The 352516-nt window shown below is 45.3% G+C and carries 305 protein-coding genes and 1 riboswitch (1 of these 306 running past the window's edge); of the genes, 53 read left to right on the forward strand and 252 right to left on the reverse strand.

All coding sequences use genetic code 11. The annotated features are described in order from the left end of the window. The 5 genes from AAHF22_RS00215 to AAHF22_RS00235 all read right to left on the reverse strand — a co-directional run. A protein-coding gene (locus tag AAHF22_RS00215) for an NRAMP family divalent metal transporter (RefSeq protein ID WP_347322958.1) crosses the window boundary here: on the reverse strand, positions 1-1261 show its 5' portion. 374 nt of this gene lie to the left of the window's left edge; only the first 1261 of its 1635 coding nucleotides appear in the window; its start codon is at positions 1259-1261; its stop codon lies beyond the left edge, outside the window. Between the two features lie 240 nt (positions 1262-1501). Next, a riboswitch (M-box (ykoK) riboswitch) is annotated at positions 1502-1669 on the reverse strand. Positions 1670-1851: 182 nt separating this feature from the next. Beyond that, positions 1852-2454 carry a class I SAM-dependent DNA methyltransferase gene (locus tag AAHF22_RS00220; RefSeq protein ID WP_347322959.1) on the reverse strand — a complete coding sequence of 201 codons (603 nt, stop codon included), beginning with the start codon at positions 2452-2454 and terminating at the stop codon, positions 1852-1854. A 79-nt stretch (positions 2455-2533) separates the two neighbouring features. Continuing rightward, positions 2534-2686 carry a hypothetical protein gene (locus AAHF22_RS00225; RefSeq protein ID WP_347322960.1) on the reverse strand — a complete coding sequence of 51 codons (153 nt, stop codon included), beginning with the start codon at positions 2684-2686 and terminating at the stop codon, positions 2534-2536. Between the two features lie 84 nt (positions 2687-2770). Beyond that, on the reverse strand, positions 2771-3592 hold the full coding sequence (locus AAHF22_RS00230) for a phosphotransferase family protein (protein ID WP_347322961.1): 822 nt from the start codon (positions 3590-3592) through the stop codon (positions 2771-2773). Between the two features lie 473 nt (positions 3593-4065). After that, positions 4066-4623 carry a DUF4256 domain-containing protein gene (locus AAHF22_RS00235; RefSeq protein WP_347322962.1) on the reverse strand — a complete coding sequence of 186 codons (558 nt, stop codon included), beginning with the start codon at positions 4621-4623 and terminating at the stop codon, positions 4066-4068. Between the two features lie 295 nt (positions 4624-4918). Here AAHF22_RS00235 and AAHF22_RS00240 point away from each other — a divergent pair, with 295 nt between their 5' ends. After that, positions 4919-5680, forward strand: coding sequence for a 2-phosphosulfolactate phosphatase (locus AAHF22_RS00240; protein ID WP_347322963.1), 762 nt, complete (start codon positions 4919-4921; stop codon positions 5678-5680). Between the two features lie 350 nt (positions 5681-6030). Here the strand turns inward: AAHF22_RS00240 and AAHF22_RS00245 are convergent, their stop codons facing one another. From AAHF22_RS00245 to AAHF22_RS00295, 11 genes are all read right to left on the reverse strand, one after another. Beyond that, on the reverse strand, positions 6031-6744 hold the full coding sequence (locus AAHF22_RS00245) for a class I SAM-dependent methyltransferase (protein ID WP_347322964.1): 714 nt from the start codon (positions 6742-6744) through the stop codon (positions 6031-6033). A 189-nt stretch (positions 6745-6933) separates the two neighbouring features. Continuing rightward, a complete protein-coding gene (locus AAHF22_RS00250) occupies positions 6934-7950 on the reverse strand; it encodes a phosphotransferase enzyme family protein (RefSeq protein ID WP_347322965.1) in 1017 nt (338 codons plus the stop codon). Positions 7951-8260: 310 nt separating this feature from the next. Next, the gene (locus AAHF22_RS00255; RefSeq protein ID WP_347322966.1) at positions 8261-8965 is read right to left on the reverse strand and encodes a CPCC family cysteine-rich protein; all 705 of its coding nucleotides are present in this window, start codon (positions 8963-8965) and stop codon (positions 8261-8263) included. 233 nt (positions 8966-9198) lie between these two features. Then, positions 9199-9795: a chloramphenicol phosphotransferase CPT family protein gene (locus AAHF22_RS00260; RefSeq protein ID WP_347322967.1), complete on the reverse strand. Its 597-nt coding sequence runs from the start codon at positions 9793-9795 to the stop codon at positions 9199-9201. A 57-nt stretch (positions 9796-9852) separates the two neighbouring features. Next, complete coding sequence (locus AAHF22_RS00265; protein WP_347322968.1) at positions 9853-10146, reverse strand: hypothetical protein; 294 nt, start codon at positions 10144-10146, stop codon at positions 9853-9855. A 100-nt stretch (positions 10147-10246) separates the two neighbouring features. Continuing rightward, positions 10247-10759: a hypothetical protein gene (locus tag AAHF22_RS00270; RefSeq protein WP_347322969.1), complete on the reverse strand. Its 513-nt coding sequence runs from the start codon at positions 10757-10759 to the stop codon at positions 10247-10249. Between the two features lie 82 nt (positions 10760-10841). Then, positions 10842-11126: a hypothetical protein gene (locus tag AAHF22_RS00275; protein ID WP_347322970.1), complete on the reverse strand. Its 285-nt coding sequence runs from the start codon at positions 11124-11126 to the stop codon at positions 10842-10844. A gap of 151 nt (positions 11127-11277) precedes the next feature. Next, a complete protein-coding gene (locus AAHF22_RS00280; RefSeq protein ID WP_347322971.1) occupies positions 11278-11751 on the reverse strand; it encodes a hypothetical protein in 474 nt (157 codons plus the stop codon). A gap of 394 nt (positions 11752-12145) precedes the next feature. Next, on the reverse strand, positions 12146-13507 hold the full coding sequence (gene rlmD, locus AAHF22_RS00285) for a 23S rRNA (uracil(1939)-C(5))-methyltransferase RlmD (RefSeq protein WP_371834004.1): 1362 nt from the start codon (positions 13505-13507) through the stop codon (positions 12146-12148). Positions 13508-14735: 1228 nt separating this feature from the next. Then, positions 14736-15065: a GtrA domain-containing protein gene (locus AAHF22_RS00290; RefSeq protein WP_347322973.1), complete on the reverse strand. Its 330-nt coding sequence runs from the start codon at positions 15063-15065 to the stop codon at positions 14736-14738. A 64-nt stretch (positions 15066-15129) separates the two neighbouring features. Next, positions 15130-15702, reverse strand: a complete 573-nt coding sequence (locus AAHF22_RS00295) for a nitroreductase family protein (protein ID WP_347322974.1) — start codon at positions 15700-15702, stop codon at positions 15130-15132. 315 nt (positions 15703-16017) lie between these two features. On the opposite strand from AAHF22_RS00295, the gene AAHF22_RS00300 reads away from it, so the two are divergent. Next, positions 16018-16416, forward strand: a complete 399-nt coding sequence (locus AAHF22_RS00300) for a hypothetical protein (protein WP_347322975.1) — start codon at positions 16018-16020, stop codon at positions 16414-16416. Positions 16417-16996: 580 nt separating this feature from the next. Here the strand turns inward: AAHF22_RS00300 and AAHF22_RS00305 are convergent. Then, positions 16997-17461, reverse strand: coding sequence for a DIP1984 family protein (locus AAHF22_RS00305; RefSeq protein WP_347322976.1), 465 nt, complete (start codon positions 17459-17461; stop codon positions 16997-16999). A 314-nt stretch (positions 17462-17775) separates the two neighbouring features. On the opposite strand from AAHF22_RS00305, the gene AAHF22_RS00310 reads away from it, so the two are divergent. After that, positions 17776-18267, forward strand: a complete 492-nt coding sequence (locus tag AAHF22_RS00310) for a CYTH domain-containing protein (RefSeq protein WP_347322977.1) — start codon at positions 17776-17778, stop codon at positions 18265-18267. A gap of 327 nt (positions 18268-18594) precedes the next feature. Here AAHF22_RS00310 and AAHF22_RS00315 read toward each other — a convergent pair whose 3' ends face one another. The 4 genes from AAHF22_RS00315 to AAHF22_RS00330 form a co-directional block, all read right to left on the reverse strand. After that, positions 18595-19053, reverse strand: coding sequence for a hypothetical protein (locus AAHF22_RS00315; protein ID WP_347322978.1), 459 nt, complete (start codon positions 19051-19053; stop codon positions 18595-18597). Positions 19054-19079: 26 nt separating this feature from the next. Further along, complete coding sequence (locus AAHF22_RS00320) at positions 19080-19634, reverse strand: ribosomal maturation YjgA family protein (RefSeq protein WP_347322979.1); 555 nt, start codon at positions 19632-19634, stop codon at positions 19080-19082. Positions 19635-20491: 857 nt separating this feature from the next. Then, entirely contained in the window at positions 20492-21937 is a 1446-nt protein-coding gene (locus tag AAHF22_RS00325; RefSeq protein WP_347322980.1) for a sugar porter family MFS transporter, read from the reverse strand. A 990-nt stretch (positions 21938-22927) separates the two neighbouring features. Next, complete coding sequence (locus AAHF22_RS00330) at positions 22928-23473, reverse strand: GNAT family N-acetyltransferase (RefSeq protein WP_347322981.1); 546 nt, start codon at positions 23471-23473, stop codon at positions 22928-22930. A gap of 438 nt (positions 23474-23911) precedes the next feature. Here AAHF22_RS00330 and AAHF22_RS00335 point away from each other — a divergent pair, with 438 nt between their 5' ends. Continuing rightward, entirely contained in the window at positions 23912-25438 is a 1527-nt protein-coding gene (locus AAHF22_RS00335) for a glycine betaine uptake BCCT transporter (RefSeq protein ID WP_347322982.1), read from the forward strand. 223 nt (positions 25439-25661) lie between these two features. Here the strand turns inward: AAHF22_RS00335 and odhB are convergent, their stop codons facing one another. The 14 genes from odhB to AAHF22_RS00405 all read right to left on the reverse strand — a co-directional run bounded on the left by odhB (position 25662) and on the right by AAHF22_RS00405 (position 43780). Continuing rightward, entirely contained in the window at positions 25662-26933 is a 1272-nt protein-coding gene (gene odhB, locus AAHF22_RS00340; RefSeq protein WP_347322983.1) for a 2-oxoglutarate dehydrogenase complex dihydrolipoyllysine-residue succinyltransferase, read from the reverse strand. A 6-nt stretch (positions 26934-26939) separates the two neighbouring features. Further along, complete coding sequence (locus AAHF22_RS00345) at positions 26940-29825, reverse strand: 2-oxoglutarate dehydrogenase E1 component (RefSeq protein WP_347322984.1); 2886 nt, start codon at positions 29823-29825, stop codon at positions 26940-26942. 541 nt (positions 29826-30366) lie between these two features. Further along, complete coding sequence (locus AAHF22_RS00350; protein WP_347322985.1) at positions 30367-30834, reverse strand: GNAT family N-acetyltransferase; 468 nt, start codon at positions 30832-30834, stop codon at positions 30367-30369. A 279-nt stretch (positions 30835-31113) separates the two neighbouring features. Continuing rightward, positions 31114-31782, reverse strand: a complete 669-nt coding sequence (locus AAHF22_RS00355; RefSeq protein WP_347322986.1) for a stalk domain-containing protein — start codon at positions 31780-31782, stop codon at positions 31114-31116. A gap of 331 nt (positions 31783-32113) precedes the next feature. After that, complete coding sequence (locus AAHF22_RS00360) at positions 32114-34528, reverse strand: glycoside hydrolase family 94 protein (protein ID WP_347322987.1); 2415 nt, start codon at positions 34526-34528, stop codon at positions 32114-32116. Between the two features lie 730 nt (positions 34529-35258). Next, entirely contained in the window at positions 35259-36083 is an 825-nt protein-coding gene (locus AAHF22_RS00365; RefSeq protein WP_347322988.1) for a carbohydrate ABC transporter permease, read from the reverse strand. Between the two features lie 56 nt (positions 36084-36139). Continuing rightward, positions 36140-37045 carry a carbohydrate ABC transporter permease gene (locus tag AAHF22_RS00370; protein ID WP_347322989.1) on the reverse strand — a complete coding sequence of 302 codons (906 nt, stop codon included), beginning with the start codon at positions 37043-37045 and terminating at the stop codon, positions 36140-36142. A gap of 157 nt (positions 37046-37202) precedes the next feature. Continuing rightward, positions 37203-38450, reverse strand: a complete 1248-nt coding sequence (locus AAHF22_RS00375; protein ID WP_347322990.1) for a sugar ABC transporter substrate-binding protein — start codon at positions 38448-38450, stop codon at positions 37203-37205. A gap of 59 nt (positions 38451-38509) precedes the next feature. After that, positions 38510-38791 carry a hypothetical protein gene (locus AAHF22_RS00380; protein ID WP_347322991.1) on the reverse strand — a complete coding sequence of 94 codons (282 nt, stop codon included), beginning with the start codon at positions 38789-38791 and terminating at the stop codon, positions 38510-38512. Further along, positions 38754-40016 (reverse strand): sugar ABC transporter substrate-binding protein, encoded by a 1263-nt coding sequence (locus AAHF22_RS00385; protein WP_347322992.1) that lies wholly within the window; start codon positions 40014-40016, stop codon positions 38754-38756. The genes AAHF22_RS00380 and AAHF22_RS00385 overlap by 38 nt, the downstream gene beginning before the upstream one ends. Before the next feature lie 10 nt (positions 40017-40026). After that, on the reverse strand, positions 40027-41025 hold the full coding sequence (locus AAHF22_RS00390; RefSeq protein WP_347322993.1) for a LacI family DNA-binding transcriptional regulator: 999 nt from the start codon (positions 41023-41025) through the stop codon (positions 40027-40029). 556 nt (positions 41026-41581) lie between these two features. After that, positions 41582-41896: a hypothetical protein gene (locus tag AAHF22_RS00395; protein WP_347322994.1), complete on the reverse strand. Its 315-nt coding sequence runs from the start codon at positions 41894-41896 to the stop codon at positions 41582-41584. Between the two features lie 122 nt (positions 41897-42018). Continuing rightward, positions 42019-42273 (reverse strand): YczO family protein, encoded by a 255-nt coding sequence (locus AAHF22_RS00400; protein WP_347322995.1) that lies wholly within the window; start codon positions 42271-42273, stop codon positions 42019-42021. A 418-nt stretch (positions 42274-42691) separates the two neighbouring features. Next, positions 42692-43780, reverse strand: a complete 1089-nt coding sequence (locus AAHF22_RS00405; protein WP_347322996.1) for a lactonase family protein — start codon at positions 43778-43780, stop codon at positions 42692-42694. Between the two features lie 271 nt (positions 43781-44051). Here AAHF22_RS00405 and AAHF22_RS00410 point away from each other — a divergent pair, with 271 nt between their 5' ends. Then, entirely contained in the window at positions 44052-44720 is a 669-nt protein-coding gene (locus AAHF22_RS00410; RefSeq protein WP_347322997.1) for a hypothetical protein, read from the forward strand. An 88-nt stretch (positions 44721-44808) separates the two neighbouring features. On the opposite strand, the gene AAHF22_RS00415 is transcribed toward AAHF22_RS00410, so the two are convergent. The 9 genes from AAHF22_RS00415 to AAHF22_RS00455 all read right to left on the reverse strand — a co-directional run bounded on the left by AAHF22_RS00415 (position 44809) and on the right by AAHF22_RS00455 (position 54635). Then, positions 44809-45360, reverse strand: coding sequence for a GNAT family N-acetyltransferase (locus tag AAHF22_RS00415; RefSeq protein WP_347322998.1), 552 nt, complete (start codon positions 45358-45360; stop codon positions 44809-44811). A 429-nt stretch (positions 45361-45789) separates the two neighbouring features. Next, positions 45790-46503 carry a GntR family transcriptional regulator gene (locus AAHF22_RS00420; RefSeq protein ID WP_347322999.1) on the reverse strand — a complete coding sequence of 238 codons (714 nt, stop codon included), beginning with the start codon at positions 46501-46503 and terminating at the stop codon, positions 45790-45792. Between the two features lie 142 nt (positions 46504-46645). Then, positions 46646-47950 (reverse strand): CehA/McbA family metallohydrolase, encoded by a 1305-nt coding sequence (locus AAHF22_RS00425; protein ID WP_347323000.1) that lies wholly within the window; start codon positions 47948-47950, stop codon positions 46646-46648. Continuing rightward, positions 47947-48405, reverse strand: coding sequence for a hypothetical protein (locus tag AAHF22_RS00430; protein ID WP_347323001.1), 459 nt, complete (start codon positions 48403-48405; stop codon positions 47947-47949). Before AAHF22_RS00430 ends, AAHF22_RS00425 begins: the two co-directional genes overlap by 4 nt. Positions 48406-48422: 17 nt before the next feature. Continuing rightward, positions 48423-49901, reverse strand: a complete 1479-nt coding sequence (locus tag AAHF22_RS00435) for a hypothetical protein (protein ID WP_347323002.1) — start codon at positions 49899-49901, stop codon at positions 48423-48425. A 51-nt stretch (positions 49902-49952) separates the two neighbouring features. Beyond that, positions 49953-50798: an ABC transporter permease gene (locus AAHF22_RS00440; protein WP_347323003.1), complete on the reverse strand. Its 846-nt coding sequence runs from the start codon at positions 50796-50798 to the stop codon at positions 49953-49955. A 3-nt stretch (positions 50799-50801) separates the two neighbouring features. Then, positions 50802-51947 (reverse strand): extracellular solute-binding protein, encoded by a 1146-nt coding sequence (locus AAHF22_RS00445; protein ID WP_347323004.1) that lies wholly within the window; start codon positions 51945-51947, stop codon positions 50802-50804. Positions 51948-52478: 531 nt separating this feature from the next. After that, positions 52479-53567, reverse strand: a complete 1089-nt coding sequence (locus tag AAHF22_RS00450; RefSeq protein WP_347323005.1) for an ABC transporter ATP-binding protein — start codon at positions 53565-53567, stop codon at positions 52479-52481. 243 nt (positions 53568-53810) lie between these two features. Continuing rightward, on the reverse strand, positions 53811-54635 hold the full coding sequence (locus AAHF22_RS00455; RefSeq protein WP_347323006.1) for an ABC transporter permease: 825 nt from the start codon (positions 54633-54635) through the stop codon (positions 53811-53813). Positions 54636-55120: 485 nt separating this feature from the next. On the opposite strand from AAHF22_RS00455, the gene AAHF22_RS00460 reads away from it, so the two are divergent. Then, positions 55121-56065 (forward strand): tyrosine-type recombinase/integrase, encoded by a 945-nt coding sequence (locus AAHF22_RS00460; RefSeq protein WP_347323007.1) that lies wholly within the window; start codon positions 55121-55123, stop codon positions 56063-56065. Between the two features lie 25 nt (positions 56066-56090). Then, complete coding sequence (locus AAHF22_RS00465) at positions 56091-57137, forward strand: polyprenyl synthetase family protein (protein WP_347323008.1); 1047 nt, start codon at positions 56091-56093, stop codon at positions 57135-57137. Here the strand turns inward: AAHF22_RS00465 and AAHF22_RS00470 are convergent. The 3 genes from AAHF22_RS00470 to AAHF22_RS00480 all read right to left on the reverse strand — a co-directional run bounded on the left by AAHF22_RS00470 (position 57127) and on the right by AAHF22_RS00480 (position 60092). Continuing rightward, positions 57127-58164, reverse strand: a complete 1038-nt coding sequence (locus tag AAHF22_RS00470) for a hypothetical protein (protein WP_347323009.1) — start codon at positions 58162-58164, stop codon at positions 57127-57129. The genes AAHF22_RS00465 and AAHF22_RS00470 overlap by 11 nt on opposite strands. A 145-nt stretch (positions 58165-58309) precedes the next feature. After that, the gene (locus AAHF22_RS00475) at positions 58310-59074 is read right to left on the reverse strand and encodes an HAD family hydrolase (RefSeq protein WP_347323010.1); all 765 of its coding nucleotides are present in this window, start codon (positions 59072-59074) and stop codon (positions 58310-58312) included. Between the two features lie 502 nt (positions 59075-59576). Then, entirely contained in the window at positions 59577-60092 is a 516-nt protein-coding gene (locus AAHF22_RS00480; RefSeq protein WP_347323011.1) for a DUF3939 domain-containing protein, read from the reverse strand. 475 nt (positions 60093-60567) lie between these two features. On the opposite strand from AAHF22_RS00480, the gene AAHF22_RS00485 reads away from it, so the two are divergent. The 7 genes from AAHF22_RS00485 (at position 60568) to AAHF22_RS00515 (ending at position 68540) form a co-directional block, all read left to right on the forward strand. Further along, on the forward strand, positions 60568-61569 hold the full coding sequence (locus tag AAHF22_RS00485) for a YpdA family putative bacillithiol disulfide reductase (protein ID WP_347323012.1): 1002 nt from the start codon (positions 60568-60570) through the stop codon (positions 61567-61569). 589 nt (positions 61570-62158) lie between these two features. Next, complete coding sequence (locus AAHF22_RS00490) at positions 62159-62602, forward strand: DUF441 domain-containing protein (RefSeq protein WP_347323530.1); 444 nt, start codon at positions 62159-62161, stop codon at positions 62600-62602. Between the two features lie 166 nt (positions 62603-62768). Then, positions 62769-63275, forward strand: coding sequence for an ADP-heptose synthase (locus tag AAHF22_RS00495; RefSeq protein ID WP_347323013.1), 507 nt, complete (start codon positions 62769-62771; stop codon positions 63273-63275). A gap of 434 nt (positions 63276-63709) precedes the next feature. Beyond that, positions 63710-64975 (forward strand): M20 metallopeptidase family protein, encoded by a 1266-nt coding sequence (locus AAHF22_RS00500; protein ID WP_347323014.1) that lies wholly within the window; start codon positions 63710-63712, stop codon positions 64973-64975. After that, entirely contained in the window at positions 64956-66614 is a 1659-nt protein-coding gene (locus AAHF22_RS00505; RefSeq protein ID WP_347323015.1) for an ABC transporter substrate-binding protein, read from the forward strand. The genes AAHF22_RS00500 and AAHF22_RS00505 overlap by 20 nt, the downstream gene beginning before the upstream one ends. Positions 66615-66616: 2 nt before the next feature. Further along, positions 66617-67543, forward strand: a complete 927-nt coding sequence (locus AAHF22_RS00510; protein WP_347323016.1) for an ABC transporter permease — start codon at positions 66617-66619, stop codon at positions 67541-67543. 85 nt (positions 67544-67628) lie between these two features. Continuing rightward, positions 67629-68540 carry an ABC transporter permease gene (locus AAHF22_RS00515; protein ID WP_347323017.1) on the forward strand — a complete coding sequence of 304 codons (912 nt, stop codon included), beginning with the start codon at positions 67629-67631 and terminating at the stop codon, positions 68538-68540. A 136-nt stretch (positions 68541-68676) separates the two neighbouring features. On the opposite strand, the gene AAHF22_RS00520 is transcribed toward AAHF22_RS00515, so the two are convergent. Continuing rightward, positions 68677-68973 carry a HesB/YadR/YfhF family protein gene (locus AAHF22_RS00520; RefSeq protein WP_322904061.1) on the reverse strand — a complete coding sequence of 99 codons (297 nt, stop codon included), beginning with the start codon at positions 68971-68973 and terminating at the stop codon, positions 68677-68679. Positions 68974-69757: 784 nt separating this feature from the next. Between AAHF22_RS00520 and AAHF22_RS00525 the strand changes: the two genes are divergently transcribed. Both AAHF22_RS00525 and AAHF22_RS00530 read left to right on the forward strand, forming a co-directional pair. Then, on the forward strand, positions 69758-71512 hold the full coding sequence (locus AAHF22_RS00525) for an ABC transporter ATP-binding protein (protein ID WP_347323018.1): 1755 nt from the start codon (positions 69758-69760) through the stop codon (positions 71510-71512). Between the two features lie 32 nt (positions 71513-71544). Further along, positions 71545-73656, forward strand: coding sequence for an ABC transporter ATP-binding protein (locus AAHF22_RS00530; protein ID WP_347323531.1), 2112 nt, complete (start codon positions 71545-71547; stop codon positions 73654-73656). Positions 73657-75191: 1535 nt separating this feature from the next. Here the strand turns inward: AAHF22_RS00530 and AAHF22_RS00535 are convergent. Next, positions 75192-76463 (reverse strand): methyl-accepting chemotaxis protein, encoded by a 1272-nt coding sequence (locus AAHF22_RS00535; RefSeq protein ID WP_347323019.1) that lies wholly within the window; start codon positions 76461-76463, stop codon positions 75192-75194. A gap of 385 nt (positions 76464-76848) precedes the next feature. Here AAHF22_RS00535 and AAHF22_RS00540 point away from each other — a divergent pair, with 385 nt between their 5' ends. Continuing rightward, a complete protein-coding gene (locus tag AAHF22_RS00540; protein WP_347323020.1) occupies positions 76849-78048 on the forward strand; it encodes an AI-2E family transporter in 1200 nt (399 codons plus the stop codon). Positions 78049-78325: 277 nt separating this feature from the next. On the opposite strand, the gene AAHF22_RS00545 is transcribed toward AAHF22_RS00540, so the two are convergent. The 5 genes from AAHF22_RS00545 to AAHF22_RS00565 all read right to left on the reverse strand — a co-directional run bounded on the left by AAHF22_RS00545 (position 78326) and on the right by AAHF22_RS00565 (position 84084). Beyond that, positions 78326-78466 (reverse strand): hypothetical protein, encoded by a 141-nt coding sequence (locus AAHF22_RS00545; RefSeq protein ID WP_347323021.1) that lies wholly within the window; start codon positions 78464-78466, stop codon positions 78326-78328. Positions 78467-78597: 131 nt separating this feature from the next. Then, positions 78598-79524 (reverse strand): S-layer homology domain-containing protein, encoded by a 927-nt coding sequence (locus AAHF22_RS00550; protein ID WP_347323022.1) that lies wholly within the window; start codon positions 79522-79524, stop codon positions 78598-78600. Between the two features lie 132 nt (positions 79525-79656). Continuing rightward, positions 79657-81375: an arginine--tRNA ligase gene (gene argS, locus AAHF22_RS00555; protein WP_371833994.1), complete on the reverse strand. Its 1719-nt coding sequence runs from the start codon at positions 81373-81375 to the stop codon at positions 79657-79659. A 1016-nt stretch (positions 81376-82391) separates the two neighbouring features. Beyond that, complete coding sequence (locus tag AAHF22_RS00560) at positions 82392-82739, reverse strand: four-helix bundle copper-binding protein (RefSeq protein ID WP_347323023.1); 348 nt, start codon at positions 82737-82739, stop codon at positions 82392-82394. Positions 82740-82890: 151 nt separating this feature from the next. Next, positions 82891-84084 (reverse strand): CobW family GTP-binding protein, encoded by a 1194-nt coding sequence (locus AAHF22_RS00565; protein WP_417629383.1) that lies wholly within the window; start codon positions 84082-84084, stop codon positions 82891-82893. Between the two features lie 582 nt (positions 84085-84666). Here AAHF22_RS00565 and AAHF22_RS00570 point away from each other — a divergent pair. Further along, a complete protein-coding gene (locus AAHF22_RS00570; RefSeq protein WP_347323533.1) occupies positions 84667-85185 on the forward strand; it encodes a MogA/MoaB family molybdenum cofactor biosynthesis protein in 519 nt (172 codons plus the stop codon). A 352-nt stretch (positions 85186-85537) separates the two neighbouring features. On the opposite strand, the gene AAHF22_RS00575 is transcribed toward AAHF22_RS00570, so the two are convergent. The 9 genes from AAHF22_RS00575 to AAHF22_RS00615 form a co-directional block, all read right to left on the reverse strand. Next, positions 85538-86536: an acrylyl-CoA reductase family protein gene (locus tag AAHF22_RS00575; protein ID WP_347323025.1), complete on the reverse strand. Its 999-nt coding sequence runs from the start codon at positions 86534-86536 to the stop codon at positions 85538-85540. Positions 86537-86624: 88 nt separating this feature from the next. Continuing rightward, positions 86625-88079, reverse strand: coding sequence for a nicotinate phosphoribosyltransferase (locus tag AAHF22_RS00580; RefSeq protein WP_347323026.1), 1455 nt, complete (start codon positions 88077-88079; stop codon positions 86625-86627). Between the two features lie 100 nt (positions 88080-88179). Next, the gene (locus tag AAHF22_RS00585; protein WP_347323027.1) at positions 88180-88722 is read right to left on the reverse strand and encodes a cysteine hydrolase family protein; all 543 of its coding nucleotides are present in this window, start codon (positions 88720-88722) and stop codon (positions 88180-88182) included. A 146-nt stretch (positions 88723-88868) separates the two neighbouring features. Next, positions 88869-89642, reverse strand: a complete 774-nt coding sequence (locus tag AAHF22_RS00590; protein ID WP_347323028.1) for an NUDIX domain-containing protein — start codon at positions 89640-89642, stop codon at positions 88869-88871. Positions 89643-89849: 207 nt separating this feature from the next. Further along, positions 89850-90251, reverse strand: a complete 402-nt coding sequence (locus AAHF22_RS00595; RefSeq protein WP_347323029.1) for a PaaI family thioesterase — start codon at positions 90249-90251, stop codon at positions 89850-89852. A 303-nt stretch (positions 90252-90554) separates the two neighbouring features. Then, a complete protein-coding gene (locus tag AAHF22_RS00600; RefSeq protein ID WP_347323030.1) occupies positions 90555-91592 on the reverse strand; it encodes a GNAT family N-acetyltransferase in 1038 nt (345 codons plus the stop codon). A gap of 185 nt (positions 91593-91777) precedes the next feature. Beyond that, a complete protein-coding gene (locus tag AAHF22_RS00605) occupies positions 91778-92185 on the reverse strand; it encodes a YlbF/YmcA family competence regulator (RefSeq protein WP_347323534.1) in 408 nt (135 codons plus the stop codon). Positions 92186-92290: 105 nt separating this feature from the next. Then, positions 92291-93841 (reverse strand): tRNA (N6-isopentenyl adenosine(37)-C2)-methylthiotransferase MiaB, encoded by a 1551-nt coding sequence (miaB, locus tag AAHF22_RS00610; protein ID WP_347323031.1) that lies wholly within the window; start codon positions 93839-93841, stop codon positions 92291-92293. Between the two features lie 304 nt (positions 93842-94145). Further along, positions 94146-94850, reverse strand: a complete 705-nt coding sequence (locus tag AAHF22_RS00615; RefSeq protein ID WP_347323032.1) for a L,D-transpeptidase family protein — start codon at positions 94848-94850, stop codon at positions 94146-94148. A 334-nt stretch (positions 94851-95184) separates the two neighbouring features. On the opposite strand from AAHF22_RS00615, the gene AAHF22_RS00620 reads away from it, so the two are divergent. Continuing rightward, a complete protein-coding gene (locus AAHF22_RS00620; protein ID WP_347323033.1) occupies positions 95185-96357 on the forward strand; it encodes an immunity 26/phosphotriesterase HocA family protein in 1173 nt (390 codons plus the stop codon). A 514-nt stretch (positions 96358-96871) separates the two neighbouring features. Here the strand turns inward: AAHF22_RS00620 and pduL are convergent. From pduL to yfmF, 14 genes are all read right to left on the reverse strand, one after another. Next, entirely contained in the window at positions 96872-97444 is a 573-nt protein-coding gene (pduL, locus tag AAHF22_RS00625; RefSeq protein ID WP_347323034.1) for a phosphate propanoyltransferase, read from the reverse strand. A 286-nt stretch (positions 97445-97730) separates the two neighbouring features. Continuing rightward, positions 97731-97991, reverse strand: coding sequence for a stage V sporulation protein S (locus AAHF22_RS00630; RefSeq protein WP_017813748.1), 261 nt, complete (start codon positions 97989-97991; stop codon positions 97731-97733). A 315-nt stretch (positions 97992-98306) separates the two neighbouring features. Next, on the reverse strand, positions 98307-99101 hold the full coding sequence (locus AAHF22_RS00635; RefSeq protein WP_347323535.1) for a TIGR00282 family metallophosphoesterase: 795 nt from the start codon (positions 99099-99101) through the stop codon (positions 98307-98309). 65 nt (positions 99102-99166) lie between these two features. After that, positions 99167-100708 carry a ribonuclease Y gene (gene rny / locus AAHF22_RS00640; protein WP_347323035.1) on the reverse strand — a complete coding sequence of 514 codons (1542 nt, stop codon included), beginning with the start codon at positions 100706-100708 and terminating at the stop codon, positions 99167-99169. 956 nt (positions 100709-101664) lie between these two features. Continuing rightward, positions 101665-102465, reverse strand: coding sequence for a regulatory protein RecX (locus AAHF22_RS00645; RefSeq protein WP_347323036.1), 801 nt, complete (start codon positions 102463-102465; stop codon positions 101665-101667). 247 nt (positions 102466-102712) lie between these two features. Next, a complete protein-coding gene (gene recA / locus AAHF22_RS00650; RefSeq protein ID WP_347323037.1) occupies positions 102713-103780 on the reverse strand; it encodes a recombinase RecA in 1068 nt (355 codons plus the stop codon). A gap of 644 nt (positions 103781-104424) precedes the next feature. Next, positions 104425-105714: a competence/damage-inducible protein A gene (locus AAHF22_RS00655; RefSeq protein WP_347323038.1), complete on the reverse strand. Its 1290-nt coding sequence runs from the start codon at positions 105712-105714 to the stop codon at positions 104425-104427. A gap of 167 nt (positions 105715-105881) precedes the next feature. Continuing rightward, positions 105882-106472, reverse strand: a complete 591-nt coding sequence (gene pgsA, locus AAHF22_RS00660) for a CDP-diacylglycerol--glycerol-3-phosphate 3-phosphatidyltransferase (protein ID WP_347323039.1) — start codon at positions 106470-106472, stop codon at positions 105882-105884. A 132-nt stretch (positions 106473-106604) separates the two neighbouring features. Continuing rightward, positions 106605-107096 carry a YajQ family cyclic di-GMP-binding protein gene (locus tag AAHF22_RS00665; protein ID WP_347323040.1) on the reverse strand — a complete coding sequence of 164 codons (492 nt, stop codon included), beginning with the start codon at positions 107094-107096 and terminating at the stop codon, positions 106605-106607. A gap of 196 nt (positions 107097-107292) precedes the next feature. Further along, positions 107293-108402: a helix-turn-helix domain-containing protein gene (locus tag AAHF22_RS00670; protein WP_347323041.1), complete on the reverse strand. Its 1110-nt coding sequence runs from the start codon at positions 108400-108402 to the stop codon at positions 107293-107295. Positions 108403-108459: 57 nt separating this feature from the next. Next, the gene (locus tag AAHF22_RS00675) at positions 108460-109152 is read right to left on the reverse strand and encodes a DUF3388 domain-containing protein (RefSeq protein WP_347323536.1); all 693 of its coding nucleotides are present in this window, start codon (positions 109150-109152) and stop codon (positions 108460-108462) included. Between the two features lie 470 nt (positions 109153-109622). Then, positions 109623-110396, reverse strand: a complete 774-nt coding sequence (gene ymfI / locus AAHF22_RS00680) for an elongation factor P 5-aminopentanone reductase (protein ID WP_347323042.1) — start codon at positions 110394-110396, stop codon at positions 109623-109625. Continuing rightward, positions 110393-111676 (reverse strand): EF-P 5-aminopentanol modification-associated protein YfmH, encoded by a 1284-nt coding sequence (yfmH, locus tag AAHF22_RS00685; protein ID WP_347323043.1) that lies wholly within the window; start codon positions 111674-111676, stop codon positions 110393-110395. Before yfmH ends, ymfI begins: the two co-directional genes overlap by 4 nt. Positions 111677-111679: 3 nt before the next feature. Next, a complete protein-coding gene (gene yfmF, locus AAHF22_RS00690) occupies positions 111680-112960 on the reverse strand; it encodes an EF-P 5-aminopentanol modification-associated protein YfmF (protein WP_371833995.1) in 1281 nt (426 codons plus the stop codon). A 450-nt stretch (positions 112961-113410) separates the two neighbouring features. On the opposite strand from yfmF, the gene AAHF22_RS00695 reads away from it, so the two are divergent. Further along, on the forward strand, positions 113411-114496 hold the full coding sequence (locus AAHF22_RS00695; RefSeq protein WP_347323044.1) for a stalk domain-containing protein: 1086 nt from the start codon (positions 113411-113413) through the stop codon (positions 114494-114496). Between the two features lie 440 nt (positions 114497-114936). Here the strand turns inward: AAHF22_RS00695 and AAHF22_RS00700 are convergent, their stop codons facing one another. From AAHF22_RS00700 to AAHF22_RS01060, 73 genes are all read right to left on the reverse strand, one after another. Next, a complete protein-coding gene (locus tag AAHF22_RS00700; RefSeq protein ID WP_347323045.1) occupies positions 114937-117906 on the reverse strand; it encodes an FtsK/SpoIIIE family DNA translocase in 2970 nt (989 codons plus the stop codon). Between the two features lie 252 nt (positions 117907-118158). Next, a complete protein-coding gene (locus AAHF22_RS00705; protein WP_347323046.1) occupies positions 118159-119841 on the reverse strand; it encodes a ribonuclease J in 1683 nt (560 codons plus the stop codon). A 591-nt stretch (positions 119842-120432) separates the two neighbouring features. Next, a complete protein-coding gene (gene dapA / locus AAHF22_RS00710) occupies positions 120433-121308 on the reverse strand; it encodes a 4-hydroxy-tetrahydrodipicolinate synthase (RefSeq protein WP_347323047.1) in 876 nt (291 codons plus the stop codon). 48 nt (positions 121309-121356) lie between these two features. Then, positions 121357-122598, reverse strand: a complete 1242-nt coding sequence (gene dapG / locus AAHF22_RS00715; protein ID WP_347323048.1) for an aspartate kinase — start codon at positions 122596-122598, stop codon at positions 121357-121359. A 16-nt stretch (positions 122599-122614) separates the two neighbouring features. Beyond that, on the reverse strand, positions 122615-123661 hold the full coding sequence (locus AAHF22_RS00720) for an aspartate-semialdehyde dehydrogenase (RefSeq protein WP_347323049.1): 1047 nt from the start codon (positions 123659-123661) through the stop codon (positions 122615-122617). Positions 123662-123968: 307 nt separating this feature from the next. After that, positions 123969-124427, reverse strand: a complete 459-nt coding sequence (dut, locus tag AAHF22_RS00725; protein WP_347323050.1) for a dUTP diphosphatase — start codon at positions 124425-124427, stop codon at positions 123969-123971. Next, positions 124417-125670 carry a M16 family metallopeptidase gene (locus AAHF22_RS00730; RefSeq protein WP_347323051.1) on the reverse strand — a complete coding sequence of 418 codons (1254 nt, stop codon included), beginning with the start codon at positions 125668-125670 and terminating at the stop codon, positions 124417-124419. Before AAHF22_RS00730 ends, dut begins: the two co-directional genes overlap by 11 nt. Before the next feature lie 495 nt (positions 125671-126165). After that, entirely contained in the window at positions 126166-128274 is a 2109-nt protein-coding gene (pnp, locus tag AAHF22_RS00735) for a polyribonucleotide nucleotidyltransferase (RefSeq protein WP_347323052.1), read from the reverse strand. 172 nt (positions 128275-128446) lie between these two features. Next, a complete protein-coding gene (gene rpsO, locus AAHF22_RS00740; protein WP_188776702.1) occupies positions 128447-128716 on the reverse strand; it encodes a 30S ribosomal protein S15 in 270 nt (89 codons plus the stop codon). A 153-nt stretch (positions 128717-128869) separates the two neighbouring features. Continuing rightward, positions 128870-129808 (reverse strand): bifunctional riboflavin kinase/FAD synthetase, encoded by a 939-nt coding sequence (locus AAHF22_RS00745; RefSeq protein WP_347323053.1) that lies wholly within the window; start codon positions 129806-129808, stop codon positions 128870-128872. Positions 129809-129944: 136 nt separating this feature from the next. Further along, complete coding sequence (gene truB, locus AAHF22_RS00750; RefSeq protein WP_347323054.1) at positions 129945-130943, reverse strand: tRNA pseudouridine(55) synthase TruB; 999 nt, start codon at positions 130941-130943, stop codon at positions 129945-129947. Beyond that, on the reverse strand, positions 130940-131917 hold the full coding sequence (locus tag AAHF22_RS00755) for a DHH family phosphoesterase (protein WP_347323055.1): 978 nt from the start codon (positions 131915-131917) through the stop codon (positions 130940-130942). The genes truB and AAHF22_RS00755 overlap by 4 nt, the downstream gene beginning before the upstream one ends. 18 nt (positions 131918-131935) lie before the next feature. Next, a complete protein-coding gene (gene rbfA / locus AAHF22_RS00760; RefSeq protein WP_347323056.1) occupies positions 131936-132298 on the reverse strand; it encodes a 30S ribosome-binding factor RbfA in 363 nt (120 codons plus the stop codon). Positions 132299-132312: 14 nt separating this feature from the next. After that, positions 132313-134838 carry a translation initiation factor IF-2 gene (infB, locus tag AAHF22_RS00765; protein WP_347323057.1) on the reverse strand — a complete coding sequence of 842 codons (2526 nt, stop codon included), beginning with the start codon at positions 134836-134838 and terminating at the stop codon, positions 132313-132315. Continuing rightward, entirely contained in the window at positions 134813-135154 is a 342-nt protein-coding gene (locus AAHF22_RS00770) for a L7Ae/L30e/S12e/Gadd45 family ribosomal protein (protein ID WP_347323058.1), read from the reverse strand. Before AAHF22_RS00770 ends, infB begins: the two co-directional genes overlap by 26 nt. Beyond that, positions 135147-135455 carry an RNase P modulator RnpM gene (gene rnpM, locus AAHF22_RS00775; protein WP_347323059.1) on the reverse strand — a complete coding sequence of 103 codons (309 nt, stop codon included), beginning with the start codon at positions 135453-135455 and terminating at the stop codon, positions 135147-135149. Before rnpM ends, AAHF22_RS00770 begins: the two co-directional genes overlap by 8 nt. A 147-nt stretch (positions 135456-135602) precedes the next feature. Further along, positions 135603-136703: a transcription termination factor NusA gene (gene nusA, locus AAHF22_RS00780; RefSeq protein WP_347323060.1), complete on the reverse strand. Its 1101-nt coding sequence runs from the start codon at positions 136701-136703 to the stop codon at positions 135603-135605. Positions 136704-136737: 34 nt separating this feature from the next. Then, a complete protein-coding gene (rimP, locus tag AAHF22_RS00785; RefSeq protein WP_347323061.1) occupies positions 136738-137199 on the reverse strand; it encodes a ribosome maturation factor RimP in 462 nt (153 codons plus the stop codon). Positions 137200-137489: 290 nt separating this feature from the next. Then, the gene (locus AAHF22_RS00790) at positions 137490-141809 is read right to left on the reverse strand and encodes a PolC-type DNA polymerase III (RefSeq protein WP_347323062.1); all 4320 of its coding nucleotides are present in this window, start codon (positions 141807-141809) and stop codon (positions 137490-137492) included. A gap of 144 nt (positions 141810-141953) precedes the next feature. Then, positions 141954-143411 (reverse strand): proline--tRNA ligase, encoded by a 1458-nt coding sequence (proS, locus tag AAHF22_RS00795; RefSeq protein WP_347323063.1) that lies wholly within the window; start codon positions 143409-143411, stop codon positions 141954-141956. 255 nt (positions 143412-143666) lie between these two features. Then, entirely contained in the window at positions 143667-144944 is a 1278-nt protein-coding gene (gene rseP / locus AAHF22_RS00800) for an RIP metalloprotease RseP (protein WP_347323064.1), read from the reverse strand. Positions 144945-145120: 176 nt separating this feature from the next. Then, a complete protein-coding gene (locus AAHF22_RS00805) occupies positions 145121-146266 on the reverse strand; it encodes a 1-deoxy-D-xylulose-5-phosphate reductoisomerase (protein WP_347323065.1) in 1146 nt (381 codons plus the stop codon). A 42-nt stretch (positions 146267-146308) separates the two neighbouring features. Then, positions 146309-147112, reverse strand: coding sequence for a phosphatidate cytidylyltransferase (locus AAHF22_RS00810; RefSeq protein ID WP_347323066.1), 804 nt, complete (start codon positions 147110-147112; stop codon positions 146309-146311). Between the two features lie 53 nt (positions 147113-147165). Then, positions 147166-147933, reverse strand: coding sequence for an undecaprenyl pyrophosphate synthase (gene uppS, locus AAHF22_RS00815; RefSeq protein ID WP_347323067.1), 768 nt, complete (start codon positions 147931-147933; stop codon positions 147166-147168). Between the two features lie 64 nt (positions 147934-147997). Further along, positions 147998-148552 carry a ribosome recycling factor gene (gene frr / locus AAHF22_RS00820; protein WP_347323068.1) on the reverse strand — a complete coding sequence of 185 codons (555 nt, stop codon included), beginning with the start codon at positions 148550-148552 and terminating at the stop codon, positions 147998-148000. Beyond that, positions 148552-149280 (reverse strand): UMP kinase, encoded by a 729-nt coding sequence (pyrH, locus tag AAHF22_RS00825; protein WP_347323069.1) that lies wholly within the window; start codon positions 149278-149280, stop codon positions 148552-148554. Before pyrH ends, frr begins: the two co-directional genes overlap by 1 nt. Positions 149281-149430: 150 nt before the next feature. Then, on the reverse strand, positions 149431-150081 hold the full coding sequence (gene tsf, locus AAHF22_RS00830) for a translation elongation factor Ts (RefSeq protein ID WP_322903961.1): 651 nt from the start codon (positions 150079-150081) through the stop codon (positions 149431-149433). Positions 150082-150335: 254 nt separating this feature from the next. Next, a complete protein-coding gene (rpsB, locus tag AAHF22_RS00835) occupies positions 150336-151034 on the reverse strand; it encodes a 30S ribosomal protein S2 (protein ID WP_347323070.1) in 699 nt (232 codons plus the stop codon). Positions 151035-151240: 206 nt separating this feature from the next. Next, positions 151241-151948, reverse strand: coding sequence for a hypothetical protein (locus tag AAHF22_RS00840; protein ID WP_347323071.1), 708 nt, complete (start codon positions 151946-151948; stop codon positions 151241-151243). Beyond that, positions 151945-152571, reverse strand: coding sequence for a hypothetical protein (locus AAHF22_RS00845; RefSeq protein ID WP_347323072.1), 627 nt, complete (start codon positions 152569-152571; stop codon positions 151945-151947). Before AAHF22_RS00845 ends, AAHF22_RS00840 begins: the two co-directional genes overlap by 4 nt. A 63-nt stretch (positions 152572-152634) precedes the next feature. Beyond that, positions 152635-152946, reverse strand: a complete 312-nt coding sequence (locus AAHF22_RS00850; protein ID WP_347323073.1) for a hypothetical protein — start codon at positions 152944-152946, stop codon at positions 152635-152637. Between the two features lie 24 nt (positions 152947-152970). Next, positions 152971-154383, reverse strand: coding sequence for a flagellar assembly protein A (locus AAHF22_RS00855; RefSeq protein ID WP_347323074.1), 1413 nt, complete (start codon positions 154381-154383; stop codon positions 152971-152973). A gap of 27 nt (positions 154384-154410) precedes the next feature. Continuing rightward, on the reverse strand, positions 154411-155199 hold the full coding sequence (locus AAHF22_RS00860; RefSeq protein WP_347323075.1) for a FliA/WhiG family RNA polymerase sigma factor: 789 nt from the start codon (positions 155197-155199) through the stop codon (positions 154411-154413). 15 nt (positions 155200-155214) lie between these two features. Beyond that, positions 155215-155673 (reverse strand): hypothetical protein, encoded by a 459-nt coding sequence (locus tag AAHF22_RS00865; RefSeq protein ID WP_347323076.1) that lies wholly within the window; start codon positions 155671-155673, stop codon positions 155215-155217. 3 nt (positions 155674-155676) lie between these two features. After that, complete coding sequence (locus AAHF22_RS00870) at positions 155677-156174, reverse strand: chemotaxis protein CheD (RefSeq protein WP_347323077.1); 498 nt, start codon at positions 156172-156174, stop codon at positions 155677-155679. Then, on the reverse strand, positions 156167-156793 hold the full coding sequence (locus tag AAHF22_RS00875; RefSeq protein WP_347323078.1) for a chemotaxis protein CheC: 627 nt from the start codon (positions 156791-156793) through the stop codon (positions 156167-156169). The genes AAHF22_RS00870 and AAHF22_RS00875 overlap by 8 nt, the downstream gene beginning before the upstream one ends. A 2-nt stretch (positions 156794-156795) precedes the next feature. Beyond that, the gene (locus AAHF22_RS00880) at positions 156796-157254 is read right to left on the reverse strand and encodes a chemotaxis protein CheW (RefSeq protein ID WP_347323079.1); all 459 of its coding nucleotides are present in this window, start codon (positions 157252-157254) and stop codon (positions 156796-156798) included. A 30-nt stretch (positions 157255-157284) separates the two neighbouring features. After that, on the reverse strand, positions 157285-159366 hold the full coding sequence (locus AAHF22_RS00885; RefSeq protein ID WP_347323080.1) for a chemotaxis protein CheW: 2082 nt from the start codon (positions 159364-159366) through the stop codon (positions 157285-157287). A 44-nt stretch (positions 159367-159410) separates the two neighbouring features. Next, complete coding sequence (locus AAHF22_RS00890) at positions 159411-160847, reverse strand: protein-glutamate methylesterase/protein-glutamine glutaminase (RefSeq protein ID WP_347323081.1); 1437 nt, start codon at positions 160845-160847, stop codon at positions 159411-159413. A 28-nt stretch (positions 160848-160875) separates the two neighbouring features. Then, positions 160876-161772 carry a MinD/ParA family protein gene (locus AAHF22_RS00895; protein WP_347323082.1) on the reverse strand — a complete coding sequence of 299 codons (897 nt, stop codon included), beginning with the start codon at positions 161770-161772 and terminating at the stop codon, positions 160876-160878. Continuing rightward, positions 161769-163130, reverse strand: coding sequence for a flagellar biosynthesis GTPase FlhF (gene flhF / locus AAHF22_RS00900; RefSeq protein WP_347323083.1), 1362 nt, complete (start codon positions 163128-163130; stop codon positions 161769-161771). Before flhF ends, AAHF22_RS00895 begins: the two co-directional genes overlap by 4 nt. After that, the gene (gene flhA, locus AAHF22_RS00905; RefSeq protein WP_347323084.1) at positions 163127-165160 is read right to left on the reverse strand and encodes a flagellar biosynthesis protein FlhA; all 2034 of its coding nucleotides are present in this window, start codon (positions 165158-165160) and stop codon (positions 163127-163129) included. Before flhA ends, flhF begins: the two co-directional genes overlap by 4 nt. A 22-nt stretch (positions 165161-165182) precedes the next feature. Continuing rightward, the gene (gene flhB / locus AAHF22_RS00910; RefSeq protein WP_347323085.1) at positions 165183-166271 is read right to left on the reverse strand and encodes a flagellar biosynthesis protein FlhB; all 1089 of its coding nucleotides are present in this window, start codon (positions 166269-166271) and stop codon (positions 165183-165185) included. A gap of 33 nt (positions 166272-166304) precedes the next feature. Further along, on the reverse strand, positions 166305-167099 hold the full coding sequence (fliR, locus tag AAHF22_RS00915; RefSeq protein ID WP_347323086.1) for a flagellar biosynthetic protein FliR: 795 nt from the start codon (positions 167097-167099) through the stop codon (positions 166305-166307). Positions 167100-167110: 11 nt separating this feature from the next. Beyond that, a complete protein-coding gene (gene fliQ, locus AAHF22_RS00920; RefSeq protein WP_188776666.1) occupies positions 167111-167380 on the reverse strand; it encodes a flagellar biosynthesis protein FliQ in 270 nt (89 codons plus the stop codon). A gap of 61 nt (positions 167381-167441) precedes the next feature. Further along, positions 167442-168209: a flagellar type III secretion system pore protein FliP gene (gene fliP / locus AAHF22_RS00925; protein WP_347323087.1), complete on the reverse strand. Its 768-nt coding sequence runs from the start codon at positions 168207-168209 to the stop codon at positions 167442-167444. Between the two features lie 8 nt (positions 168210-168217). Next, entirely contained in the window at positions 168218-168736 is a 519-nt protein-coding gene (locus AAHF22_RS00930) for a flagellar biosynthetic protein FliO (protein ID WP_347323088.1), read from the reverse strand. 12 nt (positions 168737-168748) lie between these two features. After that, positions 168749-169114: a response regulator gene (locus AAHF22_RS00935; protein WP_347323089.1), complete on the reverse strand. Its 366-nt coding sequence runs from the start codon at positions 169112-169114 to the stop codon at positions 168749-168751. A gap of 27 nt (positions 169115-169141) precedes the next feature. Further along, positions 169142-170443: a flagellar motor switch phosphatase FliY gene (fliY, locus tag AAHF22_RS00940; RefSeq protein WP_347323090.1), complete on the reverse strand. Its 1302-nt coding sequence runs from the start codon at positions 170441-170443 to the stop codon at positions 169142-169144. Further along, positions 170433-171431, reverse strand: a complete 999-nt coding sequence (gene fliM / locus AAHF22_RS00945; RefSeq protein ID WP_347323091.1) for a flagellar motor switch protein FliM — start codon at positions 171429-171431, stop codon at positions 170433-170435. Before fliM ends, fliY begins: the two co-directional genes overlap by 11 nt. Before the next feature lie 55 nt (positions 171432-171486). After that, positions 171487-171972, reverse strand: a complete 486-nt coding sequence (locus AAHF22_RS00950; RefSeq protein WP_347323092.1) for a flagellar basal body-associated FliL family protein — start codon at positions 171970-171972, stop codon at positions 171487-171489. Next, positions 171969-172193: a flagellar FlbD family protein gene (locus tag AAHF22_RS00955; protein WP_188776659.1), complete on the reverse strand. Its 225-nt coding sequence runs from the start codon at positions 172191-172193 to the stop codon at positions 171969-171971. Before AAHF22_RS00955 ends, AAHF22_RS00950 begins: the two co-directional genes overlap by 4 nt. A 154-nt stretch (positions 172194-172347) precedes the next feature. Then, entirely contained in the window at positions 172348-173166 is an 819-nt protein-coding gene (gene flgG / locus AAHF22_RS00960) for a flagellar basal body rod protein FlgG (RefSeq protein WP_347323093.1), read from the reverse strand. A 94-nt stretch (positions 173167-173260) separates the two neighbouring features. Continuing rightward, positions 173261-173641, reverse strand: coding sequence for a TIGR02530 family flagellar biosynthesis protein (locus tag AAHF22_RS00965; protein WP_347323095.1), 381 nt, complete (start codon positions 173639-173641; stop codon positions 173261-173263). After that, positions 173638-174507 (reverse strand): flagellar hook assembly protein FlgD, encoded by an 870-nt coding sequence (locus AAHF22_RS00970; RefSeq protein WP_347323096.1) that lies wholly within the window; start codon positions 174505-174507, stop codon positions 173638-173640. Before AAHF22_RS00970 ends, AAHF22_RS00965 begins: the two co-directional genes overlap by 4 nt. A 21-nt stretch (positions 174508-174528) precedes the next feature. Beyond that, a complete protein-coding gene (locus tag AAHF22_RS00975) occupies positions 174529-175932 on the reverse strand; it encodes a flagellar hook-length control protein FliK (protein WP_347323097.1) in 1404 nt (467 codons plus the stop codon). A gap of 98 nt (positions 175933-176030) precedes the next feature. Further along, positions 176031-176987 (reverse strand): magnesium transporter MgtE N-terminal domain-containing protein, encoded by a 957-nt coding sequence (locus tag AAHF22_RS00980; protein WP_347323098.1) that lies wholly within the window; start codon positions 176985-176987, stop codon positions 176031-176033. Positions 176988-177083: 96 nt separating this feature from the next. Then, complete coding sequence (gene fliJ, locus AAHF22_RS00985; protein WP_347323099.1) at positions 177084-177527, reverse strand: flagellar export protein FliJ; 444 nt, start codon at positions 177525-177527, stop codon at positions 177084-177086. 6 nt (positions 177528-177533) lie between these two features. After that, positions 177534-178853 (reverse strand): flagellar protein export ATPase FliI, encoded by a 1320-nt coding sequence (gene fliI / locus AAHF22_RS00990; RefSeq protein WP_347323100.1) that lies wholly within the window; start codon positions 178851-178853, stop codon positions 177534-177536. Next, the gene (locus AAHF22_RS00995; protein ID WP_347323101.1) at positions 178840-179691 is read right to left on the reverse strand and encodes a FliH/SctL family protein; all 852 of its coding nucleotides are present in this window, start codon (positions 179689-179691) and stop codon (positions 178840-178842) included. Before AAHF22_RS00995 ends, fliI begins: the two co-directional genes overlap by 14 nt. Continuing rightward, entirely contained in the window at positions 179684-180694 is a 1011-nt protein-coding gene (fliG, locus tag AAHF22_RS01000; protein ID WP_347323102.1) for a flagellar motor switch protein FliG, read from the reverse strand. Before fliG ends, AAHF22_RS00995 begins: the two co-directional genes overlap by 8 nt. 13 nt (positions 180695-180707) lie before the next feature. After that, positions 180708-182303: a flagellar basal-body MS-ring/collar protein FliF gene (gene fliF, locus AAHF22_RS01005; protein WP_347323103.1), complete on the reverse strand. Its 1596-nt coding sequence runs from the start codon at positions 182301-182303 to the stop codon at positions 180708-180710. A gap of 48 nt (positions 182304-182351) precedes the next feature. Further along, positions 182352-182663: a flagellar hook-basal body complex protein FliE gene (fliE, locus tag AAHF22_RS01010; protein WP_347323105.1), complete on the reverse strand. Its 312-nt coding sequence runs from the start codon at positions 182661-182663 to the stop codon at positions 182352-182354. A 30-nt stretch (positions 182664-182693) separates the two neighbouring features. After that, complete coding sequence (gene flgC / locus AAHF22_RS01015; protein WP_347323106.1) at positions 182694-183149, reverse strand: flagellar basal body rod protein FlgC; 456 nt, start codon at positions 183147-183149, stop codon at positions 182694-182696. Positions 183150-183152: 3 nt separating this feature from the next. Further along, positions 183153-183569 (reverse strand): flagellar basal body rod protein FlgB, encoded by a 417-nt coding sequence (flgB, locus tag AAHF22_RS01020; RefSeq protein WP_347323107.1) that lies wholly within the window; start codon positions 183567-183569, stop codon positions 183153-183155. An 839-nt stretch (positions 183570-184408) separates the two neighbouring features. After that, positions 184409-185830, reverse strand: coding sequence for an ATP-dependent protease ATPase subunit HslU (gene hslU, locus AAHF22_RS01025; protein ID WP_347323108.1), 1422 nt, complete (start codon positions 185828-185830; stop codon positions 184409-184411). A gap of 85 nt (positions 185831-185915) precedes the next feature. Continuing rightward, positions 185916-186458 carry an ATP-dependent protease subunit HslV gene (gene hslV, locus AAHF22_RS01030; RefSeq protein WP_347323110.1) on the reverse strand — a complete coding sequence of 181 codons (543 nt, stop codon included), beginning with the start codon at positions 186456-186458 and terminating at the stop codon, positions 185916-185918. A gap of 302 nt (positions 186459-186760) precedes the next feature. Further along, positions 186761-188110 (reverse strand): FADH(2)-oxidizing methylenetetrahydrofolate--tRNA-(uracil(54)-C(5))-methyltransferase TrmFO, encoded by a 1350-nt coding sequence (gene trmFO / locus AAHF22_RS01035; protein WP_347323111.1) that lies wholly within the window; start codon positions 188108-188110, stop codon positions 186761-186763. Between the two features lie 152 nt (positions 188111-188262). Continuing rightward, entirely contained in the window at positions 188263-190365 is a 2103-nt protein-coding gene (gene topA, locus AAHF22_RS01040) for a type I DNA topoisomerase (protein WP_347323112.1), read from the reverse strand. Positions 190366-190405: 40 nt separating this feature from the next. Next, positions 190406-191548 (reverse strand): DNA-processing protein DprA, encoded by a 1143-nt coding sequence (dprA, locus tag AAHF22_RS01045; RefSeq protein WP_347323538.1) that lies wholly within the window; start codon positions 191546-191548, stop codon positions 190406-190408. A 313-nt stretch (positions 191549-191861) separates the two neighbouring features. Next, on the reverse strand, positions 191862-192791 hold the full coding sequence (gene sucD, locus AAHF22_RS01050; protein ID WP_347323114.1) for a succinate--CoA ligase subunit alpha: 930 nt from the start codon (positions 192789-192791) through the stop codon (positions 191862-191864). A 41-nt stretch (positions 192792-192832) separates the two neighbouring features. After that, a complete protein-coding gene (gene sucC, locus AAHF22_RS01055) occupies positions 192833-193990 on the reverse strand; it encodes an ADP-forming succinate--CoA ligase subunit beta (protein ID WP_347323115.1) in 1158 nt (385 codons plus the stop codon). A 359-nt stretch (positions 193991-194349) separates the two neighbouring features. Beyond that, on the reverse strand, positions 194350-194823 hold the full coding sequence (locus AAHF22_RS01060; protein WP_347323116.1) for a MarR family winged helix-turn-helix transcriptional regulator: 474 nt from the start codon (positions 194821-194823) through the stop codon (positions 194350-194352). 385 nt (positions 194824-195208) lie between these two features. Between AAHF22_RS01060 and AAHF22_RS01065 the strand changes: the two genes are divergently transcribed. Both AAHF22_RS01065 and AAHF22_RS01070 read left to right on the forward strand, forming a co-directional pair. Further along, the gene (locus tag AAHF22_RS01065; RefSeq protein ID WP_347323117.1) at positions 195209-195637 is read left to right on the forward strand and encodes an organic hydroperoxide resistance protein; all 429 of its coding nucleotides are present in this window, start codon (positions 195209-195211) and stop codon (positions 195635-195637) included. 367 nt (positions 195638-196004) lie between these two features. After that, the gene (locus tag AAHF22_RS01070; protein WP_347323118.1) at positions 196005-196625 is read left to right on the forward strand and encodes a hypothetical protein; all 621 of its coding nucleotides are present in this window, start codon (positions 196005-196007) and stop codon (positions 196623-196625) included. Positions 196626-196785: 160 nt separating this feature from the next. Here AAHF22_RS01070 and AAHF22_RS01075 read toward each other — a convergent pair whose 3' ends face one another. The 8 genes from AAHF22_RS01075 to AAHF22_RS01110 all read right to left on the reverse strand — a co-directional run bounded on the left by AAHF22_RS01075 (position 196786) and on the right by AAHF22_RS01110 (position 203541). Beyond that, positions 196786-196938, reverse strand: a complete 153-nt coding sequence (locus AAHF22_RS01075) for a hypothetical protein (protein WP_347323119.1) — start codon at positions 196936-196938, stop codon at positions 196786-196788. 199 nt (positions 196939-197137) lie between these two features. Continuing rightward, positions 197138-197812, reverse strand: a complete 675-nt coding sequence (locus tag AAHF22_RS01080; RefSeq protein ID WP_347323120.1) for a sulfite oxidase-like oxidoreductase — start codon at positions 197810-197812, stop codon at positions 197138-197140. Positions 197813-198020: 208 nt separating this feature from the next. Next, a complete protein-coding gene (locus AAHF22_RS01085; RefSeq protein ID WP_347323121.1) occupies positions 198021-198872 on the reverse strand; it encodes an endonuclease/exonuclease/phosphatase family protein in 852 nt (283 codons plus the stop codon). Positions 198873-199064: 192 nt separating this feature from the next. Continuing rightward, positions 199065-199934, reverse strand: coding sequence for a sensor histidine kinase (locus AAHF22_RS01090; RefSeq protein WP_347323122.1), 870 nt, complete (start codon positions 199932-199934; stop codon positions 199065-199067). Between the two features lie 214 nt (positions 199935-200148). Beyond that, entirely contained in the window at positions 200149-200829 is a 681-nt protein-coding gene (locus AAHF22_RS01095; RefSeq protein WP_347323123.1) for a response regulator transcription factor, read from the reverse strand. A gap of 174 nt (positions 200830-201003) precedes the next feature. Further along, on the reverse strand, positions 201004-201573 hold the full coding sequence (locus AAHF22_RS01100; RefSeq protein WP_347323124.1) for a class I SAM-dependent methyltransferase: 570 nt from the start codon (positions 201571-201573) through the stop codon (positions 201004-201006). 27 nt (positions 201574-201600) lie between these two features. After that, positions 201601-202080, reverse strand: coding sequence for a DedA family protein (locus tag AAHF22_RS01105; protein ID WP_347323125.1), 480 nt, complete (start codon positions 202078-202080; stop codon positions 201601-201603). 384 nt (positions 202081-202464) lie between these two features. Continuing rightward, positions 202465-203541 (reverse strand): NAD(P)H-dependent flavin oxidoreductase, encoded by a 1077-nt coding sequence (locus AAHF22_RS01110; protein ID WP_347323126.1) that lies wholly within the window; start codon positions 203539-203541, stop codon positions 202465-202467. A gap of 399 nt (positions 203542-203940) precedes the next feature. Here AAHF22_RS01110 and treC point away from each other — a divergent pair, with 399 nt between their 5' ends. From treC to treR, 3 genes are all read left to right on the forward strand, one after another. After that, the gene (treC, locus tag AAHF22_RS01115; protein WP_347323127.1) at positions 203941-205635 is read left to right on the forward strand and encodes an alpha,alpha-phosphotrehalase; all 1695 of its coding nucleotides are present in this window, start codon (positions 203941-203943) and stop codon (positions 205633-205635) included. 39 nt (positions 205636-205674) lie between these two features. Continuing rightward, positions 205675-207708, forward strand: a complete 2034-nt coding sequence (gene treP, locus AAHF22_RS01120) for a PTS system trehalose-specific EIIBC component (RefSeq protein ID WP_347323128.1) — start codon at positions 205675-205677, stop codon at positions 207706-207708. A 340-nt stretch (positions 207709-208048) separates the two neighbouring features. Then, a complete protein-coding gene (gene treR / locus AAHF22_RS01125; protein WP_347323129.1) occupies positions 208049-208774 on the forward strand; it encodes a trehalose operon repressor in 726 nt (241 codons plus the stop codon). Between the two features lie 370 nt (positions 208775-209144). Here treR and AAHF22_RS01130 read toward each other — a convergent pair whose 3' ends face one another. The 3 genes from AAHF22_RS01130 to AAHF22_RS01140 all read right to left on the reverse strand — a co-directional run bounded on the left by AAHF22_RS01130 (position 209145) and on the right by AAHF22_RS01140 (position 212540). Beyond that, positions 209145-210302: a pectin acetylesterase-family hydrolase gene (locus tag AAHF22_RS01130; RefSeq protein WP_347323130.1), complete on the reverse strand. Its 1158-nt coding sequence runs from the start codon at positions 210300-210302 to the stop codon at positions 209145-209147. Between the two features lie 255 nt (positions 210303-210557). Continuing rightward, positions 210558-211544: a poly(ethylene terephthalate) hydrolase family protein gene (locus tag AAHF22_RS01135; RefSeq protein WP_347323131.1), complete on the reverse strand. Its 987-nt coding sequence runs from the start codon at positions 211542-211544 to the stop codon at positions 210558-210560. Between the two features lie 681 nt (positions 211545-212225). Further along, complete coding sequence (locus tag AAHF22_RS01140; RefSeq protein WP_347323132.1) at positions 212226-212540, reverse strand: magnesium chelatase subunit ChlI family protein; 315 nt, start codon at positions 212538-212540, stop codon at positions 212226-212228. Positions 212541-212677: 137 nt separating this feature from the next. Between AAHF22_RS01140 and AAHF22_RS01145 the strand changes: the two genes are divergently transcribed. Then, a complete protein-coding gene (locus AAHF22_RS01145) occupies positions 212678-213346 on the forward strand; it encodes a helix-turn-helix transcriptional regulator (RefSeq protein WP_347323133.1) in 669 nt (222 codons plus the stop codon). A 59-nt stretch (positions 213347-213405) separates the two neighbouring features. On the opposite strand, the gene asnB is transcribed toward AAHF22_RS01145, so the two are convergent. Genes asnB through AAHF22_RS01165 form a run of 4 tightly spaced genes read right to left on the reverse strand, consistent with a single transcriptional unit; the run spans position 213406 to position 217150 of the window. Next, a complete protein-coding gene (asnB, locus tag AAHF22_RS01150; RefSeq protein ID WP_347323134.1) occupies positions 213406-215631 on the reverse strand; it encodes an asparagine synthase (glutamine-hydrolyzing) in 2226 nt (741 codons plus the stop codon). 22 nt (positions 215632-215653) lie between these two features. Further along, a complete protein-coding gene (locus AAHF22_RS01155) occupies positions 215654-216148 on the reverse strand; it encodes a hypothetical protein (RefSeq protein ID WP_347323135.1) in 495 nt (164 codons plus the stop codon). A gap of 13 nt (positions 216149-216161) precedes the next feature. Then, a complete protein-coding gene (locus tag AAHF22_RS01160; RefSeq protein ID WP_347323136.1) occupies positions 216162-216425 on the reverse strand; it encodes a PqqD family protein in 264 nt (87 codons plus the stop codon). A 23-nt stretch (positions 216426-216448) separates the two neighbouring features. Further along, a complete protein-coding gene (locus AAHF22_RS01165; protein ID WP_347323137.1) occupies positions 216449-217150 on the reverse strand; it encodes a class I SAM-dependent methyltransferase in 702 nt (233 codons plus the stop codon). A 961-nt stretch (positions 217151-218111) separates the two neighbouring features. Between AAHF22_RS01165 and AAHF22_RS01170 the strand changes: the two genes are divergently transcribed. The 3 genes from AAHF22_RS01170 (at position 218112) to AAHF22_RS01180 (ending at position 220906) form a co-directional block, all read left to right on the forward strand. Continuing rightward, positions 218112-219122, forward strand: coding sequence for a cupin domain-containing protein (locus AAHF22_RS01170; protein ID WP_347323138.1), 1011 nt, complete (start codon positions 218112-218114; stop codon positions 219120-219122). 21 nt (positions 219123-219143) lie between these two features. Then, positions 219144-220355 carry an MFS transporter gene (locus tag AAHF22_RS01175; protein WP_347323139.1) on the forward strand — a complete coding sequence of 404 codons (1212 nt, stop codon included), beginning with the start codon at positions 219144-219146 and terminating at the stop codon, positions 220353-220355. A 71-nt stretch (positions 220356-220426) separates the two neighbouring features. Beyond that, positions 220427-220906, forward strand: a complete 480-nt coding sequence (locus AAHF22_RS01180; RefSeq protein ID WP_347323140.1) for a GNAT family N-acetyltransferase — start codon at positions 220427-220429, stop codon at positions 220904-220906. Between the two features lie 279 nt (positions 220907-221185). Here the strand turns inward: AAHF22_RS01180 and AAHF22_RS01185 are convergent, their stop codons facing one another. The 30 genes from AAHF22_RS01185 to AAHF22_RS01330 all read right to left on the reverse strand — a co-directional run bounded on the left by AAHF22_RS01185 (position 221186) and on the right by AAHF22_RS01330 (position 251280). Continuing rightward, positions 221186-223276 (reverse strand): YifB family Mg chelatase-like AAA ATPase, encoded by a 2091-nt coding sequence (locus AAHF22_RS01185; protein WP_347323141.1) that lies wholly within the window; start codon positions 223274-223276, stop codon positions 221186-221188. Between the two features lie 381 nt (positions 223277-223657). After that, positions 223658-224215, reverse strand: coding sequence for a YraN family protein (locus AAHF22_RS01190; protein WP_347323142.1), 558 nt, complete (start codon positions 224213-224215; stop codon positions 223658-223660). A 304-nt stretch (positions 224216-224519) separates the two neighbouring features. After that, entirely contained in the window at positions 224520-224837 is a 318-nt protein-coding gene (locus AAHF22_RS01195; protein WP_347323143.1) for an EscU/YscU/HrcU family type III secretion system export apparatus switch protein, read from the reverse strand. Then, positions 224834-226897 carry a TP0910 N-terminal domain-containing protein gene (locus tag AAHF22_RS01200; RefSeq protein ID WP_347323144.1) on the reverse strand — a complete coding sequence of 688 codons (2064 nt, stop codon included), beginning with the start codon at positions 226895-226897 and terminating at the stop codon, positions 224834-224836. Before AAHF22_RS01200 ends, AAHF22_RS01195 begins: the two co-directional genes overlap by 4 nt. A gap of 374 nt (positions 226898-227271) precedes the next feature. Then, complete coding sequence (gene rnhB, locus AAHF22_RS01205) at positions 227272-227892, reverse strand: ribonuclease HII (RefSeq protein WP_347323145.1); 621 nt, start codon at positions 227890-227892, stop codon at positions 227272-227274. Between the two features lie 27 nt (positions 227893-227919). Next, on the reverse strand, positions 227920-228780 hold the full coding sequence (gene ylqF, locus AAHF22_RS01210; RefSeq protein ID WP_347323146.1) for a ribosome biogenesis GTPase YlqF: 861 nt from the start codon (positions 228778-228780) through the stop codon (positions 227920-227922). A 44-nt stretch (positions 228781-228824) separates the two neighbouring features. Next, positions 228825-229493: a signal peptidase I gene (gene lepB / locus AAHF22_RS01215; protein WP_347323147.1), complete on the reverse strand. Its 669-nt coding sequence runs from the start codon at positions 229491-229493 to the stop codon at positions 228825-228827. 466 nt (positions 229494-229959) lie between these two features. After that, a complete protein-coding gene (gene rplS, locus AAHF22_RS01220; protein ID WP_347323148.1) occupies positions 229960-230304 on the reverse strand; it encodes a 50S ribosomal protein L19 in 345 nt (114 codons plus the stop codon). A gap of 167 nt (positions 230305-230471) precedes the next feature. Further along, positions 230472-230849 carry a hypothetical protein gene (locus AAHF22_RS01225; protein ID WP_347323149.1) on the reverse strand — a complete coding sequence of 126 codons (378 nt, stop codon included), beginning with the start codon at positions 230847-230849 and terminating at the stop codon, positions 230472-230474. 102 nt (positions 230850-230951) lie between these two features. Beyond that, positions 230952-231380, reverse strand: a complete 429-nt coding sequence (locus tag AAHF22_RS01230) for a hypothetical protein (RefSeq protein WP_347323150.1) — start codon at positions 231378-231380, stop codon at positions 230952-230954. Positions 231381-231422: 42 nt separating this feature from the next. Beyond that, positions 231423-232172 carry a tRNA (guanosine(37)-N1)-methyltransferase TrmD gene (trmD, locus tag AAHF22_RS01235; protein WP_347323539.1) on the reverse strand — a complete coding sequence of 250 codons (750 nt, stop codon included), beginning with the start codon at positions 232170-232172 and terminating at the stop codon, positions 231423-231425. Further along, positions 232172-232693: a ribosome maturation factor RimM gene (gene rimM / locus AAHF22_RS01240; RefSeq protein ID WP_347323151.1), complete on the reverse strand. Its 522-nt coding sequence runs from the start codon at positions 232691-232693 to the stop codon at positions 232172-232174. The genes trmD and rimM overlap by 1 nt, the downstream gene beginning before the upstream one ends. Positions 232694-232814: 121 nt before the next feature. Next, on the reverse strand, positions 232815-233045 hold the full coding sequence (locus AAHF22_RS01245) for a KH domain-containing protein (RefSeq protein ID WP_188776614.1): 231 nt from the start codon (positions 233043-233045) through the stop codon (positions 232815-232817). A gap of 196 nt (positions 233046-233241) precedes the next feature. Beyond that, positions 233242-233514 carry a 30S ribosomal protein S16 gene (rpsP, locus tag AAHF22_RS01250; protein ID WP_046215335.1) on the reverse strand — a complete coding sequence of 91 codons (273 nt, stop codon included), beginning with the start codon at positions 233512-233514 and terminating at the stop codon, positions 233242-233244. Positions 233515-233607: 93 nt separating this feature from the next. Continuing rightward, entirely contained in the window at positions 233608-235005 is a 1398-nt protein-coding gene (gene ffh / locus AAHF22_RS01255; protein WP_347323540.1) for a signal recognition particle protein, read from the reverse strand. A 170-nt stretch (positions 235006-235175) separates the two neighbouring features. Beyond that, positions 235176-235541, reverse strand: a complete 366-nt coding sequence (locus AAHF22_RS01260) for a putative DNA-binding protein (protein WP_347323152.1) — start codon at positions 235539-235541, stop codon at positions 235176-235178. Positions 235542-236740: 1199 nt separating this feature from the next. After that, complete coding sequence (gene trhA, locus AAHF22_RS01265) at positions 236741-237388, reverse strand: PAQR family membrane homeostasis protein TrhA (protein ID WP_347323153.1); 648 nt, start codon at positions 237386-237388, stop codon at positions 236741-236743. A gap of 728 nt (positions 237389-238116) precedes the next feature. Further along, complete coding sequence (gene ftsY, locus AAHF22_RS01270) at positions 238117-239118, reverse strand: signal recognition particle-docking protein FtsY (RefSeq protein ID WP_347323154.1); 1002 nt, start codon at positions 239116-239118, stop codon at positions 238117-238119. Positions 239119-239306: 188 nt separating this feature from the next. Continuing rightward, positions 239307-242879, reverse strand: coding sequence for a chromosome segregation protein SMC (smc, locus tag AAHF22_RS01275; RefSeq protein WP_347323155.1), 3573 nt, complete (start codon positions 242877-242879; stop codon positions 239307-239309). Positions 242880-243037: 158 nt separating this feature from the next. Continuing rightward, positions 243038-243730: a ribonuclease III gene (gene rnc / locus AAHF22_RS01280; protein WP_347323156.1), complete on the reverse strand. Its 693-nt coding sequence runs from the start codon at positions 243728-243730 to the stop codon at positions 243038-243040. A 12-nt stretch (positions 243731-243742) separates the two neighbouring features. Beyond that, entirely contained in the window at positions 243743-244981 is a 1239-nt protein-coding gene (gene fabF, locus AAHF22_RS01285) for a beta-ketoacyl-ACP synthase II (protein WP_347323157.1), read from the reverse strand. Positions 244982-245097: 116 nt separating this feature from the next. Further along, a complete protein-coding gene (gene acpP, locus AAHF22_RS01290; protein WP_188776605.1) occupies positions 245098-245331 on the reverse strand; it encodes an acyl carrier protein in 234 nt (77 codons plus the stop codon). Between the two features lie 81 nt (positions 245332-245412). Continuing rightward, positions 245413-246162 carry a 3-oxoacyl-[acyl-carrier-protein] reductase gene (gene fabG, locus AAHF22_RS01295; protein WP_347323158.1) on the reverse strand — a complete coding sequence of 250 codons (750 nt, stop codon included), beginning with the start codon at positions 246160-246162 and terminating at the stop codon, positions 245413-245415. 53 nt (positions 246163-246215) lie between these two features. Continuing rightward, the gene (gene fabD, locus AAHF22_RS01300; protein ID WP_347323159.1) at positions 246216-247142 is read right to left on the reverse strand and encodes an ACP S-malonyltransferase; all 927 of its coding nucleotides are present in this window, start codon (positions 247140-247142) and stop codon (positions 246216-246218) included. A gap of 28 nt (positions 247143-247170) precedes the next feature. Then, on the reverse strand, positions 247171-248157 hold the full coding sequence (locus tag AAHF22_RS01305) for a beta-ketoacyl-ACP synthase III (protein WP_347323160.1): 987 nt from the start codon (positions 248155-248157) through the stop codon (positions 247171-247173). Between the two features lie 111 nt (positions 248158-248268). After that, complete coding sequence (plsX, locus tag AAHF22_RS01310; RefSeq protein WP_347323161.1) at positions 248269-249252, reverse strand: phosphate acyltransferase PlsX; 984 nt, start codon at positions 249250-249252, stop codon at positions 248269-248271. After that, complete coding sequence (gene fapR / locus AAHF22_RS01315; RefSeq protein ID WP_347323541.1) at positions 249236-249832, reverse strand: transcription factor FapR; 597 nt, start codon at positions 249830-249832, stop codon at positions 249236-249238. Before fapR ends, plsX begins: the two co-directional genes overlap by 17 nt. 373 nt (positions 249833-250205) lie before the next feature. Next, entirely contained in the window at positions 250206-250379 is a 174-nt protein-coding gene (gene rpmF, locus AAHF22_RS01320; RefSeq protein WP_081604133.1) for a 50S ribosomal protein L32, read from the reverse strand. Positions 250380-250441: 62 nt separating this feature from the next. Further along, entirely contained in the window at positions 250442-250948 is a 507-nt protein-coding gene (locus AAHF22_RS01325) for a YceD family protein (RefSeq protein WP_347323162.1), read from the reverse strand. A 197-nt stretch (positions 250949-251145) separates the two neighbouring features. Then, positions 251146-251280 carry a hypothetical protein gene (locus AAHF22_RS01330; RefSeq protein ID WP_347323163.1) on the reverse strand — a complete coding sequence of 45 codons (135 nt, stop codon included), beginning with the start codon at positions 251278-251280 and terminating at the stop codon, positions 251146-251148. Between the two features lie 66 nt (positions 251281-251346). Here AAHF22_RS01330 and AAHF22_RS01335 point away from each other — a divergent pair, with 66 nt between their 5' ends. The 3 genes from AAHF22_RS01335 to AAHF22_RS01345 all read left to right on the forward strand — a co-directional run bounded on the left by AAHF22_RS01335 (position 251347) and on the right by AAHF22_RS01345 (position 254101). Next, positions 251347-252570 carry a nucleotidyltransferase gene (locus tag AAHF22_RS01335; protein ID WP_347323164.1) on the forward strand — a complete coding sequence of 408 codons (1224 nt, stop codon included), beginning with the start codon at positions 251347-251349 and terminating at the stop codon, positions 252568-252570. 453 nt (positions 252571-253023) lie between these two features. Next, on the forward strand, positions 253024-253578 hold the full coding sequence (locus AAHF22_RS01340) for a TetR/AcrR family transcriptional regulator (protein ID WP_347323165.1): 555 nt from the start codon (positions 253024-253026) through the stop codon (positions 253576-253578). 13 nt (positions 253579-253591) lie between these two features. Next, a complete protein-coding gene (locus tag AAHF22_RS01345) occupies positions 253592-254101 on the forward strand; it encodes a DUF4188 domain-containing protein (protein WP_347323166.1) in 510 nt (169 codons plus the stop codon). A gap of 122 nt (positions 254102-254223) precedes the next feature. Here the strand turns inward: AAHF22_RS01345 and AAHF22_RS01350 are convergent, their stop codons facing one another. The 3 genes from AAHF22_RS01350 to rsmD all read right to left on the reverse strand — a co-directional run bounded on the left by AAHF22_RS01350 (position 254224) and on the right by rsmD (position 256643). Next, positions 254224-255252 (reverse strand): YlbL family protein, encoded by a 1029-nt coding sequence (locus tag AAHF22_RS01350; protein ID WP_347323167.1) that lies wholly within the window; start codon positions 255250-255252, stop codon positions 254224-254226. Positions 255253-255472: 220 nt separating this feature from the next. Continuing rightward, positions 255473-256012, reverse strand: coding sequence for a pantetheine-phosphate adenylyltransferase (gene coaD / locus AAHF22_RS01355; protein ID WP_347323168.1), 540 nt, complete (start codon positions 256010-256012; stop codon positions 255473-255475). Next, entirely contained in the window at positions 256005-256643 is a 639-nt protein-coding gene (gene rsmD, locus AAHF22_RS01360; protein WP_347323169.1) for a 16S rRNA (guanine(966)-N(2))-methyltransferase RsmD, read from the reverse strand. The genes coaD and rsmD overlap by 8 nt, the downstream gene beginning before the upstream one ends. A 367-nt stretch (positions 256644-257010) precedes the next feature. Between rsmD and AAHF22_RS01365 the strand changes: the two genes are divergently transcribed. Together AAHF22_RS01365 and AAHF22_RS01370 are read left to right on the forward strand one after the other, a co-directional pair. Next, positions 257011-257616 carry a TetR/AcrR family transcriptional regulator gene (locus AAHF22_RS01365; RefSeq protein WP_347323170.1) on the forward strand — a complete coding sequence of 202 codons (606 nt, stop codon included), beginning with the start codon at positions 257011-257013 and terminating at the stop codon, positions 257614-257616. Positions 257617-257759: 143 nt separating this feature from the next. After that, positions 257760-258983, forward strand: a complete 1224-nt coding sequence (locus AAHF22_RS01370) for an MFS transporter (RefSeq protein WP_347323171.1) — start codon at positions 257760-257762, stop codon at positions 258981-258983. 307 nt (positions 258984-259290) lie between these two features. Here AAHF22_RS01370 and AAHF22_RS01375 read toward each other — a convergent pair whose 3' ends face one another. After that, positions 259291-260232: a helix-turn-helix transcriptional regulator gene (locus AAHF22_RS01375; RefSeq protein WP_347323172.1), complete on the reverse strand. Its 942-nt coding sequence runs from the start codon at positions 260230-260232 to the stop codon at positions 259291-259293. Between the two features lie 105 nt (positions 260233-260337). Between AAHF22_RS01375 and AAHF22_RS01380 the strand changes: the two genes are divergently transcribed. Beyond that, complete coding sequence (locus AAHF22_RS01380) at positions 260338-260877, forward strand: VOC family protein (protein ID WP_347323173.1); 540 nt, start codon at positions 260338-260340, stop codon at positions 260875-260877. A 271-nt stretch (positions 260878-261148) separates the two neighbouring features. Here AAHF22_RS01380 and AAHF22_RS01385 read toward each other — a convergent pair whose 3' ends face one another. Then, the gene (locus tag AAHF22_RS01385; RefSeq protein ID WP_371834005.1) at positions 261149-261550 is read right to left on the reverse strand and encodes a NucA/NucB deoxyribonuclease domain-containing protein; all 402 of its coding nucleotides are present in this window, start codon (positions 261548-261550) and stop codon (positions 261149-261151) included. 660 nt (positions 261551-262210) lie between these two features. Here AAHF22_RS01385 and AAHF22_RS01390 point away from each other — a divergent pair. Then, positions 262211-262387 carry a YjfB family protein gene (locus tag AAHF22_RS01390; RefSeq protein WP_347323174.1) on the forward strand — a complete coding sequence of 59 codons (177 nt, stop codon included), beginning with the start codon at positions 262211-262213 and terminating at the stop codon, positions 262385-262387. 318 nt (positions 262388-262705) lie between these two features. On the opposite strand, the gene AAHF22_RS01395 is transcribed toward AAHF22_RS01390, so the two are convergent. From AAHF22_RS01395 to AAHF22_RS01425, 7 genes are all read right to left on the reverse strand, one after another. Next, on the reverse strand, positions 262706-263185 hold the full coding sequence (locus AAHF22_RS01395; RefSeq protein WP_347323175.1) for a hypothetical protein: 480 nt from the start codon (positions 263183-263185) through the stop codon (positions 262706-262708). A 159-nt stretch (positions 263186-263344) separates the two neighbouring features. After that, positions 263345-264529 (reverse strand): acyl-CoA dehydrogenase family protein, encoded by a 1185-nt coding sequence (locus AAHF22_RS01400; RefSeq protein WP_347323176.1) that lies wholly within the window; start codon positions 264527-264529, stop codon positions 263345-263347. Between the two features lie 410 nt (positions 264530-264939). After that, positions 264940-265359: an SMI1/KNR4 family protein gene (locus tag AAHF22_RS01405; protein WP_347323177.1), complete on the reverse strand. Its 420-nt coding sequence runs from the start codon at positions 265357-265359 to the stop codon at positions 264940-264942. Between the two features lie 594 nt (positions 265360-265953). After that, positions 265954-266844 (reverse strand): SMP-30/gluconolactonase/LRE family protein, encoded by an 891-nt coding sequence (locus tag AAHF22_RS01410; protein ID WP_347323178.1) that lies wholly within the window; start codon positions 266842-266844, stop codon positions 265954-265956. A gap of 208 nt (positions 266845-267052) precedes the next feature. Beyond that, on the reverse strand, positions 267053-267709 hold the full coding sequence (locus tag AAHF22_RS01415) for an SGNH/GDSL hydrolase family protein (protein ID WP_347323179.1): 657 nt from the start codon (positions 267707-267709) through the stop codon (positions 267053-267055). Between the two features lie 107 nt (positions 267710-267816). Next, positions 267817-268593: an alpha/beta hydrolase gene (locus AAHF22_RS01420; protein ID WP_347323180.1), complete on the reverse strand. Its 777-nt coding sequence runs from the start codon at positions 268591-268593 to the stop codon at positions 267817-267819. A 347-nt stretch (positions 268594-268940) separates the two neighbouring features. Beyond that, positions 268941-269774, reverse strand: a complete 834-nt coding sequence (locus tag AAHF22_RS01425) for an AraC family transcriptional regulator (protein WP_347323181.1) — start codon at positions 269772-269774, stop codon at positions 268941-268943. A gap of 112 nt (positions 269775-269886) precedes the next feature. Between AAHF22_RS01425 and AAHF22_RS01430 the strand changes: the two genes are divergently transcribed. Continuing rightward, positions 269887-271914, forward strand: coding sequence for a beta-galactosidase (locus AAHF22_RS01430; protein ID WP_347323182.1), 2028 nt, complete (start codon positions 269887-269889; stop codon positions 271912-271914). A gap of 420 nt (positions 271915-272334) precedes the next feature. Here AAHF22_RS01430 and AAHF22_RS01435 read toward each other — a convergent pair whose 3' ends face one another. After that, on the reverse strand, positions 272335-273843 hold the full coding sequence (locus tag AAHF22_RS01435; protein ID WP_347323183.1) for a UxaA family hydrolase: 1509 nt from the start codon (positions 273841-273843) through the stop codon (positions 272335-272337). Then, positions 273840-275375: a tagaturonate reductase gene (locus tag AAHF22_RS01440; RefSeq protein WP_347323184.1), complete on the reverse strand. Its 1536-nt coding sequence runs from the start codon at positions 275373-275375 to the stop codon at positions 273840-273842. The genes AAHF22_RS01435 and AAHF22_RS01440 overlap by 4 nt, the downstream gene beginning before the upstream one ends. Positions 275376-275606: 231 nt before the next feature. Between AAHF22_RS01440 and AAHF22_RS01445 the strand changes: the two genes are divergently transcribed. Then, positions 275607-276269 carry an SMI1/KNR4 family protein gene (locus AAHF22_RS01445; protein WP_347323185.1) on the forward strand — a complete coding sequence of 221 codons (663 nt, stop codon included), beginning with the start codon at positions 275607-275609 and terminating at the stop codon, positions 276267-276269. A gap of 52 nt (positions 276270-276321) precedes the next feature. Then, complete coding sequence (locus AAHF22_RS01450) at positions 276322-276996, forward strand: tetratricopeptide repeat protein (RefSeq protein ID WP_347323186.1); 675 nt, start codon at positions 276322-276324, stop codon at positions 276994-276996. A gap of 98 nt (positions 276997-277094) precedes the next feature. Here AAHF22_RS01450 and AAHF22_RS01455 read toward each other — a convergent pair whose 3' ends face one another. The 15 genes from AAHF22_RS01455 to AAHF22_RS01525 all read right to left on the reverse strand — a co-directional run bounded on the left by AAHF22_RS01455 (position 277095) and on the right by AAHF22_RS01525 (position 297763). Beyond that, positions 277095-278150, reverse strand: coding sequence for a phosphotransferase (locus AAHF22_RS01455; RefSeq protein ID WP_347323187.1), 1056 nt, complete (start codon positions 278148-278150; stop codon positions 277095-277097). An 818-nt stretch (positions 278151-278968) separates the two neighbouring features. Beyond that, positions 278969-279487, reverse strand: a complete 519-nt coding sequence (locus AAHF22_RS01460) for a (2Fe-2S)-binding protein (protein WP_347323188.1) — start codon at positions 279485-279487, stop codon at positions 278969-278971. Next, the gene (gene pucD / locus AAHF22_RS01465; protein ID WP_347323189.1) at positions 279484-281886 is read right to left on the reverse strand and encodes a xanthine dehydrogenase subunit D; all 2403 of its coding nucleotides are present in this window, start codon (positions 281884-281886) and stop codon (positions 279484-279486) included. The genes AAHF22_RS01460 and pucD overlap by 4 nt, the downstream gene beginning before the upstream one ends. 6 nt (positions 281887-281892) lie before the next feature. Further along, on the reverse strand, positions 281893-282915 hold the full coding sequence (locus tag AAHF22_RS01470; protein WP_347323190.1) for an FAD binding domain-containing protein: 1023 nt from the start codon (positions 282913-282915) through the stop codon (positions 281893-281895). Positions 282916-283781: 866 nt separating this feature from the next. Beyond that, complete coding sequence (locus tag AAHF22_RS01475; protein WP_347323191.1) at positions 283782-284546, reverse strand: nucleotidyltransferase family protein; 765 nt, start codon at positions 284544-284546, stop codon at positions 283782-283784. Then, positions 284512-285621, reverse strand: a complete 1110-nt coding sequence (locus AAHF22_RS01480) for an XdhC family protein (protein WP_347323192.1) — start codon at positions 285619-285621, stop codon at positions 284512-284514. The genes AAHF22_RS01475 and AAHF22_RS01480 overlap by 35 nt, the downstream gene beginning before the upstream one ends. 860 nt (positions 285622-286481) lie before the next feature. Further along, the gene (locus tag AAHF22_RS01485; RefSeq protein WP_347323193.1) at positions 286482-287807 is read right to left on the reverse strand and encodes a 5'-deoxyadenosine deaminase; all 1326 of its coding nucleotides are present in this window, start codon (positions 287805-287807) and stop codon (positions 286482-286484) included. A 335-nt stretch (positions 287808-288142) separates the two neighbouring features. Further along, positions 288143-289732 carry a gamma-glutamyltransferase gene (ggt, locus tag AAHF22_RS01490; protein ID WP_371834006.1) on the reverse strand — a complete coding sequence of 530 codons (1590 nt, stop codon included), beginning with the start codon at positions 289730-289732 and terminating at the stop codon, positions 288143-288145. Continuing rightward, positions 289732-290970, reverse strand: coding sequence for a pyridoxal-phosphate-dependent aminotransferase family protein (locus AAHF22_RS01495; RefSeq protein WP_347323195.1), 1239 nt, complete (start codon positions 290968-290970; stop codon positions 289732-289734). Before AAHF22_RS01495 ends, ggt begins: the two co-directional genes overlap by 1 nt. A gap of 10 nt (positions 290971-290980) precedes the next feature. Next, on the reverse strand, positions 290981-292240 hold the full coding sequence (locus tag AAHF22_RS01500; protein WP_347323196.1) for a M20 family metallo-hydrolase: 1260 nt from the start codon (positions 292238-292240) through the stop codon (positions 290981-290983). Then, complete coding sequence (gene allB, locus AAHF22_RS01505; protein ID WP_347323197.1) at positions 292233-293624, reverse strand: allantoinase AllB; 1392 nt, start codon at positions 293622-293624, stop codon at positions 292233-292235. Before allB ends, AAHF22_RS01500 begins: the two co-directional genes overlap by 8 nt. A 144-nt stretch (positions 293625-293768) precedes the next feature. After that, a complete protein-coding gene (gene uraH, locus AAHF22_RS01510) occupies positions 293769-294119 on the reverse strand; it encodes a hydroxyisourate hydrolase (protein WP_347323198.1) in 351 nt (116 codons plus the stop codon). Next, positions 294116-294631 carry a 2-oxo-4-hydroxy-4-carboxy-5-ureidoimidazoline decarboxylase gene (uraD, locus tag AAHF22_RS01515; RefSeq protein ID WP_347323199.1) on the reverse strand — a complete coding sequence of 172 codons (516 nt, stop codon included), beginning with the start codon at positions 294629-294631 and terminating at the stop codon, positions 294116-294118. The genes uraH and uraD overlap by 4 nt, the downstream gene beginning before the upstream one ends. Before the next feature lie 517 nt (positions 294632-295148). Continuing rightward, a complete protein-coding gene (locus AAHF22_RS01520; RefSeq protein ID WP_347323200.1) occupies positions 295149-296735 on the reverse strand; it encodes a PucR family transcriptional regulator in 1587 nt (528 codons plus the stop codon). A gap of 443 nt (positions 296736-297178) precedes the next feature. After that, positions 297179-297763, reverse strand: coding sequence for a TetR/AcrR family transcriptional regulator (locus AAHF22_RS01525; protein ID WP_347323201.1), 585 nt, complete (start codon positions 297761-297763; stop codon positions 297179-297181). Between the two features lie 222 nt (positions 297764-297985). Between AAHF22_RS01525 and AAHF22_RS01530 the strand changes: the two genes are divergently transcribed. Beyond that, positions 297986-299227, forward strand: coding sequence for an MFS transporter (locus AAHF22_RS01530; RefSeq protein WP_347323202.1), 1242 nt, complete (start codon positions 297986-297988; stop codon positions 299225-299227). 74 nt (positions 299228-299301) lie between these two features. On the opposite strand, the gene AAHF22_RS01535 is transcribed toward AAHF22_RS01530, so the two are convergent. The 9 genes from AAHF22_RS01535 to rpiA all read right to left on the reverse strand — a co-directional run bounded on the left by AAHF22_RS01535 (position 299302) and on the right by rpiA (position 309164). Continuing rightward, positions 299302-299478: a hypothetical protein gene (locus tag AAHF22_RS01535; protein WP_347323203.1), complete on the reverse strand. Its 177-nt coding sequence runs from the start codon at positions 299476-299478 to the stop codon at positions 299302-299304. 60 nt (positions 299479-299538) lie between these two features. Further along, the gene (locus AAHF22_RS01540) at positions 299539-299979 is read right to left on the reverse strand and encodes a GNAT family N-acetyltransferase (RefSeq protein ID WP_347323204.1); all 441 of its coding nucleotides are present in this window, start codon (positions 299977-299979) and stop codon (positions 299539-299541) included. Positions 299980-300016: 37 nt separating this feature from the next. Next, positions 300017-300772: a class I SAM-dependent methyltransferase gene (locus AAHF22_RS01545; RefSeq protein WP_347323205.1), complete on the reverse strand. Its 756-nt coding sequence runs from the start codon at positions 300770-300772 to the stop codon at positions 300017-300019. A gap of 387 nt (positions 300773-301159) precedes the next feature. Then, positions 301160-302887 (reverse strand): ATP-binding protein, encoded by a 1728-nt coding sequence (locus AAHF22_RS01550; protein WP_347323206.1) that lies wholly within the window; start codon positions 302885-302887, stop codon positions 301160-301162. A 31-nt stretch (positions 302888-302918) separates the two neighbouring features. Next, complete coding sequence (locus tag AAHF22_RS01555; RefSeq protein WP_347323207.1) at positions 302919-303998, reverse strand: cobalamin B12-binding domain-containing protein; 1080 nt, start codon at positions 303996-303998, stop codon at positions 302919-302921. An 849-nt stretch (positions 303999-304847) separates the two neighbouring features. Next, the gene (locus AAHF22_RS01560) at positions 304848-306389 is read right to left on the reverse strand and encodes an ABC transporter substrate-binding protein (RefSeq protein WP_347323208.1); all 1542 of its coding nucleotides are present in this window, start codon (positions 306387-306389) and stop codon (positions 304848-304850) included. Between the two features lie 333 nt (positions 306390-306722). Next, a complete protein-coding gene (locus tag AAHF22_RS01565) occupies positions 306723-307199 on the reverse strand; it encodes a MarR family winged helix-turn-helix transcriptional regulator (RefSeq protein WP_347323209.1) in 477 nt (158 codons plus the stop codon). A gap of 336 nt (positions 307200-307535) precedes the next feature. Then, positions 307536-308162, reverse strand: a complete 627-nt coding sequence (locus AAHF22_RS01570) for an FMN-dependent NADH-azoreductase (protein ID WP_347323210.1) — start codon at positions 308160-308162, stop codon at positions 307536-307538. Between the two features lie 324 nt (positions 308163-308486). Beyond that, complete coding sequence (rpiA, locus tag AAHF22_RS01575) at positions 308487-309164, reverse strand: ribose-5-phosphate isomerase RpiA (RefSeq protein WP_347323211.1); 678 nt, start codon at positions 309162-309164, stop codon at positions 308487-308489. A gap of 243 nt (positions 309165-309407) precedes the next feature. Here rpiA and AAHF22_RS01580 point away from each other — a divergent pair, with 243 nt between their 5' ends. The 4 genes from AAHF22_RS01580 to AAHF22_RS01595 all read left to right on the forward strand — a co-directional run bounded on the left by AAHF22_RS01580 (position 309408) and on the right by AAHF22_RS01595 (position 317760). Further along, a complete protein-coding gene (locus AAHF22_RS01580; RefSeq protein WP_347323212.1) occupies positions 309408-309605 on the forward strand; it encodes a hypothetical protein in 198 nt (65 codons plus the stop codon). Between the two features lie 446 nt (positions 309606-310051). Continuing rightward, positions 310052-311809 (forward strand): methyl-accepting chemotaxis protein, encoded by a 1758-nt coding sequence (locus AAHF22_RS01585; protein ID WP_347323213.1) that lies wholly within the window; start codon positions 310052-310054, stop codon positions 311807-311809. Positions 311810-312052: 243 nt separating this feature from the next. Further along, a complete protein-coding gene (locus AAHF22_RS01590; protein ID WP_347323214.1) occupies positions 312053-315802 on the forward strand; it encodes a non-ribosomal peptide synthetase family protein in 3750 nt (1249 codons plus the stop codon). Between the two features lie 752 nt (positions 315803-316554). Continuing rightward, positions 316555-317760 carry a S8 family peptidase gene (locus AAHF22_RS01595; RefSeq protein ID WP_347323215.1) on the forward strand — a complete coding sequence of 402 codons (1206 nt, stop codon included), beginning with the start codon at positions 316555-316557 and terminating at the stop codon, positions 317758-317760. 700 nt (positions 317761-318460) lie between these two features. On the opposite strand, the gene AAHF22_RS01600 is transcribed toward AAHF22_RS01595, so the two are convergent. The 4 genes from AAHF22_RS01600 to AAHF22_RS01615 form a co-directional block, all read right to left on the reverse strand. Beyond that, a complete protein-coding gene (locus AAHF22_RS01600) occupies positions 318461-319240 on the reverse strand; it encodes a hypothetical protein (protein ID WP_347323216.1) in 780 nt (259 codons plus the stop codon). A gap of 599 nt (positions 319241-319839) precedes the next feature. Then, positions 319840-321228, reverse strand: coding sequence for a class II fumarate hydratase (gene fumC, locus AAHF22_RS01605; RefSeq protein WP_347323217.1), 1389 nt, complete (start codon positions 321226-321228; stop codon positions 319840-319842). Positions 321229-321681: 453 nt separating this feature from the next. Then, positions 321682-322386, reverse strand: coding sequence for a uracil-DNA glycosylase (locus AAHF22_RS01610; RefSeq protein WP_347323218.1), 705 nt, complete (start codon positions 322384-322386; stop codon positions 321682-321684). 387 nt (positions 322387-322773) lie between these two features. Continuing rightward, entirely contained in the window at positions 322774-323655 is an 882-nt protein-coding gene (locus tag AAHF22_RS01615) for a methyl-accepting chemotaxis protein (RefSeq protein WP_347323219.1), read from the reverse strand. A gap of 871 nt (positions 323656-324526) precedes the next feature. Between AAHF22_RS01615 and fsa the strand changes: the two genes are divergently transcribed. The 3 genes from fsa to AAHF22_RS01630 all read left to right on the forward strand — a co-directional run bounded on the left by fsa (position 324527) and on the right by AAHF22_RS01630 (position 327359). Next, on the forward strand, positions 324527-325207 hold the full coding sequence (gene fsa, locus AAHF22_RS01620) for a fructose-6-phosphate aldolase (protein WP_347323220.1): 681 nt from the start codon (positions 324527-324529) through the stop codon (positions 325205-325207). 237 nt (positions 325208-325444) lie between these two features. After that, entirely contained in the window at positions 325445-325876 is a 432-nt protein-coding gene (locus AAHF22_RS01625; RefSeq protein WP_347323221.1) for a MarR family winged helix-turn-helix transcriptional regulator, read from the forward strand. Between the two features lie 73 nt (positions 325877-325949). Beyond that, on the forward strand, positions 325950-327359 hold the full coding sequence (locus tag AAHF22_RS01630) for an MFS transporter (protein WP_347323222.1): 1410 nt from the start codon (positions 325950-325952) through the stop codon (positions 327357-327359). 364 nt (positions 327360-327723) lie between these two features. Here the strand turns inward: AAHF22_RS01630 and AAHF22_RS01635 are convergent, their stop codons facing one another. After that, a complete protein-coding gene (locus AAHF22_RS01635) occupies positions 327724-328176 on the reverse strand; it encodes a GyrI-like domain-containing protein (RefSeq protein WP_347323223.1) in 453 nt (150 codons plus the stop codon). 441 nt (positions 328177-328617) lie between these two features. Then, complete coding sequence (yicI, locus tag AAHF22_RS01640) at positions 328618-330936, reverse strand: alpha-xylosidase (protein ID WP_347323224.1); 2319 nt, start codon at positions 330934-330936, stop codon at positions 328618-328620. A 214-nt stretch (positions 330937-331150) separates the two neighbouring features. Here yicI and AAHF22_RS01645 point away from each other — a divergent pair, with 214 nt between their 5' ends. Then, entirely contained in the window at positions 331151-332089 is a 939-nt protein-coding gene (locus tag AAHF22_RS01645; protein WP_347323225.1) for an AraC family transcriptional regulator, read from the forward strand. A gap of 424 nt (positions 332090-332513) precedes the next feature. On the opposite strand, the gene helD is transcribed toward AAHF22_RS01645, so the two are convergent. The 11 genes from helD to AAHF22_RS01700 form a co-directional block, all read right to left on the reverse strand. After that, entirely contained in the window at positions 332514-334871 is a 2358-nt protein-coding gene (gene helD / locus AAHF22_RS01650) for an RNA polymerase recycling motor HelD (protein WP_347323226.1), read from the reverse strand. Positions 334872-335063: 192 nt separating this feature from the next. Continuing rightward, positions 335064-335807 (reverse strand): type I methionyl aminopeptidase, encoded by a 744-nt coding sequence (gene map, locus AAHF22_RS01655; protein ID WP_347323227.1) that lies wholly within the window; start codon positions 335805-335807, stop codon positions 335064-335066. A 690-nt stretch (positions 335808-336497) separates the two neighbouring features. Then, positions 336498-336830: a four-helix bundle copper-binding protein gene (locus tag AAHF22_RS01660; protein WP_347323228.1), complete on the reverse strand. Its 333-nt coding sequence runs from the start codon at positions 336828-336830 to the stop codon at positions 336498-336500. Between the two features lie 84 nt (positions 336831-336914). Beyond that, complete coding sequence (locus AAHF22_RS01665) at positions 336915-337358, reverse strand: MarR family winged helix-turn-helix transcriptional regulator (protein WP_347323229.1); 444 nt, start codon at positions 337356-337358, stop codon at positions 336915-336917. Between the two features lie 77 nt (positions 337359-337435). Beyond that, positions 337436-338578 carry an FUSC family protein gene (locus AAHF22_RS01670; RefSeq protein ID WP_347323230.1) on the reverse strand — a complete coding sequence of 381 codons (1143 nt, stop codon included), beginning with the start codon at positions 338576-338578 and terminating at the stop codon, positions 337436-337438. A gap of 195 nt (positions 338579-338773) precedes the next feature. Then, complete coding sequence (locus AAHF22_RS01675; protein WP_347323231.1) at positions 338774-339283, reverse strand: DUF2062 domain-containing protein; 510 nt, start codon at positions 339281-339283, stop codon at positions 338774-338776. Positions 339284-339583: 300 nt separating this feature from the next. Beyond that, entirely contained in the window at positions 339584-340342 is a 759-nt protein-coding gene (locus AAHF22_RS01680; RefSeq protein WP_347323232.1) for a glycerophosphodiester phosphodiesterase, read from the reverse strand. A gap of 358 nt (positions 340343-340700) precedes the next feature. Beyond that, on the reverse strand, positions 340701-342143 hold the full coding sequence (locus AAHF22_RS01685) for a serine hydrolase domain-containing protein (RefSeq protein ID WP_347323233.1): 1443 nt from the start codon (positions 342141-342143) through the stop codon (positions 340701-340703). 330 nt (positions 342144-342473) lie between these two features. Beyond that, positions 342474-342674, reverse strand: a complete 201-nt coding sequence (locus tag AAHF22_RS01690) for a hypothetical protein (protein WP_347323234.1) — start codon at positions 342672-342674, stop codon at positions 342474-342476. A gap of 27 nt (positions 342675-342701) precedes the next feature. Next, positions 342702-343262 carry a DUF1572 family protein gene (locus tag AAHF22_RS01695; protein WP_347323235.1) on the reverse strand — a complete coding sequence of 187 codons (561 nt, stop codon included), beginning with the start codon at positions 343260-343262 and terminating at the stop codon, positions 342702-342704. Between the two features lie 338 nt (positions 343263-343600). Further along, positions 343601-345778 carry a bifunctional 2',3'-cyclic-nucleotide 2'-phosphodiesterase/3'-nucleotidase gene (locus tag AAHF22_RS01700; RefSeq protein WP_347323236.1) on the reverse strand — a complete coding sequence of 726 codons (2178 nt, stop codon included), beginning with the start codon at positions 345776-345778 and terminating at the stop codon, positions 343601-343603. Between the two features lie 355 nt (positions 345779-346133). Here AAHF22_RS01700 and AAHF22_RS01705 point away from each other — a divergent pair, with 355 nt between their 5' ends. The 4 genes from AAHF22_RS01705 to phnE (AAHF22_RS01720) all read left to right on the forward strand — a co-directional run bounded on the left by AAHF22_RS01705 (position 346134) and on the right by phnE (AAHF22_RS01720) (position 349856). Next, a complete protein-coding gene (locus tag AAHF22_RS01705; protein ID WP_347323237.1) occupies positions 346134-347078 on the forward strand; it encodes a phosphate/phosphite/phosphonate ABC transporter substrate-binding protein in 945 nt (314 codons plus the stop codon). A 356-nt stretch (positions 347079-347434) separates the two neighbouring features. After that, positions 347435-348268, forward strand: a complete 834-nt coding sequence (phnC, locus tag AAHF22_RS01710; protein WP_347323238.1) for a phosphonate ABC transporter ATP-binding protein — start codon at positions 347435-347437, stop codon at positions 348266-348268. Beyond that, a complete protein-coding gene (gene phnE, locus AAHF22_RS01715) occupies positions 348265-349062 on the forward strand; it encodes a phosphonate ABC transporter, permease protein PhnE (protein ID WP_347323239.1) in 798 nt (265 codons plus the stop codon). The genes phnC and phnE (AAHF22_RS01715) overlap by 4 nt, the downstream gene beginning before the upstream one ends. Next, on the forward strand, positions 349059-349856 hold the full coding sequence (phnE, locus tag AAHF22_RS01720; protein ID WP_347323240.1) for a phosphonate ABC transporter, permease protein PhnE: 798 nt from the start codon (positions 349059-349061) through the stop codon (positions 349854-349856). The genes phnE (AAHF22_RS01715) and phnE (AAHF22_RS01720) overlap by 4 nt, the downstream gene beginning before the upstream one ends. A 454-nt stretch (positions 349857-350310) precedes the next feature. Here the strand turns inward: phnE (AAHF22_RS01720) and AAHF22_RS01725 are convergent, their stop codons facing one another. Beyond that, positions 350311-351036: a class I SAM-dependent methyltransferase gene (locus AAHF22_RS01725; protein ID WP_347323241.1), complete on the reverse strand. Its 726-nt coding sequence runs from the start codon at positions 351034-351036 to the stop codon at positions 350311-350313. Between the two features lie 330 nt (positions 351037-351366). On the opposite strand from AAHF22_RS01725, the gene AAHF22_RS01730 reads away from it, so the two are divergent. Continuing rightward, a complete protein-coding gene (locus AAHF22_RS01730; protein ID WP_347323242.1) occupies positions 351367-351669 on the forward strand; it encodes a hypothetical protein in 303 nt (100 codons plus the stop codon). Between the two features lie 86 nt (positions 351670-351755). Here AAHF22_RS01730 and AAHF22_RS01735 read toward each other — a convergent pair whose 3' ends face one another. Next, the gene (locus tag AAHF22_RS01735) at positions 351756-352253 is read right to left on the reverse strand and encodes a tetratricopeptide repeat protein (protein ID WP_347323243.1); all 498 of its coding nucleotides are present in this window, start codon (positions 352251-352253) and stop codon (positions 351756-351758) included. Positions 352254-352516: the final 263 nt, after the last annotated feature.

Genomic DNA, 352516 nt, shown 5'->3' on the forward strand with positions numbered 1-352516 from the left:
GTTTATTCACCCACGGACCGAGCACTTCTTTATCATTACAGAGTAACAGCAGGAACACCGTTGCACTAGGCAGCAGAATACCGGCAAGCGCCTGTACTGCGGTCGTAATCACACCGAGTGGTGCATGTGGAATGAGCACAATCGCACCCGCTACGAGCACAAGCAGCGCATAGCTAATATAAAAGCCCGGTGCATCTGACACTTTACGATGCAAAGAATGCTTAATGCCAAACGTATCACCGATCGCATACGAAGTGGACAGTGTCACTGCTGCCGCTCCAATAAGCGAAGCATTTAATAAAATAATCGCAAAGCTGACACCGGCAAAGGAACCGAGTGTTGTATGCAGTCCCTTCGCAACCGCACCTCCATCAACAAACGCACCTGCCAGATGAGTACCATGAAAGGCAAAGCCAGTCGCAATGATGAGCGCCGCCGCCCCGATAATGACAACAAAGGAACCGATCACAGTATCTGCACGTTCATACGCCATCCAGCGCGGAGTCAGACGTTTGTCGATCACATTCGATTGCTGAAAGAAAAGCTGCCAGGGTGCAACTGTAGTGCCAACCATGCTAATGATCAGCAGCATCATATTGGAATCAAAATGCGCACCTACACCTGGCACGAGAAAATTATGAATAACCGTACCTGCTACCGGATGGCTCATAATAGCCAGTGGAATAGCGAGAAAATTCACCGCCACGAACAAATACATCACCGTTTCCCAGCGGCGGAAGCTGCCAGTGAGTGTGGAAGCAATGAGCAGCACAGCGGCGACTGGAACTGAAATATAGGGGCTAATGCCAAAATACGACATCGCCAGATCGACGCCGATAAATTCAGTCACCAGCGTCAAAAAGTTAACAAACAGCAGATCTCCTACCGAAAAGGCACCCCAGAAACGACCAAACCGTTCAAAGATCAGCTTAGCATGACCGACGCCGGTAACCAGACCGAGGCGCACGACCATTTCCTGATTTACAATGAGCACTGGAATGAGCAATAGCAATACCCACAGCAGATGTGTTCCATAATTTTGACCTGCCTGTGCATAAGTGGCTACACCACCAGCATCATTGTCACCGACCATTACGATAAGGCCAGGTCCCATAATGACGAGCAATGTGCGAAGATGAGCGAGCCATGATTTGCGTGGAGCGGTATCATTTTGTTGAACGGTGCCAAATGCACCACGAATATCCCCTACATGAGCTTGATCGAGTACGGCTGATGACAGGTTGCGAGCTTGGTTTTGCATGTCAAAGTACCTCCTTGATTGATCCGATATTTAATGAAATGGCAAACTGAACACAATGTTAAACGACACGATCGACCCGGCATACTAGAACCATCTCCCACACCTGTCACCTCCTTTGATATCATCATACGTTACGCTGTTCATTGACCTGAAAATCTGTGATTACGACTAAAGATGCAAAAATCCCCCTGCAAAGCGCACAGGGGGATGAAACATGCTAAAAAAGCATGCTAATGAACGATCATTTCCCCTGGTTGAGCTTCGGCACTGTACAACGTAGAGTACATTTACTCAGCTACCTTAAGTAGAGCCTTAATCCGGCAATACCTGTTCTACCCATTGGCATCTTTCGATGTTTCCGGGCAGTAGCCTGTGTTTGTATAGGAGCCTCGCCTAACGAGAAATATTATATTATTTTCATATCCAACGTAAGTCTACTCGCGTGTTGGTCAGTTGTCAACTGCTTTTTTTTATAAAAAAGGACAGCTATACTGTCCCTTTTTTATTCATGGATAAACCGTTATTTTATGCTAAAATTGCTATTTTGGAACAGCTTGTATGATGACAAATAATCGTAATTAGGCACAGTTTCATTTGCGTGCATCTAACACAAACATCGTCGCATCCAAATTCATAAACAGTCGCTCGCCCGCATAAAATGTATAGGATTGCACATCGGTATAACCAATCTCCTTCATCTGTGCTGCCAAATCCGTCTGTACAAAACCCGGATGAACAAACTCCGAATGCACGCCATTATGATGATCAAAATCAACGATAATGACATGTCCACCTTCATTTAACATAAGATATAAACGCGATAAAATAAATTCCACATCGGCAATATGAAGTAGCACTTGAGACATAAAAATATAGTCCGCTGACAGCTCATCCAGTCGATCCTGCTCCAGATCAAAACATAATGTACTCGCATTGTGGACGCCTATATTCTTAATTTTCTGATCCACTGCATGAATCATATTGGACGACGAATCTATAAACAGAACCGAGCGAAAATCATCAAGCAGCTCCATGCCAACTAATCCTGTACCACAGCCAAAATCAATAGCATGCTTATTGCCTGCATCGTGTACATAGTGACGAATCGCCGCAGCCGCTTTGACCGCAACTTCGATTCGAGTTGGACTATCGTACTTGAATGCCATTTGCTCAAACTTATCTGTATTGCCCATAGGTTCCCCCCTTTATATAACTATAGTGAATTGATTACGTATAAGTATAACTGTTTGTCGTACTGAATCCCTTATCACATTATCGGTGATCCGTACCATATTGAACCCTTAATCTTCCCAAACCTCCATCCACTTTAAACAAAATACTTTCATGTCTCCATGTGCTCTGGTCGCCTGGAATCCGATCTTCGAATTGAATAGTTTGACTCCATTCAGATGATGTCTTACTCATCGTCTCATCTCCCGTTTCTTAATCCTATATGATCGAGTATCTATATCATCCAATAAAGAACTTTCCTATGTAGAACCATTTATATTAGAAAAACTCATACAGCCCTTTTTGAAAATAATCATAGTCTTGATCTGAAATCATGCGCTCGCCATACCCTGCAAAAAAAGCTTCATATCCCTGCTCCGCTTGCGGCAACTCAGCGATCGACTCGATTGCTAAAGCGATATCATAACGTGGATCGCCCCAGGCGCCACCGCTCCAATCGATCATTCCAGTGATCTGTCCCTGATCAATAAGCACATTATCCATTGTACAATCACCGTGAATTAACGTTTGCTGTACATCGGTCGGTCGATTTTGCTGTAAATGCTGTAATAATGCAGCTGAACCGTCGACTTCATAGTGTGTTAAATTGTATTGCGCCTGCTCTAAGATGTGATCTAACCATTTTTTGTCCGTTTGCAATTCAGCCGGACAGGGGGTATCGTGCAACTGACGTAGGCTTCGTCCGAAGACAAACAATATCTCGTTCTGTTTAGCTGGATTATGCTCACCGGTTAGCGCATGATATACCGTATCTCCTTCGATAGCCTCCATGAGAAGCCATGCTTGCAGTCCTTCATCCTGATCCTGACATTGCAAAAAATGATACACTTCTGGAACACGCAGCTGCGTGGTGGAAGCATTCCCGTTTATAGTGGCAAGACAACCAAGCACGTAAGCTTCCTGCTTTAGCCATGCTGCATATTGCTCGCCGATTGATTTTTTTAAAACAGATCGTCCTTTGTCTGTATGCAAAATGGCGACCTGAGATGTGCAGCCCTGTTCAGGAAAAGTCATCGTATGTATTGTACCTAGTTGCTCGCTAATGCTCTGCGGAATAGACGGTTTGGTCATCGGCTTCATCGGTTACGTCCTCCTATTTTAGCGAATAAGGGAAAGCTTTAGTGTGTATGTACGCCATAGCTTTATTTTCACAGAAACGAGCAGTAATGAAGGCAGCAAAACAATACCGATATACATCAATAGAATAAATGGTACATTCCCTCTAATATGAGCTGCTGATTGTGCTGTTTCTGTATACAACCAGACAGGAGCAGCGATGATCCACAGTAAAATGGAAGAAATTAGCACGGATCTAATAGTAGGCCATATCAGGCAAAAAAGAAGCATCACGATTGCCGGAATCCACCATGAAGCGATCACTACCCTATTCGTAAATACAATATAGGCAGCAACAGGATACAATATGATGATCAGTAACTCGAACCACTTTATACCATATCGTTTCATATGTTCCCCTCTTTTCATTCGCGATCATAAGATGAACTATATATTGAACTCGATGCAAAAGAATATTGAAAAAGCAGGCGCGTTAATTAAACACGTACCCAACCACGAAATCCACGCGCAGCATAATACGATTCTGCTCCATTATGGTACACGAACACCGTATCATATCGACGATCTCCAAAAAGCGCGCCGCCAAGCTTGCGGATACGTTCAGGCGTGTGGATCCAGCTGGACGATTTCAGATCGAAATTCCCAAGTTGCTGTAACTCTCGATATTGCTCTTCCGTTAGCACAGTAATGCCCATCTCTGTAGCGATCGTCCCTACATCACTGGCAGGCTTGTTTTCTTTTCTCGATTCCCATGCAGCGCGATCATAGCATAGACTTCTGCGTCCCTTCGGACTTTCGGCAGCACAATCGCAAAATATGTACTCTCCGGTTTCAGCATCATACCCGATGGCATCCGGCTCACCACCTGTGCGCTCCATTTCATATAATGACCATAGCTTTGCTTCGTAAGCTTCCAATCGAGCTTGGACATCGCCCCACTTTAGTTCCTCATGGCGCTGCATATGCTGACTAAAACGAGCTTGCAAAATATGTAATAGTTCACTGCGTTGTTCTGGAGATAATCGTTTGGTCATGTTCGTGCCTCCTCCAAATAGTGATAAAATGATCATACTTGGGACGATATTACTTAGGGCGATATTGCGGTATAGCGATGTAGAACTATACATACGCATATTATTGTGGCTGGATACAAAGCTATGTATCCTATACTAGCTATATTTTATTTTACAATATATTCAAGTGTATAATCATCTAAAACAACATCAGGTATAGTACAGAAAATGAAAAAAATTGATCCGTTATACTAACCAGCAAAAGCTCTATCGAAAGCATTAACGCTATACATACGAACGAATGGAGGAATAAACGATGTTTTATGACCAGACTCCGTTTGATATCAAACTGGAATGGGGACAACGAGGTGCACGAGCTGCTGCTGAGCGCGGCGATATAGTGATTATCGTAGACGTGCTTAGCTTCTCTTCGACCGTAGTCACGGCTGTACAATATGGAGCGCACATTTATCCGTATCCGCCTCCGATCAATGAACAGGCTAAAGCTTATGCGCAATCTATCGATGCAGAGATCGTCTGGGGACGGGCCGAATCGCTCAAGTATGGCGGTCATTCCCTGTCACCAATCACCTTTACAGCAGCAGATAAGAATAAGCGTTTTGTCATGTGTTCGCTTAACGGTGCAGCTTGCACATGGATCGCAGCCGATGCTCAGGCGCTGTTGATTGGTTGTACGCTCAATGCAACGGCTGTTGCCGAAGCTGCCAATCGATTGCGCGTCACATCCGGTTGTGCTATTACTGTTGTACCCTGCGGCGAGAAATGGCCCGATGCTATGGAAAATGAAAATACACTCCGTCCCAGTATCGAGGATGCTCTGGGCGCCGGTATGATTCTTTCCCGATTAAAGGGTTCGATTTCTCCTGAAGCCGAAGTATGCAAGGGCGCATACCAATATGTCAAAGACAGCGTCCAGCAGCTCATATGGGATTCCGCCAGTGGACGTGAATTACGTGAGCGCGGACACGAGCAGGATGTTATACATTGCTCGCAGCTCAATCAGATGAACATAGTGCCTGTGCTGCGGGATAACAGGTTTGTGCAGCTGGATATATAAAAAAAGAGGGGCATCTGTCCCCTCCTGTCGGTAAAATAGAGAGCTGTACGTTCGTATGATGAAAAGAGTTACCTATTCATATCAGAAATACGAATGACGCTCACATCGTTAGTGCATTGAAGTCGTCATTCCTTCTTATTTCTTACCCTCTGTTCTGTGCTATCTACACCTGTAAGAGTTTTCGTACACGCCCTAGCTCATCTTTTTAGTGCTCTATCTAGTACTCTATCGCAGATTCGAAGCCAGTATGATCATATCCTCTGCCATCATATACCGTTTTCATTGTCATTTTAGCTTTTTAGCTTTTTAGTGTTCATTTCAGCTTCTCAGTTTAACAATTACGTGTATATCTAATTAATCCTCAGTTCATTCTTTACGATTCTCAACATACGATTAGCCCCTTTTTGAAACTCATACGGAACCGTCACTTCCTCAGTCTGGTAACCGACACTTTCAATCCATTCGATTAGTTGATCCAGATGCTGGTATCGTCGGCACGACAGATCGACCAGTGGGAAAATACGTATTTCCTGCTTCGTCACACGTAATAATTCCTGTATCGTGCGCAGATGAAAATCAATATCCAAACGATCACCATACATAAATAGAAAATGAGCCGACAACGTCAGATCAAAGGCGTCAGCCTGAAACGGCAATTGTGGTAACGTAGCCGGAATATAACGCTCTGGACATTGCCTCATATGCTCAGCCCAATCGGCCAATGCCTGTGATCGATGCTGCTTCAATCCAGCGACAGACTGAAAATAATCCCATACATAATTGGACTGTACTTTTTCCATATGCAGCATCGTATGTTCAATATCGGCAAGCCCCTTTTCCGCCAGCTGATCAAACGGATAGTAATACGCTATATCGGTTGCCGTCACGTCCGCCCCTAATGTGCTGGCGACCGCTGTAAACGAACATGCACCTGCCGGACAATCCAATATGCGGCGCCCGATCAGCTCCTGCTCTGTCAGATTGAACATGGACAGGTATTCTTGAAACGTTCTCCCAATAAATACAATCCGGCTTAAATCCAAACTCATCTCTTCTCTACTCATCTTCGCTCATCTCACCTTTCTGTGCTCTGCTCGTTGGGAATAGTTTGCAGTATGGCTTGTTCATAAAGTATGCCGACTGTCGACTAGGCTTTATTGTCCATCGATAGGAATTAACATTCGCGATGGATAAGTCTTATTGTACATGCTCCGGGTGGAATTGTTCAAACTGATCTGGATGGATGTATTACGCTAACGTATCAGGGAGAGCAATTGTTCGCCACGTTTGATAGATGTGGATAGATGTTGTTGAAGCAAAGTTTCTTGCTCATTCCCTATCAGCTCTATCGTCCTAGAGATAAAGTTCCAGTTCAGGCAGCCTGTCAACCAGATTAGTGAAGGCAGTCTCTGCCAGTCTACCGATGTGAGTATTTTATCTGCACCGTATCCTTGTAATAGCGCTTCAGTCAAAACTGGTGACATTTGATGAGATATTACTCCCTCTGTTCTGGAATACCATTTGATCAACCATGCTAATGCTTCTAATCGATCTGTATACGTAATAGACTCAAAGTCGACCAGACCGATAACCTGTTGATCTGAATTCCAAAGCACATTTAATGGATTTAAATCAGACTGAACAATAAAGTTAAAGGAATCAGCTTTAGCACATTGAAGATGATACTCGACTTGTTTAAAATAGCTCCTTAACAACTCTTTCGTGGACAGCATTAGCGTAGCCATCTCAACTGGGGTATGTAGCAAATGATAAAATTGATCATATCCTTGAAGATGCGACGATTGCGAGAAGATGGTAGATTCGAACTGAGCAGAAACCCTATGGATGTTTCGCGCAAACTCACCGAATGTATAGGCGATTCGTTCTGTACCGTGAGTAATATGTTCACCTTCTAGCCACTCAAATAGTATAAATCTCCACTCTTGATCAGCAAAATGAAATCGGATAAATGGCTCACCATATTGAGTTTCTATATGCTTCATAAATGGAATGCCAGCATCCACCAGATAACTGCAAAATCGAATCTGCTCGTGTACAATTTCATCCGACAATCCAATAAACACATCTGTTTCATAACGCTTGTTGCCAATTAATCGTGCCGAATACGACTGATGATTGATACGAATTTGGAAATGTATATCCCCATGTTGATTATATGATTGAAGCTCTTGCTCAATCGTTAAGCTGTTCGCGTTTAATCCATACAAATATATAGCTCTCTGGAGCAATAACGTTTTATCTATCTTCATATGATGGATCACCCCTAACATCAAACAAGACCCATCACATCGATAATATGACAGATCTTGCTTCTGCTTGATTTTTTTGAGAATAAGAAAACTGGCTGATTTCAGCATCACTCAAATTAGCTATAGAACGATAACTGTTCAAAAAAGCTTGTGCTTGAGGATGATTCACATCGATCGGCTCACCGAGAAAATCGTCCCATGCTGTTACGAGATATCGCATGCACCCCCATGATACATCGCATTATCAAAATCAATAATCTGAGACGATCGCTTTTTCATCTCATAAAACATATAGTTCAATTAAAAATTATTACGATTGGCAAAACATACGAATATCATCCAATGCCGATTCCGCATGACCTCGGACAAAAGCACTCTCATCATATAACGCCTTATTAAGGATCGGCATAACTAACGCCTGATCAATCATTCCATGAATTCTGGCAATATGTCCAAAGCATAAAATCGCGATCCCTCTAATATTTTCATCAGGATGCTCGCTATATCGAATCATTCGCTCTTGTGCAAACTCCCAATCGTTAGCCTGGTAGGCAAGAGCGAGCAAGCCGTTCACTTGAGTATCCCGGTCTTCGGAGTTGATTAACTTCAATGAATCTATATTCTTTTCTATATTATTACTGTAACGTTCTGTACGTTCATGTACGATATCATGCAAGATATGCTCTACATTCACAATCTGTTGCCATAATGTAGACTTCACACCATCGGAAGCGGTTTTCAGTTGCTCAAATGCTTCAATAATAGCTTTTTTGGCTTTAAGCTCCTGATCAGTCTGTCGTAGCGTATTTGCTCCTTCCCGATACATCGTTAGAAATTTTTTGAAATTCGCTCTAGCTTCAGTCAGCGAATAATGTCCATTCGGCCCTCCCCGAACTTGATCAGCATCAGGATCATCCTGTCGATCATCTTGCCAGTCACACAAATAGCAAATATCGTATGCACCACGTTCATCTAAAGTAAGATATCCGCAACAAGGACATGTATATCGATTCATTTTAGTATGTATACTCCTAACTTATGCGATTTTAAATCAATCATAAACCTGATTATTGTCAGCTCATTGATCAACTCAAATTCATAATCTAATCCATTTTACGAAAAACACACTCAAACCACATCATGAATTTCTCCCATACTATATGCCATTCCAATTTACATGCACCGCAGTCAATATCATAAATTCCAATACCTTAACAAAATAAAGTAATACTCTAACGAACAGCCTACTTATAAACAATCAAGCGGTCTTTTGCTTAACTTTTTAAATGCGGATAGATTCTGCTGGGAATTCATAACATTCAATATGGCTTCAGCACATTGTGTTGGATTCAACTGCTCTGTATTGACTTCAATATCATATTCGTCAAAGCTATATACATGATCAAATTGCTCGTTCGCCAGTCCAATTCTGCGATCGCCTCTTACCTGCTCTCTTCTCTTTAATTCTTCTCTGGAGCAGATCACGCCTACCAACAAAGTGGGCAAATCCGCAAATGCATCCAGACAGTCATTAAACCATTTATCGTTTTCCATGACAGTATCTACAATAACGTGCAATCCCATTTCCGAGAACAATCGAACTGTTGCATAAAGCATAGAGACAATTGGATCAAAAATAATGTCCCCAACAACCGAATCATCCACGTGTCGCACAGGCTCCATATCCGGGAATTTGTTATCGATAAATTCATTGTAATTATGAAAAAAATCATCTACAGACAGATGATGAAACAAAACCTCCTTCTGCTTCATCATCTCCATCGCAATACTCGTTTTCCCTGCACTCGAAGTACCGTTCAATAACACAACTATTCCTTTTTCCAAAAGAATCATCCTTATACGCGAGAATTATGTACGTTTATCAAACTTGTTTCAACAAACCTAAACAATGCTTACTGTAGCGACATCTTTACCTGCCCAAAGTTTAAACGTATAGCCACTTTTCAGTAGATGCCATGGGGCTTCATCAACTAAAAAGCCAACGTCTGCATAAGCACGCCATGTATTATCGATATAGGCGGTGATCCTTACAGGGACTGTCCATGTATTACCGATGATGTGCTTATCTACAATGGTTCCATCGATCATCACAAGATCGCGTAGCCACGTATGTAATGGATAACCGACAGGATTTTTATACCATTCAATGATGGCTTTGCAGTGTCTTTGTTCCATGATGCACCTCTTTTTTCAATCATACTCTAATCGAAATGGTATGGAGAAAAATAACAATTTCACGTGACTACGATGTACTATACACGCACTTCACTTTCGTTCAACATAGGATCACTTTTGAATATACAGTTAGTATATAAGGAGTTTCTGCTTCATACTCGTTAAGGCTAGATGGGTCTGCTTCCAAAATAGTACACTGATTTAACTGTAATTCCTGATGATATAAATTCATTACGCTAGCCAAGCTATTCACCTTATTTAATGCACATTTAAATGGCAGTTCCAACTCCTTATAGAAAGAAACGACGGACAACCGGAGTGCCGGTATCTGATAATCTCCCCACACGTAAAATACAAATGATTTCGCTTTAAAATAAGTGCTCAAATAGACTGACCACGAATGTTCGATAAAAGTAAAAATCTGTTCTAGCTCATCCACCGACAATTTATTGTTCTCAATCCATTTGTTTAGCTTTTGAATCGTGTACATATTATAGTTAGCTTCTGCATGATATTTACCGCCATCATTAGAAAATAACAAATTAGGTCGTCCTGCAATCTCTATGATCTGGTTGTACGCCTTGACATCGATACTCCTCAAAAAATCAATCATTTTAACCTCTTTCTATTATTAATTATTTAACATCTATACTTCACACTTACAATTCAAGGCACTTCATCATGTTCATAGAGGGTCACTCTATATTCTCATGGATCGTATCAGCAAGAGTTTTAATTTCTAAAGGTTCATTCGGTCGAACTCTACAATATGTACAGGATGCATCTCCACATGGAGCAGATAACCATTTGTTACAATACGGACAGAACTCGTTATCATATTGGTCGTAATAAATAATGACACTGCCGCAGTCTTCACAATACTGATTTGGAACAACTACGCCACCAATCCGAAAATAGCGATCAATAATGATTTGTCGTTTTTTATCGTCAATTTTGATTTTCACAGACTCACCTTTCATCTCCTAACTATCCATAGTTACAAACAACGTAATAGTTTCATAAGCACAGTTAGTTACTAGAAACAACACGAATACTTGATCACCATTCAGCAAACAACCGTGCAAAAGATAAACGACAATCCCCTAGACAGGAAACATTCAAAAGTAACTTCTATATTCCACAATGATATAAATAACATTCACCCTCAGCCAATCGATCGGCAAATGAAATAATTTTTTCGAATTGCTTAGCGATTTCGTCTCGATTATAAACTAATTTTTCATAATGACCGGATTGTTCTTCTCCCTCAATCATAATATATCCTCCTTTAAGCTCTAATACGGCTGGTGAGTTCAGAAATAAATCCCTCCAGGAGGAAAATACACTTTTTAAGTTTCCAGCAGAAACCTCGTCAAAAAGAGTCAAACCATAATAGTTAATCCCTGTACTAGCTGGGATGCCCATTAGAGCTGGATTGCGACTCGGAATCCATTTTAAAGTATCCATAATATACAGAATGATATCATCATGTATGATTACACGATCTATAATTTGGGAATTGCTTTCTTTATTCCTCCAGATCTTCCAAAATCGTTCTACATCGATTGTACGGGAAAAGAGATAAAACTCATGTTCTCGTGCCATTCAACTCCTCCTCATATTTTAAAATTTCACGTTCACCTTTCACGTAACTGCTATGTGTCAGATGTACAATCTATCATTTTTTTACGCATCCCAATTTCGTTTCTGCAATCATTCACATCATGCTAGGTATAGTCAATGTGCTTCATTTCTTTGGTAAATGCTCCAAGCTTATCATAAAATTCTGTTTTTGTTGTATTTAAATGCTTTATTTTAAAAATATATGAGGTGAAGTCCATACATCGAAAACAACGTAGACAGAATCATTCCAAAAATCAACTACGACAGGATGAATACTGTTTTACTCGAAACATAAAAAAGAGGGGCATCGAAGCCCCTCTTTACTATGTTTTCAGGTACATTTTGTTCCGGTATACCCTATTCAAATCTATTCGATTTAAGCATTTTTCCTCACCAACAACGTCACAGCCTCCACATGACTAGTTTGCGGGAACATATCAACCGGCTGTACCCACTGAATTTCATACCCACCATCCAGCAGCACTTTACAATCCTTCGCCAGCGTCGACGGATTACAGGACACATATACCATTCGCTCTGGCTTCGTTTTCAGCACTGTATTCAAAAATTCCTGCTCTAACCCTGTACGTGGCGGATCAGCGATAATCACATCCGGGCTTATGCCTTTTTTCACCCAGCGTGGCAATAGCTCCTCTGCTTTGCCTACATGGAAACTTGCATTGTTGCGTCCATTACGCGCTGCATTACGCGTTGCATCTTCCGCCGCTTCAGCGATCGTCTCAATGCCATGTACTTCCTTCGCATAAGGTGCGAGCCAGAGACCGATCGTTCCGGTTCCGCAATAAGCGTCAATTACGGTTTCCTTGCCCGTCAATGCAGCCGCAGCACGAACCGATTCATACAGTTTAATCGTCTGCTGTGGATTCAGCTGGAAAAATGCTCTTGGCGAAAGCGCAAATTCCAGATCGCCGAGTGATTCGACCATTGCCTCTTTGCCCCACAATGTTGTCGTGTGCTCGCCGAAAATGAGCGATGTGCGCTTCGTATTGATATTCATCGCGATACCTGTCAGGTCTGGCAACGCAGTGCGCAGGCGTTCGATCAGTTCTTCCTGGTGTGGAAGCTGACTGGATGTGGTGATGAGCGTAACTTGTAATTCGGTCGATTGGAAGCCGTAGCGTACAACGACGGTTTTTACACCATCCCGATTTTCCTTATCGGTGTAGAGCGGGATGTTCAGCTCCTGTAATATAGTTTTGACTGTTTCGATCGTGCTATTCACCTGTGGATGCTGAATGGGACAGCCGCTAATATCGACGATCCGATGGCTGTTCATCTCGTACAGCCCGGCAATGACATCGCCGTTTCCTCCGCGATCCAGTTGCAATTGTGCTTTATTCCGATAGGCCCACGGATGCTCCATCCCTAGCATGGGTTTGATTTTCACGACATCCAGCTCGGTATAACGTGCAAATGCTTCGCGTACGATATCCGTTTTTGCCTGTAGCTGTCCTTCGTAGGAAATATGCTGAATCTGGCAACCGCCGCACACGTCAAATACCGGACAGGGCGGCTTGATACGCTGTGGAGATTTCTTTTCAAGCTGACGTATCGTTGCTTTAATAAATTTGTGCTGGACTTCGGTCACATTTGCTTTAATCACTTCATTCGGCAATGCGCCATCGATAAAAACCGCTTTGCGGCGATAGTAGCCTACACCTTCTCCATTAATCCCTAAGCGCTTAATCGTTACGATAATCGGGTCGCCGACTTGCAATTCTTCAGCGTTATCGCGTACAGGAGCAGACTTGGCCGGGCGCTTGGATGACGAGGATTGGCGTGTTTTGTAGTTGTTGGACTTACCGGCATGATTTGACTTACCAGTAGCCGGATGTGCCGATTTGGGTTGTATCGATTTCGATTGTGCCGGTGTAAATTCAGGTTTATGGCGTGATGAGCCTGTTCCTGCCGATGTAGGACGGGAATTGCCTGTCTGTGATCGCTTCGTCTCTGCTGAACGAGTCGATGAATCACCTGAATGTGATGCATGCTTCGTTTGTTTCTTTTGCTGCGTATTGGAATCCGACTTGCTCTGAGAGCTTGCGGAATGTGGATGAGCTGAATGTTCTGCACGCGCACCGGATGTTGCAGCACGATTGTGCGCACGCGATGCCGCTTGATCCGGTCGTGATTTACGGCTTGAATTATAGCTCCCCGAATTGGAGCTGGATTTATCGGTCATAATATAGTCTCCGTTTTCCTTGATTTGTAGTCGTGTCCCATCTTACCACAAACAGCGTGCAGGGTTAACCGTATTTTAATGGAGGTATATCGTTACCAGGGTATTATTACCGTCATTTCATAGTGTGCAGGCAAAATCGTGTACGTGTAAACAGCTCTGCACTGGAAAAGGGAAATAAGTTGAATAGACAACTATAGTATTAACGATCTTCTACTACGGAGTACTGTGAAAAAGAATTTTTGCAGAGAAAAATCTTATCTCTTCTAGTGTTAGCGATCTTCTAACACGGGGTGCAATAAAAAAATGATTTTTGCACAGCAAAATATCTTACCTCTTCTAGTGTTAACGATCTCCTAACACGGGGTTCAATGAAAAAATGATTTTTGCCAAGCAAAATATCTTACCTCTTCCAGTGTTAGCGATCTCCTCACACGTAGTTCAATAAAAAAATGATTTTGTAGAGCAAACTATCTTATTTCCTACGAGCACGTGAATCTACCACGATCTGCTACTCCATAGATTTCTGTGCGAGGTCAGCATCTGTACGCTCATTCCTTACCAAAGTGGTATCTAGCCCAGCACAAACAGGTTGCGTACATGCCCAAGTTGATCATCACATCATTAATCCTATCTATATAAAATAAAAAAAACAGCATGTTACAGACAAGATCAGTCTGTAAAACATACTGCTTTGTATCATACTCTATGCATTGAATGATTAACCTGCTTTTATGCTGTTACATTCGGTCAGTTAACCATCCAGCTACAGCTTAAATAAAGGCTCTTCATAGGCTTGATACGAATAAATAAACGGTCGTAACGTATAGTTGACGACCAACTGCACCGCCACCGCAATAAGTACACCTACAATAGCGAGCGTTCCACCAGCCCACAGGCATATCGTCAGAATCAGTAAACCGATCACCAGTGATATACAGGAAACGATGGCACGCGAGCCTCTGGTAGGATAAAGTTCTGCATAACATGCTGGACAAAAGCCATCGTCATGTGCACTTGCTTTAGCGAGTGCACGGGCTTCCTGTCTGGTAAGTGCATGCTGACAGCAAGGACAAACGGGATCATGTGCTATCATCCATTCACCTCCCACAGGTGTTTGTACCGTGTGACTTCCATAGATCATAAGCTACGAGCAGCAATCAATTCGTCGTTTCTGGATACGTAGTAATCCATTCTGTTTTTTCAGCAACTGGTGTACGCTTGCTCGTCTGATCAGTACGCTCTGGCACGCCCAAATAGATAAACCCAAGCATTTTACCTTTTTCGCTAAGACCGAAAGCTTTATTCATCTCTGCATGATAACAAGGGTCGCCACTTCTCCATACTGCTCCAAGACCGAGTTCATGAATCTCCAGCAGCATGTTTTGAATGGCTGCGAATACAGCACCATATTCTTCTAATTCAATCACTTTAGCATTATCGACTGGCTCTACAGCGACAGCAATGATGACCGGCGCACGATCCACTTTAGTGCGTGCTGAAGCTGCTTTTTCTTCATCGGCTCCTTCGGCACGTGCAACATTAGCAAGTGCATCTCCCAGCTTATAACGACCATCGCCTTCTAACACAAAAAATTTCCACGGTTCAGTCAGGCGATGATTTGGTGCCCAAATTCCCGCCTCCAAAATCTGCTTGATTTGCTCATGTGGAATGGCGTCCGGTTTTACTTTACCGATCGAGCGACGATTGCGAATCGTTTCGGATATAGACATGGATATTCCTCCTTGATAATCATTCTCAGTTAATGCCTAGTATGTATTGTACACCAATTGTGCAGAAATCTCTAATTTTAGAAATACATATACTCCTATTTTATATGGATCATAGGTCGGTTCTGTATTCACATCCATACATGTAACCGTTTACTTTAATATAAATAAGAGTATATTTCAACCATTTAACTCATTTATTTCCTTTTATTTTGTAAATATGTCCAATTAGTTACATTATTAGGTATTTTATGGGTTTGAAGGAATATATATGTTATGCTCATGTTGCTTTTAAATCTAACAAAAGGAGTCATGTATATGAAAAATCGTAGCATCGCCATTGTATCTGCTTTGACACTCACTGCCGCTCTTGTCGCACCAACAGCTTTTGCTGCTCCTGTTGCAGCTTCTGCCAATTTGGAAACTACACCTGCTGTAACTTCTCAGGTGACTGCCGCTGAAGCTTCTTACGTAATCTTTCAAGATACGATCTTCTTGCATGGTGAAATTAGTGTTACGATTACACCTGCCAAATATGCGACATTCAAAGTTAAAATTTACAATGGTGTAGGACAACTTGTATCTACTTTATCCTACAGTGGTAGCAGTCCATATACACTTGTTAAAAACGATGTTTATTTAGGTGGAAATCATACCATTGTAGTTAGTGCAGATGTAGCAAACGCTGGTCAAGTGTATACTAACCCTCATAATTAATTCGTTTCTTTACACATAATCAAAATCCCGTGTTCACAGCATAATAACTGTGAACACGGGATTTTTAATGCTATCGCTTATTTATAAACTATCGAGACCTGCCGAAATTATTGCTTTAACATCGTTTTGTAAAACCACAACCTCGCACGTATGGCTGTCATCAAAAAACACGCAGCACTTGCTCCATGCTCCTGCGACCTCTACACTGACAGGATCAATCTTGTACCGCACACGCTGAATCATCAACTCGAAATATGTTACTCTCTATCAAACCCCAAACCCGCCCTCATGTTCATATGACCAGCACACGGTAGTAAATCGTTATGTGTAAGATGTACAATTGTCACTTTACAAGGCGCAATTGTAACGGAGGAATTGAACCTCAGGATGGCCCCTCACCCTTACCGACAGTCCAACTTGACCAGTTGGCGGTTTGTGCTCGCTTCATACAATCATTACCTGCTAACAGAGAGTATCGCGTTATTTGTTAACTACATGAATGCAAGTTTGAGTTATAATAACTTTGCCATTTTAAGTGTAACATCAAGCCCTCTTTATTTTTCTATATAAGCCTCTTTTATTAAGTCTCCTCTAACAGGTCAGTACTCCAATTCAGCTCTTGCAAACGAATATCCAGCTCACGGTATTCTTTCGCCAGTTGATCTGCTTGACGTTGTAGCGCGGCAATATCTACGGTAGATACATAACGAATTTCTGTGCGTGTAAAACGATCCTGACGCACACTTGCTGTTTGAATCAGCTCGCTTAGCGCATTACGATGCTGTGCCAGTATATCCCGGTCGGCGAGTGCATCTGCAATGGTACGTTTCCCGTCAAAAGTTACCATACAATTTGTACGGTTAATACGGCGTATGAGCGAACCTTGCTGCATAAGCAGTTGTTCCAGCTCATATAGCAACTCTTCCGGCTTCTCTGGTGGTTGCTCGCCTTCCTGTACTTTAGCATTTGCACTTAATCTTGCTTTGACCTGATTGTATCGTTTCTGCACATCTGCACGCAGAATCAATGCTTCTGCCAGTCTCATAACAACACCTCATCCTATGTATATGATTAATATGTGTACTTTACCCTTTACTTTGCGTCAGTTACCTACCCCAGACGACCCATTCTCAACTTCATGTTGCTTCAAGCGACATCGTTACGTTCTGCAAAGCGTTCCTATGTATAGTATTATAAGAATAACGACAGTAGCATTGCAAATCGGCGTCGTGATTATGCTGGAAACCGCCGTGATTCGTTTGCTAAATATTCGTTTCCAAGCAACACAACATTCACGCCAGGTTCATCATTATCCTAACCGATTCGCCATACCCCATTACTCAGGAGGATTTATCTATTATGGCCAAAGAAATCGAACGCAAATACCTTCTTTCCCATCTACCGGACGATCTGGTCATTACTCGTACGCAGGAGATCGACCAGACTTATCTCGCTTCGACCGAGCATGAATCGTTGCGTGTCCGCCGCTTACTTAGCGCTGGCGAGGAAAGCTTTACGATGACACATAAAGCCGGACGCGGTATTTCGCGTGATGAGACCGAATTTGCAATCGGACATGAACTGTACGAGCAGCTAACCGAGCGACTGCAAGTTATTCCGCTTCGCAAGACACGTCATAAGGTGCAATTGGATGGTCGTAGCTATGATCTGGATATTTACCACAATACGGTGCAGCAAGGATTAATGACGATTGAGATTGAATTTGACAGTGAAGACGATTATCATGCGTATGAAGCACCTTCATGGTTTGGCGAAGATGTGACTGAGCAAGGTACCTATGTGAACAGTCAACTCTGGCAGGATATTCAGGAGCAAGCGCAACAAGGATAATGAAGATAGGTTTACTGATTATTAGCTGATCATTATATGCACGGAGAATGTTATGTAATTTTGACTGTGTATCGTTTTATATTAGATCGTTCTATTTTGAAAATATAGCAATACGCCTCTATCGATCGGTGCCCTCTTATAGACATTGATCGATGGAGGCTTATTTTATTGAACTCGGAGCGGTCGATTACGACTGGACAGGATTTATTTTAACTGCGGCGATTGAAACGTATGTTTCAACTTAGCGCTATTCATCTTTTAGACTGCTATCTTTTAGCATCTATACCTCTTTTGCACATTATCGATGTCTGTAGCATAGGATAGGGATCAAACTCGTCCATTGAACTGCTGCAAACTACGAATTTCCTCCATCACCGATTCGGGGTGGGTAAATGGGCACTCTCCCGTAAAATACCAGTCTCCCAGTATATGCAGCAGCTCATACACTTCATTATAATACTCATCTGGATACGGATTGGCACGACGGAATGCTTCATGAGAAGACCAGTTACGAATAAATTGAATAAGGAACCAGATATCCCCCGCTACTTTCCGATGAAGCACCTGCGTGCCTACTGTGGAATGAATATACGAATACATTCGGATTAATAGAGCGACCGCATGATCCGGCTCCCAGCACAGATCAACCCGTAGCTTAAGGATAAATGATTCTTCCTCCCCTTCCAATTCACGTCGAAGCGATTCAGAAGGGTCGGGTGCAAGTAATGATTCGTTATCATCTGATGCTGAGTGGTCAGATGGTTCAAATGGTGGTTGTGAAGACATAGCATACCCTCCGATCTATTTATTGATTATTGCTTTACACTATAACGAGCCAGCCGATCTATGATGACGGCAAGCCCTACACCTACTGTGTAACGAACCAGATCAACAACGAGAAAGCCATGTCCAAGCACTAGACCTCCAATCGTTGTATCACGTAGCTGACGAATCCAATCTGCCTGATACAATTGACTACACTCTATTCCATAGCAAAATAGCAATGCAGCAATAGCCGCTATCCAATAGCGCCGATACAGTAGAAGTCGCACTCCCCAGTACACCATCATCGCCCACAGCATATCTCCTGCATGAGCAGCAAACAGCGGTGGCAACATCTCAGCATACCGACGCGAGGCTAAACCAAGCCCTATCGTTACGATGATAGCGATCGCATAACCGAAACGATATTTACGAATACTGTGCTTATTAGAAGCGCTGGCAGCGTAGGTAGATATGCTTTCTGTATGATTGAGAAACATCGTATGTTCAGGCGAGCATGTAGAATGTCGCTCTGTCTTCTGTGTCGCTGTACGAGAAGCATGAGGTCGATCATGCTGCAAATGAGGTCGATCTTCCTTGTTCATGATTTGTCGGTTTCTCCTCATGAAAAGATAAACTAATGAGTATTACTATTGGCGATAAAACTCACTTTATTTACTACAAATTTGTTCATTGTATAGTGTGCTGATGGCTAAGAAGTCCGTCATTGTACGCAACCAATCATCATACCCTAACCCATTGCACCCAGTACAACGAATAATAATCTTCAAATGACTATAACTATACACCCTTTTAAGGCGATAGTGGTTTATATTCTGTAAACTATGTATATCATAATTCGGTCTTCTATTTGTTTTAGCTTGACTACGTTACGATCGATTTCCTTCTAACTAAAATAGGTATTAAAACATAGTATTCAATTAGTACCTATACTTTAAAATGTAAAATAAATTCCATCTACTTCTCCTTTCCTTACTACGTAGCTAACGTAAATGCTCTTGCGATCAATTAAACTAAGTTGCATTTACACTTGCATTCAAATTTATATGTACATTCAAACTTTTCGATTGTATTACTTTACTACTTTTTCCATTATATCAGCTTAATGAGTTAGATACGAATATGAACATCCGTCGGTTGAGTAACAAGAAAGGAGAATATATAGATTCATTATTATGAATTTTTCATATGATGAAATTTTAATTTTTATAAAAAATTATGTGTGATTATGGTTTTTGCGAACTAAACTATCTTATGAAAAGCCGAGCTGCCAAGAAAACTGTGAAGCCATACTAGCGGTATAGCTTTTACAGATTCCGTATCGTGCAGTATGAATTATCCGGTAAAATCAAATATGGAGTAGCACATCTACATGTTTTTCACATTCGTAGATGTGCTACTCCAGCATATTCAAACCATACATTCCAATCCATGAGCGTGCTTACTTCAACGCAGCCGTATCATCTTTCAACCCACTACCTGCACCCTTAATCTTTTTACCAAATTCACGAAATTTCTGTTCTACCTGCTCAAGTGTAAGCCCTCTCGTTTCCGGCAAAGACTTGATGACAAATGCCAGTGCAATTACACCGAGTGCGACGAATACATAAAAAGTCATCGATAGTCCGATACTCCCCGTCATAATCGGGAACAATAGTCCAACGGAGAAGTTTACCATCCAGCTACAAAATACACTAATCCCCATCCCAAAACCACGCAGTCGCAGTGGGAAAATTTCTGACAACATCAGCCAGGTAACAGGCGATACTGCTCCTTGCTGGAACGCTAGAAACGTAACGGTCAAGGCTAAAATCACATAAGGCAATGCTGCTGATCCGGTCAGCATATTAGAGAAAATCGCAATTAATAGTAAAGCTGTCGTTGTTCCTGCCAAACCTGTAATTAACATCGGACGGCGACCGACACGACCGACCAGCCACATGCCGAAAAAGGTTGCGGCCACTGAAATAACACCATTGGCAATATTACCAATCAATGCGGCATTCGTGCCAAAACCGGATTGACGCAAAATTTCGGTACCATAGTACATAATCGAGTTCACACCGGTAATCTGCTGTACAACACCAATTCCGATACCGATCAGGACGATACGGCGAATCCATGGTGTTGCCATATCGCGAAAGCTTGCCTGTTCCGTCTCTTCTTCTGTCTCCGTGTTTTCCTTAATCTCCTCCAGCTCGCGCGTAGCCTGCTTATTGCTACGCATACGGCGCAGCACACGCAAAGCACGTTTGTTCTCCTGATTGGCTACGAGCCAACGCGGACTTTCCGGTACACGGAACATACCGATGAATAGGAACACTGCCGGAATCGCCGCCATAATCAGCATATAACGCCAGATGTGACCGTTATGACCAAGCGTTGTACCGAGAATCGCATTAAATACAAAAGCGAGCAGCTGGCCGCTGACGATCATAAGCTCATTGCGCGTTACGATACCGCCACGCTTCTGTGCCGGCGCAATCTCTGCCAGATAGGATGGTACGGTAACCGAAGCACCACCAACGGCGAGACCGAGAATAAAGCGACATGTTACCATAAAAGGCACATTTGGCGCGAGCGCCGAACCAATGGTCGCACAAAAGAACAAAATAGACAGATAACGAATACTTTGCCGTCTGCCGATCGCATCGGATAAACGTCCGCCGGCTACCGCACCAAATGCTGCACCTAGCAGTAGTGAACTGGTGACCATCCCTTCAGTGAGCGAGTTCAAATTTAACTGGTCTGGTGCTGACATGAATGGCAGCGCACCGTTGATCACGCCTGTATCATAGCCGAACAATAAGCCCCCTAGCGTCGAGATAAGAATGACTTTACGCAAAAAAGCCCGCCGGCTCGCTTCATCATTTTGAATTGTACTCATTGCCTTCACTCCTGTCGTTATTGCAAACTTTCTTGCTTGATTAGGGTAAATCATTTATTAAGCAACATCATAGCGTTACAGATTAAAAAGGATATTATGTAATCCAGTTTTTGATCCAATACGATCCGTTTGCTAATCGATTCATGTGTATCGATTTACACCTATGTCTATTTTCATATACCCTGCTTGCTTGCCATTTAATCGCAACGATCGCTAGTGCGACTGTCAGCCGAAGTATATCCAGTCTGATGCAATGCCAAAAAGCCGCCTATTATGCGCAACGCATGCAGACGGCTTCGTGATCCAATATAAGATACAAGCATATGAAAGACAGACAATCATTCGAGAAGACACACAACTAACTATTCCATCTGAAACAAAGTGACGAGCTTTGACCTTATACACGTCTATATTCAACATTAGCTGTAAGATATTTTGCTTTGCAAAAATCCCTTTTCATTGCACCTCGTGTTAGAAAATCGCTAACACTAGAAATGTACAAATCGCATCTGAAATGGAGATTTTTTTCAACCCAATAACCTTACGAATATTTTGGTGAATAGCGTTTGTGTTATACATGTGTACTATATAATAGTAATTCCATATCATACTTATTCTGTCCGTATCGTACTTATTGTGTTCATAGTCATTTTTGGCGAATATTTATTGTATCTCGATGAGTACTACAGATGAGTACTCCATCTGAATAGTTAATGCTCTTCATTCTCAAAATGATTGCTGGACTTCCTCAGTGTACAGGTGATAACGCATACAATAAACAACACTAATTCAAGGCGCTACTCTATCTTTAAATGCTACGCTATCTTTATGCGTTATCTTTCAATGATGGGGCGGCAATCACTAATAATCTGGATCATTTTAATAATCTGCAATTTGCAATTCACAGACGAGATCATCGGTAATCCGTAATCGGTAATTCATCTGTAATCCATAATCACAACCGGGATCACTTATCATCTCAACCAATCCTTATAAACGGAAGCGTCCCATCACGATGGTATTGTAATAATTACCGTCTGTCAGTAGACGATCGCGCTTAAGTACGCCTTCAATTTCGAAGCCTACTTTTTTATACATATCAATCGCTTTACTATTCGTCTCGATCACCTGTAGCGTCATTTTTTGAATGCCGGTCTCATCAGCCCAGGCTACAGAATGGTCTAACAGCTGGCGACCGATACCGTGTCCCCAGTAATCTTGAATGACACCAACGCTAAATTCAACTTTATGCGCCATCCGGCTAAGCGGACTACCTTCACAACGCGAATAACCAACAATGCGGTCATTAGCTTCTGCCACCAGCAGCAAATTCGTTGCCTTCTCGGTATCTGCTTTAATTAAAGCTTCAAACCCTTCCGGTTCCAAATACGCTTCGCCACGACGACGATCCAAATTTTCAGTCTCCCCATCAATTTGCAGGCGCACTTCTGCCAGGCTGTGAGCATCTTCCGGTTTGGCACAACGGATCGTATATTCCAATCCCTTAATATTGTAGCTTCTTGCTTCAATTCGCATATATGTAGCCTCCTCGCTGGTCATATGGTTCAGATAGATTGGTGTGCGTATCCTTTTTTCATATAAAACATGTCATAGTATGTTTATTATACCGTATAGCAGCTTATTTAATAGTATCGCTTTTTATCACTTCTGGAAACAACAGGTAAAAGTCGGCTCTACTAGCTTGCCTAATAAATACATAAGTATTCCAAAAGATTCTACTATATCATTATGTTTTGCAATACCTTATCGATTTGGTTATACTGGAACCCGCGCCTAAAAGCAATTGACTCGGCATTGGGTATACATATAAAAAGTATATTTTGAGCAAAAGCACTCATCCAACTTTGTATGTATTTGTATCATCCTGTCACATCTACTCGCAGCTACTATCCATCGTTCTATTCGTGAATAGATTCTGCATAACAATCAAGACAAGGAGCTGTTTAAAAGCCTATGAAGCAAACAACAAGTGTATTTTATGTAGCAGCAGCTGTGTTGCTATTGCTAGTTATCGTCGGTGTTGTTGCACCGCAAGCCTTTGAAGATGTAACGGCCAATACAGAAGCATTTATTACGAATACATTCGGCTGGTACTATCTGATTATTGTGACCGCTTTTGTGGCAATCTGTCTGTATTTGATGATCAGCCCGGTCGGTAAGATCAAACTGGGGAAGCCTGAAGATCAGCCGGAATTTTCCCGCCCTACCTGGGTAGCGATGTTATTCAGCGCTGGTGTTGGTATCGGTCTTGTGTTTTATGGAACTGCTGAGCCGATTAGCCACTATGCGCTGCAATCGCCTACCGGAGAGACAGGCACAAGCGCCGCAGTTCGGGATGCGATGCAATATACGTTTTTCCACTGGGGTATTCATGCATGGGCAGTGTACGGTCTCGTTGGACTTTCGCTCGCTTACTTTATGTTCAGACGCGGTAATGCCGGCTTGATTAGTGCTACATTGCGCCCTATTCTCGGTAAGTATGCAACCGGTAAATTTGGTAAAGCGATTGATATCGTTGCTGTACTTGCTACGGTTATTGGTGTATCGACTTCACTCGGTTTTGGCGCGGTGCAAATTAATGGTGGTTTATCCTTTTTATATGGTATACCGTCCAGCTTTATTAGTCAGTTTATTATTATTATTATCGTAACGGTTATGTTCCTCGGTTCCGCACTTAGTGGTCTGGACAAAGGGATTCGTATTCTCAGTAATGTGAATATGATTCTGGCAGGTGCACTGCTGTTACTCGTATTTATTTTTGGTCCTACCCTGTTCACACTGAATCTGTTTACCGATACGATCGGTAAATATTTGCAAAACTTTATTAATATGAGCTTCCGTCTGGCTCCGCTCAATTCTGAAAATCGTCAATGGATCAATACGTGGACTATTTTTTACTGGGCCTGGTGGATTGCCTGGTCGCCATTTGTCGGTATCTTTATCGCTCGTGTATCCAAAGGGCGTACCATTCGCGAATTTGTCGCTTATGTACTACTGGCACCTTCGATCATTAGTTTTATCTGGTTCTCCGTATTTGGCGGCTCGGCGATTGCGCTGGAGCGTAGCGGTACCAAATTGATCTCTGCCTTGACTACAGAGCAATCGTTGTTTGGTGTATTGTCTACTTTCCCATTTGCCTCTGCTATTTCATTACTGGCGATTGGATTGATTGCTATTTTCTTCATCACTTCAGCCGATTCGGGTACATTCGTACTTGGCATGATGACCACCAATGGTTCGCAAAATCCGAGCAATTTGCTAAAAGTGATCTGGGGCTTGCTTCTGACTGCGATTGCACTTGTACTGCTGTACTCTGGTGGACTACAAGCGCTGCAAAACACGATGATTATCGCTGCACTGCCTTTCTCGTTCGTGATCGTGATGATGGCGGTCAGCCTACTTAAAGTGCTCAATCAAGAAGCGAGTCAATTGGCAAAGCAAAAGCGGGCTACCCAGCCCCCATCTGTTAAGAAAGACTAATATCCGCTCTGGTGAACTTTAATGGTGAACTTTAAGCAACTTAGAACCTAGCAAAATACAAATTAAAATATACACTAAAAAGAGCCGCTCCCCATTAGGAGCGGCTCTTTTGTTTTACTATAAAGTTTGACTACAAAATTTCACTATAAAACTTTATTTAAAAATATAATTCTTAAAAATTCTTAAAAACATCATTCGCGTTCCAATACATCTGATGAAACCATTAGCCTTCGATCAGCAGTGTTTCTGGATCTTCGAGCAATTCTTTTACTTTGACCAGGAAGCTTACTGCTTCGCTACCATCGATAATACGGTGATCGTAGGACAGAGCGATGTACATCATCGGACGGTTTTCCATACGCTCATTATCGATTGCAACTGGACGAAGCTGAATTTTGTGCATACCCAGAATACCGACTTGCGGTGCATTCAGAATTGGTGTGGACAGCAGGGAGCCAAATACACCACCGTTGGTAATTGTAAATGTACCACCTTGCAGTTCAGACAGGGACAGACTGTTATTACGAGCTTTCGATGCCAGGCTGGAAATTTCTTTCTCAATACCAGCAAAACCGAGGCGATCTGCATCACGTACCACAGGTACAACCAGACCTTCTTTCGCCGATACAGCGATACCGATATCGTAGTACTTCTTGATGATCACATCATCACCATCGATTTCGGCATTTACCATCGGATACGCTTTGAGCGCGCCCACAACGGCTTTTGTAAAGAAGGACATGAAACCGAGACCTACGTCATGCTTCTCTTTGAATTTGTCTTTGCGGCGTTTACGCACATCGAGAATTGCAGTCATATCTACTTCATTGAATGTAGTCAACATGGCTGCATTATGTTGTGCTTCCACAAGACGATTCGCAATGGTACGACGACGACGGGACATCGGTACACGATCCGCAGGTTTCGCAGGGTTGCTATCCGCAACTGGCGGTTTTGGCGGAGCTGGTTTGCTTGGAGGTGCACCCAGGTTCGTTGGCTTATCGTCATGTTTGCGCACATCATCATGCTTCACACGGCCGATTGGATCGTTACCCTGTACCGCAGTCAGGTCGATACCACGCTCACGAGCCAATTTGCGTGCCGCAGGCGTTGCAATCGTATCGCCAGTTTCTGGCTTGCTCACAGCTACCGCTGTGGCCAGATCGGTTTTTGGCTCACGCGCTTGCTCATTAGCAGGTGCTGGTGGAGCTGGTTTGTCTTCTTTGGCAGGTGGAGCTGGAGGTGCTTTAGGAGCACCGCTACCCGCGCCAATCACACCAACGGATTCACCAACCTGTACGGTTTCGCCTTCTTGACGGGTGATCGATTCGATCACACCATCTTCCTCAGCGCTGATTTCCAGGTTAACTTTGTCCGTTTCCAGTTCCAGTAGAACATCACCCTGACTAACGGTATCTCCTTCTTTAACTACCCATTTTGATACGGTTCCTTCAGTAATCGATTCGCCCATTTCCGGTACTTTGATTTCGCTCACAGCTGCTTACCTCCCCAGGGATATGTTGTTTTTCAACGAATTTGGTTTGAGTGCTGATGTCAGGATACGCTGTTGCTCAATAGCGTGAACGTGCTGGTAACCACTTGCCGGGCTGGAACGCTCCGGACGGCCGATATAGCTAACTTCGATTCCGCCTGAGATCGCACGCAGTCTTGGCTCCGTATATGTCCAGTAACCCATGTTTTGCGGCTCTTCCTGCAACCAGATGATCTGTTGCAGATTTTTGAAGCCGGACAGAACATTGCTAATTTCTTCTTTCGGGAACGGATACAGCTGCTCTACACGAATAATGTGCAGCCAGGAGAAATCCGTATCTTTTTCTTTTTCAAGCGCTTCTTCCAGATCGATGGCAACTTTACCTGTACAGAGGATCACGCGCTCCACCGCATCTTTGTTACCGCCCAGACCGGATTGCTCCAAAATTGGACGGAAGCTGCCTTCACTCAGCTCGGAAGCTGGTGCAGTGACACGTGGGTTACGAATCAAGCTCTTCGGCGCCATCACAACGAGTGGACGCGCTTCTTCGGTTTCCGTGCTCAGCGCCTGACGACGCAGCAGGTGGAAATATTGAGAAGCCGAAGTCAGGTTAGCAATAGTGAAGTTGTCTTCACCAGCCAGTTGCAAGAAACGCTCTGGACGTGCACTGGAATGCTCTGGACCCATACCTTCGTAGCCGTGTGGCAGCAGCATCACCAGACTCGATTTCTGTGTCCATTTGCTGCGACCGGCAGAGATGAACTGGTCAATCAGCACCTGTCCAGCATTAACGAAGTCGCCATACTGTGCTTCCCAGATTACAAGCGTTTCCGGTGCATACACATTGTAGCCATATTCAAACCCGATAACTGCCGCCTCCGAAAGGGGGCTGTTATGGATAGCAAACGATGCTTTTGCTTCTGGCAAACGGTGCAGCGGGCAAAAGTCTTCACCAGTTTTCGCATCATGCAGCACAAGGTTACGATGTGCAAATGTTGCACGCTCAGCATCCTGACCGGTAATACGAATCGGCTTGCCTTCCGCTAAAATACTTGCAAATGCAAGTGTCTCCGCATGGCCCCAATCGACGCGACCTTCCGGCTCCAGTGCACCACGGCGACGCTCCAAAATACGTTGCAGCTTCGGATACACATTGAAGTTCTCCGGCCATGCCAGCAGGCCTTCATTGATTTTGCTCAGCAGGCTTGCTGGTACAGCTGTCTCATTGGAAGCGCGTGCGGCTCCTTCGCCAGCAGGATTCACCGGGCCAAACGCCGATTGCGTTTCATCCCGTTTTACCTCGTCATAGGTCGTTTTCATCTGTTCCTGTACTTCATTTCTGTACGTTTCATACTGATTCGCAGGTGCAATATTGCGCTCTGCCAGACGGTTACCATACAGAGAAGCGACACGCAGATGGTTTTTCACTTTGCCGTACATAAGCGGTTGGGTCGTTTCTGGATCATCCGCTTCGTTATGACCGTAGCGACGATAACCGATCAGATCGATCAGGAAGTCTTTTTTGAACAGGTTACGGTATTGCATCGCCATTTCAGCTGCACGCACACACGCTTCTGGATCATCCGCATTGACGTGGATAACCGGAATCTCGTACCCTTTTGCCAGGTCACTAGCATAATGAGTCGAACGAGAGTCCTTGCTGTCTGTTGTGAAACCGAGACGGTTGTTTACGATAATATGAATGGTACCGCCATTTTGGAAGCCTGGCAGCTGGTTAAAGTTAAGTGTTTCGGCTACGATCCCTTCGCCGGCAAACGCTGCGTCACCGTGCATGATGATCGCCGCTGCTTTGTCTTTATCCTGACGTGGATAGCCTTTGTCACTACGATCGTCCTGCGCCGCACGTGTAAAGCCTTCGACAACCGGATTGACGTATTCAAGGTGACTCGGGTTGTTCGCCAGTGTAAGGCGAGTTTCATAGCTTTGTCCTTCATCCGTCAGCGAGTAACGAGCACCCAGATGGTACTTTACATCGCCTGTCCAGCCGAAGTTAATGCCCATCGAGCCTTCAGATGGCATCATGTCCTTGTTCGGAGAATGATGGAATTCGGAGAAGATTTTCGCATATGGCTTGTTCAGCACATGCGCCAGTACGTTCAGACGACCACGGTGAGCCATGCCCATCAGTACGTGGCGAGCTCCGCCGCGCGCAGCAATACGCACGATCGTGTCCAGCATCGGAACGAGCGCGTCATTTCCTTCAATGGAGAAACGTTTCTGTCCGACAAATGTTTTGTGCAAAAATTCTTCAAACTGCTCTACTTCTACGAGACGGTGTAGCAGATCGAGACGTTCCTCGTCTGTAAGCGTCTGCGAAGCGGAGTTCGTTTCGACCTGGCGGTTCAGCCAGTTGCGCTCCTGCTCGTCATGAACATGAGCAAATTCGTAAGCGAGCGGTCCAGTGTACTTTTTGCGAAGAATCTGGATCGCTTCCCAGCCGTCGCGTGCCTCATCCGGCGCATTTTCCCAGATCAGAGATGCTGGAAGTTGCGACAGATCGCGTTGACTGAGTCCATACTGTTCAGGGTCAAGCAAACGCACATCAGATGGTGCGCTCAGACCAAGCGGGTCAATATCTGCTGCAAGATGTCCGTATGTACGGATATTCCATACCAGCCGTTCTGCTGCAACCGCTTTCTTTAACAGATTGGTGTCTACTTTACCCGGAGTGCTAGTCCCGTGCTCACTTGCCGTGCCGGAAACAGGCGCAGCCGGAGCTACAGGTTCCCCATAACGTTCAAAGAGTTCACGGTAACCCTCGTCCACCGAGTTCGGGTCTTGTTTGTACTTTTCATACTGCTCCTGTAGGTACCCCAGATTGGGACCGTAATAGGATTGCCATAGCGATGGTCTGTTCGATTCGTCGATTGTCATCGAGGATTCCCTCCGTCTTGAATTTTTTGTGAATATTTTTGTGACGGAATTGCAACACTTTCAATTATACCTCTATCTGTTTAATCACAAAATAGTCTAAAATGAGACTATGGAAGAGGAAACGGGATGTTGCATTAAGAAAACGTTTTCTTTGGCCTGCATACAGAATAATTTAGCTTTTTTAGCCCGATTATCGCGAAATTTGGATGATGTACGAAAAAAGCGACATCATATCCAGCTTTCATCATTCACCTGTCCGTAACATTGAGCACATGTGGAAGTCATACCGAGCTGGTCATGCCCCCTTACTTTGTCTGTGATCCGCTTTACATTTTCCATTCTACACCAGCCAGTTGCGAATTTCCAATTTTAATTTTTAGCTATTTTGTCCAAATCTCACCAGCTCCATCTGTATGTTTACATTTACAGATGTGACGGTATCGAAAACGTTATTTTTAACATGGCAAAAAGGTGTCCGGCTGAGATAAGCGGACACCTTTTTGGGATCGTTGTGTATGTGCGATTGTTAGCGGTCGTGTCATCACGATACACGAAGAGGCTCCAGCCGTTTGCTTAGCAACATATCGACGTGCGGAATACCATCCTCCAAATACGGCTCTGAGATCGCTTGAAAGCCGTATGAACCGTAAAATGGGCATAAATACTCCTGCGCCTGAATTTTGATCTCCGTTTCCCCCAGCTCCTGCTGAATAAAATCAATCGCACGGGCGAACAGCTCGCCTGCATAGCCTTTGCCACGATAGCTAGCAGGTACGATGACCCTGCCGATCGATGCTTGCGTATAGGCGATGCCTGGCGGCAGCAGACGCGCATAAGCCGTCATTTGCTCGCCATCCAGACGATACAGGTGGTAGCAATGCAGATCCTTTCCATCTACTTCAGGATAGGGACAGTTCTGCTCTACAACAAAAATGTTAGTACGTTCTTGCAAAATGCGATACAGCTCGGTTGTTGTCAGTTCATTAAAATGTTTGATGTGCCAGGTCATGAATAGATAGACTCCTTTGCGATGGGATCGAAGCGTTTTTATTATTGTACTCGAATGTGTTATCTTTACAAATTGGTATTCGAAAAACAATGACGCTGCTGTTTATAGGGGTCAGCTGGAATCATTCATCTATATGATAGTGTGGCTCTTTAAAAAGCCCCTCTATTTGTCTTCATACGAAGCAAACAGAGGGGCTATTATACTATTACCTATCTACTATTACCTACAACGACCTATATTAAGCTTGATCGTTCATTATGCACCCTATATACCATTACATTATTGTCCTTGCCAGATAATATTCACTTCGTTAAAACCTTGCTTATCGCCTTTACCCGGCTGGCCGGTTGCGGTGACGGAGAAGTTGGAACCGGAATCAATAACGGTGAATCCGTCGGATTTGATTTCTTCGTATTGCTTCGTTGCACCTTTGGAGACGAAATATTGCTTGTAGTTATTGCCAATTTGCTCCAGACCTTGTTTAGTTAAATAGCTAAATACGACGGACTTGACGCCATCTTTAGAGCTTTCAATGACATCAAATACTTTGGCATCAGCAGGTATGGGGAAGTCAGCCGGAATATGTTGTGGACGTTGTACATTGGATGTACCCGTGGAACTCGTAGATGAACTACCGCTTGTTGATGAAGAGCTTGCTCCCGTCGAGCCAATTTTCACTTTACTTGCGGCTGCATCATAAGCGATCGGTGTGTTCAGCGCTTCGCCGATCGCACGCACCGGAAGATACGTTGTACCGTTATACGTGATCGGAGCAAGCGTTTTGCCATTCGCATCTTTCGCTGTATACGCCTGTCCGTTCACTTCGATACCTATGCCATAGTTAAGTGCTGCTTTAATTTGTTGAAGATTGGTGCCTGCATACACCCCTGTAGCACCCATAATCCCCATGCCTGCGACAATAGCAGCAATTGTTAATTTCTTTTTCATTATGAATTCCTCCTCATTGATCGATTGGTCAGCCTTATGAAGTATGTAAGTACCATTGTGTGTAAGGCCGGTATAAGCTATTAAACTAATATGCTTTACTTTTAAGCAATACGTTATTAGATGAGATCGGTTGCATATAAAAGAAAAACCTTGCCAGATTAGGCAAGATTTCTCTTTTAACGAATGATTTGATTTTATTTCCATCGAACAGGATTTTTAGTACAATCCAATTCAAGCACCGTGTTGCTTCATTGTATCCGAGATCGGTTGATTCGCGATTTATGTCAGCAGTGTACCTTCCACTATCACTGTTCTCTGCTATCATATTGCATTATCCCATGATAACTTTCACTTCATGCTCTTTACCATCTTTAAAATCAGGCAAAATAGTTCCTTCAATCGCTTTGCCATTAACCGTGATCGATTTCACGCCACGCGACACACCGGCGCTGTTATCTACATGAATCACATACGTGGCACCACGGAAATTACGGCGGTAGCTAAATTCGGGCCATTCTGCCGGAATGCTCGGATCGATCAGCAGACCTTCATGCTCAGCGCGCACGCCCAGAATCCAGTTTGTTGCCATCCGTTGTAGCCATTGTGAGGAACCGGTATACCATGTCCAGCCGCCACGACCGTAGTTCGGCGAAATTGGACCATCGGAGTTACCTGGTGTCACATATGGCTCACCCACATAGCTGTTCGGCTCATGGGAACGATTGGGTGGGCAAATTTTGCTGTAGGCTTCATATGCTTTTTCCGGTTGGCCTGCCAGCGTGTATGCCCATACTGCCCATGTTGCAGCATGCGTGTATACACCGCCATTTTCGCGCAGTCCTGGTGCATAGCGTGTAATATAGCCGATATCACGACGTACTTTAGTATACGCTGGATACAGCAGCAACGAACCGTAATCACGCAGCAGATGCTTGCTGACGCTTGCCATCGCTTGCTGACCACGCTCCTCGTCCGCTACACCGGAGATGACTGCCCAGATTTGCGGATTGAGGAAAATTTGACCCTCTTCATTTTCTTTGGAGCCGACTTTCAGACCATCATCGGTCGTCGCTTGCAAATACCATTCGCCATCCCAGCCATGCTCGTTGAGCGCTTTTTTGAGGCTCGTTTGTACTTCTAGCATTTTCGTAGCAAAGCTCGAATCTCCACGGCGTTCTGCCACTGGAGCGAAGCTGCCGAGAATCATATACAGGAACTCGCCAACCCAGAAGCTTTCCCCTTTCCAATCGTAGCCGATGGCGCTCAGACCATCGTTCCAGTCATGCTCACCCATCAGCGGTACACCACGTGGGCTAAAGCGTTGGAATGTTTTCTCGATTGCACGTTTGCAGTGCTCATATACGGTCGCTTCGCCGCCATCAAGGAATGGGGTAATTTCGTCCAAAATATCATAATCCTGTGTTTCTTTCAGATACGAATCCATAATGAACGGAAGCCATAGCAGATCGTCTGAACAACGAGTACGCGGACCACCGCCACGAATCGTGAACCACCAGTGTAACACATCGCCTTCCTGGAATTGCTGGGACGCATGCATCAGAATCTGCTTACGCATCAATTCAGGCTTGCTAGTCAGGAAAATTTGCGAATCTTGCAGCTGGTCGCGATACCCGTAACCTGCACTCACCTGATAGTAAGCCGTTTTGCCCCATAGACGACAGGAGATCGATTGATATTTTAACCATACATTGGTCATAATATTCATCGCCCGGTCGGGTGTCTCGATATGCTCGGTATCGATCAATTCACTCCAGAACTCATGCACACGTGCCAGCGTGCGATCAGCAGCTTCTACCGTTGTGTATTCGCGAATTAGCGCAGCTGCATCCTCTTTCTCCTGCTCTGCCGCACCAATTGTAAATACAACCGTATGCGAAGCGCCTGGCTCCAGCTTAAAAGCGACGCGCAACGATCCAGCCGCATCACCAAAGCGACCCGTATGTTCGGCCAGCTCAGGTTGCTGCATCGCCTCTGGACGCGATTCCTCGCCATACATACCGACAAACGATTCTTTATCGGCATCATAGGAGGATGGCTGCTCACTCGCTGCATGGAATGCAGTATATGGCCAGCTTACATTGTTACTGCGGCCTTTCTCATCTGGAAAGCCCCACAGGTATTTTTCAAGTAAAATTGCATTTAAGTCTTCTTTATATTCCGAGTTCATAAAGATTTTGTGGAATTCCCGATGCTCATCCGGCGCAAATCCAGGTGCCCATTCAAAATAAGTCGTTGCATCCAGTTCACGCGTCTGCTCGCTGTTATTCGTAACCTTAAGCTTGATCAACTCCAGCGGAGCATCCGGGGCGACGAATACGGTCATCTCACTACGAATGCCACTCACCTGCTGGGTGAATACGCTATACCCGATCCCATGACGAACTTCATAATGTTCAAACTCCGCCATGACTGGCTTCCACGCTGCCGACCAATATTGACCGGAGCTGCGATCGCGCAAATAAACGAATTTGCCCCATGAATCTTTAATCACATCTTGAAACAGTCGTGTAATCCGGTTTTGCCCAGCATTGCCACGCCAGGACGCACCACCACCTGCTTGCGATACCATGAACGAATAATCACCATTACTAATAATATTACTCCACGGACGCGGTGTACGCGGATTCGTAATCACATACTCGCGTCCATCCTCGGTAAAATAGCCGTATTCATTTTGGAACAAACGATCTTGCTGGGTGTTCTGTGTAGTGTGTACAGTAGACATGCAGAATCCCTCCATACTATCTTTTATATTTGTAATGTAGACATTTGTCATTAAAGCGTGTGCATAAAATCCCGTTGGTGATACTCCAACCACTGCGGTAAGGAATAAGGGGACGTCCTTCGGTGGAAGGTAGGAATCTACCTTCACTTCCAATTCGTAGATTCCTATCTTCCAAAGTCGTCCTTTCCCCTTATTTCCTTACTATCGTTCCGTGGGTGTCTATCCTATTGAGCTTCAGCTGACAAACAAAATTGAATTCTAAACTTCAATTTCTTTTTTAGTACAATGATTAATAAAGTCACCTATAACTGGCGTATAACAGAACATATACCTAAATGAACAATATAGACGAAGAACATAAATGAATAGATCTGCTCATTAGAGTTCTACGCAAAAATCTCCATATCTCTACTATTCAAGGAACATCTATATTCAGAACTTGTACGCTTTTAAATGAAGTTACAGTAACATCCTACTGCCCCTCCAATCATGGAGAAAAAGTATGCGCTCTATCTTGCACAACAAGCATGATGCGATATGCAGGGAACGGAGGGAAGGAAATAAGGGGTAAGGACGACTTTGGAGGGGCGGGAATCTTCATTCTTTCCCAATTCCTAAAGATTCCCGCGGCTCCACCCGAGTCCGTCCCCTTATTCCTTACCGCAGTGCTTGATGCAAACCCACACCACATCATGCAAGAACACTAGCATCTTTTTCTCAAACCATCCAATTATTTCATCCCCGAAATCGTATACCCTTCAATAATATGCCGCTGGGCAAAAATGAAGATAATCAGAATTGGAATAACCATAAACGATGCGCCTGCCATCTGGATGGCAAAGTCACCGCCATATTGTCCTTTTAACAGCTGCAAGCCGACCGAGAGCGTGTACAGGCTCTCATCGTTCGCTACGATCAACGGCCACAGGAAGCTGTTCCAGCCGCCGATAAAGGTTAGAATCCCCTGTACGGCAAAGATCGGTTTAGCGATTGGAATAATCAACTGGAAGAACGTACGCACTTCACCCGCACCATCCAGTCTGGATGCTTCGATCAGATCATTCGGAATCGTCGTCATAAACTGACGGAATAAGAAGATACCAAACGCATTGACCATACCGGGCAATACAATCCCTGCCATCGTATTGGTCAGGCTCATTTCATTCAAAATCAGGTAAACCGGAATCATCGTAACCTGGGACGGAATCATCATCGTACCAAGTACGAGATAGTAAAGTACATTACGACCAGGGAAGTTGAATTTGGCAAAGGCATAGCCTGCTGCTGCATTCAAAAATAGACCGATAAATGAGAAAAATACGATAATGAGCGTATTCCACAAATAACCACCAAAATTCATTTCCGTGAACAAACGCTCAAAGTTATGCATCGTTGGTTGTTGCGGCCAAAAGGACGGCGTTAAGGAAGTAACCTCGCTCTCCGGTTTGAAGGAGGACAGGATCATCCATACAAAAGGTATACACATCGCTACCGCACCGATCAACAGTACGAGAATGACGATGCTTCGATAAACAGGTTTCACGCGAACATCCATCACGGAACCTCCTTTCACAGTATGCTCCGGCTTAGCTTGTCAGAGCTGCTCGGATATCAATATTCGACATCACTGTCTTTTTTGCGCGCTTTAAATTGAACGATAGTTACAAGAATAATGATGGCGAACAAGACGATCGAGCCTGCTGCCGCGTAGCCGAAATCACTGCGCTGGAAACCGGTCTGGTAAATAAACAGTGCCATCGAAGTTGTCCCATTCAACGGGTCACCCTTCGTCATAACGAGTGGTTCTTCGAAGAACTGAATCCAGCCGATCAATGTTGTAATCGATACAAAGAATGTGGCAAACCCGAGCAGTGGCACGGTAATGCGCGTTAGTTGCTGCCAGCGACTTGCGCCGTCAATTTGAGCAGCTTCATAATACGTGCGCGGAATCCCTTGCAATGCTGCCAGGAAAATAATCATATTCAGACCGATCGCTTTCCAGACTGCCATAATAATCAGCGAGAATTTGGCGATGGTTGGATCTTGCAGCCAGCGTACTGGCGATATGCCTACCGCCTCCAGCATGTGGTTAATAAGACCATACTGGGAGTTGTACAGATAGCCCCAGATGACTGCGATCGCGACGATATTCGTAATCGACGGCATGTAGTAAATAACCCGAAACGTTTTGAAAATCCAGCTTGTGCCCTGATTAATCAAAATCGCAATCGCCATCGACACGACCACAACGAGCGGGACACCGACTACGACATAAATGAGTGTATTAAACATCGATTTGCGGAAAACCGCATCACCGAATAGCTGGACAAAGTTATCCACGCCTTTAAATTCAACATTGGACCAGTCTGCCAGCCCTGCCAGATTCATATTGGTAAAGCTAATAAATATAGCAACGAGAATCGGTATGAACGAGAAAACGAACAATATAATTAGCGTTGGCGCGATAAACAGATACGGATATCTGTGTTTGGCCAACGACTGCCAGGCCTTTTGCATAATCTGCTCCCTCCTTTACGGAAGTATGTTCTTCCGGTGAAGCTACATCTGCTCATTGATTGGTTATATTCGTGAACAGAGGCGCTACACTTGTACTTGTGAACAAGCTGACCAGCCAGGCACCGGAGGATGCCCGGCGGTTAGCACGTTGCATGAATTATTTTTGCAGTAAGGCATCCGCCTGTGTATTCAGATCTTCCATCTGTGTCTGTACATCGGCACCACCAACTACAATCTGTTGTAGGGCTGCTTTGATCAATTGACCAATCGCTTCCCATTGCGGTACGAAAGGAGACGGGTGAGATGTTTTCATTTGCTCGCGGAATGTAGCAATTTGTTCACCGTCAAGCGCTTTGTCATCCCATGCTTTGAGTGTAGATGGCAAGTCTTTAGACAGTTTGTAGTATTCAATCTGGTTCGCTGGATCACTCATAAAGGAGATAAATTTCACAGCATCATCTTTATTCACCGCGCTGCTGAATACGCTCCAGTTCGAACCGCCCAGTACAGATGCGCTTTTGCCGCCTTCTTCTTTGACAGGGATCGTTGCTGTTGCCCATTTACCGTCGATTTGCGGTACAGTCTCATGAATCTGGTTGATCGACCACGGACCGCTGAAGAACATTGGAATAATACCTTGTCCGAATGCCGGCAGAAGCTGCATATCGCTCTGTGATGGAGCACTACCATCTTTATAGAAGCTGGTCAGGTATTGTACGGCTTCCACATATGGCTTCTGATTAAATTGAGCCTTGTTATCGCTACCGATCACATCACTACCATTTTCCCAGGCAAACGGAAGTGTGAACGCCGCATCCTGATTGTCCAGCAAAATACCGTAGTTACCGTTACCGCGTGCAGCTAGCTTTTTCGCTGCATCTTGCAGCTCAGCCCATGTTTTTGGTGCTTGATCATAGCCCACTTCTTTCAGCAAATCGGTACGATAGTACAGCACGCGTGTTTCCATATACCATGGAATCGAGATCAGTTTGTCGTTAAATTTCATCGTTTCACGTGCGCCTTCGAAGAAATTGTCTGGCTTCAGGTTTGGATATTTATCTGTATAGGAAGACAGATCCAGCAATGCACCTGCATTCGCAAACTCTGGAATCCATGTCATCCCCATCTGGATTACATCCGGGCCGTTTTTGGAAGCAACGGCAGTTAGCAGTTTATCATGCGCGCTATCCCATGGAATCTGCTGTACCTGTACGTCAATATCTGGATTTGCCTTTTCAAACGCTTCAACCATGTTAGGTAATGAACCACCTTCGCCGCCCATACCCCATACTTTCAAAATCCGCTTTCCATCCGCTGTAGTTGTCTTATCCTTGCCGCCACATCCAGCGAGTATCAGTGAAAATACAAGCATACATGCGACTACCGTTTTCCATAATTTAGCCATGCTCGGGCCACCTCTTTATTGGTATTTGGATGAAATTAGCAGCAAAGACGCTGTTCGGATCACGTATGAGTACCAGCACGGACATTCGCCAGAGTCTTCACTGTTTGTGGCGGTGTGATCGTTTGTTGTTGCACCGCCGCTTTTGTTGCTGTAGGATCACCGATAATACAGGTGAATCCCTGACCTCCCTTTTGACTGCACGTATGAACCCTTGCTTCATTTACATGTGCATCGCCAAACGGCAACTGATGATGGCGTAGGGCAATGCGGCTGGCTACATTCGGGCAAAGCTGGAATGATGAATCAACTCCCATTTTGCAATGTCGAATTCGCCTGCTCATTTAACTGATCCAGCTGTGTCTGAATGTCGGCACCTCCGACGACAATTTGATCAAATGCATCGCTGATCTGCTTGCCAATCGTTTCCCATTCCTTGACGGATGGCGTAGAGCGCGCCGTATCCATCTGCGTGCGGAACGTACCGATATTCGGACTGTCTTCAAATGCTTTGTCCTCCCACGCTTTAGTCGTGGATGGCAAATCCTGTGTCAGCTCATACCATTTAACCTGTACTTGCGGATCGTTCAAATAGCTGATGAACTGCACCGCTGCTTCGGTATTTTGCGAGGTGCTGAACACGGATAGATTGGAGCCGCCCAGTACAGAGACGCTTTCACCACCAGCTGTTTTCGGCGGAATCACAGCAGTTCCCCATTGATCTGATGTAAGCTCCGGCAATTCCGTTTTGACCTGGTTCACCGACCACGGACCGCTGATGAACATCGGCAGAATACCTTCACCAAACGAAGGAATTAACTGCATATCGCTCTGGGTCGGGGCGATGCCTTCTTTGAAAAAGCTGCTTAAATATTGAATCGTCTCCACATAAGGAGGCTGGTTCAACTGTGCCTGTTTGTTGCTGTTAATCACTTCACTACCATTTTCCCAGGCAAATGGAATCGTAAATAACGGGTCTTTACTATCCAGCAAAATACCGTAATTGCCATTGCCTCGTGCAGCCAGCTTTTTCGCTGCATCTTTTAGCTCATCCCAGGTTTTCGGAGGCTCGTTGTAGCCAACCTGTTTTAGCAGGTCTTTGCGATAAAAGAGTACGCGGGTATCGATATACCACGGCACACCTACCGTTTTACCTTCATATGTCATTTTAGTACGTGCACCTTCGAAATAGTTATCCGCTTTCAAATTCGGATATTTATCCATATAAGGCGTTAAATCCTGTAATGCTCCTGCATCTGCAAACTCTGGAATCCAACCCATGCCCATTTGTACAACATCAGGGCCACTACGCGATGCAACGGCTGTGAGCAGCTTGTCATGTGCGTTATCCCACGGAATCGCCTGCACATCTACTTTAATGTCGGGATGCTTAGCTTCAAAATCAGGCACAAGCTTGCTTAACGCCGTACCTTCTGCGCCCATGCCCCATACTTTTAATATTTTCTTACCATCTGAGGTTGTGCCCTTTTCCTTACCGCCGGAACAACCTGCCAGCAGTAATGAGAAGATGAGCACACCGGCTATGGCTGATTTCCATCCTATTTTCATTACATCCACCTCAATTTTGAATGGAACGAACCGTGCCGCGAATGACCAGTTCTGTGTCCAAAGTATAGTGTTGTGCCACCGACTCTCCTTTCAAAATTTGAAAGATTAAATGTACAGCCAGTGCACCAACCTCATAATCCGGTTGCCGTACTGTCGTCAGTCCTGGATTTAAAAAGCGCGCCTGCACGATATCATCAAATCCGATAACTGATATGTCTTCTGGCACACGGATTCCTGCTTCTTGAAGCGCCGTAATGCCGCCAAGCGCCATCTCATCATTAGCGAAAAATACCGCTTCCGGTAAATCCCCCTGTGCAATCATGAGCTTGACTGCGCGATAGCCGCCTTCTTCAGTAAAATTACCAATCAGGTTCCAGCGTGGCTCAATCGTGAGTCCATGATCATTCATCGCTCTCGTAAATCCATTGTAGCGATCCTTATTATGCTTACTGCTTGCTGGACCGGAAACGAATGCGATACGACGATGACCATTTTCGATTAAATAATTCGTCGCCAGTAAGCCGCCTTTATCATGATCGGCTTCCACATAGCACACACTTTCATGCTCTAATCGACGATCCAGCATCACGATCGGAAAGCCTTCACGAGCGGAATCCATAATCGTTCGATCTGGAATGTTGTGAGCAAGGATGATCGCTCCATCAACACGCTTTTCCTTAATGAACTTCACAGCTGTGGACGAATCTCCGCCGATCGAGCTACAGGCGATCAGATCGTAACCATTGTTCAAGCTCACTTCCTGTACACCCTTGATCAGACTGGAATAATAAGGTCCGGATAAATCGCTCAGCAACAATGCAATCGTATTGGTGCGTGAACGCTTCAAATCGGATGCGATCCCATTTTTCTGATAATTGAGCTGTCGTGCTGCATCAAGCACTTTATCCCTTGTTTTCGTGCTCACTCTGCCGATGCCATTGAGCGCATAGGATGCGGTTGATACCGCTACCCCGGCAAGAGCAGCTACATCCTTAATAGTTGCCCCCATCTGCTCACCTCTATTCTTCAATCAGGTTATAGTGCTGTTGTTACTTTAGCATGATCCTGATCGTGGAGTGAAGCGGCGTTTCGACTCATCGTTCAGCAAATATTCACCAAAAGAAGCCTATCGAAACGTTTCGATTTCATCCAAAAGAAGATTTTTGTATTTTTTTGGAAAATACAGCTTCTCATGACTAAAAGTAACGTTTAACTTGTGATTTTTAGATCATAACCACATTTTTACCCATATCGACCGGATAAAAAGTTTCCTTCAAGCTGACATTCGCTTGTGGAAATTTCTGTCTTTTTGTCGAAACGTTTCTACAACGCTATTATAGCTCGGCTTGTAACCGATTTCAACCGCTTTTAAAATTTTTTTCTGATTTTTCTATTTCGACAATCCCACACTTGTTTCTTACCATTATTTAACATTATGTATATTCGTATGATGCTGATTTAGGTTTTAGTTTTCTATGCTTCTGCTAATGCCTTATATGCATGATCAAACACGGTAATGCATCTATACAGCCATACTCGGACAGGTCGATCGAGAAGACCTGATATTACGAAATTGACGAATCCAGATGAAAACGATCAATATGATCCTGCAAACCTTCCACCTTCAAAATAGACACCTGCTCCGTTCCAAGCAGATCAAAATGTGGATATTGATCCCGTAAATGTAAATAACGCGGATTCAATCCATACGATTTGCACCAGCGCCGCAACTTATCGATATCAGCACATCCTACTTTAGTTACTGTGCGAATACCCGGAAACCGATCATCCAGCCAATAATGGGTCAAAAATGCAATTTCACCTGCTTCAACCTGACGCTTCCATTGCTGAAGCTCTGCTCGCTTAATTCCAAATGCCATCGTATTCAATCACCTTTCCGTTTATAGAAACCCGGAAAAGGAACAGTGCCTGCCGCTAGCGCGGAACTGTCCCCTTCCCTATGCTTAATAATGTAGAGTCCATCAACATAAATCATGTATAATCAACGAACAATATCCGAGTCATCCTTTGACTCGCCTTCTGGATAAGCATTCTGACTGGAGGAAGAGCGCTTCGTATGCTCACCATCATTTTCCTCTCGTTGTTCCAGCTTTATATCTTCTACAGGTAAAGCATCCACAGTCTGCTCCGATTCAAAACGATCAAACAAGCTTTCTTTATCGGTAGGATATTGCTCGGCATGATCGCGCTTGCCATCCTGATGATCAATCTTGTTGTTTTCACGCGGTTCTGTCATCGTATGCATCTCCTTTACCCCTATAGATTCATCATTGCTGCTTGTAAATGGGGTTATGTACTTTTACCTCTGTAGCATAAATTGAAACAATTCGATCTTAGCTTTTTTGGAGATGTTGCATCTTTTTGCATCATCATGTTGCTGCATGAAATAAGCATCTCGACACAAAAACGACCGACAGTATCTCTACGATCGGTCGTTTCGTATCCGGCATTTCATAGCAGTTGTTTTATATTAGTCGTATACAACGGCTGACTTTATAAGCGTGCATCCGGTTTGCTGCATCCGATCCGTGTTCGTTGAAAATTTCACCAGCTCGGACTTTGCTAGACCTACCTTCTTACATGGTAGATCGTAGATTACACTTTTATAAGAAGCACTTTTCCATTACAAAAGATAAGCCGCAAAAGATACACAATTAGAAGCGTGCGCCCCATACGCAGACAGGCTTCGATACGTCTGCACTTTTGCCTGTATACGTCAATTTACCGCTCTCTCCATCGATGCTGAATACAACGATGTTATTACCATCGCGATTAGCGACCAGTGCGTAACGACCACCTGGCAACAGTGAGAAGTGACGCGGATGTCCACCTTCTGTCGATACATGCTGTACGAGTGTTAACTCGCCTGTGTCCGCATTCACTGCGTATTGCACAATACTGTCATGGCCACGGTTCGAGCCATACAGATAGCGGCCATCTTCGGAAATGGCGATCTCGGCACAACCATTGGCACCATTATAATCCGCAGGCAATGTAGGAATCGTCTGCACTTCGGTCAATGTGCCTGTAGCGGCCGCATATTGATAAGCCGTTACAGTAGAGTTCAATTCATTAATAATAAAGGCAAACTTGCCGTTTGGATGGAAGACGAGGTGACGCGGACCAGCGCCTGGTGTGCTGATTGCATCCGAGACAAACTTCAGTTCATTGGAATCCTGTAGCAGTTCATACGTACGTACGCGGTCAAGACCAAGATCCTGTACGATCGCATATTTGCCTGCTGGATCGAAAAATGTAGAGTGTGGATGTGGACGATCCTGGTTTTGTGGATCTACGCTATGTCCTTCATGCTGATGGACATCCAGCAGTTCACCTACACTACCGTCTTCTTTGATCGAAATCAAGCCGACCATACCGCCATGATAACTAACCATGGTCAAATAGCGACGATCTGCGGAACGTCCAATATGACATGGAGGACCGTCAATTGTTCTTGCACGATTGAGCAGTTCCAGCTTGCCTTCTTCTGGATTAATAACAAAAGCTGCTGCTTCGCCGCCTTTGCCTTTTGGACCTGTCTCTGATACCGTTTCGCCCAGTGCATACAGACGGCGTGCATCAGCATCCACATTCAGAAAAGTTGGATTTTGCAAACCCGTAAAAGCATCTGTCGGCGTTAACTCACCTGTAGCTTCGTTAAACTCATATACATATACGCCGGTATGATCAGACTCTGCATAAGAGCCTACAAATACAAGTAATCGTTCGGATGGTGTCGTCATCGTCATTCTCCTCCAATATCGTATAATCTCATTTTCTTGCGTGTTCACCACTAACTAATATGTAAACTGCAACATAATCAATAGCCGAACACTCTACTATATAACTTATACCCTTGCGCCGAAAAAATCAAAAAAATCGTCTTCTTACTTTATATATACATAAATTGGAATCTATTCTACACTGGATATGAATGGAAATCGATCATAGACTGACCTGTATCGAAAATACACGATAAAGCACCATCCTATTCTGAGCAAGGAGTTGAAGCAGATGAATCATGACGATCTTACCCACCCATCAGCGACGAACACATTTCAACCGGATACACCGCTCATTTATGCTACTGCCATTCCATTGCTCGTTGAGCAGCTGGGACTGAATACCAACAAGCTTCGTTTTATTAAGGCACCTCAGGCTAGTGATTATTTTACAATGATCGATAACAATGCCCCCTATAGTCAGCAAATGCTGGTGGCAAGCCTGAATGGATTACCGCTGTCTCCCGAACTTAATCCGGCAGCGATGATGCCACGCGCCGACTTTGCCGTGCTGCTATGGCATGCCGTAGAGCAGCACGATTCGCAGCAAACACAAGCGTTTAATATTGCTGACGATCATCAAGCGGCTGAATTGGTGTCTGCCGATGATACTGAAGCAAATCACGATAAAGCCCAGTCTGCAACACATTCGGAATCGTCTGCCGCTTCGACGCATCAGCACCATTCATCATCCCTAGAATCGATTGAACAGGTGAAGTGCTCCACTAATCTAAAGCTGTCCGAGCATTCCGATCTATATGTATTCCAGCAACTCACTGACTGTGGTCTGATCCCAAGCGATGATAAGAACAATATTGAGCTTGATAAGCCAATCACCTATGCTGAAGCCACAGCGATGCTAGAGCACGCCCAATCGCTAATGAATCCTAACGCAAAGTAACAAAACTTCAATTTCAATTCAATTTCAATGCCATTCCAAGATAACTTAACAAGATACCTCAAATGACAATTTCGAACGGTAATTAAGATTATGCCTGCTCCCATTCCTCCGCCGTAATCGCATACAGGAAATGATCTTCCCATTTACCATTAATGCATAAATAACGTTCAGCAAGCCCCTCCTTACGGAAGCGGGCTTTTTCCAATACACGCTGTGAAGGCTGATTCCACGGCATCACCCCTGCTTGAATACGGTGTAGCCCGGCTTCTTGAAAAGCAAACGCAGTTACTTGGCGCAGGGCAAACGTAGCATATCCGTGTCCATGATGCTGTTGATCTACAAAATAACCGACAGACGCATTTTGAAAAGGGCCTCTCGCTACACCGCTTAACTCGATCCGTCCGATCAATTGTCCTGTATCCGTTTTAAACATACCAAATACATATCCAGTACCTGCTTGAAAGTTTTGTTCGCCTTGCTCTAATAACGCTCGCTGCGTGTCCAGTGTCCAATAACGATCCGGTCGGATCGGATCGTAGATATGCATATACTCCTTATTGGTAAGTCGCAAATGCAATAACTGTTCCGCATGCTCTGAACGTAATGGACTTATTTCGATATCGCTATGTTCCGTTTGCATAGTTAACTGCCTCCTGTTTACTTTCCGTTTATAGATTGGCGATGTAGCTTATACAGGTATGTAGCCGAGGAAAAAGCAATGAGCAAGTTAGAGCAACTCAATGCTTGGAGATGTAGCTTATACAAGTATATAGTCGAGCCTATGATGTAAAGGGCGATTGGAGCGCTCTATTATATCATAGTTTCGATATTATATTCTCAATATCGTGTTTCTGATATAATACTGCCGATCTCCTATTTCCATACTATAAGCGTAAAGCATTTTTCTCGTCGCAGATGCAAATAAGCTTCAGCGTCCACAGACACTGAAGCATTTTGTATATCATACAGTTTTTTTATAATATACAGTTTTATACTATGCCGTTCACTACATCCTATTCATACTTCATTTACATGGCATTCACATGCACCTGTCCTGTCACCCGCCTATTCAGCGCATCCGACGAATCCAGAATGTGAAAATATCGCTGCGCACATAATCGAGTGAATACAACACACGACGATTCATTTCATCATAATGGGTCTGCTTCATTAACAACACGGTTGCTTCCGGATGGACAGCCAGCTTACGGCAATGCGGATCACCTGGTGCAGGTACGATAATTTGCGAATCGGCACTGACAATGCGAATACCGGATTTGTGCTCCAGATGGTGAAAGAGCGAGCCTTTGAAATGCTGCTCATCCAGTGTATCGCCTGCGAATAGGGTAGGGATATAGTTTACCGAATGAGCTACCGGTTCCCCGTTCGCCATTCGGCTACGTTCCATCACAACGACCGAATCGTGCTTGTCTAGTTCCAAATGAAAGGCTACCTCGGCTGGCGCTTCAAGCTTGCGAATATATTCCAGTCGCTGTTCTTCCACCAGTCCTGCTGATACGATCATATCACCGATGCTATACAGACGATCAAGTGAACTCGGGATCGTTTGCATCGTGCGTGTAATGTATGTACCGCTTCCGTGTTTAACGAACAGCTTTCCTTCATCTTTCAATAATCGAATCGCTCCACGCACGGTTGTGCGGCATACATTAAATTGACCGGCCAGCTCGGATTCAGACGGAAGACGATCGCCTGCATCCATTTCTGCTTGCTGAATCCAGCGTTCAATCTGTGATTTGATATATTGCTGTTTAACCGACATGAAATCGACGTCATCCTTTCCTACTGCTACTCATTCGTACAGATCCATTCCGATCTGTTAAAGATGATGAGTAGCTCACTCTCTATTATGATTCAGCATCTCTTTATGCTTCAATATCAATCGATCATTCAGTATCCATTGATCATTCAACATCAATCTGATCGATCAGATCGATATACATTGCATTTGTAAATGCTAACATGCCACATACATCGTTAAAATAACCGTACAACTCCGCTCGCAGCCACCTTGCAGGCGCTTGAATCGATACAGTCCATTCCTGCCACGGCTGTTCCGAATCCAGCTTCGTCTCTGCCAATATACCGCGATCGCTCATAATTACAACGCGCAACTTTTGCGGAGCCAGTTCGTACTGCGAATTTCGTATGCTGCGATCAAGTTGAAGATGTAAACGCAACTGCGATTCACTACAGGCAATCGTATCTCCAATCGTGTACACGTCAACTTCATTTTCATTTCCTTTCGGTAAAGACGAATCGGTACGGATGCTCGCTGTCACTGGCTCCGCTGCTTGGGTAACGGCATTCGATTTATACACGACAGCATACAAATCCAGTACAGGTCCCATCGTAATCGTTAATTTGCCATTGCGGATCGCTTCAATATAGGGATGATCATCATGTTGACGATCATTCACACGGCATTGGCGATCATCCACACGACGAATCGACGATTGGGTCACCGCATCCTGCTGTTCATTCATATAGGTGTTCATGGAGTTTGAATTATCACTTGCAGCTTCAGAATGCAGCTGTGCTTGTTTATCGATTGAGTGCTCTGCATCGTGAGCATACGATTGGTGTTCTGCTCCATCACCAGACTGTTCGACTGTAGCTTCCAGTCCAATATATGTAATCGCTGCTGGCGCATCATCAGGTAGTGTACGATGCCAATCTCGACCACTTGTTGCCGCCAGACGATGTCCTTCATTCAGTAATGATGTCCACAGGGCAAAAGCGCGCTGGCTATCCTGTTTCATAAATGGCATCAGTGTTGACCATACTTCGATATAGTCCAGCTGGCTCCAATCGTGAATTGGATATTCCCAATAACAGCCAGTGCAGATCGGGCTACCGATACGAAATGGATGGGCCATACCGGCAATACCTCCTGCTTTATGCACCTCACGGATTCCCTGTTCGATATCACCCTGACCGACCTGTCTCCAATCGACATAGTCCAGTAGCCCCAGCGTTACCATATGTCCGTAAAAGGTCGTCCACTCCATCCCTGCTACAATCCGAAGTCCGGTGCTTGCTTCTACTCGACTGCGATCGATCAGTCCGGATTGCGTATTATGGTCGGTTAAAGCAATCACCTCAATGCCTGCTTGCTTCGCTGATTGTGCCAGTTCTTGTAACGATTGCGAACCATCACTGTGAAACGTATGTGTATGCAATTCTGCCGGTATCCAGCTCAACATCATAACGAGCCTCCTTCCACGATTCGCAGCTGGTAGTGACACTGCTCTGTCACTACCGCATGCAGACTGAGCGTAACCGTCCATAGCCCAGCAGGATTGCTGCCCGGCCAAAAGCCTGGGGATGCTTCTTGCTCGGTCAACCTATGTTGCTGCACCCTGTCCATCCGATGCGCCTGTCCGCGATGACGATAAGGATCATCCAGTGAAAGGGTCAGTAAATTTTGCAATGGCGCATATTTACGCCAATCTTCTGCATGCGGCTGTTCATAGCCATATTGCTTCATTGCCCGGGTAATAAGTTGCTCTGCGAGCTGATCGTCATCGAGCAGCTTAGGCTCATAGCTAAAATCAATCTGTAAACTTTGCACGGGTTCATGTACCATAAAGCGATAAGCGATATGGCTCTGTGTGCTTGCAGGATATACTGTACCAGAAGCTTCATACAACACTTTCGTCATCAGATCGACTCCTCTCTTTATAGGTCTGACTCATCGCATGTCCATACGAGCGCTGTCGGCTCAGCTGTTGTTAATAACACAAATGCGTCGGCTTGAATACCGGCAACCGGACGATATTGCGCATCCAGCGTATACGCATACATTTGTCCAATCTGAACCTCATCCAGTCCGCCGGGCAATAATACAACGCGAATCGCTGCAATACATTCCAGTGTAAGATGTCGATCGGTCTTGATCGTTGTCGCAAAGCTTGGGTAAGGCCCTTCATACGCCGCGCGAAATGTACCGATCCGCAGATCAAAGTAACTGGACGAGAGCCATTCCTGCTCCCCTTTTAACCGAAGCTGGTAATCGATACAAGTCTGACGCAGTAACGATATATTTTCACCGGTTACTTCATCGATAGGGACTTCCATTTGCTGCTCTTTGGCGCTGGATTGTGGCCACTGCTTCAGTCCATGAATGAACAAATAACACCGCTGATCTGCCAGCTTCCACGAATGCCGATCAACCGGCTGTTCCAGCTCATATTGACGATTCATTTCCCAGTTGCTCACCTGATGCACAAATGGATACAATGTCATCACTCGCTCACGCGGCTCAGATGTACGATCCCAGTACAGCAGTGGCGGCAACATATAGCGATAATCCGATACAGGCACATCGGTAAAATTACCGTTAGCTGTAGCTGCCTGAAGCACCGGATGACCACCACAATCCGTTGCACCAGCAAATGCCGTTTCCACGTGGTTTGGCCCTTGATACGTATAACGCAGCACCGTTCCATCCGCATCCAGCTCCAAACGATGCATCCATTCAATATCCGTAGTCCGTCCCCATTTACTCATGAGCAGGCCGGAAGGTGTCCCTTCATCCTCATGGCTGAACACCATATGATACTCAATAGTCGTCCGCTCCTGTTGCTGTTCGATAGAATACATCAACAGCAGCGGTGTATCGGTAAATGTACTCTCATACGGATGCGTAAGCTGACGACCATAAATGATTGGCGTATGTCGATACACCATCGCAAGCGGCTGATCATGACCAATATGATAGATCCCAACACGCCGCACGACAGCCCGAGTCGCTCCCGCTGGCGTCATATCACGTTGTAGCTTCATTGTTACCGTATGCTCTCCGGCAGGCAAGCAGCCAAGCAGCCTCCTATATTCCAGCGTTTGCTCGCCATAAAATAGAATGACATCCTGCTGATATTGCCCATTCACGTATAGTCGCAATACGACAGATTCACGCCCCTGCTCCTGCCAGTGATTATCGCCTGCTGCTTCCAATGCGATAACCGTGTAGCCAGGTTGATCCAATTGAAATTGCAGACGAATGGAGTGCCCGCCTTCCACCACCGCATCGGTTACGATCCGACCTTGCTGCATGAAATCTGCTTCACCTGTCACCGATTGTACATTCAGTTCATAATGCTGTGTATGACCAGGCGTCTGGGTCTGAATCGATACGGATTCGCTTTCTTGTTCCATCTCCATTTCACTCCTTGTCCGATCGCTATCAACTGTTTTGCCGCATCTTGCTTACGCTTGCTTATCCAGATCCTGCCCCATCGTGCGGATGTAAAAGTATCCCATTACCGAACAGAGCAAAAACATAAACACAGCCATTGCGCTTGCTGTATGCGTCTCCTGATAATTAGAAAAGACTTGCTGCATCGCGACACCAAGCACCTGCGGCGAATTCGCACCGATTAGAAATGGAGCGGTAAAGCTGCCGATAATGCCCATAAAAATAAACGTCAACGCCACCCACATCGTTTTATACGATAGCGGTAAAATAAAGCGGAAAAATAACTGCATACTACTCGCACCCGCATCACGCGCACTTTCCACTACCGAATTCGGTACAGCAGCCAGCGCAGAGCTGAGCAGCATCGTGGCAAATGGAATATTGAACCATAGATTGGCAAGCAGCAACCCACTATAGCTGTAAATGATTTTCGGAAACGTATCTATTCCGATTAGCAGCAGCAATCGAGCGAGCCAGCCGTGATTGCTGTATAACGTGATCAGCCCGTAAGTAGCGATCACGCCTGGAACAAACATCGGGATAAAATACAAGCGATTAATCCAGCGCGCCATCCATCCTTTACTAAAACGCAAATATACAGCTAGCGCATAACTAACGAGCAATGCAATCACAGTCGATACGAGTGTTACGTTGAGCGTATATATAATGTTGGTGCGCATCGCTGGTTCGGTAAACATCCGAATATAGTTGCCGAATCCGAATTCACCACTATGTTGATCAATCAAGCTTTCCTGTACGGCATATAAAATAGGCAAAATGACGACAACGAACAAAATGAGAAAGGAGGGGATGACCAGGGCAAGCCCCAGCATCCCTCTCTTTACTGAATGACTCATCCGTTATTGCCCCGCAACATCGCTCTGCCAGCGTTGATTAATTTCTTTTTGCAAATCGCCACTGTTAAACTGACGATATCCGCCGGACACGCTAGCAAATTTGTTTTGCAGATCTTTGGACATCAAATCCCATTTGATTCCCGGATAGCCGTACATTTTGTTCACAACGATCGCCTGTGCTTCCGGTGTGAGCACATAGTTGAGCAGCTTCTCCGCAGCTACCTTTTTCGCGGACATTTCCGGCATCATCAAGTAAGAAGGTCCACCTGTAAAGGGAGGATTAATCTGTGCCAGTTTCACTGTCGATGGCAGCAACTGCTTGTTCAATTGTTCCAGCGCCATATCCGACCAGGCTGGAATCATATCGACTTCACCGCTTGCTAACAGATCAAGTGTACCCTGATTCTTTTTCGGATATACGCCTTTTTGATACATATAGGGTCCCAGTTGTTTGAGCAGGTTAAAGCCTTTATCCCATTTTTGCGCCATCGATGGATCACTGCTATTCATCGCATCAGCTGGCAGGAAATTGTAGATTGCTGTGTTCACAAAGGAACTGCCCGAGCCGCCTGTAGCCGGGTCATTATAAGCGAAGCGACCTGGGTGCTGACGAATCCAATCGTATAGCTCATCCGCTGTTTTTGGTGGTGAGCTTACACGGGAGCTATCATATGCGAGCACGACAGAAGACGCGCGATAAGGAACAGCCAGATCATTCGCCTGTTTTAGTGCATTGCTGTCTACATTGGAAAGATTCGGAATGGCTGAGCTATCCAGCTTCGCCCAGATGCCCTGACTGCTACCGCGCGTAATATCATCCAGACCGCCTTCATACAGATCCACATCTACGCTTTGCTGACCACTTTGCTTCGCTGCCAGCAGACGATCGACTGCCGACTGACCACCTGTACCGGATGGCAAGTACACCAGTTTAACTTTAATTGTCGGGTTCGCTTTTTCAAATTCAGGAATGAGCGTTTCCCACAGTTCTTTTACGTTAAGTGATCCGCCGGTGTAAAGTGAAATCTCGGTCGTGCCCGTACTGCTGGCACTTGCCGCCTCAGAGCCTGATTTGCCGCTACAACCTGCCAGTAATGCGATACTCAGTACGATCAATACCAGTGAACTCCATTTAACTTTTGTGAACACGTTGGTTCCTCCTCGAATATGGGAAATGACGATAGAAAATAAACATTACATTGCTTTTTTTATCGGAACGAGTGATCAAGTGATCATGACTTTGCTGGCAACAACACCATGTTCTGCACTCCATCTGATGCTGCTGCCTTTACAATATGATGCTATAAAACCTGTACAGTCGGATGTAGTTAAATTGAAGCAAGTTAAAAAATAACGTGATGAACAGCGTACAACAAGCGTTACAGGAGCTGCTCACTTGCTGAATCATGGCAGAACACAGCGGAAAATGAATGAAAGCACAATGAGAATGAATGAAAGCATACTATAGTAACGTTTGCCTATGATGAATATGGTCTATGCTGACTACTACCTGTACCGATTGCTGCTTATAGCAACTTCGGTTTGATTCATCGATCATGCTGCATTTGCGCAACGTATCCAGCGTATCAGCTAGCCATTTATTAATCGCGATAATTCGTTGTTATCATCACCTCTACTTTCTCATACGATCCCTATATAGCCGTTATATGATCGGCATACTCATACAGTCGCTACTTCAGATGCCGCTGTATGACTAACCGTAATGCCTTCTGGACGTTCTGGAAATGCAGTGAATTTACGCAATCCAATTCGCACGGTCTGTCCGCTTAGCAAATGAACCGCCTGCTCGCGTGGAACGAACATTTTAATGATCTGTTCGTCACATACAACCGATATTTCAGCGTAATGACCGAGTACCATTACCTGACGGATCATGCCTGCAAGACTGTGCGGCTCGTCCGTTAAATACACATCCTCCGGTCTTACCGCAATCGTGCATTGTCCCGGTAATAGTGCCTGACCAGACTGCGGCTCCAGTTCTAATGACTGTAAACGAATACGTGCACCATCACTAACGGCTGGAAGTAGATTAATACGACCGATAAAACTAGCGACAAATAATGAGCTTGGACGATCATAAATATCCTGTGGCGTCGATAATTGCTCAATCTGTCCAGCATGCATCACGACAATCCGATCTGAGATCGATAATGCTTCTTCCTGATCATGCGTGACGAATACCATCGTCATGCCTGTGCGCATCTGGATATCACGCAGTTCTTCACGCATCTCCATCCGCAGCTTTGCATCAAGTGCGGAAAAGGGTTCATCCAGCAGTAACACATCCGGCTCCAACAACAGTGCGCGTGCTAGCGCCACCCGTTGCTGCTGTCCACCTGACAGCTCGGATGGATACTTGCGCGCTGCTGGCGCTAGCTGTACCAGCTCCAATGCATCGGTGACCGCACGCTGAATATGTGCTTTTTTATGCTTACGAATATGTAGCCCGAATGCGAGATTGTCATATACGGTCATATGTGGCCACAGATTATAACTCTGGAATACCATTGCGGTCGGTCTTTTCTCCGGCGGAAGCTTGAGTACACTTTGGCCGCGAATGAGAATGTCTCCGCTATCTGGCTCCAAAAATCCACCAATCGAGCGCAGCACCGTCGTCTTGCCACAGCCGGATGGACCAAGCAACGTGACCATTTCGCCGGGCTGCACATCAAGTGTAATATCGCTAACGCCATCGCCTGTTTTGAATCGTTTACTAAGTTGCCGAATCGATAGCTGAGCTTGAGTCATCTGATCTCCTCCTGTTTCTGCACAATGTTGCTTTCTGTACAATCTTTCTTCCTGTACAATCTTGCTTTATATGAACGATCGAATGAATAGGAAGCGTAAAATTATGGCGGCATATAACTGAACGAGCGTGGTAGTAATAAATTCAAATACAGGCATAAATGAAAATATAGGGATGAATGTAAATATCGTCATGAATGTAAACGACAAAATACATGACTAACACTATTGATCAGCACAGCACTATTATTTCACCTGAAAACCTCCTGCCAGCACATCCGCACTGACGAATCGACGCGCAGCCAGCAGTAAAATAATCGTCGGCAATGTTAAAATGACGGAAAATACAGCCCCTGTCGTGCTCGGATAATCCGCAATAATCGAATACATAATGATCGGCATCGTTTTAAAATCCGGAATACCGACAAGCAGTGTTCCCTGTGCTTCATCCAGCGAAGCTAGAAACGTAAAAATCGATGCGACCATAATACCCGGGAATGCCATCGGTAATGTAATTTTCCAAAACACACGAAATGGTCCTGCACCCGCATCTCGCGCTGATTCTTCCTGTGCCCGGTGGACACTGCGAAAGGCAGACGATGGAATCCATGTCATATACATCAATGTGTTGACCATATGAATGAGCACGATACCGACAAACGTATTCATCAACCCGAACTTATAAAATAAGACCGCGATCGATACATACAACCCCATCTTCGGAAAAGCATGAGTCAGCAAAAAAGAAAACAAAAACCAGCGACTCAGCGGAAAGGCAATCCGCGCAAACGCATAGGCTGCCGGAATACAGACGATAATCGAACAAATCGTTACCACCGTAGCAATCAGAAAAGAAAGCGAGATCGATTCCAGCACATCATCCTGCGTCAATACAAATTGCCACCATTCCAGTGACCAGCTCTGCGGCAATGCCGCTGGATACTGCCATTTACCGGATACCGCCAGCAGCAACAAATTTAACAATGGTCCTAGAAAAAAGATAACAAACACAACCAGCACAACAAATTCCATCACTTTCCTCGCACCAAGCGAGCGTAAATACCAGCCCATGACTCCATCCTTCCTATCCGAATTCCTCATATCCTATCCACCAAGTTGTCTAGACGTCTCAATGTTTGCAACTCTGAGTATAAAGACCGTTTATTAGCTCCACATGCGCCGCAATTTATTTTTGTGTAAAGGAAATTTCTGGTTCTACTCACAGCACTGAGCAATCGGCACTATTCCAAAACTGTATCCGTATAACGCTTACATTGCATTGGGCAACCGACATTCGTAACAAAAATAGCCCGATCAGGGCAGCTATATGAACTGCCAAAATCGAGCTATACGTCTCTTGTATTCGTTTGTTATATGACTGACGCGATTTACGCTGGATTTACAATAAAGCTGTTCAAGCATAAAATTGTAAGGATTTTAACTGTATGTATAACTAAAATAACTATAGGTTAGATTCGCTCTATTATAATCTATTGTAGACTTGGAACTGAATAGGTTTTACACGAATGTATTGATTAAATCGAGGAGGCTTCACTTTGAATTTAAAATCTAGCGATTACACAACTTATATCGAAAAATATACACATTATATGCATATTGAAAAAAACTTATCTATGAAATCGATCAAAGCTTATATTTCTGATTTAAGTCGCTTTACAATATGGTTAAAGCAAAATCAATACGATTGTATTACTGAGGATATTATTCATTTGTATTTCACTTCTCTTATTCAAAGCAATACACTCAAAGATTCAACTATTAAAAGAAAGTATATTACATTTAAAAGTTTCTTTGCTTTTATCGCACAAAAGAACTGGATTGCTGAGTCTCCACTCATTCATCTTGGAAAACGATTTAAAACGACTAAACGCATTCCTAAAACACTACCTCAACATGAAATCAAACGCTTATTAACCGCTCCTGAAAAAGAACGATTATCTCGTACAAGTCCATTTCAAGTACGTCTAAGTATACGGAATGATGCGATCATTGATCTTTTATTTTCTACTGGTATACGAATCGGCGAATTGGTGCAAATCCGGTTAAAGGATCTCGACTTGCGTAATCGTTCGATTATCATTTTTGGAAAAGGTCGAAAAGAACGACTGCTGTATCTGTCGAGTTCAGAATTAATCGATAAAATTCAACAGTGGCTAAAGATTAGATTCGAATTTGCTCCTCAATGTGACTCTCTATTTTTGAATAAATATGGACAACGCCTTTCCATTTATGGCATTGAGGACATCTTTTCTAAATATAAACAATTAGCCAAAATTAACACTAGCGCCACACCTCACTATCTACGCCATTCTTTCGCAACTCAGTTACTTGAAAACGGTGCAGATTTACGAGCAGTTCAAGAAATTTTAGGCCATTCCAGTGTGAGTACAACCGAAATTTATACCGAAGTTTCTATCAAACGAAAGCGTACAGTATTGAATAAATATAACCCGAGAAACAAAATAGAGACCTCCAAATAACTATAAATTATTTGGGGGTTATGAAATGAATCTTTTTTATGACAAAATAATGAGTGTACAACCTGAAGGGTTTTTGTGTAATTTCAATAAAAGATGGGATACGCACCTGTCCAATATAAATAAAAAATACATTGATTCTGATCAACTTAGTGGAGGCCATAGACTTAGACCACTCTTATGTGCGTGGGGAGCGTTGGCAGGCAATTATAATTCTGAATACTGTATTAATAGTATACTAGAAGGAGTTTTAGATACTGCCGTTAGTACTGAATTAATACATAAGTGCTCAATTATAATAGACGATATTATTGACGAAGATATTGCTAGAAGAGGAAAACCTACATTTCATGTTGAACATGGAAGCTACGAATCAATAGTCTTAGTTATACAGATGCTAGCATTATCTATTAAAATTCTAAATAACTCTAATAAAGATAGAAAAGCGAATGTAGGTATTTTAAATCAGTCTATTGATCTAATTTCATCAACAATATTCGATATGGCTAAAGGAACCATAGATGAATTATTACTAGATAAAGAAAAAATTTATAAATTCATTGAAATAAAAAAAGTTGTAGATATGCAAACGACTAGTTTAATAAAAAACAGCTTTCTTTTAGGCTATCTTTCCAGCTCTAATCCAATCTCTCAAATTTCAAACTATGTAACTGAAATCGGAGAATTATTAGGATTTGTATTTCAACTGCTTAACGATGCAGAAGTATTTTCTAATAATTCTTTCAATATCAAATATAAAGGTAATTTGAATTTTGATTTAAATAAATTAAGAAAAAATATTATCGTTAGTTATATTTATAATTTTGCAAATTTATCAGAGAAGAAAACACTTCGAAATATCGAAAATTTAGATTTTACTTTTTTAGAGAATTTATATAAAAAATATAATGTAGAAATGTACTTAATAAAGAGAATCAATATTATAAAGAACAACATTATTGAGGATATTGAACAAATATATATCCTCAACGGATGTTTAGAGTGGATTGACGGTATTAAAATCTTTCTGGATTATGTTATGGATTACTGCCTAAAAAGATTAATTAGTGATTAATCTTTTCAGCTATAAAAGGAATAATTTTTACAAATTGTACTGCTATAGTACTAATAGACAAAATTATTGAACTAATAGGTAATTTATTGCTAATAGGATAATCAGGAGATTTTTCTACAGCATGTATCATTTGCAAGTAATCATATACGTCTTGCATTTTTTTGTTTTCATAAGAAATATTAATAAGAAACTCTAATTCGGAAATTGTTTTTCTTTTCAATGTTCCAATTATTTTCTTTATAGATCTGTGTAGCAAATATACGTATACAGGGAAAGCAATAATAATTCCTAATATAATAATTAACCATGTAGATATAAACCAGAAATCACTCTCGACATTCAAAAATTTTTGATTATTTTGTAAAACTATTTGTGAATAGTTAATAGCACCTTTAGGAACTAGTAAAGCATACTCTAAAGAAAACAAAAAACCTAAAAACAAAAATATATTTTGAAATTTTTTCTTTATTATTGCTAATTTTATTAACCATTCACTATTAGAAGGACTAAATATTGTATAGCTTTTTATTTCTTCCACATCTAAATGAGCTATTCTAATAAAAAATATAATGAATGTTACAAAAAGATAATATCCCACTATAGCGAAAAAAAGGGCTAATGCACCGAGACATAACGCATAAACCCCAACGGGATTAAATACTATATATTTCAACTTGAAAATACCAAAAAAATAAAATGCAACTACAATTAAAGAAATTACCAAACTCAAATTAGAGTAAGCCCATTTTTGTGAAATTATTTTTAGCTCCACAGGCTTTGTATTAGGTTCAACTATAATCTTATCGTCATCAAAAAAATTCAACAATTGCCTCACAGAATATAAAGAAATTATTAGTATGGTGATTAAAATACACATATGAAGATAAAAATTATGATACGGATTAAACTTATTAATGATACTACCAATAATCAAAATTAATAATGTATAAAAAATAGTTGTTTTCATGCTAAAATGCTTGATTATTTTTATTAATAGGTCACTTCTAAAAAGAGAAACAATACTCATTACTCATCACACCCCCAAATAATTTATAGTTATTTGACTAAGAATGCTATTATATAAGCCATTAGTCTTAGTACATTATACTCTCAATAAAAAGAAGAGTCTCCACTTTTTTCTTTAAATGGGGACTCTTCCTCGAAAAAATATTCTATTCCTGCTCCCATATCGCTGCCAACTCATCCAGCTCATCAATCGCACGCCACGGCTTCAAGCCAAGCTTATCATCCCAGGCAAAGCTACGGCGCAGGAAAATGCCACGCATCCCTACTTGACCGGCACCCCAGATATCATTAACCGGATGATCACCTACAAATACCGTTTCCTCCCCACTCGTCCCCAGCCGCTCCAAAATCATCTCATACACACGTTGATCCGGCTTTTTGATCCCCGCTTCACCTGATGTCAAAATCACATCAAAATCCTTCTCCAACCCTAGATGCAGCACTTTTCCATATTGAATATTATACGTTCCGTTCGTTAATATCCCCAGACGAAAGCCCTGCTGTCGACATGCAGCAATCGCTTCACGTGCATGCTGCATCAGACGTGCTTCTTTCATATAATGCTCATTATAATAAGCAAACAGATCTTCCACACCCGGCTTTTCTGCCCACGGTAAATGCTCCGTCAATTCCTCGAAAAAGCCCCTTTTCTCCCGATACCCATCGGCATCGGTAATGCGTAAATATCCAATTATATCCCGTGCCAGTGTCTCATCTACATGTCCAAAATAATCACGCACCAGCCGTTCTGAAAATGCCCGAAAGGCATGGTCCCGATCCATCAGTGTATTATCCAGATCGAAAATGACCGCCTTGATCGGCGTATCGCTCGCTTTGGCATCTGTCGATCTGATCTGTTGATGATGTTGTTGCATATTCTCCACTGACTCCGCACGTATTGGTTCTGTCATATGCTCGCTCTCCCTTATCCGTATGCTCGATCTCTCCATATGTATCGCTGGCTACACCCCGTTTATTCTACAAAAGGCAAAGCGACATGGCAATCAGCTATATCACTATTGTCAACTTGCCCTGCTCCTGCTATTGTAGCCTTCACCCCTGCAAAATAAAAAAGCCTGCACCGATGATTGTTAATCGATGCAGACTTAGTATATAACGCTATGCGCTCAAACCGTTTCGTTACGGGTTCGTGTTCGTTACTAATTAGTAATTTATTCTTCATTTCGAATTCGTTACTTCAAATCTTATTCGTACATTCAAACTACATCAAACAATTTATTCTAATTCATTGTAAAACTATTCATCTCCAATTTTATTTTCACTTCATCTTCTTTATTTTTCACTTTATTTTCGATTACGTAAAACAATTTTCAGCTATGCATAGTTATTGCATAGCTATTCATTCTTACGCTCATTTCATCAGTAAATCCTCCGTAAACGATCACTCGTATTTTACAACAGCACATACGAACGATCTTGCTCTTCCTTCTGCTTTGGTAAAATTGCAGGCTCGCGATGGGTGACCATCATCTCCTGATCCGTCACATAAATTGTAAAGTCAGGAAATTCATGCAGATAGCGCTGTTGATATAGTTTGCGACAATCCACTTCAAAATAAGCAGAATCTGTCAATACAGGCAAATGCCCATTATCATTCACATAATCATCTACCGCCCATTGCACACGGTCCAGATGATACGGAATATGGCGCTCGCTTTCGTCAAACAGCTCAAATGTCTCACGAGACAGGTAAAACTTCTGATCGCACGAACCGCCCAAATAACGATGCAAACGACTAAGATCTATACTTCCATCCTCCTGCATAAGTACAGTTCGATTAATTCCATTGCCCATATCACGTTCAAAGCGCAGCACAGCGCTTCGTAATTCATCCAGTGTTACGTGAACAGATGGTAAGCGATCCAATCCCTTTTTACCTTTGTTTTTGAATCGTTCCAGAATAGACATAATTGTCTCTCCTCTCTAGCACATCGTCCGATCAACGTGTGCAGAAAACGGTTACAAACCGATCCGACAAAAGCGACTGCAATTTTGATTTGCTTACTATTATTTTGCTTACTATTATTGTACCGCAATTTACAAAGAATGATGCATATTTTTACAAAGTTTATGCGATTTCAAGCCAATTTGATTCATTTTAGCTAGCTAAACAGGGCGGATGTAGGTATATGCTCGGACACACCTGGTTTAGCATCCCTTTCTCTACTCCTGGTTCGATGTACTTATATGATTTCTGTCTATTGACTGCGTATCCATACGGCTATTGTCGGATAGCAAAACTTGGATCATATAGAGGATCTATCATCCTTATAAAGAAAAGCAGCGTCCTGCGAGTTTTCTACAAATATGGTATGATGAAGAGCAGAACGTTTATAGAATGTATAGAAATGATATGCGGATATGGAAAGGAGATTTACCCTGTATGCAAGATGTTATTATTGTCGGTGCCGGACCGTGCGGATTATCTGCCGCGATTGAATGTGAGCGTCTGGGCCTGAATACTCTTTTAATTGAAAAATATAATGTTGTGCACTCTATTTATTTGTACCCAACGAATATGCAATTTTTTAGTACGGCAGAGCTGCTGGAAATTGGCGATTTGCCGTTTCCTACACCGAATGAAAAGCCGTTTCGTCATGAAGCACTGGCGTATTACCGCCGTGCCGCCCAGCATTACGATTTGAATGTACAGCCGTATACCGAAGCGACAGGTATAGAGAAGCAAGCGGATGGTAGCTTCCGTCTGCATACAGTGAATCGTCATGGACAACAGAATACGTATGAAGCGCGCCGTGTGATCATTGCAACCGGCTATTTTGATCATCCGAATTATCTGGGCATTCCAGGTGAAGATTTGGATAAAGTGACGCACTATTTCCGTGAAGCGCATCCGTATACTGGTATGCGCGTAGCTATTATTGGTGGCAGCAACTCGGCAGTCGATGCGGCGCTGGAAATTGTACGTGTAGGCGCTAAAGTCGATATGGTTTACCGTGGTCATGATCTGTCTGCCAATATCAAATCATGGGTACGCCCGATCTTTGAAGGTCTGGTGATGAAAGGTAAAATCAACCTGCATCTCAATTCCTGCGTAACGAATATTACAGAATCCGAGGTGCATGTCACACGCACTGGAGATGGTTCTGTAGACAAACTGGACAACGACTTTGTGCTGGCCATGACCGGCTTTCGTCCAGATCGCAAGCTGATCACATCGATGGGTGTGACGATGAGTGATGATATGGATAAGCCGCGTTTTGACCCGGATACGATGGAAACGAATATCGAAGGACTGTATGTCGCTGGCGTGATCGCTTCCGGTCGGAATGCCAACGAAGTATTTATCGAAACAGGACGTCGTCATGGCGCGTTGATCGCTCAGCATATTGTGGATAGTCTAACTCCGAAAACACTGGCTGAGTAAGGTTTTCAAACTTGATGGAGCTTGATGATTCGAGAGTACGGAATGACTGCTACAGGTTAACACGCGGTATACTATGCTCGCCTATGATGGGATACTGATTACATTCCATTTGATAATGATTATATTGCATTTAAGGTAAGAATATGTAGTTATATCAACGTATACATCGCCAAGCGAATAGAGCGATTTCAACTACTTTGGAATTTGCTCTGCTTGTCAGCAGGAACAAAATAAAGTGTGAATGGCTGGATGATTAAACCATTTGACGATACACCATGTGGATCGAAATTCATCCTATGCACTTCTTGCTATGTATGCTTTATTTCAGACCGATTATACTTCACACTTCTACGTAATGTCCGCTGGGTTCCGGCGGACATTTTCAGTTCGATATTTCGATATTCCGTTTGATGTTTAGTTTGATATTTCGTTCAATGCTTAGTTTGATGTCTTAGTTTGATGTTTAATTCGATGTTTAGTCCGACTAGATCTGCTAGTAATATCTATATTAGCTGACTCAACATCAACTGACGTTAACGATATGCATATCCTCATTTCACAACAAAGGAGCAATACAAGTATGGCTGCCATTGATATGCCTTCGCTGATTCTGCTTGTAATGGCAGGACTCGGCATTGTGGGTAAAAATACAACCGTTACAATCGCGATGCTCATTTTGCTGCTCATTCGTGCACTTGGCTGGCATCAGGCTTTTCCGTGGCTGGAAAAGTACGGCTTAACGATTGGGATCATTATTTTGACAATCGGTGTGATGACGCCGCTGGCGAGCGGCAAAATTTCCATCGATACGATCCTCTCTTCCTTCCTAAGCTGGAAATCGCTTATCGCTGTAGGGATTGGTCTGTTTGTCGCGTATCTCGGTGGACGCGGTACGATTCTGATGACCAATCAGCCTACACTTGTCGCCGGATTACTGATCGGTACACTGATTGGCGTTGCCTTTTTCAAAGGGGTGCCGGTCGGTCCATTGATTGCGGCTGGACTGCTGTCCCTGTTGATCGGTAAATCTTAATTTGCTGTTGCCGAACACTTACCATATATGCAAACAGACTTTTTGCAAGTTTGCATATATGGCAAGGGAGCGAATATGGTATACTGCCAGTACAGCTTGACCGTTTACACAAACGATCAGGCTAACAACGATGTGTACACGTATGCATTTCCAGGAGGATTCGTCCATGTCCCAGACATTTGTCATTGAAGCGGTAATGATCGCGATTTATGGGCAGCTATTGAACCCGGATAAGCCGGTCAATTATATCGTTCCGTATACAACGATTATGGAGTTATATGAATTTGCGGAAAGTGATGAACCGCTTATGAATACGCCTATCGAAGATCGCGAAGTACGCAACCGGGTTCAAGAGCTGATCCGTTATTTGGAAGAACCGCTCAACAAAAAGAAAATTCAGCGTTGTCTACAAATGCCCTGGTCGCAAAGCGCTGGCATCGTATTCAGCGACAATGTACAAATATCCGTCGTGAATGCGCTGGATAACGCATATTACGGTGAGTCGTTTGATCCGATCGAAACGGAACTGATTTTATCTTCACTGAAAAAAGAAGCGCCGATGCTGACCGACCAGTTTGAGTTGATTCAGCGCATGATCGAAGCGAAAGTGCCTGTGCAGGTATTCGATATTGAAGATTTTGCCTATGCACTGGAAGGCACTTCGCACGTATAATTGCATGGATGTACAACAAAGCTTCCAGATCGCCTGCCTTATACATAAGGCCATGCGATTTGGAAGCTTTGTTTGCGATGCAAAACGATATTGTTCATTTCAACCGTTGGCTTACGCTCTATCATCGTATCTTGCTACATATTCCGGTTCATTCCACATATACCTACCATCGAAGTCCTACTATGCTGTTACCTATACTGTTGGACGATGACGTTCTATACGAAACATGATTTTCGCTGGAATACTCTATACCCATAGGATCTTCTATATGTTGTCCAATGCTCGTCTATGTTATTGATATATTCCATACGTGTATTGATCTTATCTATTAGCAAACGCATTGACGCTACTGACGATCCAGCATACATTTAATGTCATAATTCATATTTAATCGATAGGAATTAAATGAATAATTACAATCTGAGGTGACGCTTATGCTGGAACATTTATCATTTGCGGTGCATTCATGGACAGATACGCTAGAAAGCGATCTGTCGCGCATTCGCCGTCATTTGCATCGTTATCCAGAATTGATGTTTGACGTTGATCAAACGATGCATTTAATTGCTGGCTTATTACGCAAATGGGATATCGAATTGCATGAGCAGGTCGGGCAGCATTTTCATAAAGGTGTTATCGGTATTTTACGCGGATCACAGAAAGGGCCTGTTATTCTGCTACGTGCTGATGTGGATGCGCTCCCGATCCATGAGCAGAATTCAGCCGCCTATGCCTCGGTTCATGAAGGAATAATGCACGCCTGTGGTCATGATGCGCATACAGCGATGCTGCTTGGTGCCGCTAAGGTACTGGCAGCCGAACGCGAGCAGTTGCACGGAACGATTATTTTTGCGTTTCAACCGGCAGAGGAAGGCGCGCAGCCTTCACCGCTCGATGGACGATTGATTAGTGGGGGTCGCGATCTGATTGAGGATGGCATATTAGACCAGGTCGATCAGGTATTCGCACTGCATGTATGGCCGCAATTGGAAACAGGACAGCTCGGTATCCATAACGATGTGGCGATGGCAGCATCCAGTCATTTTACAATTACCTTTCATGGTACACCCGGTCACCATAGCACGCCCCATCTTGCTTCAGACAGTATTATGATGGCGGCACGCTTTATTAACGATATTAAGCTGTTTATGGCAACTCAGATTGATCCGTTGGAAGCAACCGTATTATCATTCGGAACATTGCACGCTGGCACTGTAAAAAATGCGATCGCTGGTCAAAGCGAGCTGACCGGCACCTTTCGCTCCTTCCATTCACAAACGGTAGAACGTATCACTTCCGCCATCCAGCATTATGCGGAACAGATTGCCGCGCAGCATGGTGGCACCGCCGAGATTGTACAGCGTACAGGCACCGTGCTGCGTAATGATCCGGCTGTCTTACAGCAAGTGAAGGAAGCGGCAGCAGAAGTATTCGGTTCAAGCGGTATTCAGCGATTAGAGCCGGTGCTGGCGGGCGAAGATTTTGCACTGTATACAGAGCGACGTCCGGGAGCCTTTGCTTTTATCGGCTGTCGTGCACCGGATCAACAGGAGGTCTATCCACTCCATCATCCACGCTTCGATATCGATGAACATGTACTGTTGCTAGGTACACGCCTGCATGTGCAGTTTGCCCGAAGCGCCTTATCCCCTATCTCTTGTCAACGAAAGGATGAATCCGATGCGTCATTCCGTACCTAAAACAGTTCCATACTATACTTGGAGCAGCCTGTGGATCAGCTTGCTTGCAATTGTTTTGATTTTATCCGGCTGCGGTTCCAGTGCAGGTACGGGCACCGAATCTGCACTGGCTGCAAATGGCGGAACCGGCGGTACACTTACGTATGCGCTGGCAACGACGCCAGATACGCTTGATCCGCAGCGCAGCGGCTGGGCAGTATCCGTGCGCGTATTTGGCAATATTTATGACAATCTGGTCGTGCAGGATAAGGACGGTACCATAAAGCCCTGGCTGGCAGAAAGCTGGACAGCATCCAAAGACGGATTGAGTTATACGTTCAAATTACGTAAAGATGTCACCTTCCATGATGGTACACCTTTTAACGCAGCAGCTGTCAAATTCAATCTGGATCGTATTATTAATCCAGCAACTAAAGCAGCCAATGCACTTGCCCTTATACAGCCATATCAATCATCCAATGTGATTGACGATTATACAATCAAAGTCAATCTGTCGCGTCCATCGCAGGCATTCCTTGCCAATCTGAGCCAGTCGATGCTGGGCATCATCTCTCCGACCGCAGCCCAAACATACGGTGAGCAGTTCGGACAGCATCCTGTAGGTACGGGTCCATTTGAATTTGTGAGCTGGGAAGACAATGCCAGCATTAAGCTGAAGCGTAATGATCGCTATGCATGGGCACCCGAAACAGTGAGCAATCCGAAGGCACCTCATCTGGACGAGATTACATTCTCCATTATTCCAGAGGAAGCTACCCGTGTTGGCAGTGTCCAGAGTAAACAGGTACTCGCCGCTGAAACCGTTCCACCGCAAAATATACTCGGCTTACAAAACAGCCCCGATCAGCAATTGTTGCAGACCGATACACCGGGCTTACCTTACACGCTATTTATTAATCAGCGCAATGCTCCGTGGAACGAGTTAAAAGCACGTCAGGCCTTGCAATCAGCTATCGATGTGGGTGCCATTGTCAAAACGCTGTATCTCGGAACCTACAAACAAGCATGGTCTGCACTAACTCCCGGTATTTTAGGTTATGATGCCTCACTCGAAAATAAAATCCAGCCGAATGTGCAGCGAGCCAATCAACTGCTGGATGAATTGGGCTGGACACGCGGTGCGGATGGCATTCGGGTGAAGGATGGCAAACGACTTGTGCTACGCTATGTCGACGGTTCACCCAATCGTGAAAAACGCAATGATATTGCCGCTATGGTGCAGCAGCAATTAAAAGCCGTCGGTATTGAGGTACAGGTAAACATTACGAAAGATATCGCTACTGTCGTCTTTCAAAACAAAGCCTACGATCTGTACGGCAATAGTCAGGTGAATGCTGATCCGAACGCGCTGTCTGCCTTTTATCACACCCCGACTGCTGGTGCACGCGAAACGCTGACAGGCTACTCTGATCCGCAGCTTGATACATGGCTGGAAGCAGGCGCTGTGACCAAAGATTCTACTAAGCGTGAACAGATATACCGCCAAATTCAAGAGCGGATTAGCGATCAGGCGCTCATTGTTCCGGTGTACATTTTCCCGTATACCGTTGTCGCTTCCAAAAGTGTGCAGGGTCTAAGTTTTAACTATCTGGGGTATCCGGTCTTCAATGACGTGAAATTAACAGGAACAGGAGGATGACCATGCTTCGTCTGGCAGGAATCCGCATCATTTCGTCCTTACTGGTCGTGCTGGGATCATTGATACTCGTATTTGCTATCTTTTATCTACTGCCAGGCGATCCGGTGTTGTCTATGATTGATCCCACGTATGCTACCGCGGAGATGATTCAAAATTTGCGGGTACAGCTAGGGTTGGATCAACCCTTTTACATTCAATTCTGGCATTATCTGAGTGGCATTTTACGCGGAGATTTTGGCGTGTCGATGCTGAATTCAGAGCCTGTATTGCCCAAAATTTTAGCTCATTTTCCGGCAACTCTAATGCTTACGCTAACGAGCACGCTGATCGCCGCAGTCATTGGGGTTACACTCGGTGTGCTGTCTGCTGTACATCGTAACGGCTGGATTGATGTGCTTGCTCGCATTATCGGATTGTTCGGTATTTCAATGCCAACCTTCTGGTCAGGCATTCTGCTGATTCTTATCTTTTCTATTCAGCTCGGCTGGTTTCCGGCGATAGGCTCTGATGGCTGGCAGACGCTTGTCCTCCCTTCCATCGCACTCGGCCTCGTCGGTGCTGGCTTTATGATTCGTATGGTGCGAACGAGCATGCTGGAAGTGATCAATGAACCGTTTATTACGACCCTCCGCGCGAAAGGCATTAGCGAGAAGGTCATCATGTACTACCATGCATTACGCAACGCACTGATTCCGATCGTTACAGTGGTCGGGTTGCAGCTTGGTGAAATGCTGGCAGGCACAGTCGTCATTGAGACGGTCTTTTCCAGACAGGGCATCGGGCGTATTCTTGCGGATGCGATTATGGGACGCGATATTCCGGTTGTGCAAGGTGTCGTCTTTTTCACAGCGATTGTGTATGTGCTGATTAATCTGATTGTGGATCTATCGTACACCTATATCGATCCGCGCATCCGCCGCTCCACCTGAATTATGTAGCGGATACCCTATTAGCAGCATCAGTCTAAACATAGACCGGTATACGACCAATCGAATCCAAACAGGAGGGTTGCAGATGAAAGCTCTATTCGGTACTGCTGCCGTGAATCGGCGCGATGCTACGAACCGTGCTGTACAAACCGAAAGTCGCGGCTGGAACAGGCAAAAGCGACAGCAACGTATAAGTCTGCTGCTGGCTGGACTTGCCTCGGCACTGGTTGCGTTACTGATCGTATTTGCGTTCATTCCGCAATGGATCGCGCCCTATTCGCCTACCGCTATGATGACAGATCGTATTTTGCAGCCGCCTGGAGCCGCCAACTGGCTTGGAACGGACTATTTTGGTCGCGATATATTAAGTCTGGTCATCTACGGTACACGAGTTTCCTTATTGATAGGCTTTAGCTCGGTTGTTGTCGGCGTGCTTGCCGGCGGCGCACTCGGCGCATTGGCAGGCTATACAGGCGGCTGGACCGATACGATTATGATGCGCATTATGGATATTTTGATGACGATTCCAGGTGTATTGCTTGCGCTTGCTATTGCCGCAGCATTAGGGCCGGGTTTGCCTAATATTGTACTGGCGATTGCAGTCGCTTCCATTCCCGGCTATGCACGGGTAATGCGCGGTCAGATCGTCGGGCTTCGCACACGCGGTTATATTGAGTCAGCACGCGCGCTTGGTGCTTCGAACTGGCATATTATACGTCGCCATATTTTGCCCAATGCTGTATCGCCTGTACTCGTTATGGCAACGATCGGTCTGGGCAGCTCTATTTTGACCGGAGCAGGTCTTAGCTTTCTCGGTCTGGGAACGGTGAGTGAGATTCCTGACTGGGGAGCCTTGCTATCACAGGGGCGTGGCTATTTGACCGTGGCATGGTGGATATGTACATTTCCGGGATTGGCGATTACGGGCTTTGTACTGGCGGTAAATCTGATCGGAGATGAATTACGCGACCGATTTGACCCGCGTGTTGGAAAATAAATAAGCTCTGCGAGCGCAGATGCTGTGTATACGCTAATCCCTCTCTGCTCTGTCTATATACCAAAACAAAAGCGGTGCGCACTTTAGGTGCACACCGCTCTGACTTGTTCATGATCTAACTTGCGATTCAAACCGCTTATGATTCTGGAATATATGCGTAACGAATATCGTCTTCATGATCCATATATTCTACATTCAATCGATAGCCGTTCAAATACCACATATCCTGAGATTCCATATAGAACTGAATCCCTTCTGTCTGCTGCTGAAGTGCTGGACTGATCGGTGGTTCTACCGAAATACCGAGCGAAAAACCTGGATGAATATCACTATTACTGCTATAGCGGGCGTAAAAGCGAATCGCATCGCCCTCCTTCAGATCAAGCTCTTTCTTATACCAGCGTGCTGCTTCATCGGAAACTGCAATGGACATTATTGATCCCGCCTTTCTTTACGTTTCATTCCATACATGGAACTGACATCCAACACATCGTAAAGTCTACACATGCAAAGGTCTTGGTACCCTATACCCTCAACATGCCATTATTATATCATGCTCGCCATAGATTCGTCATAGCTTCATGCAAGTAGGACAGGTGCAACACCGTATGTTAGCCAGTTTTCGCTCAAACAGCGACTATGATTCGTTATCCGCATTTTCAATGGACATAACTGCAATATAGATGATCTGTTATGTAAACTTTTTTAACTCCACACGGTAAAATTCAATTCATCCTCTCAAAAATTTGTTACAAAATAGATAACTTTTTGATTGACAACGTAAAAAACGCAGTGCTACAATCAGACACAGGCAAGTGATAATTTTCAAATTATTGCCATCTGCCACTATTCTAAGAAGAAAGGGTGAACTCCATGCGTCCAATGATGATCGTACATAACCCCGCTGTTGATTTTGATTCTAACGGACAACTTAAAAATGGAGCAACCCGGCAGATGGATATCCTTCTTCAAGGTGATTGGAACGACTAACTACACCTGACAAGTATCCACTGGAGATTATTCGCGCGGTTGCTCACAACCGTGCGCTCATATGACGTCCAAATAATAGGACACGTCGTCTGCTTTTGCACACGACGTGTCTTTTTTTTGGTTGCTGCATGGGAAGGATGCCCGAAGAGCAAGTTTGGAACAGCAAGTTGAAGCAATGAGAGGTAACATGGTGCATGTAACCGTTGCACCGGAAAGGTAGTGATAATATGTTCGCTGTTTTAAAAAATCTCGGCTGGTTTTTCCGTCGAGAACGCAAGAGGTATTTGATTGGAATTATTATGCTGGCGGTTGTCGGCGTGATTGAACTCGTTCCGCCAAAGTTGTTAGGAGAAGCAATCGACCAGATTTCTGGCGGTACCATTTCCTATCAATCGCTTTTTTATTACTCTGGAACGATTGCATTAACGATGGTACTCATTTACGGAATTACCTACGTATGGATGCATAGTCTGTTCGGCGGCTCCAATCTGGTAGAACGTCTGCTGCGTACACGCTTTATGGCGCATCTACTGCGGATGACACCTCCATTTTTCGAACGCAGTCGTACCGGTGATTTGATGGCACGGGCGACTAACGATCTTCGCTCAGTTGCGCAAACGGTCGGGTTCGGTATGCTGACACTAACGGATTCAACGATCTATCTGTTGACTGTACTGTTAGCGATGGGCTTTCTGATTAGCTGGAAACTGACGCTGGCGGCTATTTTGCCACTGCCCTTTATCGCCCTGTCGATGGCGATTTACGGTAAAGTCATTCATTCACGTTATACACTGGCTCAGGATGCTTTTGGTGATATGAATGACCAGGTGCTGGAATCGATCGCCGGTGTACGTGTCATTCGCGCCTATGTACAGGAACGTCAGGATGAGAAACGTTTCGAGCATATTACGAACGATGTATACCGCAAAAATCTAGCGGTCGCGATGGTGGACGGATTGTTCGAACCAACGATTCGATTGTTCGTTGGACTGAGTTATATTATCGGTCTCGGTTATGGAATCTATCTTGTATTCCACAATCAACTGACACTAGGTAATCTGGTTTCTTTTAACATTTATTTGGGCATGATGATCTGGCCGATGTTCGCAATCGGTGAATTAATCAATATTATGCAGCGCGGTAATGCTTCGCTGGACCGTGTTAATGAAACGCTCGCTGTCAAACCCGATGTCGAAGATATCGATGAACCATTCGCGGTGAAACGTCCAGATCGAATCGAATTCAAAGATGTCGTGTTCCGTTATCCAACCTCTACGGTCGATAATTTGCAACAGGTTTCCCTTCGCATCAAAGCTGGCGAAACGCTGGGCGTGGTCGGTCGTACCGGTAGCGGTAAATCGACATTACTCAAACAACTACTGCATGAATATCCAGCTGGCAGCGGTACACTTAGCATTAACAGCGTGCCGATCCAGCATATTGCAAAGGATCAGCTACATAGCTGGCTAGGATACGTACCGCAGGAGCAAATTTTGTTCTCACGTAGTGTGCGTAACAATATTCGCTTCGGCAAATCAGATGCTACTGATGAAGAAGTGATGGCGGCGATTCGTACAGCCGCATTTGATCAGGATTTGCACACTTTCCCAGACGGTTTGGAAACGATTGTCGGTGAGCGCGGTGTTGCTCTATCCGGTGGACAAAAGCAGCGTGTCTCGCTGGCACGCGCCTTTATTTCCAATCCGGAAATTCTCATTCTGGATGATGCTTTGTCCGCAGTCGATGCTAGAACAGAAGCCCGTATTATTGAAAATATCCGCACCGAACGGGCAGGCAAAACGACGCTGATCGCCACACACCGGCTATCTGCTATCGAGCATGCTGACCATATCGTCGTGCTGGATAAAGGACGAATTATTGAAGAGGGAACACATGCTGAACTGCTGCAAGCAGATGGCTGGTACCGCGAGCAATATGAGCGGCAGCAAGTATCGGATTCCCTTGATGAGGAGGTGTCTTAATCGTGGAGACACAAGATTTGAATGAACAGCCGATGACACGGCTGGATAATAAGACGATTACGAGGCGATTGTACCAGTATGCATTACGTGCTAAGAAGACATTCATTGTCGCTCTAATCATGCTGGTCATCGGCGTCGGCGCAGAACTGGCTGGCCCGTTTATCGCCAAAAATATTATCGATAACCATATGTTTGCGATTGAACAACCCTTTTATGAAACGACTGCTGGCGATGCTAATGCTGCTGCGTATAATGGCAAATTCTACAAACGTGAAGGCTTGTGGACAGCAGGTGCAGCCAAAGGCGCCGAAGCACATGTGGTGCAAAGTGGCGCTGGCTTTTATTTTGTAAACGGCCCAATGCGTAATACAACAGGCGAAAAAACGTATGCAGATGGCAAACTGACTGTACGTAGCCAGCAAGGGGAACAGGCTGTCTATGCGGCAGTGCCGCTGGCAGCTAGTGAACTGTTTTCCTTTTACAAGCCAGAACTGCCGAGCATCTACAAGTTGATTGGCCTCTACTTTATCTTTTTGCTCATCTCGATCATTACCGAATTTGGTAAAACATACTGGCTGCAATCATCAGCCAACAAAGTAATTCAGCAGCTACGTATTGATCTGTATGCGCATATTCAGCGCTTACCGGTGCCGTTTTTCGATAATCTGCCAGCAGGTAAAGTCGTATCGCGGGTAACGAATGATACGGAAGCGGTCAAAGACCTGTTCGTTGCAGTTCTATCTAACTTTAGTTCGGGTGCTGTGTATATGCTTGGTGTGTACGTTGCCCTGTTCATTCTGGACTTCCGACTCGGCCTGGTCTGTCTGTTCCTTGTGCCCGTTCTGGTAGCATGGGTCGTTGTGTATCGTAAAATTGCAACGAAGTACAACAAAATTATCCGCTCACGTCTGAGTGAGATCAATGCGATTATTAATGAATCGATTCAAGGCATGTCGATCATTCGTATTTTCCGCAAACAAAAGCAAACACAGGATGAATTTGAACAGCTTAACAATGACTATCTGTTCTATCAAAATAAAATGCTGCGTCTGAACTCGTTAACGTCACACAATCTGGTTAACGTACTGCGCAATCTGACGCTGGCGATGGTGCTCTGGTACTTCGGTTCCGCTGCACTGGGCGGCTTTGACAGTGCGATCTCGCTCGGTGTACTGTATGCATTTGTCGATGTACTCGGACGCCTGTTCCAGCCGATGACCGGTATGGTCAATCAACTGGCTGCACTGGATTTATCGATGGTATCGGCTGGTCGTGTATTTGAACTGATGGATGAAGAAGGCGAAGCGGTAACTGATGGCTCAATGCCTCGTTACAAAGGGGATGTCAAGTTTACAGATGTGACATTTGCCTATAAAAAAGACCCTGTCTTGAAAAATATCAATTTTGAAGCAAAACAAGGTCAAACTGTTGCACTGGTCGGTCATACCGGCTCAGGCAAAAGCTCGATCATCAATTTACTGTTCCGTTTCTATGATCCGCAGCAGGGCACCATTACAATTGATGGACAAAGTGTACGTGATCTGCCAAAGCAATGGATTCGTCAGCATATGGGGATCGTATTGCAAGATCCGTATCTATTTACCGGCACGATCGCATCCAATGTAAGTCTCGACAATGAACGCATTAGTCGGGAGCGATTAGAGCAAGCACTGCGTGATGTAGGGGCAGAGACTATTCTAGCTGATCTGCCAAAAGGTTTTGACGAACCAGTCGTGGAAAAAGGCAGCACCTTATCTGCCGGACAGCGCCAATTGATCTCCTTCGCTCGTGCACTCGCTTATGATCCAGCGATTCTCATTCTGGATGAAGCGACAGCGAATATCGATACGGAGACCGAAGCGTTAATCCAATCTGCGCTGGAAGTGCTCAAACGCGGCCGGACTACCTTCATCGTCGCACACCGTCTTTCGACTATTCGCAGTGCAGACCAGATTCTGGTACTGCATCGTGGCGAAATTGTCGAGCGTGGTACGCATGACGAACTGATGCAAATCGATGGTCGCTATCGTCAAATGTATCAGATGCAGACGGGAATTGGCTCGAATGCGGTATTGGATGGCACCGAGCGTGCGGAAGATCGTGAAGTGCCTGTACCAGCAGGGCTGGTTGGACGCACGACATAAGCAAGATAGAATTTGGAGTAGTTCAAAGGAATGAAGAGGAATGAGTAGCAATCCCGAGGTATGAATTGGCATGCCTCCTTCCTCTTTCTATGTAAAGTGTAGAACTAAATTAACGTTATATTCAGGGCAATGCAGGATCGTTTCCTGCAGGAGCATATATGCCAATGCCGATGTGTTAGTACGGATGCACAGCATTGTGCAAGCGTAGATTTGTAGTTTGATTAGTTTGATTTTAGGGATTTGTAGAGTGGATGAAGAAACTCAGGTGGTGCAAGTTGTACTGCTTTGGTAAGGAATAAGAGGATAGAATTCCGGGCTTGGAAAAAGAAAGATATTTTGCTTTGCAAAAATCACTCTCTCACTGAACCTCGTGTTAGGAGACCGCTAACACCAGAAGAGGCAAGAGATTTTGCCCTGCAAAAATCAATTCTTCCTTGAACCTCGTGTTAGGAAATCGCTAACACGGTAAGTCGTCTTTATTCCTTTTTTCCTTCCCTTTATTCCGTACATTTTGCATTCTCGCAAATTTGTTTACACATTCTAAAAATCATAATCTAGTTATTCAGCCATATGGAAGCTTGTATATCATAGCTCTTGTTGCTTTATACCTAGCAAGAGCAGGAAATGCATATCATAACTTATAGAATCACCATAGCTTGTATATCATAGCTCTTGTCGTTTTATATCTTGCAAGAGCAGGCAATGCATATCATAACCTATAGAATCACCATAGCTTGTATATCATAGCTCTTGTTGCTTTATACCTTGCAAGAGCAGGAAATGCATATCATAACTTATAGAGTCACCATAGCTTATATATCATAGCTCTTGTCGTTTTATACCTTGCAAGAGCAGTAATGCATATCATAACTTATCGAATTACTATAGCTTTTATATTTCATTTGTATCTGGTAGCCTGATGATTACCAGCGTAAATTACAGCAGGTCAGACATCATGATTCGATAATGCCATCAGGCATCTTTTATCACCTGCCCTGTTTATAGCTCCTGCAGGATGACCTGCGCAGATTCACATGCGCTTGGATCATCTTGAACTACGATCCCAAGCAAACAGACCGTGTACACTTCTCTAGTAGCAATCATGCTACCTGATAGAAGTGACGCGGTCTGTTTTTATTTGTTTACTATCCTATGTTTTGAAGTATGGCCTTGTTGACTTGTTGGATTCCACTCAGCGTATTACATCGTAAATACAATACCAGATTAATATTGCAGTGATACTTTGCTCTCGCTAAATGATGAAATTTGATAGTATACAGCAAAATACTTACCTCTGCCGAGCATGGGAAGCTGCCACTCACTCCTACTCCATAGCTTCCTGTGCGAGAGCAGAATCCTTCCCCTTATTCCTTACCGGAAGGGGTGATGCCTCATGAAAACAGTTTGTGTACACGCCCTAGTTCGTATATGACCACATCATGATACAACTTCGATCATGCGATGTATCATAAAATTTGGGCACTGCACCACTCCGTTTATATGAATATCTATACGAGATCCAATCATGCCGTAACTTACGCCGTAAATACTTTCGTTTTTTCCAACAAACGAGAGGTCATGCTGCTCAGTTCATCAGAGGATGAAGAAATCTCTTCCATAATAGCGGTTTCTTCATGGGTTGCGATTGAAATTTGGCGTGCACCTTCATAAAATTTATCAGCCATCTCACGAATGTTTTGAACATGCTCATAGGTCAGTTCAACGCGATCGGTCTGTTCGGAGATAGAACCTTCCATCAACTGCACAGCTGCCATAAATTCGTCAACGATGCTGCCAAACTCATTTAATGTGTGCTCAACCTGATTTGTATGTTTTGTTTCTCGTTGTACTAGCTCATTCTGATTATGGATTAGTTCAACGGTTGCATGAATTTGGGTTTGTACAGCGGTAATCAGCGATTGGATGCGCTGCGCAGAATCATTACTTTGTTCAGCTAGCTTCCGAATTTCGGAAGCGACGACTGCGAATCCGGCTCCATGCTCGCCTGCATGCGCTGCTTCAATCGAAGCATTCAATGCCAGCAGATGCGTTTGCTCAGCCAGTTCTTTGACTGTACCGCTAACCGCACCAATATCAGAAGCCTGATTGTCCAGCAGTCGAACGGTCTGCTCCGCTTGATTTTGTGAAACAGAAAGCGTATCCATGCCTGTCTTTAATGAAGCGAAAATACCGCGTGTCGATTGAACCGATTGTTCCATCGTACCGGACAACTTCAGCATATGATGCGATTTGTCACGCATCTGTTGAAACGAACCTAGCATATGTTCTGCTGTATGAAGAGAGGTTTCCGCCGATTCCTGCTGACGCTTCACCCCTTGATAAATATCATCGGCAATCGTAGATAACGACTCGATCTGAAGCGCTGCTTCGTTAATCGCACCACTTAGTGAAGTGGCATTGCTTGATGTCGTACTTGTATTACGAGCAATATCTCCAACGATATCTTTAATATTGACCACCATGATACGAAAAGCATCATTTAGCACTTTGATCTCATCTTCTTCGCGACGCTCTGGAATTTCAACCGTCAAATCGCCAGCGGATACATGCTCCGCGATTTTTGATAACTGTACAATCGGCCGGGTCAAAAAGCGAGAAATGACAAAACCCAAAATACCGCTCCACGTAATACCAAGCAGTAAAATAATCGATACATACATCCAATCCGCCATACCGGATGCCAGATAAGTTTTCAAATAAAAAATAAAGAAAGCGCTTGTACCATACGTAATGATCGACACGGCAATAAAGCTTGCCACCAGCTTGGAACCAAGAGAGAGTTTCACAGTGCACCTCGCAAATCGTAATTTTTAGTAAGGGTGGATTGGAATAAATACAGAAATATTGGAGATTGTACGAGCAGTTTGCAACTCGTATACACACTATTGTTCATTCACAATCTTATTAATTTAAATTTTAGCAAAAAGCTAAACTAATCGTTGTGATGTAAGTCACAGTTTCTGGCTTTTTTTAAGCCTTTTGAACTATCATCCAATTTAGCTCTTTTATCCCGTTTTGTCTACCTTAAAATTGCATTTTTGTTAGTAATATTCATATGTTGCTGGTGATGACTTGCTCTATCAGTCGCTTACCGCTATGCTAGACATATCAAGCATATGAATCACATTACACATCATAGACAAGTAGACTTGGAAGGGACTGAAGCCACTCATGGAACGTGTTAGACTATGGAGCGAACGTTTTCAATTGTTTTTCCTGAACAATCGCTTCGTTATTTTTTTACTTGTATTATTTTTAATTTCGATCAACATTTTTATGCTTTCCAAAATTCCTTATGTATTCACCCCATTAATTGTGTTAGTCAAAACCGTTATTTTACCGATTATATTGAGCGGTATTTTATTTTATCTGTTTAATCCGCTCGTTGACTTTTTGGAACGACATAAAGTGAAACGTATTTATTCCATTATTTTGCTCTATATCCTCATTATCGGCATACTTGTGCTGATTATTAGTCTCGTTATCCCTGTTATTAAAAGTCAGATTTTAGAATTGATCGGTAATATTCCAACGCTATATGATCAGGCGACCGTTCAAATTCAAAAATGGCTGGGTAGCGATGTATTCCAGCAAATTCAGCAATCACTCAATGTCAATCCACAAGAATTGCTGAAAACACTTTCTGCTCGTGGTGAAGCCTTATTTAGTAGCGGATTTTCTGGATTTGCATCTACATTTTCCGGTATTGGCGGCTTCCTCGGTACGTTGACTGAAGTGATCCTATCGATCGTAACCGTACCGTTCATTTTGTTTTATCTGCTCAAAGATGGTAAAAAGCTACCTGCTTACATTTTGCAGTTCATTCCGGTAAATTTGCGCGGACAAACATCCGAAGTCATGTCCGAAATGAATAATAAAATTAGCTCGTATATTCGCGGTCAGATTATCGTTAGCTTTTGCATCGGTATTCTGTTATACATCGGCTATAACATTATCGGTCTGGATTATGCGCTCGTGCTGGCGATTATCGCCTCGTTTACAAGCATCGTACCTTATCTAGGTCCAGCGATCGCCATTACACCAGCTTTAATTGTTGCACTGGTTACCTCGCCAGTGATGCTGCTCAAAATGGTCGTTGTATGGACAGTTGTACAGCTGATCGAAGGTAAGCTGATTTCTCCACAAATTATGGGTAAATCGCTGAAAGTGCATCCGATTACGATTATCTTTGTTATTTTAACTGCTGGTAATCTGTTCGGTGTGGTCGGCATTCTGCTTGCGGTACCAGGTTATGCGGTACTGAAAGTCGTTATTACCCATCTGTTCGAATGGCTCAAAAAGAGTTCCCATCTATATGAAGCGAAGAAGGCTTCAGAGAAGCCGATTGAAGTGGAGCCGAAGAAAGTTTAAATTCGGCGTTATACTGCAAACTAACTTATACACATTCAAGCTACCCATCGTCTTCATTCCGTGGTGTAGGTTAGTACGTTTACCGTAGTATATGTAAACTTTAATTGTGTGTTGACCTGACTATTGCTCAGAGCTTTAAGCCAATTTGAAGTTAAATGAATCTCAGTCCATGCACTGGGATAGACAACCGGACTCGCAAGCTTGCATGGATACGTTTATGTTTGCAGTAAATAACGATAAAAAGCAGCTCGTTCGGATGATACCGAAGGGCTGCTTTTTAGTAGTTATAATTATATGTTAATACGAGCACTACGAGCACTACGAGCACTACGAGCACTACGAGCACTACGAGCACTACGAGCACTACGAGCACTACGAGCACTACGAGCACTACGAGCACTACGAGCACTACGAGCAAATTATACTGATCCACTGACTAAATGGACAGAGGACAGAAGATCATTTCAGATCAATTAGAGCGTAGTCAAATCGGTGCGACATGGATGCGACATGATACTCTATTGTATCTATCCACTCTGCTCGATTCCATTATTTACTTGCCAGCTCTGGTGTGTAGCCTGCCGGAATGACCGTTTCTGCTTTACCTTCACTAATTACCTGCGGATACATCATACCTGGCTCTGGCTGAGTTAGCGAATACGAGATGATCGCGCGCTTGTCACTTTTCAGATCGACATGATCGATTTTCAAACCATAACCCGGATTAGGTAATTGTACAGTCAATGTGACTTTTTGCTTGCCATCCGCAGTGCTGGTTACATTCAGTACCGGATCATACCCCATCTGCGATCCCTCCGATCCGCTCGCTGGCGGTGTCGTTGTGTCATCGTTCTGATTCGCATGTGCACGTTCAATCAGCTGGACTGCACTATTTACCCATACCGCAGCATCCATACGAGTAATCGGCGACTTCGGATCAAATGTTCCGCCCACGCTGGAGCGTGGAATCACATTCATATTGACCAGTGTCTGGATTGCATTGGAAGCATCTTTATCGATCTGATCCTGATCTTTAAACACAACAAACATCTTGGTTGCCGGATACTGTCCGGTTGTATTAATCGCCTCATATAGCCACAGTGCAAAATCTTCGCGATTCACTTCTGCCGCTGGCTTAAATGTAGACGGTAAAGACAGTTTATTCGCCTTTGCTGCTTCAACTGCGCCTGCATACCACGGCTGGTTTGCTGCTGGAATGACCTGCGCACCATCCTTTTTCAATTCAAACGCTTTAGCCAGAATCTGAATCGCCTGTGCCTGTGTTAATGAACCATTCGGCTTAAACTGCGTCGCGGTCACCCCATTAATAATGCCTTTGTCTTGCAGCGAGCTAACGATCGCTTGATTATCTGCACTTTTCACATCTGTAAATGCGGCGGCTGCCGCCGAAGCTCCACCTGCAATAGCACAGGACAACGCGAGTGTCGCTGCAACTTTCTGTTTTGCATTCCACATTGCATATCCCTCCAGTTGTCGAATTTTCAAATGATACAGGCTTTACCTGAAGTACAACGATGTCTGTAATCATGGTTCTGTATGAACCTTCACTCTATAAACGATTAGGTATACGCAATTGTTGCACGCGATTTACATCTCTTGTGGAGCCGCCATACCGAGCAGCTTTAATGTGCGTTCCAGTGTAGCCCCCGTCCATTTGGCGAGTGCGAGACGATCTGGCTTCACCTGTGGATGCGCATCGATAATCCGATCCCGGCTATACCATTGATTAAATAGTCGCGCGGTCTGCAAGGCGTAACGCGCCATCACCGATGGCTCCTGTAGCTGAACCGCACGCCCAAGCACTTCGCGATAACTGCTCAGATGACCTAATAACTCCCATGCAGAATCGCTCCACATCTCTGGCACAGGTTCATTTTGGGCTATAGCAGGGTCATCTGTTACAGCGCCTGCCTTACTCAATATACTGCAAATCCGTGCATGCGCATATTGTACATACGGCCCTGTCTCCCCTTCAAAACTCAGTGCTTCTTCTAATGAAAAGTCGATCTCGTTCTGACGTGCATTTTTCAAATCACTAAAAAGGATCGCACCCATTCCGATCTGCTGCGCCACTTGCTCACGATCGGGCAATGTCGGATTTTTCTCTGCAATAATGTGAGCCGCACGCGCGATCGCTTCATCTATTAATTGCTCCAGCAGCACCACTTTACCTTTACGGGTCGACATCTTTTTACCGTTAATACGCATTAAGCCAAACGCTACATGATCGCAATCATTGGCCCAGTCATAGCCCATTTTATGCAGGACAGCAAACACCTGACGGAAATGCAGCGTCTGCTCACCGCCCACCACATATACGAGTCGATCACCTTTCATTACGTTGCGCCGATATAGCGCTGTAGCTAGATCACGCGTCGGATAGATCGTCGTGCCATCTGATTTTAAAATAAGACAGGGCGGCAAATCCAGTTCATCCAGTCGTACAACCTGTGCACCCTGACTTTCCTCTAGCAATCCAAGCGCGGACAATTGCTCGACTACCGCTGGCATTTTATCGTTGTAAAAGCTCTCGCCCAGCACCTCATCAAACTGTACACCGAGCCGCTCATAAATGAGATCCAATTTCTCCATGCTCACCTTAACAAAATAACGCCATAATTCGAGCGCTTCTTCATCCCCCTGCTCCAGACGCCGGAACCAGTCTCGTGCTTCGTCTTCCAATTCAGGCTTCGTTTCCGCTTCTTCATGAAATTTAATGTACACCCGTAGCGCTTCACCGATCGGATCAGCTGCTGCCTGTTCAGAATCGCTCCAACGCAGATGGGCAACAATCTGCTTGCCAAACTGTGTCCCCCAATCGCCAATATGATTAACGCTAATCGGCTCATGCCCGGCTGCTGCGTACATCCGGTATAATGCAGCTCCAATAACGGTTGAACGTAAATGCCCTACGCCAAATGGCTTGGCGATATTAGGTGAAGACATATCGATGATGATGCGTTGCTTCTGCGCTGGCTGTAACTGTGCGTAGTCAGGTAGAGCAATCGTATCTAGCAGCAATGGCGCATAATACTTTCGATTCCATGCTAGATTGATGTACCCACCCGTTGCTGCGGCGCTAGCATACGGTTGGGCGACTGTATGAAACGACTCGCATAGCTCCGCCGCAATTTGCTGCGGCGCAAGGCGCCAGCTTTTCGCCAGTGTAAAACAGGGAAAGGCTAAATCGCCCAGTGCAGATGAAGGCGGCACCTCCAGCATCGAAATAATGTGCTGGGCTGATAGCTTTGTTAATGGTTGTAGCCAAGCGGCTGCCTGTTGCTTAAGTGAATACATAGTAATCATGTTCATTCTCCTTTAGTTTGTTTATTTTCAATGATGAATCGATATGACAGAATGCGTCTGGACAGATCAATCGGTTTCATATCATGCTTTTGGTATGTTATGTACGCTCAAGCTATAGGGTGCATTTAAATCCATGTTGTAAAGTAGGCATTTGCAATTTGCATATTGTAAAAGATGAATCATATTGTTAGAGATGTATCCTCTTGTGAAAGATGTCTTGTATTTATATGAGTTTGCGTACAGTCTTTAAGCCATACAAAAAAGCTCTCGTCATCCGTGTATGCGATTACTGCATACGCGGAGACGAGAGCTATTGGTGCTTGCCCGTGGTGCCACTCCATATACAATTCGATGATTCGTGTTCGTTTACTACCTGATGCTCGTGTAACCAGCATAGAGGCGCATATTTTCTGTATACGCTACCTACTGGTTTTATCACGTCGACATCATGCAATCATCTGAATTGTCACTCATAAACCCGTTAACGGAGGTGAACCGTGTCTGTCTATGCACGTTAGCTTTCAGCTATCATAAGCTTCAGCTAACGGGTTGGACAACCATTCTCCGGGGTGCGCTTCTGCTAGATGTGCTGCTACCGGCTCTCACCTTCCCGGCTCGCTTGAAGCAGACGATTCTATGCATACTCTCCCCATCATCGAGATCATTTTATGTTATTTCATCAGCATAGATGATGTGCACACTTGCGCAAGGCTCGATTATTCAAACCACATCTGTTAAAGATATTAAGCTGTATTATACGGTCGAGTTGGAGAGAAGGCAAGCTTTTTTCCAGAGCATTTTTTGGTTAGCTATCACATAATAATCACAGATGCTATACCGGTTACGCCTATTTGCATCATCCGTGTACATCATCCGAAGCACAAAACAAACGCAAAAAAAGCCATATTCGCTCTCCCGCAGGCAACTGCCTTTGACAATCAGGTACTACCCTGAATGCCGGAAATACGACAATATGGCTTATCTGTTCCTATATAAAAATACCGAAGCCGCAATCGTTACACCAGCGCCATTGAACCTTCAAGTTCACGACACATTTCTGCACAACGACGACATGCTTCTACACAATCCTGGCAATACGTTTGCTCATGCTTGGAGCATTCTGCGATACAAGCTTCACAAGCTTTTGCACACAGACCTGCAATCTCAGCTGCCAATGAATTACCCTGGCTCAGCGCCTGAACAGTAAACGCGCATACTTCTGCACAGTCACGATTCACGCGAATGCAGTCGCATAATTTTTCCAGATCGTACTGCTTCAGGTTGGATACATAGGACAGATTACAAGCATTCATCGCTTCAACACAAGCTTCGATGTAAGGACGGTATTGATGTGGTGTAGACATCGTATAAACAACCTCCAGTATAGTTCAAATTAAGTACCCTGCATGAACGTCCAGCGTATCCTGGGCACCTAAGTTCAGGCACCGGGTGATTATTGAACTATTACCCTCGACTTACTCCAGTTGAAACGTTGTCGAATGCTTGCCGAACAACTTACAAGCCCGCCCCTTGCTGCTCCAGCAATTGCAATTGTTCTTGAATATGGCGTTTGTCGAAATGTTCACCGATAAATACAGCTACATCTGGCACTTCTTTTTGCGGTGTAATCTTCATAAAATCGCTTTGCTGATACGCATATTGGAACAAAAAGCGGCTATTCGTATCGCTAAATGTCAAAATCCCTTTTGCACGATATACCTCAGATGGTAAATTCGCAATCAGTCGTTCAAATGCTTCACTATTAATCGGCTGTTCAAAATAATGCGTATACACCATCACATGCTCATGGGAATGATGCAATTGTCCATGTGAATGATCATCATTAGCATGACGATTATGCTCGTGAACAGGCGCTTCGGATGATGTCGATTCGGCAGAAACTCCAGAAGAGTCGCTATGGGTTGTATTCGCGACAGATGAGGAATGGCAACCGCAATGTTCATCATGTGTATCATGTGCATGAGATTCCGATGTATAAGATTCGGAGGGGGACTGCGTATTATTCGCTGTTAGCGCATCTGTAGATGTGCTCAGTATGGACGCTGCTTCGTGCTGCTCCGCACTATTAGCAGCTAGTGATGGATGGGCTTCTTCATATAAGGCACGATCCAATTCGCAGCGTACGGTACTATACATAGGCGCATACGGATTCCAGCGACGTGCAATGTCCTGCACCTGTGCTAGCTGCTGCGGCTGTACAAGATCACTTTTGTTCATAATTAAGATGGAAGCCGCACGAATCTGTTCCTGCATGAGTCGATACGTTTTGCCCTGTTGCTGCTCATACAGCTCCCACAGATGCATCACATCTACGACGGTAATAAGGTTACGCAGCTCCATCCGATGATAAAGCGATATTTCCGTAACAGCATCCAAAATCTCTACCGGATTCGCAACGCCGGATGCTTCAATAACGATCACATCAGGCTCGCCGGACTGAATTAGATTGTATAGCTCCATGCCCAGGTCAGCACGGTTAGAACAGCAAATACAACCGCTAAGCAGCTCCGCCATCGCTACATCTCCATCCAGCATCATACCATCTAAATTCACATCGCCAATCTCGTTCATGACTACAGCTGGCATTTTACCTTCTGCTTTCCAGTTTTCCAGCATTTGCTGTAACAAAGTCGTCTTCCCGCTACCGAGGAAACCGGACAAAATATAAATAGGTACTGTCATCATCATCGCTCCGTTCGTATCATTATGCTACCTATCGTTTATCGTTAACGATAGAATTGAGTCTCATAGTTGCATATCCTTTTATTATATAGGATCGAGCGAATGAAGCCTATACTCGATCGTTTAAAGTACAAGCTAGTATGGTACTTCCAGGGTGTCTACGCAAACTTTTTTAACGAGCAGCAGCTACTACAGCAAGTGCGCTATACATCAGATAAGGTTGTATAATGCGCTAGCACTTTAAGGGCGTTAACTATGTAGGTAGATATGATCTAGCAACGATACGTTCATGGCATAACACAAGTAGGGTGTTGCTAAATTGGAATGGAGTAAACTTTCAATTGAAGCTAGTTCATACACTGATTCGTCACCTCATTTATTTTAAACAAACTGTCTCTGTCTCTGTCTCTGTCTCTGTCTCTGTCTCTGTCTCTGTCTCTGTCTCTGTGCAAATTTTAAAATTCACCCTTATCTTTAGCAAGACAGTCGGCTCGTGATTTCTGACTGCCGGGTATGATAAAATGGAGTCGAACAGGTACAGCTGAAAATATATCGAATCATGAATTCTCTCAATCCCCAAAGGAGTGGATCAATATGCGTTCTGTAGATGAACACAGGGCCGAAGCCCCTACTACGGTCAAATGTATGGTTATTACTGTATCAGATACACGTACGCCAGACACGGATACGGGCGGTCAGCTCATTCAATCGCTGCTGTTGGAGCATGGCTACGAAATCGCTGGATATACAATTGTCAAAGATAATTATGAGCAAATTCGTGAACTGCTCCATGAATATGCGGAACAGTCAGAGATTGAAGCAATTTTGCTAACCGGCGGCACTGGCATTGCACCGCGCGATGTTACGTTTGAAGCTGTACAGAGTTTGCTGAACAAGGAACTACCTGGATTTGGCGAAATTTTCCGCTATTTAAGCTTTGCCGAAGATATCGGCTCGGCGGCAATTTTAAGTCGAGCCATCGCAGGCACGATCGGTCGGACAGCTGTATTTTCGATGCCTGGCTCACGAGGTGCAGTTAAGCTGGCGATGGAACGGATTATTTTACCTGAGCTGGGTCATGTGATGCGTGAAATTTATAAAAAGTAAGCGATCCTGAATGTACTTTGATTGTAGCGTGCGCTTGATTGTACTATGTAATTTAATTGTATGATGTACTTTATACTTCATGGTGAAATATAAAGACTCTACACAATCTAACTACAATGAATACTACGAGCACGATGTGGACACACTGCGACTATTGTAAGACCTTTAAAGGACTTACACACCTTGAGTAATTTTCCAGAAATATCTGTACGTAAAATACAATAAAGCCCTTCTCTGTTACGTTTCTACAGAGAAGGGCTTTATGTTTGTGTTATCGATAGCATGTACATGTACGATGCTAATTTTGGATTACCATTTAGCATCTTGTCCGCGCACAGTATAGATCATGTTATCAATCCGCAATACGAATAATTTGTCTGCCCACAGCCTGCCCGTTTAGCACCGTTTGTAATGCTTTTGGCGTATCATCAAGGCTGTATTCCGTTACGCCTTGGCGAAGCAATGTATCTGGCTTCCAATCTGTCGCCAGATGCTTCCATATCTTCAAGCGCAGCTCAGCTGGGCAGTAAACCGAATCGATACCGATTAGTTGTACGCCACGTAAAATAAATGGAAATACACTGCTTTCAAATTTAGCTCCAGCTGTGTTGCCGGATACGGCGACAGCACCACGATACGCTACACTTTTCAAACGTTCACCGAGCGCCGCACCGCCAGTCGCATCGACAATCCCTGCCCAGGTCGTTTGACCGAGTGCACCTTTGAAGGGTTGCTCTGTTTCCTGACGCGCTACGACTTGAGCTGCTCCTAATTCCTTAAGCCATTCCGTTTGCTCTGCTTTTCCACTGGAAGCATGTACCTCATAGCCAAGCTTGCTCAGAATTGAAATTGCTACGGAACCTACACCGCCTGTCGCACCCGTCACCAGTACAGGACCAGATGCAGGCTCAACACCTGCATGGATTAATGCATCTATCGACAGCGCCGCTGTAAAACCGGCTGTACCTAGCATCATCGCTTCTTTCGGCTCCAATCCATTCGGCAAAGGAACGAGCCAATCCGCAGGTACACGTGCATATTCGCTGTACCCACCATAATGACTCACACCGAGCTTATAGCCTGTACAGAGTACAAGATCGCCAGGCTGATAGCGCTCATCTGCTGATTGTACCACTTCGCCTGCCAGATCAATTCCCGGTACAAATGGATAGTTTTGCACCACTTTACCATTGGTCAGACTTGCCAGACCGTCTTTATAATTCACATCCGAATAATGGACAGCGATCGTCACATTACCGTGTGGTAATTGCTCCATCGTTAATTGTTGAATTGAACCCTTTACTTGCTCAGCTTGCTTCTCTAATACATAGGCGCGAAATGTTGCTTCCATCGTGATCATCCTTTCTATCATGCTGTGCAAGAAGCAGCATAGCGGTTTACATGCTTATCGGGCTATGCCTTTTTTCACAGCGTGCTGCTCAGGATTCTTCTGCTGGTAAATGTTCGGCAATGAGATTTTGCTTTAATTCCCATGCTTTCGGACTAATATTCACACGATAAATTTCCGGATTCAGCTTACGCAAATATTCCGGCCAGAACTGCTCTAGCTGGGCACGATGATACTCGCGAACTTGCGTCAGTTCAGGCAATTCGTATACTTGCTTGCCTTCTATGAAAATCGGTTGTAACATCGCTACCGCTTCATAATCGGATACATATTTGCGAATATACGGATGCAGCGGGTTGAACAGCTTCAGTCGTTTTCCTTCGCGTGGCTCCGATTCATTAGGGAAGCAAATATAATCGGCAATCGCTTTACCGCTACCTGTACTGATAATGCGATACACATCCTTACTACCCGGCGTGGTCACCTTTTCTGGATTGGCGGAAATTTTAATGACCGGTGTCATCTCACCATCGATTTCACACTCAACCAGCTTATACACACCGCCAAGTGATGGTTGATCCGATGCCGTAATCAGCTGTGTGCCCACACCCCAGGTATCAATCCGTGCCCCCTGCGCTTTCAAGTCGAGAATTGTATTTTCATCCAGATCGTTTGAAGCGACGATCTTCACATAAGGTAGTCCAGCTTCATCCAGCATTTTACGTGCTTGAATCGATAAATATGACAGGTCACCACTATCGAGGCGAATCGCGCTCATCTTTTTACCGCGCGCTTCCAGCTCTTTCGCTGTCCGAATTGCGTGTGGCACACCGCTACCGAGCGTATCAAATGTATCCACTAGCAGTGTCACGCCATCCGGCAGTGCAGCGGCATACCGGTCAAATGCTTCCTGTTCATTGCCAAAGCTCTGTACCCAGGCATGAGCATGTGTACCTTTGGCAGGTATACCAAATTTGGCACCAGCAAGCACATTCGATGTACCGTGGAAACCAGCAATATAAGCAGCACGCGCGCCCCAGATTGCCGCATCCGCTTCCTGCGCACGGCGTGTACCGAATTCCAGCAGCAGATCATCTCCAGCTACCTGCTTAATACGGGATGCTTTTGTAGCAATCAGCGTCTGATAGTTCATAAAGTTTAACAATGCCGTCTCGACCAGCTGCGCCTCCATAATCGTACCTTCGACACGAATTAACGGCTCATCCGCAAATACGACTGCCCCTTCCTGCATCGCATACATTGTGCCATGAAAACGGAATTGACGCAGTTCATCGAGAAAACGTGGATCATATTGCTCTTCCTGCTCCGCCAGAAAAGCAATCTCATCTTCGTGAAAAGTTAGATTGTTAATATAATTTACGATACGTTCCAGACCTGCAAACACCGCATATCCATTACCGAAGGGCAACTTGCGGAAATAGGCTTCAAATACCGCTTGCTTATGATGTGTTCCATTTACCCAGTGTGCATACATCATATTGATCTGATACTTGTCTGTATGTAAAGCTAGGCCATATTGTCTCATTGTCGTTCCACCTCTTTAGATCATGATCACGCTGCAATTCTATGTGAAACGCATCACATTAGAAATTGCAGCGTTCGGCAAATGCCGGCTTGATTACCTTTTAACCACTTTGGACTACTTTTGCCCCCATTGTGGACCGAAAATGTTCAAGTGCCCATAGATGCCCTGCTGGATTGAAGCTTGCAACCGCATCCTCATGCACAACAATGTTAAAGCCTTTATTATACGCATCAACAGCCGTATGTAGCACACAAATGTCCGTACATACGCCAATCAGATGCAGATCTGTAATCCCTCGTGCCCGTAAACGCAGTTCCAGATCAGTTCCGGCAAATGCGCTATACCGCGTTTTGTCCATCCAATAGATCTGCTCTCGATGCTGCTCATAGACAGACTTCAAGCGCCCATATAGCTCGCGTCCTTCTGTACCACGAATATTGTGCGGCGGAAAAAGATTCGTTTCAGGATGAAACGGGTCCTGTTCCTCATGCAGATCTACCGCCATCACTACCCAGTGACCGCTATTTACAAATTGCTCGGTGATGTCGGCAATTTTGGACTCAATCGCAATTCCCGGTTCTCCAACAGGCAACTTCCCATCTACAAAATCATTCGTATAATCAATCACGATCAAGGCTCTCATCGTTGTGCCTCCTTTTACTGGGACAAATACGTAGGACTAACCCAAGTACGCATAGCTTTTAACCGCTACAAAGTAACATGGTCTGTTCAGAGCTGGTAGCATTCATATAGCTGCATACTTGCTATCGCGATATCGTTGTTATGCTATTACGAATAAATCGATAAACGTGGCACCAAGCCAGTAAAACGATACAATTGTGCCGGACGCTGTGAATATTGATTGGAGCTTAGGGGATTGCCATCCTCATCTCGCACTTCCTCAATAATGCCTTTCCGACTACGTGTAGACGTAATTTTGCGAATAAAATTCGGTTCTTCAAAGTCCGGTACAACCGCCTTAATTACCTGATACAACTCACTTAGCGTAAACTCTGGCGGTAAGAACTTCTTAGCGATCACGGTGCTCAGCATCTGCTCCTGAATCCGCATATACGCATCACGAATAATATCATGATGGTCAAAGCCAAGCTCCAGTTCATCCAGCGCTTCCTCGATTGTAAACAGTCCTACCTCTTCCGCATCATCGGCAGCACGGCGTTTCTCCAATATTTCCTCTTCGACCAGAGCAAAAAAAGCATGGGAGATAATCCATCCGCGCGGATCACGTCCGGGCTTACTATACACACCAAGATATTCTAAGTGACGTGCATCGACTCCGGTCTCTTCCTTCAGCTCACGCTGTGCGGCTTCAAACAATGATTCATCATCATGTGAAAAGCCTCCCGGCAACGCCCATTTACCCGCAAAGGGCCAGGAACGGCGTCGAATAAGCATGACCTTCAATTCGCGCAGCGGCAACGTCTTTGTAAATGTTTTGCGCTCCTTTTTAGTCAGCGTAAACATGACGATGTCGGCGGGAGCGCCATCAGGTGTGCGATACTTTTTGACATCGTACGAATGCTGCTTACTATTGTCCGTCATTATGATCACCACTGTTCATTTTATCTTTTTGATAATATCATTATGAACTATTAATGCCGTGAGGTCAACGTTTATTTGACTTCACAGCAGATGAATACGATGTACTGCTTATATTTACTGGAAAGGACGGCGCTATTACGTAGATATCGATTACTTAGATATCGCTTACGTAGATATTATTTACTTAGATATCATTCACTTAACTTATCACTTACTGCGCGTGGCGATAAACGTAGCGGTAGCAATCGCGCCTGTCTCTCCTGCTTCATTTGTAATCTCTGCTTGCAATGTCATCGTGCGACCTGCCTGATGAATTACTCTAGCGATTGCGTATAGCTCGCCCTGACCCATCGAGTGGACAAAATGAGTGTTCATATTCGTCGTAACGCACGGCTGACCGCCCTGTACCGCCATCGACATCATGCCCATTGCCTGATCCATCATAGACATCATTACCCCACCATGCACAATATGCATATGGTTCAGATGACGCTCGGTTGCCGTCAGGGCAATTTTAATATATTCATGATGGCTTTCGACCAGTCTACAGCCAAGTAATCCCCAGTACATTTGCTCGCTTGCTTCTAGTATCTCTTGCCACTCCGTCATTACGTATTCCTCCTGTTAATTCCATCATGCTCAAATTTAATACGATGTCCGATGCGATTATGAATGATCGTTCGTTTCAACGCCTTCTTCCCTATTACATCATAAGTGCGATTCTACCCAAAGCGGTCTAGTACGTTTATCCGTTGACCCACTTTCACTCCAAGTTTGCTCTACTCCAACATATAAAATAGATATCTGCATCACATTTCGAGTTCTGCTGTGCCCTGCACTGCAAACGTTACATCCCACGCGGTCAAAGTATACATTGCGACTATTAAGCCAATGTAGACCTTATATCAGATCTCACTCTGACAGCAGCAAGCTCATCTGGATCAGATCAACATAGTTTCCATCCACGATCAGCGCCTGCTTTTGAATACCTTCAATATGAAAACCAAGTGAGCGATACAAATGGATACCTCGTTCATTCGTCGATTGCACCGTCAGCTCCAATCGTTGAACACCGCGATCTTCTGCCCAGTGCATCATCGTCTGGAACAATCTGCGTCCGATGCCACGATTTGCATATTCCTGTAGCACACCGACCACAATATAGACGCTGTGACGATTACGCATCACTTTGCCGCCCATCGCTTCCAGATAGCCAATAATCTGACCGGAATACTCTGCCAAAAAAATATTCGAGTTCGCACTACGCAACGCATATCGTATCACATCCCGCTGCTCACTTTCACCCATCATACGCTCGCCCGGCTCCAGCAACATAAATGTAGTCTGTTCATCGAGACGTCGCTTCATACGAATCAATGGGCCAGCATCGCGAATTTGCGCAATCCGCACCGATACACTGGCTTGAAAATGCGACAATATGATTGGACGTTTGGGTGTATGCGTCCCCATTTGACGTCTGCGCAAAATAATCTGATCCCGACATGGAATCCCGTTTTCGATAATCGGTTCAGCATAATGCCGAGTAAAATAATCCAGTTCAATCGCTTCCATACGAAAACCTTGCTTCTGATAAAAAGCAAGCGCACTCAAGCTAGAATTGCCTGTACATACAACGACTTCGAGTGCCCCTTCATCGTCCAGATCAGCCAGTACACCTTTCATCAGCCTACTTCCGATGCCCTGACCTTCATACCGGGGCAGCACGGCCATATTCATAATTTCCCATGCTCCACTGCTGCGCTCCAGTGCCCCACAGACGCCAATAATTTCATTTCCATCATCAGCAAACCACCAGCGACAGAGAGCAGCATAACGCTCAATCACCACCGCATCAGGATCAGCAAGCAGCAGCAATGGCATAGGCAGCGCTTCATGCTCGTTACGTGCACGTATGATCACACGAGCCTCATTATAGTTGGACGATTCCATGATCAGCTCACTTCTTTCCGCTCAATTTCGATCTGATATTATACGATCTGGTGCAAAACGAAAAAATATTGTGTGACCATTATATCGCAACGCCGACCTTCTATTAAGATAAAAAAGACGCGGATAGCCACTCCGCGCCCTCTACTTCTCTATGATTTCCGCATGATCATCAATCGATCAAACGCTTAGTCCCCGCAGGACGCCGGGGGAGAATCTTTACCGCTCTCCACATGAATCTTCTCGGATACGGTGCTGTAAATGGCTGATACGACCATTTGCAACAGATCATTAATCTCTACCTGGGATTCCTGATAATCACCTACGAGTGGAATATCATCCAGCTCCTGTTGCAGCTCATTCATCTCCGCCTCGATCTTCGCTACCATCTTCTGATTACGTAACGATTCGAAGGCAACGACTTCTTTTTGCTTTTTCTTAATTTGCGAGATTAGGCTTTGCACACGTTCATGGGATTGAATCATCTGCTCCGCCTTTTGAAAATGAACAATTTCCTCGCTATTGGAGATCAATCCGGCAAGTTGCCGCGTTTTCTCCATAATATCTTCACGAATATACAATCCGCTCGTTTCCAGCTCCGGGCTGTCTGCTGCCGTCTGCTGATTGTTTGGGTTATGCTCCTGTCGCTCCACGGCACTCGTATCCTTTCCGTCAGGTCGAGTCTGGCAGACGCTCGCTCGTCAGCTTATCGCTGCCGGTTCAGCCACCAGCTCACCTTTAATATAAAACGATTTGGAATCGGTAATCTTCACATAGACAAACTCGCCAATTAGTTCCTCTGAGCCTTCAAAATGCACCAGCTTGTTTGAGCGTGTGCGTCCAGCCAGCACCTGATCATTGTTTTTGCTGGCGCCTTCGACCAGCACTTCAACGACCTGACCGAGGAACTTTTCGCTGCCAATGCGGCTATATTGCTTCACCGTAGCGTTCAGACGTTGCAAACGCTCCTTCTTCACTTCCATCGGTACATTGTCTTCCATCGAAGCAGCAGGTGTACCTTCACGCGGCGAATAAATAAACGTATACGCCGAATCAAAGCCCACCTGACGCACCAGCGACAATGTTTCTTCAAATTGCTCATCGGTTTCCCCAGGGAACCCAACAATAATATCGGTTGTGAGCACAGCATTTGGAATAGCGCTATAAATCTGGTCAACTAGCTCCAAATAACGTTCACGGCTATATTTACGGCTCATTTTTTTCAATACTTCAGTGCTGCCCGATTGAACAGGTAAATGAATATGTTCGACCAAATTGCCGCCTTTGGCAAGCACTTCGATTAGACGCTGATCGAAATCACGTGGATGTGACGTTGTAAAACGAACACGCGGAATATCGATGCGGGAAATATCGTCCATCAGATCACCAAATGTATAGTTCATGCCTTCCAGATCTTTCCCGTAAGCATTGACGTTTTGGCCAAGCAGTGTAATCTCTTTGAAGCCCTGACGTGCCAGCTCGCGCACTTCAGCGATCACATCCTGTGGCAGACGGCTGCGTTCTTTACCACGTGTATAAGGGACAATGCAATACGTACAAAATTTATCGCAGCCATACATAATATTTACCCAGCCGCGCATACCCTGGCGTTTTTTCGGTAAATTTTCAACGATATCGCCCTCTTTGGACCAGACTTCAACGACCATTTCTTTGCTGAATAGTGCACCCTGTACAAGCTGTGGCAATCGGTGAATATTATGTGTACCGAAAATCATATCGACAAAATTATGCTTTTGCATAATCCGATTCACGACGCCTTCTTCCTGTGCCATACATCCGCATACGCCAAGCAGCAAGCCCGGACGCTCTAGCTTGAGCGTTTTCAGATGACCCAGTTCACCAAATACACGATCTTCGGCATTTTCACGAATCGCGCAAGTATTAAGCAAAATAATATCGGCTTCATCGCGGCTTTCAGTTGCAGTATAGCCCATTTGCTCCAATATGCCTTTGATCGTCTCCGAGTCATGCTCATTCATCTGACAGCCGAATGTGTACACTAGATAATGCTTGCCCGCACCGATCGCGCGCAGCTCTTCTGGCACAGCATTTTCGTACATGACCTGTACTTCCTGCTTACCACGCTTTTTCTCCTCACGCTGATTCGGCTCGGACATAATATGAATTTCGCGTCCACGAATACGAATCTTTTTGCCGGTTTCATCCTCCGATATGACCTTAGCATCGGAAAAATCGAAATATTGAGAATAATCTTTTGTTTGTTTTGACATGCTATGCTGTCACTCCCCCACCATAAACATTTCCTGAACATACCGATCGGATCACAATATACTAAACAGCCTGCGCTGCTTGATATGGACTACTGCTGCTCTATTCCTTTACCGCTCCATACGATGAACATAAAGCGCCCGATTACTTAGACACGGCTATGCGTTTTATATCGTAAGCAACGTAAGCAATCGGTTCAACAAAAAAGCATCACCTGTAATTATAGCATGGCACTATCTATATAAAAAGCAAGGAATCTCCATCCGTGATCAATTGGAACGGTGAATAGCTATAGTGATAGCTCTGTTAGTAAATTCCGTTACCGACACCGATACGAATTTTGGGAGACCGTTCAGGATCGATCATCTTCATCACACGTAGCAGATGATCTTTTGACATCGCAATACAGCCTTCGGTTGGCTTGTCCGCTGCTCGCCAAATATGCATGAAAATGGCACTGCCTTTACCGGGGACAACTGGATTCGTATTGTAATTAATGACGACGGCATGCTGATACAATGGATGATTGAGCCGCTCAAACGAAGACCAGCGCTCCTGCGGATCGCCTTCATAAGCAACCCAGTTATTATAGTCAGGTGATTGCGGCGTATCGACCCAGTAATCGTCTGCGCCTGCTGGACGATAGTCGATTTGCAACCCTGCTGGTGGCTGTGGACTGCTGCCAAATGCAGTACCGAGTGTATATGTACCGAGTGGCGTTTTGCCGTCGCCTTCTTTTGTTTTACCAAGTCCTCTATTACCTAATACAACAGGGATTGGCCCTAGCTGGCGTTGCCATGTTCCAGCCTGCTTTTCATATACGTACAATCTGCCTGTGCTCGAGCTGGATCGATCCGCAGCAACGAGAATGATCTGCCCACTGCCAAGCTGATCCAGCTTCTTAAACAATCTGGCCTCATCGATTGGCGCCCCCGCATCTGCTTGCTGATAGGCAGGAATCGAGCCGACCAGTAACAAGAACACCATCATCAGTCGAATACGGTAATTCATGATAGGTTCCTCCTGTTGTTGTATTTTTATCATCCAGTTTAGGAGTGAATAAAAGTGGTTTTCATTGGCACAGTTGGCTGGATGTGTAATGACGATGCTGTTTGCATCACGATGTCTATCTTTTTATGATAAAGTTAAACGCGGTGCGATTTGCGTTTGCTAGCGATTGATATTTATTAGAAATTCACAATTACTATCGATTGCTATCTACTAGCAATTAATATCTGCTAGCGATCGCTATGTTCTATCGATTCATATCATGCACAGCTTCAGCATACGGAACGAGTAACGTTGTGTCCCATCATACTACATCATTAGGCAAGGAGGGTACAATTTGAAACAGCCTATATTATGGTTAACGAATGAATTACGTCCTTATTTTGGCTTACAACAACTGGATTCCAATTGGGAATGGATGGAGCTGCGCGCAGGATACTGGATTGCGCTGGAGGGCGATATCATTCGTAAATGTATCGGTACTTATGAACAATCGTATTCTGAAACCGATGTACATATGGCAACACGTGATCGACAATGGATAGTACCTCTAACGGCAAAAGGCAAAGAGAAAAAACTAAACTTCTCTAATATAACCGGCATCAAAGCCGCCAGTATGAAGTTTTCAGCAGGTATTCGCGACCATGATCATCGCGGATATGTAACGGTGATCAACCCGAATAATACTGTCTCACTACCTATTCCTGAATACGAACACGTTTTTACTGCGGAGGAGCTAATCGCACAGCTTCAGCAGTATCCGACGCAACTTCCACCTGACTATGATCGGAAGCTAGAACGACTGCTGCATGCGAAGCGTCAGCGTTATCATCCGATACCGGGAGATATTTTTCGTGTGGAACTGGATTTGTTCTACGATGCATATGTACTCGTCATCGGCGATATGCGCAACATGCAAAAAGATGGTCTGTTCAGTGAGCACAGTCTCTGGAATCAGCTGATGACGATGCCGTTGTTTGTGCGTCCGTATGTATATCGTACAACAGAGCGTTCCCCGGATCTAAGCCAGATTATAGCAGCTCCACAAGCGAACTATGCGATCACGGTCATGGACGATTATTTTTTGCGTGGGCATTATGAGCTTGTTGGTCATAAGCTGCTGGAAGAGCACGATATCGCTTTTCCGATCGGTTACGGTCAAATCAATGCGCAACCAGAAGCTAGTTATTGTCTGTCCTGGGGCACAGGAACAGCATTCAAACCAGCATCACAGGTGCAGTTCCAAACGGCATGTACGTACAGTAATCATGGTGTACATGCAGGCATTTCACGACATGATTTCGAGCCGCTCGAACATAGAGACTGGCCTCAAACGCTGGATCATCCACTATATGCCGGGGCACGGCAACAAGCGATGGCAGAGTTTGGCTTTCCTGCTACTATTTCATATGATGATTTTAATGAACAAACCGGTGGTTTGACACGCAAGCAGTATGTTCATTATTTACAACGGACGTATGAACGCTATGCCAAATCAAACAAGCAGTAAACACATATACAACTCAAACGTACTGATACGTTATACCCGTGCACTATAGGAGTGTACAGGTATAGCGCGTCGGCACGTTTATGTATACTATGTTTATGTATCATGTATAGCATGCGTCGACGTCTTTGCTTGACGTACTTCTTGCCATACTTCCCGCTATACTTATCGATGTACTTCTTACCATACTTCCTGCTATACTTCTCGACGTAATTCGTGCCATACTTCCTGACGTACTTCCTTATGGATCAGTGCTCACTTAAAATTCACTTACAACCTACAGTAGCCAACAAAGCAGGCATCAAGCTAAAGCAGAGCATAATCAAACGATACATTCGCAACAAAAACAGCCGGAACAGATTCCGACTGCTGAATATGGATAGTGTATCGTTCTTCTATCCACATTCAGCATCGAATCGTTCCGGCTGTTATGATTTGTGTGTCTTATGAGGACACTATATATGCTGTACAGGCACCAGCTTTAAATCTGACTGCCTGTACACCTGTGTTCTCTTACTTAGTCGATGATTTCAGCTGTGTCGCCTGTGCGCGCACCTGCTGCATTTGCTTCATCTGTATCGATATGCATATCGAGTGCGAACGAATCGGATACGCGTGCAATTACATTTTCCAGTACCATGCCGCGCTCGCCAGACAGACGAACTTTCAGCTTGTCCTGATCGTTGATGCCCCATTTTTGCGCATCCGAAGTGTGGAAGTGAATGTGACGAGCTGCCACGATTACGCCTTCTTGCACTTCAACTTCGCCTGCTGGTCCTTTAATCAGGATGCCTGGCGTACCGTCGATGTGGCCGGATTCACGAACCGGTGCTTTGACGCCGATTGCAAATGAATCGGTTAGGGAAATTTCCAGCTGTGTTGCCGCACGTGCTGGGCCGAGAATACGTACTTTAGGGAAAGAACCTTTAGAGCCAACAACTTCAACCGTTTCGTTGGCAGCAAACTGACCTGGTTGGGACAGTGGTTTAAATTCAGTCAATTGATATCCTGCACCAAACAGAATTTCAATATGCTCTTGAGACAGGTGAATATGGCGTGCAGATACGCCAACAGATACTACTTTACTCATGGATTGCTCACTCCTCGACTATTGTGTACATATATGTTTGTAACAAAATACACGTACTAGATTTAATCAAAATCATACCGTTCTATTATACATCTTTTTTTATGAAAATGAAAACCAAGTCAGCAAAAAGACCTGCACGCTTTCAGTAAAAAAGCGATACAGGTCACAAAATTTTACGTTTTTCCGCCATCCCTATCTAGTACCTATCGATTCACATAGATACCGCTCAATCAAATGCCATACACTGACGTGATGATTGGGGCGGTTATGCCGTTATCTTTGCTACTTATCTTGGCTCTACGATCAGCTTCATCGCAGTTCTGTCTTCTCCATCAATCACAATATCGGTAAAGGCTGGAATACAAATCAGGTCAACTCCACTTGGCGCTACAAATCCTCTGGCAATGGCTACAGCTTTGATCGCTTGGTTCAGTGCACCCGCTCCGATAGCTTGAAGTTCGGCAGCGCCGCGTTCGCGCAACACTCCTGCCAGGGCTCCAGCTACTGAATTCGGGTTGGATTTTGCTGACACTTTTAATACTTCCATGTTAGGTACCTCCCCTAGGAATGAATGATGGCTTGGCTTCAAAAATGATCGGAAATGCGTCTAGTTAGTATTCGAGGATTTATTTCAATTTCCTTCTTTTTTTGAACCGTACATGTGGAATTGCCAAATATATTTTTGAATGTTCAATATACTTGTATCTTCTTCCTTCAAACAGGGACATCAAGCGATCATAAGAACCTGACAAGCAGCGATAATATTTGGTGAGAATCAAGCTAATCCGTATACAGATTCGAGCATCAATATGCTTGTATAGCAAGTCGATAAGCAAATGTCAGCTCTAGCTTCTGTTGCAGCTTAATCCATATGCCACTCGTCTTCATACATGCGGATTTTCTCGATCTTCTTCGCTTTACCGGTGGCATCATCAATATCAACATAGACCGCATGGAAATGCCATTTCCCTTCACATACTTGAAAACGTGCAGGCAGCTGAGTCTGGAACTTGTACAATACGGCATCACGTTCCATACCGAGCACCCCTTCGTAAGAACCGACCATACCGACATCGGTCTGGTACGCTGTACCACCTGGCAGGATGGTATCATCATTACTTTGCACATGCGTATGCGTACCAACGACCATCGATGCACGTCCCTCCAGATGCCAGCCCATAGCAATCTTTTCGGACGTTGCCTCCGCGTGAAAATCAACCAGAATCGCATTCGTTTTACCTTTCAGCTCTTCCAGAATTTCATCCACTTTACGGAAAGGACAATCGATCGCAGGCAGGAAAGTCCGACCTTGCAAATTGATAATGGCTAGCTGTTTGCCGCCGTTTTTAATGATCGTGTAACCACGTCCTGGTGTATCCGGTGGAAAATTCGCCGGACGCACCATACGCGCTTCATCATCGATAAATTCGAAAATTTCGCGATTATCCCAAGTATGATTGCCCATCGTAATCCCATGTACGCCCTGCTCAAATAACTCGTTGGCGATTTTACGTGTCACACCGCGCCCGGAGGCGGAATTCTCGGCATTCGCGATAATCATATCCGGGTTATACTTTGATTTTAACCGAGGAAGGCTTGACTTAATCGCTTTCCGCCCTGTACTGCCTACAATATCTCCAATAAAAATAACTTTAATGATGTTCTCCTCCGTCCAGTAATACAAAAAGTGACCCGTATTCCAGGTCACTTTTCGCATCCTCTTTATTTTGCGTAATCAACCGCTCGTGTTTCACGGATAACGGTAACTTTGATATGTCCTGGATAATCCAGTTCATTTTCAATCGTTTTCGTAATATCGCGAGCCAATCGGAAGCTCTCTGCGTCGTCAATCTTATCCGGTTGTACCATAACGCGAATTTCGCGTCCGGCTTGGATCGCATACGATTTTTCGACGCCATCGAATGATTCCGAGATTTCTTCGAGCTTTTCCAAACGACGGATATACGTTTCCAGTGTCTCACGACGTGCACCAGGCCGTGCGGCAGACAGTGCGTCCGCTGCGCCAACGAGCATAGCGATAATCGATGTTGCTTCGGTATCACCGTGGTGAGAAGCAATACTGTTGATTACGACTGGATGCTCCTTGTATTTCTTAGCCAGTTCTACGCCGATTTCCACGTGGGAACCTTCCACTTCGTGGTCAAGCGCCTTACCGATATCATGCAGCAAACCTGCACGCTTCGCCAGTGTAATATCCTGACCTAGCTCGGCAGCCATCAGGCCGGTAAGGTAAGCAACCTCCATCGAGTGCTTGAGCACGTTCTGACCATAGCTCGTCCGGAACTTGAGTCGTCCAAGAATTTTGATCAGATCTGGATGCAGGCCGTGTACGCCCACTTCGAAAGTCGATTGCTCTCCGTATTCGCGGATACGCTCATCCACTTCACGGCGAGATTTATCGACCATTTCCTCAATCCGTGCCGGGTGAATACGTCCGTCAGCCACTAATTTTTCCAATGCGGTACGAGCAATTTCACGACGAATCGGATCAAATCCGGACAGAATAACAGCTTCCGGTGTATCATCGATAATCAGATCAATACCAGTCAATGTTTCCAGTGCGCGGATGTTACGTCCTTCGCGGCCGATAATGCGGCCTTTCATTTCTTCATTAGGCAAGGTGACAACAGAAACGGTAGTCTCTGCCACGTGGTCAGCTGCACAACGCTGAATAGCGAGTGTAATGATCTCACGGGAGCGCTTGTCCGCTTCGTTTTTCGCCTGTTGCTCAATGTCTTTGATCATTTGTGCAGTCTCATGACGCACTTCTTGCTCTACATTGCTCAGAATGATGCTGCGCGCATCTTCCATGGTCAGATTGGAGATTCGTTCCAACTCGGATACCTGAGTTTGATATAGCTGCTCGATCTGTTGCTGTGTCTCTTCGATACGTTTCTCTTTGTTAACCACTTGTTCTTCTTTGCGTTCCAGTGATTCCAGCTTTTTATCCAGCGACTCTTCCTTTTGCAACAATCGTCTTTCCAGCCGTTGGTTTTCATTCCGACGCTCACGAATGTCTTTTTCAGCTTCAGCTCTGAATTTGTGGATTTCGTCTTTTGCTTCCAGAACTGTTTCTTTTTTCAGTGCTTCTGCTTCTTTCTTCGCATTTTCTACGATCTGTGCGGCAGCAGTTTCAGCACTGGAAATTTTAGCTTCTGCAAGAGATTTGCGAATAAAATATCCGATCACGAACCCAAAGAATAATGCGGCAACAACGAGAATTATGATCCAGAGATAACCCATTCTGTTCACCTCCTCGCTGATTCCTCCAAGGTATTCCTTGGGAACTACCATGATGATGGTAATACAATGCTTCGTCCCTTTAAATTCCGTTTCATCGCTCATGCGGGTACATGTGCTAATTCCCCGTTCAAGGGGCTTAAACATTTTCAAAGTTCAAGCACGATTGTAACAGCCCGTCATAGCCACAACATTTGAGGTCAATAAGCTAAAAATGACGTAAAAATGACAAACTGTACACATCCATTTTATTATTTGCCAAAAGACATTGTCAAGCAATTGGCATTTCCGGTTATTTCCGTGGACATCCTCTACCGCTAGCACATCCTACTGATGGAGTACGGAATTTCGTTATTGTTGTGTTGTAGTTGAATTTCAGAACGATCTGTATCGGATAAACCGTCGATGGTTCGCTTAAGATGCATCGCTGAAATAAATGGATTGGCAATATGAGCAAAGCTATTGTTCCATATTGTTATATATGTTTGCGGAGAACATGATTTAGTTTTAATTGCATATTATTTTAAAACTATGCTGAAATGTTATTGTACCGTTTATCGATTATAACTTATAAAATAACCCGGTTGCTTAAAGCAGCCTGGTCACTATCAAATAAAGACAGCATATCCATATAGATGTATTGTCCCATTGCTACTAGAGCGTTTATCTAAATTCGTATACGTGTATGCCGCATTTCACTGCGGGAAGAACATAAGAAGAGAGGATGACTTCTAAATGTTAGTGAATTTCGAACACGGGGTTCGATGGAAAGGGATGTTTACGGAAGTGAAATATCTTACCTCTTCCAGCACAGGAATTTACAACTTACTTCTACTCCGTAGATTGCTATGCGAGACGAGAATCCTTTCCCTTATTCCTGACCGGAATGGCATAGCCCTGGCACAACCAGTTTGCTTACACGCTCTAAACATGCTCGATCCAAGTACGCTAACGATCATTCAATCTATCTTCTCTTCTTCGATAGCAGCCAGTGCACGACGTATTAAATCAGACGAATAACCGCGACGCATTAGATATGCCATCGTTTTACGCTTCTTATCGAGCCACCCGCCGGATGTGCCATTCCATTTTTTGCGAGCAAGCGCTGTTGCACTTACTAATTCTTCGTCTTCATCAATCTCACCTAATGCCTGTTCAATATGAGCAGGCTGTACGCCCTTTTGCCGCAGTTCTTGACGAATCCATACTTTGCCCTTCTTCTGGGTACGAACGCGTTGTCTAGCCCATTGCTCGGCGAACAGAGAGTCATCAATAAGCTTCTCACTTTCCAAACGATCCAGTGTCGTCTCAATCACATGCTCATCGTAGTCCTTCTCTTTTAGCTTACGCGCAACTTCGGTGCGTGTCCGCGAACGATAGCTCAAATAATGGATAGATGAAGCATAGGCGGCCTGTAACTTGTTGGCAGCCATAATGTCACGCAGTGCATCCTTCGTAAAGCTATAGCCTTTGAGCATCCGATATTTAATCATCACATCTTCATGCACAATCAGCTTTAGCTCACCAAAAAACAGTTTATAATGAAGGCGCGGCCATCTTGCCTGCTCTACGCCTGTAATTTCTAATTCTTCATGCTCAGGAAAATCTTCCAGCAAATCAGCCTGTTCTTCTACTTCTTCTTCCTGCTCCCATGATTGCTCCCCTGATTCATTGGACTCCTGAAATTCATTAGCTTCATGCGCTGGACTGGATGCTTTACGTTTTTGCGATTTGCGTCCCCAGCTATATCGATTATTCATATTGTTGTCCTTTCTCCTCTGACGATCATGCTGTGTAGGATACAGAGTTGTTGTCGATGATGTGGCTTGATTTATATAAGCTTGATTTATGCAATACAGATCTTTCTTGATCTGTATATGTGCAAAAAGCGCCTGTACGTGAGTCACGTGACAGGCGCTTGCTTCGACGAATGCTGGCACAAACCGACGAAGGTATGCTTATAAAGTTTGCAGCCCCGGGCATATGGGACCAAACTTACAATTACTCTTACTCTGTTGCTTCGGAGAACAATTCTTGCTCTTCCATTTCTTCTTTACGCTTTTGATCATCTGTTGGAGCTTCAACCAGTGTAGTCAGATTGCTCAGCTCACGGATTTTATTTTCAATAACGAGCGAAACCTGAGGATTTTCTTTCAGATATTGCTTCGCATTTTCACGACCTTGACCCATACGCTCACCTTCGTAAGAGTACCAAGCGCCGCTCTTATTAATAATATCTTTTTCCGTACCGATATCGATCAAGCTACCTTCTTTGGAAATACCTTCACCGTACATAATATCGATCTCTGCTTGTCTGAACGGCGGAGCTACTTTGTTTTTGACAACTTTAACACGTGTACGGTTACCGACCACATCGTTACCGTTTTTGATTGCTTCTATACGACGTACATCCAAACGTACAGTCGAGTAGAATTTCAAAGCGCGGCCACCTGGCGTCGTTTCAGGGTTACCGAACATAACGCCAACTTTTTCACGCAGCTGGTTGATGAAGATCGTGATTGTTTTGGATTTGCTAATTGCACCGGAAAGCTTACGCAGCGCCTGAGACATCAGACGTGCTTGCAGACCTACGTGAGAGTCACCCATTTCGCCTTCGATTTCCGCTTTTGGCACCAGTGCCGCTACGGAATCGATAACGATAATGTCAACTGCACCACTACGTACGAGTGCTTCAGCGATTTCCAAACCTTGCTCACCTGTATCCGGTTGAGACAACAGCAACTCATCAATGTTAACACCCAGGTTTTTCGCATATTGAGGGTCCAAAGCGTGTTCAGCATCGATAAATGCTGCTTGTCCGCCCGCTTTTTGAACCTCTGCAATCGCGTGCAGAGCTACTGTCGTTTTACCTGAAGACTCAGGACCATATATTTCAACGATACGGCCTCTTGGCATACCGCCTGTTCCCAGTGCGATATCCAAAGCGATCGAACCGCTTGGTACAACTTCTACTTGCATATGCGTGGATTCACCAAGTTTCATAACGGAACCCTTACCGAATTGTTTCTCTATTTGACGAAGCGCCATATCCAGCGCAGCACGACGATCTGACAATCAGCTCACATCCTTCTTAATGTTTATAAGTTAATTATACCTTATTGTTCGCACTTTGCCAAGCTTTTTTCGAACATATATTCGTCTTTTTGCCGTCTTGCGACTTATCAATTACAAATAATGGCAATTTTAACGAGCTACCCTTTTGATTCTGTTTTAAAGCTTTCCAATAGCAAAAACGACTGTTCCATTATGCGGTTTGCTACAGCTTATTTCCTTGATCATGATCCCATTTGGCATGCCCATGAAACAAAGAACCGCAGCAATACAATTGCTGCGGTTCTTCCGTCTGACATGATCATAGCATACGGTTTTATCGTCTGCAAGTCCCATAAATATACAGTCTAAACGGCTGTAGCCTACGCTTTTCACAGGGTGTAACAGAGCAGGAAATACGACCAGTATCGAACCAACACGATAACTATTATTACTAAATTGTGTAGTTATCGCGACTATATTTATCCCTACTAAACACCCACATATTAACGATCTGACTGACACAGATTACTTTATAATTGTAAACGGAGCTTTTACTTTATGAAGAGATTTAGTTCATGAAGAGATTTAGTTCATGAAGAGCTTTTACTCCATCAAGAATCTTTACTTTATCAAGAGTTGTCACTTCATCAAAAGCTCTTACTTCATCAAGACTGCGCTGCCAGCTGCTCATTCTCCCGCTGCTTCAGGCGCAGCCAGAGGCGATACATCAAGCTTTTTGCTGAACGAATTCGGATCGCTTCACGATTGCCTTTCAGATTGAGCTTGAACACTTCAGTCTGGCGATCGCGCTCAGCGATGGCGATATATACAAGTCCGACCGGCTTACGCTCGGATGAACCCGGGCCCGCCACACCGGTAACCGAAACAGCAAAGTCGGTATCCAGCAACAGACGTGCCTGGTCAGCCATCACTTCGGCTACTTCTTCGCTTACTGCGCCCGGTGCATTCTCGCCTTCCAATAGCTCATGCGGTACATTCAGAATCTGCTCTTTCATCTCGTTGGAATACGATACAACACCACCCATAAAGACGAGCGCACTGCCCGGAATCGTAGTCAGGTTTTGCATCACCAGCCCACCTGTACAGCTTTCGGCTGCGGCTAGCGTTAACTTCATGCCTGTCATCATCTGAATGATTTGATGCTCGATCGTAATATTTTGATCGGCATACATATAGTCGGGCAAACGTTCACGAATTTGCGCTTCCATCGCTTTCAACTTGCTCATCGCTTCTTTTTCATCCGGTGCTTTAGTCGTGAGGCGAATCGTGACCTCGCCTTCTTTCGCATACGGTGCGATCGTTGGGTCCGTCTGTGCACTGATCAGATCGAGCAATGCATCTTCCAGTGCAGATTCACCAATACCTGCAAACTTGAGCATTTTAGAATAGATCGGATACTCATCCGTTAGCACATGCTCCAGCAGCCACGGAATTGCTTGATTTTCAAACATCGGCTGCAATTCTTTAGGTGGGCCGGGCAGCACGATATAATGTTTCTCATCCTGCGAGATCGCCACACCTACTGCTAAGCCAGCTTCATTAGGCAGCGGATCACTATTTTCCAAAATAATCGCCTGGCGACGATTGTTTTCCGTCATTGGCTTATCGCGACCTTCAAAAAACTTCTCGACCGCTTGCATTGATTCGGCATGAATATGCAGGGAGCGGCCAAGCACTTCACCAAGTGCATCTTTGGTCAAATCATCCTGCGTCGGACCGATGCCGCCGGAAAATACAATCACGTCAGCACGACTGGAAGCAAGTTCAATCGCTTGTTTGAGACGATTCAAGTTATCGCCTACTACGGTCTGGTAGTAGACATCAATGCCCAGATAAGATAACTGCTGGGACAAATAGCGTGCATTGGTGTTCGTAATCTGACCGAGCAGCAGCTCGGTGCCTACTGCGATAATTTCTGCTTTTACTGCTTTCATGAATCGTTCTCCTCCTCGCTATGTGTACAACTATCTAGTTAAATATGCGCTTGCTCATACAAAAAGGCAATAGAGAGAACCCTATTGCCTGTAGAGCCACTCCAGCGATCTAGAGTCTCCCTTATATCTTACCGCTCTGTGCATACACATGAAACGGAAACCGATCGTCAGGAATTGGATAGATGGAGCAGATGTTTATTTTTCACAAAATAATCGACACCGGAATACAGCGTAATGATCGTAGCCGCCCAGATTGCAATCTCAGCAAACGGAAAGCCCACCAGTGCAAACGGAAAATTGTTAATCATGAGCAATACGATCGCCACAATCTGTGTGATCGTCTTTGCTTTTCCCCAGTTGCTGGCGGCGACAACTGCGCCTTCTAACAGCGCAATCTGGCGCAGACCTGTAATTGCAAATTCACGGAAAATGATAATGATCGCCATCCATGCCGCACATTTACCGAGCGATACGAGCGAGATTAACGCCGCTGAGACGAGCAGCTTATCCGCAAGCGGATCGAGCAGCTTACCCAGATTCGTGACCAGATTACGTGTACGCGCAATATGTCCATCAATACCGTCTGTAACGGCTGCGACAATAAAAATAAATGCAGCGATCAAATCGTTAACATTGACCGCAAATGTACTGCCGATATGCAGTACACGTTCGCCAAATGGAAAATTCACCAATAGGAACAACATCATTACTGGCACAAGCGCGATTCGAGCAAGAGTGATTTGATTGGGCAGATTCACAGGGCACCTCCTATGCTGATTGCAGCACTATGATGCAGCTGCTGATATGTAACTGCTTCCGCTCGCCTTTTGTTCCTCAACATCAACTTGCAGCCTCCATCAGCCCTGTAACCAAGCAGTTACATACGACTATTATTTCATGTTTGTAAATTGCAGATCCACAGACAGGTCTGCTTTACGCAACAGTTGGATAATCGATTGCAGATCATCGCGGCTTTTGGCAGTTACGCGAATCTGGTCACCTTGAATCTGGCTTTTCACTTTGAGCTTGGAGTCACGAATCAGGATGTTGATCTTTTTCGCATTTTCCTGATCGATTCCCTGTTTGAGCTTCAAACGCTGGCGGACGGTTCCAAGCGAAGCAGATTCAATGCTGCCATACTCAATATTTTTGATGGGCAAGCCGCGTTTCACCATTTTCGTTTGCAAAATATCAATCAGTGCATTCAGCTTGTATTCGTCATCGGAAATTACAACCAGCGTCTCCTTATCGAGCGTCAGCGAGCTTTTGCTGCCTTTAAAGTCAAAGCGGCTCACAATTTCCTTTTCGGTCTGGTTAATCGCATTCGTCATTTCCTGCATATCCATTTTGGATACAATATCAAAAGAACTTTCAGATGCCACAGAAGTTGCCCCCTTTAGTAAAATTATAGGTGATGTAACAGAACAAGTCTAATCATCGACGAGATCGACATCAAACGATTGGAACGAATTTCCATCCTTCGTGTCAGTACAGCAGTAGCCGCAACGGTCTGAACTTACAAAAGGACATCCTCGTCTGCCCTGAAGCAGAGCCAAGGGATGCCCTTTATAGGTCATGTCAGTTACCGCTGGAAGTCGACTCGGAATCCGTACTTGTCGAATCCGAATTGCTGTCGGTTGTCGTACCGTCAGTCGTTGTATCTGTGCCTGTTGTTGTGTCGGTAGATGGTGCTTCTTTCACCAGCTTCAGTACGATACGAGAAGTTGCTTTACCATCCGTAATCGGCTGGCCGTTGATCGTAATATTTGTTGCACGAGAGTTACCGGATTTAATATATAACCCGGAATCGGTCAGATCATATGATAAACTTTGACCGCTCTCTGTATTGTTGAAAAATAGACGTTCACCGCTGGAATTATCAGACTTGTACACTTCCAACCAGCTTTGACCGGTTGCTTGAATGTTTACTTTCACCGTATCAGCGCCTGTGTAATTCACATCGAAAATCGTGTTACGTCCTTGTTTACCCGACTCTGTCACTACAGGTGTGCTAGAAGCATCGGTTGTCGTACCACCCTCGGTCGTTCCTTCTGGTGTGCCTTCAGGCGTGCCTTCCGTTGTACCTGTTGCTTCGCCGTTTGTTGTTCCTTCTGTAGATTCGCCAGTTGACGGTGTTCCGCCACCTGTTGGTTGCGAGGTTGTACCCCCACCCGATGATTCAGGCGTTGTATTCGTACTGGATGGTGGAGTTGTTGTACCGCCCCCTGTATTGCCCTGCTGCTGCTGTTGGCCAGTCGGCTTATTTTCTGCAATTTGCGGTGCAGCGTTTTGCTTGATGACAAATACCCATACCAGCACGATGATTAAAATCGGAAACGTCCACATCAAAATCGTAGATAGCAGCTTGCCACTACGGCTTGCTGTCGCTGCATTACGTCTTGCTGCACGACGTGGCTGTACGACCGGCTCCATTACCGGCTCTGCTGTTTCCGGTTCAGGTACTAGATCCTGATGCTCTTGCAGCAGCTCATCCGGACTAATTCCGACTGCTTCTGCATAAGTTTTAATAAAAGCCCGAACGTAAAAACTTCCGGGAAGCACTTTGAAATCACCCGCTTCGATGGCCTCCAAGTAGCGCTTGCGTATTTTGGTCATTTCCTGCACGTCGTCGAGCGATAAGCCTCGTGCAAGGCGGGCGTCCCTTAATTGGCGACCCAGATCTGACATACGATTACCTCCTGATTAGATTGTTTTATGGCCTAAAGTCATATTTGAATCGAGCGATTAAATATCATCAGTATACGTTTCGGTGAACTTATCATAGACGATCTCTTCATCCGGATTATTACGCAATTCGATAATAATGTCAAAATCACTGTAATCATAATCCGACTCCCGAACAAAAATATCCGGGTGCTCAATGACTTTAGTGCTCGGTAGCTGCATAATATCTTGCAGCAGCTGATAATGTCGTTCATTCGAACGAATCGTACTCACAATGCCGTCGATAATAAACACATTGCCCGGACTCATTTCTTCTTCCGACAATTGGCTGCGTACCGTTTGACGCAGCAATGTTGAGGATACAAACGTCCAGCGTTTCATGGCACACACACTACCTGCAATGATCGACTCGGTTTTACCCACTCGTGGCATACCACGAAGTCCGATAATTTGATTGCCATCACGTTTAAACACTTCACCGAGGAAATCGACCAGCAGACCGAGTTCGTCGCGTGTAAAACGAAATGTCTTTTTATCATCGGAATCACGTTCAATGTAACGACCGTGACGTACAGCCAAAATATCAACTAGTTTGGGCTGACGCAATGCGGTAATCGTAATATTGGTAACTTTGGCAAGCATATCACCAAGCAGAATGATCTTCTCATCATCATCCGTTTCCAGCAGCATTCCGCGCGTTTTGCCTTCTACCCCGTTAATCGTACGGATGTTAACATTAAGCATACCAAGCAGCGATGCGACATCTCCAAGTAAGCCAGGACGGTTCTTATGTATCCTGTACTCCAAGTACCATTGCTTTGCTTCTGTGTTTGTCTGTTTTGCTTCCACGTTCACCTCGAACCTTTCCTCCCGTCTGAGCGCGGATCTATCCGCACGGGCATCAGTATCATATTATTGGCAAAGGCCTGTGTTCGGCTTGCCGCTTCACAGCAGCATATAATAAAAAGAAGCTGATCATCGGAATGACTACAGCCTACTTTTAGCTTCAAGTCCTTAACATGTTAATGATATATAAAATGAAATAGAAAGGCAAGAAGCGAAAGGAAACAACTTTTTCATCCTTTTTCATAACGACAACAATGGTCGGCATAAATAATAGACATCATTGCCATGTAGCTAACAATGAATAGAAGCTTCGGTATGCATATAGCATAGAAGCTTCTATCCGTTTATACAAGCCAATCCGCTGCGACACCTTTACGCTAAGTTAACCAACCTCCATTGGGGCTAACCACCTGGCCGGTCATATAACCGGATTCAGGCAAAGAAAGGAAATAGACCATCGATGCGATCTCATCCGGCTCCGCCATACGTCCAGCCGGAATTTCCTCTTCCAGCATACGAATATCATCCTCATGCAAATGCGCCATCATATCGGTACGTACCGCACCCGGTGCAACAGCGTTTACCGTCACGCCCGCAGGCGCTAATTCCTTCGCCAACGCTTTGGTAAATGCATTGACCCCACCTTTGCTAGCAGAATACAACACTTCGCATGAGGCGCCGGTCATGCCCCATATGCTCGATACATTAATGATTCGTCCATACTGTTGCCGAATCATATACGGCATAAATGTCTGGCTGCAAAAGAAAACCGCCTTCAGATTAGTCGCGATGATGTCGTCGAATGCCGACTCGCTCAAGTCCGCCAGCATCCCATAATGGGCTAGTCCTGCATTATTTACCAGTATATCCGGCTCCATCCCATGCTGCTCCAGCTTCGTCTGCATCCGCCGAATTTCTTCCACTTCGCGCAGATCAGCAGCAACCGTGAGCACCTGTACCCCATACTCCAGGCAGGTGCGAGCGACTTCATTCGCCTGTTCATGCGAGTTACGATAATGGATCACGACATTCATACCGGCCATCGCGAATCGTTTCGCAATCGCTGCACCGATTCCGCGACTGGCTCCGGTAATGAGCACATTCATCTCTGCAAATGGCTTGCTGCTACCGGCAGATATTAGGCCACTCATGGATTAACAACAACAGAGACAGCCAGTTGTTCCCAATCGATATGTGCACGTAGATAGCGATTCACGTCTTCCAGTGTCAACGCTTCGTATATACCCAACACGGAGAAGAAATCACTATTTTTAAAACGATACCGCATAAATTCGTGAGCGATGCTTTCCGGCGAGTTCAGCAGGCGCAAATAACTACCGATCCGCTTACCTACTGCACGATCAAAAGCTGCCTGTGTAAAACCGGTTGCCACGATATTGCCAATCTCTTCTTTCAAACGCTTCACAAGCAGTTCTGGGTCCTTCGTATCGCCACCGATCATCGAATACGCATACTGCGGTGTCGCTGAATAATCATAGCCAAAATCATCCGAAATCAAATCTTCATCATATAGCTTTTGATACAGTGCTGTACTGTTACCGAGCAGCAGATCCAGCATCAGCTTTGTCGTCAGCGTATGACGCTGCAACTCTTCACCGTCCAGACCGACTTCTTTTTCCTTAAAGCCCATCAGGAATTTCGGTTGCGATACCGGCAGCTTCACTTCATGCCACGGTTCACCTACCTGGACAGGCTCATCTTCAAAATAACGATCGATTCGCCCTTGCGGTGCAATGCCTTTGACATCCTGATTACGGCGTACCTGCTCAATGACTGCGGCTGGATCTACACCACCCACAACAAATACCATCATATTGGACGGATGGTAAAAGGTGTTATAACACGTATACAGTGTATCCTTCGTAATCGCGCTAATCGATTCGATCGTACCTGCAATATCGATCCGTACCGGATGCTTCTGATACATCGCTTCGATCAAGCCGTAATACACACGCCAGTCAGGATTGTCACTGTACATCTGAATTTCTTGCCCGATGATGCCTTTTTCCTTCTCTACATTTTCTTCGGTGAAATATGGATTTTGCACATAATTCAGCAATGTATTCAGATTATCTTCGATCTGCTCCGTCGCTGAGAACAAATACACGGTCTGCTCAAAGCTTGTAAACGCATTGGCTGACGCGCCTTTGGCAGAAAATTTAGAAAATACGTCCACACCGTCCGGTTCTTCAAACATTTTATGTTCCAAAAAGTGAGCGATGCCATCTGGAACTTGAATCTCTGGCCCGCCTTCCACCTGAAAATGATTATCTACCGAGCCATAACGTGTAGCAAAAATCGCATACGTTTTTTGAAAGCCTTCCTTAGGCAGTACATAAACTTCAAGTCCGTGATCCAGCTTTTCGTGATATAACGTCTCTTGTAAACGTTCATAATGTATACTTTCCATCGATTACGCCTCCTTTTCGCCTGTCAGGAAATAGATCGTATCCAGCTTCAGCAGCTGTGCTGCGGCTTGAATTTCCTCTGCGGTTACCGCTTCTACCTGCTCCAGCAGTTCATCGATCGAGCGTTCTTTGCCAGCGAATCTGCCATTAAAATCATAGCCAATCATCTGATACGCCGAATCACGCGATTCCAGCAAATCATTACGCAGTAGTGCTTTGGTCTGTGCAATCTCACTTTCGCTAATCTCGCCTGCTTGCAGCAAGGCAAGCTGCTCGCGAATAATATCGAGCGCTTTTTGGAAATTGTGCAGCTCAATGCCGGACTGGATCGTTGTGATGCCTTTATACGCATCAAAGCGCGAGCCTACATAATAAGCAAGGCTTTCCTTTTCACGCACATTCATAAATAACTTGGAATGGGGGTAGCCGCCCAGTATACCGTTAGCGACAAGTGCAGCTGCATAACGATCATCCGCATACAGAATCGGGTTACGCAGCCCCATATTCAGCTTACCCTGGCTCACTTCCATTCGCTCAATAACCTGACGCACTTCTGCACTTGCAGGCTTCGCTACTGCTGGCGTATACGTCAGCGCATCGCCGCGATTCAGATGAAAATGGCGTTCTACCAGTCCCAGTACTTCATGGAGTGTCGTATCTCCTACGACATACAGATCAAAGCTACAGGTAGATAACCACTGGCGATACCATTCGTACAATCCACCACGTTCCTGATCGTCCAATGCGTCCAGACGACCAAGTGGACTTAAACGATAAGGTTCATCTTTGCACATTTCTTGAATGCAACGCTCAGCTGCATACCGAATTTTATCGTCAATAATCGATTCCAGACGCTTGCGTACATTTTCACGTTCTGCTTGAACATACTTTTGACGAAAGGCACCGTCTTCTACCGCAGGACGAGTCAGCGTTTCGCCCAGAAAACCAAGACTGCGTGAAAGCAGCGGCTCATTACTACTTACAAATGCATCGTTGATCGTATCCATACGAAGCTGCACAAGCTGGTAATCGCCTTTTTTGTATACATCCAGACCGAAGCCTGCGCCATACATATCTTCAAGCGCTTCACGGAATTGGGTCGTTTCTGGATACGTTTCATTCCCTCTACGTAAAATAAACGGAATAAGGGCTGTAGGTGTAACCGTATCCTCTGCCAGTGGTACTCCTAAATAAAGGGAGATGGCAAAGGTTTTAAACCGCGTTGTCGGCATAACATGTACGCGGATTCCATTCATTTCGCCGTGTTCAAATCCTATAGTATTCAATATCAAAACCCCTTTTTCAAGACGAATTTTGTTCATGCACTCATGTTTGTTCGTAATACATCATAACGTTTATTTTATACTACCCTAATCCTGTGAAGCAAACCAATCGCGCCCTTCGATCGTCTTATGTCTATTTTCACACAACCCTGATCGATTGCGACAAAGTGACCAATCGTTTTCAGAGCTGCATAGGAAGGGTAATGGATGGCTGGTAGAGCAGGCTTTTTGCCAGAATAATAACAATCCAGTTACAAAGCTGATTTTATTCCCACTTTATTTTATGTTAGAATCAAGTCTCTGGGTCCAATTAGGTCCTCATTATTACACCTGTTGGTGCTTCTGGGAAATTTGTGCGAAACTATTTGCACACACACCGCGTCTAATTACATAGGATAATCAGACGACGTTTGCTCTATCCAAATCGATTACAAAGGAGTCCGATGAACGAACATGAAACTAAACAAAAAACCGATGATCATCGCTGCTGTGTCCGCTCTGGCCGTATCTGGAACGATTTTTGCCAATAGTACATACGCTTCCGATGCCACCAAACAGCTCAAAGCGGTATATGCGAATATTAAAGTGATGTACAACAACCAGGGTGTGACTGTCGATGCAGCGCAGGAGCCATTTATGATTAATGGTACAACGTATGTACCACTGCGTGTGCTTGGTGATGCTGTAGGTAAAAAGGTAGCATGGAACAACACGGACAAAACGGTAGCCATCACCGATACGCAGGTTCAAGTTCCACAATCCACTGTAGACGCATTGAATGCACAAATTCAAAGTCTGCAATTGCAACTGACAAATGCGAATACGCAAAGCACGGGTAAAGATACGACCATTACACAACTGCAAGCACAGGTTAAGGATTTGAACGCTCAAATTACAACCTTGAAAAATCAAATTGCCGACAATTCCAACTCCAGCTCTGGCAATGTAAGCAGTGCGATGACGAAGCTGCAAACTGCGCTGAACAACAGCTATGGCGATTACAGAAGTACAGGTGCCAGCATCGAGCTGACAGGTACTCAATCTTCAGTTAAAGTCTCTGTTCGTGTGAATGAAACAGCATGGAACGACACGTCCAGCAGCAGCCGCAGAACATTGCTGCAAAACATTGTAGACGATATTAAAGACAACACCACATTCAAAAGTGCAACAATCAGCGGTACCGTATACAACAAAAACTCAACCAAGTTGATGAGCTTCACGCTGAACAACAGCAATAGCGTGGTGATTGGTTCCAATGTCGATCTGACAACGGTACAAAAAAACCTGAACAACGACTACGGTACGTATCGTAATATCAAGCTCAGCATCGAGCTGTCCAATGATAACGATGAAGAAATCGTATTCCGCGTTTATGCCAACAAAAGCGATTGGAACCTGCTGACAGACAATCAAGGCACTAGCCTGATGAGCAGTATCGCTGCCGATATCGACGCTGCTTATAGCAATATGGGCAAAAAGATTTACGGCTTTGTATACGATAGCAGCAACCGTTCTAGCATCCTGAAACGTTATAACTAATCGTTAAAGCGTTAAAGATGCCTATATACACAAACCCCGTTGAAACCTTATATCGTAAAGGTCTCAACGGGGTTTTTCTTTTTAAAATAAATTGGCATTCATAGCATCCTGTATATGGAGTATAGATACATCGATATAAATACATAATACATATGCAGATATTCCTTCAGGAAGGAAACAGACGTAAACTAAGATTTAATAGATATCGTTTCAGCGTCTCCGGCTAAGTCATGTTCATTCAAGGCATGATTTTCAGGACATGATTAGATACTCTTCTCATTGATAGCGCTCACTGATCATACAAATCGTGCAGATCGCTGCTTACCAATATTAGATCGTTTAAATTAAACCCTGTCCCCTATATAAGATGGATCGTATAGGTAAAAGCATCAGATCTAGTTTCAGATCTAATGCTCTTATCTACTCTTATTTACTCATCATTAGCTGCCCGTGCTGATCTGATGATACTGCTCTGGAGAGACGAGCACTTCACGCGGTTTGCTGCCTTCATAAGGGCCTACGATACCATGTGCCTCCAGTGAATCAATTAAACGCGCTGCACGGGTATAACCGACACGCATACGGCGCTGTAAGAGCGACACAGACGCTTGTTTAGCTTCTACGACAATCTGCACTGCCTGATCAAACAGTTCATCCTTCTGCTCTTCTATAGCCGTTACCGAATCATCGATCTCCGGCACAATATCTTCATTGTACTGCGCTTCACCCTGATCGCGGCAATAATTAACGATCGCTTCCACTTCCTGATCCGACATAAATGCTCCCTGTACACGTACCGGCTTGGAGGAGCCGACTGGCATAAACAGCATATCTCCTCGTCCAAGTAGCTTCTCCGCTCCACCCATATCCAGAATGGTACGAGAATCGATCTGCGACGATACACCAAAGGCGATCCGTGATGGAATATTCGCTTTGATTACCCCTGTAATAACGTCAACCGATGGACGCTGGGTTGCGATAATCAGGTGAATCCCTGCTGCGCGTGCCATCTGTGCCAGACGTGCAATCGCGTCTTCTACATCCCCCGCAGCAACCATCATCAGATCGGCAAGCTCATCGACGATAACGACGATATACGGCAGAACCGCAGACGGATTATCCTTCACCAGATTGTTATAGCCTTCCATATTGCGTGTACCTGATTTGGAAAATAGATCATAACGCTTTTCCATTTCGACAACGATTTTTTTAAGCGCCAGTGATGCACGACGCGGATCGGTCACTACCGGTGCCAGCAAATGTGGAATACCGTTATAGATGTTCAATTCGACCATTTTCGGATCGACCATGAGGAACTTCACTTCATCTGGCTTCGCTTTGTACAAAATACTGGTGATAATCCCGTTAATACATACCGATTTACCGGAACCGGTCGCCCCTGCTACGAGCAAATGGGGCATTTTGGCCAGATTACCCACAATCGTCTGACCAGCAATGTCACGTCCAAAGGCAATCGATAACCGCGCTTCAGATTCCTGGAATATTTGTGTCTCCATCACTTCGCGCATCGTCACCATTGCTACTTCACTGTTAGGTACTTCAATGCCAATTGCCGATTTGCCGGGAATAGGCGCTTCCATCCGTATATCTTTTGCAGCCAGTGCCAGTGCAATATCATCGGTCAAGCCGACGATTCGACTAACTTTCACACCGACATCAGGCTGAATTTCATAGCGTGTGACCGCCGGCCCACGTACAACTTCCAGCACTTTAGCACGTACTCCAAAACTTTCCAGTGTCGTTTCCAGCTTACGGGCAATTTGCATATAATCATTTTGGTCTGCTGCATGGTTGCTCACCTTTGGCTTAGCAAGCAAACTAAATGGTGGCAAACGATAAGGCTTCGGTGGTGGTGGCGGTGTAACGACCGCTTCTTCACTACCTGCGGCTGTAGCAAGCGTTTGTTCGGCTGCTGTTTCAGACGTACCTGCTCTGATAACATCCGACTCATCTGCTGCCGACATATGGGATGCTTCGTTAGATGCTTGGTTATGGTGTTCTCTTACTGGTTCAATAGGTGTGGATGAAGTATGGAATTCAGTTGCAGACGGTTCTGAATCTGTCGATGCCACTTGATTTTGCACAGCATGCCCAGTTTCTCCTGTAACTGTAACATCACCGGTTTTATACATGGTGTTTCCATCGGTTTCTGTTTCTGGATGAACGGACTGTTCTGATCGAATCTGTTCAAAAAAATCACGGATAATTGGTGTGCGATCCCCTTCTACAGCACTTGCCATTCCAGTAGATGATGCTATACCTGTTCCGGCTGCTCCACCTGCGCCAGCCGCTGATGCTGTTCCTGCACTATGTGCATGTAGGTCAGATGCCATCACAACATCCAGTGCATCGTCCAACAGATCATCCTCCAGATGACGATGATCTGATGAGCTGAATTTAATTTCTCTATCCTGTCCAGTCTGATCATGTTGTTCGGCTGCAATCGTAGTGTCGGAGTCGGCTGACTTACGCGTAGATTTACTACGTGTGATTCGTTTACGTTCTGGTGTAGCCGCATAGATCGTCTCATCCGAATCTGTATCCAACTCGTCTTGCCGGGACTCCCCATATCGTTCTCGGCGTAACCAGGCGAGCAGCCCTTTACTGCGTGCAGACTCTGCATCCTCATCTTGATCTGGCTGCGATGCATGCAATTGTGCTTCTGCTTCAGCAGCCAGCTCCAATTCGCGTTCTTCACGGCGCTCTGCCGCTGCTGCACGTGAAGCCAACCATTGTTGACGCGTAGCTGCACCGATTCGAGCGACCATCGTCTGCCCATATTGTATAATTTGCGCCAGTGACATGCGCGTGATCAACATCAGACTGATGATCAGCATCACAGCGGCGATCAGTTTCGTTATCGTCACTCCGAACAGCATCAGCAGCAGCCACATTTGCACAGCTCCAACATAACCACCTGCTGCCTGTCTTGCAGGTAACGATTCCAGCTGTGCTGCCGGTACATGAATCAGGATGCTCATTAATGTCATCGTACATACGAGTAGTAGCAGTCCGGTTGTACGACTGCTCCAGCCATTAGCCCAGCGCTGACGCAACATCGTCATCAAACCGATATATATACCGGCAAGGGGCAATACAAAATACACTTTCCCCAAAATAAACGAAGTTATGTAATACAAAAAGTATCCTACGGCTGCTTGCCGGGATAGAGCAATCACCGATAACGTAATGAGCAAAATTCCATAAATTTCATATTTCAACAATCCAAGTGCAGGTGCCTGCGTTTTCCGCTTGCGTGCTGTGGTGCCTGTCCTGGTGGATGATGCTTTGCGTTTCGGTTGCGCCGGCTTCCGCGCAGCAGATGGCGAGGACTTCCGGGTCGTTTTGCTTGCTGCTCGTGTTTTCTCGGTTGCTTTCGGCTTAGCCACCTGTTACCACCTCCGATGTGTTATTATAGCATATTTGCTCTTATTTGCGTTCGCCTTTTCAAGCCATAATGCGAACAGTAACCAGCATCTCCATCATACCATTGCACATCCGAAATACATACTTTTCTAAAAAAAAACAAAACCCCTGTTCCCCGCATGGGACCGTCCAATATACCATGCGGAAAATCAGGGGCGACTGGTTGCCCTTACCTATTATTCAAAAAGCACGTTCCTGCTAAAGAGGTCATGTGCTTACACTTCCATAATGATTGGCAGAATCATCGGTCTGCGGCGTGTTTGCTCGTACAGGAAACGGCCAAGCGCGTCTTTGACGCTTGTTTTCAGGGAAGCCCACTCGTTTACGTTTTCGCTCATTAGACGCTGCAATGTGCTCGTTACGATGCGATTTGCTTCGTCCAGCAGTCCTTCCGATTCACGAACATAGACAAATCCACGAGAAATAATGTCTGGTCCGGATACGATCTGACCATTTTGCTTGCTCAGTGTAACGACAACGACCATGATCCCATCTTGAGATAGCAGTTTGCGGTCGCGCAGTACGATATTACCCACATCACCTACACCCAGACCATCGATCAGCACGTTACCGGAAGTGACTTTACCGGCTTTGCGTGCAGCACCATTTTGGATTTCAATAGTGTCACCGATATCGACGATAAAGATGTTGTCTGGATCGACGCCTGTCGCTTCACCCAGCATCGCATGTCTGCGTTGCATACGGTATTCACCGTGGATCGGGATAAAGAATTTCGGTTTCATCAGGTTCAGCATCAGCTTCAGTTCTTCCTGCGAACCGTGACCGGATACGTGAACGCCCGGGTTAGCACCACTATAATATACGTTAGCGCCAAGACGGAACAGTTCGTCGATCGTGCGGCCGATATATTTTTCATTACCAGGTACTGGTGTAGCCGCGATAATAACGCTATCGCCTGGCAAAATATCAACTTTACGGTGTGTGGAGCGTGCCATACGTGTCAGTGCAGACATCGGCTCGCCCTGGCTACCTGTCGACAAAATAACGACGCGATCAGCTGCCATTTTGTTTACTTCTTCCGGTTCGATCAGCATGCCGTCCGGAATGTCCAGATAGCCCAGATCGCTTGCAATACTTACGACATTAACCATACTGCGTCCGATAACCGTAATTTTACGTCCGGTTACTGCTGCTGCGTTCACCACTTGTTGAATACGGTGAACGTTGGAAGCGAATGTCGCTACAACAACGCGCTGTGGCGATTTGCGGAAAATATCTTCCAGCACAATGCCGACCGTTTTCTCGGAAGGGGTATAGCCTGGACGATCCGCATTCGTACTATCCGATAACAGAGCGAGTACGCCTTTGGCACCGATTTCAGCCATACGTTGCAGATTGGCAAATTCATTATTGACCGGAGTATGGTCAAACTTGAAGTCACCTGTGTGAACAACGTTTCCTTCTGGAGTAGCCAGGCAGACACCTACGGAATCTGGAATACTGTGATTGGTACGGAAGAACGTAGCAGTAATGGTATTACCTAGCTTCACTTCGGAATCCTCATGAATCAAAATTCGTTTCGTTTCGCCAAGCAGATTCGCTTCTTTGAGCTTGTTCTCCACAAGTCCCATCGTCAGGCGAGTGCCATAAATAGGTACATTGAGATGCTTTAACACATAAGGCAGGCCGCCGATGTGATCTTCGTGGCCGTGTGTGAGCAAAATACCGCGAACTTTATCCTGATTTTCCTTAAGGTAGGAAATATCCGGAATAACCATATCAATACCCAGCATATCTTCTTCTGGGAATTTCAAACCTGAATCGACTACGACAATGTCATTCGCATACTGAATGACGTACATGTTTTTACCAATTTCACCGACGCCGCCCAGCGCAAAGATCGTCAGCTTTTCGTTATTTGTGTTTTTCTTGGACAATGGAATCTATACCTCCTATAATTGTTGGACGTCGTTTTAATATTTATAAACAAAATCATTTGCTTTTCTGCTACATATTGGAACATTTATAAAACAAATCGCACACGTTGGCTATAACAATACAAACCGGCGATCGCCAGTTAAAGTATGCAAGAAACCAGCATCCGAATGTTTCACATTCTTGCATAATTTGCCGATGTCACGAACACTCTGCCTGACAAAGAATTCTATCAGCAAATTCGTATTACTTTTTTATACCGCACCCAGTCACTTAAGAATATTATACATGATTAAAAAACAAAAACACAAGTCATGTTTGAAACCTCGTCTGCTCAGGCAGTAAAACCCTTTCATATCAAGCAAAACTATCGCTTTAAATCCAGTATCACCTCATTAATAGAGTAGAACGATACATTCCTATACATATAAAAATGCACCCCTTCATGCCCATTACCCTGCCTGACGGCATTTGAATGTGTATAAAGGAGTGCATTCGTTTACGTACATTTTACACAATTGTATTGCTTTGAAGCATTGCTACAGTACAGTGCATACATCCGCTGGAGAGCAGCTGTAGCTCTATAGCCTCTTTTACAGCAATGCCTGAATAAATTCGCGCTGTGCCTCGGATGGACCAATAAGCGGCAAACGTACATCGCCATTTCCATATCCGCGTGTGCAGAGCGCATATTTTACAGCCGATGGGTTCGGCAATGGATCAGGACAAGCAAACAGACCTTTAAACAGCGGCAATAATTGCTGATTGATTTTGGCTGCCTCGGTTACATCCCCACTCACATAGGAATGGATCATATCATGCATTTTTTGACCGACCACATGACTGGCTACGCTAATAATACCGTATGCACCGACCGTAATCGCCGCAAAACCTGTTGCATCTTCACCTGAATAAATGCGGAAACCTTCTGGCGCACCAGCGGCAATTTCCGTCACTTGATCGATCGAAGCACATTCTTTGGTCGCGACGATGTTGCTAATCTGTGCCAGCTGCAATGTCGTTTCCGCAGATAAACAGGTAACGGTACGTCCTGGTACATTGTACAAAATGACCGGCAGTTCGGTCGCAGCCGCAATCGCTTTGAAATGCTGATATAGACCTGCCTGGTTCGGTTTGTTGTAATACGGTACAACGAGCAGCAGCCCGTCCACCCCCAGCTTGGATGCCTCGCGGGTAAGGTGGATCGAGTGCTTCGTATTGTTACTGCCTGTACCGGCGATGATTTTACATCGGCCGGCTGCATGTTTGACAGCGAAACGGAACATTTCGAGCTTCTCTTCATCTGTCAGTGTTGGAGATTCACCAGTCGTACCACAAATAACGAGTGATTCCGATTTTTGTTCCTCAATCAAATAATCAATTAAACGGGCTGTTACATCCCAATCGATCTCATCCTGATCGTTAAAAGGTGTGACCATCGCCGTGATCAGTCTTCCGAAGTCTACCAATGTTTTTCCTCCTTCAATACGGGATGCTTCCCGCAGAACTTGGTCAGATTATAGGTGCAGCTCAAACTGGTTATGCAGCGCGCGAACCGCTGAAACCATATCTTCTTTCTTGACGAGCACCCAGATGGTCGTATTGGAGTCAGCAGACTGAAGGATGGTGATTCCCTGTCCGGTCAAGGCAGCAACGATATGTGCCATAATACCAGGCACACCGTTAATACCGCCACCTACAACAGAAACTTTGGCACAACCGCTGAGGCTGGTTGGCTGTAGTCCCATTGATTGAAGCAGCGTTGTTGCACGCTGCGCTTCGCTATCCAATACGGTATATACCGCGCCATGCGGGGTTACGTTGATAAAATCGACACTGATGCGATTATCCGCCATTGCTTCGAATACTTTGAGCGACAGATTATCGATTCCTTCCTGCTCGGTCACGGTAATCTGAGTCACATTGGTCATATAGGTAATGCCTGTCACAAAACGGTCGACGACACCACCTGGTGAATCGACGAATTGATCTGGACGCGTCACAAGCGTACCTTCACTTTCAGCAAAAGTAGACCGAACACGGACGGGCACCTGTGCCTGCATCGCGATCTCAACAGCGCGCGGATGAATTACCTTGGCACCTTGATGAGCCATATTACAAATCTCATTATAGCTCACAAAAGCAAGCGGTTTAGCATCCTCGACGATACGCGGATCAGCGGTTAGAATGCCTTCAACATCTGTATAAATATCTACCATGTTCGCATGCAGTGCAGCACCAAGCGCCGTTGCCGACGTGTCGCTACCTCCGCGTCCAAGTGTAGTCAGATCGCCATTTTCAGTCTGTCCCTGGAAGCCGGTTACGATAACAACCTTACCTTCTTCCAGTTCACGCAATACACGCTCTGGACGAATCGTCAAAATGCGTGCGTTGCCAAAATTATCATCGGTAATAAAGCCAGCCTGTGCACCGGTTAGAGCAACAGCCGGTATGCCTTCACGAACGAGCATGCCGCTCAGATTTACCGCAGAAATGATTTCTCCGCAGCCCATGAGCAGATCGCGCTCACGCGGGGATGGAACACTGCCGTTCTGGGCAGTGCTGTCCAGCAATGTATCGGTCGCATAAGGATCGCCCTTGCGACCCATTGCGGACACCACAACAACGAGCTTGACCTGCCGGGCAAGCTCGCGTTTGATATGCCGCAGCACATGCTCACGCGCTTCTGGTGTCGAGAGCGATGTGCCACCAAATTTTTGTACAAGGATATTTGTTGTTTTTTGCAATAAGGTCGTCATTGACCACACGCCTCCGTTAGCTGTTGACTGCTGTTTTTGCGGCGATGATCTCGGCGATTTGAACAGCGTTCCATGCTGCGCCTTTAAGCAGATTATCCGATACGATCCACATGTTAAATGCACGCGGATTGTCCAGATCACGGCGCAAACGACCGACAAATACGTCGTTTTGACCGGCTGCTTCGGTTGCCAGCGGATACGCCTGGTTGGATGGATCATCCACCAGTGTAATGCCTGGCGCGTTTTGCAGAAGCTGTTTTACTTCGTCCAGATCAGCGTCCTGTTTGAGTTCTACATATACCGACTCCGAGTGTCCATATACAACCGGGATACGCACACATGTTGTCGTGACTTTAATGGAGTCATCTTCCATGATTTTCTTTGTTTCCCGCACCATTTTCATCTCTTCCAGTGTATAGCCGTTATCCTGAAATTTATCGATTTGAGGAATCGCATTAAAGGCGATTTGATGCTTCACTGGCAGTGCGCCAACTGGCAAAATGTCCGGTTGTACATCTTCACCTGCAAGTACAGCCTGGCTTTGACGCTTCAATTCTTCAATCGCCTGATTACCGGCACCGGATACCGCCTGGTATGTAGATGCGATAATACGATCGATGCCATAACGATCTTGAAGTGGTTTCAGTGCAGCAACCATCTGGATCGTAGAGCAGTTTGGATTGGCGATAATGCCTTTGTGATCAGCGATGCGATGTGCATTCACTTCCGGTACGATCAGCGGTGTATCCGGGTCCATACGATATGCATTCGTATTGTCGATACATACAGCGCCATGACGAACCGCATGCGGAGCTAGCGCCTTACTGATATCACCACCTGCACTGAACAGGGCAATGTCTACACCGGCAAAGCTATCCGGTGTTGCTTCTTCCACGGTAACTTCCGATCCTTTAAACAGAACCTTCTTGCCAGCCGAACGCGCCGATGACAGAAGCTTCAGTGTTTTTACCGGGAAATCGCGCTCCTCCAGCAATCTTACAATCTGTTGACCTACTGCTCCTGTCGCTCCCACAACAGCCACATTAAAGAATTGATTAGACATCTAGCATCTTCTCCCCTTCGATTTTGCAGGGTGCGCATGAACGCACAAGCGGCGGTCTCGTTCAGACCACCGCAGACCCTGACCGGTCACAGCGACCGGAAATGAATTTCAGTATCCTGCAATAATTGTAGAAATGATATCATTCCCTGTTATTTCTTTCAACTGTTTTGCAGAAAAGTTTTAATGCGGTGATATCTAGCAATATGATCTGCCCTATATCATTCAGCCTATAACAGCCATTTCGTTTCAGTCGATCTCCTATCCAATCCAGATCAAAAACGTAGCGACCGTTTGACGGTAACGTTACTTATTTCGTACCAGTATGACCAAACCCACCCGCACCGCGAACGGTCTCAGACAGCTCCTGCACCTGTACAAGATCGGTATCCGGTACGAGCTGGAATACCATTTGCGCAATCCGCTCACCGCGAGCAATCGCAAAAGCTTCCTGTCCGAGGTTAATGAGCAGCACTTTGATCTCGCCGCGATAATCGGCATCGATCGTACCTGGTGTATTCAGGCATGTAATGCCGTGCTTGAATGCTAGCCCACTGCGCGGGCGAATCTGTGCTTCGAGTCCAGCTGGCATCGCCAGTGCAAGACCGGTTGGCACAAGCGCACGCTCACCTGGTTGAAGTACCATTGGCTCTTCAACCGCAGCATACAGATCATATCCAGATGCTTGCGCTGACATTTTACGTGGCAACTCCAAACCTTCGTGGTTGGGTAATGTTTTGATTTCTACCGAAATGGCATTAGTGGACAAGTTCATCTCTCCTTACATTTGCAATGCTTTTATCCGACGAGCCGACCATGGCAAGCGCATAAGGCGCCGCAAACATATCATCAATGACTGCGCGGATATCCTCCATACTCACCTGCTCAATATAGTCGATCGTCTCGTCCACCGTATCGTGCTGACGAAGCATAATTTCATTTTTGCCCAGACGATTCATCAAGCTGCTTGTGCTTTCCAGACTCAGCAACAGACTACCTCTCAGTTGCTGTTTGCCTTGCTCCAGCTCCTGCTCGGTCAATCCGTTTTGCTTGAGATCATGCAGCAACTGATGCGTCAGCTCAAATACATCTTTCGTCTGCTTCGGCGTTGTGCCCGCATAGATCGTGAACAGACCGCTATCCGCATGAGCTGTATAGTAGGAATAGACCGAATACGCCAGACCGCGCTTTTCACGAATTTCCTGAAACAGACGCGAACTCATGCCGCCGCCCAGGGCATTGTTAAGCAGCACCATCGCATAATACTTTGGATCATCTATTTTACCAGCAGGGAAGTTCAAACAGATATGATTTTGTTCGGTTTTCTTTTTGTGGAATACAAGCTCACCTTTAAATTCAGGCGCAATTAGCTGTTGCTCCGGCCCATGCACATCAAAACCGCCAAAATATTTTTCCAGCAGCGGCACGATACGGTCGTCGATATTGCCGGCTACGCTGATTACGGTATTTTCAATCGTATAGCGATCTTTCATAAACAGGCGCAGCTGATCCGGTCCCATCGGTTCCAGACGTTCTGCTGTACCGAGAATCGGATAAGCAAGCGGATGATTGCCATAGGAAGCTACGGTAACGAGATCATGTACCAGATCATCCGGATCATCTTCGTACATTGCAATCTCTTCCAAAATGACATTTTTCTCACGTCCCAGCTCTTCCGGATCCAGCAGTGAATTGAAAAACATATCCGACAAAATATCCAGCGCAATTTCCAGATGCTCATCAAGCACTTTGGCATAAAAGCATGTATATTCTTTACTTGTAAATGCGTTCACATTGCCGCCGATTCCGTCGAAAATTTCGGCGATCTTTTTTGCGTCAAAACGCTTGGTGCCTTTAAATAACATATGCTCTATAAAATGCGAAATTCCATTTGTCACCAGATTCTCATTACGGGAACCAGTTTTAATCCAGATTCCAAATGTGACAGAACGGAAGGTCGGCATTTTTTCCATAACGATTCGCAAACCGTTATTCAATTGTATCCGTTCCATTGACGGGCCTCCTAATTGATAAATGCATTCCTATCCTAACAGAATATGCAACCTTGCTCAAGCGCGATAGCGGTTTGACACGGTTCGGTCAGGGCGGCGCTGATGTGTTGCCATTCGTGAATGATCTATTTGATGTTGATTGGTCGTCTATTTTATATAGAAAGAAAGTGTGCTGGACTGCAAAAACTTGTTTTTATAATACAAATGATTTAGATCATGATATTGGTGTTTTTTAGTATTTTCAGTGGTGATTATTGGATTTAATGGGTGCAATTACAAAATCTAGCACTGGAGTAGAAGCACTGCAAGGCAGGTCTGTCTGCTTGCACAGATGAGTGGTCAGTGCACTCATGGTGATCTATGCACTCCATATGCTAACTCCCAGGCAGCTAAAAATGAAAAAAGAGACAGAAGAAGCTCTGACTCTTTTGCTCATAGGGCTATGAAATTAAGGGCGCAATGCCCTGAAACGATGGCGTCATCGGACGCGAACGATCAGGACTTTGCTTGTTCTGCGTTGTCTGCTGTCAGCAATACTTTGCGGGACAGGTTAACGCGGCCTTGACCGTCGATTTCGGTTACTTTCACGGTGATCATATCACCGATCGCTACTACATCTTCCACTTTTGCTACGCGCTCATTGGAAAGCTGGGAGATGTGTACGAGACCGTCTTTACCCGGGATCAGTTCAACGAATGCGCCGAATTTCTCGATGCGTTTCACTTTACCGAGGTACGTTTCGCCCACAAGCACTTCACGGACGAGGTCTTCGATCATTTTTTGTGCTTTTTGGATCATCTCTTCATCAGAGGAGCCGATAAATACGCGGCCATCCTGTTCGATGTCGATCTTCACGCCAGTTTCATCAATGATTTTGTTGATGATTTTGCCGCCAGGACCGATAACGTCGCGGATTTTGTCCGGATTGATGTTGATGATCACGATTTTTGGAGCGTACTTGGACAGGCTTGTTCTTGGCTTATCCAGCAGTTCGTTCATTTTACCGAGGATATGCAAACGTCCTTCGCGTGCCTGAGACAATGCCTCGGACAGGATTTGACGATCGATACCGTTAATTTTGATGTCCATTTGGATCGCTGTTACGCCTTCCGCTGTACCGGCTACTTTAAAGTCCATATCGCCGAGATGATCTTCCATCCCTTGAATATCGCTCAAAATGGATACGTGGTCGCCGTCTTTGATCAGACCCATCGCAATCCCTGCTACAGGTGCTTTGATCGGAACGCCAGCGTCCATCATAGCCAGTATACTTGCACAAATACTTGCCTGCGAAGTCGAACCATTCGATTCAATAACTTCCGATACGACGCGAATCGTGTATGGGAATTCTTTTTCCGAAGGAATGACTTTGGACATTGCACGCTCACCGAGCGCACCGTGACCGATCTCACGACGACCTGGAGGACGCAGTGGACGCGCTTCACCGACACTGAACGGCGGGAAGTTATAATGGTGCATAAAACGCTTGGATTCTTCTGGTGCAATACCATCCAGAATCTGTACATCGCCAAGTGCGCCAAGCGTACAAATGCTAAGTACTTGGGTTTGACCACGTGTAAACAGACCGGAGCCGTGTGTGCGTGGCAGCAGATTCGCATCACAATCAATTGGACGAATCTCTTCCAGTTTACGTCCATCTGGACGTACTTTATCATGGGTGATCAGACGGCGCACTTCTTCTTTTACGATATCGTGCAGCACTTCTTTTACATCATCCATCAAGTCAGGTGTTTCTGCATATTGCTCTTGGAAATGAGCCACTGCGTCGTTGTTCACGACATCAATCGCTTCCTGACGAGCTTGCTTCTCCGCAATTTTCAATGCATCGACCAGACGCGCTTCAGCAAATGCACGCACTGCTGTGTTCACATCTGCATCGACGGTATGCAGCTTCACTGCCATCTTCGGTTTACCTGCTACCGCAGTCAACTGTTCGATGGTAGTAATAATATTTTGAATTTCGGAATGACCGAACATAATCGCTTCCAGCATGATTTCTTCCGGCAGCTCATTCGCTTCCGCTTCGACCATCATGATCGCATCGCGTGTACCTGCAACGACGAGGTACATTTCACTCACTTCTTGCTGTGCGATGGTCGGGTTAATCACAAACTCGCCATCCACACGGCCGACAGCTACGCCACCGATTGGACCGTCAAACGGCACATCGGAAATGCTCAGTGCAGCCGAAGTACCGATCATCGCAGCAATTTGCGGCTCACAGTCTTGCTCTACACTCATCACATAGTTGGCTACCTGCACATCATTCCGGAAGCCTTCCGGAAACAGTGGACGGATTGGACGGTCAGTCAGACGGCTTGCCAAAATGGCCTTTTCGCTTGGTCTACCTTCACGCTTAATAAATCCACCAGGAATTTTACCTACGGCATACAGCTTTTCTTCATAGTTTACGGTTAATGGGAAAAAGTCCAGATCTTTCGGCTCGGAAGAGGCGGTTACGGTACAAAGCACCGCAGTATCGCCGTAACGTACCATTACTGCTGCATTCGCCTGTTTAGCCAGACGGCCAGTTTCCAGTATGAGGGTTCTGCCTCCGAGCTGCATTTCAACTCGCTGTTCCATGAAATTCCTCCTTTTTAGGTCATCCTACTATTCTATAATCAGCTTCCAATTCCCTGCCGAAAATTAAAAGCGAAAAATATGTGTACTTACAAAAAGCAACCCGGCCGCCGCCGTTGGCTCCGAAAAGACCATACGGCTGAACAACCAGGCTGCTTTGGAATTGCATTTTAGTTTAGCGACGCAGACCGAGTCTTTCGATCAACGTACTGTAACGTTTAACATCGTTCTTCTTCAGGTAAGCAAGAAGCTTACGGCGTTGACCTACCATTTTCAACAGACCACGACGGGAATGATGATCCTTTTTGTGGCTGCGGAAATGATCCTGCAGGTTTACGATGTTTTCAGTCAGGATAGCGATTTGTACCTCTGGAGATCCAGTATCGGACTCGTGAGTTCTGTACTCCTCGATCAATTGGTGCTTGCGCTCTTGAGTAAGTGCCATCCTATTCACCTCCTTAATAGTTTCATTAAAATTCACCGTTAGCCTCGTTACCGGCGGTGAAACTCGTGTAACCAAGCTAAGGTACTGTTACTGAATCGATGAAACAGCAACGTTGTTCAGTATAGCATACACAAATATCAAATAGCAATGCCCTTATAAAAGAATCTGTCTAGCCGATTCCGCATCATGTGTAATCTGTGCCACCAGCTCATCGATCGAACCGAATTTTTGCTCCGGTCGAATATAACCGATCAGTTCAACCGCCAATTGCTGCCCATACAAATCACCCTGGAAATCCAAAATATGCGCTTCAAAGCTCGGACGTGTCTCACCGGTTTGGAATGTTGGCTTAAAGCCAATATTCATCACACCAGCGCGCCAGATACCTTCTACCTGTACACGAACTGCATACACACCAGGACGCGGCACAACATAACGTTCGCTCAGTTGCAAATTAGCCGTTGGGAAGCCGATCGTGCGTCCGCGTTTATCGCCATCAATCACCACACCGCGAATCTGATACGGTCTGCCCAAGAGTTTAGCTGCATGGGCGGCATCACCTTCGCGTAAAGCGGCGCGAATCGCCGAACTGCTTACTTTATGATCTTCCAGCAGGAATGCAGGTACAGTTTCTACGAGCAGTGAATCTTGCCCAAGCTCACGAAGCAGCTCTGGCGTACCTGCGCCACGATGTCCAAAATGGAAGTCGAATCCAACCACTGCTGTATGTACATGCAGTGGCACTAGCATTTGCTCATAAAATTGCTCTGGTGTTACCGCTGCAAATGCATGATTAAACTCCGCTACATACAGCGTATCAACGCCCATTCCGCGCAAAATCTCTTCCTTGATCGAAAGCGGCGTCAAATAGCCTTCATAATCTCCCTTGCCCAGCACTTCCTTTGGATTCGGATCAAAGGTCATCACCGACACGGTAATGCCCAGGCGTCGCGCCAGGCGAATACCATAATCGATCACACTACTATGACCGAGATGGACACCGTCAAATTGTCCGATAACCATAACCTGCGGATCTGCTTCGCGGGGTATGCCGTTTTCAGGCCAGGGATAAGCCAATCTTACTATGTTCACTGTGATATCACCCGCATTTCTACAAATGGATTCATGCATGGCAGGCTGTACGGCTAAAAATGTGTAGCCTGTTGCTGTCGCTGCATGTAATGGTTTGATATTTAAAGCATGATTTGTTAGGTAGATGAAAACACAATCACGGCAGGAACACTTTTACAGGCACGATCCGGTCGCTATCTTCGTCCTGACGGAAAATTCCGATAAATTCGCCTTCAGGTGCGTACAGTTTGAGAAGCCTATCTGCTTCCGCTGTAGGCGTTCCAGCAGGTTCCTGTTTATCTGTAGTGTTAGCAGATACAGAACGTGTCTCAGCTGGGACAGCGTCGCTAGACACGGTATATGGATGAATATACTGACTATCGATATGTTTGCCTTGCAGTGTATGTTTGTATACGGCTGCATCTACTGTGAAAGAAGGCATATTCGACATCGCCTCGTCTGCCGGAATCAAGTGCTGTTCGAGTTCGTTCTGTTCGACCAGTTGCTCGATCTGTTCAAAAGTTAAGCATTGTTGCAAACGGATGCCTGCGGATTCGGTGCGTACGAGTTGTACCATCGTGGATGGAACGCCCAGTGCACGGCCGATATCGACACATAATGTGCGGATATAAGTTCCTTTAGAACATAACACACGGAAGGTAATTTCCGGGTGATCGTCCGGTTTCCAGCCGATCATTTCCAGTTCGTGAATGGTAACTTCGCGGGATTTACGTTCTACGATTTTCCCTTCGCGTGCCAGTTCATACAGGCGCTTGCCGTCTACTTTGACCGCAGAATACATCGGTGGCACCTGCGAGATCGTTCCGGTCATCGTGCTCAGTACATGTTCTACTTGCTGACGATCGATATCGGCGCGATCAATCTGCTCGATCACCTCGCCGGTTAAATCCTCCGTATCGGTAGCGAGACCGAAACGCAGCACCGCTACGTATTCCTTTGGCATTTCTTGCAAATATTCCACGATCCGCGTGGAACGGCCCAGACAGAGTGGTAGTACGCCGGTTACCGCCGGGTCAAGCGTACCGGTATGTCCAATACGCTTCATTCGCACGATACGCCGAACTTTAGCTACCACATCATGAGAGGTGAAGCCTGCTGGTTTATGTACCGCCAGCACGCCGTCAAATTCGTTCATAAAAGCTCCTTTATATATGACACGACTTGTTGTTTGACCTGTTCCAGACTGCCTTCCAGACGACAGCCTGCTGCCTTAATATGTCCACCGCCGCCAAAATGTTGTGCGACTGCGGCAACATCAATCCGTCCCGCGGAACGAAGACTTGCCTTAACCGCATTGTCGTCAATCACTTTGAAAAAGATACCGACTTCTACACCTTGAATATTACGCGGATAATTGACAATACCTTCAAGGTCTTCATTTTCCGCCTGTGTCTGGATCATATGCTCTGGTGTGACGTAGACGTGCGCAATCTTGCCTTCGGCTTCCAGCTCCAGCGTGGACAATGCCAGCGCCAGCACTTTCACCTGTGGTAATGTCACTTCCTCAAGCAGCGTTTCTGCTAGATCAGGCCCGTTTACCCCGAGTTCCAACAGACGCGAAGAGATCTCCATCACTTTTGGCGTCGTACTGGAATAGCGAAATCCACCTGTATCCGTCAACAGACCGGTATAGATCGCTTCTGCTGCTTCACCTGTCCACTCTACATCGAACAGGTTGATCCAATCATATAGCACTTCCGCAGTGGCTGCTGCATCGTCTTTCACGACATTAACCGCTCCATAGCGATCATTCGTTGGATGATGGTCAATATTCAGGATCGCTGCCGTTTCCGACATCCAGTTTTTGACCAGACCAACACGCTTGAAATCCGCACAATCCACGCAAATCACATGCTCATATTGACGCTGTCCGCCATCTTCCAGTAGATTCATAATCTCGTCAGACAGCGTAAGATAACTCATACGCTTTGGAATAGGACCTTCATTTATGAGCGTAAATTGCTTTCCGAGACAAGACAGCAGCCAGCCCACGGCTACCGTGGAACTGACTGCGTCTCCGTCCGGCTGAACATGCGAAACCACTAGAAAATTGTCATGCGCTTCTACAAATGCTTTTGCATCCAGAAGGGCCTGTTCATAGGTCTGCATTGCCGTCTCCTTTGAGGCTTACTCGTCTTTATCGGAATCTTCGCGATGAATCTGATTGATCAGTTGATCGATTCGGTTGCCGTAAGCAATCGACTCATCAATTTTGAACAGCAGTTCAGGCGTATGACGCAACCGGATGCGCTTGCCGATTTCGGAGCGCAGGAATCCAGATGCTTTTTCAATCCCTTTGAGTGAACCTGTTTTTTGTTCTTCATCACCTAGCACGCTGAGGTATACCTCAGCTTGTGATAGGTCATTCGTTACATCCACGCCGGTTACCGTAACGAAACCGATGCGTGGATCTTTGAGTTCATTTTGGATCAGCAGGCTCAGTTCTTTTTTAATCTGTTCGCCTACTCGTCCTGTTCTAATTTTAGCCATTGTTTTTCACCTCGTTATTTGCGCTCTACCGCTTCCATAATGAAGGCTTCGATGACATCGTTATCTTTCATGTCATTGTAGCCGTCCAGCGTGATACCGCACTCGTAGCCTTGTGCCACTTCTTTAGCATCATCTTTAAAGCGTTTGAGGGAATCGATCTTGCCTTCGAAAATAACGATGCCATCACGGATCAAACGAGCTTCGGCAGAACGCGTGATTTTACCCGAAGTTACCATACAGCCTGCAATCGTACCTACGCGGCTGATTTTGAACACGTTACGAACTTCCGCATGTCCAATAACAACTTCTTTGTATTCTGGGTCCAGCATCCCTTTCATCGCCTGCTCGATTTCTTCGATCGCGTTATAAATAACGCGGTGCAAACGAATATCCACTTGCTCTTGCTCAGCGGTTTGTTTCGCCTGTACATCAGGACGAACGTTGAAACCGATAATGATCGCGTTGGATGCTGCTGCAAGGATGATATCGGATTCGTTGATCGCACCTACGCCGCGGTGGATAATTTTGACGCGAACGCCTTCTACCTCGATTTTTTCGAGCGAGCCTTTGAGCGCTTCGACCGAACCCTGTACATCGCCTTTGATGATGACGTTCAGGTCTTTAATTTCGCCGTCTTTGATGTGCTGGAACAGATCATCCAGCGTGACGCGAGTGTTCGCACCCAGATCGGACTGACGCTGTGTGATGGCACGCTTGTCAGCGATCGAACGTGCTTTACGCTCGTCTTCAAATACCATAAACGGATCGCCTGCTTGTGGCACTTCAGTCAGACCTGTAATTTCAACAGGAGTGGAAGGTCCAGCTTCTTTGAGACGGCGTCCTTTATCATTTACCATAGCACGGATACGTCCGAAACAGTTACCGGCAACAAAAGCATCGCCGACTTTGAGTGTACCGTGTTGTACCAGAATACGAGCTACTGGACCGCGACCTTTATCCAGCTCAGCCTCGATCACCGCACCACGAGCACGTTTGTCCGGGTTCGCTTTGTAGTCGTTCACTTCCGCTACGAGCAAAATCATCTCAAGCAGATCTTCCAGACCGATCTGTTGTTTCGCCGATACGTTAACAAAGATCGTGTCGCCGCCCCACTCTTCCGGTACGAGTTCATACTCGGTCAGTTCTTGTTTTACTTTATCCGGATTGGCACCCGGTTTATCGATTTTGTTCACCGCTACGATAATTGGCAAGCCTGCTGCTTTCGCATGGTTGATTGCCTCTACCGTTTGTGGCATCACGCCATCGTCCGCTGCAACAACGATAATGGTAATATCCGTTACCTGTGCACCACGAGCACGCATCGCTGTAAACGCTTCGTGACCTGGTGTATCGAGGAATGTGATTTTCTTTTTGTTGATTTCGACTTGGTATGCACCGATATGCTGTGTGATACCGCCGGCTTCGCCGCCCGTTACGTTAGCGGAACGAATCGCATCGAGCAATGTTGTTTTACCATGATCGACGTGACCCATGATCGTTACAACCGGTGGACGTGCTTTCAGATCAGCTTCTTCATCGGTTTCTTCAACCGTTTCAAAACGATCATCTTCAACTGGAATTTTGATTTCTACTTCAACGCCATAATCATCAGCGATCAGTTGAATTGTTTCCAGATCAAGCTCCTGGTTGATTGTCGCCATTACACCGCTGCTAATCAGCTTCTTGATCACTTCAGAAGCATCTTTATGCAGCAATTTGGCTGTTTCGCCAACCGTCATCTCACCGCGAACGATGATCTTTTTCGGTGTATTGTCGATTTTCTCACGTGGAGGCTGGTTGTTGTTGAAGTTTTTGCCACCGCGACCTTTACCACGGCTATTGCGATTACCGCCACCACCACGGTTATTGTCAAAGCGGTTACCACCGCCGCCACCGCGATTGTTGCTGTTACCACGGTTGCCGCCACCTGTACTACCGCCACGGTTGTTATTGTTACCGCCGCCGCTAGTATTACCGCCACGACTGCTGTTGTTACTACCGCTACTGCGATTCGCACCTGAAGAATCTCCACCCTGCGATGTTCTTACAGAGCCGGATGGTTGACGATTTGCGGACGAACCTGTTTGTGGACGGGATGCAGCGCTAGGCTGACGATTACCGCCCTGTGAATTGTTGCGGTTACCTTGCGAAGTGGAACCCTGTCCACTGCCACTACGGTTACCATTTTGACCTGCCGACGAGTTAGAGCGATTGCTAGAACCGCTTTGGGATCTGTTATTCCCGTTGTTTGAGTTGTTCTGAGTTTTTATATCCATACCTACCTGCTTTTCCTGTCTATTTTTTTCCTGCGTCGATTCCGCAGTTTTGCTCGCTCCGTCTTGATGACCGGCAGCGTTCGATTTAATATTGTTGAAAAATTGTTCCACTTTTGCAACAGCGCCATCTTCTATGACGCTCATGTGATTGTTGACCGGTACATCGAGTTTTTTTAAGATCGTAATGATTTCCTTACTGCTCATATTGAGAGATTTCGCATATTCATAAACTCTCCGTTTATCCTTCTGCTCCTGTGTACTCAATATATTCCACCTCCGACGAATCCCCTATTCGTTTCCGGAGAAGCCCTGCGAACCCTTTATCGGTCAGCGCCATAATAACGCGACCTTCTTTTCCTATGCTGGAACCCAGTGCATCACGATCGTAACCGATCAGCAAAGGAATTTGATAACTACTGCATTTATCGCGGAATTTTTTCTGCGTATTGGCGGAAGCATCTCCAGCCAGAATGACGAGCGCAGCTTCACGGGAACGGATAGCTTTAAGCACCAGCTCGTCCCCGGACAATACTTTTCCGGCACGCATGGCAAGTCCGAGTAGGGATAGTTCGTTATTCATTAGCGTCTCTCTCCTGCACTGAACTTAATTGGTGTTCCACACTGCCTAATTCACTAGCAAGCCGTTCATAAATGTCCGGACTTACCGACACTTTGAGCGCACGATCAAACGCGCGACTTTTTTGTGCCAATTGGAAGCAAGCTTGTGTGGCACATACATAAGCTCCCCGGCCCGACTTTTTACCGGTCAAATCAATCTCAACGTTCTCATCCGGCGTACGCACGATTCGAACCAGGCTTTTCTTCGGCATCATTTGCTGGCAAGCAACACACTTGCGCAGCGGTATCTTTTTCGTCTTCATTGATAACCAACCCCTTTCAAACATATGGATGTTCGGTAAAGCGATTCAGCCGATCCGACTCTACACATTCATTTACAGGCAGAGCAGACGTTAGCCGAAGCCCGGAAAATACACCGAAGCATCCAATCAGGCAGAACACGGGAAGGTTTAGTCGACCGATACGGAATCCTGATGCATTTCTTCGCCCATCTCTCTCGGACGTCCAAATTCTTCCTCTGCCTGTGTCTCACTCTTAATATCGATTTTCCATCCAGTCAGCTTGGCTGCCAGACGGGCGTTTTGACCTTTGATACCAATCGCAAGCGACAGCTGGTAATCCGGCACGATTACACGTGCCATTTTTTCCTCTTCAAACACTTGCACTTCCAGCACTTTGGATGGGCTTAGTGCATTAGCCACGTATTCCTCTACACTCTCGGAATAACGCACGATATCAATTTTCTCGCCACGCAGTTCGCCGACGATCGTCTGCACACGCAGACCACGTGGACCTACGCACGAGCCAACCGGATCGACTTCCGGATTGCGGGAATAGACGGCAATTTTGGAACGGAAGCCCGCTTCGCGCGCTACCGAGCGAATTTCAACGACACCGTCAAAAATTTCCGGCACTTCCAGCTCGAACAGACGTTTGAGCAGACCCGGATGTGTACGTGAAAGTATGATTTGCGGACCTTTAGTTGTGTTTTCAACTTTAGTAATGTACGCTTTGATGCGCTCGTTCATCGTGAACTTCTCGTTTGGCATCAGCTCAGTCAGCGGTAATACCGCTTCTACTTTACCCAGATCCACAAAAATGTTACGTGTATCCTGGCGCTGTACGATACCGGTCACGATGTCTTCTTCTTTATCGATAAACGCATTGTAGATCAGACCACGTTCCGCTTCACGAATACGTTGCGTAACGACCTGCTTCGCTGTTTGTGCAGCGATACGACCAAAGTCGCGCGGCGTCACTTCAATCTCAGCTACATCTTCCAGTTGGAAATTCGCATTGATATTGTCACGTGCATCAGTAAGCGAAATTTCGGTACGCTCATCCAGTACTTCCTCAACAACCATCTTGCGGGCAAATACTTTGATTGCACCGGTATTACGGTTCATGTCTACACGTACATTTTGTGCCGTGTTAAAATTGCGCTTATAGCTGGAAATCAGGGCCGCTTCGATCGCCTCAAATAGCACGTCCTTGCTAATCCCCTTCTCACGTTCCAGCTCGTTCATTGCCTCGATAAAATCCATACTCATAGCTCTCAAGATCCCCCTTTCAAAAAACCACCGTTTAAAAAATGATTGCCAGTCTGGCGCTAGCCACTTTGTCATATGGAACCGCATGACGTTTCTTGCCCGCTTCAATCAACAGCTCGCCTTCATCGAATGAAAGCAACCGTCCTTCAAATTCCTTCGTTCCATCTACCGGCTCATACGTCGTCACAAATACATCTTTGCCGACTGCCTTTTGTACATCCGTTTCTTTTTTAAGCGGACGTTCGGCTCCCGGAGAGGACACTTCCAGAAAATAAGGATCTTTGATTGGATCGTGTTTATCCAGCTTTTCACTCAGATATTCACTCACCCGGCCACAATCATCAATATCAATGCCGCCTTCTTTATCTACAAATACGCGCAGAAACCAGTTTTTGCCTTCTTTTACGTATTCCACATCGACCAGCTCAAATCCATGCTCCTCCAAAAATGGCTGTACCATTTCCTCGACGGTCGCTTTAATCTTCGGTGTGCTCAAACAATCCAACCCTCCATCAACGTAGTATCCGTGTTGGCTGTAAGCCGCCTCGCCATCATGATGATGCCCAGCTTAAAGAAAATCGAACCAGACTTAACGCGCTCGGTTCGATCATTTGCAGTGCAATTTCATGTGAATAGGCGGCTAGCAGCCTCATACCAAACAGTAAAGAGTGGGTTTCCCCACTCTTTACCGGATCGTTATTTCTTTTCTCACTCCTTGGAATTATACCATAATCCCTTAGTGGTGACAAGTAATACGCCTTGACTACTTGCCCATAACGCCCACTATCAAAACAGCGACAACTGGTTACTTTCCGGCAAACCACGGAAGCAGCCCATCTGTGTCATCAGCTCTACAATCGTCTTACTCGCTTTAGATTTCTGCTGGAAATCTTCAATCGATAAAAACTCGCCATGCTCACGGGAAGCAGCGATATTACGTGCCGCATTGTCACCGATACCCTGTACCGCAGAGAACGGAGGAATAAGGCTATTGCCATCTACCGTAAACGAAGTCGCATGCGAGCGATACAGATCCAGCGGCTTAAATGTAAATCCGCGTGCCGTCATTTCCAGCGCCATCTCCAAAATCGACAGCATCGCCTTTTCTTTCGGTGATGCTTGGAAGCCCAGCTGCTCAATCTCTTCGATTTTGCGATAGATCGCTTCATACCCCTGACAGCACAGATCGATGTCGAAGTCCTCGGCACGAACGGTAAAGTAGGTCGCATAATATTCAATCGGATGATACAGCTTGAAATAGGCAGTACGCACAGCCGAAATAACGTAAGCCGATGCGTGTGCCTTCGGGAACATGTACTGGATTTTCAGACAGGAATCGATATACCATTGTGGTACTTTGCATCGCTTCATCTCGTCGATCCATTCCGGCGTCAGACCTTTACCTTTACGTACACTCTCGGTAATTTTAAACGCCAGACTGGCATCCATACCTGCTTTGTAAATCAGGAATAACATAATATCATCACGACAACCGATTACCGTTTTGATCGAGCAGGTGCCATTTTTAATCAATTCCTGTGCATTGCCAAGCCATACGCCTGTACCGTGAGACAGACCGGAAATTTGCAGCAAATCGGCAAAACTCGTTGGCTGCGACTCGACAAGCATCTGACGCACAAACTTTGTCCCCATCTCTGGCACACCGTATGTTGCCACCGGACTGCGCAGCTGATGCGGCGCAATACCCAGCGCATCGGTGGAATTGAACATGCTCATTACTTTCGGATCGTTCATCGGAATCGTCGTTGGATCGACGCCAGTCAAATCCTGCAACATCCGCATCATCGTCGGATCATCATGACCGAGAATATCAAGTTTGAGCAGATTCGCTTCAAAAGCATGATAGTCAAAATGAGTCGTCTTCCACTCGGCACTCGTATCATCTGCTGGATACTGTACCGGTGTCACATCTTCCACATCGATATAATCCGGCACAACGACGATACCGCCGGGATGCTGACCGGTACTGCGCTTCACGCCCGTACAACCCGAGGCAAGGCGGCTTAGCTCAGCGCCGCGCCATTTCTTCTGATGCAGCTCTTCATATTTTTTAGCAAATCCGTAGGCCGTTTTTTCGGCAACCGTACCGATCGTGCCGGCACGGAATACATTTTTCTCGCCAAACAGAATCTTCGTATAGTTATGGGCAATCGGCTGATAATCACCAGAGAAGTTAAGGTCAATATCGGGAACCTTATCGCCTTTAAAACCGAGGAACGTCTCAAACGGGATATCCTGTCCTTCACCTTTCAAACGACCGCCGCAGTTCGGACATTCTTTCTCCGGCAAGTCGAATCCACTCGGTACGCTACCATCCAGAAACCATTCGCTATGTCTACATTCCGAATTGACGCAAATGTAATGCGCAGGTAGCGGATTAACTTCCGAAATACCGAGGAAGGTCGCCACGATCGACGAGCCGACCGAACCGCGTGAGCCGACCAGATAACCGTCCTCATTGGACTTTTTAACAAGTTTCTCCGAAATCAGATAGTTGGCGGAGAAGCCGTATTTAATAATTGGCTCCAATTCTTTTTCCAAACGTGCCACTACAACCTCTGGCAAATCCTCGCCGTAGATCGAGCGTGCTGTAGCATAACAAGTATTACGAATCTCTTCATCTGCACCTTCCAAATTCGGCGTGAACAGCTTGTCTGGGAACAGTGGATACACTTCGAAGCGCTCTGCCAGTGCCTGCGTATTGGTCACAACGACCTCATACGCTTTTTCCTCACTAAGGAATTTAAATTCATCCAACATCTCATTGGTCGTGCGAAAATGAGCATCCGGCTTGCGTTGATCTTTAAGCGGACTAAATCCGGTAATGCCGTTAATCGTAATATCACGGAAAATTTTCTCACGGGGTTCTAAATAATGCACATTACCTGTAGCTACAACAGGCTTATCCAGCTTAATGCCCAGATCGATAATCTTTTGCACGGCGATCTCCAGCTCACGCGGCGTACCGACCAGCCCTTTATCGACCAGATGCATATACATCGTCAGCGGCTGAATTTCCAGTACATCGTAAAACTGTGCCACTTCTTCCGCCTCTTCCAGCGTCTTGTTCAGCACCGTTTCAAAAAACTCGCCCTTCTCACAGCCTGACATGATGATCAAGCCTTCACGGTACTGTGTTAGCACCGACTTCGGTATACGTGGTACACGTTTGAAATACTCAGTATGGGATAAGGAGACAAGCTTGAACAGATTTTTCTTGCCCTGCTCATTTTGTGCATACAATGTGCAATGAAACGGACGCGCGTTGGACAGATCCTGACCGACAAAATCGTTAAGTCGATCCAAACGAGTCAGGCGTCGCTCCTGCTCCGCATCTTTTAACAAACCGAACAGAATACCGCCCAGTGCAATCGTATCATCGATCGCACGGTGATGACTTTCCAGTGCTACTTTATACTTGGCAGCAAGTGTGTTCAGACGGTGATTTTTCAACGTTGGATATAATAAACGTGCCAGCTCAAGCGTATCCAGAACCGGATTGGTCATCTCTGGCAGGTTGTGATTTTTCAGTGTAGCTTGAATAAAGCCAATATCAAAGCGCGCGTTGTGCGCAACCAGTATATCGTCTCCAGCAAATTGGACAAACTCGCGGATGACCTGATCAATTTCCGGTGCACCGCGTACCATCTCATCGGTAATATTCGTCAATTGCTGGATATTGTAAGGGATGCGCTCATGCGGATCGACAAAAGTAGCATAGCGATCGATCTCTTTGCCATCCTGCATCTTTACAGCTGCAATCTCGATAATTTTATTTTGTGTAATCGACAAACCCGTCGTCTCGATATCAAATACGATGTAAGTCGCTGTTTTCAATTCCAATGGTTGCGGATTGAGAACGATCTCCGTTGAATCGTTCACCACATTCGCTTCCAGTCCATAGATCAATTTAATGCCATGCTTTTTCGCCGCTTTCGCCGCTTCCGGGTAGCATTGCACGCCGCCGTGGTCGGTGACTGCAATTGCAGCATGTCCCCAGTCGGCAGCTGTTTTTACATATTTATCAATCGTTGTGACAGCATCCATCGTGCTCATCGTTGTATGCAAATGGAACTCCACACGCTTTTCAGCGGCATCGTCTTTACGTCCAGGCGGCGCTTTGATTTCCGACAGATCGGATGGGATCATCGCCAGCTCCGGAATTTGCATAAAGCGGTCATACTCGACACGTCCGCGTGCCTTCACCCATTTGCCGTTAGCAAGCAGGCTCATCACTTTTAAATCATCTTTCGTTTTGGCAAACATCTTCATTTGCAATGAGTCGGTAAAGTCTGTAATGAAGAAAGTGAATAATGTGCTACCATTACGCAGTTCTTTGCTATCCAGACCGAAGATCGTCCCTTGAACGATGACTTTCTTCTCTTCATCCTGTAGTTCCTGCAATGACACCGCCGGCTCTTTGATCTCATAACCGACCTGCAAACGAACCGGCTCGCCGTCCTCGTCCACTTCTTCTTCCAACTCAGATTCCATGCTGGTCATCAGGCGCTCAATTTCCTGTAACTCTTCCTGACGACGTTTCTCATGAAATGCCTGTACATCCTCAGCGGAATTTTCGCCCACTTCGATTTTGACGCGTAGCCCTATATTAAAATAATCAGCGTAAAACTTCATGATCGCTTGATCAATCTGCTTCTTTTTCGCCAGTTCCAGTGCCATATTATCACTCATCGTAAGTGTGAGCACATCGCCTGCCAGTGCAAACTTGGCGCGTGTCATCCAGCCATTGACCGATGGAATTTCCCGCTGTACCCACTCCAGAAACAGCGACCAGTATTCTTCAATGATCTGTACCGGATCAACGGAAGGGTTATATTGAAAACGAAACCGAATTTTCGCGATATGTGCCATCTTGTCCTGAATATGCCGACAAAAGGTCCGATAGGTTACCGATGGTACCAGTGTCTCTTTGGCAATGATCAGCTTCCATTCCTTATTACTGCGGCTGACCTCGACCTGTTCGATCGCTCCGTCCGCAAAATAGGGCTCCATCAGACTGGCAGGCACTTCAGCCTGTTTCATCAGCAGCTCAAAACGTTGTCTTCTTTCTCCGCTTGCGCTCATGAGGTCCCCCTTCAAAAAAGCGGCAAGCCTCCTGACCATTCGGTACCGGACATCATGTCCATTCCGTTTGACGGAAGCTTGCCTGCTTGAGTTCTGCTTGCTTGTATCGCCAGATTCCAATCGCTCAATCAGGCTTTGTTCACCTTAATATGCTCGTGCAAATACAACCGTGTGCTTCGCTGGCTTGCCTGTTACGAGACATGTTTCTTTTTGCACATCGAGCTTGAACGGAATATTACGGATCGTTGCGCCTGTCTCTTCTTTGACCAGACGCTCGGTTTCATCGGTGCCATCCCAGCCCGCGATAAAGAAGCCACGTTTCTCTTCCATGATCGCTTTCATTTCATCCAGTGTATCGACAACGTGCATGTTTTCCTCACGGAAGGACAGTGCACGGTTGTACATTTCCTGTTGTACTTGATCCAGCATCGTTTGAACTTCTTCTACGATGTTGTCCAGTGGCACCTGTTTCTTCTCACCTGTAATACGGGAAACGAGTACACAAACGCCGTTTTCGATATCACGTGGACCCACTTCCAGACGAACCGGAATGCCGCGCATTTCGTATTCGTTGAATTTCCAACCTGGGCGTACATCCGCACGATCATCGATGCCAACACGAACGCCTGCTTTTTTCAGCTCTGCAAACAATTCATCTGCACGTCCAACGACTACATCGCGTGTTTTTGGCGGGCCGATTGGAATGATCATCACTTGTTTTGGTGCTACCTTTGGTGGCAGTGCCAGTCCGCGGTCGTCACCATGTACCATGATGAGTGCACCGATCAGACGTGTACTCACACCCCAGGACGTTGTATGTGCATATTCCTGTGTATTTTCACGACTCAAAAATTGAATTTCGAACGCTTTAGCAAAGTTTGTACCCATGTAATGGGAAGTACCTGCTTGTACTGCACGTCCATCTTTCATCATCGCTTCAATGGAATATGTAGCCTGTGCGCCAGCAAATTTCTCGGATGGACTCTTTTGTCCTTTGATAACCGGAATCGCCAGGAACTCTTCAACAAACTCCGTATATACATCCAGCATACGCATCGTTTCTTCCATCGCGTCTTCTGCTGTTTCGTGTGCGGTATGGCCTTCCTGCCACAGGAATTCACTTGTACGCAGGAACGGCAGTGTGCGCTTCTCCCAACGTACAACGTTTGCCCACTGGTTAATCAATACTGGCAGATCGCGATAGGATTGAATCCATTTGGAGTACATATGACCGAACATCGTTTCTGACGTTGGACGGATCGCCAGACGTTCTTCCAGTGGATCGCCACCAGCTTCGGTAACCCACGGTAGTTCTGGATTGAAGCCTTCCACGTGCTCTTTTTCCTTTTCAAAGAAGCTTTCTGGAATAAACAGTGGGAAGTATGCATTGCGGTGACCGGTTTCTTTGAAACGACGATCCAGATCGCGCTGAATATGCTCCCAGATCTCATAGCCGTCTGGACGAAATACGATACAACCGCGTACCGGTGAATAATCCATCAGTTCCGCTTTTTTGATCACATCAATGTACCAGCGTGAGAAATCTTCATTCTGTGGTGTAATTTCAGTTACAAATTGTTTGTCCTGCTTTTCGTTCGACATAAAAGTGGATATCCTCCCGTAAGTGACCCGTAATTAAAAGGAGCAACCGCACAAAACGGTGCCTCTATCATTGCAGTTGATCAGGACAACTGGCATGTATGCACAGCGGTTCCTGTTTGTTCATCTATTGTAGCATGATTCATTATTTTTTTTGAAGATGTTCCGTAAAAGAACAATAGAAATACAGGCAAACAACAGCCAGGCCAACGTTCATACTACTGCACGTTGTGCCTGGCTGCCATGTTTGTTTACAGATTAGCCCTTAATCAGACGCAAAATATCGTTATACGTGACCGCAATCATGAGCAAAAATAACATCGCAAACCCGATCACATGCACAAGACCTTCTTTGCTCGGCTCAATCGGTTTACGGCGAATCCATTCTACAAAAATGAAAATCAATCGGCTTCCATCCAGCGCCGGAATCGGCAACAGGTTGAAAATACCCAGATTCGTACTGATCAGCGCTGTCCACAAAATCATACTTGCGAGTCCCTGACGAGCGACCTGCGCCGTCATGTCGACCGTACCGACAGGTCCAGCCAGATCATTAATATGAAACTGACCGAATAATAGCTTTTTCAGTCCGCCCAAAATCGCTGTGCTCATATCGACAAATTGATGTCCTGCCTGCGTGAATGTTTCGGTAAAGCCAGCTGGACGTGTTTGCGGAGATACCGACACGCCTACTTTACCGACATTATTGCTCTTCGGATCGGCTTTTGGCGTAACACTGATCGTTTCCTGTTGACCGTTACGTTCAATCTTCCACTGCATCGTTTTGCCCGGAGATTGCTCGATCATGCCGATCATCTTAGCAGAGTCACCGCCGATGTGTACACCGTTAATTTCTTCAACGATATCACCCTTTTGCAAGCCAGCTACCTGTCCTGCCGAAGCTTCGGTTACCTGTCCAAGCACAACACCTTGCGGGTTATCCACCGGCACCCCTGTCATCCGTACAAAAATGACACAGAGTACAAATGCCAGAATAAAGTTCATCGCAGGTCCGGCAAAAATAGACAGCGCACGCTGCCCAACCGATGCACTGTTAAAATGACGATCACGCGGTGCAATTTGAATTTCCTGACCTTTGACCGTCATCATCGCTTGCGGATGTACCGAGAATGTCTGTACTTCGCCATCCACATCCATCACGATGCGCAGATCATCGACTAGATCAATCGACTGCACTTCACCACGAATTACGTTGCGGCGGTTGTCCAGCTGATCCACAAAGATCGATTTGACCTGCTCCCCAGCGGTGCGAACAGCGATCGTCTGACCTGGCTGGATATCGGCTAGCTCAGGATCTTCGCCTGCCATACGCGCATAACCGCCAAATGGCAGCAGTCGTAGTGTGAATACCGTCTCATCCTTTTTATATGAAAACAGCTTGGGCCCAAACCCGATTGCAAATTCGCGTACAAGTACCCCGGCACGTTTGGCAAAGAAATAATGTCCCCATTCATGCACCGTGACAATGACGAAAAACATGAGTACCGTCATGATTATTACTTGAATTGTCTCCAAATTGCCAAATCCTCCTTCATATGCTTGCGACCGAAGTCTGTAAGACCGGATAGTGTCTACGTTCTTAGATTATCACTTTTGTAAGTCCGGTTACAAGCAGCGACAGTGCAGTAAAATGAAATTTTTTCCATATGTCATTTTACTGTCACCCCTGCCGTCTGGAAGACCGTGATCCATCAGGCAAATACGCTGGCTGCACGCGCTCTAGTCAAACGATCCACTTCATGAATCGTTTCCAGATCAGGGGCGGCGATGACTTCATGCTGTTCCAGTGCATCTGCAATAACATCCTCAATCGTCAGGAAAGGAATTTCACCTTTCAAGAAACGAGCAACCGCAATTTCATTAGCCGCATTAAATACCGTCGGCGCTGTTCCGCCCAGACGTCCACTTTCAAATGCCATCCGCAGGCAGGGGAAGCGCTGCTCATCCATTTCGCGGAATGTCAGCTGCCCAATTTGCGCCAGCGACAATCTACTGGAAGGAGACGGCTGACGATCTGGATACGTGAGTGCATATTGAATCGGTACCCGCATATCCGGATTACCTAGCTGAGCGATAATGCTTGTATCTACAAATTCCACATAAGAGTGAATGATGCTTTCAGGATGAAGGACAACGGATATACGGTCATATGGCATATCGAACAGCCAGTGTGCCTCAATCACTTCCAGTCCTTTATTTGCCATCGTCGCTGAATCGATCGTGATTTTGGCACCCATCGACCAGTTTGGATGTTTCAGCGCATCCGCTACCGTCACTTCACGCAATTGTTCACGTGTACGATCGCGGAACGAGCCACCTGAAGCGGTCAATGTCAGCTCAGCAATACGTTCACGCGGCTCGCCGTTCAGCGATTGGAATAGCGCGGAATGCTCGCTATCGATCGGAAGCAATGCTACGCCTTTTTGACGTGCATGCTCGGTGACGATATGACCTGCTGTCACGAGCGTTTCTTTGTTAGCAAGACCGATCGTTTTGCCAGCATCAATCGCTGCCAGTGTCGAGGGTAAACCCATACTGCCCATTACCGCTGTGACGACCGTATCGGCATCGGTGCCAGCTGCCACTTCAATCAATCCTTCATCTCCATAATGAACGACGATCTCCTGCGGCAATCTGGAGCGAAGCTGGTCAGCAAGCTCACGTGTTGCAACCGAAACGAGGCGCGGACGGAATTCCAACGCCTGCTCGGTTACCAGATCGATATTGCTGCCTGCTGCGATTCCTTCAACAGCAAATTGCTGTGGATGCGCACGTATGACATCGAGTGTTTGTGTACCAATCGAGCCGGTCGAACCAAGAATTGCAATCTTTTTCATGCTGGCCTCCATCATCGATTCCTGTATAGTTACGTGTTCTATTTATTGAAAAGGCATTAGCATCAGGATGTGTACTAACGGGAATACCATAAGCCAGCTATCACAGCGATCCAATATACCACCATGTCCTGGCAAAATTTTACCCGAATCCTTAATGTCATAAATGCGCTTATATGCCGATTGAATTAAATCGCCCATCTGTCCAACAACCGCGGCAGCCAGACCGATTAGTAGAGCATTCGAGAGCGGCAGTAGCGTTGGAGACACAAGTGAGAACACAATCGCTGCCACCATTGCAAAAAAGATGCCGCCTACCGCTCCTTCTATCGTCTTGTTTGGGCTGATCGAAGGCCAGAGCTTGTTTCTGCCAAGCGTTTTCCCTGTAAAATACGCTCCAATATCACTCGCCCAGATCGAGCACAATAACATAAATGTCCAGAACAAGCCGTGACCATCCGGTGCCTGCCTCGTATCCGCAATATAGGTAAAACCCATTCCAACATAAAACGCGCCAATGAATAGCATCGCCATCAATTTAATATCGAGGCGATTTTTGGAAAGGACTGTCACGGATAACAGAAGCAACATAACGATCCACATCATGTGATTAACGGACAATGGCGGTGTCAGATCCATTAGTGTCCAGGGAAAAAGCATATATGCGACACTAATGTAACCGATCACCGCCGGTGCTCCAAACGGAGCCGCCTTCGTCATCGTTACAAACTCATAATATCCAACCAGTGCCATCGCCAAAAGAAAGGCTTGATACGCGTATCCTCCAGCCAGGCAAAATCCCAGATATAAGATTGCGGCTAAAAGCCCGGTGATTATCCGCTCTTTCACAATTTATCCTCCATCCGAAACAACATGGGCGGCCCGCTGACCGGGATTACGGCTTATAAGCCGCCATATCTGCGTATTCTGCGCTGATACTCCGCTACTGCTTCAATCATATGCTCTTTGTCAAATTCCGGCCAATAGATAGGTGTAAACCAGAGTTCACTGTATGCCAGCTGCCATAGCATAAAATTGCTAAGTCTGAGTTCTCCACTTGTGCGGATCAACAAATCGGGATCTGGCAAACCGGATGATTGCAGCACTTCGCCAAATGTTTCAGGCGTAATCTCATCTACAGACATGGAACCTTCCTGTACAGCCTGTACCATTTTTTTAACACCTTCGGTAATTTCAATCCGACTGCCATAATTTAGAGCAAAGGTGAGTACAAGTCCAGTGTTGTGTTCCGTATCGCGGATCGCTTTTTCCAGCGGTTCCAGCGTATAAGCAGGCAGTATACTTCGATCACCCATGAGACGAACCTGTACATTACGTTCTACCAGTTCATCCAACTCGGTCGCTACAAATTCAGCAGGCAGCTTCATTAAAAACTCGACCTCATCTTTTGGGCGTTTCCAATTTTCCGTTGAAAAAGCATACATCGTCAAATATTTGACCCCAAGCTCATCAGCAGCAATCGTTGCACGCTTGACCGCTTTCATCCCATTTTGATGCCCGATCACACGTGGCATGCCGAAATTTTTCGCCCAGCGTCCATTTCCGTCCATAATGATGGCGATATGTGCTGGGATATTATCCGGCGACAGCTCGCTGGATTGACCTTTTTCATCTTTATCCAACCACGAGCGAACAACACGCTTGAACATTGATTTTCCTCCATACGGTGTGAAAAGAGACAAACCCCACCAGGTTGGAGGGGTCGCCAGTCTCTTACACTTCCATGATCTCTTTTTCTTTCGCAGCAAGTACATTGTCGACTTCCTTAATGAAACGGTCAGTCAGCTTCTGTACATCCTCCTGATGACCATGTGATTCATCTTCAGAGATATCTGTTTTTTCAAGCTTTTTAATATCATCATTCGCATCGCGGCGAATGTTACGAATCGCTACTTTGGACTCTTCACCGAACTTCTTCGTCAGCTTCACTAGCTCTGCGCGACGCTCTTCCGTCAGTGCCGGAATGGACAGGCGGATAATGTTACCATCATTCGCAGGTGTCAAACCGAGGTCTGATTTCATAATCGCACGCTCGATATCGCTCAGTGACGTTTTGTCCCAGGGCTGAATGAGCAGTGTGCGAGGGTCCGGTGTGCTGATATTAGCCAGCTGGTTTACCGGTGTCATTGCACCGTAGTATTCTACCTGTACACGATCCAGAATGGATGGAGTTGCACGGCCTGCACGCAGTGTAGCAAGGTCACGGCTCAGCGCCTGGATCGCTTTTTGCATGCGTTCTTCTGCACTTTTCTTGATCCCTTGTGGCATTAATTTACACTCCCTTTAACGATAGTTCCGATTTTTTCACCAAGTACAACACGCTTGATATTGCCCTGCTCTGTAATAGCGAAGACAATCAAAGGAATATTGTTATCCATACATAGTGAGGAAGCTGTCGAATCCATGACGCCCAGATTCTGGTTCAGTACCTCCATGTAGGTCAATTGCTCGAATTTTTGTGCAGTCGGGTCCTTGAACGGATCTGCCGAATACACGCCATCGACTTTGTTTTTCGCCATCAAAATAACTTCTGCTTCGATCTCAGCTGCACGCAGTGCGGCTGTCGTATCTGTGGAGAAGAATGGATTACCCGTACCTGCCGCGAAAATAACAACACGTCCCTTTTCCAGGTGACGAATCGCTCTACGACGAATGTATGGCTCGGCAATCTGCTGCATTGCGATGGAAGTCTGTACACGTGTAGGAACTTCGATCTGCTCCAGTGCATCCTGTAGTGCCAGTGAGTTCATCACTGTAGCCAGCATGCCCATATAGTCAGCCGTTGCACGGTCGATACCGTTCTGGCTGCCTGCAATCCCGCGCCAGATATTCCCGCCGCCACATACGACTGCAACTTCCACACCCAGTTCGACAACTTCCTTAATTTGCTCGGCGATCGACGTGATCATATCGGATTCGATACCATATCCCGTTGTTCCCGATAACGACTCACCACTGACCTTCAGGACCACTCTTTTAAATACAGGCTTATTCAAAATGCATACCCTCCACTTTGTGAATTTAGTTATGTGAGCCGGAGTCATTTTTCTATAGGATTTTACAAAAGAAGGAACACAGTCTGTGTCCCCTCCCTTGTTTGTATTCCCGAATCATGATCCGGTATGGTTATCTTCAATGAGTGAAGATTAGCGTTTAACCTGTGCCATAACTTCTTCAACAAAGTTATCTTCTTTTTTCTCCAGACCTTCGCCCAGCTCGAAACGAGCGAAACGACGGATCGAGATGTTTTCACCGATTGTGCTGATTTTTTCGTTCAGCAGTTGGCTGATTGTTTTGTCTGGATCTTTAACGAACGATTGCTCCAGCAGGCAGTACTCTTCGTAGTACTTGTTAATGCGGCCTTCAACCATTTTCTCGATGATTTTTTCAGGCTTGCCTTCGTTCAGCGCTTGAGCTTTCAGGATTTCTTTTTCTTTCTCGATCGCTTCAGCTGGTACTTCTTCACGACGAACATACAGAGGGCTAGCTGCTGCGATTTGCATAGCGATATCGCGTGCGAAGTCTCTGAACTGATCTGTTTTACCAACGAAGTCTGTTTCACAGTTGATTTCTACCAGTACGCCGATACGACCACCAGCGTGGATGTAAGATTCTACTGTACCTTCTGTTGCTGCACGGCCAGCTTTGTTAGCTGCTGCGGACAGACCTTTTTCACGAAGAACGTCGATCGCTTTTGCGATATCGCCATTTGTTTCTTCCAGCGCTTTTTTACAATCCAGCATACCTGCGCCTGTTTTTTCACGAAGCTCTTTTACTGCGCTTGCGTTAACTGCCATTAGTGTAACCTCCATATAATTGAGTATAGAATATAAGTACCTTGCCTACTGCACTGCTCCAGACGTTGTCGGGCAGTCGTTCTGCAAGTATTGTAGCTTCTGCTTACGGATGCACATCCAGTAGAAGCTTACCATATTTCATCAGGAAATAAAATTCCCGACACCTTAAAAAAAGGGCAGTGAAAGGTTTTACACCTGCCAGCCACCCTTTTATTTTGCATAACGTGAATGTACTATAGATACGTGATTAGCAATTAGGCAGTTGTTTGCTCGCCTTGGTTAGCTTCGATCACTGCATCAGCCATTTTACCAGTCAACAGTTTAACAGCGCGAATCGCGTCATCGTTACCTGGAATAACATAGTCGATTTCGTCTGGATCGCAGTTTGTATCAACGATACCTACGATTGGGATACCCAGTTTGCGAGCTTCTGCAACAGCGATACGCTCTTTACGAGGGTCGATGATGAACAGGGCGCTAGGCAAACCTTTCATGTTTTTGATACCGCCGAGGAATTTTTGCAGACGATCTTTCTCTTTGCGGAGCAGGATAACTTCTTTTTTAGGCAGTACTTCGAAAGTACCGTCTTCTTCCCATTTTTCCAGCTCTTTCAGACGATTGATACGTTTTTGGATCGTTTCAAAGTTAGTCAGTGTACCACCCAACCAACGTTGGTTGATATAAAATTGACCCGCGCGCTCAGCTTCTTCCTTAACGGAATCTTGAGCTTGCTTTTTCGTACCAACGAACAGTACAGTACCGCCGTCTGCTGCAACGGATTTTACAAAGTTGTAAGCTTCGTCAACTTTTTTAACCGTTTTTTGCAGGTCGATAATGTAGATACCGTTTCTTTCAGTAAAGATGTAACGATCCATTTTCGGGTTCCAACGACGAGTCTGGTGACCGAAATGTACGCCAGCTTCGAGAAGCTGTTTCATGGAAATAACTGCCATGTGTGTGTTCCTCCTAAGATTTGGTTTTTTGTGTGCCTCCGCAGACGTCAACTTTCGGCAAAACTTTTCATACGAAAAGCACCTCTGCCTGAAATCAGAATGCGTGTGTTTTAACACCAGTTAATAATATAGCATAGCCGCATGCTTGTTCGCAACTATTTTATTTGCAAAAAACAGCCATCTCCGGCTGCTGTGTGCATGCCACGTTACGGAGATGACTGTCCTGATAATGTACGCAAAATATCATCATAGCTCTCACCGACGCTAATTTGATAACTGCCTATCTGTAGTTTTTTGTTCACCTTGAGCTGGGAAGCCCGATTAATAAATTCACCCTGATTCTGAATCAAACCTTGCTTTTTTAAGTTGAACGCAATATCGTTGAGCATCTGGCCGCTACTGACCGAAAACCACTTGCCTGTAGCGCTACTGGATGCTGCATTAGCGGTAGGGGATGTGCTTTTTGTTGTAGTGGGTGTGTTCGGCTGAGACGGTGTGTTCACTGTACCAGAAGCGGAATTAGACTTTGACTGGGTGGTCGAAGATTGGTTGGATGAGCTTGTCGTACCTGAAGTGCTTGGCTGCTCCGGGCTGTCCGGTTCCGTCGGTTGAGTCGTTTCTTCCGGCTCCTTCGTGGTGCTCTGTTGTCCGGATGAATTGGATTGTTGAGACTGCTTCTTCTTTTCCTCTTCCTGCTTGACTAGCTCTTGCCACTGCTCACGCGTGTATACTTTCTGATCGGCTGTATACACCTGCATATTTTGCGCTTGGGCCGCCTGCTGAATCTGTTCAGGTGTAAGCTGCTGCCCGCTTAACATCGTTTGACCTTTGCCGATATTTACAAGCTGTAGCAATATGGCACCGAGAATCATGCCGATTCCCAGTCCAATCATTAATGCACGATTTTTGATCACGATTGTTCCTCCTGTTTGGCCAGCTGCAAAATCAACAAAACTTCCCCTCGCTGGAGGCCAACGGTACGGGCAATAGTGTCAACCGACTTTCCACTCTCATGAAGCTGAAACAACTCTGGATAACGATCCTGAATACGTTCCTGCGTAGGATCGGTAGCATCTTCTTGCTGCTCAGCAGCTTGCAACGCCTCTTGCTCGCGCTGCATACGTGCTGCTGATTGGCGTAGCGCTTCTCCCTGACTTCCAAGCATAGCAGTGTTTAATGGTGGCACAACTGCTGTTTCGACAACCGTAGACTCTTCCGGTGTGGATACTGGCGGTGTGTTTAAGGCACGTTGTTCCAGCTCCATCAAACGCTGTCGCATTTCACTGACCTGTTCCTGTAGCGCAATTTGCTTGGCTGAGGACTCTTGCTTGATCTGGGAAACGAGATCGATAATCTCTTCGTTTTCCTTTTCGATTTCGGTCATATAATGCTCTAATGTATCCTCGACTTTTTCTACTGTAGAGGATAATGCCGTTTCTGGCTCTTTAGCCTCACGTTTTTTAGGAAGCAGCAACCCGTAGACGATAGCGACTGCTCCTAATAAAACGATATATACCCATGAAGGGAAATCACCCATTTATACTCACCTGCGTTAGTTTATCGTCAAAATGTTGTTTCATTGCAAACAAAACCTGCCTTGTTAAAAGGACAGGTCGATATGTTTGCCTTTATATGGATGTTCAGCGGGAGTGATAGGATGCTCCTCCGCTTGCTGTTCGGCGTGATGTGGCTGTGATGCATGTTGCTCACGGGGATGACCGTCATGGATCAAGCCTGAAGCAGACTCTTTCACATTATCGCTACGTGTACGCATGCGTTCTGTTTCTTCACTCGTGCGATCGGCAAGAATTGACTGTTCAACGGAGGGGCGAAACAGATTCTCCTGTTGAATTTTGCTTGCTTCCGTTGTGCGTGGTACAGCAATTTGCAATTCCAGAGCTCTCAAACCCATAGTGAACACCCACCTTATACTGGATTAATGATTCGGCACCATTGTAATATCTCCATCCTTAAAGACGAAACTCATACGCTGGGCTGTATCTTTAATATACTTGGTATAGCGACCAATAACCAGCTTGGAACCACCATAAATGGTATGAATAACTTCAATTTTGGCTTTTCCTGACTCTTCCAGTCTCGTCTCGATATCCAGTACGTGATCACGAATTTCATCGCGTGCACGAAGCTGACTTTTTTTGGTCGCCGAAAGCTTGATCCGAAGTGCCATTTTGTCCGGGCCGAGCTGACCTACAGCGGCTAATTGATCCAGCAGCATAAGCGCCTTTTCGGTTTTATCCAGATTTTCGTTATGTGTTTTGAGTTCTTTCCGTAGCACAACTAGCTGATTACGCAACTCTGGCAGTACACCTACCTCAATTTCGGTAACTGTAAATGCTGTATTACCGATCGTGCGGCCGATGACCATTTCGCCTGCCTGTAGATGCCCACCTACGATTAAGCCTTTCGGACCATCACAGCGAATGCTACTACCTGCCTGTACATGTGAATGCATAATACTTTGCGACACATACACCGATTCACCTGCCTGCACATTGCCATCCTGAATAAATCCAGTTTTGACATTAACAGCGGCTTTGACCCGTCCTTTGTGATATCCGATAATCCCGCCGGTAATTTCGATGGAGCCGCCTGCTTCGATCTCTGCGCCCTCCACACCACCAACGACTCGAATATCACCAGAAGCGCTCACTCGAAAGCCAGACAATACATTTCCGCGAATGACGACCGTACCGACAAAATCAATATTGCCTGTATGATAATCGACGTCACCATTGACCTCATAAACTGGAAACACATTGATCTTGTCATTTTCGGTAAATGAGATCATACCATCAATCGCTGCGTAAATTGCAGTTTGCTCGGGATTAAGTACGATATTTTTGCCGATTTTGAAACGCACATCTTTGCCTGGCTTATAAGGAATAGGTTCTCCTTTTACATCTATACCCGCTTCACCAGGCAATGGATCAACTTTTTCAGCAATAAGTTGACCTTTGAGCGTATTATTCAATCGTATAATTTCTTTATAGTCCACTCGGCCATTTTCGGCTTCAAGCGGACCACGGTTTTGGTCATCTAACGTCACTGCATATTGGATCCGACCATCTATTCCAGGTACTGGCGGTGTACCGCAGGCTACCGTTACCCGTTCGGAACGGTAAGCCTCGGGACGCTGGGCTAGTTGGTGGAGTTCATCCATCTGTATGCCGTATGTGATTCCCTGTGTACGCAAAAATCCCTCCAATTGTTCTATATTCCATTCTATTTCATCATCAAACTCAAGATTGGCAATTTCCATATAAGCAACCGATTTGTCATTGGAAAAACTAATTTTGACATATTGATCTAGCGTTAATTGAGATGTCACGCCTGATTTCCCCTTTCACAAACGGCGTTACATATCCTGCATTAACAGACCTCTTTGTTTGTCCAGCGCTCCTCGTAAACGAAGGATTGCTTTGGAGTGCAGTTGTGAGATGCGCGACGGGGATAGTGACATCACTTCCGCAATTTCACTGAGGGAAAGGTCTTCATAATAAAGGAGCGACACAACCGTTCTTTCTTTTTCAGTAAGCTTCTCAATCCCCTTCATCAACATTTCTTTCAGTACAAAATCATTTACGGTATGATCGGGATTTTTCGCTTTTTCGTCCACAATCAAGGACATGCGTGTTTCGGATTCCTCTTCGCGAATCGGGTCTTCCAGCGATGTGATCGTCATCACCGCTACATCCTGAAGCATCGTTTGAAATTCACGTTCGCTCACATCCAAAAATTCGCTAATTTCAGCATCCGATACCGCGCGTAAATATTTCTGTTCCAGTTGTTGATAGGCATCCTCGATTTTACGTGCTTTTTCTCTAACCGAACGAGGTACCCAATCCCCCTGTCTTAATCCATCCAAAATAGCTCCGCGTACTCGCCATGAAGCATACGTTTCAAATTGAAGTCCGCGTTTGTAGTCGAATTTCTCGATCGCGTCGATCAGTCCCATTACACCGTTGCTCATCAGATCATCCTTGGATACATTTTTCGGAAGACCAATCGCAAGTCGGCTGGACACATACTCAACCGTCCCTAAATAATTTTCGATCAGCTTTTTTTTCGCTTCTACATTGCCATGTTCCTTCCATTGTACCCACAGCTCAATGTGGTTTAAATGGCTTCCCTTTTGCTCGCTCACTTGCTTTCACCCTCCTTACTTTTGTGTCAGGTGGCGTAAGGCCTTCGCCAGTTCCTCTGGATCTTGTTCCTTGTTGGTTGAAACGAGCTTAGGAGGATTCAAAGGTGCAAATCCGTTATCACCGCCAGAATGGGATGGCTTTGGTGTCAGCAAATCGTTTAGTTCATGGTCTTGATCCGGTGTGGTGATATCAAGCAGATTGCCTCGTTCCGGTTCATCGGTTGAACGCTGTTCTTCGCCATTGTCTACCGTTTGCGTTGCTCTACTCACAGGTGGCTTACCTGCGCTACTGCTTGGCGTTGCAAGCACCCCAAGAATGAATCGTAGCAGGAATGCAAGCGCAAACCAGAGGATAAAGCCTAAACAACCTCTTACGAAGCTGGTGGTCCACAAATTATTTCCTAAAGAGAACAGAAAGGTGATGAGAAACCCCAACACCCCAGACCATACATTGATCTTAATATTCCCTATCATACTTCATATTTCCTTCTTACCCATTTGTACACTTCGAATCGACAACATTCCTGTTGTACAATCCATTTCAATCGTGCGTCCATAATTGGCGCCGGTATCCTCCGCAATTAAAGGAATCTTATACTCTTGCAGAAATAATTTGCAGGCTTCTACATTGCGGGGACCAATCCGCATATTGTCACCACCACTGGAAAAGGAGAACATCTGTGCACCGCCAGCCATTTTAGCGACCAGTCTGGAGCGCATTGCACCAAGATCTGTCAATCTTTTAAGCAGTTCCGGTAACGCTGTATCTGCGTATTTCGCAATGTTCAATTGCCCTTCACGGGCAATATCTGATGAGGGCAGCATGACATGCGCCATGCCGACCAAATGAATATTTTTGTCGTAGAGAGTAAGACCCACACATGAACCCAATCCCGTCGTCCGGATAATTCCTGCTTCCTTTACGACGTTCAAATCGGCCATACCCACTTTAACGACAGCTTGTTCTTCAATCATCTTGTAATGGAACCCCTAGCGCGATGAAGATCTTTTCAAATGATTCGGGATCGGGAATCAGGAAAAATTGTCCTTCAACTTCATCTTTACCTTCGAGGAAAGTCGTATCGATCAAAAGGGCATCGTCACCCATTTCACCAAACTGGATAAGTCCGTAATTGAGGATCGCACCAGCCATATCATAAGCAAGACCAGGCACAGTTGGCGTCATCGAAAGTCCGGTAAAATCAGCAAGCGAAGACAGATAAGAGCCTGCTAAAATATTACCGATTTCAGATAATGCAGATTGCTCCATTTCGCTGAACTGTTCCTCATCGATCACTTCAAGGCCCGCCAGGCGGCGAAGCAGGCCCTTACCTGCTTCTGGAGTTAAAATAAAGAATAGATTACCTGGAGCATCGCCCTCTACACGGAAAAAGACCGCCAGTACGATCTGTTCCTGTCCCCCCACTTTTTCGGCAATTTGTTCAAATGGCAAAATTTGAACTTTCGGTACTGCCATATCGATGGGCTTGTCCAAAAGCTGGGAAAGGGCAGTGGCTGCATTGCCTGCCCCGATATTCCCAACCTCCTTCAGCACATCCATTTTGAACCCTTCAAGTTTCTTGAAGAAATTCATGCTTAATCCTCAATACCTTCGAGTTGCACAACCTCGGTTTTATCAAGCACTTCCGCGAGGTTAAGCATGATCAGCAGCCGTTCTTCGTCAAGCTTTGCTACACCATCAAGGTATCTTGCTTTTACGCCACCGACCACTTCAGGTGGTTTTTCGATGCTGCTGCGTTTGATATCGACAACATCATTAGCGGAATCTACAACGAACCCTACTTGCATTTTGTCCACTTCCACGATGATGATACGAGTTTGATCGTTGTATTCCGTCTGCGCCAGATTGAAGCGACCACGCAGATCAATAACTGGAATAACGACACCGCGCAAATTAATAACACCTTTTACAAAATCAAGCGTTTTAGGAACGCGGGTGATCGGCATCATACGTTCGATCGTTTGCACTTTATCGACTTCGATACCATACTCCTCTGTTGCCAGTTTAAATACAATAACTTTCAATTCATCCATGGGTAAATCCTCCTCAATAAATGGACTGCATTATTTAATGAATGCATTCGGGTCAATAATCAAAGCAACCTGACCGTCGCCGAGAATCGTCGCGCCGGAGATGCCCATTGTCTCAGGCAGATAGCTACCCAGACTTTTCAGGACAATCTCGTTTTGCCCGATAAAGTTTTCGACGGCAATCGCTGCCAGCTTGTCACCTTTGCGAATGACAACGATCTCTGTTTCTTCCTCTTCACGCTCATCGAAGTCTGGAACTTCGAATACACGGCTGAGGGAGAGCAGTGGAATATGCGTATCGCGGTAAGGAATCAACTGACTACCATGCAAGTCACGAACCTGTTTCGCTTTGATGATGCCCGTTTCCACAATTGAAGTGAGCGGGATCGCATATTTTTCAGAACCGACACGAATCAGCATCGCAGAGATGATCGACAGCGTGAGTGGCAACTGTACAGAGAATTTGGTGCCTTTACCCAGTTCGGATGATACCATAACATGACCGCCGAGCGAAGTAATTTTGGATTTAACCACATCCAGGCCTACACCGCGTCCGGAAATATCGGAAATAACCTCTGCTGTACTAAAACCTGGAGCAAACAGCAGTTGATACACTTCTTCATCCTTCATCGTGTTAGCGACTTCCTGGCTTACAACGCCATTTTTGAGCGCTTTGCGGAGGATGATATCGCGGTCGATCCCGTTACCATCATCTTCGATTTCGATAAATACGTGGTTCCCGCTATGGAAAGCACTCAGCTTTACCGTACCTGTTTCTTCTTTACCTGCTGCTACACGTTTCGCTACGGATTCGATACCGTGGTCAACCGAGTTGCGCAACAAGTGAACGAGCGGATCGCCAATCTCATCGATAACGGTACGATCCAGCTCTGTTTCCGCACCGGTAATGATCAGTTCAAGCTTTTTATCAAGCGATTTAGCAAGATCTCGTACCATACGAGGGAAACGGTTAAATACGGTATCTACCGGTACCATGCGCAGTTTAAGAACGATGTTTTGCAAATCGCTGCTTACGCGACCCATATGCTCAACTGTATCTGTCAATGCAGGCACTTTCACTTCGCTAGCAAGCTGCTCCAGACGAACACGGTCGATCAGCAATTCGCTAAACAGGTTCATCAGCACATCCAGACGATCAATATCGACGCGAATCGTACGTGAAGGTGCTGGTGTAGGTGCTTTCGTTGGCGCTGCTTTTGCAGCCGGTGCTGCGGTTTCCGTTTTAACGGCAGTTGCCGTCGGAGCAGCAACTGGCGCTGCTTCTACTACAGGTGCAGCGATAGACTGTGGCTCTTTGGAGCTAACCATTTCTTTCAGAGAGCTTGGATCCAGCATCGTTACTTTTACGCTCTCAATTTCGGAAATGCTTGTGACCATCGGCTCCAGCTCAGCAGCATCCTTTTGTGTAACATAGTACAGCGAGAAGTTGCGGTCAAACTTATCTTGCTCAATATCCTGTGTGGATGGCTCGGATTTGATCACGTCACCATAGCGTTCCAGCAGATCGAATACCATGTAGGCACGAACCGCTTTGAGCTGACAATCTTCGCGGATTGCAATTTCCATGTACAATGCTTGATGACCCGCAGACAGAGACTGCTCGATCACCGATTGTTGAAATTCGTCCAATTCAATACTTGTCGCACTAGCAACGCCTACTGTTGTAGCAGGCGCTACTGCGCTAGCTGTAGCTGCTGGCGCGTCTGAAGGCATTTCTCCACGTACAATCGCCTGTAATGATTCAACAATCGCTGTAACGTCTGCTTTACCTTCGCCGCCTTGCGTAATATCTTGAACCATCGATTCCAGCGCATCCAGACCTTTAAACAGCGTGTCGAAAATAAATTCCTGCATCGCGAGCTTTTCGTTACGCACTAAATCCAGTACATTTTCCATCTGGTGCGTCAGTGCCGCCAGATCTTCAAATCCCATTGTTGCCGCCATACCTTTAAGTGTATGCGCTGAACGGAAAATAATTTGTACAATGCCTAGATCCGTTGGATTGCTTTCCAGTTCTAGCATTTTTTCATTTAACGACTGCAGATGATCGTTCGACTCATCAATAAACATGGCCAAGTATTGATTCATGTCCATCGTGAGACACCTCCTCCATAAAATAACATAGTCCTTGTTGTAAGCTATCTAACGATTTGTACAAGTTTTGGCGCAATTTCAGGTAATGGCAGGAGGTGATTGACACATCCAAGCTCTACAGCCGAGCGCGGCATCCCGTAAACTACACATGTATCTTCGCTTTCGGCAAAGGTAGGGATTACACCGCTATCGTATAAATTTTTCATTTCCCGTGCGCCATCACTTCCCATACCGGTCATGATCACCGCATAGCGCTGTAGATCATTGAACGGGCGGATTGAGGCGAAAAGTGTATCCACTGAAGGACGATGTCCATTACGTGGAGGTTCCTGCGTCAATTGCAGGCGGTAACCGCCCTGACTTTTGGCGACAGTCATGTGATAGCCCCCTGGTGCGATGTACGCAGTACCGGGTTGCAACGGTATACCGTGTTCGCCTTCCACCACATTGATCTGACTCAGACTGTTTAAACGCTGTGCCAGTGAACGGGTGAAATTAGGTGGCATATGCTGCACGATGACGATAGGTGCCGGAAAATTAGCCGGGATTTGTTCTAAAAAGCTTTTGAGTGCTCGCGGCCCACCTGTAGAGCATCCAACAGCAACCAGCTTACTAATCGCAGTAACCGGACGATCCATATGCCCCGTGTTTGCAACCGGTGGTGTTGGTACAGGTGACGCAGATAGTTCAGGACGTGCTGCTGAAGCGGCTGGCGGCTTGATTGATGGCGCTTTAGGCTGTTTCAGTAGGTCTGCCGGAGCAGGTGGACGAACCGGTGCTCGTTCTTTACTGCTGGCAGGCATTGGGCGTGCAGTTGTTGCTGACGTATCCAGCTTTGCCTTTTTGATATCCCCGTTCTTTACCGGATGACTTACGCGTCCGCTGAGCGAGGAAGGCGGTATCGTTGGTTTCACAGCTGGTCGACTAGCAGGTGAAGCCGGTGGCGCTACAGATGGTGTAGGCTTTGCTGGAGGCGTTTGTGCCACAGGTTGTGATGACGGCATATCCGGTTCAACAGACGGAGCCTGCTTCGGCTCGGCGGTCACAGGCCGTTGTTCACTACGCTTGCGGCGGCGCTCCAGCACCTGCATCGCTGTATGAAGCTGTCTGAGCAACTGTTGTCCCACTTCGTCGATATCCTGGGCGTTGCTCACGGAAGGCTTACGGATAAAATCAAACGCTCCATTTTCAAGCGCCATGATCGTTTCACGCATGCCCTGTTCATTGATGCCAGACAGCATAATGACTGGGAGCGGGCGTTGAGACATAATAATTTTCAGTGCCTCAAGCCCGTTCATTTCTGGCATTTCTACATCCATCGTAACCGCGTCAGGCTTTAGCTCCACCACTTTGCGGGTAGCTTCCAAACCGTTGCTTGCTGTATCGATGACCTGAAATGCCGGATCTGCCTCGATCAGGTCCGAGACAATTTTTCTCATGAATGGGGAGTCGTCTACAACCAGCACTTTATAAGTTGCCATAACAATAGCACCTCTGTTCCTTACAGAATCATTTAGTACGCCGCATCCATTTTTGTATAAATCCCTTGATTCCTGATAAGGTACCCTCCTGGCGTATATCTGGCGAAGCCACATATTGCATAGCCAGGTGTTGGATATCTTTAGCAGCATGACATCCAGGAGCATTGATTGAAAAAGGAACTTGCTTTTTGACGGACTGGCTTACGTGTGCATCGTCGCTTACAAAACCTAGCATCGGAATGTCCAGATCGAGAAACCGACTGGTGACGAGTCTGATTTTGTCGGCAGTCTGTACTGCCTCTCGCTGGCTTTCCGCACGATTCACAACCAGTTTGAAGGCTGTTGTATCCTCCAATCCGTGCACAACCTTGATCAGTGCGTATGCATCTGTAATCGCTGTAGGCTCTGGCGTCGTTACAACGATGCATTCGTCTGATGACATGATAAATTGCAATGTTTCTTTTGACAGTCCTGCTCCCGTATCAAACAGGATATAATCCATATCGGCAGCAATTTTTTGAATTTGAGTAGTAAAGTAAACTAAATCCTCTTCAGACAGTGAAAATAGCGAGCTTAGGCCCGATCCTCCGGCAATATAGGGTAGAGAACCGGCTCCTTTTTCAATGATCTCACCGATCTCTTTTTCACCGCTGAGCAGGTGGGACAAATTGTACTGTGAACGAACGCCCATCAATACATCGATATTGGCCATCCCAATATCCGCATCAAACACAAGTACACGTCGTCCCAGACGTTGCAGAGCCAGCGCGAAATTCAATGTGAAATTGGATTTGCCGACCCCGCCTTTGCCACTTGTCACTGCAATGAACTTGGCGCCTCCATGCTCGCCATCTTGAGGACGAGATTGTAGCGCTCTGGCTTTGTCAGACATCAAATTGCGTAACGATTGGGCTTGATCCATCATGGCAATATCTCTCCAAGCAGTACATTTGCTAAAAAGTCCGGACTTGGCATCAACAGATCATCCGGTACATTTTGGCCATTGGTCATATACGAAAGACGCAACGGATGCTCCTGTAGCAGATTGAACATCGCGCCATAGCTTCCAGTTTCGTCGGCTTTTGTAAAGATTACTTTGTCCAGTGGATATTTGCTGAAATGGTTCGTAATGATACGCATATCTTCCGTTTTGGACGTTAGGGCAAGCACCAGATACGTTTCGCTTTGCTCCATTGGAGCTAGCAGGCTTTGCAACTCCGATACGAGCAGCTCATTACGATAGTTGCGTCCAGCCGTATCCATCAAAATAAGATCGCAATCAGACAGTCGTTGCAGCGACCGCTGCAAATCACCCGGCGATTGCACAACTTCAAGTGGCACGCCCAAGATGGAAGCATACGTCCGAAGCTGCTCTACAGCGGAAATTCGATACGTATCTGAGGTGATGAAACCAACCTTACGTTTGTATTTGAACAACTGCTCTGCCGCTAACTTGGCAATCGTTGTTGTTTTACCCACTCCAGTTGGACCGGCGATATACACGATCTTCGTCGATACATCGATGCCCCCGCCGATGCGTTTGGCCGTAAAATGCTCGATCTGTGTCTTCATCGCTCGTTTGGCTTTCTGTAAGGTCATTTCAGCCACTCCAGCAGAGTCTTGCATAATTTGTCCTGTCCAGGTTTCAACGAGGCTCTGATCGACGCCCTGAGCCTTCAAATGAGCTTGCAATTGCTGAAGCGCCTCTGGCAAATCCGCAAGTTGCTTTTCACGGGTCAATTCCGCCATCATCTGCTTCATTTGACGTAGCTCTTCAAACAGCTTCGCTTCGCTCATTTGTTCCTCGCTATGTGTCTCGACAAAGCGAGCGGCAAGTTGCTGTACCGTCGTTGGCTCATTCCCTTCGGGCTTTTGCACTAATGGGGACATCGGTACAGCGGACTCCGCATTTCGTACAGCAGGTGGCGGAGCTACCGGTTCATCAGCATCATCGTTATTTAGCGCCTGACGCATCGACTCGGCAAAGGCCTGACTCGATTTGCGATAGGCATCCGGTACGACGCGTTTTGGAACCGGCGCGCTCGGAACACTCTGTACGGGAGCTGGCTCCGTGCGTGCAGATGCAGCAGGGGCGGGTGCCTCTGCTGTCTGCTCTTTTTCTACAGCTGCAATCACTTCGATTTTCTTTTTCTGGAACAAGCCCAGGAACCCGCCGGTCTTCAGCTCTTTGGTACTCAAAATGACAGCATCACTTCCAAGATCCGTGCGAATTTTGAGCATGGCGTCGGGCATTGTGTCTACAATATAGCGTTTGACTCTCATAAGTTCACCACTCCGACACTCTGAATTTCAACGTTAGGTTCCAGCTCACTGTACGATAGCACCGGAATATCCTGCATGGTACGCTCAATCAGCTGGCGCAAATACATACGGATCGCTGGTGACGTCAGCACGATAGGCTGTTGTCCCATTTGCAGGAGACGATTCACCTGCTCGTTGATTTTCTGATACATCGATTGCGTGGAAACCGGGTCCAGCGCAAGGTAGGTGCCCTGCTCTGATTGCTGAATACTCTCGGCAATTTTCTTTTCCAGATTAGGTCCGACCGTAATCACTCGTAGTGTTTCTCCCTGACTAGTAAATTGCTGCGTAATCTGACGGGAAAGCGCCTGACGAACATATTCGGTCAATACATCTGGATCTTTGGTGTAAGTACCATAATCAGCGAGAGTTTCAAAAATGGTTACCATGTCGCGAATCGAAATCTTCTCTTTCAGAAGTTTGACAAGCACCTTCTGGATATCACCGATCGACAATACCGAAGGAATAAGCTCATCAACCAGTACAGGGTAGTTCTCACGCAGGTTGTCGATAAGAGAACGCGTTTCCTGACGTCCTAGCAGCTCATGAGAGTGCTTTTTAATCAGCTCTGTTAGATGTGTAGCTACAACGGATGGCGGATCAACAACGGTGTAACCCGATAGTTCCGCACGCTCCTTCGTAATTTCGTCAATCCATAGTGCTGGAAGACCAAAAGCTGGTTCTAAAGTCTCTATACCCGTTATAGAGTCATCTTCAAACCCAGGACTCATGGCCAGGTAGTGATTTAGTAATAATTCACCACCACCGACGATATTTCCTTTAATTTTAATCACATATTCATTTGGTTTTAACTGGATATTATCGCGAATGCGAATGACAGGGACCACAAGTCCTAATTCAAGCGCACATTGTCTGCGAATCATAATGATTCGATCCAGCAAATCACCGCCCTGCTGAGTATCCGCAAGTGGAATAAGCCCATATCCAAATTCAAATTCAATCGGATCGATTTGCAATAAATTAATAACACTTTCTGGACTTCGTACTTCTTCGATCTGCTGTTCTTCGACCTGTTGCTCGGCCTCGACTACCTTTTGATTCAAATTCGCCTGCATTTTACGCGCTGCAAAGACGAGCAAAATCGCTAATGGGAACGTCGTAATGAAGTGAATTGGTGTGAATAGACCAAGTAAGGTGATCACACCAGCAACAATATACAGCAGGGTAGGATAAGAAAAGAGCTGGTTTGTAATATCATCAGCCAGGTTGCCTTCTGATGACGCACGCGTTACGATCAAACCTGCTGCTGTCGAAATGAGCAGTGCTGGAATCTGACTTACCAGACCATCACCGATGGTCAGCACGGAATACGTAGACAGTGCCTCAGTGAATGCCATTCCATGAATCGCTATCCCGATAATGAATCCACCGATCAGATTGATCAGGAGGATAATAATGCCTGCAATAGCATCCCCTTTAACGAACTTACTCGCACCATCCATCGCTCCATAAAAATCCGCTTCACGCTCGATCTTGCTGCGACGCTCGCGGGCTTGCTGCTCATTGATCATGCCGGCATTCAAATCGGCATCGATACTCATCTGTTTACCAGGCATCGCATCAAGTGTAAAACGAGCGCCAACTTCTGCTACCCGCTCCGAACCTTTTGTAATAACGATAAACTGGACGACGACCAGAATCAGGAAGACGATAAAGCCGACCGCAATCTGACCGCCGGCAATCCAGCTACCAAAAGTTGCTACAACCGAACCAGCATTAGCCTGTCCTAAAATCAATTTGGTTGTGGAAATATTGAGCGCCAGACGGAACAATGTTGTAATGAGCAACATTGCCGGAAAGATAGAAAATTCCAGCGCTTCTTTCGTATTCATCGCAATCAGCAAAATAATCATTGCCAGCGAGATATTAACAATGAGTAAAACATCAAGCAACCATGTTGGGATCGGAAGAATCATCATCATAATAATTCCAATGACGCCTACAAGGACAACCAAATCTTTTTTCTTCAATGTTATTCAGCCCTCCGATCCCTTACTTCGTTTTCCCTTTGACCTTGTATACATAAGCTAACACCTCGGCTACCGCCTGAAACAGATCGGTCGGAATGGAATCTCCGATTTCTGCTCTGGCAAACAATGCCCGGGCCAGCGGCTTGTTTTCCATAATGACGACCCGGTGCTGCTTAGCGATTTCCCGAATGCGAAGCGCTGTGTAATCTTGCCCTTTTGCCACCACCTGCGGGGCAGCCATTTCACTGTTATCATACTTGAGCGCTACCGCAAAGTGCGTCGGGTTCGTAATAATGACATCCGCTTTAGGCACATCTTGCATCATCCGCTGCATCGCCATACGACGTTGCCGTTCGCGGATTTTACCTTTGATCAGCGGGTCACCCTCCATGTTTTTATACTCGTCTTTAATGTCCTGCTTGGACATTCTCAAGCTTTTGTTATGCTCATAGCGCTGATACATATAATCCAGAATAGCTAGAATGAACATAGCCACTCCAACTTTGAGTCCAAGACTAACCGTCAGTCCGCCTGCATAGTGCAAAATCGATTCAGCTGACATATAGGCCATTTTGGAAATTTCATGACTTGCACCTTGCAGTGTTGTATAAACCAAATAACCAATAACTGACATTTTTAAAATCGATTTTAGCAACTCAACGATCGAGCGCATCGATAAAATATTTTTAGCACCTTTAATCGGGTCAAGTTTACTTAGCTGAGGCATAAGCGGCTTGCCTGTAAGCAAAAAACCGATTTGCATATAGTTGGTAATGATGCCAAGCAACACAATAGTTACAAAAAACGGAGCTACTAATATTAATATTTGCATTGCATATTGCCCTAGCATTTGCATCACATTCGCTACCGTCACATCGGTAGACATTCGGTGTAAGAAAGTATCCGTGAATAGCCAGCTAATACGCTTCATAAAAAAGTCATTAAAGATCATCAAGCATCCAATACTGCCCAACAAAATGGCTGCGCCTGGTATATCCATACTTTTGGCGACCTGGCCTTCTTTACGGGAATCATTGCGTTTTTTAGGTGTTGCTTCTTCAGTCTTCTCACCTGCGAATAACTGAAGATTCAATTTCAAACGAAATGCCACTGTTCACGGACTCCTTTCCACCAGAATCGGTCATCATGACGCTGGACGCTTGCCCAGCACCTGAAGCAGCCCTTGCATCGCTTGAAACATTTGCTCAAACAAATGTTCAAAAATAAAGGCGAAGCTTGGTGTTAATAGCATAAGTACAAAAAGACCTACAATAATCTTTACCGGTACACCAATAACAAAAATGTTAAACTGTGGTGCACTACGTGCGAGAAAACCTAAGCCTACATCGGTCAGAAACGTAGCTACTACAATAGGAGCTGACATCTGAAAGGCAATGAGAAACGAGTTAGTGAATGTTCGAATTAAAAATTCACTGAGCGATCCATTCACCATCTGACTCACAATATCGCTATTCATCGGCACCCAGTCATAGCTATATAGTACAGACTGTAATAAATAATGATGACCATTCATACTAAGAAAGATAAGCATCGCAAACATATATTTGAAGTTACCAATAACCGGAACAGAAGCACCTGTCATCGGGTCAAATACAGACGCGATCCCAAGACCAATCTGAATATCCATAAATGAACCTGCAATCTGGATCACCATAAACATTAAATAGGCGATATATCCAAGGAGCAGACCGATCAATATTTCTCTAAATACCATTAATACATAAATGTCCGTACCATCAGGAATTTTGATGGTCGTTCCTTTGATCAGATAAATCAGCAAAGAGATAAAAGCCGCAATGCCAATTTTAAACTGATTTGGCACCCCTCTGGAAGAAAAGATGGGTGAAACTACAAAAAAAGCGGTCATTCGACAAAAAATTAACAAAAAAACAGGAAAGCTTTGTAGTAATGTCTCCATAAGCCATCAGCCTAACCGATGTATTTGTACAGATTACCAAGAATATCAGCCGTGTAATCGACCATGACGGTTAAGATCCACGGACCGAAGAGCAGCAGCGCAAGCATGACAGCTACGATTTTTGGCACAAAGGCAAGAGTTTGCTCTTGAATCTGAGTCGTCGCCTGAAAAATACTAACCAGCAAACCGACTACAAGCCCAAGAATCAGCATCGGTGCGCTCACTTTTAAAACGGTATATACCGCTTGTCCTGCCATACCGATGATAAACTCCGAACTCATAATTAACCTCCCTTTTTACAGGCAAATTGTGAAGGCGCAGATTCATAAATGAAGAGCTGCGCTAATTGAAACTGACCAGCAATGACTTGACGATGAGGTACCAGCCATCCACTAACACAAACAATAATATTTTAAATGGAAGTGAAATCATAACCGGCGGTAACATCATCATCCCCATTGCCATCAATACACTGGCAACGACGATATCGATAACGAGAAACGGTATAAAAATCATAAAGCCCATCTGGAACGCTGTTTTCAGCTCACTGATCGCATAAGAAGGAACCATAACTGTAAGCGGAATATCCTGTACATTCGAAGGCTTCGGTGTACCTGTGTATTCCAGAAAAAGCAATAAGTCCTTTTCGCGAGTATGCTTGAACATAAATTCCTTGATCGGCTTCTCCGCAGCCTGCAATGCCTGCATCTGAGTCATATTTCCTTTCAGGTAAGGCTGCAAGGCAGTCTGATTCATTTGCGACAGCGTAGGCGACATAATGAATAAGGTTAAAAATAAAGCCAGCCCTACCAGTACCTGATTGGGAGGCATCTGGTTAGTCCCAAGTGAAGTCCGGACAAAGCTGAGCACAATCACAATACGTGTAAAACTGGTCATAAGAACCATAAAAGCTGGCGCTATACTAATAATGGTAATAAGCAGCAAAATCGATAGCGAGCTTGTTGCTCCACCACCGGATGAGCCATTATCATTACCGATCTGAATATCAATATTTGGTATCGGATCGGCGGTTGCTGCAAATACCGGATGCACCGACAGCACACTGACAGCAAACAGCAGCATAAGAGATAAAATCATTTTTATTTTCATGAATCCCTCTACCGATCTGTAGAATCTTCCTCCTTCAACAGCTGCTCCATCTTCTCCCGTCGATTTGGAATTTCCCGAAGCTTGCTTTCAAACACTTCCTGAAAAGCGTCTGTATCGCGTAGCTCCTCTTCTTCAATTTTGGATTTGGGACGTAGCTTACTGCTGAGTTTGGAGATCAGCGGAGTGAAAAAGTTTTCCTGCTCCGCCGACTCGGATTGAAAAGACTGAATAACCATCATCGCTTCATCAGGATCAGAAATTTTATCAACGAGCGTAATATCATCTCCGACACCGATCAAATATAACGTATTGCCTATTTCAATCACTTGTAATGATTTATTAGGTCCCAGCGCCATACCACCTATAGTACGAATGGCACGTCTGGACAACCATGATTGATTTTTACGACCAAGGAACCGAAGTAACAAAATAATAAGGGCTATTATTACAGCCAAGACGATTATAACCCAAACAAGGTTTAGGATATAACCGCCTGTTCCTCCCATTGTGGCTGTTTCACCTGACATGGGAATATTCTCCTATACGCCCAGCGTTTTGCTGATTGCTTCGATAACACGATCCGCTTGGAAAGGTTTTACGATGAAATCTTTGGCACCTGCCTGAATGGCATCAATAACCATCGCCTGCTGGCCCATTGCGGAACACATAATAACTTTCGCTCCGCCATCGAGCTTTTTGATTTCTTTCAGAGCGGCGATACCGTCCATCTCAGGCATCGTGATGTCCATAGTGACCAAATCAGGGCGAAGCTCTTTGAATTTTTCTACTGCTTGAGCTCCATCTTGAGCTTCTCCTACTACTTCATATCCGTTCTTGGTCAGAATATCCCGGATCATCATTCTCATAAAAGCTGCATCATCCACGATAAGAATACGGTTTGCCATTGATTTAAAATCCTCCCTAAGTGATCTTTATTGTATTTTTTGAATTCGGTCCCACTGGCTGACGATATCCGTTACGCGAACACCAAAGTTTTCATCGATAACAACTACTTCACCTTTGGCAATCAGTTTGTTGTTGACCAGAATGTCTACCGGTTCGCCTGCCAATTTGTCCAGTTCAATAATTGCGCCCTGGGACAATTCGAGGATATCCTTAATTTGCTTTTGGGTCCTTCCTAATTCTACGGTGACTTTAAGTGGTATGTCCATCAATAAGTTCAAATTATTTTCATCCAGGTTCGGCGCAGTACCTGCACCAAAGTTGGCGAATTGAACAGGTTGGACATTCACTTCACGTCCTGCCGGCGCACCATAATGCTGTGGTGGCTGCGAAGGCATGTTGTAACCATAGCCTGGTGGAGGATACGGATACTGTTGCTGGTACGGCGGATAAGGCTGCTCAGGAGCACCGTACGGAGGTTGTTGACCGTATGGTGGCATTCCTTGAGGCGGCATCATTGGTGGCATTGCAGGCTGTTCAGGCGCCTGCTGAGCCGGTGGTTGTTGTACCGGCGGTGCCGTTGCTGCTGGAGGCGTAGCTGCCGGCGCACTGGCAGCTGGTGCTTCAGGAGCACTTTCTTCCGCACCGTTGATCAAAATATCGACCATATACTTTGCAAACTCAACCGTAAGCAACTGCATAATCGTCGAATCGATCAGATCACCGATCAGGAGACGGAACGAAATTTTGATCAGCGTCTCTTCCGGAGGCAACATACTCACACCCTGGTCATTGCTAACATCCAGAATATCAATACCTGGAGGCGAGATGTTAACGAAACGATTGAAGATGGTCGACATCGATGTTGCTGAAGAACCCATCATCTGGTTCATCGCTTCCTGAACAGCACTGATATGAATTTCGTTCAATTCCTCATCCTTCGGATCACCCGCCCCGCCAAGCATCAGATCGGCGATGATTTGAGCATCACGTGTCTGAATGACGAGAGAGTTAATTCCTTGAAAGCCATCCACATACTCAACGTGTACAGCAACATGAGGTTTTGGGAATTCATGTTCAAACTCCGAGCGTGTCACAATACCAACACGTGGAGTTGTAATATCTACCTTTTGTCCTAGCAAAGTGGACAACGCCGTTGCCGCACTACCGAAAGTGATATTACCGATTTCGCCGAGTGCATCTTGCTCCAGCGGCGTCAGAAAATCGTCAACCGTCTGGCGTGCGGAGGTGGCGGAACCACTATCCTCACCTGACGACTGTTTAAGCAAAGCATCAATTTCTTCCTGTGACAAATAATCTTTACTCGTCAAGTCCTTCCACTCCTTCACTGACGATTTCGTTAATCTGAATGGCTACTCGATCCTTGACCGTACCTGGACTGCCATAGAACTTGAGCTGATTGCCTATTTTAATAGAGAGATCCTGCTGAATCGGTTTATTGAGTGAAATCACATCGCCGACCGACAGGCTGAGAAACTCTTGAATCGACAGCCCGGATTCTCCTAACTCCGCAATCACTGGAAGTTGAGCGCGATGTACACGTTGCTTTAGCGCTTCAACTTCTTCCACGGCTGGCTCTTTTTTCTGCGAGAAAAAGAGATGGTTAGCAGACAGCTTGCTCATAATCGGTTCAATAACTACATGCGGGATACAAAGGTTAATCATCCCTGTTGTATCACCGATTTTCGTACTGAGCGAGATCAGGGCGATGGTTTCGTTTGGAGATACAAGCGACATAAATTGCGGATTGGTCTCCAACGCTTCCATACGCGGCGAAAGATCAATGACCGTTTTCCATGCTTCTTGCAAACTTTCAAAAGTACGGCTGAATACACGTTCAATGATCGTCGTTTCAATCTCGGTCAGTGCGTTAATTTTGGAAGGTGCGATTCCAGTTCCTCCCAACATACGATCCAGCATAGCGAACGCGATGTTAGGATGAACTTCGAGTACCATTCTTCCTTCAAGCGGCTCTGCTTCAAAAATGTTCAATATCGTCATTTTCGGAATGGAGCGTATAAACTCATCATAAGGCAATTGTTCCACTTGCACGACACTAATCTGTACAAATGTACGTAACTGCGCGGAAAAGTAAGTCGTTAAGTAACGAGCAAAGTTTTCATGAATCCGAGTTAAGCTTCGGATATGATCTTTGGAAAAGCGAACGGCACGCTTAAAGTCATAAATTCTGACCTTTTTCTCGCTTTCCTCTTTTTTGAGTTCCTCTGCATCCATTTCGCCGGAGGAAAGTGCTGCTAAAAGGGCATCAATCTCTCCCTGGGATAATACATCTACCATAATCTCACCCCCTTGCGATCTAAAAAGATTAGGTTTTAACTTCATTTGTAATGGATTAGAGTGGGCTCACAATCTTGTTAGATACTTGAACATCGACAACTTTACCGCTTTCTTCTGGCAGTGAGCTATTGATAAGCTTCATCAACTTCGCATCCAGTTGCTCGATACCTTCTGCACTCTGAATATCTTCAGGCTTTGTATCCGCAAGTGTTCTAATAATGATCGGCGTCACTTTCAAATCTTTGATCAGATCAAAGTTTGCTTTGGCATCTTTGTCTGCCAGTTGGAAAGAGAAGCTCATTTTGACTACGTAAGACGGATCAGCCATATTGGTTGTAAGGTCGGTGATGTCAGAGGATACTTCCGCAATTTCAGAAGCACTCATACTTGCAATCTTTGCTTTTTCGGCCGCCGCGGCTTCGGCTGCTGTCATCGGTTGCTTGTTACCTAATAGATTCCCGAAAATCAGAAAATAGGCAACAACCCCGATAAGTCCCACTGCGAGCACCCCGCTGATAATCCAGGGTAATAACTTTTTCATTCCAATTCCTCCATATGTTGCACCTTAATCGTTCCTGTAAGAGTGCCTATGCTTTTATTATACTCACGAATCAGGTTCGTCACTTGCTCTGCTTTTTCAAGCACAATCAAGCGTTTGCCTGTCGTTAAGGTAATATACGTGTCTGGCGTTTCTTCCACCATTTCTATCAGCAGGGCGTTAAGCCACATGGGAGAACCATTTAGCCGCGTGACCGGGATCATCAATACCCCTCCTCGAATGTCTGTCTATACTATTTATGATGCGTTATGATGCGCTTGTTTCCAGTCCAAGTAGCATATCGTGCACAGCATATTGTAGCCATGACTGCCAAACAGAGGGAGTAAGAACAACTCTCCCTCTATGGCTTAGTCTATCTTAACGTTTCAGGCTGAGCAGCTCTTGCAAAATATCGTCAGACGTTGTAATGATACGAGAGTTCGCCTGGAAACCACGCTGTGCAACGATCATTTCTGTAAACTCATCTGTCAGGTCGACGTTCGACATTTCCAGCTGTCCAGCAACGATGGAGCCTGTTCCAGCTGTTGCATCACCAGGAGCTACAAGACCACCAAGATCACCGTCTGGTACAGCATTCGGTGTTACACGGTACAAGCTACCCCCGATTTTCTCCAAACCTGCAGGGTTAACCACTTTAGCGACACCAATCGTTTGTCCTGCTGCTGTAGTACCATCAGCATTTGTTACGAGCATTGTACCATTCGCTTGAATACTAAATGAAACGGCTGTATCAGGCACTGTAATTTGTGTTCCATCCGTGTCAACTACAAACCCACCATCTGAAGTCACCAGATTTCGAGCAGAGTCAACATGAAAATCGCCAGCACGAGTAAGATAAGGAACCTCTTGATCCGCAGATAGTTTAACGGCGAAGAATCCATCACCATCAATACGAAGGTCAGTCGGATTATTTGTTGTTTGCGCACTACCTGCCAAATGCATTGTATCAATCGACGATACGCGACTACCCAGACCTACTTGCTGTGCATTCACCCCACCACTTGTATCAGAAGGAGCAGTTACCCCTTTAGTCGTTTGGCTCAAAATATCCTGAAACATAACGCGAGATTTCTTAAACCCTACCGTATTAACGTTCGCAATGTTGTTACCGATAACGTCCAACTTGGTTTGAAAGCCTTTCATACCCGCGACACCGGAATACATGGATCTTAACATGAATAATTTCCTCCTAATGGATGCATAATTATAGGTTGAACTGCTTCAGTCGGTCGGCAGTTCACTGGCTCCCCGTTTCAGGTCCGGCCAGTAATCAAAGAATGACGGCGCTATCTATCTGTGTAAATACATTGTCCTTCATCGAGTTGCCATCCATGGCGGTCACGACGGTCCTATTCGGTACGTTAACGATCAAAGCGACATTATTTTGCATTAGAATCAGTGAATCTTTAGAGCCTTTCGCTGCTGCCTTATCAATCGCTTGATTCAGGCTAGTCATCTGCTCTTTGCTAAACTGGATTCCTCTTTGCTCCAAACGCTTGGAAGCATGATTGCTAAACTTTAATAAGTTTTGATCAAGAATAGCTTTGAATTCATTGCCCTGTGTAGCTGTTGCCTGGTTATTAGGCCGTCCGAGCAAGCCTGAATTCAGCTTGGAAGGATAAAGCTGGCCTACTTGAATCGGGCCATTCATGATGCATTCTCCCCGGAAGTTGAAGCTGCACTAGAGCTGGTAGTCGATGTGGAGCTATCCGAGCTGTCCGTAGTCTCTGTTGATGTTTTGCTGCCTGTTGCTGTTGCGGCAGGAGCAGCTGTGCTTTCGTTTGTTGTACCATTATTGGAGGCACTGTTTCCCGTCGTTGCTGTGGAAGCAGGTTCCGAAGATTTATTTTCCGTAGCCGCTGATGTGCTAGCTGTATCGGATGTGGATGTGTTGCCTGTACTTGTTGAAGCTGGTGTTTCTGTCGACGCAGCTGGTGTAGTCGTGCTACCTGTCGTTGGTGTTGCGGTTGATGCAGCCGGTGTCGTCGTGGATGCAGCTGGTGTTGTGCTGCTCGTTGCAGGCGTCTCACTTGCAGCTGTTGTCGCTCCACTTGTTGTACCCGGTTCTACTTTAGTGATCAGGGAGAGTGGAATAGCATCTTCGCCTACTTGCGCGTACAACACTTTATTTTTCAAAATAATCGATTCCGCTTTACCAGATTCATAGGTTGACGAAATAGTTGCTCCGGTTTTTGGATCGGTCTTTTCATTAAGCCATGTGATTTTTTTACCAATCAATTCGGAAGCGCCGCCGAGCGATGTGTCCATCGAACCCTGCATCTTATCCATTTTATCGTTAATGCTAATCAACTGCTCTACCGAGGAGAACTGCGCCATCTGAGCGACAAACTGTGCATTATCCATCGGAGCCGTAGGGTCCTGATTTTTCAGCTGTGCGACGAGGATCGATAGGAACTGATCTTTACCGAGATCCTTTTTCTTTGAAGCTGCTGCGGCCTGCACATTACTTGTAGAATAGTTTGGCCACGTATTCGATGTTGAAATTAAGTCTGGCAATTGATTTCACCTCCATCCGAATTAAGCTTTTGCTACATACGTACTGCCGTAATTCATCATATTAGCGGCTCCTGTAACGCCAGTCGTACGCTGTTCATCACGCCATTCTTTCAACTCGCCGCCAATCTCAGCCGTTAACATCGCATCATCCGATTGCTCATCTTTTGATTTAGAACGACGCCCAGATTGTTGTTGGCCTGCATTCGATTCAAAGCCCTGACCTCCATGATACATATCGGAGAATGCGCCTGAACTTTGAGCAACTTCAAGTTTATCGACTTGAAGACCTTGCGCTTGAAGTGCAGTACGAAGCTGAGCCATTTGCTGCTCCAGTGCATCTTTCGCACCGTGTTTTTCCGTAATAAACTGTGCCAGAAGCTGTCCATCTTGAATGGAGATTTTCACGTCCACCTGACCGAGATGCTCCGGGTTTAAAATAATACGCGCTTCAGACAAGCCACCCAATTGATGGATATCGAACTTGCTAACGATAAATTTGCTCATCTCATTCGGGAAATTTTGCATTGGAACCGTGGCCACTGGAGGCTGTGCTGGTGTCAACGAAGTCGCCTGCGCTCGCATAGCCAGTTGTCCCGCAGTAACGACTCCGGTTGGTTGTTGCTGATCCGCTGTCGCATCAATCGAAGTTTCCTGTGTAGAGCTAGCAGCTACGGTTGCAGTTTCTGCTGATTTGGAATCCGTTTGTACACTAATCTGAGCAGGCTGATTACCTTGTTGATTCTTTTGATCATTACCAGAAGAAGTCGCTGCGCCCTCTCCCCCTGCTTTGTGCAAAATGCTTTGCAGATTGTTTAGCAGTTGTTCAAGCTTAGGATCAGGTTGCTGATTGCCGGTCTGAATCGCTTGCAGCTTCTCTACTACTTGCGATACAGCATCTGCTACAGCAAAGCGAAGTGTATCTGTATGCTGTGCAAGTGCGGGCAAGGATGCCGTTAATGCCTGCTGAGAACCAGCCTCCGCTCCCTCTTGCGTATCGCCAGATGCATGATTGCCGTCAAGTACTTGTTGCACTTGAACGAGCCATGTTTGCAAAGATTGTACTAGCGTGGGATCATTCATAATGGAAGCATCCATGTCCTGCAACTTTTTGAGCAGATCATCGAGCAGCTTATCCACTTTTTGAACTTTCGCATCGCCGTTACCTTCACCGTTCACTTCTTTGTCGCCAGACATTAACGATTGCAGCATTTCGAGTAAGGAGGCGGCACTGCCCATCAGCCCTGCCATACCCTGTCCTTCTGTTGCACCTGCGCTAGAACCTGCTGTAGCTCCTGTGCCATTCATCGCATACGTTAGCGTCTGCGTAAAACCTGTGCCTGTGTTTCCGGTACTTGCTGTACCCGTCCCACCCATCAACTTTGCAACTGGAGTTGAACTTGAATTCGTTTGAACTATCATACTCATCTATTATCACCTCCTTGAAGCAAAAATTGTATGAGAAGGAGTTCCTGAGTATTGCATTTACGATAAGAGTAGGAAATAATTCCGATCACCCCACTGAATTAGTTGCCCATTAAGCGGTTCACGATTTGAGCCGTTGCTGCTGGGTCCTGTGTAGACATTGCTGATAAGATTCCTGCTCTTGTTGTATCGTCCAAGCTGTTCAATATTTGAAGCACTTTCGTTTGACTCGTTTTGGATGTTTGAAGCAATAAGCTTGCTGCGCTAGACGCTGGCATTGTCGTAAAGGTCTGTGCCATCGCTTCGGAATCAAGCTTCGTACCCGTTGTCGGCGTACTTTTTTGATTGCTTGCTGTTTTCACTTGCAGCGCCGCCAGACTTGCAGCTGTCGCATTTTTAAGAGCCATTGACGTCTCAGCAGCTACTTTAGGGTCCATTTTCTGCAAAATACCAGCTTGACTTTCCGAGTTCATTTTGCTAAATATGAGCACCTGTTCATCTGTGGTCATGTTTTGCATAATCGAAGCTGCTTTAGATGAACTCATATCAGAGTACACATTAGCCAGGTTTTTCAATTGCTTGTCCTGTTCCGTTTGCACGGTAGGACTGCCTGTGTTGGTCGTACTCGTTCCGTTTGTTGTCGTGCCTGTTGTACCGTTTCCGGTTGTACCTGCACCGCTTGTTCCAGCTGTATTGTCTGCACCAGACTTAGTATTCAGTTGATCCTGCAACGTTTTGATTTGCGTCGCTTGCTCTGAATTTTTCTGCTGTGCATCCGTTAGCTGTTGCTTCAACTGATCCACTGTAGCCGCTGTACTTTCCGCCTGATTGGTGGCCGGATTCGCACTACTAGTATTATCGGCAGATGGCACGAAATTTTTCACTATAGGAATTTTATCAAGTGTACTGAACATCGTATTACGCAAATTGGAATTAAATAACATGATCATTGCGCCGACCAGTACTAATGTGAATAGAATGGGAGTGGCAATAACGAGGAAGCGTCCAAGACCTCCGCCTTCCTTTTCCACTTCCAAATCCATTGTTTTCTTCGCCACGGTAAACCTCCTTGAGCCCGCATGTTCCACTGTGACCGCTCTTTTGTCAGGAAATACTTCCTACTCTGCATGACAATATCGTCACAGTTCGGGGATTTATCTCGATTGCATCGCAAATCGAACGGTTGCCATCTCATCCAGCGCGTTTTGCTCGCGAAGCATGTACTCATGCATAAATTTAGTTTTAGCTTTATCCTTCGCTTGAAGCCATACTTTTTCATCGACCATTTTCTCGGTTAAATGAAGCTTTTTATGATCTACATTTAATTGAGCTTTACGTACATCAGCAATTTTTCTAGCAATCGCCTGATCCAGATAAACAACATAGCGCTGAAGATTTTGCAATTCCATAGCAGGTGCAGATTGTTCGGTAGCTTTATTGATCGCTTCCAGCGTTCGGTTCTGATCTTCCAGTAACTGATCGAGGGATTGTTCTTCAGCTTGCAATTCACCCAGCGCGGAGGAAAGCAGCCACTCGGCCTGGTTTTTTGCGCTTGATTTAATATCGACAACTTTTTGGAAGTTATACTGGAAATTCATAATTTATCAGCTCCTCGCAAATTCGGAAATCATCTGCTCTTGCGCATCGTGCAGCGTTGTCTTCTCATCTACTTTTTGTTTAGTAAAGTTCCACACATCCCTAATTCGTGAAATGGCTTCATCAATATCAGGGCTAGATCCTTGCTGATACGCACCGATATTGATCAAATCCTCTGATTCCTTATACACGGACATCAGGCGCTTCATATTGTTAGCTGCATCGTTGAGATCATCGTCGACAATGTCCTTCATAACCCGACTAATGCTTGCCAGTACATCGATAGCTGGAAATTGTCCTTTGTTCGCAATGGAACGATTCAGCACAATATGACCATCCAATATCCCCCGTACAGCATCGGCAATCGGTTCATTCATATCGTCACCATCAACGAGTACGGTATAAAAGGCTGTAATCGAACCAGCTGGTCCAGTACCTGCCCGTTCAAGCAGCTTAGGCAATCCGGCAAATACAGAAGGCGTATACCCTCTCATCGCTGGTGGTTCGCCAATCGCAAGTCCTACCTCACGCTGTGCCATCGCATAACGGGTTACCGAGTCCATCATGAACATCACATTCATGCCACGATCGCGAAAATATTCTGCAATCGTCGTAGCAATGAGCGCGCCCTTAATGCGAATCAACGCTGGCTGGTCTGATGTAGCTACAATAACAACGGAACGCTGTAATCCTTCCGGACCGAGATCTCGTTCAATAAAATCTCGTACTTCGCGTCCCCGCTCTCCAATGAGAGCAATCACGTTCACATCGGCTTCGGTGTTGCGGGCAATCATGCCCATCAATGTACTTTTACCAACACCGGAACCGGCGAAGATACCGACACGCTGTCCTTTACCAATCGTGAGCAGCCCATCGATCGCTCGTACGCCTACGCTCATTGGGTCCTGAACTCGTGGTCTGGTCATTGGATTTGGCGGTGAATTGAAGGTGGAATAATGATTCATCCGAGCTGGAAGCACCGAGCCATCCAGCGGCTGTCCTAACCCATCAAGCACCTTTCCAAGCAACTCCGAACCAACCTGTACAGTGAGTGGTTTGCCTGTTCCAACAACATCACAACCTGGTCCGATCGATTGAAGCTCTCCAAGTGGCATCAGCAATACTTTATTATCACGGAAGCCGACAACTTCAGCTCGCAATGGATCAAATCCTTTGGTCGGATAAATGTAACAAACGTCTCCGATGCTCGCATCCGGTCCTTCTGACTCGACCATCAAACCGATAACCTGTGTGACTTTACCATTTATCCGTACCGGATCAAGCTGCTTCAGATAATCCAGATAACGGCTCGCATCAAGTTCCTGCATTGCCATTCCCCCGCTCTTCATCGTGAAGTGCTACACGTAGCAGCTCTTTTTTCAGTTCAGCCAACTGCGTATCGACTCGTGCATCCACACTACCAAAAGCAGAGCGAATTACGCAGCCACGATCACGGACGGTAGCGTCAGGCAAAATTTGTAGCTCTGCCTGTGAATCAATCGACAGTACCAGTTCTTCGCGTGCTGCATGGATAAAATCAAATTGTGAAGGACTTACGCAAAGTGTAATTACACCTTGCTCGCGTTTACGTAGCAGCGTTTTCTTAATGAGCGTCATTACCAGTTCTGGCTGCTCACCAAGCTCTTTATCGATCACTTTTTCAGCGATCCCACAGCTCAAATCAACTAAAAACGGCTCTGCCTCCTGTATAATCTGCTCCTTCGCTTCATATGCTTGTGTCAGAACCGTTTGTGCTTCTTCCATCATTTCCTGAATACGCTCTTGCATCTCTTGCTCTGCACGCAATCGTCCTTCTTCAAAACCTTCTTGAAAAGCTTCCGCCTTGACGGCTTCCACCAGATGCTCATCTTGATCACGGCGCTCCTGCCACCATGTACTAATCATTTCCTGGGCATTTTGCAGCATTCGCTCCGCTTCTTCAGCTGCCTCGCGCACTTGCCGCTCCGCAAACTCTTTCGCATCAGCAAGCATCTGTTCTTTCAAGAAAACCGTTTGTTCATCAACTCTAGGTTGATCGTATACCATATGCGGGATATGCTCGGACGTTGCTCCCAGATCGGTCGCTTTAAAATATTCCTTGCCAAGATCCAGCTTTTTTAAAATTTCGACCGGAATGTACTGGGATGATTTTATCAAATTAGACAATAATATCATCTCCTCCGCCACGGGCTATAATAATCTCTCCGGATTCTTCAAGTCTGCGGATAATGCCTACGATACGGCTTTGAGCTTCTTCAACATCTTTAAGTCGTACAGGTCCCATAAATTCCATTTCTTCCTTGAATGTATCGGCCATACGCTTGGACATATTCGTAAATACCGCTTCCCGTACATCTTCGCTTGCCACTTTGAGAGCAAGTTGCAAATCGGCATTTTCCACATCGCGGATAATACGCTGAATCGAACGATTGTCGATATTGACGATATCCTCGAAGACGAACATACGCTTTTTGATTTCTTCTGCCAGTTCCGGGTCCTGAATTTCCAGGGAATCCAAAATGGTACGCTCGGTACCGCGGTCGACACCGTTCAAAATTTGAACGATCGATTCGATACCGCCAGCATTTGTATAATCTTGCGTCACAGTTGAAGAAAGCTTCTGTTCCAGCACCCGCTCCACTTGAGCGATAATTTCTGGTGAAGTGCTGTCCATTACGGCAACTCTACGTGCTACCTCTGCCTGTTTTTCCTGCGGCAAAGAGGATAAAATAACCGCTGCCTGTTCAAACTGTAAGTAAGACAGGACGAGAGCGATCGTTTGTGGATTTTCATTCTGGATAAAGTTCAAAATTTGACTTGGGTCAGCCTTGCGTGCAAAGTCAAATGGTCTTACCTGTAATGTGGCTGTCAGACGATTGATAACTTCCATTGCTTTCGATTCGCCCAGCGCTTTTTCCAAAATTTCTTTAGCGTAGTTAATACCGCCTTGAGAAATGTATTCCTGTGCCAGACAAATCTGATGAAACTCGGAAACGACGGAGTCTTTATCAGAGCTATCTACTTTACGCACGTTGGCGATTTCCAAAGTAAGCTGCTCGATTTCTTCATCGCGCAAATGCTTAAAGATCTGTGCAGATACTTCAGGGCCGAGTGAAATGAGCAAGATGGCCGCTTTTTGACGTCCGTTCAGTACAGCTCCCTTTGCCAAACCTATTCACCTCTTATTCATCAGCAAGCCATGTACGCAGCAGGTTAACAAATTCGTCTGGTTTCTTTTTCGCCAGCGATTCAAGCTGTTTACGTACCTGACTGTCATTGGTCAAGTTTTCCAAACTAATTGAAGGTAATTCTGTAACAGGCGGAAGCATAATATCTTCTTCCATTTCTTCGGCTTGCTGTTTGCGACGGCGGTATACGACCAGCGCGATAATACCGATAACGAGTGCGGCTGCTACGCCTGCGATCCACTGCCAGTTGGAGGCAAGGAACCCGCCATTGCTGCTATCATTACTAGCAAATGGTTGAGAGATAACGGAAACTTTACCTTGAATAGCAGTTGCATTGTTTGTGTAGTCAATACCATTCTCAGCAAGTGATGTTCTAACAAGGTTTTGAAGCATAGTTTGAATTTGAGTATTCAGCGCAGTTTGCTGATCAGTAGAAAGAGCCGTATTCGGATCAATCAGAACGTTAATACTCAAATCCTGTACATGATAAGGACTTGCCGCAATTTCATTATGAATCCGGTTTACTTCATAATTAATGGTGCTTTGCGATTTCTCAGATGATGTATTGCCACTGGAGGAGCCTCCAGGATAAGTCGGTGTATCTGTAGAACCTGTGCCTGCTGTGCCGCTATCAGGACTTGATGTGCCTGTATAGGACTCTTGAATTTTCTGGGCACTAATTGCAATGCCTTGCATATTTTCCGTATCAACCGGTTCAACGCGATCTTCCTTCGTTGTACGCTGATCAAAGTTCAGTGTGGACGTTACAAGCACATTCACTTTATCCGGACCAAGCAAGCGAGACAAAAATTGTCTTACATTGTTTTCAACATCGGATTCATACTTTTTCTGTAATGCCATATTGTCTTGCACAGCGCCGATCAGATTGCCTGAACCGCCGCCTTTCACTGTAGCTACAAGCTCGCTCCCGTCTGTTCCATCCGTAATCGTGATGTTATCGATAGGCAGGCGAGGTACGGCAGTATGCACGAGATTGAAGTATCCATCAACCGCTTCCTGTGAAGCACGGAAGCCTGGCTTAAACTGCATCACAACGGATGCACTGGCTGTATCTTGATTCTGATCGGTTGCAAACAGGCTTTCCTGCGGCAGGTTAATAAGAACCTTAGCATTTTGTACACCATTCATATTACGAAGCAATTGTGAAACTTCGCCGTTCAGTGCATTTCTATACTTTATGTTAAATTCATTATCCGTCATTCCGATTGCCGACGAGCTGGTATTAAATTCGCTAAAACCGATCGTTCCGTTCTGGATAAGCCCCTGAGAGCCTACAGCCACTTTCGCTCTAGCTGCACTTTCTTTTGGAACCGAAATCGTCGTTCCGTCCTGACTTAACTGGTAAGAGATCTTTTGTCCATCCAAATATTGCATAACTGCCGCAGAATCGGTCGCATCCAGATTTTGGAATGCCACCTCATATTCGGTCTTTGTGAACTGGATGGTCAACACAACGATAGCAATAATGATAAATGCCAGTGTTGAAATCAGTAAAATTTTTTGATTCTTGTTAAAATTTTTCCAGTATTGCACGAGTTTGTCTCTGTACTGGAGAATTCTTTCATTCACAATGCCACCCCACTCGAAACTTTGCTATGAAACATCATCTCAGTCCACTTACATTTGTGTTCTCATAATTTCCTGATAAGCTTCAATTGCTTTATTTCGAATTTGGGCAGTCAGTTGCAGACTTAGCATCGATTTCTCACCTGCGACCATAACCTGGTCTACGTCTGCTTTACCGATCAGGAACTGATCATTCAGTTTGTGTACGTTCTGCTCCTGAGAATTAACCTGCTCCAAAGCGTCAGCCAAGTAAGAACCGAATTGATCCATTGCTTCTCCTGGAGTCGATTTACTTGGAGACATTGCAGTATTCATCTGAAACGGCGAAGAGACAGCACTGTTAAACATTGTATTTTCAATCATTAATTACCCCTCCTACCAATTATTTATTCATTATTTACCAATCTGCATTGCTTTCATTAGCATTGCTTTCGTGGCATTCAGTGCAGTTACGTTAGCTTCATATGAACGCGAAGCCGATATCATGTCCACCATTTCTTTTAAAGTATCGACGTTTGGCATTTTTACATAGCCATTTTTGTCAGCATCCGGGTGAGTTGGATTGTAAACCAGTTTGAATGGTTCCTTATCTTCCTGGATTCCGACAGCCTTGACGCCGTTCAGGCCTGAATTATTAGATCCGTTCATTGCATTGTCGAGTGAGTCTGCGAATGAAGGCTTATTAGTAGAAAGAATAACCTCTTTGCGACGATATGGAACAGCCTCGCCGTTTTGAACGCTTGCTCTCGTTGTTTCAGCATTCGCAATGTTGGAGGAAACGACATCCATACGCAGACGCTGCGCAGTAAGTGCAGAAGAACTAATATCAAAACTGTTACTGATTCTCATCGGTTACGCTCCCCCTCCTTGAATTGCGGTACGCATCATTTTGATCTGATGGTTAATCTGTTCGATATACGTATTGTAACGAAGCTGGTTCTCTGCAAGATCAGACATTTCTACGTCAATGTCGACATTGTTAAGGTTGTTGTTCATTACCGTACCTTCTTCTGTCACAACTGTAGGTTGTGGCACGCTACCTGGCGCACTTCCAATTTGGAAATGACGTGGGTTGGTGGTGATGCCGCTAAATGAGCTGTCGCTCTGATCCATCTGGGACTGAAGTACGTTTTCAAATGAGACCTGAGAACGTTTGAAGTAGGGGGTGTCTGCATTGGCGATATTGTTTGTAATGACCTGTTGTCTTAAATTCGCTGCGCTTATTGCGCCTTCTAATCGACGAAAACCCACATCATTAAGCAAATTCACTTACGCCACTCCTTTCAAATCAATATATTAAAACATGGAATGTAACTTCCATTTTTTACTTTTCATCTGATCATTCGACAAACATTGCGGAATTTTGTTGTTTTAACTCATTCTGCGTCGTTTTTCCTAAAAAACGGATACCATAAGTTTCCTAGAGAATTGGTCGTAAGACAATGAGAATAAAGGACTATCTTTTGACAAAAAAAATCATTTTTTGTCTTGTTTAATATAATATTTTCCAATTATTATAAATAATATGACATTAAAAGCAAATATTGTTATCAATTAAGTAGGTGATTTTCTTTTATTTTACAGTTATGAGTAATTAAGAGGATGGAAAAATTGGAAATAAGTAAGCAATTTAAATAGTCGTTTTGGTGCAGATGGCTTTAAAATCATCTTATTTTCGATGTAAATATATTGTTTTACGTCCTAAATCCTAGTTCGGATTACTTATTGCAGAGGAAGTTAAAATAAATTTGTCACTCATTTTACTAATTTATTCCAAATTATCGACTTTTTTAAACAAGATCGAGGTATTAGATCATTATGGATGTCGACTTGCATATTTACGCAAACGCCATTATCATAACCTAAGTTTGTTAAAAAATCTATATCAAATTGTATTGTTTCCAAAAGATCAGACCCAATTTTATATCGGATACCCGTAGTTCTTATTATAGATCAATTTCTTATCTTCATCATACCTTTTTCATACTTACGAAAACATAGGAAAAAGGCGGGGAACTGACGAATCAGACACCCCACCTTTTTCCTAAAATCATACCTATTCTTTTGTAGCCTATTCCTACTCTTCTATAAACAAGGAATTGCCGCTTTTATAAAATATACTGGCTAAGATCACGATCCTGCGCAATGTCTTTCAGCTTCTCCTGCACATATTGCGGTGTGATCACAAATGTATCCAGTGTAAGCTCAGGCGCTTCAAACGAAATATCTTCCAGCAGCTTCTCCATAATCGTATGCAGGCGACGCGCACCGATATTCTCTGTATTCTGATTCACTGATGCTGCAATGCTAGCAATCTCTCGAATCGCTTCATCCGAAAACTCCAGCTCGATATTTTCTGCACGTAATAAATAGGCGTATTGATGAGTGAGCGCATTTTTCGGTTCTTTTAAAATGCTAATAAAGTCCTCCATCGTTAAGCTTTCCAGCTCTACCCGAATTGGGAAACGTCCCTGTAGCTCTGGAATCAGATCTGATGGCTTGGATGTATGGAACGCACCGGCTGCAATGAACAAAATATAGTCGGTTTTCACCGGACCATACTTGGTCATCACAGTAGAACCTTCAACGATAGGCAAAATATCACGCTGTACACCTTCACGCGATACGTCTGGGCCTGAGTTGCTACGACCGGAACCGGCCACTTTATCAATCTCATCAATAAAAATAATTCCGCTCTGTTCTGCACGACGTAACGATTCTTGATTCACATCGTCCATATCGAGCAATTTGTTCGCTTCTTGCTGGGTGAGCACTTTACGTGCTTCCTTGATTGGAAGCTTGCGCTTTTTCATCCGCTTTGGCAGCAGATTGCCCAGCATCTCCTGCATATTCATGCCCATCTGGTCATTGCCCTGTCCCATGAACATATCCATCATGTTAGGTGTTGAATCTTCCACCTCAACTTCGATAATCTCTTCTTCAAGTTTACCGGACAAAAGCTCAAAGCGAACTTGCCGGCGCTTCTCATGAATCGATTGCTCCTCATGGTGATCTGAAGCAGGCTCTTCATTAGAGTTCTGGTTGTTCATGCCACCGCCAAACAGCATCTCAAATGGATTGCGCTGATTTTTCGCCTTAAAGCCAGATGGAACCAAAATATTCACAATTTGCTCATTGGCTGCTTCTTCCGCTTTATCCTTTACCTTTTCAGTACGCTCTGCTTTGACGACACGAATCGCTGTCTCTACCAGATCACGTACCATCGATTCTACATCACGACCAACATAACCGACTTCGGTAAACTTGGTTGCCTCTACTTTTACAAAAGGCGCATGAACCAGCTTTGCCAGACGGCGAGCGATCTCTGTTTTACCAACACCGGTAGGTCCGATCATCAACATATTTTTCGGAATGATCTCGTCCTGAATATCCTCCTGAAGCAGACTTCGACGGTAGCGATTACGAAGTGCCACGGCGACTGACTTTTTAGCTTTCTTTTGACCAATAATATATTTGTCCAATTCTGCTACAATCTCTCTTGGTGTTAATGCGTGGGCATCTTTATTCATCCTATGTCCCTCCATCCTAAATTCAGAAACAAAAACCGGTGTGATCCCGCCCTAGCAAATAGAGTACGGACCGCACCGGCCAGGCTCACAATTCTTCTACGATGATGTTATCGTTTGTATACACACAAATCTCTGCGGCGATCTGTAAAGAGGACTGCACGATATCACGCGCCTCCAGATCTTTACCGTGACGCTTAAGCGCACGAGCAGCAGATAATGCAAAATTACCACCTGAACCGATTGCAATCACATCATCATCAGGTTCGATAATTTCGCCGCCACCGGAGATGAGTAACATTCCGGTTTTATCCATAACAATCAGCAATGCTTCAAGCTTACGAAGTACACGATCCGAACGCCATTCTTTAGCAAGCTCCACAGCAGCACGCTGTAAGTTACCATGATGCTCTTCCAGCTTCGCTTCAAATTTCTCGAACAGCGTGATCGCATCAGCAACCGAACCGGCAAATCCAGCCAGTACCTGACCACGATACAGACGACGGATTTTTTTGGCGTGTTGCTTCATAATTACATTTTGCCCGAAGGTTACCTGACCGTCACCAGCAATTGCGGCTTTGCCATTGTGGCGTACAGCACAGATTGTTGTTGCGTGAAATGAAAGCTCCATCTAAATTCCCTCCTGTTCGTCGTCTCTGAGCATTACGGATGACAGGGCAATTGGTTCCATTATTAAATCCATGTAAAGGAATGGAGTGATTTAACAAAGTTTTCATCCCTGATTAATCAAAACCGAAATTTTATCTTCTATTAAAATAGTATTATCGTCGTGTAGGAGGTGAGGCTTCATATAAACCATCAGGATGATGAGCAGTAGATAGACTCATCGAATCGTTTCCACTGCATCTGCTTCTCCTACGATTTGCTCCATCCTCCATCACACTACTCTATGCTTACCCGTATCGCCAATTCTTATTCAGCTGTTGGAGCAGATCCAACCGGCTCTACTTCGGGCAACTCGAAAAATGTGCGAATGCTATCCAGCGCTTGCTGTGCGAGCATTTCATTCTTTTCCTTTTTATTGCGGATTTTCTTTTCTGGTTTGGGCAACAGACCGAAGTTCGCATTCATCGGTTGGAAGTGATCGGGATCAGCCTGTGTAATGTAGTGTGCCATACTGCCAAGCGTACTCGCCTGTGGCAATACAAGCAATGGTTCGCCTTTTGCCAGACGCGCTGCATTCAAACCTGCAATCAAACCAGATGCCGCAGACTCTACATACCCTTCTACACCTGTCATCTGACCTGCGAAAAAAACATTCGAATTGTTTTTCAACTGATACGTAGGTTCCAGCAATCGCGGTGAATTAATAAACGTATTTCGATGCATCACACCGAAACGTACAAACTCTGCGTTTTCCAAACCTGGAATCATTGAGAATACGCGGCGCTGCTCGCCCCATTTCAGGTGAGTTTGGAAGCCAACCATATTGTACAATGTACCCGCAGCATTATCCTGACGCAATTGCACGACAGCAAACGGAAGCTCACCAGTATGTGGATTGACCAGACCAACTGGCTTCATCGGGCCAAACAGTGCGGTTTGTTTCCCGCGCTTCATCATAATTTCGATCGGCATACAGCCTTCAAAATAAATTTCTTTTTCAAATTCCTTCAACTGAGCGGTCTCTGCTCCAACTAATGCATCATAAAAAGCATTGAATTCTTCTTCGTTCATCGGACAGTTTAAGTAAGCGGCTTCCCCTTTATCATAACGGGAAGCGAGATATACTTTGCTCATATCGATCGAATCTTTTTCGATGATCGGTGCTGCTGCATCATAAAAATAGAAATACTCTTCCCCGAGTAGTTCCTGAATTTGCTTGGATAGTGCTGGTGACGTTAATGGACCTGTAGCGATGACAACGATACCGTCCTTTGGCAGCTCCTGCACTTCTTCATTTAATACAGTGACCAGTGGATGATTGTGCAATGTGGACGTGATCTCACCGGAGAAACCGTCACGGTCAACAGCAAGTGCTCCCCCCGCTGGAACGGCATGGCGATCAGCAGCTCCCAGTACGAGCGAGTTCAGCATCCGCATTTCTTCCTTCATTACGCCTACTGCATTGGCGAGTGTGTTGGAACGCAGCGAGTTACTGCATACAAGCTCGGCAAATTGGTTCGTATGGTGTGCCGGCGTTTTCACAACCGGACGCATTTCATATAGCTGCACAGGTACTCCCTGACTAGCGATCTGCCATGCGGCTTCGCTACCTGCAAGACCTGCTCCAATAACGGTTACCTTTTGAATCTCTGACACGATGAAAAACCCCCTGAATATCTTACCTTTAATAATGAGTGAATAATGAGTGAAAAACAGCACGACTTGTATCCAGAAGATGCTCTGAATACAAGTCAGTCGTTGTGCTATGTTTGTCGTATTTATAGTATACGTGAAATGATATGGAAATTCTAATCCAGCTCTAACGCTTCTTCATTTTCCTCCACCATTTCGGTGTGATCACAGCTTGTACATTGTAACTTCACACCTTGTTTATTACGCTTTTCGACCATCATCGAGTTACATACCGGACAAGGTTTCGGCGATGGACGATCCCATGATACAAAGTCACATTCTGGATAACGATTACAGCCATAAAATACACGACCTTTTTTACTGCGACGCTCTACTACATCGCCCTCATGACAGGTTGGGCATTTTACACCGATATCTTTAATGATCGGTTTCGTATTACGGCAATCTGGGAAACCGGAGCATGCGAGGAATTTACCGAAGCGTCCCAGCTTATACACCAGATGACGTCCGCATTTATCACAGATTTCATCCGACACTTCGTCTTCGATCTCGATTTCCTTCATCTCTTCTTCCGCAAACTCAAGCCGTTTCTCGAATGATTCGTAGAACTCGTTCAGTACGTGTACCCAGTCTTCCTGACCTTCTCCTACATGGTCAAGATCCTGCTCCATATTGGCAGTGAACTCTACATTCAGAATCTCAGGGAAAAACTCCTCCATTTGCTGAATAACAAGTTCGCCCAGCTCGGTAGGCATAAATTTCTTCTCTTCGATCGCTACATAACCACGCTTCTGGATCGTTTCCAGTGTTGGCGCATACGTACTTGGACGACCAATACCGAGTTCTTCCAACGTTTTCACGAGACGTGCCTCTGTATAACGTGGTGGTGGTTGTGTAAAATGCTGCTTCGGCTCGATCTGTTCAGCTGTCGGTTTGTCGCCCTTCGCCATCGGTGGCAGGAACTTCTCGCCTTCTTCTTTGCCATCATCGTTGCCTTCCACATACACTTTCATAAAGCCCTGGAAACGAACTTTGGAACCGACGGCACGGAATGTGGTTGGTCCAGCTCCAATATCTACAGACATCGTATCCAGTACAGCCGAAGCCATCTGACTGGCAGCAAAACGCTCCCATACTAGCTTGTACAGACGGAACTGATCGCGGCTCATATATTCTTTCACCGATTCAGGCTCGCGGCTGGCAGAAGTTGGACGAATCGCTTCGTGTGCATCCTGTGCGTTAGCGTTCTTTTTTGTATATTGACGCGGCTCTTCGGGAATATAATCGTTCCCGTATTTACCGGTAATATACTCACGAATTTCTTCCTGTGCCGAAGCGGCGATCCGAGTCGAGTCGGTACGCATATAGGTGATCAGACCGACGGTGCCTTCTTTGCCCAGATCAATACCTTCATATAATTGCTGTGCGACAGACATCGTTTTGGCTGCACGGAAGTTCAGCTTACGAGCGGCTTCCTGTTGCAGCGACGATGTGGTAAATGGAGCTGCCGGATGACGCAGTCGTTCGCGCTCCTTGATTTCATTGACTTCAAACGTTGCATCCGCAATCGCGGCCAGTATTTCATTTACATCTTGCTCACTGTGCAGCTCTTTTTTCTCACCGTTTAGCTGATGGAATTTCGCTTCAAAGGTTGTGTCGTTGATAGTGAGTCTGGCAGTAATGCTCCAGTATTCTTCTGGTGTGAACTCTGAAATCTCATTTTCACGATCGATAATAATTTTGACGGCTACCGATTGTACACGTCCGGCAGACAGGCCTTTTTTGACTTTCTTCCATAATAGGGGGCTGATTTTGTAACCTACAAGGCGATCAAGTATGCGACGTGCCTGCTGTGCATTGACCAGATCCATATTAATTTGACGCGGTGTTTTGAACGCATCTTTGACGGCTTGCTTCGTAATCTCATTAAATACAACACGGCATGCTTCGCCTTCATTTACATCGAGCGCATGCGCTAAATGCCAGGCAATCGCTTCGCCTTCACGATCCGGGTCAGCCGCGAGATAAACTTTTTTCACTTTTTTTCGTGCATCTTTTAATTCTTTTAGAACAGAACCTTTACCACGGATGGTAATGTATTTAGGATCAAAGTCGTTCTCAATATCGACTCCAATCTGGCTTTTTGGCAAATCGCGGACATGGCCCATAGATGCTTTGACAATAAATTTGCTGCCAAGATACTTGCCGATCGTTTTCGCTTTTGCCGGTGATTCCACAATAACGAGTGAATCTGCCACAGGTTTGTCCCCCTTTCTGTTATTCTATCTGTAATTTGAATTATATTAAGCTATACATAGCGCCAGAGCGCTGACTGATCTGTTTTTTTATGATTAAAGATAACAGAACCGTATGCAAAAGTCCAAAATCAAAATTCGATTTGGCTTGAATTTCGTCGACAGTTGCATCGCCCTGCTCCAATATAAGGTATATCGTCTTTTCCTGTTCTGTCAAATGAGAAATATTTGCAAGGTCATCAGAAGGTGAGTGATTTGCGCCTTTAACTATTCCATTATCTTCCTGCTTTACGTATGTCTTATCACACAAATCCTGTAATCTTGAATCATATTCATTCATAATATCATCCACACATGTGACCATAATTGCTCCTTGTTTGAGCAATGATAATGTCCCTTTACTTTTCGGGGATGTGATCGGTCCTGGTACTGCAAATACGTCCCGATTACTTTCCATTGCAAAGTCCGTAGTAATCAATGAACCACTGCGTTCATCTGCTTCAACGACAATCGAGCCATGCGACAAACCAGCAATAATTCGATTTCGTTGCGGAAATGTACCGGGAGAAGGACGCGTTCCGAGCGGATATTCCGATAGGATTAATCCACAGTCGCAAATACGTTCGTAAAGCAAACGATTTTCCAGTGGATAAATCACATCGACTCCAGTCCCAAGCACAGCAATCGTTTGCCCATTCGCTTGTAGTGTAGCTTCATGACAGGCACTATCGATTCCACGCGCAAGTCCGCTCACGATCGTTATTCCCCGATCTGTTAATCCCTGTACAAGCAACTCTGCAACACGTCGCCCATAAGCTGTTGGAACACGTGTGCCCACCATGCCTATACAGAAAGAATGCAGGAGCTGATGACGTCCACGCAAGTATAATACCCAGGGTGGCTGAACAATTTCCTTCATTAATAATGGGTATGTATCGTCCATTATTGTAATGATCTCAATGCCCAGACTTGTATATCGGGATAGTTTTTGTCTGATGACCGTTTCGCTTAATTCATATGGCAGTGTTTGTGCTACTTTTTCAGGCATGCCCAAGCTACGCCAGCGTCCGGCATTCCAGGTCGGCAGTTCGCGCAGGTCTACATGCTGTTGTAGTATAGCATACATCCTTTTCCAGCCAATACCTGATGCTTCATGCAAGCCAATCAACACATCGCGTTCATCCATCATATTCCATTTCCTCCAAATAGGAGTGAGGCAAGAGCACCTACTCCATTTAATCGTAAGTTGTAGTATATTGCAAGCGTTTACTATGCCCAATCGATAGACATCCTTCCAAATCGAGCGCTAAACGCAAAAAAAGCAACCTGATCTGCCGGATGGCGTCAAAGGTTGCTTACCTTGTATATATGCTTATGAATTCCGTATAGGCTACTTCATCTATTATAGAGGAAGACAACACAGAAAGTCCATCCCGATTCGAGATAGACCTTCTGTATATTTATACAATTATACGCTGTGCTTGCATGCAATCACATGATTAGTGTGTTGTGCACTCGCTTAGCAGACCGCGCTCTTCCAATACTTCAACGAGCGTGGAGCCCATTTCAGACGGTGTTGGAGCGACTTTAATACCGCAAGATTCCAGCTTAGCGATTTTCTCTGCTGCTGTACCTTTACCACCGGAAATGATTGCACCAGCGTGACCCATACGTTTGCCTGGAGGCGCTGTAGCTCCACCGATAAAACCAACAACCGGCTTGGTCATGTTCGCTTGAATCCATTCCGCTGCTTCTTCCTCAGCTGTACCACCGATTTCACCGATCATGATCACGGCACGGGTGTTTGGATCTTCATTGAACATTTTCAAAATGTCGATAAACTCGGAGCCTTTAACCGGGTCTCCACCGATACCAACCGCAGACGATTGACCAATTCCACGAGTGGACAGCTGGTGAACTGCTTCGTATGTCAGTGTACCACTACGGGATACAACGCCAACATAACCTGGTTTGTGGATGTAGCCTGGCATAATACCGATTTTACATTCGCCTGGTGTGATCACACCCGGGCAGTTCGGTCCGATCAGGACGGTTTTTTTGCCTTCCATGTAACGGGATACTTTGACCATATCCAGTACTGGAATGCCTTCTGTAATACAGATGACGAGATCGAGTTCTGCGTCAACTGCTTCCAGAATAGAATCAGCAGCAAATGCAGGTGGAACGTAAATTACGCTCGCTGTTGCACCTGTTTTCTGCTTCGCTTCGATTACCGTATTAAATACTGGCAGGCTTACATTCTCGCCGTTTTCCAGTGTGATATCAACGGTTGTACCGCCTTTGCCTGGTGTTACGCCGCCTACCATCTGGGTGCCGTAATCAAGCGCGCCCTTGGTGTGGAACAGTCCCGTAGCACCGGTAATGCCCTGAGTGATAACTTTTGTATGCTTATCTACCAGAATACTCATTGTCCAGTCACAGCTCCTATCACTTAAATTGGGTTCGGATGTTATACGAGTGCAACGATCTTCTGTGCACCGTCAGCCATGGAGTCAGCAGCAACGATATTCAAGCCGGATTCAGCCAGAATTTGTTTGCCGAGATCAACGTTCGTACCTTCCAAACGTACAACCAGCGGACGGCTCAAACCTACCTGTTTCGCCGCTTCCACTACACCGTTAGCGATAACATCACAGCGCATGATGCCACCGAATATATTGATAAAGATTCCTTTTACGTTCTCATCGGACAGAATGATTTTGAACGCTTCGGTAACCTTCTCCGTCGTCGCACCGCCCCCTACGTCAAGGAAGTTGGCCGGTTCGCCGCCGTAGTATTTAATAATATCCATCGTTGCCATCGCCAGACCTGCACCGTTAACCATACAACCGATGTTGCCATCAAGTGCGATATAGCTAAGGTCAAATTTGGAAGCTTCGATTTCTTTTTCATTTTCTTCTGCAAGGTCACGCAGTTCCAAAATTTCTGGATGACGGAACAATGCGTTGGAGTCAAAATTCAGCTTCGCATCGAGTGCCATAACTTGACCGTCGCCTGTTACAACAAGCGGATTGATCTCTGCAATCGAGCAGTCTTTGTCTACAAATGCATTGTACAGGGACACCATAAATTGAGCTGCTTTGTTCACCAGCTTAGTTGGGATATTGATGGCATACGCCAGCTTACGCGCCTGGAACGGCTGCAAGCCTACAGCAGGATCGATTGCTTCGCGGAAGATTTTTTCCGGCGTTTTCTCCGCCACTTCCTCGATCTCTGTACCGCCTTCTTCCGAAGCCATCATAACGACGCGGCCAGTGGCACGGTCGATAACTACGCCTATGTAATATTCTTTTTGAATATCACAGCCCTGTTCGATGAGCAGACGCTTGATTTCCTTGCCTTCAGGGCCAGTCTGATGCGTGACAAGCACCTTGCCAAGCAATTCCTGTGCATAGGTGCGCACTTCTTCAATGCTTTTGGCTACTTTAACGCCGCCTGCTTTACCGCGGCCACCTGCGTGAATCTGTGCTTTAACAACACATACAGCGCTTCCGAGCGATTCAGCCGCTGCTACAGCTTCTTCAACTGTAAACGCAACCTTTCCTTCCGGTACTGCCACACCATACTGTTTAAGCAATTGTTTTCCCTGATATTCATGGATATTCATCTGGTAAATCCTCCTATCGGCATGAATGCATTCCGGCAATATTGCCCGGCAAATCAACAACCTTTGCTATTGTACCATGTTTTTAAAACGCTTTCCTTAAAAATTTTACCATTTTAATCCACGCCATAGCCAAAATTAAACAGCAGTCTGTTGTCCCTATAATTGGACAATTTACTCTGCCGTTTCTCCTTCTGACCATTGCGCTTACAGGGCAGTAGGCCTACAGCTAATATACCATGTATACGTTAACAAAGTAAAAAAATAAATCCCCATCCGCGTTAAATGCCGATGGGGATCATAATGAATGGACCCTGCGCAGGGTTCGATATGATTCAATTACGTTAAATTACCAAAGCCAATTACTTGCCGCTGCTGCTCACGTTCACTTCGTGCACGGTTTTGAGCAAATGGCGGAATTCAAGCAGTAGCTCATCAAGCTTGTCCAGATCCATGCAAGTCTTTGTGCGAAGATCGTCGGGAATCGATACAGCCTGCTCCTGCAATTTCCAGCCCGCTTCAGTGAGTGTAATATGCACTTTACGCTCATCCTCGGTTGAACGCTTACGGATAATCAGACCAGCAGCTTCCAGACGCTTCAACAATGGCGTCAGTGTACCGGAGTCCAGATAGAGCGCATTACCCAGTTCTTTAACTGTACATTCACGATGCTCCCAGAGCACCAGCATAACGAGATACTGCGAATATGTGAGTCCAAGTTGTTCCAGCAATGGCTGGTACATTTTGGTCATTTCACGCGAAGATGCATAGATGGCAAAACAAAGCTGATTTTCCAGCTTTAATTGTGGATGAGGATATTCCTGTGAAGTATCCATAAATGTGATCACCTGCTTTTACAATAAATTTGTGAGTACAAGATGTATTGAAAATCATGCAAAAATGAGCATGCATGTAGCTTGGAAAGCGAGAACATCATGCAGGTATAACAGCATATCTTCCTCACCTGATCGGATCGATCAACAATATCAGGCAGAAGACATGCACGGTCTCCTCCTCCCTTTCAGCACCAATGAATGGATGAATTACGAGAGGTTCCGTTTTCTAATATATGAACGGATGAGAATACATGATGCTTAGTGGATATTGTATCATACAATCAATTGTTTGACATTAATATAATCATAACAATTTTACTTTTTATATTAATTGTGATAAATTATATTTTGTGAAATTTAATTTATAAAAAGGTGGTTCTTCATTATGCTGAATATTCAACAAAAAATGTACGAAACTTCTGTAAAAGCGGTTGGTGGACGTAGTGGTTATATCGAATCCTCCAGTCCAGAACTTCGCCTTGATATCGCTACTCCAAAAGAAATGGGTGGTGCTGGCGGCGCTGGTACTAATCCAGAGCAACTGTTTGCAGCGGGCTACTCTGCTTGTTTTGATAGCGCATTGAATCTGGTGGCGCGCATGCAAAAAGTAAAACACGAAGGTACTGAAGTAACAGGTACAGTAAGCTTCGGTAAAGCAGAAGACGGTGGTTTTGCTCTGGCCGTTACACTTGATGTACTCGTGAAAGGTGTAGAACGCGAAACAGCAGAACAACTTGTAAAAGCAGCTCATGATGTATGTCCATATTCCCGTGCAACTCGCGGCAACATCGCGGTTGAACTGAACGTGCTGTAAGCAGACAATCGACAGTGCATGTATTATGTATGGTATAGTCTGCTTCTCCTAAAGCAGACCTGAACAAGCATCATGCTGGCATCATACATCTTCTTTGCAACATCTTTTATAAAAAAGTGCCCTGATCGCAGTATGATCGCGGCACTTTTTCTATTGTTGGCTTGTTCCTGGCTATAGTACTTGTCCCCGCTCGAATAACGATGAATGCGCTAATTATAAGTTGCATCGTTGTCTTATTCTGGTTTCATTAATGTAAGCATTGTGTCAAAATTTGCTCTGCCGTTTATGTATGTTATGATGTTGTAAGCCACATCAAGGCTTGCATCCATTTTCAGCAAATGCATACGTTATTCACAGGAGGTCAATCATGACAAAATTAAAAATTACGACACTGCTGCTTGCACTCACTGTAGTCGTAGCAACCGGCTGCTCGAACAGCAGCAACACCACACCAACTAACTCTGGAACAGCAACGACGAGTGAACAAAGTAGCGAAAGTACGGACATGACAACGCCGGAAAATTCGGCTACAGGCGGCGCTGAATCCACAACAGGCACAACGGAGTCAACTGGCAGCACTGAAGGTACAACATCGTCTACAGACAAAGATACTAGCGCTTCCGCAACAGCAAACAGTGATCTGACAACAAAAGATGTTGCTGCTGCAATCAAAAAGCAAGGGATCAAGCTGACTTCAAAACCAGAAGAAGGCTGGACATTGAACAATGTGAAGCCGGATCGTTATGTCACTGGAACTGATCCTAAAGAAGCAGAACCAGTATCGATCTATGTATTCAAATCAAAAGAAGATTTGCAAGCCGGTCTGAAAGATCTGGAAAAGCAAGTGAACGGTGTTCCTTTCCGTAAAACCGAATATACAAAAGGCAATGTACTCGTTATTTACTGGTTTGAGCCTGCACTGAACAAAGGTAGCACCGAAAAAGGCATGCTGGATGCAAAAATTGCGAAAGCTGTAGAAAGCCTGTAATTAACAAACCGTTTGTATGTAGATCCTATAAGCGGATACGTAACCTATTGTTTATTTAAACTAAACATGCCCGCGTAAGATAGCTGGATTCTCTACGGAGATAGCTGTCGATTCGCGGGCATGTTTGTTTGATAGTTGGTGTTCATAGAATGACATAACTTCATCTGCTACCCGTAAACGGATTGATTTCTTCGCTCAAATCGCGTCCAGCTTTGCGTTCTTCTTCACTAATCCTTTTGCCGATAGCGATATAATACCATGCTTGCGGCACAAAGACCGCGGCTATGAATACGATAGCCAGTAGGATTTCCATGCTAACCAGCCTCCCCATCAACGATAGATTATCCAAAAAATGGATCACTCTGTTCCTATACGTTTGATAGCGCCTGCTGGTTACAGAAAACACTTATTAAATAATATACATACATTAGCATGTTCATACAGCGAGCAATAGTTAAATTTAAAGCTATCTTTTCCATCCTACGATTCGCACAGCTCGCCCCATGTCAGCTTTAATCCGCCTCGCAATACTTCCATTCATCTTCTGGCATCTCATACTCATCTGACGAGAAACGTTGCTCCTTAAAGGGATCGGCAATATTATGAAAGCCATGATCCTCCCAGAAGCCGCGACGATCGGTGTTCATAAATTCAATGCCACGCAGCCATTTGGCACTTTTCCAGAAATATAGCTGCGGTACTACCATCCGTAATGGCCATCCATGCTTGGTCGTAAGTGGCTTGCCCTCATAATTCCAGGCGAGCAATACATCGTCTGCCAGCAAAGCTTCCAGTGGCAGATTGGTTTCATAGTCAGGATCAGCATGCAGCATCACATATTGTGCTTCTGGCTTAACCTTAATCTGCTGCATCAGATCGGCAAAACGCACACCTTCCCATGCTGTATCGAATTTGGACCAGCGTGTTACACAGTGAATATCGCTTACGGTGTTTGTTACGGGCAAAGATTGTAGCTGCTCCATCGTAAACAGGCGTTCTTCCTCCACTTCACCAAATACGCGCAAATTCCATGAAGACAGGTCATACTCAGGCACTTCACCATAATGTAAAATAGGAAAGCTATCAGTTAGCGTTTGTCCTGGCGGCAGGCGATGCTGTAGCTCTTTTGCTAGCTGTGGTTGCTGGGGTACACGTGCTTTTTTTAGACGATCCGCTTTGTCGGACATCGTTATCCCTCCTGTGTACAATGTTATTTGATGTTGCTATTCGTGAATAGATACTATAACTAAGTTGAACCCGCTATCCAGCCAATGATAACATGCCATTCATTATATCCCAGCAATGTATAAAAGAGCGTAGTATAGCAAATAGGTGATCACAGTATATTGCTCGCTAATTGTCCGTTATTTATTCGTTGTTTGCCATTCATCTTCTCTACTGCTCCTGTGCGTCTCCATCTGGACGAAGCTCTAGCTCTGCAATGACAGGATAATGATCTGACGGATACTTTCCGTTAAAATGACACCGATCAATCGCTGCACTTCGTACCTGCCACATCGACTCTACCAAAATATAATCAATCGGTTCGCCGTCCACTCCGCCTTCGAAGTCATGGAATGTGCGTCCATACTCACCTTCCAGTTTATCGTATACATTTTGCAATCCAGGCAGTTCTCCTTGATCTGGTAATTGTCCATTCAAATATAGCAATGGCGGCTCAGATGGCGTACCATTCATATCACCCATTAATATGCCTGCACTATTCGGTTCAGTAGCCGCATGCTGCTTCATCATTGCTACCACAAGCTTCGCCCCTTCCATCCGCGCCTGCTCGCCCATATGATCAAAATGCACATTGTACACACGGATGACCACATCACTCACCCGATGCCGAAACCATCCCCATGTGCAAATTCGCGGATAATCGCTATCCCAGCCGAGTGATCCTGCAATCTCTGGCGTTTCAGATAACCAGAATTGCCCTTGCTCTAACAGTTCTAATTTCTCTGGACGATAAAAGATAGCACAATGTTCATCCTCACTACCGCCGCGTCGTCCTTCACCGATCCACGCATAGTCTGGAAGCTGTGACTGTAGATCATCTAACATTAATCGATACGCTTCTTGCACACCAACGATAGCTGGTGCCTGATCGATGATCGTTTGCGCTGCCCACGGTGCACGCTGAGACCATTCATTACCTGCATCATAAGCGGTATACGTACGCAAATTAAAAGTCATCACTTTTACTATCGGTTGTGGTAATTGATGTTCACTACCCAACATATTGCTAATCCATCCCTTCCTATCGCTACATTGTGAATTGTGTTTACTATACTCCAGTTTACCACTGTATATCGCCGCGTTGTTGTAGGATTTGATGAATGGATCGTAAAGGCAAGCTAAAAAGGAACAGTCTTATCCACTGTTCCTTTTGTGTATCGCTGTTTGGTTTATGTTATCGTTCGTTTGATTCCATTAGTCATACGGCAGTTCAATTGTAAAGGTGAACCATTTGCCCAGAGGAGTGAAATTCAACTCGCCGCCATGCAGTTCGACAATACTTCTCGCGATAGATAGTCCGAGTCCTGTACCGGATTGCAGTCGGTGATCATGACGAGATTGATCTACTTTATAAAAGCGTTCAAACAGTCTTTTTTCCTGCTCTTGCGTAAGCGGTATGCCTTCGTTAACAATTTCGATACGTACCCGTTCCTCGGTATGCTTCATAACGAGCTGTATCGTACCTGGAGTAAGGGAATATCGGAGTGCATTGCTGAGTAAATTATCGATGGCGCGTGCGATCTTTTCACTATCTACGCTTGCGTAGAGCGGCGTATGAACGATATGTTTGACTACGGTAATGCCCATTTCACTCGCAATCGGTTCAAACTCAAAATAAAGCTGATTTACCATCTGAGTCATATCGACGGATTGCCGATGTAGCTGCGTTTCCTTCCAGGCCAGGCGGGTATATTCGAACAAATCCTCCAGCATCTTTTTTAAATGCTTAGCTTTGCTATGTGCATTTTGCACAAAGCGTTGATATTCGTCTTCATCACGGAAAGAACGGTTTTGCAGCAATTCAATATAACCGATAATGCTTGTGAGCGGTGTACGCAAATCATGGGAAATACCATTAATAAGCTCCATTTTGCTATTTTCCATTTCGCGTTCCTGTGTAATCTTTTGCTTAAGCTGCTCTGCCATACTATTGATACTACTTGCTACACGTCCAAGTTCATCTTCACGATCGATCTGTATTCGATAATCCATATCACCCTGCGCGATGAGCGCTAATCCCTTTTCCAGATCAATCAGATGATCTACGATACGCCTGTTCATCATATAAAATGTAACTACAAAAACGCAGGTGAACATCACGATGATAATAAGCCCCAGAAAGGGAACTATGGTTTTCATTTCGGGTATAAATTTGCTAAGCAGATATGAAATATAAAAATATAAGAAAGTAGTAACATAAGCGACGATAAAGCTTACTATGCAACTGAGCAACAACCTTAATTGAATACTCCGTCTGATTTTCATAGGCCAGCGCAGTTTATTCCACTTTATAGCCAACACCCCAAACCGTTTTAATATACTGTGGTTCCTTAGGAGAACGCTCGATCTTCTCACGCAAATTACGAATATGCACCATAACTGTATTGTCCGAATAGCCAGCCGCTTCATTCCATATCCGTTCATAAATTTGCGCTGGACTAAATACCTGTCCAGGGTGACTGGCAAGCAGCTCTAAAATGGAAAACTCCCGCGGTGTGAGCGCTACAGGCATCTTGTGCACGGTAACGATATGCTTTTGCTTATCTATAACTAGCTCTCTTACTTCGATCAGAACAGAAGATGTGTCTGTACCGAGCAATGATTGTCTGCGTAATTGCGCTTTGACACGTGCAAGTAGCTCCAGCGGATTGAAAGGCTTGCCGATATAATCATCAGCGCCTGTCGTTAACCCTGTAATTTTATCGATATCCTCTTCTTTAGCTGATAGCATAATGATCGGTACATTAGAAATATCTCTAATTTTCATACAGGCGCGAATGCCATCCATTCTAGGCATCATCACATCGAGAATGACCAAGTCAATCGCTGTACTTGACGTTTTGTCAACCGCTTCGATCCCATCTTGTGCTTCGATTACGGTATATCCCTCATTACGCAAATACATATGAATAACGTCTCTAATTTCAGCATCATCGTCGACAACGAGGATTGTAGGCATGAGTAATATTCACTCTTTCTGTAAGTTGATAAAATACGTATCGGCATAGCTGTCATGTATGGAATGGACGTTATACAAACCGATCAAAATCACTATACATTATTCTGCGTTCACACAAATTCGTTAACTTAACGTAGGCTACACATGCAGTTCAATCCGTCTGTATAGCTGCAATTAGGGTTGTTCATTCTTCTTACGGCAAATATATACGAATGCAGGCGGCATATTGATTGGAACAAATCGGATATCTTCGATAACAAATGTATCGGCAAGCATCTTTTTCATTTGTAAGGAATACTGGTAGGTGATAAATAGTCCGCCCGGCTTGAGCGCCTGAACAACCTGATCCAGCAGCGCCCTTCGTGTAGATGCGCCAAAATTAAAAAAGGGCAATCCGCTTACTACACAGTCTAACGCTTCAATTCCCTGCTCCTGCATTTTCTCATATAAATGACGAGCGTTAGCGTAGCAGGAAAATTGTGGATATTGTTTTCTTATATATTCTCTCATTTGTTTGTCCATTTCAAATAATATAATATCGACGTTATCCCCAGCATGTGCTTGAAGAAAGCGTGTAATCGCTCCAGTTCCTGAACCGAGTTCAGCGATTGACTGCACATGATCCCACGAAATGGGCTTGACCATTTGTTCAGCTAAAAAGCGTGAACTCGGTATCGCACTGCCCACCCTTTTTGGATGACCCAAAAAACGATGTAAAAACATAAAGCCTTCTCTCATACTCATTCTGTTTTCCTCCATTGCTCTATACGATTAAAATAAAAATGCACCAGCATAATGACCGATGATGAAAAAAAGTCCCGTCCAAAGCAGCGCACTGCTGTAAGCGAGTATGACAAACATGCGATATGTCATACCGTGTATCCCGGCAAATAAAGGGAGAACATAGCGAAGGACCGGGATGAAAAAACCGATACATAGCGCTTTATTGCCCAGACGTTCAAACAGCTTTTCTGCCTTATGGACATAGGGCTTCTGCTGTAAACGAGCATGAAGATATTGACCGAAACATTTACCTGCTATATACGAAATCGTAATGGCGGTGACTAAACCTAGCAGCATACACATATAGGTCATATACGGATTCAGCATGCCAGTGCTACTCAATACAGCACCTGTCATAATCGTCACTTCATTCGGTACAGGAACGCCAAACGGCCCTAATGTAAAAGCAAGGAAAAATGCCATATAACCGTAATTTTCAACCAAATGTACAATGACAGTATTGATCATCTTCATCCTCCGTTCTGTTTAATGGGAAGGATTATTTGCTTCTGTATGATCATCATAAGTAATAAAAATAAATATTCAGTAGCTACAAATCTAAAGAAATGCTGAAGATATGCATAAAAATAAGTGAATCGGCACAATAACAGTCGTTAAAATTTTTATAAAGTATGGATGTATAGCTTAATGATGGAGCTTAAAGCTGGAATGATTTATGTTGGAATGGCTAATGCTTGATCGGTTAAACGTATTGTGCGTATGCATATAAATAAAAAAGAGACGCTGCCTCAAATGGCAGCGTCTCTTTTTTATAAATAGCAATATCATCCATTTAGCAATATTATCCATTGTAAACGGCTATGTTATCCATTAAATAACTACTCTACTCGTTCAGTTTAGTAATGCCTCTGCTGCTGCCATTATCTCCTGAACGATGTCAGCAGCAGGTTGTCCATCTGTAAGCAGTCTCGTTCCCTGACCTGCCCATAGTGCCATATATTCCGCATTATTTTGATGGGCTGCGGCATTACGAACAGTACGTGTTAATGTATTTTGCGTAGGAAATGCTAGCGGCTCGATAGCAGTAGCATCCCAGTGACGAATAAATTCATTATCAATGCCACGAGCTGGACGTCCGGAAAAAGCTCTCGTGATTACGGTGCTATCTTCCGTACTATGAAGCAGTGCCTGCTTGTACACATCATGTGCACCAGACTCTACAGATGTGAGAAATCGCGTTCCTAGCTGCACTGCCTGTGCACCGAGCGCAAGTGAAGCAACCAAGCCACGTCCGTCCATTATGCCACCAGCTGCTATGACAGGAATTCCAACATGATCTGCGATCTGCGGCACTAACGCCATCGTACCGATGTTAGAGCCAAGCGATTTTGTACCCGTATCGAATGTGCCTCGGTGTCCGCCTGCCTCGCTGCCTTGAGCTACAACCGCATCGCAACCGCTTTGCTTGATCTGGATAGCTTCCTCTACCGTTGTTGCCGTACCAATCACCTTGATTGCGTGTGCTTTCGCCTGCTGCATATATGAATCCGATAATAAACCAAATGTTGTACTGATCACCGGCACCTGTTCATCCAGCAGTACAGCAAATTGAGCTTCCAAATGATCCGGTGTGATCATCGTTTCTAAGGTAGGAGTCGCAATACCCAACAATTGCTGAACAGGCTGCAATTGGGCAATGACCTCGTCCCAGCGATCATACTGATCGCTGCCCATATGTGCAAATAGATTCACTGCAAACGGAGCATCGGTTAGCCTTTTAATTTCCTGAATCGCCTGTCGTAGCTGATCTGAATTCAAATATGCACCGCCAAGTGTTCCTAATCCGCCTGCATTGGACACCGCAGCAACCAATGGCGGCATATTTGTAATCCCTGCCATCGGTGCAAGAATGATCGGATAACGAATCTGGATGAGTTTACAAAAGTGAGTGTTTAGCTGTATAGACATACATGAACCTCCTTGTATGATCGTATAGCGCGCATATCTTCGTTTAACGGTTACCTCTTTCTTTTTAAACATACGCTATCCCTGTGGTGCTATTCAACGCCAATAGCCTGATTGCTAACATTGTTGAATCAGACTATTTTACTTGCTTCAAATCTACACATAAGAAAAGCGAACTCTTTTGCTCCGTATGACTTGTCACCTTGATAAAGTAAATCAATCAAATAAATTTCTTTTTTACAATTGACAACTTGTATATACAGGTATAGAATCAACGAGGCAAGTCATCTTGTATATACAGGTTAGAGGGAAATTTCTAGCTATGCCGATGGAGACACATATAAACATTCGGCGTTGTTCATTTCGTACAGCTTTGAAGCATTTACAGGAGGAATCATACACATGAATAGAACGGAGTGGTGGCGTCGATCGACCGTATATCAGGTCTATCCACGCAGTTTCAAAGATACAACAGGTAACGGAATCGGAGATATTCGAGGACTGACCGAAAAGCTTGATTATTTGCAAGATCTGGGTGTGGATATTATTTGGCTCCAGCCTGTTTACGTTTCGCCACAAAATGATAACGGTTACGATGTCGCTGATTATCGTTCCATTGATCCGATGTATGGCACAATGGACGACTTCGACGAGCTTCTGTCAGGCATCCGCCAGCGAAACATGCGTCTGATGCTTGATATTGTGGTTAATCATTCGTCAACAGAGCATGTCTGGTTTAAGCAATCACGTCAATCTCGCAATGATCCATATCGTGATTATTATATTTGGCGTGATCCGGCACCGGGTGGTGGCGTACCCAACAACTGGCAATCCAAGTTCGGTGGCTCAGCCTGGCAATATGATGAGCTTACCGGACAGTATTATCTAGCTCTGTTCGATCCGACGCAGGCTGATTTGAACTGGGAAAATGAGCAGGTTCGTCAGGAAGCAGCCGATCTGATGCGCTTCTGGACGGATAACGGTGTCGATGGCTTTCGATTGGACGTGATCAACCTGATCTCCAAAGATCAACGTTTTCCTAATGATGAAGGCGATGATCTAATCATTAGTGACGGCCGACGATTTTATACCGATGGTCCGAGGGTACACGAGTACATTAAAGAATTGTATGAAAAAGTATTCGGTCCATATGAACTCGTAACCGTCGGAGAAATGTCATCGACTACGCTGGAGCATTGTGTTCGATACTCCAATCCAGTCGAACGGGAATTTTCAATGACGTTTAATTTTCATCATCTAAAGGTCGATTATCCGCAGGGGCAGAAATGGGAATTGATGCCGTATGATTTTGAAGCTTTAAAAACGCTATTGTCCCAGTGGCAATCGGGCATGTACATAGGTGGAGGCTGGAATGCACTGTTCTGGAACAATCATGATCAGCCACGCGCATTATCCCGTTTTGCCGATGATGGACGCTATCGTATAGAGAGCGCCAAAATGCTGGCAACGACACTGCATGGTCTGCAAGGTACACCGTATATTTTCCAGGGTGAAGAAATCGGTATGCCGAATCCGAACTGGAATGATATCACGGAATTCCGCGATGTGGAATCGAAGAATATGTACCGCATCATGATCGAGATGGGTAAAACACCTGAAGAAGCTTTTGCTATTATCGCTCGTCGCTCGCGTGATAATGCACGCACACCGATGCAGTGGAACTACGGTCCCAACGCTGGATTTACCGATGGAACGCCGTGGATCAAGCTGGATGAACGTTATCCTGAGATCAATGTGAGCTTACAGCAGCATGATCCACATTCCATCTTCAGTCATTACAAGCGTCTGATTGCTCTACGCAAAACTGAAGATGTGCTGATCGATGGAAGCTACATTCGTCTGGATAAACAGCATCCTCAAATTTATGCGTATGCCCGGCAAAATGATCGCGATACACTGGTCGTCATGTCCAATTTTACCGATCAACCTGCTCCATTCGCCCTACCAACCCAGTTACGTGATACAGATTCGGCTCGGATCGAACTGCTTGTGAAAAATACGGATTCCGTTCCTAACTGGGACGATACCGTATTGCTTGAACCTTATGCATCTTATATGTGGGTCATCCGGGGGTAAATCCCCCGGTATTTTGCGACAAAGAATGGAGCTGAACATATGTCGGTAAAAAGAGAAGACGTTGAGAAAATTATTGAAGCCATTGGTGGCAAAGAAAATATCGAAGTAGCTACACACTGTGTAACCCGGCTTCGTTTTTCGCTTGTCGATGAGGGCAAAGTGAATAAACAGGCTCTGGATGATAATGAGCTGGCGAAAGGTTACTTTTCCACACAGGGACAATTCCAGGTCATTATCGGGCCAGGTATTGTAGATAAAGCGTACGATGAATTGATAGCGATTACCGGAGGTCAGCGCGCCAGCAAAGATGATGTAAAGGCAGCGGCGATCAAACATAAAAGTCCCATTCAGCAATTTATCAAAACATTGTCCGATATCTTCATTCCTCTGTTACCAGCGCTGGTGACCGCAGGTTTACTGCTCGGTATTAACAACTTGCTCACCGGTTCAGACATTTTCTTCAAAGGACAATCGCTCGTACAGGTATACCCGCAATGGGCTGACTTTGCAGCGATCGTCAATACGATTGCCAGTACCGCCTTCACCTTCTTACCTGCATTAGTCGGTTGGTCCGCAGCGACAAGGTTTGGCGGCAGTCCGTTGCTTGGCGTTGTGCTTGGTCTGATTCTCGTCAACCCGTCATTGCTTAGCGCTTATGATTATGCAAAAGCTTTCAATGAAGGCACCGTACCTACTTGGAATTTATTTGGCTTCCATGTGAATGCAGTCGGCTATCAGGGACAGGTGCTTCCGATGCTCGTTGCTGCGTATGTGCTCGTTGTGATCGAGAAATGGTTGAATCGTAAAGTACCTGATTCGCTGAAACTATTGCTCGTAGCGCCAATCGCTCTACTCGTTACCGGCTTCCTTGCTTTTGTCATTATTGGCCCGGTTACATTTACACTCGGTAATTGGTTGACTGCTGGTGTAGTATGGGTATTTTCCACCGTACCGTGGCTCGGCGGTCTGCTATATGGCGGTTTGTATGCTCCGCTCGTTATTACCGGGATGCACCATACATTCCTCGCTGTCGATCTACAGCTTATTAACTCGACAGGCGGTACATTCCTGTGGCCAATGCTGGCATTGTCCAATATCGCGCAGGGTTCAGCTGCACTCGCGATGATGTTCGTCATTCGCTCGCAAAAAATGAAAAGCCTTTCAGCAACAACTTCGATTACAGCGTTCCTCGGTGTGACCGAGCCAGCGGTATTCGGTGTCAATGTACGTTTTAAATATCCTCTCTTTATGGGTATGCTCGGTTCAGCTATCGGTGGCGTCTTGCTGACGATGAACAATGTACGTGCATTTGCCGTTGGTGTAGGGGGATTGCCTGGCTTCCTTGCCATCGATGTAGCTAAATGGGGCATCTTCTTCATCGGGATGGCGATTTGTCTAGTTGTTCCTTTTGTCGGTACCGTACTCTGGGGTAAACTGGCTACACGCAAGCAGGCGGAAGGCGGCGAAATGAATGCTGCTGAAGCTGAACTTGCTGATGATGATGTGAAAAAAGTAGAGCATGGTCAAAGTCCACTATCCACCAGTGAAAAAACAACGACGACCACACAAGCCTCCACTTCTTCCGCTCAATTGGATGTGCTTGAGCTAGCTGCACCGATTACCGGACAAGCCGTTCCGCTGGATCGCGTGCCTGACCCTGCTTTTGCGGAAAAACAAATGGGTGAAGGCATTGCGATTGAGCCAACCGACGGTAAAGTGTATGCTCCATTCGATGGAACGGTTGCTCATGTGATCGATAAAAGTAAGCATGCTGTCATTTTGGAACATACCAGTGGTGTACAAATTCTCGTTCACGTCGGCATTGATACGGTCGGACTGAAGGGTGATGGCTTTAAGGTCCATGTTGCGACCGGGGATAAAGTAAGTAAAGGACAATTGTTGCTCGAATTCGATATGGATACGATCAAAGCTGCTGGTTATCCAACGATCTCGCCAGTCATTGTGCCTGTAGGTCAAACGATGATTGAAGGGATCGAAGAAATGCCGGGTACCGTAGAAGCTGGCAAAACACCAGTGCTGCGGATTCATTTAACGAAAGCACATGCTTCGTGATGAAGATCATTTGTACGTAACGGAAATAAAATGAAGCTGTGGAATATGGTTACGATCAGCTGTATGTAAGCGAATTGCTATAGTGACCGAATCGTTTAACATAACAGCTCGATCTTCGATGTTTAATGTTTAATATTCGATCTTTGATGTTCAATCTTTAATGTTCAATCTTTAATGTTCAATCTTTAATGTTCAATCTTTAATGTTCAATCGCCTGCTTCCAGCCTGTTTGCTGGAAGCAGGCGATTTTGTTATGGCTTGCGTGTGCCGTCTTCCCCATTATGCTGGATTATTTTGCTTTTTTGCATCATTATCCGTAAAATAGATGGCGGTGATGCAGATGAACAAAAATATTTTTTCGCAAATTTATAGTGATTATACACAGCAAATCGAAGCTGGCACGCTTAAACCTGGTGTAAAACTACCTTCCGAAAATGAACTAGCAGAGCAATACGGTACATCGAGGGAAACGGTGCGCAAAGCGCTACACCTGTTATCCCAGAACGGATATATTCATAAAATGAGAGGGAAAGGTTCCTTTGTGCTGGATATGAACCGGATGGAATTTCCCATTTCCGGTCTGGTCAGCTTCAAAGAGCTATCTGAGCGACTTGGACGAACCGCACGCACACTGGTGCACGAAGCTTCGCTCATCCCTTGCCCACAACATATTGCACGGCAATTGAATATTGCAGAAAAAGAACCGGTCTGGAAAATTGTACGTGCTCGTGAAATCGAAGGCGAAAAGATTATTCTGGATAAAGATTACTTTCTAGCCTCGGTCATCCCCTTCCTATCCAGCGAGATTGCCAGCCAATCGATCTACGCTTACCTGGAAGGCGAACTGGAGCTTAAAATCGCGTATGCGAAAAAGGAAATTTCGGTCGAGCAAGTGACTGCGGAAGACAAACTGTTGCTTGATCTAAAACGGGACACACATGTCGTCGTTGTACGCAACTATGTCCATTTGGAAGATACGACTCTGTTCGAATATACGGAATCCCGTCATCGACTGGATAAGTTTCAGTTTGTGGAGTTTGCGCGTAGAATGCCGAATGAAGAATGAGGATTCGTCTTATATTAGTATATTGACCATTGACCGAGATTAATTTTAACTTCAAATTCGAATCGATAGACATACCCGTATACGATCCAATATCGTATTTAACCTGGTCAATGAACCAGAGCTTGTCTGCAAACTGCTTACTGGAGCAGACAGTATTGCAGTGCAGATACTATGGCAGCAAGGAATAAGGCTGGCTCTACAGGAGACCAATTAAAAAAGAGAGCACGCTATACGTGTATGATAGTGATTACGAAGCAGTGCAGCTCAAACTGAATAATAGTGCATTGATCAAAACTTAAAGAACCGTCCTATATTAATAGGACGGTTCTTGCATACTATCAGCTAGGCAGCTTGAACGTATATTCGTTTACTATTTATCCGTCGGAGGATAAATTTTATCGACCAAATTAAGCCCGTAATCTTCCATTTTTCCATTGACTGCGTTGATTACCCAATCGCATATCGATATATCTATCTTTTTGAACTTGTTGTGAAACGCAGGTGTAGCTATTATGGTATGCATTGTTAAATTTTGCGGATCGTCATACCAAGGTAATCCATCCCAAATAAATATATAAGCATTTGCTTGCTTTTTAAATTTGGGTATCGTTTCTTTTAGTATCTGCTGATATTTATCTGCTTTTTCTTCATCCACCTTCATATTCCCGGTATCAAAATAATTTTGCACCTTCGCTAAATCTCCGTCTCTCGTAGAAGAGTCAAATAATATATTAACTTTGTCTCCCCATCTCTCATGTAACGCAGTCAGACTATCGAGTGTAATATTATTGGACACTAACCGATCAGATATATGTTTTGGTGATCTCCAAACATCAGTTGCAATACTATGCCAACTGTCATTTAGAAGCAACGATGAATCAGCTAACACAGTTTTACTTTTTGCTTTTGGAAAGTAATCACTAAAGATATCGTCGGCAAGTAAAGAAGCGCCGAATCCACCAGCACTGTAACCTGTAACGAAAACTTTAGCTGGATCAGCAATGTCAGCATACTCCATAATTTTTCTCATTGCACTTGTAAAATTGATAAATCCATTATGATAAAGCGTTCTTTCTTTTCCGTTGTTATCTGTATACTTAAACTCTCCCGTTCCAATATGAAAATCACCTGTTGCATACGGAAAAGCAATTACAGTCCAGTCTTTAAATGGGTTGTCCTCTGATGCTGTAGCAATACCTCCCATATTCATAGTAAGATTTGCCACAATGTCTATAGGAATTCGTTTGGTATTATACGTTTCTTGTCTTGCCATTTCTTTATTTACGCTAACTCCACCACCTGCAAAGTACACGATAATGTTATTCTCGCTCCCCTTTTTAAATAGTGCACTGTATTTACTTCCATCAGATGACTTCATTTCATTCGTAGTAACACGATACCATTTTCCCATTTTAGGATGATCTTTTATTTCTGGGTATTGTAAAATAAACACATACATACCTGATAGGACAAGTAAAATTAAAACTGATAGGATTCCTATTATTTTCAATATTTTCTTTATACGCATTTTAAATGTCTCCAATTTCTTTTATTACTTTCTATACTGCCAGTAAGCATTTGAAAGTAGCTCTGTATCTTCAGCATTCCATGCGGATATAGCCCTATCAGGCAGTATGTCTTTATCGTGCCTTTCTATAATAGAACGATCTTGATCAGGCTTATCGAAACAGCGGATAATAAAACAAAGCAGGGAAAACGTATTGAATGATATCATTTAAGAATCTCAATTTCTCCCATTATTAGGTCACTAAAAATAGTTATATTATTGGGCCTGATAAATCTGCTGATTCTGGTAAAGTGGATTAGTTAATATTTCAGCATCCTTTGTAAAGAATGCTGCTGTGGCTTCTTCATTATGCTGAAGATAATACATAAACCACGCAGTCACATATCCATCTGCATAATAGAGCATTTGTCCATGATCAGCATCGTTTCTTCTCGCCAATACTTTAGTAGTTCCTTCCTTTATACTTGAATACAGCCCCTGTAAATTTTCGAGAGATGCTACAGCAGAATCAAATTTACCTGTAGAGCCAATAATCAACGAAGGTGTCTTAATAAGGGTGGAATCAGCAGCCCACATAAAATCATTGCCACTAAAAGAAGCGTCTGAGCTGAGGATCACAGCAGCCTTATAGCTCGCTGCATGTTTTTGAACGGTAATTGCATTCACAACACCGTACCCACCTTGTGAGTGTCCTGTAATACCTATGTTTTTTACATTTATTTTGTGATAGAAAACATTGTCTTTATGATCAAATTGTTTGGAGTTGTTTAGCTTTTCAAGAAATCTAACACTCATTTCTGCGGAAAAACCATTCCATGCATACTCTTCCTCAGTAGCAATTGTGATGAATCCCCATGATGCCATATGTTTTTGAAGAGCTGTATACTTAGAGCCTTTAATTCCTGTACCATTGACAAAAACGACTACAGGAAGCGACTTCTGGATATTTGTAATATCGGAGGGGTAAAAGATCTCGTATTTCTCAAACGACATCATAGCATAGCTTTCAAAATAACTTACTTTGTGACTACCGTTAGCCATATACTTTGCTTCCAATGGACCAGCTGTTTTCACTGTTGTCGTGTAATTTTCAGGTACATTTTGAATACTGCCCATAAAGTTCTCAAAACTATGAAGTAGAAGCGAACCTGCGCCTATGACTGCCAAAATAATTATGGGAATACGCCACCACCTCAATTTTCTTTTTTCACCCTCATTTTTTTCTGTCTTTGTTCTCCTCATTATATCCATCTCCATACTCTAATTTTATGTGATTACAGGGGCTGTGGTGTTGTTTAATAAATTTACGTGATTAGTAGATACTAACTTATATATTCTTCCATTTTTTCATTATCCCCATCGACTAAATATTTTCTCAATTCCGGAGAAGTATACGTGATTGTGAATATAGCCAATCCTATAAAGGAAACGATAGATGTGCCTGTAAACAACACAATAAATATACATGCCTTACAGCGTAACAACTGTACCATCCGTTATATACAAGTTCAATACTTACAAGGAAAATGGTACAAACAAGGGGAAATGTTCCATCATGAATAATAAAGAAAAACATACTCATTAAAAAGTGAAGGACAGAAGCTACTATAAAGCGATTAATGAACTATGAATCCTCTCAACTATCTATAAGTCAAATAACGATGGGTGCGGATAGGCCAGCTTCAAAAATATAATCATTTTAGCGGAGTGCTTTATATCGTGGATAAGAGTTCTGTAGGTATGAAAATGGATCTTATTAATATTTTCAATTTTCTTATACTATAATGCTTCCAAGAATAAAAAAACCGAGCTTGAACCCGCGATCTAATTACAGAAGAAAAAGAGGCAATATAATTAGCAATAATAGTATTCCTTAAATCCAGTATTATGAACAAACTGCCTAAACGCTCTCTCTTTTTCATTTCACCCCCGATCCAGCTGCCGATACTGAATCGCCTCGGCGATATGTACTGTATCAATCTGCTGTGTTTCCTCCAAATCCGCAATCGTCCGTGCTAATTTTAAAATCCGATCTCGTGCACGCATACTCATACCGAGCTGCTCAAAAGCCGTATCCAGCAAGGTATTCGCAGCTGGCGTTAGCGGGGCGAATTGACGAAGCCATTTGCCAGACAACTGACTATTCCAGTGGATCCCCATCCCCTGGTATCTTCCAAGTTGTAAATCGTGTGCACGCCGTACACGCTCACGCATACTGGCAGAATCATTTCCATCCACGGCTGTTGCACCCGATCCAGCTGCCTGAAGCTCTTGCTCACTCGGTCTGGGTACTTCGATCTGTAGATCAATCCGATCCAATAAAGGACCGGAGATTTTGGCGCGGTAACGAGCAATTTTCGCATCGGTGCATGTGCATGGATGGAGCGGATGATGGCTACCGGCGAAGCCACACGGACAAGCGTGTAGAGACTACTGTTGACCTTTTACAAATTAAGCGGCAAACGATGTTGCCTTTTATGCAGCAGCCTCCCCTTCTTCCGATCGATACGCCAGGGCAGCGTATTCGAGCAGCAAGGATAGAGAATCATATGACCATTCGGCAAGTTGCTTCGCTTATACAAATTTCAACCAATTCACGCAGCTTGATAGAGAATGAGAAAAGTAAGCCTTCGCTATCTATGGTTAGAAAGCTTTCGGCTTTGTTCAATAAAGAGATTTGGTACTTAGGGACGTATGAGCGTATGCCAGAAGATACACTAGGTCAGCGTATTCGTAAGGCGAGGTATTATCGTGCATGGATCAAACAGGATTTAGCGGATTATTTTAAGATTGAAGCAAAATCGGTTTATAACTGGGAAGCTGATAAGATTTGTTTTTCATATGATATAAGAGAACGTCTTAATTCGTTTTTAAAATACTTTATAGAATCAAATAGTTATACAAATAAAGCCGCCTATTTTGAACAAGGCGGCTTTCCACTTTATTTACTCATTGTAATATTTACATTTAATATGCCATCAATAGCTTTCTTAAAAACTGATGTTTGTAATAGAAGTACACAACCTATAAAGTTAAGGACTTAAAGAACGATATTTTGAATGATATTTATTATTGTACCTAATGTCGTTAATTATAATTTCATTCAAGTAAATGTACTAATTATTCCATAATCAATTGCCTCTTCCAAGTATTTTCTAATGTTTGCTTCATTAATATCCTTTTCTACTAATATTTCTCCAACACTTTTAGAACCATCAATTTCTATTAAAAAATTCAACCAATCTCTAGAGTCAGTGTTAGATACGACATATTCAATTTTTTCGTTTATAACGATATAAAGATCATCGTCTTGATGATTTTTTTCTGCCCTTACTAATAAAACATTAGGCGCTAAAGTTAATATTTCTTGATTATTAATTTCATCTCTGCGTTTTGCAAATTTAAGTTTTATATCTTCTTCCTCTACATCCCAATCATTGATATTAAAATTAGGAAGTATATTGAAAGATTCAGCATTATCAAATTTTACGTCCATATTCTCAGCCATATTATTCAATAATCCCATATTAACTAATCTAAGTAAAAACTCTAAATTGTTTACTTCAGGATCTCTATTTAATTCTTCCGCTATACCAAAAACAGAATCTGTATTGATAAACTCTGCCGTAGATGAGCTTGAAATAGCTTCCTCCAGTAATTGATTGCTATTTCTCAAAAGCATATCCAGCATCATTCTGTGAGTAAATCTCGTATCTTCTCCATAAAAGAAAGGTACCTTTTTTCTATTAATAATGGCTTCTGGTAAAAATCCTTGTATACTTTCTCTAAGTATTCTTTTGTCCCATAATAAACTCTCACGACGCTCCAAAGGTATAGATGAGGTTAATTCAACTAGTCGATAATCAAGAAAAGGCACTCTATTTTCTATATGATTTCCTGCGGCAATCCTATCTTCTAACCAACAATTAAACATTTGAATATCCCGATATTTTGTCAGTGTATAAGCTTGCCAAGCATCATCAAAACAACTTTGTTTGCTTTTGGATAATAAAAAAGAAGATGAAATTACGTCTTCCGAAAAATGCTCTTGCCAAACAAAATTTTTGTGAGATAATTGCCCTAAGTGCCTTCTCAACTCTAACTGCTCTAAGCTATCTACAAATCCGTTCCAATTTCGATTCCAGCTCGGTGATAAAACGGAACTATATCCTCCATTAAATTCATCGCTACCTTGCCCCGTAAGTATAACTTTGAGATTGGGGAATACTGCTTTCGCGTATCGATGAAGATGAAATTTATAAAGTTGTTCCGGTCCACAAAAAGGAGATTCACATAACCACAATAATTCTTTCCATTGCTCAGGACTAAAATCATTATCCTCCCATCTAAATGCCACTTGATGATTAGGAAGATTAAGATACTTAGATGTAAGATGAGCATACTTAGTATCTTCATTTGTTAGTGTGCTTTGACTTAATACTGAAAATGTATTCAATTGCTGACTTGAAGATGCAATTGCGGCAATCGCAGCAGAATCTATACCGCCACTTAAAAATAAACCTACATCTACCTCGCTTTGCAAACACTGGTGAATAGAATCAGATAATATAGACTGATACTTAGCAATAATTTCTTTATCACTAAGATCGTTTAAGTCAAATTTATTAAAGTTAGATAGATTCCAGTATCTTTTAATTTCCAAATGACCATTATCAGCATCAATTTCCATAAAGCAACCTGCGGGTAATTGTTCGATTCCTACAAAGTATGAAGATGGATCATTTATATTTGAAGAGGCATACCCACTTAACCACGGATCTGTCAATGCTTGATTCCAATCAAAAGCTTTTGGACAATCTGGGTATCTCATCAATGATTTGATCTCTGAACCGAATATTAATCTTTCTTTATTAACACCATAAAAAAGAGGCTTAATTCCAAATCGATCTCTTGCTAAAATTAATTTTTTCTTGTTTGAATCCCATAAAGCAATTGCATACATTCCATTTAAATCTTCAAGAAATTTGATTCCTTTTTCTTCATATAAATGTAGAATAACTTCACAGTCTGAATACGTTTTAAATGCATGCCGACCACTCAATTTATTTCTTAATTCTTTATGATTATAGACCTCACCATTTGCAATTAATGCTATTGTATTATCTTCATTTTCAAATGGCTGTTGTCCACCAGACACATCAATAATTGATAATCTGCGAAAAGCCATCCCCATAGGACCATTTTTATAGAATTGTTCATCATCCGGTCCTCGATAAGCAATCTCTTGAGACATATTTTTCAATATACCATTATATTTATCTTCTAAATATTCTTTGTTTAGTTTCAAAATCCCAGCTATTCCGCACATTAATTGCAACTCCTAAATCAATTTAATGTTGTGCACTTATTTTTGCATACTCGATATTGTTATGATAAGCAATGTCGAGAACAATACCTAAACGTTTAGCTTTAAGGAATGCTAGCTTTTGTACATAATTTAAAATTTCTTCTTTTTCTATATCAAAATAAAAGAATATAGCATCTTCTTGATGTAACCACCAAGAAGATGTTCTTACTTCATAATCACCACGCTCATCTTTAAATATTTTTATATCATCATAAAGAAGCGAGCGGCCCTTTACAAAATCCTGCAAAAACAATTCTTTGTTACCTTCTCCATACTGTAATAATGTCTCATGGTAATAACCTCTAATTTCAAACTGTTCTTGTATCCAATTTATAAGTTCTTCATGAGAAATATTCTTATCACGTGATAGGGCAACCATCATAACAATATAATGCAAAATACCACGCGATCTTTCACGCATTTTTTCTTCGATTCCAGGCAAATCAAATTGAATCTCTTCTAATTTGCTCCCTTGCATATTTTCTCCTTTACTATTTCAAAATGATAACGTTCTGCTTAACTAAGCCTTGAACCAGTTCAGTGCAATCCTCAAGCAATAGATCATAATCTACTTCATATTCTCCCATCATATCTTTACAAATTTCCGATAACGTCTTTTCACCGTTAATTTTTTCAAATAAACTTGTGGCCACTTCATTTAGAGTAATACCTGGTTCAATAATTGTGCTTTTTAGATACTTACGAGTAGAAACTTCGGGATTAACTTCTAGAACAGTGGTTTCATTTAAAGACATGATATATCCTCCATAACTATAAATTATTTTCTTACAATTAAAATCCAACTTTTCGCATTGGCATCTTCATCAACTTCGGGAATAACTAGTTCTTCCAAAATTTCAAGACAATCAATCATATCTTCTTCAGAAAAATTAAATTGTTTAAGTTCATATGCACTAATTCCTGCTTGTTCAACAAACGCTTCAATTTGCTCAAATGAATAACTTTCCTCAAATGCTTCACGTACAAAACGAAAATATTCTGGTTCAACTATAGATCGTTCTAAAGCTTGTAATGTTTTCTTATCATTAGGTAGTGTGTCAAGTATTATCATTAAACCACCCTGTGCTAACACCCTATAGCATTCCGCTAGACCCTTAACAGGATCTTCCCAATGGTGTAAACATGAATAAGATACAATAAGATCTGCATAATCATCAGGATAATGTTGATTATGCACATCTACAATATCGCAACTTACCATATGTTCAATATTTTTCTTCTTCAAAAGTAAGCTAGTCAATTCATGCATTGCAGGATTGATATCTACAGCATGCACTTTACCACCTGTACGTTCTACAAGCTCACTAGATAAATAACCCGGTCCAGTTCCCATATCAATTATAATTCCGCCTTGTCGATTGTACAGTCGACTAATATGAGCCCCTAACATTGGATAAAGATATGACTGATATTTATCTACAAATTCTTTATAAGTAAAACATTCATTTTTTGTTATCATAATATTCTCCATATATAGTGATAAGCGTGAGCGGTTTCTCCGCTCACGCTTTACTAACTTAGTGACCGCCGTCGATAGTCATACGGCGCAATTCCAGAGCGCGAGGTTTTTTGTAGACCTTCTTCATGCCGATCCCTCCTCACTATGTAGATTTGTGCTTGTGAGTTCTTACTAAAACTTAGTGACCGCCGTCGATAGTCATACGGCGCAATTCCAGAGCGCGAGGTTTTTTGTAGACCTTCTTCATGCCGATCCCTCCTCACTATGTAGATTTGTGCTTGTGAGTTCTTACTAAAACTTAGTGACCGCCGTCGATAGTCATACGGCGCAATTCCAGAGCGCGAGGTTTTTTGTAGACCTTCTTCATGCCGATCCCTCCTCACTATGTAGATTTGTGCTTGTGAGTTCTTACTAAAACTTAGTGACCGCCGTCGATAGTCATACGGCGCAATTCCAGAGCGCGAGGTTTTTTGTAGACCTTCTTCATGCCGATCCCTCCTCACTATGTAGATTTGTGCTTGTGGGTTCTTACTAAACTTAGTGACCGCCGTCGATAGTCATACGACGCAATTCCAGAGCGCGAGGTTTTTTGTAGACCTTCTTCATGCCGATCCCTCCTCAAATTCAAATTTCAAGATTCGAACATGACAATTCATCATGATGTCAAGTAAAGCTACAACGATTCTCATAATGACCGATAGCTAAAATGCTAACTCAATAAATTGCATGTCCTAGTTTATGATAATAATCACACATAAAAAGTTAGTCAATACTTTTTTTCAAGATAATGGAACAGGATTGATTAAATCACTTTAAAAATAATATATATTTCTCACTAATCTTTTTTTACATGTTATACTACATAACATTTTAAAAAAATTAGAATATTGACGAATTAATTTTCTCAAAGTATATTTATGTCTGAAACATCATAAAAAATACATATTTTGGAGGTAAGTCTATGGAATCTATTAATGTCGCCTTAGAATCCCCAACTCTCTCACGGATGGTAACTCCTATGAAACCCAGTGATTTTCTCAAAAATCATTGGGAAAAGAGCAAACATTTAGTATTACATGGCGATGTTCAACGCTTTTATGAGCTACCAGGTATATCTGATGTAGAATCATTAGAGAATGTTCTTGCTATTTACAAAAATCCAGTAATGGTAGTAGGAGAAGCAGTTATCGAAGAAACTGGAGGCATAGCAGATCGATTTCTCGTAGATGTTTCAGAAGCTAGGGAATGGTATGAAAAAGGAGCTGCACTAGAATTTGATTTCTCAGATATGTTTTTGCCACAATTGCGTTCTTGGATGGGTAAACTAAAAAATGAATTGCAGTTGCCCCCTGGTGCAGGTGTAAAAGCTATTGTCTATGCTGCAAAAAATGGTGGAGGATTTAAAGCCCATTTTGATGCATACACAAATTTTATTTTTCACTTAAAGGGAACAAAAACTTGGAAGCTATCAGAAAATAAAAATGTAGTTAATCCAGTCCAACACTATGATTTAGTGGAGAAGCCTTACATACCTGAAGAACTATCTACTTATTGGCAAGGAGAACACCCAGAAGATAGCCTTCCAGAAGCAGATATAGTTAATCTTGTTCCTGGCTCTTTTCTCTATCTACCTCGTGGAGTCTGGCATTCTACATCATCTAGTGAAGCTACATTATCACTGAATATAACATTTACTCACCCTGTGTGGGCTGAACTGCTTGTAGCAGAAATACGTTCTCGATTGGTAAAAAATGAAATTTGGCGCGAATTAGCAGTGAATATAAATTTTTTAGATGAAAAAAGTAAGCAAGAAGTACTCCATAAATTGGATACAGAACTCAAAAAAATTAGTGACAATATATCTTCTATCAAAGCAGAAGATATACTAACTAGAGACTCTGAAGATTTTGATCTTTACCACATCACTCAAGCTGTATTTCGTCAATCGCTTGCTTCTAAACATATGTACTAAAAAACCCAACTCAGGTGAATTATGAATATTTTCAGCATTCTTTCAGCATTTAGAGGAATCACTATCGGATTATTTTCTCCTATATGGATTTTGTACTTGAATGAGCAAGGTTTTGACCTGCTTGCTATAGGAATACTTGGTGCTATTTTTGAAATTGCACGTCTAGTATTTGAGATTCCTTCAGGCACATTAGCAGACAAAATGGGAGTTAAGCGAACAATACTGTACTCTTATATTTGTTCAATTGCTGTATGGTTATTTTTCCCATTCATTCATATGGTTTGGGTATCTGTACTTTTAATGTTGGTTTGGGCATTAGCTGACTCTTTATTGTCGGGGACCTTTGAAACCTGGATTAGTCAGAGCGTACCCGAAAAACATTTCAGTAAAAAATTAATGAAAAACTCTCAGATACTTATCGTAGCCCTTATTTTATCTAGTATCATTTCAGGGCACCTATATAAATATTCTCCATTTTTGCCTTTTATTTTAGTTGCTGGAATATACGCAATAATGTTTTTTATTGTATTGCTATATTCAAACAAAGGAATTACAATTTCTCAAAATAAAGAAAAAGATCATACACAGGAACCTGCAATACAAATCATTAAAAACAGTTTTGCGATAATATTTAGTACAAGGCGGATATTCAGTATTATCATTGCTGGCTTCTTTGCCGCTCTTTGTTATGATGTTATTATGCGATACTGGCAACCTTATTTAATACAGATCGGCGCTTCTAAAGAATTCTTAGGCTATGCTATGGCCGTAGCTGGAATACTCGCCTTCTTGTTCCTTCATTTAACTATAAAGCTTAATAAGTTTATTGAAAGAAAAACTATTCTTTCTTTAATTGTGGTAGAAATTTTAAGTATCGCATTTATTTTTAGTACAGCCATAGGTCTAAAATCCCTAGGGTTGATTGCAATAACATTTTTGCTAGCTGTCGATGATATAAGAAGTCCTATAATAAATGGGTACTTGAATAAGTTTTTCCCTTCTTCTTATAAGGCAACATTATTCTCTATAAACTCCTTCTTTGGAGCAGCAGGCGAAATTTTATCAGGCATACTTTTTGGATTGATTGCTATTAAATTTGGTATTTTAAATTCATTTATTGTTGCCGGTATTTTATTAATACCTTCAATTTTCTTATACTATAACGCTTCCAAGAATAAGAAAATTGAGCTTGAACGTGACGATTTAATTACAGAAGAAAAAGATGCAATATAATTAGTAATTAAAGAAGGTTGCCTGACACGCAACCTTCTTTTACATTAATCCAAAAATTTTGGGAGGAAAATATGCGATTAGTCACACTTCATTCTATTTCTAAGAATAATTTAAATGATTTTTTTTCAAATCATTGGGGTAGCAATCAAATGATTACTTCTCATGGAGTATACGATTGTAATACATTAGAAGGATTTGCTGTTTTAAGTGAATTAGATAACATCATTGGATTGGTTACGTATACCGTAGAGGAAAATTGCTATGAAATTATATCTTTAGACAGCTTGGAAGAAAATCGTGGTATCGGAACGATGCTTCTACATAAAGTAGAAACAGTTGCACAAATGGCAAACAAAAATAAAGTTTCTCTTATTACTACTAACGATAATTTACATGCACTATTGTTTTATCAGAAAAAAGGTTACCAAATAACACGTGTTTATCCTAATGCAGTAGAAAAGGCAAGAGAAATAAAACCTCAGATCCCTAAACTATCTAACGAAGGCATTCCTATTAGAGATGAACTGTTATTAGAAAAAATCCTCTATTAAAGTATACCAAGCCTCTTATTTTTTTATAATTGGCTTAGTATTTTTTGTTGTGAATATGCAGATGTGCAAGTTATTCCCTACATCAAAAAACGAATAATAATTATATTATTCCCTAACAAAAAAGTTTCCTGTATTTATTGAAGACAACTAGTTACTTTGTATATCAATATTGAATAAAATCAGATTTTTATTAAACGATTTCGATATGTTGAGTAGATACAATATCTATAAAAGTGAATTCTCATTAATTGTAAATTCATAGTATGGTTGCCGTAACACTCATCCCCGATCCAGCTGCCGATACTGAATCGCCTCGGCGATATGTACTGTATCAATCTGCTGTGTTTCCTCCAGATCTGCAATCGTCCGTGCCAATTTTAAAATTCGATCTCGTGCACGCATACTCATACCGAGCTGCTCAAAAGCCGTATTCAGCAAGGTATTCGCAGCTGGCGTTAGCGGGGCGAATTGACGAAGCCATTTGCCAGACAACTGACTATTCCAGTGGATCCCCATCCCCTGGTATCTTCCAAGTTGTAAATCGTGTGCACGCCGTACACGCTCACGCATACTGGCAGAATCATTTCCATCCACGGCTGTTGCACCCGATCCAGCTGCCTGAAGCTCTTGCTCACTCGGTCTGGGTACTTCGATCTGTAGATCAATCCGATCCAATAAAGGACCGGAGATTTTGGCGCGGTAACGAGCAATTTTCGCATCGGTGCATGTGCATGGATGGAGCGGATGACGACTACCGGCGAAGCCACACGGACACGGATTCATCGAAACGGCGAGCAAAATATTCGCTGGAAATGTGAATACGGCTCTGGAACGACTAATATGGATCTCATGATCTTCTAACGGCTGACGTAACAGTTCCAAAATCGTACGTGGAAATTCAGGAAATTCATCCAGAAACAAAATACCTTGATGGGCCAAACTCACTTCCCCTGGCTTCGGAATAGCACCGCCTCCGATCAGAGCAGAAGCGGTAATACTATGATGCGGTGAGCGAAACGGACGCCGCCGGATCAACCCATTCCCATTGTCTTTAAGTCTACCGGCTACACTCAAAATTTTAGTTACTTCTAACGCTTCCTCATCGGTTAATGGTGGCAAAATCGTTGGTAGACGCTTGATCAGCATCGTTTTGCCTGTACCGGGTGGGCCGATAAGCATAATATTGTGCATGCCTGAAGCAGCGATCGTTAAGGCGCGTTTTACATGTTGTTGACCAAACACATCCGCATAGTCCTCAATCGTAGCTGGTTTGTTATCATAGCTATGCACTTGCGCTTCACGTCTAAATAAATGCGGTCGGAGTTGAATATGATAACGCGGATCGGAACTACGGGATCGTTTGGTGATGGTCTCAGATTGTGCATTGGCTATATGGTTATTTTGGGATGAATGGTTCTTATTTGCTATTGTGCTTTCAAACGTACTGCTTTTAACCATACTATTTACAGTATCACTACTTGCAGTTGTATTGCTTGCCATCTTACTATCTTGAACATTATTACTCTCTGTATGATCACTTTCAAGCATAGGACTTGCCGCCATACTACTAAGATCATGATGGGGATTTGAATTGTTCTTGTAAGAATCCAGCTCAACTCCGCTTGTAGCGGATAACACACGTACCTGAATATCCGGTTGCCCTGGCACATGCATTTGAAACTGCTGAATATGTGTGCTCTGCTGCATAGAAGATAAAGAGGTAGAGTGCACATCTTGTTGCCTCAAATGAGTTTCCTCCGCGGTGAACACGTTGGAGACAGTATTCGCGATATCAACTGCTTCAGCTGCTAGAGCAAGCTTACCCTGTGCAGTTCCATCTGTCGCGCCTTTTACAACAGACATATGCCCTGACGCTTGCAATAAATCGCGCATATGCTTGATCCCGTAAACCTCGATTCCTTCAACCAGTGCCGCCTCTACAGCATTTTCAGATGGGACAATAACAGCTTTTAATCCATATTGACGCGCAACGTCTACCATCGACAGCACACCATGTACCGGACGCAAACTACCATCCAATGCCAGCTCACCGAGCAGCAAAAAACGCTCCTGCTCTGGAAATATCAGCTGATCACTTGTCACCAGAATCCCAATTGCGATCGCTAGATCAAACGCTGATCCTTCTTTACGCAAATCCGCAGGTGCCAGATTGATCGTGACACGCTGAGCTGGAAAGGTGAAACCACAGTTTTTAATTGCTGAACGCACCCGTTCGACGGATTCACGAATCGCAGAATCAGGTAAACCAATAATCGAGACGAGCGGCAATCCATTGGACAAATCCGTTTCCACTTCTACAAGCACACCGTGAATCCCTTGAATACACGCGCTAAACTGTTTCCCATACATCACAAAACACCCTTTCTATTGATCATTATTGCCCATACGTCAACGCCTATGCCTGTATGTAGTTCAAGTGATCCACTCCAACGGATGGGGCGGATTCAACTTCTGTACAACGACATAGGAGTAGCAGGGCAATCTACTTTGAAAAGGGTGCTTCCTCTATTTTCCGTTTATCTTATTATACGGTTCAGTTATTTCATTATACGTTTTGTTTGGTTTCGTTTATATGGTGTAGTGTTTATGTGGTGTATTGCACAAACTGTACGAACTAACATTTAAGTTAAGCTGGATGCTACATTTCCATCCTATGCATTTCAATACAACAATACAACAATCCTAGGCACTTTAATAAAACGAGCCTCTACATACACTCCAATACAATCATTATCTAAACGCTTCAATACAATGTTCTAGCTCTATAACCTGATAATGATCATTGAGCCGTATCGTAATCACATCATAGCGAAAAGCCGCTTCATGCTGACCTGTCTGATGGGCATATACAGCCGCAGTTTCGCGTAATTGCTTACGCTTGCGCCAGTCGACCGATTCAGCAGCCGTTCCATGCGTATGTCCTGTACGACTGCGCACTTCTGTAATGACAATGACAGATTCGGTTGTTGTACAAGTAGATGTGGCATGAGATTGACCATTCGGAGGCATTGTATCTGAATTAGCAAAATGGGATTGCATCGTATCTTGAAACTCTGTATCTTGAAACTCTGCTATATACCGATCAGCTTGAGTCAAATCATAATCTACGTCGTGTAGCTGTTCTTTTGTAGGAGCGAGCGCAATAATATCTAACTCACCACTGCGACAGCGCCAGTTACGTTCCAGCAAATGATAACCCTGCTGCTCTAAATAATAAGCGGCGACATCCTCGCCAATTCGTCCTTTTTGCTTGCGATGATCACGAATTGCTTTTTCGTTATCCTGCATCTTATTCTCCTCACGGGTATAAAGGGGATGTGCTTGTACTGTGCTTGTACTGTGCTTGTACTGTGCTTGTACTGTGCTTGTACTGTGCTTGTACTGTAAATTTGCTTAATTTAATTGCGTCAACACTTATCATTTATGTACAACCCTATATTTACAATGACAGTAGAGCCTCAAAACATGATCTGTATCAAGGCTCCACTGCTTTTGATCCTCTGATCGCATCGGATTTATAACCGCATACGACTTACATTATTAATTAGCACTTTCCACCTTTAATTAACGATCGATGATCTCAATTGATCCATTACCAATCAAGCGGATCGGTACCCAGATTTTTATCCGCACGATATATAAAGCTTAAAATTTCAGCGACCAGATTGTACAGCTCGCCCGGAATTTGTTGATCCAGATCGAGCTTAGATAGTACTTCAACGAGTGCAGCATCTTCCTGAATGGGTACACCTGCTTCATGAGCCTTTTCCAAAATCGTTTCTGCGATACGTCCGCGTCCTTTGGCAACGACGATAGGCGCTTCGCTACGAGCAGGATCATATTTTAAGGCGACAGCGCGTTTACCGATCAGCGAAGAATCGGAATCTTTGGGAGATTTGGCATTGCTCATATTTTCATGTCTACCCCCTTATACTCGGACGGTGCAAATTGGTCGATCAACTCGCCCATATTACCAGCTGTACCTACGAGAGTATCCGCCGTATTACGTACAGGTAACGGTGCAAAATGGAGCGATAGCAACTGATAACCAAGTCCAGCAATCGCCTCTGCTACTTCCTGACGCTTACTCTCGATTACAGGGCCAAGCTGCTCCAGATCGTTGTGCACTTTAAGCGATACGATCCGATCCGTTACATGAACGTCCAGCAACGTATGTCCCAGCGCTTTCATATCCAGATCGAACCACAGGCGGCAATTGGATGCGTCCAGCTCGCCTTTACTCCCCCGACGGGATTGAATATGCACGGATGCCGTTTCCTGACCGTCCGGGCCGTTAAATGGAACGAACATCGTCACCTGTGCAAATGGAGCTGTACGATCGGTATTTAGCAACAGCTGCTGTCCGGTCAATTGCTGTACGAGCTGCTGAGCAGCATCTTTTAATACAGGTGGCGCATCAGTTGCTGTAGTGAGCTGTAGCAGTAATCCTTTCAACGTATCCTGCGCTTTAGCCAACGCTTCCTCTGCTGCTGCTCCATGTGCTGTCATATGGGCAGGGTGGGCTGATGTGCCTGTGCGTTCATCACCAGCCTGAAGTGGCAGTAGTGAGCTAGCGTTGGCAGCATGATTTGTTTGATTCGCAGCAGACGTAGCTGCTTTACCATCGGTAGCTGCTGGCGTCTGAGCTGTATGACTGGCAGTCGTCGATGCAGGCGCATCTGATTGTGATGACGCAGTTGCTGCTAATGGCTGATTCACTGTCGGGGCGACTGGAGCATTCGGTAGGGTCGGCGGCGTTGGAACAGCTGGCTGGCTCGGATTCGCTACCGTTCGCTCACCACCTACTTGTGTGGCAGTCTGCTGTGCATGGGTTGCTGCTGGATTGGCTGCACTTTGTTCTTTGGCAGCATCTACATTTTGCGCCGTAAGTGTCAATGCTGCACGTACACTCTGCTGTTCGTATTCTGCCCCCATTAGCTTGAGCAGTTGACCAAGCCACGGCGAAGCTGAACCAGACGCTGTAGTCGAAGCTGTAGCTGGCGTTTGCGTCGAGTTGGCAGCATTCGTATTATTCCCAGGCGTCTGTTCCGCTGATGTCGCGTTAGCTGATGTCGTCGCAGCTTGCTGACCCGCATTACCTGGCGCTGGCGTTCCGCCAGCTGTCGAAGATGGTAGCAGATCATTGATTTGCTGTAGCACCTGCTGGAGTTTGGCAACAATCGTTGCCGCACTACTTCCCGAATTTATATTCGTACCCGTTGGAGTTGCCTGCTGTCCATTAGCATTCGTAGCGTTAGCATTTGCCTCATCGGTTGTGCCTGTACTAGCCGAAGCTGTAGCTGCCGATGCTTGAGTTTGCGACATATTGGCGCCGTCTGTTGCTTCATTTAGCAATGTAGTCGCTCCAGATTGAAGCTGTGGCAACAGGGTACGCAGTAAATTTTGCATATTGTCCAACGATTCGTGCAGTGGGGGGCCAAAAATAGCTTGCTGTAAGCCAGCTACACTTTGTCCGGTAACCGGCAGTCCACGCTGGATTGCCACCGCTGCGGATTGTACCCATTCTCCAATCGATACATTTGCAGGCTTTTGCGCCATCGAGGTTTGAATACTTTTTACATTATCCGCTGTGAGTGTTATACCTGCGGCGCGCATCTGTGTTAGCATCTCACGATTATCTTTTGTATCTGGCAATTGAAAAGAATCCAATAGCTCGTTCATCGTAGAGGGAGGGATCGGCGTTTGACTTGCTGTTACTGGTTTCAGTACAGTCATCCCATCTTTGCCTGGTGGCTGTACTTGTAACAACGTTGTCTCTCCCGGCTGTAGCGGTGCTTCCAAACGCGCCTGCACCTTAACACCTTGAATCTGTACAACCGCTTCTTTTCCGTCCTCCGACACACTGGTCACTACTCCGCGAACGACCTGGCCTTCTTTCAATTCCATCTGTTTGGCCTCACCGGGCTTGCTATCGCCCATCATGCCACGGAACAGTGAACCGATATTCATAATCTCTCCTCCTGTCTTCCTATCTGTCAAAGCCTGGGGCTTCGCTATATAATATGTAGCGCCGTTTTCCTTGACGATGATATGTTTATTTATCGGTTAAAATAGACGGAATGATGAGTCATATATGACAAAGACTGCGATGCTGCTTCTCTGTTTATATACAAAAAGAACCCGATCTTTAAATTACAAAGATTCGGGTTCTTCCCTGTGCCTCAGCACTTCTGTTTCTTATCGTAACGGATTTCGCTGCAAAGAGCAATGCCCTTTTACGAGCAAGCATAACATCGGTTCACGATCTCTATGCTACTATGCTCATTGAGCGGTACTGATCCATACGTCCATGTACGAACAATCTATAAACCGTTGTATCTGATTTAAAATAAAGTCGGTTGCTCTAGCAGCAAATTGCCGAGAAAGCTTCGGCGGTGCATCGGTGTCACACCGAGTTCAAGAATGCGCTCGCGATGTAGCTTGGTTGCATAGCCTTTATGTCCGGCAATACCATAACCTGGATACTGCTGCTCCCATTCGCCTTCGCACAGACGATCGCGTGTAACTTTAGCAATAATCGATGCAGCCGCGATGCTATGACTGTTCGCGTCCCCTTTGATGATGCTTTGCTGCGGTTGCGGCATATCGACAGTTTCTGCATCGACCAGAATATAATCCGGTACAACGCTAAGCTGCTCCAGCGCTTGCTTCATCGCACGCAGCGCAGCCTGGCGGATATTGATCTCATCGATCACGTCAGCCGTGACATAGCCTACACCAACAGCGAGCGCCTGCTCCATAATTTCTGTATACAGACGTTCCCGCTTTTTATCGGTAAGTTTCTTGGAGTCGGTTACCCCTTCGATAATTACGCCCTGTGGCATAATGACCGCAGCTGCAATCACATCACCAAACAGACAACCGCGTCCCACTTCATCTACACCTGCAATATGCTGATAACCTGCTTCCCAGCATATACGTTCATAGTTCAGCAATTCAGACATCGTATCTCCTCCCGTCCTCTAGTGGATTCAGGGTCTTTCCATCGAGATCCGACCCAGTTTGCCTGCACGCAGCTCACGCAGGATCACTTTGGATGCTTTCTCCAGATCGACACGGCCTCCGCTCATCAGACAGCCGCGTTTACGACCGATTGCTTCCATGACTTCTACCACATCGTTCGGATTGTCCATATCCTGTGGCGGCTCTTCTAGTTCAAAGCGTTCCGCCAGTCGATCCCAGTAATGCTCACAGATGTATTTTGTACCAAAGTACGCAACATCTTCCACATTCAAAATTTCTTCGCGAATCGCACCGGTTACCGCGAGACGATAACCAACACCTTGATCTTCGAATTTAGGCCACAAAATACCTGGCGTATCCAGCAGTTCCATCTCTGTACCCACTTTGATCCACTGCTGCCCTTTAGTTACACCCGGACGATCGCCTGTAGCAGCGATACTTTTACCAGCAAGTCGGTTTGTCAGCGTCGATTTACCTACGTTTGGAATACCAACGATCAGTGCGCGAATTGGACGCTGGTTCATGCCCTTTGCCGCGCGTTTATCGCGTTGTTCCTTTAAAAGTAGCTTGGCACGTTCTGGAATTTCTCGTGTGCCCTGTCCGCTTGCTGCGTCCAGTGTGAGCACCTCATGTCCGTCACGTTTAAAATATTGTACCCAGGCATCCGTAATTACCGGATCAGCCAGATCAGCTTTATTTAAAATGATCAATCTCGGTTTATTTTGCAAAATTTCATCAATCATCGGATTGCGGCTTGATAACGGCAAGCGCGCATCCAGCAGCTCGACCACCATATCGATTAGCTTTAGCTTCGCTTCGATCTGGCGTCTTGCTCTGGTCATATGCCCGGGAAACCATTGAATGGTCACAGGTTTTCCCCCTTACTTCCTAAAATAGTAGCAGTTGCAGCGAATCAATAATGATTAATCCATTCTGCTCTGCTCAGCGGCCAGAAGATTACATCGGCCCGTCCAATAATATCACCCAGAGGAATATAACCGATCATACGGCTATCCTGGCTGTTGGAACGATTATCGCCCATAACGAACACATAGCCTTGCGGTACTTTACCATCTGGAATTTGCTCTGTTGGGAAGTTGTTAATATTGTAGTTATTTCCCTGTGCATGAGCATGATCAATCGCAGCCTGAATATATGGCTCACTGATCGCCTTGCCATTTACAGTTACCGTATCGCCATCTACCTTCACTGTATCGCCACCAACCGCGATGACACGTTTAATAAAATCACGATTTTGTGAAGGAACTTTCAGTACGACAACCTCACCTGGATGTGGAGGACGGATATCATACAAAATTTTGTTTACAATCACACGATCATTGGTGTAGAAGTTCGACTCCATCGAAGGACCATCCACAATAAACGGCTCAAATAAGAAACCGCGAATGATGATCACAAGCACAAGAGCAACAACTATCGCTTTAATCCATTCTTTTGCTTCACTTTTTTTCTTTTTAGGAGGGTTTTGCTCTGATTCGGGCAAACTGCTAACTACAGGTTCCTGTACAGTTGTAGCTTCAGCTGCTTCTGCCCGGTTTTGATTTTGTTTGTCTTGCTCCATCGCAATGCCTTCTTTCCTGGTTGAATTGGCGCTTTGTATATGTACCGGTAGTATGATGCATCCGGAAACACTCCAGTGTCAATGTACCCAAGTACCTATACGATTCCTTAATCTATTTTACACACAATTTTGCAAAAACCAAATTTTGAAGGATTTACGTTGTCAAGCGCCGCTCCCATTATAGCATGACAATGTATACATAATGATGATACAAAAAAATCCGTCTGCAGTTGTAGCGTCATTTTGCCACAGAAATAAACCGATCATGCATAGCGATCGACAGTACAGGATACATTTTCGTTATCCTGCTCCGCAGTTGCTGACTGCCAGGTTGGTTTCTCTGGAAAAATGCCGTGTCTGTATAACTGTAAGGCGGAATAACCACTTGCCTATGCAATTGAAAAGTTCTGAAAATAAAGAAAAGAGCTTGTATAACAAGCCCTTCTCAACCGAAGCTCCCAAAGGATTAACGGCGCAATTCTTTAATTCTCGCTGCTTTACCGCGAAGTTCACGAAGATAGTACAGCTTCGCACGACGCACTTTACCACGGCGAGCCACTTCGAGTTTATCAATCTTAGGGGAGTGTACTGGGAAAGTTCTTTCCACACCTACACCGTAAGAGATTTTACGAACTGTAAAAGTCTCACTAATGCCTCCACCTTGACGTTTGATTACAACACCTTCGAACAACTGAACGCGCTCACGAGTTCCCTCAATAACCTTAACGTGCACTTTCAAAGTGTCACCGGCACGGAAATTTGGAACATCGTTACGCAGTTGATCTTGAGTAATCGCCTGAATGATATTCATCTATGACTCCCTCCTTCCGCACAGATGTTCTTGCGTCTCAGGAAGACCTATTGTCTTCTCATCATTGATCGCAGAGGACCATCGTATTCACACAACATTCGAATCATACCATATATTCATAGCTGCTGACAACACTTTTTTGAAGGATGATCCGCTTTATTTTATACTCAGCCAAAACGCTCCTGCAACAGCATTTTTTGCAGCTCATTCAGCCGCTGAATCTCATCGCTATAGCGGTTATAACCGACCCGGTCAGACTCCTGCACATTCAGTCGAGCACTTTTTTTGTTATGCTCCATTTGCTCTAGCAGCTTGATGACTGTATTACGGCCTGCATAATCGGCAATAAAATATTTTTTGCGTTCATCGGCATGAATATACAGTAAATATTTAAACTCCGGCAGCAGTTGACCGATAATGGTATCTGCATCCTGATCGTTAAAATTCGGATGCAATACAGACGCGTACCCCTGGCTGCGTAAATCACTGCCCAGCTGCTGCACCCAACCGCTTGGATGCCCGGCTATTTCATTCGAATTTGACATGTTCCAAACTCCTATCTTCTCACCTTGCCTGTAGGATCACCGCGTTAGCCTTCATCCCAGCGCGAACTGCTCCAGAAAAAGCATGATATACAAGCATTTTATTTATGATAAAGAATGGATCTCGATATCATATGTCCGAGCTTTTACCGACAAAAACAAGTCATGCCCTGCAAACACATAGCCTAGTATGTGATGTTCTGTATCTACTTCATGATAGACAGCAGGCGGATCATGATCGACATCCGCATAAACGGCAAGTCCGGATTCTCGATCGGTGCAATATAGGGAATCCATACCCGAAAAACGGAACTCCGCTATCCGATAACCGGAATCATTATATAGCTTATCCGGAATTTGCAGTTCATCCTGAAGATCATATACAGAAAGCCATTTACCGATATCTGCCTTTCGGATCTCTTCTCCCAAAAAGATCATAAACGATACTTTCAATCCATCTTCATCGTAACTAAACAATGGATCACTACAACTTTCCATTTTCCATGAGAAATCAATCTTTTGAAGTACGTTCATGACTGCACCTGCCTCGCTATCTATCACATCGTTACATTCCGTTTAGGATTGTTCCGTTTCTGAACGTTTGTTCTGGAGCGCAAGCCAGCGGCGCTCTGTCTCCGTCAGCTCTGCCTGTTCTAACAGATCAGGACGGCGCTGCAATGTACGAAGCAAGGACTGCTCACGCCGCCATTTCTCCACATTAGCATGATGACCAGATAACAATACATCCGGCACCTTCATCCCACGAAATTCAGCCGGGCGTGTATAATGCGGATATTCCAGCAGCCCGGTACTGAACGAATCGGTTACAGCGCTGTTCTCATTGCCGAGTACACCAGGCAGCAAGCGCACAACGCTGTCTACAACGGTCATAGCCGGGATTTCGCCGCCCGTGAGAACATAATCACCAATCGATAGCTCGTCGGTGACAAGATGCTCGCGAATGCGCTCGTCATAGCCCTCATAATGACCGCAGATGAAAATCAGATGCTGTTCCTGTGACAGCTCTTCTGCCTTCTTCTGCGTAAACGTTTCTCCCTGCGGACACATCAAAATAATGCGGGGCTTTACAGCCTCATCGGATACTCGATCTTCTACAGCGGCAAAGATCGGATCAGGCTTCAACACCATTCCGCCACCGCCGCCATAGGGCGTATCATCGACCGTACCATGCTTACTCGTCGAATAGGTGCGAAAATTGATCGCATTCAGCTCCACAATGCCTTTGTCTGCCGCTTTACCGAGAATGCTTGAGCCGAATACACCTGCAAACATGTCTGGAAAAAGGGTCAATACATCAATCTTCATCATTCCAGCAAACCTTCCATGATGTGCACAATAATTTTTTTGTCATCAATATTAATGTCCTGTACAACATTATGAATATACGGGATCAAAATATCTTTGCCTTTCGCAGGCTTGACTACCCATACATCATTCGCACCCGGTGTCAAAATTTCCTGAATCACACCCAGTGACTGCCCTTCATCCGTGATCACTTCACAGCCGATGATTTCGTGAAAATAGTACTCGTCTTCTTCCAGCTCAACCGCTTCATCTTTCGACACGCGCAGTTCGCAGCCTTTGTACTTCTCGACCTCATTGATATTGCCAAAGCCTTTGAAGCGAACGACATACATATTTTTTTGCAAACGTGATGTTTGGATTTCAACTACCTGAGAAATGCCGGCTTCTTCATTTACCATCATCAGTTTGTTACCCGCCGCAAAACGTACCTCTGGAAAATCTGTATTTGGATATATTTTCAGCTCACCGCGAATACCATGTGTGTTCACGATTTTACCTACATTTAACCATTGTTTTGACATGTAGCTCTCCTTTGTATCTCTGTGATATAAATTCGTATTGAGTATAGCGTCTACCATCATGTGATTACAAAAAATGTACGAAAAAAGGCTAGGAGTAACCCTAGCCCTTTTTCGTACATTTTTAAGACATGATATCAACCGTAACCCGTTTATGTGTTTTGACAGCGGCGGAAGTCACTACTGTGCGGAGTGCCTTGGCGATACGTCCTTGCTTGCCGATCACTTTGCCGGCATCGTCCGGATGGACGCTCAGTTCGTATACGATCAGGTTTTCCTTTTCCACCACATTTACAGACACATCTTCCGGATGATCCACCAGAGCTTTAGCAATAACGATTACTAATTGTTCCATCGTTTCATCCTCCGGAATAGGCAATATTTTGCGAAGCAAAATCAGTTGTGTCAAGCAGGCTGCAATGTCACAGCCTGATGCGTCGCTGTCGCCGATTTGCTCGCAAAAACGCAGTTCTGTATATACAAAACCGCGTTTCGACCAGCCAATTCAGCGTTAACCAGCGAACGCTTTACAGGGCCAAGCTTATCAGCAATTATTTTTGCTGTTTCAGCTCATGGAATTTTTTCATAACGCCCGCTTTGCTAAGCAAGTTGCGAACAGTATCAGAAGCTTGCGCTCCATCTTGAAGCCATTTCAGAGCTTTTTCTTCATCAATTTTAGTTACAGATGGTTCTGCAACCGGGTTGTAAGTACCGATTTCTTCGATAAAACGTCCATCACGAGGAGAACGGGAATCGGAAACAACGATACGGTAGAAAGGCGCTTTGTGGGCACCGATACGTTTCAGACGAATGCGTACTGCCAAGAGAATTCACCTCCTTAAACTAATTCATTATTCTATCAAGCGCTTCATAAAGAAAACGCAGGATTCATTGTCTTCACAGCTGCATAGTAGAACTTAACGGAACGGGAATTTAAAGCCTCCGCCGCCACCTTTAGTCATTTTTTGCATCTGTTTCATCATCTTGCCTTTGCCGCCCTTCATCGCTTTCGGGTCCATCATATCCGAGAATTGCTTCATCATACGGCGCATCTCATCAAATTGTTTGATCAGACGGTTTACCTCAGCAACCGAGGTTCCGCTTCCGGCAGCAATACGTTTACGGCGACTATGGTTGATCACTTCAGGATGCTGCTTTTCTTTGATTGTCATCGAGTGTACAATCGCTTCAATGCGGCCCACCTGTTTGTCATCGACCTGCAAGTTTTGTGTTTGTTTCATTTTGCCCATGCCTGGCAGCATGTCCATAATCTGATCCAGTGGTCCAAGCTTTTTGACCTGTTCCATCTGCTCCAGAAAATCTTCAAAGGTAAATTCAGCGTTGCGCATTTTGCGCTCCATTTCTTTTGCCTTTGATTCATCAATGTTCAATTGCGCTTTCTCGATCAGGGAGAGCATGTCACCCATACCGAGGATACGGGAAGCCATACGTTCCGGATGGAACACTTCCAGCGCATCCAGCTTCTCGCCGAGAGTCGCAAACTTGATCGGACAGCCGGTTACTGCTTTGACAGACAGCGCCGCACCACCGCGGGTATCGCCATCCAGCTTCGTCAATACAACACCGGTAAGGGCAAGCTGATTGTTAAAATTCTCTGCAACGTTAACCGCATCTTGACCTGTCATGGCATCGACTACGAGCAATACTTCATCCGGATTCGTCAGTTCATGAATCTGGCGCAGCTCGTCCATTAGCTCTTCATCGATATGAAGACGTCCGGCAGTATCGATAATGACGTAGTCATTGTTGTTAGCTTTCGCTTCCACCATCGCTTGACGAGCAATTTCAACCGGGCTTGTCTGATCGCCCATAGAGAAGACAGGAACTTTAATCTGCTCACCGAGAACTTGCAACTGCTTGATCGCAGCTGGACGATAAATATCGCCTGCTACAAGCAATGGACGGTGGTTTTGCTTTTGTAACATCCGTGCCAGTTTACCAGATGTGGTTGTTTTACCCGCACCTTGCAGACCAACCATCATGATCACGGTAGGCGGCTTCGTCGCTTTCGCAAGCTTCGACTGTGTGCCACCCATCAGATCAGTCAGTTCTTTATTAACGATATCGATAATGACCATACCAGGTGTGAAGCTCTCCATCACTTCTTGACCGATCGCTTTTTCCTTCACCTTGCTGATGAATTCCTTAACGACCTTGAAGTTAACGTCTGCTTCCAGCAGCGCAAGTCGTACCTCGCGCATCGCTTCGCCTACATCCTCTTCGGATACTTTACCTTTACCGCGCAGCTTGCTGAATACGTTCTGCAGTCGTGTTGTTAATCCTTCAAATGCCATTGTTGTCTTCACCTCACTTCCTGCTTTGATCCTGTATAACCCCATGCTTGGAATGCATCATTTCATTATATCATCATACCGCTAGTTCATATAAAAGGGCGGTATCTTTATAGTATACCTTATTTGGTGTTACAGTTCTATTTTGAAATAGAGTCCTATCACGTACTCACTCAGTCCATTCGATCGATCGCTTCAAGCTGTTCGATCAAGCCAAGCACAGCGCTTGATTGCCTGTCGTTCAGATCGCTCTCATTTAAACTTTGCTTGAGCTTATCCAGCTCACGCGAACGACGATAATGCTTGTCCATGAGTCCAAGTTTATCTTCGTACATCTCCAGCACCTGTTCGGCACGCTTGATGTGCTCATACACGGCCTGACGACTGATGCTAAATTCAGCAGCAATCTCGCCCAGTGAATAGTCATCATGGAAATAATATTTCAGGAACATTTGCTGTTTGTCTGTCAGCAATGATTCGTAAAAATCAAACAATAAATTGATTCGGGTCGTTTTCTCGAGCCGATTCTCCTGACTCATACGGGGCACTCCCTCCGTCAAGGAAAAACACTTTACAGTGATGTTCAACGTTTTATATCATATCCAAATCCACAGGGGTTGTCAAGTGTTTTTCCTTAACATGTTTTGGAGGGGAATGTAGGAGGGTGGATAGGTGTTTAGAAGCTTTGAGTTTTGGCGGAGTTTGCATGGTGTTATGCGGTTTTTGGGCACTTATTTATGCATGCGTTGGGGGATTTAATAGATGTGCTTTTTTGTTACTAGGGTGGTGGCGCAATCACCACTTCCGGTAAGGAATAAGGGAACGTCCTCAGGTGGAGGTTAGGAATCTACGAATGGGTAGATAAGGTAGATTCCTAACCTCCAAAGTCGTCCTTTTCCCTTATTTCCTTCCCTCCGTTCTCTGCTGTTTACATCATATGTATTTTAAAGACGATAGTGTATGGCAGTGCGTAGATCGTATGATGTTCGATTACATTGTACAGATCGTATTGCATTGGTTATATTGCACTACGTAGATGATATGTTGTTCTTTTTATTGCCTGAGTGAAATGATAACTTAAATGATCAGGCTTGAAAAAATTTCATTTCACTTCTATTACCGATCATTCGATAGCCACTCATCATTCGATCAAATGCTTATCAAGTGCAAGGAAAAGTCACTTTTACAAAAGTAAACGACAATACATCATTCAAAGTTCAAGAAACTTACACCTGACAAGTTAACTCAAACTAAACACCCCTTTTATCCTCCCCCTCTTATCGTATATCGTATAGTAGATAGCGCTTTACTCATGCAATCTTTTAAAATTGAATTTAGGATCAATGCAGTAATTTTGAAGCGTTACCTTCAATAGTTTATTAGTAGTTATACGGCATGATTCCTATGACAATAAGGATTTTATGTTCTTACAGAACTTTCTGTATAAACAAAATATACATAATACACATCATAAACAAAAAGATTCTTTCACACATACAAAAGCCACCATGCAACGGACAGAATAATATCTTCTGTGATCGTTTCTGGTGGCTTTATTAATCTGCATGTCTGTATGAATGGCTAGCATTAGCAGTCTATTTTCGTTAGCAATATAGGCGAGTTAGTCATATATGTGATAATCTGAGCCGCGTATATACGAATAACTATAATGAGACGAGAGACTGTTTACACCGGTTCTTCTTAGCTCTCAGTGTATATACGCACCATAGACTAATCCTTAACGCCACGGCAACAGGTAGAACAATACGGCGAAGAAGTGGAGGATGCTGCCTGCGAGTACGAATAGATGCCATACGGCGTGGTGGAAAGGGAAGCCTCTCCATACGTAAAATACAGTACCTAGCGTGTACAGGATGCCACCTGCGGCGAGCAGGATGATGCCTCCGGTTGCGATGGAGGCGGTTAATGGACCCCATGCGAGTACGATGAGCCAGCCCATGAGCAGGTAAAAGATTGTAGACATAAATAGGAAACGTTTTGTGAAGAACGCCTTAAATACACAGCCCAGTACAGCTATGCCCCAAACTGTACCGAAGATCGACCAGCCGAGTGGGCCTTTGACGGCTAGCAGCATAAATGGCGTGTATGTGCCTGCAATAAACAGATAGATCGCTGAATGATCGAAAATTTCGAATAAATCTTTTACTTTACCATCGCGGAAGCTGTGCACCAGCGTGGAGCAGCTATACAGTAATAACATGGTGAATCCATAAACGGTAAAGCTGACGATATGCCACGGTGTACCTTTCAAGCTTGCGAATACAATTAAAATAACGAGTGCTGCCGCACTAAGTGCAGCTCCGATGCCGTGGGTAATGGCGTTAGCCACTTCTTCACGGCGTGTATACGTATACGTATCGGCCATGATTCACTTCCTCTCTTGATCCTGTCCGTTGTCTGTCTCTGTGTCATTGTCTCGTATCCAGCATGGTGATGGGATATGATCGGTTACAGTTCATCTGATCATACATCGATCATAGCCCATGGTATAAGCGCTAAATGTACGACTTTTGCCATGTTATAGTACAAATCTTGTGTTTTATAGTTAAGATTGTATGTAGTACTGTATCCATTGTAACTCTTTCGCAGGTCATATTTCTACCTTACGTGAAAATAACGGTTCAATGAAAAAAGCAACCGCCCCTGTGTGCCTGTTAATAAACAAGCACGCGGGCGGTTGCTTTGCAATGCGGTAAGGACGCTACTTTGATGATAGCAACGATTATCAAGCTATCATGACGATCATCTGCCATGCAGTTCATCCACTATACGGATCATCATGTCATACATTTTATCGAAAATCGCATAACTAGGATCGTTAACGTTGGAAATCGTACAAATGAACGGTTACAGGCTGTACACAATCCGTATCGCTACAACATTAGCCTGTCACCTTTTAATTCGCTAATCCAATAGCCCATTGGATTATTAGATGATTGGATCACCAGATCACTAGATCACTAGATCACTAGATCACTAGATCACTAGATCACTAGATCACTAGATCACTAGATCACTAGATCACTAGATCACTAGATCACTAGATCACTAGATCACTAGCTTAGCATATTACTAATTTATCAATTTGCAACCTTACGCCTGCTCTTCTTCTTTTTCCACTTCTTCCTGAATGAGTCCAGCAAACAGTGCATGGACAAACTGCTCGCTGTCAAATGGTTGCAGATCGCCGATCTTCTCGCCCAGACCAACAAATTTGACAGGCAGATTCAGCTCCTGACGAATCGCTACCACGATACCGCCTTTCGCTGTACCATCGAGTTTGGTCAATACAAGACCGGTTACGCCACTCTTTTCGCCAAATAGCTTCGCCTGGCTAAGCGCATTTTGTCCGGTCGTTGCATCAAGCACCATGAGCACTTCATGCGGCGCATCGGGAATTTCACGCTGAATAACGCGGAAAATTTTGTTTAGCTCGTCCATCAAATTCGTTTTGTTTTGCAGTCGACCTGCGGTATCACACAGCAGCACATCCACATTACGTTGCTTGGCTGCACGTACAGCATCATACATGACAGCAGCTGGATCAGAGCCTGCTTGCTGCTTGATCACTTCTACGCCTGCCCGCTGTCCCCATACTTCCAGCTGTTCAATCGCTCCCGCTCGGAAGGTATCGCCAGCTGCCAGCATCACTTTTTTGCCTTCCTGTTGGAAGCGATGTGCCATTTTACCGATTGTCGTTGTTTTACCGACACCGTTAACGCCGACAAACAAAATGACCGTAATGCCATCCGGGTTCATATTTAGACCTGGATTCTCGTCACCGCGTAGCAATTCGGTCAGCTTCTCAGACAGTACCGGCTGCAAATCTGCCGCATCCTCAATCCGTCTTTTCTTCACCTCAGCGCGCAATTCATCGATCAATTCCATCACCGTATTCACGCCTACGTCAGCACCGATCAGAATTTCTTCCAGCTCTTCGTAAAATTCTTCATCGATCTTTTTGCGACGAATGACCAGATCGGTTACTGCTCCGACCAAGCCTTTCCGTGTTTTTTCCAGACCATCGCGGAACTGCTGCGTTACGGTTTCAGTTTTCTGGGAAATGCTTTCCCGCAGTTTTTTGAAAAAGCTCATGAGATTCCTCCGTCAACATCGTAGTGATCATGCTTGTATTTATTTTAAGAAAAACAAATCCAGGACGTGCAACAAATCCGCTTATTTCCTTACCACAGTGAAGTGCTACTCTCACATTTACGAGCTTTCGTACATGTTCATACTCTTACGATACACAGGTACATAGCGCTCGCACACTTTCGCCAAAGTCAGGCAATCTCCACCTCGTCCACATCATCCAGGCGCACAGACACAAGCTTGGATACGCCGCCTTCTTCCATCGTGACGCCATATAACACGTCCGCTTCTTCCATCGTGCCTTTGCGGTGCGTCACGACAATAAATTGCGTTTGTCCGGCAAATTCGCGTAAATACTGAGCAAATCGCGTTACATTCGCTTCATCGAGTGCCGCTTCCACCTCATCTAGCACGCAGAACGGAACGGGCTTCACCTGTAAAATAGCAAATAATAACGCCATCGCAGTCAGTGCGCGCTCCCCACCGGAGAGCAATTGCAGGTTTTGCAATTTTTTACCTGGCGGCTGAGCGACGATATCAATACCGGTTTCCAGCAACCGCTCCGGATCTGCCAAAATCAGATCTGCACGTCCGCCGCCAAACAGCTTTGTAAACACAGTGCCAAACTGACCGCGAATCGCATCAAACGTATGCTTGAAACGTTTGGACATTTCATCGTCCATTTCCTTAATGACCTGATACAGAGCGGTTTTCGCTTCAATCAGATCGTTTTGCTGCACCGTCAGGAATTCATAGCGTTCGTTCACACGCTGGTATTCCTCGATCGCACCGAGATTGACCTCACCCAGCTCGACAATTTGCCGCTTCAAGCCGCGCACTTCTTCACTAGTTGCGGCAACGTCTTCTGGTAGTCCATAGCGCTGTTTGGCCTGTTCATACGTCAATTCGTATTCTTCTAGCAGCTTCGCCATGATGTTTTCCAACTCCACATCCAGACGGTTCACTTGAATTTCCGTTTTACGCATATCGTCTTCGACTACTTTCAACTCACTACGCTGCTGACGCGTCTTATTCTCTTCCTGCTCCAGCTTTTGCTGTAAAGCAAGACGCTTCGCACGTGCTTGCTCTAGCTCGCTACTTGTTTCGGTACGTTGACGACGCAGACGCTCCAATTGCTCCTGTTGACGCTGCTGATCGGACGTATTTTTTTGCAAATCACGTTCGAGTCTACTAAGCTGTTCGCGGTTACTTTCCAGTTCAAGCCCGTAATCATGCGATTCTTCACGGGTGCGGGACATTTGCTCTTCGAGTGAGAAAATTTCCTGTGCCAGCTTCCCTTCGCGGATTTTCAGATCGGTGACCTGTTCTTGCAACTGCTCTTTGACCGATTCGTTTGATTTGCGCTTTTGTTCAGCCGATTGAATATCGTTTTGTAGCGTTTGCTCATGCTTTTGCAGCTCAGCCAGCTTTTGCTCGGCTTCTTTGCGCTTTTTAGCAATTGCATCAAGCTCTGAGGTGTAGGCGGTTTTCTCCTGTCCATACAGCTCATATTGCTCATTCACGTGACGGAACTCATGCTCCAGCTGCTTCAACTCACCCGCGGTCTGCTGTTCTTCACCACGCTTACGGTCGCCATCCCCACGCAGACGATCCAGCTTGCTTTCCGTCGCTTCCAGTCGCTCGCGTACACTTTCCTGTTCAAGGCGTACACGCTTAATTTCCTGCTCACTCTCGGCAATGTGTTCGCCCAGCTGATCCAGCTGGCGCTTGCGTCCAAGCAGATTGTTGTTCTTTTTAAACTGGCTACCACCTGTCATCGAACCACCTGCATTGACCACATCGCCTTCCAGTGTGACCACACGGTAGCGATAACCAAGCTTGGCAGCGATCCGGTTCGCATGCTCCAGCGTTTCCGCGATCACGACGCTTCCGATCAAGCTGCCTACGATTGAAGCATAACGCTCGTCATATTCCACCAGCTCAGCACCAATCCCAACAAAGCCTTCGGCACCTTCCGCCAGACGCTTGTCATTGTCTCCGATACGGCGTGGACGAATAACGTCCAGCGGTAGGAAGGTAGCCCGTCCTAGCTGACGCTGCTTGAGAAAAGCGATCGCTCGGCGGGACACATCTTCATTTTCCATGACGATATGCTGTACCGATGCACCGAGTGCCGTTTCCATCGCTTGCTCCAAATGTTCCGGCACTCGCACCAGTTCAGCGACAGCGCCATGCACACCGGACAATGTGTGATTACGGGCAGCTTTGAGCACTTCTTTAACGCCCAGCATAAAGCCTTCAAAATCTTCCTGCATCTCCTGCATCGTATCACGTCTTGAAATAAGCGCTTCACGGCGCTGCTCCCACTGGCGAAGCGATGCTTGCAGCTGCTCGGCTGATTTTTGCAAGCTATGCAGCTGTTCGCTTTGTTTAATATAATCGGTACGCACACCGGCAATCTCTTTGGCAAATTGCTCAAGCTGCGCTGTCAGCTTCGCTTTACTCTGTTCCAGACGCTGCTTCTCTTCACGCCACTTGCCAGACTCGCTTTCGGCGCGTGCCATCCGGCGCTGCGTCGACTCGGTTTCCTGATCAGCATAACGAATCTCATTGCGGAGCTGTGCCATATCGTTCATCAGTTGCAGTAAATCACCTTTCAGGCTCTCTTCCTGCTGCTGACTAATTCCACCGTTAATATCATTTAAACGTGCTTCTTCCGCAGTCAATGTGTTACGTAGCTGCTCCAGCTGTGTATTCAGCTCAGACAATTTACCTTGCAGCTGCTCGGTTTCCCCGGTACGTTGACTTGTACGTTCTTCGCTTCGCTCCAGTGCGACACCGAGCTGCTTGCGATTTTGTTCCAAATTGTGACGGCGTTCCTTGAGCAGTTCGACCTGACCCTCTGCCTTCTCCGCTTGCTCACTATATTGTAGTAATAGTTCTTGCAGACGTTCTACCGTTTGCTCTGCTTCACGGAGTGCAGTGCGCTCATCTTCCAGCTTCGCATCATGTCCGGCAACGACACTCGCGAGCGCTTGCTGTGCCTTTTGATATCGCTCTAGCTGCTCACCGGCAGCCGTCCATGTACGATGAATACGCTCGATGTCATGTACATACATACCGATTTCTTGATGCTTAAGCTGTTCTTTCAGCTGCTTAAAATGAATCGCCTTTTCCGATTGCTCACGCAGCGGTACAATCTGGTCTTCCAATTCATGTACCAGATCATAAATACGCAGCAAATTTTGCTCGGTATCATCGAGCTTGCGCACCGCTTCTTTTTTGCGTGATTTATATTTGACAATACCGGAAGCTTCCTCAAAGATCCCACGACGATCCTCAGAACGCGTGCTCAAAATCTCTTCAATACGACCCTGTCCGATAATCGAATACGCTTCTTTACCGATACCGGTATCCATAAATAGCTCTGTAATGTCTTTCAGCCGACAAGATTGACGATTAATAAGATATTCACTATCCCCGCTACGATGCACACGACGGGTAATCGTGACCTCGTTATAATCGAGCGGCAACACTTGATCTTCATTATCCAGCGTCAGCGATACTTCAGAATAGCTGACAGGCTTGCGCGAATCGCTTCCGGCAAAAATAATATCTTCCATCTTGCCACCACGCAGCGATTTAGCAGACTGTTCACCGAGCACCCAGCGGATGCCATCGGAAATGTTACTTTTCCCACTGCCGTTTGGTCCGACGACAGCGGTAATGCCCTGGACAAACTCCATTTCTGTTTTGTCGGCAAATGATTTAAAACCCGATAATTCAATTCTTTTCAGGAACATAATGTATTGTTCACCTCTACTGCTATTGTAGCATAATTGCGTACCTTGCCATCAATGGAAAAAGAGCAAAAAGCGGTCGTGCCTCTTGTATACTTGCAAGGGGGCAATGACTGCTCTTTGCTCTTTGTTTGTCCTGTAATCGCTAGAAAAGAGAGATGTTATTTCAGCTTCAGCTGGTTCAGGGCAGCCGCAGCTGCACGCTGTTCCGCTTCCTTTTTGGAACGGCCTGATCCTTGACCCAGGCTTTCATCCCCCATATACACTTCCGAGACAAACTCCCGCTCATGGGCAGGACCTTTTTCCTCAATAATGCGGTATTCCAGTACACCCATATTGTGATGCTGGGTGAACTCCTGCAACTCGGTTTTGAAATCCATCATGTGCAGCTGACCGCCAGGCGAAAGGCTTGCAAACACATGCTTTTCCAGGAAGACCTTGACTGCATCCAAACCTTGATCCAGATACAGTGCTCCGATAAACGATTCAAATACGTCTGCCAGTAAAGCAGGGCGCTGCCGTCCACCGGTCAGCTCCTCCCCTTTACCTAGCAACACATAACGTCCGAAATCGAGCGCTTCCGCAAACTTGACCAGCGAAGGCTCACACACGATCGCTGCACGCAGCTTCGTCAGCTCACCTTCGGGGCGGTCAGGATATTCGTTATACAGATACTCCGACACCGTCAGTTCCAGTACCGCATCACCAAGAAACTCCAGTCGCTCGTTGTCCTGATGTTGACTGAACCGATGCTCGTTCACATACGAAGCATGCGTAAACGCTTGCTTGAGCAACTGGCGATTGTGGAACTGGATTTGAATTTGTTGCTGTAGCTGTTTCACATCTCCGTTCAAGAAACTGACCCCTTACGCTTCGAATTTCTTCAGGACGATCGAGGCATTATGTCCCCCGAATCCAAAAGAGTTGGACATTACGATGTTCAAATCGGCTTTGCGTGCCACATTCGGAACATAATCCAGATCGCATTCCGGGTCCTGATCATGCAGGTTGATCGTCGGTGCAATGATCTGATTTTGCAAAGACAGCGCACAGATCACAGCTTCGACACCACCGGCAGCACCAAGCAAGTGTCCGGTCATCGACTTGGTAGAGCTGACCGCAATCCGGCTGGCATGATCGCCAAGCGCCATTTTGATCGCTTTTGTCTCCGATTTGTCACCGACTGGAGTGGATGTACCGTGTGCATTGATGTACTGTACATCTTCCGGCTGAATACCAGCGGTACGCATCGCCATTTTCATGCAGCGTGCTGGACCATCTGGATTCGGCTCGGTCATATGGAATGCATCAGCACTCAGTCCATAACCGATCACTTCAGCATAGATGTGTGCACCGCGCTTCTGCGCGTGCTCCAGCGATTCCAGAATCAGAATCCCCGATCCTTCCGCCATTACAAAACCATCACGGCCTGTATCAAATGGACGGCTTGCTGTCGTTGGATCATCATTACGCGTCGACATTGCCCGCATCGAGCAGAAGCCTGCCAGTCCGGTTGGACGAATCGTAGCTTCCGCGCCGCCTGTGATCATCACATCCGCTTCGCCAGATTGAATAAATTTGAAAGCATCGCCAATCGCATGGCTACCGCTCGCACAAGCCGTTACCGGCGCTACATTCGGGCCTTTCGCTCCGTGAATGATCGATACCTGGCCGGAAGCCATGTTTGCAATCATCATCGGGATAAAGAAAGGGCTCACACGTTTTGGACCTTTTTCCAGCAAAACGCTATGCTGATCTTCGAAGGTACCCAGCCCGCCGATGCCGGAGCCAATAATGACACCCACACGTTCGGGATCGGTATCCTCGCTAACATTCAGTTTACTATCCTTGAGGGCTTCGGCAGTCGCAGCAACGGCGAACTGAACGAAACGGTCCAGCTTGCGCGCTTCTTTGCGCTCCAGATAGTCCTCTGGATTAAAATCATGCACCTGACCCGCAATGCGTGTCGTATAGGCGCTAACATCAAATCCCTCAATTGGGGTAATTCCGGATTTACCTGCCATCAGGTTGTTCCAGAATGTATCTTTATCTTTACCGAGAGCCGTAGTGACTCCAAGACCTGTAATTACCACTCTATGTTTCAAACACATTCACCTCATATCGACTGCATGTGTGTATTTTTGGTTCAATTCCGATAGACGCCATGAATGAGGAGAAGTCCCGACCCGCAAAAATATGCAGGTAACGGGACTTTTTAGCCTTAGGTATGAGATTGTATGTAGTTCACAACTTCACCTACGGTCGTAATTTTCTCCGCGTCTTCATCAGAAATTTCAAGATCAAACTCTTCTTCAAGTTCCATAACGAGTTCCACTACATCGAGGGAATCTGCGCCAAGGTCATCTTTGAAAGAAGATTCTAATTTAATATCAGCTTCGTCAGCACCTAAACGGTCGATAACGATGCGTTTTACACGTTCCAAAACATCAGACATCCGGTTCACCTCCTCTTCCAAGTATTATACGTAAATTATACTTAAAAATCCATACAGGCATCTGTAAGCATACCCTGTTTCTTACATGTACATGCCACCATCAACATGTAACGTCTGGCCCGTCATGTAAGAAGCAGCAGGCGACACCAGGAAACCGACGACCTGTGCCACTTCATCCGGTTGACCTAAACGTGCAAGCGGAATCTGGCCCAAAATACGGCCCTTCTGCTCTTCGTTCAGCTCATCCGTCATATCGGTAGCGATAAAACCAGGGGCTACGCAGTTCACGGTAATGCCGCGGGACGCAAGCTCCTGCGCAGATGCTTTGGTCAGACCAATGACACCTGCTTTAGCAGCAACGTAGTTGGCTTGTCCGGGATTCCCCAGTACACCAACGACAGATGAAATGTTGACGATGCGGCCATAACGCTGCTTCATCATCGGACGCGTTACAGCTTTAAGACAATTGAACACGCCTTTCAGATTCGTTTCGATCACCTGATCGAACTCCTCTTCCTTCATCCGCATAATCAAGTTGTCGCGTGTAATACCGGCATTATTGATCAAAATATCAATTTTGCCAAATGTATCACTCACCTGCTTGACCATCGCTTCTGCCTCAGCGGCTACGCCCACATTCGCCTTCACAGCAAATGCTTTCACACCCAGTGCTTCGATCTGCTGCACCGTCTCCTGTGCCGCAGCTTCGCTGCCTGCATAGTTCACGGCTACATCCGCTCCGGCTGCTGCTAGCGCGAGTGCAATGCTACGACCAATGCCGCGAGATGCACCGGTAACGAGTGCAGACTGTCCTGCGAGTGGTTTACTCATTCATACGCACCTCCTTCACGAAATATTCGCTCTTACAACTCCAGCATTCACCGTTATAGTTCCAGCGAAGCCAGGCTGTCCAGACTGCTGATGTTAAACAGACGCACCTCTTTGTCTGTTTTCTTAATTAATCCAGTCAATACATTGCCCGGACCGATCTCGATAAATGTATCTACGCCCTGCTCGATCAGATAGCGCACGCTATCCTCCCATAATACAGGGGAATACACCTGTTCCACCAGCAGCTTGCGAACTTCGTCTCCAGAAGTGACCGATTGAGCGGTAACATTAGCTACAACGGGCACGGATGCATCGTGGAATGGAACGCCTTGCAGACGCTCTTCCAGACGCTCGGCAGCAGGCTTCATCATGGAGGAATGGAAAGGTCCACTCACTTCCAGCGGAATCGCACGCTTGCCGCCAATCTCTTTTACCCGTGCACCTACCGCTTCGACACCCTCACGCGTACCGGAAATGACAATTTGTCCCGGACAGTTCACATTGGCAAGCTCAACCGCATGTCCATCCGCTGTTACGGCTGCACACAGCTCGCTCAGTGCCGCACGCTCTGCACCGAGCACAGCTGCCATCGCCCCCTGTCCAGCAGGCACCGCTTGCTCCATGAATTGTCCACGAGCACGCACGATCGCAACCGCATCTTCAAATGACAGTACACCAGCTGCTACAAGTGCGCTGTATTCACCCAGACTGTGACCAGCCACATAATCCGGCTGAATGCCATTTGCCTTAAGTGCTTCCAGCAGCGTAATGCTAGCTGTCAACAGAGCAGGCTGTGTATTGGCAGTCTGCTTTAACTCATCTTCCGGACCTTCAAATGCCAGCTTACTGATCGCAAAGCCAAGCACTTCATCCGCTTTATTAAAATATTGCGCAGCAGCAGGATTGGCATCGTAGACATCTTTTGCCATGCCTGCCTTTTGCGCTCCCTGACCCGGGAATACAAATGCTATTTTACCCATTTGACCTTTACCTCCTGAATCACACAAGTTACCAGACGATGACGGATGCTCCCCATGTGAGGCCACCGCCGAAGCCGACCATGACTACTTTGTCGCCTTCTTTGATGCGTCCTTCTTCTACCGCTTCAACCAGCGCTAGTGGAATGGAAGCTGCCGAAGTGTTCGCATACTTTTGCACATTGATCATAACGCGGTCTTCCGTCAAATTCAAACGCTCCATCGCGGAGTTGATAATACGCACGTTCGCCTGATGCGGAATGAACAGGTCAATTTCGTCTTTGGACATGCCTGCTTTGTTCAGTACATCCACTGTCGCTGTGTTCATTACCTTCACGGCAAACTTGAACACTTCACGACCGCTCATCTGGATAAAATGCTGTTTCGCTTCCAGCGTATCGGCAGAAGCCGGTGTACGTGAACCGCCAGCCGGCAGCTTGAGCAGCTCGCCGCCAGCGCCTTCCGCACCGAGATCGAATGCTTTGAAGCCGCGTCCTTCGCCTACTTCGCCGATAACGACTGCGCCAGCACCATCACCGAACAGTACACAGGTGTTGCGATCTGTGTAGTCAGTAATGCGTGATAATGTATCTGCACCGATAATGAGTGCATTTTTGTACATTCCCATTTGGAGCATACTTGTCGCTGCACCCAGCGCATACACAAATCCAGAGCACGCTGCGGACAGATCGAACGCAGCTGCCTTTTTGGCACCGAGCTTATCTTGCAAAATACAAGCTGTCGACGGGAAGGACATATCCGGTGTAATCGTTGCGACAACAATCAGATCCAGATCGGCTGCTGTCATGCCAGCCTTTTCGATCGCCTGAATTGCCGCTTCGTAGGCCAGATCCGATGTTGCTTGATCCGGTGCCGCGATATGACGTTCACGAATACCTGTACGGCTGACGATCCACTCATCATTCGTTTCGACCATTTTTTCAAGGTCGGCATTCGTTAATATTTTTTCAGGCACGTATTTACCTGTGCCGATAATTCCGATTGGCAAAACATTCATCGTTGTCACTCTTTTCTATACGTGCGAATTTCCTTATCGATAGGGTAAGGATCAATAGAGCCAGGATCGTAAGTGTGTCACCCGATCCAACAACACAAAGCACACCGTCAATTAACCGATAACTTCTTGAGAAATGCTAGAAACGAGATTTCCTTTAATCGCAATACGTGCCTGACGCACAGCATGCTTGATCGCACCGGTATCGGAAGAACCATGACCTTTGATCACAAGTCCATTCAGTCCAAGTAACGGCGCACCGCCATGCTCCTTGTAATCCATAATGTTACGCAAGCTGCGTAGCTCTGGCATAATGAGCGCAGCGGATAATTTGGTCTTGAGCGACTTGGAAAATTGCTGCTTCAGCAACGAGAAGATGCCTGCTGCTGTACCTTCCATCGTTTTAAGCAAAATATTACCTGCAAATCCATCGCATACGAGCACATCGCATACACCGTTCAGCACATCACGAGCCTCTACGTTACCGACAAATTGAATCGGTAGCGCTTCAAGCAGTGGATACGCTTCTTTAACAAGCTCATTGCCTTTCTTCGCTTCGGTACCTACATTCAGCAAGCCAACACGCGGAGAAGATACTCCCTGAACCTTTTCCCGATAAATGCTGCCCATCAGTGCATATTGTGCCAGATGCTCTGGCGTTGCGTCCATATTAGCTCCCAGATCAAGCGCTAGCATGCCTTTGCCATCAATAGTCGGAATGATCGGTGCCAGTGCCGGACGTTCGATCCCTTTGATACGTCCAACGACGAGCAAGCCTGTCGTCATCAGTGCGCCGGTATTGCCTGCGGAGATCATTGCCTCAGCCAGTCCTTCTTTAACCATTCGGCCTGCAACGACCATTGAAGCATCCTTTTTGCGGCGAACCGAACGTACCGGCTCGTCTTCAGGCTCAATCACTTCGGAAGCATGTACCAGCTTCAGATTAGACGGAATTTCAGGCAATAGCGCCCTCATCTTCGCTTCGTCACCGACAAGAATAATCTCCGTATCCTTCCACTCTCTGGCTGCCTCCAGGCCGCCCAGTACATTCGTGTCTGGAGCATGATCTCCCCCCATCGCGTCAATCGCGATTCGCATGATCAAGTCCTCCTTCATCGTGTTCTTCTCCATCTGATCGGTAAATCACAAAGTTGCCCTGAAATACCATTTCTTCCCCCACATAAGTCAAAACTTCCACCTTAGCTTTCCCTCGGCGTGCCGGGCTTGTTTGTACATAAGCTTTCGCAATACATTTCTCACCCAGATTGACCGGACGGACAAAACGCAGATCCGCGGATGCGGTCAATGCAATCGCATCGTTAATGACAGCGACAGCGAGCGAGTTCGCCTGGGCAAAAATGTGATGCCCCCGTGCAATATGATTGCGCGAAAATACATGTTCTTCGCGAATCTCAAAAATCGAAATCCCACTCCGGTCCAGCTGTAAATCTACAATATCCCCGATCACTTCATCCAGTGGCAAGGATCGAACCTGATCATAGGAACGCTCGGCCATCAGCTTCATACGCTCACGCAGCTCGGGAATGCCCAGCTCCATTCGGTCCAGACGAATCGTCTGAATACTAACCTTTAGCTGACGAGTCAGCTCCTGGTCTGTCACAAACGGGTTATCCTCAATAATTTGTACGAGCCGCTGCTGGCGTTGCCTTTTCGGCAATCGTTCGATGGTCACAAAGCCTCCCCCCACTTTCAGATGGATTTTCCGAAGCACCCGAGCCTATCCCCTATCTGATGCTTCTTCATGTATTAGCACAATACATTGTATCTATATAAACTATTCGGTTTCTTCATCACGTTTACAGAACCAAACGTACTGAAGGATACGCAAACGCATCGCTCCATACATTATCGCTTCGTTTTAGAACCTGGTACTAAGATTGTAGTATAAAGCATATTTCCGTAAAAAGAAAGGGGCAGTGTTCTGTTATTATGTAATTGTGGTGTCAGACCGCGCCAGCTCTAAGAAGTGGCCCCTTTACGCAAAAAAAAACAGCGTCTCATCAAACGACGAGACGCTGCCTTTACAACAATTACTGTTGTACGATTTCTCTTTGCTTGTAAGTTCCGCACACTTTGCAAACGCGGTGAGACAATTTCATTTCTCCGCAGTTTTCGCATTTTACCATACCTGGTACTGCCAGTTTAAAGTGTGTACGACGTTTGTCACGGCGTGTTTTGGAAGTTCTCCGTTGAGGTACTGCCATCGTTAAACACCTCCTTCATCTAGTTGAATGCCATTTAACACTCTGAGATCAGAGTTATCAAATCACTTGAAAAAATCTTTCAGCCCTGCCAATCGAGGATCGATCGGCTCGTTATCGCAATCACAATCCTGTTCGTTCAGGTTGACTCCGCATGTCTGGCACAAGCCTTTGCAATCGTCCTTGCACAGGACAACCGCCGGCAAGTCCACCAATGCAGCTTCCTCCAGATAAGGACGAAGATCTACCGTATCGCTATTCACGAATATTGTATTATCTTCTTCCGCTACATTTTCCGGTTCTTCACCGTGTCTGAATTCCTCATCCATGCGAAATTCGCGATGGAGATCAACGGGCTTCAGACAGCGAGCGCATGCCACCTGCAAATCAAGCTTCAACGTTCCGTTCACTTCAACGACCTGATCGACTCTGTACCGTGCTTTCAAATCCGCCTGCAAAGGTTGTACAGCCAGTATATCATTGCGTTCGGTTTTTACAAATTCGGAGTCAAGTGTCTGGTGAAACTCTATAGGCTGATCGCTCTGCGCCATTTTTCGAAATTGGAATTGCATAGTTATCACTCCAAACAAACAAAAATTATTTTACCAATGAATAGCGGTTTTTGTCAATCAAATTTTGTATTTTAACAACCTGTAAGGGTAAATCCCTTTACTGTAGCGGGATTCCTAGTGTTGATGCGGGTTTTTGGTCGTTGTGATTCACCTAAAATCCATCCAAAATTCGTCCAAATCTACTCGCGCTTCACTGTTTATTTTCCAGTCGATCCTATGAATTGAAGCCGCTTTTCATCTTCCAAAAGACGAATGCGGTATAATGGAGCAGCCGCTATCCAGAACAGTTCCATCATCCATTGAAATAAAGCGGATAACGTTGATTGTACCATACATCCACCTGCTACACGCATACTAATTATAATTATATTATGAAGCTTATAAAGGAGCACACCATCATGAATATTGCTGGCGTTATCGTTGAATATAATCCATTTCATTATGGACATCAGCTCCATCTGGATCGCACACGTCAGCTGACCGGCTGTGATGCGATTGTAGCCGTAATGAGCGGCGGATTCACCCAGCGCGGCGAACCTGCCAGCTTTAGCAAATGGGCGCGTGCAGAAATGGCACTACGTGCCGGCTGTGACGTCGTGTTAGAGCTTCCTTCCGCTTATGCGGTACAGCCTGCTGAATGGTTCGCCTACGGTGCTGTAGCTGTGCTGGAGGCGACTGGCATAGTGGATCAGCTTGTCTTCGGCAGTGAAGCAGGCACAATGGAACATTTGAACGATGTCGCGATGCTGATGGAGCAAGCGCCGCCAGCATTGAACGACGCGATTCGAGCGCAGCTTAAGCAAGGAATGAGCTATCCGGCTGCACTCGGTCGTGCCGCTACCGCTTCCGGCCTGCTATCCACAGAGGCAGCCGCCATGCTGCAACAGCCGAACAATACGCTGGGACTGCAATACATACGGGCCATCCATCAGCTCGGTAGCCGCATCATACCGCTCACGATTCAGCGAGAGCAGTCGGGTTATCATGATCTGAAGCCCACCCATGAACAGATTGCGAGCGCAACATCGATCCGGCACATGCTGCTGCATGAGCCAGAGCGTGTAGCTTCCTATGTGCCACCCACTACATTAGCGATTATGCAGCGCGAGATGGCTGCTGGACGCGGTCCGGTGCAAATGGACAGTCTATGGCTGCCTCTACTGCAATTGATCGCCACATCGTCTCCTACGGTGTTAGCTGACTACTATGATATGAACGAAGGCATCGAGCATCGACTAAAACGCTTGTTGCCCTCCTTACGGGAAGCGTCAGTGAGCCAGTTGATCGATAGCTTAAAAACGAAACGGTATACTCGCGCGCGGTTACAGCGTTTGCTCGCCCATCTATTGCTCGGTCATCGCCGGGAGCTGTTGCATGAGTCCATGTTACGCCGTGGTCCGGGTTATTTGCGAGTGCTTGGTTTTACCGATCGGGGACGGAGTTTGCTGAAACAAATGAAAACTACCGCTTCTCTGCCGATTATCATGCGAGCAGTGGATAGCGATCATCCGCAGATGACATTGGATATTCAGGCAACTGTTATGCAAGCAGCAGGATTTACAGTACAGCAGATGCGTGATATTTACTCTGATTATTATTATCCGCCTGTACAGGTGCGATAGGAGCTAGATCAGGTAGTTCACATCTATCGTCAGATATGTATAAAGGCTGGATCGAGTTTGTGTGCAATATATCAAGTGAGCAGTGACCCACTCCGGTAAAAATACAGAGACAGGCTGACAGTTTGCAAACGAATCTACGAAGTAAACGTTTTTGGTAGATTCCTTTACTGGGAAAGATTGAGATACTTCACTTCGTAAATTCGTAAACAAACATTGCTCATCAAATTGTATGGAATAGCATTTTAACAGGGCGCTGACATGAGAAGTCAGCGCTCTTTTTCTTTATTGTATATTTTAATGATTGCACTATTAAGTTAACTTAAGTAAACTAATTTATAGAAGTTAACCGAAACAAAAAAAGAAGGTGTGTCATTGGTACAACAACGTCATTCTTTACGAGATATAAAAAAAGCAAGAACCCGGATCCAGCTCTACGAAACCGGACTATCTATGATGAAGACGCGTAAATTTGGCGACATTATGGTCGATGAAATTTGCCAGGAAGCAGAGCTGTCCAAAGTTACATTTTTCAAATGTTTTCCGCAAAAGGAAGCGCTGCTCGTCTATTTTATGCGAATCTGGTTAACCGAGCGCCTATTGGAGATTCAGCGGAATGAAAAGCAAGGCTTTGATGCGGTGTGGCATGTGCTGGACAGCGTAGCAGACTGGCACCAGCATACGCCAGGTGTGATGCCAAGTCTGATCGCCTTTTTAGCACAGGTCGATATGCATCCTTGTATGCCGGAGCTTAGTGAAGCGGAAATTCATCTGTTGTTTCCCGATCAGGAGAGCGAAGCAAGCGTCTCACCGGATCTGTATTTGTTTTTTGAGCAATGTATGGTGCAGGCACAAGCGGAAGGTACACTTGCTTCTGAACTGAAGGCTGAGGAAGCGGTCAAACTGTTGTTCACGGTGTTTTATGGGGCTTTTTTAACGGCACGATTGTATGCATCTACTGATATTCGCGGCTTTTACGAGCTGCATGTCAATCGATTGAAACGACAATAAGGAGGCAAAAATGATGAATCCGATTATGCCAGGTCGCCAGTCAGCGTCAATTGAAGGGCCGTTCGTCGTGTTTATTATTGGGGTGCGTATTAATAAATGGCTTGCGTTCAGCCAATGGCTGCCTGTCGTGCAAGCGATGGGACCTATGCTCAAAGAGCTGTATGAGAACCGGGAGCTTGGTTTTCTGAATGGTGCTTCTTTTATATCCGGGCGCGGCGTGTCGATTGTGCAATACTGGCGTTCCTATGATCAGCTGGAACATTACGCCCACAGCGCCAAGCATCTGAGCGCATGGCAAAACTTCAATCGCAAATCACGGGCAGCGCAAGCGGTCGGAATTTATCATGAAACGTATATGGTGGAAAATGGCGCCTATGAGTCGATTTATGTGAATATGCCTGCGACTGGGCTTGGACGGGCAGGTGAATTGCGCCCGATTGGTGCGGGACGGGAAACGTCGCGGGAGCGTACAAATCTTGGGAGCGCTGATGAGCCTAAACATGTGGAGAGTTCATTGGATTAGTGTTGTAAGGTGTCGGGATATATTTTTATTTGTTGCCTAAATTAAAGAGAAGACTCCTAGGAGTCTTCTCTTTTTTGGTATTCTTTCAGTATATTATTGATCGCGATTAGTGTTATTTATCATTACGATTTAGCAGGCAACGCCGCGATCGCCTTTAGTGCATCATCCATCGTCTGAACCGGGATCAGCTTGATCGTGGAATGCATACGATCTAGCTGTGCTTTCGCATCGGCATAATTGCCCTGCGGCACAAGGAAGATTTCAGCTCCATTGTTCTGTGCAGCAACGACTTTGTGCTGGACACCACCGATAATACCTACTGTACCGTCCGGGTCAATCGTTCCGGTTCCGGCAATACGGTAACCTTTGGTCAGATCGCCTGGTGTCAATTGATTATAAATTTCCAGGCTAAACATCAAGCCTGCGGAAGGGCCACCGATGCTCGTATCGGCAAATTTCACTTCATGGGCTGGATCATCTGGCGTCACTTTTTGCACTTCTCCGATCGATACACCGAAGCCGACACGCACGCGTCCGATCGCATCCTGAAACTCGGTCAGTTTAATATTTTGTTCTACCGTTGTGCCTGCGCGGTCGATAACGACTTTTACGACATCACCTGCTTTTTTGCTACTCAACATCTTTTCCAGCTGTTCAATCGATGTGATGGTCTGTCCATCCACCTGAACGAATTTATCGCCAGCATGAATCGTTGTATTGCTCGCTGGCACATTCACGACAAACACATACTGAGGTTCGATTTTGAACGCAATCCCTGCTTTTTTGTAAGCAGCAGCAATCGCATTGGATTGAGAACTGTTCATATAATAGAGCTGCTCGGCTGCGTATTCTTTGCGATCACTTTGAGCTGGCTTCGGACCGATTTCTTCGTCTGGATCAAATAAGCTACCGATCAGCATCGCTGTATTCGCATAACTAATCGACACGGTCGTGAGCATAAATGTGCCTTTTTCGGTCGGATCGCCACCCGATACGCTAACGATCGGCTTCAACTCATTGGCGCTACCTGGCGCATTAATCACATAGGAAGTTGGCATATACACAAGCACATAGACCAATACGAGCAAGCAAAGCAAATAAACCCATATTCGCTTTTGCGAAAACGGGGATTTAAGGGATGGGCCGGACATGCAGTTCTCTCCTTTACATTCGAATACCTGAACAGGCGGGATATTCGCCACGGCAAGTCTTGCCCTTCGTTTCCAATCGGTACATATTCCTATCCAGGTAGGCTGCACAGGCTGGAAACGAACAGCCAGAACGATGTCGATAACGACCTATCTGTCCGTCTATTATCCCATGACCTGCGCAGCAAATCTACTTTCGCCATCTGCTATGATTGACTCATCATTATAAATCGGATGCCGCTCCAAATTTGAGCTTTAATTGTTGCTCGATCAGTGGTGGCACAAAATCGGAGACATGTCCGTCAAAACGGGCAATCTCCTTGACCATACTGGAACTGAGGTATGAATAGCGTGGATTCGTCATCATAAAAATCGTCTCTGCATCCGGATTCAGTTCACGGTTGATTGAAGCCATCTGTAGCTCATATTCAAAATCCGTTACCGAACGAATGCCGCGTACAATCACATGGGCTTCACGCTCACGAATATAGTTTGCCAGCAAGTCACGGAAGCTGTCGATTTCTACATTGGGCAAATCAGCCGTTACCTGCTTGAGCTGCTCTACACGTTCTTCCACGCTAAACAATGGCTTTTTGCTCATATTGTTTAGCACAGCCACGACAAGTGTATCGAACTGACGTGCCGCACGATGGATAATGTCCAGATGTCCCATCGTTACCGGATCGAAGCTGCCCGGATAGACAGCGATCCGCCTGCCTCCGTTTTCGACGAACTGGATCGGCTTGCCTGGTTCGTTATTCATCTAACGTTCCTCCCTGCTGTACTTCGTGTTGTGTTTCCTGTGCATGAGATCCTTGTTCTTCTAATGTTGAGGTGCTGTCCGGTGCGTAACGATAAATGTACAACGTAGTCTCCCCATACTCCGCCTGCCGAACGCCGACGAAATGATCACACTCTGTTGGATACGGATGACCCGTTTCAAATTCAAGCACGATTGTCGCATCCTGCTTCAATAAGCCGCGCTCATGCATATCCTGCATCAGCTCGATCCCGTTTTTCATGCGGTAAGGTGGATCAAGAAATACAAGATCAAAAGCAGTGCCGCGCTTTTGCAATACTTTAAGCGCACGTCCTGCTTCATTACGATAAATCTCCGCTTGCTCGGTCAGTTTGGCCGATTGCACATTGGCTTTGATGATTTCAATACTTTTGTATTCCATATCGATAAATACGCCATGTTCCATCCCACGGCTTAGTGCTTCAATACCGAGTCCACCTGTTCCAGCAAACAAATCCAGCACCTGTCCCCCATCAAAATAAGGACCAATAATGCTAAACATCGCCTCTTTGACTTTATCCGTCGTTGGACGGGTTCCGTTACCTGGCACCGCTTTGAGCGGTCTTCCTTTGGCACTTCCAGAAATTACTCTCATTCCGTTCGATTCACCCTCTGTATATAATGTAAGACAGCGTACTGATTATCGCTGATCGTATCGTTGTATCGTTTGATGATGGTAGGCTCTTTACGATTCATGCGTATCATTCCGTAGCTGTCCGCTCCGATAAGTCCGGTCAGCTTGTGATGTCATCGCAAACGTCGCGACGCTGCATCTACAATCTCACCTTTACGCTTGATGTTCATTACCCGTCAGGGCGCTACCCACCAAGCAAATACACGACGTTATCGTATCATATCAGGCGGTCGTTGCAAAATCATATTACGTTCTGCTTGCCTTTTCCAACAGCCATCTGCTACAATACTGAACAAACGTTCAGTATCGAAAATGTTGAGGTGAGACAATGAACAAAAAGCAAGTTCAAAGTGAGCAAACACGTAAAAAAATAAGCGAAGCCGCACGCAGTCTATTCGTACAAAAAGGCTATAAAGCGACGTCCATTGAAGATATCGTTGCCGCTACAGGCAGTAGCAAAGGAAATATTTATTACCATTTTAAAAGTAAAGAAGGTCTATTCTCCTACCTGCTACATGAATGGGATCGTGACTGGCTGGATAAATGGCAGGCACGTCTACCTTCTTATGCTACCGCTACTGCCAAAATGTATGGACTCGCCGAGCAAATTGTACGCGAGGATCTGAACCATCCATTGACCCGTGCAGCCGATGAATTTTTTAGCAATGATGAGCAAAAAAACGAGATCGAGGAAAAAATGAATACGATGATGCAGGAACATCTGCTGTTCAATCGCCAGCTCATTCAGGAAGGCGTCGATGAGGGTGAATTCAGTAGTGAACAGATCGAGCAAAAAGCGCTTGTGCTGGAAGGCATTTTTGTCGGTATGAGCCGTGTCTGTCGCAATCTGCCGCTGGAACAGGTGCTGAACCATTATCAATTTGCGATCGAGACTTTTTTGCATGGCATTGTCACCGGAAAACAGCAGTCTTAGCTAATGACTAGCTCTGCTGACGATCCGGTATTTTAATTCCTTTTTACTGACCGAATGTTCAGTATGTATTGTATCCAATCCAATTGTTTCAGGTGATTCGGCTCGTGTCTTGCATGACACGCAGTTATTTTACGGAGGAAATCATGTCACTATTAATGCGTAATCGAGCAGCGCTATTGCTGCTTATGTTTAATATTTTTCTTGTGTTTACCGGAATCGGGTTGGTCATTCCTATTATGCCAACGTATATGAATGAGCTGCATATCGGCGGCAGTGTGCTTGGCTTGATGGTTGCAGCCTTTTCGATTAGCCAGCTGATCTTTTCCCCTTATAGTGGTCGTTTATCTGACCGCATTGGGCGAAAAAAGCTTATTATTACCGGTATGCTTGTGTTTGCCGTATCCGAGTGGTTGTTTGCGATTGCGTATTCACCGACATTGCTATTCGTATCGCGTGCTATTGGCGGTCTGGGCGCGGCACTGATTATGCCATCGGTTATGGCATATGCTGCGGATATCACTTCGGATGAAGAACGCGGCTCAGCGATGGGCTTTATCAACGCTGCGATCACGACCGGCTTTATTATCGGGCCAGGGATTGGCGGCTTGCTCGCAGAGTATGGCATCCGTGTACCTTTTTATGCGGCCGCAATTGCCGGTCTGGTCGCTGCGATTGCCACGCTGCTATTGCTGCCTGAATCGTTATCGCCGGAGCGCCGTGCAGCATTAACTACCAGCCATGCACAGGGTGATAGTCTGATACGTCAGCTCTTGCAATCGTATCGTAAACCTTATTTTCTTAGTCTGATTATCGTATTTGTCGCTTCATTTGGTCTGGCGAATTATGAAACGGTATTCTCGCTGTTCGTCGATCATAAATTCGGCTTTACGGCAAAAGATATCGCAATCATTATTACATTTGGCTCGATTGCTGGCGCGGTTGTGCAGGCAACGATTTTCGGCTGGATGATCAATCGCTTTGGTGGACAAAAGCTTATTATCGTCTGTTTGATCGCCTCTGCCCTCTTTATCGTATTAACATTGCTCGTTCACACGTACTTCCTAATCTTTGTAGTAACATTTGCGGTATTTCTGGCGATGGACATTTTGCGTCCAGCGATCGGTACCCAGCTTTCCCAGCAAGCAGGACATGAACAGGGTTATGTTGCCGGTTTGAACTCTGCTTATACAAGTCTTGGCAATATCGCAGGTCCGATCGTAGCAGGTGCGCTGTTCGATTGGGATGTGAATTATCCGTATATGATGGCAGCGATTGTGTTGACGCTATGTTTCCTGCTGTCTTTACGTGTGAAACCGCAGGCTCCGAATCGCAATGCAGTCAATTCCGGTACTGCGGAGTCTAACTAACGGGAATAAGTCGAAGTTACATGAGTGTCTGTTGAATATAGAGGAACGTGCGCGCTGAATGCTAGTACCATTCAATCGGCATTTGCGCATTGGTTTGAAATTAAAAGATAACGAGCGATCTATAAAATCAGCTCCTTTTCATAACAAGACATGAATTGTCATAAATAAGATCAGCCAGAGATTGATTCCATTTCACTTGGATCATCTCCAGCTGATCTTATTTTTTGTCAGTGCTATTCTATTTTGAACGTTCGTTTATTTTACTCTATCTATAAGGTATTATATTGTTGCGCCGCCTATATATCGCTCAGATTCGTTCCATTAATTTGCGATAGTGTGCCATTAATCCATTTTTTAACTCCATCGGTTCTACCTTCGACAATACGGTTCCCAGGCTGGTCAAATACACAAGTATAAACCCCTTCTCCTCCGGCTCATAGCTCCCTGCAAGTTGCCACCCCTGCTCTGTATGTTCTAGCTGCATCGAAGGCAATAAGCGTGCCCGAAGACGTCGTTCATCTGTCAGCTCCGGCAATGTACAGTGAAAGCGAATCGCCTCGCTCGTAGGCTGACGCAATGTGGGGGCAGAATGCAAATCCATATCGGCAAAAATCTCCCCTGTTTGCTCTTCCATCCTACTGATCGACAGAATCCGATCACAGCGAAACACACGATACTGCTCCTTATCCATATCATAGCTACGGCAATACCAGTAACCGTCCATCACATAGACAGCAAATGGCTGTATACGCCGCTCGCTTGCACGATGACCGGAATGGTAGCTAATCTGTACGACTCGCTGATCCGCTGCTGCAAGCAACAGTTCTTCCAGACATGCGCCTGGCTCAGCCTCCATATGATGATAAAAGGCAACCCGATCGCGAAACTGTTCAATTTGCGTCTGCTGGGATGGAGATACGATATCAAGAAATTTGGCATTAATCGAACCGAATGACACACCAAACGCAGCACCCGAAAAGCTTTCCAGCGCCTGCATGGAAAAGTATAGCGCCAGCACTTCCCGTGCTGTAAATGAAATAGGCGGCAATGTCGCCGTATCCAGCACCCGATAGCCGCCATATCGCCCATGCTCGGCATACAATGGCACGCCGATTTCCTCCAATGCCTCTACATCACGAATAGCTGTACGCCGTGAAATACCAAATTGCTGCATTAGCTCAGCGAGCGTAAAACGGCGTTGCCGGTACACATAGCGCTGTATCTGCTGCAAGCGTTCCGCCTTTTTCATACCAATCTCCTTTTCATCTTTGTATATTGCTATTTTAAAGGTGCCATATTTTGACACCTTATCGTTCTATGCTATTACTGTATCACATTATAGGAGGCGACGAATATGAATAGCAATCAAACGACATCTACTACGAAAACGACCGCACAAGTGCACCCGGAGCATGTACATTCGCAGGTTACAAAACAGGAAACGAGCCAAATCACGCAAACCGAAGTGATTCCTTTTCTCTCGCTCAATGGTAAGGCTGCTGAAGCGATAGCCTTTTATGAGCAGCTTGGGGCTACTGTCCGATTGAAAGTCACTTATGCGCAGTTGGCGGCTATAGACGACAGCTTTCACGTACAGCCTGGACAGGAAAACTATATTACGCATTCCGTATTAGAGCTAGGAAGTGGCAAATGGATGATTGCGGAAGAACCTGCGGATATCGAGCAAACATGGCAACACGGTAACTCCTTCTCCCTCTGCTTGCAATCGCGCCAGCATGAAGAGATGGAGGCGCTATATACTAAATTGACTGCCGACCCGCGTTGTACGATTATTGTTCCATTTGGGCCTAATTCATTTAGTAGCGGTTATGCCGCGGTACGCGATCCATTTGGCGTTGTCTTTCAATTTACGGTAACCCGTCATGCTTTTTGAACGTGTTAAGAAAGAACGATGAGTTGCGGTCAACTCATGATGCCTATAACTTTCAGTAGCAGTATGCGATTGGGGTAGTAGATGAGCATCTTTGTAGGGTGTGGACGCAAACTGTTTTACTGGAGCGTACACAGCCTAGTAGATCGAGATGCTGAATCGCAGATTATCGCTGGAAAACATATAACACCCGATCCTATATTGTACGGATCGGGTGTTGTACTTGTATATTCCGTTTTATGAACGCGAATATGCGAATTAGAGCATGTAACCTTTAGTTCACGATAAATTTAACTCGGGTACCATCTGGATATTTGGTCAGCTGATTGCCAACCCAGGAGCCTGCGCCCCGGTTATCCGATGGTGTTATGTAACGGATATCTGCGCCTGCGCCGCCTTCCAGACACATAGCCATTGGCCATTCATCACGATCATAGCCGCTTTTGGTCGGTACGCCTTTAAGCGATTCCTCACGGCGCTCGTCTGCACCGGAACGATCAATCGTGCATACAGCAGAGTGACCGTCTGCAATCGCATCACGAATATGCGAAGCGGTTTCTGGATAGCGGCTGGATGGGAAGGTCAAAGTGTAATCATACGTTGCTGCCGCATAAGCCTGACTCAGATTATTTTCACCCTGTAGCAGCGCTGGTGTCGTTAATAACACCACCAGCATCATCAACATCATGCCTAGCTTTTTCATTCGTTTCAATACAATCAACTCTCTTCCTAAAAGGATGTAGATTCCGCCGTTCACTGGATACACAGCAAGTCAGCATAAACTTATTCGCTGTATATTGTGCGCAACTGGAATCTAATACCATTTTAAGCGAAAGAATGTAAAACTTAACTCTTTTTATGTTAAATTTTGGATTAAATTTAGTGCGATTGTAAATTCTTCATATAACCAATATGATTTTATTTCCTTTATCCTTATAACAAATACACTCACAACACAACAAATACATTCACAACGAAAGTCATAAACACTATCTGATCATCACCAGCAGCCAATGCACCTGTATATGCATCTGGATACAAAAAAAAGGCCCTGCCTGGGATCGAGGCAGGGTGTAGGCAATATTTATATCAAAAGGGGTATGTCTGTATGTTAAACGCACAAGCTGAAATAAAGCTGATACCCACCTAAAAATTAGCTTAAAATTCAAAAAAATTATTTTTATTCGGTAACACTCGATAATATAAGTTACTATTTTTTATGCTCTATTTTCCGCTAGGGTAAACGGAGATTCAGAAACATGGGTTATCAAGCAGCCATTTTACACCGATAATAAGGATATGCCCTGTTTAGAGGCAGGAAAGGAGGAATGTATTCATGGATATCGCTTCTTTGTCTACCGCAATGAGTCAAAGTGCCGTGTCGCAGGCTGCTAGCCTTAAGGTATTGTCCCTATCCAAGGATATGGCCGAGCAACAAGGCCAGCAACTAGCAGAGATGCTGAAACAAGCTCCTCACCCTACACTGGGAAGCACATTGGATATTCGCGCTTAATGACGAATGCCACGTATGGCTATATGTGTGATGCACGCGGAGCACAATAGCGTTGATGTCGTACATATAGCATGTGATTTCCACAGTAAAACTGCGCAAAACCGCCCTACTCACATCGAGAGGCGGTTTTGTTCGTTTTGGTACATTTTCGATTCGTCTTCAGTTCGTTTTTAGCTTCGTTTGTGTTCCTTGATGAGCTTGTGGATACAAAGATAGGGAGTTCCATTCGTATCCCTATAGTACACGGTTGCTATCTAACCGTGATTATTGTAGATAGGGGCAATCTCCATCGTTCTACAATGACGTATAAGCTTATCGCTATTTTTCTTGTAACAGCTTCACCGCCAGATTGCCGAAATCAGGATCATCACGTAGCTGTTCCAGCGCATGTCGTACCTGAGGCAAATGCCGCTGTAACCGTAACAGAGAAAATGCTGCTGAACGAATTAAAATATATTCGTCACTCTGTACAATCGACAGCGCCAGATCAATATCCTCTGTTTGCACATGAAGTGCAGTCAATGCTTCCAGCATCGCGATCTGTACATATTCCTCATCCTGTTCCTGCATCCAGTGCTGGTGAATGGCTGTACGAATCTGTGCTTTATGCGGTTCTTCGCTGTACAAACCAAGCACTTTCCAGCATTCGATCTGCAAAATATCATCACTTTGAGCATGTTGAGCTGTATCGAGTAACAGCTGAATTTCTTCGACATCCAGCGCGGAGTCGATACGAAGCAGTGCTTGTAAACGTTCATCTGTGCTACATTGCTGCCAGTCGTGCAGACGTTCAGACATCGGTATTCGCCTCCGTTCTTTGGGAAGATCATAGCATATAAAGCAATATGCACCTCTCTATGGGACTATCGATGCCCCTGTCGATCAGACGGTGTATCAAACTACGTGTCTTGCATATACTCACGTATCCTACCTATATGCTAAAAGCAAAGTCTTCTTTTACAGGTCTAACTCTTCCAATGCGGTACGCGCCATCGTTTGAATGACCGCATCTTCCATCGGTGGATTATGCAAACCTGCACGTACATCACGATACAGACGCTCAAGTGGTAAATTTTTCGATAAGGCAGCGCCGCCTACAATCTTCATCGCTTTGTCCACCACCTGATTCGCTAGATGCACCGCATTGTATTTGACCAGACCAAAGTCCGGACGCATATGCTGGCGTTGCTCTGGCTGACGGTCCCAGCGATCCGCGACATCATACAGCAGTGTACGCGCCAGTCGCAGTTCACTTTCGATCTGCCCGATCCATTGACGAATATGCGGCAATGTGGCAATCGGTTCATTTAAGCTATTTGGTGTATAGCTGGCTGCATATTGAAGTGCAAAATCCCTTGCCGCATAGGCGATACCGAGATAACAAGCTGGAATATGCAAGAGCCAGCCGTCACCGTCATCTCGTCCTGTTTTCGGTGCGCCCGGTTTGTATATGTTCAGCACCTGACGATCCGGTACAAACACATCATGCAGCACTACATCATGGCTGCCTGTCGCACGCATCCCCAGCGTATTCCACGTTTCCTCTAGCTCGATGCCTGCACGAGAACGAATGAGAAAATCGCCAAGCTCCGGCTGTCCATCTAATCCAGCACTCACGATAAAATCTGTCAGCATTGGACTGAGTGTACTGTACGTTTTGCGTCCATTGAGTAACCAGCCGCCATCGGTACGAACCGCTGTCGTTTCTGGACGTCCCCCACGGGTCGGACTCCCTGTACCGCGTTCACTGGCAAATTTGTTAATCATATTGCCATGCGCCACAACGTCTCTACAAAATTCAGAAAAGGTCGGCTCCGGCCAACCGTCTGCCTCGCGAAAATGCAGCATCATCCCGCCATGCCAGCCTGCGCTGAGCGCGGTCGAACCATCGCCACGAGCGATTCGTTCCTGCACAAGCAGCCATTCATATAGCGATAGTTCCTCTCCGCCATAGTCACGACTGACAGTCAACTTCGCATAGCCCGCTTCCTTTAACTCGGCAAAATTTTCAAACGGAAATGTTCCTTCCGCATCATGCTTCGCCGCTCGTTCCGCAAAGCGCACAGCCAGTCGATCCGCCCAGGCTGCCAATTCTGCTTCGCGTTCATTACGGATAAATTGATCGATTCGTTTGCCCGTCATATCCCATTCCTCCTCCAAACCCATTGCCCGATTGCATCTTCATGTTGGGCATGCTGCTATTCTTCTTATCCTTTAAAATATAGATGTGCTCATATCATATCCAACTTGCCTGCTTGAAACGCTATCACACAGATTATTCAATCCGTCCGATTACAGAGCTACCTGTATGCAAAGCATTCGTTACAGGCTCAATCCTCTACTTCTGTTGGCAGTGTATCTTATTATTCCGCGTTGTTTGCCCTGAATTAATATTGCAATCCGTCATCTACATGCCATCAGATGAGGTTAACGATCACAATAAGAATGGGAAAAAGCAGGTCGATTGCATACTCATCTGTTACTTTTATTCACTAACTACAGTATCAGCTAGCTTTCATTATTATAAAACATATTCGCCGTTCATGCCTTCACTACTCATCAAAAATTAGCAAATCCAAAAATTCATCAAACGTATCCGCAATGTCATAAAAATCTTCGCCATCCATTGCGAACAAACTTACCTTTCCGTAATCCTCTGCGCGCAGCGATAATACAAAGCTATGTCCGAATCCATCATAGGCAAATGGAAACAGATCAATTAATTGTGGATAAAACTCAATTAAATCCAGATAGATTTTTTCGGCTGGTACGTTGTCATACCGAATCGGATGAAAGCCACCAAAAATGATACCTTGCTGCTCCGCCCATTTCTCCGGCAAATAACCGCCATTGTATTGCAAATAGAGCTGGCGAAACGACTCCGGGAATTTCCAGTTATGCAGTTTCTCCAGTTCGTCTAAATCGGCGGCGGTTAATGGATGTTCGGATTGTTCCAGAATCATTTTCGTCATAGGCGTACCCTCCTTCGTGTTGACTTGATCTTGTTATATGGAGCGTTGATTGCTATTGTTCAATTCAGACTTTTTCTACTAGAAGTACACTACATATTATCCAAGACAAAAAATTCCTACACATCTTTCATTGCTAAATAGCCTGATATGTATGCAATTATAGCAGAGACATATATACACAGTCATAGCACAGACATAGGAGATAACTTACTTCCTCATCTGCAATTAGCGATAGTTTATCTTTATCATCCTACTTCCCACTATAAATAACGTTGCGATCTGTTGCAAATAACATAGACCATAATCCTGTTTGGCAGGACTACGGTCTATGTTCAGGATATTCTTTTGGATTGATCATCGAACTGATCTTGAGTGAATAACTTTGAACTGTACATAACTTTTAAATGAGCAACTATAGTCCTGTTAACGTCAGTTCTCTCATCTATGCAGCTCATTCGGGTAAGCAGCTCATTCAGGCTTCGGTGTCATTTCCCATATCATTAATATCATCAATATTATCTATTGGCTCAGCCTTTCCTATTACCCAGCTATGAAGTGAGCTACTACGTCGCTTCATCAGGCAGGCTCCCTGGCTTACCAGTTAACAGGTTGACCGAGATTATACGCCACTGTCCGTGTACCTTTTACGCCTGGACGGACACGGAATACCCCACCATCCAGCGTTCCATCATTCGGCTCGCGCTCGCCGCGTGCGGTCGTGATGTACAGCTCGTCCAGATTCGCACCACCAAATACGCAGGATGTTACATTGTCAGCATCGACCTGTACTTCGGCAACGACTTCACCAGTTGCTGGATCAATGCGAGACACACGTCGTCCACCCCAGCGAGCGACCCATAGCATGCCTTCCTCATCGATTGTCATACCGTCAGGGAAGCCATCTGCATCGTCGATGTTGGCGATCACACGTGCATTTTCGATCGAGCCGTCTTCAATATTGTAGTCAAAGGCACGGATCGTCAGTGTCGGTGTATCGATATAATAAAAGAGACGTCGATCGGCACTCCATGCAAGCCCGTTAGAAGTGGATACTTCGCTCAGCAGCAGGCGAACATTACCGGATGTATCCATACTGTACAGTGCACCGGCTTTCTTCTCATCGCTCAAGCTCATTGTACCTGCGATAAAACGACCATATGGATCACATTTGCCATCGTTAAAACGGTTGCCTGGGCGTCCTTCTTCCGGATCATGAATGGCAACCTTTTCACCTGTTTGCAAATGGATACGATAGAAGCCGCTGAACAGCGCAGCGATGACTTCGTCCTCGGTATAAGGTACAACCGCGCCGATATGCTCGCCGACGTCAATCGCCTGATCCTCGCCTGTCGCCGGATTGTAGCGATGCAGCTTAAAGCCTTCAATATCGACCCATAACAGCTCCTGTGTCCGTTCATCCCAGCTTGGTCCTTCTCCTAGCTTTGCTTGAGCATCCAATACCAGTTCTGCTTCATATTGCTTCATCGTAACGCCTCCTGAACAATTTCATTTCGATTTGCTACATGTGCTTGTTGGAACGGTTTACTATACATACGTCGCTCTACATTTCCATACATAAAATAAATGATTTGCTTGATCAGAAATGAAGATAGCATTCATGCTAAGATAAAGCGATGAAGTTGAATGAAAGCCAGACTAACCTCTGCACTGTTCCAGCAGAACATGCTTCGCCCTAACTCCGATTCCAATCATAGTCAATCGCCTGTAAAAAGGCGCGTGCCAGCACCATATGCCCTTTCGTATTCGGATGCACATGATCCCATCCATGCGACAGTGTGGCCGGATAGATATGCTCACCGATCCGATCAAATGCGGCCTGTGTATCTACGCACGGTACACCGGTTTCGGCAGCGATGCGTTTCACTGCTTCACCGTAAATGTCCATCGTTGCCCGCATCGGATCTTCTACCGTTGTGCTCATATAATACGGTGTCATTAATATCAGACCTTTTACCTTTGGCAATGTGTCCTGCACCAGCTTGCGCAATATCTGTTCGTACTCATCCAGGTACACATGCTGGCTTGGATCAGTTGGGCGGTCAAACTGACGCCATACATCATTAATGCCGATCATAATGGATACCCAGTCCGGCGAGTGAGCAAACACATCCTCCTGCCAGCGTGCCTCCAGATGACGCACCGTATCACCGCTTGTGCCTGTATTGAGTACACGCAGATTATAATCCGGGTAGGCTGTGTTCAGCAAAGCATCCACAAGACCTACATATCCATCTCCAATCGCCCAGTGTTCACCTACCGGACGAGCGCGGCCACAATCTGTCACCGAATCACCGATCATTAACAGCATGTTATTAGGTTCTATTTTCATTTCAATCCATCCCTTCTGTCTCTACATTATGTGTAATTAGGGCATTGTGTAAATTGCCACTAATCATATTTCTATCATTTCTATTTTCAACATAGCGAATGTGTAGATTACCAGCCCTGACGATGCAGCCAGTCTGCACAGCGCTCGGTCCAGCTGCCCATCGACGGATGACCTGTAGCTAGCCCGGCTCCATGTCCACCGTGCTCATACACATGCAGTTCAAATGGAATACTATGCTGCTCCAGCGCAAGCGCCATGCGCAGGCTGTTTTGCACAGGTACGACTTCGTCATCCGCGGTATGCCAGATAAATGTCGGTGGTGTATGCGCAGATACTTGACGCTCTGCACTATGAGCGGTCATACGATCGGATGAAGCATCGGCACCAAGCAGCGCTAGTTTGGAACCTTCATGGCCGTAGCCTTCCATCGTAATGACCGGATAGCAGAGCACCATCAGATCGGGACGGGAGCTTATCCGCTCCGTCCGTCCATCTGGCAATAGAACCTCCTGTTCACTGCATACCGTTCCGGTCATCGCTGTCAGATGACCACCAGCCGAAAAACCAAGCATCCCAATCCGGTCAGGACGCAGTCCATAGTGTGCAGCATGCGCACGCACATGACGAATAGCTGCCTGTCCATCTTCCAGTGGTGTACCGCGATGCTTCGGCGTCAATCGATAGTGCAATACAAAAGCTGAAATCCCCTGTTCATTGAGCCACTGTGCGACCGGGCCACCCTCATGATCGGCTCGAAATTCATAGCCGCCGCCAGGCAGGACGATGACCGCACTAGTTGCCCCAGACAGTAAATAAGGTTCCAAATACGGACGTGTCCCCATCTCATCTACAACATGTTCATCCGCAATCCAAATTTGCTCCATATGTACTTCTCACTCCTCCATTGATCCATTTTCATCCTATGACGATCTCCTGTTGACAGAAATAACGTTGAATGGAAGCCTACCTGTATGATACCGCTGAAACCACTGCGACTTATATCCATACGAATTTGCATTCATACAAACTTTCGTTCTTACAAGTTTACATTCATACGATAGCATAGGATTGCAAAAATATGCCCTGGCCGGAAAGCCAGGGTACAGGATGCTACTCATTCGTTATTTCTTTAATCGCTTATATTGTAAGCGCTTTAGATAATCGTTTCAATGATGAATCTTCAAAAGTTCATGCCGATAGGTGATACATTTATCACATATCCGGCGCTGAGCTAGTAAAGATTGCGGAATTGCTCTGGTGTTACGCCTTCCAAACGGCGGAATGTAGCGACAAAATGACTGGAATCGCGGAAGCCTACCTGACCGGATACTTCTTTAATGGTCATACGTGGATATAATGTCATTAGTTCCTTTGCCTTTCGCAAACGAAGCAAAATGAAATAAGCATAAGCGGTCATACCAAACGTTTGTCGGAATAAGGTGTTCAAATGTCTTGCGCTCACGCCCACCTGCTGTGCCATATCTTCCAGCCCGATATTCGGATCATCATAATGCGCCTCCATAAAGCTCATCAGCGGCGCCAGACGCTCTACCGTATGAGATAGTGACGGCAAATTATTCACCCGTCCATGCTTTTTAAGCAGGGTTAGGAAACGGTACAGATCGGCGCTAGTATCAAGTCCTGACAGATCACGGTTACTACGAATCTGTCCGAGCAGACTCCCCGAAAAAAATTCAAGCTCACAATCACGATCCCATTCATAATAAGCGGAATGCGACAATCCAAAGGTCGATAGCAGCGCAAGGGACTGCGGGCCGCCAAAGGTCAAATACGTAGTCTCCCAAATGCCGCTAACCGGACGATAGCTATGTGCATCACGCGGAGCAAGCAATACACCAGAACCTGGCTTCACCATATAACGCGCTCCACCAAATGTAAATTCGCCTTCTCCACGTACCGTTTGCAGCCAGTGATAACACGGATACCCATCCGGACGTTCAATACTTTCCTGATCCGGATTCTCGCCTATACTTTCCATATGAATCGGTAATTGCAGGTCTTTCAGTTCACTAAAAAAGCGGCGATGCGGATTGGTAACGTACATGAGTAATCACATCCTATATCCTTATTTTAATATCATAGTGTAATTATCTTATATTTTACAAGGGTTTGTTATCGTTTAGTATAGAATTATTCTTATACAAGGAGTGACAACGTTGATCAGCAATAAACTACCTAAAATGTTTTATGGCGGCGACTACAACCCGGAACAATGGGATCACGGAACTCATCTTGAAGATCTGGACCTGTTCAAGCAGGCTGGCATTGATATCGCTACGCTCAACGTTTTTTCGTGGGCACGCAATCAGCCGGACGAAGTTACATACCACTTGGAATGGCTGGATGGCTATATCAACAGCCTTTATGAAAGCGGTATCTATACTTGTCTGGCTACAAGTACGGGTGCACATCCAGCATGGATGGCAACTCGTTATCCGGACATTTTGCGAGTGGAAAAGGATGGCCGCAAGCGCAAATTTGGCGGTCGTCACAATTCCTGTCCAAACAGTCCAACCTACCGTCATTACTCTGTAGAAATGGCTCGTAGACTGGCAGAACGCTATAAGGAGCATCCTGCCATACTCGTATGGCATATTTCCAATGAGTATGGCGGCGAGTGTTATTGCGACAACTGCGAGAAAGCGTTCCGCGTCTGGCTCAAGCAACGTTATGGCACGCTTGATGCTGTGAACAAAGCATGGAATACCGCTTTCTGGGGCCACACCTTTTACGATTGGGATGAGATTGTAGTGCCGGATCATCGCAGTGAGGAATGGGGCGAGAACAGTTCTAGCTTTCAAGGGATCTCGCTCGATTATACGCGCTTCAACTCGGACAGCATGCTGGAATGCTATCAGCTTGAGTATGACGCGATTCGTTCGCTCATTCCCGATGCGTTGATTACGACTAATCTCATGGGCTTTTACAAACCACTTGATTACTTCAAATGGGCGAAACAGATGGATATCGTATCATGGGACAATTATCCGGGTCTGAATACTCCGGTCAGCTTCACCGCTCTTGCCCATGATCTGATGCGCGGTCTCAAAGACGGTGATCCGTTCATGCTGATGGAGCAAACGCCAAGCCAGCAAAACTGGCAACCGTACAACTCACTGAAACGTCCGGGTGTGATGCGGCTATGGAGTTACCAGGCTGTGGCGCATGGTGCTGATACGGTTATGTTTTTCCAGCTTCGCCGTTCGATCGGTGCCTGCGAGAAGTTCCACGGTGCTGTGATCGAACATGCTGGACACGCGAATACACGCGTGTTTCGTGAAACGAGTGCGCTAGGACACGAGCTGCAAAAGCTGGGTGATCAACTGCTTGATTCACGTATTGAAGCAAGCGTAGCGATCCTGTTCGATTGGGACAACTGGTGGGCGATCGACAAATCGAGTGGACCAACGGTTGCACTCCAATACGTCGAACAAATTCATAAGTATTATAAAGCATTGTATAACCGGAATGTGCAGGTAGACATCGTCTCAGTCGATTCCGATCTGAGCGGCTACAAGCTCGTTATCGCGCCTGTACTGTACATGGTCAAGCCGGGTCTGGCAGCCAAGCTGGAGCAATTCACCGACAATGGCGGTACATTTGTCACGACCTTCTTTAGCGGCATTGTGAACGAGCATGATCTGGTCACAACGGGCGGCTATCCCGGCGAACTGCGCAAGCTGCTCGGCATCTGGGTGGAAGAAATCGACGCCTTGCTTCCATCCATGCACAACTCCATTGAGATGAAGGAAACGATCGGTGAACTGAGCGGCAGCTACCAGTGCGGCATGCTCTGCGATCTGCTTCATACAGAAGGAGCCGATGTGCTCGCCGAATACGGTACAGACTTTTACAAGGGCATGCCCGTATTAACACGGCATGCGTTCGGTCAAGGCGAAGCCTGGTATATTGCTTCTGATGGCGAAGAAGACTTTGTTGCCGGTCTGCTAAAGCATCTGTGTCAGCAGCAAAATATTGAGCCTGTTCTGGACACGCCAGCGGGTGTGGAAGCCGGTCGACGGGTGAAGAATGGTCAAGCTTTCCTATTTTTACTGAATCATAATGCAGAAGCGGCAACCGTCGAGCTTGGTTCGCTTCAGACGAGCAATATGCTGGATAATCAGCCGGTAGGTAGCTCGATTGAGGTGCCTGGTAATGGGACGATTATTTTATCTGTAAAATAATGCCATCCATTACTGTGCCTATTGTAACATGAAAATAGCGATACGTAAATGTAGAAATACACATTTTACGTATCGCTATTTTTGTCGAATTTGCTCATCTTACGCATGTTTAGTCGAAATAACACATAAAGTCGTTCAGCACGTCATTATTATATGGAACTAGCTATTCGATCAACCGGTTCGATTGATGAATTTAAATTCGTAACGGGATGAACTTGGCACGATTATCGTTTCACATACTATGTTGTCGCCCTTTTATGCTGATAATGGGTACGGAATACAGCCGAACATCGCTTTTTTCTTATTGATCGTATATCCAGTGCTCGTCTCGTTAGCGATATCGACCGCCAGATTTGGCTTTTCAATCACAGTGTAACAGATGTTCGCTCACTTCCATATTTTAATTGGAACTCTTTTATTTTACAAGATCACACCATCTTTAAAAATAGCGATTTCACGGAATCCATGACGCTCACTGTTCGTTTCGAGGCGACCGGAAGCGATATCGACAATTCGCTCCAATAGCTCCAATCCGACCTGCTCGATCGTTCTGCCTTCTAATAATTGTCCGGCATTAAAATCAATCCAGTGCTTTTTGCGATTCGCCAGCTCCGACTGAGTCGCAATCTTCACCGTTGGTACAGGTCCACCAAAGGGTGTCCCCCGTCCGGTTGTGAACAGTACGATATGTGCACCTGCCGCCGATAGCGCCGTCACCGATACAAGATCATTGCCCGGCGCCTCTACGATGTTCAATCCGGTACGCTGCACACGCTGTCCATAACGCTGCACATCGACCACCTGAGAATGACCGCCCTTCTGGGTACAACCTAGTGACTTTTCCTCCAATGTCGTAATACCGCCTGCTTTGTTGCCTGGTGAGGGGTTTTCATAAATATTTTGACCGTGATCGACAAAATATTGTTTGAAGCCGTTGATCAGCTCTACCATATCTTGAAACACTTGCGGACTGGCAGCTCGATTCATCAGAATCGTCTCCGCGCCGAACATTTCCGGCACCTCCGTCAAAATCGCTGTACCACCTGCCGATACGAGCAGATCAGCAACTTTGCCGACGAGCGGATTAGCGGTAATACCGGATAGTCCATCGGAACCGCCGCATTTTAAACCAAGCTTAAGTTTGGATAACGGTACAGGCTGACGTTGTTGACGCTCTGCCAGTTCAGCCAGCTCCTGCAAATAGGTCATGCCTACTTCCAGCTCATCCTCTACTTCCTGTGCTTTTAAATAACGAATTTTGTCCCTGTACTCTGCCGGAATACCTGCGGCAAATGTATCGACCTGATTGTTCTCACAACCTAGCCCGATCACAAGCACACCTGCGGCATTCGGATGCAGCACAAGCGAGGTGAGCAATTGTCTTGTATATTCCAGATCATCGCCAAGCTGAGAGCAGCCAAACGGATGCGGAAAATGATACACACCATCTACACGACCTGCCAGCTCAGCATGTCCCATACGAGCGAGCGCTTCACAAATTTTGTTAATGCAGCCTACGGTATTGATGATCCACAATTCATTGCGAATCCCCACCTCACCATTCGGACGCACATAACCGTCAAATGTATTCAGATGCGCTGGCAGTTCGGATGGCTGCCAATCCGCAGTCGGTGCATATTCATAATCCAGTGTACCGGACAATCCGGTATGCAAATTGTGGCTGTGAATCCATTGTCCTGGCTGGATCAGCTGTGTAGCACGCCCGATGGAAAAACCGTATTTGAGTACATCTTGCCCCAGCTCGATCTGACGCACAGCGATTTTATGTCCACGTGGTACCGACTCCGTCACATTCAATATGTCACCATCGTCCAGCAGTAATGTATCGCCTGCTTCCATATCACGCAGGGCAATCACAACATCGTCCTGCTTTTGAATCGCTATATAATCTCGGATCATCGTGTTCATATCGGCTGTGCCTCCATATCATGTAGATTACATGCCACCTGCTCAACCAGTCCGGGAATTGTGGTCAAATCCTCCTGCCAGATGCGCGTATCACTCAGAATGCGCTGAACCGCCACACTGTAATCTATCGCAGCAGTAGCGTTGCTTGTGTTATGACTTTCCTGCCAGTGCTGTGCCATATACTGTAGCCATTCTGCATCATCATGAATAGGTAGCGGCTGACCATCCAGTGTCAAGCTCTGGAATGAGATGCTTCCATCCTGCTCTACAGGTTGTACGCGATACAATAATAGTAACGCAGACAAACCGCGCACAAGCTGCTGGGGCAATTGTCCATTTTTCGTTGTATACGTTTTCAACACTGGCAGTATACGTGCCTGAAATTTGCTCAAACTGTTCATGGCAATGTCCAGCAAGCGATGCTCCAGATACGGATTGTAAAAGCGTTCATACGTTTCCTCTGCATAACGCTGTAATTGTTCCGCTGGCAAAGACAACGTTGGAATCACTTCCTCGGTAATCGTTTGCTTTACCCAGCTGCCTAGCTGCTCGTCCTCCATTAACTCACGCACCGTACTCCGATTATGCAGCAATCCAATCGGCATCATTAGCGTATGCGCCCCGTTCAAAATATGCACCTTGCGCTGGCGATATGGCTGTAGATCATGCGTCCATATGACATTTAATCCTGTCTGCTGGAGGGGCAAGCGCTGATCAAGAGCAGGATCGCCTTCAATGACCCAGATATAATAAGGCTCTGCGGAGGTGAGAAAATGATCTTCATAGCCCCATTTACCTGTTAAGCGAGCATATTCTTCCTGCTGAGGCATACCTGTGACGATCCGATCTACTAGATTGTTCAAAAATAGATGATGTTCATCTACCCACTGACAGAATTCCTCGCCAAAGCCAAATTCTCTCGCATACCGCAGTACATAGCTTTTGAGCACATCGCCGTTATTTTCTATCAGTTCACACGGCAAAATCATTAACCCACGCTGTGGATCATCACCAAATGTCTGAAAACGGCGATGCAAAAAGACTGTCAGACGTGCTGGATAGTTCACAATCGGTTCACCGGGCACATAGTCGATCTCGGCATACGTCAAGCCCGCTTCAGTCGTATTGGAAATGACCACATCAAGCGACTCCAGCTCCGCAAGCTGTAAAAAGGCTTCCCAATCCGTATACGGATTCACATAGTCACGAAATACCGAAATGAGCTGGCGCTGCTCTACCTTTTGCCCATTTTGCAAGCCTTGCTGTACAAGTGTATACAGACCTTCCTGCTCAGCCAGCTTGTCCAGCTTGGTCCCACCTCGCGGCGTTGGCGGCGTTAACACCACACTTCCGTGGTACTTGCCGCTGGCATTCATTTCATGAATCATCCAGTCTGCAAAGCCGCGCAGGAAGTTCCCTTCACCGATCTGCAATATTTTGATCGGCTGCTGCCGAATCACATCGTGTCGTCTTTGTTCATTTTCACCGGTCAAATGATGGCGCAGTAAAGGCTGAGTTTTGCTCATTGTCATAAATGAACCTCCATTGGAATCGAAATAACGTGCAACCTGCCAATCCAAACTACACTCATACAATACAATAATGAATGAAAAGCCTTTTAATGTTAACGTGAACATTTTGATGTAAGAGCGTTTCTTGCCTCATATTGTAACATCATTTAGACTAAAATAGTGAAAAAAATAACGGCTTTTCTCATTTATATATCCAATGCTCCTAACCTCTTCATAGAAAGGATTTTGACCATGCCAACTGAACAACCGTACATTCATCATATCCGTGAACGTATACAAGCGATGTACGATGATCCAGCTTCACGTATCTTATTCTGGACGGTAGCCGATAGTATTCCTGCGAATATGAAAGGCAACAATCAATTCATTCCTGCTCCATTATTGGAGGATGACGATTGGGCAGTTTGGAAGCCTGTACCCTCTACCATTACCAAAGCTCAAATCGATCTGTTGGAGCAACAATATGAATTTCAATTTCCGTTACCGTACCGCGCATTTTTACAGGCATATCATTTGCTAGATTGGCAGCTTCCCAATTTGCCAACTACAGACGGATATCCCGGCGGCTGTAGCTCATTCATGTTCCCTTCGCTTGACACCGAGCAGGGATTATGTGCACTGGAGCAGCTCATCCAGCAATGGCCTATATTTCAGCATACCGGCTATATTCCTTTTGCAATCGGGGAAGATGGACAGGGCATCGTCTGCTTTGATACGGTAAGAAAGCAGCCTGATGGAGACTGTCCGGTTAGCTGGATGATGATAGATACATTGTATGAACTTCCAGATGCCTCCGCTGCTGAGGATCGACGCGCCATGTTGGAACCAAAGATGGAAGATATCTTCTCTAGCTTTGATGCATTATTGGGCGCAGTGTTCCGTAAACGCGCTTAATGTAAATTTACAAACTGTACGATGAAACAGATGATAAATGGAGGCTTTTCCTATGAGCAAAATTTTCATTTTCTCAATTCTCTGGTGGTTGCTTGGCAACCCGTTTCTAGCACTGATCGTGCTGCTGGTCATTATTTATGTGCTGGATCGCCGCTTTGTTGGTATATTTCCGAGCGCCGTCAAGCCATTACGCCGGATGAGCCGGATACGCGCATTACGGCGGCAGGTAGCGAACAGTCCGAGCGATATGTCCTCACGTTATGAGCTGGCACGCTTGCTGTTAGAACGCCGCCACTATAATGAAGCCAAGCGCTGGCTGGAGCAGATCGGTCATGCCTATGAAGAATCTGCCGAATACTGGGACGATCTGGGTACTGTGATGCTGCATACAGGAGATGCATCCATCGGCGAGCACTATATGCTTAAAGCGCTGGAACTAAATCCTCGTGTCAAATATGGCGAACCTTATTTACGATTAGCGAGCTATTATGCACAGCACCACAATGAGCAAAAAGCGCTCGATGTACTGGAGCGCTTCCGTGATATTCAGTCTTCCTCCTGCCGTGCCTATTATATGCTCGGTCAGCTGGATCGCTCACTTGGACGTGAGCAAGCGGCAAAAGCTGCTTTTCAAGAAGCGGTCACGATCTACCGCTCCCTGCCTAAATACAAAAAACGCAGCGAGCGCGGATGGGCAATCCGTAGCTGGCTGCGTAGTCTGGTTTAATGGACTATGGAGTGTATAGTATAATTGTTGCTTGCTATTCTATATGCTCCACATCTTATTTTTGAGGAAATTGTAGGCTATGCTGTGATGCCAGTAATTTAATTGGCATCATATCCGAAAATACGGCGGCTCACTGCTTTGAGCAGAGGGCCGCTTTGTTTGTACCAGTTCAAGCCTTCGTCCAAACGCTTTGCCTGCGCAATGACCACATCCGCCTGATCGATGCCTTCAAAATAACGACTCAGAAAATGCATAAACACATCCATACGGCGCAGTAAAATGAGCAGCGGCAAACGAACCGCTTCAGCTTCAGTTAATGTCACTACTGAAGCATACCCTTTCAAAAAAGCAGTACAGCGACGTTCTTCCTCGGCGCTCCATTCCATACTGCCCAGCATATCAGACAGGCATACCGCAGGCTCCATCGCCCGCAAATCACGTGTAACAAATTCAAAATCAAGAATAGCTGTAATCTGACCATTTTCCGATTGCAGCATATTCGATGCGTTCAAATCACCGTGAATGAGCTGATGCGGCAATGAAGCAAGTCGTGCAATACGCACAAGCTGCTCACCAAGACGCTCACCGATCCGGTTTAACGTCTCCCGAATCTCAGCAAAATCCTCCGGCGGATTGGCGCAAAAGGCTTCCAATCGGCCTGGACTGCATAGCGGATACGATTGTCCCAGCCGGTAATACGGTGGGTATACCGGGTGCAGATCGATATCGATCTGTGCCAGCGCCTCGGATAGCCGCCCTACGGTATGGCCAAAATGAATCAGCTGTTCATCGGTTACCAGCTCGGGATTGCTACCATCCATATAATGAAAAAGTGCAGCCAATCGTCCATTGCTCGTCTCTGCCGCTCCAGCAGCAGTAACATAGATCGTATCACCGTGACAATCACGAACAGGCTTCGGGATCGACAATCCGTCTAGCACCTCCGGTAGCACAGCGAGCACCTGGTGCTCATAGCGTACCTTTTCCGGTTCGCGATGCGTCTCGTATCGACGAAGTACGTATCGTTCGGAGGCATGATCGATAAACATCGTCGTATTGTTCATGCCGCCCTTTCCTTCTACCATATGCCAATTCCCGGACGGGAAAAAGTGATCTGCCAGTTGTTCCATTGAATCAATTGCTTCGCGTTCCAAAAATTCCCCTCCTTGTTGCCATTAGTCCTTTGCAGATAAGGGAGAATACCGACATGGCAGGCGCTTGCTGCCCGTGCCAGCCGTACGTGTTACAGGGCAGATGAATCATCAGCCGGTTATTCCGGCAGTCGTTCCATAATGCAGGCGTTGTGGACGGCCTGCTCCATACCTTTTATGCATTCCGGTACAAAGTCGTGAATCCTTCCGATTCCGGGTGTTCCCTTACCATGATCAAGCCCTACGGCCCTTCGTTAATCCATATATTTATATATTCGCCACCAGCAAGATTGCTCCTGCTGTAGGCTCAAAATCCGGCACCAAAGCTATATGATAACACGAACAGGCGTCTATGAAAACTTTTTCGTAGCGAAGCCGCTAAGGTATAGCTTAAATTTTGCTTATTTTATAAAAAGGATACAAAAATAGCAACAGTAGCATCCCTGCAATAGAGGGTAGAGAACATGCTGCTGTTGCCTATAGTGTGATGTAGCGCGGTGTTAAAATTACTATTACTATATACTGTTACTGTTACTGTTACTGTTACTGTTACTGTTACTGTTACTGTTACTGTTACTGTTACTGTTACTGTTACTGCATATACTATAATGCGACTGTCCACATGAAACAATGATTATTTATAACATAGCACTATTGCTAGTTATACTATTTTGCTAGTGCCTATTTTATAGTCAATCTAGTCAATCGTAAACCGATCTACCTTTTATCTGATTTACATACCTAGTCTTTTCTAAGGATAGATGGAATACGAAAAGCTATATCATCTCCTATTCACCTGAACATAGTTAACGATGACACACTTACAATCGCTCCACTACAGGCGGCACTTCAGTCTGCGCCTTACATTTGACTACGGCGCTTTCCACTGCACGCATAATGCCGCCATAGCCGGTACAACGGCATAGATTACCGCAGAGCGCTTCTTTGATCGTCTGTTCATCCGGTTGCTCGTTACGATCCAATAGCGCTTTAGTCGAAATGATCATCCCTGGTGTGCAATATCCGCATTGAAAACCGCCTTCTTCCAGAAAAGCCTCCTGAATCGGATGCAGCTCTGCTGGCGTATCGCCTTGCAAGCCTTCAATGGTCGTAATCTGCTTGCCCTGACACTGATACGCCATCGTTAGGCAGGAATTGACTGGCTCGCCATCCACGAGCACCATGCAGGCACCACAGCGTCCGATCTCACAGGATACCTTCGTTCCAGTTAGTTCAAGATCAGTACGCAGCACATCGAGCAAACGGCGGGACGGCTCCACTTCCAGTTCGCGTTGTTTTCCATTAATGGTAGCGTTCCAATTCATGCTTGCTCTATTCATCGCGGACTCACTCCTTCCTGCTGTCCTACACCGAGTGGCTGAATTAATCGTTCACGCGCAACCGGCAAATGATTCACCCATACGCCAGAGGCCTGACGAATCGCTGCCGTGATCGCAGGCGCGAGAGCAACTGAACCAATCTCCCCAATCCCACGCGGACCAAAAGGATCGTTTTCCGGCAGGTCTTCAATCACTTCCACTTCCAGCGAGCGATGCATATCCTGAATCGTCGGGATGATATACGTATCCATATTTTTCGTCATATAATGACCGTCATCCATCACCGAATCTTCGGTTAATGTAAAGCCGAGCGCCATCACACTTCCGCCCTCGATCTGCCCGATAAAGCCCATCGGGTTAATAACCGGCCCTGCCGCCACCGTATGATACGTATCCAGCAAACGTACATTACCTGTTAATGTATTCACTTCCACCTCTGCTGCTACAGCTGCATACGTGTATAAGAAATGACCACCCATCACTTCATCCGGTGTCGTTGGATATTGGAAATGAGTATCAAACACAAGTTGTTCCAGTACCGATTGCTGCGCCAGCTCCGAGTAGGAAATGACAAGTTCATCTGTTGCGTTATTGCCTGCCTTCGCATAGACCGAGCTTTGCTCAGTAACATTCTCCATATCTAACTTACGCCGAATGCCGCCGATCCCTGTCGTTAGCTCCTGCGCTGGAATTCCACTCAGTCGTTCTGCCTCTTGCAAAATAGCTTCCAAAAACGGTACCTTCAACCGCTGTAATGCCATCCATGCCATCGTCGTTGAACGCGAAGCCGTACTGGAACCGCTATGAGGTACACGATCAGTGTCACCGATAATGATACTAATATCGCTCGGATCGCAATGGAACAGATCAATTAGCATTATCTCCATCGTTGCAATCAAGCCCTGTCCAAATTCTTCATAGCTAAAAGCTACTTCGATCTGTCCTGCTTCATTCAGTGATAGACGTCCACCTGCTGGATCTTCAATACCGTAACCTAGCCCGGCACCATGCATGGCAAGCGCTGCGCCAATGCCACGTTTGATCCACGGCGGTTGCGACTGTCCGTGTCCTTCTCTATCTATATCTGTATCGACTATAAATGTTCCTGCTGCCATCCCCGCATCCAGCCGCGACTGTCTGCGTTGCCAGATGGTGGAATGCTCCAGTGCCTCCATCACCTGATACAGTCCATTGGTGCGCCAGATTTCCTGCTGAAGCGGCCCGGGATCATGTGGCTGTCGGCGATTGAGCATCCGGAATTCCCACGGGTCCATGCCGATCGTTTCCGCTAATCGATCCATTTGCCCTTCCATCGCAAAAATCGCCTGATTACCGCCAAAACCGCGAAATTCACCGGATACGCCATTGTTCGTATATACCGATATGCCTTCTATGTCCACATGGGCAATACGATAAGGTCCCATCGCATGCTCGGTCGCAAAATTCAGTACAGGTGCCCCCAGCGTTGCATAAGCACCTGTATCGGCGACGATACGTACCCGATGTGCGAGCAGGCGCCCATTGGTATCGATGCCCGTTTCCATTTCAATTGTCATCGGATGTCGCTTCAATCCAGCGCGTACCGATTCTTTGCGTGAATTGTGCAGCTTGACCGGACGACCTGTTTTCAATGCCAGCAGCGAGCCATACGGCTGAACATTCAGCTCATCTTTACCACCAAAAGAGCCGCCAATCGGACTGGAAACGACCCGAATCCGTTCTTCCTCCCAGCCGAGAATACGAGCAATCTGCATCCGATCTTTGTAGCCATGCTGTGTTGGAGCATAGACCGTTAAGCGACCATCCTCTTCCGGTACAAACAAGCCGCCTTCCGTTTCCATATAAGCGTGCATTTGACGCGGCGTCCGATACGTCTCGCGCACAATATGAGCACATTCGGCAAACGCTTCATCTGCATGGCCTTGCTTCACTGAAGTGCGATGCAGTACATTGCCTTCGGGATGAAGCTGTGGCGCATCCTCTTCCAGCGCTCGCAGCGGATCGGTGATCGTTTCTAACACCTCATATTCCACACGAATGAGCGATAATGCATATTCTGCTAGCTCTGGCGTCTCTGCCGCTACAGCAGCAATCGCGTCGCCAATATAGCGTACTCTGTCCTCGCATAATGCAGGCTGATCCGGCGTGGCGATACCAAAGCGATTTAAACCGGGCACATCCAGATGCGTGATGACCGCCACTACGCCTGTACACGCTTCGGCTGCCGAGGCATCGAGTGAGACGATGCGTGCATGCGGATGAATGCTACGCAACACGCGTGCGTATAGCATGCCTTCCGCTGTCATATCGGTCAAATAACGCAGCTCACCGGTTACCTTCTCCTTGCCATCCCGACGCTTGCGCCAGCGTTCTCCACTATTTTCACGATTAAGCAGCATCAACGATCATCTCCCTTCCTCCATATCCCGAATACTTTCCCACAATCCTGCCGCTAACAAATTGCCGGCACTTTGCTGACGATAAGGCGCTTCAGCGAATGGATCGCTATAACTACTAAATTCCTGTGCGGCTACACGGGCTAGCTCTGGCAGCCAGGTTGCATCATACATGCGTCCTTCTAGCATCAGCTCACATTGCAGCAAACGCATCGCCAGCCCAGAGCCGCCACCCGCCGCTACGCGTACACGCGTTAACTCACCGCTTTCGCTAATCCAGCAGCGCATCGCCACGGTCACTAATGATGGGGTAAATGCTTCACGCCGACCGAGTTTACGGAAAAAGCAAAGCTCACGCCAGCGTTCTCCGTGCTCATCGATCCAAAAGGATACTGCATTTGCAGATAAATCTACAGGTGTAGACTCTACTGCAACGCTGGACTGTACTGGCAAATGCCCGCTGATAACAGGTCCTTTAGGAAAACGAATGCCTAACAGTACAGCATGCAAGCTGCGCCGTCCTATACGTACCTGTTCCATCCAATCAACCGCAGCCTGCTCATGATGCAAAGGAGTATGTTCCCCATCGATCCAGAGCAAGCTGGCATCATGGACTAACAAAGCAGGTAGCGCATCCCCCACCGCAGACGCTACATTGCCGCCGATCGTCGCCAGATTGCGCACTGCTGGTGCTGCAATATGTCGACACGCCATATATAAAGCATTGGCATATTGCTGCAAAGCCGCATGTTGACCGCATTGCTTTAATGTTGCCAGTGAGCCTACTTGAACATAATCCGTTTCATCAATAATCGAACGCATGCCTTCAATCGTGTCCAGACGGATCATATGAGCTGGTATTGCGGCGATTCCACCTTCCCACTGTGTGCGCAGCAAGGTTCCACCTGCAACCCAGACAGCGTTTGCGCCATGCTCCCTTTTCAAAGCCAATGCTTCTTCTGCATCTGCTGGTTCCCACACGACAGGCTGATCGATCGGCGGCATATCGTTATTGCTCAAATGTGGATTCATGATGCCACCCTCCGTTTCCAAAATGAATATTGAACCTATATTATAGAAATTTATATTTCACGTCAATTAAATTAACTTCATTTTGTAGATAAAATGCGTATAAGGTTATTTTTTTGTTTTTTAAACTGAATATTGATATATTTCGTGTCTTATTAGTAGTATTTTATTACTTTATAGGCGATTTATTTATTCTGAATTATTTTATATGTAATATTATATAACATTAAATCAAGTTGATCATCTTATTTGTGTTGATAGATTTAATTTATTTATGTTACAGGTTTGAATGGTTTGTAAATTAAAGTTATACATGCATTCAGGCTGTTGCATGAAAGTAAGCTATTTAAGTTATTTATCAAAGTGATTTATTTATCGCTTAGCTACGTTATTCATACCGACATCTCACTATTTTGGATCCTATGCTCTAGCCCAGAATGAAGAAGTATAACGAAATAGGATACACAAATACCAGAATAGTTCTGTTAGCTATTCTGGTAATGCGCAATATTCGCTACGATATAATGTATTCGAAATTGAGTATATTAAAGTAGAGACGCTTATCTTGACTTGAACGAATTAAATATGGATTTTGATCATACACAGAAAGGATAAATTCATGGCGTGATGCAGGGGCAGGCATCATAACCTAGAGTAGGTTCAACTTTCAATTTAAACTGGTCAATGTACTTACAACGTACCCGGTAACTTTATACCTGTATATCTGTTTAATAATTGAAGGCTTGCTTTTCTTAATGCCGATTAATTCATCATCGCTATAATCACTACTATCGTTACTATGATCATATGATTATTGTGATCACTACCACTACTGCACTTTCAACGCCACTTTTATCCAGATTCGCCCCCTAATGTTTTCTTTCATGCTCTATTACTCGTTTGCTCATTTCTGTTATATACTGCTGAATCCGTTCCAAAGCTACCGGTGTATCTGCATCCCAGAAGCAATACTCTGGCAGCTGCACATACTCTCCATGCAGACTCGTATCCTGTAATAAACGACGTGCTCCCTGATCTCCAGAAAGCTGTTCCAAACGATCCCAGATGGATGCAGCAAACACAATTGGCGGCGCAGCTCCATCCTGTCCGGCGGCGGCTACGTAATGAAGCTCTGGATGCGTTAACATATGCGCTACCAGCTGCTGAACATGTGCAGGCTCTAGTAAAGGTTGATCTGCCAGCACGATCATCATCGCCTGCGCTTGCGAATTCTCGCGTACATATTGCACGCCACAACGGATCGAATACGACATGCCCAGCTCAGCATCCTTGCAAACTACAAGCTCCATACGCTCATGATGTAGCTGCTGAAGTTGTCGACACTGTGCTTTCCATGCCCGTGATGACTGCGGAGAATGCACGATGACGATCGATGACAACTCACTCACCTGTAGCAGCGTGGATAGTACGCGTCCGCCGACGGTAGGGTTGTTCATGTTCGCCACATCGGAAACAGGTGAACAGGAAGTGTGGTCTGCTAATGATCTCGTATTCGTATTGGTTTTACTTTTACTTTCACTTTTATCCCATACGGCATGTAGCCGCATAGACAGCTTATCCCTACCCATGCGACTACTTTTACCAGCGGCAAGTACCAGTGCGACGATGCCCATAACGGGTTACCTCCTGACTTTGCTGTTGTTTGCCGCGTTTGACTGCGATTAGCTCGGCGGCAATGCTAATCGCAATCTCGTCCGGACCGTCTGCACCAATCGACAATCCAACCGGTGAATGTAGATTTGGATAGTTGGGTAGTCCATCCAGCAATCTTCTCGTTCGCTCGGATGAACCCATAATGCCAAGATACGTATACGGACAATCCTGTAACCGTTCGATCCATTCTCGTTCACGCGGAAAATTATGACTCATCAGCAGTACATAATCACCTTGTCCCGGATGAATCTGCTCGTACAATTCCTCTGGAAATCCGGTCACACACTGTGCACCGGGAAATCGTTCGGTTGTACACAACGCGGTACGCCAGTCACCGATCACGACATCAAAGCCTGCGGCGCGTGCTAACGTATTGACCATTCGCGAATCATCACCTGCTCCAATCACGATCAGACGTGGCTTAGGACGATACGTCCGAATAAATACATACGGTTCTGCTAAATCAGGTTGCGTCTCTCCAGCAGGAAGTCGTGCAGTATCATGATGAGCTAGCATGAGTGTATGGAGGCTGTCCATGCTGTCTGTGTGATCAGTCGCCAGCACAGATGCAGCAGAATCTGCCATCATGTGGTGACCACTTACTAGACTATACTGGACACGCTCCCCTTCATTACGGAAACAACGCGTTAAGCGCACTACTTCACCATGACCTAGCTGTGTATAAATATTACTCATTAATGCAAGCAGCTCGCCGCGGATCGGCTCCAGCAAAATATGCAGCAAACCACCACAACCGATATTTTCACCCCAGGATAGATCATCCTTCGGACGCATATCATATTCCACGATACATACCCGTTCACTGGACCATGCCTGCTCAACACGGGCACATAGATCGTCTTCCAGACAGCCCGGGCTAATCGTGCCATAATGACGACCATCCTCTGTCAGAATCATGGAGACGCCTTCCTTACGGTATGCATGTCCTTCTACGTGGACAACCGTGGCAAGCACAGTACGGATATGATACTCGTCCTCTCGCAGTGCAGCTTCACATAGATCTTTCATATCCATGTCTCCAGACTCCTTTCATTTTGGGGGATGTGGGCGGATTTTATGCTGGTGGGTGGGGCACCACTGCGGGAAGGAATAAGGGGACGGACTCCGGTCTCGCACAGGAATCTACGGAGTAAGAGGGGATTGTAGATTCCCGTGTTCAAAGCAGTACGATATTTTGCTTCGCAAAAATCCTTTTTCATTACACCTCGTGTTAGGAAATCGCTAACACTAGAAGCAGTACGATATTTTGCTTCGCAAAAATCCTTTTTCATTGCACCCCGTGTTAGGAGATCGCTAACACTAGAAGCAGTACGATATTTTGCTTCGCAAAAATCCTTTTTCATTGAACCTCGTGTTAGGAGATCGCTAACACTAGAAGCAGTACGATATTTTGCTGCGCAAAAATCACTTTTTCATTGCACCCCGTGTTAGGAGATCACTAACACTAGAAGCAGTACGATATTTTGCTTCGCAAAAATCCTTTTTCATTGCACCCCGTGTTAGGAGATCGCTAACACTAGAAGTCATCCTTTCCCCTTATTTCCTTCCCGCAGTGAAGTGCTTGTGCAGCATGCGCATAAACATTCGCACATTGTTGAGGGGTTGCCGTTTTTGAAATTCATTATCAAAAGCGTAAAGTTATAGCACTTTTTTATAAGTTGTATGTGAGAACTTGTTAAAATGTCTCTTTCACTGTCTTTTCTTCTCTTTTCGTTTGTTTGATCTATTCCTGAACTACAGGCGTTTCCTGAATTCCTTTAATTCTATTCGTCCTCTTTATTACTTTGTTTACGTACCTACAATAAACAAATACTCATGCATAGTTCACAATATAAACTTGTCTTCACTCTTCCATTTCCTATTCACTTTCGCTCTTAACCGATTCTCGTCAGCAGGCGTTTGATCGACTTGTCGGATTCGTGCATGACGATGTGGCGGTCGATGGTGCGTACCTGGCGGTTTTCGAATACGATTTGGCCGTCGATGAGGACGGTGTCGACGTTGCTGCGGCCGGCGGAGTAGACGACGCGGGAGTAGACGTCTACGTCGTAGGATGGGAACGTATGGTAGTCGTTCAGGTCGAGCAGGACGAGGTCTGCTTTTTTGCCGACTTCGATGCTGCCGATTTCTTTGGACATCCCCAGCACTTCGGCGCCGCCCATCGTTGCCATACGCAGGACGGTGCGCGCATCCATCACGGTTGGACCGTGTGGGACTTTTTGCATTAAGGCGGTCAGACGCATTTCTTGAAACATATCGAGATTGTTATTGCACGGTGCTCCATCGGCGCCGATGCCAACGTGGATATGGCGATTCATCAGATCGGGAATCTCAGCAATTCCGGAGGATAGCTTCATATTGGAACCCGGACAATGGGTCACTTTGACACCGCGCTTGTGCAGGATTTGCTTTTCTTCTTCACTGAGCCAGACGCAGTGTGCCAGGATCAGACGCGGGTTGGCTAAACCGATATGATCGAGATATACAATATTGCGCATGCCGCGTTCCTGTTCGACGAGTGCGATTTCGCCACGATTTTCCGAGGCATGGGTATGCACTTTGACATGATAACGAGCGGACAGATCACGCACCTCGGTTAGTAGTTTTTCCGTACACGATACGACAAAACGAGGGCAAAATGCATACTGGATGCGTCCCCCACCAAAGCCATTCCATTTTTCCAGCAGATCGACGCTTTTTTGCAGGGATTCTTCGGTCTTTTCCTGTAGTGGTTCCGGCACATCATCACCGTGATCCATCATGACTTTGCCGGAAATGACGCGCAGACCGCTCTGTGCCATTGCCTGAAAAGCAGAATCCGTATGATGCACCGTCTCCATATCACAGATCGTTGTCGTACCACTGGAAATTAGCTCGCCGATACCAAGCAGTGCTGAATAATAAATCGATTCTTCATCATGTGCGGCTTCCAGCGGCCAGATTCGTTTGCGCAACCAATCCATCAACTCCATATCATCTGCGCGTCCACGGAAGATCGTTTGACAGAGATGAATATGTGTCTGGATAAAACCGGGCAGCAGCGTTTTGCCACGTGCGTCTATTTCACGATCGGCTACATCATCGAGCCGGGTGCCGATTTTGGTAATTTTGTTATTTTCGACGAGTACATCACCGATGAATACCTCTTCACTTGCGTTCATCGTAACAATCTGTGCCTGACGGATCAGTATGCTTCCCACTCTTGGTTCCCCCTCTAGTCTGCTTACAGCTACAATATGTCTCTTGATGCTATCGCTCTATTTATGAAGCAATCGATGAACATGTTGCAGTAAAGCCGGAGCGTTGAGAAAGTTTACACTGCATCTTCTACAGTGATAACATTTCTGCAAACGCGTCCGGCTTAATGCTGCTCGTTCTGTTGCTGGATCGTAGCTATATGCTGTATCCATTTCTACAACTACATTCACTGATCCCGATGATGCTTTGCATGCTTCTTATACTGTTAAGTCCTTTAATTCTTTTAAAGCATTTTTTCTTCATGATCTGTACGATCTGCCGCTAAACTAAATGAATTTTAAATGCCGATCGCCAGACCATCGCTACGCGGATCAGCAGCTCCGCTAAATGTTCCATCGTCAGCGATCAATATCCCCTGTGCTTCGCCCATTAATGCATCGTAATCACGCACCGCCTCTACGGTATGACCGTAAGCTTCCAGACGTGACGAGATATCTTCGTATGAACGATGCTCAATCTTCAGCGTATCGCTGACATCGCCCCATGTTCGCCCATACAACCAGCGTGGCAATGCAATCGCCTGCTGTACGTTCATTCCGTAATCGATCACACCGGTCAGAATGGATAGCTGGGTTTGCGGCTGTCCTTCGCCGCCCTGTGTACCAAGTAGCAAGTACGGCCGTCCATTTTTCAACACCATGCCTGGCATAAGCGTATGGAATGTGCGTTTACGCGGCTCCAATACATTCGGCTTACGATCATCAAGTGAGAAAAACGAACCGCGATTTTGTAAAATCACACCACAGCCATCCGGCACATACGCGGAGCCAAAGTCAAAATACAAGCTCTGAATAAACGAAACCGCATTGCCTTCATCATCTGTTACCGCTGCATATGCCGTATCCTGTCCCATCATGGCGGATAAATGCTCTGCTGCTTGCGGGCTAGATTGCAGCTCATGCCATAGTTCAGATGCATACGCTTTGGACAGCAAACGATCCAGCGGAATGTCGCGGAATGCCGGATCGGTCAAATAACGATCTCGATCACGAAATGCCTTTTTCACCGTCTCCGCCATTAGATGGTAAAACTCTGGTGAGAAGCGTGCAATCGCCGACACATCCGTATGCTCTAGCATATTAAGCATCATCAACAGTGAGAAACCCTGTGTATTCGGTGGTAATTGATACACGTCATGACCACGATAACTAGTCGATACAGGCTCTACCCACTCGCCACGATGAGCGGCAAAATCATCTGCCGTTAATGGACTGCCATCACGCTCGGTAGCGGCACCCATTCGTCGACTAAAAGCACCTTCGTAAAAGTAGCTTCTTCCTTCCGCCGACACACCGCGCAATACTTCGGCAAGCCGTGGCTGTACAACCAGCTCACCTTCTGACAGTGGTTGTCCATCACGCAGGAACGTTTCGCGCAGATACGTATCCTGGCGCAACCATTCCAGATCACGTACCGTCCAGCGTGCCAGACTGGGCGATGCTGGAAATCCTTCTTCCGCATACCGGATCGCCGGCAGCATCACTTGCTCCCATGCTAGCCTGCCATACTTTTTCCATACGGCTTCCCACGCATCAACCATGCCTGGCACCGTGACTGCTGCCAGTGGCCCGCGCTGAGGAATCGTTTCAAAGCCTTGTTTGGTATAAAAGGAAGCTGTCGCTCGCATGCCAGAGCGACCACTTCCGTTATAAGCATTCACCGTGCCTGTTTTACTATCATGAATAAGGAAAAAGGAGTCTCCACCGACACCTGTCATATGCGGATACACTACACCAAGCACCGCGCTAATCGCGACGGCAGCATCAATGGCGTTTCCGCCGGACTGCAATATGAATGCTCCGGTCTGGCTCGCCAGATAGTGAGGCGCAGCAACCATCCCTTTGCGCGATTGTGGCATAATGTTCATTAGCATATCACTTCCTCCTTGCCTGCATACACTGCTAGAGCAGCCTGTACACCTGCGCCAGCAGGCAATTTCACCCCATGATAAATCAATGTCGCTTCGAGCGCGCCAAGCACATGCAGTACATTTTTGCGACTGCTGCTGTAGCCCATGCTGCCAATACGCCAGATGCGTCCTTTTAGTGGGCCAAATGAGCTGGCAATTTCAATTCCAAAATCGTTCAACAGCATCGAACGTACACTTTCACCGTCCACACCAGGTGGAATCTCGATACACGTAACGACAGGCAAGCGATGCTGGTCACCGCCAAACAGCTCCAGTCCCATCGCCTTCACCCCTGCTACGATCGCAGCACCATTTTGACGATGACGCTCAAAGCGAACATCCAGCCCTTCCTGATGCAAAATGCGCAACCCTTCACGCAAACCATATAGCATCGAAGTCGCTTCAGTATGGTGATTCAATCGTGCCGGACTCCAGTAATCCTGTAGCTGCGCCAGATCAAAATAGTTACTGCTAATGCGGCGACTGTTGATCTCATCGCCCGGCATACGCAGTCCGCGCTCAATACTTTTACGTGCCAAAATTTTGCGTTCAATCCGCTCATTGTACGTAATCGGCGCCATACCTGACGGAACGGATAGACATTTCTGCGTACCGCCAATGACCGCATCGAGTTTCCAATCATCTACATACAGCGGTACACCACCAATGGTGGCGACTGCATCGACAACGAACAATACATCCTGCTCACGGCAAAAGTGACCAATCTCACGCAGCGGCTGCATACAACCTGTAGATGTCTCACCATGCACCATCGCGACAATGGCTGGACGGAAGTTCCGAATCGCTTCCTTTACCTGCTCCGGCTCGAACACGGTTCCCCACTCGGTTTCCAGCGTCATCACTTCGCCACCACAACGCTCTGCAATCTCGGTCAGCAAATGACCGAAGCGACCATAGATCGGCACAAGCACACGATCACCCGGCTCAATAATACTTACTAATACCGCCTCCAGACCGGAACGCGATGTACCGTCAATCGGATAGCACCACTGATTGTCGGTCACAAACAGGCCGCGCAGCATTTCCATCGTCTCGTTCATTAACTCGGTAAAAGCAGGATCGAACTGGCCCAGAATCGGATAGGATAATGCACGCAGCACACGCGGATCAACTTCAACCGGTCCAGGTGTCATAATCGTACGCGGCGGCGGGGAAAGCTCTTTATACTGTTTCATGGCGTTCACCTCAATAAGCAGTTTGATATAACCATTGTGTTAACACGCGGAAGCCCTGTATTAGCTCTTCGGGTGCCGTATATTCCATTGGATTATGACTGATACCATCACGACTTGGCACGAAGATCATCGCCGATGGACACATGATGCCGAAAACCTGAGCGTCATGTCCTGCTCCACTTGGCATCTGACGACTACGGATGCCATTTTGCTCACAAATCTGTTGCAATTCATCGATCATGTTTGCGTTCATCAATACCGGCTCAGCACGCAGATTTTCCTGCCAGAATAAAGTCATGCCTTCTCTAGCAGCCATCGCAGCCAGTTCGCTGCGAAGGCGCTCGGTATATTCATCCAATCGCTGACTGTCCAGATGGCGGATATCCAGCGTGAACATCGTTTCTCCGGCGATCACATTCGATACACCTGGAAATGGCTGAATATGACCAACTGTAGCGACAAGTGGATCACCTTCCGCCAGTGCAGTACGGCGCACAGTCGTGATCATCTCGGCGGCACAGGCAAGTGAATCACTGCGCCAGCTCATCGGTGTCGTGCCCGCATGATTGCTTTCTCCGGTAACTCGAACTTCAATGCGGCGCTGCCCGACAATGCCGGTTACGACACCGATCTGTTGCTCGCTACGCTCCAGCACACAGCCTTGCTCAATATGAAGCTCGATATACGCTCCAGGCTCTCGGCGACCGGATACATAGGGCGATGCTGCTCCAAATCCAGCTGCCTGTATCGCCTCTGCAAGCGTGATCCCGTTGCGATCCTGCACATGCGGCAGCTCCTGCACGGTATATTTTCCAGTTATATTGCCTGAACCCCAGTATGTGAGTGGAAAGCGGCTGCCTTCTTCCTCTGCCAGCGATAAAGCTTCCAGCGTGCGCTTCGGAGGGCCATACGCTTCTTTTAAATAAGCCAGTGCCAGTACAGCTGCTACGACACCATAGGCACCATCATATTTACCGCCCATAATGACCGTATCGATATGGGAGCCTGTAGCAATCGCTGGCAGCGACGGTTCTGTTCCTAACAATCTGCCAGTCAGATTCCCAGCCTGATCATAAAAGGCATCCAGTCCGTGCTCAGTCATATATTGCGCCAATGCAGACTGCGCGGCGACCCATTCTGGCGTATATAAAAGTCGACTGACACCGCCCTGCGGATCTGCTCCGTAACGAGCTAGCCAATCCAGCATCGGTTGCAGTCGTTCACAATATTGCTCCAATAGCGCTGCCGTCTGTGCTGTTGATTTAGCCATGAGTAACACCTCCCGACTGATACGCAACCCATTGTCCGATTCGCTCCGTAGCCAGACCTTGCTGCTCACTGTAAACGGTACGGCCACGCACCAGCGTTTCCACAATCGTCGATGAGAACGGATAGCCGATGTATGGACTTTGACGATGCTTATCTAATAAATCCGCTCGTTCCAGCATCTTGCCACGGCTCAGATCAACCAGTACCAGATCGGCATCCATCCCTTGCGCAATGCTTCCTTTCGCATGAGCTAATCCAAGTCGTTCGGCTGGACGCTTTGCCAGCATCGACATCAATGCAGGCAATGTTAAGCTGCGACGATGATAACCTTCTTCCAACATCAACAGCAATGTGCTCTGTGCACCTGAAATACCACCCCATGCTTTGAAAAAGTTATCCGTCTGCTTCATCTTCGGTGGGCACGGCGAATGATCGGAAGCTACGATATCGATCATGCCTTCCTGCATTGCCTGCCAGAGGCGATCCTGCTCTTCTGCCGAACGCAGCGGCGGCGCACACTTCGCCACCACACCTTTGTGAAGCAAATCCTGCTCGGTAAGTACGAGATAGTGCGGACACGTTTCCACCGTTACATCCTGTCCTTTTGCCTTCGCTGCTGCGATCAATTCCACCGCTTCACGACTGCTAATATGCACAAAATGCAATGCACAACCCGTCGCCTGACCTAGCTGCAACGCTTGTTCTACAGCGCTGGTCTCCGCTTCAATCGGACGAGAATGCGCATAATCCAGCTCTCCAACTCTGCCTTTTGCCTGCGCTTCAGCAGCGAGCGCGGCTACGATCTCCTCATCTTCAGCATGCAGGGCAAGCACATAACCGAGACGCGCAAGCTCTTTCATCCCTGCCAGCAGCGTTGTATGATCAGCCCTTGTGAAAATATCTTCACCATCACCACCCGGCTCCGACATAAATGCTTTGAATCCAGGTACGCCGCCCTCTGCCAATCCTTGCAAGCTATCTATATTGCCTTCTACCAATCCGCCCCACAGTGCATAATCAACATAGGAGTTGCCGTGGGCTGCTTGCTGCTTTAAATCGAGACGTTTCTTATTGGTCGTTGGCGGTACACCATTGAGCGGCATATCTACATACGTCGTAATGCCGCCTGCTGCCAGCGCAGCCGATCCAGTCTCAAACCCTTCCCATGAATCCAGACCCGGTTCATTAAAATGGACATGAATATCGACCGCGCCCGGCAACACATACAATCCGGTTGCATCAATTACTCGCAGCGCCTGCTGCCCTGTTAATGAGGGAGCGAGCTGTACAATTTTCCCACCGTGTATGCCGATATCCAGTGCTTCCACTCGATCCGGCAAAATTACCATTCCGCCTTGAATGATACAGTCCAGCGTCTGTGCCATAGCTGCTCCTCCTCTCGTGTTACTGCTTCTCTACTTGCTGTACACATCGAACATAGTATCAAACATCGTACAGTGATATGAAGATGATATTTTAACAAGGATTTAAGTGATACATTGAAGATGTTAACCTGTACGGAACTTCGTTCAGCTTCCCCGATACGTACTGTATCCGCCGGGCGATACCAGTAACGGAATATGATAATGGCGATCCGTATCCCCAATCTGGAAGCGTATCGGTACGATATCCCAGATTGAAGCTTCTGCTGCGGCAGTTGCCAGTGTGCGATGATAATCACCCACATGGAAACGAAGCTCATATACGCCTGCATTCATTTGCTCACCGCTCAGTAGCGGCGCGTCCACACGTCCATCATGATTCGTCACCGCTGTACCCATCTGCTTTCCTGTCGCCACCTCGTATAATTCAATCGCTACACCGACAGCCGGACAGCCCTGTCCAAGATCAAGCACATGCGTCGTCAGCTTGCCACTCATACACGCAGCCCCTCACGGTCGGCCCAATCCTGCATGCGTAAGCCAACAATGATATGTACCTGTGCAAGTGCCGTAGCAAATTCCTGTTCCTTTGGCTGTCCGTTGCGCTGTTCCATTATGTCGAGAATTTGCGCTGCATTTTTCCCTTTGACAGCGAGAATGAATGGAAACTGATACGTATTTGTATATTCGCGATTCAGACGCGATAGCTTCTCATACTGCTCTGGTGTCAAATGATCCAATCCAGCACCCGCCTGCTCTGATTGCGAATGTTCGGTCATTTGAATCCGTGCTCCTAGATCTGGATGCTGCCGCAATAATTCTAATTGCTTCTCCGCACCTGCTTCATCTACGGTAGCTTTCATTTTATCTAACACATCCTGTAAGCTAGTAAAAGGGGATTTTGCCCAAGCACCTTCTGCTACCCACGGTGAATGCTCATACAATCCACTGAACTGGATGATGAATTGTTCTTTTGTCCATGATTGCCACGGTTGTGATGTTAGTTCCACTATAATCGCCCCATCATTATTTTTATTTTTACCATTGTACGTCAGGTAAGTGAACATATCAATTAAAGCTTTATTTTTTTGTTATATAAAATAACATTGCAGATTGGTTTTGTGAATCGTGCCTTATGGAAATGGTGAGTGAGGTCAGGGCTGCAAATGAATGACTTCGAGCAAAGGGAGCCAGACACACTTTCCGCCTTTTATTCTCATCTTAAATTTCTCTTTATTCACTTTTTACTCTTTATTCACTCTGTTTGCTGTTTATTTATTGCCTCACCTGTTTGCTTCCCTATAAAAAAAGAGCATGCGTCTATCACGCATACTCCTTTTTCATATATCCGGTACTATACTTACGCTGTGCATCATTACATCTTAAACGTAAAATACTTTATATTATTGCTTCCTGGTCAATAGATTGCTGTGACTTCACTTTAGCTCAGCCTTCGCTTCCTGGCCACCGTGCTTCATACTATATACTAACCATTTTCATATCTGTGATATGATTCGCTATCTTACATCACTTATGCTTCAAAAACTTCCGAAACGTAAACACCATTTTCAACTTCAACAGATCATTCGTCTTTTTAAAATCCATCTGGAGCAGACTGCCGATCTTATCCATCCGATACGTAACCGTATTTCGATGCACATACAGCTGCTTGGCAGCTTCATTGATCAAGCCATCATTTTCAACAAACGCTTCCAGCGTGCCCATCAGCACCTGGTTCGGATCGCTATCTCGAATCATGAGCGGCTCCAGCACTTTATTGCAATACGTTTCCATAATATGCTCCGGCACATGCTGGAACACATACGCAAATTCCAGCGTATGGAATTGCAATGCCATATGCCCCATGCCAAAACGCCGTGCCAGCTTACGTGTCTCGACCGTCTCCTGATGCGCCTCGCGAAACGATTCGGGCTTGAGCTTAATATTACTAATCCAAAAACGCGGACTACCACCATCACTTGCCAGCTCAGCCATATCTTCAAACCGTGTCATAAGAAAAGCCGACAGTTCCTCGCCATAGTCACGTTCAGACGGACATGTATAAATCGACAGAATCCCTTCCTCCACGCGAAAATGCTGGGACGGAAATAGCTGCATGAGTGGATTGTACTGTAGCTCCTGATGAATTTGAGCCAACCGTTTTTCCGATGAAAAAGCCTGCGGCTCTAGCGTCGTCAGCACACATTGATACGGTCCGCTGAACAGACTGATGCCGAGCCGCTCCGCACCTTGAATCAAATCCCCGATCGAAATGCGTCGTGCCAAATGCTCTGCCATCAATGTACGCATTTTATCCTGTAAACCCGGATTAATATGCTCCCGATATGTCGTATCCATATGGAATGCCAGCACTTCGGCGGCTTGCTGGAATAGCTCTTCTTCCTCACGCAGCTGAATGGCTGTATCGGTAAAAACGAGCAGGAAGCCATATTGCTCTTCCCGCTGCATAATCGGTACACGGTAGCAACTGCCCTGATTCCATTTCACACGCGTTAGCGACATTTTCCACGGCCAGCCTTGTAGCAAGCCATCTTCTTTGCCCTCACCACTGTTATATAACACATGACCACGCGAACCAATAATCGCTACCGGATATTGAATAATGTCCTCCAGCGCAGCAAACACATTACGTTGCGAATCTTTGTTCAGCGCGAACTGCATAAGCTGTTTCTGTTTATGCAGCACCGATTGTAATAGCTTGGTGCTGCGCTCATGCTCTACCTGGAACAGTGCATTCATCTGATCGGAAAAGGTAAATTCAAACGGCAGTTCCAATAGCGGAAACTGCAAGCGGTCGGCTTCCTCGATAATCGCCTGTGGAATCACATCCCAGAAGCGCCCTAATTTCACACCCATGCCTGCACAGCCGCGTTCATTCAGCTTACGCATCAGCTTGATTGCTTCATCCTGATCATCTTTCATCAGAAAAGCCGTTGTAAACAACATCTCTCCACTCTTAATCCAATCTGCGATATCCGGTGCATCCATCACATTCACCGACTTCATGAGCCGGGAAGTTCCCCCAGCACCCGCAACAAGACGCGCTTCCGATAACGGATAGACCGCCAGCGCTTCTTTGACAGTCAATTGCATACGAGCACCCTCTCCCCTATGGTTCACTTTGCATCACCTGTACTACGGTAGCTACAGGACAGTATGGTTTGCAGTTTTCAGCCGAGCTGCCTTGCGATACTACAGTCTCATTCAGCCGTTAAACTCAAATATTGTCACGTATTATAACATACAAATTATTTAATGTACTATCTTGTATATTTCGTAAAAATATGCCCGTTTTCATTCATTTGCACAGATACGATTTTCATTTGCACTGAATGATGGATGAACAAAGTATGTACATGCTGAATATTCATACCAAGCATGTACGATTGGGAACGAGTTGCATCATAATCATACCTATTTATGCCCAACGTAATACATGAGATAGCTCCAGCGAACCTGATGTACATATTATGAGCATACCTGTTCATCCCCAACGTCCGCTCTAAACGCAAGACCAATACACGCTGAACTAGACTTTATGGAAGCAAAGAAGACAGCAATATATTCGTCGTCGCATGAATAAACGTAGGATCAGGATTCGTCTTCAACATTACCGTTAACCCGAGCATGCCAGCAACTAGGGTCTGTGCATGAGCCTGTGCATCATAATCAGAACTCAGTTCCTTTTCCACAATCGCTCGTTCCAAACGCCGGGTAAATAGCGCACTTAAATACATCTGATGCTCCCGTGTCAGCACCGCAAAACGCTCATCATGCGGCGCCAGCTCTACCATCGTATTGATGCAAAAGCAACCATATTCGGTTTGATGCTGATCATCCGATTGTGTCACATACTGAAATAAACGTGCAAAAGATTGTCTGGCTGTCTTGTCCTGCTGCAATAATCGATCCATACGCTGAGCATGCTGATGATTGTATCGACGCAGAGCTGCTTCAAACAATGCCTGTTTATCGCCAAAAGCAGCATATAAACTCGGCTTCTGCAAACCTGTCGCCGTTGTCAGATCCGACATCGATGTAGCTTCATACCCTTTTTGCCAGAACAGATTGACTACCTGCTGCAATACATGTTCCTCATCAAATTCTCGCTTTCTCGCCATATTTCCACCCCTTTTTATACCGATAAGTAAACTATATAAATGAATGAATGAACTATTGGTTTATGATTTGTCTTTATAGACTTATCTTTATAATTATAGCATAATTCATAGGATAAATTGGAGCGTATTCATTATTATTACTTGACACTATTTTATTAAATGATTATATTGAACTTAAATTATATACCGATTGGTATAAAATAAATATAAGGAGTCTTATATATGAATATCGTTCAATCCACCTCTACAACTACCCCATTATCTAAACCGGTTGTTGTATTATTGGCTGTAGCATGCGGACTATCTGTCGCTACGATTTATTATGTGCATCCGATGCTGTATACGATTGCAGCCGATCTACATATGAATCCAGCACTCGCAGGTTCTGTCATTACCGTTACCCAGATTTGTTATGCGCTTGGTTTGTTGTTTCTTGTACCTTTAGGCGATCTGTTCCCCCGTCGTCAGCTCATTATCGGACAGATGCTTTTGTCCGTGCTCTGCTTATTGTTTATCACCACAACCTCGGGAGCAACTGCTTTTTGGATCGGTATCGGTTGTGTTGGCGGCTTGGCGGTAGTCGCTCAGACGATCATTGCCGCTGCCGCATCGATGTGCACACCGCAGCAACGCGGGCAAACGATTGGCTCCATTACAAGCGGAATTGTAATCGGTATTTTGCTGGCTCGTGTACTTGCTGGATTATTAACCGACCTGTCCGGCTGGCGTTCTGTGTATGGCTGCTCGGCAATTGTTTTGCTGCTAATTACAGCGCTACTATATCGCTATATGCCAGCTACGGCTGCTCCTTCCAATCGTCCTTCCTACGCCAGACTTGTTTTATCTACGATGCAATTGTTCTGCGAATTACGTGTTTTGCGCATACGTGCGATACTGGCGATGCTGATCTTTGCTGCATTTGGCACATTATGGACAGCGCTTGTATTTCCGCTAAGTGTAGCCCCCTTTTACTTTTCCCATAGTACGATTGGTACATTCGGCATCGCTGGGTTGGCAGGAGCGATCGCAGCTTCGCGTGCAGGTACATGGGCTGATCGGGGCTGGGCACAGCGCACAAGTGGTATCGCGTTAGTGTTACTCGTTCTATCCTGGATATTCATGTGGAATATGTATCATAGTCTATGGTTTCTCATCATCGGTATTATCGTACTGGATCTGGCGGTACAGGCGGTACATGTAACGAGTCAGAGTATGATTTTGAGCACTAAACCAGAAGCAGAAAGCCGCTTAACGGGCGCTTACATGGTCTTTTATTCAATTGGCAGTGCCGTTGGTTCGCTTACAGCCACATGGGTGTATGCCCACTATGGTTGGAATGGAGTATGCTGGCTTGGGTTGAGTTTTAGTAGTGCAGCGTTGTTATTTTGGAAACTGACCCAGACATCCAGTATGCCAATAGCAGTTATGCCTCCACTACAGCACCAATGCAACCGTACCGATTAATTGCTGGATCGGAGCAAAATCAAGATCACCTCTTCGCTCAGCACGATCTACACATTTCCTACTCATTTCTACTTCTATGTATAAGTTCTAACTTTAGCTCTAATTATAGCTAGTTCTATGTCTATGTATACTTCTACTTCTACTTCTACTTCTACTTCTACTTCTACTTCTACTTCTACTTCTACTTCTACTTCTACTTCTACTATAATTGTGCTTCCCCATCCCCACAAAGCAACAGACTGCCCATTCATCAATGGACAGTCTGTTATCTAATAAACATCATACTTATACATCGGCATCGTATGGCTCGCTCAAGCTTCCTCTTCGTCATCCGCATGGAAAATACACATATACGAATCTGAATTGCCTTCATCCAGCTCCGTGCTCATGACGGAAAAGCCAATATTACGATAAAATTCCACGCCTTCCGCGTCCGTTTCCGCCATCAGTATCGCGGGCTTTTCCTGTTCCAGCAGCAGCAAAATAATACCGCGACCATAGCCGAGACCCCGTTCTTCCGGGGCAATCGCGAGATGACGAATGCGCAACGCTTCTTCCATCTCTTGATCTGCCGCACAGCCAATTACACCGATCGCTGCCCCGTCCTCTACATATTTGTACAGACGCTGCTGCGGATCATTGCGATACTGCTCCAGCACGTTATCCAGTACCTCATCATCCGGAAATACGGCATACGCTAACAGCTCACGCAGCTCCGCATCATCCAGTCGTTCATTCATGAATTCAAGCATTATCTTTCCTCCTGTTTATCCAATACACCCCAATAGTTTACCCTGTTTGCTCGTCCTGCCGCAAGCGCTTCGGTTCATGGGTTGGCGGCTGCTTACTCGCTGCAAAGGTTACCCAGTTGCCCTGTAATTCGATATCCTGATCATCTTTATTTTCTTCAATCGCCTGCGCAACTGCTTTGTGAGCGATAATATCCCAGCCTTCATATTCACTCTCCAGCAATTCCAGCAATTGCGTTGTATCCAGATTAAGTTCAATATTCCCTTCTTCTACATCACCACTATGCTGATCAACCTGCTGCACCGAAGAGGTCATTGAGATAAAATGAATGCCACCTGTGCGTGTGCCTGCTTGCATGCGTGCTAACACTTCATGCAGTGCCTCCAGCGAGGATACATGTTCCAGACAGCCGGTTGCAATCATATAATCGAATTGCTCTGGCTCAATCTCATAATGTTCCACATCGTTCACAATGCCTTCAATGCGGTCGCTCACTTCGTATTCGTCCGCATACTGCTTTAGCTGATCAATCGCATCTTCCAGCAGATCGACGCCCACTACTTTACCACCTTGTTCTAACTTCTGTGCAACCGGAATCGCATGTCGACCGACTCCACAGGCTAGATCCAGTACGTGTGGTGCTGGTGTATATTGCTGTAATCGTTCCAGTAACTCCATCACGAGCGGTGTCGGACGCGACATCCAGCTGCCGTCCGCGAACAGTTTATTTTCCTTATAAAATTGCTGATGATACTGATTCTCCGATTCTCTTGCTGTGTTGAAAGAAGCACTCATGATGATGATCCACCTTTCTGTCTCCATAGGTTGTACTATACCATTACCCTCCAAGCCAGATTTCTACCGTTTCATCACAAATGATATGGAGTAGGAATAGCTAAAAACTAAGCTTGTTCACTGTGTAAACATCAATTTTCACTGAATTTCGTGTCACAAAACTACGAATATAACAACATATACTACGACAAGATAAGCTAGTTGACTGCACAAAAAAACCTGCATCCATTAAGGAATGCAGGCTTCTCATTTACAAACTAAAACGATACGATATGATGCTATTAGCGTAAAGAATCATAGTTATCATTATACATTTTGTCTATCTTTTGTTAAATGATGCCAAAATTAATAACTATACTACCTTGCTTATCCTATCCATCTTTAGACTCAGTTGACCAACTGCTTAAGCTCTGTACAGACTTGATCGTATGCCGGGAATAGCGACTGCACTAGCGCTTCAACACCGTCCAGTTTTCCCTCATGAGCCTTCTGCTCAATCTCAGACAATAGCTTGGACAGATGATTCACACCGATGCTCAAACTGCCCGATTTTAATTCATGAGCGGCTTCGGCAAGATTTTTGGCATTCCGTTCACCAGCCAGACGCTGTAGACGCTCCAGCTTCGCAGGGGTCTCATTTTGATACATATCAATCAACGTGCGTAGTACCTCCGGGTCGCCTTCTTCATTCAGCTCCATAATTTCCTGAATGACACTCATATCCAGCACCTTTTCTGTAGTCGCCACGGCAGGTAACCATTTGTGCAAAATACGTGTCAGACTTTCCAGATTGACCGGCTTGGTTAAAATGTCATCCATTCCAACCTCCAGACAACGCTGTCGATCTTCTGGACTTGTATTTGCTGTTAATGCAATGATCGGTACAGGCTCGCGTAACTTCATCCGTTCCAACTCCCGAATTTTGCGTGTGGATTGGAATCCGTCCATCACAGGCATTCGGTTATCCATTAACACCAGCACATACGGATGCTTATGAAACACATCAAATGCTTCCTGACCATTGGTTGCTAGATGCACATTACTCATGCCCATCTTTTTCAATTGAAGCTGGATCACCTGACTATTAATCGGATTATCCTCTACGATTAGAATCGGTTGATCGGTCACACGAGCTACCGGAGTGTTCGATGTTGTACGATTACGCTGACCGGTGTCGTTGCCTTGCTCCTGCTCCGCTTCAACGGTTGTATTTTTTTTCAAAGGAATATCAAACCAGAATATGGATCCTTTACCTTCGTCGCTTTTCAAATCAATTGTCCCTTCCATCAGCTCCACCAATGACTTACAGATGGAGAGGCCCAGCCCAGTTCCTTCCACAACGTGCTGCTCCGGACGCTCTGCCTGTGCATAAGGCTGGAATAAACGTTGTTGCTGGTCCGGTGCAATACCAATGCCAGTATCGGATACTTCGATATGGAGAATCTGTAGATTTGCACGGTTTTCCTTCAATTGCACACTAATTTCGATTTTCCCGTTTTTAGTAAACTTATTGGCATTGTTAATTAGATTGAGTAAAATCTGACGGATCCGTCCGCCATCGCCAATCAAATCACTTTTGACGCGATAATCGATAAAGGTAGAAATGGTATTCTCATTTTCGTTGGCTTTCGGTTCAATGAGCCGAATAATATGATCCAGCAGCAGACGCATATTGATTACGCCTTCTTGCAGCTGCATTTTGCCTGCTTCCATTTTGGACAGATCCAGCATATTGTTAATCATACTTAGCAGCAGCTCTGCCGATTCCTGAATGAGCATTACCGAACGTTTCTGCTCCTCCGACAATTCAGACGACATGAGCATCTCTGCCATCCCGATCACACCATTCATCGGTGTACGAATCTCATGCGTCATAATGGCCAGAAAACGAGAACGTGACTGGTTCGCTTGCTCTGCTTCTTCGCGTGCTGCACGTAGTTCAGCATTACTTTTCACCAGTAAACGCTGCAAATTAACAAGCTCATTGTTGATAGCCGAAAATTCGGAGAGTGCCTTTTCTTCCTCGTGCTTACTCTGGATAATCTGGTGGGAAAGATCTTCAATTGTTTTGCGCAAAACCATAATTTCATGCTCTGCATTTGTCATTGCTTTCATCTTCCCTTCCCCATATTCTGCTGAACGCCGGTTATTGCTGTGCCGCAGCAGATACCAGAGTCTCAGCCAGCTTGGTTGCTCCATCTGCATCAGGCGCATAACCATCGGCTCCGACTTTTTTCCAGAGTTCCCGATCTATATTGAAAGGTAGACCACCTACAATAATCTTAACGTGTGCGGTCTCCTTACTACTGCGAATTGTCGTAATCAATTGCTGCACCAAATGCACATGAAATGTCATCGTTACGGAGATTGCTACCAGATCAGCCTTGTAAGAAACAATCGCTTCCAGCAAGCTGCGATCCGGCACATTTGCTCCAAGATAATACGTATCCCAACCTTCCATTTCAAAAAAATCGGTCAGCATCCGGATACCCATCTCATGCATCTCATTACCGACACATGCCGATACGAGACGACGGGTATGATGAGGATCATGTGCTGCTAGCCATTGTGGATACAATCTCGACATGATGCTTTGCGTAGCAGCCGTACAATAATGCTCCTGCGCTACATTAATCTCACCTGTCTGCCACAATCGCCCAACTTCATACTGTACAGATTGAAAAATATATAAATATACATCTTTGATGCGAACCCCTTGCTCCAGCAGCTCGACAATTATCGCATAAGCATGCTTACGATCTCCCTGTAGCAAATGATTCAAATACATTGCAGCTTCTGCACCGAATGGAGCATGGTCTGTTATATAACTTACAGATACAGGAGCATGAGACACATAATCAATGCCCAGATCAAGATACTGAATAATATCCCCTCGATCGGCATGATCAAAATGTTCCAACAATACACTGCGTATCGCGAGTAAATTCACGACCAGATCCTTCTCTGTTACCCGGTACCCTCGCAAAAGCAGTTTGAGCCAAGAGATATAGTGTATGAACAATGCAGGACTTTTTAACAGTACGCTTTCCGCTAAATAGCTGAGGCTGTACCATGAGTCCTGTTTTGTTCTATCTCTACCCTTGGCCCCAAATCGATGGACGAGATCTGGTTGTTTCAGGTACTGAATGATCGTTACCTGTTCCGCCAGTCGGTCCGCTTCTATAATTAGTTGTTCACCTGCTGTTCCTTTTTCCTGTAATGCCATTAGCGGACACCTCCTGTACAATAGCAGGGGATTACTCCGCGTGTACGACATAACGCTTCACAGTAGGTTTAATATCGGATAACTCTAAATAATGGACTGCACGCTATACACGAAGTAATGTCTCTCTAAGCGGTAATGAGAAAAGTCAGCCATCGTTCGGCTCCCCTGCCGAACAGACTTTTACTCTGCATCAATTTATACGATTTCGATCAGCGTCGACCGGCATGAATTGCAGCAGCCAACGTTTGAGTGCTTTAGTGAAATTTTCCCACACATCAGTTAATTAAGCAAGTTCCCTTGCACCTATATCACTTCGAAATCGCAAAATTATTATATTGTAGCAGGTGTTACGTATGGGAACTTTATATTGCAACATACAATCATTCCTACACGAAAACCTGCATAACCAGATAAACAAAAGGTTAACTCTATACATAAAGCCATTGCCGGAACCTTTGTTCTGTTTCCATGTCGCCCTACTATAAACCTTATAGCTCAAATATACAAGGTTAAATCCCCAAAAAGTTTTGTTTGTAACGTTACTAAAGCTTATAACACTCGTTATTAGCTGTCGTAATTTCAGTGTCATCGTCTAGCGTTCTCTACAATACTATTCAGCCTGATCACGATCATTTTGCAATGCTTCAATCGCTATTTGTTGTTGGATAGCAAGCTGCCATTTTCCAGCAGCGAAGTCATTTCAAATTGTGCATCCTTTAGTGTCTCATTCCCATCCGATACGGCTATATAGGTTAATCTAATAATTGCACATTAATAATAGAAGAGATTTTTTTAACGAATAAGTAAATCCACTGCTCTTTATTGAACATAAGGCTGCTTTATTATTCATTAACTGGAAGTCGTAATCTCATCTACATAAAACATTTCATCTTTGCGTGGCTTGAATGTGACACGATGATCGATGCCATAGATGCCTTCCATCTGGAACAAATAGATAGCTGGCCGATCTTCTGCCAAAATCTGTTGCACTTGTTGATACTGCTTTTCACGTGATACTGTATCCATATTGATCGCAGCTGCCTGTAACAATCGTTCCGTTTGGGGATTATTATAATCCGTTTCCCCTGCCGCTTCTGATTTCAAGTAACGGTTAAAGTTATTTGAAGCATCGAACAACGAATTACCGATGCCGATCATAAATGCTTCTTTAAATGATTTGGAACTGTATCGTTCACTGAACACACTCGGCTCCAGCACGTCCAGTGTCGTTTTAAAGCCTGCTTGATCCAGCATCGTGCTGATCGCTTCGGCATACGGTTTGTACGGCGAAAATACGCTTAGCGTGATTGCTGGTCCACCGGATCGATAACCTGCCTCTTGCAGCAATTGTTTAGCCCTGGGCAGATTATAGAGAGATTGCTTGTACAGCGATACATTGGCACCGAAATTGCCCGGCGTCACAGAGGTGCGCGTAACGATACCTGTACCACCGGCGACCGTGTTCACAAGATGTTGCTTATCGATCGCAAGATCCATCGCCTCACGTACTTTCGGGTTGGCGGTCGGGCTACCTTCTGACATACGCAAAATGATTTGCAGTACACGCTGAATTGGCGTTTTCACGATCGCTTTACCATCCGTGTGCTGGATACGTTCGATATCAGTCGATGGAACACCTGTTGCAATGTCGATGTTACCTGCCATCAGCTCGGATACACGCGATGCCGAATCTGGAATCGCCCGGAATACAACCTTATTCCATTTTGGTTTGCTACCAAAATAGTTATCATTGCGTACCAGCTCAACCCGATCATCTTTGATCCATTGTCCAAACTGATAGGGACCGGTACCTACTGGATGATTTAGAAAAGCTGCCATCCCATTCGTATCGATATAATGAGACGGTAATATGCCCGCACCCATTTTGCTAAGACGATTGAGCAGCAATGGCTCGGGACCATCCGTCACTATATCGACGGTGTAATGATCGATCACACGCACCTCAGCAATATTTTTAAAATAAATATTTTGTTTGAGCGAAGTATCTTTAGCTATACGTTCAAATGTATATTTTACATCAGCAGCGGTGAATGGATCGCCATTATGAAATTTCACACCTTGACGAAGCTTAAAGCGCCATGTGTTATCGTCCGTTTGTTCCCACGAAGTTGCCAGTACAGGTACCTTTTTCTGATCATTATCGTTTTTTAGCAAATAATCAAACATATTCACAAGTACAGCTTCACTCGCTGTATTGTTATTATTATGCGGATCGAAACTCTCGATATCTGCTGTTGTACCGATCGTGAGCACTTTACTAGCATCCGTCTGCTCCATCCGAGCAGGGTTGCCGATCAAACTGCTGCAACCAGCTAGCATCGTTACGATCACTGCTAGGATGACACTACCTGCTAGCCATCTCCATTTCATTCCGATCTACTCCCCTCCTTATGCCCAATCATTTTATCTTCATCTATAGAAGTACGATATTTTGCTTCACAACAATCACTTTTTATTGAACTACGTGTTAGAAATTCGCTAACACTGTAGGTGTACAAATATATGTAGGCAAAAGATAGCCTCCAACATGTCTCTTACGATCGGATCTATCAAGTATAACGCAACCGCTTTACCCTATTGTAAATAATGACAACGTATGATTTTCCTTACTATACTGACTCCATAGAAACAGGTCAATCTTTATTATGACGCAAAAATTAGCTGCCATAAAAACAAAAAAGTCTAACCGATAAAGGCTATCGGTTAGACTGTCTTATCCGCCGCGGCAAAGCCGAGCTTTTTTAGCAATGGAATCACGACCAGTTTCTCTTCCTGTGTCAATCCTGCCATCGCTTCTACAATGGCTTGCTTATGCTGATCGAAAATACCTTCAAAAAACGAATTCCCTTGCTCGGTCAGTTCTGCAAAAATAACACGACGGTCATTGTCACATGAACGGCGGGCAAGCAAATTTTTCTTTTCCAGCTTATCGACAACATAAGTAATGTTACCGCTTGAGATCAGTACCTTTTGTCCAATCTTTTGTAGTGGCTGCGGCTCATCGCTATGGTACAAAAAGTCCAGTACACCCAGCTCGGTCGGATTCAGACCATAACTCTGGATATCGGCATTGACCAGCGATACAACCGATTGATAGGCTCTCGATAAAACCATCCACAAATGCAAAGATTCCTTCTCTACATCGTTAACAGGAGCAGTTGTGCGATTGGCCTGTTTCATGATTTGTTCCTCCCTCATGATGTATAACGCCTGAACGTACTACTACTATGCAGTACGTCCAGGCGCTATTCTAATCTATGGATCGCTTCAAAGATCACGTATGAATACATCCATTCCATTCATTTGGCAGCGGGCAGTCGCTGCGGGCATGATCTGCCAGTGAGTATGAATCGCATTCGATACACTACTTCGACATCGGCATTTCATATTCCTTCCGACTCCAGCTGCTTGACTGAAGGATATTCGCTGTAATGGGAATCACAGACAAGCATGAGAGCCAGTCAAACGCTAAAGGCGATTAAGCCATCTACAGCAGCAAGCGGTTAGAAGCTTCAATTAAAATTGTTTTGCAACTTCTTTGGCTTGCTCCAGACCTTCTGCAACGATTTGTGCAGCACGATCAGGGAATGCGTTATGACCTTCGATCAGGAATTTCTCAACATCGGTAATGCCCCAGAATCCGAGCATCGATTTTACATAACGAACAGCCAGCTCAACGTCTGCGCCAGGACCTTCGGAATATACGCCGCCACTTGCATGCAGCAGCATTACTTTTTTACCGCCAGCCAGACCTACAGGACCTTCTGGAGTGTATTTGAATGTTTTACCTGCTTGGGACAGATAATCGAAGTACGTATGCAGAACAGCTGGAACGGTGAAGTTCCACAGTGGGAATGCAATAACGATTTTCTCAGCAGCAAGGAATTGGTCCATGTAACGGTTCACACGGTCAACAGCTACTTGTTCTTCAGGGGATACGTCAAATCCTTGACCTGCTTTGTAGTTCGCACCGATTACGAATGCATCATAGTAAGGAGGATTTTCTTCAAACAGATCCAATACTTGTACTTCATCCTGTGGATGGGAAGCTTTGTAGCTTTCCAGGAAAGCATCGTACAGTTGTACGCTGATTGCTTGATCGGCAGGACGGTTGTTCGCTTTTACAAATAAAACTTTAGACATGGATTTCTCTCCTTTGGCTCTTCAAAAAATTATGATTTAGTAAATCTTGATTTAAAGATAGTATAACAAATCATTTTTGTCAACCGTTATCGGTAAAATCAATTCGTAAAATAATTAAAAAAACCGGAGCTAACTGCAAAGCAGTCTGTCCGGTTCGTTCATTCATTATATTTGCTATATTATACGCTATGGATCATGTACTATGAATGATCATTCATACCCTGTCTACAATAAGTAGGATCATCCAATAGCATAATCTACTACGATCTACGTAACGATGCGTTTATTGATTTCCCACTATCGTATACATGCTGCTTAGTCAACTTATTGTCCTGCGCGTCTAACCTCAATTGTGCCACTATTGTAAGCCACAACAGCTGCACTTGCCAGACCGACAAACAGACCATTATCCACTACACCTGCAATATCATTCAACTGACGATGCATACGTGCCGGATTCAGAATCTCTTTAAAATGACAATCGACCGTATAATTCCCATTATCCGTAACGAACACATCGCCATCTTCTTTTTTTCGCAATACAGGGGTGCAGCCCAGACTTGCCAGTTTCTCTATCGTCCATTCATGGGCAAAAGTAACGACTTCTACCGGTAAGGGGAACTCGCCCAGACGCTTCACCACTTTGTTCTCGCCGGCTACAATCATCAACTGACGACTACGTGTAGCGACAATCTTCTCACGCAATAGCGCACCGCCGCCACCTTTGATCAGATTCAAATCCGGGTCCACTTCATCTGCGCCATCAATCGTCAGATCAATCATGCCCACTTCAGCAAATGGCAAAATGGGAATCGACAGCTCACGTGCCAGCTTTTCTGATTCTACAGAGGTAGCTACCGCCTGGATACGCATACCTTGCTGTACTAATTCGCCAATTTTACGAATCGCATAGACTGCCGTTGAACCTGTACCCAGTCCGATCGTCATGCCATCCTCTACCCAATCTACTGCTTTTTCAGCAGCCAGTTGCTTAATATTCATTGTATCATTCACTCCATCGTTCAGATTTTTCGTCCCTTTGGCTATCCCTTCAGCTAACAACCATATTACCTTTCCAATCGATCAGAAGAAGAATAACATTCTAGTTCTGACATGTATGACTTTTTATGTATTAGAATACGAATGCATACATGGATTTCCTGCATTAATTGAACTATACTGAAACTGGCGAATACACACTATCTCCATCACAATCCATTCCCAATTTGAAAAGGAGCCTGCCTTATGCGAACGGAAGATCAAATCAAGGCTAAGCTACATGAGCTTACTATGCAAAAAATGAATTTACGCACACGTCTCTCCACACTCACACCCGAAGTTGCTGCCTACACCTCATTACATCAGCAGCTTGCCCGGCTTGAAGATATGTCGATCATGCTGGAATGGGTACTTGATTCTCCTCAGGGCAACTATCATACGTGAATACGTCCCATTTTATATTTTATCCCATGTATTTCAGAATTACAAAGCAAATCGCTCTGCGCGAATCGTGTCAAAACATGTAATTTTTTATATTTTACAAAATTAACTTGAAATGTTTCAAGTCGGATTTTTCAGGGTATATGCTAATAGTCTAAAAGAACTACACTCCAATCAGCGGCGCATATCCTGAAAAATTTTCGCAATGCTATAACATAACTGCCTACAAATTCCGACAATACATTTGTGTGCTGGCTTGCAATATAGAGATTTATTTTCTAGTATAAGGAAAAATTTTACCTTTATTTTTAAGGTAATACTAATTCTTACATACGGAAAAATAATCCAAAATACCTAATTTGCTAAGTCTTGCAAGTTGTCGGAAATGGCCACTGAACAATTGTTCAGTGCCTAAACCCATTCTATACTTACTACAGGAGTGAATATCATTGAAGAAAATAGGTAGGCTGTCATTTGTTGCAAAAAATCTGATCATTTCAGCAATTAGTATCGTTTTAATTGGTGTCATCCTGCTCGTCAGCAGTTATATCACACAGCGCTCCATTTTGATCGATCAGCTTCATCAGCAAATTCAAGCGGTCACCGATACGTTTGCGCAAGGAATTACACCTCAGCAAGTCCAACAAGCCATGACTGAAAAAAGCTACGAAGGCACTGTACAAAGCGAACTGCGTGCCTATCTGGACAATGTGAATAAATACAATCCGAACATTGCACAGGCTTATGTGTTTGGCACAGAGCTGGAAAACGGCAATGGTACACAACTTGTCGCCGTACCAACCAAATTGATGGAAGCCCTCAAAGAAGGCAAAGTGAATATCGGGGATATGTACGAGCAACCGCAAACAATTGTAGAAGGTATTCAAGAAATGCTGAAAACTGGCCAAACGACTTTCACTAGCTTTTATAGCGATGATTTTGGTCTGTGGACAACGATCCTGTACCCAATTAAAGATTCGAGCGGTAAGATTTTTGCATACTTTGGTGTCGACGTAGATGCTAGCGCCGTACCGGATGGTCTGCATCAGCTACTTATTCGCGGAATTACAATTATGGTTATTTTCCTGATTATCATCTTTGTACTGCAATTCTTCATCGTACGCCGTACACTATCTCCAATTCGTGAGTTGATTCGTGGGATTGAAGAAGTCAGCAAAGGAAATCTGGATATTCATATCAAAACTGGTAAAGACGACCTCGGTATTATCAACCAGAAATTCAATGAGATGGTCGCGAAAATGAACAGCGTTATCGTTAATGTACAATCCGCTTCCAAGCAAGTTACCGAATCTGCGAAGATGTTGATGGATAGTGCATCTGATCACAGTAGCCGCTCACTTAGCCTGGCCAATAGCGTACAGGATATTGCAGATGGTATGAGATACCAGGAAGCAGCTACGGAAGAAACAGCTAAAGCGATGAACGAAGTGTCTACCGTTATTAGCACGATCGCGAAAAACTCCTCCACCGTTTCGGATGAAGCTTTCGCTATGGAGCAAAAGTCAGCACATGGTAATGAGATCGTAAGCGAAGTGACGAACCAGATGGCGATGATCTCCACTTCTGTGCATCAAACCGCTCAAGCAGTTGAATTGCTGGAAAGTCGTTCACAGGAAATTGGTAATATTCTCGGTATCATTACAGGCATCTCCGGTCAAACGAACCTGCTTGCCCTGAACGCATCGATTGAAGCCGCGCGTGTAGGTGAGCATGGTAAAGGCTTTGCCGTTGTTGCTGGTGAAGTACGTAAGCTAGCTGAACAATCAGCTGACTCTGCGAACCAGATCAGTACATTGATCGTTGAGATTCAAAACGAGATTAAAAATGCTGTAAATTCAATGAAAAAAGGGACAACCGAAGTGGAACACGGTATGTCTATTGCCGATCAAACTGGCAAACTATTTGCCGAAATTCACCTTGCAACCAAAAAAGTAACCGAGCAAATCCAGGATATTTCCAGTGCAACCCAGCAAATCTCTGCCGGAACGGAAGAAATGGCTGCTACAACAGAAAACCTGAGAACAACAGCGAATGTCGCTGCTGCCAACAGTAACAAAGTATCCGAAAACCTGGAAGGTCAAAAAGCAACCGTCGTTTCTACGTCGGATGCAGCGAATCAGCTGTCCAATATGGCTGAGCAATTGCAAGAATTGATCTCCCATTTCCATGTTCGTAAAGCAGATTAAAAGAGAGTAGATCAATCAAGTCAGACCGTATCAGACCGTAATTGAATTCATCGTTTTCCTGTACAGCCAGGGAAAAGAATGCCCTCCACATTGCGCTGGAAGGCATTTCTTTTCTACAGGCGTGCGATAGAAAACATATCATCATAGGTTTATATGAAACAAAATGTAACAACGCAACTCTCTTTTCAACTGTGCTTATTACAACCTGTCGTTCATTGACTTCAATTTAAAGGAGAGATCATGATGTCCTCACCAGAAAATATTTTCCCAGCTGATAAGCCGATCCAACTTCCAGCTCTGCAAATCCCGCTTGATCATGCCCGTCAACACCAAAAAGATACATTTGCGATTCATCGCTTTGATCTGGGCCAGGTGATTGCTAGTTATGTATTACGTCTTGAAGCTGGTTTGCAACAACAAAGCCTGTTGCTTGCTGCTTATCTAGGCTGGCTTCATCGCATGTCAGCTGAATATGAAACTGCCGTTTTGTTTGCTTCCAATAAAGGAACCTTCCCCGTCTCTATGTCTTTTGAAGAGTCTCCTGCCTTCGAAATGATCGTCCAGCAGGTCTATACTCAGCTCCAAGAAGGAAAGTCCGGACAACGGGTTCAAGCTGAAACGATGTTTAGTTTTGGTCAGACGATCCCTGCGCAACGTGGACAACTGATCAATTGGACGATTGAACGGCACCCTTCTTCATTGACGATGGTGGTGGAATATAATGACTCTCTGTTTAAACCGGCAACGATTGCTCGCTTCTCGACCTACTACATTCGTTTGTTAGAAGCATTACTTGCTAATCCACAGCTGCCTGTAGGTGCTGTGAACATTTTGAATGCCGAGGATGAAGTGTTGTATGCTGCTCTTAATCATACAAACGCACCTTATAACAACGAATTGACGTTTCATAGTGCATTTGAACAAGCAGCAGCTCAGCATCCAGATCGCCCTGCGATCAGCTTCCGTGAGACTACGTGGACGTATACACAATTGAATGAGCAGGCCAACCAGATTGCACATCATCTGTTATCCAAAGGACTTCGTAAAGGCGAATTCGTCACCATGTTTTTGGATCGCAGTCTGTACAGTGTGGTCAGCCTACTCGGTATTATGAAAGCGGGTGGTGTGTATGTACCGGTTGATCCTGCGCATCCTGATGATCGCAACCATTATATCGTACAGGATACACGTTCTGCCTTCGTACTTACACAAAACGAACATTATCATAAAGTACACGAACTCACTGCGGGCATATCGACTTTGCGTGGTATCGTTCCGCTTGAATCGATTCGTTCAGATGAAGTGATTCCCTATAATCCTGAAATCGGCGTACTGCCGGATGATCTTGCTTACGTGATCTACACATCCGGTTCGACCGGCAAGCCAAAAGGCACATTGATCGCTCACCGCGGCGTTGTGAATCTGGGCCAGGTACTCAATGAACAATTCGAGATCGTACCACAGGACATTATGGCTCAATTTGCCAGCTATAGTTTTGATGGTTCCGTATGGGATACGATTGCACCTCTGTTCCACGGTGCGCATATGTACATGCTTGATGCGGATGAGCGTGTATCGATTGAAGAGTTCGCCGTAGCGATCGAGCGTACACAGACCACGATTGTGACAGCACTTCCTACCGTCTTCTTTAATCAACTATCCGCTTATCTGTCACCGGAAGGCTACGATCGCCTGCATAGCTTGCGTTTGCTTGCTGTAGCTGGTGAAGCCTTATACGGTGAGCGTGTACGTGCATTCCAGCAGAAGATCAATCAGCCTGTACATGTCGTGAATGCTTACGGCCCGACGGAATGTACCGTTTGCGCTACGATGCACAAAGTAAGCGATGCGCTGCCACCACATATTGTGAATGTACCCATCGGACGTCCGATCAACAATTATGAAGTATGGATTATGAATGATCAGCAAATGCCTTGCCCGGTCGGTGTGCCTGGCGAAATGTACATCTCCACAGTTGGCATCGCGAAAGGTTATTTGAATCAACCGGACAAAACCGCAGCTGCGTTCGTCCCTCATCCACATATGGAAGGCGAAAAGCTGTATCGTTCGGGCGATCTAGCCAAGTTGTTGCCTGATGGAACGATCGAATATGTAGGCCGCCGCGATTCTCAAATTAAAATTCGTGGTCATCGGATCGAAATCGGTGAGATCGAAGACAATCTGAACAAATACGAAGCGATTCAGGATGCTGTCGTCGTTGCCAAAAAAGATGCGTCCAATCAAAATATGCTGGTTGCCTATTTTACAACAAGTGATGGTAGCAAATTGTCGCCAGCGGTAATCAAGCAGTTTTTGGCAGATCGCTTGCCTTCGTACTTTGTACCGAAGTTTGTATGCCAGCTGGATGAGATCCCCATTTCTCCTACCGGCAAAGCGGAGCGTAAGAAGCTGATTAATTATCCAAATATCGAGCTTGCCGAGCAAGCCGCAGGTTATGTAGCTCCGTCAACCGATATCGAAAAACGTATTGCCGCAGCATGGTCTGAGGTGCTGAATCGCGAACAAATCGGTATTCACGATGACTTTTTCTCGATCGGTGGCGACTCTCTGCATGTGATCCATGTACTGGTTCTGCTCAAAGCGGATTATCCGGGTCTTAAAATTGCTGATTTCTTCGAATGCAAAACGATCGCTGCACTTGCAGCCCGTGCGGAGCTTCCTGGCGGTGGTCAGGCAGATCTGCTGCCATTTACACCATCCGGCGAACTTATTGATCTGGTTGAATTTCCAGAACGTGTGCATGTCACTGAACCTCAGGAGATGCTACAACCTACAAAAGGTGTATTGCTCACAGGCGGAACAGGCTATCTTGGTTCTTATTTACTGTATGAGCTGTTACAGCGTAGTGAGGCACATATTTATGCCCTTGTACGTAAATCCGGCAATGCCAGCAGCATGGATCGTCTCAAATCGACAATGGAGCTTTATTTTGGACGCAATATGTTGACCGGCTTTGACGAGCGTGTCACAGTAATCGAAGGTAATCTGGAGCAACCTGGACTCGGCATTAACGAAGCGGATCATGCGTTACTTGCTGAACATATGGATGCGATCATTCATAGTGCAGCAGATGTACGTCACTTCGGAGACCCAGAGCATTTCCGTAAAGCGAACATTTTATCAACGAATGAGCTATTGAAGCTAGCAACTGTACGCAAAGGAATTCGTTTCCACTTCGTATCGACGATGGGGATTCCGGAAGACCTGTCGCTGGAAGGGAAATGGCAGCAGGTCGTTGAAGCAGGTACGATTCCAGATTCACTGCGTGCTGAAAATGTATATACGAACAGTAAATTGGAAGGTGAGAAACTGGTGCTGCAAGCAGCAGAACAAGGACTTGCCGTTAATATTTACCGTGCCGGTAATCTGTCCAGTCATTCGATGAGCGGCAGCTTCCAGCGCAATATCGATAGCAACGCCATGTACCGTATGATCAAAGCGATGCTGCTGTTAGAAAAAGCACCTGCTGTCGATCAATGGATGGACTTTACACCGATCGATTATGCAGGACGCTCCATTGTCCATCTGGCACTACAGCGGGACACAGCAGGCCACATTTTCCATATTTGTAATCCACAGCAATTGCTGTACAGTGATCTGATTGAACTTATTAACGAAGCAGGGTATGCTGTTGAGCAACTGCGTCCAGAGGCTTACCATAACTGGTTGCTAGATAGTTCGATTCGTAAACCTGCTGAGGCGATGCAGCTCGCAATGGCACAGCTTGAAGGTGATGGTGCACGTCAATCACCATATCGTCTTGCCAACCCTCTTACAGCAGCGCGTCTGGAGCAAGATGGCATCACCTGTGTTGCGCCTGATCTGAGCTTTATTCGTGCAATGCTGGATTATGCAGCAGGTATTGGCTACTTCCCTGCTCCCACGCCATTAACGGATTCGACAAGCTCGAGCACGAAACTAGAAAACCCGTTAACAAATGAGCCGGTTTCCTCTCGCTCTTTGAATGCCTGATGATGTAGAGTGCTACTTGATAGGCGGCAATAGAGCAGCATAGGATTCATATATAATGGTATGCGCTACGTAATCGAACATGATTCATTTTTATCATTCATCATCTGAGTGATAAGGATATACCTGAAAGGCTCCTAGCGGTTATAATCAAAGGAGCCTTTTAGGATATAGTTATAGATAACACCCTCATTCAACGAAATGAGCGCAGTCCGATGCATATGAATGATTATTGACGTCTCGTTATAAACGATAAAGCATTAGTAACTGTATCATTAGTAACTCTATCCTTAGCAATGCTAGCATCAGTAACGCTATACTTGTTTTAACTCTATACACCAGCTTGGTTTGCTCAATGCTAACTAACAAACTACATGTCTAATGCTCATTTATATCTGATATTGCTGAACATGTATGATGTACATATAAAGTAGGCAGATTTTAGCTTGATTTATAAAATATTAGCGATAGAAATGTGATTGTACTCTTTTCTGCATCTACTTTTTTGTACAAACTAGCCAATAAACGTTTAGTTTACTTCTCATTATAACCAGTTGGCGTTTCATTCAGACTACTTTCTTATCTTAAACTATTTTATTTCTACATAATACGACAAATTATTACAAAAAATATTATTTATTGCTTATCATGTCGAAAAAAGGTATAATTTAATAGAAAATACTGATTAATAACATGAATATTGGGTAATAAGTCTTAAATCTTTTTACCCATAACTTTGAGGAGCTACTTGACTAATGAAAAGTCTTAATATGTTTAAAACCTGGAAAAAGTCGACTTTATCTGCAACCATTCTAATTCCTATTTTATCCGCTGCATTTGTAGGATTTTATTATTCTAATCATACATCTAACGAGCAACGCTATCTCGTTCAATACGCTACGATCCAGGCGAAAGAAGCGATTACTGATGTTGCCAGATTCGGACATACCGAATTTTTCAATCATCTGGATATGGCAGCTTTAAGCTTAAATGATGAGCAAAAAGAACAGCTCTCTCATACTTCTGGCATCGTCAGCATTGAACCGACCATTACGTATGCTTCAGCAGCACAATCGTTTACACCTGATGTCAAAGCGATTACCGTACAGGGCAATGAACAAGCATCCTGGGGTTATGGTACTGTCGATGCTCAGCTAGCTTTGCAAAAAGGCTATACTGGTAAAGGTGTTAAAGTTGCTATTCTGGATACCGGCATTTCTAACCACTCTGATCTGAAGATCGCCGGTGGTGTATCGGTTGTCGATTACACTTCTTCTTATGCAGATGATAATGGACACGGAACATTCGTTGCGGGCGTTATCGGGGCACAAAACAACGGTAAAGGGCTGATCGGTGAAGCGCCCGATGCTAGCCTGTACGCGGTGAAAATTTTGGATAATCAAGGCAATGGCTCGACAGAGCAACTAGCTGAAGGTCTCAACTGGGCCATTCAAAATAAAATGGATATCGTAAATATGTCGATCGCTTTCCCACAAGCTTCACCAGCTGTTCAACAAATGCTGCAAACCGCTCATGATCAAGGCATATTGCTCATCGCCGCTGTTGGCAATAAAGGAACAAACAATGTACAAGACGATACCGTTCAATTCCCAGCTAAAGCTAACAATGTGATCGCTGTAGCCGCTATCGATGATAGCTTATCCCGTCCATCCTTCTCTGCTACAGGCGCTGAAGTCGATGTGACCGCACCTGGTGTGCATATCGTAAGTACAGCTCGTACAGGCAAATATGAACTACGTGACGGCACTTCTGTCGCTGCTCCATTCGTAAGCGGCATGGCCGCTGTATTGAAACAAGCTTACCCCCAATTGACGAATGACCAGCTACGTAGTCTGATCGAGCAAAACAGCATCGATCTTGGTACACCTGGCAGAGACAATGTATATGGTAACGGTATGATCAGCTTCCAGCATGTATTTGATGGGGTTAGCAGTAAATAATATTGTCGCGATCTACTAACACTTTTCTCAAAAGAACCTGAATAAACCGTCTTATCCAATCACTATGCGCTACCTGCAAATGTAAGCTAAATAAGTAATAACCGTAAGCTGAATAGTGCGATATTTTGCTTTGCAAAAATCTTTTTCACTGAATCCCGTGTTAGGCAATCACTAACACTGAAGCAGTACAATATTTTGCTTTGCAAAAATCCTTTTCATTGCACCCCGTGTTAGAACATCACTAACACTAAAGCAGTACAATATTTTGCTTTGCAAAAATCCTTTTCATTGTACCTCGTGTTAGAACATCACTAACACTGAAATCAAATCATAATTTGTACACGATATAACAAAGCCGAGCGTGCTCCATCATGTGATAGAGAACGCTCGGCTTTTCATGTAGAGTTATTTTCATGCAAAACTAGGACGTTTACGCAAACTTGTATAGGTGTAAGCAGCACTTCACTGCGGAAAGGAAATAAAGGGTAAGCACGACTTCTAGTGTTAGTGAATTGCTAATAGAGAGTGCAATAAAAAAGTGATTTTTGCGAGGCACCATATCTTACAGTGTTGAGCACAGGAATCTACCATGCTCTTCTACTGCATACATTCCTGTGCGAGATCGGAATCTGTCCCCTTATTTTTCTCGGAGTGTCGGATACCTGAGTAAAACAGTTTGCGTGCACACCCTAATCTAGTATTAGATGTCGCCCACAGACACACTTTGACGCAGCCACTGCATTTCATTGTCCATCATCGCATAGTCTGTCCAGTTTAGCTCTTCATTGACCCAGTTGCGATAGTCTCGAATTTGTCGATACAGGCGCTCCAGACAAGTCTCAGATGGTGTTACCATAAGGGACTGCATGGACGACAACAGCTGCTCTGGCTTGCGGCGAGCATGCTGGAGCATATGTACAAGCAACTTTTGTCCAGGATAGAGCATCTCATTGTGTGCGAGGATTAAACGCCCTCCAAATAGCAGCAGATTCATAATCGACTGGTGCAATACATAATGTTCCTGTTGAACGAGCGCACGTTTACACTCCTGATACCATGCCTCAAACTGTGCATAAAACCGATTAATATTCGCCTGCTTCAAATGCAGCGGATATTCCGTAATCTCATTCAGCATCGTCCGTAATTCAGGCAGACGCGAAAATACAATGACTGCTCCCATAAAGGCAAAGCGTGCTGGCTCACTGCCTGCTCGTGCTATCTTTTCCAAATAGCGCGGAGAAATGTATCGACCTGTGACCGTCTCTGCTCCTATAGCTGGATCTGTCATTTTATAATGGAGGCGTCCATCCTGTAGACGCTCTTCAAACTCCTGATCAGAAACGACAACAATTACATTCAATTCGGCTCCAGCTGCTCCACTATAACTTGCTTCCTCTCCTGCCAGCAGAAGCGCCAGCACGGAAGGATCATATTGCAACTGCTCGCTCAAATGTGCGAGATGCCCGGAAAAGATACTCATCAAACCCCTCCTTCTATGGTGTACACCATACGAATTAGCCGAGCGATACCCGGCTATGATCTATACCGCGCCCTCGGTATGAATGATTTTCCCGTTCAACACAAATACTGCTCGATCCGTTGATCCATAGAATTCATCTTAAACAGAGTGGCATTCAGCGACGCTTACGTGTAATGACCGGCTTACGTCCATTGATGTTCGTTTTTGTTCATTTTATTTCGTTCAGCTGCTCCTGTTAATTGAAGATGATAATCATTATCAATTAATGTAGTCATTGTATAGCACGTTTCGCCTTTTGGCAAGCGATTGTGAGCAGATTGTGTCGTGTCCTTTCACTTCTATTCACTTATATTGTCTCAGCGTTAGCTATTTTGTAACAAAATAAACAGGCAAGCCGCACGATCGCCATGTATACGCTCGTTTAGCTTGCCTGTTATTAGTGTACCTGCTGTCTATTGGTGTACTTATTATCTGTTCGTTTGTGCATCTGCCGAATAGGAGGATGAGTCTGAACGCTTCCGCTCTATTGTACTAAACGGATAGCGTTCTTACACCTTACACCTATCATCTATCATCTATCATTCAATACTTTTATGCTGTTACGCTTTAGGATGAATCATTTTGGAAGGTACAACATATTCATCAAATTGCTCCTCGGTTAGCAGACCGCTTTGCAGCGTTGCTTCGCGTAAGGACAATCCTTCCTTATGTGCATGCTTGGCGATTTTCGCTGCATTTTCATAACCGATGTACGGATTGAGTGCTGTAACGAGCATCAGGGAATTGTCCAGATTGAACTGGATTTTGTCCACATTTGCTTCGATACCTACCGCACAATGATCATTGAACGAAATGATGGAATCGGTCAGCAAACGTACCGATTGCAGGAAATTGTAAATAATAACTGGCTTGAATACGTTCAGCTCAAAATTACCCTGACTCGCTGCAAAACCAATCGTTGCATCATTACCCATCACCTGCGTCACAACCATCGTCATCGCTTCGGATTGCGTTGGATTTACCTTACCTGGCATGATCGAGCTACCGGGTTCATTAGCAGGGATCGTAAGCTCGCCCAGACCGCTACGAGGGCCACTTGCTAGCCAGCGTACGTCATTGGCAATCTTCATCAGATCGGCTGCCAGCGCCTTCAGAGCGCCGTGTGCATACACCACTTCGTCATGACTTGTGAGTGCATGGAATTTGTTTGGTGCGGATACGAACATTTTACCTGTCATATCAGCGATCTTTTCAGCAACAAGGCGACCAAAGTCCGGATGCGCGTTAATACCTGTACCTACCGCTGTACCACCGATGGCCAGCTCTTTCATTTCGCTGGAGCTGTGCAGGATCATACGGCTCGTTTTGTGCAGCATCGCTTCCCAGCCGCTAATTTCCTGACCGAGTGTAAGTGGAGTGGCATCCTGCAAATGTGTACGGCCAATTTTGATCAGATTCATAAATTGTTTAGATTTACTTATCAATGTATCCTGTAGCTTTGTAATCGCAGGCAACAGTTCATTTTCGACTGCCAGTACACCGGCTACATGTAGTGCAGTTGGGAACGTATCGTTGGAACTTTGTGACATATTCACATCGTCATTTGGATGCAGACGATCGCTTTTGCCGCCTTGCTCCAGCAGTTGATTACCGCGATGAGCGATGACTTCGTTCACGTTCATATTGGACTGCGTTCCGCTTCCTGTTTGCCATACGACGAGCGGGAAGTGCTCATTCCATTGTCCTGTCATAATTTCGTCTGCTGCTTGGACAATCGCATCTGCTTTATCGGCAGAAAGCTTACCCAGTTGCTCATTCGCTAGTGCGGCTGCTTTTTTCAGCATGGCAAAAGCATAGATCACCTCAACCGGCATTTTCTCGCCACCGATTTTGAAGTTTTCTTTACTGCGCTGTGTTTGTGCTCCCCACAGCTTATCGGCAGGAACCTGAATTTCACCAATCGTATCTTTCTCTACACGGTATTCCACTGAACAAGTCCTCCTTATAGGTCGAATCGACTATTATCGTACCACGGATCAAGGCTTCGTTAAACCTTTATAATTGTAACGCTTACATGGTGTAAAAATCCACCTGTTTCCGTTAAAATTGATGGATCTTGATGAAGCGCAACGCTACGTGATTATGATTGATGATTGCATGTGCACATGGAGATATACCATTTTCGCAAGATTATTATCTCTTTTTGTCAGGTTAAACATACTAGCTTGAGCATAACGGAGATCGATCGCAATCAACATCAAGCATAATTAAGATGAAACCTCATTAAGATAAAACACAATTAACATAAAGCACAACCTAATCATATAACAGCAACTTCATCAGGATACCTATGTAAGCGAGTCAGCGTGACTTCGTACTGAAACCATTACCGAAGCATTCATTCACCACCACGTCTGTATAGCGTCAAACATCGATAATGCTCACCGCTGCGAATCGCTCTTTTCCACGGGTTCTGCGGGCACGCACCAATCGATCGTCTGCATCCCTTGCTGCTGCAAAAATTCATTTGCACGCGAAAAAGGACGACTGCCTAGAAATCCGCGATGAGCGGACAACGGACTTGGATGAGGTGACTGAATAATAAAATGACGACTGCGATCAATATTTGCCCCTTTACGCTGAGCATGACTGCCCCACAAAATGAACACCGCAGGCGTTTCGCGCTGATTGACCGCTTCCACTACACGATCCGTGAACGCCTCCCAGCCCTTATTTTGATGCGAAGCAGCCTGTCCACGACGTACAGTCAACACGGCATTTAGCAGCAAAACGCCTTGCTGCGCCCAGTGCACAAGCGAACCATGACGTGGCGCCATACAACCAAGATCGGCATGCAGCTCCTCATAAATATTTTGCAACGATGGTGGAATCGCAACGCCAGGCTTTACCGAAAAGCTTAGACCATGCGCCTGTCCAGGGCCATGATAAGGGTCCTGCCCCAGAATGACTACCTTCACCTCGGACAATGGCGTGTAATGAAGCGCATTGTAAATATCATACATATCAGGATAGATCGTCGTCGAACGGTATTCTTGAGCAAGGAAGCGTCGCAGCTCCTGATAATAGGGCTTCTCCAGCTCCGGCTCAAGCACCCCTGCCCAATCATTATGAAAAATCTTGCTCATAGGGGGCGCTCCTTTCGTTTTATTTTATAAACAATGATCAACACATCGTTACCTGAACATCTCTGTACCTATTATCGAAAAAACGAGCGCCGCTGTCAAAAACAGCACGTTTCTGTATTACAAATAGAGCAAACACAAATAGGCATAGCGGACAGCTGCTCGCTTCGCTTGAAGCTTGCTGCCTGCTATGCCTGTATATTTATATAACCGTATCATCGCAACATAACGGCATCATCACGACCATGGTGACCGTTTCTTTATCTATTTATTTAGCTTCGTGTCATTCCTATCTTCAGCTTCGTGTCGTTGATATCGTATGAAGCACTTCTAAATCATTTCCACCGCCACCTAATTACGATTACAGACGAGGATTCAGAAATATTTCCATTACAAACGAGAATTCAGGAATACTTCCATGAAGTTTTTAAAGTCATGACTCACACTGTTTAGCTTATCTACCAGCTCGCTAAATTCATTCACAAGTCTGGCTTGCTCTGTGGAAGAATCCGCTACAGCAGACATTTCTCGCTCCATTTGTAAAATCGATTGTTGGACGCTGCCAAGTGAGCTTTCGATGTTTTGCGTTGCATTTTTTGTATCGACGGACAGCTTACGTACCTCGGACGCAACAACGCCAAAGCCTGCACCTGCTTCACCAACACGAGCCGCTTCGATCGCAGCGTTCAGACCAAGCAAATTCGTCTGTTCCGAGATTTCGCGGATAAACCCTGTTACCTGATTGACTTCTTTGGAGTTCTCTACCGCTTTACCTGTGTTCGCTTGAATCTGGCTAGCTGTCGCCGACAATTGCTGAGATTGCGCTGCCAGCAGTTGTACCATATCGCTAAGCTGTTTGCTAATGCTTTCAATGTCAATGGTCACGTTCGCCATAAACGTATTGTGCTGCAATGTGTACGCTGAAGCAATCGCGCCTACGATGTTGCCTTGACTATCTTTCAGTGGTACTGATGTCGCATCCAGCTCGAAACCATAAGCAGATGCAGGCACCCGGTTCACCGTGACAATACCATTTTTCAAGGCATTGTTCAGGTTCGGATCATCTTTCGCAATCGGTGTACCTGGACGAAGGCCAAGATCAAGTTCCTTTGCTGGCTTGTAATATTTGAACTCATGCAAGTCGGTTACGCCTAGCATCAGATCATCTCCAACGACATGTTCAAAATACTTCATACTTTCAATTACCATATCGACGATACTCACGTTTTCAATCGCTTTTGCATCGCTTTTACCATAACCTTGTTGAGTCATTATCATATCACTCCTGTTGTTTTAGCTTGTTGTTCCTTGTCTATCTGCAAACTATTAGTTAACAGATAATAGGGCATCTATCGTTATGGGTTTGACATCCCAAATCGTTATGCCGATGAGGCGGATATGCATGATGAAGACGATGTGCAAAACTTACTGTATCCTAAACCGATCGCTCTGCTCGTCCGTAATCCATACACTTACTTAATTTATTTCGACCAATTCACTCCCATTTTGAATAGTATACAAATTTATTTTTCGTAATACGATGTACAAGGATCATTTTTCATGCAAGGAATGGAGATGTAGCTCGATCATCTCTCTAGTATGTAAGCGATATGAATTTGCTTCTTTATCTTTCTTACTATGCGTCTGCTTGCTCATCTGTTGTGGAACAAATATAAATCAGATGTAAATGGATAGCGTTATCTATAAAATTTTTTAGTTTTTTTGAAAGACTCATTTTGACATTCATAATCGTGATTTTTATACCATATCTAGTTTTCTCACTTTGTAAAAATCAACATATTGGTTTGGGTTTATCTTTGCTTCATTGTAAAGCGCAGGTTAAACAAGACTCACCCCATTGTATGTTGTTTGGAATTGTGGTAAAAACTAAATATAGCGAATTTCACGTTTGCGGTTTGAAGCGTGAGATTTACCGGCACGCCCCTATTCTGCTCGCAGAATATCGCAGCTTGTGTCAAGCAATTTGTACGCACAAATAAACATCCGGCATCGGGTGTACATATGGGTGTTAATGGGTAATGTACACATATGCATATCCCGATTGCACTGGTGTATTGTCGCTGGCAAGTTGCCTTATGCTAGGGCAAAACCATATATATCTATTTTGAGGAGGAAGAGAGCAATGAAATTTTTCTTAGACACAGGTAACCTTAACGAAATCAAACGTATCGCTCGTCTCGGTATCGTGGATGGTGTAACAACAAACCCTTCCCTGATCGCCAAAGAAGGCCGCGTTTTTAAAGATGTTATTGACGAAATTTGTGAGATCATCGATGGTCCTGTAAGTGCTGAGGTTGTTAGCCTTGACGCTGAAGGAATGCTGAAAGAAGCTCACGAAATCGCAAAATGGGCTCCAAACATCGTTATCAAGCTGCCAATGACTGAAGAAGGTCTGTACGCTTGTAATCAGCTTTCCAAAGAAGGCATCAAAACAAACGTAACGCTGATCTTCACTCCAGCTCAAGGCCTGATGGCTGCTAAAGCTGGCGCTACTTTTATTAGCCCATTCGTAGGTCGTCTGGATGATATCGGTATCGACGGTATGCAACTGATTCGCGACCTGCGTCAAATCCTTGACACTTACGGTCTGAAATCCGAAATCATTGCAGCAAGTATCCGTAACCTGGAGCATGTAAGAGCAGCAGCTCTGGCTGGCGCGCACATCGCTACAATCCCAGGTACACTCGTTCCTACACTGTGGAAACACCCTCTTACTGACAGCGGTATTGAGCGCTTCCTGAAAGACTGGGAAAGTGTTCCACAAGCAAAAGAACAAGTAAAAGAAGAAGCTAACACAAAATAAGAAGCCGATGAACCTGCCCTGATTTACTTTTTACGATTTGTAGGAAGTGAACGTAATCAGGAATGAGAGATCACGCTTCATTTATGAAACCACACACCACGCGGGAATCTACACGATTCCCGCTTTTTTTATTGCAAATTTTAGTTGCATTAATTATAATTGCATTAACAACTAATTATCCGAACCGTAATGGATGACGATGAGTTTATTGCTTAAGTGGGGAAAGGAGCTGTATGAATGACCATGCAAGAGCTGGATTCAATCGGTTTTCTGCTAGGTAGTACGTATCGCAGAGTGAGTAATATGTTTGCTGCCCGATTAAAAGAGTATGATATTACACCCGAACAGTGGGGCATACTGTATTATGTTTGCGCACAGGAAGGTATGAATCAGAAGGAACTGGCTACTTATGCTTATAAAGATCAGCCGACGACTGCGCGCATTCTGGATGTGCTACACCGCAAAGGACTGATTCAAAAAGAAATTGATCGGCATGATCGGCGTGCTTTCCTCGTCTATCCTAATGAAGCTGGACGCGAGCTGATGAAAAAAGTGCATGCACTGGAAGCACAGCATAATGAGGAAATGACGAAGCTGATCACACCGGAGCATATGGAGCAGCTCAGCCAATTACTGCATGAACTGCGTTCACGTTTAGAACCATCTTAAGTTTGCAGCCGCATAAGCTTGAAGCAAAAAGCTCAAGCAACCGTGTATTTTAGAAGAAATGGAGAATTACAATATGGAACAAACGAATACATCTATCCCCTCACAGGCGACCGCTGGAGCTAAAAAAGGCCCGGTAGCACGTCTGTGGACGAAAGAATTTCTGGTGTTGACCGCATGTAATCTGCTCGTATTTTTGAATCTGCATATGATTCTGTCCTCGCTCCCGCTCTATATGAGGGAGCATTTTAATGCCGGTGACTTTTATGTCAGTCTGTGTACAAGTTTGATGGCATTATCGGCTATCGTATCGCGCTTATTTTCCGCCAAAGCGTTAGAGCTTGGTAAACGTAATCTCATTTTGTTTGGTGGGCTGGCAATAGCACTGCTTGGAACGGTTGGTTATTATTTTAGCGCTTCGATTATTGCGCTGCTCGTTATGCGTGTTATTTTCGGTTTTGGTTTCGGGATGTACAGTACGACGTTCCCGACAATGGTATCGGACATTATTCCACGTAATCGAATGGGCGAAGGCATGGGTTACTTTGGATTATCGACGACGATTTCGATGTCGATGGGTCCGCTGATTGGAATGTGGATTGAGAAACAGTACGGATTCACACCGCTTGTGATTATCGGCTCGCTGTTCATTATGATTCTGTTCCCACTTGCGTACAGTTTAATATCAGGCAAGCATCGGGCCAAATCAACTGTTACCTCGAATATACCCAATCAGAACACTGTCTCCGCTGATCCATCCGTGGTAAAAACGAGTTTACTCCCATCTGCTGATGGAGGGAGTACCGTTACCGATCACGAGGCAGCACATACGAACATTGTGCCTAAGTCGGCTACAGGTTTACCATCATCGTCTTCTGTATCGCGTAAAACGTCAAGCTTTGAACGCAAGCTGCTGCTACCGAGCTTACTTAATTTTCTAATGTCTGTCACTTATGGTGGATTGGTTAGCTTTATCGCGCTGTTCGGTAGTGAAGCGCATATTGCTAATCCGGGTTACTTTTTCCTGTTTAATGCACTGGCGGTGATTTTGATTCGTCCTTTCTCCGGTAAGCTGTACGATCGCTTTGGTCCAAAAGCATTGCTGGTGCCAGGTGCCCTATTGTTAATCGCGGGCCTGCTATTGCTCTCTCTAGCGCATTCTACACTTGGCTTACTCGCTGCTGCATTATGCTATGGTCTGGGCTGGGGCGCGCTACAACCAACAATGCAAACATGGATGATTCAGGTCGTTAATCCGCATCAACGTGGGATGGCAAATGGCATGTTCCTCAACTCGCTTGATCTGGGCGTCGCTCTGGGTGCGATGATTCTAGGTACCATTGCGAGTGCGACTAGCTATACATCGATGTATCGTTATTCGGTCATTTTTATTATCGTGTATATCGTAGTTGGTGCGATCTATATGGTACGTGCCAAAAAGACACCTGCCCAGCAAAGTCCATCGATTCATATTAAAGTCGATTAAAATGGATGTAATTGTTGTTTATGCAAATGTACGAATAAAAGAAAAAGCGGTGATCTCACTACAAATGAGATTACCGCTTTTTTTGTGAGTAGTCTGTTTCATTAGCGTTCTGTTTTGCTGGTGGGCTGTATACTTGATACAGGCTGGCTGTTCTGTATCAGTTGGATGTTGCTTCCTCTACTCTGCAAGTCAATTATGCTTGCACATCTATGATCAGATCATGTACAACATCGTAGTTTAACAAGATATTTTTATTTATAAAAGGTATTTTATTTGTAATTAGAGAAGTGCCTATCGTTTGATGGGATGCAAACAAACCGGCACCCTTTCTGCTAATCATTAATCTACACGTTACGCTTACAGCTTAAACCGATGCGGGTTGCTCGGAGTCCGTACTTGGCTCGCTCGTTAGTTCTGGAGCGAGTGCAATATGTATCGTAATCCGGCCATCCGGTTCATACTTTTCATAGTCAAATGTATACGCGCGGCTAAGTTCACCCTGCTCTTCCAGTTGCCAGATGTGCTTCCATTGCTGGATTACCCCCTGCGCATCACTCGTTGCCGCTTCAAATACGCGATATTCAGCAGTAACGGGCAGTTCCAGTTCTGTCGCTCCATCATAGCTTTCAGCCAGTGCTGTCGTTAGCGAGTAGTCGCCTTTGTAATCGTTCTCATAATCGTGGTACACGCCGTACAATGTGGCAGGCTTGCCCTCCAGATGGCGGTACGCTTGCTGCCATACGTCTTGAATCTTTTCCAGCATTTCAGTGTCCTTAAAGTTGTTAGTACGGATCGAATGAATCGAATACAGTTTCATAATGAAGCCTCCTTGTGTCAGTTGGTCATAACAATGAACGGGAAAATCAATATGCACTTCTTTGCATAGCGTTTGTTATTATCTTAGAACATTCGTTCTTTCATTTCAACTTTTATACAGTTTGTAAGAGAATGATAGTTTTTTTACGATTTCATTCTTTGGACGATGTAAATACAATACGAAAGAGGCAGCCTGCATATAGAGCAGTAGCTGCCTTTTCGTGTTGTATTTAGTTTTAGTAAGCTGTCCATTTACTTTATAGATTTATAGATTTATAGATTTATAGATTCATAGATTCATAGATTCATAGATTCATAGATTCATAGATTCATAGATTCATAGATTCATAGATTCATAGATTCATAGATTCATAGATTCATAGATTCATAGATTCATACCTATTATGACGACTGCAATTTATGAGGCTATATTTATTTAAAATCACAGCTCAATACGAATCGTAGTTGTACCTTGATCTGCGGTGATGATCGTGCCCTCTTCACTCGTCGCGGACGAACCACCTGTCGTGGAGGCTACGTTGGATATGCCGCGCAGCACGATCGACCAGTTCGTGAGGGAGCCGGTTGTGGTGAATTCGATCATGTTGCCAGTGCGAGTTGCGGTTACGTTGCCTACGGATTGGCCATCCATGTTGACGATCTGTGCGCTGGCGGTTTGGCCGTCTGCTAATGCAAACAGATGCAGTTGCAAGCCATCAGCATAATGGTAATCCGGTTTGCTATCGTCTGCACCGAAAGCGATCAGACTGCCTGGTTTGACGAGCAGGGGCAAGTTCATATAATCGTATGTTTCCTGAAACCAGCGTCCGCCCTCTACGACATCGCCTGTGAGCAGATTCGTCCATTGGCCTGCTGGCACATAGTAAGATGCTTCGCCATGCTCATTGAAAATCGGTGCAACGAGTAACGAATCTCCGAACATATATTGACGATCCAGTGTATGGGTAGCGAGATCGTGATGGAAATCGAGTACCATTGGGCGCATCATCGGTACACCTTGCTGGGTCGCTGTTACGGCTGCATCGAACAGATACGGCATTAGCTTGCATTTGAGCTTGGTAAATTTGCGTAGGACGTCCACCGATTCTTCATCAAACAGCCACGGTACACGGTACGATTCATTACCATGCAGTCGGCTATGAGACGACAGCATACCGAACTGTACCCAGCGTTTGTATACAGACGGCGCAGCGGTCATTTCAAAACCGGAAATGTCATGGCTCCAGAAGCCGAAGCCAGATACACCAAGCGATAAACCGCCACGCAGCGATTCGGCCATCGATTCAAATGTGGATGAGCAATCGCCGCCCCAGTGAACCGGGAATTGCTGTCCACCTACGGTTGCCGAACGTGCGAACAATGCCGCTTCATTGACGCCAAGCTGCTCTTCCAGCAGTTCAAAGACGACTTTGTTGTACAGGAATGTATAGTAATTATGCATTTTAACCGGATCAGAGCCATCATAATACACCACATCTGTCGGAATCCGCTCGCCAAAGTCAGTTTTAAACGAATCGACCCCTTGATCGATCAGCACTTTCAGCTTGGATTGATACCACTCTACTGCTGCCGGATTTGTAAAATCGACCAGTGCCATGCCTGCTTGCCACATATCCCATTGCCATACACTGCCATCCGCACGCTTGACCAGATAGCCATGTTCCATGCCTTCGTCAAACAGGTACGACTTTTCAGCAATGTACGGATTAATCCAGGCACAGATTTTCAAGCCTCTGTCTTTAAGACGCTTTAGCATGCCTTCTGGATCTGGGAACATACGCTCATCCCATTTAAAATCACACCACTGGTATTCACGCATCCAGAAGCAGTCAAAATGAAATACCGACAATGGCAAGTCACGCTCTGCCATACCATCGACAAAATGATTCACCGTCGCTTCATCATAATCGGTCGTGAACGATGTAGTTAGCCACAGTCCGAATGTCCATGCAGGCGGCAGAGCTGGTTTGCCTGTCAGCGTTGTATAGTTGTCCAGCACTTCTTTCGGATTGCTGCCACCAATAATAAAGTATTCCAGCGTCTCGCCTTCGACGCTAAATTGCACCTTTGATACATTTTCAGATGCAATCTCATACGATACGCGCTCTGGATGATTAACGAACACACCATAACCACGGCTGGACAAGTAAAATGGAATATTTTTGTACGCCTGTTCACTGCTCGTACCGCCGTCCTCGTTCCAGATATCTACCGCCTGTCCATTTTTCACAAATGGTGTAAAACGCTCACCGAGTCCATAAATGTATTCACCTACACCCAGCTCTAACTGCTCACGGAAAAATACGCTGTCTTCCGGGCCGTTAATATAGCCGGGACCGCGATGCACGCTACCTGTCAGATGACGATCGCCATAGTCAAAGCTAATGTTCCAGCCTTTATTTTTTTGTACGGTTGCCTTCAATTCACCGCTTTGGAAAGAGAGGTGTTGCTCGTTATCTTCTACCTCAATAGCCGTATCCAATGATGCCAGCTCAAACTGTGGCGACCCTACAACACCGCCTCGATGATGATTAAACGTTACTTTGATCACATTCGGGATCGGCGAGCTGAGTGTCGCCTTGAGCAGTGTGCCGTTTAATGTATCTCCTTTACGTTCGATACGCTTGGTCGCGGCGTACAGAGTCACTTCATCGCCCTTACGCACGATATCGCGAATATCCATCGGGTGTTGCATCGTGTAGCCTTTTCGAGTCATCCAGTAGCCATCGGTAAATTTCATCGTTTTCATCCCTTCTCACATTCAACTGGCGTTTTCGCCTTCAATTAGAGGTTTAAAGAAAAGTCGTTCCGTATATCGGGCTGTAATTTGTTTGTGTGGTTCGTCTATGTGTATAATGATATTGATTAAGAAAGCGCTTTTCTTCTTTTATTTTGACAAAAAGTATTAAAATTTTGATATACAAGCGAATGGGATCAACAGGGGGAAATATATTATGCAAAGTTTTGAACCATTACGTGATCGACTGCGTGAGGATCGGATTCATGGTAGTTTGATGTATCCGGTTAGCATTTATGAGATGGGCAATCTACATGATGATATTATTTTGGAATGTCACTGGCATGAGGAGCCAGAGTTTATTATCGTTACCGAAGGGAAGGCGCTCTTTCAGGTAGGCGCGATTAGCTGTGAAGTGAAAGCAGGAGAAGCGATTTTTGTGAACAGTGGTGAGATGCATACGGCGTATCAGATTGAGGATCATGTGTGCAGCTTTGCAGCGATTGTGTTTGGCATGTCGCTGCTGGATAGCAGCTCATACGATACGATTCAGGCGAGTTATTTGGACCCGCTGCTGTCACAAGACACACATGCATTACTGCATATCGGCGGTCATGACATATGGCAGCAGGATGTGTTGCGCTTGTTGCAGCAGATTGTGGAGGTGAATTTGAGTAGACCGATTGCATATGAGCTGACTACGAAAGCATATTTATGTCTGATCATCAGTATGATGTACGAACATATGGATCACCAGCGAGAGCCAGCGCCTGCTATCGCCTATGATCGGATCGAGCGTCTGAAAACGGTACTTCGTCATATTCATAAGCATTATGGGCAACCACTACGATTACGTGAACTGGCAGAGCAGGTGAATATGAGCGAAGGGCATTTTTGTCGCTTTTTTAAAAGCATGACACAGAAAAGTCCGATTGATTATATTAATCGCTATCGTACCCAGCAGGCGTGCCGCTTGCTGAAAAGCAGTGATCGCAAAATCGTCGATATTTCGCTGGAGGTTGGGTTTGATAGCTTGAGCTATTTTATATCGGTATTCAAGCAGCATCATGGGTGTACGCCTTCACAGTATCGGAAAGAATTGCACCGGTTGTATGCGGGGCGTACAACCGAGTTGTTGGCGGATACTGGTCTGTAGTCGATATTTCATTGTTGCTGGGATGGCAGGCACTACTGGCTAGCAGGAATAAAGGAACTGACTCCCAGCTCACAGGGATCTAATAATGAGGGAGATCCTATAGATTCCTGTGTAGGAGATCGTTAGCATGATAAGTCATCCTTTCCCCTTATTTCCTACTCGCAGTGAAGTGCCCATGCAATCTACGTACATATACAATCACTATTACGTACCTATACGATTACTATAATGAAAAAATAGGCAGGGCTTTATGCACCAGTGTGCAAAAGTCCTGCCTGTATAGTCCGATCTCTATCATTCATGCTACAAGCTCAACTCGGCATGAAAGCATACATATTTACTTTTACTTTTGATTTTACGGAAAATTGGTTCTGTACTCTTCCTGTATCTTCTTCTGCCTGCACCTTATTCTGCCCGCATCTTATTAACCGCGATAGTCATTTTGTTCATACAGCTGTGGATCGACATGGCTAATAAACGGTGTGACTTCGCCGACAGAATAAGCATACAGCAGATGCATCGCGCGCGTGCAAGCAGTGTAGAATAGTTTACGTTCTTCTTCGCGATAGTATTGCTCGGTGGAGGCATTGTACAAAATCACCGCGTCAAATTCGACGCCTTTAGCCAGGTAAGCGGGGATAATGATCGTTCCCTTTTCGAATACTGGCGTGTTTTTGGTCATTTTACGCATCGTGATCTGGTCTTTGAGTGCTTCATAGGCTTGTGTACATTCGCTCTCGGTTTTACAAATGATCGCAGTATACTGATAACCTTGCTGTTGCAGCTCATGAATATTACGCACGATCTCCTGATGCATATCTTCCCGATCATCGTACATCGCGACGACAGGCTGATGGCCGCGCCGGTTAAATGGAATGATCTGCTCACCGCCAGGTAGCATCGCTCGTGTAAAATCAACGATCTCATACGTCGAACGGTAGCTGCGCGTTAAACGGATCAGCTCGGTCTGCTCGCGTCCGTATAGCTCCATCAATGGCTCTTCCTCATCGAACACAGAATTATGACTGTAGATCGCCTGATTGAGATCACCCAGTGCGGTCATGCGCGCACGCGGAAATAGACGCTTCATAAATTCAAGCTGGAATGGCGAATAATCCTGCACCTCATCGACGATAATGTGCTTGATCGCCGTATTGGAGCGGAAACCTTGCAGCTGTTCTTTTAAATACAAATACGGTGTCGCATCCTCATAACCTAGCTCACCCTGACGCATCCGGTTAGCGGTCTGCGGCGCAAATTCCGCCCAGCCATCCGGCAATTCCCCATCCTGAATACGCCGGAACCATGCTTCATCCTCAAACAGACGACGATACAGTCCGCCCAGATCGATAAACCGCAGTCGTTTGACCCATTTACGTAACGGCTTGAGCCAGTTGTTCACGACCATCCGTGCAGCCATTTCGGTTTCCAGCTGGAAATCGTCGAACGATACCGTCTTGTTTTTCTGCTTGCGGCGCATCATCGTATACGCACGATGGTAGTCGTCTGTGGTGAGCATCTGAATCTGTTCTTCTACCCACGGCTCTTTACGCTCGCGGCGTCCGAATTCATTCACTTCCTTCAGCAGCCAATCGCGCAGTAGCTCAATCCGATTGCCAAGTTTCACAGCAGGATCGTAGCTGTAGAACTTTTGCTCCATTTGCGCGGTCGATACGATCTCATGTCCTTGAAAACGAAGCGGTCTGAACTTCATGCCATCATGCAGCAGTAATTCAGCATAACGACGAATCGCTCGGAAGTAATTCAGCGACGATTTGTAGCGAATGCCTTTCACACGTGCTGGATGTCCATCATCGTCTGACCAGGCGAGTAAATACTCCATTTGCGAAAATACATCTTCCAGATCGAATTCGCGGCCGATGCGAATTTCCAAATAAGCCTGAAAGGTCGTTTGCTGCATATTCTCTTCACCGAGTTCTGGCAACACCGTTGACACATAGCTGTTAAACATCGAGTTTGGTGAAAATAACACCATCTGATCGGCACGCAAACTATCCCGATAGCGATACAGTAAATAGGCAACACGTTGCAGTGCGGCAGATGTTTTACCACTGCCGGCAGCGCCCTGTACGATCAGCATGCGGCTTTTATCATTGCGAATGACACTATTTTGTTCCTTTTGAATGGTCGCGACGATATTTTTCATCTGGTTGTCGGCACTATGGCTCAGCACTTGCTGTAACAATTCATCGCCGATCGTCACGCCTGTATCGAACAGCACTTTAATCTCGGCATCACGAATGACAAATTGCCGCTTTAATTCCATCTCACCTTCAATGCTGCCTACCGGTGTACGATACGATGCATGTCCTGGCGCACCATCGTAATATAAGCTGGATACAGGTGCACGCCAATCATATATTAAGAAGTCCTCTTCGTTATCGTCCAAAAAAGAGCCAATCCCTAGATAAATGCGCTCTGTTTGCTCCTGTCCCTGCTCTCTAAAATCAATCCGTCCAAAATAAGGAGAGCTGGACAGTCGACGCAGCTTATCCAGCGTAAGACTGGAACGACGGTGACTCAGCTCCAGCTCAGACAATACTTGAGATTGCTGACGCAAGCTGGTGGAAGTCTCGCCTACATCATCCTGCTCACTAAAGTTGATCGAAACCTCGTCCCAGAAGTCCTTCCGCATTCCCACTACATCGCCGCGGCTTTCACCGACCTGCTGTTCCAATACAGACATTTTGCGATTAATTTTGGCAGTTACGTCGTCTACACGCTGCTGCTCCGTCTTCCAATCCTGTTCTTCCGTTGCCATACTGCCATCACCCCTTCGAAATTATCTATTGACAATCATCTATAATGTATGTTATTATTCATGAGTATATAAATACATTTGTCTGTTCTGCTTTTTGGCAGAGCATTTTTTATTTTACGACTTTTTTTTCATATTTGCAAATAGCAAAGCCGCACGACGGAGATTCACTTCTGTCATGCGGCTTTTTCGGTCTTATCGAGTCAAAATAATCGGCTCGCCCTTCGTAATGATCAGCGTATGTTCGTACTGTGCAACATAGCTACCATCATCCGTTTTCAGCGTCCAGCCATCACCGGATTCATACACTTCTTCAGCTTTCGTCGAAACGAACGGTTCAAAGGCGATCACACTGCCTTCTTTCCACAGATCGTTATCGGTTGGATCGTAATAGCTTAAAATATATTCTGGATCATCATGCAGTGATTTACCGATACCGTGACCCGTTAGGTTCGTAATGACGGTAAATCCGAGCTTGCGTGCGGTATTATGACTTGCTTTACCTGCATTGCTGCGTTTGGAGCCGGCTTTGATCTTTTTCATCGCTGCATCAAAAGCTTGAATTGATGCGTCGCAGAGCGCTTCCAGCTTCGGATTACCTTTACCAGCTACAAAGGATACACCGGTGTCGGCAAAATAACCATCGAGTGAAGCCGATACGTCTACATTCACCAGATCGCCTTCCTGAATCACGCGATCGCCGGGAATGCCATGTGCCACTTCCTCATTGATGCTAATGCAGGTGTATCCTGGGAAGTCATACGTTGACTTCGGTGCAGAAATTGCACCGTACTGTTCAAACAATTCACCGGCCCGACGGTCCAGATCAATCGTACGTACGCCAGGCTGTGCCATATTTTTGAGTTCGTCACGAATAATCGCGACAACTTTACCAATTTTCTTTAATCCTTCAATGTCTTGCTCTGTTTTGGCTATCATAAGTAATCTCCTTTTCCGTCAACATCATATTCTACTATACTCTATTATACATCGTTTTGCACGGGGGCTTGGTGTAAGTTCTATGTTGAGGTTTGCCTGGATATATGAGTGTATACCTGGTTAATGGGTTAAATGAGTTTGGGCGCGCGCTGCATCATTATGTTATCATTTCGTTTATTCGTAATAATTTAGTGCATAATATAGGGCGATCTTAAACCGTCGCTTTTTAAAATTCAACACAGCAGATTCAATTGAATTAAATGAGGCTTCAATATAGGCATACATTGATGTCTTTTTTTCGTTAACATACACATTTGCACAAACCATTCTATAAATAAATGGAGTCATACTGACCAGGCTGTACATATCCAATAAACGCTAAATGAGCAATTATTGCCGCGATTAGATCCATTATCTAAATACAATAAGGAGCCAATAATCAGACTTCTTCATCTGATCGCTGGCTCCTTATTGGTACTATTCGACTTGCTTATTGCGCTTTTATACCACTTCAGTTGTAACGTATAATTCGATAGGATACCTTTACAAAATGTACCGCTATGGAATCGATACCTTACATAAAGAATATCCTATAGCTATCCTATACCGGAAGCGAGTTGTGCATTATTATAGTTTTACGAAACTTGGCGCAGGCACAGATGCATAAAGTTGAAATTATTTATGCTATAGTTAGGCAGCCATGCTACGACATGCTTCTGCGCAGTGACGGCATGCTTCGGCACAACGTTGACAGTGGTCGTGCTGATGTTTTCCGCACTCCTGAGCACAATCTTCGCAGATTTGTGCGCATAGCTCGCAAATTTGTTGCATATACGGACTATTCGAACTCATCGCTTTGATCGCAAACTGGCATATGTCTGCGCATTCACGGTCGAGGCGGATGCACTCACGCATCATGTCGATATGCTCCTCACCTAGACATGATACATAGCAGTTGTTACATGCCTCTACACATTCCATACAAGCTTCGATGCAGCGTTGTCTTTCCTCAGTTGATATCATCGCTTGTCCCTCCTGTTGTTTTCTCATTGGCCACTATGATCATTTTAACCATAATGACAAAAAGATAACGGTAAGGGCAGGAATTCAATCCATATTTTTAATAATACGATCAATCATTTTCACTGTAAATTCGCGTTCTTCCGAGCTAAAGCCTTTAAAAATTTCTTCGATCGTCTGATACGCTTTAGCTGCCAGATCATCCAGAATGCTGCGACAGTAGTCGGTCAGATAAATTAAATTTGTACGGCGATCGTCTGGATGCGGTACGCGAATGACCATTCCCCGTCGAATCATATTGTCAATCAGCCTGGACACACTCGGCTGATCCTTACGCGATAGACGAGCGAGACGGTTTTGCGTCTGTCCGTCGCGTTTCCATAAATACGAAACGAGTATCCATTGCTCATAAGTGACTGGATAACCGGCATCGCGGAACTGCTGATTGAGACGATTACTTGCAAGACGTGAAGCAATTGTGAGTTTGTAACCGATAGACTTTTCCAATTCGTATGGGATCCCATTGATCATTCCCGTCGATCTCCTTTAAACCGAATACGTAATTTTAGTTGTACATGTAAAATTGTAGATGAGCCTGGCCCGGGATATCACTTCCAGGGCCAGGTTGGGAAATTCCGTCTGGAACGCTTGGATCGCGCTTCCGCATCGGATTGCAGTTCATCGTGAAGCTCCTGACCGGAATCATCTTTGGCATGATCCTTATCACGCCCGGACGAGCCATTCACATGGTCGACCAGTCGATTCAGTCGCTCCAGCTGGTAACCATAATCATACATGACCGCCGCTACGATCGACAACCGCAGCACACCGCCAAAGTTTTGCTGATAACGCTCAATCATCGTATCCAGAAATTTATCATTGGCAGCATCAACTTCTGTTGCCTCACTACCATTTTGCTTAATTTTGTTGTCGGATTTGAGCAGGATGTGCTCATGGAATTTGATCAGCTTTTCCAGATGAGAATCGAAGTATTCATCGATCTCCGGACTTCGCTCCGCCTGAAAATAATGCTGCTCAATTGCCGTCAGCACGTCCATTCCTTTACGCAATGTGGTAACCATCTGCTTATTCACTACCAGATGGCGCTGGGTCGTCATCGATGGACGATTCAACTTACCAAGCTCTTCTTCCATCAGATTGTATTTATCAGACAATGATTGAATCGAGCCGTCCAGCGAACGTTTTTCATCACGAAATACCGCTTCCTTGATTTCGTCCGATACCGCTGTACGCAGCAGCAACGACATTTTCGCAAACGTACCTTCAATCTGTCCTTTAAATTGCTCCAATGGCTTGGGCGGCGCGACCAGCACGTTAATTAAAAACGCAGATACAATCCCGATAATACTAAGCGTAAATCGGTTCAGTGCAAATTGCCATTGGCCTATACCCGATACTTCCATAACGGAAATAACAGTTACAAGCGTCAAACCGATCGTATCGCCCATATTCAAGCGCAAACAGATCATAATAACAACGATACACATCAAGCCGACGGCAATCGGATCGTTGGAAAAGACCATCCCACCTAGTAACGCCAGTATAGCGCCAAGTGTGTTCGTTTGAATCTGATCTAAAAAATAGCGAAACGAGCGATAGATCGAAGGTTGCATGGCGAAAATGGCAGCAATCGCCGCAATGACAGGTGGTTTTAAATCGAGCCAGGAGCTTACATATAGGGCAAGCGTGACCGCGATACCGGTCTTCAGCATGCGGGCTCCGAAGTTCACGGGTGTTCCTCCTTTAGAACCGAGTAGTTGATTATGAGCTGTGTCGACAGTCTATAACTGAATGCATCGTTATCGCAGCAGTTTATAGACTGCATTTCTCTTGTACGAATCTCCTCTACGGAAGATGGAAGTCGTATTGAAAGAAATAGCAATATACATTAATACCCTTGTTTGGCTGACTGGTTGCAGGAAGAATTATTTTTTACCGCGTATCAACTGAAGCAGCGGCTTACGGTATTTAAGCATCACCCATTTAATGACCACATAAATGAAAACGGCAAACACCATACTGTTCACAGCCGCCCCGGTTGCAAAGTACAAGCCTGCATCTCGCAAGTGATGCGATGCATGTAATGGCTGCATATAATCTTCCGGCCAATCTGGCATTTTAATATGAAGCATTCGAGACGGCCAGCGTGCCGAATGAAACAAACTAATGAGCAGATGACCTGTATGATAATTGAGAAAAAAGGTGAGCGGCCAAACAAATGAATCTAGCGAAGCCGCAAAGATGGCTGCCGGTAATGCACCTTTAAATAAACGATTCAGTCCAAGTGACAATAGCGGACCTACTCCAATTAGTGGATACCAGCTTGGAATAAGTCCTACTGCAAATCCGATTGCGACCTGATGCGCGCCTTTCCGCAATCGAAGCAGCCGAATGGTGTTAAGCTTCAAGTAGCGTCCAATCCGTAATTTTTTCATCGCTTATCTCCCATGCGGCGCCAGGATCATGGATATCCATTATTGTAACCATTTCTGTTACGCTTGGAAAGTTTCAGTTTGGTCATTATTATCCGTTGTTTCCGTGGCATCTAGTGTGGTTTAACCTCTGCTATCCAATGTCAGCAATCAGCAGGGGCAGAATTTAAACATACCACAAAATAACCAAAAACACAGCTTCATACAACACAAAGAGCACCGCATACTGTATATAACGTACACGGTGCCCGCCTATTGAATAGACAAATCGTTTATTATTACAACTTTATCATAAATTCATCATTATAATGGATTACTTATCCGTTCAGCCTTACTATGCAAAATCTCATGTAAGCGATCCGGGTAATCTGTAATAATGCCTGCGCAACCCATATCGATTAGCTGCTGCATCCGCTCAGGATCATTGATCGTAAATGGATTGCTAATCATACCAGCGGCATTCGCATGCTGCACGATAAATGACTCCATCGTCAAATGGTACGGATGCAGTGCTTCCGCACCTATATTACGTGCATAATTCCACGGATCAACTAAATTTTCCACATATAAAATACCTGTACGCACTTCAGGGGCAATCCGTTTGCAGGTCAGTAGGGAATAGTGGTTAAAGCTCGAAATGATCGTACGTTCTTCCAAACCACGTGCGCGCACAGCGCCGATAACCTTTTCTTCCATCCCTGTATACGGTTCGATATTGTTTTTGAGTTCCAAATTCAACGTTAACTCTTTGTCTGCTGCCCAATCCAGTAGCTCATCCAGTGTAGGAATCCGCTCACCAGCAAATTCATGACTATACCAGCTACCTGCATCCAGACGACGAATCTCATCGATATGAAGCTGGCTAATCTCTCCGTGCTGTCCGGTTGTACGGTGTACACTTTCATCATGAATTAGGACCAGTGTGCCATCTTTGCTCATTTGCACGTCGGTTTCAATGCCAGTCGCTCCTAATTCCAAGCCGCGGCGAAAGGCGACCATTGTATTTTCGGGACAATGACCTGATGCGCCTCGGTGTGCATAGTTAATGATGGAATTATTCATGGGTAATTCCTCCTTTGGCTTACTTAGGTTGCTTATGATGTTTTGGAAGCAGACGTGTTGTAATGTTGAGGGTGTTATAGTTCATTGTTTATTATGATGGGAGAGTGTTTGGGCAATGTCAAAAGGGATGGATTATGTATAGGAGAGTGCGTTTCATGGTTCATCGGATTTAGCTGGCACCACTCACGTAAATAATAAGGGAACCGACTCCCGTATCGTACAGAAATCTAAAATGTAATGATACTATGTAGATTTCTGTACGATACGGAAGTTCGTCCCTCATTCCTTTCCACAATGTTGGATGTCTCACAATCTATATTTGCGTACATATCTAAGGAAGTGATTTCTCCGTATATCTTTACTTCACCAGTGCATGATTCGCCAGTGTCTGGGTTTGAGTTAACATGGTCGCAATATCCATGCCGTAATGGTTGCCAAGCAGAATGACCATAACATCATTGTCCAGATTGTAGGTGAAGCCAGTAGAGTAACCGGTGCCGCTGCCGTTGTGGTAGATCGTTCGTTTGCCGTCTATATTTTTGATCAGGAACGCATAGCCGTAGGGCTTCAAGTTGGAATACGGTGTGAACATGCGGTCAACGCTGGCCTGGCTTAAGATTGTATAGTTAGCAAAAGCCTTGTACCACTTCATCATATCGTCCAGGCTGGAATAAAAAGTGCCGGTGCCGGATTGAGACCAATAGTAATCGCCTTCGATCCAATCGCCTGTTACTTTGTCTTTGACATAGCCAGCAATCGTTGGGTTCGCTGGCGTTGCTTCGCCGGTATGGTTCATCTGTAGCGGCTCAAGAAAGGTATGCTGGATATACTGACCGTATGTCTCGCCAGATACAAGCTGCACAATATAAGCGAGCAGTACATAGCCCTGATTACTGTAGTTAAACGTTGTCCCCGGTTCAAACCGTAATGACTTGGTCTTGATTTCGTTAACGGTATCTTCCAGTGTCGTGCCTTCACCGCGTGTAAAATTAGAATTAAAGCCGGCAGTGTGAGACAGTAGCATATGCACGGTAATTTCATCACCACGCGGGAAATCGGGAATGTATCGGGTGAGTTGATCATCCAGGCTCACTTTTCCATCTTCAACCAGCTTCATCACCGCAGCAGCTGTAAATGATTTGCTTAGCGAGGCGATACGTGACATGCCATTCGGATCGGTTACTTTACTTGCTCCAGATAAGCCGTAGCCCTTTTTCAGGACGATTTCCCCTTTCGATTCCACAAGTGCAAGACCAGAGTACCCTTGTTTTTGTAAATAGGCATCGATACTCTCCGCAGCGGTTGATAGGACGGTCGATGCATCCGGTGTCAAATTAATCGTCGCTTGCTGGCGGGTTGAACGTAGTGTAAGTGCTGCTTTAAAAGCATCCGCCAGAAAACGGGCGGGTACCATCATCGTTCCGTTTACATTGCGCGATGCTTCAGGCATATGCAGGGTAAAGCCATCCAGTGTAATCGTGGAGGTGCCTGGCATATGTGCGATGCGGTCGCCATTATTGTACATGACGACAGAGCGTGTAGCCGCATCCCATGTCGCCTGCGCACCAAGCTCGCGTGCCGCTTCGCGCAGGGGAATCATCGTTGTTCCTTTCGTGACGAAAGGAGCCGTTGACCAGTTCACTTCCTTACCGGCAATCGTAATGACAGCCGGTTTCTCAGTCGTTGCCGCCTGTACGTGTGGCGCTGTACAAGGAGCGATGCCAAGTGAAAGGGTGAGCGCGGTCACGGTTGTTAGTTTGACTATAAATGCGAGCTTAGCTGTGATGCTTCGGAATGTCATGTCGTTGATGTCCTCCTGATTCGGTGCGATATCGTATCGTTTGGTTGTTCCAGTTGTACATGTGTACGTTATGATCGGGTAAAAGTTGTGCTTTTCCAGCGAATGTTATGACTGCGATTGGGTTATGGGGATTCCATAGCAAAAACTCTGCATTCGATAAGAACACAGAGTTTTGAGGCTACGAAAAGTATAATTTTATAACGCCTATAATTGTCTTGGATATACATATGGATACACATTTTGTTGATCTGACGGACAATGTATCCAGTTGATTCGGTGCGATATCGTATCGTTTTGTGGTTCCAGCTGCAACCTACGACTTACTCAAAATCACTCAAAAACATGATACACATACAACTTACCTGCCATACGACGCTGCTCTGGATCATAAATATACGCATCCAGCAGCTGTTCTACCGTTAGAGTCAGAATGAATTTTTGCAGTTCACGCTGGCTTTCAAATTGTAAACGGAGGCGTTGCTGTTCTTCATCCGTTAGTTCGATATCCCAGGTCGTTTGTTGTTGGTTCATAGCTTCTCCTCCTTGATTGCGATCGACTTAGATTCCCTCGGTAAAATGACGGCGTTGCCGCGGCTGATGAAACTTGTTGCTGTTATACTGTGCCGAATGCTGGCGAGGAATAGACAGGCTGTCCCAGCTCGTTGATTTTAACATTTTGGCAGCGTACACGATCTGGCCTACATGATAGGGATAATGGCTTAATTGACGATTAATCGCTTCCAGCACCGTATGACCTTCATTGCGAATATAGATGATGGTCATCAGTTGCTGGGGCTGTAATTGCTGGAGCGCATCCAGCAGACAGCGCCAGCCTTCTTCCCAGTACTGCCATACCTGATCCGCATCTGCGTCCGCCCATTCAAACTCTTCGTCTCGCAGCCGCCACGGTTTCTCCCCATCACTGGTAAATAGCTCTGTCCAGCGAGAAAGCATATTGCCCCATAAATGTTTCACAATGATAGCGATGCTATTGCTATCATCGTTAGGAGCTACAAAAAGCTGTTCTGGCTCTAGCTGTCGCATCGCTTTCTCGCCTAATTCCTTATAATGTGTAAACTGACGAATCGCACTTTCAAGCACATTGGACTCTATTCCCATCTCCTCACCTCCTGTCTCAATTTTAATATAGAGCAGATACGATCTGCAAAGCTTATCTTCTTAGGTGCCACATTGTATTTTGCGTTTATAACAAAGGACAGCTCCAATGATCGAAGCTGTCCTTGTGTTCGTATATAGGTGTGGTGCGTGGTGGTGGACGTTCTTTATTGTTTTGCTTGTTCGCATGTGACATAGGCATGCCTTTTGATTGTTTTGCTCGTCCGTATGTGACATAGACATGCCTTTTGATTGCTTTGCTCGTCCGTATGTGACATAGGCATGCCTTTTGATTGCTTTGCCTGACGCGATCATGCTCATTATGCTTACTTTGTTTATGCTTATGCTTGTATACGTATGCGATACGTTGCAAACCCATCGGTATCCAGCTGTACAAAAGAAAACTGCGGATGCTCATCCAGCCATATTTGCGCGTCTGGTGAGGACTGAAATAGTGCATGAATGGTCATACTGGTAGGCGCTGGATACCGTTCTACAGCGCTGTACACATGCTGCTGTGCAACCGATCCTTCTACTTTCTGCACGGTTTCTACTCCTGATTGTGTGGTTTTTGCTCCAGATTGCCCGGATTCCGTTCCAGGTCGCGAGGCAGAATCAGGCAGATGGGTACAATGAACAGCTCTTTCATCTGTTCTGTCTGTATCTATACCTGTCGTACCTATAAACTTTGGATCATAGCAAAGTGACCAGTTATGATCGGCGACAGGCTGAATATGTCCCTGCTGACGAACATATTCAATTAATACTTCCCGATTTTCAATTGCTGCATCTACAATAACACGCTGTCCATCTGGATTCGCAAGCGGTGTGGAAAATGCTCGATATTGATTCGTCGCTACCGCAAACTCCATCGCTGCGGTGACCGGTTCACCATTGTACGTCAACTCGATAATACGGTGACTGTCGGCATGAATAAGCTCGCCTTCTGCACTATAACGCGGCGGTACGCCTACATTCATTCGATAGGACAGACCATCAATCACATCGAAATTAAATGGTGAAAATGCCGGGTCCAGTAGCATTTGCTGCTCATCATCGGGTGATAGCGTGTTGTACAAACCTGCCGACCACTCCAGCCATTCACGCACTTCATGCCCGTATAACCTAACGATACAAAATGTATTGGCATAGCTATAAATGTCCGACATATGCTGTAACGTAAGACCACCTGGCGCAATTGCTGTGTAATGCAGCGGCCCGTAACGCCCACCTGTTTTAAACGGAGCGGCAGCAGACAGCAGTGGCAATGACGAATATGGCGTCTGCTCCAGCAAACGAAGCCCTGCATGGCGTTGTGCTTCATTAATGAGCTGTACAACCGCAGTATCCGTGACAAGCGAAAAGTAGCTATGTAGCGGTACATCGAGCTGTCCTACCGGAGTGTGGATATATTGAAGCGTTCTATTATGAGCATCGGCAGCAGCCTGCTCTAGCTCTGGAATTGGCTCAACAAGTGCACGATTGGATACCGGATCAACTATAGGGCGTACCCTACCACGTCCTGCTACAACCGACCATCTCCCTGCTGTCAGCTGCAATTCCAGATCGATCAGTCCCAGATGGCTTCCCCATACACCAGGCTCCGCCGCAGGCACATCATGAATCGTTCCCTGTTCTAAATTCACACCTGGTCGTCCAGCAAATTCCTCGCTTGGAAATAGCTTATGCGCATGACCAAAAAATAACGCATTCACACCATCCAGCCGACTTAGCGGCAACACTGCATTTTCGCTAATCGTTGGTGTATCTTCCTCAGCATAACCGCAATGCGCCAGTAATACGATAAGTTCTGCACCTGCCTGGCGTGCTGCTGCTATCGCCTCTTTCGCCGCTTCGACCATCTCCATCGCTTCAACTTTGCCTTCCAGATGTTTACGATCCCAGTTCATAATTTGCGGAGGGACGACTCCGACCACACCGACACATAGCTCGGCTTCCGCTCCATCCTCAGCGTATAGCTTACGATGAAGCAATATATACGGTGATAGAAGCGGACGGCGCTGCTTTCCCTTCACTTCATATACATTGGCGTTCGTATACGGAAAGTCAGCCCCGGTTATACATTGCTCCAGATAATCCAGTCCATAATTGAACTCATGATTACCGAGCGTTGCTGCATCATAATCCAGCTTATTCATCAGCTGGATCAGCGGATGTACACCTGCTCCCATCTGCTCCTTTTGCCAGTAGCGCTGTTCAGCGGCATAATCGCCTAACGGATTCCCCTGTAAAATATCGCCGTTATCAAACAGCATATGATTGGTAACTTCACTGCGAGCCTGCTCAATCAGGGCAGCTGTTCGCGAAAGACCCATATGGTTCGTATTGTGATCACGATAATAATCGTATCCCGTCAGGCTCACATGCAGATCGGTGGTAGCCATCAATCGTAATGAAAAATGCTGCTCTGGCTCATTTGCAGTCGTAGTCGCTTCACTGCCCGATCTATATTCGGCTGATCGATAAACGCACCTGTATATAGAAGAAGTTGCTTTCATCTCTATCATCCCTTTCTGTTCTAATCCAACAAACGAAATTTCATCAAACGAAACCACTTTATCATATGAATATTATTACATCGTAAACGTGGACGTTTACATTGTGGTAAGCATTTACATTTTTGTTACAGAAGTCATCTTTTGTTTTGACCCTTCCTTTTTCGAACGCTGGTAGAATACGATTTGTGAACCTTGCCAGTTTCCAGCTCTACTGTATTTTATCACCAGTCTTACTTGCGCCATTGTGTACTTACACTATTCTGTGTGCAAAAGGACAGCATATTGTCTGGTCGCTGAATCTGTTCATAGGCGTTACATAAGCTTATATTTTATAACATCTTAGGGGGAAATTACGTTGTTTAAAAAAGTACTAGCACTAGGTATGACTTTAGCTTTTGCAGTCGGTCTGACTGCTTGTGGCGGTAATCCGTCCACATCGGCAAGCTCTGGCACCGCAGCCAGCACAGCGTATGTGCCAACTGAACTGAAAGTTCAATTCGTACCCTCGCAAAATGCAGAAACACTGGAAGCCAAAGCGAAACCACTGGAAAAATTGCTGGGCGACAAGCTGGGCATTCCGGTAAGCGTATCGGTATCTCCAGACTATAACACGATCGTTGAAGCGATGGCTTCCCGTCAGGTCGATGTAGGCTTCCTGCCGCCAAATGCGTATGTACTTGCTCACGATAATCGTAAAGCGGCTGATCTGCTGCTGCAAGCACTGCGCTATGGTGTGAACGACAAAACCGGCCAACCAACAACAGAGAAAGTGAACTATTACAAATCGATGATTATCGTCAAAAAAGATTCGCCTATCCAATCGCTGACAGATCTGAAAGGTAAAAAGATCGGCTGGCAGGATGTAACGTCTTCCGCTGGTTATGTATTCCCGGCTGCGGAGCTGAAAAAAGCGGGCATCGATCCAGATACCGACGTGCAAGGCGTCACGATCAAAGGTCATGACGCTGCGGTTATGGCATTGCTGAACGGTCAGGTGGATGCGGTAGCGGTATTCCAGGATGCACGCAACACGGTGAAAAAAGACGTGCCTACTGTATTTGATCAAACTCGTGTCATTCACTTCACAGCTCCAATCCCCAACGATACGATCAGCGTCCGTTCGGATATGGATCAAACATGGAGAGACAAAATCAGTCAGGCATTTATCGATATCGGTAATGATCCAGAAGGACAAAAGATTATCGAAGACATCTACACCCATGTTGGCTACGAAAAAGGCGATGACAAAAACTTCGATCCTGTACGTGAATACGCGAAAGAAGTCGGTCAGGCACAATAATTCCAACCTGCTCAGCCATAGCATGAGCAACGATAGACGTGATATGACATGATCCATGACCAAGGCAGCACCGTCCTTCTTTTGCGGGCGGTGCTGCTTATGTTCGCTTTTACCTGCTGGCTGTCTTCGCTCCTACAATGGGCTGTACTTCTGCAATAGTTTGCACTTCTGCAAGCATCTACGCTTTTGTAAACCGCTTAAAACGAATTTGTAGAAATGTAGCGATCATGAGCTGGCTGGTATTTTCGTTAAGAAAGCAAACAAGCTGTTATTCGCTTGCTTAAATACGTTTCTATTTTTCTACGTCCCCTGCTCCAAAGGCAAGTACGATTTTATATAGAAAGTTGGGCTTTAGCATGATTGAATTTCAAAATGTATCCAAAGTATATCCGAATGGAACACGTGGTCTGAACAATATCAATCTAACGATCGGTGAAGGTGAACTGGTCGTAATTGTCGGCCTTTCTGGTGCAGGTAAATCGACATTGTTGCGCTCGATTAACCGACTGCACGATATTAGCGAAGGCAATATTATGATCCATGGACAATCGATTACGAATGCCTCTGGTTCTGGCTTGAGACGTATTCGCCGTGGCATCGGCATGATCTTTCAAAATTTCAATCTGGTGAAACGCTCCACCGTGCTGCGCAATGTATTGTCCGGTCGTGTAGGCCATCACTCCACATTACGCACGATGCTCGGCATGTTCCCGGCAGAAGATACACAGCTGGCGATGGATGCGCTGGAGCGTGTTAATATCCGGGATAAAGCATACAGCCGTGCCGATCAGCTGTCTGGCGGACAGCAGCAGCGTGTATCGATCGCGAGAGCACTTGCTCAGGAACCGCAAATTATTTTAGCCGATGAACCTGTAGCTTCACTTGATCCGCTGACTACGCGTCAGGTTATGGACGATCTGCAACGCATTAACCGTGATTTGAAAATCACGACGATTATCAATCTGCATTTTATCGATCTGGCTCGTGAATATGCAACACGTATTATCGGTTTACGTGCAGGCGAGATCGTATTTGATGGTACACCAGAAGAAGCTACAGATGAAGCATTTGCGCATATTTATGGACGTTCGATTCATCGCGACGAAGTGCTCGGTGCGCAGTCGCCTGCGGAAGAAGTCGTCACACTGGATGGCACACCCGCAGTCAGAGCGGTCGGTGAATCATCATGAGTACGAGTACCAATCATACGCCGCCTGTGATCACAGCCCCACCGCGTTACAAACGTTATGCGACATGGGCGCTGTTTCTAGCGTTGATCATCGTTTGCTCGATTCAAACCGAAGTTACGCCGTATCAACTTCTACGCGGTTTGCCGCAAATGGGCTTTTTATTAAGTGAAATGGTGCCGCCGGATTGGAGCTATTTGCCAAAAATCTGGGAGCCGATGGTCGAAACGATTCAAATTGCGCTCGTTGGTACGATGCTCGGTGCACTGCTGGCGATTCCGTTTGCCCTGTTATGTGCGTACAATGTAACATCCAATCGCTGGGTGGCGATGCCTGTACGTCTCGTATTAAATCTAGTACGAACGATTCCGGATCTGCTATTCGCCGCCATCTTCGTTGCGGTATTTGGTATTGGGCCGTTTGCCGGCATGCTGGCGATTCTGTTCTTTTCATTCGGTCTGATTGCCAAGCTGACGTTTGAAGCGATTGAATCCATCGATCCGGGTCCACTGGAAGCGATGACTGCGGTCGGTGCGAACAAACTCCAACTCATCGTATTTGCCGTCTTGCCGCAGGCGATGCCGTATTATATGTCGTATCTACTGTATGCGTTTGAAGTGAATGTGCGTGCCGCATCGGTACTCGGACTCGTTGGTGCAGGTGGTATCGGTTTGCTACTTGACCGTTCGCTCGGCCTGTTCCGTTATGATCGTGCAGCTATTATTATTTTACTAACACTGGCTGTCGTACTTGTAATTGATTATGCCAGTACAGTAGTACGGAGGAAATTGCTATGAATTCAATGACTGCCAGAAGACCGTTATGGCATCGTATGCGTCCGTGGGTATGGATCGCTGTATTGATCGCGGTGTATTTGTGGGCATTTAATGGGCTGAACTTTGAAGGGGTACAGTCGACAGCCAAGTCGGTATCATTATCGATTTTGGACGGGTTTATGCATCCTGATTGGGATTATGTGTACGATCCTGCTGGTGAAGATTTGCTGCGAGGTCTGTTAGAGACGTTGACCATCTCTATTCTGGGTACATTTGTATCCGGATTTCTATGTATTCCGTTTGCGTTCTGGGCAGCTGCTAACATAAGCAAGCTACGTGCAATCTCCGGTACAGGTAAAGTGGTGCTCAGTGTGATCCGCGTCTTTCCTGAAATGATTGTCGCCATTCTGTTTATTAAAGCCGTTGGTCCCGGTTCATTTGCCGGTGTACTCGCGCTCGGTGTCCATTCGGTCGGTATGTTAGCCAAGCTATATGCAGAATCGATTGAAAGTATCGATCAAGGCCCATCTGAAGCATTGACCGCTGCTGGGGCAAGCAAGCTGCAAGTGCTATGGTTTGCTGTGCTGCCGCAGGTAATCCCACAATTTTTCTCATACGCACTGTATCGGTTTGAAATCAATATGCGTTCGGCGACAACACTCGGTCTGGTCGGCGCAGGTGGTATTGGTACACCGCTGCTGTTCGCGCTCACCTCACGTAACTGGAACCGTGTCGGTGTGATTTTGCTAGGGATTATTATTCTGGTTATTTTGACAGATTTGATCTCAGGTTGGATTCGGAAGAAGATTGTGTGAACATATAAGATGATGAGTGAATTGGCAATTTTAAGAGGTAGGGATGGATAGAAAAGGCGCTACGTTTCTGAGCAGGAATCGTAGCGCCTTTTGATCGTTTTGTATTCGTTTTATAAATAAATGATCCAAAGCGCTCCATTTAGACGGAGCGCTTTGGATTTTACTGTACAGGTTTCACTTATCAATGCGCCAATTATTAGCACCGCTCGTTATCATTCCAAACAGTCACCTCAAGTATCATTAACTCCGTGCTATTCCACTCAGCTTGTATATAATGGGTATTTCTTCTTCATGCTCATCATCTCCTCAAAATAATTGAGTTGCTTGCTAGCTATATCGGTGCAAACAACCCAATTATTTATCTAAGCTACAATATAAGCAAATGAGCATAATTCCCTTTATAGATTAAGCTTGTTTTGACTCGTTTTGCTACAATTTTATCTGATAAACATTGCTACTTACTCGCTCCGATGATTACAAACGAAGGCTTCCGCAGCTCATTCACCAGCTGTGGCATCCGCTCCAATCCTTCCGCAGTCGGCTCCGGCTCGATCACAGCATCGATACGAAGACCGCTCCCAATTACACCGTTGATCAGTGTCGAGATACGACGATGATATGTAATCACATTGTCAACTACCCAGTGGGCACGCCGAACGCCTTCCTGACTATAGTGATCGACCGCATAATAGAGTCGCTTTCCTTCCTGATCCTCGATCCAGCCCTCCTTATCCAGCTTAGCAGTCACAATGGGATGTTCAGTAGAAAAAACAAGCTTGCCGCCATCTTTGAGCCAGTAAGCGATTTTCTGCATCATGTCTTCATATTGCTCCACATAATGTAGCGCGAGCGAGCTAACAATCAGATCAAACGAATTTCCCGGGAAATCGAGTTCTTCCATCGGTGACTGAATATAGATAAGCTGCTCGTGCTGCGGGGCGAGACTGAGCATACGGGTAGAAATATCTGTCCCAACTACCTGGGCGGCGCCTTGCTCCAGCATATAAGCAGCCAGTTGACCTGAACCGCAACCTAGATCAAGTACTCTTTTCCCCTGTACATTCGGTAACAGAGAACGAAAAGCAGGCTGCTCTACAAAATCATTAAAGGTGATTTTTGATGCACGTAAACGGGTATAATATTCGAAAAACTCAGGATTATCATACAAATTTTGTTTCATCGTATCGCATCCTCTCTTTTTCCTGAAGTAAACGGTGGTCAAGCAGATAACTAGAAACAATACTAAACAACACCTAGCACTTTCCAGACGATTCCATAACCATACAGGTTGCACAGATACGATCCGAATTGACGATAATCCTTCACCTTCTATTTGTCAAAATAATCTAACCAGCTCCGTTATGCTGATTAGTCCAGTCAGTCGCATAGCCAGCCATAGCGAGCCGTACAGATCTCCAATACAGCCAGTATTCAGCCTGTGGACGGATGCACATCGACACTAATTTTGATATGTTGGAAACAACTAAAGCACGAACCGGAGTGATACTGTATGAAGAAACTCATTTTGCAGATCATCGTTATCGCGATCATCGCCGTTATTGCTGTAACGTTTGTATATCGGAGCAGCATTCAAGTTACCGAAGGCACGTACCAGATCATCGGTGTGAACGATAAAGGTATTGTAATCCAGCTTGGTAATAAGGAGCAGACTTTACGCACAACCGATGATATTGTGCAGCTTGTAAAGCTAGATCACTATTACGAATTGCGTTTTGAAAAAGCCCCATTACAGCAACCAGAGCTAGATTATATTCGTCTGGTCAGCTCCAATGGAAATAGCCACAAGTCGTAGCCTATACGACCTGTGGCTATTTTGTTTTATTTGTATCCCGTTCTAACCTTTTACCTGTAGTATTCATCTCTGGCTAGACAGCACCGTCATGTCCATACTTGATCCAATTTATCGGCATAAAAACGCATTGCTTTGCTGTATTGTGTAATACCCACATCAGCGCTTGTGGCTGCCAGTTGCTCTAGCAATAGTCCGACCGCCTCATTAGCACGCCCTAGATTGTACAATGTCATCGCATAAAACACGTGCAACTCTCTACGCTCTGGATATTCAGCAATCGCTGTTTGTAAAAGTTGCTCGGAATCCTGGTATCTACCCAGTGTACGATATGTACTGCCAAGACCGAGCAATGCGTCCGGTCGATCTTCTCCTTTTAAGCCATGCTGTAGCGCTTGCTCGTAATACGGCACCGCTTCACGCTCCAGTCCCAGATGATCGCATGTCCAGGCAAGCTGGTACAGCACATCCGGTTGACAGGGATGTTGCTGTAGCATTTGTTCCAGCGCTTCTTTTGCCTGCATTGCCTGCCCACCGCTTCGCAGATCAGCCGCATATTGAATCGATTGTTCAAGTGTCATGTTCATTATTTTACCCCTTTTGCATACTACGCGTTATTGTTCTAACATAGGTATCCTCTCTAGTGTAGCATAAGGCAAAAAGACAATGCACATGCGGTGCACTGTCTGATTATTTATAGGCTGTGACGAAGCGCCATACCTTTATTATTTATAGCCAATCTGCATCAAGGTTCTGTTCATTATGATGCCAACTTACTATATCTTTACTGCATCGTGTGGACAACGAGCACAGGCGGCACTCTGTCTTTACTTGATTTGCTGAAACGAGC

Origin of the sequence: Paenibacillus wenxiniae (genome assembly GCF_039822605.1) — a bacterium.
In the GTDB taxonomy this organism is placed as follows: domain Bacteria; phylum Bacillota; class Bacilli; order Paenibacillales; family Paenibacillaceae; genus Saccharibacillus; species Saccharibacillus wenxiniae.

Coding starts and splice junctions, on each gene's coding strand:
- AAHF22_RS00220 (WP_347322959.1), bottom strand. CDS start 2,454: ATGGGCAATACAGATAAGTTTGAGCAAATGGCATTCAAGTACGATAGT.
- AAHF22_RS00225 (WP_347322960.1), bottom strand. CDS start 2,686: ATGAGTAAGACATCATCTGAATGGAGTCAAACTATTCAATTCGAAGAT.
- AAHF22_RS00230 (WP_347322961.1), bottom strand. CDS start 3,592: ATGAAGCCGATGACCAAACCGTCTATTCCGCAGAGCATTAGCGAGCAA.
- AAHF22_RS00235 (WP_347322962.1), bottom strand. CDS start 4,623: ATGACCAAACGATTATCTCCAGAACAACGCAGTGAACTATTACATATT.
- AAHF22_RS00240 (WP_347322963.1), top strand. CDS start 4,919: ATGTTTTATGACCAGACTCCGTTTGATATCAAACTGGAATGGGGACAA.
- AAHF22_RS00245 (WP_347322964.1), bottom strand. CDS start 6,744: ATGAGTAGAGAAGAGATGAGTTTGGATTTAAGCCGGATTGTATTTATT.
- AAHF22_RS00250 (WP_347322965.1), bottom strand. CDS start 7,950: ATGAAGATAGATAAAACGTTATTGCTCCAGAGAGCTATATATTTGTAT.
- AAHF22_RS00255 (WP_347322966.1), bottom strand. CDS start 8,965: ATGAATCGATATACATGTCCTTGTTGCGGATATCTTACTTTAGATGAA.
- AAHF22_RS00265 (WP_347322968.1), bottom strand. CDS start 10,146: ATGGAACAAAGACACTGCAAAGCCATCATTGAATGGTATAAAAATCCT.
- AAHF22_RS00270 (WP_347322969.1), bottom strand. CDS start 10,759: ATGATTGATTTTTTGAGGAGTATCGATGTCAAGGCGTACAACCAGATC.
- AAHF22_RS00275 (WP_347322970.1), bottom strand. CDS start 11,126: ATGAAAGGTGAGTCTGTGAAAATCAAAATTGACGATAAAAAACGACAA.
- AAHF22_RS00280 (WP_347322971.1), bottom strand. CDS start 11,751: ATGGCACGAGAACATGAGTTTTATCTCTTTTCCCGTACAATCGATGTA.
- AAHF22_RS00290 (WP_347322973.1), bottom strand. CDS start 15,065: ATGATAGCACATGATCCCGTTTGTCCTTGCTGTCAGCATGCACTTACC.
- AAHF22_RS00295 (WP_347322974.1), bottom strand. CDS start 15,702: ATGTCTATATCCGAAACGATTCGCAATCGTCGCTCGATCGGTAAAGTA.
- AAHF22_RS00300 (WP_347322975.1), top strand. CDS start 16,018: ATGAAAAATCGTAGCATCGCCATTGTATCTGCTTTGACACTCACTGCC.
- AAHF22_RS00305 (WP_347322976.1), bottom strand. CDS start 17,461: ATGAGACTGGCAGAAGCATTGATTCTGCGTGCAGATGTGCAGAAACGA.
- AAHF22_RS00310 (WP_347322977.1), top strand. CDS start 17,776: ATGGCCAAAGAAATCGAACGCAAATACCTTCTTTCCCATCTACCGGAC.
- AAHF22_RS00315 (WP_347322978.1), bottom strand. CDS start 19,053: ATGTCTTCACAACCACCATTTGAACCATCTGACCACTCAGCATCAGAT.
- AAHF22_RS00320 (WP_347322979.1), bottom strand. CDS start 19,634: ATGAACAAGGAAGATCGACCTCATTTGCAGCATGATCGACCTCATGCT.
- AAHF22_RS00325 (WP_347322980.1), bottom strand. CDS start 21,937: ATGAGTACAATTCAAAATGATGAAGCGAGCCGGCGGGCTTTTTTGCGT.
- AAHF22_RS00330 (WP_347322981.1), bottom strand. CDS start 23,473: ATGCGAATTGAAGCAAGAAGCTACAATATTAAGGGATTGGAATATACG.
- AAHF22_RS00335 (WP_347322982.1), top strand. CDS start 23,912: ATGAAGCAAACAACAAGTGTATTTTATGTAGCAGCAGCTGTGTTGCTA.
- AAHF22_RS00345 (WP_347322984.1), bottom strand. CDS start 29,825: ATGACAATCGACGAATCGAACAGACCATCGCTATGGCAATCCTATTAC.
- AAHF22_RS00350 (WP_347322985.1), bottom strand. CDS start 30,834: ATGACCTGGCACATCAAACATTTTAATGAACTGACAACAACCGAGCTG.
- AAHF22_RS00355 (WP_347322986.1), bottom strand. CDS start 31,782: ATGAAAAAGAAATTAACAATTGCTGCTATTGTCGCAGGCATGGGGATT.
- AAHF22_RS00360 (WP_347322987.1), bottom strand. CDS start 34,528: ATGTCTACTGTACACACTACACAGAACACCCAGCAAGATCGTTTGTTC.
- AAHF22_RS00365 (WP_347322988.1), bottom strand. CDS start 36,083: ATGGATGTTCGCGTGAAACCTGTTTATCGAAGCATCGTCATTCTCGTA.
- AAHF22_RS00370 (WP_347322989.1), bottom strand. CDS start 37,045: ATGCAAAAGGCCTGGCAGTCGTTGGCCAAACACAGATATCCGTATCTG.
- AAHF22_RS00375 (WP_347322990.1), bottom strand. CDS start 38,450: ATGGCTAAATTATGGAAAACGGTAGTCGCATGTATGCTTGTATTTTCA.
- AAHF22_RS00380 (WP_347322991.1), bottom strand. CDS start 38,791: ATGAGCAGGCGAATTCGACATTGCAAAATGGGAGTTGATTCATCATTC.
- AAHF22_RS00385 (WP_347322992.1), bottom strand. CDS start 40,016: ATGAAAATAGGATGGAAATCAGCCATAGCCGGTGTGCTCATCTTCTCA.
- AAHF22_RS00390 (WP_347322993.1), bottom strand. CDS start 41,025: ATGGGGGCAACTATTAAGGATGTAGCTGCTCTTGCCGGGGTAGCGGTA.
- AAHF22_RS00395 (WP_347322994.1), bottom strand. CDS start 41,896: ATGGCATTTGGAATTAAGCGAGCAGAGCTTCAGCAATGGAAGCGTCAG.
- AAHF22_RS00400 (WP_347322995.1), bottom strand. CDS start 42,273: ATGACAGAACCGCGTGAAAACAACAAGATTGATCATCAGGATGGCAAG.
- AAHF22_RS00405 (WP_347322996.1), bottom strand. CDS start 43,780: ATGACGACACCATCCGAACGATTACTTGTATTTGTAGGCTCTTATGCA.
- AAHF22_RS00410 (WP_347322997.1), top strand. CDS start 44,052: ATGAATCATGACGATCTTACCCACCCATCAGCGACGAACACATTTCAA.
- AAHF22_RS00415 (WP_347322998.1), bottom strand. CDS start 45,360: ATGCAAACGGAACATAGCGATATCGAAATAAGTCCATTACGTTCAGAG.
- AAHF22_RS00420 (WP_347322999.1), bottom strand. CDS start 46,503: ATGTCGGTTAAACAGCAATATATCAAATCACAGATTGAACGCTGGATT.
- AAHF22_RS00425 (WP_347323000.1), bottom strand. CDS start 47,950: ATGATGTTGAGCTGGATACCGGCAGAATTGCATACACATACGTTTCAC.
- AAHF22_RS00430 (WP_347323001.1), bottom strand. CDS start 48,405: ATGACGAAAGTGTTGTATGAAGCTTCTGGTACAGTATATCCTGCAAGC.
- AAHF22_RS00435 (WP_347323002.1), bottom strand. CDS start 49,901: ATGGAACAAGAAAGCGAATCCGTATCGATTCAGACCCAGACGCCTGGT.
- AAHF22_RS00440 (WP_347323003.1), bottom strand. CDS start 50,798: ATGAGTCATTCAGTAAAGAGAGGGATGCTGGGGCTTGCCCTGGTCATC.
- AAHF22_RS00450 (WP_347323005.1), bottom strand. CDS start 53,567: ATGACTCAAGCTCAGCTATCGATTCGGCAACTTAGTAAACGATTCAAA.
- AAHF22_RS00455 (WP_347323006.1), bottom strand. CDS start 54,635: ATGGGCTGGTATTTACGCTCGCTTGGTGCGAGGAAAGTGATGGAATTT.
- AAHF22_RS00465 (WP_347323008.1), top strand. CDS start 56,091: ATGAATCTTTTTTATGACAAAATAATGAGTGTACAACCTGAAGGGTTT.
- AAHF22_RS00470 (WP_347323009.1), bottom strand. CDS start 58,164: ATGAGTATTGTTTCTCTTTTTAGAAGTGACCTATTAATAAAAATAATC.
- AAHF22_RS00475 (WP_347323010.1), bottom strand. CDS start 59,074: ATGACAGAACCAATACGTGCGGAGTCAGTGGAGAATATGCAACAACAT.
- AAHF22_RS00480 (WP_347323011.1), bottom strand. CDS start 60,092: ATGTCTATTCTGGAACGATTCAAAAACAAAGGTAAAAAGGGATTGGAT.
- AAHF22_RS00485 (WP_347323012.1), top strand. CDS start 60,568: ATGCAAGATGTTATTATTGTCGGTGCCGGACCGTGCGGATTATCTGCC.
- AAHF22_RS00495 (WP_347323013.1), top strand. CDS start 62,769: ATGTCCCAGACATTTGTCATTGAAGCGGTAATGATCGCGATTTATGGG.
- AAHF22_RS00500 (WP_347323014.1), top strand. CDS start 63,710: ATGCTGGAACATTTATCATTTGCGGTGCATTCATGGACAGATACGCTA.
- AAHF22_RS00505 (WP_347323015.1), top strand. CDS start 64,956: ATGCGTCATTCCGTACCTAAAACAGTTCCATACTATACTTGGAGCAGC.
- AAHF22_RS00510 (WP_347323016.1), top strand. CDS start 66,617: ATGCTTCGTCTGGCAGGAATCCGCATCATTTCGTCCTTACTGGTCGTG.
- AAHF22_RS00515 (WP_347323017.1), top strand. CDS start 67,629: ATGAAAGCTCTATTCGGTACTGCTGCCGTGAATCGGCGCGATGCTACG.
- AAHF22_RS00520 (WP_322904061.1), bottom strand. CDS start 68,973: ATGTCCATTGCAGTTTCCGATGAAGCAGCACGCTGGTATAAGAAAGAG.
- AAHF22_RS00525 (WP_347323018.1), top strand. CDS start 69,758: ATGTTCGCTGTTTTAAAAAATCTCGGCTGGTTTTTCCGTCGAGAACGC.
- AAHF22_RS00530 (WP_347323531.1), top strand. CDS start 71,545: ATGACACGGCTGGATAATAAGACGATTACGAGGCGATTGTACCAGTAT.
- AAHF22_RS00540 (WP_347323020.1), top strand. CDS start 76,849: ATGGAACGTGTTAGACTATGGAGCGAACGTTTTCAATTGTTTTTCCTG.
- AAHF22_RS00550 (WP_347323022.1), bottom strand. CDS start 79,524: ATGTGGAATGCAAAACAGAAAGTTGCAGCGACACTCGCGTTGTCCTGT.
- argS (WP_371833994.1), bottom strand. CDS start 81,375: ATGATTACTATGTATTCACTTAAGCAACAGGCAGCCGCTTGGCTACAA.
- AAHF22_RS00560 (WP_347323023.1), bottom strand. CDS start 82,739: ATGTCTACACCACATCAATACCGTCCTTACATCGAAGCTTGTGTTGAA.
- AAHF22_RS00565 (WP_417629383.1), bottom strand. CDS start 84,084: ATGATGATGACAGTACCTATTTATATTTTGTCCGGTTTCCTCGGTAGC.
- AAHF22_RS00575 (WP_347323025.1), bottom strand. CDS start 86,536: ATGGAAGCAACATTTCGCGCCTATGTATTAGAGAAGCAAGCTGAGCAA.
- AAHF22_RS00580 (WP_347323026.1), bottom strand. CDS start 88,079: ATGAGACAATATGGCCTAGCTTTACATACAGACAAGTATCAGATCAAT.
- AAHF22_RS00585 (WP_347323027.1), bottom strand. CDS start 88,722: ATGAGAGCCTTGATCGTGATTGATTATACGAATGATTTTGTAGATGGG.
- AAHF22_RS00590 (WP_347323028.1), bottom strand. CDS start 89,642: ATGACGGACAATAGTAAGCAGCATTCGTACGATGTCAAAAAGTATCGC.
- AAHF22_RS00595 (WP_347323029.1), bottom strand. CDS start 90,251: ATGACGGAGTGGCAAGAGATACTAGAAGCAAGCGAGCAAATGTACTGG.
- AAHF22_RS00600 (WP_347323030.1), bottom strand. CDS start 91,592: ATGGAATCGTCCAACTATAATGAGGCTCGTGTGATCATACGTGCACGT.
- miaB (WP_347323031.1), bottom strand. CDS start 93,841: ATGTCAAAACAAACAAAAGATTATTCTCAATATTTCGATTTTTCCGAT.
- AAHF22_RS00615 (WP_347323032.1), bottom strand. CDS start 94,850: ATGAATTACCGTATTCGACTGATGATGGTGTTCTTGTTACTGGTCGGC.
- pduL (WP_347323034.1), bottom strand. CDS start 97,444: ATGAGTAAAGTAGTATCTGTTGGCGTATCTGCACGCCATATTCACCTG.
- AAHF22_RS00630 (WP_017813748.1), bottom strand. CDS start 97,991: ATGGAAGTATTAAAAGTGTCAGCAAAATCCAACCCGAATTCAGTAGCT.
- rny (WP_347323035.1), bottom strand. CDS start 100,708: ATGGGTTATCTCTGGATCATAATTCTCGTTGTTGCCGCATTATTCTTT.
- AAHF22_RS00645 (WP_347323036.1), bottom strand. CDS start 102,465: ATGAATAATCGATATAGCTGGGGACGCAAATCGCAAAAACGTAAAGCA.
- AAHF22_RS00655 (WP_347323038.1), bottom strand. CDS start 105,714: ATGAAAGCAGTAAAAGCAGAAATTATCGCAGTAGGCACCGAGCTGCTG.
- AAHF22_RS00670 (WP_347323041.1), bottom strand. CDS start 108,402: ATGTCAGATCTGGGTCGCCAATTAAGGGACGCCCGCCTTGCACGAGGC.
- ymfI (WP_347323042.1), bottom strand. CDS start 110,396: ATGAGTGGCCTAATATCTGCCGGTAGCAGCAAGCCATTTGCAGAGATG.
- yfmH (WP_347323043.1), bottom strand. CDS start 111,676: ATGGAAAGTATACATTATGAACGTTTACAAGAGACGTTATATCACGAA.
- AAHF22_RS00695 (WP_347323044.1), top strand. CDS start 113,411: ATGAAACTAAACAAAAAACCGATGATCATCGCTGCTGTGTCCGCTCTG.
- dapG (WP_347323048.1), bottom strand. CDS start 122,598: ATGACGACCTTATTGCAAAAAACAACAAATATCCTTGTACAAAAATTT.
- AAHF22_RS00720 (WP_347323049.1), bottom strand. CDS start 123,661: ATGTCTAATCAATTCTTTAATGTGGCTGTTGTGGGAGCGACAGGAGCA.
- AAHF22_RS00730 (WP_347323051.1), bottom strand. CDS start 125,670: ATGGAACGGATACAATTGAATAACGGTTTGCGAATCGTTATGGAAAAA.
- pnp (WP_347323052.1), bottom strand. CDS start 128,274: ATGGAACAGCGAGTTGAAATGCAGCTCGGAGGCAGAACCCTCATACTG.
- rpsO (WP_188776702.1), bottom strand. CDS start 128,716: ATGGCACTTACTCAAGAGCGCAAGCACCAATTGATCGAGGAGTACAGA.
- truB (WP_347323054.1), bottom strand. CDS start 130,943: ATGAACGAATTTGACGGCGTGCTGGCGGTACATAAACCAGCAGGCTTC.
- AAHF22_RS00755 (WP_347323055.1), bottom strand. CDS start 131,917: ATGCAGACCTATGAACAGGCCCTTCTGGATGCAAAAGCATTTGTAGAA.
- rbfA (WP_347323056.1), bottom strand. CDS start 132,298: ATGGCTAAAATTAGAACAGGACGAGTAGGCGAACAGATTAAAAAAGAA.
- AAHF22_RS00770 (WP_347323058.1), bottom strand. CDS start 135,154: ATGAATAACGAACTATCCCTACTCGGACTTGCCATGCGTGCCGGAAAA.
- rnpM (WP_347323059.1), bottom strand. CDS start 135,455: ATGAAGACGAAAAAGATACCGCTGCGCAAGTGTGTTGCTTGCCAGCAA.
- nusA (WP_347323060.1), bottom strand. CDS start 136,703: ATGAGTATGGATTTTATCGAGGCAATGAACGAGCTGGAACGTGAGAAG.
- AAHF22_RS00790 (WP_347323062.1), bottom strand. CDS start 141,809: ATGAGCGCAAGCGGAGAAAGAAGACAACGTTTTGAGCTGCTGATGAAA.
- proS (WP_347323063.1), bottom strand. CDS start 143,411: ATGTCGAACGAAAAGCAGGACAAACAATTTGTAACTGAAATTACACCA.
- AAHF22_RS00805 (WP_347323065.1), bottom strand. CDS start 146,266: ATGAAAAAGATTGCAATTCTTGGTTCGACCGGCTCGATTGGTACACAA.
- uppS (WP_347323067.1), bottom strand. CDS start 147,933: ATGTTCAAGCGTGTTGTTCGCTCGTGGTTGGATAAAGATGAAAAAGGT.
- frr (WP_347323068.1), bottom strand. CDS start 148,552: ATGCCACAAGGGATCAAGAAAAGTGCAGAAGAACGCATGCAAAAAGCG.
- tsf (WP_322903961.1), bottom strand. CDS start 150,081: ATGGCAGTTAACGCAAGCGCAGTAAAAGAGCTTCGTGAAAAAACAGGC.
- rpsB (WP_347323070.1), bottom strand. CDS start 151,034: ATGGCAGTTATTTCCATGAAACAGCTTCTCGAAGCTGGCGTACATTTC.
- AAHF22_RS00845 (WP_347323072.1), bottom strand. CDS start 152,571: ATGGGTGATTTCCCTTCATGGGTATATATCGTTTTATTAGGAGCAGTC.
- AAHF22_RS00850 (WP_347323073.1), bottom strand. CDS start 152,946: ATGGGTTTGAGAGCTCTGGAATTGCAAATTGCTGTACCACGCACAACG.
- AAHF22_RS00865 (WP_347323076.1), bottom strand. CDS start 155,673: ATGATAGGGAATATTAAGATCAATGTATGGTCTGGGGTGTTGGGGTTT.
- AAHF22_RS00870 (WP_347323077.1), bottom strand. CDS start 156,174: ATGATTGAAGAACAAGCTGTCGTTAAAGTGGGTATGGCCGATTTGAAC.
- AAHF22_RS00875 (WP_347323078.1), bottom strand. CDS start 156,793: ATGAATTTCTTCAAGAAACTTGAAGGGTTCAAAATGGATGTGCTGAAG.
- AAHF22_RS00880 (WP_347323079.1), bottom strand. CDS start 157,254: ATGGATGAATTGAAAGTTATTGTATTTAAACTGGCAACAGAGGAGTAT.
- AAHF22_RS00885 (WP_347323080.1), bottom strand. CDS start 159,366: ATGGACATGAATCAATACTTGGCCATGTTTATTGATGAGTCGAACGAT.
- AAHF22_RS00890 (WP_347323081.1), bottom strand. CDS start 160,847: ATGGCAACTTATAAAGTGCTGGTTGTAGACGACTCCCCATTCATGAGA.
- AAHF22_RS00895 (WP_347323082.1), bottom strand. CDS start 161,772: ATGATGGATCAAGCCCAATCGTTACGCAATTTGATGTCTGACAAAGCC.
- flhF (WP_347323083.1), bottom strand. CDS start 163,130: ATGAGAGTCAAACGCTATATTGTAGACACAATGCCCGACGCCATGCTC.
- fliR (WP_347323086.1), bottom strand. CDS start 167,099: ATGGAGACATTACTACAAAGCTTTCCTGTTTTTTTGTTAATTTTTTGT.
- fliQ (WP_188776666.1), bottom strand. CDS start 167,380: ATGAGTTCGGAGTTTATCATCGGTATGGCAGGACAAGCGGTATATACC.
- fliP (WP_347323087.1), bottom strand. CDS start 168,209: ATGAAAATAAAAATGATTTTATCTCTTATGCTGCTGTTTGCTGTCAGT.
- AAHF22_RS00930 (WP_347323088.1), bottom strand. CDS start 168,736: ATGTCAGGTGAAACAGCCACAATGGGAGGAACAGGCGGTTATATCCTA.
- AAHF22_RS00935 (WP_347323089.1), bottom strand. CDS start 169,114: ATGGCAAACCGTATTCTTATCGTGGATGATGCAGCTTTTATGAGAATG.
- fliM (WP_347323091.1), bottom strand. CDS start 171,431: ATGGTAGATGTATTATCCCAGGGAGAGATTGATGCCCTTTTAGCAGCA.
- AAHF22_RS00950 (WP_347323092.1), bottom strand. CDS start 171,972: ATGAAAAAGTTATTACCCTGGATTATCAGCGGGGTGCTCGCAGTGGGA.
- AAHF22_RS00955 (WP_188776659.1), bottom strand. CDS start 172,193: ATGATCCCGGTCACGCGGCTAAATGGTTCTCCCATGTGGCTTAACGCC.
- flgG (WP_347323093.1), bottom strand. CDS start 173,166: ATGTTAAGATCCATGTATTCCGGTGTCGCGGGTATGAAAGGCTTTCAA.
- AAHF22_RS00965 (WP_347323095.1), bottom strand. CDS start 173,641: ATGAATGGCCCGATTCAAGTAGGCCAGCTTTATCCTTCCAAGCTGAAT.
- AAHF22_RS00975 (WP_347323097.1), bottom strand. CDS start 175,932: ATGAGTATGATAGTTCAAACGAATTCAAGTTCAACTCCAGTTGCAAAG.
- fliJ (WP_347323099.1), bottom strand. CDS start 177,527: ATGAATTTCCAGTATAACTTCCAAAAAGTTGTCGATATTAAATCAAGC.
- fliI (WP_347323100.1), bottom strand. CDS start 178,853: ATGCAGGAACTTGATGCGAGCCGTTATCTGGATTATCTGAAGCAGCTT.
- fliE (WP_347323105.1), bottom strand. CDS start 182,663: ATGATTGAAAATACAATGTTTAACAGTGCTGTCTCTTCGCCGTTTCAG.
- flgC (WP_347323106.1), bottom strand. CDS start 183,149: ATGAGAATCAGTAACAGTTTTGATATTAGTTCTTCTGCACTTACTGCG.
- hslU (WP_347323108.1), bottom strand. CDS start 185,830: ATGAATAAAGATGCCCACGCATTAACACCAAGAGAGATTGTAGCAGAA.
- hslV (WP_347323110.1), bottom strand. CDS start 186,458: ATGGAGCTTTCATTTCACGCAACAACAATCTGTGCTGTACGCCACAAT.
- dprA (WP_347323538.1), bottom strand. CDS start 191,548: ATGGATGAACGCGATGTGTTGATTGGCTTGCATGAAGCATCAGGTATT.
- sucD (WP_347323114.1), bottom strand. CDS start 192,791: ATGAGTATTCTGGTAGATAAGCATACAAAAGTTATCACTCAGGGCATT.
- sucC (WP_347323115.1), bottom strand. CDS start 193,990: ATGAATATCCATGAATATCAGGGAAAACAATTGCTTAAACAGTATGGT.
- AAHF22_RS01060 (WP_347323116.1), bottom strand. CDS start 194,823: ATGGATACTTCACAGGAATATCCTCATCCACAATTAAAGCTGGAAAAT.
- AAHF22_RS01065 (WP_347323117.1), top strand. CDS start 195,209: ATGCTGAATATTCAACAAAAAATGTACGAAACTTCTGTAAAAGCGGTT.
- AAHF22_RS01070 (WP_347323118.1), top strand. CDS start 196,005: ATGACAAAATTAAAAATTACGACACTGCTGCTTGCACTCACTGTAGTC.
- AAHF22_RS01075 (WP_347323119.1), bottom strand. CDS start 196,938: ATGGAAATCCTACTGGCTATCGTATTCATAGCCGCGGTCTTTGTGCCG.
- AAHF22_RS01080 (WP_347323120.1), bottom strand. CDS start 197,812: ATGTCCGACAAAGCGGATCGTCTAAAAAAAGCACGTGTACCCCAGCAA.
- AAHF22_RS01085 (WP_347323121.1), bottom strand. CDS start 198,872: ATGTTGGGTAGTGAACATCAATTACCACAACCGATAGTAAAAGTGATG.
- AAHF22_RS01090 (WP_347323122.1), bottom strand. CDS start 199,934: ATGATGAACAGGCGTATCGTAGATCATCTGATTGATCTGGAAAAGGGA.
- AAHF22_RS01095 (WP_347323123.1), bottom strand. CDS start 200,829: ATGCCTACAATCCTCGTTGTCGACGATGATGCTGAAATTAGAGACGTT.
- AAHF22_RS01100 (WP_347323124.1), bottom strand. CDS start 201,573: ATGAGTATGAGAGAAGGCTTTATGTTTTTACATCGTTTTTTGGGTCAT.
- AAHF22_RS01105 (WP_347323125.1), bottom strand. CDS start 202,080: ATGATCAATACTGTCATTGTACATTTGGTTGAAAATTACGGTTATATG.
- AAHF22_RS01110 (WP_347323126.1), bottom strand. CDS start 203,541: ATGTCTATACAGCTAAACACTCACTTTTGTAAACTCATCCAGATTCGT.
- treC (WP_347323127.1), top strand. CDS start 203,941: ATGAATAGAACGGAGTGGTGGCGTCGATCGACCGTATATCAGGTCTAT.
- treP (WP_347323128.1), top strand. CDS start 205,675: ATGTCGGTAAAAAGAGAAGACGTTGAGAAAATTATTGAAGCCATTGGT.
- treR (WP_347323129.1), top strand. CDS start 208,049: ATGAACAAAAATATTTTTTCGCAAATTTATAGTGATTATACACAGCAA.
- AAHF22_RS01130 (WP_347323130.1), bottom strand. CDS start 210,302: ATGCGTATAAAGAAAATATTGAAAATAATAGGAATCCTATCAGTTTTA.
- AAHF22_RS01135 (WP_347323131.1), bottom strand. CDS start 211,544: ATGAGGAGAACAAAGACAGAAAAAAATGAGGGTGAAAAAAGAAAATTG.
- AAHF22_RS01145 (WP_347323133.1), top strand. CDS start 212,678: ATGGATGGAGCGGATGATGGCTACCGGCGAAGCCACACGGACAAGCGT.
- asnB (WP_347323134.1), bottom strand. CDS start 215,631: ATGTGCGGAATAGCTGGGATTTTGAAACTAAACAAAGAATATTTAGAA.
- AAHF22_RS01155 (WP_347323135.1), bottom strand. CDS start 216,148: ATGCAAGGGAGCAAATTAGAAGAGATTCAATTTGATTTGCCTGGAATC.
- AAHF22_RS01160 (WP_347323136.1), bottom strand. CDS start 216,425: ATGTCTTTAAATGAAACCACTGTTCTAGAAGTTAATCCCGAAGTTTCT.
- AAHF22_RS01165 (WP_347323137.1), bottom strand. CDS start 217,150: ATGATAACAAAAAATGAATGTTTTACTTATAAAGAATTTGTAGATAAA.
- AAHF22_RS01170 (WP_347323138.1), top strand. CDS start 218,112: ATGGAATCTATTAATGTCGCCTTAGAATCCCCAACTCTCTCACGGATG.
- AAHF22_RS01175 (WP_347323139.1), top strand. CDS start 219,144: ATGAATATTTTCAGCATTCTTTCAGCATTTAGAGGAATCACTATCGGA.
- AAHF22_RS01180 (WP_347323140.1), top strand. CDS start 220,427: ATGCGATTAGTCACACTTCATTCTATTTCTAAGAATAATTTAAATGAT.
- AAHF22_RS01185 (WP_347323141.1), bottom strand. CDS start 223,276: ATGTATGGGAAACAGTTTAGCGCGTGTATTCAAGGGATTCACGGTGTG.
- AAHF22_RS01190 (WP_347323142.1), bottom strand. CDS start 224,215: ATGCAGGATAACGAAAAAGCAATTCGTGATCATCGCAAGCAAAAAGGA.
- AAHF22_RS01195 (WP_347323143.1), bottom strand. CDS start 224,837: ATGAGCAATGCCAAATCTCCCAAAGATTCCGATTCTTCGCTGATCGGT.
- AAHF22_RS01200 (WP_347323144.1), bottom strand. CDS start 226,897: ATGAATATCGGTTCACTGTTCCGTGGCATGATGGGCGATAGCAAGCCC.
- rnhB (WP_347323145.1), bottom strand. CDS start 227,892: ATGTCTGAATTGCTGAACTATGAACGTATATGCTGGGAAGCAGGTTAT.
- lepB (WP_347323147.1), bottom strand. CDS start 229,493: ATGGAGCAAGACAAACAAAATCAAAACCGGGCAGAAGCAGCTGAAGCT.
- rplS (WP_347323148.1), bottom strand. CDS start 230,304: ATGAATATCATTCAGGCGATTACTCAAGATCAACTGCGTAACGATGTT.
- AAHF22_RS01225 (WP_347323149.1), bottom strand. CDS start 230,849: ATGTCAAATTCGAATGAAATAGCCGGGCATCCAAGCGGTTGGGTGCAG.
- AAHF22_RS01230 (WP_347323150.1), bottom strand. CDS start 231,380: ATGAACGTACTTCAAAAGATTGATTTCTCATGGAAAATGGAAAGTTGT.
- trmD (WP_347323539.1), bottom strand. CDS start 232,172: ATGAAGATTGATGTATTGACCCTTTTTCCAGACATGTTTGCAGGTGTA.
- rimM (WP_347323151.1), bottom strand. CDS start 232,693: ATGTCAAAACAATGGTTAAATGTAGGTAAAATCGTGAACACACATGGT.
- AAHF22_RS01245 (WP_188776614.1), bottom strand. CDS start 233,045: ATGGAACAATTAGTAATCGTTATTGCTAAAGCTCTGGTGGATCATCCG.
- ffh (WP_347323540.1), bottom strand. CDS start 235,005: ATGGCATTTGAAGGATTAACAACACGACTGCAGAACGTATTCAGCAAG.
- AAHF22_RS01260 (WP_347323152.1), bottom strand. CDS start 235,541: ATGAGTCAGGAGAATCGGCTCGAGAAAACGACCCGAATCAATTTATTG.
- trhA (WP_347323153.1), bottom strand. CDS start 237,388: ATGGCCGATACGTATACGTATACACGCCGTGAAGAAGTGGCTAACGCC.
- ftsY (WP_347323154.1), bottom strand. CDS start 239,118: ATGAGCTTTTTCAAAAAACTGCGGGAAAGCATTTCCCAGAAAACTGAA.
- smc (WP_347323155.1), bottom strand. CDS start 242,879: ATGTTCCTGAAAAGAATTGAATTATCGGGTTTTAAATCATTTGCCGAC.
- acpP (WP_188776605.1), bottom strand. CDS start 245,331: ATGTCTGATGTTTTGGAACGTGTAAAACGCATCGTTATCGACCGTTTA.
- fabG (WP_347323158.1), bottom strand. CDS start 246,162: ATGAGTAAACCACTCGCAGGACAGTCTGCACTCGTTACCGGTGCATCT.
- fabD (WP_347323159.1), bottom strand. CDS start 247,142: ATGGGTAAAATAGCATTTGTATTCCCGGGTCAGGGAGCGCAAAAGGCA.
- AAHF22_RS01305 (WP_347323160.1), bottom strand. CDS start 248,157: ATGAATGTTTTGCCAATCGGAATTATCGGCACAGGTAAATACGTGCCT.
- plsX (WP_347323161.1), bottom strand. CDS start 249,252: ATGCGAATCGCGATTGACGCGATGGGGGGAGATCATGCTCCAGACACG.
- rpmF (WP_081604133.1), bottom strand. CDS start 250,379: ATGGCAGTACCTCAACGGAGAACTTCCAAAACACGCCGTGACAAACGT.
- AAHF22_RS01325 (WP_347323162.1), bottom strand. CDS start 250,948: ATGCAATTCCAATTTCGAAAAATGGCGCAGAGCGATCAGCCTATAGAG.
- AAHF22_RS01330 (WP_347323163.1), bottom strand. CDS start 251,280: ATGGTACAATCAACGTTATCCGCTTTATTTCAATGGATGATGGAACTG.
- AAHF22_RS01335 (WP_347323164.1), top strand. CDS start 251,347: ATGAATATTGCTGGCGTTATCGTTGAATATAATCCATTTCATTATGGA.
- AAHF22_RS01340 (WP_347323165.1), top strand. CDS start 253,024: ATGAAGACGCGTAAATTTGGCGACATTATGGTCGATGAAATTTGCCAG.
- AAHF22_RS01345 (WP_347323166.1), top strand. CDS start 253,592: ATGAATCCGATTATGCCAGGTCGCCAGTCAGCGTCAATTGAAGGGCCG.
- AAHF22_RS01350 (WP_347323167.1), bottom strand. CDS start 255,252: ATGTCCGGCCCATCCCTTAAATCCCCGTTTTCGCAAAAGCGAATATGG.
- coaD (WP_347323168.1), bottom strand. CDS start 256,012: ATGAATAACGAACCAGGCAAGCCGATCCAGTTCGTCGAAAACGGAGGC.
- rsmD (WP_347323169.1), bottom strand. CDS start 256,643: ATGAGAGTAATTTCTGGAAGTGCCAAAGGAAGACCGCTCAAAGCGGTG.
- AAHF22_RS01365 (WP_347323170.1), top strand. CDS start 257,011: ATGAACAAAAAGCAAGTTCAAAGTGAGCAAACACGTAAAAAAATAAGC.
- AAHF22_RS01370 (WP_347323171.1), top strand. CDS start 257,760: ATGTCACTATTAATGCGTAATCGAGCAGCGCTATTGCTGCTTATGTTT.
- AAHF22_RS01375 (WP_347323172.1), bottom strand. CDS start 260,232: ATGAAAAAGGCGGAACGCTTGCAGCAGATACAGCGCTATGTGTACCGG.
- AAHF22_RS01380 (WP_347323173.1), top strand. CDS start 260,338: ATGAATAGCAATCAAACGACATCTACTACGAAAACGACCGCACAAGTG.
- AAHF22_RS01385 (WP_371834005.1), bottom strand. CDS start 261,550: ATGCTGGTGGTGTTATTAACGACACCAGCGCTGCTACAGGGTGAAAAT.
- AAHF22_RS01390 (WP_347323174.1), top strand. CDS start 262,211: ATGGATATCGCTTCTTTGTCTACCGCAATGAGTCAAAGTGCCGTGTCG.
- AAHF22_RS01395 (WP_347323175.1), bottom strand. CDS start 263,185: ATGTCTGAACGTCTGCACGACTGGCAGCAATGTAGCACAGATGAACGT.
- AAHF22_RS01400 (WP_347323176.1), bottom strand. CDS start 264,529: ATGACGGGCAAACGAATCGATCAATTTATCCGTAATGAACGCGAAGCA.
- AAHF22_RS01405 (WP_347323177.1), bottom strand. CDS start 265,359: ATGACGAAAATGATTCTGGAACAATCCGAACATCCATTAACCGCCGCC.
- AAHF22_RS01410 (WP_347323178.1), bottom strand. CDS start 266,844: ATGAAGCAATATGAAGCAGAACTGGTATTGGATGCTCAAGCAAAGCTA.
- AAHF22_RS01415 (WP_347323179.1), bottom strand. CDS start 267,709: ATGAAAATAGAACCTAATAACATGCTGTTAATGATCGGTGATTCGGTG.
- AAHF22_RS01420 (WP_347323180.1), bottom strand. CDS start 268,593: ATGGAGCAAATTTGGATTGCGGATGAACATGTTGTAGATGAGATGGGG.
- AAHF22_RS01425 (WP_347323181.1), bottom strand. CDS start 269,774: ATGTACGTTACCAATCCGCATCGCCGCTTTTTTAGTGAACTGAAAGAC.
- AAHF22_RS01435 (WP_347323183.1), bottom strand. CDS start 273,843: ATGAACACGATGATCCGAGATTATATAGCGATTCAAAAGCAGGACGAT.
- AAHF22_RS01440 (WP_347323184.1), bottom strand. CDS start 275,375: ATGACAATGAGCAAAACTCAGCCTTTACTGCGCCATCATTTGACCGGT.
- AAHF22_RS01445 (WP_347323185.1), top strand. CDS start 275,607: ATGCCAACTGAACAACCGTACATTCATCATATCCGTGAACGTATACAA.
- AAHF22_RS01450 (WP_347323186.1), top strand. CDS start 276,322: ATGAGCAAAATTTTCATTTTCTCAATTCTCTGGTGGTTGCTTGGCAAC.
- AAHF22_RS01460 (WP_347323188.1), bottom strand. CDS start 279,487: ATGAATAGAGCAAGCATGAATTGGAACGCTACCATTAATGGAAAACAA.
- pucD (WP_347323189.1), bottom strand. CDS start 281,886: ATGCTGCTTAATCGTGAAAATAGTGGAGAACGCTGGCGCAAGCGTCGG.
- AAHF22_RS01470 (WP_347323190.1), bottom strand. CDS start 282,915: ATGAATCCACATTTGAGCAATAACGATATGCCGCCGATCGATCAGCCT.
- AAHF22_RS01475 (WP_347323191.1), bottom strand. CDS start 284,546: ATGGGCATCGTCGCACTGGTACTTGCCGCTGGTAAAAGTAGTCGCATG.
- AAHF22_RS01480 (WP_347323192.1), bottom strand. CDS start 285,621: ATGGATATGAAAGATCTATGTGAAGCTGCACTGCGAGAGGACGAGTAT.
- ggt (WP_371834006.1), bottom strand. CDS start 289,732: ATGAACATTATGCCACAATCGCGCAAAGGGATGGTTGCTGCGCCTCAC.
- AAHF22_RS01495 (WP_347323195.1), bottom strand. CDS start 290,970: ATGAAACAGTATAAAGAGCTTTCCCCGCCGCCGCGTACGATTATGACA.
- AAHF22_RS01500 (WP_347323196.1), bottom strand. CDS start 292,240: ATGGCTAAATCAACAGCACAGACGGCAGCGCTATTGGAGCAATATTGT.
- allB (WP_347323197.1), bottom strand. CDS start 293,624: ATGGCACAGACGCTGGACTGTATCATTCAAGGCGGAATGGTAATTTTG.
- uraH (WP_347323198.1), bottom strand. CDS start 294,119: ATGAGTGGCAAGCTGACGACGCATGTGCTTGATCTTGGACAGGGCTGT.
- AAHF22_RS01520 (WP_347323200.1), bottom strand. CDS start 296,735: ATGCAATTGACTGTCAAAGAAGCGCTGGCGGTCTATCCGTTATCGGAA.
- AAHF22_RS01525 (WP_347323201.1), bottom strand. CDS start 297,763: ATGGCGAGAAAGCGAGAATTTGATGAGGAACATGTATTGCAGCAGGTA.
- AAHF22_RS01530 (WP_347323202.1), top strand. CDS start 297,986: ATGAATATCGTTCAATCCACCTCTACAACTACCCCATTATCTAAACCG.
- AAHF22_RS01535 (WP_347323203.1), bottom strand. CDS start 299,478: ATGAATGGGCAGTCTGTTGCTTTGTGGGGATGGGGAAGCACAATTATA.
- AAHF22_RS01540 (WP_347323204.1), bottom strand. CDS start 299,979: ATGCTTGAATTCATGAATGAACGACTGGATGATGCGGAGCTGCGTGAG.
- AAHF22_RS01545 (WP_347323205.1), bottom strand. CDS start 300,772: ATGAGTGCTTCTTTCAACACAGCAAGAGAATCGGAGAATCAGTATCAT.
- AAHF22_RS01550 (WP_347323206.1), bottom strand. CDS start 302,887: ATGAAAGCAATGACAAATGCAGAGCATGAAATTATGGTTTTGCGCAAA.
- AAHF22_RS01555 (WP_347323207.1), bottom strand. CDS start 303,998: ATGGCATTACAGGAAAAAGGAACAGCAGGTGAACAACTAATTATAGAA.
- AAHF22_RS01560 (WP_347323208.1), bottom strand. CDS start 306,389: ATGAAATGGAGATGGCTAGCAGGTAGTGTCATCCTAGCAGTGATCGTA.
- AAHF22_RS01565 (WP_347323209.1), bottom strand. CDS start 307,199: ATGAAACAGGCCAATCGCACAACTGCTCCTGTTAACGATGTAGAGAAG.
- AAHF22_RS01570 (WP_347323210.1), bottom strand. CDS start 308,162: ATGTCTAAAGTTTTATTTGTAAAAGCGAACAACCGTCCTGCCGATCAA.
- rpiA (WP_347323211.1), bottom strand. CDS start 309,164: ATGAATATTAAGCAACTGGCTGCTGAAAAAGCAGTAGATTGGGTAGAG.
- AAHF22_RS01580 (WP_347323212.1), top strand. CDS start 309,408: ATGCGAACGGAAGATCAAATCAAGGCTAAGCTACATGAGCTTACTATG.
- AAHF22_RS01590 (WP_347323214.1), top strand. CDS start 312,053: ATGTCCTCACCAGAAAATATTTTCCCAGCTGATAAGCCGATCCAACTT.
- AAHF22_RS01595 (WP_347323215.1), top strand. CDS start 316,555: ATGAAAAGTCTTAATATGTTTAAAACCTGGAAAAAGTCGACTTTATCT.
- AAHF22_RS01600 (WP_347323216.1), bottom strand. CDS start 319,240: ATGAGTATCTTTTCCGGGCATCTCGCACATTTGAGCGAGCAGTTGCAA.
- AAHF22_RS01610 (WP_347323218.1), bottom strand. CDS start 322,386: ATGAGCAAGATTTTTCATAATGATTGGGCAGGGGTGCTTGAGCCGGAG.
- AAHF22_RS01615 (WP_347323219.1), bottom strand. CDS start 323,655: ATGACTCAACAAGGTTATGGTAAAAGCGATGCAAAAGCGATTGAAAAC.
- fsa (WP_347323220.1), top strand. CDS start 324,527: ATGAAATTTTTCTTAGACACAGGTAACCTTAACGAAATCAAACGTATC.
- AAHF22_RS01625 (WP_347323221.1), top strand. CDS start 325,445: ATGACCATGCAAGAGCTGGATTCAATCGGTTTTCTGCTAGGTAGTACG.
- AAHF22_RS01630 (WP_347323222.1), top strand. CDS start 325,950: ATGGAACAAACGAATACATCTATCCCCTCACAGGCGACCGCTGGAGCT.
- AAHF22_RS01635 (WP_347323223.1), bottom strand. CDS start 328,176: ATGAAACTGTATTCGATTCATTCGATCCGTACTAACAACTTTAAGGAC.
- yicI (WP_347323224.1), bottom strand. CDS start 330,936: ATGAAATTTACCGATGGCTACTGGATGACTCGAAAAGGCTACACGATG.
- AAHF22_RS01645 (WP_347323225.1), top strand. CDS start 331,151: ATGCAAAGTTTTGAACCATTACGTGATCGACTGCGTGAGGATCGGATT.
- helD (WP_347323226.1), bottom strand. CDS start 334,871: ATGGCAACGGAAGAACAGGATTGGAAGACGGAGCAGCAGCGTGTAGAC.
- map (WP_347323227.1), bottom strand. CDS start 335,807: ATGATAGCCAAAACAGAGCAAGACATTGAAGGATTAAAGAAAATTGGT.
- AAHF22_RS01660 (WP_347323228.1), bottom strand. CDS start 336,830: ATGATATCAACTGAGGAAAGACAACGCTGCATCGAAGCTTGTATGGAA.
- AAHF22_RS01665 (WP_347323229.1), bottom strand. CDS start 337,358: ATGATCAATGGGATCCCATACGAATTGGAAAAGTCTATCGGTTACAAA.
- AAHF22_RS01675 (WP_347323231.1), bottom strand. CDS start 339,283: ATGAAAAAATTACGGATTGGACGCTACTTGAAGCTTAACACCATTCGG.
- AAHF22_RS01680 (WP_347323232.1), bottom strand. CDS start 340,342: ATGAATAATTCCATCATTAACTATGCACACCGAGGCGCATCAGGTCAT.
- AAHF22_RS01685 (WP_347323233.1), bottom strand. CDS start 342,143: ATGACATTCCGAAGCATCACAGCTAAGCTCGCATTTATAGTCAAACTA.
- AAHF22_RS01690 (WP_347323234.1), bottom strand. CDS start 342,674: ATGAACCAACAACAAACGACCTGGGATATCGAACTAACGGATGAAGAA.
- AAHF22_RS01695 (WP_347323235.1), bottom strand. CDS start 343,262: ATGGGAATAGAGTCCAATGTGCTTGAAAGTGCGATTCGTCAGTTTACA.
- AAHF22_RS01700 (WP_347323236.1), bottom strand. CDS start 345,778: ATGAAAGCAACTTCTTCTATATACAGGTGCGTTTATCGATCAGCCGAA.
- phnC (WP_347323238.1), top strand. CDS start 347,435: ATGATTGAATTTCAAAATGTATCCAAAGTATATCCGAATGGAACACGT.
- phnE (WP_347323239.1), top strand. CDS start 348,265: ATGAGTACGAGTACCAATCATACGCCGCCTGTGATCACAGCCCCACCG.
- phnE (WP_347323240.1), top strand. CDS start 349,059: ATGAATTCAATGACTGCCAGAAGACCGTTATGGCATCGTATGCGTCCG.
- AAHF22_RS01725 (WP_347323241.1), bottom strand. CDS start 351,036: ATGAAACAAAATTTGTATGATAATCCTGAGTTTTTCGAATATTATACC.
- AAHF22_RS01730 (WP_347323242.1), top strand. CDS start 351,367: ATGAAGAAACTCATTTTGCAGATCATCGTTATCGCGATCATCGCCGTT.
- AAHF22_RS01735 (WP_347323243.1), bottom strand. CDS start 352,253: ATGAACATGACACTTGAACAATCGATTCAATATGCGGCTGATCTGCGA.